Source organism: Blastopirellula sediminis (genome assembly GCF_020966755.1).
In the GTDB taxonomy this organism is placed as follows: Bacteria; Planctomycetota; Planctomycetia; order Pirellulales; family Pirellulaceae; genus Blastopirellula; species Blastopirellula sediminis.
Window position 1 is genome coordinate 1,441,791 of sequence record NZ_JAJKFT010000004.1, and the last position, 369,382, is coordinate 1,811,172.

296 protein-coding genes, 3 tRNA genes, 1 other RNA gene and 2 pseudogenes (1 of these 302 running past the window's edge) are annotated in these 369,382 nt (G+C 58.3%); 176 read left to right on the forward strand and 126 right to left on the reverse strand.

What is annotated here, in order from left to right:
• The 15 genes from LOC68_RS09515 to LOC68_RS09580 form a co-directional block, all read left to right on the forward strand.
• A protein-coding gene (locus LOC68_RS09515; protein ID WP_230218057.1) for a prepilin peptidase crosses the window boundary here: on the forward strand, positions 1-5 show its end. The gene continues 733 nt to the left of window position 1, outside the view; only the last 5 of its 738 coding nucleotides appear in the window; its start codon lies beyond the left edge, outside the window; its stop codon occupies positions 3-5.
• 35 nt (positions 6-40) lie between these two features.
• Positions 41-172, forward strand: a complete 132-nt coding sequence (locus LOC68_RS28215; RefSeq protein ID WP_255671096.1) for a hypothetical protein — start codon at positions 41-43, stop codon at positions 170-172.
• A 21-nt stretch (positions 173-193) separates the two neighbouring features.
• Positions 194-928 (forward strand): hypothetical protein, encoded by a 735-nt coding sequence (locus LOC68_RS09520; RefSeq protein ID WP_230218058.1) that lies wholly within the window; start codon positions 194-196, stop codon positions 926-928.
• Complete coding sequence (locus tag LOC68_RS09525) at positions 912-3,464, forward strand: pilus assembly protein TadG-related protein (protein ID WP_230218059.1); 2,553 nt, start codon at positions 912-914, stop codon at positions 3,462-3,464. Before LOC68_RS09520 ends, LOC68_RS09525 begins: the two co-directional genes overlap by 17 nt.
• Before the next feature lie 7 nt (positions 3,465-3,471).
• Positions 3,472-4,062, forward strand: coding sequence for a TadE/TadG family type IV pilus assembly protein (locus tag LOC68_RS09530; protein ID WP_230218060.1), 591 nt, complete (start codon positions 3,472-3,474; stop codon positions 4,060-4,062).
• Positions 4,063-4,092: 30 nt separating this feature from the next.
• Positions 4,093-4,917, forward strand: coding sequence for a hypothetical protein (locus LOC68_RS09535; protein ID WP_230218061.1), 825 nt, complete (start codon positions 4,093-4,095; stop codon positions 4,915-4,917).
• A 51-nt stretch (positions 4,918-4,968) separates the two neighbouring features.
• Complete coding sequence (locus tag LOC68_RS09540; protein ID WP_230218062.1) at positions 4,969-5,712, forward strand: hypothetical protein; 744 nt, start codon at positions 4,969-4,971, stop codon at positions 5,710-5,712.
• A 9-nt stretch (positions 5,713-5,721) separates the two neighbouring features.
• The gene (locus tag LOC68_RS09545; RefSeq protein ID WP_230218064.1) at positions 5,722-7,599 is read left to right on the forward strand and encodes an ATPase, T2SS/T4P/T4SS family; all 1,878 of its coding nucleotides are present in this window, start codon (positions 5,722-5,724) and stop codon (positions 7,597-7,599) included.
• A gap of 17 nt (positions 7,600-7,616) precedes the next feature.
• A complete protein-coding gene (locus LOC68_RS09550; RefSeq protein ID WP_230218066.1) occupies positions 7,617-8,456 on the forward strand; it encodes a type II secretion system F family protein in 840 nt (279 codons plus the stop codon).
• A 36-nt stretch (positions 8,457-8,492) separates the two neighbouring features.
• Positions 8,493-9,404: a type II secretion system F family protein gene (locus tag LOC68_RS09555; protein ID WP_230218068.1), complete on the forward strand. Its 912-nt coding sequence runs from the start codon at positions 8,493-8,495 to the stop codon at positions 9,402-9,404.
• Between the two features lie 28 nt (positions 9,405-9,432).
• On the forward strand, positions 9,433-10,194 hold the full coding sequence (locus LOC68_RS09560; RefSeq protein WP_230218069.1) for an FHA domain-containing protein: 762 nt from the start codon (positions 9,433-9,435) through the stop codon (positions 10,192-10,194).
• An 896-nt stretch (positions 10,195-11,090) separates the two neighbouring features.
• The gene (locus tag LOC68_RS09565; RefSeq protein ID WP_230218071.1) at positions 11,091-11,504 is read left to right on the forward strand and encodes a hypothetical protein; all 414 of its coding nucleotides are present in this window, start codon (positions 11,091-11,093) and stop codon (positions 11,502-11,504) included.
• Positions 11,505-11,601: 97 nt separating this feature from the next.
• The gene (locus LOC68_RS09570) at positions 11,602-12,069 is read left to right on the forward strand and encodes a hypothetical protein (RefSeq protein ID WP_230218072.1); all 468 of its coding nucleotides are present in this window, start codon (positions 11,602-11,604) and stop codon (positions 12,067-12,069) included.
• A 341-nt stretch (positions 12,070-12,410) separates the two neighbouring features.
• Complete coding sequence (locus LOC68_RS09575) at positions 12,411-12,857, forward strand: winged helix-turn-helix domain-containing protein (protein WP_230218073.1); 447 nt, start codon at positions 12,411-12,413, stop codon at positions 12,855-12,857.
• A gap of 122 nt (positions 12,858-12,979) precedes the next feature.
• Positions 12,980-14,554: a recombinase family protein gene (locus tag LOC68_RS09580; RefSeq protein ID WP_230218074.1), complete on the forward strand. Its 1,575-nt coding sequence runs from the start codon at positions 12,980-12,982 to the stop codon at positions 14,552-14,554.
• A 329-nt stretch (positions 14,555-14,883) separates the two neighbouring features.
• Here LOC68_RS09580 and LOC68_RS09585 read toward each other — a convergent pair whose 3' ends face one another.
• The 13 genes from LOC68_RS09585 to LOC68_RS09645 form a co-directional block, all read right to left on the reverse strand.
• Positions 14,884-16,512: a RecQ family ATP-dependent DNA helicase gene (locus LOC68_RS09585; RefSeq protein WP_230218075.1), complete on the reverse strand. Its 1,629-nt coding sequence runs from the start codon at positions 16,510-16,512 to the stop codon at positions 14,884-14,886.
• On the reverse strand, positions 16,509-17,492 hold the full coding sequence (locus tag LOC68_RS09590; protein ID WP_230218076.1) for a hypothetical protein: 984 nt from the start codon (positions 17,490-17,492) through the stop codon (positions 16,509-16,511). Before LOC68_RS09590 ends, LOC68_RS09585 begins: the two co-directional genes overlap by 4 nt.
• Positions 17,493-19,190 carry an NERD domain-containing protein gene (locus LOC68_RS09595; RefSeq protein ID WP_230218077.1) on the reverse strand — a complete coding sequence of 566 codons (1,698 nt, stop codon included), beginning with the start codon at positions 19,188-19,190 and terminating at the stop codon, positions 17,493-17,495.
• A gap of 191 nt (positions 19,191-19,381) precedes the next feature.
• Complete coding sequence (locus tag LOC68_RS09600; RefSeq protein WP_230218079.1) at positions 19,382-21,484, reverse strand: DEAD/DEAH box helicase; 2,103 nt, start codon at positions 21,482-21,484, stop codon at positions 19,382-19,384.
• Positions 21,481-22,800, reverse strand: coding sequence for a BREX system ATP-binding protein BrxD (brxD, locus tag LOC68_RS09605; RefSeq protein ID WP_230218081.1), 1,320 nt, complete (start codon positions 22,798-22,800; stop codon positions 21,481-21,483). Before brxD ends, LOC68_RS09600 begins: the two co-directional genes overlap by 4 nt.
• Before the next feature lie 3 nt (positions 22,801-22,803).
• On the reverse strand, positions 22,804-25,497 hold the full coding sequence (gene pglZ / locus LOC68_RS09610) for a BREX-2 system phosphatase PglZ (RefSeq protein WP_230218083.1): 2,694 nt from the start codon (positions 25,495-25,497) through the stop codon (positions 22,804-22,806).
• 2 nt (positions 25,498-25,499) lie between these two features.
• Positions 25,500-29,180 (reverse strand): hypothetical protein, encoded by a 3,681-nt coding sequence (locus LOC68_RS09615; RefSeq protein WP_230218085.1) that lies wholly within the window; start codon positions 29,178-29,180, stop codon positions 25,500-25,502.
• Between the two features lie 110 nt (positions 29,181-29,290).
• Positions 29,291-29,782 carry a hypothetical protein gene (locus LOC68_RS09620; protein ID WP_230218087.1) on the reverse strand — a complete coding sequence of 164 codons (492 nt, stop codon included), beginning with the start codon at positions 29,780-29,782 and terminating at the stop codon, positions 29,291-29,293.
• Positions 29,779-31,140, reverse strand: coding sequence for an AAA family ATPase (locus LOC68_RS09625; protein WP_230218089.1), 1,362 nt, complete (start codon positions 31,138-31,140; stop codon positions 29,779-29,781). Before LOC68_RS09625 ends, LOC68_RS09620 begins: the two co-directional genes overlap by 4 nt.
• Before the next feature lie 120 nt (positions 31,141-31,260).
• Positions 31,261-35,019 carry a BREX-2 system adenine-specific DNA-methyltransferase PglX gene (gene pglX, locus LOC68_RS09630; RefSeq protein ID WP_230218090.1) on the reverse strand — a complete coding sequence of 1,253 codons (3,759 nt, stop codon included), beginning with the start codon at positions 35,017-35,019 and terminating at the stop codon, positions 31,261-31,263.
• A 163-nt stretch (positions 35,020-35,182) separates the two neighbouring features.
• Positions 35,183-35,548 carry a four helix bundle protein gene (locus LOC68_RS09635; protein WP_230218091.1) on the reverse strand — a complete coding sequence of 122 codons (366 nt, stop codon included), beginning with the start codon at positions 35,546-35,548 and terminating at the stop codon, positions 35,183-35,185.
• 142 nt (positions 35,549-35,690) lie between these two features.
• The gene (pglW, locus tag LOC68_RS09640; protein WP_230218092.1) at positions 35,691-39,947 is read right to left on the reverse strand and encodes a BREX system serine/threonine kinase PglW; all 4,257 of its coding nucleotides are present in this window, start codon (positions 39,945-39,947) and stop codon (positions 35,691-35,693) included.
• Between the two features lie 40 nt (positions 39,948-39,987).
• Positions 39,988-40,236 carry a MerR family transcriptional regulator gene (locus LOC68_RS09645; RefSeq protein WP_315858994.1) on the reverse strand — a complete coding sequence of 83 codons (249 nt, stop codon included), beginning with the start codon at positions 40,234-40,236 and terminating at the stop codon, positions 39,988-39,990.
• Between the two features lie 272 nt (positions 40,237-40,508).
• Here LOC68_RS09645 and LOC68_RS09650 point away from each other — a divergent pair, with 272 nt between their 5' ends.
• The 6 genes from LOC68_RS09650 to LOC68_RS09680 all read left to right on the forward strand — a co-directional run bounded on the left by LOC68_RS09650 (position 40,509) and on the right by LOC68_RS09680 (position 45,044).
• The gene (locus tag LOC68_RS09650; protein WP_230218093.1) at positions 40,509-40,877 is read left to right on the forward strand and encodes a DUF1257 domain-containing protein; all 369 of its coding nucleotides are present in this window, start codon (positions 40,509-40,511) and stop codon (positions 40,875-40,877) included.
• Positions 40,874-41,068, forward strand: coding sequence for a DUF2997 domain-containing protein (locus LOC68_RS09655; RefSeq protein WP_230218094.1), 195 nt, complete (start codon positions 40,874-40,876; stop codon positions 41,066-41,068). The genes LOC68_RS09650 and LOC68_RS09655 overlap by 4 nt, the downstream gene beginning before the upstream one ends.
• A gap of 44 nt (positions 41,069-41,112) precedes the next feature.
• Positions 41,113-42,597 carry an AAA family ATPase gene (locus tag LOC68_RS09660; RefSeq protein WP_230218095.1) on the forward strand — a complete coding sequence of 495 codons (1,485 nt, stop codon included), beginning with the start codon at positions 41,113-41,115 and terminating at the stop codon, positions 42,595-42,597.
• A gap of 79 nt (positions 42,598-42,676) precedes the next feature.
• A complete protein-coding gene (locus LOC68_RS09665) occupies positions 42,677-43,612 on the forward strand; it encodes a hypothetical protein (RefSeq protein ID WP_230218097.1) in 936 nt (311 codons plus the stop codon).
• A 357-nt stretch (positions 43,613-43,969) separates the two neighbouring features.
• The gene (locus LOC68_RS09675; RefSeq protein WP_230218101.1) at positions 43,970-44,140 is read left to right on the forward strand and encodes a hypothetical protein; all 171 of its coding nucleotides are present in this window, start codon (positions 43,970-43,972) and stop codon (positions 44,138-44,140) included.
• A gap of 85 nt (positions 44,141-44,225) precedes the next feature.
• Positions 44,226-45,044: a hypothetical protein gene (locus LOC68_RS09680; protein WP_230218102.1), complete on the forward strand. Its 819-nt coding sequence runs from the start codon at positions 44,226-44,228 to the stop codon at positions 45,042-45,044.
• Here the strand turns inward: LOC68_RS09680 and LOC68_RS09685 are convergent.
• From LOC68_RS09685 to LOC68_RS09710, 6 genes are all read right to left on the reverse strand, one after another.
• On the reverse strand, positions 44,940-45,845 hold the full coding sequence (locus tag LOC68_RS09685; protein WP_230218103.1) for a hypothetical protein: 906 nt from the start codon (positions 45,843-45,845) through the stop codon (positions 44,940-44,942). The two genes, LOC68_RS09680 and LOC68_RS09685, sit on opposite strands and share 105 nt — an antisense overlap.
• Positions 45,846-45,960: 115 nt before the next feature.
• Positions 45,961-46,272 carry a DUF1580 domain-containing protein gene (locus LOC68_RS09690; protein WP_230218104.1) on the reverse strand — a complete coding sequence of 104 codons (312 nt, stop codon included), beginning with the start codon at positions 46,270-46,272 and terminating at the stop codon, positions 45,961-45,963.
• Positions 46,273-46,335: 63 nt separating this feature from the next.
• On the reverse strand, positions 46,336-46,815 hold the full coding sequence (locus LOC68_RS09695) for a hypothetical protein (protein ID WP_230218105.1): 480 nt from the start codon (positions 46,813-46,815) through the stop codon (positions 46,336-46,338).
• A 54-nt stretch (positions 46,816-46,869) separates the two neighbouring features.
• Positions 46,870-47,412, reverse strand: a complete 543-nt coding sequence (locus LOC68_RS09700) for a hypothetical protein (protein ID WP_230218106.1) — start codon at positions 47,410-47,412, stop codon at positions 46,870-46,872.
• A 111-nt stretch (positions 47,413-47,523) separates the two neighbouring features.
• The gene (locus LOC68_RS09705; protein WP_230218107.1) at positions 47,524-48,732 is read right to left on the reverse strand and encodes a tyrosine-type recombinase/integrase; all 1,209 of its coding nucleotides are present in this window, start codon (positions 48,730-48,732) and stop codon (positions 47,524-47,526) included.
• 119 nt (positions 48,733-48,851) lie between these two features.
• Positions 48,852-48,925 (reverse strand) — tRNA-Met (locus LOC68_RS09710).
• Positions 48,926-49,283: 358 nt separating this feature from the next.
• On the opposite strand from LOC68_RS09710, the gene LOC68_RS09715 reads away from it, so the two are divergent.
• Both LOC68_RS09715 and LOC68_RS09720 read left to right on the forward strand, forming a co-directional pair.
• Complete coding sequence (locus LOC68_RS09715) at positions 49,284-51,581, forward strand: prenyltransferase/squalene oxidase repeat-containing protein (RefSeq protein ID WP_230218108.1); 2,298 nt, start codon at positions 49,284-49,286, stop codon at positions 51,579-51,581.
• A 126-nt stretch (positions 51,582-51,707) separates the two neighbouring features.
• Entirely contained in the window at positions 51,708-53,966 is a 2,259-nt protein-coding gene (locus tag LOC68_RS09720) for a zinc-ribbon domain-containing protein (protein ID WP_230218109.1), read from the forward strand.
• Between the two features lie 29 nt (positions 53,967-53,995).
• Here the strand turns inward: LOC68_RS09720 and LOC68_RS09725 are convergent, their stop codons facing one another.
• The 5 genes from LOC68_RS09725 to LOC68_RS09745 form a co-directional block, all read right to left on the reverse strand.
• Positions 53,996-55,465 (reverse strand): sodium:solute symporter family protein, encoded by a 1,470-nt coding sequence (locus LOC68_RS09725; protein WP_230218111.1) that lies wholly within the window; start codon positions 55,463-55,465, stop codon positions 53,996-53,998.
• A 98-nt stretch (positions 55,466-55,563) separates the two neighbouring features.
• Positions 55,564-56,175 carry a non-canonical purine NTP pyrophosphatase gene (locus tag LOC68_RS09730; protein WP_230218112.1) on the reverse strand — a complete coding sequence of 204 codons (612 nt, stop codon included), beginning with the start codon at positions 56,173-56,175 and terminating at the stop codon, positions 55,564-55,566.
• Between the two features lie 4 nt (positions 56,176-56,179).
• Entirely contained in the window at positions 56,180-58,696 is a 2,517-nt protein-coding gene (locus tag LOC68_RS09735) for a DUF3656 domain-containing U32 family peptidase (protein WP_230218114.1), read from the reverse strand.
• 101 nt (positions 58,697-58,797) lie between these two features.
• Positions 58,798-59,202 carry a hypothetical protein gene (locus LOC68_RS09740; protein ID WP_230218115.1) on the reverse strand — a complete coding sequence of 135 codons (405 nt, stop codon included), beginning with the start codon at positions 59,200-59,202 and terminating at the stop codon, positions 58,798-58,800.
• Between the two features lie 111 nt (positions 59,203-59,313).
• Positions 59,314-60,351 carry a DUF1559 domain-containing protein gene (locus LOC68_RS09745; RefSeq protein WP_230218117.1) on the reverse strand — a complete coding sequence of 346 codons (1,038 nt, stop codon included), beginning with the start codon at positions 60,349-60,351 and terminating at the stop codon, positions 59,314-59,316.
• Positions 60,352-60,687: 336 nt separating this feature from the next.
• On the opposite strand from LOC68_RS09745, the gene LOC68_RS09750 reads away from it, so the two are divergent.
• Complete coding sequence (locus tag LOC68_RS09750) at positions 60,688-61,158, forward strand: hypothetical protein (protein WP_230218119.1); 471 nt, start codon at positions 60,688-60,690, stop codon at positions 61,156-61,158.
• A 252-nt stretch (positions 61,159-61,410) separates the two neighbouring features.
• On the opposite strand, the gene LOC68_RS09755 is transcribed toward LOC68_RS09750, so the two are convergent.
• The 3 genes from LOC68_RS09755 to LOC68_RS09760 all read right to left on the reverse strand — a co-directional run bounded on the left by LOC68_RS09755 (position 61,411) and on the right by LOC68_RS09760 (position 63,191).
• On the reverse strand, positions 61,411-62,157 hold the full coding sequence (locus tag LOC68_RS09755) for a TVP38/TMEM64 family protein (RefSeq protein WP_230218120.1): 747 nt from the start codon (positions 62,155-62,157) through the stop codon (positions 61,411-61,413).
• 100 nt (positions 62,158-62,257) lie between these two features.
• The gene (locus LOC68_RS28765; protein ID WP_390623354.1) at positions 62,258-62,848 is read right to left on the reverse strand and encodes an REP-associated tyrosine transposase; all 591 of its coding nucleotides are present in this window, start codon (positions 62,846-62,848) and stop codon (positions 62,258-62,260) included.
• A gap of 82 nt (positions 62,849-62,930) precedes the next feature.
• Positions 62,931-63,191, reverse strand: coding sequence for a hypothetical protein (locus tag LOC68_RS09760; protein WP_230218121.1), 261 nt, complete (start codon positions 63,189-63,191; stop codon positions 62,931-62,933).
• Positions 63,192-63,465: 274 nt separating this feature from the next.
• Here LOC68_RS09760 and LOC68_RS09765 point away from each other — a divergent pair, with 274 nt between their 5' ends.
• The 30 genes from LOC68_RS09765 to LOC68_RS09905 all read left to right on the forward strand — a co-directional run bounded on the left by LOC68_RS09765 (position 63,466) and on the right by LOC68_RS09905 (position 88,558).
• Positions 63,466-63,978, forward strand: coding sequence for a hypothetical protein (locus tag LOC68_RS09765; protein ID WP_230218122.1), 513 nt, complete (start codon positions 63,466-63,468; stop codon positions 63,976-63,978).
• On the forward strand, positions 63,975-64,151 hold the full coding sequence (locus tag LOC68_RS09770) for a hypothetical protein (protein ID WP_230218123.1): 177 nt from the start codon (positions 63,975-63,977) through the stop codon (positions 64,149-64,151). Before LOC68_RS09765 ends, LOC68_RS09770 begins: the two co-directional genes overlap by 4 nt.
• Positions 64,152-64,162: 11 nt before the next feature.
• Positions 64,163-65,206: a GNAT family N-acetyltransferase gene (locus LOC68_RS09775; protein ID WP_230218124.1), complete on the forward strand. Its 1,044-nt coding sequence runs from the start codon at positions 64,163-64,165 to the stop codon at positions 65,204-65,206.
• A gap of 263 nt (positions 65,207-65,469) precedes the next feature.
• The gene (locus LOC68_RS09780) at positions 65,470-65,844 is read left to right on the forward strand and encodes a hypothetical protein (RefSeq protein ID WP_230218125.1); all 375 of its coding nucleotides are present in this window, start codon (positions 65,470-65,472) and stop codon (positions 65,842-65,844) included.
• A gap of 134 nt (positions 65,845-65,978) precedes the next feature.
• Complete coding sequence (locus tag LOC68_RS09785) at positions 65,979-66,629, forward strand: hypothetical protein (RefSeq protein ID WP_230218127.1); 651 nt, start codon at positions 65,979-65,981, stop codon at positions 66,627-66,629.
• A gap of 2 nt (positions 66,630-66,631) precedes the next feature.
• Positions 66,632-67,117 carry a hypothetical protein gene (locus tag LOC68_RS09790; RefSeq protein ID WP_230218128.1) on the forward strand — a complete coding sequence of 162 codons (486 nt, stop codon included), beginning with the start codon at positions 66,632-66,634 and terminating at the stop codon, positions 67,115-67,117.
• Between the two features lie 110 nt (positions 67,118-67,227).
• Positions 67,228-68,385: a hypothetical protein gene (locus LOC68_RS09795; protein WP_230218129.1), complete on the forward strand. Its 1,158-nt coding sequence runs from the start codon at positions 67,228-67,230 to the stop codon at positions 68,383-68,385.
• Between the two features lie 8 nt (positions 68,386-68,393).
• A complete protein-coding gene (locus tag LOC68_RS09800) occupies positions 68,394-68,687 on the forward strand; it encodes a hypothetical protein (RefSeq protein WP_230218130.1) in 294 nt (97 codons plus the stop codon).
• 182 nt (positions 68,688-68,869) lie between these two features.
• The gene (locus tag LOC68_RS09805; protein WP_230218131.1) at positions 68,870-69,394 is read left to right on the forward strand and encodes a thioredoxin family protein; all 525 of its coding nucleotides are present in this window, start codon (positions 68,870-68,872) and stop codon (positions 69,392-69,394) included.
• A gap of 53 nt (positions 69,395-69,447) precedes the next feature.
• Entirely contained in the window at positions 69,448-69,816 is a 369-nt protein-coding gene (locus tag LOC68_RS09810) for a hypothetical protein (RefSeq protein ID WP_230218132.1), read from the forward strand.
• A 190-nt stretch (positions 69,817-70,006) separates the two neighbouring features.
• Positions 70,007-70,387 carry a hypothetical protein gene (locus LOC68_RS09815; protein ID WP_230218133.1) on the forward strand — a complete coding sequence of 127 codons (381 nt, stop codon included), beginning with the start codon at positions 70,007-70,009 and terminating at the stop codon, positions 70,385-70,387.
• Positions 70,323-71,603 (forward strand): phage terminase large subunit, encoded by a 1,281-nt coding sequence (gene terL, locus LOC68_RS09820; protein ID WP_230218134.1) that lies wholly within the window; start codon positions 70,323-70,325, stop codon positions 71,601-71,603. The genes LOC68_RS09815 and terL overlap by 65 nt, the downstream gene beginning before the upstream one ends.
• Before the next feature lie 2 nt (positions 71,604-71,605).
• Positions 71,606-72,166: a helix-turn-helix domain-containing protein gene (locus tag LOC68_RS28770; protein ID WP_390623355.1), complete on the forward strand. Its 561-nt coding sequence runs from the start codon at positions 71,606-71,608 to the stop codon at positions 72,164-72,166.
• Positions 72,167-72,200: 34 nt separating this feature from the next.
• On the forward strand, positions 72,201-73,742 hold the full coding sequence (locus LOC68_RS09825; RefSeq protein WP_230218136.1) for a phage portal protein: 1,542 nt from the start codon (positions 72,201-72,203) through the stop codon (positions 73,740-73,742).
• A 158-nt stretch (positions 73,743-73,900) separates the two neighbouring features.
• On the forward strand, positions 73,901-75,010 hold the full coding sequence (locus LOC68_RS09830; RefSeq protein WP_230218137.1) for a hypothetical protein: 1,110 nt from the start codon (positions 73,901-73,903) through the stop codon (positions 75,008-75,010).
• Between the two features lie 92 nt (positions 75,011-75,102).
• The gene (locus tag LOC68_RS09835) at positions 75,103-75,831 is read left to right on the forward strand and encodes a hypothetical protein (protein ID WP_230218138.1); all 729 of its coding nucleotides are present in this window, start codon (positions 75,103-75,105) and stop codon (positions 75,829-75,831) included.
• Positions 75,832-75,983: 152 nt separating this feature from the next.
• Positions 75,984-77,210, forward strand: coding sequence for a phage major capsid protein (locus tag LOC68_RS09840; protein ID WP_230218139.1), 1,227 nt, complete (start codon positions 75,984-75,986; stop codon positions 77,208-77,210).
• Positions 77,211-77,280: 70 nt separating this feature from the next.
• Complete coding sequence (locus LOC68_RS09845) at positions 77,281-77,682, forward strand: hypothetical protein (RefSeq protein ID WP_230218140.1); 402 nt, start codon at positions 77,281-77,283, stop codon at positions 77,680-77,682.
• A 146-nt stretch (positions 77,683-77,828) separates the two neighbouring features.
• The gene (locus tag LOC68_RS09850; RefSeq protein ID WP_230218141.1) at positions 77,829-78,071 is read left to right on the forward strand and encodes a hypothetical protein; all 243 of its coding nucleotides are present in this window, start codon (positions 77,829-77,831) and stop codon (positions 78,069-78,071) included.
• Complete coding sequence (locus LOC68_RS09855) at positions 78,068-78,397, forward strand: hypothetical protein (RefSeq protein ID WP_230218142.1); 330 nt, start codon at positions 78,068-78,070, stop codon at positions 78,395-78,397. Before LOC68_RS09850 ends, LOC68_RS09855 begins: the two co-directional genes overlap by 4 nt.
• Positions 78,398-78,496: 99 nt before the next feature.
• The gene (locus LOC68_RS09860) at positions 78,497-78,940 is read left to right on the forward strand and encodes a hypothetical protein (protein ID WP_230218144.1); all 444 of its coding nucleotides are present in this window, start codon (positions 78,497-78,499) and stop codon (positions 78,938-78,940) included.
• Between the two features lie 3 nt (positions 78,941-78,943).
• Positions 78,944-79,852, forward strand: coding sequence for a phage tail tube protein (locus tag LOC68_RS09865; RefSeq protein WP_230218146.1), 909 nt, complete (start codon positions 78,944-78,946; stop codon positions 79,850-79,852).
• 23 nt (positions 79,853-79,875) lie between these two features.
• Positions 79,876-80,208, forward strand: coding sequence for a hypothetical protein (locus tag LOC68_RS09870; protein ID WP_230218147.1), 333 nt, complete (start codon positions 79,876-79,878; stop codon positions 80,206-80,208).
• 14 nt (positions 80,209-80,222) lie between these two features.
• The gene (locus tag LOC68_RS09875; protein ID WP_230218149.1) at positions 80,223-80,594 is read left to right on the forward strand and encodes a pilus assembly protein PilM; all 372 of its coding nucleotides are present in this window, start codon (positions 80,223-80,225) and stop codon (positions 80,592-80,594) included.
• A complete protein-coding gene (locus tag LOC68_RS09880; RefSeq protein ID WP_230218151.1) occupies positions 80,591-81,223 on the forward strand; it encodes a hypothetical protein in 633 nt (210 codons plus the stop codon). Before LOC68_RS09875 ends, LOC68_RS09880 begins: the two co-directional genes overlap by 4 nt.
• Before the next feature lie 99 nt (positions 81,224-81,322).
• Positions 81,323-82,045: a hypothetical protein gene (locus tag LOC68_RS09885; RefSeq protein WP_230218153.1), complete on the forward strand. Its 723-nt coding sequence runs from the start codon at positions 81,323-81,325 to the stop codon at positions 82,043-82,045.
• Between the two features lie 20 nt (positions 82,046-82,065).
• Positions 82,066-84,945 (forward strand): hypothetical protein, encoded by a 2,880-nt coding sequence (locus LOC68_RS09890; protein ID WP_230218155.1) that lies wholly within the window; start codon positions 82,066-82,068, stop codon positions 84,943-84,945.
• Positions 84,946-84,954: 9 nt separating this feature from the next.
• Complete coding sequence (locus LOC68_RS09895; RefSeq protein WP_230218157.1) at positions 84,955-85,776, forward strand: LamG domain-containing protein; 822 nt, start codon at positions 84,955-84,957, stop codon at positions 85,774-85,776.
• Positions 85,773-87,419 (forward strand): hypothetical protein, encoded by a 1,647-nt coding sequence (locus tag LOC68_RS09900; protein WP_230218159.1) that lies wholly within the window; start codon positions 85,773-85,775, stop codon positions 87,417-87,419. Before LOC68_RS09895 ends, LOC68_RS09900 begins: the two co-directional genes overlap by 4 nt.
• Positions 87,416-88,558 (forward strand): hypothetical protein, encoded by a 1,143-nt coding sequence (locus LOC68_RS09905; RefSeq protein ID WP_230218161.1) that lies wholly within the window; start codon positions 87,416-87,418, stop codon positions 88,556-88,558. Before LOC68_RS09900 ends, LOC68_RS09905 begins: the two co-directional genes overlap by 4 nt.
• Before the next feature lie 156 nt (positions 88,559-88,714).
• On the opposite strand, the gene LOC68_RS09910 is transcribed toward LOC68_RS09905, so the two are convergent.
• Positions 88,715-88,987, reverse strand: a complete 273-nt coding sequence (locus LOC68_RS09910) for a hypothetical protein (protein ID WP_230218163.1) — start codon at positions 88,985-88,987, stop codon at positions 88,715-88,717.
• A 228-nt stretch (positions 88,988-89,215) separates the two neighbouring features.
• Between LOC68_RS09910 and LOC68_RS09915 the strand changes: the two genes are divergently transcribed.
• From LOC68_RS09915 to LOC68_RS09935, 5 genes are all read left to right on the forward strand, one after another.
• Positions 89,216-89,710 (forward strand): hypothetical protein, encoded by a 495-nt coding sequence (locus tag LOC68_RS09915; RefSeq protein ID WP_230218165.1) that lies wholly within the window; start codon positions 89,216-89,218, stop codon positions 89,708-89,710.
• 339 nt (positions 89,711-90,049) lie between these two features.
• Complete coding sequence (locus LOC68_RS09920) at positions 90,050-90,262, forward strand: hypothetical protein (RefSeq protein ID WP_230218167.1); 213 nt, start codon at positions 90,050-90,052, stop codon at positions 90,260-90,262.
• A gap of 19 nt (positions 90,263-90,281) precedes the next feature.
• A complete protein-coding gene (locus tag LOC68_RS09925) occupies positions 90,282-90,473 on the forward strand; it encodes a hypothetical protein (protein WP_230218168.1) in 192 nt (63 codons plus the stop codon).
• Positions 90,474-90,740: 267 nt separating this feature from the next.
• Entirely contained in the window at positions 90,741-91,652 is a 912-nt protein-coding gene (locus tag LOC68_RS09930) for a YybH family protein (RefSeq protein ID WP_230218169.1), read from the forward strand.
• Between the two features lie 14 nt (positions 91,653-91,666).
• Positions 91,667-93,235 carry a tetratricopeptide repeat protein gene (locus LOC68_RS09935; RefSeq protein ID WP_230218170.1) on the forward strand — a complete coding sequence of 523 codons (1,569 nt, stop codon included), beginning with the start codon at positions 91,667-91,669 and terminating at the stop codon, positions 93,233-93,235.
• Here the strand turns inward: LOC68_RS09935 and LOC68_RS09940 are convergent.
• Complete coding sequence (locus LOC68_RS09940) at positions 93,232-93,537, reverse strand: hypothetical protein (RefSeq protein ID WP_230218171.1); 306 nt, start codon at positions 93,535-93,537, stop codon at positions 93,232-93,234. The genes LOC68_RS09935 and LOC68_RS09940 overlap by 4 nt on opposite strands.
• 206 nt (positions 93,538-93,743) lie before the next feature.
• On the opposite strand from LOC68_RS09940, the gene LOC68_RS09945 reads away from it, so the two are divergent.
• From LOC68_RS09945 to LOC68_RS09970, 6 genes are all read left to right on the forward strand, one after another.
• Entirely contained in the window at positions 93,744-94,430 is a 687-nt protein-coding gene (locus LOC68_RS09945; protein WP_230218172.1) for a family 16 glycoside hydrolase, read from the forward strand.
• A gap of 276 nt (positions 94,431-94,706) precedes the next feature.
• Positions 94,707-94,862: a hypothetical protein gene (locus LOC68_RS09950; RefSeq protein WP_230218173.1), complete on the forward strand. Its 156-nt coding sequence runs from the start codon at positions 94,707-94,709 to the stop codon at positions 94,860-94,862.
• 50 nt (positions 94,863-94,912) lie between these two features.
• Positions 94,913-95,383: a hypothetical protein gene (locus tag LOC68_RS09955; protein ID WP_230218174.1), complete on the forward strand. Its 471-nt coding sequence runs from the start codon at positions 94,913-94,915 to the stop codon at positions 95,381-95,383.
• A 79-nt stretch (positions 95,384-95,462) separates the two neighbouring features.
• Positions 95,463-96,155 carry a rhamnogalacturonan acetylesterase gene (locus LOC68_RS09960; protein ID WP_230218175.1) on the forward strand — a complete coding sequence of 231 codons (693 nt, stop codon included), beginning with the start codon at positions 95,463-95,465 and terminating at the stop codon, positions 96,153-96,155.
• A gap of 245 nt (positions 96,156-96,400) precedes the next feature.
• Entirely contained in the window at positions 96,401-98,959 is a 2,559-nt protein-coding gene (locus LOC68_RS09965; RefSeq protein WP_230218177.1) for a DUF1592 domain-containing protein, read from the forward strand.
• A 43-nt stretch (positions 98,960-99,002) separates the two neighbouring features.
• Entirely contained in the window at positions 99,003-100,328 is a 1,326-nt protein-coding gene (locus tag LOC68_RS09970) for a DUF1552 domain-containing protein (protein ID WP_230218179.1), read from the forward strand.
• 14 nt (positions 100,329-100,342) lie between these two features.
• Here LOC68_RS09970 and LOC68_RS09975 read toward each other — a convergent pair whose 3' ends face one another.
• The 7 genes from LOC68_RS09975 to LOC68_RS10005 all read right to left on the reverse strand — a co-directional run bounded on the left by LOC68_RS09975 (position 100,343) and on the right by LOC68_RS10005 (position 112,457).
• Positions 100,343-100,762: a tetratricopeptide repeat protein gene (locus tag LOC68_RS09975; protein ID WP_230218181.1), complete on the reverse strand. Its 420-nt coding sequence runs from the start codon at positions 100,760-100,762 to the stop codon at positions 100,343-100,345.
• A 180-nt stretch (positions 100,763-100,942) separates the two neighbouring features.
• The gene (locus LOC68_RS09980) at positions 100,943-101,656 is read right to left on the reverse strand and encodes a CBS domain-containing protein (RefSeq protein WP_230218182.1); all 714 of its coding nucleotides are present in this window, start codon (positions 101,654-101,656) and stop codon (positions 100,943-100,945) included.
• 122 nt (positions 101,657-101,778) lie between these two features.
• Positions 101,779-103,125 (reverse strand): c-type cytochrome domain-containing protein, encoded by a 1,347-nt coding sequence (locus LOC68_RS09985; protein WP_230218183.1) that lies wholly within the window; start codon positions 103,123-103,125, stop codon positions 101,779-101,781.
• A 44-nt stretch (positions 103,126-103,169) separates the two neighbouring features.
• Complete coding sequence (locus LOC68_RS09990; protein WP_230218184.1) at positions 103,170-107,777, reverse strand: DUF1549 domain-containing protein; 4,608 nt, start codon at positions 107,775-107,777, stop codon at positions 103,170-103,172.
• 68 nt (positions 107,778-107,845) lie between these two features.
• Positions 107,846-109,264 (reverse strand): DUF1501 domain-containing protein, encoded by a 1,419-nt coding sequence (locus LOC68_RS09995; protein ID WP_230218185.1) that lies wholly within the window; start codon positions 109,262-109,264, stop codon positions 107,846-107,848.
• Positions 109,265-109,716: 452 nt separating this feature from the next.
• Positions 109,717-111,075, reverse strand: a complete 1,359-nt coding sequence (locus LOC68_RS10000) for a sigma-54-dependent transcriptional regulator (protein WP_230218186.1) — start codon at positions 111,073-111,075, stop codon at positions 109,717-109,719.
• Positions 111,076-111,083: 8 nt separating this feature from the next.
• Entirely contained in the window at positions 111,084-112,457 is a 1,374-nt protein-coding gene (locus tag LOC68_RS10005) for a two-component system sensor histidine kinase NtrB (RefSeq protein ID WP_230218187.1), read from the reverse strand.
• Positions 112,458-112,916: 459 nt separating this feature from the next.
• Between LOC68_RS10005 and LOC68_RS10010 the strand changes: the two genes are divergently transcribed.
• From LOC68_RS10010 to LOC68_RS10025, 4 genes are all read left to right on the forward strand, one after another.
• On the forward strand, positions 112,917-116,045 hold the full coding sequence (locus tag LOC68_RS10010) for a DUF2309 domain-containing protein (RefSeq protein WP_230218189.1): 3,129 nt from the start codon (positions 112,917-112,919) through the stop codon (positions 116,043-116,045).
• A gap of 6 nt (positions 116,046-116,051) precedes the next feature.
• A complete protein-coding gene (locus LOC68_RS10015) occupies positions 116,052-117,452 on the forward strand; it encodes a proton-conducting transporter transmembrane domain-containing protein (protein ID WP_390623356.1) in 1,401 nt (466 codons plus the stop codon).
• Positions 117,452-118,876 (forward strand): proton-conducting transporter transmembrane domain-containing protein, encoded by a 1,425-nt coding sequence (locus LOC68_RS10020; protein WP_230218191.1) that lies wholly within the window; start codon positions 117,452-117,454, stop codon positions 118,874-118,876. Before LOC68_RS10015 ends, LOC68_RS10020 begins: the two co-directional genes overlap by 1 nt.
• 64 nt (positions 118,877-118,940) lie before the next feature.
• Positions 118,941-119,576 (forward strand): carbonic anhydrase, encoded by a 636-nt coding sequence (locus tag LOC68_RS10025; RefSeq protein WP_230218192.1) that lies wholly within the window; start codon positions 118,941-118,943, stop codon positions 119,574-119,576.
• 16 nt (positions 119,577-119,592) lie between these two features.
• On the opposite strand, the gene LOC68_RS10030 is transcribed toward LOC68_RS10025, so the two are convergent.
• Positions 119,593-120,987 carry a DUF1501 domain-containing protein gene (locus LOC68_RS10030; RefSeq protein ID WP_230218193.1) on the reverse strand — a complete coding sequence of 465 codons (1,395 nt, stop codon included), beginning with the start codon at positions 120,985-120,987 and terminating at the stop codon, positions 119,593-119,595.
• A gap of 22 nt (positions 120,988-121,009) precedes the next feature.
• Positions 121,010-123,925: a PSD1 and planctomycete cytochrome C domain-containing protein gene (locus LOC68_RS10035; RefSeq protein ID WP_230218194.1), complete on the reverse strand. Its 2,916-nt coding sequence runs from the start codon at positions 123,923-123,925 to the stop codon at positions 121,010-121,012.
• Positions 123,926-124,368: 443 nt separating this feature from the next.
• Here LOC68_RS10035 and LOC68_RS10040 point away from each other — a divergent pair, with 443 nt between their 5' ends.
• From LOC68_RS10040 to LOC68_RS10050, 3 genes are all read left to right on the forward strand, one after another.
• The gene (locus LOC68_RS10040) at positions 124,369-127,143 is read left to right on the forward strand and encodes a PSD1 and planctomycete cytochrome C domain-containing protein (RefSeq protein ID WP_230218195.1); all 2,775 of its coding nucleotides are present in this window, start codon (positions 124,369-124,371) and stop codon (positions 127,141-127,143) included.
• A 10-nt stretch (positions 127,144-127,153) separates the two neighbouring features.
• Complete coding sequence (locus tag LOC68_RS10045) at positions 127,154-128,626, forward strand: DUF1501 domain-containing protein (protein WP_230218196.1); 1,473 nt, start codon at positions 127,154-127,156, stop codon at positions 128,624-128,626.
• Positions 128,627-128,757: 131 nt separating this feature from the next.
• On the forward strand, positions 128,758-130,242 hold the full coding sequence (locus LOC68_RS10050) for a sulfatase-like hydrolase/transferase (protein ID WP_230218198.1): 1,485 nt from the start codon (positions 128,758-128,760) through the stop codon (positions 130,240-130,242).
• A gap of 99 nt (positions 130,243-130,341) precedes the next feature.
• Here LOC68_RS10050 and LOC68_RS10055 read toward each other — a convergent pair whose 3' ends face one another.
• From LOC68_RS10055 to LOC68_RS10065, 3 genes are all read right to left on the reverse strand, one after another.
• Positions 130,342-131,088, reverse strand: a complete 747-nt coding sequence (locus LOC68_RS10055; RefSeq protein WP_230218199.1) for a hypothetical protein — start codon at positions 131,086-131,088, stop codon at positions 130,342-130,344.
• 97 nt (positions 131,089-131,185) lie between these two features.
• Positions 131,186-131,800, reverse strand: coding sequence for a DUF1080 domain-containing protein (locus tag LOC68_RS10060; RefSeq protein WP_230218200.1), 615 nt, complete (start codon positions 131,798-131,800; stop codon positions 131,186-131,188).
• A 155-nt stretch (positions 131,801-131,955) separates the two neighbouring features.
• A complete protein-coding gene (locus tag LOC68_RS10065) occupies positions 131,956-132,741 on the reverse strand; it encodes an SDR family NAD(P)-dependent oxidoreductase (RefSeq protein ID WP_230218201.1) in 786 nt (261 codons plus the stop codon).
• A 245-nt stretch (positions 132,742-132,986) separates the two neighbouring features.
• Here LOC68_RS10065 and LOC68_RS10070 point away from each other — a divergent pair, with 245 nt between their 5' ends.
• Positions 132,987-133,619 (forward strand): hypothetical protein, encoded by a 633-nt coding sequence (locus LOC68_RS10070; protein ID WP_230218202.1) that lies wholly within the window; start codon positions 132,987-132,989, stop codon positions 133,617-133,619.
• Between the two features lie 17 nt (positions 133,620-133,636).
• On the opposite strand, the gene LOC68_RS10075 is transcribed toward LOC68_RS10070, so the two are convergent.
• From LOC68_RS10075 to LOC68_RS10130, 12 genes are all read right to left on the reverse strand, one after another.
• Positions 133,637-134,485: an alpha/beta hydrolase gene (locus LOC68_RS10075; RefSeq protein ID WP_230218203.1), complete on the reverse strand. Its 849-nt coding sequence runs from the start codon at positions 134,483-134,485 to the stop codon at positions 133,637-133,639.
• A 103-nt stretch (positions 134,486-134,588) separates the two neighbouring features.
• The gene (locus LOC68_RS28515) at positions 134,589-135,377 is read right to left on the reverse strand and encodes a DUF4261 domain-containing protein (RefSeq protein ID WP_230218204.1); all 789 of its coding nucleotides are present in this window, start codon (positions 135,375-135,377) and stop codon (positions 134,589-134,591) included.
• A gap of 69 nt (positions 135,378-135,446) precedes the next feature.
• Positions 135,447-136,904 (reverse strand): sulfatase, encoded by a 1,458-nt coding sequence (locus tag LOC68_RS10085; protein ID WP_230218205.1) that lies wholly within the window; start codon positions 136,902-136,904, stop codon positions 135,447-135,449.
• A gap of 168 nt (positions 136,905-137,072) precedes the next feature.
• Positions 137,073-137,924, reverse strand: coding sequence for a hypothetical protein (locus LOC68_RS10090; RefSeq protein WP_230218206.1), 852 nt, complete (start codon positions 137,922-137,924; stop codon positions 137,073-137,075).
• 130 nt (positions 137,925-138,054) lie between these two features.
• Positions 138,055-138,471, reverse strand: coding sequence for a hypothetical protein (locus LOC68_RS10095; RefSeq protein ID WP_230218207.1), 417 nt, complete (start codon positions 138,469-138,471; stop codon positions 138,055-138,057).
• 79 nt (positions 138,472-138,550) lie between these two features.
• Positions 138,551-139,192, reverse strand: a complete 642-nt coding sequence (locus tag LOC68_RS10100) for a lysophospholipid acyltransferase family protein (protein ID WP_230218208.1) — start codon at positions 139,190-139,192, stop codon at positions 138,551-138,553.
• A gap of 58 nt (positions 139,193-139,250) precedes the next feature.
• Complete coding sequence (locus LOC68_RS10105; RefSeq protein ID WP_230218209.1) at positions 139,251-140,264, reverse strand: phosphatidate cytidylyltransferase; 1,014 nt, start codon at positions 140,262-140,264, stop codon at positions 139,251-139,253.
• The gene (locus LOC68_RS10110) at positions 140,261-140,983 is read right to left on the reverse strand and encodes a CDP-alcohol phosphatidyltransferase family protein (protein ID WP_230218210.1); all 723 of its coding nucleotides are present in this window, start codon (positions 140,981-140,983) and stop codon (positions 140,261-140,263) included. Before LOC68_RS10110 ends, LOC68_RS10105 begins: the two co-directional genes overlap by 4 nt.
• Before the next feature lie 2 nt (positions 140,984-140,985).
• Complete coding sequence (locus tag LOC68_RS10115; RefSeq protein WP_230218211.1) at positions 140,986-141,333, reverse strand: hypothetical protein; 348 nt, start codon at positions 141,331-141,333, stop codon at positions 140,986-140,988.
• Between the two features lie 458 nt (positions 141,334-141,791).
• Positions 141,792-142,271, reverse strand: coding sequence for a hypothetical protein (locus LOC68_RS10120; protein WP_230218212.1), 480 nt, complete (start codon positions 142,269-142,271; stop codon positions 141,792-141,794).
• A gap of 82 nt (positions 142,272-142,353) precedes the next feature.
• Positions 142,354-143,727, reverse strand: a complete 1,374-nt coding sequence (locus LOC68_RS10125; protein ID WP_230218213.1) for a hypothetical protein — start codon at positions 143,725-143,727, stop codon at positions 142,354-142,356.
• Between the two features lie 1,068 nt (positions 143,728-144,795).
• A tRNA-Met gene (locus LOC68_RS10130) sits at positions 144,796-144,869 on the reverse strand.
• Positions 144,870-145,015: 146 nt separating this feature from the next.
• On the opposite strand from LOC68_RS10130, the gene LOC68_RS10135 reads away from it, so the two are divergent.
• From LOC68_RS10135 to LOC68_RS10165, 7 genes are all read left to right on the forward strand, one after another.
• Entirely contained in the window at positions 145,016-146,542 is a 1,527-nt protein-coding gene (locus tag LOC68_RS10135; RefSeq protein WP_230218214.1) for a hypothetical protein, read from the forward strand.
• 67 nt (positions 146,543-146,609) lie between these two features.
• Positions 146,610-147,491: an alpha/beta fold hydrolase gene (locus tag LOC68_RS10140; protein WP_230218215.1), complete on the forward strand. Its 882-nt coding sequence runs from the start codon at positions 146,610-146,612 to the stop codon at positions 147,489-147,491.
• The gene (locus LOC68_RS10145; protein WP_230218216.1) at positions 147,488-148,369 is read left to right on the forward strand and encodes a triphosphoribosyl-dephospho-CoA synthase; all 882 of its coding nucleotides are present in this window, start codon (positions 147,488-147,490) and stop codon (positions 148,367-148,369) included. The genes LOC68_RS10140 and LOC68_RS10145 overlap by 4 nt, the downstream gene beginning before the upstream one ends.
• 24 nt (positions 148,370-148,393) lie before the next feature.
• Positions 148,394-148,885, forward strand: a complete 492-nt coding sequence (locus LOC68_RS10150; RefSeq protein WP_230218217.1) for a 6-pyruvoyl trahydropterin synthase family protein — start codon at positions 148,394-148,396, stop codon at positions 148,883-148,885.
• A gap of 210 nt (positions 148,886-149,095) precedes the next feature.
• Positions 149,096-149,575: a chemotaxis protein CheX gene (locus LOC68_RS10155; RefSeq protein WP_230218219.1), complete on the forward strand. Its 480-nt coding sequence runs from the start codon at positions 149,096-149,098 to the stop codon at positions 149,573-149,575.
• A gap of 97 nt (positions 149,576-149,672) precedes the next feature.
• Positions 149,673-150,701, forward strand: coding sequence for a flagellar motor switch protein FliG (gene fliG / locus LOC68_RS10160; protein WP_230218221.1), 1,029 nt, complete (start codon positions 149,673-149,675; stop codon positions 150,699-150,701).
• A gap of 237 nt (positions 150,702-150,938) precedes the next feature.
• Complete coding sequence (locus LOC68_RS10165; RefSeq protein WP_230218223.1) at positions 150,939-151,961, forward strand: MBL fold metallo-hydrolase; 1,023 nt, start codon at positions 150,939-150,941, stop codon at positions 151,959-151,961.
• Here LOC68_RS10165 and LOC68_RS10170 read toward each other — a convergent pair.
• Positions 151,945-152,961, reverse strand: a complete 1,017-nt coding sequence (locus LOC68_RS10170; RefSeq protein WP_230218225.1) for an HAD family hydrolase — start codon at positions 152,959-152,961, stop codon at positions 151,945-151,947. The two genes, LOC68_RS10165 and LOC68_RS10170, sit on opposite strands and share 17 nt — an antisense overlap.
• 216 nt (positions 152,962-153,177) lie before the next feature.
• On the reverse strand, positions 153,178-154,824 hold the full coding sequence (locus LOC68_RS10175; protein ID WP_230218227.1) for an arylsulfatase: 1,647 nt from the start codon (positions 154,822-154,824) through the stop codon (positions 153,178-153,180).
• A gap of 802 nt (positions 154,825-155,626) precedes the next feature.
• Here LOC68_RS10175 and LOC68_RS10180 point away from each other — a divergent pair.
• The 7 genes from LOC68_RS10180 (at position 155,627) to rpoN (ending at position 161,182) form a co-directional block, all read left to right on the forward strand.
• Complete coding sequence (locus LOC68_RS10180) at positions 155,627-155,962, forward strand: DUF5335 family protein (protein WP_230218228.1); 336 nt, start codon at positions 155,627-155,629, stop codon at positions 155,960-155,962.
• 69 nt (positions 155,963-156,031) lie between these two features.
• Positions 156,032-156,394 carry a SpoIIAA family protein gene (locus tag LOC68_RS10185; protein WP_230218230.1) on the forward strand — a complete coding sequence of 121 codons (363 nt, stop codon included), beginning with the start codon at positions 156,032-156,034 and terminating at the stop codon, positions 156,392-156,394.
• Positions 156,395-156,541: 147 nt separating this feature from the next.
• An RNA gene (gene ffs / locus LOC68_RS10190) (signal recognition particle sRNA small type) lies at positions 156,542-156,636 on the forward strand.
• Between the two features lie 134 nt (positions 156,637-156,770).
• Entirely contained in the window at positions 156,771-158,600 is a 1,830-nt protein-coding gene (dnaX, locus tag LOC68_RS10195; RefSeq protein WP_230218232.1) for a DNA polymerase III subunit gamma/tau, read from the forward strand.
• Between the two features lie 48 nt (positions 158,601-158,648).
• Positions 158,649-159,011, forward strand: coding sequence for a YbaB/EbfC family nucleoid-associated protein (locus LOC68_RS10200; protein WP_230218234.1), 363 nt, complete (start codon positions 158,649-158,651; stop codon positions 159,009-159,011).
• Between the two features lie 31 nt (positions 159,012-159,042).
• A complete protein-coding gene (recR, locus tag LOC68_RS10205) occupies positions 159,043-159,642 on the forward strand; it encodes a recombination mediator RecR (RefSeq protein WP_230218236.1) in 600 nt (199 codons plus the stop codon).
• Positions 159,643-159,685: 43 nt separating this feature from the next.
• Entirely contained in the window at positions 159,686-161,182 is a 1,497-nt protein-coding gene (gene rpoN / locus LOC68_RS10210; protein WP_230218238.1) for an RNA polymerase factor sigma-54, read from the forward strand.
• Positions 161,183-161,209: 27 nt separating this feature from the next.
• On the opposite strand, the gene LOC68_RS10215 is transcribed toward rpoN, so the two are convergent.
• Positions 161,210-162,307: a glycosyltransferase family 2 protein gene (locus LOC68_RS10215; protein ID WP_230218240.1), complete on the reverse strand. Its 1,098-nt coding sequence runs from the start codon at positions 162,305-162,307 to the stop codon at positions 161,210-161,212.
• A gap of 228 nt (positions 162,308-162,535) precedes the next feature.
• Here LOC68_RS10215 and rfbB point away from each other — a divergent pair, with 228 nt between their 5' ends.
• From rfbB to rfbC, 3 genes are read left to right on the forward strand one after another with little or no spacing between them, the layout of a single operon-like run.
• A complete protein-coding gene (gene rfbB, locus LOC68_RS10220) occupies positions 162,536-163,606 on the forward strand; it encodes a dTDP-glucose 4,6-dehydratase (RefSeq protein ID WP_230218242.1) in 1,071 nt (356 codons plus the stop codon).
• A 20-nt stretch (positions 163,607-163,626) separates the two neighbouring features.
• Positions 163,627-164,556: a glucose-1-phosphate thymidylyltransferase RfbA gene (gene rfbA / locus LOC68_RS10225; protein WP_230218244.1), complete on the forward strand. Its 930-nt coding sequence runs from the start codon at positions 163,627-163,629 to the stop codon at positions 164,554-164,556.
• Complete coding sequence (gene rfbC / locus LOC68_RS10230) at positions 164,553-165,101, forward strand: dTDP-4-dehydrorhamnose 3,5-epimerase (protein ID WP_230218246.1); 549 nt, start codon at positions 164,553-164,555, stop codon at positions 165,099-165,101. Before rfbA ends, rfbC begins: the two co-directional genes overlap by 4 nt.
• On the opposite strand, the gene rfbD is transcribed toward rfbC, so the two are convergent.
• Positions 165,098-165,952, reverse strand: a complete 855-nt coding sequence (gene rfbD, locus LOC68_RS10235; protein WP_230218248.1) for a dTDP-4-dehydrorhamnose reductase — start codon at positions 165,950-165,952, stop codon at positions 165,098-165,100. The genes rfbC and rfbD overlap by 4 nt on opposite strands.
• 304 nt (positions 165,953-166,256) lie before the next feature.
• Between rfbD and LOC68_RS10240 the strand changes: the two genes are divergently transcribed.
• The 11 genes from LOC68_RS10240 to LOC68_RS10290 all read left to right on the forward strand — a co-directional run bounded on the left by LOC68_RS10240 (position 166,257) and on the right by LOC68_RS10290 (position 177,154).
• Positions 166,257-167,168, forward strand: coding sequence for an ABC transporter permease (locus tag LOC68_RS10240; RefSeq protein ID WP_230218250.1), 912 nt, complete (start codon positions 166,257-166,259; stop codon positions 167,166-167,168).
• A gap of 4 nt (positions 167,169-167,172) precedes the next feature.
• A complete protein-coding gene (locus tag LOC68_RS10245; RefSeq protein ID WP_230218251.1) occupies positions 167,173-168,471 on the forward strand; it encodes an ABC transporter ATP-binding protein in 1,299 nt (432 codons plus the stop codon).
• Between the two features lie 317 nt (positions 168,472-168,788).
• Positions 168,789-169,325: a class I SAM-dependent methyltransferase gene (locus LOC68_RS10250; RefSeq protein WP_230218252.1), complete on the forward strand. Its 537-nt coding sequence runs from the start codon at positions 168,789-168,791 to the stop codon at positions 169,323-169,325.
• On the forward strand, positions 169,322-170,350 hold the full coding sequence (locus LOC68_RS10255) for a sulfotransferase family protein (protein ID WP_230218253.1): 1,029 nt from the start codon (positions 169,322-169,324) through the stop codon (positions 170,348-170,350). The genes LOC68_RS10250 and LOC68_RS10255 overlap by 4 nt, the downstream gene beginning before the upstream one ends.
• 71 nt (positions 170,351-170,421) lie before the next feature.
• Complete coding sequence (locus LOC68_RS10260; RefSeq protein WP_230218254.1) at positions 170,422-171,129, forward strand: class I SAM-dependent methyltransferase; 708 nt, start codon at positions 170,422-170,424, stop codon at positions 171,127-171,129.
• A gap of 86 nt (positions 171,130-171,215) precedes the next feature.
• Positions 171,216-171,956, forward strand: coding sequence for a WbqC family protein (locus LOC68_RS10265; protein WP_230218255.1), 741 nt, complete (start codon positions 171,216-171,218; stop codon positions 171,954-171,956).
• Positions 171,953-173,185, forward strand: coding sequence for an aminotransferase class I/II-fold pyridoxal phosphate-dependent enzyme (locus LOC68_RS10270; RefSeq protein WP_230218256.1), 1,233 nt, complete (start codon positions 171,953-171,955; stop codon positions 173,183-173,185). Before LOC68_RS10265 ends, LOC68_RS10270 begins: the two co-directional genes overlap by 4 nt.
• On the forward strand, positions 173,182-174,105 hold the full coding sequence (locus LOC68_RS10275; RefSeq protein WP_230218257.1) for a glycosyltransferase: 924 nt from the start codon (positions 173,182-173,184) through the stop codon (positions 174,103-174,105). Before LOC68_RS10270 ends, LOC68_RS10275 begins: the two co-directional genes overlap by 4 nt.
• A 38-nt stretch (positions 174,106-174,143) precedes the next feature.
• Positions 174,144-174,935, forward strand: coding sequence for a TylF/MycF/NovP-related O-methyltransferase (locus LOC68_RS10280; RefSeq protein ID WP_230218259.1), 792 nt, complete (start codon positions 174,144-174,146; stop codon positions 174,933-174,935).
• Positions 174,936-175,306: 371 nt separating this feature from the next.
• The gene (locus tag LOC68_RS10285; protein ID WP_390623363.1) at positions 175,307-176,242 is read left to right on the forward strand and encodes a glycosyltransferase family 4 protein; all 936 of its coding nucleotides are present in this window, start codon (positions 175,307-175,309) and stop codon (positions 176,240-176,242) included.
• A gap of 21 nt (positions 176,243-176,263) precedes the next feature.
• A complete protein-coding gene (locus tag LOC68_RS10290) occupies positions 176,264-177,154 on the forward strand; it encodes a glycosyltransferase family 2 protein (protein WP_230218262.1) in 891 nt (296 codons plus the stop codon).
• A gap of 18 nt (positions 177,155-177,172) precedes the next feature.
• Here LOC68_RS10290 and LOC68_RS10295 read toward each other — a convergent pair whose 3' ends face one another.
• The 3 genes from LOC68_RS10295 to LOC68_RS10305 are packed head-to-tail and all read right to left on the reverse strand — an operon-like array spanning position 177,173 to position 179,809.
• On the reverse strand, positions 177,173-177,667 hold the full coding sequence (locus LOC68_RS10295; protein WP_230218263.1) for a hypothetical protein: 495 nt from the start codon (positions 177,665-177,667) through the stop codon (positions 177,173-177,175).
• On the reverse strand, positions 177,664-178,149 hold the full coding sequence (locus LOC68_RS10300) for an ankyrin repeat domain-containing protein (RefSeq protein WP_230218264.1): 486 nt from the start codon (positions 178,147-178,149) through the stop codon (positions 177,664-177,666). Before LOC68_RS10300 ends, LOC68_RS10295 begins: the two co-directional genes overlap by 4 nt.
• Before the next feature lie 7 nt (positions 178,150-178,156).
• Positions 178,157-179,809: a SagB/ThcOx family dehydrogenase gene (locus tag LOC68_RS10305; RefSeq protein ID WP_230218265.1), complete on the reverse strand. Its 1,653-nt coding sequence runs from the start codon at positions 179,807-179,809 to the stop codon at positions 178,157-178,159.
• 576 nt (positions 179,810-180,385) lie between these two features.
• Between LOC68_RS10305 and nifA the strand changes: the two genes are divergently transcribed.
• Both nifA and LOC68_RS10315 read left to right on the forward strand, forming a co-directional pair.
• Positions 180,386-181,948, forward strand: coding sequence for a nif-specific transcriptional activator NifA (gene nifA, locus LOC68_RS10310; RefSeq protein ID WP_230218266.1), 1,563 nt, complete (start codon positions 180,386-180,388; stop codon positions 181,946-181,948).
• A 101-nt stretch (positions 181,949-182,049) separates the two neighbouring features.
• A complete protein-coding gene (locus tag LOC68_RS10315; RefSeq protein WP_230218267.1) occupies positions 182,050-182,505 on the forward strand; it encodes a ferritin-like domain-containing protein in 456 nt (151 codons plus the stop codon).
• A gap of 110 nt (positions 182,506-182,615) precedes the next feature.
• Here LOC68_RS10315 and LOC68_RS10320 read toward each other — a convergent pair whose 3' ends face one another.
• The 6 genes from LOC68_RS10320 to LOC68_RS10345 form a co-directional block, all read right to left on the reverse strand.
• Positions 182,616-183,638, reverse strand: a complete 1,023-nt coding sequence (locus LOC68_RS10320) for a 2-oxoacid:ferredoxin oxidoreductase subunit beta (protein ID WP_230218268.1) — start codon at positions 183,636-183,638, stop codon at positions 182,616-182,618.
• A 74-nt stretch (positions 183,639-183,712) separates the two neighbouring features.
• Positions 183,713-185,671 (reverse strand): 2-oxoacid:acceptor oxidoreductase subunit alpha, encoded by a 1,959-nt coding sequence (locus LOC68_RS10325; protein ID WP_255671088.1) that lies wholly within the window; start codon positions 185,669-185,671, stop codon positions 183,713-183,715.
• A 209-nt stretch (positions 185,672-185,880) separates the two neighbouring features.
• Complete coding sequence (locus LOC68_RS10330) at positions 185,881-186,306, reverse strand: hypothetical protein (protein WP_230218269.1); 426 nt, start codon at positions 186,304-186,306, stop codon at positions 185,881-185,883.
• 33 nt (positions 186,307-186,339) lie between these two features.
• Positions 186,340-186,603, reverse strand: coding sequence for a 4Fe-4S dicluster domain-containing protein (locus LOC68_RS10335; protein ID WP_230218270.1), 264 nt, complete (start codon positions 186,601-186,603; stop codon positions 186,340-186,342).
• A gap of 63 nt (positions 186,604-186,666) precedes the next feature.
• Positions 186,667-188,157 carry a nitrogenase cofactor biosynthesis protein NifB gene (gene nifB / locus LOC68_RS10340; RefSeq protein ID WP_230218272.1) on the reverse strand — a complete coding sequence of 497 codons (1,491 nt, stop codon included), beginning with the start codon at positions 188,155-188,157 and terminating at the stop codon, positions 186,667-186,669.
• Between the two features lie 361 nt (positions 188,158-188,518).
• Complete coding sequence (locus LOC68_RS10345; RefSeq protein WP_230218274.1) at positions 188,519-189,382, reverse strand: SIR2 family protein; 864 nt, start codon at positions 189,380-189,382, stop codon at positions 188,519-188,521.
• 535 nt (positions 189,383-189,917) lie between these two features.
• Here LOC68_RS10345 and nifH point away from each other — a divergent pair.
• The 17 genes and pseudogenes from nifH (at position 189,918) to moeB (ending at position 203,282) form a co-directional block, all read left to right on the forward strand.
• The gene (gene nifH, locus LOC68_RS10350; protein ID WP_230218275.1) at positions 189,918-190,793 is read left to right on the forward strand and encodes a nitrogenase iron protein; all 876 of its coding nucleotides are present in this window, start codon (positions 189,918-189,920) and stop codon (positions 190,791-190,793) included.
• Positions 190,794-190,975: 182 nt separating this feature from the next.
• Positions 190,976-192,457: a nitrogenase molybdenum-iron protein alpha chain gene (nifD, locus tag LOC68_RS10355; RefSeq protein ID WP_230218276.1), complete on the forward strand. Its 1,482-nt coding sequence runs from the start codon at positions 190,976-190,978 to the stop codon at positions 192,455-192,457.
• A gap of 101 nt (positions 192,458-192,558) precedes the next feature.
• Complete coding sequence (nifK, locus tag LOC68_RS10360; RefSeq protein WP_230218277.1) at positions 192,559-194,130, forward strand: nitrogenase molybdenum-iron protein subunit beta; 1,572 nt, start codon at positions 192,559-192,561, stop codon at positions 194,128-194,130.
• A gap of 146 nt (positions 194,131-194,276) precedes the next feature.
• Entirely contained in the window at positions 194,277-194,507 is a 231-nt protein-coding gene (nifT, locus tag LOC68_RS10365; RefSeq protein ID WP_230218278.1) for a putative nitrogen fixation protein NifT, read from the forward strand.
• A gap of 44 nt (positions 194,508-194,551) precedes the next feature.
• Positions 194,552-194,782: pseudogene (locus LOC68_RS10370) on the forward strand (4Fe-4S binding protein); the annotation flags it as partial.
• 93 nt (positions 194,783-194,875) lie between these two features.
• A complete protein-coding gene (locus LOC68_RS10375) occupies positions 194,876-195,613 on the forward strand; it encodes a NifB/NifX family molybdenum-iron cluster-binding protein (RefSeq protein WP_255671087.1) in 738 nt (245 codons plus the stop codon).
• The gene (locus tag LOC68_RS10380; RefSeq protein WP_230218281.1) at positions 195,610-195,897 is read left to right on the forward strand and encodes a hypothetical protein; all 288 of its coding nucleotides are present in this window, start codon (positions 195,610-195,612) and stop codon (positions 195,895-195,897) included. Before LOC68_RS10375 ends, LOC68_RS10380 begins: the two co-directional genes overlap by 4 nt.
• Positions 195,898-195,965: 68 nt before the next feature.
• Complete coding sequence (gene nifE, locus LOC68_RS10385) at positions 195,966-197,393, forward strand: nitrogenase iron-molybdenum cofactor biosynthesis protein NifE (protein WP_230218282.1); 1,428 nt, start codon at positions 195,966-195,968, stop codon at positions 197,391-197,393.
• A complete protein-coding gene (gene nifN / locus LOC68_RS10390; RefSeq protein ID WP_230218283.1) occupies positions 197,386-198,801 on the forward strand; it encodes a nitrogenase iron-molybdenum cofactor biosynthesis protein NifN in 1,416 nt (471 codons plus the stop codon). Before nifE ends, nifN begins: the two co-directional genes overlap by 8 nt.
• Entirely contained in the window at positions 198,758-199,255 is a 498-nt protein-coding gene (locus tag LOC68_RS10395; protein ID WP_230218284.1) for a NifB/NifX family molybdenum-iron cluster-binding protein, read from the forward strand. The genes nifN and LOC68_RS10395 overlap by 44 nt, the downstream gene beginning before the upstream one ends.
• A gap of 89 nt (positions 199,256-199,344) precedes the next feature.
• Positions 199,345-199,806 carry a NifX-associated nitrogen fixation protein gene (locus tag LOC68_RS10400; protein WP_230218285.1) on the forward strand — a complete coding sequence of 154 codons (462 nt, stop codon included), beginning with the start codon at positions 199,345-199,347 and terminating at the stop codon, positions 199,804-199,806.
• A 463-nt stretch (positions 199,807-200,269) separates the two neighbouring features.
• Positions 200,270-200,497 (forward strand): CCE_0567 family metalloprotein, encoded by a 228-nt coding sequence (locus LOC68_RS10405; RefSeq protein ID WP_230218286.1) that lies wholly within the window; start codon positions 200,270-200,272, stop codon positions 200,495-200,497.
• Complete coding sequence (fdxB, locus tag LOC68_RS10410; RefSeq protein ID WP_230218287.1) at positions 200,494-200,790, forward strand: ferredoxin III, nif-specific; 297 nt, start codon at positions 200,494-200,496, stop codon at positions 200,788-200,790. The genes LOC68_RS10405 and fdxB overlap by 4 nt, the downstream gene beginning before the upstream one ends.
• A 41-nt stretch (positions 200,791-200,831) precedes the next feature.
• The gene (locus LOC68_RS10415) at positions 200,832-200,987 is read left to right on the forward strand and encodes a hypothetical protein (RefSeq protein WP_230218288.1); all 156 of its coding nucleotides are present in this window, start codon (positions 200,832-200,834) and stop codon (positions 200,985-200,987) included.
• Between the two features lie 134 nt (positions 200,988-201,121).
• A complete protein-coding gene (locus LOC68_RS10420; RefSeq protein ID WP_230218290.1) occupies positions 201,122-201,844 on the forward strand; it encodes a HesA/MoeB/ThiF family protein in 723 nt (240 codons plus the stop codon).
• Positions 201,845-201,862: 18 nt separating this feature from the next.
• Positions 201,863-202,132 carry a MoaD/ThiS family protein gene (locus LOC68_RS10425; protein WP_230218291.1) on the forward strand — a complete coding sequence of 90 codons (270 nt, stop codon included), beginning with the start codon at positions 201,863-201,865 and terminating at the stop codon, positions 202,130-202,132.
• A 7-nt stretch (positions 202,133-202,139) separates the two neighbouring features.
• The gene (moeB, locus tag LOC68_RS10430) at positions 202,140-203,282 is read left to right on the forward strand and encodes a molybdopterin-synthase adenylyltransferase MoeB (RefSeq protein ID WP_230218292.1); all 1,143 of its coding nucleotides are present in this window, start codon (positions 202,140-202,142) and stop codon (positions 203,280-203,282) included.
• Positions 203,283-203,383: 101 nt separating this feature from the next.
• On the opposite strand, the gene LOC68_RS10435 is transcribed toward moeB, so the two are convergent.
• The 16 genes from LOC68_RS10435 to clcA all read right to left on the reverse strand — a co-directional run bounded on the left by LOC68_RS10435 (position 203,384) and on the right by clcA (position 220,425).
• The gene (locus tag LOC68_RS10435) at positions 203,384-203,707 is read right to left on the reverse strand and encodes a HesB/IscA family protein (RefSeq protein WP_230218293.1); all 324 of its coding nucleotides are present in this window, start codon (positions 203,705-203,707) and stop codon (positions 203,384-203,386) included.
• Positions 203,708-203,793: 86 nt separating this feature from the next.
• Positions 203,794-204,540 (reverse strand): dinitrogenase iron-molybdenum cofactor N-terminal domain-containing protein, encoded by a 747-nt coding sequence (locus LOC68_RS10440; RefSeq protein ID WP_230218294.1) that lies wholly within the window; start codon positions 204,538-204,540, stop codon positions 203,794-203,796.
• 37 nt (positions 204,541-204,577) lie between these two features.
• Positions 204,578-205,291: an ATP-binding cassette domain-containing protein gene (locus LOC68_RS10445; RefSeq protein ID WP_230218295.1), complete on the reverse strand. Its 714-nt coding sequence runs from the start codon at positions 205,289-205,291 to the stop codon at positions 204,578-204,580.
• 17 nt (positions 205,292-205,308) lie between these two features.
• Positions 205,309-206,214, reverse strand: a complete 906-nt coding sequence (locus tag LOC68_RS10450) for an ABC transporter permease (RefSeq protein WP_230218296.1) — start codon at positions 206,212-206,214, stop codon at positions 205,309-205,311.
• On the reverse strand, positions 206,207-207,004 hold the full coding sequence (gene modA / locus LOC68_RS10455; protein WP_230218297.1) for a molybdate ABC transporter substrate-binding protein: 798 nt from the start codon (positions 207,002-207,004) through the stop codon (positions 206,207-206,209). The genes LOC68_RS10450 and modA overlap by 8 nt, the downstream gene beginning before the upstream one ends.
• 7 nt (positions 207,005-207,011) lie before the next feature.
• Positions 207,012-207,446 carry a nitrogen fixation protein NifZ gene (locus tag LOC68_RS10460; RefSeq protein ID WP_230218298.1) on the reverse strand — a complete coding sequence of 145 codons (435 nt, stop codon included), beginning with the start codon at positions 207,444-207,446 and terminating at the stop codon, positions 207,012-207,014.
• Positions 207,443-207,841, reverse strand: coding sequence for a nitrogenase-stabilizing/protective protein NifW (gene nifW / locus LOC68_RS10465; protein ID WP_230218300.1), 399 nt, complete (start codon positions 207,839-207,841; stop codon positions 207,443-207,445). The genes LOC68_RS10460 and nifW overlap by 4 nt, the downstream gene beginning before the upstream one ends.
• Positions 207,842-207,906: 65 nt before the next feature.
• Complete coding sequence (gene nifV / locus LOC68_RS10470) at positions 207,907-209,040, reverse strand: homocitrate synthase (protein ID WP_230218302.1); 1,134 nt, start codon at positions 209,038-209,040, stop codon at positions 207,907-207,909.
• Between the two features lie 53 nt (positions 209,041-209,093).
• Positions 209,094-210,302 carry a cysteine desulfurase NifS gene (gene nifS, locus LOC68_RS10475; protein ID WP_230218303.1) on the reverse strand — a complete coding sequence of 403 codons (1,209 nt, stop codon included), beginning with the start codon at positions 210,300-210,302 and terminating at the stop codon, positions 209,094-209,096.
• Positions 210,303-210,454: 152 nt separating this feature from the next.
• Positions 210,455-211,342, reverse strand: a complete 888-nt coding sequence (gene nifU, locus LOC68_RS10480) for a Fe-S cluster assembly protein NifU (protein ID WP_230218304.1) — start codon at positions 211,340-211,342, stop codon at positions 210,455-210,457.
• 394 nt (positions 211,343-211,736) lie between these two features.
• Positions 211,737-212,183, reverse strand: coding sequence for an RpiB/LacA/LacB family sugar-phosphate isomerase (locus LOC68_RS10485; RefSeq protein ID WP_230218305.1), 447 nt, complete (start codon positions 212,181-212,183; stop codon positions 211,737-211,739).
• A gap of 4 nt (positions 212,184-212,187) precedes the next feature.
• Positions 212,188-212,889, reverse strand: coding sequence for a ribulose-phosphate 3-epimerase (gene rpe, locus LOC68_RS10490; protein ID WP_230218306.1), 702 nt, complete (start codon positions 212,887-212,889; stop codon positions 212,188-212,190).
• A 72-nt stretch (positions 212,890-212,961) separates the two neighbouring features.
• Positions 212,962-214,509, reverse strand: a complete 1,548-nt coding sequence (gene malQ, locus LOC68_RS10495) for a 4-alpha-glucanotransferase (protein ID WP_230218476.1) — start codon at positions 214,507-214,509, stop codon at positions 212,962-212,964.
• 134 nt (positions 214,510-214,643) lie between these two features.
• Positions 214,644-216,290: a phosphoglucomutase (alpha-D-glucose-1,6-bisphosphate-dependent) gene (gene pgm, locus LOC68_RS10500; protein ID WP_230218307.1), complete on the reverse strand. Its 1,647-nt coding sequence runs from the start codon at positions 216,288-216,290 to the stop codon at positions 214,644-214,646.
• Positions 216,291-216,312: 22 nt separating this feature from the next.
• A complete protein-coding gene (locus LOC68_RS10505) occupies positions 216,313-218,835 on the reverse strand; it encodes a glycogen/starch/alpha-glucan phosphorylase (RefSeq protein WP_230218308.1) in 2,523 nt (840 codons plus the stop codon).
• A gap of 201 nt (positions 218,836-219,036) precedes the next feature.
• A complete protein-coding gene (clcA, locus tag LOC68_RS10510; protein WP_230218309.1) occupies positions 219,037-220,425 on the reverse strand; it encodes a H(+)/Cl(-) exchange transporter ClcA in 1,389 nt (462 codons plus the stop codon).
• A 320-nt stretch (positions 220,426-220,745) separates the two neighbouring features.
• On the opposite strand from clcA, the gene LOC68_RS10515 reads away from it, so the two are divergent.
• The gene (locus LOC68_RS10515) at positions 220,746-221,102 is read left to right on the forward strand and encodes a hypothetical protein (RefSeq protein ID WP_230218311.1); all 357 of its coding nucleotides are present in this window, start codon (positions 220,746-220,748) and stop codon (positions 221,100-221,102) included.
• Between the two features lie 171 nt (positions 221,103-221,273).
• Entirely contained in the window at positions 221,274-222,236 is a 963-nt protein-coding gene (locus LOC68_RS10520) for an alpha/beta hydrolase family protein (protein WP_230218312.1), read from the forward strand.
• 122 nt (positions 222,237-222,358) lie between these two features.
• Here LOC68_RS10520 and LOC68_RS10525 read toward each other — a convergent pair.
• A tRNA-Pro gene (locus tag LOC68_RS10525) sits at positions 222,359-222,433 on the reverse strand.
• Positions 222,434-222,695: 262 nt separating this feature from the next.
• On the opposite strand from LOC68_RS10525, the gene LOC68_RS10530 reads away from it, so the two are divergent.
• Complete coding sequence (locus LOC68_RS10530) at positions 222,696-226,511, forward strand: hydantoinase B/oxoprolinase family protein (RefSeq protein ID WP_230218313.1); 3,816 nt, start codon at positions 222,696-222,698, stop codon at positions 226,509-226,511.
• Between the two features lie 125 nt (positions 226,512-226,636).
• Here the strand turns inward: LOC68_RS10530 and LOC68_RS10535 are convergent, their stop codons facing one another.
• Both LOC68_RS10535 and LOC68_RS10540 read right to left on the reverse strand, forming a co-directional pair.
• Complete coding sequence (locus LOC68_RS10535; RefSeq protein ID WP_230218314.1) at positions 226,637-226,963, reverse strand: ArsR/SmtB family transcription factor; 327 nt, start codon at positions 226,961-226,963, stop codon at positions 226,637-226,639.
• 115 nt (positions 226,964-227,078) lie between these two features.
• Entirely contained in the window at positions 227,079-228,503 is a 1,425-nt protein-coding gene (locus tag LOC68_RS10540) for a sulfatase family protein (protein WP_230218315.1), read from the reverse strand.
• A gap of 687 nt (positions 228,504-229,190) precedes the next feature.
• On the opposite strand from LOC68_RS10540, the gene LOC68_RS10545 reads away from it, so the two are divergent.
• Positions 229,191-232,265 carry a PSD1 and planctomycete cytochrome C domain-containing protein gene (locus LOC68_RS10545; RefSeq protein ID WP_230218316.1) on the forward strand — a complete coding sequence of 1,025 codons (3,075 nt, stop codon included), beginning with the start codon at positions 229,191-229,193 and terminating at the stop codon, positions 232,263-232,265.
• 31 nt (positions 232,266-232,296) lie between these two features.
• Complete coding sequence (locus tag LOC68_RS10550) at positions 232,297-233,700, forward strand: DUF1501 domain-containing protein (RefSeq protein ID WP_230218317.1); 1,404 nt, start codon at positions 232,297-232,299, stop codon at positions 233,698-233,700.
• Positions 233,701-233,779: 79 nt separating this feature from the next.
• Here LOC68_RS10550 and LOC68_RS10555 read toward each other — a convergent pair whose 3' ends face one another.
• Both LOC68_RS10555 and LOC68_RS10560 read right to left on the reverse strand, forming a co-directional pair.
• On the reverse strand, positions 233,780-235,300 hold the full coding sequence (locus LOC68_RS10555) for a LamG-like jellyroll fold domain-containing protein (protein ID WP_230218318.1): 1,521 nt from the start codon (positions 235,298-235,300) through the stop codon (positions 233,780-233,782).
• A complete protein-coding gene (locus tag LOC68_RS10560; protein WP_230218319.1) occupies positions 235,297-235,809 on the reverse strand; it encodes a sigma-70 family RNA polymerase sigma factor in 513 nt (170 codons plus the stop codon). The genes LOC68_RS10555 and LOC68_RS10560 overlap by 4 nt, the downstream gene beginning before the upstream one ends.
• A gap of 173 nt (positions 235,810-235,982) precedes the next feature.
• Here LOC68_RS10560 and LOC68_RS10565 point away from each other — a divergent pair, with 173 nt between their 5' ends.
• Both LOC68_RS10565 and LOC68_RS10570 read left to right on the forward strand, forming a co-directional pair.
• On the forward strand, positions 235,983-239,093 hold the full coding sequence (locus LOC68_RS10565; RefSeq protein ID WP_230218320.1) for a PSD1 and planctomycete cytochrome C domain-containing protein: 3,111 nt from the start codon (positions 235,983-235,985) through the stop codon (positions 239,091-239,093).
• Positions 239,093-240,571 (forward strand): DUF1501 domain-containing protein, encoded by a 1,479-nt coding sequence (locus tag LOC68_RS10570; protein ID WP_230218321.1) that lies wholly within the window; start codon positions 239,093-239,095, stop codon positions 240,569-240,571. Before LOC68_RS10565 ends, LOC68_RS10570 begins: the two co-directional genes overlap by 1 nt.
• 11 nt (positions 240,572-240,582) lie before the next feature.
• On the opposite strand, the gene LOC68_RS10575 is transcribed toward LOC68_RS10570, so the two are convergent.
• Positions 240,583-241,221 (reverse strand): hypothetical protein, encoded by a 639-nt coding sequence (locus tag LOC68_RS10575; RefSeq protein WP_230218322.1) that lies wholly within the window; start codon positions 241,219-241,221, stop codon positions 240,583-240,585.
• A gap of 200 nt (positions 241,222-241,421) precedes the next feature.
• Here LOC68_RS10575 and LOC68_RS10580 point away from each other — a divergent pair, with 200 nt between their 5' ends.
• Together LOC68_RS10580 and LOC68_RS28520 are read left to right on the forward strand one after the other, a co-directional pair.
• Positions 241,422-241,610: an EF-hand domain-containing protein gene (locus LOC68_RS10580; RefSeq protein WP_230218323.1), complete on the forward strand. Its 189-nt coding sequence runs from the start codon at positions 241,422-241,424 to the stop codon at positions 241,608-241,610.
• Between the two features lie 270 nt (positions 241,611-241,880).
• Complete coding sequence (locus LOC68_RS28520; protein ID WP_230218324.1) at positions 241,881-242,837, forward strand: BBP7 family outer membrane beta-barrel protein; 957 nt, start codon at positions 241,881-241,883, stop codon at positions 242,835-242,837.
• Positions 242,838-242,867: 30 nt separating this feature from the next.
• Here LOC68_RS28520 and LOC68_RS10590 read toward each other — a convergent pair whose 3' ends face one another.
• The 12 genes and pseudogenes from LOC68_RS10590 to LOC68_RS10640 form a co-directional block, all read right to left on the reverse strand.
• On the reverse strand, positions 242,868-245,162 hold the full coding sequence (locus tag LOC68_RS10590) for a dockerin type I domain-containing protein (RefSeq protein WP_230218477.1): 2,295 nt from the start codon (positions 245,160-245,162) through the stop codon (positions 242,868-242,870).
• Positions 245,163-245,783: 621 nt separating this feature from the next.
• Positions 245,784-247,307, reverse strand: a pseudogene (locus LOC68_RS28775) (PKD domain-containing protein); the annotation flags it as partial.
• Positions 247,308-247,663: 356 nt separating this feature from the next.
• Positions 247,664-248,803, reverse strand: coding sequence for an ABC transporter permease (locus LOC68_RS10595; protein WP_230218325.1), 1,140 nt, complete (start codon positions 248,801-248,803; stop codon positions 247,664-247,666).
• Between the two features lie 12 nt (positions 248,804-248,815).
• A complete protein-coding gene (locus LOC68_RS10600; RefSeq protein ID WP_230218326.1) occupies positions 248,816-249,511 on the reverse strand; it encodes an ABC transporter ATP-binding protein in 696 nt (231 codons plus the stop codon).
• Positions 249,511-251,103 carry an efflux RND transporter periplasmic adaptor subunit gene (locus tag LOC68_RS10605; RefSeq protein ID WP_230218328.1) on the reverse strand — a complete coding sequence of 531 codons (1,593 nt, stop codon included), beginning with the start codon at positions 251,101-251,103 and terminating at the stop codon, positions 249,511-249,513. Before LOC68_RS10605 ends, LOC68_RS10600 begins: the two co-directional genes overlap by 1 nt.
• 12 nt (positions 251,104-251,115) lie before the next feature.
• Positions 251,116-251,643 carry a hypothetical protein gene (locus LOC68_RS10610; RefSeq protein WP_230218330.1) on the reverse strand — a complete coding sequence of 176 codons (528 nt, stop codon included), beginning with the start codon at positions 251,641-251,643 and terminating at the stop codon, positions 251,116-251,118.
• Positions 251,644-251,692: 49 nt separating this feature from the next.
• Entirely contained in the window at positions 251,693-252,859 is a 1,167-nt protein-coding gene (locus LOC68_RS10615) for an ABC transporter permease (protein ID WP_230218332.1), read from the reverse strand.
• An 86-nt stretch (positions 252,860-252,945) separates the two neighbouring features.
• Positions 252,946-253,356 (reverse strand): hypothetical protein, encoded by a 411-nt coding sequence (locus tag LOC68_RS10620; RefSeq protein WP_230218334.1) that lies wholly within the window; start codon positions 253,354-253,356, stop codon positions 252,946-252,948.
• A gap of 128 nt (positions 253,357-253,484) precedes the next feature.
• Positions 253,485-260,456: a protein kinase domain-containing protein gene (locus LOC68_RS10625; RefSeq protein ID WP_230218336.1), complete on the reverse strand. Its 6,972-nt coding sequence runs from the start codon at positions 260,454-260,456 to the stop codon at positions 253,485-253,487.
• 15 nt (positions 260,457-260,471) lie between these two features.
• The gene (locus tag LOC68_RS10630) at positions 260,472-261,077 is read right to left on the reverse strand and encodes an RNA polymerase sigma factor (RefSeq protein ID WP_230218338.1); all 606 of its coding nucleotides are present in this window, start codon (positions 261,075-261,077) and stop codon (positions 260,472-260,474) included.
• Between the two features lie 198 nt (positions 261,078-261,275).
• Complete coding sequence (locus LOC68_RS10635; protein WP_230218340.1) at positions 261,276-262,244, reverse strand: redoxin domain-containing protein; 969 nt, start codon at positions 262,242-262,244, stop codon at positions 261,276-261,278.
• A 91-nt stretch (positions 262,245-262,335) separates the two neighbouring features.
• Complete coding sequence (locus LOC68_RS10640; RefSeq protein ID WP_230218342.1) at positions 262,336-263,199, reverse strand: sigma-70 family RNA polymerase sigma factor; 864 nt, start codon at positions 263,197-263,199, stop codon at positions 262,336-262,338.
• 202 nt (positions 263,200-263,401) lie between these two features.
• Here LOC68_RS10640 and LOC68_RS10645 point away from each other — a divergent pair, with 202 nt between their 5' ends.
• Genes LOC68_RS10645 through LOC68_RS10665 form a run of 5 tightly spaced genes read left to right on the forward strand, consistent with a single transcriptional unit; the run spans position 263,402 to position 268,723 of the window.
• On the forward strand, positions 263,402-264,730 hold the full coding sequence (locus tag LOC68_RS10645; RefSeq protein ID WP_315858824.1) for an NAD(P)/FAD-dependent oxidoreductase: 1,329 nt from the start codon (positions 263,402-263,404) through the stop codon (positions 264,728-264,730).
• Positions 264,727-265,599 (forward strand): DUF1365 domain-containing protein, encoded by an 873-nt coding sequence (locus tag LOC68_RS10650; RefSeq protein ID WP_230218346.1) that lies wholly within the window; start codon positions 264,727-264,729, stop codon positions 265,597-265,599. Before LOC68_RS10645 ends, LOC68_RS10650 begins: the two co-directional genes overlap by 4 nt.
• An 18-nt stretch (positions 265,600-265,617) precedes the next feature.
• Positions 265,618-266,895, forward strand: a complete 1,278-nt coding sequence (locus LOC68_RS10655) for an SAM-dependent methyltransferase (protein WP_230218348.1) — start codon at positions 265,618-265,620, stop codon at positions 266,893-266,895.
• A complete protein-coding gene (locus tag LOC68_RS10660; protein WP_230218350.1) occupies positions 266,874-267,950 on the forward strand; it encodes an SAM-dependent methyltransferase in 1,077 nt (358 codons plus the stop codon). Before LOC68_RS10655 ends, LOC68_RS10660 begins: the two co-directional genes overlap by 22 nt.
• Positions 267,935-268,723 carry a DUF1295 domain-containing protein gene (locus LOC68_RS10665; RefSeq protein WP_230218351.1) on the forward strand — a complete coding sequence of 263 codons (789 nt, stop codon included), beginning with the start codon at positions 267,935-267,937 and terminating at the stop codon, positions 268,721-268,723. Before LOC68_RS10660 ends, LOC68_RS10665 begins: the two co-directional genes overlap by 16 nt.
• Before the next feature lie 6 nt (positions 268,724-268,729).
• Here LOC68_RS10665 and LOC68_RS10670 read toward each other — a convergent pair whose 3' ends face one another.
• Positions 268,730-271,324, reverse strand: coding sequence for an alpha/beta hydrolase-fold protein (locus tag LOC68_RS10670; protein ID WP_230218352.1), 2,595 nt, complete (start codon positions 271,322-271,324; stop codon positions 268,730-268,732).
• Positions 271,325-271,683: 359 nt separating this feature from the next.
• Here LOC68_RS10670 and LOC68_RS10675 point away from each other — a divergent pair, with 359 nt between their 5' ends.
• Positions 271,684-272,850 (forward strand): zinc-binding metallopeptidase family protein, encoded by a 1,167-nt coding sequence (locus LOC68_RS10675; protein WP_230218353.1) that lies wholly within the window; start codon positions 271,684-271,686, stop codon positions 272,848-272,850.
• 6 nt (positions 272,851-272,856) lie between these two features.
• Here the strand turns inward: LOC68_RS10675 and glgX are convergent, their stop codons facing one another.
• A complete protein-coding gene (gene glgX / locus LOC68_RS10680; protein WP_230218354.1) occupies positions 272,857-274,911 on the reverse strand; it encodes a glycogen debranching protein GlgX in 2,055 nt (684 codons plus the stop codon).
• Between the two features lie 629 nt (positions 274,912-275,540).
• Here glgX and LOC68_RS10685 point away from each other — a divergent pair.
• Positions 275,541-277,061: a hypothetical protein gene (locus tag LOC68_RS10685; protein WP_230218355.1), complete on the forward strand. Its 1,521-nt coding sequence runs from the start codon at positions 275,541-275,543 to the stop codon at positions 277,059-277,061.
• Positions 277,062-277,204: 143 nt separating this feature from the next.
• Here LOC68_RS10685 and LOC68_RS10690 read toward each other — a convergent pair whose 3' ends face one another.
• A complete protein-coding gene (locus LOC68_RS10690; protein ID WP_230218356.1) occupies positions 277,205-278,005 on the reverse strand; it encodes a hypothetical protein in 801 nt (266 codons plus the stop codon).
• Positions 278,006-278,462: 457 nt separating this feature from the next.
• Here LOC68_RS10690 and LOC68_RS10695 point away from each other — a divergent pair, with 457 nt between their 5' ends.
• The gene (locus LOC68_RS10695; protein WP_230218357.1) at positions 278,463-279,422 is read left to right on the forward strand and encodes a helix-turn-helix domain-containing protein; all 960 of its coding nucleotides are present in this window, start codon (positions 278,463-278,465) and stop codon (positions 279,420-279,422) included.
• A 13-nt stretch (positions 279,423-279,435) separates the two neighbouring features.
• On the opposite strand, the gene LOC68_RS10700 is transcribed toward LOC68_RS10695, so the two are convergent.
• The 6 genes from LOC68_RS10700 to LOC68_RS10725 form a co-directional block, all read right to left on the reverse strand.
• Positions 279,436-280,773, reverse strand: coding sequence for a DUF1552 domain-containing protein (locus LOC68_RS10700; RefSeq protein ID WP_230218359.1), 1,338 nt, complete (start codon positions 280,771-280,773; stop codon positions 279,436-279,438).
• A gap of 12 nt (positions 280,774-280,785) precedes the next feature.
• Entirely contained in the window at positions 280,786-283,722 is a 2,937-nt protein-coding gene (locus tag LOC68_RS10705) for a DUF1592 domain-containing protein (RefSeq protein WP_230218361.1), read from the reverse strand.
• 1,249 nt (positions 283,723-284,971) lie between these two features.
• Complete coding sequence (locus tag LOC68_RS10710; protein WP_230218362.1) at positions 284,972-285,982, reverse strand: dihydroorotate dehydrogenase-like protein; 1,011 nt, start codon at positions 285,980-285,982, stop codon at positions 284,972-284,974.
• Positions 285,979-289,563, reverse strand: coding sequence for a pyruvate:ferredoxin (flavodoxin) oxidoreductase (gene nifJ / locus LOC68_RS10715; protein ID WP_230218363.1), 3,585 nt, complete (start codon positions 289,561-289,563; stop codon positions 285,979-285,981). The genes LOC68_RS10710 and nifJ overlap by 4 nt, the downstream gene beginning before the upstream one ends.
• A gap of 59 nt (positions 289,564-289,622) precedes the next feature.
• Positions 289,623-292,049 carry a phosphoenolpyruvate synthase gene (ppsA, locus tag LOC68_RS10720; RefSeq protein WP_230218364.1) on the reverse strand — a complete coding sequence of 809 codons (2,427 nt, stop codon included), beginning with the start codon at positions 292,047-292,049 and terminating at the stop codon, positions 289,623-289,625.
• Between the two features lie 24 nt (positions 292,050-292,073).
• Positions 292,074-293,033 carry a ferredoxin--NADP reductase gene (locus LOC68_RS10725; RefSeq protein WP_230218365.1) on the reverse strand — a complete coding sequence of 320 codons (960 nt, stop codon included), beginning with the start codon at positions 293,031-293,033 and terminating at the stop codon, positions 292,074-292,076.
• Between the two features lie 325 nt (positions 293,034-293,358).
• On the opposite strand from LOC68_RS10725, the gene LOC68_RS10730 reads away from it, so the two are divergent.
• Genes LOC68_RS10730 through hypE form a run of 12 tightly spaced genes read left to right on the forward strand, consistent with a single transcriptional unit; the run spans position 293,359 to position 304,217 of the window.
• Positions 293,359-293,820 carry a hydrogenase maturation protease gene (locus tag LOC68_RS10730; RefSeq protein ID WP_230218366.1) on the forward strand — a complete coding sequence of 154 codons (462 nt, stop codon included), beginning with the start codon at positions 293,359-293,361 and terminating at the stop codon, positions 293,818-293,820.
• The gene (locus LOC68_RS10735) at positions 293,802-294,170 is read left to right on the forward strand and encodes a hydrogenase maturation nickel metallochaperone HypA/HybF (protein ID WP_230218367.1); all 369 of its coding nucleotides are present in this window, start codon (positions 293,802-293,804) and stop codon (positions 294,168-294,170) included. The genes LOC68_RS10730 and LOC68_RS10735 overlap by 19 nt, the downstream gene beginning before the upstream one ends.
• Positions 294,152-294,640 (forward strand): Crp/Fnr family transcriptional regulator, encoded by a 489-nt coding sequence (locus tag LOC68_RS10740; protein WP_230218368.1) that lies wholly within the window; start codon positions 294,152-294,154, stop codon positions 294,638-294,640. Before LOC68_RS10735 ends, LOC68_RS10740 begins: the two co-directional genes overlap by 19 nt.
• 8 nt (positions 294,641-294,648) lie before the next feature.
• Positions 294,649-295,833: a 4Fe-4S dicluster domain-containing protein gene (locus tag LOC68_RS10745; RefSeq protein ID WP_230218370.1), complete on the forward strand. Its 1,185-nt coding sequence runs from the start codon at positions 294,649-294,651 to the stop codon at positions 295,831-295,833.
• Positions 295,830-296,678 (forward strand): FAD/NAD(P)-binding protein, encoded by an 849-nt coding sequence (locus tag LOC68_RS10750; protein WP_230218372.1) that lies wholly within the window; start codon positions 295,830-295,832, stop codon positions 296,676-296,678. The genes LOC68_RS10745 and LOC68_RS10750 overlap by 4 nt, the downstream gene beginning before the upstream one ends.
• Positions 296,678-297,487 carry an NADH-quinone oxidoreductase subunit B family protein gene (locus tag LOC68_RS10755; protein WP_230218374.1) on the forward strand — a complete coding sequence of 270 codons (810 nt, stop codon included), beginning with the start codon at positions 296,678-296,680 and terminating at the stop codon, positions 297,485-297,487. Before LOC68_RS10750 ends, LOC68_RS10755 begins: the two co-directional genes overlap by 1 nt.
• A complete protein-coding gene (locus LOC68_RS10760) occupies positions 297,484-298,824 on the forward strand; it encodes a Ni/Fe hydrogenase subunit alpha (RefSeq protein WP_230218376.1) in 1,341 nt (446 codons plus the stop codon). Before LOC68_RS10755 ends, LOC68_RS10760 begins: the two co-directional genes overlap by 4 nt.
• Before the next feature lie 12 nt (positions 298,825-298,836).
• Positions 298,837-299,514 (forward strand): hydrogenase nickel incorporation protein HypB, encoded by a 678-nt coding sequence (gene hypB, locus LOC68_RS10765; protein ID WP_230218378.1) that lies wholly within the window; start codon positions 298,837-298,839, stop codon positions 299,512-299,514.
• A gap of 6 nt (positions 299,515-299,520) precedes the next feature.
• Entirely contained in the window at positions 299,521-301,803 is a 2,283-nt protein-coding gene (gene hypF, locus LOC68_RS10770; protein ID WP_230218380.1) for a carbamoyltransferase HypF, read from the forward strand.
• A gap of 9 nt (positions 301,804-301,812) precedes the next feature.
• Positions 301,813-302,055 carry a HypC/HybG/HupF family hydrogenase formation chaperone gene (locus tag LOC68_RS10775; protein ID WP_230218382.1) on the forward strand — a complete coding sequence of 81 codons (243 nt, stop codon included), beginning with the start codon at positions 301,813-301,815 and terminating at the stop codon, positions 302,053-302,055.
• On the forward strand, positions 302,052-303,161 hold the full coding sequence (hypD, locus tag LOC68_RS10780) for a hydrogenase formation protein HypD (protein ID WP_230218384.1): 1,110 nt from the start codon (positions 302,052-302,054) through the stop codon (positions 303,159-303,161). Before LOC68_RS10775 ends, hypD begins: the two co-directional genes overlap by 4 nt.
• 9 nt (positions 303,162-303,170) lie before the next feature.
• Positions 303,171-304,217, forward strand: coding sequence for a hydrogenase expression/formation protein HypE (hypE, locus tag LOC68_RS10785; protein ID WP_230218386.1), 1,047 nt, complete (start codon positions 303,171-303,173; stop codon positions 304,215-304,217).
• Between the two features lie 393 nt (positions 304,218-304,610).
• On the opposite strand, the gene LOC68_RS10790 is transcribed toward hypE, so the two are convergent.
• Positions 304,611-307,271, reverse strand: coding sequence for a cation-translocating P-type ATPase (locus LOC68_RS10790; RefSeq protein ID WP_230218388.1), 2,661 nt, complete (start codon positions 307,269-307,271; stop codon positions 304,611-304,613).
• Between the two features lie 266 nt (positions 307,272-307,537).
• Here LOC68_RS10790 and LOC68_RS10795 point away from each other — a divergent pair, with 266 nt between their 5' ends.
• From LOC68_RS10795 to LOC68_RS10820, 6 genes are all read left to right on the forward strand, one after another.
• Positions 307,538-308,884, forward strand: a complete 1,347-nt coding sequence (locus tag LOC68_RS10795; RefSeq protein ID WP_230218389.1) for a sigma-54-dependent transcriptional regulator — start codon at positions 307,538-307,540, stop codon at positions 308,882-308,884.
• 80 nt (positions 308,885-308,964) lie between these two features.
• Entirely contained in the window at positions 308,965-309,558 is a 594-nt protein-coding gene (locus tag LOC68_RS10800) for a phosphoribosyltransferase (protein WP_230218391.1), read from the forward strand.
• Positions 309,559-309,615: 57 nt separating this feature from the next.
• Positions 309,616-310,056, forward strand: a complete 441-nt coding sequence (locus tag LOC68_RS10805) for a CBS domain-containing protein (protein ID WP_230218393.1) — start codon at positions 309,616-309,618, stop codon at positions 310,054-310,056.
• A gap of 53 nt (positions 310,057-310,109) precedes the next feature.
• The gene (locus LOC68_RS10810; RefSeq protein ID WP_230218394.1) at positions 310,110-310,769 is read left to right on the forward strand and encodes a dienelactone hydrolase family protein; all 660 of its coding nucleotides are present in this window, start codon (positions 310,110-310,112) and stop codon (positions 310,767-310,769) included.
• A gap of 197 nt (positions 310,770-310,966) precedes the next feature.
• Positions 310,967-312,112 (forward strand): baeRF7 domain-containing protein, encoded by a 1,146-nt coding sequence (locus LOC68_RS10815; RefSeq protein ID WP_230218395.1) that lies wholly within the window; start codon positions 310,967-310,969, stop codon positions 312,110-312,112.
• A 42-nt stretch (positions 312,113-312,154) separates the two neighbouring features.
• The gene (locus LOC68_RS10820) at positions 312,155-313,168 is read left to right on the forward strand and encodes a zinc-dependent alcohol dehydrogenase family protein (RefSeq protein ID WP_230218396.1); all 1,014 of its coding nucleotides are present in this window, start codon (positions 312,155-312,157) and stop codon (positions 313,166-313,168) included.
• A gap of 13 nt (positions 313,169-313,181) precedes the next feature.
• Here LOC68_RS10820 and LOC68_RS10825 read toward each other — a convergent pair whose 3' ends face one another.
• From LOC68_RS10825 to LOC68_RS10835, 3 genes are all read right to left on the reverse strand, one after another.
• Positions 313,182-314,117 (reverse strand): PAC2 family protein, encoded by a 936-nt coding sequence (locus tag LOC68_RS10825; protein ID WP_230218397.1) that lies wholly within the window; start codon positions 314,115-314,117, stop codon positions 313,182-313,184.
• Positions 314,118-314,290: 173 nt separating this feature from the next.
• Positions 314,291-314,953, reverse strand: a complete 663-nt coding sequence (locus LOC68_RS10830; RefSeq protein ID WP_230218398.1) for a response regulator — start codon at positions 314,951-314,953, stop codon at positions 314,291-314,293.
• On the reverse strand, positions 314,937-317,168 hold the full coding sequence (locus LOC68_RS10835; RefSeq protein ID WP_315858995.1) for a hybrid sensor histidine kinase/response regulator: 2,232 nt from the start codon (positions 317,166-317,168) through the stop codon (positions 314,937-314,939). Before LOC68_RS10835 ends, LOC68_RS10830 begins: the two co-directional genes overlap by 17 nt.
• Positions 317,169-317,841: 673 nt before the next feature.
• On the opposite strand from LOC68_RS10835, the gene LOC68_RS10840 reads away from it, so the two are divergent.
• Positions 317,842-318,129, forward strand: a complete 288-nt coding sequence (locus tag LOC68_RS10840; protein ID WP_230218399.1) for a BON domain-containing protein — start codon at positions 317,842-317,844, stop codon at positions 318,127-318,129.
• Positions 318,130-318,394: 265 nt separating this feature from the next.
• A complete protein-coding gene (locus tag LOC68_RS10845; RefSeq protein WP_230218400.1) occupies positions 318,395-318,772 on the forward strand; it encodes an Hsp20/alpha crystallin family protein in 378 nt (125 codons plus the stop codon).
• A gap of 176 nt (positions 318,773-318,948) precedes the next feature.
• Here the strand turns inward: LOC68_RS10845 and LOC68_RS10850 are convergent, their stop codons facing one another.
• On the reverse strand, positions 318,949-319,398 hold the full coding sequence (locus LOC68_RS10850; protein WP_230218402.1) for a hypothetical protein: 450 nt from the start codon (positions 319,396-319,398) through the stop codon (positions 318,949-318,951).
• A gap of 455 nt (positions 319,399-319,853) precedes the next feature.
• On the opposite strand from LOC68_RS10850, the gene LOC68_RS10855 reads away from it, so the two are divergent.
• Both LOC68_RS10855 and LOC68_RS10860 read left to right on the forward strand, forming a co-directional pair.
• Positions 319,854-322,256 carry a DUF1592 domain-containing protein gene (locus LOC68_RS10855; RefSeq protein ID WP_230218404.1) on the forward strand — a complete coding sequence of 801 codons (2,403 nt, stop codon included), beginning with the start codon at positions 319,854-319,856 and terminating at the stop codon, positions 322,254-322,256.
• Positions 322,257-322,314: 58 nt separating this feature from the next.
• Positions 322,315-323,595 carry a DUF1552 domain-containing protein gene (locus LOC68_RS10860; RefSeq protein ID WP_230218406.1) on the forward strand — a complete coding sequence of 427 codons (1,281 nt, stop codon included), beginning with the start codon at positions 322,315-322,317 and terminating at the stop codon, positions 323,593-323,595.
• Between the two features lie 31 nt (positions 323,596-323,626).
• Here LOC68_RS10860 and LOC68_RS10865 read toward each other — a convergent pair whose 3' ends face one another.
• From LOC68_RS10865 to LOC68_RS10875, 3 genes are all read right to left on the reverse strand, one after another.
• A complete protein-coding gene (locus tag LOC68_RS10865) occupies positions 323,627-327,898 on the reverse strand; it encodes a tetratricopeptide repeat protein (protein ID WP_230218407.1) in 4,272 nt (1,423 codons plus the stop codon).
• Positions 327,899-328,175: 277 nt separating this feature from the next.
• Positions 328,176-329,696, reverse strand: a complete 1,521-nt coding sequence (locus tag LOC68_RS10870; RefSeq protein ID WP_230218408.1) for a sialate O-acetylesterase — start codon at positions 329,694-329,696, stop codon at positions 328,176-328,178.
• On the reverse strand, positions 329,693-331,678 hold the full coding sequence (locus tag LOC68_RS10875; RefSeq protein WP_230218409.1) for a sulfatase: 1,986 nt from the start codon (positions 331,676-331,678) through the stop codon (positions 329,693-329,695). The genes LOC68_RS10870 and LOC68_RS10875 overlap by 4 nt, the downstream gene beginning before the upstream one ends.
• A 1,038-nt stretch (positions 331,679-332,716) precedes the next feature.
• Between LOC68_RS10875 and LOC68_RS10880 the strand changes: the two genes are divergently transcribed.
• From LOC68_RS10880 to LOC68_RS10900, 5 genes are all read left to right on the forward strand, one after another.
• A complete protein-coding gene (locus tag LOC68_RS10880) occupies positions 332,717-333,340 on the forward strand; it encodes a hypothetical protein (protein WP_230218410.1) in 624 nt (207 codons plus the stop codon).
• A 217-nt stretch (positions 333,341-333,557) separates the two neighbouring features.
• Positions 333,558-333,914 carry a hypothetical protein gene (locus LOC68_RS10885; RefSeq protein WP_230218411.1) on the forward strand — a complete coding sequence of 119 codons (357 nt, stop codon included), beginning with the start codon at positions 333,558-333,560 and terminating at the stop codon, positions 333,912-333,914.
• A 202-nt stretch (positions 333,915-334,116) separates the two neighbouring features.
• Entirely contained in the window at positions 334,117-335,340 is a 1,224-nt protein-coding gene (locus tag LOC68_RS10890) for a hypothetical protein (RefSeq protein ID WP_230218479.1), read from the forward strand.
• Between the two features lie 522 nt (positions 335,341-335,862).
• Positions 335,863-337,182, forward strand: coding sequence for a hypothetical protein (locus LOC68_RS10895; protein WP_230218412.1), 1,320 nt, complete (start codon positions 335,863-335,865; stop codon positions 337,180-337,182).
• Between the two features lie 390 nt (positions 337,183-337,572).
• Positions 337,573-338,088 (forward strand): Imm26 family immunity protein, encoded by a 516-nt coding sequence (locus LOC68_RS10900; RefSeq protein ID WP_230218413.1) that lies wholly within the window; start codon positions 337,573-337,575, stop codon positions 338,086-338,088.
• A gap of 48 nt (positions 338,089-338,136) precedes the next feature.
• On the opposite strand, the gene LOC68_RS10905 is transcribed toward LOC68_RS10900, so the two are convergent.
• The 5 genes from LOC68_RS10905 to LOC68_RS10925 form a co-directional block, all read right to left on the reverse strand.
• On the reverse strand, positions 338,137-338,760 hold the full coding sequence (locus LOC68_RS10905; RefSeq protein WP_230218414.1) for a DUF4304 domain-containing protein: 624 nt from the start codon (positions 338,758-338,760) through the stop codon (positions 338,137-338,139).
• Between the two features lie 105 nt (positions 338,761-338,865).
• Positions 338,866-340,026, reverse strand: a complete 1,161-nt coding sequence (locus tag LOC68_RS10910; protein ID WP_230218416.1) for a hypothetical protein — start codon at positions 340,024-340,026, stop codon at positions 338,866-338,868.
• A 171-nt stretch (positions 340,027-340,197) separates the two neighbouring features.
• The gene (locus LOC68_RS10915) at positions 340,198-340,365 is read right to left on the reverse strand and encodes a hypothetical protein (protein ID WP_230218418.1); all 168 of its coding nucleotides are present in this window, start codon (positions 340,363-340,365) and stop codon (positions 340,198-340,200) included.
• 529 nt (positions 340,366-340,894) lie between these two features.
• Positions 340,895-342,097, reverse strand: coding sequence for a hypothetical protein (locus tag LOC68_RS10920; protein ID WP_230218420.1), 1,203 nt, complete (start codon positions 342,095-342,097; stop codon positions 340,895-340,897).
• A gap of 41 nt (positions 342,098-342,138) precedes the next feature.
• Positions 342,139-342,876: a family 16 glycoside hydrolase gene (locus LOC68_RS10925; RefSeq protein WP_230218421.1), complete on the reverse strand. Its 738-nt coding sequence runs from the start codon at positions 342,874-342,876 to the stop codon at positions 342,139-342,141.
• Positions 342,877-343,435: 559 nt separating this feature from the next.
• Here LOC68_RS10925 and LOC68_RS10930 point away from each other — a divergent pair.
• Positions 343,436-349,621 carry a calcium-binding protein gene (locus tag LOC68_RS10930; protein WP_230218423.1) on the forward strand — a complete coding sequence of 2,062 codons (6,186 nt, stop codon included), beginning with the start codon at positions 343,436-343,438 and terminating at the stop codon, positions 349,619-349,621.
• Between the two features lie 296 nt (positions 349,622-349,917).
• On the opposite strand, the gene LOC68_RS10935 is transcribed toward LOC68_RS10930, so the two are convergent.
• Both LOC68_RS10935 and LOC68_RS10940 read right to left on the reverse strand, forming a co-directional pair.
• On the reverse strand, positions 349,918-350,532 hold the full coding sequence (locus LOC68_RS10935; RefSeq protein WP_230218425.1) for an RNA polymerase sigma factor: 615 nt from the start codon (positions 350,530-350,532) through the stop codon (positions 349,918-349,920).
• A 400-nt stretch (positions 350,533-350,932) separates the two neighbouring features.
• Positions 350,933-354,634, reverse strand: a complete 3,702-nt coding sequence (locus tag LOC68_RS10940) for an SUMF1/EgtB/PvdO family nonheme iron enzyme (RefSeq protein ID WP_230218427.1) — start codon at positions 354,632-354,634, stop codon at positions 350,933-350,935.
• Positions 354,635-355,108: 474 nt separating this feature from the next.
• Here LOC68_RS10940 and LOC68_RS10945 point away from each other — a divergent pair, with 474 nt between their 5' ends.
• From LOC68_RS10945 to LOC68_RS10970, 6 genes are all read left to right on the forward strand, one after another.
• A complete protein-coding gene (locus LOC68_RS10945; RefSeq protein WP_230218429.1) occupies positions 355,109-355,588 on the forward strand; it encodes a hypothetical protein in 480 nt (159 codons plus the stop codon).
• A 213-nt stretch (positions 355,589-355,801) separates the two neighbouring features.
• On the forward strand, positions 355,802-356,785 hold the full coding sequence (locus LOC68_RS10950; RefSeq protein WP_230218430.1) for a DUF1559 domain-containing protein: 984 nt from the start codon (positions 355,802-355,804) through the stop codon (positions 356,783-356,785).
• A 45-nt stretch (positions 356,786-356,830) separates the two neighbouring features.
• On the forward strand, positions 356,831-357,256 hold the full coding sequence (locus LOC68_RS10955) for a hypothetical protein (protein ID WP_230218432.1): 426 nt from the start codon (positions 356,831-356,833) through the stop codon (positions 357,254-357,256).
• 399 nt (positions 357,257-357,655) lie between these two features.
• A complete protein-coding gene (locus LOC68_RS10960) occupies positions 357,656-358,639 on the forward strand; it encodes a DUF1559 domain-containing protein (protein ID WP_230218433.1) in 984 nt (327 codons plus the stop codon).
• Between the two features lie 45 nt (positions 358,640-358,684).
• A complete protein-coding gene (locus LOC68_RS10965) occupies positions 358,685-359,110 on the forward strand; it encodes an Ig-like domain-containing protein (RefSeq protein ID WP_230218435.1) in 426 nt (141 codons plus the stop codon).
• A 40-nt stretch (positions 359,111-359,150) separates the two neighbouring features.
• The gene (locus LOC68_RS10970) at positions 359,151-359,816 is read left to right on the forward strand and encodes a 3-keto-disaccharide hydrolase (protein ID WP_230218437.1); all 666 of its coding nucleotides are present in this window, start codon (positions 359,151-359,153) and stop codon (positions 359,814-359,816) included.
• 272 nt (positions 359,817-360,088) lie between these two features.
• Here LOC68_RS10970 and LOC68_RS10975 read toward each other — a convergent pair whose 3' ends face one another.
• Both LOC68_RS10975 and LOC68_RS10980 read right to left on the reverse strand, forming a co-directional pair.
• Positions 360,089-361,081 carry an aldo/keto reductase gene (locus tag LOC68_RS10975; protein ID WP_230218438.1) on the reverse strand — a complete coding sequence of 331 codons (993 nt, stop codon included), beginning with the start codon at positions 361,079-361,081 and terminating at the stop codon, positions 360,089-360,091.
• A gap of 45 nt (positions 361,082-361,126) precedes the next feature.
• Positions 361,127-362,434, reverse strand: a complete 1,308-nt coding sequence (locus tag LOC68_RS10980; protein WP_230218439.1) for an aminotransferase class III-fold pyridoxal phosphate-dependent enzyme — start codon at positions 362,432-362,434, stop codon at positions 361,127-361,129.
• 733 nt (positions 362,435-363,167) lie between these two features.
• Here LOC68_RS10980 and LOC68_RS10985 point away from each other — a divergent pair.
• From LOC68_RS10985 to LOC68_RS11005, 5 genes are all read left to right on the forward strand, one after another.
• The gene (locus LOC68_RS10985) at positions 363,168-363,932 is read left to right on the forward strand and encodes an ABC transporter ATP-binding protein (RefSeq protein ID WP_230218440.1); all 765 of its coding nucleotides are present in this window, start codon (positions 363,168-363,170) and stop codon (positions 363,930-363,932) included.
• Positions 363,933-363,947: 15 nt separating this feature from the next.
• Complete coding sequence (locus LOC68_RS10990; protein ID WP_255671085.1) at positions 363,948-364,952, forward strand: aliphatic sulfonate ABC transporter substrate-binding protein; 1,005 nt, start codon at positions 363,948-363,950, stop codon at positions 364,950-364,952.
• A gap of 14 nt (positions 364,953-364,966) precedes the next feature.
• Positions 364,967-365,731 carry an ABC transporter permease gene (locus tag LOC68_RS10995; RefSeq protein ID WP_230218442.1) on the forward strand — a complete coding sequence of 255 codons (765 nt, stop codon included), beginning with the start codon at positions 364,967-364,969 and terminating at the stop codon, positions 365,729-365,731.
• Between the two features lie 62 nt (positions 365,732-365,793).
• Positions 365,794-366,843 (forward strand): GlxA family transcriptional regulator, encoded by a 1,050-nt coding sequence (locus tag LOC68_RS11000; RefSeq protein WP_230218443.1) that lies wholly within the window; start codon positions 365,794-365,796, stop codon positions 366,841-366,843.
• 586 nt (positions 366,844-367,429) lie between these two features.
• Complete coding sequence (locus LOC68_RS11005; protein WP_230218444.1) at positions 367,430-369,361, forward strand: recombinase family protein; 1,932 nt, start codon at positions 367,430-367,432, stop codon at positions 369,359-369,361.
• Positions 369,362-369,382 lie beyond the last annotated feature (21 nt).

Below are 369,382 nucleotides of genomic sequence, written 5' to 3' on the forward strand. Positions count from 1 at the left end.
CGTGATGCGAGTGAGGAGGAGCGAAAAACGACGCGGCGCCATGTCTTTGGAAGTCGCCCTAACGACGGGCCTTTTGGTTCCTTTGGCGGCGGCCCTCTTTTACATGGGATTGCAGATTTACCAATACCTGTTCGACATCACTTCCACCCTGGTCGGTTGGCCCTATCCATAACCTTGGCGGTCTGTTCTAGCAATGTTCGCTTCTCCCTACGAACTCGTACGATCGGTCGAAGCGATTTGGATCACCTGGTTCATCAGCGTCGCCATCTTCGTCTGGATAACGCGACAAGCGATCCGGCGCCAACCTTGGCGACGACTGCGGCGGCTGAACAATAACGAGACCGGAGGAGCCTACACCCTTTCGTTGGTTTTAATCGTCCCCTTCTACACGCTCTTGATCTGCGTCATCGCCGAGACGACGCTAATCCTGACGGTCAAGACCGGCACCATCTATGCCGCCTACCAGGCGTGCCGCGCCGGCGTCGTTTGGTCGTCGGCCGCATCCTGGGGCGAAACGCAGTCCAAAATGCGCCAAGCGGCGGTCGAATCGATGGTGCCCTTCGCCAGCGGAACGCAGGGGAAAGGAAAGTCGGGGACGGAATCGGCTCAGGCGCGACGCTACCTGGACGCCTACCAAGAGTACGCCAAGACCCCAGGAAAACGAAGCTACCTGGCCGCCAAGTATCGCTACGCCGAGAAATACGTCTCGATCAGCAGCGATGGTCCGCCGGCCGAGTGGCATTCGGATCTGGAGGTGACGATTCAATACGAGTTCCCGTTTACAACGCCAGGCGCCGGGATGATTCTCGGCAAGAAGAACGCCGACGGTCGATATTGCTTGTCGATCATCAGCAAGGCGAAGTTGCAAAACGAAGGTCCTAAAAACGCCCAACAGCGAACAGGAATTCGATATGCATCGCCTGATTAACGACATTCGCGTTCTCTTCGCGGAAATCTACGATCCGCCTGCAGCGGCGCGCAGCGCGTCTGCTCGCCAACTACTTGCTGGTGAGGACGGAAAGCTGACGCTCGCGACGATCTTTGTAATTCTCGCCCTCTTGGTCATGACCAGTTTCGTGGGGAACTCCGGCAACGCGGTCAAGGAAAAGATTGAGATGCAAAACGCGGCCGACGCCGCCGCGTTCAGCAGCGCTCTTTGGATGGCCCGCGGCCTGAACGCGATCACGGCGACCAATCATCTGCTGGGCGAATTGACGGCGGTCTGCGTCGTTCATGAGGCGCTCGGCGGTCCCGAGTTGGACGCCTACGGCAATGATGGGTGGACAGACAATGACGCCAAAACGATGAACACGAGAATTCGAGGCCTGGTCAACCCCGACCTCGCTCAAGTGACGCGATACTCGCCCTATTGGCAGGCGATGTTAAAACCGATCAACCAAGCGGACGATTATTTCCTTAAGAACTTCATCGTCAAAGAGATCGCGAGCGAGGATGAGAAGTTCCATGCCGGCGCTACTATTTACGACGCCAAGATCAACCTGAAGCGCGAGACGTTCTCGAATCTCACGATGAAGTCGATCGCCAACGCCGGCTACTTCGTGCCGCCGTTCATTGGCCCCTTTCCGGTCGGTATCGTCACTGCGGCGATCGCTTCCGGCGTTCATTTCTACGCCGAACTGCAACTGATTCAGATCTTGAAGGAGTGGTACGTCATCAAGGCGATCGAGTTGGCGGCGCTCAGCATGGCCAAGCTCAAAGACCCGATCGAATCGCAAGCGCTCCCGACGTTGGCGAAGTTCGCCGAGGCGATTGGTCGCAGTAAAGCGTCGGGCGGAGCAAGCCTGGTTGCGATGCGCGTCGACCAGGAATTGCAAGGCCTCGGCGGATCTCTGAACGCCGAACTTTCGTTTTATCCGACCAAGCGGACGCTGACGCTGCCGGTCGAATTGGAACCGCCGCTGAAGCTGCAAGGAAAGGCAGGCTGGAAAGAACAAGAGCCTCCGCCGATTGATCAAGGGTTGTTGGACAAAGTGGAGGAAATGCGAGCGGAGGCGAACTCGAATGATCGAGATGCGCTGCGAAAGCGCTCGCAAAAAATTCGCGAAATTGAAGCCCTCAATGAGAAAGAGCGTAAGGCCCAAGAGAAAAAGGAAAAGGCGGAAGAGGACCTGAAGAAGAAGCAAGAGGCGAAGGAAAAGGACGAGGCCGAATCGCCCCCCAAAAAAGACCCCGACCGGGACAAAGAGATTCAGGATCTCGAGCAGGAACTGGACGACCTCGACGAGGAGATTAAAGAAAACGCGGAGAAACGACTGGAGCTGATCAAAGAACTTCGCTTGGAAAAGTACGCCGGCGACAAAGAAAATCCATCGTCTGGCGATCCGCACGAAGAATTGGACGAGAACGCTCCGAAAATGCCCGATCAAAGACACATTGATGCGAGTGCGAGAATGAAAGGGCGGAAAGCGATTGAGGAGCAGATCTCCATCCTGACGTCGCAAAAGAGCTCGCTCCAAAAGATGGTAAACGACGACAAGCTGGAGCTTAAGCCTGAGGAGGAGCGGCGTCTGAAGGTTTCGTTGAAGCAAACGCAAAACATGCTAGATATCCGCCAGAAAGAGCTGCAATACAGCGGCCAAACCGCCAAAGAAGAGATTATGGAGTTTTACACCACCTCCGGCGGAAATCCGACGATCAAGAATCTAGGCAAAATTGACGTCGATTCGACGATGCTGAAATACAGTCAGTGGGTTCGCGCAAGTTACCCCTACGTAGATGCGTTTCGCTCCGGCATCCTTTCTATGTTCGAGGAGCAACTTCCCAAATCACGAGCCGCCGAGTCGTTTCAGCGCTATTGCGATCACTTTTCGATGGTCAAGCCGCTTCAGTACCGGACTGGAAAGGGATGGGAAAAGGCCTCTGCACCCGCGTTGAACTGGCGCGACAAGTCGGGGCGCGAGCCGCTCGCCATGGTGGTGATGAAGTCGACCTATTCCGGAAACCAATCGCATAAGGGGCGTGAGCCCTGGATTAAGGACGAACGACTCGCCGAACGGTACTTCACGGTCGTCGGTTTCGCTTATCGCCCCGCCGAAGAGAGCGTTTTCAGCGCAAACGTTTTCGCCAACTCCCATCCCGGCGGTACTTTCGCCTACGCACAAGGGATGGTCTACAACGCCAATGAACAAGTCGAACCGCCGACGTCGCCCGGTTCGACGCAACCGAATGTCGGCTGGGATACTCTTAATTGGGAGTCGCCGGTTCGTGCGCCGGAGCAGGGGAGTGGAAACGCCCGGACCGGCGCAGTCTGGCCGTGGGAGTTTTTCTCCGGCAACGCGATAAATAGCAATGAAGCGCGGGTCCAATTAAATTGGCAAGCGAAACTGGTCCCTGTGACGGAGACCCGAATCGGGGACGCTCGCAAGGAAAAGTCGGTCGACGGCGACGTCCGGAAGCTCTTGGACAAGTCGAAGAAGAACCTGCGTAACCTGGTGACGCACTGATATGACGATGGGCAAGCGAAAACCTGGATCGGCTCGATCTCGCGAAGGCGTTGCGACGCTGGAATTCGTCATGGTCTTTCCGCTGTTGACCTTTTTGATGATCGCGATCATCTGGCTCGGGTATTTTTGCGCCGGTCAAGCGTCGGTCACCATATCGGCCCGGAACGACGCCTGGCGGATGCGACACGGTTCCGGTTCAGGAGCGAGCGGCGCCGCGCAAGGAGAGTCCCCCTTCAACTTCGCAACTTCCAATCGTTGGACGAAGGATGCGACTTCAACCGTCAACGTAAGCGCCGTTTTTGATTCCATCGCTCAGCCGAAATCGCATCACACCATTACCGGAGGTTCCTGGGATCACAACGCCGTCGATATGAACCGTCCACCCAACTGGGCGCTCTACGCAAAGGTTGGCGCCAGCGCAAAAACGGCAAACGTCCAATCCAAAATGCCCGACGGTTTGTTCAGCAGCGGCCTAAATGCCGATGCGAATACGGCGATTGACTTGGCGCTCGACTATATCGGGGGGCAAAAGGTGTTGGGAAAAGAGATTTCCGACTTGCTGAAACCCCTGGAAGACATCTTCAAGCGGCTCAAATAGCTGAGTTCAATTCTGCAAAGTACGCGCACCATGAACGAGACCTGGAAATCACGACTTTGGAGCTTCGCCAAGTATGGCGGACGGCTCGTCGTGATTGCGCTCATGGTGGCGATGATCGCGAGCACCGCCCGCACCTATTACCGATGGCTGCAACCAACGCCGGAGTTGGCGGCGGCTACTCCCGTCGCTCCGCCGTTGCCGATTGAAGTCCTCCATTCGCTGCCGGCGGACGGCTACTGGACGTTCCAAGAGACCCCGTGGCGGTTTCGCCAGACGGAAGTAAGAGCGACTGACTTTGAAGATCATTTGAAAGGGTTGGCCGGTGCGGCGACCGGCTCCGATGGTCCGACCGAATTGGATGACGCAATTCTTCCCATTCTCGATACGGCCAAAGTTATCGGTCACCCTGTGACGCCGGATGTCCAGAATTATCCTGTCGCCGGACCGATTACGATGCACTTTTTGGTTCGGCAACTCGCGACGCGTCGCCAGGTGTTGGCGGTGCTGTTAGAGGTCCCGTCCGAAAGCGGACCGATGATCCTGGAGTTGTCGCTGCGCGGTCCGGAGGTCGACGCCGACTCGAAAGCTCACTTGCTGCCGCTGCCGAGCACCGCCTCCCGGATGATGGCCCGCTGGTCCGATGAGGGAGACTTGGTGCTGGAATGCGTAAGCGTCGCGCAGCCCCTCGAGGATCTGAAACGCCAATGGATCGCAGAAGACCCGTCCATTCATGAACTGGACGCCAATCTTGGAGAAATCGAAGGCTGTTTGTTAGAGCGTCGCCGAGAGCGCATTTTCGTCTTTCGAACCTCTGGCTCTGGCGACAGCCTTGTTTTGGTGAAGTTGCCAAGTTAGTTCATTCTAATTGAGTATTCCAACCTAGTTTTTCGCCCCGTCGAGCCGCCCATGAGTCACACTCTGAAGTTCCTCATCGCCGTCGTTATTGGCATCGTCGCCGCCGGACTTAACTGGTTCTATCTCAATTCCAAAACCTCTCCCCGTCAGTACGTTATCGCCAAAGCGGACATCAAGCAGGGTGATCCCATCACGGACGATCAACTCGACAAGGTCGAGATCGCCGGCGACAAGTCGAAGCTCGACAAGTCGTTTATCCCGTATGAAAGTCGCGAGATCCTGACAGGGCAAACTGCTCCCCGCGACTACCAACAGGGGGACGTCTTCTTCTATCGCGACCTGACTCCGCCGAAGATCGTTACGAAGTATCGGGAACTCGGGCCCTACCGCGTGATTAGCGTCGGCAGCCGTTTTTCGGAGTCAATCAAGCAGGGAGAATCCTCCGCTGGAGGAAACGAAGACACGGTCACGATCGCGGTGAAATGGCCTCCCGAAAAGCCGACCTTGCGTCTCATGGATATTACGCGACACGGACGGACCGATGACGAATTGGAAGACAAGGAAGCTCAGATCGATCGCGTCCTCGTTTGTCCCCCTCCGAAAGACGCCCCTGCCTATACGGCCAACACCGACGTCAACTTGGGACTCGCGACCAACGAAAGAGCGGCCTTCATTTCGCTCGATGGAATCGACAATGTCCCCCGGGTGCTCCAAATTGGTCAATGGATCGGTTTCGTGGTGCTGGATGACGCGTCATCCACGGCGCTGGAAATTGAGAGCGACAGCAACGAATAGGCTACTCCGATGAAGGTTTGGTACAACAACGTCGTCGACCCCAATCGCCAGGTGAAGGATGTCGAAGGAAATCGCATCCGCATCGGCCGGGCGCCCTATAACGAGATCGTCCTCGACAGTCCCTATATCGCTGAGGAAGCGGCGGTTCTCTACCGTCGCGGATCTTCCTGGGAACTGGTCGCGCTCGGTCTCAATGGCCTGAAAGTAGGCGATCGTCAGCTCTACAACGGCGAAAGCTGCAAAGTCGCCACCAACAATCAGATCGCCATCTTTCCGTTCTCGCTAACGCTGGACTTGCCGTGCGAGGAAGCGGTTACCAAGGCCGAACAGCGTGCCGCGCTCGATCAGACCGCTTCCAAGTTGATTAGCGACGTCCACCTCGAACTCCTCAATCGCCGCGATATGGAGTTGGAAGCGAAGGGAGGCAAAGCGGAATCGGTCGAGAGCCTCTGGACGCTGGAACAGGACCTGGAACTGATCGCGAAAGAACAAAAGCTCTTTACCGGCAAGCTAATCGAACATGTCGCCGCCTACGGCATGCGCGATCGACTACTGTCCGATCTATGCGAGATCTTGCCAGAACACGGGGATACGGGGCTTTATGGAAAGCGTCACTGGAGTCGTCTCGTTTCGGTCGTTCCCGAGCGTGAGCAAGAACTAGATCGGACTGCAGAGTATCTCCGGAAGTCGCTGAAGCTTCACGAGCTGACCGATCTGAGCGCGAAGATCGACGTTGTGGAACGAAGCTTCTGGGATAAATGGGAAGCGATCGGCGGCGGGATCCATAAAGACTTTATCCAGTATATGGCGCTCCGTTTCGTCAAGAAATCGATCAAGGACATCGTCTTTGGCTACGGTCCGCTCGAAGACCTGCTGCGACTTCCGACGATTTCGGAAATCATGGTGGTCGATCGAGAGCACATCTATATCGAACGCAACGGCGTGCTCGAAAACTCCGGTCGGCGATTCACCTCGGACGCGGTGATTGAGGCGATTATTCAGCGGATCGTTTCTCGCGTCGGACGTCGCATCGACAAATCGTCGCCGCTGGTCGACGCCCGACTGTCGGACGGGAGCCGCGTCAACGCCGTGATTCCGCCGCTCGCCGTCAGCGGTCCTTGCATCACCATTCGCAAGTTTCCCTATCGCAAACTGCTGATTGACGATCTGGTCGCTAAGAAGGCGCTGTCGCGCAGCGTCGCCGAATTTTTTCGAGCCATCGTCCTGCATCGCTGCAACATTTTGATCTCAGGGGGAACCGGAACGGGAAAGACCACCCTGCTCAACTGCATGAGCGATTTTATTCCTGATCGCGAACGGATCGTCACCGTGGAAGACACGGCCGAATTGCAGCTGAATAAAGAGCACGTCGTTCGCATGGAGACGAAGGAATCGAACATCGAAGGGAAGGGGGCGTACACGATTCGAGATCTCGTAAAGAACTCGCTCCGCATGCGTCCTGACCGCATCGTCGTCGGCGAATGTCGTGGGCCCGAGGCGCTCGACATGTTGCAAGCGATGAACACCGGGCATGACGGCTCGATGACGACGATTCACGCCAACAACACCGGCGACGCGATTCGCCGCTTGGAAGTCCTGGTGCAAATGGCGGCCGACTTGCCTCTGGAAGCGATTCATCAGCAAATCGCGTCCGCGATTGATATCGTCATTCAGCTTCGCCGCATGCGAAATGGCCGCCGCGTCGTCTGCCAGGTTTCGGAGTTGGTCGGATTAAATCCGACGACCAAGCAGCTGATGATCCGCGATTTGTTCCTGTGGGACGACGCGACCGAAGATGGAATTCAAGCGACCGGGCACGTTCCCTCGTTCATGAACGAGCTGATCGAGACTGGTCGACTAACGCTTGACGGACTCTACCTTCACTAAAACGCGCGAAAGAACCAATGATCCCCGTGATATCGACAGTCCTGGTCTTCGTAGCGGCGTTTCTGTGCGCTACGTCGCTGAAGAGCGTCTGGGATGGAATCACGAGTCGCTATATCGCCGACTTGGAGAAGTCGCTCGACTCCCTGTCGATCGATCGCTCGCACATTCCGACCATTCTGCGCTGGTGGGGTATTTCCCTGATCGCCGTCATCGTGATCCTCGGCATCTTGATGCGTATGCCTCCGCTGGCCTTGGGCGCCGCCTATCTGGTCTTCGTAAGTCCCCGCTTGATCCTGGAGATGTTGATTGAGCGACGAAAGACGAAACTGCGCGATCAAATGGTCGGCGCAACCGTCGCGATCGCCAACGGATGTCGAGCCGGACTCTCCCTCGCCCAGGCGTTAGAAGAGGCGGCGCGAGAGATTCCGGAGCCGCTCGCATTTGAGTTCCGCCGAATTACCAACGAATACAACTGCGGTCGACCTCTGGCCGAAGCGATTCAATCTGCGAAAGAGCGTCTCAACCTCGACAGCTTTACGTTGTTCGCCATGTCCCTGCTCGTCACTATCGAACGGGGCGGAAAGCTGACGGAGTCTTTGGAGCGAATCAGTCAAAGTCTGCAGGAATCGCAACGACTTGAGCGAAAACTGGCCGCCGAAACGGCCAGCGGCCGCAACGTTGTGATGTTGCTGACGGCCTTTCCGTTTTTGTTCTTAGGCTTCGTCTTCATCACGAAACCGCAGGACACCATGTTGGTTTTTCAATCGCTGGTCGGCCAGATCATCATGTTGGTCGTGATGATCCTGGTTTACGTCAGCGTGCGGTGGAGCAACTCGATCCTGAAGCTGGAGTTGTAATCCCCTTCGCGGAGGAGCCAACGTAACGAGAATCTCATGTCGCAATTTCAGATAATTAGTTCGTTGTTACTTGGACTGGCCGGCTTCGGTTTGGCCTGGACGCTGCTTGACGTCCTGACCCGGCCGCGGCTCGCTCGACCTGGGCAAAACAAGTTTGAACTTACGCGACGCCAAGCGGTCCGCCAGAACAACAGCATCTATCGCTGGTTTGAGCCGCTAATCGACGAGTGGGCCGCAAGCGGTTCGCTGATGGCGCCGGAACGACGCGAACAACTCGAGCGGCAAGTCCGCATCGCGAGCGAACGCAATCTGGGAACGCCTGACGAGTTTCTGGCGACCAAGATTATTGAAGGCATCCTGATCGGCCTCGGCTTTGCGATTGTGGGAGCGCTCGCGGGGTTTTGGCTCATCGGGCTGGTCGCAGGCGCCTTTATCGCAGTCAGTTACTCCGAACTTTCTCGCAGCACCATTTCCGATCGCGCCACCAGGCGGATGATGCGGATTCGTTTGCGACTGCCGCATGCGATTGAGCTCGTTTGCTTGATGATGGAAGCAGGGGCCGGTTTTCAAGATAGTCTGGAAACGGCCGTTCGAGAGAATGTCGACCATCCGCTGGGACAAGAGCTCAACGTCGTCGTTCAACAAATCGCCGCCGGGCGAACGCGTCACGACGCGCTGGCCGACTTCCAGCAGCGGCTAAGCGACGAAGACGTCTCTGAGCTGGTATTCGCGATCAATAAGGGAGAAGAGTTAGGAACTCCCTTGGCCGTCACGCTTCGAAACCAATCGGAGCAGATGCGTCTCAAGCGATCGCAGTGGGGAGAAAAAGCGGCCGGCGAAGCGCAAGTGAAGATCGTCTTTCCAGGCATGCTGATCATGATCGCTTGCCTGCTGGTGATCGTTACGCCGCTCATTTATCCGCTGGTGAATTCGATTTTTGGAATTTAAGTTCGACCTAGACGAGGCCGCGTGAGCCATGCCTGCATTTGTTGTGATTACCTCCGGTATTACCGCCGGTCACCGACAGTGGATTGAATCGCCGGTTCTCCGGGTCGGCAGCGACAGCTCGTGCGGGGTCGTCGTGCCGTCGCTAGAATTGGCGCCCCATGCGGGAACGCTCGAATACCGCAGCGGTCAATACTTCGTCTACAACAAGAGTCTCCATGCGCAGACTGTCGGCCAAACGGAGTTAAAGCCGATGGGCTCGTGCGTTTGGCAGCCGGGACAAGTCTGGCTGCTTGCATCCGATGCGACGCTGATGTTGGAAGTGGAAGGGGATCCGGCGCCTTGTCGAGAGCAGGTCGATACGCTTCCCTCGGTTCTCGAGGAGGAAGATGACGATTCGTATCCAGCCGAGAAGGCCGACGATCAGGAAACGGAAGCGAAGCCCTCCCTCAACACCGGACAATTGATCCAAGTCGGCGTCATCATTCTTTGCGTAATCGGGTCGGTCGCGCTACTGATGCAAGACCAATTGAAGGACAAAACGCCGCGCGCTGACTTACCGACGCTGAAGGAGATCGTCGACCAGAGCCAAGCAGGCTTGCCTAACGAAACGCGGATGTTGCAGTACGCGATGGCGATGAAACTGCGCGATCGTCCCGAGGATGCGAAACGCTGGTTCTACGAGCTGCGAGATCGGCTACTCGTACGCCAAGCGACGCTTCGGCAGCAAAACGAGCCCGATTCGATCCCCATGCTCGACTTTACCCTGGCTCAACTTGAACAGGTTGAATGACCAACAATACCGCTGGCATTCCACTCGTGTGGAGCCAGGGCAGCGCAACCAGCGCTCGGGGGTCTTGTTCCTAAGGTCGGACATCGAGATTCCGAAGTTGTTTGACTTCAGACGCAGCTACTCAATCTCCGTCTTCTCGAAGAGATCGACTCCAACGCCTGGGAAGTGAAAGCCCAAGAGCTACGAGACGAAGAAGCAGAGCTACGACTTCAGATGGAGCGTTGCAGTGGTGATTGGATCGACATTGCGATGAAAGCGTTTGAACTTTCGCAAAGCCTGAAAGAGATGTGGGGTTCGGCGGATTAGGTTGCGAAACGTAGAATCCTCGAAATCACCTGTCTGAGCGGCAAACTCGATGGCGTAACTCTTTACGTCACAATGAAAAAGCCCTTTGACCTGTTGGCCAAAGGGCTTTCTTAAAAAAAGTGGCGGGGGCCGGATTTGAACCGACGACCTCGAGGTTATGAGGCTGCCCTGAAAGCCCTGCCAAATTCACCTGAAACCGTGAACTGGTCGTAGTTTACGAAAACCGGATTGGTGACGCAAGTCATCGCAAATAATGGCGTTTTTTCTCGGGAAAATCGCGTATCCGGAATCGAAAGTGCGTATAAGTGCGTAGTCATACTCTCGCGTGCTCCGGCTTATCGAGGCGGCCGCTTGTGATCGACTAGTTCGGCCGCGGACGATGTCAGGGAGCTCTATTGGGTGTGTCGGCGAGAGGGCTTTTCGAGGCCACGAAGCTTCGTTCTAGCGTTGAGAACTGTGGTCAGGAAGTCCATTTACTGATCCGTTAGGCCAGGAAATTGGTGAAGCAAATTCTGGCAAATTATTTGCCATTTTCTAAAATGAAGCAGTTGGAAAAATAGCACCGCCCAACGCGTAAAGGTAAAACGAAGATGCTGTATGAATTTGACAAGGAGCAGCGACTCCGGATTCACGTTATCGAAAGAAGGCTGAGCGAGTTGTCAGGTGGGGATGTTGCTGCTGCTCGCACCTTGGCAGAATACGCAATTCAGTGCACTTCGAAGGTTCTTTTTAAATTCCGAATGGGTTCAATTTCAGGCGGCGATTTTTGCGTCGTCTACTCGAACCAAGGTCGTGACAACGATTGGCTGCGCGGAACCTTCAGGGATTGCATTTCAGCTGATTGCCAGATTCTTGCGGAAGTCGGTTGCAATTATGGTGAAAAAGTGATTCACATGCCGCAACTTGATGATGTTGCCGCGACTTATTCATTTCTGTTTCTCCTGGTCGGTGATGGCTCTAGCCTAGAAGACGACTTGCGCGAACTCTGGGTTAGGGGGCATTAAAATTCTGAAGTCCCCTGGCAGGAAGATATGAGATTTCCTTGGATTCGCCGACGAGCAATTCGGCTCTTGGGGGCAATCGAAATGGATCGAAATTTCAGTGGAGTTGTCGTCGCATCGTCTCTCAAACGTCAACTTCCGCTTCCAATTCGCTGATACCAAGTTCGACCTTCAAATCCTCGACAGCGATTCGGAACGGGTCATAGATGGGAATCTCTTGCCCGACGATCTCGAACGTGACAACGAGAGTGTAGTTGGCGACGTTTTCAGGATCAGTACTCCAGCCTTTGTGACCTCGAACCGCTATACAAAAGTCCTGTGGGAGCTGGTTGGACTTAATGATCGCCCAGTCCTTCTGGACCGTACCGATATTTCGACGAACCTTGGGGATCTGGCCATCGGACGAGCGGGCATGGATCATCCAGGGAAGGCTGACGCCTTCGCGAATGGCGTCTTCATCATGTTATGGCCACATCGCCCCCTGTTCCACGACCGGCAGCGATCGGTCAAGCGAGATCCATTCCTCAACCGGTTTCAGGCCTGCCCAGTATCTGGTGGTTTGTTGTAGTTGCGATTCTTCTTGTCGCAGCCTGGCACTGGGTTTCATCGTTCTTTCAATGACCTCTTAGGGCACGCTTTCGATCTCACTAGTTGGCTTGTGACTTCGCTAAAAGATCAAAAGTGGTTTTTAGCTCTAAGGCGACGCTCTTGGCTTGTTGATGTGATACCTGATTGATCGGCATTCGACCGCGGCAAAGGGCTTATTCGCCGATTCTCTTTTCTGGTGAATGTGTAGGAAGATCACCACCGAAGCTCGGGCGATCGCCTATCCTCTAGGTACAGGAAACCTCAACCCGGTCGCACGGAATGCATTTACTCCAATCCCAAACCTGTCTGGGGCCGAGTCCAATGCTTACCGCATCTAAAAAGAAAGCTATTCAAGAGTCTCTCCAGCAACTGTCACTGGCCCAGTCGTCGGCCGTAACTCAGATCGAGGCGATCATTGCGACGCTTCTGGCGACGTTAGATCTGGAACCCTCAGGAATTGCGCCCAGACCTTCAACGCCATTACCCAACGCAAACGCAGCCAGGTTCTCCGTTACTTGGGACGGCAAGGAGTGCTCACTGGGGAACACACGCCTCTTCTGGCTGTTTCATCGACTGGCGTCGAGCGCCAACCAATACGTGACGCATGAAGAGCTGCTCGAATCGGTTTGGCACGGTGAACGAAGCGAGTCGACGGTCCGAGGCGCGGTAAAGCGTCTCCGCGATCAGCTGGCCGCGGCTGGGATGATGGACCTAGCCAAAGCGGTCGATGGAACGGTCACGGGGTACTACGGTTTGATTTTTGTTTGAAAAAATCCCCAAATCAAACGCAGATCAAACGGGCATGAAACGGGGATCAAACGCCCCTGGCGCATGATAGAGGTCAGACGTAGTTCTCGACTCTCTTTTTTCCGCACCAGGAGGTGAAGACGATGGTCCCAGCTTCGATCGAACACGCATCAAACTCGGATCAAAAGCCCAGCGAGAAGAAACGTGCTGCCCAGTACGTCCGCATGTCAACGGAGCACCAGCAGTACTCGACCCTCAATCAGGAAGACATTATCCGTGAATATGCCGAGCGACGTGGGTTCGAGATCGTGCGAACCTACGCGGATGAAGGCAAGAGCGGGCTCAGCGTCGCCGGTCGCGACTCGTTACGCCGGCTGATTGCCGACGTCCAGGAGCTTCGCGCCGACTTCGACGTGATACTCGTCTATGACGTGAGCCGTTGGGGACGGTTCCAAGATGCCGACGAAAGCGCCTACTACGAATACCTGTGCAAGCGGGCCGGCATTGAGGTCCACTACTGCGCCGAGCAGTTCGAGAACGATGGCGGACCTACCTCGACGATTATCAAGAGCGTTAAGCGAGCGATGGCCGGCGAATATAGTCGTGAGCTGTCATCAAAGGTCTTCAAGGGGCAGTGTCGGCTGATCGAACTTGGGTTCCGACAAGGGGGAGCGCCGGGGTTCGGCCTGAGGCGAATGCTGATCGATCAGGGCGGGCAGTCGAAATCCATCCTGAACCGTGGCGAATACAAAAGCTTGCAGACCGATCGCGTCATCCTCGTCCCCGGGCCTCCTGACGAGGTGGTGGTGGTCCGGGAGATTTACGATCTCTTCGTCCGGAAGGGGAAACGAGAGGGTGAAATTGCGGGCCTGCTGAATAGCCGCGGGATTACTACCGATTACGGACGTCAGTGGAATCGTGGAACGGTCGCCCAGGTGCTGACAAACGAGAAGTACATCGGCAATAACGTCTACAATCGTACGTCGTTCAAGTTGAAGCGAAAGCACGTCGTCAACTCGCCTGAGATGTGGGTCCGGGCGGATGGTGCCTTTGAGCCGATCGTTCCCCCTGATCTCTTTTTCACTGCCCAGGGGATCGCCCAAGAGCGAAATCGGCGATTTTCCGACGACGAGCTGATTGAGCGACTAAAGCTCTTGGCTAGTCGCCATCCGACCCTTTCTGCGGCGATCATCGACTCGGCGGACGACATTCCGACTTCCTCGACCTTCCGTTCGCGATTTGGGAGCCTGATCCGGGCGTACCGCCTGGCTGGCTATACGCCGGAGCGAGACTATCGCTATCTCGAAATCAATCGCCATCTCCGGGAGCTGTACCCCGACCTTGTTGCCGACGTCGTCCAGCGATTGGATGCCGTGGGGGCGTCCGTCACGCGGGACGCGACATCGGATTTGTTGCTGATCAACGGCGAGTACAGCGCCTCGATGGTGTTGTCGCGATGCCGCCAGACGCCGGCCGGGGCGCTCCGCTGGTGGATTAAGTTTGACGAACGCATTGCTCCTGACATCACGATCTTGGTCCGCATGGACCCTGAAAACGAGGTGGCTACGGACTACTACCTCTTCCCGCTAATGGATCTGGCTGAGCCGAAAGTCTTGCTTTGCGAGACCAACGGCGCGTTTCTGGATACCTACCAGTTCGACAATTTGGACTATTTTGCCCAACTTGCCGCACGCAGCCGAATTGAGGTGGCCGCATGAAAGAACGTCGCGATTCCCATATCTGAAGTCGCTTTTGGACAACGCTCGGCTCGTTCGGTACCTGGCTGGCAATTATGCCGAACTGTTGACGGAATTCCAGCGGACGGTGGAATCTAGAACCGTGGCGGATTTGCCACTAGGAGGATGAGTTGCTATTGAAGTGCTGAGTCGTGAATGATCAGCGCCGCTATCCGTTAAGCCGTCGAGCAGTTGCAGCCGCCCCACGGCGTCGAGCGAGCAGCTCCCCGCCGTCCGTTTGCCCCTGGATGCAGGTGATTAGAGAGCTTGCAACGTCTGTAAAAAAATGGAGAGCAGGATAAATCGCTGTCCTACCCGCCAAATTTTTCCGCTAAGGCAGTCGTAGGATCGGATTTCGTTTCAACCAAGCCTAAGAACTCGTCGAATCTGTTCAGCCTGGACTCAACGACCTTCGAAATCTTTTCTGAGATCGATTCCGCTTCTTCCGTGCGAAGTTGACGCGTACGAAAATAGATCGTCTTGTCGAGGCTACCGGTCAACTTGATTTCCGAGGAATCGTACCTTCTAAATATCTCCTCAGAAACGGCTTGGGGATCAAGTCCGAGCTTTCTTATCGCTCGCGCAATACTTCCAGTTCTCGTGGCACTGCTTAGAGAACGAAGGAAATTTCTCGCGTCTTCGCTGACGGCGCTAAGTGGTTTGAGCCAGGCCGGCCCCCTGGCTAACACCTTAATCGCTCCGAGGTGAACAAAGGCGTAGAACAAGGCATATTCATCTTCCTTTCCCTGAAACTCAGTCCAAGGATTAATCGACTTTAGATCGCTACTCACCGAATCGAACAAGCTATTCCAAACTTCTTCGATTTGCGTTGGTTCCCTGAGTGCCGATTCGATCATTTCCCTCTGTATTCGGCCATTTGAATTGCAGTAGAGCAATCTGCCAAAAGCGGGCTTCTGATCTCGACCCGCTCGACCGACTTCCTGGTAGTACTGCTCAATTGACTCGGGCAGCAAATAGTGGACTACACCGCGAATGTCTGGTATGTCAACGCCCATTCCAAATGCACCTGTAGCGAATACGACATCGATTTCACCAGTTTGGAATGCGGATATAGTTTCATCTTTCTCCCTCAGCGACAGGGCTGCATCAAATGGCTTACAGCGGTGCCCGAGTTGCTCGAAGTATGCCGATAACGCTCGAGTTCCATTCGCCTTACTTTTGATACGGTGGGCGTATACTATAACCTTTTCTCCGCGATGCTCTTCGAGCAACACCTCGAGCGCGTCATGCTTTTCTTTGCTGTCCTTAAAGGTCGTAAACGACAGGTCAAGATTTGTGCGAAGCATGTTCTCACTACGCACAATGGCAGTTCGATTCAGTCGAAAGTCGTTTAGGATCTCGCCTTGACTTGTTTCATCAAGTGTCGCAGTTAGGCATAACACTGTCGGCCACGCGTCGCGACCAAAACTGCGGTCGAACACACCTGGAAGGCATTTATAGGGAGGTCGGAAATCATGTCCCCATTGGCTAATGCAGTGCGATTCGTCAATTGCGAGCAGGGAAATTCGACTCCGATGCTTGGATAGCAGGTATTCTATATACCCATCAGTCTCCATTCGTTCAGGCGACACGAAAAGGAAACCGGCCCCACTGTCCCATCGAAACTTTTTCAATTGGTCCTGAGCCTGTCTCGCATCAGTTGCGCCACCAAGGGAAAGGACGTTCGCCCCCGACTGAATTAAGTTAGCGGCCTGCTGCTGCATTAAGGCGATTAAAGGGGAAATGACTACGCCGACTTTGCCAGATGCCAATACTGGCAATTGATACGCAAGCGATTTCCCCATGCCAGTGGGCATGAGCAGGAGTGTTGACTCGCCTTTCCACAGGCGATCAATGGCTTCCCTCTGGCAATCTCGAAAGCCAGCGATGTCGGGATAGAAATGCCTGAGAGCGTTTTCTGGAGCAACGTTGCTTATCATGCTGGTATCCCGAAACTGTCGTGAGCACGCATCGTCTTCATGTCATCAAGATGCTCAGCACAGACGGCTTCCAAAAAGCGTTCTACGTAGACATAGCGGCGCTGATCATCTACGCCAAATCCCTGCTCAGCTGCTTTGGAGGATATCCATCGGTAGATGCGAAGTAGATAGAGCGAAAACACGTCGTACGGATACCAATAGTTCTGGTCCATCACGAAGCTCCCGTTCGCCGCTTTAGTCTCGTCGTTGATCATCAAGAATTCGGAAGAATCGCTGATCATCCCAAACGACTTCCTGCCGGAGAGGAAATAGAGCCCGAATAAGGCGAATCGCCCAAGCTGGGGCATTCTTTGGGGGTCCTTGTGAAACAGTACGATCGTCTTGATGCCCATTCCAATGACTCCCGGGATATTCAGATTCTCGTCATCATTGATTGGAGCCAATTGGAATTCGGCTGGTGCGTTGTAACTCTTGTAGGCGACAACCGAGTGGTTCGCGGACCACTCGTCATAGAAATCCAGGACGTTTGTGAACACCGCGAGCAAGTCCGCTGGACGAGCCAGCCGAAATTTCTTCTGCCACTCCTTAAGCTCCTTGTTTGATTGGCGTAAGGTTCTGGCAATCACGGGTAGCTCGCGGGTCATCAAATGCTTGAACGCATTTGGATCTTCTTCGTATTCCTCGATTGCTCCTTCGTCGAAGAACTCTCGATACTTTGCAGCTTCACTTTCAAACTCTTCTACAGCGACGTCAAAAGCACTCACAAGCAAAACGCCGTCAGCTTGTGTGCTCGGTTCTTGCTGAACTCTGGCACCTAGGATCTCAATGACGTCACTAGCAGGCGGTCGGAGGCGATCGAGAAACTTCTGCCAATACACCGGAAGTCCAGTTGCAATTTCGTTCCACACGTCTTCAATGTGTCTCAAATCCCTGGCGAGTTCGAATTCGGCGTTATCAGTTCGCGCAATCGATCGAAACATTTAGGACTCTCCTATCTTGACGCTTAATAGTCTCGAAATTGTCTTCCAGTGGGTGCGACGCTTTTCCGACTTGCCGAATACCTCAATCGCTGGCTTTAGGTTCGCCTCATTCGTCGTTGTGATGATATGGACGGCGAGTCGCGCCCTCGAACATGCGATATATAACAGTTTCCGCCAGTCTGTATCATCGGCCTGTTCGAAGTCGACGTCGACAACGAACACGTGCATTGCTTCCAATCCTTTGAAGCGGCGCGTCGTATTAAAAGTTATACGCCCCGGTTCGGGAGTTTCGGCTGTTTTCGCTCGGAATACAGAATCGCGAAAGCCGCTATTCTCAATAGTCTTTAGCGACAAAATGGCAATCTCGTTTGCGGGAACCGCATCCTGATCGAGCAACGTATTTACAAGTCGATTCAATAACGACCTTGCCGCCTCGATCGTCGGCACCGGATAAATTGTAGGTTTAGGGCCATCGAGCCCTTGGCTTTCCCCGACTTTTATTCCGGCCGACTTGTATGCCAATTTGCAGACTTGGTCGCTGTTTCGACAGTTCTTGGTAAGCGTTAGTCGACATGGAATATCATTTAGCCACGCCGCGTCGCGATCGTTTTGTACTGCCTGAAATGGATCGTAGAACACGTAGAATGCACCGCGTAATTGAAAATGCAGCCTCAGCATGTCTAGCCAGTCCGTCACAAAGTCCTGGGCTTCATCAATGACAAGATGGGTGTAAGGCATTGCAACGCCGTCACAGAGATATTCGAGAAGTCGCTGAACACACGAGTCCAAGTCTCCGTGTGGCCCAACGATTTCCCGCGCAAAACCATGAAAGCTACGATAAGATACGTTCGCTTGACGGTGAGTCTCTTGGAGGTGTTTGCTTAGGGCCGAATTGAAACAAAGAAAGAGAACGGGTTCGTGGGGGGTCGCTAGGCGTCGTGCCTTTTCAATAGCAAGCAATGTCTTTCCTGTTCCAGCAGGCCCAACTATTGCGGCCTCCATTTGCTGATCCAAATACCCTATTACCCTGGCTTGCTCTTGAGTTAACCGGACCATTTCATCGAGCCACTCTTCTGTCGTCTTGCGGACAGAATGAACAAGCGAAAAGGTCGGACAGAGCGTTCTTCGAAGGTCAATTGTTCGGTCCCCGGGAGGCCTTGAATTCCGCACACTGTTCTTCCAAAAACTGAACGCTTTTAAGATCGCATTTTCCGGATTGGACAAATGTGTCGAATCCAGGGTCGTTTCGTCCGGGTAGCTCATTGGCAAATGAGTACGATCGACGATGAGTTGATCAGGGAACCACACTGCATGACAGACGAGAGTCGCATCCGATCCAGCAAAACGAGTTTTTAGCTCTTCGAGAATTCGGAATTTGGTTCGGTTTGCTTGTTCCTCTGGCCAGATTTTTTCTTCGTGGCCGCTTTTTCTGTTCTTCTGATACCATTGCCCGTCTTCGCAGCGGATTTCGCCTCCCTTTACTTCAACAACAAGTATGCCGAATTGCGGATGAATGACGACGAAGTCGCCTTCACCTTGGGGCCGGTTTATATTCGGGTTCCAGCTGCCAGCATGAATCCATCGAAGCGAGTGCAATACGACGATTTCATCTGGTAGCGATCGCAGGGCACGAAAGACACGTTCCTCTCCTTGACTTCCATGGAAGTCGTTGGGAATCGGAGGAATCATTTGAGCCATTGTTCACAGCACCTTTCGTTTTCACGGTGATTCTCTGATGATCTATTGCTGCCGATGTGTGTGCTGACGGTTGTGTATATAAATGAGTTGGATTGTGCTCCCGAGAATTCGAATCTTGTGCAAAGCACGTCATCAGGTAAGTGGTCCAGAATCTGTATTCGGTCTATTGTCGCGGTGAATATCGCGTAAAGTCAATGAACTAGAAATTTCACCCGCTCCTCAAATACTCGTCGCGTCGCATCTGGCTCGCGAAGTCGGCACTGGAGCATCTCGATTGCCAATTCTGCCGGCAAGCATTCACTGAACTTCAGGCCATCTATAGCCGCGTCTTCCACAACCGGTCGCATTTCCGCAACGTCATGCTGACGGATTGCCTCGATGGCCTGTTCGACATCTTGTTGTTTCAGCGATGGCTCAAAGGTCAATGTGAAGCTGTCGTGCTTGACCTTTGTGTTGGTGGACAGCGACAGTGCGTGAGAAAGCGTCGCATTGGCGCGAAACCCTCCGAATGTCCACCATTCCACTTCGCCAGCTCCAGCGAGAATGGCTACTGTGGAGTCGGGGGCGACCCAGGCAAACTCCTGGCGAATCTCCGCAATACGCTCAGCGGCGCGGCGCGACCAGTATTCTTCCGAATTGTCCGTCGCCAAGACACGCTTGATCGCTTGGGCCATGCGAAAGCCAAGTCCTTGGCCTTCGCCCATCCAGCGGCTTCGCCCTGTCGCGTCGGTCGGTTCGACGTAGGCCATACGTCGGCTCCAGTCGATATGGTTGACCTTCCAGGCTCGTCCCCCTAGAAGCAAGATCCGCGGACCTTCATGCTTGCCAAGGAATGTCATGATGTCGACGTAACCAATTTCCTGGCGACCGTGCAAAATGGAAAAAATTGGCGGCGACATAAACACGGAGAATAGCTCTAAGAAGTTTCGCCGGCCGTAGGTGGATTCTCCCTCTTTGCCCATGGCAAGGATGCCAGCGTCTTCCCACAGGATTTCGCGTTCGAGCATTGAGGACACGAGGTATTCAACCTTTTCGGGCGGAATCGTTTGAAAGCCTGGGACCCCTTTTAGCCAACTAAACCACTCGGCGCGGCCGATGCCGCTTTCTTGCAGCGTCAGCGCCATCAATTGCTGGGCAAGCACATGGATCGGCATCGGAGGCGGCTCAATCGGCTCTACGTAGCCCTCCCTCCAGAGGTTTATCAGCGCGGATGCCTGAACTAGCGTCTCATCTTTGGTCGCTAGGAATAGGCAGTTGCGCATCGTTCCGGATCGCCGACCGGTTCTTCCCATTCTCTGCAGAAAGCTCGAGACCGTGGGGGGAGAGTCGATCTGAATAACTCGGTCCAGGTTACCAACGTCGATTCCTAGCTCAAGAACGCTCGTCGCCACAATTACGCAGTCATCACGTGAAGCGAACGCCTCTTCGGCTTGATGTCGCTGGTCTTGGCTTAGGGAGCTGTGGGTCACGAACGTGGTGACTTGCAGGTTCCGCAATTCCGTAGCGAGTTGTTCAGCTCGTGATCGGCTATCTACGAACGCCAAGCGTTTTTCACCCCGATGCAGTCGCGAAATTACGAGCGCGGCATTTTGTAGTGAACCGACGAAGTCAAGCTGAACGTCGGCCTGGCCGCCGCCAGAGGATGGGGGCAAGAAAACATCTCGTGGTCCCTTGCATGATCCTGCGAGCCAGCCTGATAGCGTCTCCGGGTTTCCGACCGTCGCGGATAGACCGAGGCGCTGTAACTCTCGACCGGCCAACTTCGAGATTCGCTCAAGCACCGATAGCAGGTGCCAGCCGCGATCGTCCCCAGCGAATGCATGAATTTCGTCGACTATAACGACTTGGAGGTTGGCGAAAAGACTTCGACTGTCCACACTCGGTGAATCGAGCATGACTTCGAGTGATTCTGGCGTCGTTAGTAGGCAGTCAGGCGGTTCTCGGAGGATCTTTTTGCGGGCAGTTGGTTTGACGTCGCCATGCCAAAGGGCGGATCGCCGGCCGAGAAGGGTGCTGTACCGCTGCAACCGAACATCAAGATTGTTGAGGAGCGCTTTGATTGGACAAAGATAGAGGACGCTCAGCCCTGTCCAGCCCTCGGTCAACATCCGGGAGACGACGGGAAAGAACGCCGCTTCCGTCTTACCGCCAGCCGTTGGGGCTAGCACGATCAAGTGCTGACCGTCGAGGATTGGAGAAATCACCGCTTCCTGAAAAGGGCGCAGCTCGCGCCAGCCGAGGCTGTTCACGATGTGGTGCTGTAATGCAGGGTGGAGGCGGTCGAAGCTGCTCACAGGTCCAACTCTATTTCATCTACGTCGCTCGCCCCCATGGCCTGACGTTCCACGGCGGTCATTTCGTTATCGCTCATCGTTAGCGTATAGTGCACGCGCGGGTCAAAGTCCGGGTGTTGATCGATGCGGTCCAGTACATCCGTCACCAACTTCTTCAGGAATATCCGTGGTGCGACGCCAACCTTTCCGCCAAGCTTACCAGCAACGGCTTCTGCTAGATCTTGGACGTAGGCGTCATCGCACATACTGGAGATTCGATCCGGGGAATGGGAGTGTTGCTCGTAAATGTCCCTGACCTTGCAGCCGACCAGACGCAACCGTTCCAAGCTGAAACCAGGCAAGCGGATCTGAGGGGCGCGGGGATTGTCGAATCGCGAATCCGTTTGAAAATCAACATGTAGCCGTTGAGCCAGCGGCTCCAGGCGTTGAATTCCTTGGGGGCCTTCATAAAAAGCCGGAGTACCGGTGATGAGCAGGTAAAGGCCAGGAAATCGCCCGGAGTCAACCTCGTCGATCAGTTGTCGCAGAGCGTTCAGGCTCTTATCACGTACGTCGCTCCGAACCCGTTGGATCGTTTCGACCTCATCCAGGATTAGCAAGAGGCCTGGACTCCCAGAGTCGCGGAGGACGATCAGTACGCCTTGAAGGAAGCTCAACGCCCCAAAGTGATCGATGTCCCCCTTCACGCCGCACGCTCGCTTGGCCCCCGCAGAGACGTTAGGTTGGCCTGCGAGCCAGGCCAGTATCCCTTCGGCGATTGCCTGGTCGCCGGCCGCTTGAGCCTGTCGGTAGCCACGTAATGCGGCGCTAAAGGTCGGAGCGGTGCTGCTGACCTTGGCCAATCGCTGCTCAAGTAATTCGTTTGTACGCTCGATCAAGGCCTGTTGGTCGTTCGGATCGACCGTTCCCTCGGCGAGAGCATCTTCTTCTAAGGCGTAGAACCAGCCATCGACGATGTTGCGCCAAGCTCCCTGCGGAGTGTCAGCGGTTGATAGCCGCTCCATCAATCGTCGGTACACCGTTTCTAGCCGGTGCAGCGGCGTTTCCGTCTCAGATACCTGTACCTCGGCTGACGCGAAGCCCTTTTTGCGGGCTCGGTCGGCCATCCAGCGCGAAAAGAATGTCTTACCGCAACCATATTCGCCGCGAACCGCTTTAAATACGCTGCCGAGAGAAGCGACTTTGTCCAGCTCCTCGTCCAAAACTGGCTCATAGCCGCCGAGTCCCACCGCGAACGCGTCCAGGCTATTGCGCGGAACGGTTCCGCGACGCAGCGCGTCAATGATCTCTTGCCGGCGTTGAGGGCTAATGCTCATTGGTTACTCCACTAGGTCGAACTGCTTGAGCAGGATGCTGCGATTCAGCTCGACCGTTTCCGAGGCGTCATCACGACGTAGGACGTCGTAGCCGTCAACGTTCAAAACTCGTTCCGCCTTCGCCAAAAGTCCAGGCAGTCGAACCTTGGGTACCTCAAGCGTTCGCGCTAACGCCACGCTAGTCATCTTTCCTCCCCGTTCATCCAAGGAGGAAAGTAGCCGAGCGAAGATTTCATCGGTAGGAACCCCGCGTCCGGCAAACCGCTTTTGATCTTCAAAGACCGGACTGGCAAGCAAATTCGACACCCACTGCGGTAAGGCAGCGTCAGCGACGGCCAATCGCGGCTTGTCCTCCATATCGAACAGGGTATCGATAGGCTTCGAGGCCACCGGCTTAAGTTTCGGAACTGGCTTCTCCGCTGTCGGAATTTTCGCCGCCGACGATGCATCCCACCAGTCTGGCGTATCGATGAGCTGCTCGCTCCAACCTTGGGGGAAGCTGTCCGTGCTGGCCATAACCGCGATCGGGACGATCATTTCCTGCGGCGATAGTCCGCCGTGATAACCGTTCTTCTTCATTCCATAGCGGACTCGCTCGCTCCAAGGAGCGATCAACTGGTGACCGTTCGTCAGAACTCGTGACCCTTTCACGAACAGCTCATCGTTCCCAGGGCTGCCTTTTGCGCTGCGCCAACGTTCCCCACCCGCCAAGTCTTCTTTGAATGGGCGTCCTTCCGCCTGGCAGTCCAAGACGTGGCCATGATCGCTCACCAGCACCACCAGCCGGCGCGCAATCCGAGCTTCATGAAGCAGGGCGGGCAATACCTTAATCTCGTCACGGGACCAGCGCGTGTCAATTTGCTCCCCTTTGAGCAAATGATCATCGACGGCATTCACGACGACGCCCACGACGCGCCGATGCGTCGAGGCGATTTCTTTCCGAACCTCCGCAGCCAACACCGAGTCATCCGATTCCTGCTGAAGTCCCGCCTTGTGGAAAAGGACTGGGGGCGAACCGCTTCTGGAGTGCTCAAGCAGGCCAGGGTGCTTGGCAAACCCGATTTTCTCATCCTCTTGCGTCCCCTGGCTCCGCTTTCCGCACAAGAGGCTGGTCCGAGAAAACTCGGTTACAGAGGGGATCGTGGCCACGCCGGGCCGATTCATGTCGCGACCTGGCTCCGCGAGCAGAATCCAGTCATGTTTCGTCACGTCGGCAAGCAGCTCGCGGCAAACGGCCGTGCTCATGCCGTCAATTACGATTACTAGGACCATCGCCTCAGCGGCAAGCGGAGCGACAATCTCATCCAGGATTTTCTCAACAGGGATTACCTGGTCGCCGTGCGAATTCGCCGCCGTCCAGTCAACAAGCAGCTTTCCAAAGGATTGGCTTTGCTGCTCACGGACGTCGCGAACACGGTTAAACAGTCGGGCGTAACCTTCCGAAAGTTCACGGATGGGATCGCCACTGCGAAGGCTAAGGCGAGCCCAGTCGACGAACCCTCCCTCATGAAGCTGTTTGTCAGCCGCTTCGGCGAAGGACTTAGGCTCATTCGGGCCATGCTCATCCTGATTGGCCAGCCAGCGCATCAGACGCAGCGCCATTTCGATTCTCTCGACGCGCCGGATCTCCGAAGCGGACTGGTCGTGGAGGCTTACCTGCTTCTGTGTCGCCACCAAATCTTCGAGGCGATTCCAGTTGCCTTGATCCAAGATACCAGACAGCGTTTCCCCCACGCTCACCAATCGCTGGTCGAAACCAAGCGAGGAGGTGTCAGACAAATGTGCCCAACCTTCTGCCTGGATGTCGCACAGGATCTTATCGGCCCGTTGGATCGTCTGGTGATAGCTCTTAGGGGCCGTGTGCCGCAGGCTGCGAACAACCTCGGTCGCAGCGGTGCTCCAGCGTTGCATCTGTTCGGTATCGGGCGACTTGCCCCCCAAGAAACGTTCCTCTAGCTTTCCAGTCGCCTTTTCCAGTTTGCCCAGGGCCGAAGGATGGTAGACAACGGCAGCAGCCAAGCCCAAGGGAACCGCATCCGCTCGATCCAGCTTCTCGATGCAATGCAAAACCGTCTTCGCGGCCGGCCCCGCTTTCTCCGCCAACCAATTTGCCGCACCTTGTCGGAAGGCGTCCGGGCGACGTCGAAATTCGCTCGTCGCGTCGGCATCCAGCGACCACTTCAGCAGTGAAGTCAGGTCCGGGGCCTCGGCGCGAAAGCCGATCGCCCCTTCCAGCAGCAACGGCCAGACTGTCTCGGAATCGAGGAATCCGCCTCGCGCAGCTGGAAAACCGTCAGCAGGATTCAGCTCTAGCAGCGCTTCCGCAATCCAGGCTTGTTTCGTCAGCCGAGGATCGACGGCGTGGGCATCGAACAACGATCGCACGATTTGCCAAGGATCGATCGGAAACAGCTTCCGTTTTGCCAATCGCAGCATAACGTCTTCGCCAAGGTCATGTTCGTCCAGACCGGTAATCAGAACTTTCGTGACCCCTTCGTCCGTTGGCTGCCGTAGCGCGATCCGAAACGAAAGCGGCGAGTCGCATTGGTGAATGGAATAGCCCTGTTCGCCATCGTATTTGATCGCTTCTCCGGTCCATCGCCCGGCCGAATGGATACCAATCGGGTCTTCACGCGAAACCTTCTGACGGATCGCGGCGACTTGCGCTTTAATTTGGCTGAAGGAAGGTGCCGTCATCGCTACGCGTCGCCTCCCGATTCAATCACCCAACTTAGATTCACGCGAACCGTCTTGCCGCCTGCTCCCTTCTGCTCTAGATCGCCCAGCAACTTTTTGGCTGCTTCCAGAGTCAGGCCTTCTTGCGAACCTTGCTCAACAAGCTTGTCCTTGCTTTTAGGCAACGGTTTCACGGGTGGGGCCGCAATCGGCGTCTCTACTACTGGCTGAACCTTCGCCAGCTGCTTTTCCAAAAGCCGCATCGCCTGCGAATGCGCTGTCTTTAGGGCGGGAGCAAGTGATATGACATGCTCGTCGCTGGCAAGCGCCTTGTCCACTTCTCCCAGAATCCGTTGTGCTTCCGATTGATACTCTTCCGGAAGTTTGCGGATCAGCTCAAACGTCTGCCAGCCTGCGGTGTCTAGGTTCCCTTCCAGCTCCGCCGCCTTGGCGACGCACTCGCCCATCGACGCCTCGCTCGTCTCGATCGTCGCTGTGGCCAACGTCTTGACGATCGCACCAGAGTCCGCAGCGCACAACTTACCAACCAATACCTGCGTCGCATTGGCGGTTTTCATGCGGTCGGTCGATTCCGACGAAATCCCAAACTCCGCCATGCGCTGTTTTAAGAGCTGAGCATACGCCTGACACGCTTTCTGCACCGCGGCGGCCTTCGTCTTGCAGCCGCTGGAGAGCTGGCTGACGTTGCCGGCGCTCAGTAGCTTCAGGCCGGCTTCACCAAAGATGCTGCCGGCACGCTTCAGGGCAATCTCCCAGTCCGCGGCTTCCGGCAGGTTCTCTTTGCGGAGTTCACACTCGTCCGGGATCTTGGTAAGGGAAGCGTCCGAGTAGGGCCCGCCATGCTGATAGAACGACTGGCTGGTTTGCGCCGCGTACATCAGAATGACCAGGTTCTCCGCCTCTTTCGGCAGCCCCATTGGCTTTGGATCATTGATCCATTCGCGTAGCTTACGGACCGAAATCGCCCCGCCTGCTTCGGCTGTTTTCCGGCCAAAATGCATCTTCCAATGCTGTCCCAGCACGAAGTGGGTCGCATCAGTCCCCATCTCGCCCAGCAGCAGCGGCACAGCGATCTGGCGCACGATCGGCCGCATCGTCTTGTCGATCGCCAGGCGGCCATCGGTCGTCTGCGTTGCCGGCAAGATCTGCTCGTAGACCTTCTTTATCGAATTCGACTTGATCTCGGTCTCGAAGTGCGGCGCAGCGGGAAATTCGTGCTCCAGCGCCTGGCTCAGCAAGTGCTGCATCGCGCCGGCTAGGTTGGGTGCGACCGGAGGACGCGGAATAAATCCTGGCGAGAGCGACATATAGTGCTCGGCCAAGTCCAAATCGTGCGTCGTATCGAGCGATCCCTGCATGACCGACTCCAGGCCATACGCCGAATCCAGGTGGTTCTGGACTCGCTGGCGCAGTTGGCTCCGTTGGCTATCCAGGACCGACTTTGCCGCCTGTTGATCTTGGGGCGAAAGGTGGCTGGAGTATTGCCCAAACCGTTCCCCGGTCAGGATATGTTCCAAGATCACCAGCATTCCCAGGTCCTTCTGCGCCTCCAGGCTGAAGAACGAAGGGACCCAGCACATCGTCTTGCCCCCTTCAGGTTGGATTTGCAGGAACTGCTGGATCTTGCTCAGGTCGTCCCGCGGACCATGCCCAGGCTCATCAAACGGGAAGTCAATGATCAACTTCCAGTCTTCATCGTCATTCTCCAGCGATGACGGCGGCAACTCGCGAATGTTCTTGAACAGCACCTTGCAGTTGCGTTTCGTGTTGCGCCACCAGAACTCATGGAATTGCTCGAACTCGCCCTCTCCCTGAATGCCGACCTGCTCGAACAGCATCTGCCGAACGCGGCGAATCCGATTCCCCTGGTTATCTTCGCGCCGGGCCTGCTCGATGATGCTTTCGGTATCAACGCCAGAAAGCTGGACCGTAATCGTCGGGTTGGCTTCTTCACCAATACGGATTTCGCCAACGCTCGCCGCCCAGGTCTTGCAGCGGCGTAGCACTTCGGCCGCTTCTTTGCCTTTGATCGGTGATTGAATCGTCCCATGATTCAATGCCGACAGCTTCTCCGCGGTGAGTGCCCGCAGCGACTCCACCTCCGGCACCAGCGCCGAAAGCAGCAACGTCTTGATCAATCGGTCGTCATTCCGAAACGCGCTGCGTTTCGGATCATCGTAGGGAAGCTCTTCCACATCCTCGCGGCGCATCCCATGTTGTTTTTCCAAGACCGGTAACAGCTTCTGATGGTAGAGCCGCTTGGCGTTGTCAAAGTGGATCGCCATTTCCTGGCTGAACGCCTCGTCGCCGTGCGCCACCACGTCGAAGAGATCCCCAACCGGGATCAATTCGCCCAGCTTCAGCGTATCCCGGTGGTCGACCAGCAGCTTTAACATCACCTTCAGGGCGGTCCGCTCACGCTGCAACACGCTGGAGACCGCGATCAGCGTCTGCACCAGGGCCGGGCTGAACGGATAAACCTGACGAAACATCTGCCGATCCCCTTCGCGGGTCAGCAGGATGTCCATCACGTTGTCCTTCATCTTGATCGTCTGCTCGAAAGCCGCGTCCATTTCTCCCTTGGCGGCGCTACTTCGGCATTTCAAGACGCGTTTCTCAGCGATCGCCGGCAGGTTGCGGTCTTCCAGGGTGATCGTGTCGAATCGCCCCTGTTGCCAGTCGAGTGAATCGCTGAAGCCGAGCTTTTCCGCCCCCGGCACATGGTCGCCAACCAGGTCTCGCAGGTCACGCTGTCGGGCGACAAAGCTGATCAGTGGGATCGGCCGCTCCGCCGACTGCGCTTCGACCAAGTTTGTCAGCTTCGCCGCTTCCCGTTTGACGAACCCCAGATCGGCCGAGTTCGTCGCCAGCCACAGGATCAATTCGTCCAAAAACAGGATCAGCGCATCGTAACCTTGGCTCTTCGCATGTTGGCTAATCAGCGACAGCCCTTTGTCGAACCGCACGAAACTTCCGCCCCGATGGCTCATCACTTCGGCATGCGAAGAGGCGACGCTCTTCAGCAGCGCACTGACTAGCCGTAGGTGCTCTTCCGAGTCAGGCGGGGCCGCCGCGGCCGCTTCAAACGAATCCGCGTCCCAGGCCGCTTCCAGGTCTCCCCAGCCTCCGCCACCTCCTTGTCCTTCATTCAGCCGCTTGAAAAACAGCTCGTCGCCGTAGTTCTGACGCTCCGCCTTCACCTGTTCGATGATCGCCGTCGAGACGTAGACCGGAGGAGTCGGAGCCTCCGGGTGCAGGCTCCGCATGAACTCAACGTAGTTCCCCAGCACGCCCGACTCCATGTCGTGCGCCCCGATCATGTGATACGGCACCAGCAGAAACTTCTTGCCCGCCAGCCACTCGTTGTGCTTCTGGATGACGCTGGCCAGTTCCGGAATCCCCCGCGCAGCCGCGTTCCCTTGCAGAATTAGATGCAGTACCGCCATGAAATGGCTCTTACCGCTACCGAAGCTGCCGTGCAGGAAGGTCGCCTTGCTGGTCCGGTTCTGCAGCGCGCTGCGGATGAAGGAAAGGGCTGAGTCGTAGCATTTGGCCAACTCCGGCGTCACGACGTAATTGTCGAGCACCACCTCTGGGCGTTTAATGTCTTCGGCCAAGCGAAGGACGAAATCCCCTTTTTGCAGGTCTTCGGGGATGTCGATTAGTTCTTTGATTAGGGTCATTGTATGGATGCTAAGAAATTTTCCATGAGGTCGCGTCTGGCTAAAAAGACTCAGCGTTTTGCGGATTTAACAAATCGTTTGCCAGCGAAGTCGAAGTGAGCACTATCGCGTTATTCATTGAATTGCTCGGGGCAAAGAAAACGAACCTGCACTCCAACTTGATTCAATGCGTCCCTAGCGTGCCACCAATCGGAATCCGTCGCGTTCAGTATGGGCGGCGCGTATTGACTCTTTAGGGCGACCACAACAAACTTTCTGTCCGAAAGGTCAAAATCGGCCAAGCCCTCGTCATCGGGAAACTCCTCGAAACCCTTCGGATTGCCGTTCAGTGGTGTTACCTCGACCATCTCACAGTGGTCGGGATTTCCTTGGTTGTCAAAAATCCATTTCATGAAGAAGTCCCCCACGCCAGGTTGGCCTGCCAAACTGAGGTTGTTCATGTATTCCTGCATGATGTGGTAGAAATTGTCGATGCAAACGATTCCGTTGCGAGCCTCTTCCAACGCGGCAACGCACTTAAGTACACACGTCGGCGAGGCTTGCGGACAATTAATCTCGTTGGCGGCGATAGCCACGTTGGTATCAACTACGTACGCATTCATGGCATTTCTTTCAATCTTCGTTTCATTGCGGCGTCAGTGATTGCCTTCATCTCTTCGAACTCGTCGCCAAAGAAATCTTTCGGCCAATTCTTAATGTTGCCGAAAATGTCTAGCTCCAATCTCGAAAGTCGGGAATGACCTTCGTCTGTGTCGCAGAAGTACAACGCCACATCTTGGCTTGACAGCGTCTCCTCGGCAATTCGTCTCTGAAGTCGTCGAAGAAGGTGCTCGCTGTGGCTTTCTAATATGATCTGTATGTTGCGGGTCTGTATCGCATTGATGAAAACATCCGCCAATCCCGTTTGAACCATGGGATGCAGATGAATTTCGGGCTGCTCCAGCACCACTACCGAACCTTCAGGAACGTAATAACACAGAACCAGGACGGGCAAGATTTGCGAGACGCCAAAGCCTACGTCCGTGATTGAGACCTCAGCGGATTTGGGGCCCTTTCGGACTTTTACCTCATAGAAATTGCTGTTCTTGGAAATCCGCTTCACTGAAAACGAGTGAATCAACCCTAATTCCTTGAGCCAATATGCAACTTGCTCTTCGAGAGTTTTCTTTTTTTTGTATCTTCCTGGATCGATATACGGTCCACGGGCTCGGGAGGATAGTAAGGCGTCGACCGCACGCTCGCCACGCTGCCCCATGTCGTCTGGTTCCGCTCCGGACCAGGTATAGGCACGTTTGGGAAACTCCCGAAGTGGCCCAAGGTAATAAAGCCGCTTGAACAACTCCTCGAATTCGAGTTGTAGGTCCGCTAAAAAGCTCGCATTCTGGTAGTAGGAGAAGACTTGGTCTGGAAATCCGTAGAATTTGGTCGGAGCTGGTAGGTCCCAAGCTCGTCCTTGCATTCTCTTCAGCTTGAAATCGCCTTTGGATTTAAGGTTGTACTTTCCGTTGGCTACTCCCTTTTTTTCCATAGTGAATTCTTCCGAATCCAATGTGTACGTAACAGAATCAACTCTTGGCAGATTTTCCCTTGTGCTGCTCAGCTTGCAATTCAATGACATTTGATCGCCGGAGAAGAGCACGGCTTTCTTTTTCGACGGATTGATTACGTCAAGCGCCTTTGGCAAAGTCCAGGTAAGCTCGAATTCCATGCCCGAGGAAGGTTGGTGCTGATATACGAGGTCGTTAAAGCTTCCCAACTGGACGAGGCTTTTCTCACCACCAACCTCTAGAACCAACGCTCGGTCTGTCGATTCCGTCGTTTGCCGAAGCATAAGTAACAATTGCAAGATGCTCGATTTGCCGGAGCTATTTGTCCCGAACAACCCGGTAATTGACGAGAGTCTCATCCGGTTAATTCGTGACCATGACTTGAAGTTCGTGGCTGATAGTTCGGTGATCATCGCTAGATGTCTTCCTTATTGGTTGGCCAATTAGCCCAATGGAGCAGTGCTTCCCTTTGAGACTTCCGCGTGAATGCAAATTGACATGTTTTGGCCGTAGTTCGTTCGACGAGCTTGTGATTAACTATTCGCTTTCTTGGTGCCGCGTTTAGCTTTTTTCGCCGGAACCCACGCGCGCACTTCCTCCACCGTCATCCCCAGCCCCTTGGCTTCTTCGGCCACAAACCCTTCAAACACTTCGTCCATCCGCTGGCCGTAGGTTTCGTCGACTTCGTGGTGCCATTGTTTTAGCCAGGGGAGGAGTTCGACGATGCTGGCTAGTAGCGGGACTAGGCGGGGATCGTCTCGGCCGCCGTGGCGTTCTTGGACGTCGACGAAGTAGGCGCTGATCGCTTGCGCTTGTTGCAAATGGTTGTAGCCGGCCCAGGCCAGCATCAGGGTTCCATCGGGGCCGTCGCAGTGGGGGAAGCTGATCCAGCGTTCTTTGGGGACGTCCAGTTTGCCGCGGAGCGCCCAGTAGCGGGCTCCGCCGCTGGAGAGGAAGTCGCCGCTGGTGTACTTCGGCGGGACCGGGATCGCCAGAATCGCGTCGAGGTTGCGGTCGTCCGCCCGGGCAGACTGCGGCGTCTCGGTCTGCCACTTGGCGATCTGCTGCCGCTGCTCGTCGGTCAGGTCGTAGTCAGCAAGCGAAACCTCCTCGCCGGCCCGCAGCTTGTCTTCCAGCCGCTGAAGCTGCCAGGTGTTCTCCCATTCGGCCCGCTTCCGCAATCCGGCCGGCTTGTAGCGCAGGACCGGCAGCAGCGGGACCTGCTCTCCCTGCACCAGCTCCACGACTAGTCGCTGAACGTCGAAGGCAGGATCGTCGCGGTAGACCTGGCCGACTTCCATGAACTCGCTGTCATGCCGTGCCGCATCAGCGAGCCTGGCGATCGAAATCAACTCGACGTCGAACTTGGCGGTCGGCTTCCCTTCGTCGTTCATTCGCCCGTCGAGGTCGAAGTAGCTTTCTAGGCGATTGACGAGCCACATCTGACAAGCGTCCGCCAGTTCATTTTCTGAACGCTGATGGTTAAACAGGCCCTGGCGACCAATCCAGCGGCGCTTGTACATCGAACTTTCGATAAGGCGCAATTCTTTACTGTTGCGAATTGCTTCGATTCGGCGACTCCAAAGGTCCTGGATCGCTTGAGACCAAGCGTTAGGAATAGAGTCGGGTACAGCGAATCCGTCCTCGTTATTGTTTACGACCATGCAAAACGGTCTGTCGCCAGGAGTCATTTCCTCCAATGTGAATGAGACCTCCGTCCCAACCAACGAATCATCGACTAAGTCAAACATGCGATAGGTCGCAAAGTCCAGCTGTTCTTGTAAAAAGACCTGTTCGGACCGAATTCGACGACGTTTTGCGGTTGCATCCTTCCAACGCGACCGGATTGAGTCCGCGTCGGTGATAACACCGCTTAGTATTTCGTCCGGTGAGAATGATGCAAACTGCTGAGTGAGATCGTCAATTCTTTGGCTTAGGTGAAGAACTCGTTTCCGCAGTTCTCCATCGACCCAAGTGGATGGGATCGGCATTTTTCCAAGGGCTGTCCCATTGAACGCATACGGCACTTTGGCTTTCGATTCGATCCGAATACCGTCGCCCCCCATCATTTGCTTTTGATGGCATACCTGTTTCATCCAAAAGCAGGCAGTAGAGCTGTTTAAAAGTCCCAGTAGAGTAAGATGATCTTCCGCGGTGGTACCTTCCGGCAATTTGATAACAGGGGCAGTACGGTTAAACACCTTTCCGCCGCGATCCAGAACGAAGTGATTGTGAGTGGCGACTTCACCGTAAGTGATCGACAATGGAGTCCGGAACCGATGAGGAAGCCATTGTCCATACTCAAACCACTTCATTCCTGCTTGCACTTTGGTTTTCCCTCCAAACATTAGCGTATTCGCGAGCGTAGTTCGGCTTTGCCATAAAAATCGAAGAGACAAATGAGCGAGCGAATCCGAGATGGGCTTCCCATCGTCTTTGTAAGGAAAAACCAAGTGATCCCCGCTCTCTGTATGCCAATCTCGAACTTCATCCCCCGAAACGTATCGTCGATGCTCGTTCGTACTTAACATGCTGCGACGCATCGTATTAGGCGGGTTTACATAAATATCATCGCCTTGCGTTGATGCCGTTCTGCCTATCGATTCGACATGTTTTTGTAGAAAAGAGCGTGCGGAGTCTTCGAGTCGTAATCGTAGTTCAGCAGCTCCCCCACCACCGATCGACCACGGGTGCGAATGAAACAGTTCTCTTTCGGAATCTCGGACGCTAATGAAATCGCTTTCGGTGTCGGCCTGGTCGAGTTGTTTCAATATTGCAGTCCATACCATTCCCTTGGCCGGATCGTCTGGTGTGCTCGGTTCGCCCCGAATTCCCATCGCCGTTCGGATGGTAGTAGATTTCGGAATTCGGTTTCGTCCAAGCAGGATTACAGTTGGAGTGCCGTGGCCCGGAACGAACGCCCCACTTGTGTCGATTACGTGCGTCAGGTCGATTTTTGGGAAAAACGATTCGATCAGCTTTTTGCCAAACTCTCGTTTCATAAAGCTATTTGCAGTAATTTGGCCGATATACCCGGAGGTTGGATCTTCGTTGCTTGCCAAACGAAACAGCAGCTCCATGAATGGCACGGCCAACGAGTACTGCATATGGCAGGTTTCTGGGTAGAGCTGGCGATACGCTTGGCCGGCTGCGCGGTCCTTGGGGGTAATATACGGTGGATTGGCAACCACACAGTGATAGGTGCCACTGCGAAGAATCTGTCGCAACTCCGCCGCGTCTTCCGTAGCGAAATAGTGAGCCTCGTCGGTCCAGTCCCCAAGCGTCTTCTGCTTAGCGCGACCGTGAAACAACGAATCCCCTATCGCAAGCCGGAACTCATAGCCGGGGGAGTTGCCTAGTCGCTTTATTCCCTCTGCTTGCATTGCCGCGAGAAGCAAGCGAAACCGGGCGATCGCAATTGCGAACGGATTAACGTCGACGCCATGCACGCTGAGTAAGGCGCGTCCGACTAGCTCCCTTACTTTGGTACCCGGCTCCTGCTTCTGCCACCGAGCCAAAATCCGCTTGAACGCTCCCAACAGAAAATGCCCGCTGCCGCAGGCCGGGTCGATCATTTTGAACCCTTCCGGCTTGGCGTCGAGCCCGAACTCGTCCAGGGCTGGTTCCAGCGTCCGATCGAGAATAAACTCTTCGACGAAGTCAGGCGTTTGCAGCAGGGCATACTTCTTCCGCGCCGCTTCGCTCAGGTCTTGGTACAAGTCGCCCAGGAAGCGGGTGTTCCAGTCGGGATCGGTGAAGTCGTGGATCAGCTCGCCGCTGTTGGCGTCGATCTTTTGAAAGAACTTCAGCAGTTCGCCGGCCGCATCCGGTCCCAGCCAATTGGGAAGCTGCCGCAGCGGATTGTGCTGGCCAAAGACGTCCCGTGTGCCTGGCAGGTCGGCCAACTGATCGAACACGGCGACCAGGTATTCCCGGTCGGTCAGCTTGGCCCGCTCGGGATCTTGAAAGAAGAGGATATGCTCATCCCGGGCCTGCTGGAGCCGTTTGCCCGGCCCGGCAATCTTGGGCGGATCGATCAGCGCGTTGTCTTCCAGAAAGCGAACGAAGACGCAAGACAACACCCAAGCCGCCGCCGTCTGCGTAATCGCATCGGACCGCCAGGTCTCATAGTTCAAAGCGGTCCGCTCCGCCTTCTTCGCCCGAGCATACTCCTCGCGCAGCGTCTTCCCGACTTCGGGAACGTCCGAAGATTTACTCCGCTCCAGCAAGTCAGCTTCGAGCTTTTTGAGGAGCGATTGGAGATCAGAAAGTAGGGCTTGGCGGTTGATCATTTTGGAGCGGTCAGCGGTTAGCGGTCAGGTATCAGCTTTCAGCGGTCAGGGGATAAGGTTTCAGCGATCAGCAGTCAGCTGTCAGCCAGAGGGGAGAGGACTTAAGGTGGGTCCTGATCCCAATCCTGAAAGCTGACTGCTGATCGCTGAAAGCTAATCGCGATTAGCGATTGTCCTTGGTTCGGAGCTTCTGGATAAATGCGGAGAGCATTTTCTTCACTTCGCAAGTTTGTTGGTTTAGTTGTTCATAATTGGGTTGTTCGAGCATGTTGAGATCGCGAGCGAGCAGTAGGTGGTATTCGAGTTCACTGGCGGAACCGGTTGCGATTTCGAGGAATCGACGTAGTTCGTTGTCGCCGTTTCGCCCGCATCCTTCGGCGATATTGGCGGGAATCGATGAACTCGATCGACGCATCTGGCTTTTCAATCCAAATCTCTCTTCGCGCGGAAAGTTGGAAGTCGCAGAGTAAATCGCCAGCGTAAGCTGGTGACTCTTCTCCCAGACTTGAAGATCGCGGAATGCTTTCAATGTCGGTGTTCCTCTTTGACTTTTAGCTGTCAGCTTTCAGCACTCAGCTTCTCTTGTTTTGCTCCTAAACGTTCATGTTCGCCAGCATTGCGTCTCTTCATTCTTCCCTGACAGCCGATTGCTGACCACTGACAGCTCTCCACTATCCCCCTGACCGCTGATCGCTAAAAGCTGACAGCTCTCCCTTAGCCCGGTGCAAATTCTGAATCCAGCTCTCGGGCACGCGCGCTCGCTGTCCCGGTCCAATTAACGGTACCGGCTTGCCATCGATCATCGCCTGGCTATCGCCGGGCAGGAGGAGCCACAATCCGGGAATCCCACCGGGACGCCCGACCTTCTGCGAGAGACGGCTGAGTAGGTCCATCTGCCCGTACCGTGCGAGCATGCCGGGATACGCGAGAAGCATCGTTTTCTCCGCCGCCAGCAAATCTTTCTCGACGCTAGGCATCGTTCTGCTGACCAGCATCATCAGCTTGTCCCAGTCTCCTTGGTTGGGCTGGGTGTCGGTGTTCAAGACCAGATCCCACTGGACCTTGGCCTTCTCGGCGGTCGCCTGAAGCGAATCGAGGAAGAGCCCCTCGAAGTCGACGGGCTGCAAGGGGAAGCGGCGGCAAAGTTCTTCACGGGCACGCTCGTAGTATTTTGGGTTCACCAACAAGGCGAGGAACGCCCCTTCTTGAGCGGATCGCTGCAACCGTTCTTCAAACTGCCGCGCGTCGGCGACCTCGGGCGTAACGTCGCCGGCCGCCAGATGGCTGGAGTTGGTGGGGCGGCGAATGGCGGTTTCGGTGCCGCTGGTGACGGCGCTGAATTCTCGCACGGTGCTGATGTAGCTGCCGACGCCATTTTTGCTGGTCGGGTCCCAGCGGAATTCAAAGCCGCCTTGTCGAAGCAGTTCGTCGAGCGCTTCGCCTTGCGGGAGGGGAGCCGCTTCGGGATAGCGGCCGCTGACTCGGTCTTGAATTTGTTCGACAGTGAGTTGCTTTTGACCCAGGAGCGCCCCTTGCGAAAGCTTGAGGGCACGAGCCGCGTCCATGCCGCGGGGGTAGAGTTCTTGCCGGCTGGAGAGCGCCGCCTGTTTGGAGGCTTCGGCGGCTAAGCGGACCAGCCGAGCGTCGGTCAGGGGAATCGTGGACGCCGCGGAGATTTGTCGCAGGCGTTCGACCACCCGGGCTGGAGCAAGGAGCGGGTCTTCGGTCGCGATCTTGTCGGCGACTTCTCCCAGGCGGATCGCGTAACTGGCAAGTTCGGCGTTGAGCGAAATCAGGACGGAGTCTTCATCGCGGCGAACGAGATAGCGAGGCTCGGCCATCGAGCGTTCGACTTCGGTGGCGGCGCGAACGACTGCCTGGGCGAGCTGCGTGCGGAGCGGTTCGTCGTGCGTTGACCCGCGGGCGACGAGAATCGCGTCTCCCAACTCGCGAGCCGACATGACGCCGCCGTGGACGCGAAGGGTATCAGCGAGATCGGCGCGAAGGCGGCTTAGCGGGCCGTACTTGGCCCAACGCTCCCGGAGCTTACCGACAAATTGCCCAACCCGGGCACGCGTGATCCCAAGTTTCTCGGCAACATTCGTTTGGCTAATCCAGGCGTCCCCGTTCTCCGACTCAAAGCCGAGCAGTAGCTGAACCGTTTGCTGGAAGTTGTCGCCATCCGCACTGCCTGTTTTGCGGAGGCGATCGGCGAGAAGGTCAACGCTCAGACTGCCGGCGTCAATCGTTTCGTCTTCGTCGGTGCTGCTGTCGGGAACGAGTTGTTGCCCTCCATCGGGCTGCCCAAGCCGCTGGCGGAGAATCTTGACGGCGGCGGCGATCTCGCGACGAGTTTTGTTGCCGACGCCACGCAAGCGGAGCAGCCGTCGCATGGGAACGGTCAGCAGGTCTTCGACGGTGAGGATGTTGGCGCGATCGAGTGCGTTAGTGGCGCGAGTTCCGAGGCCGAGTTCTGTGATATGGGTATCAAAGGTAACGTCGGACAGGAGTTCTTGCAGCGTCGCTTCGTCGGCATGACCGGAGAGTGGGCCGCTCTCGTCGAGTCCTTCAAAGCATTGTCGCCAGGATCGCAGCATGTCCTCGGCGTTATCGAAGCGGGCTTTTGTGTCGCGACGAAACGCTTTGCGGAAAAATGCCTGGAGCGAATCGCGAAGGCCCATCTCGAACAGCTCGGCGTCGATGGTGATTTCGACATCCGAGGCGAGATGGGATGGATCGGTGGTGCCGTCGCCCCAGACTGGAAGCGTTCCGGTCGCCATCTCGTAGAGGGTAATTGCGGCGGCGTAACGCTCGGCGTGTAAGTCCCAGCGGGGCGGTTTGCGGAGCGGAAGGAGCGGATCAAGGTACCCGGTCGTGCCGGCGCGGATGTTTTCGGCCGGCGTTCGCGAAAGGGAGAAGTCGAACAGGACCAGGTGGAGCTTGTTGGCGCGGCCAACCATGCCGACCGTGATGTTGTCTGGCTTGATATCGCGGTGGGGTATGCCTTGCTCTTCGAGGTAGTTCACAACGCCGAGCAGGTCTTCACCAAACCGATGGAGCAGATCGATATGGAGTCGGCCTTCTTTCCGCATCCGCTGACCGAGAGTCTCGATCAGGCGTTTTTCCTTTTCGGCATAGACGGGACGCATCAGGAAACCGAAGTACTGACCGACTTCCAGCAGCTCGACGACGTCAACGATGCACGCGTGCCGCATTTCCTGTTTGCGGAGGACGTCGGCTTCGTCCTTCAGCCGGGCATTGTGATCGGGATCGTTGGCGACCTTGAGGATAAAGTCTTGACCTTCCCTTTCAACCAGCAGGCCCACGGAGGAGGCCCCTTGGCCAAGCCGGCGAACAACCTTGTATCCGCCTGGCAAGAGATCGCCGATCTGAGCACGCGACGGATCTTCGACGTAGTCGTGATCATCTGACGTGAGAGCATTCTCGAATAAGTCGAGATGCTCAAGGAATTCGCCAATCGTCCCCATCCGATCGGGAACAACTGGGTGAGTGGCCAGACGAATCATCTCTTGGAGCCACTCGTCGGCCCCGTTGAGAACGGAACTGATCTGAAGGCCTTTGGTTTCGCGTAGCTTCTCGCTGAGTTCGACGGCGTTGGCGGCAGGAACGACGCCGGAGAAAATGTGATACGCGATCGCGCCGAGCGAGAATACGTCAAGCTGTTCGCCGGAGTTAGCGTCAGTCAAAGCCTCCGGGGCCATGTAACCGGTCGCGGCGTCATCGACCAGGCGATCGATATGCGACGTGGCCGTAACGCCACGCGACACTCCGACCGAGGTCGTTCCTTCACGATAGCCGATCTGCCAATTGAAGATCTTGATCCGGGGAGCTTTGTTGTTGTGGGTGGTGACCAGGATGCTTTGCGGGCAGAGTCCGCGATGAATTACCTTCTTTTCATGCGCGTAGGCGATGACCTCGGCGATCTGGCGAACGAGATCGAGCTGAACGTCAACGCTGAGATCGCCTTGGCGTTGGCTCAGATAGTGGTCGAGCCGGATGCTGGAAGGATCGTGTTCAAAGAGTAGGGCTGGGCCTAGCTCGTGCTCGGTGAACCCAGACGCGCGGAGGATGCCGGGATGCTCTAGGGTTTCTAGGATTTGGTATTCGCGCTGGGCCGCACGCTGGATCTTGTTGCGATCGTCTGCTGAAGCTTCAAGACGGACCAGGTAGAGCCGGACGCGACGCTTGCTATTTTCGATCTGCGTGTGCGACGCTTGCCAGTCTTGGTAGCCTGGGCCTTCGTCGATCAGCTGTTCAAGCAGGTAGTCATTAACTTTGCGCATCCGCTGCGATGGACGAATGCCCGCCTGGTCCATCGCCTGGCTGACGACTTTCGCCATCGGGCGGTCGTGCGTTCCCTTGGCGTAGGATTCGACGCCGGGGCACTCGCGTCGCAAAAGGGCAGCCATGATCCCTTGCCGGGCCGGCTTGTCGCCGGAGGCTGGGCGATCACGGAGACAGACCCGGAGTCGTGCATTACCCTGGAGTTCGTTCCGCAGTTCGGGAGCGGAGCAGAATACGAGAGCCTCTACAAATGGCGGCTGCCCCTTCTTCTTGAAGGCCTTTTGACGTTGAAGGAGGGAGCGGAGCTTTTTCGCCTTCAGGTTGGCGGAAACGAGCGGATTGTCGACGGTAGAGTACTTGCCGTCCGTGTCCCAAGTCCAGGTACCGGCGTCGCCTAAGAGCCGCCCAGGGCGACTTTTGATTTCAACGAGGAAGAAGCCCTGCGGCGTGAAGACGAGCAGGTCGACTTCGTTGATGCTGCCGTCGTCAGCGATGAACTCGAAATTGGCCCAAGCCCGGTAGGGATCGTGAGAGGGAAATTGCTCGCGCACGAAGTCCAGGGCATCCCGTTCCCAGGAGTACTTCGATTCAGCGACCGTCGTCCAGTTGTTCGTTTTTGCCATCGATTCTTCGCAGCCCTACGAGCGAATTCAGGGCAAGACTTCACTTCGCCTTGCGTTTTGGCGTTTGTTGTGCGGACTGGGCAAGCTCGAGCAGGACTTGCTCCAAGTCTTCGCGCTTATAAAGGCGGTATCCGTTGATCGGGTGCCGGTGCTCAGGAATCTTTCCCTCTGCTCCCCACTTCCGAACCGTGTTTGGAGCAACGCCCAAGATTTCCGAGGCCTCATGGACCTTCACATACATTTCTTTGACGCTCACAGCGGGTCCCCATGTCGCCCTAAGGAGTGGCATCTCTCAATGGTGCAAACTTTACCAACACCTGCACCAAGGAGCAATTAGGTGGGGGTGATTTTAGCGGAAACGGGCCGGTTAGGGGCACGGCTCGAGATGCTCCGCAAATTGGAGATTCGTCGAGCTAAATCTTGGCCGTTTTCGCGTCAAGAAACATGAACGCCGCGGCCTTAGCTGCTGGCGACAACACCTCAACCCTGGATCGGACATCAGATCGTCGATTCGGGGCTTTTGCATTTCTTGTCCGTTCCAATTTCCAAGGGAGGTTACCTATGTCCCACATCGTCCGAATTCAAACCGAGGTCCGTGACCCCGTAGCGGTCAGCGCTGCCTGTGAGCGGCTCAAGCTGCCCCAGCCGTCGCAGGGCGTTTTCAAGTTGTTTTCGGCTCAGGCGGCCGGCCTGGGGATTGAGCTGCCTGGCTGGCGGTACCCGGTGGTCTGCGATACGGCCAACGGGCATGTTCACTTCGACAACTACGGCGGCCGCTGGGGCGAGCAAGCCCGGCTGGACGCGTTTCTTCAGGCGTATGCCGTCCAGAAGGCCTCGCTGGAGGCGAGGCGTCGGGGGCATACAGTCCTTGAGCAGCCGCTGGAGGATGGCTCGATCAAGTTGACCGTCCAGATCGGAGGTGCCGCGTGAGCAAGACCATCGAAATCATCGTCGCGCCGGATGGCGGGACTCGCGTTGAGACCAAGGGCTTCACCGGGGCCGACTGTCGCCAGGCAAGCCAGTTTGTGGAATCGGCGTTGGGGCAGCGAACTGGCGAGGAGCTGACTGGGGCATTTTACCAGCAGACGGAGAGCGAACAGGTGCGGCAGCAGAACTACTGATTGCCACCCAGAATTCAAAACTACTTTTTAAAAGGAGGCATGCATTGAACCTGCGAGAACAACTTTCGGAATACGTCCGAGCCTGCTTTACCGGGGCCTGGATCGAATCGCACGAGCACCAGGAGGCCATCGCCGAGATTGCCCAGCTTTGTCGCGACGAGGGCTGGGTGATGACGCATTGGGATATTGAGTGCGGATTTCAAGCTGAGGGCCAAGGCAGCCAGGAGTCAGCTGCGGGCGATCCGCTGACGGCAGTGCGAGCGGCGGGGGCGATGGCGTCGCCCGATCAAACGAGTCTGCTGGTGCTCCAGAACTTCCACCGGTTCGTTGGCTCCGCCGAGGTCATCCAGGCCCTCAGCCGGCAGATCGTGGCCGGCAAGCAGACTCGGACGATTTTGATCGTTCTGGCACCGATCACGCAAATCCCACCCGAACTCGAAAAGATGTTCGTGGTGCTGGAGCACGCCCTGCCGGATCGCCAGCAGATCCTGGAGATTGCCCGCGGGATCGCGACGGAGCCGGGAGAGCTGCCGGAAGATCCGGCCCTCCAGCAAATCCTGGACGCCGCGGCGGGCCTGACGCGGGTGGAGGCGGAGAATGCGTTCAGCCTCTCGCTCGTTCGCCAGCAGCAAGTCACGGCCGATACGATCTGGGGGCTGAAATCGCAGTCGCTTCTGAAGGGCGGATTGGTGTCGCTGCATCGCGGCACGCAGGACTTCGACGGCCTGGGAGGTATGGCGGCGTTGAAGGCGTTTACCAGGCGGGTGTTGCGGCAGCCAAGCCGTGACAATCCGCGAAAGCGGGCTCGCGGCGTTCTGTTGCTGTCGCCACCTGGTTGCGGCAAGTCCGCGTTCTGTAAGGCGCTTGGGAAGGAGGTCGGTCGGCCTGTTTTGATTCTAGACGTCGGCAGTCTCATGGGGTCGCTCGTCGGTTTGTCGGAAGAGCGAACACGTCAGGCGCTGCGGATCATCGACGCCATGGCTCCGGCTGTGGTGATGATCGACGAGGTCGAAAAGGCTTTTGCCGGCGTCAATGGCATCGGCGATTCCGGCGTCGCTTCGCGAATGTTCGGCATGTTTTTGTCGTGGTTGAATGATCACGAGTCGGACGTCTTTGTGGTTTGCACTGCAAACGACGTCTCGAAGCTGCCGCCAGAGTTCGCACGAAGTGAACGATTCGATGGCGTCTTCTTTCTCGACCTGCCCAGCCGCGAAGAAAAGGATCGCATCTGGGCCATTTATCGCGATCTGTATGAGATTGATTCCGACCAATCACGACCAGACGACGCCCACTGGACCGGGGCTGAGGTGAAGTCTTGCTGCCGCTTGGCGGCATTGCTGGATCTTCCGTTGGCCCAGGCCGCGGAGAACGTGGTGCCTGTCGCCGTAACGGCCGCGGAGTCGATCGAAGGGCTCCGCGCTTGGGCAAGCGGTCGCTGCCTTTCAGCCAGCCAGCCTGGCATCTTTCAACACAAGAGCGAAGCCCCGAAGTCGAGGCGTCGCGTCAGCCGCGATCCCTCGGCCAACTAGCTGCAACACTTATTTCATTTCAGCAAGCCGGCAATGTCTCCCAGGAGGTGTTCGCCGGCTTTTTTTATGGAGAACCCTTATGTCTACGATGCTTGATGAACGCCGATCGCAATCGCCGCCTGAGCGGCTGCGGATGACCATGGCGGCGGCACGCCTCAGTTTTACCTGGCTAGGCGTCCGCAAGTCCCTCAATCCGCAGCAGCGGGACCAGGCGGCTGACTCGTTTGGTGCGGAGGGGAAATTCGTTTCGGCGGCGAAGAAGTTGCTCGACACGAATCACCCGAAGTTCAAGGAAGTGACCGCCATTCGTGGACGGGCCATTTCGTATTGGAAGGGGGTGTCGCTGCCCTTTCCGGAGACCGGCATTCGCCTAATCCGGCAGGACATGATCAACGAGTTCGACGGCCAGATCGACCGCTTTCGCGAAGAGCTGGACGACGCTGTGGCCGAGCTGGATCGACACTACGACGAACTGCGAAGTGCGGCCCGAGATCGCCTGGGAGATCTTTTCGACTGGAACGATTACCCGCCATCGCTGGTCGGAGCGTTTGCGATCGAAAGGGACTATCCGTCCGTCGACGCGCCGGCCTATTTGCGGCAGATCAATCCGGAATTGTACGAGGCCGAATGCCGGCGCATGCAGTCCCGGTTTGAGGAGGCGGTGGAGCTGGCCGAACAGGCCTTCACAGGGGAATTGGCCCAGCTCGTCGACCACATGACCGAGCGGCTTAGCGGCCAGATCGATGGCAAGCCGAAAGTCTTCCGCGACTCGGTCGTCACGAATCTCAGCGATTTCTTCAGCAAGTTCCGCCAGTTGAACGTCCGCTCCAACGAGCAGCTCGATCAATTGGTCGAGCAGGCTCAGAACGCTGTACGCGGTGTTGAGCCGCAGCAGCTGCGGGACGATCAAACGCTGCGTCAACGTGTCGCCAGCCAGATGTCCGCAGTCCAGGCCAGCCTGGACCAATTGCTGGTCGATCGCCCTCGCCGCAACATCCTTCGCCGGCCTCGCTAAAGGAGCCGGTCATGCAGATTGTTGTCAGACCAGACGGCTCGACAAATTGCATTTATGGCGAGTTCGTGGATCTCAGGGCGTTGGGCAAACTGGCGATCGCTCGCGGAAGCCATGTCGAGCCCACGGCGGATGGCCAATGGACCGCGGACATGTCCCCTGTAGACGGACCGATCCTAGGACCGTTTCCAAGTCGTAGCGAGGCCCTCGACGCCGAACGCGCCTGGTTGGAAGAGCACTGGCTCCCCAACGCTCCTTAGGCCTCTCTCCTTTTCTCAACTTCTTGCGCCCCTTCGGGCGGTGTTTTTATCACGCCGCCTCGGACTCGGGGCGGCGTTTTCTCACTTTTGGAGATTACGCATGACGCAAATACAGATCAACGAACTCGTCGCCGCCGCAACCGGAGATGACCTTCGCGAAATTCGCCGACATGGCTTTCAAATCGTCGGAATGCATGAATTCGACCTGGACGAAGAAGCTGTTCCGCAGCTCGTCGACTGGGACGAGGTTGATCGGCGGCGATACGCCTAGAGCTTCCGCCAACCGTCAGTAGCCGATTTCACAACGCCATCGCAACTGAGCCGTGGCGTTTTTTCCACAACAAGGACCATGCAAGATGATCACGATATCAGGGACTGTACTTCACCAACTACGCACCATCGTGCGTAAGGGGCTTGGCGTCAGCAAACGGCGTCCCGGCCCCAACATCAATTTCGACGCGAATCATGCTGGCTTGCGAATTCGCGTCATCACCGACAACAGCAGGATCGAGCATTTTGTTGCTGGCCAATTCGCGTCATGCAAATTTGCGGCCTCATTTGATCTGTTCCGTGAGTGCGACGCCGGCAAGGCGTCCGAGGTCTCCATTCAACCGGAAGGCGACCAGGTGGTCGCTTCGTGGGTTCAGGCTGGAATTCCTCAGACGGTTCGATCGCCGGTCCAAGAACCGGACGACGTACCCACGACGCCGGATTCGTGGTCTTCTAATTCCGAAGAGTTGCTCACCGCGATCCAAACTGCGTGCGGCACAACCGATCGGGAGTCTGGGCGTTATGCATTGAGCCATCTCCGGCTCCGGGGAAGCGACGGACAAATCGCCGCCACCGATGGCCGGCAACTGTTGGCCATCGGCGGTTTCGATTTTCCCTGGGAAGGTGAGATCCTGATGCCGGCCAGCAAGGTCTTCGATTGCGCGGATTTGAGCGGCCATCGAGGCGTCGACGTTGGCGTTGCAGGAGACTGGGCAGTCATCCGGACGGGGCCTTGGGCGCTGTGGCTGAAAATCGAGCGAACCAAGCGTTTTCCGGAGATCGATTCGATGCTCCAGGATTCATCGCAGGCCCCAACGCTTCTCACTGTCTCTGAGCCCGACGCCAAGTTTCTTCTGGATTCGCTGAAGCACCTGCCCGGAGACCGGCAGGCCAGACGGCGATAGCTCTTCCACGACGAGTCGCGTATTGGCGACTGCTCCGCGGGAAACGGTCTTACTTTTCCAAACTCCGTCACGCAGCCAACTGATCGTCAAGAATTCGGTTTCCTCGTCGATATCTTGTTGGCGGGCAGAAATAATCACAGGGGCAGGAATCGTGATCGCTTCCCCGCGACGAGCTACCCCTTCGGGAGTTACTATCCAACCAGTGGGGATCGCCAAGGATTCATCGACCGGTAGGTCCGAGAACATCTCGGCGAGCGTGCGATCGTCTCCCTCGTACCCGGCGTTGAGAAATCCGTCGAGTTCCCGCGAGATTCGCTTCGCGTGGCTTACGAGGTCTCGTTGGCTTTCTCCTTTGATGCCGAGTTCCCGCAGCCGTGAGAGGATGCGATTGCAGGCGACGTCGATCGCGTTTCGATAAAGCAAGGCCGCGGTTTCCAAAGAGACGACCTTAGCGACCTCGTAACGCTTAATGTCGTTGCCCCGGGGGATCAGTTGCAGAATGGCATCGAACAATGAGGATCGTGCGGTACACCCTTTGCCCGCGTGAAAAGCGACCTTTTCGTCGTGTGCGGCGAGAAACACCAAAGCCTCAAGGCGATCGTCGGCCGGCCATTTCAGTGCGGCCTTCAAAGATATAGCGACGTCACCGTAGTTGGACTGGAGTCGCTCATCGAGCTGGAGCCGGAACTCACGGTTACGAAGTTGCGAGATTTGAATCGTCTCGCGCTTCTTCGCGATCTGGAGTACGAGTTCCGGAGGTTTTGACGTGACGGCGGCGTGCGGAGTGGGTACAATAGGCATGTGTCCTGCCTTTAAAGGGTTATGGATTGAGCACTGGTCCAGAGATCTGCTTGGCGGCGTCTTGGACAACGAAAAGACATGAGACCGCCGCGGTATCCGCGGCGGTCTCAACTATTTAGGGGCGATCGCTTTTGAAGTCGCGAGGGCACACTTTGCCCATAGCCCGATCGATGGCTTTTTGTCTTTGGCGTTCGCTGCGCAAAGGGATCGGCTTCCCCTCAGCAACTGAGGTCATGCGCATCGAAAAGCGCTCCAACGCTTCGACGCTTGTGTAGCGTCGCCCGCCAATCAAAGCAGATTCGAGCTTGACGCCGCGAATACCGTGGAGTCGCCAGCGGTGGAGGGTGCTGATATTCGGGCGACCTGGGAGACGCCGGGCGGCTTCGGCGAAAGAGAGGAGGCTCTCAGAAGAAATCTCAATGCTCATTTTTGTGGTCTCGCAATAAAACGCAGAACGCGAATAACTGCGATTAGTTAAGCAAGAATGAGATTAGGAGTCAGGTGTCAACTTAGTCGATAGTTGGGGGAAACCAGTCGCGGGTGACTGTAACAATTCCAAAGGTGGCGAATCTGGTCGATAGTAGCCGACGTTTCCTTTTCGCTGATTTGAAAGGCGTCCATTTTTCATCAGTTCTTTTAGTCCGCCTTTTTTGTAGAGGCGAGATCCGTCGCCTCCACAAACCGCATCGGCTAGTTGTTGTTTCGTCATGTTTTTCCCGTTAAGCACTTTGAGTATTTCCCTTTGAAGCGGCGTGAGAAGTTCAAGGGTTGGCTCAGTGGCTTTTGAATACGCGACATCTTGTGATTGCGACGGACTTGCAATACCCAGAGCGAGGCAGTCGCGAATGCGGCGATCGAGATCAATCGTCTGGTTAGCAATCGTCGCAATATGTGGTAGCTGAGCCGGATCATCTCTGAGGTCCTGTTCGGGAGTGTCAACGACGCTTGCGAGCGTTTCCCTGATCGGCATCCATGGCTTATTCAAGGCAATGCGAGCAAGGTCCACGACCTCAGGTTGGCTATCTCAGCCTTGTTCAACTAAATCCGCAGATCGTCGCAATACTTCTTTCAATGAGATCGCGCTTCCAAGTTGCGCTTTATCTTTGGTGATTGAAAGTTTCAAGCGGAAGCGTGCAACAGCGGCCCCTAACTCTTGCCAAGGCTTCATCGGCCCTACGATGGTCTCTGAAAGAGACATCAGTTGAGACCATTCCGGATAGCCCTTTGAACTGGACTCGTGGAAGAAATGGTACTCGGTATATTTCCGGCCTTTGGGCGTCTTGCGAGGTTGAGTGAGTTCTACAAGCTTCCGGCAGGCTATCTGGATCTTTTTCGCGGTCGTACTTGTAATTTCTGCCTTCAGTATCTCGAGTGAGTCTGTGATTTCCGCCACCGCATTTGGTACGGCATTGACTGTACCCTGCTCGCCGCGGAAGAAACCGCACAAGACTTGCCACTTTCGGATGAACACACAATCGTGCCCAAGCACATAAGCTGCCCAAGGTTTTAGGTTTGGCGAGGGTGACGTCTGCACCGCAGCCTGGTCAACCGAATTCTTCCCGTTCATTTGGTCGCTTGCACTAGGTCAAGATCAGCCAATTTGAGCACTCGTGAGAACCGAGCGTAACTGGCAAATCGCCGAGGAGCAAGCGACGGAGACAAAATTCAGCGGGCGGATTTACCCGACTTTTCGCGCGATTTCCTCCGCGAGGGTGAGGTCTCGTTCAGCGTAAACCTGCGTGATGTCCGCGGACGCATGTCCACAGATAACTTGGGCGGCCTCTAGCCCAAATTGATGCCGAATATCCGTGGCGGCTGTATGACGCAGTTGATTCGGGTGCCAATGTGGGATCGGTTCAGGCTTGCCTGGGCGTTCCTTGTTGGCCCGCACGACGGCACGTGCAATCGCACGGCGATAGCTATCCTTGGAATAAGAAGTCTTGGGCGAGCGGCGTTTGACCTGTTTTACGTTGGTCCCAGGTCGATTGCCGTAGTTGATAGGCGTCACGCGTCGGCGATGCAGTTCCGCTCGGCGGATTACCTCCGAATCGCGAGGCGAAAAGCAATGCGATTCCAGGCCGCGCTCGAGGTAGGGGGCAAGCACTTCCTGGGCCTGTGGTCCGATGAAGATAACGCGTTGGCGGCCATGGTGCTCGGTCTTGTGGGTCTCGGGAACGTATCGCCAGACCGGTTGACTACGGTCGATGTCGATGGGACGTAGGCTGCAAATTTCGCCTGGACGAGCGGCAGTCAATCGTTGAATGCGAATCATGTCGGCGACGACGGAAGGGAGGAACGGCAGTGTCGCGTCGACGACTGCATCCGCGACCGGCAGGATCGGCTCCGTTTCCGGTGCCGTGGTTCGTCCCTTCTTCAGACCCTCGACGGTTCGCAGGGCCTCGTAAGTTGACGCTGGGACCAATTCCTCCGATGCTCCCCACTTGAAGACTTGCGGAATGATCGCGATCAACTTGTTGATGTAGCGTCGCGAATTGCCGGTGTCGATGAGCGTTTGGCGAAAAGCTTTCAATCGCAGGGGACCAAACTCCACCGCGGGAGTCGTCCCATAAAGCTTGCAAAGTCGTTCTGTGGCCAACCGGATGTGATTGATCCAGGGAGATAACTTGCCCCCTTTGCGATAATACTGCTCGGCGTGGTTCTGATAGGCCTCGCATAGTTCTGCTAATGCGAGGTCATTTGCATCAACAGGGCGGTGGGGAGTTGACTTTTGGTCGGAGGTCGCCAATTCAGCAATCAGGCGACCATATGCCTCATGACTCTCGTTGGAGCCGTGCTTCCCCAGGTAGATCGTTCGGCCAGAAACCCGAACGTACGCTTGGTCAGAGGGGGCGTGATGACAGTACTTCGGAACTCGCCGTTTTCGCATTGCAGTAACTCCTGAAAACAGAACTGCGTAGTACTACGCACTTTTCTGTGGTTTCAGGCTGCATTGCCAACCGTTGGCAAGTCGTTCTAAGCTCTTGCGTCAGCCAAGCTTAAAAAAAGTGGCGGGGGCCGGATTTGAACCGACGACCTCGAGGTTATGAGCCTCGCGAGCTACCTAGCTGCTCCACCCCGCGACATTAACTCCTACTAGCGACGTGATGGCCGCTGTTGGAAGTGGTGAATTGTAAAGGAACTGTGATCAGTGTCCAGGGGACCGGCCGAAAAAATTCGTGTGCGATTTAATTCGGTCCGCGATTGTCTCGTGAATACGTCGCGAATGCTTGCATGTTGGTTTTCGACGCGGAAAGCCGCGATCACGAACGACGCAGGCGGACTCGTCAAAATCGACAAAATCGGCGCGAATTCCTCGTGCGGCGGCATGAGTACATTGCCGGTTCCTTGCCGCTTAAAAAACCGACTGGTAGAGTGACGTAACCCCTTTTTTCGCTGGTATTTTGGCCGTCTTAGGTATAGCGGTCTTGGAGCTTGTGGATGTCGAGCGAAGAACATCCGAAAGACCGCAACAAGTCGCCCGAAAAGCGACCTGCGCCGATTTCGCAGCCGCCGACTCCGCCGCCAACGCTACCAGCGAGCGGTGACGAGGCAAAAGCGCCGATCTCTTTCGGACACGCTCCGCCGCAACAGGTTCCCAATTATTTTCCGCCGCAGGGGCAATTTCCTCAGCCACCGCAATACCCGCCTTCGCAATACCCGCAGCCTGGACAGTATGGTCCGCCGGGTCAGTATCCGCCGGCTGGACCTTATCCGCCACAAGGGCAGTATCCGCCGCAGGGATCGTATCCTCCGCCGGGACAATATCCGCCGACGGCTCCGTACGGAGCGCCAGGATATCCAGGGCAGTATCCGACGCAGTGGCCAAGTGCGCCGCAGCCGCCGGGGCCTCCAACTCCTCCGCCGACAAGCGAAGCGCCGCTGGTTCCGCCGAGCGCGCCAGTCGAACCGCCTGCGATGAAGTCTCCCGCGCCGCAGCAACCAGCGCCTGCTGCACCGAAGCCGCCGACTTCTCCGAGCGCGAAACAGCCGCCTGCTGCGAAGCAGGAAAAGCCGCGCGATCCGAGTGAGAAGCAGGAGCCGCCCAAATGGCGCGGTGAAACGAAACCCGCGAAGAAACAGACGAAACAGCCCGGGGAGAAAAAAGCCGCGGCGAAAGAAACTCCGAACGCAACGCCTGCCGCCAAGCCAGCGGAGTCGCCAAAGTCGGCGCCGCCAGCGAAGCCAGCTCCGCCGGCATCAAAGCGTGAAGAAAAAACGGCTGGCAAACCGGAGGACAAATCAGCGCCGGTCGAGAAGATTCCGACTGATCGCAAGGGCTTGCCGCGGCAAGCGCCGAAGCGAACGGCGCCGGAGATCGTCAGCGCCGAACTTCAGGTCTCCGAGCATGAGGCGCCCGCGGAAGACTTGACCGCCAAGTCGACGCGGATGATGCCGCCGTGGATGATCAGCACGATCGCTCACTTTGTGTTGGTGCTCGCGCTGGCGATGTTCGTGTTTACGCCGCGTTCAAAACAGAACATCGTTGTGGAGGCGACTTACGCAGAGCGTCTTGGCGAACAGCTCGATATGATGATTCTGGACGAAGACGACTTGATGGAGGACGACGTCGTCGGCTTCGACATCACGTTGTTCGAGTCGGAACAGCCTCCGCCGGAAGCGCTCACCACGCTTGCCGCGACCGGAACCAAGTCGCGACAAGAGGAGGTCGAAAAGCCTGGCGTCGAATTCAACTTCCGTGGCGAAGGGGGCGGCAAGAAGGCGCTGCTGAAAGCGTACGGTGGAACGGCGACGACCGAGCAATCGGTCAAGGAAGCGCTCGATTGGCTGAAACGCAATCAGCGCCGCGACGGCTCGTGGAGTTTGAAGGGCCCCTACAAGGATGGCGCTGGGATCGAGAATCATATCGCCGCTACGGCGATGGCCCTTTTGGCGTTTCAGGGAGCAGGGCACACGACGGTCGACGGCGCCTACACCAAAGAAGTGTCGCGCGGTTGGGACTTTCTGTTGTCTCAAATGGACAACGATGGGACGTTCATCAGCGGCGAGATGGCGAATCAGCATCGCCTCTATACGCAAGCTCAAGCGACGATCGCGCTGTGCGAACTGTACGGTATGACCAAGGACGAAAAGTACCGCAAGCCGGCGCAGCGCGCGATCGATTATGCGGTGCGGATTCAATCTCCCGAAGGTGGTTGGCGCTACACGCCGGGGGATGGCGCCGATACGTCGGTGACTGGTTGGTTCGTGATTGCTTTCGCCAGCGCCAAAATGTGCGGGCTCAACGTTCCCGAAGATACCTTGCAGCGAGTTGGCGGGTTTCTCGATAGCGTCGCGAAAGAGAACGGCGCTCGCTATACCTATCAACCGACGCGCAACCAGCCGCCGACGTTGTCGATGACGGCCGAAGGTTTGCTCTGCCGGCAGTATCTGGGATGGAAGCAGGAGGATCCGCGTCTGCAAGACGGCGTCGACTTCCTGGTCTCCAATCCGGTCAATTGGAAAGAGCCGGACGTCTACTATTGGTACTACGGGACGCAGGTGGCGCATCACTTCGAAGGTTCGGCCTGGCAGAACTGGAACAAAGTTATGCGTCAGGCGATTCCGGAGCAGCAGGTGAAGGTCGGCAGCGACAAAGGAAGCTGGTCGCCCGACGGCGACAAGCACGGCGTGATCGGCGGTCGACTCTTTATGACTTGCTTGTGCGTCTACATGCTGGAAGTCTATTACCGGCATCTGCCGATCTACTCGAAGTCGGAAGTCCTTTCGCTGCAGTAAAGCCACGCGGAGATGGCGTCCCGCAAAGTCGACTTTGTGGCTTGGAATTTACGCATCGCGTCCCCTCCGTCGGGTTGGTATACTGTCGAGGGACGCCCCCGCCTTTTCTCTCATTCCTAGAGACGTATGAACGCTTTTCTCCTCGTTTGCCCTCACTGCCAGGCTCGCTACCAACTCCCCAATGCCGACGCGAACGGGAAAGCCGTCACCTGCAAAAAGTGCGGTCAGAAGTTTACCGCCAAGGTAACGAAGCCCGCGCCGCAAGCCGCCCCAAAGCCGGAACCGACGGTCGATGATCTATTCGGTGATTTCGGCAGTTCGTCAGCCGCGTCGTCCGATTCGTTTGGCGCCTCGTCGACCGGGGCTTCTCCGCTAGGAGCTATGCCGCGGAGGAAATCGTCTGGCAAGCAATTCCCGTGGGGGATGGTCGCCATCGGCGGTGGAGCGGTCGCGATGTTGGCGATCCTGGTCGTCGTGGCGATCTCCGCAATCGGGGCTCTCGGCTCCGGCAATCTTGGCGGCGTCGCTGGGCTTTCAGGTTCCAACGCGTCAGCCGACCAGGCATACGCCCAGCATACGAAGATGGCGGATGAGCAGTACGTGGTGCTAGTGAGTTTCGTGGAGGCCTGCGAAGCTGTGCAAAACCAAGATCAGGTTCCAGCGTTCTTAGAGAAGGCCCGATCCGTCAACCGACAGATTAACGGCCTCGCTGATAGGATTGGGAAGCTCCCGCCCCTAGACGATGAACGTACCGAACGACTGCGGCAATACGTCCGACAACAAATGGCGCCGCTCGAACCGCGCTTCCGAGCTTCGGCCGAAAACCTGGGCCGCTTTCGCTCGCCCGAAATGGTTCAGGTGATGTTAGATTTTCAGGCGGCCGGACGCGCCATTGATGTGGCCGTCGCCGAAGCGCGGCAGCGTCATGATCGGCAAGTGGCCGCATCCCCAAAAAGCGACGGCGGGGCGAAGCCGGCAGATATCGCATCGAACCAGCCATCGATTCCGTCTCCGCAACCATCTTCCCCAGCAGAACCGCAATCGCCTCCGCCAACGACGAGTACGCCGTGGCGCGAGTCAGGCGGCGCAAAAAGTGGAGGCGACGTTGGCTCCTACGGGGATATCGCCGATGCACAGTACGTCCTGCGGACGGAGTTTGTTTCCGCGGTTGTTGACTATCAGCGTGGAGGCGATCCCGCCGTGCTGGTCGCGAAGCTGGAGGGAATGACCGGTCGGATGCGCGACCTGACCAATCAGCTGCGTGATCTTCCGGTGCTGCCGTATGATCGACTCCTTGAATTGCAGACGCTGCAAAATGGGAAGCCCTATTCCCGCGACAATAGCCACACTGCCGCATATAAGAAGGTGCTGGATTCCTCCGAGAATCAACTCATTTCGGCGGCGATGGACTTTTGGGCGGCGGACCTCGACGTCTCCTTTGGGATCGAGTCGACGAAAACCGGCGCAGGATCGGTCACAACGGACCTCGCCAAGCATCGTCTGATTAACGCGGAGTACATTTCCATTTTCGAGACGAAAAATGACATCGTGATCTCCATCATCACGGAACAAGGGGACCTCGCGACGATCATTGCCAATATTCGCAACCTGAACGGCCGGTTTCAAAAGTTGATTCAACACCTGAGCCCGATGTATGAACTCGATCGAAATCTGCAGGCGGGATTGGAAACGATGCAACAGCCGCGATTCGACGACATCAAGGTGAAGCGCGCCCATGCCGAGCAGCGCGCCAGACCAGGACGCAACCAGGTGCAACCGGAAGAACTGCGTGCGGCGTGGCGAGGCTTTGACGAGCAATTCGACGATCTTCGTGCGGTGAAACGGGGGATGACGATTCGTGGCGCCGGCGATATCGGCGTCGATCGCCTTAACCGCGAGCCAGAGGCCGAGCCGATGGAAGCGCCGATTGAAGCGAGAGTCGTCGAGGAAAGCGACAGCGATAGAAAGCTGGCGCAAGCGGAACGGGACCGCGCTGCGGCCATGCAAAATGGGGGGCAGACGGGTGCGTCCGGTGGCGGCCAGCTTGACCCTGCTGGATTTGGTCCTCCCCGCGGCGGAATGCGGCCAGGATTCGGTCCGCCAAATTCCTCTTCGTTTCGTGATCAGGTTGGCGCCGAGAATACGGTGACGCTAGAAATGCCAAGCCTGAAGTCCGAACAATTCAAGGAGATGTTGCGCCGGCTGGAAGGTAAGGTCGACACCAAAAACTACTCAAGTCAAGGAATCGGCCGGCAAACGATCACGCAGATCAAGTACAGCGGCGACATCGCTGAACTCGCCAAACAAATTGATTTCGGCGAGGTCTCGGAGGTATTGGTCGAGGAGCGAACGATTCGCTTGAAGTCGATTTCGATTCCTGAGTAGTAGACGCCGCTTGCGCTGCGGGCCAGCCTTTAGCTGGCCTGGTTGCTTTCCATCTCTTCCGGCGGCTTCGCCCAGCGCATTTGCCACGGAGGTTCAAAGACAAAGTACGCCAACAGCGAGATTCCGGTGGCGGCGATCTCGAGCGGAACCGGAAACGTCTCGGCCAGCCATGGCTCTAAGAACGTTTCGTATCCCCGCGGCTGATGAAGCCCCCAAACAATCGCGCCGGCCAACATGCTGGCAGGGCCAGACCAACGATTTCGCGGATCGGTATAGATGCCGAAGACGAGCGGCACGAAGAGCCCGACCAGCGTCATTGCGTAGGCGCCCTCCAGCAGTTCATACGCCGTTTGGCCAGTGTAGGCCATCACCAGCGCGCCGGTCGCGACGATGAGCGTCGCGATGCGATTGAGCAGCAGTGGTTCGATCTTGGTGCAGCGGCTGAGCAGGTTCTGGGCCATGACGCTGGAAGGGGCGATGATCGCGCTGTCGATCGTCGACAGGACCGCCGACATCAGCGCCAAGACGAAGATGATCGCTACCGGCGGACTGAGAAACGCCGCTGCTAATGTTGGCAAAACGCTGGCTTCGATCTCGTGCGGCAGCAGGTTCGCCGCCAGGCCGAGTCCCACCGGGATTAGCCCAAAGCTTAAGTACGCCACGCCGGCAATCAAGCAGGCCCCTTGAGCGACGCGGGCGCTTTTGGCGGCGAAGACCCGTTGCATCAGGTCTTGTCCCGGCAAGTTGCCAAGCGTCGCGACCATCAAGACGGCGACCCATTCCCAGAATGCGGACGCACTATGTCGCGGAACCACTTGCAGGTGTTCGCCAGGCGTCTGAGCGAGAATCTTGGTGTAGCCAGCCAGCAGTTGTCCCTCGCCGATTTCCCACAGGACGACGAACGCCAGGACGATCAGGCCAAGCAGCACGAGCGAGATCTGTACGGCGTCGGTCAGCGTCACCGACCACATGCCGCCGGCGACGGTGTAGCCGGCGCCAACGATCGCGACCGCCGCTATGCCGATCGTCAGGTCGAGCCCGAAATAGAGTTCGAGCATCTTGGCCAGGGCGATGTACTGCGCGGCGATCCAGCCAAAGTAGCTGGGGATCATGATCAGCGACGCGACCACTTCGGCGAAGCTGCCATATTTGCGCCGATAAAGATCGGGAAGCGTGAGCAACTTCATCCGCCACAGCGGACCGGCGAAGAAGAGCCCGGCCAGCAGAAGACAGAACCCGGGCCCGATCGGATCGAGCGCCGCCGCTTGCAGGCCTTCGGCGCTCACTTCGTCGGCGGCGGTCAACAGCGTCCCGGCGCCAAACCAGGTCGCCAGTAGCGTCATCCAGGCCAACGACAACGGCAGCTTGCGCCCGGCGACGATATAGTCTTCGCTACTCTCGACTTTCCCCTGGGCGACGAACGCCAGCGCGTACATCACGATGATGTAGATCGCAATAACGATCCCTAACGTCCATTTCAGACCGACGCCTATTTCCATTCACCGCCGCTCCTGCCAGAAAAACATGGGGTATAGCCGCGTTATCTTAATCTGGTAAAGCGGGGTTTGCCTAGCGAATAGAGGGAGCGATGGTTCGCTCACCGAAGCCGTCGCCAGATTTCGCACAGCAGCCGCTGCGTCGCTCTGCCGCGATGGCCGATCAATCGCGTCGCGGCGGGGCTCATCTCGGCAAGACGCCGGCGATACTCGACGATTTCCAAGTGGGCGTCGTAGCCGATGCCAAATTGTCCCCGTGCCTCATCGCGGATGCGTCCATGACACTCGCCGATCGCTTCGCAAAAGATCTCGCCGGTAGGATCGGCGATCGCCAGGTGACAGACGAAGCGGGCAGCTCGTTTGGCGAGGGGGACGTCATGCAATGCCGCGACTAGCTTTGCGCGATTCTCTTGCGCGGTCGCGTTGTCGCCGGCATAGCGTGCGGACCGAACGCCGGGGTCTCCGCCAAGTGCGGCGACTTCCAGCCCGGTATCATCGGCCAAGACCCATTGGCCGGTCTGTTGGGCGTAGCCGATCGCTTTTTTCAGCGCGTTCTCGCGAAGCGTTTCGCCATCTTCAACAACCGGCGTAGCGCCGGGGAAATCGCGGAGCGATTGTAGCGGAACGCCTAGCGGCGACAGCGAAGTCTCCAATTCCTGCACTTTGTGCGCGTTGCCGGTCGCGATCAGCAGTGCAGGGAAGGGGAGCTTCATCGGTTTACAGGATCGCCAGCGGATTGCGACGTTCTTCCAAGGTGCCGCGGGTGACGCCGACGCGATTGAGCGCCTTCAGTTCGGTCCAGACTTCTTTGCCGGTGATTTGTCCGGTTAGTAGCGACGAATAGAGATCGAGCGTGTTGTAAACTTGCGACTTGGTCGCTTCGTCAAGAAGTTCGACGCGGAAGTAGCGAATGCCCAAATCGACGAGCGCCGCGACCGCTTCGGCGCCGCTTTGCGGAGCGGCGTTGTAGAGCGTGTTCCGGCAGCCGACGTCGGCGGTCAGCAAATGTTCGCTCCCGACCCGATCGCGCAGACGGACGACATGCGTATCGCAGGGGCGCCCACAGTTGGTCTTGTTGGTGCCAGGGGAAAGGACGGAGCAGAAGACGCAATGCTCCATGTGGAACATCGGCATATGCTGGTGGACGACCACTTCCAACAGTTGCGTCGGACTGCGGCGGACCATCTCGAACAATTGCTCGCGATTCAAATCGTACGACGCCGTGATTCGCTCAGCCCCTTGGCGGCGAAGGAAGTCGACGGTCAGCTCATTCGCCGCGTTCAGCGAGAAGTCGGCGACGCTGGCGATCTCCCGCTCGCGATAGAAACGCAGGCCGGAAAGGTTGCGGACCAGGATGCCGTCCGCCTTTTGTTTTTCGAGCGCCTTGAAGATCCCCATCTCCCCCGGCTTTTGGATGCGGGGAGTCGCCAGGTAGATCTGTGCGCCGGCGGCATGCGAGATCGCGACGGCCTGGCGATATTCGCGGATGTCGGCGAAATCGGCGTAGAGCCGCTTCATGCCGATCTCGCTCGCCCAGGTCAGTTGATCGAGCGTGCGACAAAGCAAGTGCAAGTGAGGCGTGTCGTCGGTGGGGACATTTGCCGGGATCGCTTCCCGCAGTCGCGGCAACACGGCTTGGGGATCGACGGCGTGAGCCCGGATCGACGCGGCGCGGCGAGCGGCGGTCAATTGCTCAACCATCTGCTTTCGCAAGGCGCCAAGCACGCTCAGCGGCGCCATCGGTTCGCCGGAAATGTCGGCCGTCAGCTGCGTCAGGCGGAAGCCGGTTTCTCCCAACCGCGAGAACTGTTCCTGCAGCGTCTCGGCGGAGAGAGGATGTTTGCGGGCCGCTTCGAGCGGTTGTTCGGTTTGCAGTTGCAGCTGGGGCAAGTCGGCGACGGTCGCGATCAATTGCAGCGGTTGATCGACGGCCGCCGTGACGTGCAAATGTAGATCAACGTCGCGCGGCGCGATTTCGCCGTCAAACGACTTTCGCAGCCGGCGATTCAACTCCGGATCGTCGCTCTTCCAGATTTTTTGGCCTGGGTAAAGCTGCGACAGGTCAATCGCGTCCCGCATCAGCGCCATCTCGACGACGCCGTGCGAAACTTCCCCCTCGATTCGATTTTGTCCTCGGTAGAGAGCGAAGACGCGACCCCCTTGTTCCTCTCCGGCGCTCCGGTCGCCGTCGAAGACGATTCCGTCGCCTGCTTTCAAAGCTCGCCGGAGCGCGATCTTCACTCGTTGGCCTTGCACCTTTTGCACTTCGCCAACCAGGACGCCCCGTTTGGCCGAACTGATCGCCGGCACGAGCATCTTGTGATCGCAGCCATGCAGCCAACCGACCGAGAACCCGCGAGAGAACGACAGCTCCATCTCTTCGACGTTGCGCGGCGTGAACTCAACCGGGCGTCCGGCGACGGCGGCGTCGATCGCGGTGCGATAGTGCCGCGTGATGTTGGCGACATATTCCGGCGTCTTGAGTCGCCCTTCGATCTTCAGCGAGACGACGCCGGCTTCGATCAATTCCGGCGTGACCGCAAACCCGGCCAGGTCTTGCGGGCTGAGCAGGTACTTTTGATCGCCCAGGTCGACATCCTCACCGTCGCAGATCAACTCGTAGGGCAATCGACAGGCCTGGGCGCATTGGCCACGATTGGCGCTGCGGCCGCCGAGCGACTCGCTGGTCAGGCATTGTCCGCTGTAGGCGACGCAGAGGGCGCCATGGACGAACGCTTCGAGCGGCATCTCCGTTTCGGCGTGGATGGCCGAAATTTCCGGAATCGAGAGTTCGCGGGCCAGCACCACCCGTTCGACCCCCATTTCGGTCGCCAAGGCGATGCACTCGGCGCTGGTCATCGTCATCTGGGTCGAAGCGTGGATGGGTAGCGTTGGTGCGATCTGGCGGATCATGCCGACCAGGCCGAGGTCTTGCACCAACAGGGCGTCGACGCCGGCCGCAGCGATCTGGCGAACGAGGAGTTCGACCGCTTCCAGTTCTGGGGAGAAGGCCAGGGTATTGAGGGTGACGTAACCGCGGACCCCATGCCAATGGAGGAACGCCATCAGCGGCGCCAGGTCCTCGACCTCAAAATTGTTGGCCCGGGCACGCGCGTTAAACCCGCTGGTCAGCCCAAAATAGATCGCATCGGCGCCGTTGGCGACCGCCGCTTTGGCGCAGTCCCAATTGCCGGCGGGCGCCAGAAGTTCCGGGGCAGCACGATGTTCTGACATAGAAGAAGCGATCACTAGAGGGTGGCGTAAACCGCCATTCTAGCAATCGCTTCGATGGTTCGTCAGGCGATTTGCTGCGGGTTTCCCCCGGCAACCGCTTTCTATTTGGTCAACTCGACCGTCAGCGTGTTCGACCCAGACACGATGGTGACATTGGGAGCGGCTGGTTTATAGCCGCTGTAGGGTGCAGTAGGCAGCGATTGGCCCGGCTTCAGGTCTTCCGGAATCGTGACCGGCGGGGGCGAAAAAGAGATTGTTCCGCTTCCGATAACGACGCCATCGCCATCCTTGTAGGTGGTCATCTTAAAAGTGCCGTCCGATTGGATGGCGCCGGAGCTTGGCTTGCCTTCGACGGCTGGGATGAAGGTAATCGTCCCTCCATTTACCGGCTTTCCGTCGGCAGTAACGGTTCCTGAGGTGGGAGCGAGCGCCGCTCCGTTTTGATTACATCCAAAGCACCAAGCGGTCAAAGGCAGAATCAAGGCGAGATGAATTAGTTGTTTCATGGGCTTGCTATTGGTCGCCGAAAGGCCTGTTGTTGGGTGAGACTAGAGGAAAAGCTCTCCGTCGCAACCGCGACGGAGAGCCTCTTTTGATGAGACTGACGCGGAGCGTGACTACGGCAGGGTCACTGGCACGCCGTCATTGCGGCTGCCGATCGCGCGATAAACCGACAGATTAACCGTTTCCGGCACAAAGTGAACCGAACCGTCGCAGAACAGGAACTGGGCGCCGCCGGGGTGTTGGCTGCCGAAGCTCTGATCCGATTCGTCGGTGTTGTCCTTGCGGTTGATGTAGTAGGCGGTGTCCATGATGCGGAGGTTGGCGCTGATGCAGCGACCGTTGCAGCCGCCGCCGTTACCGCCGGCCCAAATCGGGAAGCGACAATCATTGGTCACTTGCGGAGTCGCGCGGTAGGTAGCCGTCACTTCGCCGATAGCGACAGTGTTGCTGGAGCCGTCGGTGATCTGCGCGAAGTTGGTCATGAACGTGTTGTTGTTTTCGTTGTCGAACAACAGCACGCCGTTCTGACGCGAGCCCGAGAACTGAGCGCAACCGTAGTAGTAGTTGCTGCCGTCATGCAGCACGCCGTCACGCATTTCCCAGCCCATGTTGCCGAGGTAGTTGCTCTTGCCGTTACCTTCGTCGTCTTGCCGCGGCAAAATGTCCGAAGGGCAGATGAACGCGTCCAGCGCCGAAGCTCGCAGGGGTGCGTCCCAAGCGCCGTTGCGATTACGCGACCATTGATTGCACGTGTCGATGTTGACGGCGTCGGTGCACGGGGCGCTCAGCTTGTGGCGGCCCGGACGAATCATCAGCACGACTTTCTCACCGCCGGTGCCGGTATAGCTGGTGATCTGGTCATGGAGATTTCCCAGTTCCAGCTGCGGCAGGAGGTGGAAGCCGAAGCCGAACGAGTCATTGTCATCGTCGGTTTGACCGTTCGGAAAATATTGGTACGTGTCATGGAAGTTGTGCATTGCCAACCCGAGTTGCTTCAGGTTGTTGCTGCAAGACATGCGACGAGCCGCTTCACGAGCCTGCTGAACCGCGGGGAGCAATAGCGCAATCAACACGCCGATGATCGCGATCACGACCAGGAGCTCAACCAGGGTGAAGCCGGACCGGCCCTTTCTTGGGGAAATGATTTGCATGGGGCGATATCCTTATAACGGAAGATTAGGAAGAGAATTGACTCGCGAATAAAGCCGAAAAAGAACACAAAGGAAGAGTTGGTATCGGCAGTCCGTCATGCGACGTCACTCGCCGATCGAATCGCTAGAGGGGAAATTAATTACGTCCAGGTCGCATTAAGGGCGACCAGAGAGAATAGGAAAAAGCACAGAATTAATAAAAATATAGTATCTTCGCTTCGTATTGCTTGTCTAGAGCTTTTGTTATCCCGGTAAGCAGTTGTTTGCAAAGAATTTATGTTTGTGTGCAAACTAAGAGGGCGTCTGCGCTATAAAAAGAGAGTCAATTTGTGAGTTTTGGCGCAGAATGGAAAGATTCTCAAGGTTGCCGCGGATTTTTGTTTTGGATTTGATCGTTGGCGACTCGGCGAATCGGAAGCGTTAATTCAATCAAGCCATTTCTTGGGGGAGCCGACCGGGGAACGGGTCGTCGCTACTGCCGCAGAGCTACTTTTTGTCGCGCAGGCGAAGCGTTGGAGTGCCGCTATGTCCCGTGTGGCAACCGGTGCAGAAGTGGGTGAATCCCATTCTGGCTCCGCTGTCGTGGTCGCCTGCGAAGGCGAAGAATCTTGGGGCGTCGCCGTGCTCGTCCTGCGCGATCCCTTCCCACTGAACGACATGACCTTTCGCGTCAAAACCGTCGGCGACCCAGGAGACGCGTTGAATTCGAAGGCGTCTTGCTCGACTTTCGTTTCTAGCAAGAGTTCAAACTTCTCGAGCATGCGATTCGTTTCTGGTTCGTCAAAGCGATCGCGATGGAATGCGTAGACGCGAATCGTTTCGTCAGGCGAATGCTCTCGGCGGTCGCATTCTCTGCGGGCCAATCTTGGTCGGCGACGTACAAGCCGTAACGTACCGCTTCCCACTCCGCATGTTCGTCGGGCGCCGCGGAGGAAAGGAGCATCTGGCCAGGAGGCAACGGACCAGGTGTGGCCAAGCTCAATGGCCGGTCTTTCGCATCTTTGGCCGGCAGGGATGCTCGATTGCGAATTCGCCGAAAAAATTGAATAAATCGGCGAATTAGGGGGAGCGACGAAGCCGCTTCATCATTTGCTTCGTCACCAGAGGAAGCGCTCCCAGCAATGCGAACGCGACCAGAGTCGGCCAGCGGACGATTGCGCCGAGACCTTGTTGTTGGATGGCGCTCATCGACGGGAGACTGGCTCCGGCCGCCACATAGACGATTGTGCCGGCCAACATCCCGAGTTGGCTGACCCACCAGAACGTCCACAAACGGATCGGCGTCAGCCCCATCAGTAGATTGACGAGGAAGAAGGGGAAGACCGGAATCAAGCGAAGCGTAAACAGGTAATACGCTCCCTCCGCTTCAATCGACGCGTTCAACTTTTCGAGCCGCTGTTGATATCGCCGCTGAACCGCGTCGCGAAACAAATAGCGGCTGAGAGAAAACGCGATTGTCGCTCCCAGCGTCGAAGCGAAGCTAACCAGCGTGACTCCGGCGACCGGGCCAAACAGCCAGCCGTAAAAGAGCGACAACAGCGCGGCGCCAGGCAGCGAAAGCCCCGTGATCACGACATAGATAACGAAGGCGCCGGCGTAAGCCGTTAGCCAATGCTGCTGCTGAAAATCGCGCAGCGCCTCTTCTCGTGCGACCAGCGAGTCCAGCGACAGATGCCGGCCAAAAAAGAAATAAACGAGGCCGATCGAAAGGAGGCATACCAGGGCGACAATCCAACGCCAGTAGCGCGGTCCGGCGCTGGGGGACGCCGGCGGTTGCAGTTCCGATTCGTTCGCTGAGTTGGCCATTCAATGGATTGAAGTGCAGGGCGGATGAATAAAGTACAGGCGGACTCGTCCAAGGTGTGCCACTGCTGGCTTGCCCAGCAGTGAAACGGCTTTGCGATGCTCAGTGACTCCGAGTACTCCAATCCGCCGGGAGTTTGGTGATCGCAGGGAGGTCCCTGTCAATTGGCGAATCAGGGACGAGTATTCGTCTAGCGCTGGACCATTTCCAGTCGACTGCACGTGCGCAGAGCCTTCTCTTTACTGGATTCTCATGGAGATAGTCAATCGACAACATTGTCGTCGTTGGATTGGTGATATTACGGTCGTAGCCGGGGCCTTCTTGCCAGAATCGAAAGGTCTCGACGCCCGGTCGTTGTTCAACCGTAAGTCGTTGAAGCAGCGGGCTGTTGTGCAGGAGAAGAAGTTGTTTGATTCTGTAGGAAAACGGCCGCTTGATCGCTCGTAATAGCTCTGGAATTGGGGAAGCGTCATGTTCCGGAAAGACGAGTAGATGAATGTGCTCAGGCATATAGACGAATGCAATTAGGCGATAGTGATGCCGGTCGATCGCTCGTTGAATGCTCTCGGAGAGCATTGACCGCCAAGTATCGTTGGTCAGGAGTTGCATCCGCTGAAAACAAGAGAAAGTCAGTTCATGAAGATGGCCTGCTTCATGAAAGTGCTTAATCAATTTTCGCCGGGGTGGGTTCATGCCCCCAGTTGTAGGCTCTGCGGCACTGCTGGACAAGCCAGCAGTGGCACCCAGTTCTTTGTAATAAAGAAATACTAAGACTTTACTTCTTCTTTGATGCCTTTGTCTTTTTTACCTCTTCTTTCTTCGCCGCTTGTCGAGCCCGAGTAAGACGGGCTTGTTGCAGCGGAGTCCAGGCTTCGAGGTAGTCGATCGAGCGGATCGCCATCGTCGTTTCGATCTTCACTTCCGCCGGACCTTCGCTGGCCCAATCTGCCCGGAATTCTCGCAATTTTGCCAGGAATTTGACGATGCGATCCTCCATCTCCTTGATGTCGTCGACGGTCTGATACTCCATTCCCATGATCGGTCTCCCAGGACGAAAAAGGTTTCCTCGCTTCCATCTTATTGCCACAGAATAGCTTACGTCAAGAGTTGGAAAAGTCTTAGACTTTCGTGAATAATTCTTGTGCTTTAAGTCTTGCAAAAGTCTAAGACTTTTCTTAGAATGTTCTAAGTCATTGGGGGTTGGAGAGGCCGCTGGGGACGCCGCAAATTCTGGGCGTTTCCGGGCTTGGGCGATCTTCCATACGTGGAGCGGAATGGGTAACGAAACTTCCAAATCGCGGGGGCCTTGGATGCTTCTTCTTTCTCCTCCGGCGGCGCCGACGCCGCTCAGCTATTACCGGATTCGCTCGATCCAGGACAAAGTGGACGGCGTCTATTACTGGCTGAAAGCGTCGCGAACACCGCAGCAGCAGGCGTTGTTCGCCGATCTGAAAGTCGCGCGTAATTTGCTCTGCGACTTGCCGGTGTTGCTCGCCGCCGAACGGGCGGAAGCGGATCGTCGCTGGCAAGCGGCGATTCAAGCGCTGTCACCGAAGCGAACCAACGAATCAATCGGGTGGAGCGAGATCAACGAAGATCACCCGCAGCGTCATCATTTTGAAAGCCACGAGACCGGCGTCGGCTGCTACGAGTTCCACGCCGAGTTCCATTTCGTTCGCGGACCGCGCGGCGATCAGCTAAACGGCGTGACCATCACCGACGCGCGACGTCTGGAAGAGGAGGAACTGGTCGAAGTGACGAACCCCGCCGAGTTCCGTTTGCTTGCATGCGAAGCGGAAACGTGGTGGGAGGCGCGACAATGAAGCGAGAATCAGCCGCCAAAACCAAGACCGAGTCTTTGGCGGAACGAGCTGCAACGAAAACTTGCCCGGCGCTTTACCAGGTAGTCGCCGAGTGCCAAAGCGAACGGGATCAGCGTCAGTTGTACATCGAACTGAAAGCGAAAGGATACCGATGTCGATTGTTGAATCTGTAGTCTCCTGTCGCGTGCCTGACTCTTTTCGCGTGCAGATGGTCAGCGGGATGTTCGACGTTTCGCTTGACGAAAAGCTGACTGATCGTTTTGCGATCGAGCTGCCGAGCGATGACGATTGGCGGGTCGGCTTGATCGTCGGGCCTTCCGGTTCGGGCAAATCGACGATCGCCGCGAAAGCGTTCGGCTCGCAGGTTTATCGCGGCTTTCGTTGGCCGAAGCGAAAAGCGATTGTCGACGCGTTTCCAGCATCGCTCGAAACCCGCGAAATCGTCCGCTTGTTGATCTCGGTCGGGCTCAGTTCGCCGCCGGCGTGGTGCAAGCCATATCACGTCTTGTCGACCGGCGAGCAGTTTCGCGCCGACCTGGCGATGTCGTTGGCGTCGAACGAATCGCGGATTGCGTTTGACGAGTATAGCAGCGTCGTCGATCGACGGACGGCGCAGATCGGCTCGGCGGCGCTCCGCAAATCGATCGACGCCGGTCATATCGACAAGCAGTTCGTCGCGATTACCTGTCATCGAGACGTCGCGCGTTGGCTGCAGCCTGATTGGGTTGCGGACATGGAAACGGGGCGACTCACGCGGAGGCGTCTTCGGCGACCGCAACTTCAACTGCAAATCCGCGGCTGCGACCATCGACAGTGGCCCCTATTTGCGAAGCATCACTATTTAGATCCCCGTTTGAACCCGGCCGCCCGTGCGTTCATCGCTACGCTCGATGACGAGCCGGTCGCATTTGCGGCGGTCCTGAATCATTTTCGCAAGCACGCGTTTCGCTTCACGCGACTCGTGACGCTCCCCAGCTTTCAAGGAATGGGAATCGGCGGAGCGCTGCTTGACGGCGTGGCGGCGCATCTGGTGGAAGAGGAACACGCCGACGTCGTTTCGATCAGCGGCAGTCACCCGGCGGTGATTCATCACTGCAACGCATCGCCACGGTGGGAGTTTCGCCATTTGAAAAAGACAGGCCGCCGCGCTACCGGCTTCTTTCGGGAGCATCCCGACTGGAAAGTCTCGCTCGGCCGAGCGGTCGCCTCGTTCCACTATCGCTCTTAACACTAGCCCGCAGCGCAAGCGAGGGAATGCGTGCGCAAGAGTTCGTAGCTTGGGTGCAGCGAAGCGAAACCCAACAATGCGTTACCTCATTCAAGGTGGGTTGCGCAAGCGAATTGCGCTGAACGAGCCTGGTGTCGCTCTATACGCTTGATTCACCCACCCTACGTGAATTCGGGCGACAGTCGTTTCCTTGCAAGCACATTCCCTTGCTTGCGCTGCGGGCTAGTGTTTTTGTTCTCTCCCCCTCTTCAAGGAGTTTCTTCATGACGCGTATCACATCCGCGCAAGCGGCGGTCGTGGCTCGGCAAATTGAATTGCAGTTGGCGCAAGGAAACTTCTCCGCCGCCGACCAGATCCTTTCGCGGTGCGTGGAAGAGGTGCGCTTGCAGCGCCGCGAGTTGTGCGATGAGTACGCCTTGCCGCGGGAAGTTCCGCTCACGCGATTGAGCTTGGAGCCGCAAGTCTTGGAAGCGTTGGAAACCGTGAACATCACGACCGTCGGCGACTTGCAGGGAGTGACCTACGAGCAACTGCTCGAGGTGCCGGCGATCAACACCACGCGAGCGAGCCAGGTACGCGACAGCGTGCGGCAGTTAGTGCGCGATTTTAAGACACGCAGCTTTGAGCAAGCGCTGTAGGCGTACCAAGCGGATTCTGAAGGAGGCGCAAGCGGCGCCTCATCGCCGACGGTAACGTTCGCCCGAGCCAATCGGGTGAGCGAACGCCCCACGTTTGCGCTTCTCTAACCATTTCACCCTCGGAGCGACGTTTGATGGTCACGACTTTTACCGACAAGCTGTCTGAATTGCTCGCCGACGCCCAGGCCAAGTTGCGACAAGGCTTTTCCTGGGACGCGCTGAGCGAGGCGTTTCTCACCTTCCTTCATGGCGCGATGCTCGCCGCCAAAGACGAGCTGCTGAATCCTGGTCCCGAAAAGAAAGCGGCCGTGCTCGAGTGGGTCGGCGCCTTTTGGGATTACGTCATCGCCAACGTGCCGCTGCCGACCTGGCTTTTTTGGATGAAGCTGCCGTACGTACGCACTGCGACTCGCAGCGTCATTCTGACGATCGCGGCCGGTTTGATTGAAGCTCTCTACGCCCAAAACCTGGAGCAATTCCGTGCTAAACATTTTTCTACTCGCGGCGTTGGCGTTCGGCGTTATTGGTCTCGTTTCGCTCGTCTGGGCCCCTGCGCAAAAGGCGCCGGCCAGCAGCGGCGGACCAGCGCCGACGCCGATGCCGCTGAAGTTGATCGCGAAGAATCCGCAACCGATCGAAGCGGCGCCAAGTCCCAATCCGGTCGACGCGTTTCGCGCTTGGTTCTGCGTCGTGCGGCCGGTGCTCGTCGCGAGCGGCGCTACGAGCGAAGAGATTCGTCAGGCGGGACTCGACCTGGTGAAGCACTTAATCATGGAGGCGCCTAGCGATGAAGCCTAACCTCTTCTTCCTGCTGATGGCGTTGATGTTGGGGGCGGCCGGGCTATCGCAGCTCGATCTGCTGCCAACGATCACGCCGCCGCCGGAAAACCCCGGCGAGCCAGACTTGCTCGCCGCGTTTCGCGAAAGCGACGCTCACAGCGAAGCGAGCCAAGACGCAAAGCGTTTTGCGGAGTTATGCGATGCGATCGCCGCGGTAATCGAATACGACGCCGCGCGACCCGAGCCGCACCTGCGGAGCGGCGTACAGCTGGAAAACCTGCGGATGATCGCTCGCGAAACGCAACTGAGCGGCGGCAGCTACGCCGTAAAGTACCCGCATCTCGGCGGCGAGATCAAAACGTATCTCGACAGCCAGATCGGCGTCGACGGCGGCGCACTTTCCGACGACCGGCGACGCAACTGGATCGCCGGCTATCGCCAACTGGCGAAGTCGGCCCATTACGCCGCCGACTATCTCGCCTGGAAGCAGTAGCCGTAGGGTCCGCTCTGCGGACCAGACAACACTAGCCCGTAGCGCAAGCGAGGGAATGCGGCCAAAACCAAATGACGAACGTCGAAACCAGAATGACGAAGGAAGCACGCATGTCGAAGGACTATCATCATCCGCCAGGCTCACGCTGGGGAGTTCTCTTCCTGGTGTTGATCGGCACGATTGCCGGCCTGGCGTACTTTGCGAGTCGCGAGAATCCGTCGGATGTTCCTGAAGAAGTGAGCGGCGACGTTCAGGTTCAACCTGGAAAACCGTCCGCCGACGTCTTGCCAGGCAAGCATCAACCGCCGGTCGCGTTGTTCGGTTACAAGCCGCACCCCAATGAAACACGCCAGTTCCTCAGTACGTTGCCGCAGCCGAAGTTGCGGCAAGCGGCGCCGCAACTCTTCGCGGCGCGGGGACCGCCGCAAGACGCTTTTTTGTACCGCGCTTTGTACAAAGCGTACCGCGACAAATTCGGAACCGATTGGCAAGTTGGCCGGCAGGGGATCGGCGATTGCGTCAGCTGGGGTTGGGCGCATGCGTGCGACATCCACCTGGCGATCATGTACTGCCAGGGAGACAGCGCCGATTGGCGCCCGGTCGCGACCGAGTCGATCTATGGCGGTTCGCGCGTCGAAGCTCGCGGCGTCAGTCGCGGCGGCTATTCCGATGGAAGCTACGGCGGCGCCGCGGCGAAATGGGTCCGCGACTACGGCCTGATTTTTCGTGAAGCCTATCCCTCCGTCGACCTTTCAGCTTACTCGTCACGACGCGCCAAAGATTGGGGGAACTATGGCAACGGCGGCAAGGATGACGCCGGCGCCCTCGATCGGGAAGCGCAAAAGAGCCCAGTGCGAACCGTCGCGCTCGTCTCCACCTTTGACGAAGCGGCCGCGGCGATTCAAAGCGGCTATCCGGTGCCGGTTTGCTCGGGCCAAGGGTTTGCGAGTACGCGGGATGCGGAAGGATTCTGCAAAGCGTCGGGGAGCTGGTCCCACTGCATGTGCTTTATCGGCGTGCGGCATGATCGCCGCGGGCTCTTGTGTTTGAACAGTTGGGGACCGACTTGGGTAAGCGGGCCGAAATGGCCGGCCGACATGCCGGACGGTTCGTTTTGGGTCGACGAAGCGACCGTCAATCGGATGCTGCGGCAGAACGACTCGTTCTCGGTCAGCGGCTACGACGGTTTCCCCTTTCGCCAATTGGATCATGCCGCCTGGGTGCATCGTGCGAAACAGGACGAGCCAATCTACGCTCTCGCTTTATAGGTGCTGCGATGAAAGTTTTGACTGCCGGTTTGTTTGCGTGCGTGCTGTTGCTGGGTGGACTTTTGCTGATGGAGAAGGCGGACGACGTGCTGAATGGTCCTGTTCCGTCCGATGTGCAGCGGGACAGTTTGGGGAAGCGATTCGTCCGCGCGCTGGCGAATTGGATGATCGACAAAGGAATGCGCGACGCTCCGCCGCAGCAGAGTTTCGATCCGCCTCACCGAATGGCGATCTACGCGCCGCCGACCAGCGAACTGTTGCTGCATGACGGCGACCGCATCAACCACGCCGAAGGCTGGTAGCCAAACACTAGCCCGCAGCGCAAGCGAGGGAATGCGTTTGGCTAAATGACGAATGTCGAAACCAGAATGACGGATCGTTTGTCACTCGCCATTCGTGCTTGATTTGCAACCCCATTCCCTCGCTCGCGCTGCGGGCTAGTGGGGGAGACGACTCGAGAAACGCATAGCAAACAGGAGATCCCATGAAACGCAAAATCTCACAAGCCGCCAGAGCGACTGTCCGGAATCTGGCCTGTCTAACGTTGATTCTAGGATCGCCGGCGCTAGCGATCGCCAGTGAAGCGGCTCGGGCCAACGCGGCGGTTTGCCTGGCGTATGCGGCGGTGGTGAAAGAAGTTCCGGAGTTGGTCACGCCGGTGGGACCGGCTCCGCCGGAGGTGGTTCCGGCCGAGCCGACCAATTACCGCGACGCCTACGAGCTTTACAAGAGTCGCCAGCGGCCGTTGGTGGTGATGGTGACGGCAAGTTGGTGCCCTTATTGCCCGGCGATGAAAAACGAATTGCTGGGGATGAAGCGGGAAGGAAAGTTGCCCGACGCGTCGGTGGTGATCGTTGACTATGACCAGGATCGCGCGACGGCCCGCACCGTGATGGGATCGCAGCGAACGTTGCCGGCCTTGGCGGTTTACCACTATGTCGGCGGCAAGCCGAAACAGTCGCGACCAGCGAAAGCGGCCGAAGTGCCGCGGGTGTTGGCGGAAAGCTAGACGGTGCGTTGTTGGCGGTTGGAGTTCCCCGGTTTGGTGGAAGGAGATTGACGATGGTGACGCTACTGCTGTTGTTCGCGGCGCTTCCGATGGAGGCGGCCACCGTCGATCGAGTCGACTTGATCGAGGTGAACCATTACTACGACGCCCAGGGACGACATGTCATCGATCAACTCATCTTCTGGGACTGGGATCGCGATCGCTTTCAGATCCGGGCCTGGCGGCTGATCAAGAATGAGTCGCAGTTGCCAACCCGCGACTGGGATCGCGACCAGTACGTCTGCTACTGGCGCGACCTGACGCAGTTGCGCAAGGTCTACGCGCCGCAGAAGCGAGAAACGTGGACGAACTACGACCCGGAGGTTCTGGAGCGGGAAATCTACCCGCGGGAGCGGCGGCAAGAGCTCAGCCGCACGAAATAACGCCCAACGGTAGCCCGAAGCGCAAGCGAGGGAAATGCAGCATCTAGTCCTACGGACTGCTTCTCGTTAATCACGCTTGATCAAAACGCATGCCCACTATGCGCACTTGCGGACGCATTTCCCTCGCTTGCGCTTCGGGCTACTAAAGCCGCGCAGCGCTACGGCCAATTTACACCCGATGTGAGGCGGTATGGACAAACCATCACAAGACAAGGCGGATGCTGCGCGCCAACGCCGCGTTTTGCGGGCGATGCGTCGCGCCAGCCGAGAAGCGTGGGATATCGATGATGACCTGCGAAGATTGTGCGTCAAGCAAGCCCGCGACACCCTCGAAAACGATGAAGCGAACGTCCGCGATCGCCAAAGCGCCGCCGCCTTCGTGCTAAAGCTCAGCGAGTTCAATCTCGACCGCGCGATGCTGATGGCCGAGATCGATTCGCTGCTCGGCGGCGAAAAGACGCCGATCTCCATCCTGAACAACAAAGACTTTTTCGGTAACGACGCGCATGAAACGGTTGAACCTGCGGATCAAGAATCACCTGGCTCAAAAATCGAGTCGCCGGGTGATTGAAGTTCCGCAGCCGCTGCCGCATCAGCTGCCGATCCTCCGCGATACGCATCGTCACAAACGGGTAATCTGCGGCAGACGCTGGGGAAAGACCGGCGTCGGGCTGATCGCCGCGATCCTCGGGCATGGCGATCCGGCGGGACCAGGACATTGGAAGGGAATCGTCGACGGCGGCAACTTGTATTGGGTCGCGCCGACGTTCGCCCAGTCGAAGAAGATCGAACGGGACCTTATCCGGGCCTTTGAACGAAGCGGGCTCCAATACTCAAAGTCGGAATGCCGCATCGAGCATCCCAGCGGCGGCAGCATCACGATCAAAACGGCCGCGGCCCCAGTCAGTTTGCGCGGCGACGGGCTCGACGGCATGATCGGCGACGAGTTCGCCTTCGTGCGGAAAGAGATCTGGTCCGACGCGCTGCGACCGGCGCTCTCCGATCGCCGCGGCTGGTCAATGTTCCTGACCACGCCGAACGGGCCGAACTGGATCAAGGAGCAGCATGACCTCGACGGGGTCGATCCGCACTACAAATCATGGCAATGCCCGACCAGCGAGAACCGTCTGATTGATCAAGCGGAACTCGACTCGGCGCTGCTCGATCTCGGCCAGGCGTCGTTCGATCAGGAGTACCGCGCGCAGTTTGTCGACATCAGCGGCGCCGAGTTCTCGGGGCTCTACTTTCAAACGCCGACCTTTTGGTTCGACCAATGGCCGGCGGAGTCAGAGATCCGCTATCGGGTGATCGGGCTCGATCCGTCGAAAGGGAAGAGCGACAAGGCGGACTACAGCGCGTTCGTGCTGCTGGCGCTAACGTATGACGGACAGATATACGTCGACGCCGATATCGAACGCCGCGACGTTCGCAAGATCGCGGAGAAGGCGTGCGAGCTGTGCAAGCTGTTCGAGCCGTACGGGCTGATTGTCGAAACGAACCAATTTCAAGAGCTCCTTCGCTGCAACATCGAAGACCTGGCGAAACGGAACAATCGCCCGCTGCCGATTTACGGCCGCACGCATCACGAAGACAAACGCACCCGGATCCGGCGGACCCTAACGCCGTTTCTGTCGCGGGGAGAGTTGCATTTCAAAGCGGATAGCCGCGGCGCGAAGCTGCTGGTTTCGCAACTGAAGGATTTTCCGGTCGGCGCCTACGACGATGGGCCTGACGCGCTGGAGATGGGGATTTCGCTGCTGGCTGAACTTTTGAACGGAAGGAAATAGGGATGGAAAACCGAGGACGAAAGCTGAGCGAACAGCGGCGCGAGCGGATCCGCAAATTGCTGGGAGAAGGGATGTCGGTTCGTTGCGTGGCTCGCGCCATGCAGGTCGCTCCGTCGACGGTGCAACGCGTCCGAAAGGAAGAGGAGCGTGCGGTCGTTGCAGAGTGCGAGACGACGCTTGGCGGCGCAGAATCGCAGCGCGATGCCGATGCCGCTTCGTGTGAAGAAAAGTGGTTGACAAAACGCACGGAATTGTCATCGAATGTCGCCGCACGATCGGAGGATGGAACGGAAGAATCGCAAATGTTCTCGCTTCGTTCGTCATTCGGATGTCGGCATTCGTCATTCGCGGCCATGGCATTCCCTCGCTTGCGCTGCGGGCTAGTGTTGGCGGTTCGCCTGATTCAAGCGTTTCAAAATTGTCTGTTGACAAAGCGCACGCGATCGAAATTGAATGACGCCGCGATGATTGAGAAGCCGCCTGATTGCGAATCGAACTTCGGCGAGGTGAGGCGGTGGCGATTGAGGTTGAGGACGCATTCCCTTGCTTGCGCTGCGGGCTAGTGCAAGAGCGAACATTCAGAATCGAGTAGTTCCCATGCAAGAAGAATCAGAGAGTTGGGTGACGCGTGAGCAGGAGTTGCGAGCCGAAATCGAAGTTCGGAGTCGCTTGCAGCCGCTCCGCGATCACCTGGTGGAAGCCGCGTCTCGTCCGCAGCAGGTCCGCGAGTCTTTAGGCGACGTTCGTCTTGCTCACGGTCCGGCTGTTACGCGGCCGATCGACTTCTATGAAACCGTCAGCCTGGAATCTTGGGCGACGCCTGATACGGCGACCAATCGCAAAGATGGCCACTATGGGCCGGTCTTTCGATCGGAATCCGAGCTATCGCTCTTCCGCGGTATCGCTCGCGCCTTGGCGGACGGGGACGAAACGGCGGTGGGGGTCTTGGGAAACCTGGTCCACTACGTCGTGCACACCGGTTTCACGTACGCGGTCAACGCGACGGAGAAATCGGCGAGCGTCGACCTGTTGCGAGACGAGGCGCGGCGGTGCATGGAGGAGTTTCTCGCGCACAACGAGTGGGAACTGAGCTTTGAAGAAGAGCTGGTCAAAGATTCGATCGTCGACGGCGAACTGCTGATCGCGCTGGAAGCGGAACAGGGGAGCGTACGCGCCCGACATGTCGAACCGGCCTGGCTCACCCAGCCGGTTGATCCGCGGCTGCTCGAAGAAGAACTGCGGCGGCGACTTCGCATTTCGCATGCGATCGATTGGCGTTACGGCGTCGCCACGCGGCAAGGAGACGCAACCGAGGTGTACGGGTACTTCGTGCGTTGGAATGGCGACGCCGAGCAGTGGAACTTCTACCCGCCGTCTCGGTTCCTCCATTTGAAGCGGAATGTGCCGCGGCATGTGAAGCGGGGGCTGACCGACTTTTACCCGGTCAGCGGGCGGATCGCTGGAGCGACCGAACTGCTCAGCCGCATGGGAACCGGCGCCGGGATTCAAGCGTCGATCGCGCTGATCATTAAGAACTCGACGAGCGGACCTAGCGGCGGTTCGATCGAAAGCTTGACCGGCGGCTCGGCTTTCGCGGCAGACAATCCGCCGTTCGCAACCAGCAACTGGCGGAACGGCGAAGTGATCGACACCTTCGGCCGCGAGTTTCAGGCGGGACCGATGGGAGGCCAGCAAGCGGCGGGTTTTGTGCGGATCTTGCAAGCGATGCGCCGCGCAACCGGCGTTCGCTGGAGCATGCCGGAGCACATGATCAGCGGCGACGCCAGCAACAACAACTACGCGTCAATCCTGGAAGCCGGCGCCCCGTTCACACGCGCGATCGAATCGGCCCAGCAAAAGTACATCACGGCGTTCGAGACGCTGCTGTGGCGGGTGCTGCGGATCTACTTCGAGATGGGGCGTTTCAACAAGCATGGCTTCGCCTGGCGACAGATTCGCAAGCTGCTCGCGATGACGATCGAGGCGACTTCCCCGGCGGTGCGCGACAAGGAGAAGGAACTCCGCGTCGCGCAATCGCTGCGGGAAGCAGGCGTCCTATCGCGCCGCACGATGGCCAGCCGCTTCGATCTCGACCTCGACGAAGAGCGACGCAACGACGCGAACGAGTCCGTCGAATAGTAGGCCCGAAGCGCGAGCGAGGGAAATGCGGCGCGCTTTCGCATCTTCTCAATGTAAAGGGTGGCACTGCTGGCTTGCCCAGCAGTGGGAGCCTGTGAATTGATTCCAACCAGATTCACTGCTGGACAAGCCGGCAGTGGCACACCCACGGAGATAATATGTCCAAACAGAAGCAACTACGCGTCAAAGAAGCGGTCGGCGTCGCGCAACACGCCCGGCAAGTCGATCGCGAATCAGGCGTCATTCGCATGGTGCAAATCTGCGGCCCTCTTTCCCGCAACGGCCGCAATTACGCGGCGGCTCTCGACTCGGCGGTCGGCCTTTACGAAGGAGTGAAGGTCAACATCGACCACGGCTTCGCGCCGGGGGAAGAACGTTCGTTTCTCGCCGGGTTCGGCGTGCTGCGGAATGTGAAGCGGCAGGGAGACGCGCTCTACGGCGATCTCCATTTTCTGAAGTCGCATCAATTGGCCGAACTCGTCTGCGAGCGGGCCGAGCGATTTCCCGAGACGTTCGGCTTGTCGCATGACGCCGACATCGACGGCTATGTCGACGACGCCGGGGTTTTTCAAGTCACCAAGATCATCGCGGTTCGATCGGTCGACCTGGTAGGCGAACCGGCGACGGCCCGCGGCATTTTTGAATCGGAGCGAACCGGAATGAAAACGACGATTGGCGAGCGGATCGCGTCGCTCGACGCAACCGCTTACCCGGCGCGGGACGCGGTGCTAGCGAAACTGCAAGAGCTTGAAATCGACGGCGAGCCGATTCTGGAGCGTCCTTGGGAAGAAGGCGATCAGACGCCGGGTGAGGCTCTGGCCACCAACTTCCGCACATTGGTCATCGCCGCGCTCGACGCCCAAGAATCGGCCGACGTGATTCACGCGATTTGCAAAACGCTCGAGCAGTTGCAAAGCGGTGAAGCGGTCGACTCTCCGCAAGCGGTCGAAGAAAGTCGTCGCAATCAGATTCTCGCCACGCTGCGGGAAGTAACTCGGAGGCTCGATTTTCTCGAACGAGATCAATGGGCCGCCTCGGTCCTCGAGTCAGCCGGCATGCCGAGCGATTCGCCGCTGCGACAGCAGTTGCGAACGCTGACCACCCGCGCCGAGATGGAAGCATTTGTCGACGCCAGCGATCTCGGCCCGGCTCTCGCGCCAATCGCCGGCGGAGAGATTTCCATTTGGGAATCGAATGCGCCAGACGGCGAGTCGCTCCATCGCACCCGCGAACAAATGTACGCCGCCTGGGGCATTGGAAGTAAGTAGAGAGGAGAACCCCATCTCCGTCCTTAGACATTAGTCATTCGTCATTCGACATTCACCAACCAGTGAACCCCTGTTTCAGTTAGGACTACCATATGCCTTCGACTCTCCATCCCAACAGCCCGGTCTACGGGCTCGATTTTCAGGCCGCCTATGCGGATCACTGCTTCGGCCTCGACTCGGACGTCTTCGAGAAGCTGAGCGATAACGCTTCGGCGGCGATCGGCGTGACCGACGCTTCCGGCGGCGTCCTCTCGATCGCGACCGGCGCGACCTCGGCCGCCGACAACGATGGTTGCTACCTGGCGACCAAAGGGGAAGTGATCAAGATGGATCACTCCTTCGTCCTGAAGTCGAAGTTCAAGTACAGCGAAGCGGGGGCTGACGTCGCCAACGTCGTCGCCATCGGCTGTATGAACAACGCCGCCGTCGGGACGGTGCTTGCCGCTAACGGCGCGGGTCCAGCGGCCAGCTTCTACGGCGCCATGATCTACAAGGTTGATGGCGAAACGACCTGGAAGTGCGTCAGCTCGGCCGGCGCCACGCAGTATATCGACGATACCGGCGTCACCGCCGCGTCGAGCGAACTGGCCGGCTTCGAGATCCAGTTCGAGGTTCTTCCCGGCGGCGCCTATGGACGTTTCGTCTTTTTGATCGACGGGCGCGTCTGCACCAAGGCGACGTCGAACCTGAACGAGCCGATCACGCACGAAGTCCCCCTGAGCGGCGCGACCGAAATGAACGTCCTCTGCGGCGGCCAAACCGGCAGCGCCGCGGAAGAAGTGTTTTATCTCGACGCGATCGCCTTCGCCGTCACGACGTAGCCGCACCCGAAACTAGCCCGCAGCGCAAGCGAGGGAATACTGCGCCCATAAGCTACTAGTGGGAACCTGCCCCTCGCTTCCAACTTGATTCACTGCTGGACAAGCCAGCAGTGGCACACAGCACAAAAATCAAATTCCCTACGGAGTCTTACATGAACTATCTCGAACTTGCCCATGATTTTGAAGTTGGCGAACGTCAGCGCAAAGCGGTTTGCCGGCGGATGGGGGTGCATGAGTCGATCAGTTACGACGAAGTCCCCAACCCGGCGATGGACGCGTTGAAAGTCGCCCTGCGTTCCGGTCACTTGAAGCCGGAAGAGATCAGCATTCGCAGCATCTTCGAAGCGACCGTCACCGACCGGATGGGAAAGCGATGCGGCCGCGAAATGGTCAACAGCTGGCGCGATACGAAGGATGGTCGCGTAACCGGCCACCGCATTTACGAATCGGGCGTGCGGAGCGCCGCATTCGCCAATTTGATCGGCCAGGTCTTCTACACGCGGATGATGGAAGAGTTCAACAAGCCGGAGCTGATCGGCATGTCGCTGGTCGAACTGATTCCGTCGACCCACCAGTGGGAAAAATTCGCCGGGATGACGATGCTCGGCGATCACGCCCAGGAAGTCAAAGAAGGTCACGATTACCCGACGGTCAGTCTGGCCGAAGATTGGGTGATGTCGCCGGAAACGAAGAAGTACGGCTTCATCGTGCCGATCACGCGCGAAGCGATCTTCTTCGACACGACCGGCATGGTGCTGCGTCGCGCCGGCGAAGCGGCGATGATTTTGGCGGTCAATCGCGAAAAGCGGATTCTCGATACCTGTTTGGGCATCGTCAATTCGTATCGTCGCAAGAATCGCCCGATCATCGACACCTACGGCGCGAGCAGCGGCGACCATGACTTCGACAACCTGGTCGCGTCGAATCCGCTGGCCGACTACGAGTCGCTGGTCGCCGTGCACGAAAAGTTCCAAGCGATGACCGACCCGCAGGATGGGGAGCCGATCGTCTTGAGCAAAACGCAGCTGGTCTGTCCGAAGTCGCTCGAGTGGAAAGCGAAAGCGATTCTCAACGCGACCGAAGTTCGCGAGACGAGCGGCGATCGCGAAACGATCGTGCAAGGAAACCGCTTGCCGCGCGACTACGAGATTCGGAGCAGCGAATACGTCCAGTCGCGAACCGGATCGGCTTCGAGCTGGTTCTACGGCGACTTCCAAGGCGCCTTCGCCTATGTCGAGAACTGGGCTCCGGAAGCGGTCGAAGCGCCGACCGGCAGCCATCTCGAAATGACCCGCGACATCGCCGTTCAGTTCAAGATCAGCGAACGGGGCGTAATGGCGGTCAAAGAGCCGCGCAAGGTGGTCAAGTCGACCGGCTAACGGCGCCTAGTTTATTCACCAACTGGTCGCTCGCGGCCGGTTGGGTTTCTTCCTCACGATGAGAACCTCCATGACGCAAGAGAAATCGAAAGACGACCTGGCGGCCGAGCGGGCCGAGCTCGAAAAGTTGCGGGCCGAGTTGGCCGCCGAGCGGCAACTGCTGGACGAGGAGATGGCCCTGCTCGAAAAGTCGCAGACGTCGTCGCGCCAGCAGACGTCGTTTGCTGATCGCATTCACGTCCGCGACCTTCCGAAAGATGTCGAAAACGTCCGGGCCTGGCTGCGGTCGAAAGGAAGGCAGGCGATCGTTCGCGACTACGAAGTGACCCTGCGAAGCGGCAATGGTCGGCCGCGGGTGGTGAGCCCGGTCATCGCGATCGACGAGGCGGAAGCGATCAGCATCGCCTTCACCCAGCTGAAGATCGAAAGCACCCAGGCGTACAACCCGTACGCCCGCGTGATTAACGCGTAGTCATCAACGTGTGGTGCCATGTTCTTACGGCGTCTACGACAGAAGGGCATGTCTTTGTCCTGGCAAAACGCGTTGAAGACATGCTCTTCTCGCGAAGACGCGATAAGAGCATGGCACCCTTCTTTTGCTCGTTTCAGGTAGACCATATGACCCTCACCAAACTACAGCAACTCGAAGCGCTCGAGACGCGGCGGGATACGCTTCTGACGCAGATCGCGGCGCTCACCGAAAGCGAAATCGGCGGCGGCCCTGACACATCTGGCGGCGGCGAGCATGTGCAGCAGGTCGCGTATCGCCAAAGCTTGTACGAAGAGCTGGAGCAGATTGAACGTTCGCTCTCGCTGCTCCGCGGTCCTTGGATCGTGCGGCGACAAGGACGATTGGCATGAGCTACTACGACGCCGTGAAAGACAATTGGCGGGCCTTCGGTGATATCGAAGAGGTCGCCTATGCGGACGCCGCCGGCGAGACGAGCGGCGTGAAAGCTCGCGTGATCGAGCCGGATGAAAAGAGTCTTGCCAAAGTCGACGGGCTCGCCGCACTCCCAGGCGCCTACGCCACCCTTGTGCTGTGGGACGCGACGCTCGCCGGCAAAAAGCCGGTCGGCGGCGGAGTGATCACGCAGTTCGATGGAACGAAATGGACCGTGCAGGCGGTGCAAGGCGCCCAGTGGAATACGCAGTGGCGCTGCCTTTGCATCCGCCATCGCGCGTAATTCGTAGGGTCCGCTGTGCGGACCATGAGAAGCCTTATGGGATTGCCAACATGAACGAAGCATCTTTGGTCCGCACAGCGGACCCTACGGAGACAAATCATGTCAAGCGCTTTTGAAATGATTTGGGACGCCGTGTACGCGAAGATCCTTGAACTCGATCTCGCCGGCATCACCAGCGTCAACGTCAAGCAGCAGCAATGGCCGCTGAATCCGAGCAGCGGCGAGATGACGTCGGGCATCTTCGTATGCCCGGTGACCGAAACTCTTCGCTCCGAAGGTTCGAACGCTCGCAGCGAGATTGGCTACGGCTTTGAGGTTTGCCTGATTCAGGCCAGCAATCAAACGCTCGGCAAGGGAACGCTCGGGACGTTGCTGACGTGGCGAGAAGCGATTCGCCGCGCGTTTCATGACAAGCTGCCGATCACCGCCGGCGGCGTGGTTCGCACCTGGTGCGAGCCGGGGAAAGTCGCGCTTCCCGACGCGTTCGCCAAACAGTACGACGCCAGCGCGCTCGTCATTCGTTGTTACGTCTACGAAGGGTAAATCATGTCGGTAACGCACGTTTCAGGTTTTCAAACGCAGTTGGGCTTGGGCCCGCAACATGCGACCAATTTGGCGACGCGACAACTGGAGCACTTCGGCGTCGACCTCGACAAGCAGTCGACGATCGTTCGCGCGGACGGCATGATCGGCCAGCGCTCGCCGATCGGCGACTCGGCGCAGCCAGGGACCTATACGGTGGGCGGAACGATCTCGTTGCGGCCGCGGCCTGACGATCTGTTGTTCCTGTTTCCCTACATTCTGGGCGCCGCCGAAGTGAGCGACGCGTTCGCGTTGGCCGAAACTTTGCCGGAACTGGTTGCGACCGTCGATCGGAAGATCATGGTCAACACCTATCGCGGGCTCAAGGTCGACAAAGCGACCTTCCGCAGTCGGAAAGGGGAACTGCTGGAGCTGGAGCTGGATCTGCAAGGGAAACTGGCCGACGCGACCGCCGCGGCCGGAACCTTTCCGAGCATTGCCGCCACCCTCTCGGCGAAGAACCCGTTCGTCCATCATCAGTCGAGCGTCACGATCGACGAGACGACGATCGAAGTCGACAACCTGGTGATCACGATCGACAACGCGCTGGAGCTCGATCGCTTCAACAATAGCCAGACTCGCACGACGCTGCCGGAAGGTTCGCGACGCATCACGCTCGCATTTGATACCGAGCTGAACGACGACGTGCTGGCCAACTTGATCGAAACGGCGGCCCGCGGCGTGACGGCCGAGGTGGAATTCGCCAACGGCGTCGACACGCTCACCTTTACCTTTGGCCTGGTGCAGCAGCCGAAGACGCCGCTATCGATTCGGGGGAAAGGAACGACGCGACCGCGCCATCAGCTGGAGGCGTTTGCCGATCTGGCGAATGGACTGCCGCAACTTGCGGTCGTTTGCACCGACGCTTCGTAACTCGCCATTGGAAACGAATACGCATGACCGACTCCGACTTCTTCCTGGACGACGGCTACTTCGAGACCGGGCACATCTCGGCGCTCGACGGCGTGCACGGAGAGCTCCACTTCGTCTATCGCCCGATGATTCACGCCGACAAAGAGGCGTACTACGAACTAGCGAAGCGTGCCGACGTCGCGCCAACCACGGCGATCGCCACCTTCGTGACGCGGCATCTGCAGGAGTGGTCCCTAGCGCGGCCAATCGAAGTGGAGCAGGTCGAACGACTGCGGCCGCGGCTGCTTGAGCGGCTCTTCTACATCGTGATGGGAGAGATCGCCAGCGATCAGGAAGCGACTGACCTAAAAAACTGACCAGCGGCGTCGCGTTGCTTTTAACGCATCCCGGCGCCGCCCTGATCGACTGCGACGATTGCCAAAACTATCTGTACGACCTGGAGACCGGCCGCCGCGTGACGTTTCGCCAAGGACCCGATCGACTCGAAACGCCGCAGCCCCGTTTACCGGGCATGCCGCTGCAATGCGGCAGTTGCCCGAAACGTTCGCCTGCGGCAGCGAAAGCGCTGGAGCTGTCCGCCAAGAACTGGAAGACCTATCGCCTCTGGCGCGAAGTTCGCGCGACGTACGGGCGTTGCCTCTCGCCGGCGATGGCCCGCGATTCGATAGTACGCCGCAACCTGGCGGCGATTGATGCGGTCGTGCAGCGTCACGAGAGCAGTGAAAGAGGGAGGTACGAATGACGACGCCAGACGAACAGCGGATTGTCCGCTACACGCTTCAGCTGGGGATTGATCCTTTGGAAGAGGCCCAGCAGAGCATCGGCGACGCGATCGCCAAAAGCCAACGCGACGCGACCGAAGTGACGCGATTGGAAGCGGCGAGGCGACAGCGGATTGAGTCCGACTCGATTCGCGAAATCGCGGCGCTGCAGGCCGAAATGCTCGCTGAGCGTCAGCGATTGGAACGGCAGACGATCTCGGGGCTCGCTAGCAGCGACTTTGAACGGCCCAAGGGGCAGGTCGATCCGGAATCTACTCGCGATCCGGCGCCAGAAAATGCCGCCAAGCGGGACTACGCGGCATTGGCCGATGCGTCGCGACCGACGGTTGCGCCAGAACAACCGCGCCAAGAAGATTCGCCTCCTGGCGATAAGGCGCCGGTTGCGGCGACGCCGCCGCTACAGGTCGAGGCGAAAGCGAAGCGGGAATACGTCGTTCACGTGGAAGAGGACGTCGACCAACTGGTTGAGCGGATTGCTCAGCAGATCGAAATGCAACTGGATGCGCGTGAGCAAGGGATTCTCGAACAAGTGAAACGGCGGCTGGCTGATTTTGCTGCGAATCGTGGGTCGTCGTTTCGTGGCGCCTAAGGGAATGAGTTGCTTGCGGCGGCATTGCCTTGCTTGCGCTGCGGGCTAGCGTCGGGACGAGGTGAAATCTGAATCAAACCCAAAGCGAGTTTGAACGCTATGTACTTAAAAATCGGCAATTACACGCACGAAATCGGCGGGCCGCAGCTTTCGATCACGCAGCGGCCGGTGCTGAGCGAAGGGGGCGTTCCTTTGGCTCAGCTTCACAGCTGGCAGATTCAAGGAATCGTCACCGGCAGTGGGCAAAGCGAGATTGACGCGAAGGTCGCAGCACTGATCGCCGCGTATCGGCAGCGCGGGTTCGACGCGTCGCTGCTCCTCTCCGACGGCGTCACGCCGAGTCAGCATGCCTTGAAAAACAGCCAAGCGATCGGCGGCGTGCGGGTGGTGAGCGGGCCCAGCTTTCCTAATGGCGCCGGCGCCGAATACGCCACGAAGCGGACCTTTGCGGTGACGCTGGAAGCGGAGATTCCGATCGAAGATCCGCAGACGGCGCTCTTGAACTTTCGCGAGTCGCTGTCGTTGTCCGGTGGCGATCGCCGCGTCGAGTGGACCGAGACGAAGCTCGGCCCGCCGAGGGCGCAGATGACTCGCCGGCAAACGATCTATCGCGCCGTGCAAAGCGGCCAGGCGGTTGGCTATCGGCAGTACCCGCTGTTTCCGGGGTTTCTGTTTCCGCAGCAATATGCGGTCGAAGCGCCGCGCCTGACGTATGGCGGGGGCAAGCGACGCTTGAGCGGCGACTTTACTGATTTCTCGCTCAGCTGGGAGGTCCGCTACGAGTCGGATCGACCTTTGGCTGGACGTCCTCATTTTGCGTAACGCAACGGAGCTTGAACGAGATGGCCCTTTTTGTTTGGCGAGGAGACGCGCGTCCCAAAGCGCAAGTGGTGCATGTGACGGCCGAGTTCGTCGAAGCGGGGGACGTGTGCACGTTGACGATTAACCGCAAGGCGATCAGCTTCGCCGCCCTTAGCAGTTCGGTCGTGCCGATCTACGAAGGCCTGGTCGCGGCGATCGAAGCGTCGGATGTGCAGGAACTGGCCGACATCACCGCCGAAGTGGTCAGCGACGCTTCGCCGCCCTATTTGAAACTGACCGGGGCCGGCGACGGTCGCCCCTTTACCGTGACGGCCGCCGCATCGAACGGTTCGCTCGGGAACGTCTCGGTCGCGACGACGACCAGCTCTTATGCTGGGGCGAACGAGAAACAGCAGATCGGCATGCCGAGCGGCGTCACCGGCGGCACGTTCACCCTGTCGTTCGACGGCGAGACGACCGGCAGCATCGCCTACAACGCGAGTGCGGCGACCGTGCAGTCGGCGCTCGAGACGCTGGCGAACATCGACAGCGGCGACGTCGAGGTCAGCGGTTCGAGCGGCGGGCCGTGGGTGGTCGAGTTCAAGCAAGCGTACGCGGCGACCGACGTGTCTCTGATCACGATCGACTCTTCCAGCCTGACCGCAGGGACCGTGAGCGTCGTCGAAACCTTGAAAGGTCAGGGAGGGACGAACGAGATTATTCGCGTCACCATGGCGAAGAGTTCGTCGACCCCGTCCGGTACTCCGCTCGAGTACGGGATGGCGTTCGGATCGAGCAACTATATCTTCCGCTGGAAAGATTTCAGCGAGCTCGATACCGCGGCGAAGTTCAAGACGGCGATGCAGGAGCACGCGTCGATCAACTCGTCGAACGTTAACGTGACCCTCGTTTCCTCTTCCGGCGGCTTTGAGCGCGTCTACGACGTGGAGTTTACCGGTTCGCTCGGAGGTGCGAACTGGAGCATCATGTTCTTTGACGAAAGCGGCTACGGAACCGGGACCGGCTTGACGACGCTGCAAAACGGCAGCGCGACCGGAACCAACGAGCAACAATTGGTGAGCTTGTCGGGATCACCGAGCGGCGGCACGTTCACGCTCGGTTATTCCGGGCAAACGACCGGCCCAATTGCGTACAACGCCAGCGCGGCGACCTTGCAGACGGCGCTGGAATCGCTGTCGAATATCGGCAGCGGCGACGTCGTCGTCAGCGGTTCCGCGCCGAACTGGACGATCGATTTCGACGGGGACCTTGCGGCGCAAGATGTGCCGCTGTTGACGGGCAATGGCGCAAGCTTGACCGGCGGCGCTGGATCGATCGAAACGACGCAGCTCGCCGCTTCGCCGGTGAACGAAAAGCAGACGGTCTCGCTTTCGACCGGCGTGACCGGCGGGACGTTTACGTTGACCTACGCTGGGCAAACGACCGGCAACATTTCGTACGCGGCGGCCGCTTCGACCGTTGAAACGGCGCTGGAGGCGCTTTCCAACATCGATGCGGTCGCGGTGAGCGGTTCTTCCGGCGGTCCTTGGATTGTCGAGTTTCAAGGGAGCCTGGCGGCAACGAACGTCGCTTCGCTGATCGGCGACGGCGGCAATTTGACCGGCGACGATTCGCAAACGCTTTCGATCACGACGGTGACGACGCCGACCGGCCCGCATCACTGGAGCGAAGCGGCGAACTGGGATCAAAACAGCGTGCCGGTCACCGGCGCCGACGTACGAATCGAGAACTCGTCGTCCGACATCTTGTACGGCTTGGATCAATCGGCTGTGACGCTGCAAAGCCTCGATGTGCGGGCCAGCTACAGCGGATCGATCGGTTTGCCGGACGTCAACGCGGCTGGTTTTTTCGAATATTTGCCGACGCACCTGGCGATCGGTGCGACGACCGTTCGCATCGGCGAAGGGGAAGGAAACGGCTCGCCGCAGATTCGGCTCGATAGCGGCGCGGAACAAGCGGAGATCACCGTGTGGGGAACCGGCTCGCCCGCCTCTTCGACAGGCTACGCCCTGGAGTGGATCGGCACGCATGCCGCTAACGTGCTGACCGTTTACAAGGGAACGGTCGGCGTGGCGATGTGCGGCGGCGAAGTCGCGACGCTCGACTCGCTCGACGTCAGCTTTATCAGCAGTCGCGATTCGGATGCGCTCGTTTACCTGGGAGACGGCGTCACCGTCGGCTCAATCGTGAAAAACGGAGGCGAGCTGGTGATCGCAGGTCGCAGCGGCGGCAATATCACGTCGATTCAGTCGTCGGCCGGCGAGGTCCAACTGCGCGGAACGGACGGCGTCGAGTCGCTCACCGTCGAAGGTGGCGACTTCTATTACTGGTCGACCGGAACGTTGGCCGCCGGCGCCGTGATCAGCGGCGATGGGCAGTTGATCTTTGATGGCGATCTTCGCCCGAAGACGGTCGCCGGAACGATCAGCGTTTTTGGCGATTCGGCCGGCGTGATTGACTCGGCGGAAGTGGTCAACGTCGACGGCTATCTATCGCTTCATTTTCAAGGCACGTCCCGGTTCGCCGATCTCGGCGGCGACATCATTATTTCGCGCGGCACGGCCGCAGAAGGAGAGGAAGAAGTGAGCGTCACTCTGTACGCAGCGGCAATGCAAATGGTGAGCGTCGCGGTCGATAGCGAATTGGAATCGATCGCCGCCAAGTTGGCGACCGAGAGCTACTCGCACCCCAGCGGCAAACTGGAAGCCGACATCATTCAGATCGACGTCATCGCACCAACGGCGGACCTCAGCGTGCACGACGCCAGCAACGACACGGATGGGCAAACGGTCGCCGCCGACGCGACCGAATATTTTCCAGTCGCTGGCAGCGCAGCGACCGCCTTGCGGCTGATTACGGAAACGACCGCCGACGTGTTGCTGAAGATCTACTATAAGTAAGGAGCCGCGATGTCTTACGAATCTTTAAAGGCGGAGTCGATCGGTTGGTGGGAATTTCAGGAGACGTCGGGGGCGACGCTTGCCGACGATTCGTCGAACGGCAACGACGGCACGATGTACAACTATTACGCCAGCCCCGGATTCTTGACGAGCACGACGGGGCCGACCGCGTGGCTGCCCAGCGCGATCGGCATCGTCGGCGACAGCAGCTACAAGGGGATTCAGCTGGGCAGTTTCCCCACGTCGTTCGTATCGGGCGGCGGGGCGCGAACCTATGCCGGTTGGTTCCAGGGAACTGGCTCCGACGCCGACTACTTCCTAGGGGCTGGGGAGAGCCATTCGATGGCCTCGGACGGGTACGCGTTTGCGGTAGGCGCGAGCATTGGCGAAAGCTTGCCGTTGCGTGTGAAGCTAGGTGCGACGCTGACGGTCAACATTGCATCGCCGCCGGAAATCAGCTTGGGCCAGTGGTATCACGTCGCTGTTCGCGTCCCATCCGGCAGTTCGCCGATGGCGTCCGATATCGATTTCTTCATCAATGGTACGGAGTACGGGACGAGCCTTTCCGGTTCTGACGCGGCGCTCAACACGTCCTTCAGCGGAACTCCGATATTCGGCAGCATACTCTGCGCGGCGACGGAGGCCTACGTCACCGGCGGTTGCACTGGCTACATGGCCGGCTGGGCGACGTTTGACCGGGCGCTCACCGACGCCGAGATCGTCACGCATTATAGCAACTCGGACAGCGGCGGCGGTGGAGGTAGCGGCGCAAGCGGTCGACGTAGGCCGCGGCTTGGTCTCGGCGGAAACCTTGGCATAGGGATGCGATGATGACGGCCCCCGAAGCGACCTTCTCTTACCCCGGCGTCGGCGACTTTGTCGAAGTTCGCTACACGCTCGCCCATGGCGTTAGCCCTGGACGAATCACGCTGCGAACGTTGCCTGGCGCCGCCGATCCGGCGGCGATCGGCGCCGCAAGTTTTCGTTACGCCGGAACGCAGATCGCAATGCCCAATTGTCGCGTCGATTCGGTCACCGCCGAGACCGACTACGCAGGGCGTTCGATCTTGCGATTCGAAATCCTTGATCAGCGCTGGGCCTGGAAGTTCGGCGCAATCTCCGGCGAGTACAACATTCGCACGCATGACGGCAAAAGCATTCAGCCGGGAACCGAGCAGACGCCGCGTCAGCTGGCGCAGCTTTGTCTCGACGCGATGGGAGAGCAGGGGGACGTCGCCAAAATGCCTGATCGGCTGCGTCCCTACGTGAACTGGGACTACAAAGTCCCGGCGCTGGCGCTCGCCGACTTGGCCGATGCCTGCGGATGTCGCGTGGTGCTGAAGATCGGCGGCAAGGTGGCGATCGAACCGGCGGGGCAAGGAGCGGCGCTGTCGATCACGCCGGCTGCCATCGCCGGCGAAGCGGTTTACGATCCGCCGGAGACGCCGACGTCCCTCAAGTTCGTCGCGGCGCCCAGCCTTTACCAGGTTGACTTTGACCTGGCGCCGGTCGCGGTCGAGCCGAGCGGCGAAATTGTTCCGCTGGACGACGTGAGCTACGCGCCGCCGCGCGGTTGGAAGTCAGAGCCGCTGATCGATCTGGGAAACGTCGAGACTTCGTTTCGCGAGCTGGCCCAGAGCTGCGTTTGGAAGTATTACCAGATCCAGCCGAAGTTCACCCTCCCTGGCGATCCAAAGACGAAGGAAAACGTGATCGAGCGGATCGAGGAAGTGTTGCCGCTGCTATCGCATCAAGTCGAAGCCGATCCGCTGCCTGACAAAACGCTGCGGCGCCGGCCTCCGTGGGTTTACGGACTGTTCGAAAAGGGAGCGTCGACCTATCCCCAAGTCCGCGAGAGCCAGCATCCTGATCCAAATTTGAACGACGTGCCGGAAGGCATTTATACCCGCTCGTTCCGGGTCGACCATGAACGCGGCCTGGTGATCTTCACCGAGCCGGTCTTCTTGTATCGCAAAGTGGACGCGGATTACGAGGCGCATCCCGCGCGGCTGAAACTGCGCATCGCCTGTCAGCGTCGCGACAAGAAAACCCGCGGCGTGGTGCGGTACGAATTCTCGCCGCAGAAGCGGGCGCGGCAGATTGCGGCGCAAACGATCGTGCGCGACGACATTGCCCGCGAGGTCTACGTTAATCACAAGACTCGCAAAGTGGTCGCCAACGAAGCGGAAGTAAAACGTCAAGCCGAGTACTATCTGGCCGCGGCCGCCAAAGAGTTGCAAGCGGCCCAGCCGGGGACCCTTACTTACGACGGATTCTGGCCGATCAATCCGGATGGCGCGATTCGACAAGTCAGTTGGTCGATCGGTAGCGGCGGTCGCGGCGTGACCATAGTCAGTCGCAATTGGGAAGACGAACTGGTCGAGATGAGCTATCGCGAACGTCGGCTGCTGGAACGGATGGTCGAAATGTCGCGAACCGAACGTCGCCGCGAACAACGAGGAGAAGGCCGATGAGAAACGCATTTCGCTGGTTGCCGTTTGTGAATCGGGGAACGCGTGAGATTCCGCCGTTTGCGGTGATGGCGCCGGCGACGATTTCGCCGAGTTCGAGTTTGAAGTTGGGCGCCGTCGAGACTGCTGACGACGACGCTTGTCTTCGTCTGGCGCCGGTCGACGAGGCGCATGCGCAGTTGCAAGACGCCGGGCTCCTCTTTGTGAATGGACCGCAAACCGTTCCGGTCCGTCGCCGCGGAAACTGCGTTCAGTCGGGCGTGATCCAAGCGCTGGTGCGTCAGGACGAGAGCGACGGAATCGATCATCGCGCGCTCGTCCGCCCCGACGTTTTGCTCGGAGCGACGGAGGATTGTTTTGCGCTCGGCGCCGGCGGCTCGGCCTATCGCTTTCTCGGCTTCGAGGGGTGTCCCGCCACCGAATATCGAGACCCGGCTAACTTGCAGCAGCGTTATCGGATTGGCTGGGTAACCCCTTCCTATTCGGCCGCGACGCGCTATTTCAAAACGGAAGAACTGCGGCGGCAATACGTTTATCCTTACGCCGGCATTGGCCTGATCTTGGAAGAGAATCGCGCGTCCTTGAGCGGCGGAGCGACTCGGCCGCAACTTTCGAGTAGCGTCGACTTCGCCTATCGCGCGTATGACGCCGCCGTCGCTCCGGGCGGAGCGCCGAACTTTGCGAAAGTGAAATGGGGAACGCCGCCGCTCCCTGCATCGCGGTCTGGAGATACGCAATCGCCGATCGCCGCCGACGAGAAAGGGGTGATGCAGATCGAGTGCAAAGTGGACGGCGTTTACCAAATCGGGTTCACCGCATCGATCAAAGCGGTCGAAGCCGGAATCGATGTGCGCGGCATGACGCTCGGCTTTCTGGTCGAACGTCAGCGGTTCGATTACCAGGCGAGCCGCGAAAGCGATCTGGCCGACGACGAAAGCGGAATCTTTCTGTCGGCCTGGCAAGAAGGAATCTACGTCCGCCCAGAAAACTGGGCCCAATTCGAAGAGATCGATTCGTACTTCACCACCGTTTCCGGCACGACGATCGTCGCCGCCCAACGAGGCGATCGTTTCCACATCATCAACGCCGCCACCGGCGTGCTGGAGATCCGCTATTTGAACTGTTGGGCGAGTGGACTTTGAAGTAGAAAAGATAAAACACTAGCCCGCAGCGCAAGCGAGGGAATGAGACGGGAAATGTCTAATGACTAATCACGAATGTCTAATGCCGAGGAGCGGCTTGCATTCTTTCTTTATTAGACATTAGTCATTCGCCTGCGCGGCGGGCTAGTGTTGCGGTTACTCGGCGCCTTGCTCGGCAAGCAGCGTCAAGCGTTTCACCTCGCGCTGGGTGGCGATCAATTGGCTTTCGAGATCCATGCATTCGCGCTGGAGATCTCGGACGATCATCGTGTCGTCGCCGGGGGCGAGCAGATTGCCGATCTCGGGGCGATTCAACTCGTTCAATTCGCGATAGCAGGTCGCGTAGCCATGGTGATAACTCAGAAAGGCGACGACGCCGAGCAGTACGCAACTGCCGGCCGAGATGATCAGATAGCGTGAGAAAGCCATGCTCGCCTCGTCTCGATGCCTGATTACCAGTGCGGATGCGGAACTGGTTCGAGTTGACTGTATGGTAGTGGTAAAAAGAGGGGTTCGGCAAGTCCTGGGCGCGTTTTTCTGACGGAGACGTTGAAGAACGTGGATCGTCAGACCCAGTAACTCGTCACATGCGAGTTTCGAAGAGATAAGATACCCTTGTAACCGTGGATCATCGAGAAAGTTTCGAGGGTGACGACTATGTCCGAAAGCCTTTCCAGCGAATCGAAACAGGCCAAGCGTCGGCGGATTATCAAGACGACGATCGTCGCGTCGTTACTGCTGGCCGCTGGGCTCTTGGCGATTGGGTTCGTCATTGGCTACCGATTGGCGACGGTTTTTCCCCCCAGCGAAGTTTCGATCATCGGGGTCGAGACGACTCCGACCGAGCGGATCGTTTATTTGCAAGAAGACGCCAATACGTTTTATTGGTCTGAATCGGTTTCGATCTGGGGAGAGCCGAATCCCTGGGTGACGCTCCATCGTCGCTGGTACTTTAGTCGCCACTTCGCCTCCGACGAATATGGGGATGGCGACCGCTTTTCGGTCCCGCTCGACTGCGAGCGGTTCACGCTGCTCGGCGCCTGGGGAGATACGTACACGATCGAGATGGCTGATTTGCCGGAGATCGCCAGCGAAGATGCGCCGCCAAGCAGACGGGAATTGAAGTTTCAAGATGCGATGCAGGAGTACTAGGGCGCTGAAAAAACAGAGCGCGTACTCGACGAATTAAGGTCCAAATTCCAACCTCATTTCAGACGCTTTTCGGCGCTTTCCCCGGTTTTCTGATGACGTTTGTTTCGCATCCCAAAACCTGCAAAAACCTCGGAAAAACAAGGCTCAAAACAATGCTTGCAAAGTGCACGGATGTTCACTATTCTATAGTTCGTCATTGAGGGAATATTACCGAGACAGCGCAGGGTCGCTGCCGGCCGCGACAGCCGTTGACGTCGCCTCTTTCGCTCGCATTCTAGAGCCGCTTTCGCTGTCTAATTCTCCATCGACCCGACCCCCTTGCGCCGAAGGTAGGTAACTATGTCGTCCACGTATTCTCCTCCTCCATCGATGTCGCAGGAGTCCGCCATTGGGCTCGTGCGTCAGCGTTGTCAGTTGCGCCGCTGCGCCGCTTGCGTCACGCGGCGCGTTTGCACCCTTTCTCTGGAGCGGACCGGAGAGGAGGCGTGCGAAGTCGCATGTGCCGGCGACTTCTGCGCCGCCGCGACCGAGTCGGAACTTGTCCAACTTTAGTGAACCGGGGAGGAAGAACATGGATAAATATCTTGTCGTCACCTACACCAGGTACGCCTCCGAAATGCCGGTCGCCATCTATCGCGCCGAGTCGTTGGAAGAGGCGCATGGTTTTATCGTCGAGTTTGAAAAGCGTTCGCTGCCGCTGGCGACCGAGATCGTCCTTGATCGAACCGGCGCGGAGAGCGGCGATCAGCATTCGGCGGCGTGAGCAAGTGAAAAACTAGCCCGAGGCGCGAGCCGAGGGAATGCGTAGGAAAATGTCGAATGACGAAACCAGAATGACGAGCTCTTCGACATTCGTCATTATATATGTGATCGCATTCCCTCGGCTCGCGCCTCGGGCTAGTGTTGGCGTTGACGAGTTCTTTCGTTAGGCGTTCGATTTCCCGGGAAATCTCCATTTGGCGTTTGGGAACGGCGAAAACGGCGTGATAGAATGACGGCGTTCTATCGTATCGCGTTGGGGAGGATGACGATGATGGTTCGCTACTGCGCTGCGGTTCTCTTGGCGACGTTGATTTGTGGGCAAGCGGTTCGAGCGCAAAATGCCGATCCGTCGCCAGACCTGGCGGCCGAGTTGCAAGCGACGATTGACGCCTATGCCGAGGACTACAACGCCGGCGCCATCGACAAGGTGATGAGCCACTGGGCGGAGAACTCTGACTTCGTCGACATCCACGGAGAGTTTCATGAGGGCCGCGATTTGATCTCGGCCCTTTTTCGTCGCGGCTTCGCCGACAATCCTGGCCGCAAGATTTCATTTACGCCAACGGCTCGTAAGTTTCTCTCGCCGGTGGTCGCCATGGACGATGGCATCTTGACGCTCACCTCCGCCGATGGAACCAGCACGCATCAAGGGCGTTATACCGTCGTCTGGATGAAAGAGGAGGGCAAATGGCTCATTCGAAGCGCTCGCGATATTCCGATTGAAACGCCAGCCGAGGAAGAACCCGTCGAAGCGGAAACGCCGCCGCTGGAAGAGCTTGCCTGGCTGGTCGGCAAATGGGAGGCGAAGTCGGACGCGTTTCAAATCGCCCTGGAGACGAAATGGGACTTGGACAACAGCTTCCTGGTGCAGAACTTTGACGTCACCGTCGGCGAGACGAAGTTTCGCGTCGTGAAGTATATCGCCTATGATCCGCTCGAAGGACGATTCCGGATGTGGTTCTTCGACAGCAGCGGCGGTTTTGGCGGCGGCGCGTGGACCCGCCGCGACAATCAGTTCAAAGCGACGATCGTTTCGGTCTTGCCCGACGGCCAGGTCGGCTCGTCGGTGATGACTTGGGAACAACTGGACGACGATACGATGCAATGGCAGGCGATCGAGCGGGAAGTGGGGGGCGCGTCGTTGCCGGACGTTGCGCTGAAGTACGTCCGGGTCCAATGATCGAGGAGAGAATCATGCGTCATACTATGTTGATCGCCAGTGTGTTGCTGTTCTGCGTGCCAGTCGTCGCGTTGGCGATTCCGCCGCGGGACAAAGGGAATCAAAAAGGAAAGCCGGCGACTCCTTCCGTTAATTCAAGTTCCAAATCGAAGCCCGATCGTTTGACGGCGCCGCCAATCGGCACGCCGTCTCTCAGTCCGGCGAAAAGTAGCGGCCAAAAGCGACCCTCCCTCTCCTCGGGCGGCGCTTCGAGTTGGACTCCGCCCAAAGGTAACGTCAGTCGCAAGCCGGTTTCGATGTTGCCGAGCCAGGCTCCTTCAACGCAAACGTCGCGACCCTCTCTCTCGTCGGGAGTGACGGCGATCAAGAAGCCGCCGCTCGTTTCGACGCAGCCGGTCTTTCCTTCGCGACCACCGGTCGGAACGACGAATCCTTCACGACCTTCTAAGCCGGCGATTCCGACCACGCCGAACCTGCCGAATCGTCCTTCTTTGGGACAGACGCCGAGCGGCAGTAAGAAGCCGATTGTCAATGTTCCGTCGCAGTCAGGCGGGGGCGGCATGCCGTCTAGCCGACCAACCTACAGCTTTTCGAAAGGGAACTACGGGTCTTCTCGACCCATCAATACGCGCCCCGACGTCGTGCAAAGTCGGCCCGACGTCAACATTCTGCGGCCGCAAGTCAACAACACGACGGTCCAGCAGTCCAACACGATCAATCAGAACTTCATCACGCGGAACGTGACGAACAACAACATTACCAACAATACGGTCGTCAACAATACGACGATCGATCGGTCTCGCAACAACTACGACTATTCCGATAACCGCTATTCAAACAACTACGGCCGCGGCGGCTATCGCAACGATGGCTACCGCGATCCGTATCGCCAACTGCACTATCATTGGCAGCCGTCGACCTGGGCCGGTTCGTATCGGCCGGCCTATTCCTACACGTACTCCAACTATTCCACCGGCGGGGCCAGTTGGATGACGATCAGCGGAACCGGGCCGATGTTCGTCAATCCGTACTTCGTCCGGCCGACGACCAGCACGGTGATTTTCGACTACTCGCGGCCAATTGTGTTGCGGCGACCTGACTATGCCGATTCGACGGCCGATTTGATCCGCTCGGAACAAGCGATCAAGCGGTTTGACGAGGCTCGCCTCCTCTTCCGTCGCGGACAATACGCCGCCGCAAACGTCCTGATCGACGACGCGATTCGGCTCCTCCCTGACGATCCGACGCTGCACCAGTTCCGGGCGCTCGTTTTGTTCGCACGGGGCGAATATCACGAAGCAGCGGAGGTCCTGTACTCGGTCCTCGCCGTCAGCCAGGGTTGGGACGGAGCGACGGTCGCCAAGCTTTACGACTCGGTCGACCTCTACTTCCTGCAGTCGCAAAGCTTGGAACAGGCGCTCTTCGACAACAAAGAAGACTACGCGCTCCGCTTCCTGTTGGCGTACCACTACGTGCTGCAGGGGAACTTTCACGATGCGAAGGGGCTGTTGACCACCCTCTACGTCGCGAATCCCAACGACGAAGTGGTCAAAAACTTCCTGCTCGCAGTTCGCAATTCCTAGCGGGATTGCGAGACTAAGGGGTACGTGACGACGCCGGGTTCCAGGGCGTAACGTCCCATAATTGCGTCGTTGCACTCGGTGCAGACGAAACCTCGTTCTTGGCCGTCGTGCGTGCCGCGATGCGCATGTTCAACGACGCAGTCGGCCAGGTCGATAATTTCGCGCACGGCAAGCAGGTCGAGAAAGCAGTCGAAATAGACCCATTCTCGGCAATTTTGCGACCAAGCCGCGCCGCGATACGTTTCGCGAATGTCGCTGGCCAGAATCGCCTCTTCCAGAGGACGGAGATGCTCGCAGGTCATCGTTAAAAACGATCTTCGAAGGTTGGAATGGAGAGGAAGGGAGAAGTTGTGATTATGCGATTCTCGCATGAAGTGAAAAGGGTACGAACGCCAGCTTCACACGACCTGAACATTCGCCGATAGCCGCAACTTTGACACGTTGCCGGCGCTCGTCTATTCTCCAGACAATGCTTTGACGATTCCATCACCCTGCAGAGTTCCTTCCAATGAAACGCCCCCTCGCGATTGTTGTTTCGCTCTCTCTCTTTAGTTTCGTGCTAGCGAACGAACCGGCGCCCCCGAAGACGCAGCAATTGCAGCCGACGAAGCTGATTTCCGCCGAGAAATTCGCAGATCAGTCCGCGTTCGGCGTCAAAGGAAAGCCCGGCGCCAATGGTTGGCGAGCCGGCATCGGCGAGTGGACGATCGTCGACGGCGCCGCCTACGAAAAATCGGAACGGCCGAGCGAAAAACGCCCGAACGGTCACGAAGCGGTCTGCGAGGTAGTGACCGATCTGGGGGATCTGGTCCTAACCGGCGAGTTCAAACTGGGTGATTCGCCGCAGGTTGGTTTTGTCTGCCGCGACACGAACCAGCCGAACCATCATCTCGGCCGCGTCGTCATCACCCCCAAGGCGATCTGGATTCAAAAGATGAGCGGCATCGCCAAGGAGACTCGCCGCGAAGAACTGACCCGCGTCGCCGCCGAGATCGATCCGAAGGCCTGGCACACCGTCACCGTGGAAGTGAGCGGCGACCGCTGGATCGCCCGGATCGACGACATCACCCTCGAAGCGCAGCACGAGCGGTTCGCCGATCGCAAAGGTCGCGTCGGGATGGTCGCTCGGGGCGACGGCGCCCAGTTCCGCAACTTGGCGCTGTGGGATGCGAAACAGCCCGAGGCCGCGAAATAGGTCTTCGCGCTTCCCAGGTAAGGAACAGCCTCATGGGAGAATACGCCGACAAACCTTGGTACCAGCAGCGCGTCGCCCAATGGATCGAGCGCTGCGGCGCGGTTCCTCCGCCGTGGGTTTATGCCGAACACTCTCATCCGTGCAGCATCCGCTGGCGGATGGGAGACGGAGAGACCCACTGCATGGTCTTTGGCGAGTGGTTCCACTCGAATTGCCCTACCGAAGCGGATCGAATTCTTTCGCCGTTGGCCTGCGCCTCCGCGCTGGATGGCGATCATGGCCGATTGGATCTGGGATCTGGAACCATGCGAAGGAGACGAGGATTTCGACTATACTCCTTACTTCCAAAAACTAACCGAACTGGACTTCGCCAGCGCAGACGATTACCAGCGCGACCTGGACGATGAAAAGTGGTTGGAATTGGACGGCTAGGACCGCTGTGGCCTGTCGGAATTTATCGCGTTAGTACAGGGTCTTTTTGCATGGCGATGATTGTTTGCCCCGGGTGTCACGAAGAGGTCGACGGAAACCTGGACGCTTGTCCGCAGTGCGGGCTTTCGTTTCTGGTCTCGTCCGAGGCGGTCGTTGGCAATTCGCAGATACGTGAGATCGCGATCGGGCAGAAGTGGGTGATCTATTCGCTGTTGGCGAATATCCTCACCCTGTTCGCAACCCTCGGCATGCAAGGCGCTGATGTCCCTCCCGCCGCGCGAATGGCGATCTGGATGCCGGTGGTCGTGCTGCAGCTATTCAGCCTCTGCAAGCTAACGGTCGCTTTGCGGATGCACCCCATTTCGATCGTACTGAGCTGCGTCGCGCTTGTCTTTCCTTGCATTTCGTTGATCGTGCTGTTGGTGATCAACCAAAAGGGAATCAAAGAGCTCGAAAAGGCGGGCGTAAAGATTGGGTTCATGGGGGCGAAAATGGATACTTTGCCCCCGGTCGAGTCGTAGCGAAGCGAGGGGAAGTCGCGCCAGCTATTTCCGACTACTATAGAAACACATGATTGCAGATCCCGCCCTGGAGAACCCCATGCCGAAGTCTTCGCTTTCCCTCGTCGCGTTAATCCTGTTCTCCGCGATGGTCGCCACAGCGAACGCCGCTGAAGTGAAAGCAGTAACGATCGGCCTGATCGGCGACTCGACCGTCGCGACCACCTACGGTTGGGGCCCCGGCTTCAGCAAGAAAGTAACCAGCGATACGAAGGTCCTCAACTTCGCCAAGAACGGGGCGACGCTTGACTCCCTCTCCAATAAGCTTGACGAACTGCTGAAGCAGAAGCCCGACTACGTGTTGGTGCAGTTCGGCCACAACGACCAGAAGCGTTACGGCACGAAGGAATACGGCGAAAAGCTGAAGTCGTACGTCGATCGGATCAAAGCGGCTGGCGGCAAGCCGGTGATCGTCAGCTCGGTGACGCGGCGCAACTTCGGCCCCGATGGCAAGATCCAGCCGCGTCCGGCCGGCGATGTGCTGAAAGAGCCTCTCTACGACTATGCGAAAAAGGCGGGCGAAGTCGCCAAACAGGAAGGGGTTCCGTTCCTCGATCTCTACACGATCAGCGTCGCCCACCACAACAAGATCGGCCCGGCCGAAACGGCGACCTACGACTTCAACGAAACCGACAAGACCCACTTCAGCCCGAAGGGAACCGACGCGACCGCCGAGCTGGTGGTGACGGAGTTGAAGGTGGTGGTTCCGGAATTGGCCGGGCATCTGCAATAGACTGAAACCGGCGAAGTCGCACTTGGCGCGGTGCGTTACTTCTTCGGCAAGTGGCGAAAAAGCCGAATCCGTCCGTAGTTCGGGCGGTAGATAGTGTATCTGTGGGGTGGCAGATTGGGCGAATCGCCCAAATTATCGCCGCGTCGGAACGTAACCTTTGGCCATTTCGGGTCATACGTTTAAACTGAAGGTCTCCCCTTCGCCCGCAGGCATTTCTCTTTCCTCGCCCCCAAAATGCGGCACTTATGATGCAGTCACGTCTTCTCCGCTGCTTGATCGCTGGCTCTCTGACGATGTGCGTTACGTCGGTTCGCGCCGAGTCGCCGGCTACGTTTCAGCCCAACCAAGAGGCGTTCCAGCAGAACGCCGTCGGGTTCCTGAAGCAGCACTGCGTCCGCTGCCATGGGCCGGAAGAAGCGGAGGGAGAGTTCCGCGTCGATACGCAGCTGACTGCCGCGTTTGATGATCTGACGACCAGCGGCAAATGGCGGGAAGTGGTCAACGTCCTGAACAGCCACTCGATGCCGCCGGAAGAAGAGCCGCAGCCGAAGGGAGAAGAGGTCGCCAAGATTGTCGACTGGATCACCGCCGAAATGATTCGGGCCGAAGAGGTGAAACGGGACTCGGTGATCATCCTGCGGCGTATGAACCGCGACGAGTATCACAACACGATCCGCGACCTGATCGGCATCGACTACGACACCTCTCACTTTCCGCAAGATCCGCCGACCGGCGGTTTTGACAACAACGGCGGCGCCCTGACGATTTCGCCGCTGCACATGGAGCAGTATTACGACGCGGCGCAGGAGATCTTGGACGAAGCGCTGGTCGAAGGGGAGCAGCCGCCGGCGATTCAGTGGCGCTTCCAGCCCGAGTCGGGGCACTCCGACAGTAACCGCGTCGAGTACGACAAGCAGCGGCTGATCGTCAACAGCGGCAAGAACCGGGAAGATGGCGAAACGATTGTGATGCACCACAATTCGTGGGATCGCACCTTCAACGTCCGCGACTTCGCCGTGAAGAACCCCGGCAAGTACGTCGTCCGGGTCCGAGTCGGCGGCCGCGTGCCGAGCCGCGAAGAGGTGGTCAAATCGGCGACCGGCTTCCTGCAAAAACGTTTGGACGAAGCGCTCGCCAAGAACCCCGATCAGGAGAAGTGGAAGCGACCGGAGTTCGAACGTGGCGTTGAGCATTTCCAAACCTATCCCGACTACGACTACGGCCGACCTCGCTTGAAAGTGACGCAGCACTTGGGTGGTCAACCGCGAGTGATCGCCGAGTTCGACGTCGACGCCGATCTGCCGGAGTTTCAAACGATCGAGATCGAAACCGACTTCTCGACCGAGAAGGCCGGTCTGACGATCGAATACGCCTACGACATTCCGCGCGAGCTCGAAAACTTCTGGATGCAGGGGCACGATGAGTTCGCCCGGCCGGAAGCGGCCATCGATTGGATGGAGCTGGAAGGCCCGGTCTATCCGCAGTGGCCGACGGCGTCGCATGTTCGACTACTCCCCGATTCGTCGCTGCGGGAAAGCGATCCCCGCGAATATGCCCGCGGCGTGATCACCACCTTTTTGCAGCGGGCCTACCGCCGGCCTGCCGATCCAGCCGAAATTGAAAAGAAGCTCGCCCTGTTCGATCAGGCGTACGAGCAAACCAAGTCGATCGACCTGGCGATTCGGACGCCGCTGACCGCGATCATGATTTCGCCCCACTTCCTCTACCTGGCTGAACCGACCGCCAGCGACGAGAAGGCGACGCCGCTCGACGACTATCAGTTGGCGTCGCGGCTCTCCTACTTCCTCTGGAGCAGCATGCCGGATGACGAACTCTTCCGCGCGGCGACCGCCGGCAAACTGCGCGATCCGAAAGAGCTCGATCGCCAGATCGACCGAATGCTGGCCGATCCGAAGTCGGAGGCGCTGGTCAAAAACTTCGCCGGCCAATGGCTGAGCTTGCGGGAAGTGGGCGCCAATCCGCCGGCCGCCGAACTGTTCCGCCGTTACGATCGCCACCTCGAAACGTCGATCATCGCCGAGTCGCTCGGCTTCTTCCGCGAAGTGCTGCAGAACGACCTGAGCGTCGCCAACTTTATCGATTCCGACTTTGTCGTGATCAACGAACGTTTGGCTCGTTTTTACGGGATCGACGGCGTCGAAGGCGATGAGCTGCGGCGCGTCGACTTGCCGGAAGGAGTTCATCGCGGCGGCGTGTTGACCCAAGCGTCGATGCTCTCGATCACTTCCAATGGGACGCGCACGTCGCCGGTCAAACGAGGCGTCTGGATCTTGAAGAACATCCTGGGAACCGATCCCGGCTTGCCGGTCGCCAACGTCGGCGAAATCGCGCCGAAGGTGCCCGGCATCGACAAAGCGACCGTTCGCCAACGTTTGGAGATTCACCGCGAGCTGGCGCAGTGCGCTCGCTGCCACAACAAGATCGACCCGCTTGGTTTCGCCCTGGAAAACTTCGACGGCTCCGGCGATTGGCGCGAGCGGGAAGGGCACGGGTATCAGGGACGGATCGGACCGAATGACCCGTTGATTGACGCCTCGGCGACGTTGCCGGACGGTACCAAGATTGATGGAATTGAATCGCTGCAAGCGGCGCTGCTGGAGAACCAGGACCTGTTTCTCCGCTGCTTGTCCGAAAAAATGTTCACCTACGCGCTGGGACGCGAAATGAGTATCGTCGATCGCCCGCAAATTGACGAAGCGGTCGCCGCAATGAAGTCGAGCGACAAGTCGCTGCGTTCGCTGATTCACGCGGTCGTTCACTCTCCCAGCTTTCAATCGAAATAGCCTCAATCACCCCGATCCACTCGCGACAAGCGAAAGGTAGAAGATGTCGAAATTGATTTCACGACGGATGGCGCTGCGTGGGCTGGGTGTGAGCTTGAGCCTGCCGCTGCTCGACGCGATGATTCCGCGATTGGCCGCCGCTCCGTCGCAGTTCAAGCCGCTGGATAAATCGCTGGTGAAGCAGCCGCGGATGATCTGCTGCTACATCCCGAACGGCGTGAACATTCTGGAATGGGTTCCGGAAACGGCCGGCGCCGACTACAAGCTTTCGCCGACGCTCGAAACGCTTTCGGCGCACAAGAATGACTTCACCGTCTTGACCGGCATGGGGCATCCCAACTCCAAAGGAGGTCATAGCGGCGCCGATACCTGGTTGACCGGGGCTGATCTCAGTGCGACGCCGGGGAGCGACTACACCAATTGGGTTTCGGCCGACCAGATCGCCGCCGAGCATCACGGCAAAGAGACCCGCTTCGGTTCGCTCCAGTTGTCCGATAGCAGTGGAACCGGTTCGGCCGGCCACTCGCACACGCTGTCGTTCAACCGCCGCGGCACTCCGGTACCGGCCGAGAACTCGCCGAAGCGTCTGTTCGAACGCCTCTTCGTGCCCGACAGCGAAGGAGATCGCGCCGCGACGCTCAAACGTTACGCCGAACAGAAGTCGATCCTCGACAGCGTGCTGGATGAAGCGAAGTCGCTCCACAAGAAGCTCGGTAAGAAGGATCAGCAGAAGCTCGATCAATATCTCGGCAGCGTCCGAGAAACGGAACAGCGCGTCGAACGCTTAGAAGCGTGGATCGACGTGCCGAAGCCGGAGATCGATGCGAAGTTCCTGCAACTTGCCAGCAAGTCAGGGGACGCGCATGATCGACCGATGTGGATCGACGTGATGATGGAACTCTCCTATCTCGCGTTTCTCACCGACACCACTCGCGTGATTACCTACGAATGGTCGCGCGAAGCAGGCGGCTACGGCGGCGGTGGCGAAAACCACCACGAACTTTCGCACCACGGCGGCGACGCGGGGATGCTGAAGAAGCTGGGCGTGATCGATCGCTTCCACCTGACGCGGCTGTCGCGGTTCCTCGACTTCCTGAAGGAGACGGAAGATGGCGAGGGGAACATGCTCGACCACACCATGGTCTTGTACGGCAGCGGGATGAACTCCGGCAAAGGGGGCGAGCACTCGCCGAAGAATCTGCCGCTGCTATTGGCCGGCGGACATTCGCTTGGTTTCAAACATGGCCAGCATCTCGCCCACGACGAGAACAATCATCCTCCGCTCAGCAACTTGCTGCTGACGATGATTCAAAAGATGGGGGTCGAAACCGACAGCTTCAGCGACTCGACCGGGACCATGTTCTCGTAAGCGTCCGCAAGCGACTACTTCTGATACCCTTCAATCACATCGGCGATCAACTTCTGGCATTCTTCCTCGTTATGAAAGACTGCGAGGCCGCCGTTGAGATAGGCGGCGGTAAGCTCCATTCGCGCTTTTTCGAGATCGCCGGTCTTATAAAAGACCTGGCCGCGGCGGAGGCGAATCGTGGGACTGGAGGCGCCGCCGGGACAGAAGAGAACGTCGTCGAGCGCGGCCTTCGCTTTCTCGTAATTTTCCAGGTAGTAGAAGCAATCGGCCAAGCCGCTCAGCGCCTGGGTCGATTCGGCGTAGTTGCGCTGCGGCTGGGGAATGAGCTCAAACGCCTCCTGAAACAGCAGACGCGCACGATGATAGTCGCCGGCGTTGAAATAGGTTTCGCCGTCTCCCATCGCGTTCTGAAACAGGTGTTGCCAGGGTTTCATCCATTTTCCCTAGGGTCGCGGATCGATAAGCGCTCGTCTGACATCGGCGCTTGGCCATGTCGGACGTGATCATTGGAAGAGATTTTCCCGGGGGAATGCCCAAATTGTAGCGTAGTCGACCCGAACCACAACGCGTGCGCGAAATCCGCAAATGGTGGGGAATGCGCCTCTCCGTAGCCGTTACAGACCGACCGCTTTGAGCAGCACGGCGATATTTCCGGCTGTAACGATGCCAGTCGGCATTTCCGATGGGCGGCCGTGCGGCGTCAGGATGATGGCTCGCAACGGACGGCCGGCGTGGAAATGTTTCTCTAGCCGATTGAACGCGTCGGTCACCGTCGCGCGATGATCGGCGAACTCATGCTGATTCGGATCGGACTGGTACTGCAGAATATTGGCGACCGATTCTTCCTCGACCAGGCCGACGCCGGTCGCGAGCCGCGCGGCGAGCCAACGGGTCAGCGTTTGCGCCGTCAGCAGCCCGACGCAGGTCTGCTCTTCGTAAACCGGCAGTTGGCGTACATCGTGCTGGTGCATCGTCTGCGCGACGGCGCCGATTGGATCGGAAGGGCGACAGCAGTAGACCACTTTATGAAACAGCGAGTGGAGCGTCGCCGGCTTTAGCAGCGCGTCCCGAATCCGTTCGATCTTTTGCAGACTCAGTTCGCTCGGCAGCGCTAGCGGGGCGTGCTCTCGATAGCGATGGACGATAAAGTTGCGCAGCTCCGCCAACTGACGCAAGTCGGAGCTGAGCCGATGGACCAGCGCGTTGCCGTGCCCCGCTTCGTGCAGCATGTCGGAAAAGGTGCGATGCTCCGCCGCTCCGACCAACTGCCGCAAATGCTGTTCGATCGAGTTAAACGCGGAGATGAAGCGGTCGGTATCGCGATCCATTTCACCCTTTCGTAGCGGAGTGGCCGAGAAGGAGGCGGAAGAGCAGGTGACGTCACCACGTCATGATCGCATCTGGCGGGCCGCTTTGCATCCGCCGAACTGCCGTTTTTAGAAAACGGAGTCTACGGCTTGGCGATCCAGTTCTTCAGCAGCGATCCGTCGCTGATCTTCCAGAGGCGAACTTCGCCGGCGAAATCGCCGCTAACCAGGAGCAGAGAATCGGCGTTTTCCGCTTTGGCGCCATGCAGCGCGGCGGAGAGGACCCAGTCTCCGTGCCCTTCGTATTGCTGGGCCACTTTGTTCTCTTTCAAGTCGATGCGGCGGAGACGCTTGTCGGCGCCAGCGACGAAGAGATCGTCGCCGGAGCGGAGGAGCGTTTGTCCTTCGGCGCCAACGCCGATTTCGGCGATCTTTTTCGCTTCGGCGATTTGCCAGCGGTGGACCTTGTTGTCGGCGCCAACCGAGACCAGCTGCTGATTGTCTGGCAAAATGCTGACGCCGCGGACGGCGGCATTGTGACCGGGGTAGCTCGCCAAGACGTCGCCGGTTTCGGCATCATACGCCTTCGCCGTTTTGTCGAGACTCGCCGACGCCAAGACCTTGCCGTCGTCGCTCCACGCGACTGCCGTCACCCAGTCGGCGTGACTGGCGATGGTACGGACTTCGGCGAGCGACTGCGTGTCGATAATCCGGATCGAACTGTCGGTCAGGGCGACGGCCAGTTGTGCAGTGCCAGGGCGAAACGCCAGATCGAGCGCCACGTCGTCCGACCTCGAAACGACTCCCTTCAGTTCGCCGGTTGCGAACTGCAGCAGACGGACTTCGCCGTTACGGCCTGGCTCGCCGCAGGCGACCGCCAGCGTTGCGCCATCGGACGAGAACGCAAGGGCATAAGTCCGTTCGCCGATGTTCGGAATTCGCCGGACCAGATTCGGCGTTTCCGCTTCCCAGACGGTCAGCTCATGATAGCCGCCGGCGATCACGTGTTTTCCATCCGGAGAAAAGGTGACCGCGGTGATCGGCACGGCGTGGCTGTACGACTGCGGCGGAGCGGCGTAGGTGGACGGGGGAATGACGAGGTGAAGCGCTTGGCCAGGATTGTCGCCGTCGAACTTCGCCCCTTCGGCGATCCACTTCTTGACCAGGGCGATTTGCGCGGCGGCGAGCGGTTCGCTTTCGGCCGGCATTCGTTCCGACTCGTCGGTGCACTGAAGCCGCCGCAGCAGTTCGCTCGACTCCTCCGGCTTCGCAGCGATCGGCGTTTCGCCCGAGTCCCCGGGCTTGAACACTTGCTCATAGGTGTCGACGCGATAGCCACCTTCCGCCTTCTTCGCTCCGTGGCATGCCTGGCAGCTATCTAGAAGGATGGGCGCGACGTCGCGACGAAAGCTGGCCGCAGGCTCCTGGGCGATTGCCGGACTGGTAACCAGACAAAGAAGCGACAACGTGATGCAAGTGCGGAAGATCATGATGGCTTGGTAGGTGTGGTGGGGAGCTTGGCTGCCGCTGCGTCTTAGTGCTGAAACAAAAACTCTTCGGTGTTGAAGAGCGCCCAGCAGACGTCTTCCAGGCCGATCGCCGGATCGGGATTCTTGCTGCAGTGCTCCAGCGCCGTCTTCAGCTCCAGCTCGGAAGGAGAGCGACAAACGGCCGCCAGGTAAAGCTCTTCCACCACTTGCTGCACGCTTTTCCCTTCGGCGAGCCCTTTGCGGAAGCGGTTGTTCCCGTCTTTAAGTTTCGCTTGGACGAGCGGGCCATTGAACAGCTCTATCGCCATGCCGAGATTGGTATCGTCGGAGCGTTCGCAAGCGCAGACCGTGCTCCGCTCTGGCTGACCAAACGCCTTCAGGAATTCATTCTTCGCCAGGTCAGGCGCCGGCAATTGCGTGGCGAGCGTGCCCGGGGGAAGGCTGCCGAAGTTTTGGTGAAGCGACAGCGTTCGATTGATCGCGTCGAGGAGCTGCTCGGCGCTCAGCATCCGGGGCAATTGGTGCGAGAAGTAGATCGTCTCATCTCGGTTCATGTCGTTCGTCTTGTAACTGGCCTGATAGGTGCGGCTCGACAGGATCGTTCGCAGCAACTGCTTCCGATCGTAACCGCTGTCGACAAACTCCTTCGCCAGCGCGTCGAGCAATGGGCCGTTTGCTGGCGGGTTCGAATCACGGAAGTCGTCAATCGGTTCGACGATGCCGCGTGCGAATAGCTGGCTCCAGATCCGGTTCGCTTCGATCCGCGCGAAGTAGGGGTTCTCGGGATTGACCAGCCATTCGGCGAAGGCGACGCGCTGGTCGACGTCCGGCTGGCGCTCGATGCTGCCGACCTGCGGCAACCAGGGAGTCATCACTTTACCGGTCCGCGGCTGCGTCACTTCGCCGGCGTAGGAGGTGTAGATGAACATCTCGCCGGGGCGTTCGGTCTTGCGGTGCTCGACGCGGTTGAAGAAGGCGCCCAGTCCGTAGTAGTTGTCTTGCGTCCACCGCTCGAACGGATGGTTGTGGCACTTCGCGCACTGCAAGCGAGCTCCCAGGAAGACCTGCGAGATCGTTTCGACGCATTGGTTCAAGTCGGCCGAAGTGCGGTAGAAGTTGGCCGGCGGATTGGCGAGGGTGCTGCCGGAGCCGGTAATCAGCTTCCGCGCGAACTCGTCGTACGGCATGTTGTTCTTCAGCGAGCTCTCGACCCAGCGATGGTACTTGAAGACCCCTTCATCCCCAACTTCCTTGCTGGTCATCTTCAGCAGGTCTCCCCACTTCAGCGCCCAGAACTTGGCGTACTCGTCGCGTTCCAAGAGAGCGTCGATTAGCGCCGCCCGCTTGTTCGGCGAGGTGTCGGACAGGAAGGCGTTGGTCTCGGCCACCGTCGGCAGCACGCCCAGCAGGTCGAGATGAATGCGACGGACGAATTCGGAATCGCTACAGGTCTCGGCCGGCAAGTACTGCAGTTGCTGGAGCTTCGCGTTGACCAGCTCGTCGACATAGTTGTTCGGCGGCGCCGAGGCCCATTGGTAGCCAGGTTGGTTCTCGACGAACATCAGCGAAACCGGTTCGATATGTTCGAGGAAGCGAACCAGCACGACCACTTCGCCCCGCTCGTGCGGAGTGACCAGGCCGTTGGCGTCGACCGTGGCGACCGATTTGTTCGAGCTTTCGTACGCGACCAGATGCGTGACGTCGCGCGAGTGGCCGTCGGTGAAGTGCGCCGTCGCCGCCAATTGCTGGGGGCCGTCGGCGAGCAGTCGAACCTGTTTTTCGGCGGGATAGACTTCCAGCGTTTTGATCCGCGGCATGTTCGGCGGATCGGCGGCGGCGCCAGCGCCGATCCAATCGCGAAGGATCGCATACGCTTCGTCCTGCTTGTTGATCTGCTTGCCGCCCCCATGGGCGACGCTCATCAGCGGCTTGAGCAGCAGCAGGCTCTTTTCGGGTTCGATCGTGTTGATGCGGCGGCCGGACTCTTCGCGAATCAACGTCAGCTCATCCAGCTGCATGTCAAACGCTCGCAGCGACAGCCGGAATCCCCCTTTGCCGCTCGGCGAACCGTGACAAGCGCCTTGGTTACACCCTTGCTTGGAAAGAGCGACCAGCACTTCCGATTCAAATTCAAGCGGCCGCGTGGTCGCGCGGTTGGAAACCTGAACCGGAATCGTTTGCTTGGCGCCGCCGATCTGAACCGTAATCTCCGCGTCCCCATCGGCCAGCGGATAAACGACTCCATTACGAACTTCGGCTACTTCCGGTCGTGACGAGGTGATTCTGGCCTGCTGCGTCCAATCGCGGGCAGCGCCGGCTTGATCGCTGCCGGTCGCGACAATCCGCTGACGACCCAGCGGATCGTTCAATTGAATCGACGTGGGGTAGAGCGCGAGTTGTTGCGGGCTGTCGATTCGATTGGGCAAGGGATGGGATGAGCTGACCTCAAAGTCCTGGCCGCGGTACTTGCTGGCCGCTTTCCAGGTTAACGCGAGCGGCGAGTCGAGCGGAACGTCGCCGGGGAGCTGCACGTCGAACTCGGCCGTTGTTTGGTCAGCGTCGACCGTGATCGTCTCCGGCGCCGTGATGCCGGCCGGCAAATCGGTCAGACGCAACGTAACCGGCTGCGGATCGCCACCGGCTCGCGTCACCGTCGCGACAACCCGGGCCGGGCCGCCGCGGACGATCGTCTCCGGAAACGTCAAAGCAACCTGAACCGGATCGAACCATTTGATGGGGATCGCGACGTTTTCGAGACTCCCTTTTCCGTGAATCTCGCCAAAGACGGTGACCGTCAATTGATCCGGCTCGGGCGTCGCGCCGCGGGTGAGCGTTATCGTGTAGTTGTCCTTTTCCGCTGTGACTTGTCCGGTCCAGCCGTTTGAAATCGTGCCGGTCAAGACTTCGACGCCTGACTTGAATTCGGGATGAATTCGTTTCAGGGGCAGCGTCGCCGAATGCGATGCGACAGGGCGAGCGAATTCGACCGGCGCCGCCGGAGCGAGCGAAAAGATCGGCGGCAGTTCTCCAATCGCGGCGAGCAGAATCGCGCCGTCCTGATCTGGATTCGGGGAGAGGACGAACGGCTCTTTGGCGCGCCGAATCGCATGGCTGCTTACCAGGCAACTGTTGGTGGGATCGCCGACGGCGGTCGCACGCAGTTTCAACACTTCCAATTGATCGACGCGCCACGTATCGTCGACTCCGACATGAACGCGAAAGGAGTTGGCGCCGGCCGGAATGCGGGCATTGAGGATCCGAAAGCCGCGGTCGCTTTGCGGCAGCGACAGATCGATATCGCCATCGTAACCAAAGCGAGCGACGCTCAGATCAAACGCACACGCTCCCTTCTTAATCGCAACTGGAAATTGCTCGCGGGTCTTGGCGTCGCCGGCCAGCGCTACAGAAAACGTGCCGGCCGGAACGATCTCAACATGGTAAGCGAATTCGGCGCCTCCGCGCTTCAGTAGATCGGAGACCTCCAGGCGATAGTCGCCATCTTCCGTAAATGCGACGACCATGCTCCACTCATCCGCTCCGGTCACCTTCGTCTCGGCGATCACGTTGCCATCGGCTGCGCGCAGCTGCATCTGCAGCACGGTCGGGCTGTTCAGGCTGCGGGTCTTTGCGGCAATGCGAACGGTTTGGCCCTTGGTTCCTTTGACGACGTAGCTGTCAACTTCATCGCCGTTTTCCAAGCGACCCGTGATGCCGATCGGCGCCGCGAGGGGAGCCATTTCGGAAGACTCCATCACCTGCGGATAGCGACTCGTCAGCAGCGGAACCCAGGTGGAGGATTGCCCGTCGGCGGTTTTGGCTCGCACGTTGATCTTTTCGGCCGAAGAGGGCGCGGCTTTCACCTCTTGCGGCGCGACTAGCTGGGCGTCTTGTCCGAGGAAGGCGACGCTCGTCGGCTGATCGTGCTGAGCGGCCAGCGGCATTGCTTGGCTGACGATTGGGAAGTCGCCGATTCGGAGTTGATAGGGAGCGCCAGCGGCGGCGTTGCGGTTGTCGTGGATTTCAATCCAGTAGTCTCCCTCGACCGGAAACTCAAAGCTGAACCGCGTGTCGGGGCCGACCTGCGTGTCGTCGGCTTGAAGGAGCGTTTTGCCGGCGGCGTCGAAGATGCGGCAAACGGGATCCATCGCCGAATGGAGCGCTTGCGTGTGGACTTCAAAGGCCACTCGCTGGGACGCGGTCGCATGGAAGCGATAGTAATCGCTGACTGACGCGTCGCAGATTCCTTCGATCGACGCCAACGTGGATACGGCCTGAGCGGTCTCTGGCGAATGATTGGCGCCGATGTCGGCGACCGCTTCCAAGTCGTCAATCAAGATCGTGCGCGTCTGCACGGCGCCATCTTGAGCGGCAAGCCAAAGGGGAAGCGGCCCGAGCGGGTGATCGGCCGGAATGGTCAGGGAGACGACGGCTGCGGTCGGTTCCACTTTCTCCAGCTTCCACGCGACGTCGTGATGGGGAAGGGCGAGATGTAGGGGCGCCTGAAGGTCTTTGCCGTGGATCGTGATCTGCGTCGTCTGACCCGGTTTGCATGTTCGCGGCTGGATCGAGTCGAAGGTCTCTCCCCTTACGTACGCCGGCCAGGCGGCAAGCAGCATGCCGACAAGGCAGATCGAAATCGATTGGATGCGCATAGTACGTAATTGGGCAGGAGGGAAAGGCTGGAGACTCGGCGAACAAGCGGGCGGAAAAATCCGCGAGCTTATCCAATCAGCAGTTCTTGCAGCACGCGGCCCGAGGTAACGTGGTGCGGACGGTTTTCGCGGTCGAGCAACGTGGCCGAAGTATCGACGCCCATCGCGTGCAGGATGGTCGTAGCGAAGTCTTGCGGGGTGACCGGATCGGAAACAGGGTAAGCGGCATGCTTGTCGCTTTCGCCGTAGACTGCGCCTCCCTGAATGCCGCCGCCGGCGAGCAAACCGCTATAGCAGAAGGGCCAATGCTCGCGGCCGGCGTTCGCTTTGTTGATCTGCGGCTTGCGACCGAACTCGCCGACCCATGCGACGATCGTTTCGTCCAACATGCCCCGTTCTTCCAGGTCTTGCAGCAGCGCAGCCAAGGCCATATCGGACGGCGGGATCAGGTCGTTCTTCATCCGATTGAAGTTGTCGCCGTGCGTGTCCCAGAAGTTCTTGCCGTCGTTGTGCCAATTGACCGAAACGAGCGGGACCCCATGTTCGACCAGGCGGCGCGCCATCAGCACGCTCTGCCCATGAATGTTGCGACCATAACGCTCGCGGGTCGCGTCCGACTCTTGCGTCAAATCGAACGCACTACGAACCTTCGCGGAGCCGACCATCTCGATCGCCCGCGTTTGATGATTGTTGAACGCAGCGCCGGCGAGCGACTTGTGCAGCTCGGCCCGCTGAGCGTCGAGCGTCTTCAGCAGCGCGACGCGCGACTCCAGACGGTCGAGTCCCATGTCGGCTGGAAGGCCAAGCCCCTGCGGTCGCCATTTGGGATCGTTCAAGTCGCCGGTAAGCAGCATGCCGTCGTACGCGGGACCGAGCCAACCGCCGTGTTGACCAGGAGCTTCGCCGCCGGGCGCCGCCGGATGCAGCGCTTTCCAAGGCATCGCGACAAACGATGGAAGCCCAGCGTCGCCGGGGCGAAACTTCGAGATCAGCGAACCAAGATGGGGCGAGTCTTTCGAGCTCGGCGGATCGGCGTCGCTTTTGACGACCGGCGCTAGTTGTCCGGTCAACGTGGCGTGGCCGCTGGAAAGGTGGGCTGGATCGTTGTGCGTGAGTGAGCGGATGATCGCCAGCTTGTCGGTCCACTGGGCGACGCGGCTAAAGTGTTCGCAGATTTGCGTACCTGGCACTTTGGTGGCGATCGGCTTGAAATCGCCGCGCACTTCCTCCGGAGCGTCGGGCTTCAAGTCGAACGTTTCGAGCTGACTCGGCCCGCCCCACATGAAGAGAAAGATGCAGGCCTTCGCCTTCCGGCCGTTGCGCCCTGGTTGCAGCATTTCGGAGGCGGCAAGTTGCTGCTGAAAACTGCCGAGCCCAAGGCCTAGCGCGCTGAGTGCGCCGACCTGAAGCATCTGTCGCCGGCTGACGCTGGTTGCGCGACGGAAGTCTTGGCAGCCGCGAAGTGGATTGCTGGGGGAAGTCGACATGGTTTTGTTGGCTGCTGGAGGGATCGGAAGGAAGGCGCCGCGTGCCGCAGCAGGTCTTCCGGGAAGGTGTGGCTCCCAAGGACGGAGCCGTAACGCAGCGGAATCAGGCGAGGGAGGTAGCAGTCTTGGGGAGGCAGGTTGGATCGATATATCAGTATCGAGAATCACCCAAACTATTGCAACACAAAGTTGTTGCTGAGCCTTGGTTGAATTCGTTCCCCTCTCGCTCAAATCGTGCAGTCGTGGCAACAGATTCATTGGCGCTGATGCTCAAAAACCAAGCGAGCGCAGCCTGTTTAAGTCGCTGGATCGCAAAGATCGACAGGGAGATTGAGAATTACGCCGCTGTTGCTCGGAGAGAACGTCTGCCTAAATCGCCCGACCTCATTAGTTTCCGACGAAAGGCTGGTAGTAGAATTGGCAGACTTTTTGTCGCCTATGCCGGTGGGAGCTTAGTGGAGCCCGTAGCGACTCATCTTGTAATGCAGCGTACGGAGACTGATATCGAGCGCCTTTGCCGTTTTTTCGCGATGAAATTCGCATTGGGAAAGTGCGGCTTGGATCGCTTGTTTTTCGGCCGCTTCGGCCGTCTCGGCCAACGGAACGATTCTGGCGGCGCCAAAGGGGATTGTCGACTGCAGTTCGCTCGGCAGCATCTGGGAAGTGATGACGTCGGCTTGCTCGGTAACGACCAGACGTTCAATCAGGTTGCGCAATTGGCGGACGTTCCCGGGCCAGTGCGCCGAAACGAGTTTCTGCATCGCATCGTCCGCAAAGGCCTTCAGCGGCCGTCGATGGTGCTGACAGAAGTGATTCAGGAAGTGTTCGACCAGCAGCGGAATGTCTTCGCGGCGCTGCCGGAGCGAAGGAACTTCGATCGGAACGATGTTCAGTCGATAGTAAAGATCTTCGCGGAACCGTCCCTCTTCGACCAGTTTCAGGATGTTGCGATTGGTCGCCGATACGATGCGCGCGTCCGACGTCAGCGACTCTTCTCCGCCGACGCGCACGAAGCGATTCGTCTCCAGGATGCGGAGCAGATCGACTTGACTCTTGGCCGGCATCTCGGTGATTTCATCGAGAAACAACGTACCGCGCCGCGCTTGTTCGAAACAGCCAGGCTTCCGCCGCGTCGCGCCGGTAAAAGAACCGATCTCATGGCCGAACAATTCGCTCTCCAAGAGCGACTCGGGAAAAGCGCCCAGGTTGACCGCGACGAACGGCCCGCTGCTGCGATCGCTCAAGTCATGCAGCGCCCGGGCGATCAACTCTTTACCGGTTCCGCTCTCGCCCCGGATCAGCACCGTGGCGTCGGTGCTCGCGACTTGCTGGACCAGGCGAATGACGTCGCGAAACGCGGTGCAATTGCCGATGATGCCGCAAATCTCGTCGGCGGCGATAAGCCGGCTGCGGAGCTGGCGGTTCTCCTCTTGCAGGCGATGATGCGTCAGCGCTTTTTGCACCTGCTGCCGGATCAGAGCGAGGTCGACCGGCTTCGAGATAAAATCATACGCGCCGCGGCGCATCGCTTCGACCGCCATTTCGACCGTGCCTTGCGCGGTAATGACGATGACGATCGTCTCCGGCTCTTCCTGAAGGAGTCGCGAGACGAGTTCGAGTCCATCGAGATCGCCAGGCAATCGCACGTCGGCGATGACAAGTTGAAAGGCGCGTTCCGCGAATTTGCGCAACGCTTCTTCGGCGTCGCCGGCGGTTTCAATCCGCGCAGCTTCTTTCACGAGTCCCTTGGCGAGACCAGAGCGAATGTTGGGCTCGTCGTCGACGATCAAAATGCCGTAGTCATGTTCCACGAGTTTTCTTAGTCCTCGGCGCCGCTATGCGTAACGGGCAACGTCACTTGAAAGATCGTTCCTTCCGTCGAATTCCAGCACTGCAACTCTCCATTATGCTGACGGACGATTTTATCGGTTATCGCCAGTCCCATGCCGGTGCCGGCGCTCTTCGTCGTAAAATATGGGTCGAAGATCCGCGTCTGCATTCCCTCTGGAATCCCTATTCCCGTATCAATGACTTGAATGACGACTGCGGAACCGCTTTCGTGCAGAAAAGTTCGCACCGTCAAGACGCCTCCGTCGCGCATCGCTTCCTCAGCGTTAATCAGCAAGTTCAGCAGCACTTGCTCTAGCCGCACGCGATCGGCGGATATCTTTGGCAACTCCGACGGGGACGTTTCGATCCGAATTTCGACGTTCGCGGCTTTGGCGCGCGGCTGAAAAAGCCGGGTTTGTCGAATGCAGACTTCGGAAACGTCGACCGGCGATAGGGACAAATGCTGCGACATCGCGTAGTCGCGAAAGTTTTCCAGCACTCCCCCAATGCGTACGATCTCGGTTTGGATCACTTCCAGGCTCTCGTTCACTTCGTCCGATCGCTGCGAAGCGGCGAGTTGCTCCTCTAGCAATTGGATATGGAGCGAAAGCGCCGACAACGGATTCTTAATCTCGTGATGCAATCCGGCGGCCAAGGAGCCGAGTCCCATAAAACGCTCCATTCGCAGCATTTGCTCGTCAAGCAAGACGCGTTCCGTCACGTCCTGCAATTGGATCACGCTGCCGATGTTCATCTCTTCATGGTTCTGCAGCGGTTGGCAATAGGCGCGTAGCGTCCGTTGCGATGATGCGGTCGCAACGGGGAAATCGCGCACCAGTTGCGACGGCGGATTGGCTTCGGCTTCGATGCGAAGCTCGTCGAGCGACAACGACGGCGACAAGGCGTCCAGGGACTGACCCACGCAGGCGTCAGTGACCGACAGCATCTCCATGGCCCGCGCGTTGACGCTGGTAACGGCCCCCCGCAGATCGGTCGTAATCACCGCCTGGTCCATGCTGCTTAAGATGTCGGCCGCCAGCGCTTTGACGTCTCGGAGCGAATCTTGCGAATTGCGATAGGCGCGCCATAACAGGTAAATCGCGACCGCCGTCACGGCCAGATTCAGGATAGCGAGTACCGAAAGTCGAATCGTCCAGCGCAACTGCCCCTCAAGCGCCTCGCCCTGCGTCTCTAATTTCGGGGGCAACTCGCGGAGTAGATCGTGGAGGATCTGGCTCTCTCGAAAAAAGAGGTCCCCCATCACCCAGGCAGTCGCCAGAAACGCCGTCAAAATGAGGGCCAAGAGCGTGACGATTGCGCGGCGAAAACTGCGCTCGGAACCATTCGGCCGAACACGGAACATATTGCAAATTCGATCGAAGGATGGAGGGAGGCGCCGGGCATTATCAAGGGAAATCGTCGCCGGCCGTAGCGATCAATAATAGGCGTCCCTGTTCCCGCTGGCGAGGTCGCCCCGGGACGGCAAGCCGCGTCGCGCAACGCCGACCCCGAGAAAATCAACGAGGAGGCGGAACTCGCGCCCTCCGGCTGGAGACTGCAGGGGATGCAGGAAACTGCATGCAAAGTGCAAGAAATTGCATGTTTGTGAAGGCGTCGTTTTACCGGTAGGGCGGCAAAATGGGCTCTAACGGAAAATTGCCGACTATTGCTGTTCGTGGGAAACGTCTCAGCTCGATTCTCCTCTTTCGAGCTTTCCCGGCACGCGAATTGCAGAGGAACGGCGGTACGCTCTTTCGATCGCCTACCCCACCAAAAGTTGGAAAGAGCCTCATTCGAATGATTTCCGGCAAGAAGGCGGGACTTGGCTACTGCAAAATTCGACGTGCGCAACGCAACGTCGCCACCGACCTTCGAATCTTCCCGGCAGTCGCAGCAGGAAATCCTGGAGGCGATTGAGCATGCGGCGGAGTATCTACCCGCCCAAGGGCCGATTACGTCGTTTGTGCATCACAACACGCTGCACGCCTTTGAAGATCTCACGTTCGATGAAGGAGTGCGGATCGGCGGCAGTCTATTCCAATGCCACGAGTATCTGCCGGAGGAAAAATATCGCGAGCACCTTCACCGCGGTCGCATCACCGCATCGGATCTGGACGCAGTCCTTGTGGAAGACCTCGGGGAAGAGGTGGACCGCTTGGTGGCCAGTTTTGGGAGTCGGCACGCACTGCGATTTGCGATGCTGCGATACCCGCTCTTCTTTGGCGATCGGCACGAATTGCATTGGGTGGTCTCGGAAACCGACGCCCTCAGCAAGTTTCGCAGCGACGTCGACCCCGGCGTCCGCGATCGGATGATTAAGCGGACGCGCCAGTGGGTCCTTCGCAATCGGCAACAGATCGAAGGCCGATCGCCTGGCGACGAAGATCCCTTGTCGCGGACGCTCTCTCGATTCCAGAGCGTGAAGTTCGATTCGTGGGATGACGCCACTTGGGAAAAATTCGTCCTGAATTTCCTTTGGCGAGTTTGTCGCGATGGAGTCGCGACGGCGCAGAACTCTACCGATACCGCTGACGAAACTACGTTTGTGCGCCATCGGGATGCATTGCTGGCGGCGACCGGAGGAGACGCCGACGTCATCGTCCACGAACATTTGGTTTCGTTTTGCGCCGCGTTCCTGGATCAAGGGTATGCGACCCTGGCTCCCCCGAACCGCGGTCAGGGATTCTACTTGTCGTTCCTTTCGCTCTACAGTCAAGGCTGGGGCGCACCGACTCGATGGCTGGCGAACCTTCAGCAAGAATCGCAACGGTTGCTGGCAAGGAACTTCTCTCCGCTCGATTCGATCGAAGAATCGCTGACATTGCTTGGCGTCGACCGGGAGGAACGCTCCGTCTTCATTCGGGACGAACTGTTGGCGCTGCGCGGTTGGGCCGGGATGATTTGGCAACTCGAATCGAATCCCAAATGGGAAACTCCGTCGACCTTTCATTGCAATTTGACCGAGTTCCTGGCGGTTCGGTTGATGTTGGTTCGGCTCGCGCTTCAACGCATCGCGGCCGCAGGGGGCGATTCTTCGGTCCGTTTGGATCAAATCCGTGAGCGTTACCAGGGGCAAAAGCGATCTTCCCAAACCGACGATCGCGAACTCCTCGCCTACGTCCTCTTTCAACTCGCGCAGGTGCGAGGTTGGCGCCCCGACGAATTGCACCACCTGCAACACGAGCAATGGACGTCGCTCGTCGGCGAGGTGAACGCGTTTTCCAGTCTGGATCGTCGACGGATTTATCATGCGGCGTACGAACGCAAATACGCTCGCGAAGCGCTCGACGCGCTCCTGGCCTATTCCAAGCGGCGAACTCGCGAAACAACTGCTCCGGCGAAGGGGGAATCGCCAAGCTTTCAAGCGATTACCTGTCTGGACGACCGCGAGGAGTCGTTTCGGCGTCATTTGGAAGAAATCGATCCGAGTTGCGAGACGTACGGTACGGCGGGCTTCTTTGGCGTCGCCATGTCGTATCGCGGGATTGCGGATGCGCGATTCGTGTCGCTTTGCCCGGTCAACGTCGTCCCCCGTCATCAGGTCGTCGAAACGCCCGACTTTTCCGCAGCGCGATCCGAAGAACGCCTGGCGCAAACGCGGCGACATATCGGTCGTGCGACGCATCAGGCGCACCTGGCGTCGAGAACGTTTCTCGGCGGCACGATCGCAGGGCTCCTCGGTTCGGCATTAGCCTTCGTTTTGGTCGTGCGAGTTATTTTTCCGCGGCTCGCGTCGTATGCACATCGCCAGGCTCGCTCGCTGATTTATACGAATCGTACCACGCTGCAATTGGAGCAAGACTCGACTTCGCCAGAGGGGGAAGAACGTTTGCGCGGGTACTGTGTGGAAGAAATGGGCGAAATCGTCAAAGGGTTGCTGAAAAGCGTCGGGCTGACCGGGAATTGGGCGCCTTTGGTCGTCCTTTTGGGGCACGGCTCCGCCAGTTTGAACAACCCGCACGAGTCCGCCTACAACTGCGGTGCGTGCGCCGGAGGACGGGGCGGTCCGAACGCACGTGCGTTCGCTGCGATGGCGAACGATCTGCGAGTTCGTCGCCTGCTCGCCGAGCAAGGGTTGGAGATCCCCGAAACGACCTTTTTCGTCGGCGGCTATCATGATACGACCAACGACGCCGTGACGTTCGCCGATGTGGACCACGTTCCCCACTCGCACCGCCAGCGGTTTGAGGAAGTCGTGCGCACGTGCGACGAGGCGCGCCGCCGCAACGCCCAAGAACGTTGCCGACGTTTCGAGTCGGCCGATTTGAACATTTCTCCCGCCGATGCGCTGCGGCACGTCGAAAATCGACCGGAGGACCTGTCGCAACCCCGTCCGGAATACAACCACGCGACCAATGCGATGTGCATCGTCGGGCGTCGCGAAAACGTTCGCGGATTGTTTCTCGATCGCCGCGCCTTTCTGGCGTCATATGATCCGACGCAAGACGATGCGAATGGGACCGTGCTCGAAAGCCAACTGCGCGCCGTGATCCCGGTATGCGCCGGCATCAACCTGGAGTACTACTTCTCGACGGTTGATCCGGAAGGGTATGGGTGCGGCTCGAAGTTGCCTCACAACATTACTTCGCTGTTGGGGGTGATGACCGGTGCGGCCAGCGACTTGCGACCGGGTTTGTCGACGCAGATGATAGAGATTCATGAGCCGATGCGATTGCTGTTCGTCATTGAAACGACGACGGAGGTCATGCAGCGAATCATCGAGTGCAATGAAACGATCGCTCGGCTGGCGAAAGGGAAATGGATTCAACTGGCGGTGATCGACTATGCGTCAGCTCAAGTTTGGCGCTTTGACGGCGCGAGATTTATTCAATACATGCCGGAAGAGGACGAACTTCCCGTCGCTGCGTCTTCGTACGCCTGGTACCAGGGACGCCGCGGAAATCTTCCCTTCGCAGAAATTGCCCCCTCCTCGGCCGGTCTGGGAGGTTAGAAAGAGATGGATCTCGTGACGTGGGACGCTTTTATTTTCGGTCTGGGGATCGGTTGCCTGGCCGCCCCTGCATTGTTGCTTGTCGTTCTTGCGGCGGCCAGCTTCTTGAGCCGGCGACTCACTGAACGCGCGACGGCGAGACTAACGGCGATTTGCGTTATTTTCGGGATGGTCTGCGCCATGATCATCTTGGGGACGATGCTTGCCAGCGGAAGTCGCAAGGTCGTGATCGAACTTGGCAATTGGGTGGCGATCCCCTCAGAACACTATCACTTCCAACTGCGATTCATTTTCGACCGCCTTTCGATTCCCTTCGTGCTGCTCACGTACGTTCTCTGCGGCGTCGTCGGGAAATTTGCGAGCCGCTATCTGCATCGCGAGATCGGATTCACGCGATTCTTCTTGTTCTACTCTTTCTTTTTCTTCGGGATGGTCGTGTCGTCGCTGGCCGGTACGATCGAAACGTTGTTTCTCGGTTGGGAATTCGTCGGTCTGTCGTCCGCTCTGTTGATCGCCTACTTTCACCAACGCACGAATCCGGTTCAAAATGGCCTGCACGTCTGGGCGATCTATCGCTTGTCCGATGCGGCGCTGGTGATCTCGATGCTGACGCTGCATCATGCGACCGGGGGCGGAGATTTCGATCATATTGTGGGGAGGCAGCCTTGGCCGCTGGGGAATGTCGAACTCGACCAGTTCAACCTCCTGATGATCAGCGGTTTGTTGTTGATCGCGGCGGCGGGAAAGTCCGCGCTGATTCCATTTTGCGGTTGGTTGCCGCGAGCCATGGAAGGCCCGACTCCGTCTAGCGCGATCTTCTATGGCGCACTGTCGGCCCATTTGGGCGCGTTTCTGTTGCTCCGGTTCAGCCCGTTGATCGCCGCTTCGTGGATCGTCAGTACCGTCGTCATCCTCATTGGACTGGCGACCGCTTGTTTGGGCGCCATGTCGGCCCGCGTTCAAGCCGACGTGAAAAGCGCCATCGCTTTTTCCTCCCTCACGCAGGTCGGGATCATCCTGGTGGAGATCGGGCTTGGTCTTCCGTATGTCGCGCTGATTCACATCATCGGTCATGCCTGCTTGCGAACGCTGCAGTTCCTCCGCGCTCCGTCGGTGTTGCACGACTACAACGCCTTGGAAAACGCCATCGGTTCGCGATTGTCGCCTACGCACTTGCCGGAGTCATTAACGGAAGCGTCGTTCGGCCGCCAATGGACGTACCGCTTTTCGCTCGAACGCGGATTCCTGGATGAGATCCTCCGTTCCTATATTGTTGCGCCCTTTATGGGAACGTTCCGCTGGTTCGACAAGCAGGAGCGTCGTTGGACCCAGTTTTTGTCGGGGGAAAGCGGAGAGGAACGGGCCGCGGCAATTCATCAAGATCGCTCTTTGGAAGAACTGACCTAATGGCTGAACTGCACGCGCCCTGGTTGGAACTCGCAGTTCTGGTCACCTTGGCGGGATCCATCCTGACCGCGGCCATCCAAGATCGATCGAGCTGCCAACGCGTTTGCCTGGCGATCTGCATCGTGGCGCAACTTCTTGCGCTCGGCGGTTGCGTCGACTTTTTCGCCTCCGGCGCCGACGCAGGGAGTTTCGCAGCGCTCGGCAGTCTTGGCCTGGTGATCGACGACTTAAGTTCGCCGCTGATTCCGCTGGCGGCGCTGCAATTTCTGTTGACGGTCTTGTCGACGCTAAAGACCAAGGTCGGCCGTTTTTCGTTTAGCGCGGCCCTCTTTTCGGAAGGAATCGCGTTCGCCTTGCTAGGATGTCTCAATTCGCCAGGCATTCTGATGCTGTTGATCGTCGGGGCCATCCCGCTCTGGATGGAGTTGCGGCTGCGCCGACAGTCGACCCGCGTTTACACGTTTTATTTCTCGCTGTTCGCCGCACTTTTGATCGCTGGTGAAATCGTTTCCCTCTCCGGCTCTCCCGTTTGGGGCGGTGCGCTCACGACGGCGGCGATTCTGCTCCGCTGCGGGGTCGTTCCGCTGCATGGCTGGGCGGCCGACTTGATCGAGCGGGCCTCGTTTGGTTCGGCGCTCCTCACGTTGACCCTCATGCCGGGCGTCTACGCGATGGCGCGACTGGTTCTTCCCGAGGCGCCGGCGGCGACGCTGCAAGTGGTCGCGATTCTTTCGCTGATTACCGCGGCGTATGCCGCGTCGATGGCGCTGGTTCAAACGGAGGCTCGCCGATTTTTCGCCTACCTGTTTTTGAGCAACTCGTCGTTGGTTCTGGTCGGACTGAGCGCTGCGACGCCCATCAGCATGACCGGCGCCATGTGCGCCTGGATCTCGATCCAACTGGCCTTAACTGGTCTCGGAATCACCTTGCGCTGCGTCGAAGCTCGGATTGGTCGCATCTCGCTCAGCGAGTACCACGGCTTTTACGATCACATGCCGATGTTGGCCGCCTTGTTTTTGATCACGGGGCTCGCGTCGATTGGTTTTCCCGGAACGATCGGCTTTATCGCCGGTGAGATCTTGATTGACGGCGTCGTGACCGCCTACCCCATTGCCGGGATATTGGCGGCCGCGATCAGCGCGCTAAACGGCATTGCGATTTTGAAGGTCTATTTTCGCATCTTCAATGGGCGCTCGCGCGTCGTTTACTACTCGATCGGCTCGCGGCCTGCGGAGCGGTTCGCCATTTCGATAATCGCCGCGCTCATCATCGCCGGCGGCCTCTTTCCGCAGTTGGGAATGAGTTCCTGTTTCCGGGCGGCGCAGCATTTTGTTCAAAGACGCGAAGAGAACTTCGGCGCACATCCGCCCCACACGACGCAGCATGCGGCCGTTTCGCCGGCGGCGACGCATCCCCGCGAGTGATTTTTGACGCGCCGCTTGTCGCTGAAACGAACGCCCAATGTCCTAGTTTTTATAGTCCATACGCATGATTCTGCTCGACAAAAGCCTGCACCAGTTCGCTCCCCAATACTTTGGTACGGCGTTTGACATTCAGCAGTCGCTGGATGACGACGTATGCGACATTCTGATGATCGCCTGCTCTTGCCATGGGAGCGCACCGGACGAAGTTTCGATCGCAGGGCCGGAGCGAATTTTCACTTTGCAGCATCTAGCCGCGACGGTTCCGGCGGCAACGGAGGAGAGTCCGACTTCTGCGGCGGATGACCTGGCCTATGCGTTTCAGTACTTCGACTTCAAGCATGTCATCCTTTGCGGACATATGGGCTGCAACGTGATCCGCCGCTGGGCTCAGCCTGACCAGAACGATAGTCGGGGGCTGCAAAAGAAGTTTCAGCAGACGACGGCCAGCGTGGTGGATCAGACCTATCCCACGCGGCTCGATCACGAGCGGCAACGACTGCTGATTTGCGAGCACCTATTATGTCAGCTGGAGAATCTCCTGACGCACGACTTTGTCCTGGATCGTCTGGAAACCGGTGAGCTGCGCCTGCACGGCTGGCTGGTCGACGAAATGACGGCCCGCATTCGGGCGTACGATGCGGTCCATGGACGCTTCGTGCCGATCGAAAAGCTCCGGCGCGAATCGTTGGCGCAGTCCTAGCGCAATTAGAAGTTCGTTACGCCAACAGGTCGTGAACGACGTTCCCTTCGACGTCGGTCAGCCGATAGTCGCGGCCAGCGTGACGATACGTCAGCTGCTCGTGGTTGAAGCCCATGAGATGCAGGATTGTGGCGTGGAAGTCGTGGACGTGGACCGGCTTCTCGACGGCGTGCATCCCGTACTCGTCGGTGGCGCCATGGACGATTCCCCCTTTGGCGCCGCCGCCGGCCAGCCATGAGCTGAACGCCCAGGAGTGATGCTCGCGTCCTTTGGCGTCGGCCGTGTTGTTAAACGGCGTCCGACCAAATTCGGTCGTCCAGACGACCAGCGTTTCTTCAAGCAACCCCCGTTGTTTCAGGTCTTTCAACAGGGCGGCGATCGGTTGGTCGACGTTCTGGGCGAGGCCGACATGCGACATCATGTCGCCATGGGCATCCCAGTTGTTGGACGAGCCGGTATCGATCAGTTCGACGAACCGAACGCCCCGTTCGACCAGTCGCCGCGCCGCGAGACACTGCCAGCCGAAACCGGAGGTTTGACCCGGCGCGAGGGCGTAGCTTTCTAAAGTCGCTTGGCTTTCCTGCCGAAAATCGAACGCTTCCGGGACCGCCATCTGCATTCCAAAGGCGGTCTCGAAGGTCCGCAAGCGACCTTCGAGCAGCGGATTGTGCCCGCCGTGCGCGGCGAGATGAGCTTCGTTGAGTTGGCGCAGCGCCGCTAGTTCGAGCGATTGGCGATCGGTCGGAATACGAGGCTGGACGTTCGCGACCGGTTCGGTTCCGGGAACGACGAGCGTCCCTTGATGAGCGGCCGGCAAAAAGTCGTTCGCGTAGACCTGACTGCCGGCGTACGTTTGCTTCGGCGCGATCACGACGAAGCCTGGCAGGTTGCGGTTCAGCGCTCCCAGGCCATAGCTGAGCCAAGATCCAATGCTCGGCCGCGAGAAGGCGAACGAGCCGGTATGCATTCCGAGCGTCGCGTTGTAATGGTTCGAGTGGGACGTATGCATCGAATGGATCAACGCGATATCGTCCATGCACTGCCCGACGTGTGGAAACAGGGTGCTGACTTCCGTTCCGCACTCGCCCTGCGGAGCGAACTCCCACTGGGGACGCTTGAGGTAGATCCGTTCGTAGCCAGGGCGGTTTTTGATTTCGGGATGATCGGCCTTGATTTCTTTGCCGTGATCTCGGACCAGCGCCGGCTTGGGATCGAACGTATCGACATGCGACACGCCGCCGGTCATGAAGAGAAAGACGACGTTCTTCGCTTTGGCGGGGAAGTGAGGCTGCCGCGCGGCTAGCGGATCGCCGGCATCCGCCAACAGTTGCTGGACGATGCCGGGGAAGAGGAGCGATCCTGCGACCGACGAACGAAGGAAAGACCGACGGCTGGCAGATTGGTGGTTCACGTTGGTTGCCTGAGGTTCGTGGTCAATCGACATGGAGGAATTCGTTTCCGGCCAGCAGCACGCGAACGTAAGCTCGCCACTTTTCAGATGCTTCGGCGGGATAGTTCTGTAGGAAGGCGCTGGCCGCCTTAGTCTCGCTTGCGGTCGGCTGTCGCTGGAACAGGAGCCGGTAAGCGATCTGCAGACGCTGGTCGTCGTTCTCTTCGTTCGACAAACGGTCGGCGGTCGCCGCCGCTTGGGCGTGGAAGAAGGGATCGTTCAGAAAATAAAGTGACTGCGTCGGGACGGTGCTGGTTTCTCGCGCCGGAGTGCTTGCATTCGGATCGGCGCCGTCGAACAACGACAAAAACGGATGGCGATGCTGCCGCTGCACCATCAAGTAGGCGCTCCGTTTGTTCGTCTCGTAGATCGCGTTGAACGGAGTGTGCTGCGTGAAGGTCCAGGTTGATTCGTCGGGAAAGGGGTGCTCCTGGGCGGGAGCGAGATCAAGCTGGCCGGAGACGAACAGCAAGCTGTCCCGAATCTCTTCCGCACTGAGGCGACGGAGATTGTAGTGGCTGAGAAGATGATTTTCGGGATCGGCGTCGAGCGAGCCGGTCGGCGGATCGCTGCTCCGCTGATAGGCGGCGGTTTGCAGGATCAGGCGATGGAGCGTTTTCACCTGGTAGCCGCTGGCGACAAATTCCGCCGTCAGCCAATCGAGCAATTCCGGATGCGTCGGCAACTGACCACGCGAGCCGAAGTTGTTGGGAGTTCCGACCAGGCCTTGGCCAAAGTGCCACTGCCAGACGCGATTGACGAAAACGCGAGCCGTCAGCGGATGCTGGGCCACCAGGTCGGCCAATTCGCGCCGGCCGCTTTCCTGGGGATTGGCGATCGAAGTTCCGCCGAAGACGGTGAGCCAGTGACGCTCGACTTCGTCGCCGGGCTGTTCGGGATCTCCCCGCTTCTGGATCTTGGCGTTGGTCGGCTTGGCGTCGATCACGGAATAGGCGACGGGAAGCTTTGGTTTGGGGCCCGGATCAATCGCCGGAGCGGCCGCTTCCTTCCCCATTTCAATCAACCCGGCGCCGTATTGCGGCGCGGCGATCTGGACCAGATCGAAGGCGACCCCATCGCTGCCGCTTGGATGGGCGTCGGCGACGGCGCCAGAGATGGTAACGGCGCCATCGATGGGGCTGATCCACGCTACCGTTACAGGGCGGTTGTGCTCGGGATGGACAAAGAACGCCTTTGCGGGAAGAGTCGTCCAGACGTCGACCGGCTGGTCCGACGTGTTGACGAAGATCGAGAGGGCGTCATCGAATCGTTTCCAGGCCTTCAGCGCCGGGTTGTTCTGCAGCGAGTCGTACCGCTGCGAAAGGGAGATCGGCCCAGTGGTCGTTTCCAAGAAGCACCAGGTCGCTTCGTCGTGGTCGGCGAGCGGGTTGCCTTGCGAGATCTTGTCGATCAAATTGTCAACGTTCCACGTTCTGCCAGCTTCTCCTTCTTCCTTGATGGTCCATTCGACGCGCGTGCTGTCGGCGCCATGGCTTTCGTTGGGAAAGACCGTCAACTGGAGCACTTCTCCTTTGCGTACCGTGGCGGTGAGATTGGCGAACGGAACGCTCGTCCCCTCGGCGACCAGGGTCTTGTCGACAAGTGGCCGCGCGTTCTCTGTACGAAAGCCGAGCAGGGCTGCGGCCGTTTGCTCCAGTTGTTTTTTCTTTGTGTCCGCAGCGGCTACTTTTTCGTTCCAAGGCTGCATCAGCGCGTCGATCTGCTCTGGCGACGCCAGCGAGATCAAGTCCCGCGGCTGGCCCTTCGGTTCGCAGCCGGGAAATGCGAAGCGGGTTGACTCAAAGACGCCGTAGAGTGCGTAGTAGTCGTCGACCGTGATCGGGTCGTACTTGTGATTGTGGCACCGCGCACATCCGGTCGTGAGGCCGAGAAAGTTTTTGCCGAGGTTGTCGATCACGTCCTCGTGCATCAGATAGTTCTGTTCGTCGATATCGTGACCAAAGCGACGAGCGATCGCCAGATATCCGGTGGCGATGATTCCTTCGTTCGTCTGGTCGCGCGGCTGCTTGGCGCCGATCAAGTCGCCGGCGAGTTGGAGCCGGACGAACTGGTCAAACGGTTTGTCTTGATTCAAAGCGTCGATGACCCAATTGCGATAGCGCCACGCGTGCGGCAACGGACGATCGGTATTCTCGCCGGCCGTGTCGGCGTACCGCACGACATCGAGCCAATGTCGTCCATAGCGGACGCCATATTGCGGCGACGCGAGCAGGCGATCAATCACTTTGGCGAAAGCGTCCGGCGACTCATCGGCCAGAAACGCGTCGACTTCTTCTGAGGTCGGCGGCAGGCCGGTCAAGTCGTAGGTCGCGCGGCGGAGCAGGGTCCGTTTGTCCGCCGGCGGTGCGGAAGTCAGACCCTGTTCGGCCAGTTTTTGGTCGAGATAGGCGTCAATCTTTGTCGCAGTTGGCGCAGGATCCGCGTTGGGAAGAGGCTGGAAAGCCCACCAGGCCTTCGCCTCCTCAGCGGTCATGCCTCCCAGTTTTACCGCTGCAATCCGCGGATCCGGAGCGCCGCGGCGAACCCATTCTTCCAGCGCCGCAATCTCTTCGCCGCTCAGCTTGCCGCCAGCTTCTTTTGGCGGCATCGCCAGAGATTCGGCGTCTTCGTAACGAATCGCTTGGATCAAGAGGGAATCGTCCGGCTGGCCGGGAACGATCGCCGTTCCATTGTCTCCCCCGTGCCGCCAACCGTCGCGGGTATCGAGCAACAGGCCCCCTTCGGAGTTCACGCCGGCATGGCAGTCGTAGCAATGCTTGACCAGGATTGGACGGATCCGCTTCTCAAAGAAATCGTCCCCTTCGTCGGCGGAGACGACGTCGCCAAACGACATGCAGAGCAACAGGAGCGACCACGAGAAGACTTTGACAGGGTTCATGTCACGTTCCATTCGGCGTTTGTCACGGCCTTGTAACAAGAGCGCTCGGATAAGACGTCATGCGTCCGCGGGCGGGAAAAACGAGCGGCGCGGCAAAAGGTGTGTCGGCCGCGATTATACCACTCCAGCGGTAGTCTGCGTCCAATTTTATTGGCGCGAAAAATGGGAATGCCGCCTCGGCCGTTTCTCGGCGAATTACTTCCATCAGGGGAAGCGGGTTCGGTAGGCCCAGCTCGAATAGACAGTTTTTGCTTGAACTTTCGGCCTCGGGGCAATATCGTCCGTTAAGCGAGCAGGATGTTCGACAGCACCTAGTCAGGCCCTCCGATATGCAGAGAAGCGCTGGTCGAGATGCACGATTGGCGCAACCGATCGCCAGTTGCGCGACTGCGAAGCCTCTTTTCCTCGCGTCTTTGATTCCTACCCGACGACTGCAAGTTCTCATGATCCGTTGGCTTGTCGCCATATTCAGCCTCTTTGCAATCGCCGCTGGCGCCGCGTCGGCCGAGCCGGTCGACTTCGTCCGCGACGTTCGCCCGATTCTGCAGAAGCATTGCTACGAGTGCCATGCCGGCGACGTGCGCAAAAGCGGATTGCGATTCGATATTCGTTCGGAGGCGATGAAGGGGGGCGAGATTTACGGCGCTTCGATTGTCGCGGGCAAACCAGAGGAGAGTCCTCTCTGGAGTTTCGTCGCCGACGAAGAGGCCGATCTGGCGATGCCGCCGGAAGGGGATCGACTCACCGCTGCCGATATCGGGACGCTCCGTCGCTGGATTGAGGAAGGGGCGGTTTGGCCCGACGGGGTCGATACCGTCAAGCTGGAAGATCCCCGCGATCATTGGTCGTTTCGCCAAATTGAGTCGCCGCCGGTTCCAAGCGTCAAGCAGACCGCTTGGCCGAAAAACGAGATCGATCATTTTATTCTCGCCAAATTGGAGCAATTGCAGCTGGCCCCCTCGGCGCCGGCGACCCGCACCGAGTGGCTCCGCAGGGTCACGTTCGACTTGATCGGGCTTCCACCCACGCCGCAGGAAGTGGAAGCGTTCCACAACGATCAGGCGGATGGCGCCTATGAGCGGGTTGTCGAAAGACTCCTCGCTTCTCCGCGCTATGGCGAACGCTGGGCGCAGCATTGGCTCGATGTGGTTCGCTACGCCGACACGCATGGCTTCGAAGTGAACACCGAACGCCCCAACGCCTGGCCGTATCGCGACTACGTGATCGAGGCGATTAACCAGGACCTGCCGTACGACCAGTTCATCCGCCAGCAGTTGGCCGGCGATACGATGAACGCCAACGCCGCGACCGGATTTCTGGTGACTGCGTCGGTATTGCTGCCGGGACAGATCGGCAAGGACGAACCATCAAAACGACTGGCGCGGCAAGATTCGCTCGACGAAATCGTCACCAACATCGGGACCACCTTTCTTGGTTTGACAGTTCATTGTGCTCGCTGTCACAACCACAAGTTCGATCCGATCTCGCAGCGCGAATACTACCAAATGCAGGCCTTCGTCTCCGGCGTCGAATACGAAGATCGCGAAATCGCGCGTCCGCAGGGAGACATGCAGGCCGATCAACTGCACCGCTGGACTGAGCGTGCGCGGGAGGTCGCCTTGGAACTGGCGCGTCACGCGCCGCTGGCCGACTCAACTTCGCCCCGGGCGATGATCAACTCGTACGAAAACGTCGACCGCTTCGCTCCGGTACGCACGACGCAAATTCGCTTTCACGTGAAGTCGACCAATTCGCTGGAGCCCTGCATCGACGAGCTGGAGGTTTTCAACGCGGATGGTCAGAACGTCGCTTTGGCGCAACTTGGGGGGAAGGTCTCCGCTTCCGGCGAAAGGAGATCCCCGAAGCGTCACGATTTGCGATTTGTGAACAATGGAGTTTACGGAAACTCGAGCAGTTGGATGTCGAGCGAAGTCGGCGGCGGCTGGGTTTCGGTTGAGTTTCCTCAGCCAGAGTGGATCGAATTCGTCGCTTGGGGACGTGATCGACAAGGGAAGTTCACCGATCGTCTGGCGGTCGACTACGTGATTGAAGCGCTCGGCGAGAATGGTCAATGGATACGCGTCGCCGACTCGACGAATCGCCGTCCGTTCGACATCTCGAAAAACTCCCACACGCCGATCGAGGTCGACTCGCTCTCGGAGGAAGAGCAAGCGGAGGTTCGCCGATTGCTGGAGGAGAAGGAAACGCTGGCGAAGAAGCTGAGCCGGCTCGAAGAAAAGCAGCTTGTCTTCGCGGGAAAGTTTCGCCGGCCGGACGAGATTCACGTCCTTAGTCGCGGCAACCCCGAAATGCCGAAGGAACAGGTGTCGCCTGGCGTTCCGGAAGTGCTGGGCGTGACCGCGCTGGCCCAAGACGCCAGCGAAGCGAGTCGCCGAATCGCGCTGGCCGATTGGATCGTGTCGAAGTCAAATCCGCTCACCGCTCGCGTGATGGTCAACCGCATCTGGCAAGGTCACTTCGGCATGGGGTTGGTCGAAACGGCGAACGACTTCGGTCACAACGGCGTCCCGCCGACCCATCCGGAACTACTCGACTGGCTCAGCGCCGAGTTCATGCAAAGCGGCTGGTCGCTCAAGCGAATGCATCGTTTTATTGTCCTCTCCGCCGCCTATCGCCAAGGGGGGGACTACAACGCCGACGCCGCCGCGCTCGACGCCGATGATCTGCTTCTCTGGCGATTTCCGCCGCAGCGGCAGATGGGGGAAGTCATTCGCGATTCCATTTTGGCGATCAACGGCAATCTCAATCTCGAAATGGGAGGGCCTGGCTTCAGTCTGTTCGACAAGCGGGGCGGCTTAACCGGTTACGCGCCGATCGAGACGTTCGGCGAAGAGGGACTGCGGCGGATGATCTATTCGCACCGCGTCCGCCGCGAACGAGACGCCATCTTCGGCGCCTTTGATTGTCCCGACTACGGGCAAAGCACTTCCCGCCGTCGCGAGTCGACCACGTCGATCCAGGCGCTTAACCTGTTCAACAGTCGTTTTGTCCTCGACCAATCCGGCGTCCTGGCTGAGCGATTGCGGGCGGAACATCCAGAGCCGGCGGCTCAGATCAACGCCGTCTACGGCCTAGTCCTGTTGCGCGAGCCTTCGCCGCAAGAGCTGACCGAGGCGACGGCCTTCGTCAATGAGCACGGGCTCCAAACGCTCTGCCGCGTTTTGTTCAATAGCAACGAGTTTCTGTTTATCCGCTGAAAGCTATCGCATGTCTCGTTCGCAATCTCCCATCCTTCCGCCCACACGCTGGCTCGATCGCCGACGATTTCTGAGCGACGCGGCGAGTGCCTTGGGAGCGATCGCCGTGACCAGCTTGCTGGGAGGCGATGGTCTGCTGGCGTCGGATGCGAACGTGATCGATCCGTCTCGTCCGAACCAGCCCCGTCCTTCCCACTATCCCGGCGCCGCGAAGAATGTGATCGTCATTTTCTGCGCCGGGGGCGTCAGTCACCTTGATACGTGGGACTACAAGCCGGAACTGGAAAAGCAAGATGGCAAGCCCCTTGCCGGCGGTCCGGCGGTCACGTTTCAGGGACCCTCAGGCGAGCTCGCGCGGCCGCAGTACAAGTTTCGCCCCCGCGGCGAGACCGGCAAGATGGTCTCCGACATGTTGCCCCACCTGGCCGAACTGACCGACGACTTCGCCTTCGTTCATTCGCTAACCAGCAAAAGCAACACGCATGGCCCGGCGGAGAATTTTCTCTCGACCGGCTCGGTGCTCGATGGTTTCCCGAGCCTGGGCGCTTGGGTGACATACGCCCTTGGCTGCGAAACGCAAGAGCTGCCCGCCTACGTAGCGATTCCCGATCCGCGCGGCGTGCCGCAAAACGGATCGAACAATTGGGGGCCTGGATTCTTGCCGGCGGCGTTTCAAGGAACGACCTTCAGCGCCGCCAGTCCGATTCGCAACTTGCAGCCGTATGGGTCGTCGTCCGATAGCGACGAAGCGGCGCGTCAGTTTCTCGCGCGGATGAACGAGCGGCATTTCAATGAGCACCCGCACGATTCAAAGCTGGCGGCGCGGATCGCCAGTTACGAGTTGGCCGCCCGGATGCAGTTGAGCGTGCCGAACGTGACCAATCTCGACAGCGAGCCGGAACATATCCTGAAGTTGTACGGAGCCGACTCGACCGACAAACACAAGGCGGCCTTCGCGAGAAACTGCATCCTCGCGCGGCGGTTGGTGGAGAAAGGAGTTCGCTTCGTCCAACTGTTCAATGGCGCCTATGCCAGCGGCGGCGCGTTGAATTGGGATGGACACAACAAGCTGAAAGAACAATACGACACGCATGCGAATATCCTCGATCAACCCGCCGCAGCGTTGATCCGCGATCTCAAGCAACGCGGGCTGTTGGAAGATACCCTCGTCGTCTGGTGTACCGAATTCGGTCGCATGCCAATGTTCCAGAAAGGGGCCAAAGGGCGTGATCATAATCCGGACGGATTCACCTGCTGGATGACCGGAGCCGGCGTCAAGCCAGGCGTCAGCCACGGCGCCACCGACGAGTTCGGCGCCAAAGCGATCCAAGACGTCCACCCGCTGTACGACTTCAACGCGACCATTCTGCATCTGCTCGGACTCAATCACGAGCAGCTCACCGTCCGCCATAACGGAATCGACCGCCGTCTGACGAACGTTGAAGGTCACGTGATCCACGAGATCCTGGCCAGTCACACGTAGCCGACGCTACAGCGCAGAAATCCTCGAGTGAAACGCCGATTAAAGGGGCTGCGTTGACCCACGCGCCGACTCCACCGATACTGGAGTGACCCTGCCCATTCTCGCCCTGTCATGCCAAAAGGGAGCCCCCAGTGAAGTTCACGACCCTTCTTCTACTAACCGCGGCCGTCGTTTTCTCCGGATGGCCGAACCGCCAGGCCGCTGCGGCTGACGCAAATCGTTTGCCGAACATCGTCATGATCGTTACGGACGATATGGGATACGGCGATCTCAGCAGCCAAGGGGCGAAGGGATTCTCGACGCCGAATCTGGACAAGCTGGGCGAGCAAGGAACGCGGTTCACCAGTTTCTATGTTGCGCAGCCCGTATGCACGGCGAGTCGCGCGGCCTTTCTGAGCGGCTGTTATCCGAATCGCGTGAGCCTGCAGGGAGCGCTCAACCATACGAGCAAGAACGGGATTCATCCCGACGAATTCTTGCTGCCGGAGATGCTGAAAGAGATGGGCTACGCGACGGCCGGGATGGGGAAGTGGCACTTGGGAACGGTGATGGAGTTCTGGCCGACGCGCAATGGTTTTGACGAGTGGTTCGGCACGCCGTACTCCAACGACAATACGAAGTACCATCCGGTGCTGGCTGACGAGATGCCGCCGTTTCCGCTCTACGAAGGGGAGAACGTCATCGAGCTCGATCCGGATCAAAGCCTGTTCACGAAGCGAATCACTGAGAAGGCGGTCTCCTTCATCAATCGCAACAAGGATCGTCCCTTCTTTCTTTACGTACCGCACATCATGCCGCATGTGCCGATCTTCGCTTCGGACGAATTCCGAGGGCGGACCGAGCATGGTCTGTACGGCGATGTGATCGAAGAGGTCGACTGGTCGGTTGGCGAGATCATGCGGACCCTCGATCGGCTCAAGCTGACCGACAACACGATCGTGATCTTCTTCAGCGACAACGGCCCCTGGCCGAGCTACGGCGAACATGCCGGCGACGCTGGCGGCCTGCGCGAAGGAAAACTGACGACCTTTGAAGGGGGCGTCCGCGTGCCTTGCATCATGCGTTGGCCGGGTCACATCCCGGCCGATCGCGTCTGCGACGAACCAGTCATGGCGATCGACCTGTTGCCGACCCTGACCAAGATCGTCGGGGGGCGGATGCCGACCAAGAAGATTGATGGTCTCGACATCAGCGACGTGCTGCTGACGAAGGATGGCAAGACGCCGCACGAGGCGCTCTTCTTCTACGCGGGGACCGAACTGCAAGCGGTTCGCCAAGGAAAGTGGAAACTCCACTTTCCGCATCCCTACATCACCGTCGCCGGCGAGCCGGGTAAGGGGGGCAAACCTTCGAACTGGGGCAAGAACGCCGCTCAATCGATCACGCAAAGCGGTATCAATGGCATCGCGAGCCGTCACGGTGGTCGCGTGGAACATATCGAGCTGAGCCTGTTTGACCTGAGCGCCGACCCCAGCGAAACGAAGAACGTCGCGGCCGAACATCCCGACGTGGTCGAGCGGATGAAGAAGCTGGCCGAGCCGATCCGGAAGGAACTGGGGGACTCGCTCACCGGCGTGAAAGGGAGCGGCGTGCGTGAGGCGGGGTGGGTACAGTAAGTCGCGAGTGGCGAGACAAAGCAGTTCGGGGAATTTGGGGCTGAGGTTTAAAGCGGCCTCCGTCCCTATTTGGGCCCGCCATAGACAAGCCTCTTGGCACTAAGTGTATGATTCAGCGACCATGCAGCCCGACGCAAGCCAATGATCAATTGCCTCAGCGAAGCCGCTTGCGTAAATCTCGATGTATCTTTCCATTTCGATCGGCATGTAGCCAACAACCCCGTCGGGACGAAGAAGCAAATAATCGCAACCGCCGCTGACATGAATAATACTTGAGTCGAGCCATTCCTTCTGAGGTCGCTGCCGCGAAAGAATCATCCGAGGGTCAGCCTCATGAAGGGGAAATCTATTGAAATTATCGATCCCGAAATAGGGCGGGCTTTCTCGCAGTCCGTCATAAGTCAAAAAGAAGCGATTTACCAGGTTCAGTTCAAAAAGCTGCTTGAGCCGCTTGCGGTCAATCTGAAACGCCGGCTCGCGCAGAAAAACGAAATCGCCAGGCTGGGAGGAAAGCAGGAGGTTCAGATCGATTCCGCCTGACGATCCGCCCCTTTTTTGTAGAACCAGCCAGCATTCAGGCGAGTTCCGCTTCTCCTCCTTGGTGCATACGAGCACTCCGGCAACCTCTCTGGCGTGAAATAGTCGGGCGGTGAAATCGGCGATGACGTCGCAGCCAAAAACCGACTGCAGTTGTCGAATATTGCCCTCGACGTTTTCCTGTCGCAACCAGCTGCCGAACCAATCGCTCGCTTCTGGATATTCCGACGCGTCGCCCAGGGAGTAAAAGCGAAAATCGGCAGCCGTGACGCTCGGTTGGAGACGAATTGGAAAAAACTCGCTACGCATAGGAGCACCTTATTATCCAGAACCAATCGTTAAGGTTATGCCAGGCACGTCACCAACTAGCAGTCTGGGCGGCAATCGCGGCGCCTTTCCGGTTCTTTTAGTAGGCTTTCACAACCACATCTTTCAGTGCGAACGTCCCTTCATTGAACGAGACGCTGAAGTTCTTCTTGTCGCGGCCGTAAGAGGTGTGACGGAACGTCTGCTCAAACTTGTCGCCGATCTTGACGGTGACTTCCTCTCCCTTGCTGGTGACCTGCATGTCTACCCATTCGCCGGATTGGAACAAGGCCTCTTTGCCGGCGGCCGCCTGAATCGAATGCTTTTCTCCTTCTGGCGGAAAGGCGCGCACGTTGTAACCTTCTGGTCGCATGATGATGCGGAAGACATGGCCCTCGGCGTTATTTTCGGTGAAGGTGACGATCGTCGATTCGGTCGCTTTGAACGAAAAGCGAATCACGGCGTCGCGATAGGCGAGATCGTAGAAGACGATCGGGCCGTGATCTTTGAACTTCTTGTAAAGCTCTTGATCGAACGGACAACTGATCACACCCTCTTTCACTTGCCAATCGCCGCGAGCCGCACGCCGGGCAGGATGTTTCGGGCTGACAAAGTGATCGCTGAGAAGTTCCGTTTCGGCCTGCAGCGATCCAATCGCGCCAAGGATCAAGAAGCAGGCAAGGGCTGGGGCGGAAATGCGGATGCGTGATTTCATGATGGTAGTTCGTGGGGGAAGGGGGTGTTGATTCGCAACGTCGAGACGACTTGGCGAGAAGCATCTCCAGTTCAGGGCATTTCCGTTACACGAAAATCGGGAATCCGGCGTAACTCCGATGATAGTCGAATTCTGGGGAAGGTGCTCAAGGACGCCTACCCCTTGGACGAGACGAGCCAACCGGCGATCGAAGCGGCCAACCACCGGGGGACGATTTTGGTGAAGTAGCTGACGATGCGGTTCCCGACGCCGTCGACGACCAGGCTCCGGTTGCGGTCGAAGGCGCGGAGCGCGGTTGCCACAACTTGCTCCACGGTACGCGGGATTCCGACCGCCGCAGCGTTGGCGTTGGCCCGGTCGAAGATTTCGGTTTTCGTCGTGCCAGGGCAGAGGCCGAGAACCCGGACGTTCCGGCCGCGGCACTCCTGCCGCAGGGCGACCGAAAAGGAAATTACGAACGCTTTGGTGGCGGCGTAAACGGTCAGGTAAGGGATCGGTTGAAAACCGGCCAGCGACGCGTTGTTGATGATCCCGCCGGACCGGCGCGCCAGCATCCCCGGCAGAAACGCGTGGGTCAGCCCGACCAGGGCGGCGATGTTGACCTGGATTTCGGCCTGCTCTTGGGCCGGATCGATCGACTCGAATGGTCCGTAGGTGACGAAGCCGGCGTTGTTGACCAGCAGATCGACGTTCCAGCCGAGCTGCTCGGCATGGGCGAAGACGTTGGCCGCGGCGGTCGGCTCGCTCAGGTCTTGGGGAAAGACGTCGACCTGGACGCCGTGGCGAGCACGCAACTCGTCGGCAATCTTGTCCATCGCGGCCTGGTTGCGAGCGACCAGGATCAAATTCATCCCGCGAGCCGCCAGTTCGCGTGCGAACTGGGCGCCGATTCCGCTCGATGCGCCCGTAATGAGAGCCGTCTTGCCATTGTAGGGAAACATGGGAGCGAATCTCCAAATACGTTCTCAGGCGAGCAATCGGTCGCGCTTCGGTGGTCAAAATTTACGCTTGAACGCCCAGCCAACGTAGACGGCAAGCCTTCGTTAATCGGTCGTCAACTTGCCCGAAGTCCTGATTTTCCCGAGGATTCTTCATGTTTTACTCATGCAGTTCTTACCGACATTGGTAATCATGTAGAGGGAATTTCCTTGTTGCCATCGTTTCGCGGCCGTATGGACCCTAACCCATGAACACTTGGGAAATGCGCGATTACATGCTCGAGCGAGTCCAGAGATGGCTCCCCCGGCAAAGCGACTACGTGCACAAGACGCTCGGCGTTTTCTTCTGCTACAAGAACTGCTTGGCGCATCAGCTCTACATTTTCGGCACCTCGTCCGAGTCGGACAAGACATGGGTCTATGACCGCTCGTTCCGCTACATGAAGAAGGTGATGCTCGACTGGTGCGATATGAAGGGGATCAAGGACGCGATCTTCGCCCGGCGCAATGAGTTGCTGAAAGAGCTGTTCGCGGTCCATCAGCCCCTCTTGGTGCATCACGATTATCTGTATCAGATCGACTATTCGCATTTGGCCGCCGCACTGGCGCGGTGGACGGCCGGAGGAGCGATCAGCAATTTTGTGGCGGCTCGCAGCTTGTGCAACGTCCTCTACAATCTCGAGGAATACCATCACATCTGGAACGCCGAAGACGTGCGCTACTATGTGCAAAACAAGCTGAATTTTTACGACAACTGCGAAGTCTGGTTCGACTTTCACGGCTTGCAGCACGACGGCGAGTTCTGGGACATCCTCTACTCGACGATGGGGATATATCGCGAGAAGTATTGCTACATGAAATCGCAATTCGCGTTTCCGTAAGCGATCGCTCTTTGCGATTACTTCGCGCCGAGCAGAAAGCGGAGCGGCACGTCGACGCGGCGGCGCCAGGCCCGCTCGGAATGGTCGTGTCCCCGCCAGACCTGCGCGAGCAGATTGGCTTCCGCGACATAACCGGCGTCGGCCAGGTGAGCGTCCATCCGCTCTTGCAGCGGCCCGTACGATTCGTCGAGCGCTATGGTACCGCGATCGAAGTAGAGTCGATGATTGCTAGGATCGGGAAGGTCGCGCCCCATCGCGTCGACTAGTTCAAATCCTCCGATCACCCAGTGGGTCGAAAGGCACCCCGCGCCGCCGAATACGTCGGGATAACTCTCGATCGCGTTGAGCGACGCGAGACCCCCCATGCTGGAACCCATCACAAACGTCTGCGCTGGATCGGGCGACGTCGGAAAATTCTCATCGACAAATGGCTTGAGTTCTTCGACGATGAACTTGAGGTAGTCGTCTGAGTAGGGAAGACCTCCCTGGTCGGCGACGAATTTGTTGATCACCTCCGTCGTCAGATCTTGCTCGAACGGCTTTTTCGGCATCAGCTCGCGCTTACGCTGCGGGCTGTTCCAGATGCCGACCACAATCGCTCCAGGGATCACGCCGGCCTCGGTCAGTCGAACGATCGCTTCGTCCATTCCCCAGTCGACCCCGGCGAACGACAACGCCGGGTCAAACAGATTTTGCCCGTCGTGCATGTAAATGACCGGCAATGGAATCGCCGACTTGCGACCCAACGGGACGGGGCACCAGATATCGACGTTGCGACGATCGGCCAGATTCGCCGAAGGGAAGCGGACGCGATGCGCAAAGCCGCTTTTGTCGGAAAAAGCGAATCTTTCCAGCGATTTGGGCATGTAGTGAGCAACGTGGGAGGATCAGAACGAAGCAGTGCAGGCTAACCGGGTCACGACTTCCTATCAAGGCGTGATCCGAGAATAGCCAACTGCGTTCATTATTCTACCAGAACTTCCACCACGGCTTTTCGCTCGCTCCGCTCTCATAAACCAGCCGCATTACTTTTCCTTCATGGCCAAAGTTCGACTTGCCGTAGATCACGCGGATCTTCTCGTTGGCGTCTTGGCCGACGGTGTCGCCGTCTCTGATCACCGGTCCATTTTCCAGCACATAACCGGCCAGGCTCATCAGCCGGTCGTATAGTTCGCGGGGCGGTTCGGTCGCCCCATTCGCTTCCAGTTCCATGTGTCCCAGGGCGGCCATACCGCAGGTGAAGCCGGAACTGGTGTTCGAACTTTCGGCGCCGACGCGGAAGTCGACCCAGATATGCAGCGGCGGTCCGTCCGACATCACTTCTGTGGCGAAGTCGAGAAAGATCGCCTTGGGAACGATCAGCGTCGCGTTGCCCCAATAGACCCCCAGCGACGAAGGGGAAGCGGCGAGAACTGCGGTTACGACTTTGGTCAGCATCGTCGAATGAGGAATCGGATCGAGCTCGGCGTTGAGCGATACGATCGCGTGCGTCTGGTGCGTCTTCAACTGTTCCGCCGCATCCTTCCAAAGAATGCTGGTCGCACAGGGACCTTCCAGGTCGGACCACGGAAACGGCGCCGGCATCAGCGCGACGATCACTTGGGCTTCGCCAAGATCGAAGATATAGGTGTTGTCCTCTCCGGTGACGTCGCTGGCCGCGGGGAGTTCGGGCCAGCGGGTCGCCAGCTCTTGTTGAATCGCTTCGATCGAGAGCTGCGGTTGGTCAGGGAACAGGACCATCGAAATCGCTAGCGCCACGGCGTCTCCTTTGCGTTGGATGTTGTCCAGCAAGGTTGGTAGAGATGAGAGTCGTTGAAAAGTTCGTCGTTACCGGCTGCCTGGCTTCAACTGCACGTAGGGTTGAAGTTGGCGGGAAAGCTCGGCCACCGTTTCCGCGTGTTCGGTACTATCAGCCAGGTTCGTCACTTCGCCGGGGTCATTGGCGTGGTCGTATAGTTCGCGCCCCGCTTTCCCTTCCAGCCATTCGGTATAGCGATAGCGATCGGTCCGAATCGAATAGCCCCATGCGTTTCGCCCATGCCAAACTTGCGTGACGGCCGGCTTGTCCCATTTGCCGCCGGTCGGATCGGTAAGTAGCGGCCGGAGCGATTGGCCTTCCAGGTTCTTCGGCGGTGCGAGCCCGCACAGATCGGCCAGCGTCGGATACAAGTCGACCAGTTCCACCGGCTTGGCGGTATTTTCCCCTTGCCGAAGACCCGGCGCCGCGATGATCAGCGGCATACGGGCCGAGCGCTCGAACGCTTTCCGCTTGTACCAAAGTCCCTTCTCGCCGAGGAAGTAACCATGGTCGGACCAGAAGACGATCACCGTGTTGTCCATCAGGTCGTTCTCTTCCAGCGCATCGAGCAACTTGCCGACTTGCGCGTCGACGAACGAGATCGAAGCGTAGTAGGCCTGCTTGCATTTTCGCGCTTCCTCGACCGAGACGTCCTTGAAGTAGTAGGGCCAGTTCTTGGCGTCGCGCTGGATCGCCATCGCGGGGACGTCTTCCAGGTCGCGCTTCGCCTCTTCCAGATCGGGCATCGTGATTTGATCGAGCGGATAGAGATCGAAGTATTTCTTTGGCGCGACGTAAGGGCAGTGGGGATTGAAGAAGCCGGCCGCCAGGAAGAACGGCTCACCTTTCTTCTCGTTGATCAGCTCAACAATCTTGTCGGCGACCTTGCCGTCGGTATGTTCGTTGTCGGCGCTCTCCGGATCCCACCATGCCATGCTGATGCCGAGGTTCGTGTTCTTCTCCTGACCGGCGCCGTAGCGGGTGATCTTTTCCTGCTGCGAACGATCAATGCCGATCGGGTTGTAGCGCTCGTTCCAGGTCGCTGGGTCGTCATTGCCGTCGGTCCCGATCTGGGCTGGGTTGCCGTAGTGATAGATCTTGCCGGCCCGCGCCGAGAAGTAGCCGTTGTTGCGAAACATCTGCCCCAGCGTCACCACGTCAGGGTTCTTTTGCCGCAGCTCATGATTCAAGGTATGCATGTCGAGCGTATCAGGCCGCAAGCCGGTCATGATGCTGGCCCGACTTGGCCCGCACAGCGGCTGTTGACAATAGGCGGCGTCGAAGCGAACCCCCATTTTGCACAGCCGATCGAGATTCGGCGTCTTCACCAGCGGATCGCCATAGCAGCCCAAGTCGCAGTTCATATCGTCGGCCGCAATGAACAACACATTTAGCCGCTCAGCGCCGCGAGCGCTCGAACCGACAAGCAAGAAAACGATAGCGATGAGTGGAACGGCCGCAAAGATTGGGCGAAGGAGAAGGCACACGTGGAGATTCCTCGAACTTGCGCAGGGTGGAGTTCCGCCCGCCCAAAGTGCATGAAATCGCCTGACGAGAGTTCGTCGCTTGAGACAGGGGCAGGGGAGGGGCGACTCTGTTTTACACCACCAGAAGGGCGAGAGGAAGTTTTTCTTGGCCGCCGCTCCCCAGCTATTTCAAAGCGAATCGACGATCTCCGCCCGAACGATCATGATCAACTCGATCTCTTCCATTTCGCCAGGCGCGGTCTGGCTCTTTCCCATTTGCACGAAGCCGGAGAAGAGATAGGTCTCTCCAGCATTCATCTCAATAGCGGTGCGGAGCCCCCGAGTGCGCACGCCTGGTACGGTCACATTTCCCGTCGTCACATTCAGACTCGGATCAAGTTCGCTCAATTCCGGGTGCAAATCAAGCTTGAGTTTTCCCTCTCCCAGCACCACCGGAGTGACGCTCAGCTGCGTGCCGTAAGGGCGAAACTGCGTCGCCGTATTCCCGTCCTTTTGCGCGACCAGAATCGGAAACTCACCGCCGACATGCAACGACGCGGGGCGACCGTCAAGCGTCGTGACCGTTGGCTCGGCCAAAACCTTCCAGGCGCCGGCGTGCTTCAAGTCGGCGATCAGCTTTTTCAAAGCGACGTCGCTATCGAGCGTTCGCGTCATCGAATTGATCCGATCTCTCTCCGCCGCGGACGGCTGTCCCAACTCTTTCGCTTGTCGAGCCGACAGCACGTCTTCGAATCGATAGGTGGGAGGCCATTTCGCGTCAAATCCAGGAACGTCGATCTCCGCATTGCGCGCCTTCGTCAGCGATAGCTCGCAAACCTGCACCGAGACGATCACCTGCTGTTGCAGGCCGGTGGCCTTGCGCAGCTGGGCAATCTCCGTCGTCAGCGCATCGCGCGCCGCGATCAGCCGCTTCAACTCTTCGGCCGCATCGGCACTCTTGGGAGGGCGCAGCGGATTTTGACACCAAGCGACGGCCGGTAGTACGAAGAGGAGCAACAAGGGAAGCGTGCGTTCCAACATGGGAGAACTCCGCTGGCGGTTTCGGCAAACTGAAAGTTCGTGCGAGGAGTGTAGCGGCGAATTCGCACGACTTGAATGTCAGTTTGATGAGCGGTGCTGCTAGCTGCGCGGGCTGGGTTGCAATCCAGCACTAATCGCCACGCTCGCGCGACACCTGATGACGCAAAGCAAGCCCTGCTTTCGACAATGCGTCGATGAACTGCGGATCGAGACAGAGCGATCGGCTTCCGTCGATGGCAAGCATATGCGATTGGATCTCGAGCGTTTTGTCGCAGCGGAATTCTTGGAGGAGCGCGGCGTGCGACACCAACCAACTCAGAACGCCATCCAGGACTTCCTCTGCGTCGGGTGGACGAATGGCGATTTGGATCGCGGCATAATAGTATGCGTCGCCAGAATCCTCTTGCCCTTGATGCAGCCGGCCGTAGATCTCCGCATGGAACAATTCCGGGATCTGATGGATCCGGGGATCAGGGCCGATCATTTCCAGGATTACGTTATCGATCAGCATAGCTGTGTTATCAAAGGATGGATGATCGCGAACCAACGTACCGATCCATCATAGCAAGAATGAACTTCCAGGCCCCGCCCTAGCGCCGACGATCAGGCGCCGCCCACATGATCCGTTAGTCCCACTCCGGACGATAACACTCTTGGGACAGCTCCTCAAATCGCGTCTGTAGCGACGCAACGAACTCGTCGCGATTGCCGGTCCAGGTGACCTGCTCGCCAACAAAGATATCGACAAAGAACGGTACGAGAATTCCTTCGCCCCGCGGCAGGGCTTTCCCCAAGCCGTGCAAAAAGACCGGCACGATCGGCACGTCTGGCCTGCGCTTGGCGATATGGGCGATTCCATTTTGCAGCTTCGCCATCTGCTCCGGTTCGCCCCGTGAGCCTTCTGGGAAGAGGATCAGAATCTCATTTCTTTCCAGCCCTTCGCAGATGCCGGCCAAGGGATCGGTACGCATCCCCGCGACGTTCCGTTCTAGCGGCAAGATGCCGATGATCTTCGTCGAAAACCAGGCGATGCGCGGGTTCTTTAAAAAGTAGTCGGCGGCGGCGACCGGGTGCACCTGGTGAAGACGGCGCATGCCAAACAAGGTAATCAACACGATCGCGTCGAGATGGCTATTGTGATTGGCGACGATAATCGCCGGTCCGTTCTGAGGAAGCAACTGGCCGCGGCGAATGTTCAGTCCCAGCACGATCAGAACGACCGGTCGTACGACAAGCAGGAAGAACAGATATCGCAAGACGTTGTTCAAAACCGAAGCTCTCCAAGGATGACCCTGTTTCCCGTGGTGTGATCAAACGGGACGCATCTTAGCCGTAGCAGTAGTACAAAAAGTGAAAGAAGATCGGGGTCGTGTAGGTAAGGCTATCGACGCGATCCAGGATACCACCATGCCCTGGCAGCATCGAGCCAGAATCTTTGACGCCCAAGTCGCGCTTCAGCGCAGAGATCGAAAGATCGCCAACGAAGCCGCTCACTGCGATCAAGGCGCCGCCCAGCGCAGCGGTCTGCCAGTTCAGGATCGTCAGCCAAGGACCTAGCAGCACGGCCAGCACAACCGTCGAGCCAATCCCTCCCAGCAGTCCCGCGACGGTCTTCCCGGGGCTGACCGTTGGCGCCGCTCGCATCCGGCCGAACGATTTGCCCCAGATATATTGAGCGACGTCATTGAACTGCGTGAGCAACACCAGCAACACCAACAGGGCGACGCCAGGGGCGATCTGATTGTCGGGGTCAGGCCAATCCGGCGTCACCAAGGCGGTCTCGGGGATCTTCAGCGTCAGCAGCGCCACCATGTGAGAAAGACTGAAGACCATGGTCATCAGGCCCCAATTCAACGTAGAAACGGCCCGCAAATAGCCTTTGGTTTCACCGATGGAAATGACGCGAGCCGGCAGGAACAAGAACATATAGACCGGGATGAAAACGAGAAACATCCCATACCAGGCGATGTAGGCCAGGTAATACTGAACCGGGATCGCTAGATAGGCCCAGAAGAGAACCCGCCGATCTGCGCGGCGCGTCGGAATCAACGAGAAGTATTCCTTCAGCGCCAGAAAACTAACGAAGGCCAGGAAGATGGCCGACAACATCGGCGACAGCACCACGGCAAGTCCGAACATCCAGGCGATCACCCACCAGGTGCGCACGCGTAGCCGCAGTTCGGTATGGTCCCGATCGGGCTGCAGCCGCTGCTGCACTCTTACCAGGATGCTGGCGATCACCAGCGCCAGGGCGATGCCGCTAAGCGTGATGATCACTTCGGTCGTCAGATGCTCGAACCGCGTCCATCCGCTCAGCCATTCCATTAGCGATTCGCTCATTGGACCGACTCCCGATTCGCAGCACGCTCACGCATTCTGTTCGCGATGACGCTCAGACGTCTCACCGCGGTGACCAACCCGCCCAGGCAGACAATAAGGAGAGCCACGGCTGCGATCCCCATTTGCGTGTCGGAATGGATCGGTTGCCACGCATCAGGAAGCAACGCACATGCTACGCACGTGAGCGTCATCAACGCCATGCGCTGCTGTTTGGCGAACGGACCGAGAAAGACTTGTCCGACGCCGACGCTGGCGCCAATGGCTCGAACGTAAGCCACAAACACCGCAATCAACGCCGCCGCCATCCCGGCAATGGGATTTCCGCCATAGGCCAGGCCGGCGCCGATCAAAATCGCCGGGTCGGAAAGACGGTCCGGCACTTCGTTGAAAAGTTCGCCCACCGCGGAGGCCTTGCCCCCTTCGACCGCCACCATGCCGTCCAGCAGATTGGCGATCAGTCGCAGTTGGATGAAGACCGCGCCGGCAAGCCACAAGCCGCGTCTTAGCAGCTCCGATTCCACCTGCGAAGTCGCCGCCAGGCAAATCCCCGCAAGCACCGCTGCGAACACGCTGCTGACCGAAATAGCGTTCGGGGTAACGCCAGAATTCGCCAGCTTCGCCGCGAGCCATTGAAAGAATGGCCACTGTCGACTTTTCAGGGGGCGTCGGCCGGCAGGCTCCTCCGCAGGGCTCGGCGATGTGGAAGCGGTTTCGGCCATTCTTAGCGTCCCATAAGGTACATTCCACCAATCAACAGCAGCATGCCAGCTACGTTGATCGGGCGAATCGGCGTTTCGTAAGCCAGGAGCCCGATCAAGGCGGCCCAGATGAAGGTAGTCGCGTAAACCGGATACAGAACGGACAACGCTCCTCCCTTTTTAAATGCGGCCACGAATAGCACCATCACCGCGATATAACAAACGACGCCCCCCAGAATCCGCGGATTGAGCAAATAACTGCTGATTGAACCGCCTGCGGCGTCGGCGCCCGACTTATACAGAAACTGCCCCACGGCCCCAATCAAGGAAGCCAGCAGAAAGAGCAGGATCGACATGTACGGAGTTGACACAGGAGATCTCCTCCCTCAGAAGTGAAAGAAAAGTCGGCGAGGCAACAGGAGCCGCATAGCAAGTCAGCGGCGCCCCAGCGATGGAACGCTGCGTAGATCATAGTTGGCGGCCCCTCCCAAATCACCTTCTTACTGGCCACTTCCAGCGAGACTTCTTCAAGGTCGTCTTCTTCGCGAGGAATATGCCCCTTTTTTTCTGATTTTCTCGATTTGGATGGTCCAGATTTTGAGTTACAGGTCATTGCCTAGCGGCTGAGCAAGACCGACGACTTTTCTCAAGTCGTCGGGGCGACCCACAGCCAGCCAATCCGATCAGACGCACCTACGTCTTCCATCAGATTCGACGCTGGCCTGTTTCTGAACAGCCAAAAAAGAAGCCTACGTGCCGAAACGGCCAAGGTGGGGCGGATGAAGTTGGCGTGCTCTAGCGCTAGCGATCCCGCTTGCGCCGGACGAACCTACCCATAAAAACAAGAATAAATCTCCAGGCCTTGCGCCAGCGCCGACTGCGACAACTGCCGAAAGGTCTCGGCCGATTCCAGATTCAGCCGTTCGCGGGTCGACTCTTCCTCGTCGTCGAAGAATTCGGCGGCCGCCTCGATCCACTTCTGTAAGATCGCTTCGTCCAACGTGGCGCCAGCGATCGCTTCGACATGCGGTACGCTCAAAGCGACGATCCAGGGGCCCATCTCTTCGTTGATCGCGCGGACCAGTTCGCTCCGCGCCGTTTGGGTCGAGAGATCTCCGTTGCTCGACGGGATCGCGGCGGCCAAGAGTTCGAACTCAGTGTCGCCGATATTCCGGAGCGTGATCTTGGTCGCCATCTCCTCTTCGATTTCCGCCTGACGATCTTCATCCAGATCCTTCAGCGCGTCGGCCCACCGTTCAATTTGTTCTCGGGTGCAAAGGAAGTAGTCGATGAATTGAGCCATGGCCATGAAGGTTTTCTGCCGAGGAGCGGTGGAAGAGAAGTTGCGGAGGAATCTGCAGTGTAGCGATTCGTGGTCCGTTGGGTACTAGTCAAAATGTGGGAACTTCTTGCCGCGGCGCCGCTCCGAATTGTTTCGCCGCATTTCGGAGGCTGTTCCGGACGTTCTCGTCTGGGGTGATGGCGATCAAGGCCTCAAAATAGTGAGGCAAATCGGGCCACGCGATCTTTTCCTTTTCGCAGAATCTCGCGTAGTCGCAAAGCCTCGAAACCGCCGAACAGGCGACCGGCATGGCGCTCTGCGAGATCATTGCCTCCACTTGCTGAAGCCCTTCGTGGTGAACGGACTTCGTCGCTTTGCTTTCGTCTTGCATCAGATTCAGCAAGCCGCCTAGATAGAGATAATTGGTGTGTCGGTCGAGGTTCATTTGCGCCGGGCGACAATCGCGATAGAACTGAAACAACGCTTTGCTTAAAGCAGGTTGTCCAGCCTCATGCAGGAAACAAGCGTCCCGGATGGCGGCGAGTCGGAAAATGCACTCTTCATCTTCCGCCATTCTCTTGAGCGTTTGTAAGGCCTCCAAGCGGGACGAAAGGGGCGCCGATTTGTAGCCGGTTCGAACCAGGAAGCTGATTTCCCGTTCGCCGTAGTAACGCTCGTCCGGCGATACCGAATCCATTTCGGATAAAGCTTCCAGGCGACGCAAATGGCAGTCGAACCGTGCAAGTTGCTCCTGGTTCGTGAGCGATCTGGCAGCCAAGCGGTAATTCACAAACTCGTAAACCAGGCTATGGCACTTCGGGTCTTTTAGAAGCTGCCAACAGGCGTCGATCTTTTGCTCGCTGGTAATCGGGGCGCGCACCCGACCATAGGCGGTGAGAAAATTCCGATCGGTGACGGTATCCTGGGCGTCACTGACCGACAGGCACCAACGTGCAAAAAACGGATCAGGATCCAAACAACCCACCAAAATCCGCTGGGCCGCTTGTTCGTCATTTCGCGTCGTCAAGATTTCGGCGATCCGGTCTAGTCGCTTGAGTTCCGACTCGGACGCCGGCGCAAAGAAGATTTCTCGGGGATAGTATTTGTCTGGTGGAAAGTAGGAGTACAGAACTTTGTCGCCAACTTGCGGCGGAACCTTGTTTTCCGACACGGCCAACCAAGAATCACGCACATACCAGAGCGATTCGATTTTCAACGTCTGTTCATGGAACGGTTTTCCAAAGATGACGCGATCGATGGCCAGCGTCAGCCGCAACTCGATGTAATCTGGGTGATGCCATTTGTCGATGTCTTCCTTGCCGGTCTTTTCAATCTGGGTAATGGTTCCCAGCAATAGCGTTCCCTCATTGACGAGATAGGTAAACCTGCTGCCGTAGGGATCAACGCCGGGGTAGCGCGGTCGGTAACCCGACAGCACCTGGGCGCGGGCGGAAGTTGCGGAGATGCATAACGTCAGCAACATGCATGACGCGAACAGGAATGGTCTCATTCGCAGGGGGAAGAAGCGGGGCATGTGCGATCTCGGCAGCAGGAGGAGAAACGAGAATTTGCCAAGCGAATTCTAAACATTTCTGCCTGCTCCCGCCTCATAAATGTCGCTTGACAAAGCGCACGCAATCGTGGTCGATTGCAGGGTGGTTTTGCGGATTGCTCTATCGCGAGATTGGAAGTTGGTAGGTGGAAGATGAATCGAAACGCTCCAGTCCGGGCGTGGAAAAAAACGCGCGAGCGGTCCAGTCCAGTGATCAAAATGTGACCGGCGGGTTTCCCAGATTGCCGTGCGGGGCGGATGGGCAAGGTGACGCAAAAATAAATGCGTTCGCGGTCCAGTCCAGTGTCAGCGTCTTCAGCCCCATCGGGGCGGCGCTAATGTAGCCTAGGGTAAGTCGCCCATGGCGACGCAGCCCTAGGTAGGCTGACGCGGATCAATCGAAAGCCCCAACGGGGCGAACTAAAATTCATGAACGTCCAGTCCAACGTCACCAATTTTTGGGGTCGTGTAACCTAGGGCTACATCACCTGCGGCGATTCCACCCTGGGCTGCTTTAGTAGCGCCCCGTTGGGGCTCAAGAAAAAATGTGCGCCGGCGGTCCAGTCCAGTGAGCCAAATGGGACCGGCAGGTTTCCCAGATTGCCGTGCGGGGCGGATGGGTAAGGCGACGTAAAAAAAATGCGTTCGCGGTCCAGTCCAGTGATGGGGTGGAGTTTGGTTGGTGAGGCCGAGCGGAGGGCGCGGCGTCTTGTCGCTGCGTGACTCGCCCAGTCTTCGGGAGACTGGACGGGCCAACCGGTTTGAAAAAAAGTGTGCGGGCGGTCCAGTCCTGGGATCGAAGACATGCTCATCCGGCGAAGACGCCGCAAGAGCATGGCACCAGTGCCAGTCGGTCCGTGGTCTGGCTCGACTGAGTGGTTGGCAAAGAGACGGCTCACAGAGCCGTGGCACGCGGTATAGGTAGAATGCGCATGAAAAAACGAGCCGTCTAAAAGACTGCTCGTTTTGATGTAAGTGTTTGCTGATAAACAGCTTAAGTAGCGGCGGAGGGATTCGAACCCCCGACACGCGGATTATGATTCCGCTGCTCTAACCGACTGAGCTACGCCGCCAGAAGATGGTTAAATCTAAGCGTCACCTTTATATAGGTCAAGGAGGGTGAAGGCCGCGAGAAGGTTCTCGCCATTTTTTGGGGTAGGATTGTTCGGTATCGACCGGGATTGTTCCCCTAACAGTTGGTTTGAACGTGCGGAAATCAGTGATCCGAACTCGACTTACGGCATTTGCGACCTTCGCCGCGGTCTTGCTGACCGCTTCCTTGGCGCTGGGGGCGAAGGGGATTTTGCATTTGAAGGTGATCGACGCCGCGACCAAGGCGCCTCTGGCCGCTCGGATGCACCTGACCAATCCCCGCGGCAATCGCCAGCGAATCCCCGGCGTCCCGAACCTGGACGATCACTTTGCGTTTATCGGCGAGCTCCATTTGGAACTAGCCCCCGGCCGGTACACGTTCGTGGTCGAAACCGGGCCGGAATACAAGAATCGGAGCGGCTATTTCGAGCTGAAAAGCGGGGACGAAGATAGCAATACGCTGGAGATGCACCGCTACGTCGACATGGCGAAAGATGGCTGGTGGTCCGGCGATTTGTACGTCGCGCGAGAAGAGCGGGACCTGGAAACGCTGATGCTGTCCGAAGATCTGCACGTCGCGGTTAATCACACGTGGGACAACAAGCAAAACGCCTATGCCGGCCAGCCGATCGAAGATCCGCTGGCGACCTTCGCCGGCAACCATGCCTGGTGGAAGTTGGGTGGTCGCGACGAGCGGGCAGGGGGGCGAATGCTGATCATCAACGCCAACTCGCCGCTGGCGGTGCAATCGGCAAAACCGGAATATCCTGCAACCCTCAGTTACCTGAAGGAATTGAACGGCCAAGAGAAGGTCCATCGCGCTGTCGACGCCGCGGCGTGGGACTTGCCGCTGTGGATCGCGCATGACGTCGTCGATTCGGTGGTGATCGCCGGGCCGGAGCTCGAAATGAAGGGGGGATCGAGGAAGATACCGCCTGGTTCGCGTCCGCCAGATCGGCTCCTCTTTCCTGGCGTGCAAGGGAACGCTCGCTGGGCGCAGCAGATCTATTTCCATCTGCTCAACTGCGGACTGCGGATTCCTCCGTCGGCCGCCAGCGGATCGGGCACGAGCAACAACCCGCCCGGCTACAACCGCGTTTACGTCCATTTAGATGGAGAGTTTTCGTACGACGCGTGGTGGCGAGAGCTGGCCGCGGGTCGCGTGGTGGTGAGCAATGGACCGCTGATTCGTCCGGTGGTCGAAGACAAGATGCCGGGAGACGTCTTCACCGCGCCGGCCGGGCAGACGCTCGAAATTGATATCGCGCTGAACCTTGGTACCCGCGGCACGATCTCGTATCTCGAAGTGATCAAAAACGGCAAGGTCGAAGAGGAAGTGTCGCTGGTCGACTACGCGAAGAATCAGGGACACATGCCGAAGCTCCACTTTGAGGAGAGTGGGTGGTTTTGCATCCGCGCGGTGGAAGAACTGCCGGAGACCTACCGCTTTGGCCTGACCGGGCCGTACTACGTCCAGATTGGGGATCAGCCGCGGATCAGCAAAGCGTCGGCCAAGTTCTTCTACGACTGGGTGTTTGAACGGGCCGGAGCGATCGACCTGACCGATAGCGAGCAGCGGGACGAAGTGCTGGAAATGCATCGCCAGGCGAGGAACTTTTGGCGGGATATCTACCAAAAGGCGAATGCCCCCTAGCGGCGACATGCGGCGGCGATTCTCCTGTATACTGGGGGTTTTCACCACGATTTAGCTGATTGCCTGTATGCTCGCGCCGGCCGATTGGCGGAAGTTGTACCCTTTCGCCTCCCATACGCTCGACCTCGACGGTCAACGTTATCACTACGTTGACGAAGGAGCGGGTAAGCCCATGCTCTTCGTACATGGGAACCCGACCTGGTCGTTCTATTGGCGGAACTTGATCACGGCGTTTCGCGGGACGCATCGGACGTTAGCAGTCGATCACATCGGCTGCGGGCTGAGCGACAAACCGCAGAACTACGAGTACACGCTCGAGCAGCATATCGAGAACCTGACGCGGTTCCTCGAACGGCTCGACCTGCACAACATCACGCTGGCGGTGCATGACTGGGGAGGCGCAATCGGCTTGGGAGCGGCGGTTCGCCAGCCGGAGCGGTTCGAGCGGCTGATCCTGTTCAACACCGGCGCCTTTCCGCCGCCGTACGTGCCGTGGCGAATTGCGGCGCTCCGGTTTCCGGTGCTGGGCAATGCGGCGATGCGAGGACTGAATCTGTTCGCACGTCCGGCAATCACGATGGCGACCGAAAAGCCGGAGCGAATGACGCCGGAGGTCGCGGCGGGACTGCTCGCGCCGTATGACAGCTGGACGAATCGAGTGGCGATCGCACGCTTTGTGCAGGACATCCCGCTTTCGTCGCGACATCCAACTTACGAAACGCTGAAGCAGATCGAGCGTCAACTGCCGGAGCTAGGTCACAAGCCGATTCAGATGATCTGGGGAGCGAAGGATTGGTGCTTCACGCTCCAGTGCATGAAACAGTTCCAGACCTACTGGCCCGAAGCGGAGTCGCACCAATTTGACGACTGCGGCCACTACGTAGTGGAAGACGCGTACGAGCGAATCATTCCGCTGGTCGAATCCTTTTTACAGCGAACTGCAACATGAGCGACGATGGCCTGTCGGATCAGCGTTGGTCGGAGATGACGATCGGGCAGATGGCGACTTTGGCCTGCCTGTTGGAAGTCAACGCGCCGAAGCCGGGGAATGTGCATCGGGGCGCCGACTTTCATGATCTCGGCCTGAACGATTTCGCCGCGAGCGCCGTGGCGATCGGACCCGCGTTTGAAGCGGCCGGCCGCAGCCGGATTGGGCGAACCATTTTGACTGCGATCCGAGCGACGCGGCGGTTTGTCGACTCGAACACGAATCTCGGCTTGGTGATGCTGCTCGCTCCGCTGGCGACCGTGCCAGTCAGAGAGCTGAATCAGGCGGGGGTCGCCGCGCGTCTGGCCGATTTGAACCAGGATGACGCCGCCGACGTTTACCAGGCGATCGCCATCGCGCAGCCAGGCGGCTTGGGGCATGTCGACGAGATGGATGTGCAGGACGCTCCGCCGGCCGATTTGCTGGCGGCGATGAAGTTGGCCGAAGGACGCGACCTGGTCGCTCGGCAGTACGTCAATGGTTGCGAGCAGGTCTTCGCGGCGGTCCGGTTTTTGACCGATCCGGCGACGGCGAAGTTGCCGCTGTCGGACCGAATTGTCCACGCGCATGTGCGGCAAATGGCGGCGTTTCCCGACAGCCTGATCGGGCGGAAATGTGGCGAAGAGATCGCGCAGAAGAGCTCGCTGATGGCCAGCCGCGTGCTGGACGCAGGAGAGCCGATCGACGAAGAATACTTTCAGGAGCTGCGGAATCTCGACTTTTGGCTGCGGGCCGACGGCCATCGTCGCAACCCGGGAACCTCGGCCGACATCATTGGTGCGGCGATCTTCGTCGCGCTGCGTCAGCGGAAGTTGACCTTGCCGCTGCGAGCTTTGTAGACAAGTCCAGGCGGAATAATCGTTATGTCCGAAACGTATTGGGTACGCATCGCGAAAGACAATCTGGTTTTCAGCGCCGGACATTTCATTACGTTCGGCGGCGGAACCTGCGAGCGCGTCCATGGCCATAACTATCGGGTCGAAGCGGAGATCTTCGGTCCGCTGGACGAAAACCACTACGTCGTCGACTTTATCGCCGCGCGAGATGCGCTGGCCCAAATCGTCGGCGAGCTTGATCACCGGATGCTGCTGCCGACCGAGCACCCGCAGATTCGGGTCGTCGCCGACGGCAAGGAGGTGACCGCGACGTTTGAAGATCGGCGTTGGATCTTTCCAGAGTGCGAATGCGTTTTGCTGCCGGTGCCGAATACGACGACGGAACTGCTGGCGCGATACGTCGGACGCCGTTTATTGGATCTTCTGGAAGAGCGAACCGGCGCTCGCCCGCAACACATCCGGATCGCCATTGACGAAAATTACGGTCAGTGGGGCGTCTGCGAGTTGCGCGGAGAATAACGATTGCGCCACGGGCCGCGGCTGTCTGGGCCTCGTCCCTCTCGCGGAGATTGTCTGCGGGTATTACGACCATGCGCGAAATACATCTGAATCTTTCTTGACGACCATTAAGCCGGACCTAGGTTTGCTTGACGCTAAGGAGCGCCGCATAGATACATTCCCATCTCGTAGCATCGAGACTTTCACGCAATTCGGCAGGACACCCGAAACATGCAGGTCGAATACATTAACCCGTTCATTCGGTCGATGACCAAAACCTTCGACACGATGCTCGGCTGCGAGATCACGCGAGGCTCCCTCATTCTGGCTTCGGACTTCAAAGGCAACTACGACGTTTGCGGCGTGATCGGGCTTTCCGGTCGAGCCCAAGGGGTCGTCGTTGTCAACCTCTCGAAGAGCGTCGCTCTGCAAGCGGCCGCCACGATGTTGATGATGGACCCGGCCGAAGTGACCGACCTGAACGAAGACGTCATCGACGCAGTCGGCGAAATCGCCAACATGGTCGCTGGCGCCGCCAAGGCCGAACTGGAAGATTTCGAGCTGTCGATCAGCTTGCCGAACGTCGTCGTCGGCTCCCCCCCGGACATTCGCTTCCCGTCGGAAGTGCACGCGATTGCGATCCCGTTCGAGTGCCCTTGGGGCCCGATGTCGATCAAAGTCGGCTTCGCCCCGGTTCACGCGTCGGCGTAGCTAGCATTGATCCCGATCGGGGCGGCAAAGTTTTCCTCATCGATACGAACCGCCGCGACGATAAAAGAGGTAAGCGCTTTTATCGTAGGGAAGGGGCATGCCAAAAGTTCGCGACAACGGGTCTCACCAGACCAATCCCAATCTGCGCAAAGCGGCCATCGTCTTGATGAGCCTGCCTGAGGATGACGCCGCCCAACTGATGGGCCGGATGTCTCCGAAGGAAGTGGAGCTCGTCTGCATCGAGATCGCCCATCTCGATCGACTTACCGGAACCGACCAAGAAGCGGCGATCCTCTCTTTCGCTGAACAGAACCCCAACCAACTTGCTGGCGCCGGCGGCGGCATCGGTCTGGCCAAGAACCTGGTGACCCGGGCCCTGGGCAAAGGGGCGAATGAGACGCTCGATAACGTTCGCCAGTCGGTCGAATCGATTCCGTTCGGCTTCCTGCGGAAGGTCGACAGCCAGAACTTGCTGACGTTCATCGTCGACGAACATCCCCAAACCATCGCCCTGATCCTGTCGCACTTGCCGGCGTCGTACGGCGCCGAGATCATCTCCGGCTTGCCGGCCGATCGCCAGCTGTCGGTCATTCGCCGTATCGCCAACATGGGACAGACGAACCCCGAGGTGATCGAGGAAGTGGAGAAGGGGCTCGAATCGCGGATGGCGAGCGTCATGAGCCAGTCGTTCGAGAACGCCGGGGGCGTGCCGACCGTCGCCGAGATCCTGAACGTGACCGATCGCGCTACCGAACGAGCGCTGCTGGAACACCTGGCCCAGGAAGACCCGGACCTGGTCGAAGAGATCCGCCGCTTGATGTTCGTCTTCGACGACATTCAGAAGCTCAGCGACAAAGACATGCAAGCGGTCCTCAAGAACGTCGAAAGCTCGCAGTGGGCGATGGCGCTCAAAGGGGCCAGCCAGGAGCTGCGCGACAAAGTCGTCGGCAACATGTCGAAACGTGCGGCGGACATGCTGCTCGAAGAAATGGACTTCCTCGGCGCCGTCAAGGTTTCGGAAGTCGAAGGGGTACAGCAGCAGATCGTCGACATCGTCCGCCGCCTGGAAGATGCTGGCGAAATCTCCCTCTCGGCGGGAGACGAGGAAGAGCAACTCGTTCAATAGCCAGGCGAATCGTAGCCCGAGGCGCAAGCCGAGGGAAAGCGGATGGCCTATCGCGAAGAGAAGCTATCCGCATTGCGGCTTGAATGACCGTCGAATCTTGTTTCGCTATTCCAACCACATTCCCTCGGCTTGCGCCTCGGGCTACGATCGGTCGACAGGGTCGAAAGCATGGGAGTTTGGTCTCGCCGCGCATAGAATAGGTAGAGACCTAGCTCGACATCCCTGAAGAGATCCCCCATGTCGATTCGTTACGAAGTCTTAGGCCCGCCCGGTCGCGACAACGCGCTGATGGTGACGGTCAATTCGGGGCATGGGCTGCATCGGTTGCTGTTCGATTGCGGCGATGGGGTCTTTTCGACGATCTCGATCGCCGACCTCCAGTTGATCGAGGGACTCTTCTTCTCCCACTTTCACTTCGACCATATCGCTGGCTTCGATACCTTTTTCCGGATGAACTGGGGGCGGACCGATGCGCCGGTTCGCATCTTTGGACCAAGCGATACCCGCGAGATCGTGCATCATCGATTACAAGGAGTAACGTGGAACCTGGTGTCGGAGATCCCGGGCGAGTTTCGCGTCACTTGTCTTGACGGCGAACGTCTGATTACGACCGGCTACAAGACCTGCGAAGGTTTTCGGATTGAACGCCTGATTGGTTCCGAGGACTTCGACGGAGTCATCTATCGAACCGAGACCTTTGAAGTCGCCGCGATGCCGCTGCCGCATGGAACGGTCAGCATGGGATATGTGGTCCGAGAGCTTCCGCGGCAGAATGTGGATCTCAGCGTTCTGAAGGAGCTTGGTTTAAAGCCGGGGGCTTGGCTCAAAGCGGTCAAGGACGAAGCGAGACCGGACGCCGAAATTATCGATACAACCATCGGACCGAAGTCGCTCGGCGAACTGCGCAGCAAGTTGCTGGTCACCCATAGCGGCGAGAGTATCGCCTATCTGACCGACTTCTGGCTCGATAGTGAAGAGACGGAAGATCGTTTGCTCAAGATGCTGGCGGGATGTCGCGTGATGGTCTGCGAAAACAACTACGCCGATGCGGAACTGGAACTGGCCCGCAAGAACTACCACATGACTTCGTCCGAAGTCGGGCGCCTGGCGGCCAAGGTACAGCCGGAAGAGCTAATCGTGTTTCACGTCTCCGATCGCTACACGCCGCCTGAGCTGCTGGCTCAATTAAGCGAGGTCCAGCAGCATTTCCCCAAGGCGACGTTCCCGGCGGCCTGGATGGAAGCTATTTCTCAAAGGTGAAGATCTGCTTCCAGTCGTCCTTCATGCTGATCACGACCCAGCCCTTCTTCTCCGCTTCTTCCATCAGATCTTGCGGGAAATTGCCAAACTTGGTGTCGGGCATGCCGTTGGCGGGGCCATAGGCGTATTCCCGTTTGGCGTCATCGTGGAAGACGAGCATCTTCAGGCTGAGCCCTTCGCCGGCGCTGGTCCATTCGAGCATCTCGCGATCGCCGCCGGAATTGCCGAATGACGCGATCGGGCGCTTGCCGATGAAGCGGTTGATACCGACCGGCTTGCCGTCGTGGTCATCGATGAAGTCGATCTCCGGCAGACGCATCAGGACCGGCCCGCCCTCTTTCATTTCGAACTTCGTTTTGGTGGTGGAGCCGACGACCTGGTCGGAGGGAATGCCATAGCAGCCGAGCGTGATCGGACGCATGAATTCAATGCCGCCGCCGGAGACGATAAAGGTCTTGAAGCCGTTGGCGCGGAGGTATTCGAGCAACTCGACCATCGGCTTGAAGGTGCACTGCGTGTAAGGCTGCTGGAAGCGGGGATGGCGATGAGTGGCGAACCACTCTTTGACGACCGCTTCAAAGTCGGTCGTCGTGATGTCGGTGTGCGACGCCAGGACCAGATCGACCAGACCCTTTTGCCCGGTAAAGGACAACGCTTGCAGATCGTTATCAAGGACCGCCTTGAATGGCTGCTGGTCTTTCCACTCGGGGTGCGTCGGCGCTAACGCCTTCACGCGGTCGATCGCGAACGCCATCTGCGTGTACATCGGGTGTTCGGTCCAAAGAGTGCCGTCGTTGTCGAATGTCGCGATCCGATCGGCGACCGGGACGAAGTCGGGCGAGTTCTCGTCGGTCACTTTCGCGACGAAATCGACGATCGCCTTCTTCGCGGCGGTGTTGTTCCACGACGGCAAGACGTCTTGCGCGACTAACAACGCAGGAAGGAGCAGGAGCGTGGCGAGGGCCGAAACCGCCCAGCGACCGTTAGTTCGATTGATCATCGGTTGTTTCCTCATTGAGGCGAATGGAGAGCCAATTCCCAGCTATTTGACTGACCGCGGCGCCCGTATCCGCGTCCATTTATCGTAGCGGCGTAACGCATGGAATTCGAACGAATTTCGACGCGTTCCTGGCAAATGAAGAGTTCGGCCGCGGTTGATTGCGACCGAACTCAAAGGACGACTTTCCCTTTGCTTAAGGCAGGGAGTGAGCTATCGCTAGTTTCCGGTCGGCAGCGGTAGCGAGATTCCCTGTTTCTGCAGTTTCTCGCGCACGAACTGGATGTTCTGGTATTCCGAGATGGTGATGGGACCGGTATAGACCTCGCTTTGCATCTTGCGGGGCGGATACTGGACGTAGGTCTTCATCAGCTTCGCGACCTCATCATTGAACGTCACCAACGTCCAAGTACGTTCGGTGTAGTTGTTCATGAATATGTCGTAGCGCTCTTGCGGATCTTGCCAGAGGTCAAAGACTTGCGGAACGGTAGCGACGTACTTCTGGGCGCCTTTCCAACCGAGGTTGGAATCGACCGCCAAACCGCCGGTCGACTGGCCGTCGTCGCCGCGGAGATTGAAGACCGCTTTGTAGTTGCCGGCTCGGGCGGCGCCAGGGGTAAGTTCATTCTCGGTGAAGTAGAACCACGACTTGCGTGCGCACTTGCCGGTTCCGGTCAAAAGCGGCGTCATATCGTAACTGTCGAAAATCATCGGTTGACCTTCGCGGTCTTTCTCCGGCAGTTTCACATCAGCGACGGCGGCGAACGTCGCCATCAGGTCGAGACCGCCGACGATGTCGTGATTGCGGACGCCAGGTTTGATCTTGCCGGGCCAAATGGCGATCGCCGGAACGCGGCTGCCCCCTTCGCGAACGGTACCCTTGGTGCCGCGGAACGGCGTGTAGCCGGCGTCGGGATAGACGTCTTGCCAGGCGCCATTATCGGTGGTGTAGAAGACGAGCGTGTCTTGGTCGAGATTCAGCTCTTTGAGCTTGTCCATGACGTGGCCGATGCGAGCGTCGAGTTCAACGAGCGAGTCGGCGTACTTCGACTTCGAAAGCGATTTGTGCACGTACTCGGGGGCGGGAAGGTTCGGCTGGTGGACCTTCATGAAGTTGATGTTAATGAAGAAGGGAGTTTCCGGGTGCTTCGCCGCGTCTTCCAGAAACTTCAGGCCGGACTCTTCCACGTACTTGTCGAGGAAGGGAATGCCGACCACTCCTTTATCCGGTGTGTCGACGTACTGGCCATTGACCTTCCAGTCTTCTTTGGGAGGTTGGCCCGCATTGCCCGAAAGCGAACCTTTGGTCACCTTGGCGAACATGTCGCGCAATTCCGCGGGCATATCGGGAAACCAGGTCGGATCGCCGTAGGTATACGCGTTGCAGTGATAGAGGAAGCAATGCTCCATCACGTCATACCCTTGGGCGTTCGGCAGCGCGTAGTCCGATTCGCCCAGGTGCCACTTGCCGGTGAAGTAGGTCTTGTAGCCGGCCGCTTTCAGCACCGAGCCCAAGGTCCACTCCGCGGCTGGCAAGCCGCCTCCTTGTCCCTGGAAAGCGACGGTGGTCATACCGCTGCGATTCGGGATGCGACCGGTTTGCATCGCGGCGCGACCCGGCGTGCAGCTCGGCTGGGCGTAGAACGAGAAGAAGGTCATCCCTTGCGCCGCCATTTGATCGATGTTCGGCGTCGGCATACCGCGTCCTTCGCCGCCGCCGTACGGACCAAGATCTCCGTAGCCCGTGTCATCAGAAACGATGAACAGAATGTTGGGCTTCTTCGCTACGGCTGCCGCGCAAAGGCTAAGTAGCAGCGCTCCTGCGAATACAAACGTAGCGAGACGTAATACTTGGGGTGACTTCATGACAAATGCTCCCAATCCTCGGTGAAAAACAAATGTGCCAAATTCGGGGTCGCAACCGTGGCGCACGCTAATCTGGGGCAGGGGCGTTTTGCGGCAATCGGCTGCGGACTGGTTGGAAAGGGCAAGTGAAGAGACCGCGAGGGAAGAAGAGGCGACTCGCGCTTCTCGCTCTGGGAATTGCTCCGCTTGCGGTGTTGCTGCTCACGACTTTGGGCCATCGCTGGCCAAGAATCCAGTTAGAAAGTCGCCCCGTCATAACCATGCCCAAGGATGACGTAGCCGCCGCCGAAGGTAGCGGCTCAGGCGTTACATGTGGTATACCCCGCTAATCGTAGGGATGCAAACGGAGCGGGTCATTCCGTTGAGAAAATCGGATGAAGTTTCGCGAGTTTTTACTTCAACGCGCGGCGTTTGCACGGTTCGCGAAGTTCAACAAGAGGCCAATACTCGATTCAACCAGCGTTCACGAGCTTTCGCTCGTTTAACGCCTGGTGAAAGCGATTTGCGCAGATTCGGCGGCGAATGCATTGCAGTCGCCGATTGCAATGTGGAGTTGTGCGAAGCCATTGACACCCGGTCCGCGAAAGGGGGACAATTCAAGTAGCGACGCATGACGAGTCAGCGCGGAAACGCCGACTTGATTGCAAGCGATCCCCCGCCGGTTTTGATCCCCATCAAAGCTGCCGCCGGCCATGTTGAGACCGTTTTGGCAAGTTGCGAGCCATCGCGAATGACTTCCAAACGCCATCGCCGCTCTATCCATTCCAAATCTTGAATCTGTTGCGAAAGGAGAGATGCGATCATGTCCATCAACACCCAAATTCCGCAGACCGAATGGAGCGAATTTTTCGTCGCATTTTCCAACGGCAACCAAGGACGTGAAGTGACCCTAGAAGTCTTTTCCGTCGAGGAAGGCGCCGAAGGGCAAGCGCGGCAAGGGAAACTCCTCGCCTTGGATTACGATTCGCCGGAGAAGGGGAATCGGCTCATGCTGACTACCGGTGAGGGGGAAGTCGAGTATTCGCACACGGTCGACGCCCCGGTCGAAGTGATGCGGGCGCAAGAAGACGACGGCGAAATCGAAGCGCTCGAAATCATCGACCAGCAGGGAGTGAGAACGATTCTATCGCTGAAGTAGGTTCGCGATCGCAACCAACCGAACAGGCCAACGATTCAACGCCATTCTTTACGACACGGGAGACTCAACATGGAAAGTACTTTGGACATCGTCGAAGTCGGCAAGCTGGTGCACGTCAAAGCGACCGGCAAGCTGACCAAAGAGTCGTATGAGGTGTTCGTGCCGGTGATCGAGAAGCAGATTGCGGAGCATGGCAAGCTGCGGATCTTGTTCGAGATGCATGATTTCCACGGCTGGACGATGAGCGCCGCGTGGGAAGACATGAAGTTCGACTACAAACACTGGAACGACATCGAACGGCTGGCGATCGTCGGTGAGTCAAAGTGGGAAGAAGGAATGGCGAGCTTCTGCAAGCCGTTTACCGGCGCAAAGGTCAAGTACTTTGATCATACGAAGCTGGACGAAGCGAAAGCCTGGTTGGCGGAAGAGTAGCCCGTAGGAAGGATTAGGGCTGGCCGCACTTGCCCATGGAATTGCGGTCGGAACGGTTCCGGCAGGCACGGCTTGCCCTGCATTCTGGCTCCCCCTTTGACTCGGGGGAGCGGGGCCTTTAAAATGGCACGTTCCACTTCACTGTCGAAGAGCGACCCTCGCAGAGGGGAACCGGGAACCTGGTCAGGTCTTAACTGAAGCAGCCATAACCGGGGTACTCTGGTGCGGGGGTCACTCCTCGACAGTGGAATGCTCCTTAGTGGGCAGGACCGGCGGTCAGATGGTACCATGCATGCAATTCTGTCGCATGTGGTTTGCCGGATCGCCAGGCGGAGCCGCTAAGCGACTCTCCCTCCTCTAAACCGGCCGCGAGACGATGACGGACGAAGGAATCGAAAACGCCGAGCCTTCAGGCGCCCATGACCAATATGTGGTCGTCGCTCGCCGATATCGCCCCCAGTCGTTTGAGGAACTGGTCGGTCAGCATCAGGTCGCTCAAGCGCTGAAAAACGCCATCGAGCGCGGACGCGTCGGACACGCTTACCTGTTCACCGGAGCCCGCGGGGTCGGAAAGACCTCTTCGGCCCGTATTTTGGCCAAAGCGCTGAACTGCCAGAAAGGGCCGACGGCGACTCCTTGCAACGAGTGCGACATCTGCCGCAGCGTGACGGTTGGCGAAGATGTCGACGTGCTCGAAATCGACGGCGCCAGCAACCGCGGTATCGAAGAAATTCGGCAGTTGCGGTCGAACGTCAACATCCGCCCGAGCCGCGCCCGCTTCAAGATTTACATCATCGACGAAGTCCACATGTTCACCAAAGAGGCTTTCAACGCCCTGTTGAAGACCTTGGAGGAGCCGCCGGAGCATGTGAAGTTCATCTTCTGCACGACCGACCCCGAAAAGATCCCGATCACCGTCCTTTCGCGCTGCCAGAGGTTCGACTTCGGCGGCATTCGGATGGACGAAATCGTCGGCCGGTTGGCCTACATCGTCGAAAACGAAGGGGTAAAAGCGGAGCAGGAAGCGCTCCGGCTGTTAGCTCGCAAAGCGAATGGTTCGATGCGCGACAGCCAGTCGCTGCTGGAACAGCTGTTGGCGTTCGGCGGGAAGGAAATCACGGTCGCCGACGTCAATCAGATGTTGGGCGCCGCGGGCAGTGAGCAAATTGCCGTGATCATGAGCGGGCTGGCGGCTCGCGACGCGGCGGCAGTGCTGGGACAGTTTGATCACGCACTAACCCGCGGCATCGACCCGGGGCAGCTGATCGAGCAGTTGCTCGGCTTTTTCCGAGACATGATGACGCTGGTCGTTGGCGCCGACGCGTCGCTGCTGCAGACCGTTTTGCCCGCCGACGCCGAGAATATCGCCGCGGTCGCCAAGAACTATGGCCTGGCAAATGTCATGGCGGCGGTGCAGATTCTGGACGATGCTCTCGTCCGGATGCAGCGTTCGGCCCATGCCCGAATTCTGGCCGAAATGGCCCTGGTCCGGGTCTGCCAACTTGAGGACCTCCAGAGTGTCGCCGACCTGGTGGAGACCATCCGCTCGGGAAAGCCGCTGCCGGCTCGGCCGGCAATTCAGGTGGTCGCGGGGACCGTGGCGGCGCCGCAAATCGCCCCCCAGGCGATTCCTCAAGCGGCCACAGTGGTCGCCGAACGACCAGCTGAGTCGTCGATCAATCAGGCGACGGTGATTGCTCCGAGCCGCCCAAGCGCACCAGAAGTCCTACCGCCAGCAGGCGAAGAAGAGCCAGAATCGCCGCCAGAGGCCCAGAAACCTAAGGGTGGGATCGCGTTAACTGATTCGTCTGCGAAAAATATCTGGGACCGAATTCTGTCAGATATGTCGGATCTAGTAGGGGAGTATGCTCGCCCTTACAAATCGGTAGCAACTTCTGGGCCAAACCGACTAGTCGTCTCATTTTCTGCAGCGTATAATACGCAGGTCGAGTTCTTGCGACGGCCGGCGGCGAAAGCCCGGCTGGAAGGAATGCTGACCGAAATGGTCGGCGATTCGGTTTCGTTAGAGTTTCGCCTGCTGGACGATGTTCCTGCAGCGGCCTCGCCAGAACCGCCGAAGAAAAGTGGCCCCTCAACGGGTCAGATGATTCGAAAAGTGCAGCAGAACCAATTGGTTCAGCAGGCGATTGAGATGTTCGGAGCGGAAGTCACCAGCGTCCGAGCGCCCGAGTCGGGAGGTTCTTAGCCGCCTGGCTGAACGCTGCAGCACTTTCCTCAATCAAGGAGAAAAGCGGTGTTCAATCTCGGCAATCTCGGCAACATCGCCAATATGCTACGTAGCGCCCAGGAAATGGGCGCCAAGGTGCAAGGTTTGCAGGAAGAGCTACGAGCGAAGCGCGTCACCGGCACGGCCGGCGGCGGCATGGTCGAGGTCGAAATGACCGGAACCGGCGAAATGCTCTCGCTGCGAATCGATCCTGATCTCGTCGCCCGCGGCGAGAGAGAAATCATCGAAGACTTGGTCCCCGCCGCTGTGAACCAGGCCAGTATGAAGGCGAAGCAATTGCACGCCGAAATGATGAAGGAACTGACCGGCAGCATGAACGTCCCCGGTTTGGACGAAGCCCTGTCCAAAGTGACCGGGGGAAGCAAGTAGGAATACTCGCCTAGGTGAACGGACGCCCCTGATGGTTCAAACGACAGATTCAGTAACGCGCTTGGTGGACGAATTCGCCAAGCTTCCGGGTATCGGACGCAAAAGCGCCGAGCGGCTCGCGTATCACATTCTGCGCGTGCACGAGTCGGAAGCGATGGCGCTTGCCGATGCGATCCGCACCGTTAAACAAAACGTTCGCTATTGCTCTCAATGTTTTAACCTGGCGGAATCCGAACTTTGTTCGATCTGTCAGGACCCGCGTCGCGACAAGACGCTGCTCTGCATCGTCGAACAGCCGCGCGACTTGATGGCGATTGAACAATCGGGCATGTATCCCGGCTTGTATCACGTCTTGCTGGGACGCATCGCTCCCTTGGAAGGAATCGGTCCTGATCAACTGACGATCGACGCGCTGGTCGATCGGGTACGAGCCGGTTCCTTTCGCGAGATCATCATGGCGACCAATCCCACCACTGAAGGGGATGGGACGGCGCTGCATATCTCGAACCTTTTGTCCGAGCTGCCCGTAACGTTAACGCGACTTGCGCGCGGGATCACGACCGGCAGCATCCTGGAGTTTACGAACAAAGAGATTTTGGCCGACGCGCTTTCCGGACGTCAAAAGCTATAATTCACGTTGTTCATCCCGCTACTCTTGAAACCTAGAAATTCCTATGCGACTTTCGCTTGGTCTCGAACAGAAGCTGGTCCAGAAGCAAGTTCTGGCGCCCAGGATGATCCAGTCGATGGAGATCCTGCAGCTGCCCGTCATGGCGCTGCAAGAGAAGATCGAACAGGAGATGAACGAAAATCCGTTGCTCGAAATTCAAGAGGTCGAGCCGGACGGCATCCCGGATGGGATGGACGATTCGTTAGATAAGTCCGACAACGATTCGATCGCCGATACCGAAAAAGAATTCGTCGTCGACGAAAACAAAGACAACGCCGACGACTTTGAACGTCTGCTCGATCTCGACAACGAATATCCCGATACGTTTGAGGATCGCCCGCAACGTTCGCTCAACCAGATGGAAGACGACGCCAATCGCAAGCATGACGCGTTGGCGAACGTCGCATCGCGAGTGGAAACGCTGCAGGATCATCTTGATACGCAGCTTGGCGAACTGAACATTGAGCCGGAACTGCTCGAATTGGCGATGCGAATCATCTCGTCGCTCGATTCCAACGGCTATCTGACGACTTCGCTCGAAGATCTGCTCCCTCCTGACTCTACCGAAGAAGTGCTGGCGCATGCCCGCGAAGCGCTGGCGATTGTGCAAGCGCTCGAACCGGCCGGCGTCGGCGCTCGCGATCTCCGCGAATGCTTGCTGCTGCAACTCGATCCGTCGCAACCTTATTTCGACGAATTGCGGACGTTGATCAGCAATCACCTCGAAGATTTGTGCGAAAATCGCCTGCCGCTGATTCAGAAGAAGACCGGCTATTCGATCGACCTGATCCAGGACGCGTGGTCGGAACTGCGAAAGCTGAATCCGAAGCCGGGCGCCGCCTACAAAGACGACTTCATTCCGAACGTCGTGCCGGACCTGACGCTCGAAATCAGTGATGACGGCGAATATGGAGTGCGGACCGAAGATGGCGACGTGCCGCAACTGCGGATCAGCAATTACTATCGCAAACGTTTGATGGATCCGACGGCAACGGCCGAAGAGAAAGAGTTTATCAAGCGGAAGATTAACGCCGCTCAGTGGCTGATCGATTCGATCAATCAGCGCAAAAACACGCTGGCCCGCGTCGCCCAGGCGATCGTTGACCACCAGCACGATTTCATCGAAAAGGGGCCCGAGTACATCGAGCCGCTGAAGATGCAGCAGATCGCCGACAAGGTGGGAGTCCACGTGACGACCGTCAGTCGCGCCGTCGACGACAAGTGGATTCAAACTCCTCGCGGCATTTTCCCGCTCAAGCGATTCTTCGCCGGCGGTACGACGAACGAAGCCGGGGACGAAGTGACCTGGGATGCGATCCGTCTGAAGCTGCAAGAGATCATCGACAGCGAAGACAAGGCGAAGCCCCACAGCGACGACGAACTCGTGACGCTCCTCAAAAACGAAGGGTTGAACGTCGCTCGCCGTACCGTCACCAAGTATCGCAAGAAGATGGGAATCCCCAGCTCGCGTCAGCGGCGCGATTGGTCGAAGAAGGGGTAAGAGTTCGATCGGTTAGCCGCGCTCGCTTTACTCGCGCGGCTCGGCCGTCGAATCCGCACTCGCCATCATCTCTAACAACTCGCCAGCATAACGCTCGACGAGGCCAATCACTTCCGGCGTGGGATCGGTACGCGACATGAAGAGTCGGCGATAGACCGGCATGAGCGGGGTCGCCGCTAATTGTGCGGCCCGTCTGGGAGTCCAACCAGCAAGCTTTGCCGTCTGGCGGATCAAACCCATGCCAACGTCCATGCGCCCAAACGCAGCGACGTTCCAACCGGATTCAATGATTCGCCATGCCAAGGCCGATTGGAAGTCGGCGTCGGCCAGCAGTTCCGGACGCTCGCGTAGTCGTTCGGCAATGGCCTGCAGCACCTCAGCGAAACCAAGCGTGCTCCGATTGGAGAGGTTTTGTCCATGGACGCGGCGTTTGTAGAGCGGCTCGTCGATCACCACGAGGCCGGAGCGTGCAGCCAACGCCAGCAGAAAATGGAAGTCGGAGGCGACGATGAAATCTTCGCGCACGCCGCCGATCGCCTCCCAAGCGTCTCGTCGAAAGACAAGCCCAGGGTAACCCGCAGCGAACATTCCATGTCGCACGCATGTTGCGATCGCTTCGTCGCTGTTCAAACGGTACGTTCCTGCGGCGATCGGATTGCGTCGCCAACGGCGGTCTCGTAGGAAACGACCTTGGCCGATCGTGGCCGGCTTCTCCGGAGAATGCAGCACGTTTCCTCGTGAGACGATGCAATCGGCCTGGGGATACAGGGAGATTGCCGTCAACGCTTTCTGCAAACGATCGGTGAGAAACAGATCGTCCTGGTCCAGGACGGCGATCCAGGGACTGTTTGCCGCTTTGATTCCCAGATTCGTCGGACGAGAGGGGCCTCCGCTGTTGTGCTCGGTCGAGAGAATCCGAACCGGCGAGCCGTTTTCGTCATTCCATCTGCGGACTTGCGCCAGGGAATCGTCCGAGGAGTGATCGTCGACGAGCACTATTTCTGTAGCGGGGGACGACTGATTCAGGATCGACTGAAGCGTTTCAAGAACAAAAGGGGCGCCATTATAATGCGGCACAATCACCGAAATCGGTATCGCTGAGTCGTTTACGAATTTCTCAGACATGCCGAAATGATCGATTAAGATTGAATTGTTATCAAAGAGTTAAGTCGGAGTGAAATCTGACGCTTTTCGCGCGGCATCCCGAATCGGCGCCCGGCGATCGGCCGAACGGCTGAGTATACTCGATCCCTTTCAGAGAGCGGCCGTTGTCGGGAAGAACTTCGCGAAATCTTCCCGGCGTCTCGCTTCACTCGACCTTGGAAACGCCTGACGGCGTCGCGCAACCGAAGCATGAGCAAGACCGTTCTCGTTACCGGCGGAGCAGGTTTTATCGGCAGTTGCCTGGTGCGGCAATTGGTGCAGCTGGATGGTCTGACGGTCGTTAATCTTGATAAGCTGACCTACGCCGGCAATCTCGATTCGCTTGCGGAGCTCGAAGCCGATTCGCGGCATGTTTTCGTCGAAGGCGACATTTGCGATGGTGAGTTGGTTGCGCGCTTGCTGGGCGAGTATCGACCCGGCGCCATTTTGAATCTGGCCGCCGAATCCCATGTTGATCGCTCGATCGATGGGCCGGCCGAGTTCGTTGCGACCAATGTCGTCGGTACGTTTACGCTCTTGGAGGCGGCACGCAATTACTGGAGCGATCTCCCGAAAGAGGAGGGCGCCGCATTTCGCTTCTTGCACGTTTCGACCGACGAGGTCTATGGCTCGCTCGGCAAGACCGGAAAGTTTACCGAGACGACCCCGTACTATCCCAATTCTCCCTATTCGGCGTCGAAAGCGTCCTCCGACCATTTTGTGCGGGCCTATTTCCATACGTATGGCCTGCCGACGCTGACGACCAATTGCTCGAACAATTACGGCCCGCGTCAGTTTCCCGAAAAGTTGATTCCAGTGATGATTCTCAACGCGCTGGAAGGAAAACCGCTGCCGATTTACGGGGACGGGCAAAACGTCCGCGATTGGCTTTTTGTGGAAGACCACTGCCGAGCGATTCGTCGCGTGCTGGAGGCTGGGAGAACCGGTGAGGTTTATAACATCGGCGGCAATTGCGAGCGAACCAATTTACAGATCGTAAAAGTGATTTGCGACGCGATGGATCGTCTGCGTCCTGATCTCCCTCACCGTCCGTGTGAAGAGTTGATTACGTTTGTCAAAGATCGTCCTGGGCACGATCGACGATATGCAATTGACGCCTCTAAGATGAATGTGGAGTTGGGCTGGAGCCCGCAGGAAACGTTTGAGACTGGTCTGGAAAAGACGATTCAGTGGTACTTGGATAACCAGGCCTGGCTCGACCGAATCGCCACCGGCGGTTATCGACGCGAACGACTCGGTCTGCGCGAGTTGCAGAAATAGTTTCATTCGAAGGTTCGGCGATGTCATCCAGTTTGTACCAAAAGGGAATTATTCTCGCGGGCGGTTCCGGAACGCGACTTTACCCTTTGACGCGCGCCGTCAGCAAGCAATTGCTGCCGGTGTACGACAAGCCGATGATTTTCTATCCGCTGACTACCTTGATGCTGGCCGGTATTCGCGAGATCTTGGTGATCAGCACTCCAGAGGATATCGGCGGGTTTCAGCGGTTGCTTCAAGATGGTTCGGACTGGGGTTTGCGGATCGAATATGCCGTGCAGCCGAAGCCGGAAGGTTTGGCGCAAGCGTTCGTAATCGGTCGGGAGTTCATTGGTGATGATTGCGTCGCCATGGTCTTGGGGGACAACTTGTTCTACGGCCAAGGATTTCAGCAGATTCTAGCGCGTGCGGCGAATCGGCTGGAAGGCGCCACGGTATTTGGATATCCCGTCCGCGATCCCCAGCGATATGGCGTCGTCGAGTTTGACGAAGAGGGGCGGGTCGTGTCGCTGGAAGAAAAGCCCCTGCAGCCGAAGTCGAACTACGCCGTGCCCGGGCTCTACTTTTACGACAACGACATCGTCGAAATCGCGGCGAATCTTAAGCCGTCGGCTCGCGGCGAGTTGGAGATTACGGACGTCAACCTTGAATATTTGCGCCGCGGGCAATTGCACGTTGAATGTTTTTCACGCGGCTTCGCTTGGCTTGATACCGGCACGCACGCGTCGCTGATGGAAGCTTCGAACTTCGTGCAGACGGTCGAAAACCGTCAAGGTCTGAAGATCGCGTGCGTTGAGGAAGTCGCATACAACAAGGGTTTCATTTCGGCTGACCAATTGCGAGAGTTGGCGAGTCGTCTGAAAGGCGAGTACGCCGATTACCTGCTTCATTTACTAGAGCCGATGATCGGCGGACGCAAGGTGCAGCACACCAAAGGAGAATGGGTATCGTGAATGTAGTCGCTACGACGATTCCCGACGTTCAACTCATTGAGCCGCGGGTTTTTCGGGACGAACGAGGGGAGTTCTTCGAGACCTTCCAGGCTGATCGCTACCGCGAAGTGACGTCGGTCGATTTCGTGCAAGACAACTGCTCGCGCTCGAAACGTGGCGTCTTGCGGGGACTTCACTACCAGATTGAAAACCCTCAAGCCAAGCTTGTGACGGTACTGCATGGAGAGATCTTCGACGTCGCGGTGGACATCCGCCAAGGCTCTCCGACCTTCGGCCAGTGGGTCGGTATGAATCTCAGCGGGGAAAACCGCAAGCAGCTCTATCTGCCCATCGGTTTCGCTCACGGCTTTTGCGTCGTAAGCGAATCGGCGGAAGTACTTTACAAATGTTCCGATTTCTACAATCCGCAAGGAGAACGCACAATTCAGTGGAATGACCCTGAATTGGCGATCGATTGGCCAGTGGAAGTTCCGATTCTTTCGCCCAAGGACGCTGCGGCGACGTCCTTTGCGGACGCACCCTATTTCGAGCGGATTGCCGTTTAGGCGAACCGCCGATCGGCGAGATAACGCTGCAATGCGTCGCGCCAGGTCGGCATTTCCTGGCCTGTCGCTTGGGCGTACTTGTTTAAGCTCAAAACGCTGTAGGCGGGCCGAGGCGCCGGCGCTCCATATTCGGTCGTTGTGATCGGATGGACATGCGTCGATCGCCTGGTGAGCGAAAAGACTTCTTGGGCCATGTCATACCACGTTACGCTCTCGCTATTCGTGACGTGATAGAGCCCGGTCGCGTCCTGTCTGATCAGGCGCAGGACTGCGGTCGCAACATCGCGGCAGTAGCTTGGCGTGCAGCGCTGGTCGTTTACGACGCGTAGCTCCGGTTTCGATTCGGAGAGCCGTATCATCGTTTCGACGAAGTTCCTTTTTGTCGGCCCGCCGCCATACAGGCCGCAGGTTCGAACAATCAGGTGATTGGGCGCGGTCGCTGCCGCCAGTTCGCCTTGTAATTTCGACTGGGCGTAAATCCCTTGCGGCGACGTGGGCGTTTCTTCGCTCAGCGGAGTTGGGATTCCAGCATAGGCGTCAAAGACGTAGTCGGTGCTGATCTGGACGAACCGGATGTTCAAGTCGTGACAAAGTTCGGCCATGGTCGCTACCGCTTTGGCGTTCGCGCGAAAGCAAGCGTCGGCGTCCGTTTCCGCCATATCAACAGCGGTGTATGCGGCGCAATTGATGAGCACGGAGGGACGCAGCTCGGCCAAGACCCGTCGGATCGAGTCATCGTCGGAGAGATCGAATTGGCTTCGCGTCAGGGACGCGGCAGCGCCTCCGAGTTGCTTCGCTAGTTCGCCGCCGAGTTGGCCAGCCGCGCCGGTAATTGCGATGGTCGAATTCATGGTCGGTACTGTAGCAATTCCCGGCGCAAAAAGGGATGCGGTAAAGGGGATTTAGAGCGATTCGGGCGGCTTGTCGGTTAAGAAGCGGTTAAAGCCGGTGGGGCAGTCGATTGTTGCCCTGGTCTTCGTCAAAACTTCACAGTTATGCGACTAGAATACGAACTTTTCTTAAGAAGTCTTTCCGACATTGGATGCGTCGCTGGGGAAACCAAGCAAACGATACGCATCCCATGCCGACCGCGTAATCCCTTTGGCAGCAATGCATAAAGCCCTTGATATCTCCGTATCCCGCGACAGTGACGCGATGATCGAGGATTCGAACCAGCCGAACAGCGGGAGGCTGAATCTGGCGTCCGAGTCTGGGGAGGAATTCACCAAAGCCGATGAAGTGAATGGGCTGGTATACTTCACCCCGCCGAGCGGATGGGGGGTGTTGGGGCTGCAAGAGATCTACAATTTTCGCGAGCTGATCTGGACGCTGGCCGCTCGCGATCTCAAGGTGCGCTACCGGCAGACCGCCATCGGCGTGATTTGGGCGATTCTACAACCACTGGCGATGATGACCATCTTTACGGTCATGTTTCGACTCATGGGACGTGTCCCAGTGGAGGAGGGCGTTCCTTATGTGGTCGCCGTACTCTGCGGTTTGTTGCCTTGGCAATTGTTTGCGTCAACGCTGAACAGCGCCAGCGGCAGTCTCGTCGAACACCAGAATCTGATTGCAAAAGTCTACTTTCCCCGCGCCGTTTTACCGATCGCGTCGATGGCAGGCGGAATCGTCGATTTTACCATTGGCTTTAGTCTGTTGGCTTTGGCGATGATGTGGTACGGCGTCGCACCTACGTGGGCGATGTTGTTGATTCCAGCGTTCATTCTGCTGACGCTGGTCGCTTCGCTAGCCGCCGGACTTTGGCTATCCGCACTCAATGCGATTTACCGAGACATTGGCTACGTCGTTCCGTTCGTCTTGCAGGTCGGATTTTTTCTAAGTCCGGTCGTCTATGAAACGGACGCGTTGATCCCGCCGGAGTATCGCTTGATCTACTCTCTGAATCCGATGGTGGGCGTGATCGACGGCTTACGTTGGGCGGCGCTCGGCCATACGCCTCCGGCGATTGGATCAATGCTCGTGTCGCTGGGTTGTCTGCTGCTGGTGCTGTTGGGCGGCATGGCCTATTTCCGTCAAGTGGAGCGGCATCTCGCCGATCGGATCTAAGGTCATGAGCCATATCGCCATCCGAGTTGAAAACATCGGCAAACGCTATCGTCGCGGCTCCGCCGCTCCGTACCAGCGTTTCTCGGAAATGCTGCAGCGCGTTCCCGCAGCCGTGCTAGACGCCGCGCGAGGAGCGTTTCAGGCCAAGTCGCAAACGGACGACCAAAGCGAATTCTGGGCGCTGAAAGACGTTTCCTTCGACGTGAAAGAGGGAGAAGTGCTAGGCGTCATTGGGCGTAATGGCGCTGGCAAAAGCACGCTACTCAAGATCCTCTCTCGCATTACGGAACCAACTACCGGCCGCTTCGGCGTCCGGGGCCGTCTGGCCAGTCTGCTTGAAGTCGGAACCGGCTTCCACCCGGAACTTACTGGGCGCGAAAACATCTACCTAAGCGGCGCGATCCTTGGCATGAGCCGCGCCGAGATAAAACGCCGCTTCGACGAGATCGTCGCCTTCGCCGAGATCGATGAAGCCCTCGACACTCCGGTCAAACGCTATTCGAGCGGCATGTATGTCCGCTTAGGCTTCGCCATCGCAGCACATCTGCAACCTGAGATTCTGATCGTCGACGAAGTCCTCGCGGTCGGAGATGCGGCGTTTCAGAAGAAGTGCTTAGGGAAGATGGGAGAGGTTGCCAACTCGGGACGGACGGTGTTGTTTGTTAGTCACAACATGACGGCGGTTGAGCGACTTTGTACGTCGGCGGTCTACTTGGAGCACGGAGAAATCCATTCGGCCGGCGATGTCGCCGATGTGCTTAAGCGGTACCTAAATGGGACAGACGCGTGTGAAGAGTCGCGTGGCAAGTTTGATGCATGGGGAAATGATCGCGTCAAACTTCACGGCGCAAGAGCCTACCGAAACTGTGGCGACGACCATTCGCAACGGCTCACGGTTGCAGACGAGATTACGTTGGAGTTTGACGTCAGCCTGTCGTCGGAGAACGTCGTCTTAACGCCAAGTCTAATTGTCAATACTTCTGACGCTTATCCGGCGTTTAACGTAACGCCGGCCGACAATCACCTCGGAACGCTTACACCGCTGCAAAGCGGTCGCCAGTTTATCCGCTGTCGCATTCCCGAGAATCTGCTCAATAACGGGGAATATAGCGCTACGCTCTATATCATCCGGGACGGTAGTCAGCCGGAATTCATGTTCGATCAAGCGATCCGATTTGAGGTAGACGAACACCCGCAAAAAAAGCTGAGTTGGTTCGGAAAACGCGTCGGCGCGACCAGGCCCCTTTTGAATTGGGAAATCTCCGTGGTGGAGCAGGACCTAAGTGTTGTTGGAAATGGATGACTCAAAGTTGTTGGAGAGAGCGTCATTGTTCCATGACGCAGTTTTTTCCCCGCGAGTACGGTTTCAGAACAAGCGGGCGAACAAGCGACGTTAGCAGAGATTGTCTATTGGCAATAACGATTTCGTCCGCGTGTGGCGAAATCGGCCGTTAGACAGGTAACGAGTAATTGAAAATGAGCGTACGTGCAGGAATGTTGGCGACCGCAGGAAGAGTAATTCAGAGAGCTGGCGACACGTTGGCGTTCATCGGACAACGAGTCGAGCAGAGAGCGAATCGAAATTCTGCTCAAAGGCGTTTGTCGCAAAACGCTCAGCCTTTGAAGCTTCACATCGGCTGCGGCACGATCCGTTTTGACGGTTGGGTAAACATCGACGCGCTCCCGACGGAAGCCGCCGACGTGGTTCTGGATGTGACGCACGGGATCCCGGCCCCCGATAATTCCTGCAAGTACGTCTATAACGAGCACTTTCTAGAACACATTTCGGTTGAAGACGCTGTACGCCTGATTGCGGAAGTTCACCGAATCTTGCAGCCTGGCGGGGTTCTTCGAATCGCGATGCCGTCGATTGAAGTATGCGTCGCACGATATATGCGAGAGAACTGGAAAGAAGACGAAGCGATCATCCGGAACGGACTGACTTGGTTAGAGACGAAGGCGGAAATGCTCAACGTCGCATTCCGGAACTGGGGGCATCAATGGCTCTACGACGAAGAAGAATTGCGTCGACGCTTGCTAGAGGGCGGTTTCCAGGACATTGCGTTTTTTCCGGCTGGCGATAGCGGCCATGAGGAACTGCGTGGAAGGGAATCGCGGCAAGAGTCGTTACTCGTTTGTGAGGCGACCAAACGATGACCCGTTCTGCGGAACTGGCTGACAGCGGAGCCCAAGAGAACGTGACTCGCCAAAGCGGTTCCGAGGACCAATCGTGGCGTGACGTTCTGAATAGGGAGTTTCTCTTTATCATCGGATCTGATCGAAGCGGAACGACGTGGCTTCAATCGATGATTGCCGCTCATCCCCAGGTCGCGACGACGGTACAGTTGACATTGTTCCATACTTACGTTCCGGACTGGATTCGCAGTTGGAACATGGAAGTCGGCTACATCGAGGACGCCGACCAGTGGGATATGGGGCTTCCGGTCGTTTGGTCGGAGCAAGAGTTTCACGAGTTTCTGCGGGAGTTTGTTGCGAAGGCCTACAGCAAGGTCGCTGAGAAGTCGCCAAATGCGTCGCACATACTCGACAAACATCCCGCCTATCGAGAGCACGTCGAGGATATCAATCTTCTGCTTCCGAATGCGAAGTTTATCCATGTTATTCGCGATGGACGCGACGTCGCGCTATCACTGATCGCAGCAAAGAAGGGCCTGGGCTGGGGATTCTCGTCTGTTCGGGAAGCGGCGGAGGCGTGGGCGAGATTCGTACGAAGAGGTCAGGAAGCTACGAAATATGGCGAGCGATACGTTGAAGTCCGTTACGAAGACTTGAAGACCGACGGCGTTGCGACGCTCCAGTCGGTATTTGAGTTTTGCGGATTGGCGGCGTCGGAAGAAGAGGTTGGGCGAATTCTCGAAGATCACCAATTCGAACGGATGAAGCGAAATCGCCAAACGCCTGACGCGACGCGAAATGCGCCAGCAGCGCATTATCGAAAAGGCGCTAGCGGTCAATGGAAAGAAGGTTACTCGGCAGTTCAACGCGGAGAGTTTCACCAGATCGCAGGGGGCCTTTTATGCGAACTAGGCTATGCGGAGCCTGGCTGGTGGTATCAAAGCCGCATCGAATGGATGTTCGTGAAGGCGGTATTGTTGGCCAAGTCGGGGCTCAGCGTTGTGCGAAAATTGATTAGCTGGGTCGGACGAACTGTGTTGGGGTAGTGACGATTGTCGCCAACGCGGCGATACGAAGAACAGGCGAACGCTATTCGTCGCTTCAAGGAAAATGAGACGTGGATTGGCATTCATTTTGGGACGTATACCCGAACCGATTCGGCGATGGCAATTTGCTTCGCCAAGTTGGAAAGACCGTGAAAGGGGTTCCCATTTCGGAAAGCCAACTGCAGAGCCTGGTTCAAGACGTCATTGGGAAATTGGATTTGCAGAAGGACGATTTCCTGTTGGACCTTTGCTGCGGAAACGGGCTGCTGACGAAAGAACTTGCGGCACGTTGCGGCGGGGCGGTCGGCGTCGATTTCTCGAAGCCAATGTTGGAAAGTGCGAATGAGGTTAATAGCGGATCGAATATCGAATACCTGTTGATGGACGCTCGAAATATCGAGTCGCTAACGACTCGCTTCGGCGGGCGTTTCACGAAGGTCATGATGTACGAGGCGTTGGCCTATTTTGACGAAGACGACGTCGCCAATTTGCTGCGTAGTTTAAAACCGCTGATGTCCGACGACGCGAGGATTCTATTTGCAAGCGTATTGGACAGCGATCTGAAGTGGCGATTTTTCAATACTTGGGGACGACGGTGGAACTATCTCGTTAACATTCGCATGCGGGGTAGGGATCCTGGAATCGGAAAATGGTGGGTCCGGCGCGATTTGGCTCGTATTTGCGAGAAGGCTGGTTTTGATGCACAGTTCATACCGCAGGACGCCGCTCTTCATACGTCGCACTATCGTGTCGACGTAGTTGGGACGCTGGTGGCGTAGAAATCAAAGCGATCTGACGAAAGTCGCGGCAACAGTTGCGAACGTGCCGAAAGGCTACGAGTTCCAAGGGTGAATGGAGAGAAGCGGTGAAACTAGGAGTCATGCAGCCCTATTTCTTTCCGTATGCCGGATACTTCGACTTGATTGATCAAGTCGATCGCTGGATCGTATTCGATACGCCGCAATACATTCGCCATGGCTGGGTCAATCGCAACCGAATCCTCCATCCAACGACTGGCTGGCAATACATTCTCGTACCGCTGCAGAAACATTCGCGGGACGCGGCGATACGCGAAATTCGCGTTAAGGACAACGATTGGCGCGACCGGATTCTGGGGCAACTGAATCATTATCGAAAGAAAGCGCCCTATTTCGCAGAGACTTGCGACTTGGTCCGCGAGAGCTTGGGAGGGGACGACGACAGGCTGTGCTCGATAAATGTGCGCATATTAGGCGCCGTCTGTTCTCGGTTAGGGATTTCGTTCAACGAAAAGGATGTGTTCTCTGAGTTAGATCTAGAAATCGAAAATGTCGAAGGTCCAGGCGATTGGGCGCTGGAAATCGGTCGCGCGGTGGGAGCGAGCGAGTATATCAACCCGCCGAACGGGAAGGACTTGTTCGACGAAGAACGATTTCGCGATGCTGGCATAGAGCTTGTCATTCAAGAGTTTGAGAACCTGAAGTACACGTGCCGAGGTTACGAATTTGAGCCGGGTCTCTCGATCATAGATTGCCTGATGTGGCGACGTCCGGAAGAGATCTTAGACATGTTGCGAGCACAACGCCGGGGTAACGCCTTCGCGGCAAGTTCGGGAAATGACGCATGAACAACGAAGTGAAGCTATTGTCCATGCCGCACAACGCCCTTGCCGTTCCGCTTCATGTTGGTCGTCCCAACATTGGTGACCAGACCATTCTAATGGAACGCATTCAGGCGATATTCGACGGCAACTGGCTCACCAACGACGGACCCTTGGTCCGAGAGTTTGAACAACGTGTCGCGGATTTGGTCGGCGTGCGGCACTGTATCGCCATGTGCAATGGGACGGTGGCCCTGGAAATCGCAATTCGCGCCGTCGGCCTGAAGGGAGAAGTGATCGTGCCGTCGTATACCTTCGTCGCGACGGCTCATGCGCTGCAGTGGCAAGAAATCACGCCGGTCTTCTGCGATGTGGATCCGCAGACCCAAAACTTGGATCCGACCCAGGTAGAGCGGCTGATTACGCCGCGCACATCAGGGATTATCGGGGTTCATCTTTGGGGACGTCCCTGCGACGTCGCCGCATTGGAGGAAATCGCGGAACGCCGAAATCTGGCTCTGATGTTCGACGCGGCTCACGCTTTTGGCTGCTCGCACGAAGGAAAGATGATCGGCAGCTTCGGCCGGTGTGAGGTCTTTAGCTTTCATGCGACGAAGTTTGTGCATTGCGGCGAAGGGGGGGCGATCGTTACCGACGACGATGAGCTGGCGGATAAAGTTCGCTTAATGCGGAACTTTGGGTTCTCGGGATACGACAATGTCGTTTACCTCGGAACGAACGGGAAGATGAATGAACTTAACGCCGCAGTTGGGTTGAGTTCACTGGAGGGAATGCCGCAATTCATCGACACGAATCAGCGCAACTACGCTTGTTACGAAGAGGCCATCCTAGAGTTGCCTGGATTGCGGCTCTTGGAATACCCAAAGCAAGAGCGGCAGAACTACCAATACGTCGTCGTCGATGTCGATCCGAGTATCTGCCCACTGTCGCGCGATCAACTTGTGCAAATCTTGCACGCCCATAACGTGCTTGCGCGTCGCTACTTCTTCCCCGGCGTCCATCGCATGGAACCTTACTGCTCATTTTACCCCAATGCCGGACTTCTGTTGCCGGTGACCGAGCAATTGGCGAATCGCGTTTTGGTATTGCCGACAGGAACTTCGGTTACTGCCGAGGATATTGACGCGATTGGCAGCATTTTCGCTTGGGCGGCGGAAAACGCCGGCGAACTTCGCGAACGTTTAGCGAGGACTGTTCCCCAGGGAGAGTCCTTCGACGCGGAGGTGTCGGCATGAGCGTTCCCAAGGTCAGCGTTTGCATCATTACCTACAATCATGAGCGGTACATTCGACAGGCGATCGAATCGGTCTTACGGCAGAAGACGTCGTTTCCTATCGAAATCGTCATTGGTGAGGACTGTTCAACCGACAAAACACGCTCGATTGTAGAAGAGGCCCAAAAGCAGGAATCAGAGCGGATTAAGTTGCTGAAACGGGACGCGAACGTTGGAATGATGCGAAACTTCCTCGAAACGTACCATGCGTGCCGGGGAGACTTTATCGCTCTGTTGGAGGGAGATGACTACTGGACCGATCCAGGCAAGCTACAGCGACAGGTGGAGCTGTTGGAAAGCCATCCCAATTGGTCGCTTTGTTTTCACTCGGCCGATTACGTCGACGGGAAAGGGCGTTCGCTGGGCTATCGACATCCGCAAAGCTGCAACGAGACGCTCGACGTCGGCGAGATCGCGAAACGGAATTACGTACAGACCTGCTCGGTGATGGTGCGGCGAAGCATGCTGCCGCAACTGCCAGACTACTTCTTGGACTTGAAGCTCGGAGATTGGCCCCTCTGCATTTTGGCGGCGAAGCAAGGACCATTGGGTTACTGCGACGCTCCGATGGCCGCCTATCGCGTGCATGACGGAGGCGTTTGGACATCGGGGGCGAACGACGTCAAGATCGCCGCCGTGATTGACATGTACCTGCGCGTCCTGCGAGATAATCCCGATTTGCATGAGGAGATTCGAGATGCGATTGCATCGGATCGACAGGAGGCGATCGCTTGGTTGCAAGAGTCGCTGGAATTGCAGACCAAGTCATGGACGTGGCGCGTCGGGAGTATGGTGACATGGCCAGCCAGGGCGCTCCACAAACGAATCGCACTGTGGTTCGCCCTGGCCGCAATTTGGTATCGTTTCACGAGCTTCGACTGAAAAGCGACGAAACGTCCTGGAAAATTTGGAGGTGACTCTTGATTGCAAAACTCGCTTCGTATTTTCAGAAGGGAGGGAATCTGTTGCTGAAGAACGTGGTTGGCTTGAACTTATTGCCAGGCGAAACTTCGCAGACGTTTTACGCGGATGATGGCCTCTGGACGTTACACAATCACGACTTCATGCAGGACGAAAAGTATCGAAACGCCTACGAGCGAGGCGTGCAAGCTTGCAGCAATAACCGGATGTACTGGCGCGTTCACACGGCGCTGTGGGCCGCGTCCGTGGCGCAGCACGTTGCGGGCGATTTTGTCGAGTGCGGCGTTAATCGAGGATTCGTTTCTTCGGCCGTGATGACCTATTTGGATTGGAATCGCCTGACGAAGAGCTTTTACCTGCTGGACACGTTTGGCGGAATTGACGCCCGCTTCGTTACCGAGGAAGAGAAGGCGGGGGGCGTCCTCACAAAGAATGACCGCGTTCTGGCGATGGGGGGATACGCGACCGATGTGGAAGCGGTTCGAGCGAATTTTCAGGAATGGGATCGCGTTCACATCATTCAAGGGACGGTTCCAGAAACGCTCGAACAAGTGCCCGCTGAGCAAATCGCCTATTTGCACATCGATATGAACAACGCGACTCCGGAAGCCGCCGCGACCGACTATTTTTGGCCGAAGATGTCCCCGGGCGGAGTGATTCTTTACGACGACTACGCTTATGTCGGCTACACGCCGCAGAAGAAAGCAATTGACGCACTGGCTGCGAAATACAACGTCCCAGTTCTTTCTCTGCCTACCGGGCAAGGCATTCTCATTAAACCTTGCATCTAATCGTGTTAAAGTCCTCGCTACCGCTGAAAGTCTTGCAGATCTCGGGTGCAGCTCCTGCCGACGCCGGCGATGGACGCTCGGCCACGTATTGCACCGTTCGAGCGATGTGCGACGCCGGAGATTCGATCGAATACGCGTATCTGTGGTCCCGAAATTCGCCCCCTTCGTCCACCTTCATTCGACAATGGGAAGCTGAATGCGAAGGCCGTTTGAGATTCTCGGAACTGCGAAACATGTTTGCTCTTTCCGATTGCTGGAGTTGGACGACGCGCATGATGTCGGGAGGGATGCGGTTTTCCAAAAGCGGACTGTTGCGGCGATCTCTTTGCAGTGTCGGTGATGCGAAAGCGATGTACGTACGCTTCGCTGGAATGCTTCTTGATCCGCCGCCGAAGGTAGTTCGATCGCTCCAACGCATCGCGGCGGATTCGAATGCGGACGTCGTTCAAGTCGACTACCCCTGGATGGTGAGATTTCCACGCTGCTTGCCTCGTACGACGCCGCGCGTCTTTGTGGTGCACGAACTGCAGTCCTCTATCATCCAGCAACTGTATCCCGGCGACGCAGAAATGCTGCGTATCGCTCGGCGTCTCGAGGTCGAAACTCTCCGCGAGTACGACGCAGTGATCACCCTATGCGACGAAGATGCACAGGTGTTGACCCACGAGCATGGACTACAAAACGTCGTCGTTTCTCCGCTCGCTATTCAAGGGATTACTGCGGAGTCGACGTCAACGGAGGAATTCGAGTTGCGAACGCCGCTACGTTTTACCTTTTTAGGCGGACATTCGCACTCGCCGAACGCCGACGCTGTACGGTGGTTGCATACGGAGATTGCGCCGCTGATTTTTCAGGATATGCCGGATGCCATTATTCGGATTGTAGGAAGCTATCCACAATCGTTTCAGCAAGATCTGGCGAGCGATCGGTTTCAGTTTGCAGGTTTCGTCGACGATGTTGACGCGGAGCTCCGTGGTTCGATTTTTCTCTGTCCCCTGCGAATTGGTAGTGGGATGCGGATCAAGATTCTGGACGCGATTCGTGCAGGCGTCGTCGTGCTGTCAACGACGCTAGGCGCGCGGGGACTTGGACTTCGAGACGAGCAGGACGTGTTACTTTGCGACAGTGCCGGCGCCTTTGCGGCGAAGGCGAAGACGCTCTCCGCCGACGCAATCCGTTACTCGCGAATCGCCCAGAACGCGCGGCGACGGGTAGGCGAACGGTTTTCGGCAGAAGTTGTCGGTCAAGTACGGCATCAACTATTGAACGAAGTGGTCGAGCGATTTCGGCAACTTCAACGGGCATAGGCGCAGGTACGGAAGGTGGAAATGGAGAGTTCGCTGGACGCTGTCGCGTGCGTAATCGTGAACTATCGCTGTGTCGATGAAACGATCGCTTGCGTCGAAAGGTTGCAGGGAAGCGAACATGCGTCGCCGCACATTTTTGTTGTGGATAACAACTCCCCGGATGATTCCGTAGAGGGTCTTACCGCACGTCTGCCCGAAGGGGTTGAGCTAGTTGTGAGCGGTCGGAATCTCGGTTACGGGGATGGCTGCAATCTTGGTATCAGAAAGGCGGCTGAGCAGGGATTCCAGTTCGTATGGGTGTTGACGCCGGACGTTCAGGTGGCGGACGGCGCTCTGTCGAAGCTGATGGAAGTGATGCTTCAGGAGCCGACAATCGGGATCTGCGGCCCGGAAGTGGTTGCCGGCGACGAAGTGATTGCGCAGTCTCTGGTCTTCGAGAATCGGGGTTTCTTACCGATGCACAAGATGCGGCCGACCGACAGTCCGACGCCAAATCGGGAAGTGCGATCTACCGGCTACGTCGACGGATGCGCGATTCTGTTACGGGTGGCGACCCTTCGTCAGATCGGCCTATTTCGCGACGATTTCTTCCTCTACTTCGAGGAAACTGAGCTTTGCCTTCGGGCGGCGGACTTTGGTTGGAAGGTCATGATCGTAAGCGACGCGAAAGTGATCACACGGCCGATGAACGAAGAACGAAATGGCCGCGACTATTACATGATTCGCAATAGCATCTACCTCGCTCGCGTTCGACGACGATATCGAATGCGAACGGTGGGGCGTCATGTGCTGGAGACCGCTTACCTGACGTTACGTTATCCGCGGCTCTGCTTGCGTCGCATTTCAATTCTCTTTCGCGGCGTCTACGCCGGATCGACGGGGCGTTTAGGGGAATTGCCCACGATTGGGTAGAGCCATACCGAATCGGTTCTATTCTTCCGGATTGGTCAGCACCTCATGTACCGTCGTCGCACAAAACTCGCGGCGAGGGTCGAGAACGCTGACGCGGGCAGCGATAGTTTTCGCCGCTTCGTAGTCTCCTAGTTGCGCCATGAGCAGCGCTTTTGCGGCGTATGCGGTCAGGTAGAGCCGCATCGGCAGGTTTTGCTGATGTGTGGCGAGTAGGGGTTCGAGTTCATCCCATTCTGTCGGCAGGTTCTGCTCCGAGCGGATTCGTTCTAGCACCATCTCGGCCAGTTCTAACGCTCTGGTCGGTTGGCTTTTGTAGAAGTAGTAGCGATAGGCGCTGACGAGCGTCTCCATATCGTTCGACTCTTCGAGGGCGCGTTCGACGTATTGCGACGCCACTTCGGATTGATCCCAGTTTTCTGCCGCAAGTTGAAAGAGCTTTTTCGACTCCGGCGGTAAAGCGGACCAAGAGGCGATTTCGGCTGGGGCGACGGTTTCTTCGGTTGGGCTATTCATGAGGGGGCGTTTTCCTTTTCCGCGGCGCTGGCCACGGCGGTACGGAGCAGTTTCAAAACAGGGGGACTCGCGGCGGAGTCGAGCGCTGTGTATCCGTCTAACGTTTCCGGCGCCGTGCTGGCTCCTCTTTCGAGAAGTCGCCGCACGACGTCGGTTTTGCCAGCCGAAGCGGCGTAGATCAGTGACGTAGCGCCGTTGACGTTCTGAGTGTCCAAATCGGCGCCGGCGTCGATCAGTAGGTCGATTGATTTCAAGCTGGAACTAAAACAGGCGAACCAGAGCGCGGGGTTTTTATCGGCGTTGAGTCGATTCGGATCGGCGCCCCGTTCAAGCAGGTCTTGGATGACGTCTGCACGTCCCAGCCGAGCCGCACGCATCAAGGCTGTGGTTTCGTTTTCACGCGTCGCTTCCAGGTCATCCGTTGGATAGCCTTCGGCCTCTAGCCACTTATCGAGTTGGCGTTGATTTTCGCTGGTCGCCATGTTTCCCTCATTGGCGCTCATTCAGATGAGCGTAAGGAGCGATGGTTTGTAGACGGGGATCCAAAAATGGAAATCCGACCGTGAAGTTGTAGAGACACTGGAATGAGGTGTCGTGTATGCCGAGGATCTGATGGATCTCGAGGTCGAAGAAGCAGCCGATTCCGGTGCCGCGAAAATTGGCGACTTCCGCTTCCAGGTACATCAGTTGGCCGAGCGCCCCGGCCTCCCAATAGAGCTGGCGATATTTCCAGGCGCCTTCCTCTATCACGTCGGCAAAGTCGGCGATCATGGCGATCGTAAAGCAACTGTCGGCCGCGATCGCTTGATTGCAGGAAAAGTGCTTGGCCGCTTTGCGGCATTTGGCGCCAACCAGTTGATAGAACGGCTGATCGGTCGGCAAAGAATCGATCTGCTTCCAATCGAATTTGTCGCGAAGCGTTGAGCGGAGCAGCGCTTCGCCGCTTTCGCTGCGCGGCGCGATGTAGACGCCAGGAGCTATCCCTTGCACATTGTGGACGAAGAAGACGGGATGCAGCCGAGGTTCCCACGGGAAGAGGTCGAGCGGAGGAACGTCCCGCTTGGGAGACAACGTATCGAGGAACCGTGCGAAAGCTGACTTCGGGTAGACCGCTTCGTCGTCAAACGCTTGAGCGCTGCGTCGCCAGGAGAAGATGTCAGTCGCACTTTCATCCGTGGCTGGTGCCAATTTGACTTTACCGGCAGGGGGAGTCCAGACTGGTTCATCGGTCGGCGGCTTCTTCGTTTTCTCGGGAACAACGTCAGCAAGCGGCCATTCGACAGGATCGTCGGTGCTGAGCCGATTGGGGACGCCGTGCCAGGCGGACTTGGCGCTTTCCTGAACCAGCGTCACCAATCGAGCGAGATCTCCGATTGCCTCTGATTTCGCGCCAGCATGCAATTGCAGAACGACTTCCGGAATTTCTCGTTCGCATTCGGCATAGTCGGCGGAACGATCGATGCCGAACAGAGCGGCGATCTCATCGTCGCCGATCGATTCGACCAGCGTGACAGTCCAGCCGAGCGCGGCGGCCGACATTCGGATCGCGGCGACAGCATGTCCGATGTCCAGCTGACAGTAGCGATACGACCGTTCGCCATACTTCCAGGCTTCGCGCCAAGGAATCGACGTCAGACCGATCCAGAGCGTGGGGGCGTCGGACGTTGACGGTAAGTTCGCTGGAGAGATCGCGTAACGTCGTTCCAACGCATGCTGGTGAACGTCGTAGTGGTAGATCCCGGGCAATAAGGATGCGAAGTTTTGCACCGCCAGATAAGTTTCGGTCGGATGAAGGTTGCCGCTCGATGGATTGCAGCGTAGAGAAAATTTGACCTCTTCGTAAACCTTCCAACAAGAGATGCCCATCGAGTAGGCGAGCAACTGCCCGAGCGCTTCGAGACTGGGCGCCTGCGGTTGGATCACGGTTCCATCAGAAAGTTGATGGTACTTGGGCGTCGGCGTTCGGGTGGGGAGGGGCAACTCGACAGCCGGCGCTCCGGCAAACGTACGAAAGGGATTCGGCTGCTGATCCCAATCGAGCGCAAGCGGTCCAGGGGCATACTCGCCGACGTGGTGCTTCGAGACTTCGTGATAGTCCGAGACGCTGATCTCTCCGTTGGCGATCGCTCGCGGTAAAACCACGTTATCCTCCCCAGAATTGCAGTTGTGTCGAATGTGCGTCGTGGCGACGCGCCATGGCGCAAAACCGCCAACGCTCGATGGCCGAAATCCGCGGGAAATCTTCGTCCCGCCTAGCGGCGTCCCGTCGCACCTACTCGGGATGCAAAAAGCTTGCCAACCCCGCTGAGAGGAAATGTTTTGCAGTTGGTTCGATAGCTTTTGGAGGGGCGCTGACAACTATGTAGCATTTGTCGGGATCGTGCCCGTCGGTTGTGCTATTTATGACATTGCAGCTTGTATTTAATCGGGATCGTCAATTTGGCCCAAAATTTCTTTCGATGCTAACGGATGTCGGGTGGCCGTTAACGCTGGTTTAAGGAGAGGAGGATCACAAAGAAGGCGCGCTGCGGCAAATTTGTCACTAACCACGGCGCACCGTTTGCGATTCTTCTAAGAAAAGAACATTTTCGATTTCAACCTGCTGCGACTTTACGCACGACGTTCACCCCTGTCCTGCGGCGCCGCCAATGTTGAGCCGTTCCGCTTTGATCGGTTAGGTTGTTCGCACCTCTCTTTTTGAGCGTGAGTCGATGCTTTATGCCGAAAGGTTTTGAAAGGGCGAGTGGAGAAACGTTCGAGTGTCATGCGTGTCCGCTCAATCTAGAGCTGGAGGCGATGTACAACCTCACGACTTGCATGTCGAGTTCGGACGTCGGGCGTTCCACGCTCTCGACAGTCCTGGACAACCTGCAACTCAACGAAATGTCGCGGGGTATGATCACGCTTGTCGATGAGAATACCCGGAAGTTGGTCTTGGAAGTGATCCAGGACACTGCAGTCGATAAGAACAGTATCGCTTACCATTCTGGGGAAGGGATCATCGGCTCGGCGTTCGAGCAAAACCGGGTGGTTATCGTACCGCGAATTGCCGACGAACCGCGTTTTGCCGGCAAGCTCGGCATTTACGAACGGGATCGTCCCTTTATCGCAGTTCCTATTTCGGCCAACGGCAAGGTGATCGGCGTCTTGGCCGCACAGCCGAAAACGGCCGACCTCGATCGACTCGAAAGCCAATCTCGCTTTCTGGTGATGATCGCGAATCTTGTCGGACAGATTGCCAAGCTTGCCCAAGATCACGAACGCGAAAAGTCGCAACTGACCGATCAGCGCGATCGCCTGCTGGAGCAATTAAGTCAGCAGTACGGCTTTGAAAACATCATCGGCCGATCTGATCCGATGCGTCGGGTTTTTCAACAGATCAGCGCCGTCGCCAAGTGGACGACCACCGTACTGATTCGAGGAGAATCGGGAACCGGCAAAGAGCTCGTTGCTCACGCGATCCATTACAACTCGCAGCGCGCCGATAAACCGTTCGTAAAACTGAACGCAGCCGTGCTTTCGGATAATCTGCTGGAGTCGGAACTCTTCGGCTACGAAAAAGGGGCGTTCACCGGCGCGACCGAAGGTCGACCGGGACGTTTTGAGCGAGCCGACGGCGGAACGTTGTTCCTGGACGAAATTGGCGAGATCTCGCCGGGGTTCCAATCGAAACTGCTCCGCGTCTTGCAAGAGGGAGAGTTTGAACGCGTCGGCAGCTCCCAGACGAAATGCGTCGACGTCCGGATTATTGCCGCGACTAATCGCGACTTGGAAGCGGACGTCGAAGCGGGCAAGTTTCGCGAAGACCTCTACTATCGGCTCAATGTGATGCCGATCTATATGCCCCCGCTACGGGCACGAGCCGAGGATATTCCGGACCTGGCGTTGCATCTGGTACGACGAATCTCTGACCGGCAAGGTCGCGATTTGTCGCTGTCGCAGGCGGCGACCGCTCTCCTGATGCGTTACGACTGGCCTGGCAACGTCCGCGAGTTGGAAAACTGTCTGGAACGAGCTGCGGTGATGTCTTCGTCCGCTACGATCGATCGCGAGGCGATCGTCGATACCGGATTGGAAGATCGGATTATGTCGCGCGGCGGAACGCTGGTCGAAGCTCCGGCGAACTTCAATGACCCCGATCTTGACGAACGCGACCGCATCGTCGCCGCCCTGGAGCATTGCGGTTGGGTGCAAGCGAAGGCGGCTCGGCTACTCGGAATGACCCCGCGTCAGATCGCCTACCGCATTCAGACCTTAGACATCAAGGTCCGCCGCATTTAGGCGTCTTGCGAAGTCGTCCGGCTCGTTTGGCAAATGCATATTCTTGCTGCTAGGAAAAGTTCCATTACTGATTTGATTCCTTTGGACCATGGAGAGACTGCATGGCAAGTTCTGAGTTAATTGACAAACTAAACGACATATTGCGTTGGGAGTGGACCGGCGTCGCTCAATACTCGCAGTACAGCTTTGTGCTGACCGGCATTTGGCGCGAGGTTTACTCGGGACGATTTGGCGAAAGTGCGTCGGAATCGTTCGGTCACGCGAAACAGATCGGCCAGAAGATCACGGCGCTCGGTGGAGTTCCAGTCGTCGAACGCGATCCGGTCAAGCAGACCGGCAGTTTGCACGAGATGCTGATGAACAGCCTCTGCTTTGAGGAAACGGCCGTTCAACTCTACCAGGAAGCGCTCGCGTTGGCCGACGGCGTCGATCGCCCTTTGGTGGTGATGCTGGAGGAGATCCTGCTGGAAGAGCAAGAAGGCGTGGACGAATTCACCCTGATCCTCCGCGATTACGATTCCGGCGAGATGGCGGATGCCGTTTCCAACGCCGGTTAAACGCGCCAAGTTGTTTCAACTTGGAATTGAAGTCATCACTGCTCGAGGCTCGCAAATCCATCCGGAGCAGTTTTCTTCTTTCGACCGCTAGTGACGCAGCGCTCGCGCCGCTACGCGACCGTCCAGGTTTCCCCTTCATCCAGCAGACTGTCGAGATCTCCTTCGCCGGCGGTTTCTCGGGCGAATTCAACCTGGCGATTCAATTCGATTTCGTATTGCGGGCGCTGAATATCTCGCAACACGCCAATCGGTTCGGGGAACCCGAACTCGTGTCGAAGTTGCGACAGCATATAGGCCAACGTCGGCGACTTCGCCTGCTCGTCATGGACTAGCAGTTCTTCTTCGCCGCAATCCTTGCCGATTTCAACCACTTCCGGTTCCAGGTTGCGAATGCGGATCCCCTTGTTCCCCTCTTTGCCGAAGATCAGCGGCTTGCCATGCTCCAGTTCCAGGAGATTGTCCGCTTTGGAGTCTTTGTCTTTGGCGTAGTTCCAGGCGCCGTCATTAAAGACGCTGCAGTTTTGCAGCACTTCGACAAACGACACCCCTTGATGCTCGGCCGCACGTTGCAGCGTGGCCGCCAGGTGTTTGGTGTTCGTATCGACCGAGCGAGCGACGAACGTCCCTTCGCAAGCGACCGCGACCGAGAGGGGATAGAGCGGATTGTCGATTGCTCCCATTGGCGTGCTTTTGGTCACTTTGCCAATCGGCGAAGTCGGCGAGTATTGCCCCTTCGTCAGGCCGTAGATGCGGTTGTTGAACAGAATGATGTTGATGTTCACGTTACGGCGAATCGCATGAATCAGATGATTGCCGCCGATGCTCAGTCCGTCGCCGTCGCCGGTAATTACCCAGACCGAAAGATCGGGGCGTGACGCCTTCAGACCGGTGGCGATCGCCGGCGCTCGGCCGTGAATGCTATGAATTCCGTAGGTGCTGACGTAGTACGGAAAGCGGCTCGAGCAGCCGATGCCGGAGACGAAGACCGTCTTGTGCGGTGGGATTCCCAGCGTCGGCAGAACCTTCTTCATCGATGCGAGGATGGCGTAGTCGCCGCATCCGGGGCACCAGCGAATTTCCTGGTCGCTGGCGAAGTCTTGAGGCGTCAAATTGAGCGGTGCGGAGGTAATCATTTTCGTCTACCTTTTCCAATGAGTTGTCGCGGTGATCGAATGGGATTCGCAAGGGAAGGGCGGCGTCGGCGAAACTAGCAGCCGACCGCCTCGTGCTGGGCGAGAATCTCTTCGATCTTGCGGACGATCTGTTGAACGCCGAATGGTTTTCCTTTGACTTGGTGCATCGGAATCGTTTGCCGGCAATAGGCCGCTTGGATCACCGTGCGGAGTTGTCCCAAATTGAGTTCGGGAATGAGAACTTGATCGTAGCGCGAGAGGAGTCCTCCCAGGTTTCTCGGCAGCGGATTCAAGTACCGCAGGTGAGCGTGCGCGACGGAGCCACCCGTTTCGAGAACGTGTTCGACTGCCGTCGCACAAGCGCCATAGGTTCCCCCCCAAGACAAGACCAACAGCTTGCCCGAGTCTGGTCCGTTCACTTCCTGAAGCGGAATGTCGAGTGCGATGTTGGCGACCTTCTTGGCTCGCGTCATTACCATGTGCTCATGGTTGTCGCCGTCGTAGCTGACGTTCCCCGTAAGATCTTGCTTTTCGAGCCCGCCTAGGCGGTGCGTGAGCCCTTCGGTTCCGGCGATCCCCCATGGTCGAGCGAGTCGCTCATCACGGGCGTACGGATAGAACGTTTCCCCTTCGACTTTATCGGGATGGGTGATCTTCAAGGTGGGAAGCTCGTCCGACGTCGGAATTCGCCACGGCTCGGTCCCGTTGGCGATGTAGCCGTCGGTCAGCACGATCACTGGCGTCATGAAGCGGACGGCGATCCTCCAGGCTTCCAAGGCGACATGAAAGCAGTCGCCGGGACTTCGGGCTGCAATCACCGGGATCGGCGCTTCGCCGTTCCGGCCGAAGACCGCCTGCAGCAAGTCGGCTTGTTCCGTCTTGGTCGGCAAACCGGTGCTGGGACCGCCGCGCTGGACGTTGACGATCAGCATCGGCAATTCGAGCATCAGCGCCAGTCCCATCGCTTCTCCCTTGAGCGCGATGCCTGGACCGCTGGAAGTGGTGACCGACATCGCTCCCCCAAAGGCGGCTCCAATGGTCGAGCACATGGCGGCGATTTCATCTTCGGCCTGAAAGGTTCGAACGCCGAAGTTCTTGTGATGGCTCAGCTCGTGCAGAATGTCGCTCGCCGGGGTGATCGGATAGGTCCCGAGGAACAACTCTTTGTCGCTCTTCTTCGCCGCGGCGATCAGGCCGAGGGCCATCGCCTTGTTGCCGTTCAGGCTGCGATACTTGCCCGGCTTCAACTTTGCCGGGTCGACCCGGAAGTTGCTGCCGAAGGCGTCGGTCGTCTCGCCGTAGTACCAGCCGGCGTTCAGGGCGCGGCGATTGGCGTCGGCGATCGTCGGCTTGGAACCGAACTTCTCTTCGATGAAGTTCAGCGTCGGTTCCAGGCTACGGCCATACAGCCAGTAAACAAGACCCATCGCGAAGAAGTTGCGGCAGCGGTCGGCTTGGGCGGAAGAAAGACCAAGTTCGGCGACCGCTTCACGCGTGATGCGCGTCATCGGGACCTGAATCAGTTGGTATTCGTTCAGGCTTTCGTTTTCGAGTGGGTTTTCCGCGTAGCCGGATAGTTGCAGCGACTTCGCGTCAAACTCGTCTTCGTTGACGATCAAAATGCCGCCGCCGGCTAGGTCGTGCAGATTGGTTTTGAGCGCGGCCGGGTTCATGGCGACCAACGCGTTAAGCGTATCGCCGGGGGTAAAGATTTGCTTGGAGGAGAACCGCACCTGAAAACCACTAACGCCGGCCGTGGTTCCTTTGGGAGCGCGGATTTCGGCGGGAAAGTCAGGAAAAGTCGCCACGTCGTTGCCAAGTCGAGTCGATGCTCCGGTCAGCTGGGTTCCGGCCAATTGCATGCCGTCGCCCGAGTCGCCGGCCAGGCGAACTGTAGCCCCCTCGATATTGACCGTTTGTTTGTTCGACTTGGGCGAGAGGCCAAGGCGGTCAATGACCGGCAACGTCTTGGCTTCCGGGCTAGTCTCGTCGGTACTCTTCGTTTTACTTTCCAAACCGCCGTCAGGTGTCATGGTTCTACCCTTTGCATTCCGCCTTGAAATTCGTCGTTAAGTACGACTTACGCCGCGCAAGCCTCTCCTGGAAAGGCTCCCTTTGTACGCAACGCCGCCCGAGGCTCGCACTTCCCGGGGCGGCGTTTGACCAACGCATGTGACCGCTAGTGACGAAACACTCGCTTGTCGCGTTAGTGAGTTGGTTGAATTGTGTGAAGCAGGAGTCGCTACGAGACGATTCGCAATTGCTGTCGTCGCGCGGCGGAGAACTGCTTTCTTGTCCGGCTAGCCTGTTGGGGCGGAGCCGTTTGACAATCTTGGCAGGATTGCAGCGTGCATCGAAGCGGTCCCAGTTGGTCGGAACCGATTTCGACGCTTCGCTGCGTGTACCAGCCAATTCCGTCGGCCCAATCTTGTTGTCGCAACACCAGGTAAGTTTGCTCCGGTGCGTCAACGCGAACCACAACCAGTCGGCTGGTATCGCCGTTTTGATTGATCACTTGCACGACCGACTCCTTGGTCGCGGGACGAGCGTCTCGCGACAAGGCCTCGGGCGCTTCCGAAGCGGCGGCCGCGCAGTCGTACTCGGCGATTGCGCGAGCCGTCCCGGGATCGAATCGTAGGATGACTGGGTTGGTGGATTCCGTTTGCATAACCGTCGCACGCTTCCGTAGTGGTGTTCGTTGCTATACAAGAGGCGCCTTGTCGAGCGGCAAACCGGTTAACGACCCAAAGGGGTTGACCGGCGAACCGTCCGAAAACTCGATCGCGCATTCGATAGGACAAATGCTCGAACATTGAGGCTCGTCGTAGGATCCGACGCATTCCGTGCAGGTATCCTGGTTGATCAGGAAGTGAGCGTCGTTTTTGCCTTTACGAATCGATCCGGTCGGGCAGACCATCTGACACGCGTGGCAATTGACGCATCGATCCACAATTTTCAGGGCCATCGTCCGGTCCTTTGCTGTTGCGTTTGGGCCAATGCGGCTCGCACGGAAACTCCCTGCGATTTCCTACGCCGTCATCTGAGTCTGGTTGTCGGTCAGTTTGCCGTTCTGGTACATCTCGACATAGACGGCCCAGACGGCGTCTTCAATTTTCTCCATGGCATGCTCGCCGTTCGGCATGATGCCTGCGCTTTCCAGCGTTTCCCAAGGTTCGTATCCGATCTTGGAGCACAGAACCGCTTCGCAACCTTCCAGGGCTTTGATGATGCCGCCGAGCAGGCTATCGCCGTCGCCGCACGTGTCGCCGCCGGTGCAGTACAAGTCGGTCTTGCGATGGCTGATGAAGCGGACCCCTTCGGGCGAGGCTTCATAGACCAGGAATTCTTTCGCGTGACCGAAGTGCTGATTAACCAGGCCGCCCCCTTGGGACGCGATCGCCATCAAGACGGGGCGCGTTTCGGCGGGAATTGCGTGGTCGGCATTGACGCTTTGCGATTGCGTCGTCGCTTTGGCCAGTTCGGCGTTGATCGCGTCGTGCACCTTCTTCCGTTTGACCATGGCCGCTTCGTAGTCGATTTCCATCGCTTCGATTTTTTCCATGGTGAACTCGGCGCCGCGGTCTTCACCGAGTAAACCGACCGCATCGGCGCGGCATTGTCGGCAGTGACGCATCATGTTCATGTCGCCGGAGCATTCGTCCTGCAATTCCTGCAGTTCTTTCGGCGTCGGACCGCGTTGTTCCATCAGACCGAAGTAGGTCCCATGTTCCGGTTCCGCGATCAGCGGCATCACGTTGTGGAGGAAGGCGCCCTTCGATTTGACGACGCGGCTCACTTCCGCCAGGTGTTTGTCATTGATCCCCGGCAGCATCACTGAGTTGACTTTGACGAGGATGTCGCGTTCAACCAGCTTTTCGAGCCCTTCCTGCTGGCGATCGATCAAGATCTTGGCGCCTTCGACGCCGCGAACTCGCTTGTTGTTCCAGAAGACCCACGGATAGATCTTGGCGCCGATTTCAGGATCGACGCAATTGATGGTGATCGTAACGTGATCGATGTTGTGTTTCGTCAATTCGTCGGCGTAATCAGGTAGCGCCAAACCATTGGTCGAAACGCACAGCTTGATGTCGGGAGCTTGTTCCGTCAGCATCCGGAACGTCGAAAACGTTTTGTTCGGATTGGCCAGCGGATCGCCAGGACCGGCGATTCCCAGCACCGTCATTTGCGGAATGTTGGCCGCCACCGCCATCGTCTTTTTGACCGCTTGTTTGGGGGTCAAGAGCTCGGAGACGACGCCAGGTCGTGATTCGTTGGCGCAGTCATATTTGCGGTTGCAGTAGTTGCACTGAATATTACAAGCCGGAGCGACGGCGACATGCATCCGAGCGAAATGATGATGCGCTTGCTCTGAATAGCAGGGATGATTGAAAACGCGCTGACGAACGCTTTCGGAGAGATGGGACAGTTGATCGTCGGTCGAACCGCACGATCCGGAGGAACAACCTCCTTGGGGGACTTCGGTTTCCGAGTGATCGCCGAGCACTTTCAGTTCGAGCATATTGTTCTCCATCCACTTGATGAGTTGAATTCATCCGGTCATGGGTAACCGAACACCGCCGCCCTATTGAGTCGCGATGACGCCATATGCAAGCGGTGTGCCACGTCGCGGACCGCTCGAATTTTCGATTGCTGCGCTAGATAACGCCGGTTCCAGGGGCTTGAGGGAAAAGTTGGACGTCGCACGTCGGATGTTTTGTGTCTTGTTCGAGACAGAAACGCGTCGCGTTGGCGTCAAACCAACAGCGAAATCGCTGCGAGCGCCCAAATCACGCGGAAATTGCGTCTGGGATCGTTGTTCGCTTCTGTTTTTGACGTCAACCGACATAACCGAATCCTCGCTTTTCCCTTTGGCCGTTGGCTTACGTTTCGACAGCGCTCTCCTGAGCCGCTTCCAAGGCTTGGAGCAGATCGCTGGTCGACGCTTCGATGATTTCGACCCGCTTCGACTCACAGAAGCGGCGTTCTTTGGCGGTCGGGGATTCAATCAAGACCCAGCCTGCGGGATCGCCGGCGCTGTAGATCATGTCAGTAAATACCATCCGTTCGGTGTCGCGAGTCAGACGGAGGCCGATGCCGAGATATTGCCGATTTAACCGGTATTCCTTCACAAAACCAGGAATCGCGAAACCTCCCATCAGCTCGGTGATGTAGTCGACGTAGTCAGCGTCCGAGGCGATATAGTCGGCCGACGGTCGCGGGGTTCCCATCGGTTTGAAGAGAACAGGGAGCGTCACGTCGACTTCCGCATTCTTCACTTCGCGATACGCTCCATCTTGGTAGTGATAGAGACGATAGCGGAAGTCGGTTCCGGCGATCCGGGCGAGGCCGACAATCAAGGTGTGGGGCGTTTCTGCGTACAAATCCTGCAGCTGCGTATCGCGGTTGATGTCGAGCACGAGGTGAGGATTCAGGTCAGCGACTAGTTTATGAAGGCGCGACTGCGTCCATTTGTCGTGACCATACGTATCGGTCAGAAAGCGACTGATGAAGGTGCGCCCCTTCTTTAACTCCAAATTCATCGCCGCGCGGGCAAACTCCCACATCAGCTTTGGCGCCATCGGCTTGCCGCCGTTCATAGCCAGAATCAGGCCGTCGCTCGTTGCAGGGATTGGTTCATCGGTTTCTTTATGAACGACATCCGACAAAGCTCCTGGGCCGAGATAGGGGACGATTTCGCCGCTGCGAATACCCTGGACAAGTTGGTTCAGAAGTGAGTCAGTCACGGGGATCGCTCCTTTGCTTATTGGTTAAGGGGGATGGCTCGTATATAGGACGCGGCGAGTGCGCAATAAGCGTCTACGCGCGGCGTTGCTGCTATCACCTGTTTTCGCAAGTGGTGTGCCGCTGGGATTTTGTCTTCCCGTGTTGACGGCAATGGTGGTGCGACGGCGAAGGGCGTCAGCTTTCGCGTCCATCAACCTCTTGGCGTGCCTTAACGTCCGGGATTACCGACGGTTGCGCTTCTTCTCCACAAAACCTGTTTTCAGCCGGTTGTTTTGTTTGTGTCGTTCCCTCCAGTTGCGTTTGTCGGAATGGAAACAGGAGGTCGGACGTTGCGACAAGAGAGCGACGACAAATTCGAAAGAGGCGTATTCTTCGAAGAAAACCGGGGTTTTTCTTGCCGGCGACGGCAAGACTGGTCGCGACTTTTTCTATTGGCACACCCATTGCATTAAGGGTCCCGCGTTGCCGATGACGTGCGGCAAAAAACAGGAACGCTATTTTTCACACTCACCTACACCTTCAGGAGAACCCTGTATGGCCCTCCGACAATGTGCGATCTACGGTAAGGGAGGAATTGGGAAGTCGACGACGACCCAGAACCTCGTCGCCGCGCTCGCAGAAGCTGGCGAAAAAGTGATGATCGTTGGTTGCGATCCCAAAGCGGACTCGACCCGACTGATGCTTCACGCCAAAGCGCAAAACACGATCATGCACCTGGCCGCCGAGGCCGGCAGCGTGGAAGACCTGGAACTCGAAGACGTTCTTAAGGTCGGTTATGGCAACACGAAGTGCGTCGAATCGGGCGGTCCGGAACCGGGCGTCGGTTGCGCAGGTCGTGGCGTCATCACGGCGATCAACTTCCTCGAAGAAGAAGGCGCCTACGATGAAGACCTCAGCTTCGTCTTCTATGACGTCCTTGGCGACGTCGTCTGCGGCGGTTTCGCGATGCCGATTCGCGAAAACAAAGCCCAGGAAATTTACATCGTCGTCTCCGGCGAAATGATGGCCATGTACGCGGCCAACAACATCGCCAAGGGGATCGTGAAGTACGCCAACTCGGGCGGCGTGCGTCTGGGCGGTTTGATCTGCAATAGCCGCAACACCGATCGTGAAGCGGAACTGATCGAAGCTCTCGCCGAGAAGTTGGGAACCCACATGGTTCACTTCATCCCCCGCGACAACGTCGTTCAGCGTGCCGAAATCCGCCGTATGACCGTGATCGAATACGATCCGAAGGCGGCTCAGGCTGACGAATATCGCAACCTGGCGATGAAGATCCGTGACAACAAGAAGCTGGTCATTCCGACGCCGATCACGATGGACGAACTCGAAGACTTGCTGACCGAGTTCGGCATTCTGGACGAAGAGGACGAATCGATCGTCGGCCAAACCGCCTCGGCCGATGCGTAAGCCAGGCTGCGGCCTGACAGATATAGGCTGGCGTTTCGAATCAGCGGGATTCGAAACGCCTTGTGTAGATGGCGGAACCAACAACCAATCAATAGCTACGCTACTAACAAGTCATACGAAGCGACGCCAAAGGGGGACTGCCTTGGTCACGCTTGGCGCATACCTGAAAAGGAGCTCTTGCAATGTCTGTGATGACCAAAGAGGAAACTGAGGCCCTGATCCAAGAGGTGCTGGAGATCTATCCAGAAAAGGCGAAGAAAGATCGCGCGAAGCACCTGGCTCCCAATGATCACGAAGTCGAGCAGTCGAAAAAGTGCATCACCAGCAACAAAAAATCGTTGCCGGGCGTGATGACGATTCGCGGCTGTGCCTATGCCGGCTCGAAAGGGGTCGTCTGGGGTCCGATCAAGGACATGATTCACATCAGCCACGGTCCGGTCGGTTGCGGGCAATATAGCCGCGCCGGTCGCCGCAACTATTACATCGGCACGACCGGGGTGAACACTTTCGTCACGATGAACTTCACTTCCGATTTCCAGGAAAAGGACATCGTCTTCGGCGGCGATAAGAAGCTCGCCAAGTTGATCGACGAAATTGAAGGCCTGTTCCCGCTGCACCGCGGCATCTCGGTCCAGTCGGAATGCCCGATCGGTTTGATCGGCGACGACATCGAAGCGGTCTCGAAGAAAAAGACTGCCGACATCGGTAAGGTGGTCGTGCCGGTTCGTTGCGAAGGTTTCCGTGGCGTCTCGCAGTCGCTCGGTCACCACATCGCCAACGACTCGATTCGCGACTGGGTCTTCAAAGACGGCGAAGGCGCCATGGGGACCAGCTACGAACCGGGACCGTACGACGTTTCGGTCATCGGCGACTACAACATCGGCGGCGACGCCTGGTCGAGCCGCATCCTGCTCGAAGAAATGGGGCTGCGAGTCGTCGCTCAGTGGTCTGGCGACGGTACGCTGGCCGAGCTCGAAAACACGCCGAAAGTGAAGCTGAACTTGCTCCACTGCTACCGCTCGATGAACTACATCTCGCGGCACATGGAAGAAAAGTACGGCATTCCGTGGATGGAATACAACTTCTTCGGTCCGACCAAGATCAACGAATCGCTCCGCAAGATCGCGGGCTTCTTCGACGACAAGATCAAGGAAGGCGCCGAACGGGTCATCGAAAAGTACAAACCCGAAATGGACGCCGTCCAAGCCCGATTCACTCCCCGTTTGAAAGGGAAGCGAGTCATGCTGTTCGTCGGCGGTCTCCGTCCGCGTCACACGATCGGCGCCTACGAAGATCTCGGGATGGAAGTGGTCGGCACCGGTTACGAGTTCGGTCACAACGACGACTACGATCGTACGATCAAGGAAATGGGGAACGCCACCCTGATTTACGACGACGTGACGGGCTACGAATTTGAAGAGTTCGTCAAGCGTCTCCAGCCTGACCTGATCGGCTCCGGCATCAAGGAAAAGTACATCTTCCAGAAGATGGGAATTCCGTTTCGTCAAATGCACTCGTGGGACTACTCCGGTCCGTATCACGGTTACGACGGTTTCGCGATCTTCGCCCGGGACATGGATATGACGCTCAACAATCCGTGCTGGGACCAGGTGACTCCTCCCTGGAAGAAGGCCGCGGAAGCGTCGACCGGCGGGGCGGCGTAGTGCAAACGGAAACAAGTAGGGTCCGGCCGGAACCGGCGCAGTATCGATTCCGGCCTCGCTGACCGATCCAAAAACATTTTAATCCTGAAAGGATTTTAGTCATGAGCCAAGATGTCGATACCATTAAGCCGTGTTACCCGCTCTTTCGCGATGCGGATTACAAAGAGAATCTGAAGACCAAGCGTGAGCTGTGGGAAAACTACGACGGCGACGAAAAGGTCAAGGAAGTTTTTGAGTGGACCACCTCTCAAGAATATCAAGACCTCAACTTCAAACGCGAAGCGCTGACCGTCAATCCGGCGAAGGCCTGCCAACCGCTGGGTGCGGTTCTCTGCTCCCTCGGCTTTGAAGAAACGATGCCGTACGTGCACGGTTCGCAAGGCTGCGTCGCTTACTTCCGGACCTACTTCAACCGTCACTTCAAAGAACCGATCGCCTGCGTTAGCGACTCGATGACCGAAGACGCGGCGGTGTTCGGCGGCCAGAAGAACATGTTCGACGGTCTGGAGAACGCCAAGGCGCTCTACAAGCCGAAGATGATCGCCGTCAGTACCACCTGCATGGCGGAAGTGATCGGGGACGACCTGAACGCCTTCATTCGCAACGCGAAGAAGGAAGGTCACGTTCCGCAAGAGTACCCGACCCCGTTCGCCCACACGCCGAGCTTCGTCGGCAGCCACACCACCGGCTGGGACAACATGTGGGAAGGGATCGCTCGCTACTTCACGCTCAACGAGATGGAAGGGAAGCAGGTCGGCTCGAACGGTAAGCTGAACATCGTTCCCGGCTTCGAGACCTATCTCGGCAACTTCCGCGTCATCAAGCGGATGCTGAAGGAGATGGGGGTCGACTACTCGATGTTGTCCGATCCGGAAGAAGTGCTCGACACGCCGGCCGACGGCGAGTTCCGCATGTACGCCGGCGGTACGACGATCGACGAAGTCAAAGACGCGCCGAACGCGATCGACACGCTGTTCCTGCAGAATTGGCAATCGGTCAAGTCGCAAAAGTTCGTGCAGAACACCTGGAAGCATGAATCGAAGGACATTCAGATCCCGATGGGTCTGCAGTGGACCGACGAATTCCTGATGAAGGTTTCGGAGCTGACCGGCAAGCCGATTCCGGCTTCGCTCGAGAAGGAACGGGGCCGCCTGGTCGACATGATGACCGACAGCCACACCTGGATGCACGGCAAGAAGTTCGCCCTGTGGGGTGATCCCGACTTCGTGATGGGGCTCACCAAGTTCCTGCTCGAGTTGGGCGCCGAACCGACCCATGTCCTCTGCCACAACGCCAACAAGCGTTGGAAGAAGGCGATGGAAAAGGTCCTCTCGGAATCGCCGTACGGCGTCAACAGCAAGGTCCATCTCGGTTGCGACCTGTGGCACATGCGATCGCTGGTCTTCACCGACAAGCCGGACTTCATGATCGGCAACTCGTACGGCAAGTTCATCCAACGTGACACGATCACGAAGGGGAAAGAGTACGAAGTGCCGTTGATCCGGCTCGGTTTCCCGATCTTCGATCGGCACCACCTGCACCGAGACACCACGCTCGGCTATGAAGGCGCCATGCACATCCTGAAGACGCTGGTCAACGAGATCCTCACCCGACTCGACCAGGACACGATGGGCATGGGGACCACCGACTACAACTACGACCTGATTCGCTAGTTCCTAGCGAAGAGGATCACCTGGCTGCGTGGAAGCGCAGCGCACCAAGGTTCAGATCCGGTGGGTGCTAGCGACGCCCTGTCGCCCCTCAGGGCGTCGACTCCCCAGGTCTGACTTTACCACCCAAACGTCAAAGGAATTCACCAGTGCCAAAGATCATGTTGCGACGGACCGAATCGGGCTCCATCTCGTTTTACGTTCCCAAAAAGGATCTCGAGGCGGAAGTGAAGACCCTGGAGTTTTCAACTCCCGAGAAATGGGGTGGAGAAATTGAACTGACCGATGGATCGCGATTTTACGTGGAACCGCTCAACTACGAGCCCAAGCTGCCGGTGACGCTGCGTGCGTCGCGCGTCGGCGGTATGGATGACGACTAAGCGGCGTTAAGCGTAGATCGCCCTACGTAACTCGTTGGCAAAGAACATATTCATCGAACGAAGGAGAACGAATCATGGCTATGAAAATTGATCCGGATGAATGTATTTCGTGCGGCGCCTGTGAACCGGAATGCCCCACCAACTCGATCAAGCCGACGCTGCTGGCCTACGCCATCGACGCCGCGACCTGCACCGAATGCGCCGGCGAATACAAGAAGCCGCAGTGCGTTACGCTCTGCCCGATTGACGATTGCATCACCCTCCTTTCCACGTAGCGCTGGTTAGCCGCCGCTTACGGTGGGCTGATGCGGATATCCACCCTCAGCCCCGCTTTCCATATCGCTCATAATCAGGTCAGGGGGGGCATCATGGGACCGTTGTTATCAAGGGAACTGGCGCATCGCGTCGCTATGGCCGCCCATGTCTTGGGGATCGAGCCTCGCGCGATGCTGCTGACGTTGTTTGACGCAGTCGGGCTGCCGTTCTCGAAAGCTCGTTTCACGATGCTGACGGTCAGCGACTTGCGAGAAGGGCTGGAAAAACAGCATGTTGCGATTCCCACCTCGAGCGAAACGCCCGAGAAGGAACAGCTCCTCAAGCTGAAACATGCGGTCCGGTGCATTTGGGGATACAAAGACGACGACCGCCAGCGTCTTCCCGAACCGACCGGGCGTCTCGATTCGCCGCTGCCTGGTTCGATCCGCGTCGCGGTCGCGACTTCAACCGGAAAGCAAGTCGACGAACGTTTCGGCGGGGCGCTCCGCTTCTTCGTCTATCAAGTCAGCAAAGAAGAGACGCAGTTGGTCGACGTCCGCTCCGCTGCGGAAGCGGTCGACTCAGAGGACGCGATTGACTTTCGCGCTCAGCTGATTCCCGATTGCCAGGTTCTCTACACGCAGGCGATCGGCGGCCATGTCGCGGCCAAAGTGATTCAGCGCGGCGTTTACCCGCTTACGGTGGACAGTCGACCCAAAGTCGATGAAGTGCTGGATCGTCTTCAGCAAAAAATGCAGGACAATCCTCCGCCCTGGTTAGCCAAGGCGATGGACATTCCGCTGGATGACCGCATTCGATTCCAAGATCAGGGGGTTTTAGAACCGCTATGAGCCAGCAAACTGCCGCAATTACCAGCGAAACGGTCGACGCCATCGCCGATCAATTCGCACAGACCGACCTGGGACCGCTCGCCTTCGACGCGGTTCGTTCGCAATTCCCCAGCGTTCGAATCACGCACTGTTTCGACGACGACATCTTCTCCGGAAAGCCGGTCGCGCGACGTCCCAAATTCGCCATCTACTTGGTTGGGGGGGATGAACATTGTCTGTCGTTGACCAACGATTTCGACATCGCCATCGGCGTCGTGATCGCTGAACTGCTCGACGACAAATAGAAGGCGCCTTGTCGGCGACTTCGGTCGATAGCGTTTCCACCAATTTCAGCGGACCTACGACTATGGGAATGAATCAGAAGGATGTGGCGGAGCTGCTCGACGAAAAAGCGTGCGAGCACAACAAAAAATCGAAGTCGGGCTGCGCGAAGCCGAAGCCTGGTTCGACGGCTGGCGGCTGTGCGTTTGACGGCGCCCAGATCGCGCTACTGCCGATCGCCGACGTTGCGCATATCGTCCATGGGCCAATCGCTTGTGCCGGCAGCAGTTGGGACAACCGGGGTACGCGATCGTCGGGACCGGAACTCTATCGGGTCGGCATGACGACCGACTTGACCGAACAGGATATCATCATGGGACGCGGCGAAAAGCGTCTCCTCCATTCGATCAAGCAGGCGATCGACTCCTACTCGCCTGCGGCTGTTTTCGTTTACAACACGTGCGTCCCGGCTCTCATCGGCGACGATGTCGGCGCGGTATGTCGTACCGCCGAACGAGAGTGGGGCGTTCCGTGCGTGATCATCGATTCGGCCGGTTTCTACGGGACGAAGAATCTGGGAAACCGGATCGCTGGCGACGCGATGGTTAAGCAGGTCATTGGAACTCGTGAGCCTGACCCTATCGCCCGAACGGGGCGAAATGGGATGCGGATTCACGACATCAACCTGGTCGGCGAGTACAACATCGCCGGCGAGTTCTGGTATGTTGCGCCGTTGTTCGACGAGCTGGGAATTCGAATTCTCTGCACCCTCTCGGGCGACGCTCGCTTCCGCGAAGTGCAAAGCATGCACCGCGCGGAGGTCAATATGATGGTCTGTTCCAAGGCGATGCTGAACGTCGCTCGCAAGATGGAAGAGAAGTACGGGATTCCCTGGTTTGAGGGGAGTTTCTACGGCGTCGAAGATACCTCGCGGGCGCTCCGCGACATCGCTCGCTTGATCGGCGATCCCGATCTGATTCAGCGGACCGAGGCCCTGATCACGCGGGAAGAAGCTCATGTCGATCAGGCGCTGCAGCCTTGGCGAGATCGACTGCGCGGTAAGCGGATTCTGCTTTACACCGGCGGTGTGAAGAGTTGGTCGGTGATCTCGGCTCTGCAGGACCTGGGAATGGTGGTTGTGGCCACTGGCACCAAGAAGTCGACCGAAGAGGACAAGAAACGCATTCGCGAGTTGATGGGTGATGACGTCAAGATGATTGACGACGGAAATCCCCTGGCGCTGCTCGACTCGGTCCGTGAGCTGAAGGCCGACATGCTGATCGCCGGTGGGCGAAACATGTACACCGCCTTGAAGGCGAAGATTCCGTTCCTCGACATCAACCAGGAACGGGAGTTCCCCTACGAGGGTTACGAAGGGATGGTCGAACTCGCCAAGCAGATTGCGTTGGGGCTGGAAAGTCCCGTCTGGGCTGCCGCGAAAACCGAGGCGCCATGGAAACTGACGACCGGATCCGACCAAGCGCTACTTCATGCGATGACAGGGGAGTCCAATGGCTGAAATCAAGAAACGGAAGAAACCCCTTTCGGTGAGCCCGCTGAAGGCGAGCCAGACCATCGGCGCTTCGATCGCCTTCTTGGGAATCGATCGTTCGATTCCCATGATGCATGGATCGCAGGGGTGCACCGCTTTCGGCAAGGTCTTTTTCGTCCGGCACTTCCGCGAGCCGATTCCGCTGCAAACGACCGCGATGGATCAGGCTAGCAGCGTGTTGGGGGCGGATGAAAACGTCATCATCGGCCTCAAGACGATTTGTGAAAAGACCAAACCCGATTTGATCGGTTTGCCGACAACCGGCCTGGCCGAAACGCAAGGGTGCGACGTGCAGCGAAACGTGGCTGAGTTTCGCGAGCGGTTTCCCGAATTCGAGAGCGTTCGGATCGTGCCGGTCAACACGCCTGACTTTACCGGTAGCTTTGAGCACGGATATGCGGCTGCGGTCAAAGCGATGATCGAAACGCTCGTCCCCGAGTCGAGCTGCGCTGGCGAAAAGCCGCAGCAAGTGAATGTGCTGGCAGGTTCGGCGCTATCGGTCGGCGACGTCGAATGGCTGGGGGAACTGATCGAGTCGTTCGGACTCGAACCGATCATTCTGCCTGATTTGTCGATGTCGCTCGATGGGCATCTGACTGATCGAGATTATAGTCCGGTTTCGGCCGGGGGCATGCCGGTCGACAAATTCAACGAGCTGGGAAAATCGGCCGCTACGCTGGTGATCGGCGACTCGCTCACCAAAGCGGCCGATGCCCTTCAGCAGAAGACGGGCGTTCCCAATCACTACTTCCCGCACCTGATGGGGCTGGAAATGAACGATCGCTTCATCATGGCGTTGATGGCGGTCAGCGGAAAGCCGGCGCCCAAACGTTTGGAGCGACAGCGTTCGCAGCTGCAAGATGCGATGCTCGACGCTCACTTCACGCTTGGCCAAGCCAGAATCGCGATGGCTGGCGATCCCGATCTCTTGATCGGCTTTAGCGATTTGCTGAGCCAAATGGGTTGCGAGATCATCGCCGCGGTTGCGCCGGCGAACGCCCCAATTCTTACGAAGATCGCTACCGAATTCGTTCAGATCGGTGATTTGGAAGATCTCGAAAAGATGGCGTCTCAAAAGGATGCACAATTGATCATTGGGAATTCCCATGCGGTGGCGACGGCTGAGCGATTGAAGCTGCCGTTGATCCGGGCTGGTTTCCCGCAATACGACCTGCTGGGCGGTTACGGACGCTGCTGGAGCGGATATCAAGCGACACGACAGGCGCTATTCGACTTTTCAAATGCAATCACGCTCCATCGCGAGCATTTGATTCAACCCTATCACTCCATTTACTCCCAAAAGCGTTCCCCCCATGCACAGGAGCGAAACCATGACGATCAAGAGACATATCAAGCTGATCAACTCCGAATCTGATAGCTGGCAGGAGACCGAGATGGAAATTCCCGCACTGCGCGTCGCGCTCGCTTCTTCCGATGGCGTCCATGTCGACGAGCACTTCGGCTCGGCGAGCCAATTGGTGATCTATCGCGTCGATGGAAGCTCTGCGCAGTTGATCAGCGTTGCGTCGTTCAGCGACATGAAGCAAGACGGGAACGAAAACAAACTCACCGAAAAGTTCACGGCGCTGGAGGGAACCCATGCGGTATTCGCTCTGGCGGTGGGCGCGTCGGCCGTTCGACAACTAGTCGCCCTGGGAACGCAACCGATCAAGCTCGGGGAAAAGGCGGACGTCAACGAAGTGCTGTACTATCTGCGCGAAGAGATTCGTAACGGTCAAACCCCCTGGATCAACAAGGCGCTGAATCCGCCCATCAAGTCGTCGGAGGAACGTCTCGAAGCGTTGCTCGGCGAGTCGTGGGACGAATAGCCGAACGATTCGGAAATTGCGACTCAACTGATTTCCATATTCACGCTTATCGCCCCGGTAAGGTTATCTGGCTGAAAGGAGCCAACACGATGAGTGAAACGACCACCGTCTCCGACTACGTCGAAACCCCGTTTACTGCCGAATTGCTGAAGCAGATGCGGGCCCTCGACACCTACGACGCGCATGCCGACAAGACGCCTGCCGAAACGTTGGATCCGTACATCATGACGAAAGAACGGAAACGCGAGATTCCGATCGTCGGCGATCCGGATGAAATCACGATGGCCCGCGTCGCCGCCTACTACAACGCCTTGGCGACCTCGATTGAGCTCCGCTGCGGCCTGATGGCGGTGCCGATGATCAAACTGACGCATGAAGGTTTCGGCCGCGCGTTGATCTCGGTCGGCAAATTGATCGTGCTCGACAAGACGCTGCGGGATGTCCATCGCTTCGGCTTCCCGACCTTTGAGAAATTGAATGATCAGGCCGAGACGCTGATCGCGGGCGCATTGGCCATGATTGAGAAGTTCAACGAAGTCGCTAAGTCGTAGCGGAACTTCTCTTCAGATCGAGCTTACCACCATAGCGGGGCGCAGTGGGTTGCACTTCAGGGCAACTCATTGGGGCCCGCTTTTTCGTGCGCTGTCGGATTGTCCGCGGAACCGCCTGTTTTCCGCTTCAATGCGAGTTTTGTCGCAGAACTCACAAGGAATTTGTCGCGAAGGCGACGCATATTCGATGGGGAACGAGAACGTTGCCATGCTGTGTTACCAGCGATCGAATTCCCGATGAATTCGGCATCTGTTTCAGGGAAACTGAAGCGACGGCAGGCTTTGAATAAGGGGGATTCCTACGACATTGGACCTCTTCGGACATCGGCGCCATTGAATAGTGCGATTGAGGCACGCGAAGGTGAGCAAAAGAAAAAGATTTCTGGAAGAGTGGCGCGTCATTTGCCTATCGTCAGATGCCTTTCACCCCAAAAAGCAAAACTCAAGCAAAAGGAACCGCACGATGTCGCTGACTCCGGAAGAACTGAAGGCCCTGCAAAAAGAGGTCAATAAGAAGAAGCGGATCGCGAGCGAATGGGCGGGGCAGATGCACGACCTGGCCGAAGAACGCCTGCCTGACGGTTTCGACGAGATCCACACGATCGCCCAGTCGACCTACGAGGCGTGCGTCGCTTGGAAAGAAGCGGCCGACAAATTGCAAGCGGCGGAAAGCGAGGCGGTTTCGTCATGAGCGCCGCCGGAATCGTTGGACGAACTCGCGGCGGCTCGGAATGGGTCCCGCAGTTCATCCAAAGCTTGAACGCCTCGACGTGCATTGGCTGCGGCAGGTGCTACAAAGTCTGCCCGCGGAACGTCTTTGAGCTGGCCAGTCGGGAAGACCTGCTCGATGACGACGATGATGAAGATGAGTTCGACACCGACAACTCGATGGTGATGATCATCCAGGACGCGATGGATTGCATCGGATGTCAAGCGTGCTCCAAGGTGTGTCCGAAGGATTGCCACACGCACGCGGCGGCGTAGCCAATTCCAATTTTAAATCCGCAGGGGAGGGGGCGATTCTGATGTGCGTTAAAGGGAAGAACCGAAACGGCAAAGTCAAAGGACAGCTAGTCTTCGTCTGCAAAAAGTGCGGCCAGGTGAGCGATAACCCGCTCGACTTGTGCAAGGCCAAGCAAGCGGACGGCTTCTTCGACAAAAAAGGGAAGGGAAAGAAGTGACCGGAACGAATCGAATCTCCGCGCTTGCCGCGTGAATCGATTCCGTTCCGGCGCTTCTCCTTGGCAATAACATGCTAACGCCAACCAAAAGAACGCCTCTGACCGCAGAAGAGCTCGCAACCTACGAGTGGCAGATGTGGTCCGAGGGGGTTGGCGTAGCGGGACAAGAGAAGCTGAAAAACGCGTCGGTGCTGATCTCGCGAACCGGCGGGATCGGCAGCGTCGTCGCCTACGAGCTGGCAGCGGCCGGTGTAGGCAAGTTGGTGATTATCCACGGCGGGGTCGTAAGGCCGACCGACCTGAATCGACAGCTGTTGATGACGCATGATTCGATCGGGCGACCGAGAATCGAAACGGTCCGAGCCAGATTGCTGGAGCTGAATCCACGCCTGGAGATCGTTAGCCTTGGCGAACATGCCAGCGCCGAAAATGTGCTTCCCCTTGCCGAGCAGGAAAATGTGGACGTCGTCGTAGACTGCGCGCCGATGTTCGCGGAACGCTTCGCGCTAGCGGACGCGTCACTAAAGCTGCAAAAGCCGATGGTGGAGTGCGGTATGTACGACATGGAAGCGCAGCTGACGACGCTGATTCCCGGTGAAACTCCTTGTCTCCGTTGTCTCTTTCCGGAGACGCCGCCAACCTGGAAGCGGGAATTTCCCGTCTTTGGCGCCGTCGCCGGCAGCGTCGGCGCGATGGCGGCGACCGAAGTGATCAAGCTGATCACCGGAGTCGGTCAGCCCTTGGCGGGGCGTTGGATGCATTTCGAATTCCGCGAGATGCGCTTTCGGACGCTGAAGATCGACCGCCGCGATGATTGCCCCTATTGCAGCCCGTTAAATCCCAATTCCCATCCTTAGAGTTCTGGCGATCACACCATGCAAATCATCATTCCTACGTCGCTTCGTACCTGTGCCGAAGGGGCCAGCGAGATCGATCTTGAGGCGACGAGCGTCGCCGAAGCTCTGGAAAAGGCGTTCGGGCAATACCCGGACTTGTGCGAGGCGTTGATGGATGAACAAGGTGCGCTGCGAAGCCACATCAATCTGTTCGTCAACGATCGCAACATCCGCAATCTCGAAGGAAGCGAAACCAAGTTAGCTGCCAACGACGAGCTGCTTATCTTAGGGGCCTTGGCCGGAGGTTAAACGGAAAATGAATACGACGTTTGATCGCGAGGAACTCCAGCGCTATAGTCGACAGATCACCTTGCCTCCGGTCGGCGTCGCCGGTCAAGAGAAGCTGAAGGCCGCTTCGGTGTTGGTGATTGGCGCCGGTGGGCTAGGCTCTCCTGCCGCGATGTATCTGGCTGCGGCCGGAGTAGGGCGTCTGGGAATCGTCGATGCCGACGAAGTCGATCTTTCCAACCTGCATCGCCAAATCATTCACTCCTCGCAGCGAGTCGGAAAAAGCAAAGTCGATTCGGCTGCGGCGACGTTAGGTGCGATCAACCCGCATGTGCAAATTGAGCCGCATCCGGTAAGGCTCACCGCGGAAAATGCTCGCGAATTGATCACGCCGTATGACGTTGTTCTCGATGGTACGGACAATTTCGCCACGCGATACCTGGTGAATGACGCCTGCGTCTTGCTGGGGAAGCCGAACTGCTACGGCTCGATCCTCAAATTTGAAGGTCAGGCCGCCGTCTTTGGATTGGCTGGCGGACCTTGCTATCGCTGCTTATATCCGACGCCTCCGCAGGCCGGGTTCGTCCCGAACTGTGCGGAAGCCGGCGTCTTTGGCGTTTTGCCAGGGGTGATCGGCACGATTCAAGCGACCGAGGCGATCAAATTGATTCTGGGCATCGGCGAGCCGCTCTCTGGCCGGCTGCTTACGTATGACGCGTTGAAGATGCGGTTTCGCCAACTGCAGATCGTGCGCGACTCCTATTGTCCAGTCTGTGGAGACGACCCTACGATTCGGACGCTGGAAGAGGTTGCCGGCGCTTGCTCCGCGACGCCGGCTTCTGCAACGATCAGCGCGGCATCGCAAAGTCCGTGGGACGTTTCGGTCGATGACTTGAAGCGACGGATCGATTCTGGCGACGCGATTACGATCCTAGACGTCCGGGAGCCTGCGGAATTTGAGATTTGCAACATCGGCGGAACGCTGATTCCGATGAGCGTCTTGCCGGCGCGGTTCCGCAAGCTCGATCGATCTGCGACCTATATCGTCCACTGTAAGTCAGGCATGCGAAGTTCGACGGCCGTTCAGCTGTTGCGCGACTTTGGCTTTGAGAGCGTATACAACCTCAACGGCGGAATCGACGCCTGGTTGCAGAAGTTCGGTCGCGCCTAGTTGCGACCGAGTTTGCGAATCGAAGAAGTCGTATTCGCGTCTCGATTCGGCGATCCTAACGCATCGCCGAATCGTTTGCCGGCGGCCCAGCAGGCCGCGTCTTAGACCTGGAACGAAGAGCCGCAGCCGCAGCTCGACTTGGCGTTCGGGTTCTCGAACTTGAAACCGCTGTCGGTCAGCGTTTCAAAGAAGTCGACGGTGACGCCGTTCAGGTACGGAGCGCTCGCCGGATCGACGTAGATCTTGACGTTGCCGGAGCTGGTCTCCAGATCGCCTTCGTCCGGTTCATTCACGAGCGCGATCTTGTATTCAAAGCCGCTGCAGCCGCCGGAAGCGACCGCCATTCGCAACGCCGTGACCGGTTCCGAAGCGTGTTTGATGAAACGTTCGGCCGCTTTTTCCGCACTGGGGGTAAGGGTAATCATGCTAAAGGCTCCTGGTTTGTAAAGTTACCGCTGGAAGGATTGAGGAATCAACTTGAATTGACGTTGAGCTGTTCGCTCGAGCCGGACTATTCGTCTGACGCAGCGCCGAACTTGGTTCGCTGTTCGGCCGGAATGTTCAGAATCTTGGCCAGCCACGGGGGCGGATTGTTTTTCATCTTTTCCTGCAGTTGCACCAAGGTCGCAGTCACATCGGGACGATCTTCGACTTTCATCGGATAGATCCCGCGATTGATCACCTTGGCCGCTGCCGGGCCGCCGATCGCGGCGACATACAGGACGTGGCAGTCTTTGATCAGGTCGGCTCGGTCGGCGGAAGGATCGTCCGAGTCGACCGCTTCGCCGGTAGTGCGATAGTCTCGCAACCGAAATTCTTCTTTGTTGACTTCGTAGACGTAGTAGCGAGGGCAACCGCCGAAGTGTTCATCGATGGTGGACCCGTCCGACGTCGCGATCGCCACGCGAATCGCTTGCGGCAGATCCTCAGCGGCCGGCGAAGGAAGCATTTCCTCTTCTTCCGCGGATAGGCCCCAAAGAATGCGAACCGCTTCTTTGAGCGACTCCAGGCTCGGCAGCGCTCGCGTCGCTGAAGTCGCGTTGTAGTCCGCTTCGGGCGCATCTTGGTCGACGCCGCCGGCGATCGTGTTTTTCAACCCGGTGACGGTGATCGTCGCCAGTTTCGCCTCGGTGAGGGGGGCTTCGACCATGTCGAGCAACAGGTCGACCAGTTCTCGCGCCTCAATTTGTTTCAGCGTACGCGCCGCCAGTGCGACTCGCAGGGCGACCTCTCGCGATAGTGCGGTTTCGGTGGTCATGGTTTTTTCGCTTTCTCGTTCAGTTACCAAAGTGCGATTAGGTAAAGTTTGCGATCCGGACGGTCGACTCGCGGATTCCGGGTTTCAGTTCGCCGTCAAATTGGGAGCGGCGGACAACGTCGATGATCTTTCCCCCGCTCATGTGGACGACGACGTCGGCCAGAGCGTTGATGTCTTCCTCGTGATGACTCACTTGCACCACCGTGCAGTTGGTTTCCAGTTGCAGGTCGAGGATCAACTGCCGCATCGAATGACGCGTCGGGGGATCGAGGGCGCTGAACGGCTCGTCTAGCAGCAGGAAGTCCGGCGCCGTTGCTATCGCACGGCCAATGGCAACCCGCTTCCGTTCTCCGCCGCTTAACCCAAAGGGGCGGCGATGAAGCAGGTGTTGAATCTCAAGTCGAGCCGCGAGAAATTCGACGATTCGCTCTTGCTCTTGTCGGCGAACCTTGCGGGCATGAAGTCCAAACGCCAGGTTCTGCCGAACCGTCATTGACTCGAAGAGGACGGAGTCTTGCGGAACGTAACCTATGTCGCGATCGGCTGGTCGCATCGTGGTGACGTCGACGCCCCCCAAGACGATTCGTCCTTTTCGCTGCTTGCGCAAGCCAGCCAACGTTTCAACGAGGGTCGTTTTGCCGCTACCGGTCGGCCCGCAAACGATCACGTAGGCAGGCTGTTCGATCTGGAAGTCGATCGGTCCTACCCGCATATCGCCCGCTTGAATTTCGACGCCCTGCAATTGAATCATGGTACGATCTCGACTTTCTAGCCTTCGCTCCGGCGATGTTGGTAGTGGCGCGTCAGCCAGCGCGAAACGCTCAGCACGAGACCAGCGACGGCGATCATGAAGAGGGAAGCGGCGACCGCCCCGTCGATCTCCCCGCCGCCAAGTTCCAGGTAAACCGACGTCGCCAGGACCTCGGTCTTGTTGCGCGTCGCGCCGGCGAAGACGAGCAGCGGGCCAAAACAGCCGAAGCAGCGAGACCACGCGGTAATCGCGGCTGAGAACAATCCATATCGCGCCTCCGGAATGGCCACCTTCAGAAACGCTCCGAATCGCGAGCAGCCGAGCGTCAGTGCGACGTTTTCCAGCCGAGGATCGAGCTCTTTGAACGTTGTTCGCAGCACCGGAAGCGAAAAGGAGATCGCCACGACGAAATAGACCAGCAGAATTGCCGGGACCTGGTAAACGATTGACGGCGAGAGCTGACGGAGCGGAGGATATTGAAACAAGGTCAACAGCGCCAGCCCCAGAACCATCGGGGGGAAGACATTGGGAATGTCGAGGATATTGTCGACGACTCCTTGTCCGAAGAACCGGGCACGTCCCATCAGGTAGCCGATTGGAATCGCAACCAGCATGGCGGCGACCGTTGCGACGGTACTCGCCCAAAGGGTGAGCCAGAGCGAATGGGCGATCGCCGGACGGGTCAAGATTTCAACGACCCGTAGCGGCGAAGTATAGCCAGCAAGCGACGCGGTCATCGACGCCAGAAACAGCACATAGCCAAAGCAGACCGCCCCCAGCAGCCAGTGGAACCAGCGATCCGAGGAAGGATGCGACGGTCGACGCGTCGAGCGAGGTTTTGTCGCCGCGTATTCGGCCAGCGGCGAACGTCGTCCATCGTTGTGGTCGGGGTAGCTCGCGTAGAAGTGGTGAATGTTATTCATCGGATTTCTCCGCCGCTCCGATCACTTGGAAGTGGAGCTTCGCGTAGAGAAGCTGCGCTTCCGGCGAGTGGGCGAGAAACTCGGCAAAGTCGCGCGAACGTTCCGGCGCAGCGGAGCTCTTCAGCACCGCGACCGAGATCGTCGACTTCCATCCATCCAGCTCCGGCAAGCGAAAGACTTCGAGACCCTCTCGCTGCATGCCAACCGTGTCCCAGACAATACCGACGTCTGCGCTGCCAAGCGCCACGGCGCCTGCGACGTCTCCGACGGTCGGCTTGATTACGCCGCTTGATTGGATCTGGCCGGCGACCTGGTCCCATTTGCCGCATGCGACGAGGGCCGCTTTGGTTACTTGCCCGATTGCGGCAGCTTCCGGATCGGCGATGGCGATTCGTAGATTCCCCTTGGTGAGCGCATCAATCGTGTCGATGTGTAGGTTCTTCCCTTTGGTGGTGATGACGACCGGGGTGATCGCAGCGATCGGAAACACTTCGCTGGTCAGCTCTTTTTCCACCGCCAGATCGATATAGCTTTGATCGGCCGCCAAGTAGAGGTCGCCGCCCCCTCCGATCGATAGCTGACTGAGGAGCGTATTCGAGCCGCCAAATTGGAGTTCGATCTGTGTGCCGGTGTTCGTTTTATATTCTTCGGCCAGCAGCTCGATCGGTTTGCGCATGACCGCCGCGCAGTAAACTCGTAGCGATGGCTGTTCCGTTGAAGAGCTGCAACCTTGGCTCACGACGCAGGCGATCGTCACCAGAATCATCCACAATTTTCGACCTGCGTTCATTGCGAACTCACTTCGGCAATAGAGCCGTTTCGGGAATTTGGAACGTGCGTCCGCGGAGATAAACGTGGTAGGCCGGACCGCCGGGAGCGTTGCGGAGCACTTTGACCACTTCTCCTTCGGAGCCTGCTTCGGCGACCAATTCTTCGCCGATTGCCAGGCGGTGTTTGGTGATCACGTGATCGCGAAACTCGAACTGCGTTTCGACCCATACCTCGTCGGCCGGAATCAGCTCCTCTTCGCGGCAACCGACCAGGAGGTCTTCTTCCACGAAGTGGACGGTGTAGATGATCTGGTCTTGGAGGAACGTTCCGACGTTGCGAACGAATCCCGAGGAGCCGGCCGTCACCAGCTTGGTCCCCGTTTCCATGCCAGGAAAGGTGCCGTCGTTGCGAACGGTGCGGGTGACGCGAACCCGCTCGCCGAATTCGTATCGAGGTTTCATTTTGTCTTGATTTCCAACGAGTCGACGGAAACGAAGTTGTTCTTCTTGACCTCTAATGAGTCAATGGAAACGAAGCTGTGACAACCGCCGGGAGTGTGGAAGACCTGAAACACCTTTTCGGTCAACGCGTCGGATTCGACGAAGTCCTGATAGGCGCGCTGCAGCAGACGCTGGTGAACCGCCCAGCGAGCTGCGCTTTCCTCCGGCATCGAGTCGCCGGCCTTATGCAGGTAGTCGTGGAATCGCTGCAGAATGTGGAGCCGATTCACATGCACGACCGACGCCTCATACGGAATCTGGAAGAATTGCAGAAACTCTTCCGCTGCGACGAGTTCATCCAAGTCCTCTTCCCAGTCTTCGGCGATTTCAATCGGCGTAGTCGCATCGGTCGTCATGGTCAGATCCCTATTGCGTTTTGCGTAACTTAGTGGAGGATGTTTGTGCGAGAGGGCGGCAATGGTCAGCAGAGACTCGCCGCTAACTCCGTTCTCAGGTTTTGCAGTTCTTCGATACTGGGCGAACGTTTGAATTGGGTGACGAAGCGGCGGAGCGGCGCGAGCAAGGCGGCCGCATCCAGTCGGCTAATCAACAAGTTGTGGTCGGCGTAAAAGCGTTCGATCGCACGCGTCCCGGAGTGCTTGCCGAGCAGCAGTTCGTGGCGGCGGCCGAGGATCGCGGGATCGATTCCCTGGTAGTTGCGGGGATCTTTCAACAGGCCGTCGACATGAACGCCTGCTTCGTGGGTGAAGACTCCTTTGCCGACCAGGCTTTTTTGCCAGCCGACCGGACGGAGCGAAGCCGCTTCGACCCGCTGCGAGAGTTCCGGCAGCCGTTCGAAGCAGATCTGCGTTCCCATCCCATAAAGCTGCGACAGCCCGAGAGCGACCTCTTCCAGCGCCGCGTTGCCGGCCCGTTCCCCGAGGCCGTTTACGGTGGTGTTCACGTGGGTGGCGCCGGCTTTGACGGCGGCTAGCGTGTTGGCGGTCGCCAACCCGTAGTCGTCATGGGCGTGCATTTCCAGTTCCAGGTCGCAAGCGGCGCGGAGCTGAGCGATCGTCGTATAAACCCCGAACGGCTCCAGCACGCCGACGGTATCGGCGAACCGAAACCGTCGAGCCCCGCTGCGCTGGGCGACTTCGAGCGCCTGCTTCAGGAAGTCGACGTCGGCCCGCGACGCGTCCTCGCCTCCCACGCAGACCTCGAAGCCATAATCGACCGCTTGCGGAACGATCCGTTCGATTTGGGCCAGCGCCCATTCTCGACTCCGGTGGAGCTTGTGGCGGAGATGTTGATCGGAGAGGGGGATCGACACGTCGATCATCTGAACCGGCAGATCTTTGGCGACCTGAAGATCTTCCTCGTTCATTCGGCACCAGACGAGGAGTTGAGCGCGAAGGCCCAGGTCGGCCACCGCCCTGATGCTTTCGCGCTCTTCCTCTCCCATGGCTGGTATGCCGATTTCCATCTCCGGCACGCCTGCTTCGTCGAGCAAGCGTGCGATGGCTAGCTTCTCTTCGATCGAAAACGCGACGCCTGCCGATTGCTCACCATCTCGTAGCGTCGTATCGTCGATCACAACACTTGGGGAGTCCATGACAGTTTTCTCGTTTCGCTTTCGATCTATGCCAAGGTTTAGGGCGTCGCGGTTTACGCGAAGACCGGCTTGAATGCGTCGCCGGCGTCTTCAATCGGCGCCCCGTTATTCCAGTAGGGGGAGAGCTTGCGCAACTGGGCGACGATCGGCGGCACCTTTTCAATGACGTAGTCGATCTCTTCCGCCGTGTTGTGTCGCGACAGCGAGAAGCGAATGGTTCCGTGAGCCGCCGTATACGGAATCCCCATTGCTCGCATCACGTGCGACGGTTCGAGCGAACCGGACGTACAGGCGCTGCCGCTCGACGCGGCGATCCCCGCCTTGTTCAGCAGCAACAAGATCGCTTCCCCTTCGATGAACTCGAACGCAATGTTGAGGGTATTCGGCAGGCGGCTTTCCTGATCACCCATCACGAAGGAATGCGGGATCGCGGCCAACAGCCCCTCTTGCAGCCGATCACGCAGCGCTTTCACTTCGGTGTTTTCCTGCTCGATGTGGGCCATGGCGATTTCGCAAGCGGCGCCCAGACCGACGATCGACGCCGAGTTTTCGGTACCCGCACGACGTCCACGTTCTTGATGGCCGCCGCGGAGCAGGGGACGATATCGCGTTCCCCGGCGAACGTAGAGGACGCCGATTCCCTTCGGGGCGTGCAGTTTGTGCCCCGAGAGGGAGAGCATGTCAATTTTGCTGTCGGCCAGGTTGATCGGAATTTTGCCGACGGCCTGAACGGCGTCGGTATGAAAGAGAACGCCCGCCGCGTTGGCCATTTCGGCCATTCGTTCCACCGGGAAGATCGTGCCGGTCTCGTTGTTCGCCCACATCACGGTGACGACGGCGACTTTGTCGCTCAGTAGCTGGCGATATTCGGCCAAATCAACGCGCCCTTTCGAGTCGACGCCCAGAATGTGGATCTTGTAGCCGTCTTTCTTCAGGAACTCGCAGAGGGTCAGGATCGCCGGATGTTCGACGGCGGTCGTGATGATTTCTTTCCGTTCCGGAAAAGCTCGCAGGGCCGAAAGAATGGCGGTGGAGTCTGATTCGGTGCCGCAGGAGGTAAAGATGATCTCGGAGTCGTGCTCGGCGCCCAAAATGGTCTGCACTTGCTTGCGGGCCTTTTTCAGAGAGCGGCCGACGCGATCGCCGAAGCTATGGATCGACGACGGATTGCCGAACTGCTCGGTGAAAAAGGGGATCATCTGTTCGACGATTTCCGGGAGCACTTGGGTCGTGGCGTTGTTGTCGAGATAAATGTCGTGCATCGTACGTTTCCTATTAGTCCTATATGAGTCCAAATAATGATTTGCACTGGCTTGCGTGTTATTGCTGACGCAAGCCGCTTGACGTTTCCCCGACCTTTCGCCGCCAAGTCTCCAAGACCGAAGGGATGCTGAATCGGAACCGCACTTTTCCGCTAGGCGTTCGCGGTCGCCTTCGTGGCAGGAACGACGCGGATGAATTCGCCCAGGTCTTCCAGGATTCGCTGCTGCACGCCGCCGAGCGTCGCCGACGCCAACTGGCAGTTGCTGCACGCGCCGGTCAAGTTGACGAAGACGGTCGAGCCGTCAAAGTCGACCAGTTCGATGTCGCCGCCATCCATCTGAACCTGCGGACGGATCGAGTCGATCACGCGTTCGATGCGGCGGATCTTCTGCAAGATGGTAAGCGTTCCGGTCACCGGCGCCGGCGTTTCTTCGGGCGTCGTTTCGACTTGCTCGGCCACCACTTTTTGGCGTTTCGAGGTCAGCGTTTCGAGGATGTCTTCGATCTTTTCGTGGCAAGACGAGCAACCGCCCCCCGCTTTGGTGAAGTTGATGACGTCCTGCACCGACTGCAACTTGTTTTCGGTGACGGTCTTTTCGATCATCGCCGAGTCAATGCCGAAGCACTTGCAGACCAGGTCTCCCTCTTCGTGGTCGTCGGTCCAAACTTCGCCGCGATAGTTGGCGATGGCCGCTTCCAACGCTTCGCGACCCATGACGCTGCAGTGCATCTTTTCCGGCGGCAGACCATCGAGATAATCGGCGATGTCCTGGTTGCTGACCTGGAGCGCTTCTTCGAGCGTTTTCCCTTTGATGATTTCGGTCAGGGCCGACGAAGAGGCGATCGCCGATCCGCAGCCGAAGGTTTGGAAACCAGCGTCCAGAATGATTTCGGTTTCCGGATCAACCTTAAGCGTCAGTCGCAACGCGTCGCCGCAAGAGAGCGATCCGACATCGCCGACCGCATTCGCGGAATCGACGGCCGCGGCGTTTCTCGGGTTGAAAAAGTGCTCTTTGACTTTCTCTGAGTATTCCCACATTTTTCAGTCCCCTGTATAGAAGCGTATGTGTAGAGAGAGGAGGATTTGCTCACCCAAGCCTGGCGTGGCCTTTGGCGCGAGAGGCGTTCGGGTTGTCGATCCCTCTAACGCAAGTCGAATACCAAAACGCAATGTCTTTTTTTCCGCCTTAGCCGCGGCCTACGGGTGCATATGGTTAAGGTTGCGCGTGTAAACATTCGAACTAACGTGGGTCTATGTCCGACAAGACACACGCCGGTTGTCGTATTTCAGCGGTGCAACCCAACCAGGCTCGATAACCCCGTGTTTTTCGCAGAGAAAGGGGGTTGGAGCGGAGAATCTCGACGTCGGCAGCGACGCGAGCGGGCGCTTGAATCAGCGCATTATTCGAAAGAAGCGGTGAGACTGAATCTCGTTAGGAGTTCTCAAGCGTGGCGACTTTGCTCAATCTTCTTAGGTGACGTTCGGCGTCACTATACTCGGCGGCCAGAAACGTCTGCACCAGATCCCAGGCGACCGCAGGACCGACAGTTCGCCCGCCCATGCAAAGGACGTTCATATGATCGTCCTCCACTCCTTGCTTGGCGGAGAAATGGTCGTGGATGAGTGCCGCCCGGATGCCGTGGATCTTATTCGCACAGACCGAAGCTCCCACGCCGCTGCCGCAGATCGCCACGCCGCGATCGACTTTTCCCGCGACGACCGCTTCGGCGAGCGGGGTGACGAAATCGGGATAGTCGTCGCCAGGATTCAACGCATAGGCGCCAAAGTCGGTCACGTCATGGCCTGCCGCACGGAGGCTGGCGACCAACTCTTCTTTCAGCGCAAATCCGCCGTGATCGGTAGCAATGCCGACGCGCATGACGTTACTTCCCCTTGGGTTTCGTTACGTCCGCCGTCTGGGCGATCGCACGGCGAAGTCGATCGACGCCTGCCGCGACTCCTTGCGGATCGCCAAAGATCGCCGATCCGGCGACCAGTACGTTGGCCCCGGCCGCGACGCCGATAGGCGCCGACTTTTCGTCGACGCCGCCGTCCAGTTCCAATTCGCACTGCGGATTGCAGCGGTTGATCATCTCCCGGACGCGGCTGATTTTTCCGACCATCGTTTCAATAAAGTGTTGATGGCCGAATCCCGGATTGACCGTCATGACCACCACCTGGTCGATGTCGATCAAGATTTCCTCCAGCACGCTGGCCGGAGTGGCCGGATTGATCACAATGCCGACCCGCTTGTTCAATTGCCGCACGCGTTGAACGGTGCGGTGGAGATTGTCGTTTCCTTCCCAGTGGACGAGAAACGAATCGGCCCCCGCCGCGACGAAGTCGTCGAAGTAATCATCCGGGTCGGTGATCATCAGGTGGATTTCGAGCGGCAGCTTCGTGATCCGCCGGACCGCTTCGACGACGATCGCCCCAAAGGAGATGTTCGGGACGAAGTGCCCGTCCATCACGTCGAGATGGATCCGATCGGCGCCGGCGCGTTCCGCCTCCGTGACTTGCTCTCCCAGCCGTGCAAAGTCGGCGGAGAGTATCGAAGGGGCGATCTTCACGGCGCTGGCGTTCATCGACGAATACTCCTTCGCCCAACGAGAATGATTTTCGGGATGCCCCAGATCGGAATACGGCGGCGCGTAATTCTACGCTTCGCCGCCGAGTCGTTTGGCGTGTTCCGTCATGTCGAGCAGACGTTCCCAGTAAGGACTCGAGAACGTGTCGTCGGTGCAGCGCCACGCCCAGTTGCCGTCCGCTTTGCCAGGGACGTTCATGCGAGCTTCTTTCCCGAGATTCAAGATGTCCTGCAGCGGGACGATCGAGAGCGCCGCTTGCGATTCCCAGGCCAAGCGAATCAGCGCCCAGGAAATGTCGGGGCTTTCGATCGTCGGAGCGTTCAAATACCAGCGAACCGTCTTGCGGCTATCGGCGGGCAACTCGTCAAACCACTCGCGGCTTGTCGCGTTGTCGTGCGTACCGGTATAGACCACCGTGTTGGGCGTGTAGTTTTCCGGCAGGTATGGGTTGTGGGACTCGCCGTCGAAGGCGAATTGCAGGACCCGTGAGCCCGGCAGATGAAACTTGTCGCGAAGCGCGTAGACGTCTGGCGTAATCGTACCCAAGTCTTCCGCCAAGAAGGGAAGGGCTCCCAGGTCGGCTTCAATCGCTCGGAACAGATCGGCGTCGGGACCGGGAGTCCATTCGCCAACTTTGGCGGTCGTTTCACCGGCCGGCACATACCACGCGGCGGCGAATCCGCGGAAGTGATCGAGTCGGACCGAGTCGACGAACTCCAGCACCGCCCGCAAGCGATTGATAAACCAGCGATAGCCGGTCCGCTGATGCTCTTCCCAGTCGTAGACCGGATTGCCCCACAATTGGCCGTCGGCGCTGAAATAATCTGGCGGTACGCCGCCGACAAAGCGGGGATGGCGTCGGTCGTCGAGCAAAAAGAGCTCGGGATTGGCCCAAACGTCGCTTGAGTCGGGCGAAACGAAGAAGGGAAGGTCGCCGATGATTCGGACCCCCTTCTTGCTCGCATGTTCCTTCAGGCGGGCCGCCTGGCGGAAGAGGATGAATTGGATGAACCGCGTCTCTTCAATTTCAGGGGCCAGCATCCGCTTCGCCGCAGCCAGCGCCTCTGGCTGACGTTCGACCAGTTCGGCCGGCCAATGGAGGTAATAGGCGCCATCGTGGGCGTCTTTGATCGCGCGGAACATCGCGTAGTCGTCGAGCCAATGGGCATGGTCGATGCAGAACTGCTCGAACGTTCCCTTCAGTTTTGGATTGGCGCCGCCGCGGAAGTTTTTCAGCGCGGTCGCCATCAACCGCCGTTTGAAGGCGATGACCTTGTCAAAGTCTACCCAGCTTGCCGAGTCCCAAGTCGCTTCGCAGTCGCTGGCCTTTAGCAGCCCGTCTTCGATCAGCCAATCAGGACTAATCAGCAGCTCGTTGCCGGCGAAGGACGACAGTGGCTGGTAGGGGGAGTTCCCATAACCGGTCGGCCCCAGCGGAAGCAACTGCCACCAACTTTGTCCCGAGTCATGCAGCCGATCGATCCACCGCAAGGCCGTTGGGCCCAGGTCCCCAATCCCGTACGGCGAAGGGAGTGAAGTGACGTGCAGCAACACTCCCGAGGAACGATAATGCGCCGGAAATGGCGGAAGGCTGGAGAAACAAACTTCGGCGGTCATAGACAAGGTAAGAGGTTCCTACTATTTCCTCGTGGCAAGGGCGTATTTTTCGCAACATCGCTAACCACGCCCTAAATGCATCCATCCTGCATGAACCACTTTATCCGTTACCTAACGTTTGGCGTCAATGGAATTTAGTGAGAACTCGCTAACGCCGCGTCGACGATCTCTTGCGCTTCGCTCACGATCGAATCGAGATGGTCGGTTCCCTGGAAGCTTTCGGCGTAAATCTTGTAGATGTTCTCGGTCCCCGAAGGGCGGGCTGCAAACCAACCGTTGTCGGTCACCACCTTTAAACCTCCGATCGGCGCGTCGTTCCCCGGAGCCTTCGTCAACTTGGCTGTGATCGCGTCGCCTGCGAGCGTTGGGGCGGCGACCGCTTCCGGCGAAAGGTTCTTCAGCTTCTGCTTTTGCTCCGGCGTCGCTGCCGCGTCGATGCGCGTGTAGCAGGGGCTGCCGAACTCGGCTTCCAGCTCTTGGTAATGAATGCCGGGGTCTTTCTCGGTACGGGCCAGAATCTCCGCCGCTAACAGGTCCATGATGGGACCGTCTTTGTCGGTCGACCATACCGTCCCATCAAACCGCAGGAAGCTGGCCCCAGCGCTTTCTTCGCCACCGAAGCAAAACGACCCGTCATACAGTCCAGACACGAACCATTTGAAGCCGACCGGCACTTCGCACAGTCGCCGTCCCAGTTTGGCGACAACGCGATCAATCATGCTGCTGCTGACCAGCGTCTTACCGACCGCGACGTCCGGTTTCCAGTCGCGATGATTCAGCAAGTAGCGAATTGCGACCGCCAAAAAGTGGTTCGGATTCATCAGCCCGGAAGACGGGGCGACGATGCCATGACGATCGGCGTCGGGATCGTTGGCGAAGGCGAGCTGGAACTGATCCTTCAGGCTCAGCAGGCCCGCCATGGCGTAGGGGCTTGAGGGATCCATCCGGATCTTGCCGTCATGGTCGACCGTCATGAACGAGAAGGTCGGATCGATCTTCTTGTTCACCACCTTGATATCAAGGCCATAGACCGAGTTGATCGGCTCCCAGTAAGGTTCGGCGGCGCCGCCGAGCGGATCGACCCCCAGACTGAGTCCCGCCGCACGGATCGCCTCCATGTCGACGATGTTCCTCAGGTCTTGTACGTAAGGTAGGACCAGGTCTTCCTCATGCGTCGTGGCGGCCTTCAGGGCGGACTCGAAGGGAATCCGCTTCACGTCGGCGTTGCCGTCGCGCAAGAGGTCGTTGGCTCGCTTCTGAACCCAGTTGGTAATGTCGACGTCGGCCGGGCCACCGTTGGTCGGATTGTATTTGAAACCCCCGTCCGTTGGCGGGTTGTGCGACGGCGTGATGACGATGCCATCGGCAAGATGTTCCTGGCGGCCTTGGTTGTAAACCAGGATCGCGCGGGAAATGACCGGCGTCGGCGTGACGCCGTCGTCCTTCTGAATAATCGTTTCGACTTCGTTGGCGGCCAGCACTTCGAGCGCAGTTCGCTGAGCCGGCGCCGAAAGAGCGTGGGTATCCTTCCCCATGTAGAGCGGGCCCGTGGTCCCCTGCATCTTGCGATATTCGCAAATCGCCTGGGTGACGGCCAGGATGTGGGCCTCGGTAAAGGTATTTTGCGACGGCGTTCCCCGGTGACCGCTCGTTCCGAAGCTCACCAGCTCGTTCGGATCGTCGAGATTGGGGCGACGCTCATAATAGAGACGCTCCAATTCGGCCAAATCGACCAACATTTCCAGCGGGGCCGGTTTGCCGGCGAGAGGGGAAAGCGCCATGACTCATTCCTTGTAGTAATTCTTAGTCGAAAGTCACGGGGCAGGGTTCGACCTTCCAAATGTCGGCGGCGTACTCCGCAATCGTTCGATCGCTGGAGAATTTTCCGCTACTAGCGACGTTTAAAAGGGCCTTCCGTGCCCAGGCGTGTGGATCTGCGTAAAGCTCTCGCACCAACAGATCGGCTTCCAGGTACGATCCCAGGTCGGCGAGATGCATGTAATAGTCTCCCCGTGAAAGTAACGCATCCCGGATCGGAGAGAAAGCTCCCGGCTCGTAGCAACTCAATTGGTTCGTAAAAATCATGTCGAGCGCGTCGCGGGTTTCCTTCTCGTGCTCATAGTGCCAGTACGGATTGTAGTAGCTGCGGCTGTCGGCGACTTGTTCCGCCGTCAAGCCGAACAAGAAGAAGTTTTCTTCACCTGCCGCTTCGGCCATTTCGATCGTCGCTCCATCCCGCGTCCCGAGCGTCAACGCCCCGTTCATCATGAACTTCATGTTGCTCGTACCGCTCGCTTCGAAACCGGCAGTGGAGATCTGATTGGAAACGTCGCTCGCCGGAATCAGTCGCTCCGCCTGCGAAACGCAGTAGTCAGGCAGAAACAAAACTTTCATCCGCCCACGCATCAGCGGGTCGCCATCGATCGTCCCCGCCAGGTTATTGATGAACTTGATGATCACCTTGGCCAAGCGATAAGCGGGCGCCGCTTTGCCGGAGAAAAAGAAGGTCCGCGGAGCCATCTCGAGCGTCGGATTCTCACGCAGTCGTCGGTAGAGGATCAGAACTCGTAGCGCGTTGAGTAGCTGCCGCTTGTATTCGTGGATCCGCTTGATCTGGCAGTCGAAAATGCTGTCCGGATCAACCACTTCGCCGGTCGTTCGGTGGAGCCAATCGGCGAAGGCGACCTTGGCGCAGCGTTTGGCATGCCGAAACTCATCCTGCATGCCGCGATCTTCAGCGAGCGGACGCAACTTTTCCAGTTCGCTGAGGTCGGTAACCCAGCTGTCGCCGATCGCATCGGTAATCAACTTCGACAACGTCGGGTTGCACATCTGCAGCCAGCGCCGCTGCGTTACGCCGTTCGTTTTGTTGCTGAACCGTTCCGGAAACATCTCGGCGAGATCCTTCACGGTATGGGTGCGCAGCAGTCGCGAGTGAATCGCCGCGACGCCGTTGGTGCAGTGCGAACCGACGATCGCCAGGTTGGCCATTCGTACGTGCTGCGTTTCCCCTTCTTCGATCAAGCTGATCCGCTGCACCTTCTCCTCGTCGCCGGGGTAGCGCGTCCGAACGTCGATTAACAGGCGGCCATTGATTTCGTAGATGATTTCCAGATGGCGAGGAAGGAGCGCGCGGAACCACTCGACGGGCCATTTCTCGAGCGCTTCGGGCAACAGCGTGTGATTCGTATAGCCTAGCGTCCGCTGCGTCAGGTCCCAGGCCTTTTCCCAGGAGAGTTCGGCGTCGTCCAGTAAGATCCGCATCAACTCGAGGACCGACATCGTGGGATGCGTATCGTTGAGCTGGATCGCCGCCTTCTCCGGTAAGAGATTCCAATCGTCGTTGCTCTGTCGGAAGCGGCGAATCAGGTCGGCCAACGAGCAAGCGACCAGGAAATACTCCTGCACGAAGCGGAGCCCTTGTCCCTTGCTCGTGGAGTCGTCGGGGTAGAGGACGCGAGTCAGCGATTCCGCTTCGAGCGTTTCGGCGACCGCGCCGACAAAGTCGCCGCCGCTGAACTCTTCAAAATTGAAGTAGTCATGGGCCGCCGCTTCCCACAGTCGCAGCGTGTTGATCGTTTTTCCCCCGAATCCCACGATCGGCCGATCGTAGGGAACGCCAATCAAGCGAGACTCCTTTCCTGGAACGGCGCGCAGCGAACCGCCGCAAACTTCAAACGAACAATTGAGCGAGACTTCGACCTTCTCGTGCGGTCTGGCGACTTCCCACGGATCGCCGCGGCGGAGCCAGTTGTCGGGCTGCTCCTTTTGCCAGCCGTCCTGAATAATCTGTTTGAAGATCCCGTATTCATAACGGAGGCCATACCCCATGGCCGGGATTTGCATGGTCGCCATCGAGTCGAGGAAGCAAGCTGCCAAACGGCCGAGTCCGCCGTTACCCAAACCAGCGTCGGGCTCCTCTTCCAGCAGTTCGTGCCAATCAAGATCCTTCCGCTCGGCGAACTTCGGAATCAGCTGAGCGAGCAGCAAGTTGGTAATGTTGTTGATGAGCGAGCGGCCGATCAAAAACTCCATCGAGAGATAGTAGACTCGCTTGGCGTCTTCGCGCTGATAGGTTTCCTCGGTTGCGATCCAGCGCTGCGAAAGGATGTCGCGAATCGAACGAGCGGCCGCCTCAAATCGTTCGCGGGCGCCAACGGCGTTTGGCGACATGACGTTGTCGAAAACGATATGCCGATCGTAGAAGGCATGCTCGACGCCGGTGATTGGAACGGGGCCGCAGCCATATTGGCGAATCAACTGCTGGATGTCCGCGTGATGATTGGAACTCGCGGCTTCCGACTTCTTCAGCGTTTGGGGATTCATGCGGTAAACTCCTCTCGCTCGACCTATTTAGCAAAGGGCCATATCGAAACGGAGTCGTTGCTGAACGCCTCCGCGAGCAACCACGCATCTGCCGGCGAGGTTAAACTCGCCACGGTTCTATTCTAGCAGTCTTTCAGGCCTTCCGCGTACAGGCCCAATACTGCAGGGTGGCGATGTAGAATCCCGCTCGGCGGTAAGCGCCTAGTCGGCGACAATCGACGCTACTTCCGACTCTTCTTTCGCTTCTTCCAGCTTAGCCGCGTTGGAAAGGGTACGGTCGAGCAGCGAATCGTAGATCGGTTTGCTTCCCAAGAGTTGGGCCGTAATGCTGGCGACAATGCAGGTAACGATTAACACCCCCAGCAAATCGAAGCTGGAGGTCAACTCGGCGACCAGCACGATGCCGGTCAACGGCGCTCGTACGGTGGCAGCGAAGAGTCCTCCCATCGCCGCCAAAGCGAAGACGCCAGGGGGAACTTCAACATACGGCACGTATTCCTTCGTAATCACGCCGAAGCACATGCCGATGATGGCGCCAATCGCCAACATGGGAGCGAAGATGCCGCCGGGGACGCCGGAACTGTAGCTGAGAAACGTCATCCCAGTCCGGACAATTAACAGAACTACCAGGATGTGCAGGAAAGCGGTATTGGCGAACACGGCTTGGACAAACGTGCCGCCACCTCCGACGAAGCTGGGGGCAAGCAGCATCAGCGCCCCGGCGAGCCCACCCAAGACGAGTGCGAACAAGAATCTCGCTCGCGAACTCATGCGATCAAAGAACGCTAGGCAGGCCAACAGCGACGTGTTGAAACCGGCGCCGCAAATTCCAATCAAAATTCCCAGGCCCACGTAGAGCGGAAGCTGTTCGAGAATCAGTTGCGGAAAAGGAGCGATCTCGGACATCGAGAATTTCAGTTCGATCGGCAGCAGCGGCCCGATGCCAAACACCTGATCGTTCATCACCTTGGCCGTCAATGAGGCGATCGCAACGGCATGGATCGCGATGAACGAAAAGTGAAACCGATTACGCATCTCTTCCATGACGAATAAGATGCTCGCCAGCGGCGCGCCAAAAGCCGCGCTTAATCCAGCCGCAGCGCCGGCGGCCAGCAGGGTATTCATCGTTTCGGGATCGGCATTTGTTTTTTCCCCAATCCATTTACCGACGCAACCTCCCATGTGAACCGTCGGTCCTTCACGTCCCAGGACCAATCCGGCGCCAATCGCCAGGATCCCGCCGACGAACTTGACGATCATGACCCGCACCCATCGCATCGTGCGCAGGCCGGCCATGGCGCCTTCGATCTCTTGAATGCCGCTTCCGCCGGCCTCGGGAGCGAATCGGACGACCATCCAATAAGCGGAGACGGTCATCACAGCGCCGATCAGCGACGCAGCGACGATCGAAAGGGCAGTCTCGCCGCCAAGTTGGGCCGCAATCGCCGTATGAAATGCGTAGGCCTGATCGAGGCAATAGTGAAACGCGGCGCCGAGGGAGCCAGCGATCAAACCAACCGGCAGAGCCAAAAGGTAGGCGCGCGGAAATCCGATCAGGCGTCCCCCGTGAATCTCCTCGTTGCGTTTCATAGTCGATTCCGTGAAGAGACCGGTTCCAGACTGCAGGGCGTCATTATCTCAGGTTCCACGTTCCCTGTTGTCCTGCCGCCCGAACTCTCCCCCAGCTGATTCTTCGTCCGCGATCGCGTGATACTTTCGCTTAATTCGGGGAAGTTTGCGTCTGGCGGCGGAGATTCCGGCTTTAACGATTTTGTCGCCTCCTCGTCACCATACCGAAGTTCCTCCCTTTAGGAAACCATTTGCAAAAAGAGGGGCGCAGAAACGGCGGCCTTAGAAGTAGAATCGTGGATGTCATGGTCAAAGTCGGTGCTCGTCTCAGGAGCCGTTTCATGGCTATCAATGTCGAACAGTTCGAGGGTCGCGACGTCGTGCTGCTGATGCCGACGGAAGAATTGTTGTCCGCCACGGTGATCGAGGCGATTCAGACGCTCACCGACACTTACCTCACCAAGCGGGTCATTCTCGATTTGCGTGCGATTCGGTCGCTGGTCAGCGGCAGTCTCTACCCCGACGCCGAGCCGTTCTCCCCGCTGTTGAAACTCCAGAATCGATTGCAGGAGGGAAAGCGGGAACTGGTGCTCTGCAACCTGCGAACTGAATTGGCCGAGGTGTTTCGGCTTATTCGCTTCGACAAAGTCTTGAATGTCCAGGCCGATCGGGCGACGACGCTCGCCGACGTCGAATAGCTGGAAAGTCAGGCTGCGCGGAGCTAACATAGACCCTTTCCTGCCTGTCGTCCTTCCCACTTGATCCTTCTTTTGCCTGCCTGACCAATGCCACGATTATTGTTGCGACCCACGTACCATCTCTTGGCGGCCTTCTTCGTATTCGCTCTGGTTCCGAACATTGGTGTTGAGATGATTCAAGCCGCTGACGCTCGCCGCGACTATGTCGAAGCGGAAGTCGTCAGCTCTTTTGACAAGACGCGACAGCCGCTTCGGTACATCCTGCCAACGGGAGACGGCAAAGCGGCGCGTCCGGTCTTGGTGTTTCTGCATTCGTGGAGCACCGACTATCATCTCGAGCAACCGGAATGGGTAAACGCAGCGCTCCAGCGCGGCTGGATCTTCATGGAGCCGAACTTTCGCGGACCGAACAAACGCCCAGAAGCGTGCGGATCGGAAGCGGCTCAAGCCGATATTCTTGACAGCGTCACTTTCGCCATCGAAAAGCTGAACGCCGATCCGAAGCGGATCTATTTGGCGGGCGCTTCCGGCGGCGGACACATGTCGATGTTAATGGCCGGCCGCCATCCAGAGCGGTTCACCGCCGTCTCGGCCTGGGTTGGCATCACCGATTTGGCGAAGTGGTACGAAGAGCACACCGTCAAAGGCGTTCCCCAGAACTACGCCAAGATGCTGGCGAAGTCTTGCGGCGGAGCCCCCGGCGATAGTCCGCAAGTGGACCAAGAGTACCAGAGCCGTTCTCCCCTGACTTGGATCACGCGAATCGGCGATCTGCCGATCGATATCGCCGCTGGCGTCCACGATGGGCAAACCGGCTCGGTCCCATTCCAACATTCGATCCGCGCCTACAACAAGATCGCCGCCCAGCGCGGCGCCGCCGTCGTCAGCGAAGAAGAGATGCAGCAGCTTTGGGACAACAGCCAACTGACCAGCCCGCACCCGCAAGATACCGAAGTCGACTCGACCTACGGCCGCGATCTCAAACTGCGTCGCAACGCCGGCACCGCTCGCATTACGATCTTCGAGGGCGGACACGAAGGACTTGCCGAAGCGGCCTGCGCCTGTTTGGAAGAGTACGAGCGTCCAACCAAGTCCTCCTCTGCTGTCAACGGAGCGGAGAAGTCTGGTAAGTAGTTTCCCCTCAACGCCAAACTTGGCATACTGCGGCGGGATCCTACTCTCACGGCGAACACTGACCAGAACGGCCACAAAAAAAGCCTTTACGCAATCAGTAAATGCGTAAAGGCTCGTTAAAGTCGGGGTAACAGGATTCGAACCTGCGACCTTTTGACCCCCAGTCAAACGCGCTAACCAGGCTGCGCTATACCCCGCGGCGTCAAACAATTTTGACGAAACCGGCAATTTACACCGGGTTAAAATCTGTGACAAGGCCGGACCGGCGGCGGTTCGGCTGGGGCTCGGGAAATTGAGGGGCAAATCGCTGGGATTGCGGCGAAAAGCGATTTTGCCGGCGAAAATTTGCGGCGCTTCGGGGCGGTTTTCCACTTCGGCCCATCTACTCACGCGGCGGAAATCGCTCGATACTCGACGGTCGCGGCTTGCGAGCAACTTTGACCGCCAAGTGAAGTGACGATGGTGAAGCGAATCGAATTCTGGATTGACGTCGGCGGGACGTTTACCGACTGCTTAATGCGACGCGACGGCGAAATTCGCCGTATCAAGGTGCTCAGTTCCGGCAAGTTGCAAGGAACGATCGGCGCCGACAGTTCGCCTGGGGCGATCGTCGATGGCGCGCGGCGGCAGGATCCGTCGAATGTCTGGCGCGGGTATCGTTTGCAGTTGCTCAGCGAACAGGGGGAGCCGCTTGCCGCGCGGCGGATCGTGCAGTTTGATGCGACCGCGGGACGGATGACCCTCGATCGTCCTTTTGATTCGCCGCCGCTCGCCGGGGCGCTTTACTTGCTCGAAGGGGATGAAGAGGCGCCGCTGGTTGGGATGCGGCGGCTGCTGGGACTTGCTCGCGACGAGGCGCTGCCGGCCGTCGACGTTCGTCTGGGAACGACGCGTGGAACGAATGCGCTGCTGACTCGGACCGGCGCTGACGTTGGCTTCGTGACGACGGCCGGCTTCGGCGACATCCTCGACATCGGCTATCAAAATCGTCCGCAGTTGTTTCAGCTCAACATTCGCAAGTCGACGTCGCTGGTCCGCCGCGTTGTCGAATTGGAGGAACGTCTCGCGGCCGATGGTTCTGTACTCGTTCCGCTGGACGAAGCGGAGACCGAATCGAAACTGAGTCAACTCTATGACTTGGGGATTCGGTCGTTGGCCATCACCTTGCTGCACGGCTATCGCAATCCGGAACATGAGCGGCAAGTCGAAGCGATCGCGCGGCGAGTGGGTTTCGCGGAAGTAAGCGCTTCGCACGAAGCGGCGCCGCTGATCAAACTCGTCGCACGCGGCGATACGACGGTGGTCGACGCCTATTTGAATCCGATCCTTCGCGACTATGTCGGCGCGATTCAAGCGGCCCTTGGCGAAGGGAGCCGCTTGAGCCTCCTCACGTCGGCCGGCGGTTTGATCGCCGCCGAGAAGTTCTCCGGCAAAGATAGCATCTTGTCGGGACCGGCCGGGGGCGTCGTCGGTTACGCTGCCGTCGCGCAGCAAGCGGGCTTCGGCAAAGCGATCGGCTTTGACATGGGGGGAACCAGTACCGACGTTTCCCGCTTTGACGGTTCGTTCGAGCGGCAATTCGAGACCGAAAAGGCAGGCGTTCGCATCGTCGCGCCGATGATGGCGATCGAAACGGTCGCCGCCGGCGGCGGATCGATTTGCGACTTCGACGGTGTGAAGCTGACGGTAGGTCCGGCCAGCGCCGGCGCCGATCCTGGTCCGGCTTGTTACGGTTGCGGCGGTCCGTTGACGGTGACCGACATCAATCTGGCGCTTGGCAAGCTGCAAGGGGCGCAGTTCCCGTTTCGTCTCGACAAAGAGGCGGTTGAGCGACGCTTGCAGGAGATCGCTCTGAAGATCGCCGCGACGACCGGACAACAGATGACGCCGCGGGAGTTGGCTTCCGGCTTCCTGCAGATCGCCAACGCCAACATCGCCAAGGCGATTCGGACGATCTCGGTCGCCAAAGGTTACGATCCGCGGGCCTACGCACTTGTGCCGTTTGGAGGCGCCGCGGGCCAGCATGCTTGCGCGGTGGCGGAGCTGCTGGGGATTGAAACGCTGATCTCGCATCCCGATGCCGGCATTCTGAGCGCCGTCGGTATTGGCGCCGCCGTTACCACGCGTTATGCGACGCGCGGCGTCTATCGCTTGCTGGCAGGAAGTGCGGAGTCGCTCGACGCGGTCTACGCCGATCTGCAAACCGAGGCGATCACTCAGGTCGCGGCCGAAGGAATTGATCAAGCGGAAATCGAATGTCGCGAAGAGATCGAGCTTCGTTATCGCGGGCTCGAAGCGTCCCTCTCGATTGCCGCTCGTCCCTTTGCCGATTTGGCCGAACGCTATCATGTCGCGCATGAGCGAAGATACGGCTATTGTCGCCGTCAACAGGCGATCGAAGTGGTCGCCGCGCGGGTCGAAGCGATCGCTCAAGAAGGTCGCGATCAAAAGGGGAGCCAGCCTGGCGAGTCGTATTCGCCGGAACCGACGGGGCGCGTCCCTGTTCTGTTCGCCGGCAGCGAACGGGAAACGCCGACCTACCAGCGCGAGCAATTGCGCGTCGGGGCCATTATCGAAGGTCCAGCGCTGATCGCGGAACGATTGGCGACCACCGTGATCGATCCAGGCTGGAGCGCTGAAGTATGGAGCGGCGGCGAACTGGTGATGCGGCATCACGGCGATTCCGCCGAGTCGCACGCGACAACAATCGATGCCGACGTCGCTGATCCGGTCTTGCTTGAGATCATCAACAACCAGTTCGCCGCGATCGCCGAGCAGATGGGGGTCGCGCTGCAAAACACGTCGGTCAGCGTCAACGTGAAAGAGCGGCTCGACTTCAGCTGTGCGATCTTCACCGGCGACGGCGACTTGATCGCCAACGCTCCTCATATCCCTGTCCATCTCGGCGCGATGGGAGAGACGGTCAAAGCGACGATCGCCGCCAATCCGCAGATGCGTCGCGGCAGCGCGTTCGTGACTAACAATCCGTACCGCGGCGGTTCGCACTTGCCCGACGTGACGGTGATTACGCCGGTTTACATCGGAGAGAACGTTGCGAGTCCGCAGTTCTTCGCCGCAAGTCGGGCCCATCATGCCGAGATCGGCGGGATCGCCGCCGGGTCGATGCCTTCGGGGTCGAAGACGTTGGCGGAAGAAGGGGTGTTGATCGACAACTTCCAGCTGATGTGCGACGGCGTCGCCGATTGGGAAGGGCTCGAAGCAATTCTCCGTGGGGCGAAGTATCCGTCGCGCAACGTCGCCGACAATCTGGCGGACGTCGCCGCGCAAGTCGCCGCCAATCAGCATGGGCGAATCGATCTTGAGACGATGGTCGCCGGCTACGGTTTGCCGGTCGTCGAGCAATACGCGCGGCATATTCAAAACGCCGCCGCCACCAAAACGCGGGCAGCGCTGGCCAGATTGACTTCCGGTCAACATCGGTTTGAAGATCATTTGGATGACGGTTCGCCGATCGTCGTGCAGATAGAGATCGCCGGCGATGCGGCGGTGATTGACTTTACGGGAACGGGGCCTGTGCTGCCGGGCAACTTGAACGCCAATCGGGCGATCGTCACCGCGGCGGTGATGTACTGTTTGCGCTCGCTGCTTGACGAAGACATTCCGCTGAACCAGGGAGTGCTGGAGCCAGTCGAGATACGTCTGCCGGAGTGCTTCTTGAATCCTCCCTTTCTGGGCGAACCGGAAAAGTGTGCGGCGGTCGCCGGCGGTAATGTCGAAACTTCGCAGCGCGTCGTCGACGTGCTGCTGGGCGCTTTGCAACTCGCCGCGGCGAGCCAAGGGACGATGAACAACTTCAGTTTCGGCGACGCGACGTTCGGCTATTACGAAACGATCTGCGGCGGCGCGGGCGCCACTCCGCAGACCGACGGCGCTTCGGCGGTCCATACGCATATGACGAATACGCGAATGACCGACGTCGAAGTCTTTGAATTGCGTTTTCCTGCGCGTGTGCGGCGATTTGCGATTCGCCGCGGTTCCGGGGGCGCCGGTCTACACCGCGGCGGCGACGGCGTTGTGCGGGAGATCGAGTTCCTGCGGCCGATGACCGGTTCGCTGCTCACGCAGCGCCGCGGACCTTATCCGCCGTACGGCCTGTTCGGCGGCGAGCCTGGCAAGGTTGGCGAAAACCAATTGCGTCGCGCCGACGGAACGGTGATCGATCTGCCGGGGATCGCTAGTTTTGAACTAGCGCCAGGCGATATGATTGCGATTCATACGCCTGGAGGCGGCGGTTGGGGTTCAGCAAAAGCGTAAAACGCTGGGCGCCGTTGCCACGTCTGCGTGTTAGTGAGCAATTCGGGTGGCACTGCTGGCTTGTCCAGCAGTGTGAACCGGGCACCAATCGCCCACTGCTGGACAAGCCAGCAGTGCCACCCTTGTTATTCCAAATTCCGCAAATCAAACTTGCAGCAGCCGAAGTCGAACGAACTGGCCGCTTTGCTTTTCAGGAAGGCGGGGTTCAGGTCGTAGTAGACGAACTTCCCTTCCTTGTGCGTCGTGACGATCTGCGCGTGGTAGAGAACGCGCAGATGGTGCGACGCGTTGGCGATTTCCAGTTCCAGAAGCAGTGCGATGTCGCTGACGCTCATCGCCCCTTGTTGCAAGGTGCGAATGATCTGCAAGCGGTGCGGATCGGCCAGCGCCTTCAAGTAGTTGGCGCAAGCGTCGACGCCGGGAACGTCCGAATCTTCTGGAATTTGCGACATGTCTTCCGCGGCGGTGGATTCTTGACGAAGGGAGTTCGGCGAAAAGAGCCGAACTTCGACGTTTCAATTATCGACGGCACGTCCTTAATTCACAAGGCGAGCTGCCAGGCCCCCACTACTGCGGATAGGCGGCCGTACCATCTTTCAAGCTTTGCAGACGATCGGCGATCGCCTTTTGTTCTTGCTTGGTGATATGGCCGGCCGGTTCCGGATAGCGACCTTTGTCGTCGGTCGTTTCTTCCCAGTCTTGCAGCGCCTTTCGCAACTTGTCCGCTTCGGCGGCGTAGGCCGGAAACTCGATCAAGTTCTTCGTTTCCCACGGATCGTTTTCCAGGTCGTACAGTTCTTCCTTTGGCTTTTGGGGCTGCATCAGGTAGGCCTGGACGTCGTTCATCTTTCCATCCTGATATAACTGCCACAGGACCGGGCGAATCGGTCGGACCTTTTCTTCGTAGGCGTGGGTGGTGAAGTAGGGGACTTCGGGCATGTCGTTACGGATGAACTTGTAACGCTTGCCGACGATCGTGCGGCACTTGTCGTAAACTTCGTCCCAACGATCCCGCGCGGCGAAGACGTACTCCCGCGGCTCGACGCCTTCTTCTAGGAAGGGGCGTCCTTCCATGTAGCTCGGAATCTTCGCGCCGGCGACCGCCAAGACTTCGGCGCTCATGTCGATCACGCTGACTAGCTCGTTGCTCTTGGTCCCCGGCTTGATATGACCGGGCCACGAGAAGATCGCTGGGATGCGAATCCCATCTTCAAAGACAAAACCTTTACCGCGGAAGACGCAGCGGCCATTATCGCCGATGAAGATGATCAGCGTGTTGTCGATCAGGCCTTCCTTCTCCAGCCTCGCGACAATTTCGCCGACTTGCTCGTCCGCTTTCTCCATCTGATCGAGATAGGTCGCCCAGTCGAGCCGGATCGCCGGATGATCAGGCAGGTAAGGGGGAAGTGCGACTTTCGCCGGATCGACCGGATCGGCCGATTCCTTGCGATTCTTTTCCCACCAACCGCCGCGATGCGTCACGCCTAGCTGAATGTGAGCGAAGAAGGGTTGTCCTTCTTTGCGGAACTTCCAGTCGTTACCGTCGAACTGGTCTTCTTTGTCGACAGTGAAGTTGAAGTCAGTTTTCTTGCCGTAACCGCAGCCGATGGCGCAGTAGTAGCCTTGTTGTTTCAGAAAGTGGGTGATCGGGCGAATCGGTTCCGGCAACTTGCCGATCGTGCTGCGGTGGTGATGGGCGCCGATCGTCGTTTGGTACATGCCGGTCATCATCGCCGAGCGATTGGTCGAGCAAATCGGCGCCGTGCAGTAGGCCCGCTCCAGTTGCAGCCCACTGGCCGCCAGTTTATCGATGTTGGGCGTTTGCAGCGCCGGCGTTCCATAGCAGCCAAGATCCGGGCCAATATCTTCGGCCATGATCCAAACGATATTCGGTTTGGCCGCTTCGTAGGCGACGGCCGGCAGGGCGCCGAAAGTCACGCTGCCGAGCAACGCGAGTGCGCAACGGAGGAAGTCGAATCGGCGGTTCGTCATGGAACGATCTCGGGGCTGGGACGAGCGAGGTTGGCTGGGTGTTCGTATCATCTTAATCCGAATCGCGTTGATGGACTGTCTCCCATCGATGACGAATCATCCATCCACCAGCGGTGGACTGGACCGCGGCGCGCATTTTTTTCGAGCGAGTGGACTGGACCACGGCGCGTTTTTTTTGCCGCGGCATGCGAATCTGCCGTAATCTCTCTCGTCGTCCGGACTTGTGACCTATCACCGGTTTCCAACGAAACGCACCAGGGTTTGCCTATTTTTCCTGGTCTTCTCATCATGTGGACCGCGGCGCTCCATTTTTTTTCACGTCCGAGTGGACTGGACCGCGATCAAAAATTTTCTGCCTCAGCGGTCGGTTCGTGATGCGTCCGGAGGCGCCCTGTCCGGAGCGAGTGGACTGGACCGCTGCCTGTTTTTTTTTTGCGACCTTGTCCCAGACCAAGGTCGAGAGAAATCGGACGTGCCGGGCGATGATCAGACGCCCGCATCTTGAGGGGGTAGTTTACCCGAAAATCGACCCTTTTGGCAAGGAAAACCGGGGCTCGGCGGCGCGGCGGAAATGCGGAATTCCACGAGACTTGGGTGAGATTTCGCTGTAAACTAGAAAACGTCAGAAAATCGCTGATCCTGCCTCTCGCCTCCTTTTCCTCCTCCCTGGTTCAGGCCGCTCGCTTCATGGTTCGAATTGCCTTCCTGTTGGTCGTTCTTGCGTCGCTTTGCGGTTCGGCGTTCGCCGAAACCTCGGCGGTCGATTTCCAACGCGATATCCGGCCGATCCTGTCGGAAAACTGCTTCCAGTGCCACGGACCGGACCCGAAGCATCGGGAGGCCGATCTGCGGCTTGACAATGCGGAAGGCGCCCATGCCGCCGCGATCGTCCCCGGCAATGCGGCCGAGAGCGAACTGGTCGCGCGGATCATCTCGACCGATCCTGATACCTTGATGCCGCCGCGGGAGTCGGAGAAGTCGCTCACCCCGGAGCAGATCGACCTGCTGAAGCGGTGGGTCGCCGAAGGGGCGAAGTACGAAGGACACTGGGCCTTCACGCCGCCGACCCGGCCGGAGCCGCCGCAGACGAAGGACGCCGCTTGGATTCGCAATCCGATCGATGCGTTCATTTTGAACCGCGTGGAAAACGCTGGCCTGGCGCCGGCGGCCGCCGCCGATCGGGCGATCTGGCTGCGGCGGTTGAGCTTGGACCTGATCGGCTTGCCGCCGTCGATTGAAGAGGTCGACGCCTTCGTGGCCGATACGTCTCCTAATGCCGAACAGCGGCAGATCGAGCGATTGCTCGCATTGCCTCACTTTGGCGAACGCTGGGGACGCGACTGGTTGGACGCGGCTCGGTACGCTGACTCGGATGGCTATGAAAAAGATTTGCCGCGGCAGAATTGGTTCTATCGCGACTGGGTCGTCGCCGCGCTGAATCGCGATCTGCCGTACGACCAGTTCATTGTGCAGCAGATCGCCGGCGACTTGCTGCCGCATCCTGATCAAGACCAATTGGTCGCGACCGGCTTCTTGCGGAACTCGATGATCAACGAAGAAGGGGGCGCCGATCCGGAAGAATTTCGGATGGCGGCGATGTTCGACCGGATGGATGCGGTCGGCAAAGGGGTGCTTGGCCTGACGCTGCAGTGCGCCCAGTGCCACACGCACAAATACGATCCGCTGACGCAGCGCGAATACTACGGGATGTTCGCCTTCTTGAACAACACGCATGACGCGATCATTCCGACCTACACCAAAAGCGAAGCCGAACAAATCGCCGCGATCCAACAAGAGATCGCCGCGATCGAAACGAAGCTGAAAGAGTCCGATCCCAACTGGCGGAAGCGGATGGAAGATTGGGAGAAAGAGGCCCAAGCGAAAACGATCGAGTGGGAAGTCCTGAAGCCGGGCGACTTGCCGTTTGAAGGGCAGAAGTTTCGCGTGCTCCCGGATCAATCGATCTTGAGCGAGAGCTTTGCGCCCCATAGTTCGAGCCCGCAGTTTTCGATGCAGGCAATCAAAGCGGAACAAATCACCGCGATTCAGTTGGAACTGTTGACTCATCCGCAGCTTCCGTGTCGCGGACCGGGACGTTCTCTCCGTGGAACGGCGGCGCTGACCGACTTTTCCGTCTTCGCCGCGCCGGCCAATGATCCCGGCAAGCGAACGAAACTGAAGCTGGTTTCGGCCACGGCCGACGTGAATCCGGAAGAGGCGCCGCAGCCGGAATACTTGATCAACCCCAAGACGGCCGGCGGCGACAAACGAGTCACCGGGCCGATCGAGTTTGCGATTGACGGCGACGGCAAAACGGCCTGGACGACGGACAACGGACCAGGGCGCCGCAATCAGCCGCGGAAAGCGGTCTTCGTCTTTGAGAAGCCGGTCGGCTATCCCGAAGGGACGATCATTACCGTGCAGCCGGGGATGAATCACGGCGGCTGGAACAGCGACGACAAGCACAACTGCATCTTCGGGCGATCGCGCTATTCGATCACCACCCATGGCGATCCGAAAGTCGATCCGCTGCCGAAAGAAGTCCGCGAGATCTTGGCGATTCCCGCCGATCAGCGAACTGAAGCCCAGCAGGAACAAGCGTTTCAGTATTGGCGAACGACTGTTCCGCAGTGGTCGGAGGAAAACGCGCAGATCGAGGCGCTCTGGAAAAAGCATCCGGAAGGCGCCTCGCAAATGGTGCTGGAAGAGCGGGCAAAGCCGCGGACGACGTCGTTGCTGAATCGCGGCGACTTTTTGAGCCCGGTCGAAGAAGTGGGCCCCGACGTGCCGGAGTTCTTGAACGACTTGCCGGAAGGCGCCGATCATTCGCGATTGAGCTTCGCCAAGTGGCTGGTCGCCCGCGATGCGCCGACGACCGCCCGTTCGATCGTTAATCGAATCTGGCAAGGCTATTTCGGCATCGGCTTGGTCGAAACGAGCGACGATCTAGGTTCGCAAAGCACGCCGCCGTCGCATCCGGAATTGCTTGATTGGCTAGCGGTCGAATTGATGGAGCACGATTGGAGCCTGAAGCACATTCACCAGTTGATCGTCTCGTCGGCGACCTATCGGCAGTCGTCGCAGGTGACGCAGGAGAAACTGCAAACCGATCCCTACAATCGGCTGCTAGCACGAGGCCCGCGGTTCCGCGTCAGCGCCGAGATCGTTCGCGACATCGGTTTGACGGCGAGCGGACTTTTGAACGAGGAGATCGGCGGACCGCCGGTTTATCCGCCGGCGCCAGATTTTCTATTTCAACCGCCGGCCAGTTATGGGCCGAAGACCTGGAACGAGGAGCAGGGGGCGAATCGCTATCGTCGCGGGCTCTACACGTTCCGCTTCCGGAGCGTTCCGTATCCGATGCTCGAGACGTTTGACGCCGAGCCGGGGAATGTCGCCTGCGTGCGGCGAAATCGCTCGAACACGCCGCTCCAGGCGCTGTCGCTGTTGAATGAGCCGGTCTCGCTCGAATGTGCCGAAGCGTTAGCGTCGCGGACATGGCGCGAAGGGGGAGAGACCGACGAGGATCGACTTACCTTTGCGATGCGGTGCTGCATTGCCCGCGTTCCAGCGGCCGAAGAGATCGCGCTCTTGAAGACGATGCTCGACAAGCAGCGAGCGCGAATCGCAGCCGGAGAATTGAAGCCGGAAGAGATCGTCACGGCGAAGGTTGGCGACGGAATCGACGCGAAGGAATTGGCCGCCTGGACGCTGCTCGCGCGCGTCGTGCTGAGCCTGGACGAAACGATCACCAAAGAGTAGTTCCACGCGATGTGGAAAGGAAATAGAGACGATGAGCGGTAACGAGATTTCCCGGCGATGGTTCATGCGGGACTGCGGCGTTGGCCTGGGCGCGATTGCGCTGGCCGATTTGCTGCGCGGCGAAACGTCAGCGGCGACGGTCGATCCGCTGGCGGAGAAGAAGCCCCACTTTGCCGGCAAGGCGAAGAACGTCATCTACTTGTTTATGGCTGGCGCGCCGAGCCATCTGGAGATGTTCGACTACAAGCCGCAGTTGGCGAAGTTCGACGGAACGTTGCCTCCGGCCGACCTGCTGAAAGGTTACCGCGCGGCGTTCATCAATCCAAACTCGAAGCTGCTGGGGCCGAAGTTCAAGTTCGAAAAGCATGGCCAGTGCGGCGCCGAGATCTCGGAACTGCTACCCCACACGGCGAAGATCGCCGACCAGATGACGATCGTCAAAGCGATGAAGACCGACGCGTTCAATCACGCGCCGGCGCAGATCATGATGAACACCGGCTCGACGTTGTTCGGTAAGCCGAGCTTGGGCGCGTGGACGTTGTACGGGCTTGGCTCGGAGTCGCGCAATCTGCCGGGCTTCGTCGTTTTCAGCTCCGGTAAAAAAGGGCCGAGCGGCGGTTCGAGCAACTGGGGAAGCGGCTTTCTGCCGACCGTTTATCAAGGGGTGCAGCTTCGCAACGTCGGCGATCCGGTTCTTTATCTTTCGAACCCCAGCGGAATCGACGCCGCCGTGCAACGCGATTCGCTCGATGCGATCAATCAGCTAAATCAGATGCGGTTAGAGACGACCGGCGATCCGGAAATCGCGACCCGGATCAACTCGTTCGAGATGGCGTACCGGATGCAATCGAGCGGGCCGGAACTGATGGACGTTTCGTCGGAGCCGCAGCATATTCTCGACATGTACGGAGTCGAGCCTGACAAACCGTCGTTTGCGAAAAACTGTTTACTGGCGCGACGTTTGATCGAGCGAGGAACGCGGTTCGTGCAGCTCTTCCACGAAGCGTGGGACCAGCATGGCAACTTGAAGAAGGATATCGAAGCGAACTGCCTGGCGACCGATCAGGCGTGCGCGGCATTGGTGCAAGATCTCAAGCAGCGGGGGATGCTCGACGATACGCTGGTGATTTGGGGGGGCGAATTTGGACGAACGCCGATGGTGCAAGGGGGAGGCGACGACGGTCGCGACCATCATCCCAATGCGTTCACCATCTGGATGGCCGGCGGCGGAACCAAGCCGGGCGTTTCGTACGGCGAGACCGACGACTTCGGCTTCAACACGATCAAAGACCAGGTCCACGTGCATGACCTGCACGCAACGATCCTTCACTTGCTTGGCTTCGACCACAATCGGCTGTCGGTCAAATTTCAAGGGCTCAGCCAGAAGCTGACCGGCGTCGAGCCGGCCCGCGTGGTGAAGGAAATCTTGGCGTAGAAAAGGTCGTAGGGCAGGCCGTGGCTGCCGCTCTTCTTGCGGGCGTATTCATTTGGCAGGCACGGCCTGCCCTACATCTTTAGAAATTCTTGCCGGCGTCGTAGGCCTGGCGGATTTCATCGTCGGTGAAGAGTCGCGAGAAGACCCCCATCTCGTCGATGCGACCGCGCAGTTGACGCGAATATTGAACGTCGTCCGGCTTGTCTCCTCCGGTCATGGCGTAGGCGCCGATCGAACAAGGTCCAAAGCGAACTGGCGTATCGACGTCCCAGATCGCCTGACCGACTTCGACGCCGTTGAGGAAATAGGTGGAGACCTTCTTCTCGCGATCGAGTCGCGCGGCGACATGGGTCCAGTGGTTCGAAGGAATCGTCTTGGTGGTGGTGATCGCATACGCATCGGCGATGCCGACCCGCAGTTCGCCGTTGCGGAGGAGGTTCCAGTGATGCTCGCCGGTCTCGTAGTCGCGCGAGTTGAAGAGGGCCTGGATCGCGTGATCGTAGCGATGGACCTGGACCCAGCCCATGATCGTCACTTCGTCATATTCGCCGGTAATATCGAGGTCGATCCGCGCGTCGCCATGCTCCAGCAGCAGCGCCCCTTTTTCGGGCCAACGACCGGTCGCCCAGATTCCTTCCTTCACGTCGCCGGCGGGCAACTTCGGATTCTTGGCGCGGTTGAGGATCGTGTTGGGATCCCCTTCCTTCGGCTCAAAGTCGAAATAGAAGATCGCGGAAGGATCTTTCCGAAGGTTCTCGCTTTGGGCGAGCCAATGCCGGTAACCGATGGACGTGCCGGTGGCGAACGCGTCTTCGTTGGCGGCGATGGTGCGCGGCTTGGCGTCCCCTTTCCACGCGATCGCCTGATTCTCTTCCATCAGTTCCGGCGGTTGATTCGGTTCATGGAGACGGACCTCGCCGGCGAAGACGTGGAGCTCGCCGTTTTGCGCTTCGTCGACGACGACGCCGAACTCGGTTCCCAGGTCTTCCACTTCCAGCTTCGAAGTGGCGATAACGAAACCATGCCCTTCTTCCGGCACGATCGCGCGAGCGCGGCCGAGCTCCAGTTCCATTCGCTTGGCGTTGATCAAGGTGAAGCGCGCGGGACTTTCGACGGAAACCGAGACGCCATTGGCGAACGCTAACGTGACGGCGCCTTCGGTCAGGCGATACTCGCCCCGTTTGAATTGATCCAACTGCGGAGCGAAGCCCTCTTCAAAGCGATAGTGATAGCCGACGTCGAGCTGCGCGAGGGAGCGAATCGTCGTGGGGTTTAGATGCGCGCTATCCAGATGCGAACGACCGGGGGACCAGTTGGCGAAGTAGACGCCGCCGACAATTAGCAGCGATGCGGCGAGCGCCGCAAGCCAGCCGAGCTGCGCCATTTGTCCTGACTCGCGCGAGCCTGACTTCGAGCGCGATTCGCCGCTGGCGAGATAGCGGAGCTCGGAGTCGATCATCGCCGCGTTGCGGAAACGCTCCCGCGCTGCGGCGTCCGCCTTCAACGTGGCGGTCAGTTCGGCTTGTTCCTGGTCGTCGAGTTGGCCGAGAAAATGCTTCTCGATCAGTTCGTCGACTCGCTCTTTGGACTGGTCGTTCATCTTGGCGTACCCAATCTTAGATGGACGCAATCGTGCAACTTCAGGCGGAGGCGCCCCAAACGTTTGTAGAGGCTGTTGGCCGTTTTGCCGGCCGCTTCTGCGATTGATTTTACCGCATCGTCGCGCATGTAGGGGGCGAGCAGTAGCGTCCGGTGTTCGGTGGAGAACTTTTCGAGGCAGGCCTGCACCGCCGAGCGCCGTTCGGCGTGCAGGTCGGCGGGCGTCGACGACTCTTCTACCGCGATCAGCTCGACCAGTTCGTCATCGAGCAACAACCGATCGCGGCTCAGGCTGCGGCGGTACTTGAGGATCTCAAACCGCAGGATCACTTTCGCCCAGGGTAAAAACTCGTCGTCGCTGCGCAGTTGATCGATCTTCCGCCACATTACCAGACTCGATTCTTGCAAGACGTCGTCGACGGCGTCCCAAGTCGGCAAGCAGGCGCGTGCGACGCCGGCCAACTCGCGCTCGTGCTGCAAAAACAGGGATAAAAAGCGTTCTTCGTTCAAATCGGAGCTGCCTGGGAGAGATGCGGCTACTTCCTAACTCCCGGTTATGACACGATCTGCCGGGGGAAAGCTTGCGAATTGCAAAAATAGGGCGGCAGGTATTCCGTCGAGGGGGAGTAAGATGGTGACCGAGGACCGGCCCTGCCAACTTCCCCCCTCCTAGGAATGGTGTTTTGCTACCAACTGCCACGCGACCGCTGGCGGCGATCTCCGTTTTGCTGACGTTTGCGCTGTCAGCCGCCGCCGACGAAACGATCGACTTTCGCAGCCAGGTTCAGCCGATTCTAGCGGACCGCTGTTTTCATTGTCACGGACCCGACGCGAAGAACCAGGAATCGGCCTTCCGGTTGGATAGTCAGCAGAACTTGTTTGCCGATTTAGGGGGGTATGCGGCGGTCGTCCCAGGCGACTTGGAGAAGAGCGAGCTCCACGCGCGGATTCATAGCGCAGACGCTTCAGCCCTGATGCCGCCGGCCGACAGCAATCGTTCGTTGACGGAGGAAGAGAAGCGAATCCTTGACCTGTGGATTCAGCAAGGCGCCGTCTATCAAGGTCATTGGGCCTTCTCGCCGCCGGAGCGAAGCGAAGTTCCGCGGGAGGCGATCGCCGCGAGCGATTGGTCGGCCGAGACGAAAGCCCTTTGGTCGCAGAATCCGATCGACGCGTTTCTCGCGCGGCGCTTGATCGAACAGAAACTGCAGCCTTCTCCCGAAGCGGATCCGGCGACGTTACTGCGCCGCGCTTCCCTCACTCTGACCGGATTGTTGCCGCCGCCAGCGCTGCACGATCGCTTCGTGAAAGATCCGACCGCCGAGAACTACGCCGCTGCGATCGACGAGTTGATGCGGTCCGACGCCTACGCCGAGCGGCAGACGCTCCATTGGCTCGACGCGGCACGCTACGCCGATACCGATGGCTACCAAAACGATAGCGAGCGGACCAACTGGCCGTGGCGCGACTGGGTGATCGCGGCGATGCAAAGCAACATGCCGTTCGATCAATTCACGATTGAGCAACTCGCCGGCGATATGCTGCCGGGCGCCACCGACTCACAACGATTGGCGACCGCCTTCAACCGCAACCATCGGCAAAACGCCGAGGGAGGCGCCTTGGCTGCAGAGTTTTTCGTCGAGAACGTAATCGACCGCGTCGAGACGACGTCGACCGTCTGGCTCGGTCTAACGATGGGGTGTGCCCGTTGTCACGATCACAAGTACGATCCGCTCAGCCAACGCGAGTTCTATCAGCTGTTCGGCTATTTCAACAACATCGGCGAGGCGGGCGTCGGCGCCGGCGTGAAAGCGAACCCGACGATTAAGGCCCATTCGCCGCTGGTGAGCGTTCCGCCGGAACTAGTTCAGAATCGCGACGCGGCGCAGCAGGAGGTCGCCAAATCGCGGGAAGCGATCGACACCCGGATGAAGAGCTGGGCCGCCGCCCAACGCGAACGGCAGACGGAGCGGGACGAAGAGTGGACCGCCGTCAACGTCGCCGATGCGATGCTGGACGGGGACGGCAAGCTGGAAGTGAGCGAGCACCGCGTCGTCCGCTTTTCGCCGGGAGGCTCCGGTTTAAACCTGGCGTATGAACTTAAGCTGGCGCCCCAACCGTCCCACTGGACGGCGCTGAAGATCGAGGCGCTCGCGGACGGAGCGTTCGCCAAGCCGCGCCAATTGGCGCCGAGCGTCAACGGCAACTTTGTGCTGACCAATTTGGAAGTGCTGCGCGGCGGCGAGCCGCTGAAGCTTCATTCCGTTTCGGCTTCGTTTGAGCAAGCCAGCCATTCGGCCGCGTTTGCGATCGACGACGATCCGAAAAGCGGCTGGGCCGTCTTTGATCCGCAGGCGAAAGGAGAAAGCGTCGCGCTGGTGATTCGTTTGGCGCAGCCGATCGACGTCGCCGCGGACGATTCGCTGGTGGTGCGGATGCGGTTCGACAGCCAGTACGCCAATCATGCGATCGGCAAGTTCCAGCTCTCGGCGACCTCCGATCCCGATGCCGGTCTTGCCGAATCAGATCAGTTCACTCCGGCCGTCGCGGCGGCGCTTCGCAAGGACGAAGGAAAACGAACGGCGGACGATTGGAAGAAGATCGAAGGCTTTTACGAAACGATCGACCCGCCGCTGCAAAAAGCGCAAGGCGTATTAGATGCGGCCCAGAAAAAGCTTTCGGCGGCGAGCGGCCCCGAAGTGAGCGTGATGGTGATGAATGAACGGTCGGGCGAGCCGGTCGCGACCTATCTGTTGAATCGCGGGCTATACAATGAGCCGGTGAAAGACGAACCGCTAACCCGCGGCGTGCCGACGGCGCTGGTTGGCGATGAAGGGAAGCAGCCTGGCGATCGCTTGGAACTGGCCCGGTGGATGGTCTCGCGTGAGAATCCGCTGACTGCGCGGACGACCGTCAATCGGATTTGGCAGCAACATTTTGGCGTTGGCTTGGTGAAGACGGCGAACGACTTTGGCTTGCAGGGAGAACGCCCGAGCCATCCGGAACTGCTCGACTGGCTGGCAGTCGAATTGATTGAATCGGGCTGGGATCTGCGTCATTTGCAGCGGCTGATTGTGACCAGCGCCGCCTATCGGCAGTCGTCGCGCCATTCGGCCGAGCAAGAGGCTGTCGATCCTACAAATCGCTTGGTTGCCCGCGGACCGCGATTTCGGCTCGATGGTTTTGCGATTCGCGATATTGCCTTGCAGTCGAGCGGCCTGTTGGTAACGAAGCTCGGCGGTCCTTCGGTCAAACCGTATCAGCCCAATGGGCTGTGGGAAGTGGTTGCGGCGAACGCAGGGACCAAGTATCGCCCCGATAGCGGCGACGGACTCTATCGCAAGAGCATGTACACCTACTGGAAGCGAGCGGTCAATCCGCCGCGGCAGACGATCTTTGACGCCGGCGGACGCGAGGTCTGCAGCGTGCAAGCGAATCGAACCAACACGCCGCTCCAGGCGCTCGTCTTGATGAACGATCCAACGTTCATTGAGTGTGCCCGCAACTTGGCGCAGCAGGAATTGCTTGCTCACAAAGGGAACGAAGGGGCTGCTATCGCCGCCATTTATCGCGCCGCGATCGGACGCGACGCCGATGCGGAGACGCTGGCGATCTTGCAGAGCAACTGGGAGTTCTTTCGCAATCACTTTGCCGAGCAGACGGAAGCGGCGAGCAAGTTGATTGCGATTGGCGCGTCAAAGGCCGATCCGCAGATTGACGCGCAGGAGTTGGCGGCGATGACGGCGGTCGCCCACTTGATTTTGAACCTTGATGAATTTGTGACGGTGGAATAATGAGCGCGAACGAGTTGACGCAAGAAGGCCGCATGATGCTGACGCGGCGCCGCTTTTTCGGCCGCACCGCTTCCGGCGTAGGAGTCGCTGCGCTCGCATCGCTGTTGGGAGAGAACGCGCTGGCGGCGAATGACGATGCGGCGATCGCCCCACCGACTGGTTTGCTCAAAGCGTATCACCATGCCCCGAAGGCGAAGCGGGTGATCTATCTGTTCCAGAGCGGCGCGCCGTCGCAGCAGGAACTGTTCGATCCGAAGCCGGTCCTGCGCGAGAATGAAGGGAAAGATCTGAAAGATTTCGTCGAGATGACGCAGCGGGTCACTGGGATGACCGCCGGACAGAAGTCTTTTCCGCTCGCCGGATCGCGGTATGGCTTTTCCAAAATGGGCGAGTCGGGGATCGAGCTCGGCAATGAGCTGCTGCCGAAGATCTCGACGCTTGTCGACGACATGTGCCTGATCCGTTCGATGCACACCGAAGCGATCAATCATGACCCGGCGATGACCTTCTTTCAGACCGGCAATCAGCTGCCTGGTCGTCCTAGCGCCGGGGCTTGGCTCCATTACGGGCTCGGCACGCTCAATGAAAACCTTCCGACCTTCATTACGATGGTGTCCCGCGGATCGGGACGCCCGAACTGTCAGCCGCTTTATGATCGGTTGTGGGGAAGCGGCTTTCTGCCGTCGACTTATGCCGGCGTCAAACTGATGAGCGTCGGCGATCCGGTGCTGTATCTCAGCAATCCGGAGGGACTCGATTCGACGGCACGCCGGCGGATGCTCGACGACCTGGCGAAGCTGAACCAGAAGAAGCTCGACGAGTTCGCTGATCCGGAGATTCATACCCGGATCCAACAGTACGAACTGGCCTATCGGATGCAAACGTCGGTGCCGGAGTTGACCGATTTCTCCGACGAACCGCAGCACGTGCTCGACGCTTATGGGCCTGACGTGCAGAAGCGGGGAAGCTACGCCTACAACTGCCTGCTGGCGCGACGATTGGCCGAACGGGACGTGCGGTTCATCCAGCTGTTCCACATGGGTTGGGATCAGCATTTCACGCTGCCGAAGCAATTGCCGGGACAATGCCGCGACGTCGATCAGGCGACGACGGCGCTGGTCAACGATCTGAAGCATCGCGGCTTGCTGGAAGATACGCTGGTCGTCTGGGGGGGCGAGTTCGGGCGAACTTCGTATTGCCAGGGGACGCTCAATGCCGAGACCTACGGCCGCGACCATCATCCCCGCTGTTTCTCGCTCTGGATGACCGGTGCCGGCGTCAAGCCAGGGATGACCTACGGCGCGACCGACGACGTCTGCTACAACATCACGGAAAACCCGGTCCACGTGCATGACCTGCACGCGACGATGTTGCATCTATTGGGCATCGACCACACGCGCCTCACCTATCGCTTCCAGGGACGCTACTTTCGGCTGACCGACGTCCATGGGGAAGTGGTGCGCGACATTTTGACGTAGCGACTTCAATTCTAGCCAGGCGAAACGAATAGCTCCGACGTCAGTTCAATCTGGCCGTCGACGACATGCACGCGCAGGAGCAACAGTGGCATCTTTCGCGTTTGCGTATGGGCGATGAAGAGTGCGGTTCCGCCAAGTCGTCGCACGTTCAAGTCGACGTCATGCCGGATCAAGCTGAGTGCCGCGTCGCTGGCGTCTAAGATCGCCAGGCTCGTTTCTTCGAATCGATCCTCGCGAATCTCGGCCGCGGTGACGACTCGCTCTTCAATGACGTTGTCGCGCTCGAGCGCTGCCAAGGCGACTTGCTTTTCCTCTGCGGTAAAGTCGGGGACCGATTCTTCCTGGGCGTTCAGGAAATCCTCGCGCGGTTGAGGAAGAAAGACGCGGTGGGTATAGCCGCCGTTTGCAAGCGCCTCGGCAAACGCCAGATCGGCGCCGATCGCGACCTGCGAGATTCCGCAAAAGGATTGATCGGGCTGCAGTCCCAAAGGGTTCCGTAGCCCTTCGATTTGTTGTCGCAACTGCACGACGAGTTGCTTTTCGAGCGTGGGGATCTGCGCTGGCGGAATCGAATCGTCAAAGAGACGTCGCGAGCCGGCGAAGCCCAGTTGAACCGCAACTGGTCGGCCGTTCGGCTGTTGATCTGTCATCGCGCTTCCAGATAAGAGACGTTTGCAAGCGGAAGGGGGTTCGTGCGGAACGTAGGATCGAACCAAAGATTTTACGAACTACTAACGGAGGACGCTACGAGTTTCCGGGGAAGGATCTTCATCGCTGAGCGAGCCGAGACGTCGTTCGCGTAGACTTTGCTATTGGTCATGGCGACATCGGTCGGCGATTGCGGCCCGGCTTGTTTGAACTGCTCGACTACGATCGGAACGGGGCGCTGTCGCGGCGGGAACTGCGCTACGCTTGGAGACGCATCAAAGCGGCCGGCGCTGTGGAAGTTGGTGCGATCCAACCGGAGAAGTTGCCGCGACAACTCCACCTGACGGTCAGTCTGGGGCAGCCGTCGTCGCTGCTAATTTCTTACCGCTAGCTCATGCACGCCGCTGGTAATTTGCCCGCTGTCGCTGCTGTGCTGTCGTCTATGCGGCAAATAGGTAATTGGCAGGTCGCGTTTCTAGATGCAGGCGTTAAAACCGGCAAAGATTCACGCGGTTTACTATCTTTTTGGGTGACTAGAGAAGATGGGAAGAAGGATCTCAAAGAGCTCGTTTTACTGGAAAAAGGGGGGATAGATTGGCGAATTCTAATTCGTCGAAGCGGACCTCACCCCATATACGAAGTAGCGAATCGAGGAGCTGTCGTGCGTTGTACTGCTACCTTTACCCTGATCGCGCTCATCGCCCTCTCGTCGTTTGCAAGCGCGCAAGATTTTTGCGGCTGCGGAAACTTCGAAGATCCGACTCTCACCTTCTCAGGCGAAGCGCTGATGCTGTGGCGCGACCAGAACTACGCTGGTCCGTTGGTCTTCAACGAAACGACGATGGCGCCGGCGCTGACCGGGGACGACGTCAACTATGGCGGCGCTGGGGGCACCCGATTGACGCTCCACCGCGAGGTCCAAAATGGCTGGGCGTTTGAAGCGGTTTACTTTGGCATGAACGACTGGAGTTCCAACTACCTGGTAACCGGCAATAACAACATCAGTTTGCCGGGTGACGCAGGGATTGGAACCTTCGACTTTTTCGCCGCCGATGCGATGGGAGTCGCTCTGGGATCGAAGATTCAGAACGTCGAATTGAACGTCACCAAGACCGCGGGAAATCTTCAACTGCTGGCCGGGTTTCGCTTCTTTGGTCTGACGGAAGATCTCACGATCTCCTCCTATGACGCCGACACCTTCCTCAGCGACTATCGCGTCAAGGCCGACAATCACTTGTACGGCGGTCAGCTCGGCGCCCGTTATCACGAACAGTGGAATCGCTTGTCGCTGTATGGCGAAACGAAGCTCGGCATCTACGACAACTCGTCCGACAACTCGACCTTGTTCCGCGATTTGAACAACACGCTGGTGCTGCGTAATACTCGCAACAATGCAAATTCGACGTCGTTCGTCGGCGAGCTCCGCTTCGGCGTCGACTACCTGTTGACCGAGCACCTGCATGCGACGCTCGGCTACAACATGCTGTGGGTGACCGACGTCGCCTTGGCGCCGTATCAGCTGGACTTCACCGATACGATGACGAGCAGCCAGTTTCTGGATGACTCGCACTCGGTCTTCTATCACGGTATCAACGTCGGCCTGGTCGCGACCTTCTAAGCCGATCGCAACAAACCATGCGACTGGCGATTATCCGAGGAAATCGCCGGTCCATTCGTCGTCGGTTTCAAAGAAGCCGTCGTCGAAGAATTGGTCGATTGCGTCGTTCCACTCGAGCTTGCGAACGATCGACGAACGTCCGTCGGACAGTTGTCCGATGAAGAGTTCGTCATCGCCGTCCCCGTCGGCGTCTTTGGTAACGCCGCTCAAGGGGCTCAATGCGTCGTCGCCGGTGTAGAGGGCGCCGAGCAGAATCGCCGTCGAGTTGGCCGGGATGTTCGCCGAGCCAGGGACGTACGACAGCAATGATCCGCCGCGGCGTCCGGCGAGGATCAAGATCTCGTCATAGCCGTCGCCGTCCAGGTCGCCGGTGGTAGTAGTGATTCCGCCGCGACCGTAGGCGGCGTCGACCTGAACCACGCCAAGTAGCGCGCCGGCTCCGCTGAAGATCGAGACGCCGGGATTACGACCGGTCCCTGTCGAAACGATAATCTCGTCCGTGAGGTCGCCGTTCAGGTCGCCGGTGCTGACGCGAACGCCGCCGCTGGCGTTCGGATCGAATCCGCTGTCGAACGAACGGACCTTCTCAAAGTGATCGTCGACCCACTTCCAAATGGTGACCGCCTGACTGCCGCGTTCCATCGAGGTCGCAATTTCGACCATGCCGTCGCCGTCGAAGTCGCCGGCCGAGACGTAGACGCCGTAGGTATTCGACGGATCGCCGATGGTTTGCGAGATCGACATCGGTTCGCCATTGACGCCGTTGAAGACCTGAATCCGCGGAGCGAGATTGGCGCCGGAGACGGCGATGATTTCATCCAGGCCGTCGCAGTTCAGATCGGCCGTCGTCGTGCGAACGCCGCCGACCACGTGGTTCTTATTCGCTTCGATGATAATCGCCGACAGGAAACTGCTGATATCGATGACGTTGACCGAACCGTCGCGGTTGGCGTCGAGCCGCGGATCGTACTGCCCGGGTTGCTCGTCGAGATGATCGAGGAGGATCTGCAGATCCTTCGGCGAGACCATCCCGTCATTGTTGACGTCCAACCGCTCGAGCGACGCCGGCATCGCCCCCGGCTGGAAGACCGGATAGTCGAAGATGCTGAAGGCTTCGAGCGGCTCCGAGGAGAAGTTGGTGACGACGTCGGAATACTTCGTCAGCGTGGTAGGCGAAATGACGTCAATCAACGGTAGCGAATTGAAGCCGGCGTCGTCCGAAACGGTAAGCTTGTCGAGCAGATTGAACCGTTCAATGCTTTCGAATTGGACTTCTTTATGGGGCGCGTCGAACGTCCAGACCCCTTTGGTCTGACGACCGTTGACGATTTCGGTGAAGGTGATCTTGGGGCCGGTCACAGGGTTCAGATCGACCGGGGGAAGGGGAGCGAGATCTAGCTCCAGGAAGTCGCCGCCGCCGGGAGGACAATCCTCCACGCCCGGTTCGTTCCCATCGACGTAGAAGACCGTGAACTCGCTTGGCCGGACCGAGAAGCGATTGACTCCGTCGGTACCGTCGAGCCGGACGAATTCCATGGTCTCGTCAAAGTAAACGCCGGCGAACGTCCGATCGGGAGCGAAGTTCGTTTGCAGCCAAGTGACCGAATGGGGCTCCAAGCGATAGTCAAACCGCTCTTCGCCGTTGTCTCCCCCTTGGTCGTCGAGATAGATGCGGTCGCGTTGGTCGGGCTGGCCGTTGTCGTCGGCGCCGCCATGAATCGTCACTTTTCCTTGGTAGTTGTCGAGATCGCCGCTATGGAAGTTGAAGAAATCGTCGTCTCCTTCGCCGTTCAGAATCATCGCGAACGAAGTCGCCTTGACGTCGAACTTATCGACCTTGGAGCCGCCGGTAAGTTCTTCAAAGTTGGAGAAAACAAGCGTTCGCGATTTCGCCTGGTAGGTAAAGCTGGGCGTTTGGGAATCGATCGTCCAAAGAGCCGTCGCGTCGATGCCGGTCAACTTGTCGGTGGTGGCGCTCGTGCTGCCGGCGATGGCGTTGATGTTCGCAAATCCCATTCCGATCGTTCCGCCGACGGTAGTTCCATCGAAGCCGTCAACGGAGCCGATGTCTGAGAGCCGAACGTCTTGTGCTCCGAGCGCGGTGAAGTCTAGGATGTCGGCGCCTGCTAGGCCTTCTATCTTTCCAGATAAGGAGCCGTTCGTTAGGAACTCAAACGTGTCGACCTTGGTTCCGCCAGTTAGATTCTCCACTTGCTCGAAGTTGAGCCCGCGTACTTGTCCTTGGTTCTTCTGCGAGATTTGCCAATCGGTAGCGGCATTTGGACCAACGATCTCATCGGTTCCTGCACCGCCAATAAATGCCATCACTGGAGATGGGTCAAGGCTCACTAGGCGTAGCGTATCTTCTTTAGATCCGCCGTAAAGAGTCTCGAAGTTGCTGAACTCGAGAGTTCGACCAAGCGAAGAGTAAGAGTTGTTGACGATTGTCCAAGTTGCGACTTGATTAATTCCACGGATGGAATCAGTGCCGGAACTGCTTCCGATTAATTCGTCGATGTTGAGGAATGTGCCTGCGTTGGCAGTAAAATTAAAGCCATCGACGGAACCGATGTTAGTGAGCACAACGGTCTGTCCATTCAAATTGCGTAAATCGGCCGTGTCCTTTCCTGAACCGCCGTTAAATTCGACCGCTGCACCATTGGAAAGTACAATTCTGTCATCGTCTTCGTCGCCAAACGCCTTTACCGGCACGCCAACATCGTCAGTCACGAAAATGGAGTCATTTCCCTCCTGAGCGTATATGATTACGTCGCCATTTGGAGAGTAGTTGCCCTCAAAGTTTCCATTAATGGTCACGTCGATCCCACCCATCCCGCCCGGTTCTATCAGAATAACGTCGTTTGACGTCGTCCCACCGATTTGGAGGTCGAAAATGCTAGGATTATTGGGACGCGGAATCAGCGCGACGGCGCGGATTTCAATAGTGCTTGATTTGCTGTTGGCGCCATTGTCGTCATCGCGGACAGTCGCGGTTAAAGTATACGTCCCGTTCGCTTTGTATTTGTGAAATGGCGCTATGTTGAGACCCGCGATATCATTCGTTGGAGCGAACGGAAGCACCGTGCCGTCGCCAAAATCCCACCTGACCTCATGCGTGTCGAGATAGCCGGGGTCGGTGAAGTTGGTGGAAACTCGAATCTGGTGACCACGCACTCCAATAGGTGGATTCGTAACTGCGGTTACCGTCGGGGCGACATTATTGCTAGTGATCGTAAAATCTTGGAAACTTGACTTGCCGGTGCTGTCCGTCGCCCGAAAACGGAGCGTTACCGAACCATTGTCGCCAAGGGATAGACTAGCTGTCGGAGACGTTGCGTTGGCAATGTTACTGGTGGTTAGCGCTGCCAGATCTCCTGTGCTTGACCGCACGCTCCACTGGTAAGTTATCGTCTCGCCTGGATTGGGATCGTATGTGCCGCTTCCATCCAAGATCAGGGTCGTTCCCTCATCTACTGTGGTGCCAGGCTGGATGTTTACGCCAAGAATCGGTGGCTGCGGAATCAAGCCATCAATGATGCGATTAAGCTCGGCAACTATTAAATCGTCATTGGGAAAGACGCCGTGCTGCAGATTGTTCGACCGACTCGTTGTGTAAGGCAGGTCTGGCAACGGGGGCGTTACTAGAATTACTTCGCAGTCGCCGAAGAGCGTATCGAACGCGCTGCAACCATGAAATCGCGTATCGCCGTCCGCTTCCCTTGAGATGCTTTGTTCCTTCTGGTCCTGAATTCCAAAATCTTGCTGTATGTCTCCGTCATTCGCAAAGCTGCGATTGTCGGAAGAGCCGACGTCGAATGGAAACGGGCCGTTGGTCTGCCATCGATTGTAGAAGTATTTGACATTTGACGTGACCGCACCGCGATCCGGCTGCGCTCGAAATCCTCCTGTTCCGACGCGGTCTAACGTAACTAATAGATCGATTTCGCGCTTGCCGTCTAGGTCCTGCGCGACTTGCAGTACGGAGTCAGCGCCAAAGCTGTGTCCGATTAGGATTATGACGTCATCGTCGTCGTAATCCGTTTCGAGTTTATCAGCGAGCGCATCAATAAACTGATCGTCAGTGGGTGGATCGGCAACTGCCAGGAGTCCGGCGATTATAGTGGTAGCTACGCCTCCTGTCAGATACGATGCGACTGCAGCAAGCAACGCGGTCCCGTCTCCAGGGTTACCGCTCTCTGTGGTCGGATCAGGGCTATTCCAGTTCGTCTCAAAAATATCGAGATTGAATGCACTGGTCGTTGAGGAAAGTTCATTCTGTCGGTCAATCAAGTGGTTCCACGTTCCAACTGGGATGGCTTCGCCACCGTATCCATTTACAAAGAATGCTGCGACGGTTCCGGCCAACATCCGGCGATCTTCCAACAGTTCAACATTCTTTGTTTTCTTCGAAATTGCAGCGGCTCGGTCTTTTTTCGATTTCTTAGTTCGATTTTGGCGGTGCGGAGTCATCAGATGCTGGACCTTGTATGCCGGGTGGAGAGGCAGAGAGAGCCGCGGGAGAATCCAATAGTTGGGTGTTGGTCTAAGGGAGAGGCGACGCTGGAATTAAAAACCCAGCCCATCGCTCACCTAGGTGATCTTAACTTCCCTCATAAGATTGCCTATTTTGTCAACTTGTGCCTAGATTAACGGTCGTGACGCCCCTGTCAACCGATTTTTCCCCTGGAATGGAGGGTTTGGTCAAGAAACCCATGGAGATCGGTTTATCTATCAGGGGGTTTGCAACATCCACCTAAAAGAGGTGATTTTGCCGGCGGAAGAGAATCCGATCACGACGCAAAACCGATCGACTGCATGGCCGTCCTTTAGCCGTGTCGGAGTGCCGGAACGACCTCGGTTGTCGCCGCTTGCCAGGCCGGGGCGACGCCGGCGATGAGGCCGGCGGCGATGGCGATGAGTACGCCTTGGAGGGCGAGCGATAGAGATGGCGTGAACGCGACGGCGACGGCTTCGGCGGCTACCGATAGGTGGCCGAAGTAGAGCGTGATCATGGCGATGATGACGCCGACGGTTCCGCCGACGAAGCTGAGGATCGCACTTTCGGAGAGGACGAGCGAGAAGATCCGCATCGTGCTGAAGCCGAGCGTTTGCAGCACCGCATATTCCTGCACGCGGTCTTGGACCGCCATTACCGTCGTGGTGGCGACCAACGCCAGGACGAGTCCGACGCACGCGAGGCCGAGGTACTGCGCCATCTCAATCAACTGTGTGAGATCGCCAAGGCTCTTCGCTTGGAAAACTCCTTTTGACCGGGTATCGGTTTCGACGGGGCCGCCGCGGAAGAGGTCGTCGATCGCTGCGCAGACGGCGCTCGGATCGGCGCCTTCGATCAGCGCGACTTCGTGTTGGGTGACGGTACCGACCAGGTTCAGACCTTTGCCGCGCTGGAGAAACTCGAGATGCGAATAGATGTAGTTTTCTTCAGCCGGATCTTCGGCGGTGAAGATGCCGGCGATGTTGACCGACAAGTCGCCGATCGAAAACTTCTCGCCGACGTTGATTCCACGGCGACGTGCGACTGCGGCGCCGACGACGGCGGCGTCCTGATGCGTCTCAAACTCACTCCAGCTTCCTTCAACGAGTTCGAATTTGCGAGCGGCTCGCAGCTTGGCGGGGGGAAGTCCGTAGAAGACGATGACGTCGAGACTGGCCCGGCAGTTGTTGGTGAAGACCTGGATCGGAGTGACGTCGCGGACGCCGGGGAGTTTGGTGATCTTTTGTTCGTAGTCTTGCGGCAGATGGCTGGTCGCGGGGCAGAACTTGTTGGCCTGGAAGACGATCAGGGCGCCTTTTTCATCCTGGCGTCGCTTCAGGTCATTCATCCCTTCGCGGATCGCGCCGACGAAACAGAAGACGAAGATTGCCACGGCCGAACCGCTGACCGTCAGGATGGTCCGCGAGCGGTGTCGCCAAAGCGTTTTCAGGGTGTACCGCAGGAATTTCATCAGCCGTACCTTCTAACTGTTGGCCTGGGCCGGAGTCGTTTCGACCAGTTTGCCCCGATCGAGACGGAACTGCCGTTTCGCCGTTTCCGCCGCTTCCTGGTCGTGCGTCACCATCAGCAGCGTCACGCCGAGCTGCTCGTTCAGTTCGCGCAGCAGTTGCAGGATTTGCTCGGAATTGGTCGGATCGAGATCGCCGGTCGGTTCGTCGGCGACGACCACTTTGGGATGAGCGACGATCGCCCGGGCGATGCCGACCCGCTGCTCTTGACCGCCAGAGAGTTGCCGCGGGTAGTGATTCGCCCGATCGAGCAAGTCGACCGCCCCAAGGGCAATTTCCACGCGGCGATGCCGTTCTTTGCGGGACATCGGTAGCAGGAGCAAGGGGAGCTCGACATTTTCAAACGCCGTCAGAACGGGGATCAAGTTGTGCGTTTGGAAGATATAACCCATGTTCGCGGCTCGCCACGCGGCGAGCCTGGTCCGGGACAATCGCGTGATCTCGACGCCGCCGACATGAATCGAACCGGAGTCTGGCCGATCGATGCTGGCGACCAGGTTGAGCAGCGTCGACTTGCCTGTGCCGCTCGACCCCATCAACGACAGGAATTCTCCTTCGTCGATGTCGAGCGACAGATCGTCAAGCGGCGTGATGGTTTCTTCGCCTTGGCGATAACGTTTGGTGACGTTGCGAATTTCAACCAGGGGCATTACGAATTTCCTGCGCTGGGTAGCCGCGAAAGTTGCGAGCGTTGGGGAGAAGCGTTGGCTGCGGGGGAGGCATCTTCCTGGACGACGATGCGGTCTCCCTCGGCAAGCGGCCTTACCGCGGAGGTGATTACCCGGCTGGTGACGTTCAGGCCGTCGGCGATTTCGACCAGGTCGTCGACCTTTGCGCCGGTCTTGATCGCTTGCCGAACGGCGCGGCGATCGCTTTGATCGGCCAGCCAGACGAAGTCGCCGAGTCCTGACGTATGAATCGCCGTCGCCGGGATGAGCAACTGCCGCTGCTGGTTCGGTTCGGTCGAAGCGACCTGGTGCTGCGGTTCGAGGAAGGTGACGTCGACCAGCATCTCCGGTTTAAAGAAGGGAGGCGGATTGTCGAGCGCCACCTTCACCTGCAGCGTGTTTTTCTGAATGTCGGCTTCCGAACTGATGTAGAGGACTTGACCCGTCAGCGGTGCTGAAAGCGCCGGATTGTTGATTTCGACCGACTGACGCAACGAGACGTGCGGCACGTCTTCGAAGCGAACGTCGACCCGTACTTGCAGCTTGTCCGGCTGATACATGGTGACGATGGTGCTGCCGTCGTAGCCGACCGAGCGGGTCAAATCTCCACCAACCTTGGCGCCAGGGTGGCCGATCAGTTGGTAGATCCGACCGGTTACCGGCGCCGAGATCGTCATCCGGTCGAGACGCAACTGCGCCTCGGCCATTTGCACTTTGGCTTGCGCAACGCGGGCCTCGGCCGCTTTCAGACGGGCGGTCGATTCGCCGACCGCTTTCTTCTCGTCGGTCAGCAGTTCGAGTTGCCGCTTGATCGCGTCGCGGCGTTGACGGAGCGCCGTTTGTTGACTCTCGAGCGCCGATTGCCGTTGCTGCAGCTCTCTGACGAGCGCATCGGCGGCGTCGAACTCCGACTTGGCGGCGTCGACCTCGCGCGCGGCGATGGAGGTGCGAATCCGCTCTTTGCTTTCAAAGTCAATCTGGGCGTACTCGCGCCGGGCGATCGCGCGGGTTGTCTCGAAGGGAAGGTTCTTGAGCAGCGTTTCGAGTTGGGCGAGCATCGCTTCTGAGTCCCCGAGAATCGCTTCGAGGTGAACCGGCTCTTCGAGTCGCGTATTGGCGGCGACAAGATTCGACTTCGCTTCGTCCATTTCCGCTTCGCGCAGCTTGACGTCGGCTTCGGCTCTTTCGAGGGCAAGCTGCGCATCTTCGACGACCAGCTTGGCGATCGGTTCCCCCTTCCTAATCGGTTGATCGTCGACGACCAGCAGCGACTCGACGATTCCGGGCGCCAGGGCGGCGACCCGGATCGGCGTTGGTCGCGGCTCAATCCAGCCGGCCGCTTGGAACAACGGGCTGCCGCCGCGCTGCTGGGCGGAGCGAACCGAGATCACCGGCGATACGGTCACCGCCGTGGGAGGAAAGGCGAAATCGCGCAGCGACCAGGCGACAAGCGCGAGAAAGCCGGCGGCGATAGCGCCTGGGATGACGTATCTGGTCAGAAGGCGACGCCGCGGCGCAATGGTAGTTGCGCCGCGATCAATCGCCAACTGCCGAAGATCGACGGAAGAGTTCATCGGAACGTCTCGCTACTTCACGAAGATGTTGGTCGCCAGGATCGTCAGGTTGCCGTCGGCGTCGCGATCCGCTTTCCCTTGCACGACGACGGTCGACAATTCTTTTACGCCGAGCAGCTTCCGGGCGTCCTCTTTCACCACTTCGCCGTTGGCGTCGACCACTTTCACCAGCGCCATCGACGACGGCAGCTTGTCCGTTTCGCAGCAATAGTCCCAGGGAGACTCGCAGGCGTCGCCAGGGATGTCGCTGCAGGCTTTCAGCGCGTTGTCGACCAGCGAAAAAGCGGCGCGGTTTTCAATCCAGGGATTCTCGCTGCCGCCGATCCGACCGACGACGATCACCTCGGATTCGTCTTCCGCTCTTTCCCGAGCTTCCGCGACGCCGAGGGCGCCGGTTGGTTCCGCGGCGAGGATGTAGGGGACGCCGGCGGGAGAAGGTCCACTTGCCGTCGGCGCTGACGTCTTAACCGACTCTGAAGAGCAGCCAACAGCCGCCAAAGCGATCAGGCCGAACGTAATCGTCGATAGATTCCAGTTCATTTCATTGTCCTTTCAACATGTGCGGATTCATTCCGCGTACAGGGGTTCGTCATACGGCGCGAAGGGCCGAAACCACAGGCATTCGCAACGCGCGAATCGCCGGCGGAATCGCTCCGGCCAGTCCAATCAACATGCCAATGCCGCAGCCGAGAAAGACCGTCGACTCGTCGAGCTGCAGCGAAACCGCCCCCATCGTGAAGCGAAGCGCGGTTCCTTGTACGAAAGCCAAAGTGACGGCCGTTCCTATCAAACAAGCGGTCGCCGCCAACAACATTCCTTCCTGAATCAAGCTGAGCGCGATCGCGCGGCGGACGAAGCCGATCGTTTGCAGCGTGGCGAGTTCGGGGATGCGTCCCATCACGCTGCCGTACATCGTGTTTAGTCCGGCGAAACCGCCGGCGCCGGCGATCAGCACGACCAACAGCCAGGCGAGCGATCGAATCGGTCGATAGTCGCGCTGTAAGCCAGCGTAATAGTCGGTCTCGCGGATCGCTTGCAGTTCGAGATCAAGTCGCTCTTTGCAAAACAAGTCGACGTCGGCGAAGTCTCCGCCGGGCTCGAGCGTCGCGGCGATTAAGCTGAGATCCTGCCGCTTCATCGCTTGTTGCAGGTCATCCAGGCGACACCAGATTTCGGATTCGAACGCGGCGCCTCCGGACGAGAAAAGGCCGCTGATCCGCCACGTGCGACCTTCAAACTCCAGCGTATCGCCGGGGTGAAGCGCCGATTGGGATAGTCCGAGCTTGGTCGCGGCCAGACGCCCCACCATTACTTCGCCAACCTGCGGCCATGCCCCTTCCTCAAGTTCGACCTGGCGGCGGACCAAGAGCACGGAAGAGGTAACGCCGCGAACCAGCCCCATCGCCGGTTCCGGCAGGGGAGGGATGCCGATTTCGCAACCGCCGTATAGTTCCGGCGAAACGTAGCTTTGGCCATATCGACGCTCGATCGGCTTTACGCTAGCGGCCAGCAGGTCGCTGCTTCGCATCGGGATCGAAGAGTACTCGAGGTTCTCTCCCATCCCCAGCGAAAAGACGAGGGCCGTGCGGCGCTCGCCGCTGGCGGCGAGCGATTTTTCCAAGCCGCGGATGAAGCCGATCACGACCAGCGTCAAAACGACGACCAGCGACAACCCGGCGCACGTCAGCGACGTGCGCAGCGGACGGCGAAGGAGGTTTCGAACCGCGTACTCCCACGGTAATGTGCGAATGAACATCGCGCGCTCAACAACGGCTTCCGGGAAACGAAGAAACTAACGACAGCAAGAGAGTGACGTACGAGAAAAACGTCAGCGCTGGCGATTTAGCACAAAATCAGGACGTGCTGCGCGCGCAGCGTCCCTGTCGGTTGTGCGGAAGAGTGCGAGTTTCGCGAGGAAGCGTACGCTTGGACCTGGCGAGTCAGCGTCGCCTGGACGTCGATCACACGGGGAAAGTCGAGCGAGAGGGGGAGCGGAAGTTCTACCGTGACGTCGCCGTCGAGAACGGCGCCGCCGCAAATGCCCTGGCAATGACTTTCGTCCGAATGCCGCTGGGCCGGCGGGGGCGAATTCTCTTTCTGGCAGCAACAACAAGCGGGCTCGTCTGCTGGCGCCGCAGTTGGTTCGGAATGATTATCGCAGCAGGAAATTCCCTGCGCCGACGCCCAACTACACCACAGCGGACAGCTGAGGAGGACGAGAATCAAGAGCGGCGAGATGAGTTTCGGACGCATGAGAAATTCTTACCTTCTAGACTTACCCTACCCCCTGGCGATTGGATCTGCAAGGCGAATTCTCAAAGCAGGGAAAGCCTGAATGTTCCCAGATCGCCGCCGCCAAACGAGAGAAATCGAGCGTTATCTTAATTTTCGCTCGTCAGAAGTCGGCATTGCCAGAGACGCGAATTCTGCTGCGGAGTCTGGGAGTGGGACATGAAGATTCGGGTCAGATCTTGTGAGACGCAGGTAACGATTTTCCATGATCCGGTGGGAAAAACCGGATCGAAAAGGACTGGGGGCCCGAACGGTTGATCCGTTGAAGCGCGGTTGCAGACGAACAGGTTCAACCCTTGATAGCCGGTACGAAAGGAGGAGAAGAGAAGGACCGTTCCATCCGGCGATATAGCTGGGCAGGTGTTGGTGACGCCAGCGTTGATCTCGTTTTCTAGCGGGACCGGTTCATCGAAAGGTGCGTCAATCGATTTGCGCGTAGCGATCATCAGCGTGCCGTAGAGGGTCCGACCCTCAACCCGTTGGCGTTCGAACACCAAGGTCAAGCCGTCGTTGGTGATCGCGGCATGCGCTTCTCCTTGGTCGGTGTTGATCGGCGATCCAAGATTTGTCGCCCGACCGAAGGGCTCGTCGATCGAATTGCGGCGCGCGATCCAGATGTCGTCCTGACCCATGCCATCGGTCCGTCGCGAGTGAAACAGCATTCTCGTTCCGTCGGCGAACAGACGTGGACCATGTTCCAGTTCCGACGAATTGATTTCGGAGGAAAGGAGCGTCGGCTTTTCCCAGGTACCGCTCGGCGTTGCGGGTTTTGAGACGGCTAAGTCCGCTTTGTCAAGTCGCTCGGGAGAAATCGCGAAGTAGAGTTCGCCAGTCTTGTCCAAAAGGTAAGGATTGCAAAGGGTTTCGCTATCCTCCACGCCGGCGACGACCACTGGTTCCGGCTTCGACCAGCGCCACTTGCCGGAGGTAAAGACATCGACGGCGGAAACGCCGGGGCCAGGGGGCGGAGCGGAAGGAGTTGGATCGATGGACGTCATCGCCGGGGAATCGGCAGAGGTCGTTGGCCCGCCCACTGCGCCGGTCGGATCGCCGTCCCAAACGACGCGGCAGGTTGGGCGAGCTTGTTTGAATTTTGCGACGCCTGCCGGGGTTACCTTCGTTTCTGTGAGGTGAAGGTTCTGGAGGAGCGGGAGGTTCAAAAACGTGTCGAACGACTTGTCGGTCAGCGACGTCTTATTGACGTTCAGCTGACGCAGTTCTCTGGCGTCGGCCAGACAGGCGATCCCTTCGTCGCCAATCGATGTGTTCGAAAGCATCAGGCACCGCAATCTTGGCGTACTGGGGAATTCGCGAAAGAACTGCATGTCGTCGTCATTCAGCGAGTTGTAGCCAAAGCGAAAATCAATCACGGAATCCATCTTTTGCAGGTGCGAAAAAACGTTGGAGGTCAGCTGGCATCCCCACAGTTCAAGGAAAGTGATGCTGCGGTTCTCAGCGAGGTGCGCGAGGCCGGCTGCTGTCACCTTTGACGAATTGAGGACCTTAACTCGTCGTAGATTGGAGGTTCCTTGGAATGCCGACAGCCCTTGGTCGGTGATTTCATTATTGTTCGCAAGTTCAACGTGCGTCAGTCGGAACGCTTCATTCGGCAATTGATTTGGATTCTTGATAAGCGTGTTCGTCCCGAGGTGGGAGTCGTCGTTGATTCGAACTTGTCCACCGATAGAGAGAACGTACTCGGCGGCGCGGCGATCGGCGGAGTCGTCGACCGATGTGGCGTTAGCGGCGCCCAGCCACTGTGGATTTCCCTCGATCTTGCCGTGATGATTGTTGCCGGACGAATCGAGGAGCTGAGTTCCGGAACCTTCCTCAAAGAGATACAGCGCCAAGGTGTCGGCGTCCTTGGTCAACTGCGTGGGAGGAGTGAAATTGTCCTGATAGCGAAGCGATTTCGAAATCCGTACGCCGCCGATCTTGCCGGCGAACATGTGACTGAAGTCCATGTCGCCGCCGAACACGAGCGAATCGGGCGCTGGACTTGTGCGGGGGTCCTTCAAGGCGTTCGGAGTCAAGTCGGACTTCTGGCCGTCAACGAAGATCAGAGGTCGGTCGGCGAAAGTGGCCGCTACATGGACCCATTTTTCGTACGGGCAGGGCTGATGGATTAAATAGACGTCTTCCTTGTTTTCGGCAGCGTAGAGTTTGCCGTTGGGAGAGAGGCAGACCGTGCGCGAGTCGCCGTGCGTAATCGCACGCACGAAATAGGAATCTTTGGAGTTGCCGGGTTGGGTTTGGCAGAAGAACTCAATCGTGAGTGGGCCGTCGACCAGATTTTCGGAAATGGGAATCATGACTCGATCATCCACCCCATCAAACTCCATGCCGTGCGGCCGCCTCAACGGCTTGTTCGAAGTGACGCCGTCCGCGACGTTGGCGCTCACCTTCACCCGGCGTGGATTGCCATGGATTTCTCCGTTGCGATGGTTGCCGGAGGAATCATGAAGGATGGTTCCGGAAGCTTCCGTAAACCGATAGAGCGCGAACGTGTCGTCATCCGGGAAGAATTCGTACTGCGGCGTAAAGTCGCTCTCGTATCGCTCGGTCATGGAGACGCGGACCTGTTGAACCTGGCCGCGATACGGGAAATCGAAGTCGCCTGGTTGCCTGGCCCGGTCATTGGCGCTCGCGCCGAGCAAGAAGTTGAGGCGACTATGATTGCGTTCTGATTCCGGCAGGGCGGCTTTCCCGGCCAGTTTGCCGTCGACATACAAGCGATATTCAACTGGCCCAAGCACAAACGTCAGGTTGGTTAATGTTCCGGTCGTCGGCAAATCGGTCGTCTCCAGCATCGCGTAGGTTTTGAGGGGCGTCGAAGAGAGGGCCAGGTGCGCAATCCGCTTGCCGGTTTGCGGCTGACGGTTAATGCCGAGGCCAACGCCGGAGACTTCCGTATTGCCGAAAATCGTGCCTGATTCCATCGAGTTCAGCGGCATCGGCAAAACGACTTCGACGGTGATCGGCGTTTTTCCCTGATACCCGAAGGGAAGCTCGACGAAGTCGTCGACTCCATCGAAATCAATCGCGTAAGTCGGCGGAGCAATTTGGTCAGGGGACAGGCGAACCCATTGGGGATCGCCGTGGATTACGCCGTGACGATTGTGACCGGAGACGTCGGTCAACTCAGCGCCTTCCCCCTGTTTGAAATCGTAGAATGCGTAGGTCTCGTCGTCGGCGGCGAACTGGTATTGCGGCGTGAATTCGGAGGTAAAACGCTCGGACGTAGAAATCCGAAACTGCTGAATCTTGCCGCGAAACGGGAATCTGATCGGGATCTTTAGATTCGGTTTCTGGCTGGGACTAGCGCCAAGCATGGCTTTCAAATCGCCGTAGTTCCGCTCCGCCTCGGGGATGGCAATGTTGCCTACCAACGACCCATCGACGTAGTAGCGAACGTTTTCTTTGTCAGAGACGACGGTAAAGTTCACCGGGGTATCCGGGGGCGTAATGTCCTTAGCGGTTAATCCGATATAGGCGCCGTGGCGACTGGAATGGATGAGAAACTCGGCATTGAAGAATCCGTCGGTCTTCGTTTTGCTGAGCGTCCAACCAAGTCCGCTGAATTCCGTCGTCGAGAAGAGAGCGCCCCCGATGTTCGTAGGATTTGTCGGCGTTACCGCGACCATCTCCAACGACCAAGGAGCGGGAAGATCGAAGGGATAGGGAAGCTCGACGTAGTCGTCAACGCCGTCAAATTCAAGCGCAAAGGCGCGATGCGCGTTTGGATCGAGGTTAGCCTTCGTGAGCGGGATCCACTGGGGATCGCCATAGATCGCGCCGTGACGATTGTGCCCTGACGAATCGGTCAACTGCGTACCTTGTCCCTCTTTGAACTGATAGAGAGCCATCGTCTGCGGGCTCGAGTCGAACTGATACGTTGGCTTAAAGTCCTCCTGGTAGAGGACGGCGTTGGAAAGCCGAACTTGCTGAATGACGCCGCAGAAGGGGAAGTCGACCGGGAGGGGTTCCCCTTGGTTGAGATTGGGACTGGCGCCCACGATCCAGTTCAAGTCGTTGAAGAGACGATCGGTCTCCGGCAGCGTGCTCTCGGCCACTTTTTTTCCGTCGATAAAAAGGCGGAACTGCTGCGAATCGATCGTCGCCGTCAGATTGACGGTTGTTCCGGGAGGCGGATAGTTTTGGGACGAAACCATTTGGTAAATGCGCGACGGCTTCGCTAATCCGATTTGAGCCGCCATCGTTTGGCCGTCCGGATGCCCGGCGAACTCGAAGCGAACGCCGCTGTCTTCGGACGTTCCCAAAATGTTGTGCAGCCCGGGGGCAGGTGCGGGGACTTGCAGCACCACTTCCATCGTGAGCGGATGTTCTCCCTTGTAGCCGAAGGGGAGCTTGACGTAGTCATTGACTCCGTCGAACTCGAGCGCGTAGGCGCCGGTTGGAGAGGGAGCCTTGGGGGGCGATTGCGCTGGCACGTCGGGAAATGCCTGGACGATGCGGAAGCCGCCGATGTATTCGGGTTTTTCCGGTTGGTAGACCGAGCGGGCCGCCGATCGTCCGACGTCGCTGCCGTAATACCAGGATCCGCCGCGCTGCACGTGATAAGGACCGCTGTTCGGTCCCGTAGGATCGACGAGGGGCGCGAGTTTGAAGTAGTCGCTTCCGTACCAGTCGCTGCACCACTCCCACACATTGCCCGGCATGTCATAGAGGCCGAATGGATTCGGCAGCTTCTGGCGAACCGGATGGGGGAATTGTTCGTTCGCGTTGAGGGCGTTGGCGTTGAACCACGCATAATTCACGAGTTGCGTCTGGTCGTCTCCAAACGAGTAAGCGGTTTCGGCGCCGGCCCGACACGCGAATTCCCACTCCGCTTCGGTCGGCAAGCGATAGGTCTTTCCTTCTTTCTCGCTGAGGCGACGACAGAACTCGGTCGCATCCTCCCAGGTAATCGGACTAGCCGGTATGGCGAGAGGATCACGGATGCTGTTCGAGCCAACGACATTCCAGGGTCTTGGTCCCATCACCGCGTCCCATTGTTTCCGCGTGACCTCGGTGTCCGACATCAAATAGGGGCGTGAGATGCGCGCTTCGTGTTCCGTCTCGTCACTGAGACGTTTGAATTGCCATTGGGGCGATCCCATGACGAATTCGCCCGGAGGAATCACGCGGAACGTTATGCCGACGCTGTTGGTCGACAATTCAGGCACGCCGAGATAAGAGGCCCACGCCGCTTGATGCGCTTTGGCCTGGGATTGATCAAACGGAGCGATCGCCATGGCCGGGGCGAGATTGACGGCGGTTTCGGGGACGGAGGGCGGGGTTGATTTTGCGGCTTCTTTCCAGAAGAGATGGACTTTCGACGAAGCGTCGCTCAGGATCGTCAGCTGGCTGACGTCGGTCTTGATTGCGCCGCTGGCGTCGAGGTCGAACTTGTATTCGCCCGGCGCGAGCGACACCGTCTGCTCGGTATTGAGCAAGCGGATCGGCGTTCGCTTCGCCGTTTTCAAATCGACGATCGCCAACTCTTGATCGCGGAGATGGGCCGTAAGGTCTTCTTGATCGACTTCGACGACCAGCGTGCCAAGCGGCGGAGCGCTCGGAAAAAGGATGCCAGCGGCGTAATAGAGGAAACCGAACAGCAATACCAAAGCCCCGATTACGCCGCCGTAAACGGGGACGCCACGACCCGAAAGAGTCGGCAAGGATGTTTGCGGACGAGCATCGATCGAGCGAGTAGGTAGCACCTCGGCGTCGGCCGAGTAAGGTTGCGTCTCGAAAAAGGCGGTGGGGGACGTGTCGTTCGCCGTCTCCATGCTGCTGATCGAGAGCGCCGGCGGGGCGTCGCTCAGTTGCGGACGAATGCGGCGCAATGCGGCGATCAATTCGGTCGCGCTTTTGTAGCGATCCGCGGGAGACTTCGCCATGCACTTTTCGTAAATCGCTTGCAGCGCCGGCGGCACGTCGCGACGAACGTTGAGCAAACTGGGAGGCGTTTGTTCGCGATGCCCGAGCAGCTTGACCATCAGCGTCTCGCCGCCGAACGGCGGACGGCCGGTCAGCAAGTAGTAAAGGGAACAGCCAAGGCTGTACAAGTCGGCGCTGGCCGTCGCGGCTTTGGCGTTGACCGCTTGTTCCGGCGCCATGAAGTCGACAGTTCCCATGACGGCTCCGTTTTGCGTCAGGCCGGACTGATTGCTATCGGTCTGGATCCGCGCGATCCCCATATCGAGAATCTTTACGACGCCGTTTTGATCGATCAGCAAGTTGGCGGGCTTGATGTCGCGATGCACCAGTCCAACGCCGTGGGCGTATTCGAGGCCTTGCGCGGCTTGCAGCAGACAGTCGACCGCCGCCGCGACCGAAAGGGGACCGGCGCGACGGACCTGCGTGTTGAGATCGCGCCCCTCGACGTACTCCATGACGAAGAAGTGGATTCCGTCCGACTCGTCGGCGTCGTACGCGGTAACGATGTTTTCATGCCGCAGTTTCGCCGCGACCTTCATCTCCTGGTTGAATCGCTCGACGCTTTGCGACTTCGCCATCGCCGCACGAGGTAAGACTTTTAGCGCGACGACGCGTCCCATTTTACTGTGCCGCGCTTTGTAGACTTGCCCCATTCCTCCTTCGCCGATCTTGTCCAAGACCACGTAGCGGCCAAGTTTGAGACCGCGGGTCTTGCCGTTGGCGATCGAACGCAATTGAAACCGAGTTACCAGATCGTTTTCCAGCAGCAAGCCGGCCAATTGAAATCCAGTCCGGACCCGGTGGGAATCCAACAGCTCCTTCAGCTTGGCGGGAGGGATGATCTCGGCCGCCGCCAGATGGGTCTGGAGGGTCTTGAGCTGGAGATCGTCCGGCATCAACAGGGACGAATGGAGCGATTGGGCCGTCGGCAAATGCAATTCTTCGGCGGGCGCCTGGGGAGCGTCGAGCCAGGCGATCTTTTGGAGGGCGGCGACGTGTTGTTGCAATTGTTCCAGGAGCTGTGGGTCGCCGTCGGCCAATTTCGCCAAATCGGCGTCGGTCCCGCTGGACGCCGCTTCTTCCCATTGCAGTAACAGATCGAGCAGTCGTTCGTCCATGGACAACGGTTCCGCTTACTTGGCGCCTGGAGAAAGGTCTGGCGTCATCTCCGCCAGCAGCAGTCGGGCCTGGATAAATCGTCGCTGGATCGTCTTGGTCGAAACTCCCAAGATCTGCGCTGCGTCGCCATGCGTCGCGTCGGCGTACCATATCAGCGAAAACGTGTCGCGCAATTCCTCGGGGAGCTTGTCGACCGCCTCGTGAAACTCGGCCCATTGAGCGAGCGAGACGGGGGTATCGTCGTCGTCCTGCCGTGGAACTTCGGCCAAATTGAAATGGGACTGATGGTTGGCCGCTTCGGCCATCGGCCCGAGATGCTTGCGAGCCAGGTCGATCAGCGTCCGGCGAATCTGCATTGTCGCCAGTTTGAAATAATGTTGGGCCGACTGCGGTTTCACATTCTTCAGGCTGCGATATAACCTAATCGCCGCTTCCTGGAAGACGTCGTCGGTTTCTTCCCAGCGGACCAGGCTCGGATACGAGCGCATCATCGCTTTCGTCAGACGCCGCAATCGCTCGAGCGACCGTTCCAGGATCAGGTCATACGCGACCACCGGGCGCTGACGCTCGGCTTCGAGAATACGTTCGATATCCTGCGTCGTGGCTGATGTCGTTGGCAACGCAAATCTCTCCCCCACCGCGATTCGCTTTTCCAGGGCTGTTCGTGTTGATTGTAACCCACGCAGACCAGACAGTCGCCCTCCAAAGTAAGCGGAAAAGACGCGCCGCACTGGACAATCTTTTTTGAGATTTTGGCGCTGGGGGGCGTTTCGATAGTACGCAGCTGGCATTTGCAGGAGGGCTAATCTCCCGCCCGATTACTTGGCCAGCGCGGCGTCGACGGGCGCCAGATTGCGGCGCACGAAATCGAGATAGACCGGGCGATCCGAGGCTCGTTCGTGTTGAAAGCCGTCCAAGATTTGGCCGCAATGGTAGAGATAGACGCCTGGCATCTGAAAGCTGTTAGCGCGAGGAAGGCCTAGTCCATGCCCCCCAAAAATCCCCGCGGCAATTCCGCGCGCCCAGACCCGAGCCCCAAAGAGCTGCGAGAAGGTGCCGATATCCAGTCCAAACTGCCGGTAGAGTCGACACGTGGGGTCGGAGATGCGGGGGAGGTCGTCGAGCCCGTACTTGCTGAAAGACTCGGGATCGTCCTCTTTGCCGACATGCACCAGAATGATGCCGCAACCGGCCGCTTCAATTTCGCTTCGCTGCTTGCCGAGATCGTGCGCCGCTTCGCGACAGAACGTGCATCCTGCGTGACGGAGGAAAACGACCAGCTGCGGATGCTCGTTCGCTAAGTCGTCGAGCCGGCGACCGTCGTTGGTGCGCAGTTCGCGAATCGGATCGTCCGCTTCCGGCATTTCGTAGGCGTTGCCGATCAAGTGCTGGTGACGCACGGCGCCCCACAAGATCATCGCAAACGGCGCCCACCAGATCAGGTCGTTCGTCAGATTCATCCAGCCGAAAGTCAGCGGCAACGTTCCCGCGCCGTAGGCGAAAAGAAATCCGATCGGCCCTAGCACTTTGCCGATAAATCCGACCAGCACGAGCGGCCAATGGCGATACGCATCGGTCGCTGCGATCAAATAGGCCAAACCGTAGACCCCGACCAACATGCCGATGCACTGCCAGAACGCCAGCGTCGAACCGGTCGCATCGACCTGCAGCCACGACAGCATCGCACTGGGAGCGAAAATCGCCGCGGCGCCCCAGATGAAGTTATACGCGCCGGCGGCCAATAACAGATACTTCATCCACGGCGGCGGCTGATCAGGCAGGTTCATAATGTCCCTCCCTGATTCGAGCAGGCGTTTGGGTGGCGGATGAATTGGTACATTTCAGGATCAATCGGTCGAATGAGTCGAATTGTTGACGTTAGGTGGAAGCGAATAGCGCCTCGAACGGTTTGGCGACTTCCGCCAGTTTTTCGATGCTCCGCTGGTACAACTGCCGGGTTCGTTCTTTGCTGATGCCGAGCTCGTCGCCGATCTCACGAAGCGACTTTCCTTTGCCCAGCTGATCAAGCCCGAACCGCTGACGGACGATGAACTGTTCGCGGGGATCGAGGGCGTCGTCGATTCGACTCATGATCGCGTCAAAGGCGTTTTGCACTTCCACGTCGGTCGGCCGATCGGGATCGACAGCCGGCGACGCGGCCGTCTGAATCGCCGCCTCCTCGGCCGATTCCAACTTGCGGCGTTTGTTCCGCTTTTCGATCAGGCGAAATAAGTTGCGCTGAATAGCGTGTGTTGCGTAGGTACTGAAGCGATAGCCGCGGGCATAGTCGAACTTATCGATCGCGTTCAACAAAATGGCGTTCGATTCGGCCAGGAACTCCTCAAACTCGTCGCGCGACTGGGCATGTTTCTGGGAGATGGAAGTCGCCAGGCGGAGATTCGCATGGGCGATCTCCTCCCGCGTCTGGTTGGCGTCCGATAGGAGTCGGTCAATTTCGGCGTCGGTTTTCTTCGTGTTGCGGCGGTTCTTCAGGGTCGACTGTAGTGCGCTAGCCCGAAAGCGGAGAAAGTTCAGTCTCTTGAAGAGAAACTGTTCGCCCTCAAACGTCAGGAGCCGGCTTTGTTCGACCGCACAAAGGAACGACTCCGCCGCTAACTTCGGATCGCGGGGGAGGGGGCGATCTTCTGCTGCGTAAAGCTCAATATCGATCGCCTCAAAGTCCATCTCGGTGGTGGACTCGAAATCATCGTTGGGAACGAAATTGATTTTGGAGTTGGGCAATCCTGACCCCGGTTTGGGAGCGGAGAAATCGGCCGCTGCGCCGCTTTAAAGCACTTTGTAGGGGGTAGCGGCGAAATGACCAGCCCAATTCCCCGGAAGTCGTAAGTTCCCTGCAATTTCGGACTTTGGTCTGGTCATTCCAATTTTCTCATCTACAAAGCCAACGGTAAACGTTAGAAACGGTGACAAGCGGGAGTCGGACGTGAGAATCGCAATCATTGGCTCCGGAATTTCCGGCCTGGTGTCTGCCCGATTGCTCTCTTACGAGCATGATGTCGTCGTTTTCGAAGGGGACGATCGGATCGGCGGCCATACGAATACCGTCGCCGCCCACTGGGCGGGTGAGACCTGGCCGATCGACGCCGGGTTCATCGTCTACAACGAGCGAACCTATCCCAACTTCACCCGCATCCTGGCCGACCTGCAAGTTGCGACCGCGCCGACCACGATGAGCTTTAGCGTCCGCTGCGATCAGACCGGGCTCGAGTACAACGGCGGTTCGCTTAATGGGGTGTTCGCTCAGCGGTGGAATCTGCTCCGGCCGCAGTTTTTGCGGATGATGGCTGACATCCTTCGTTTCAACCGCGAAGGGGAGCGGGATTTAACGAGCGTTCCGGCCGAACAAACGGTCGGCGAGTACCTGGCCGAGAAGGGCTACTCGCCGCAGTTCGGCGAAAAGTACTTGCTGCCGATGGGCGCTGCGATCTGGTCTTGCCCGCTGGGAGACTTCGCCCAGTTTCCGATTCGGTTCATTCTCGAGTTCTACGTGAACCACGGGCTGTTGAGTTTGACCGATCGACCGACATGGCGGGTGATCGAGGGAGGATCGCAGCAATACGTCGATCGTTTGGCGGCGCCATTTCGGTCGCAGATTCGCTTGAACTGCCCAGTGCAGTCCGTACGCCGTTCGAGCGAAGACGTGTTGGTGATTCATGCGGCTGGAAGCGAACGGTTCGACGAAGTGGTGTTCGCGTGTCATGCCGATCAGGCGCTGAAGATGCTGGCCGACCCCGATGACGTCGAGCGAGAGATGCTCTCGGCCTTTCCCTATTACGCCAGCAAGGCTTGCCTGCACACCGACGAATCGGTGTTGCCGCGCAGTCGCCGCGCCTGGGCGGCCTGGAACTATCACATTCCGGCCCACGACGCGACCCGTCCGACGCTCACCTACAACATGAACATCTTGCAGCATATCGACTCGCGGCATACCTACTGCGTGACGCTGAATGAAGAGGAGTCGATCGATCCGGCCAAGGTGATCGCCCGGTTTAACTACTCCCATCCTTTGTTCACGACCCGCCGCGCCGAAGTGCAACACCGCCATCAAGAACTGATCCGGCATCGTCACACGTCGTACTGCGGCGCTTATTGGCGAAATGGCTTTCATGAGGATGGGGTCATTAGCGCTTTGGCCGTTTGCCGCCGTTTTGCGATTGGGGATTGGTCGCTCGGTCCGCGTCGTCCGTATGTTCTTGACGCTGCGAAGGAGTCGCGTCACGCTGAGACCTCGCTGGCGGGAGAACATGCGTGATTCGGCAGGTTGAACGACAACAGGAAGGGAGTGATCCGGAGGTTTCCACGACGCTGCAATCGGAGCGCTTAGCGGTCAAATCCCGCAAGTCTTGCTTGTACGTCGGCACGGTTCGCCATCGACGCTTCGCGCCGGTCGAGCATCATTTTCGCCGCCCGCTTTACATGGTTTCGATCGACTTGGCGGAAGTGGAATCGACGTTTCGCGTTCCCTTTCTCTGGTCGACCGGGCGGTGGAGTCTCTTTCGCTTTTGTCGCGCCGACTACTTGGGGCCGGCCGATCGGCCGCTGGCCGATTGCGTGCGTGAAGCGGTGGCGGAGAAGCTGGGACGACAGATTGATGGTCCGATTCGTCTCCTCACGCAGATTCGTTGCTGCGGCTTCGCGTTCAATCCAATTTCCCTCTATTACTGCTTCGACGCCGAGAAGCAGTTGCGGGCGATCGTTGCGGATGTCACCAACACCCCCTGGGGAGAACGTCACTGCTACGCCATTCCGGTCGACGGAGCCGATCGGATCACGCATTACGCAAGTCCGAAAGAGTTTCACGTCTCTCCCTTTATGCCGATGGAGATGGAGTATCGCTGGCGCGTGTCGCAGCCGGACGATCGCTTGACCGTGCAGATCGACAATCTGCGGGGAGAAGAGCGAGTCTTCGACGCTTCGCTCGATCTCTCGCGGCGCGAGTTGTCGTTTTGGAACGTCTTTAAGGTGGCAGTTCGCCTTCCGCTGATGTCAGTGCAAATTGTCGCCGCAATTTACTGGCACGCGCTGCTGCTTTGGTGGAAGAAGACGCCGTATTTTCCGCATCCGCCGACCCATCATCAGACCTCCCCCAACGATCCGACCCCCTCTTCGCTCGTACCATAAATCCTTGAAGGAACATCGATGAGCTCTAGCACCCTACTTTCCCCAGAGACGAGCGCTCGGCCGCTTGCGCTGGAAACTCCGGAGACCGCGGCGCCCCGGCGAAGCTGGCTGCAGGAAATGTCACGGCGGAAGCTGCTTCGCTGGTTGGACGAAGTCGCAGGAGGAGAGATTCGCTATAGCGACGCCAGTGAGACGAAAGAATTCGGCCGGCGGTCGCCCGATCAACTGCGGTCCGATTGGATCGTGAGCGACGACCGCTTTTTCTCGCGTCTGGCGACCGGCGGAAGCGTCGGGATTGCGGAAGCGTATCTGCAAGGGGAATGGCGGAGCGATGACCTGACGGCGCTGTTGCAGATCCTCTGTCGCAACATGGACCGCACAACCGTAGCGGATAGCGGGTTTGCGACGCTGGCCGGCTGGGGACGCCGGCTGCTCCATTACTTCGATCGAAATACCCGCGACGGTAGTCGCCGCAATATCGCCGCCCATTACGATCTAAGCAACGACTTCTTTTCGCTCTTCCTCGACGCAACCTGGATGTATTCGTCCGCCTATTTTGAGTCGGACGAGATGTCGCTGGAGGAAGCGTCGATCGCCAAACTGCAGCGGATCTGCGACAAACTGGAGCTGAAGCCGAACGATAGCCTGCTCGAAATCGGAACCGGCTGGGGGGGATTCGCCCTGCATGCGGCGCAGCAGGGAGTACGCGACATCACGACGACCACCATTTCGCAAATGCAGAGGGAGAAAGCGCAGGAGCGCTTTCAACGGGCCGGCGTCGCCGATCGAATCCATCTCCTCAACGCCGACTATCGCGACCTGACCGGCCAGTACGACAAGATCGTCTCGATCGAAATGGTCGAAGCGGTGGGCGAAAAGTTCTTGGACGATTACTTCCGGCAGTGCGCTCGATTGCTGAAGCCGGGGGGCCGTTTGGTGCTGCAAGCGATCGTGATGCCGGAGCAGCGGTACGACTCGTATCGGCGTTCGGTCGACTTCATTCAAGCTTACATCTTCCCCGGCGGATTTTTGCCGTCGGTTGCGGCGATGCAAGCGTCGATCGGTCGCACCTCCAACTTGCGGCTGCAGGGGCTAGAGGATATTTCGTCGCATTACGCCACGACGCTCTGGCATTGGCGACAGCGGTTTTTCGATTCTTTGGAAGAAGTGAAGCAGCTCGGTTTTGACGAACGATTCATTCGGATGTGGGAGTATTACCTGTGTTACTGCGAAGCGGCGTTTCGGGAGAAAGCGGTGAGAGTTGTCCAGATTGCGTGGGACAAGCCGAATTACTAGAGAACTCCCGCCGTAGCTCTTGGTTCGGTCTGCTGCTCGACGCAGCTGAGAATGGACGTTTGCCGGACGCGTTGATCCGGTTCGGCGTCCGTCGATTGCTTAATGAAGGGATTGAGCAGCGGAGTCTGCGCTGCAATGAACATGCGCTTGAGAACTTTTTGCGCGCTGCGCAAGCGGCGCCGATCGCCGTCGTCCCGCAGAAGGCGAACGAGCAACACTATGAAGTGCCAGCTAGTTTTTTTCAGAAGGTGCTCGGCGACCGGTTGAAGTATAGCTGCGGCTACTGGTCGCCTCAGACGCGATCTCTGAAGGAAGCGGAAGAGGTGGCCCTGCGAATCACTTGCGAACATGCGCAGCTGATGGACGGGATGGACGTGTTGGAGCTGGGCTGCGGTTGGGGATCGCTCTCGCTTTGGATGGCGCAAAAGTATCCAAACAGCCGGATTACGTCGGTTTCCAACTCGAACTCGCAGCGAGAGTTCATCCAGGCGCGAGCGGAGAAGCTCGGCCTCAGCAACTTGACGGTAATCACGGCCGACATGAACGACTTCGCCCCGACGCAAACGTTCGATCGAGTCGTGTCGGTCGAGATGTTCGAGCACATGCGGAATCATCGCGAGTTGATGCGGCGGATCAACGATTGGTTGCGCCCTGGTGGGAAACTGTTTGTACACATTTTCTGCCAGCACGAGCCCCCCTACTTATTCCAGTCGGAAGGAGAAGCCAACTGGATGGGACGCTACTTTTTTTCCGGCGGGATGATGCCGAGCGTCGACCTGTTGCCGAAGTGCGGGTCGCCGCTACAGCTGGAATCGCACTGGACTTGGAACGGCAGTCACTACGCGAAAACATGCCGCGCTTGGCTGAAGAATCAGGATGCGGCGAAGCAGGAGATCCGCAAGCTCTTCGCCGAAATTTATGGCTCCAAAGAGGCGAATCGCTGGCATAACCGGTGGCGGATGTTCTTTATTGCGTGCGAAGAGTTGTTCGCCTATCGGGGCGGCCAACAGTGGTTCGTCTCTCACTATTTGTTCCAACGATGTCCCCTGAACTAACCGACGTATTATTCCGCTCGGCAAGCGTCATCGCCGGGTTCATGGCGCTTGTTTGGGCGGTTAGCTTGTGGCGCAAAGATGCGAGCGTCGTTGACGTTGCGTGGGGCTTGGGATTCGTCCTGGTCGCATGGACCGCGTACTTCGGAAGCTCGGAGCGGAATAGCTTCGGCTTACTATTGCCGATCCTTACGACGATTTGGGGCGTTCGTCTTAGCGGCTATCTCTTCTGGCGAAATCATGGTCACGGTGAAGACTATCGCTACCGCGAAATGCGCGACTATTGGGGCGCCTCGTTTCCCTGGGTAAGCTTGCTGACCGTCTTTGGTCTGCAGGGATTGGTGATGTGGACCGTCTCGCTGCCGCTGCAGGCTGGGATCGCTTGTGCCGATCGCAGTGTTCTATGGCTGACGATTGTCGGCGTGCTGCTGTGGGGAGCGGGGCTCTTTTTTGAAGCGGTAGGAGATTGGCAGTTGGCTCGTTTCCGTGCGACGCGAACGAGTGAGAATGCAGTGCTCGACACCGGACTATGGCGCTACACGCGCCATCCGAATTACTTCGGCGACTTTCTGGTTTGGTGGGGCTTCTACCTGGTCGCCGTTGCGCAAAGCGGCGCGTGGTGGACCGCGATCGGACCGGCGGCGATGTCGGTCTTTCTGATGAGGGTTTCCGGCGTCACGCTTTTGGAGAAGTCTCTCTCCATAAAAAAGCCGGGCTACGCAGATTACGTAGCCCGGACCAATGCGTTCTTTCCTGGATTGCCGAAAGGCAAGTAGGAGCGTTTACTTCTCGACCGTCAGCTTACGGCGGTAAATCTTCGTGCCGTGAGCGATGTAGAGCGTGCTGTGGTCTTTGCCGGCCAGCATACAGGTGGTCAGCGGCTGACCCTTGTCGACCTTTGGCAGGACGCCGCAAGGACGGCAGGTCGGATCAAAGACTTGGACCCCCAGATCGCTGGTGACGTAGTAGCGGCCCGCCTTGTCGATCGCCATGCCGTCGCCGCGCGAGGAAGCGACGTACGGGGGAGCTTCGTTAAACTTGAATTCTCCCTTCGGATCGATCGCCAATCGCATCGGCATGGTCGACTGTTTCGCGTCGAGTACGCCGCCTGGATTGACGCGGAAGGTCCAAGTGTGGTCGCCGCCGTAATCGGAAACGGCCAGCGTGCCGCCGTCATTGGAAAGGGCGATGCCGTTCGGTTTCGAGATCCCGACGTCGACCGGGGTCACTTCGCCCGTTTCCGGATTGATGCGGGTGACCTGCTTCGCGCCGGTCTCGGTGATCAGGATGAACCCGTCCTTGGTGACGGCCAGGTCGTTTGGTTTGACCCCTTCGGCGACGGTTTTGATTTCGCCGCTCTTCAGGTTGATCGAGATGACCCGGTTCTTGGAGCCTTGGCAGCCATACAGGACGGTCCCTTCGGGGTTGAACTCCAAGCCGCTGACCGATTCTTGGGCGATTTCGGTTTGCGAGCCATCGGCGGCGCTGATGCGGACGATCGAAGGCGCCTTCATGTCGCAGTAGTAAAGGTTTCCTTCTTTGTCGGCGCACAGGGCGTCGGCAAAGCCCAGGTTCTCGGCGACCAGTTCCCAGCCTTCGCCGGGGACCAGCAGGTTGAGAAGGGTGAAATCGCTACCAAGGTCATCCTTGGTGTTGATTTCCGGCGTGTACGCTTCCTTGCGCCAGAGCCATTTCATGGCGTCGGGGAAGTGAGCGCCGCCGAAGTCGCTGTTGTGGGCGTACCCTTCGGCCCAGTCGAAGCGATGGTCGTAACCCATGTACTTCAGCGCCGACGACATCCGCTGGTTGGCCCAGGGCCAGCTGCCGAAGGCGTTGTCGACGTCGCCGCTGGTGTCGGCCATGTAAACGCGAATCGGCTTTTGCTCGGTCTTGCGAACGAGGGACGGGTAAACGTTGCCGCCGCGGAGATTGGTGAAGCTGCCGACGCTGGAGTAAACCTTGCGGAAGACGTCGTCACGTTCCCATGCCGCGGTAAACGCACAGATCGCGCCGGAGCTGGAACCGCCGATCGCGTGCAGGTTGGGATCGTCGGTGATATTGTACTGCTTGCGGACTTCAGGAAGGATTTCTTCGGTCAGGAAGGTGACGTAACGATCGCCGAGGCTATCGTATTCGTAGCCGCGGTTCGAGAACTTGCCGTTCTTCGCCTCTTTCGTTTTGTCCTGACCCGGATTGATGAAGACCGCAATGGTCGGCGGCATGTCGCCGCGAGCGATCAGATTGTCAAAGACGGTCGGCACGCGCCAGCGACCCTTCACGTCGCGCATCTTTTCGCCATCCTGGAAGACCATGAGCGCGGCAGGCTCGTCCGCTTTGTACTGCGCCGGAACGTAGATCGACCAGTCGCGCACCGTACCGGGGAAAATCTTCGACTCCCACGGCTTCATCTGGTGGACCGTTCCTTGCGGAACTCCTTCCTGGAGGATGGCGTCAGGATGCGGTTCCCATTGCGGCTTCGTATTGACGATCGGCACGTTGGTCGACTCGGCGTTGTCGTCCCAGAGCCACTTCAGCGCTTCGGGCAACACTTCGCCGGCCCATTTGCCGCTATGTCCACCGTCGGTGAAGACCAGCTTGTAGGGATAGCCGGCGAACTGCAAAGCGGCCGCCATGTCATGGTTCCCCAGCGGCCAGCTGCCATGCAGATTGCTGAGGTCGTTGACGCCGTCCTGGAGATAAACCTTCAAACCCTTCGGGTTGTCCTTGGTTTTGCGGATAAGACCGGGATAGGCCCACCCGCCGCGGATGTTGGTGTAGCTGCCGATGTTGCTCAGGACTTTGCCGAACTGGTCGGGACGTTCCCACGCGACGGTGAAGGCGCAGATGCCGCCTGACGAGCCGCCGCTGACGGCGCGCTGCGCCGGATCGGTCGAAACGTTCAACCCTTTCAAAGCGACCGGCAGGAATTCGTCGATCAGGAAGGTGGCGTATCGGTCGCCCATAGAGTCGTATTCGTACGAGCGATTGCTGAGAGGCTTGCCGCCGGGGATGGTCGGCGGAATCGTGCCGGGATTGACGAAGACGGCAATCGTGACCGGCATCGCCTTCTGATGAATCAAGTTGTCGAAGACGACCGGAACGCGGTAAGCCCCTTTCGGATTGGCGAAGCCGCCGCCGTCCATGAAGACCATCAGCGCGGCGGGCTGATTCGGATCGTACTGCGCCGGGACGTAGACGCTGTAATCGCGCACGGTACCGGGGAAGATTTTGCTCTCTTCAAACTTGCCAGAGGTGATTTTCCCTTGCGGCACGCCGGGCTGAACGACGCGATCGGGACTCTCTTCGGCCTGCGCTGGAACGGCCAGCGGCGCCAAGGCCAGGCAAGCGAACAGGAAACGTTGAAACGGGCGGTGCATGAGGCGACTCCGAACTCGGTATTCGTTCACGGGACAATGCATTCGCACTGCGGCAGGCGGGGGAGCGGGACTGCTCGAAAGGAATGCGGGGGGAAAGGAAATGGGGTGCGTGGGGTTTTAGTCTAACTGAGCGGAAGCGGCGTGGCGACTGCCGGGGGACCAACGGGACCTATTTTCGGCAGACATCCCGAAAAAGAAATGCCAATTTTGCCCCCATAATGCCGCGGAAACTGTCTACCATCGGTCCCTGGTCCGGCACGAAAAATCGGGACGCTCAGCGTTTTGTCAGCGAACTATTGTGCGCTATAATTGAAGCCAGAATTGACAACTTGACGGGTCAGCAGGGAAAGCGGCTTACTATGTTGGAAATCTTCGAGGCGATTACCAGGCGTCTGGTCGAGTCATGGAAGTCGGACGAGCCTTCCGGGCGCCGCAACGTGTTCCGTTGCCGCTGTGAACGGCCGGTCTATTTCTACAACAGCTTTTGCTTGGGCTGTAAGACGCCGCTTGGCTATGAGCCGGAGATGCTTCAGGTGTTGGCGATGTCGCCGGCGCCTAAGGGGGACGCGTGGATTGTCGATGGTCAGAAAGATGACAGCGTCTTGTGGAAGCGGTGCGAGAACTTTCATTCTCCGGCCGGCTGCAATTGGTTAGTCCGGGCTGACGAAGAAGAGACGCTCTGTCGTTCTTGTCGACTGAACAATACGATTCCCGACCTCGACGTCGAGGAAAACGGGCTCTGGTGGCGCAAGATTGAAAATGCGAAACGTCGCCTGGTCGCGCAGCTGCTGCAGCTTGGTTTGCCGGTCGCCTCGAAGGTAAGCGAGGATAAGGAGAAAGGAGTCATGTTCGACTTTCTCCGTTCGCCGGAGAAGGGGCCGCGCGTCATGACGGGGCACGCCAGCGGCTTGATCACGCTGAACATCGAAGAAGCGGACGACTCGATTCGGGAGAAGACCCGGCACCAAATGCGCGAGCCGTATCGGACGCTGCTGGGACATTTTCGCCACGAGATTGGCCACTACTACTGGGATCGACTGGTCGACGAAACGCCGTGGCTGGAAAAGTTTCGCGAACTCTTCGGCGATGAACGGGAAAGCTACGCGGGCGCCCTTAAGCGAAACTATGAACATGGTCCGCCAGCCAACTGGGCCGACAAGCATATTAGCGCGTATGCTTCAGTCCATCCGTGGGAAGATTGGGCCGAGACCTGGGCCCATTACCTGCATGTAGTCGACAGTCTCGATACGGCGTTGCGTTTCGGCTTGCATGGCGACGAAGTGGAGCAGGCGGTCGAGCCGTTTACGGTCGATGATCTCTACGATCCGAAGGATCCCGACGCCAAGCGAGTGATTTTGCTCATCAACTCGTGGGTTCAGCTGACGACGGTGATTAACGAGCTGGCCCGCAGCATGGGCCAGCAAGACTTCTATCCGTTCGTCATGTCGCGTTCGGTGTTGCGGAAGATGCACTTCATTCAGATCGTCGTCAAAGAGGCTCGCGGCGGGACCTCGCTCCTCGATTGACGTGCGCTACGCGAACGCGATTAATACCACAACCGACCGGGCGTCGACTCGATAGGCGTTTCCTTCATGCGGCGGCGCTTCGTCTTGCGGGACGATATCGTGGGGCGACTCGAGCGAGGTGTCGATCCAGCGAACCCAAGGGGAGACTGGAATCTGCGGCAGCTCGAAGTCGAGCGGCTCCCAGTAGGCGTTTAACATGAGGTGAAAGTAGACCTTGTCTTTGGGGAGTAGCGCGTGCAAAGCAAGGCTGTGCGAATTGTCGCCCCAGTCAGGCTGGTTGATGCGTACCCCATGCCATGACTCGTCAACGTTCAGGAGAAGGTCGAGCAGGCTGACGCGGTTCACGATATGACGATCGGAACGCATCGACCGTTGGGCGCAGAGGAGGCTGAAGAAGCGGTAGACGTCGGCATGCTTCTCGACCTGCGACCAGTCGAACCAACTGATCTCGTTGTCTTGGCAGAAGCCGTTGTTGTTGCCGTTTTGCGTGCGGCGGACCTCATCACCCATGGTGATCATGGGAACCCCCAGCGACAGCATCGTCGCCGTGAGGAAATTCTTGACTTGCTTGTTGCGGAGCCGCTCGATATTCGGATCGTCGGTTGGACCTTCCCAGCCGCAGTTCCAGCTTCGATTGTCGTTGGCGCCGTCCCGGTTTCCTTCGCCGTTGGCCTCGTTGTGCTTGTAGTTGTACGAGACGAGGTCGTTCAGGGTGAACCCATCGTGGCAAGTGACGAAGTTAATGCTTTGCTCCATCTCGCGCCCCTTGTGCCCGTAGATTTCGGGGCTGCCGATCAGGCGATCGGCGACGCGCCGTACCGAGCCGGGCTCGCCGCGGAAGAAATCTCGGACGTCGTCGCGAAACCGCCCGTTCCATTCGCGCCAGGCGTCGCCGACGAAACTGCCGACCTGGTAAAGTCCGGCCGCGTCCCACGCTTCGGCGAAGAGCTTGGTTCCGGCTAGTTCCGGATCGGACTCGATGTCCCATAAGACCGGCGGGTTGGGAAGCGGATAGCCGTGCGGATCGCGGGAAAGAATCGACGCGAGATCAAAGCGAAAGCCGTCGACGTGCATCTCTCGCACCCAATATTTCAGGCTGTCGACGATCATCCGGCGAACGATCGGTTGATTGGCGTTCAGGGTGTTGCCGCAACCGGTATAGTTGCCGTACCATTCGCCCCGTTCCAGGATGTAGTAGACGGGGTTGTCGATGCCGCGGAAGGAGGTGGTGGGACCTCGTTCGTTGCCTTCCGACGTATGGTTGAAGACGACGTCGAGAATGACTTCGATGCCGGCGCGATGGAGCGCCTTGACCATATCGCGGAACTCGTTTAGCGGGCCGATCGGACTTCGATCGGAGCTGTACTGCGCATGAGGGGCGAAAAAGCCAATTGGCGCATAGCCCCAGTAATTCATCTTGCCGATGGGAGCGTCGTACGGATCAAACTGAAAGACCGGCAATAGTTCGACGGCGGTAACGCCAAGCGCTTGGAGGTACGGAATCTTTTCGATAACGCCGGCGTAGGTTCCGCGGATGTCGTCGCTGACGCCGGAGTTGGGATTGGCCGTGAATCCTTTGACGTGCATCTCGTAAATTATGGTCTGCGACGCGGGGCGACAGAGCGGAATATCCCCTTCCCAGTCGTAGCCGCTTTGGTCGACGACGGCGCTCTTCATTGCGGTCGCCGCATTGTCTCCAGGCCGACCGGCGGCGCTCCGGTCATAACCTTCAGGCACGACGACAGCTCTTCCATAAGGATCGAGCAAGACCTTTTCCGGATCAAAACGAAGTCCGCGCTGCGGCTCAAAAGGCCCAGAGACGCGGTAGCCGTAGATTTGTCCTGACTTAACGCCGGGAACGAATTGATGCCAATATTGATAGGTGCGATTCTTGCCCGGATCGATCGGAATCACGCGGGAAGGAACTGCGTCGTCTTCGCGATCGAAAAAGACGATGTCGACCCCGGTCGCCGTGCGGGAGAAGAGGCTGAAGTTGACTCCGCCATCAACGACCGTCGCTCCAAGGGGCGCGCTAAGTCCGAATTCTCGCAAGGCGTTCATATTCGCAACCTTCCAAGTGGGATTCGATGAGGGAAGAAACAACGTGGCTGCTCAACTTTACGTCGCATTCCGAGACGCGGTCTGCGCTCTGAGCGATACCAAAGGTCAAATCGCAACACGAAGAGAATCGCAAACGACTACCCCAAAGTAGTCGGCAAAGACGCGCTGCAAGACTTGTGACCAGCGCCGCAAGATAGAGGGTCGAACGACTCACCGCCTGACGCTCCAGGGAATCGATGGATGAGCAATCGTCCCTTCAGGATATGGCGGGGAAATGACCCGGCCAATCAAATTCCAGCGATCTTAACCTGATTTGCAAGCTTTCTTCCGCCGGTTATCGCATAAGCGAAAGCATATGCCATATATGCATCTATTAACCACCCTTCGCAACAAAACATTCATCGCCCAGGGAGATTACTGGGGGGACGCAACCAAGAAAAACGGCGGAATTGGCCATTGTTGCCGTCGATGGGGAATTGAGCGTCAATTACCTGCATCTATTATGCCGATCAGTCTAGTCGTAACGGGTGATTCTTTAGATGATCCGGTGGATGGACTTTTGCGTCGAAAGCGGCCAGCGATCGGCGGTGCGCTAAGCAAATCGTGCTCTCACGGAGGAGATCAGTACGATGGTTGTCGGTCAGGGATGGAATTTCGTATTCTCGCGAATCGTTTGTGGTTCGTTTGCGCTGTTCGTTCTGCTCGGGACGCTGGCGCCCGCGAAAGCGCAGTACGGCCAGACTCCTCTGGCCGAATCCGTAGAAATTCCCCGCGATCGTTTGCAGGCGATCGAAGACGAACTTCGTTATCTGCGGGCTCGCGACGTCGAGCGACAAGCGTGGGAAAGTTCGGTCGCCGAAAAGTTCCCCGCTAGCGGAACGGTCTTGGCGAGCAACTACGAGGCGATCCAGCCCTCGTCCTGCGGGTGCAACTCTTTGGAGTTTCCGGCGGAGAGCTACGGTTGTTCCTGTAATTGCAACTGCTGTCAGTGCTATCCGTGCCAGTGCCCATTGGATCCGGCGCCCTGTATTGAGTGCCCGCACGTTTCGACGCTCAGCCCTTACTTCAACGTCAGCTTCTTCGGAGCGCTGAAGCTCGACATGATTTTTGGGGGCGCTCGGGCCATTTCGCCGGGTACGCCGTTCTTCCTGTTTCCCGGACCGACTCCCGGTTTTGACGACAACTACGTCAGCGTTCACGCCCGACAAAGCACGCTGGGCGCCGCTTTCGCCGGTCCTCAGTTCGGCGGATTCCAATCAGGCGGTCAAGTCATCGTGATGTTCTTCAATGACAACGTCATCGCCGATCAATACGGCATCCTGCCGCTCCAGGCGTATGGCGATTTGCGAAATGAAGATTGGCGGTTTGCGGCTGGTTTGCAGTTTGACGTCTTCGCGCCGGGGACGCCGACCGTCTTGCCGTTCTCGTCGTTGGCCGGTTCCGGCAACTCGGGGAATGCGTTTCGCGGTCAGCTCCGTTTGGAACGCTTTATCACGGTGTCGGACGTGAAGCAGTGGACGATTCAGACGGCGCTTAGCGAACCGGTCGTTTCGACGATCAACCCTGACTTCCGCTTGCTGGAAGACAACGGCTGGCCCAACATCGAAGGGCGTATCGCGCTCGGCCTGGGCGCCATGGAAGGGCAAGGGCCTGCCGCGAAGCGCCCGTTTGAAGTGGGCGCGTCAGCCGTCGTCGGACAGCTGCGCGACACCGACCCCGGGGTAAGACAAGTGGTCGCGAACGTCTTTGGCATCTCGACCGACCTGCGCTGGAAGTTGACCGACTGCTACGGCATCGCCGGCGAGTTGTACGCGGGGCAAGGACTCGGTACTTACAACGGCGCCGTTTTGCAGAACGTCAACTCGACGACGCTGCAAGCGATTCGATCATCGGGCGGTTTTGGCGAGTTCTACTACTACTGGACTCCGTGCCTGCATAGCCATTTCGGTTACGGCGTCGACAATCCGATCAATCGCGACGTGAACGTCTTTGGGCGAACCTTCAACAGCACCTACTACGCGAACGCGTTGTGGGACGTGAATGCGACGTTCCGGATCGGTTTTGAGCTGACCTACCGCGAGACTCAATACCGCGGGCTCAACGACAATGAGGGGGCCGGTTTGCAGACCCAGTTCCAGTGGGCGTTCTAAAACGTCGCGGACTGCTCGCGAAAGAGGACTTAGATGAACGATCTCTGTTCCCGGCAGGGGGGCAACGATTCCCTGCCAGGAACAACAGACCGCCGAAGTGGATCAGCGCCTTGCCCTGCTGGCCAAGGTGAAGTTCTCAGGGGCTATTTCTCCTCTTTGTTGGCGTCGCTATTGTTGAAGTCTTTGGTACGACGGATGGTCTCGCAAATGCCCTTGACCGCTTCCTTGTAGTGATCTTCCAATTTGGCGTCGGCGGCGAAACCGGCGGCGACCAATTGTCCGTCCCCAGCGTCAAACACGCCGGCGGCGAATACGAGGTTTCCGCCTGCTTTCTTGCCGGTGCCGGTTCCGGTAACGACCAAAGCGTCGCCGGTTTTCTCTTCGGTCCGCTCGTCGAGCTTAATGTCCGACATGTAAGTTTGCAGTCCGTCTTCCACTTTCTTGAGCGCGGCTTGTTTGTCCGATTCCTTCATCGCGACGAACATCGACCAGGCATGTCCGTCAGGGCTAACGGCCGAGATGAAGTTGTCGCCGGTGCGTTGTTTCCAACCTTCCGGGAAGGTGACCCCGACGATCGGTTTGTCGTCTTGGCGAATCACCGCTTCGCCGGACGTCTTGGCTGGTTGCGACGCCGCTACGGTCGCTTCGCTGGCCATCATCGTTTCGGGTTGCGAAGTCGCCAGGTTGGCGCCTTGGTAGTTTTGATATTCCGGCGTTTGTTGATACTGCGTGCGAGCCTGCGTTTCGCGATTGACCGCCGAACGCGTTGCGCCTGTCACGACGCCAACTTTCGCGCCAGTCGCTGCGCCAGATTTTCCGCCGACCAATCCGCCGACTGCGGCTCCGCGCATCCCGCCGCCGATCGCTCCGCGCTGTGCCATGGCGTCATTCAGGATGAACGTTACGCCCAATACCGCAACTCCCAGAATCAGCAGCTTTCTCATGGCTAATACTCCTGTCGTAAAGAAAAGGATTTTCCGCCTCTATGCTTTTGCCTGGTAACATTCCGGGCTTGATTCCCCGTGATCGACTCCGTCGAAGCAGCTAGCGTTCGCTTGGCTGAAGAGTTAGGCCGTCTCCCTTGGCGCTCGAGAAGTTCAAATCGCGACCGTGTATGGAACGCATCAATGAACTTGGTTGATGATACTGTTCCGATTCATCTGTTATGATGTAGCGGCGCTTATGAGATGAGCATTGGTAGAGCGTTATTGGCGCCGCCTTGCTATTGATTTTCGAAGTTGCATCGCATGTGACAATCCACTTTCGGCAAAAACGTTTTTCGCATTTGTTAGGTTCCTGATGAAAATGCGTTAAACTCTCTCGCCTTGTCTGGCCAAGCGGCGCTGTTCCCGTTCCAATGAAAGCATCTTGGAAACCACAAGGACGCAAGGGCGACGCCAAGTGACAGTCCGCAAGTTTCGAGAATTCGAGGCCTATGCCGCTGCGGTTGGCGATGCAGATCTGCAAATGATGCTGCCGCGCTTGAAGCGCCCGCGCTGGGAGTTGAGCGCGTTCTACGTCAATCAACTCCATCTTCAGTTTGGCGTCGAAGGTGGCGGTGTCATCGCCGAAGGAACCGCGCTTTCGACGGGACGTTTTCTATACGTTCCCTTGAGTGGTCTGCATCACGCGAATGGAATCCCGCTGGGGACTCATTCCATCTTCGTGATCGATCCGGGCTGCGAGTTCACGATTAGCGTGTTGGAAGAACATCGTTGGTGTTCGATCTATATTCCTTCTGACGTAAGTAATGACGGGGTTATTGAAGGCGAACCTGACGATACGGCGCCGAAAGGAGCGCGTGTCGTTGAATTGGGTACGCACGAAATCGGGGCGCTCCGACGATTACTCCTCCGCTTGCGATATGCCGACGAAGATTGGCCGAATGGGGCCAATGCCGACGCCGCAAGGTCCTTGCGTGCGGAATTGGACGCGGTTTGCCGGCGGATATCGATCTCAACAGCCGACGAGGCGCCGGGCGCCGCGACGGGACGACCGCTACTGGTCCGTAGCGAACTGGCCCGGATCGTGCGCGACCGGATTGAATGCGGCGGCGACGAAGGGGTGACGATCGAAGAATTGGCGGTCGCTACGGACGTATCGCAGCGAACGCTGCGGTCGCTGTTTCTCGAATACTTTGGGGTGCCGCCGCGACGTTATCTGTTGATCCGCCGGCTGAATCAAGTACGTTCCGTCTTGCGAACGTCGGAGCCGGACGAGACGACCGTCACGTCGGTCGCCGCCCAGTTTGGCTTTTGGCATCTGGGACGCTTCGCCGGTACGTATAGCGAGCTCTTCGGCGAAACGCCCTCCGCGACGCTTCATCAAGCTCGACGGCGCCAACCGGCGCAGTGCATCTAACGTCGCTTGCCGACTACAGACCGGCCAACTGCGAATCGGCGTCGCCAAACTTGGTTTGCTCGACTCCCATTCGATTCATGATCCCCAGGTACAAGCTACAAAGCTTGCGATCGGCGTCCTCTTTGCCGAGATAGTCGAGGGAGCGACCCGTTTGGAGCGTATCTCCCAGACCGCCGGTCAGCAGCAGCGGAACCTTGGACGAATCGTGAGCGCTGCCCGACCACATGCTGTTGACGAACATCAAGCAGGAGTTGTCGAGCACGCTACGATCTCCTTCCCGCATCGCGTCGAGCTTCTCCGCCAGATAAGCGTATTGGCTGACGTAGAAGTGGGTGATCTTGTGGTACGCTTCCGAGCGATCGTCGTGCGACGCCCCATGATGCGCGGCCCGAACGCCGAGGAACGGATAGAAGAGCCCGGAAATGTCGCGGCACATCAGCAAAGTTGCGACGCGAGTCTTATCGGTCTGGAACCCGATTGCGAGGATGTCGCACATCAGTCGCATGTGATCGCGGATATCTTCCGGCAAACCGTCGTCGGGGCGCTTCATCGCGATCAGCGGCTTGTTTTTGTCTTTGGCGCGATCGTCCGCTTTTTCCTTTTGAGCGCGAGTCGCTTGCACCCGCTTCTCGACTTCGCGAACGCTCGAGAGATACTCGTCCAAGCGGCCGCGGTCATCGACGCTGATCTGACCGTTGAGCGATGCGACCTCTTCGCGGACGCGATCGAGCACGCTTTGGTTGCGGCGGTTTCCTTCATTGTTGAAGAGGTTGTCGAAGGCGAGGGAAGGGTAGGCCTCCATCGGAACCGGCGAGGTAGCGTTCTGCCACGAGATGTGCGAGCTGTAGGCCATCGAGAAGTTGGTCTCGTGATAGCCGGTAATCGGCTGTTCGCAGCCCAGGACCATGCTCGGCTGCTCGGTCGCTTCGCGGAAGTGATTGGCCAGCACCTGGTCCATGCTAATCCCGCCCCGCAGTTCGGCGCCTTTCTGTAGCGCCGCACCAGAGAGGATGTTGCCGGTTTGACCAGGGTGAATGCCGACGCCGGTCGCCGACTTGTTGAAGAGGCCGTTGATGACGTTCAGCTTCGTCTTGACGTTGTTCAATGGCTCCAAGCTCTTGCTCAGCTCCATCGACTCGCCTTCTCCCTTGGCCCACCATTGCTCGGGGTTGACGCCGCAGCCCATGAAGAGAGCCGCGAAACGCTTCGGAGAAGCGGCGCCGTCCGCCGCGCTCGGAGTCGTTTGATCTCCCCAGACCGGAACCGATTCGAGCCACGGCAGCGACATCGCGACGCCGGCGCCACGGAGAAACGTGCGCCGGGAAACTGCGGATTTGTTGTTGGCAGGCATGGTGGTACGTCCTTATTGGGTTACGGCGGCGCCGCGTTGATTCAGGAATTGCGGGCTGGTGACGATCGATTCCAGCAGTACCGAGAAACGATAGTCGTTGGAGGCGAGCTTCGATTGCATTTCGTGGAGCAGCTTTTCATCCGACAGCTGCAGCGTGCGACCGAGGGCGTACGCCAGCAACTTGCGATTGAGGTTGTCGAGGAAGTCTTCCTGTCGGCGCTCGCGGATATAGTTCGTGAGTCCGATCAGCCCGTCGCCGGCGCTGCCGTCGGGAAACTCGGCGCTCGTCTCGACCGGACGACCGCCCAGGTCTTCGCTGCGCTGTTCGCCGACCGGGCCGTAACCCTCGAAGACGACGCCGAGCGAATCAAACCGCTTGTGGCAGCCGGCGCAGCTCGGCAGCTCGCGATGTTTGGCGAGCGCTTCCCGCAGCGAAAGTTCGCTCTTCGATTCGTCGGCCGGCAGTTCGGGCACATCGGCCGGCGGGGCCGGGATATGTTCGCCCAGGACGCGCTTGGCGACCCAGTAGCCGCGCTTCACCGGGCTGGTTCGTAGCCCCGGGGCGTTCTTCGTCAAAAAGACCGACATCGGCAGCAAACCGCCGCGGCCATATTGGCTCGCTTCGTCCAAGCGAATCCACTCCTCCGGATCATTGCCGGAGAAAGGAATGCCGTAGTGATCGGCGAGCGGCTTGTTGACGAACGTGTAGTCGCCGTACAGGAAGTCGAGGACCGAACCGTCCCGCTCGGCGAGATCGGTAAAGAAGTGAATCGGCTCCTCGAACATCGCTTGCCGCAGATCGTTGTCGAACGTCGGGAAACGCTCGCGATCGACGGCGTTGTGTTCTTCAAAGCGGCGGAAGTCGAGCCAGTTGCCTCCGAATTCGACTGCCATCCCACGGATCTTCGGATCGGCCGACATCCGTTTCGCTTGAGCGATCAGGACTTCCGGCTGATGCAGATCGCCAGCGGCGGCATGCTGTAGCAACTCTGCGTCCGGCATGCTGCGCCACAGGAAATAGCTAAGGCGGTTAGCGAGCGCGTAGTCATCCAGCGGAACCGCCTTCGCCGAAGGTTGCGCCGGCGTGCCGAGATGGAAGAAGAACTTCGGGGACATCAGTACGCTCACCACGCAATCGCGGATCGCGTCTTCGTGGCTCAGCTGCTCCTCTGCACGCAAGTGCTGGTAAAAGTTGACGATGCCTGCCTGTTCGGCGGGAGTCACCGGACGTCGGAAGGCGCGGGCGGCGAACTCTTGCAGCGCGACCAAGTGAGCCGACTCGGACTCGGTCAGGGATTCTTCAATGGCGCGAAACTTCTGATTCATGCTGGCGAAGTAGTCGACGATCGCCTGGCGGGCCGTATCGCTGGCGCCTTCTCGCACCGCCTTTTCCAGGTATACCTTTTCGAGCGCCTGCATCTTGGCGTCGGTGATCGAATCCTTGTCTTCGGAACGGAAGGAGTCGAAGACTTCATCTCGCAGGAACTTCGACTCGGCACGTTCATACCAGATGAACGAACGGTATTGACGCTGCGGCGCTGTGCAGACGAGATCGAAGTCGTCCCACAGCTGATCGAGCGCCTGCTGACCCGCCTCATCGAGCAGCAAATCGCTCAGCGGCGTGTCGTCGCGAAAGTATCCCTGCTGATTGTGGAAGCCGGCGCTTAACAGGCGGCCGCGCGACGCTTCGTTCTGCCAGACTCGGCCCCGCTCCGACACATAAAACGCGTCGGGGAAGATCGCGCAAAATCGGCGGCAGTCGGCTTCGTATTTTTCCCGCTCTGCGGCGTCTTCTGGAACCTCCATCGCTTCGCGGGCCTGCGAGTCAGCGGGGAGCTTCCATTTCTCGAGCTTTAGCGCGCTCCCGTCGGCGTACTTCGTATGGTTGGCCGCCATCTGCTCGTTCTTCCAGATCACCAGCGGCTGTGAACCGGGCGAGATTTGGGGAGACGTCAGATTGTCGACCTTCGGAATCATGTGCGGTCGGAGATCCGCGACGAACGCTTCCATCTGATCGCAGATGGCGGTCGCCTTCTCGGGCGTCGCATCCGCGGGAATGGAATTCCACAGCGACCGGAGCGCGGCGATCGGTCCGATTGGTTCGTCCTGTCCGTTCAGGGTTTCCCAAATGGTTTGAAGGTACTTGCCGCTGATCCCAGCTTCGGCAGCCAAGTCGTCGAGCGTCTCGCTCGGTTGGCGATTCTTGTACTTCCACGCAGCCAGGAAGTAATCGGAATAGTCAGTCGGCTGACGCTTGTAGAAGTCGACGATGCGGTTGACGCAGAACTTGTCGCGGTCGGTGTGGGAGATCACCTCATGCGGCGCGAAAACGAAGCCGGTCGGCGTCAGCGCCAGATGATTGGCTACATTGCGGGCCGAGTCGAGATACTTCTTCACCAGGGCCGGCGAGGTGCTGATCGATGCGGCCGAGTTGTCGAAGCCCGCCTCGTTCGCCGGATCGACGGGGAAGTCTTTAGTCGGCTGGATATCGACGCCGGTCAAGTCGCGGATCGTGTAGTTGTATTCGGCGTTGCTGAGGCGGCGAACCGGGATCGAGCCTGGGTCGCCGGCGTTCTTTTGTCCTTCATGGGCCCGAAGCGCTTTGATCCAGGCGATCACCTCGGCCCGCTGCTCCGCGGTCGGCTGCGCGTCGGCTTCTTCCGGGGGCATGTCGCCGGCAGTGAGTCGCTCAAGTACCAATTCCCACCGCGGGTGATCCGTCGCGACCGATTCGACGGTCGGAAACTGGCTCAAATCGAGATCGGCGTCAGGCTCTTGGTCGCCGTGGCATGCCAGACAATTCGCCGTGAGGAACGGTTTTACCTTCGCGGCGAACGATTGGTCGAGTTGTTCGGCAGTGGAGGGCGCACAAGAAGCGTCGCCTGGGAACGCAAACCCCAACAGGGCGAGCGCAATGGAGATCAAACCAAAGCGAAGCGTCGATCGCATGGAACCCCAATCATCAGGAACGGGAATGGCACAAATCGGCGGAAGTTCAGTTCCGGCGATTCGCGAAGGAGGCGGGGGGAGGGAGGCAGGAATCGTCAGCAGGTTGATCTTGCTCAACCTGGCAAGTGCGGGTCGAGATTTACTGTAATAAACTGCGGATCGTTTGGCCAGCGAAACTTTCCCTTCCAGCGGGGGAAGAAAAAGAGATTTTCGCCGATTTTGGTAAGCAGACGGGGCAGATCAACAGGAACGCGCAACCTCGGCGCAAAGGATCGTAGGGGATCCTGCTTGCGACGTCGTGCAGCTTGGTGAATTGTCAAAGAGCCAGCGGCGAAGCGGCGAGTGGACTGGACCGCTCGCCATTTTTTTTTTCAAACCGGGTGGCCCGTGCAGTCTCTCCGAGACTGGGCGGGTCGCGCAGCGACAAGATGCCGCGCCATCCGCTCGGACTCACCAACCAAACTCCAGCGAGTCACTGGACTGGACCGCGGACGAACTTTTTTTGCGTCAGCTTCTCCATTCGCCCCGAACGGCAGTTTGGGTAATCTGCCGGCATCGATTAAAGGGTGGACTGGACCGCTCGCGCATTTTTTTTACGCCGAGTGGACTGGACCGCGAGCGAACTTTTTTCTTGAGCCCCAACGGGGCGCAATAACGCAGCCCAGGGTGGAATCGCCGCAGGCGATGTAGCCCTGGGGCTCCTGACCCCAACCGATCGTTGACGTTGGACTGGACGTTTATCAACTTTAGTTCGCCCCGTTGGGGCTTTCGATCGAACCGCGCAAGCCAACCTAGGGCAGCGTCGCCGTTGGCGACTTACCCTAGGCTACTTTAGCGCCGCCCCGTTGGGGCGGAAGACGCAGACGCTGGACTGGACCGCGAGCAACCTTTTTTTATCCGCCGAGTGGACTGGACCGCCGTCTTTTTTTTCGCTCATGGCTTCGGCAGGCACGGCCTGCCCTACGCGCGCAGCGCTTCCCACATTCGGTTGCCGGTGGAGTTGCGCTGTCAGCGCATGGTGAACCGGGCCGCCGAATTGGCGGAGTTTTTGGGGATTACGACGGTCGGCGGTTTCTTGTGTCAATGTGATCAACACACAAGAGAAACGCCGCCACTCGAGGTGCTCTGATCGAGCAAGAAGTTCAGTGACTCGGGACTCAAAGCGAAGTCCTGTGCCTGAACAAAAATATACCAAAATCGAACCGGCGAGGCAAGAGAGAAACGTTCGCGTTGGGGGGACGCTCGGCGACTAAATCGGGTGCTCCGAAGTGAACGACGTCAGCGCTTTCAGATAGTTCGCTCGTTCGTAGGCGGACGGGTTTTCGCAATGGGCGCGACTCATGCAGCCCCGTAGTTGCTCGACCGATTTGTACTCATGCTCCACCATCCAGGCCTCCACTTCGCGGAGGCAAGTCTGGATATGTTGCGGACCTTTTTCGAGCAAGGCCGAAACCATCAGCGTGACGTCCGCGCCGACCAAGAGCGCCTTCAGGACGTCGCGGCCGGAATGGATCCCGCTGGTCGCCGCGAGCGAACCGGCGAAATGTTGCCGGAGGATCGCGATCCAGCGCATCGGCAGCCGCAGCTCGCCAGACCGGCTCAGTTCCAGATGAGGCTGAACCCGGAAGTTGTCGACGTCGAGTTCCGGTTCCAAGTAACGGTTGAAGAGGACCAGCCCGTCCGCGCCTGCTTCCGACAGTCGTTTGGCGAAGTTCGGCAGCGACGAGAAGTAGGGACCAATCTTTACGGCGATCGGCAGTTGGATGGCGGAACGAACTTCCATGACCAGGTCCAAGTAGCGCCGTTCGACGTCGGCGGCGTCATCTTCCGGATCGGTCGGGACCAGATAGATGTTCATTTCGAGGGCGTCGGCGCCCGATTCGGCGATCATCTTGGAGTAACGCGCCCAGCCGCGCGAAGAGTAGCCGTTCAAACTGGCGATCACCGGGATCGACGTCAGACGTTTCGCCGCTTCGATCAGGCGGGCGTATTGGCGAGTCCCGAGGTTGTAATGGTTCAGCGACGGGAGGAATCCGGTCGACTCGGCCGACGCGTCCGCCTCATAATCGTTGAGCCGATAGTACTGCATTTCTTCGTGCTCGATTTGCTCTTCAAAGAGGGAAGGCAAAATCAGGGCGGAGGCGCCGGCGTCGACGAGCGCCTTCAGTTGATCGACGTGTCCGGTCAATGGGCCGGCGCCAGCCACGATCGGGCCGCTAAGGTTGAGACCAAGGTACTTGGTCGTCATGTCAACGCTCATGATTCGTCCTCCGACGAGGTCATTTCTCGTTCGATATGTCCCATCTGCTCGTAGTAGTGCCACTGATCGTCGATATCACGCTGCGCGAGTTCGAGCAAACGTTGGGCGTGAGCCTGCGACGTTTGATTGAGCATCGCGAAGCGACCTTCCTTCGCGGCGAACTCCTTCAACGGGATAGTCGGCTTGCGGCTATCGAGCTTGAAGGGATGTCCGCCGTCGTGAGCGAGACGCGGGTCGTAGTGGTAAAGGGGCCAGAAGCCCGAATTGACCGCCTCCTTCTGGTGCGTCATGCCGGTCGTCATGTCGATGCCATGCGCGATGCATTGCGAATAGGCGAGGATCAGCGATGGACCGTGATACGAATCGGCGTCGACCAGCGTCCGAATCGTCTGGGCGGGGTTGGCGCCGATGGCGATCTGCGAGACGAAGACGTTGCCGTACGAGACGGCGAGCATGCCGAGGTCCTTCTTGCGGTTCGGTTTGCCTTGGGCGGCGAACTTCGCCATCGCGGCGCGGGGAGTCGCTTTCGACGCCTGACCGCCGGTGTTGGAATAGACCCCGGTATCGAGCACCAGCACATTGACGTCGGCGCCGGAGGCGAGCACATGATCGAGCCCGCCAAAGCCGATGTCGTAGGCCCAACCGTCGCCGCCGACGATCCAGACGCTCTTGCGAACCAGCGCGTCGAGCAGTTCCAGCAAGTGCGACATCGCAGGCTGATTGGTATTCTGCAGACGCTCGCGAAGTTCCGCGATCCGTTGCCGTTGGGCGTGGATCCCTTCGTCGTCATGCTGAATCGCCTGGATGACCTCCCGAGCCAGGTCGCCGCCGATCTCCGATTGATACTGGCGAAGCAGGTCGACCGCCGTCGCTCGCTTTTGATCGACGCCCAGCCGCATGCCGAGCCCGAACTCGGCGTTGTCCTCGAACAGCGAGTTCGACCAGGCTGGGCCACGGCCGGAACAGTCGTGCGCCCACGGAGTGGTCGGCAAGTTGCCGCCGTAAATGGAGGAGCAACCGGTCGCGTTGGCGACCAAGAGTCGATCGCCAAAAAGTTGCGTCAGCAGTTTCAGGTAGGGGGTTTCGCCGCAACCGGCGCACGCGCCGGAGAACTCGAAGAGCGGCTCGATCGCCTGCGAACCTTTGACCGTCGGCAGTTTGACCTCGCGGCGGTCGGTTGTGGGCAACTGTTTGTAAAACTCAAAGTTGGCCCGTTCGACTTCCAGATGCTCGTCCTTCGGGCTCATGTTGATCGCCTTGTGGCGAATCACTTCTTTGCTGTGAGCCGGGCAAACGTCAACGCAAACGCCGCAGCCGGTACAACCGTCCGGGGCGACCTGGATGACCATCAACTGGCCATCGGCGTCTTTGCCGGTGCGCGGTTTGGTGCGGAACTGAGAAGGAGCATCGCCGTTGAGTGACGTGGGATCGAAATTCTTCATACGAATGGCGGCATGCGGACAGACCAAGGCGCAGAGGCCGCATTCGATGCAGATATCCGGATCCCAAATCGGAATCTCGCGGGCGATGCTCCGGATTTCGAAGCGTGCGGTACCCGTCGGGAAGGTCCCATCGACCGGCATCGCGCTGACCGGAAGCAGATCCCCTTTCCCCGAAATCATCATCGCCGTCACCCGCTGCGCGAAATCGGTGGCGTCCGACGTCACGGCGGGGCGGCGATGATACGGGCTGTTGGCTTCCGTAGGAATTGTTATTTGATGTAGGTTCTCGATGGCGGCGTCGACCGCCGCAAAGTTACGCTCGACCACCGATTCCCCCATTTTCGAATAGGTTGTCGAGATCGAATGTTTGATATGGCCGATCGCCTCGTCGATCGGCATCAGTTTGGTCAACGCGAAGAAGCAGGTTTGCATCACCGTATTGATGCGACCTCCGAGGCCGGCTTCCTGGGCGACACGATAGCCGTCGATCGCGTAAAGCTTCAGCCGCTTCTCAATAATCTGCCGCTGGACTTCGTCCGGAAGTTGGTTCCAAACGTTTTCCGGAGGCTGAGAAGTGCATAGGAGGAACGTTCCGTCGTCGGCAGCACGTTCCAGCACATCCATGCGGAGGAGCAGTTCCTCCTGGTGACATGCGACGAACTGGGCGCGGTGGATCAGATAGTTTGAATCGATGGGCCGGGGACTGAAGCGAACGTGCGAGACCGTTACCGAGCCCGACTTCTTCGAGTCGTAGACGAAATAGCCTTGGGCGTACAGCGGCGTTTCTTTGCCGATGATCTTGACCGTGTTTTTGTTGGCGCCGACGGTGCCGTCGCTGCCGAGCCCGTAGAAGAGAGCGCGGTAGACGTCGTCCGGTTCTTTGTCAAAATCTTCGTCCCACTTCAGGCTGAGTCCGCTGACGTCGTCATGGATGCCGATCGTGAATTTTCGTTTTGGCGTTTCCTGTTGAAGTTCATCAAAGATCGCCATCACCATGGATGGGGTGAACTCTTTGGAGGAAAGGCCGTAACGTCCGCCGATGACGTGCGGCAAAGGAGCGCCGCTCCAGCATTCGCTGAGCGAGGTGATGACATCCTGGTAAAGCGGTTCGCCGGCGGCGCCGGGCTCTTTGGTCCGATCGAGTACGGCGATGCGCTGGACGGTCGCCGGCAGCGCCTGGATAAGGGACTCGGCGTCCCACGGCCGGAACAAGCGGACTTTCAAGAGACCAATCTTGGCGCCGGCGGCGACTTGCTTGGCGACCGCTTCCTCCGCGGCGCCGCAGCCAGAACCCATCAGCACGATAACCCGGTCGGCGTCGGCCGCGCCGACATAGTCGAACAGATGATAACGGCGGCCGGTCTCGGCGGCGAACTTGTCCATCGCACGCTGTACGATCGCAGGGGTCGCCGCATAGAACGGATTGACCGCTTCGCGAGCTTGGAAGAAGACGTCCGGGTTTTGGGCGGTGCCGCGCAGAGCAGGGCGTTCCGGATCGAGCGAACGTTGCCGGTGTTCGGCGATGCGTTGCTGATCGATCAGCGCCAGGATCGTATCGGGCGAAAGGCGCTCGATCTTGTTGATCTCGTGCGAAGTGCGGAAGCCGTCGAAGAAGTGGACGAAGGGGACGCGACTTTCCAGCGTCGCCGCTTCGGCGACGAGCGCAAAGTCGTGCGCTTCTTGCACCGAACTGGAGCAAAGCATCCCCCACCCGGTCGCGCGGACCGCCATGACGTCGCTATGATCGCCGAAGATCGAAAGGGCATGCGTCGCGATGGTCCGGGCGGCGACGTGGAAGACTGCCGGGGAAAGCTCGCCGGCGATCTTGTACATGTTCGGGATCATCAGCAGCAGGCCTTGCGACGCGGTGAACGTCGTCGCCAAGGCGCCGGTTTGCAACGCGCCATGAACGGCGCCGGCCGCGCCTCCTTCGCTTTGCATTTCGACAACGCGGGGGACCGAGCCGTAGACGTTCGGGCGATCGTCGCCGGCCCAGACGTCGGCGAGTTCCCCCATCGGCGAGGCCGGCGTAATCGGATAGATCGCGATCACTTCGCTGGTGAGATAGGCGACCTCGGCCGCCGCTTGGTTGCCGTCCCAGGTGACGAACTGAGCGGGAGGGCGAGCTTCGGTAATCATGACCAGATTTCCTTCAATTCACGGACGAATGATTGCTGCGGCGCTACGAGCTCGGCGGATCATCTCCACGCAGGTTCCGGCTTTTGGATTTCTCCCTCCAAACGCAAAATGTCGAGCGTCGTTTTGAGCACCGCGTCTGGGTTGAGCGAGATGCTGTCGATTCCTTGTTCGACCAGGAACTGGGCGAAATCGGGATAGTCGCTCGGCGCCTGACCGCAGATACCGATCTTGCGCCCCGTTTCTTTGGCGGTCTGAATGGCGCTGGCGATCGCTCGCGTCACGGCCGGGTTCCGCTCATCAAAAACGTGGGCGACGATTTCGGAATCGCGATCGACGCCAAGGGTCAACTGCGTCAGGTCGTTCGAGCCGATCGAGAAGCCGTCGAAGATCTCGGCGAATTCCGCGGCGCACCAGACGTTGCTTGGAAGTTCGCACATTACGTAGACTTCCAACCCTTTTTTGCCCCGTTCCAGGCCGTGCTGTTTCATCACTTCGAAGACCTTGCGTCCTTCGTCTACCGTACGGCAGAACGGAATCATCAGCTTGACGTTGGTCAGCCCCATCACCTCGCGGACTTTACGCATCGCCTGGCATTCGAGACCGAACGCGTCTCGATAGCGAGGATCGTAATAACGCGACGCCCCGCGGAAGCCGATCATGGGGTTTTCCTCACGTGGCTCAAACGGGGCGCCGCCGACAAGATTGGCGTATTCGTTGGTTTTGAAGTCGCTCATCCGGACGATGACGTCGCGCGGATAAAACGCGGCGGCGATTTGTCCGACTCCGGCGGCCAGCATGTCGACGAAGAATTGGGGCTTATCGACATAGCCGGTCGTCATCTGGGCGATGCGGGCTTTGGCCGCCGGATCGGAAAGCTGATCGAACTCAAGCAGCGCCTGCGGGTGGATCGAAATCGAGTTGTTGATGATGAATTCCATCCGCGCGAGGCCGACGCCGTCGTTGGGGATTTGGGCCAGCCGGAACGCTTCGTCCGGATTGGCGACGTTCATCATGATGTGGACGTTGGGGCGAGCCAGGTCGCCGATTTGAACTTGCTCGACCTCGAACTTCAGCTCGCCGTCGTAGACGTAGCCGGCGTCTCCTTCGGCGCAACTGACGGTGACCGGCATCCCGGTTTGCAGCAAGTCAGTCGCATTGGCGGCGCCGACGACCGCCGGCAAACCGAGTTCGCGGCTGACGATCGCCGCGTGACAAGTTCGGCCGCCCCGATTGGTGACGATCGCGGCCGCCTTCTTCATGATCGGTTCCCAGTCGGGGTCGGTTTTATCAGTGACCAGGACTTCGCCATCCTGGAAAAGTTGAAGATGGCTCGCGTCCTTGATCACGCGGACCTTGCCGACAGCGATCCGCTCGCCGACGCTCCGGCCGGTTACCAGGCGTTTTCCCTTTTCGACCAGGCGGAAGGTCTCGAGCGTTTCGCCGGTACGCTGCGACTGCACCGTTTCGGGACGTGCCTGCACGATGAACAGCTCGCCGGTCTTGCCATCTTTGGCCCATTCCATATCCATCGGGGTGAAGCGTCCCCGCTTGTTGCTGTAGTGGTCTTCGATGATGACCGCCCAGCGGGCTAACTGCAGAATGTCGTCATCGTTGATTGCAAAGCGCGATCGGTCATCGGGAGGGACCGGGATGTTTTTGGTCATCCGGCTCCCTCCCACGTCGTAGACGAGTTTGAATTCCTTGGTTCCCAAGTGCTTTTTGAGAATTGGCCGGAATCCATCCTTCAAGGTGGGCTTGAAGACATAGAACTCGTCCGGACTGACCGAACCCTGGACGACGTTTTCTCCCAGTCCGTACGACGCATTGATCAGCACCGCATCTTTAAACCCGGTTTCGGTGTCGATCGAGAACATCACGCCGGAGCTGGACAGGTCGGAACGGACCATCCGCTGAACGCCGATCGAGAGGGCGATCTTCGAGTGATCGAACCCCTTGTCCGCGCGGTAGGAAATCGCACGGTCGGTAAAGAGAGACGCAAAGCATTTGCGGCACGACTCCAGTAATTGGGCGTGGCCGCGCACGTTCAGATAGGTTTCCTGCTGACCGGCGAAGCTGGCGTCCGGAAGATCTTCGGCCGTCGCGCTGGAACGAACGGCGACGTCGGGCGATCCGTCCACTTGCAGCTGGTCGTAGGCGGCGCAGATCGCTTGTTCCAGCTCTGGCGGAAACGTAGCGGACTGAATCGCGTGACGAATGCGGCTCCCACGGTCACGCAGGTTTTCGATATCGCGCGTGTTGAGATCGCGGAGGATCTGGGGAATTTTTTCGTCGAGTCCGGCGTCATGCAGAAAGCTGCGATAGGCGTCGGCCGTGATGGCGAACCCGTTGGGAATCGAAATTCCCTTCTCCTGCAATTCCCCATACATTTCCCCGAGCGAAGCGTTTTTGCCGCCGACTCTTGGGATGTCGTCGATACCGACTTCGTTAAACCACAAGATCAGGTCGGCCTGGGTTAGCGTGTTCATCGTAGGCTCCTTGCGGTTTCGGGGTTACCAATATTTTTCGACGTGAATGTTGCCGGCGAGCAGCGGCTGGTCGAGCCGGAACCCTTGCCGCTGCAAGAGTTCCACCATGCCGGTCTTCTCCGGGTAAATAGGCTCCGCATGACCAATCGATTGCGGCATGCCGATCATGTCGGGATTGCCGCACAAATAGACTTGGGTCGTTTTGGGATCGAGCGGGCGGTCGTCCCCCAGGTTCGCCGACCAGTGCACAACGACGTCCTGGACGTACCGCTTGCCGACGAAGTCGTGGCGCTGCGGATTGACGTTTTCCGGTTCCCGCGTCGTCAACGGAACATAGCGGTAATTGGGGTATCTTCGTTCCAGTTCGCGATGTTGATGCAGGTACCCCAGGTCGCAGCGATAGCGGACGCACGCCAGGTTGGTGATCGGGCCGGTATGTCCCTTGGACAGCAGTTGGGCGATCATCGCGTTGTGGGGCGCTTCGCCGGTTCCAGTCGCGACGAAGACGAAATGATCGGTTGGATTGGCGCGCCGCAGCGTGTAGCTCCCACGAGCTCGCGAGCCGATCCACAGCCGATCGCCCACCTTCAGGTGGAATAGCCGGGGAGTCAACGATTGCGGATGAGGCTGCGTATGCGTCACCAACGTGACGTAGAACTCCAGCGGCAACATTTCGCCGGGCCGCAGCAGATGATTCTGGTCATCCAGGATCGGCCAACTAATGGAATAGGCACGCTGGATGATGCGTTTTTTCTGATCGGCGGGAGGCGTTTCGTACTCGTCTCCCGCCTCCCAGTTGCCTAGTCCAAGTCCGATATATTGCCCGGGGATAAACTCCAGCGGGCTGCGATCGGCCAACACGCGGAAGATTCGCAAGGTGTCGTGGACCGGCTTGATGTCGACGACCGCCGCGTTGTAGAGGAGCGGGGCTGCAGGCTCACGCTTGCTCATCGACTTGATCGGTGTTGTGGTCGGCGTCGTCATTTTCGAAGTCTCCGGCAACTTACCTACTTTGGGACTTCAATAACGCAAAGAAAGGGCCAGTTCGGTCTGATTTCTGCACTAACAGGCAAAGGCCGACAAATGCCGAAGAAATGCGGTGGGCGAAGCGATCGTTCGGACGTGTAGTGACGATCGGCGCCAGGGCGGAATCGCACAGGTGTGCGGATCCGCACACCCAGCGCCGCCCATCGAGAAACGTGAAGTATGCCGATAGCGGTTTCCGCTTGACGCTAGGTAAGGGGGTGATCTAATGGCGATGGAAGTCGCACCTATCCCTCTGACGTTTGACGCTACCATGAGTTCCCTTGTGCGAATCCTGGCCATTGGCAGTCTCCATGGCGACGACCAAGCCGCCTGGCGGATCGCCGATGCGCTTCGTGGGCGAGGTTTTGAGTCGGCGCTTGCGATTCAAAACGTCGACCAATTGCTGGAACATCTTGCGGGCGACGAGCGCGTGGTGCTGATTGACGCCTGCTCCAGCGGCGCGGCGACGGGAACTCTGTTTCGATTTGAGTGGCCTGATCCGCGCATCACCGACCGAACTGGTCTTTCTTCGCATGGAATTGATCTTCCGTATGTTCTGCGGCTAGCGGAGGCGCTGGGAAGGTTGCCCCAAGACGTTGTCGTCTACGCGATCGAAATTCATTCGGCGCAAGCGGGGGAGGGGATGTCGCCGGAGGTCGCAGCTGCGGTGCAGCTAGCGGCGGAGAGCATTGCCGAAGAACTATTGGGGGAGGGAGCGACCCAGCGATGCACGAACGATCTTTAGCCGGTGCGCTGTTAACGCAAGTCGCCGAAGTGGCGAAATCGCATGGCGGCGTGCGCGTGGCGACGATTCGGATAAGCGTCGGCCAGTTTGCCGGCGTCGAGCCTGATCTGTTTCAGTCGGCGCTGGAAGAGCTATTGGTAGAATCGCCGTTTTGCGGCGCGTCCGTCGAGATGAAAGTGGTCGACATCGAGGCGCTTTGTCCCGAATGTCGGCAGCCGTTTGCGGTGAAGTCGTTTTCCTTTACCTGTCCGGCTTGCGGATGCCAACGGACGCAGGTGATCCGGGGAGAGGGGTTGATTTTGGAGAGCGTGGTTTTGAAGGAGATGACGCCATGTCCGACTCCGAACTGATTGAAGTGATACGCCGCGTCGACTGCTTTCAAGGAATCAGCGAAGAAGACCTGCAGACCGTCGCCGCCATGGGGCATGTCGTCGAATATGACAAAAGCGCGACGATCTTCCGCGAAGGAGACGCGGCGGTGACGTCGTATGTGGTGATCTCGGGAACCGTCTCGCTGGAGATTTGCGCGCCAGGGTTCGGTTGCCGCCGGATCTCGACGGTGCGGGAAGGGGAGTTTCTCGGCTGGTCGCCGGTGCTCGATAATCTGCATCTCACGGTGACCGGACGAACGGTCGAGCCGACCCGCCTGGTTGAGCTCCCCAAACAAGAGTTGCTCGCACTTTGCGAGCGGAGCCCGCGGTTTGGCTATTCGTTCATGCGCGGCATTGCGCAAACTTTGGCCCGCCGTTTGAACGCGGCGCGGATGCAACTGTTGAACCTGTTTGGGGACGAGGCGGAATCGTCTTTGGGAAGTGACTAGCACGCCGCATGAATCCGAAACCGCAGCACAATTCGGCGCCGCAGCTGGGGCAAATGGTTCGAATCGCCAAGGAGGAGCTTGGCGCGATCGTCCAAGAGCTGCGCGAGCGGGGTTACCGGACGATCCTGCCCAAAGTGGCGGATGGCGCGGTCATTTATGATGAAGCGGAAGACGCCAGCGCTTTGCCGATCGGCGTCATCGACGAGCAGGACGCGGCCCGCTATCGATTGCGAGAGAGCGGACAGAGCGGCTATTTCGACTACGTCGTCGGTCCGCATGCGGTGAAACAATATCTCTTTCCGCCGGTTGAAACGCTGCTGCGTGCGGATCGCGTCGATGGAGCTTGGAGTTTTGAGACGCCAAAGCCGGAATGCGAACCGACGGCGATCATCGGCGTGCGGGCATGCGACCTGCATGCCATTGCGATTCAAGACCGCGTCTTTCTGGAAGGCGCCTATGTCGACGAAGGTTATCGGGCACGACGCGAGAAGCTGGTCCTGATCGCCGTCAACTGTCGTCGCGCGGCGATAACCTGTTTTTGCCATTCGATGGGGACGGGACCTGCCGTCAAACGTGGATTTGATCTTTCCCTGACGGAACTGGAGGAGGAATTTGCGGTAGAGGTCGGTTCCTCTCTTGGAAGTGAGGTGATGGCCGCATGTCGCTGGTCTCCATGCACGGATTCAGAAACGGGTGAAGTGCGTGCGATTCCTGAACGGCTTGAGCGGAAGATGGTGGAAGGGGGAAGAGGGTTCGTCGATGGAGAGGATGAAGCCGGGAACGCCCGCGAACTGGATATCCGCGGGATTCGCGATCTGCTGGTCAATAACCTGGATCATAAACATTGGGACGCAGTAGCGGAGCGCTGTTTGTCGTGCGCGAATTGCACCATGGTTTGTCCGACTTGCTTTTGCGCGTCGGTGGACGAAGTCTCCGATCTCACGGGAGACCATGTCTCGCGTGAACGAACCTGGGGGTCCTGTTTCAACGCTGAGCACTCGTACATGAACTCCGGCGTCGTTCGCCACACCATTCGTTCGCGTTATCGGCAATGGTTGGTCCATAAGCTGGCGACCTGGATCGATCAGTTCGATACGTCAGGCTGCGTCGGTTGCGGGCGATGCATTACCTGGTGCCCGGTCGGAATCGATCTGACCGAAGAGGTCGCGGCGATTCGGGAGACGCAAACATGAATGCGACCCCCGCTCCCATGCCGGCAGTGAATCCGTGGTTGCCGCGAATGTTTCGGATCGCGGAAATCATCGCCGAGATCCCCAGCGTGCGCACGTTCCGCCTGGCGCCGGAATCGGATGAAACGCCTGACTTTTTGCCGGGGCAGTTCAACATGGTTTACCTGCCGGGGTACGGAGAAGCGGCGATCTCGATCAGTTCCGGTTCGCACGAACTTCGGCAGATGGATCATACAATTCGGGCGGTAGGAGACGTGACCAAAGCGATCATGCGACTAGGACCGGGGGATCAAGTTGGAATACGCGGTCCCTTTGGCAATCCCTGGCCAGTGGCCCGATTGCGAGGGAAAGATGTGCTGCTGGTCGCCGGGGGAATAGGCCTGGCGCCATTGCGGCCGGTGATCGAATACCTACTGCAGAATCGGCGCGAGTTCGGCGAACTGAAATTGATCTATGGCGCGAAGACTCCGGAAGAGTTGCTCTATCAGCGCCAGTTCCCCGCATGGGCGATCGCGGGGCTGGAGATGGAGGTGACGGTCGACCGGGGAACCTCTGCCTGGAAAGGGCACATTGGGGTGGTCACCGAGCTGATGCGGCCGCTACATGGCGCGAAGGGGAAGACCACGATCCTGACCTGCGGGCCGGAGATCATGATGCGGTTCGTCGCTCGTGAAGCGATCAACCTGGGGTATGACGCCGGGGAGATTTACGTCTCGCTGGAACGGAACATGAAGTGCGCGATGGGAATGTGCGGCGTCTGCCAATTTGGCCGCGAATTCATCTGCAAAGATGGACCGATCTTTCCCTTTCCGCGCGTGGCGTCGCTCATGCAATTGGAGGACCTGTGATGGCCGAAAAGTTAAGACTGGCCGTCTTCAAGTTCGCCTCATGCGACGGCTGTCAATTGTCGCTGCTTGACTGCGAGGACGAACTGCTGGCGATCGCCGATGCGGTAGAGATCGCCTTCTTCCTGGAGGCTCGTTCTCAGCAACTTGCAGGGCCGTACGACGTGGGTTTGGTCGAAGGATCGATCACTACCGAGCACGACCTGGCGCGAATCCAGGAAGTGCGGAAGTCGTGCAAAACGTTGGTGACGATCGGCGCGTGTGCGACGACTGGGGGCATTCAGGCGCTGCGCAATTGGGCCAACGTCGACGAGTTCATTCAGCAGGTCTACGCGCATCCTGAGTACATCGCCACGCTGAAAACAAGTACGCCGGCGTCGCAGCACGTCAAAGTCGACTTCGAGCTGCATGGCTGCCCGATCAGCAAGCTTCAATTGGTCGAGACCCTATCGGCGCTCGTTCGCGGCAAGAAGCCGCAGACGCCGTCGCATAGCGTCTGCGTCGAGTGCAAGAAGCGGGGAACGGTTTGCGTGGCGGTCGCGCAAGGGATTCCCTGTCTTGGTCCGCTAACGCAAGCAGGCTGCGGCGACTTGCATATGAATCGTGGCGCCATCTGCCCGGCTTGCAATCGAGAATGCTTCGGCTGCTTTGGTCCGCAGGAGCAAGTCAACGGACAAAGCTTGATGAACCATTATCAAGAGCAAGGCGCCAAGCCGCTGCATCTGGTTCAGCTCTCGCGCAGCTTCACTGGCTACGCTCCCCCGTTTCGCGCGACGAGCGAGGCGCTGGAAAGTGGGGAGGAGGCTCCATGAACGCCGATTCGCAGCCAGAAGAACGAACGATCGAAGTCAAAGCGATCTCTCGCGTCGAAGGTGAGGGGAAGCTCTATGTAAAGCTGCAAGGCGAGTCGATCGAGCAGGTTCAACTGAGCATTTACGAACCTCCCCGCTTCTTCGAGAGCTTTTTGCGGGGACGTCAGGTACACGAAGTTCCGGACATTACCGCCCGGATCTGCGGCATCTGTCCGGTCGCCTACCAGATGAGCAGCTGCCATGCGCTGGAGAAGGCGCTGGGGATCGCGATTTCGCCCGAGATTCGCCTGCTGCGGCGGCTACTCTATTGCGGCGAATGGATCGAGAGTCACTGTCTGCACATTTACCTGCTGCACGCGCCCGACTTTCTCGGCTACGAAAGCGGCATCTCAATGGCGGTCGATCATCGCGAAGCAGTCGAGCGGGGACTGGCGATGAAGAAGATCGGCAATCAGCTGGTCGAAATCCTCGGCGGACGGGCCGTTCATCCGATCAATGTGACGGTCGGAGGCTTTTATCGGGCGCCAAGCGTACGCGATCTGAAAGCGTTGCTGCCGCGGCTTGAGTGGGGACTGGAAGCGGCGCTCGAGACGGTTCGTTGGGTGAGCCGGTTTGAGTTTCCCGATTTTCCGGTTCCTTATGAACTTGTTTCGCTGAAGCACCCGGACGAATACCCGCTGAGTGACGGAAACGTTTTTTCCTCTGCTGGACTCGACGTGCCGGTGGAAGAATACGAAACGCATTTTCAAGAGACGCAACTGCCGCATAGCACGGCGCTCTATAGTGCCCGAACCCCGGGAGATGCGTTCTATCTGGCGGGTCCGCTCGCGCGGCTGAACAACTGTTACGAGCAACTGTTACCGACAAGCAAACGCGCGCTGGAGGAAAGCGGCCTCCGTTTTCCGCTCACCAATAACTTCCACAGCATTGTTGCTCGCGCGGTGGAAGTCGTCTTCGCCTTTGAAGAGGCGATCCGGATCGTGCACAGCTATCAGGCGGAACTGACCCCTTCCCGAATTCCCTACGAAATTCGACAAGGCGAAGGTTGTCACGCTACCGAGGCGCCGCGCGGGTTGCTTTACCATCGCTATCGAATCGGCGAAGACCCGCTGATTGCGGAGGCGAAGATCGTTCCCCCGACCGCGCAAAACCAAGGACAGATCGAGGCCGATCTGCGCGAGTATCTGCGGCAACTGTTGTCGCTCGACGATGCGGCGATCGCGCAGAAGTCGGAGCATATGATCCGCAATTATGACCCCTGCATCAGTTGCGCGACCCACTTTTTGCAGTTAACCGTCGATCGCGGCCAAGATCCCGCTTCGCCAAAATCGGAATGAAGGCGCTGAACGATGTCGACCGAAATCATCCTCGAAAAAGATATCCGCACCCTTCGCCGGGAATCGGCCGCCGCGTTCCAGCAGCGGATGGAGCGGCAGGGAACGTTCGTCGTGCGGTTGCTCTCTTCGCCCGGTTCGGGCAAGACGACTCTCTTAGAGCAAACGGCGCGGCGTCTTGGCGACGAGTATCGCGTCGGCGTGCTGGTAGGCGATATCGCGACGGAGCGCGACGCCGAGCGTCTCGCGCCCCTGGCCGCGACGGCCCAGATCACTACCGGCGGCGCATGCCATCTGGAGCTGCCGCTGGTCGAAAAGATTTTGCCGCAGTTGGGGGAGGAAGCGTTCGACTTTCTGTTTATCGAGGACGTCGGCAATCTGGTCTGCCCCGCTTCGCATGACCTGGGAGAACATTTTCGGGTGCTGGTCCTCAGCACGACCGAAGGGGACGATAAGCCGGGGAAATATCCGAAGGCGTTTCGTACCAGCCAGGCGGTCGTGATCAACAAGATCGACTTGTTGCCCTACGTTCCGTTTTCGGTCGAGCAGGCCATCGCCGACGCGAAGGACGTGCAAGGAGAGCTCGTCTTCTTTCCGGTCTGCGCGCTGCGTGGTGAAGGTGTCGACGCATGGTGCGACTCGCTCGTCGAACGACGGAGACAGATGCTGACGAAAAACGGTGGGAAGGAGTAACCCGGTTTGTCTGCGATCACCGACAATGCGAAGGTGGAGACGGCAGCGCAGGTCGCGCTCCGCATTTCGCTGGCGGGACGCTTGCAAGGGATTGGCGTCCGGCCGGCAATTTATCGCTTGGCGATGGAACTTGGAGTTGGGGGTCAGGTGCGGAATTGCCCGCACGGCGTGGAGCTGGATGTCGCAGGAAGTCAGGCGCAAGTCGCCGAGTTTCGACGTAGACTGCGTTCTTGCTTGCCAGGGGAAGCCAACGTTACCAGAGAATCTTACGCAGACGCTCCCCTCGCTCGCTTTTCGGAGTTCTCGATCCTTCAAGACGACTCCTCTGCTGCGATCGTCACGTCGGTTCCGGTCGACGTCGCGGTCTGTGCAGACTGTCTGGCGGAAGTGCGACGTCCGGGCGATCGCCGTTACCGTTACCTGTTCAACAGCTGCGTGAAATGTGGGCCGCGCTATTCGATCATTCGGCGGATGCCGTTCGAGCGAGACTCGACGGCGATGGCGGAGTTTCCCCTTTGCGACGAGTGCCGACAGGAATATAGCGACGTAGAAGATCGCCGCTTTCATGCGCAGACGATCTCTTGTCCGAAATGCGGTCCGCGGATCTGGAGCGTATCGCAGGCAGGCGAGATCGAGCGTGACCAGGAGGCAGCGCTGGAAGCAGCGGCCGCGGCGCTGCTCGGCGGTGAGATTGTCGCCTTGAAGGGGCTCGGCGGGTATCAGTTGCTTGTCGATGCGACCAGTGACCCAGCGGTCGAGCGATTGCGGCAAAGGAAAGGTCGCGCCAGCAAACCGCTGGCCGTCATGGTACGAACCGAAGCGGACGCCGCGCGAATGGCGGTGATGAACTCGGTCGAGCGTCACGCTTTGACTTCCTCGGCTAACCCGATTGTGTTGCTGGTGGCGAAGCGGGGAGCTACCGTCGCTCGGTCGGTGTTTCCGGGGCTCAATACGATCGGCCTGTTCCTTCCGACCACGCCGCTGCATGATTTGCTATTAGAACGAGTCGGCCGCCCGCTGGTTTGTACCAGCGGAAATCGGGAAGGAGAGCCGCTCGCCTACAGCATTGAAGAGGCCGAGTCGCAACTTGCGGAGATCTGTGATCTGTGGATCCATCACAACCGCGAGATCGTTCGCCCGATCGACGATAGCGTGGTCCGCGTGTTTCAGGAGCAGCAGGTGACGCTTCGCCTGGCCCGCGGGTTGGCGCCGCTGCGACTTGAGGTATCTTCGGACGAGAGCGCAGTCGCCTTGGGTGGGCAGATGAAGTCGGCCGTCGCGTTTTGCCATGGCGGCAGCGGCGTCTTGGGCCCGCATATCGGTGATCTGAGCAACCTGGCGACGCAAGAACGTTATCGACAGCAGTTCGCGGACTTGCAGTCGCTCTATCGCTTTTCGGCTGCGCACGGCGTATGCGATCAGCATCCTGGCTATTTCACGACCCAGGAAACTGCCGATCGATTCGGCGAGATCGACTCAGTGCAACATCATTACGCCCACGTGTTGGCGGCGATGCTGGAGCATGGGTTGCTCGATCAACCGATCATGGGAGTCGCTTGGGATGGAACCGGTTATGGCGCCGACGGAACCGTTTGGGGAGGAGAGTTCCTGGTGGCTCAGGGGAAATCATTCGAGCGGTTCGCCCACTTGCGCCCGTTCGCGCTGGCCGGAGGCGAAGCGTCGATTCGCGAACCGTGGAGGATTGCCGCCGCGCTACTGGGTGAGGCGGACGCTCACGACCACGTTCACTATCTTGAGACGCTGGAAGGCAAACGTCTGCCGGTGGAGATGATTCGGCAGATTCTTGGTAACGCACAATTCTCTCCGGTGACGACGAGCGCCGGCCGGCTTCTGGATGGCGTCGCGTCGTTGATCTTGCGACGGGAGCGGTGCGAGTACGAAGGGGAGCTGCCGATGATGTTGGAGGCGATCGCGGATCGCAGGGAAGCGGGAAGCTACGAGCTCGCCATTTGTGACGGAAAGGTTTTACAATTGGATTGGCGTCCGTTGGTGAGGCAAGTGCTCGAAGATCTTCGGGCGGAAGTGCCTCCCCAGCGCATCGCGATGCGAGTCCATCGCGGACTGGCGGCTGCGATCGTGGCGATCGGCCGGCGTCGACCGCAGCTTCCGCTGCTACTGACCGGGGGCGTTTTTCAGAATCGGATTCTCTGCGAATTGGTCGCTGACATGGCTAAGAACGAGAAGCTGGCGGTCTATCTTCCCGGCGCAATTCCGCCGGGCGATGGCGGTTTGGCGGCGGGGCAATTGGTTTCGGCGATTGGTAGGTGAGCTGGCGTCATGTGTTTGGCCGTACCGGGAAAAATTGTGCGCTGGATCGAACGAACGTCGCCGTTCGAGAGCGCCGCCGTCGAATTCGGAGGAGTGAGTCGCGAGGTGAGCATGGCCTGCGTTCCGGGGGCGAGCGTCGGGGACTATGTGCTGGTTCACGCCGGGATTGCGATTAGCGTCGTCAGTGCAAACGAAGCGGAGCGGCTGCTGCGCACGTTCGCTGAACTCGACGGAGAGGAGCCGGCGCCGTGAAGTATGTCGATGAGTTTCGCGACGCCGACGCTTGTCAGCAAATGGTAGAGGCGGTCCGCCGCCAGGCGACGCGCTGCTGGACGGTCATGGAAGTCTGCGGCGGGCAAACGCATGGGCTGTTGCGATGGGGAATCGATCAACAGCTGGATGGGGTCGTCAAACTGCTGCATGGCCCAGGCTGCCCGGTCTGCGTAACCGCGACATCCTTTATCGATAGGGCGGTAGCGCTATCGAAACGCCCCGGCGTCATTGTGACCAGCTTTGGCGACATGTTGCGCGTTCCCGGCTCGGACGAAAGTTTGTTACAGGCTCGCTGCGGCGGCGGCAACGTCAAGCTGGTTTACTCGCCGCTCGACGCAGTCCAGCTTGCCCGTGAGCAACCGGAGACCGAAGTCGTTTTCTTCGCCGTTGGTTTTGAGACGACGACGCCAGCGACCGCTTTGGCCGTGAAACAGGCGGCGGCCTGGAACCTGACGAACTTTTCGCTGCTCGTTGCCCATGTCCGCGTTCAGCCGGCGATGGAAATGATCGCGGCCGAAGAGCCGCGGCTCGTCGACGGATTCTTGGCGGCAGGGCATGTTTGTGCGGTGGCGGGGTATCGCAGCTATGAGTCGCTTGTTGCGCAGTATCAACTGCCGGTGGTGGTTACCGGATTTGAGCCGCTCGATTTGCTAATCGGCATTCGCGAGTGCGTGGAGCAACTGGAACGCCAGGCGCCGGCCCTCACGAATTGTTATTCCCGCTGCGTCGCGGAAGCGGGGAATCCGTACGCCCAGAATCATGTGGCCGACGTCTTTGAGGCGGTCGATCGTGAGTGGCGCGGGCTCGGCGTCATCGAGCAGGGAGGACTGGGCCTGAGACCGGAGTGGCGTCACTTTGATGCGACGCAGAAGTTTTCCGTGGAGCCGATGGTTGCGGACCAGTTGCCGATCTGTCCTGGCGGAGAGATCATGACGGGACGGCTGAAGCCGGTCGAATGTCCCTTCTTTGGCCGCGAGTGTACGCCGGAAACGCCGCTCGGGGCGCCGATGGTGAGTAGCGAAGGGGCGTGCGCCGCTTACTATCGTTATGCGTCGCCGCAGCGAAGCGTCCGCAGTCCGATTTAGAGTTCCCTTATGTCCGCGTTTCCGAACGACTGTCCGATTCCGCTCGCGTCTGATGAGTTCGTGACTCTTGCACATGGCGAGGGAGGGCGGGCCGCGCGACGTTTGATCGAAGAGCGAATCATCCCCAGACTCGGCAGCCCGCTGGCGCTGCAGATGGGAGATTCGGTCGAACTGCCGCCGCTTTCCGGCCCGCCGATGATGACGACCGATAGCTACGTCGTTTCCCCGCTCTTCTTTCCCGGCGGCGATATCGGCAAGCTGGCGATCTTTGGCACGATCAATGATTTGGCGGTTGCCGGAGCTCGCCCTCGTTGGATTTCGCTGGCGATGATCATCGAAGAAGGATTTGCGTTGATTGCGCTGGAGCAGATTCTGCAGTCAATCTCCGCTGCGGCGAACCTGGCCGACGTGCAGGTCGTGACCGGCGATACGAAGGTGGTTCCTCGAGGCGCCGCGGATGGGATCTTTCTAACGACGACGGGTCTGGGGGAACAGATTGATCCGGCGCCGCTGGGCCCGCAGCGGCTGAAGGTGGGCGACGTGATTATCGCCAGCGGGCCCATCGGCAAGCATGGCGTGGCGATCCTCGCCGCGCGGGAAAATCTTCGCTTCGACCCAATGCCGAAAAGCGATTGCGGATCGCTCTGGCCGGCGGTCGAGGCGCTGCGGCTTAGCGGCAGTCAAATCTGCGCAATGCGGGATGCGACGCGCGGCGGCGCTGCGGCGGTGCTGCAGGAATGGGGGGCCGCGAGTCAATTGACGATGGAGATTGAGGAGGCGGCGATTCCTGTCTCGCCGGAAGTTCGCGGCGTTTGCGAACTACTGGGGTTAGATCCTCTTCATCTGCCGAACGAAGGAACGATGCTCGTCGCGGTTCCGGAAGTTGGCGTCGATCAGGCGCTAGCGGCGCTACGCGGCTCGGGGAGGTCTCCTGATGCGGCGGTGATCGGCAGGGTGGCGGCGCGTCGCTCGGCGGCGGTCGTCATTCGGCGGGGACGTGGAATGGAGATTCCGCTCGACGATCCCCAAGGGGCGCCGCTGCCACGAATCTGCTAGGCGCCAACGGAGAAGCGGCGCAAAAAAACGCCCGGCTTGCACCGGGCGGGAGAACCCAAGAAAAAAAATTGGTGGATCCGAACCGTTATCACGATTAGTCGCCACTTGGGCGAGCGTCGAGTCCTAACAGGACTGCGAATGAATCGGATCCACCTTTCATCACTTGACTGGTCAACTTTTCGTCGACCAGCAAAGTCGGGCAATGTCCGTTCCGCTTTCGGCATTTTTTAAGCAGTCTTGGCTGCTCTGCCGGCGTCCGCCCATCCATCGCGATTTTCGCTCGCTACAACGTTCGGACGGCTTCGCGTCCATTGCTTGCCTTTCTACTGTTATTACGTGTGGGGTCAGAGGGCGGTTCGCGACAATCGATTTTTTTTTGAGGCGAATTCAGTATTATTTTTGGGCGGTTCGCCGTCGCCAGAGCCATTTGTCAATTTCGATGACCGGCACAATGGTAAAGGACAAAGCGATCACCACGACCCAAGTGGTCAGTGATACTGGAGAGGTATCCAGCAACGCTTGCATGAAGGGAACGTGCATCGCAGCCAGATGGACGAAAAACGCGCCCAAAGCGCCGGACAACAAAATCGGGCTGCGCAGTGGGCTCAAAGAAAAGGCGGACTTCGTTTCCGAACGGCAATTGCCAATATGGAAGTTTTCAAACAGCACCATCATCAATAGCAGCGTATTGCGGGCGTCGGCGATGGTATGGCCGTTGGAGATCATCCAATAAAACGTCCCAAAGCCGATGAGCCCGATGACGGCGGCGGCGACGATCGTCCGTTCGATCATTAAGAAGTCGAAGATCGGCTCTTGCGGCGACCTTGGTTTGCGATCCAGCACGTCACCTTCGCTCGGTTCAAACGCCAAAGCGACGTCCTGAATGCCGTTGGTGATCAAGTTCATCCAGAGGACCTGAACCGCAAGTAGCGGTAGCGGCATACCGGTGATCACCGCTAGCCCCATCACCACCAACTCGGCCGCACCTTGAGAGATTAGCAGATAAATCACTTTACGAATGTTTTCGTAGGCGACCCGTCCCTCTTCGATTCCGGCGACGATGGTGGCGAAGTTGTCGTCGCTGATGACCAGCTCCGAAGCTTCCCGCGCGACGTCGGTTCCCGATCGTCCCATGGCGACGCCGATGTTAGCGGCTCGCAGCGCCGGAGCGTCGTTGACGCCGTCTCCGGTAACGGCGACGAACTGGCCCGACGCCTGAGCGGCGTTGACGATTTGGAGTTTTTGTCGGGGAGCGACGCGGGCGAAGACCCGGATTTCCTGTACGTACCTGGCCAACTCTTCGGGAGTTTTGTCGGCCAATTCCGGGCCGGTCATCACTTGCGACTCGTCTTCGGCGAGCCCCAGATCGCGCGCAATGGCAAGCGCCGTGATCGAGTGATCGCCGGTGATCATCGAGACATTAACGCCGCAGCGGCGGCAGGTGTCGACCGCGTCGCGAACGCCGGAACGTAGGGGATCGATCATGCCGACGAAACCGAGGAGCGTCAGTTCGGTTGGTTCGGCCGGAGCGATGGTCGGATCGATCTCTTCCTCGGCAGGACCTTCGGCCACGGCCAACACGCGCAGGCCGCGAGCCGCCATTTCTTTCGCCACTTCCTCCATGGCCGAGCGATCGAGGCCAATCTGGCACATCCCGAATACGCGTTCCGGGGCGCCTTTGACGAAGACGCGAACTTCGTCGTCAACCTGGTTGAAGGACGCGGCGAATTGGCGTTCCGATTCGTAGGGAATGTCGTTGACCTGCGGGTGGATCGCTTGCGTCGCCGCTTGCGTGGTTCCCAGCTTATGTGCAAACGCCAACAGCGCGATGTCGACGGCGTCTCCGCGCCAATGCCAACCGCCATCGTGTTGATACAGGTCGGCTTCATTGCAAAGGACAGCCGAGCGAACGAGCGCTTGCAACCGGTTCGTGTCAGCATCTGTCGCGAGCGGAACGACTTGTCCCTCCGGCGCAAAACCTTCGCCGGTGACGCGAAACGCCTCGCCGGTCGCCAGGCGCGCTTCGCTGACCGTCAGTTCGTTGACGGTCAGCGTGCCGGTTTTGTCGGTTGCGACCAGCGTGCAACTTCCGAGCCCTTCCACCGCGGTAAGTCGCCGCACAATCACGCCGCGGCGGGCCATTCGCGTCGTGGCGATCGCCAAAGCGACGGTCATCGCTACCGGCAAGCCTTCGGGAATCGCCGCCACGGCCAAGACGACGGTGAAGAGGAACAACTCGGTCGGCGCATAGCGACCTAAGAAGACGCCGACGACGCCGATCACCGCTGCGGTCGCCAACGTCGTGATCGCGATTACATTTGTGAATCGTTCCATCCGCTCCAACAGCGGCGGCTTGCCTCCGGTGGCGCGACTGACGTCGAGCGCCAACTGTCCGACGGCGGTCGACGTGCCGGTCGCGACGACCACGCCTTTGGCGCGGCCGTGCGCTACGATCGAGCCGGCGAACGCCATGTTTAATTGATCGGCCTGGGGGGCGTCTCGATCGCCGATCCAGCGGGGATTCTTGGAGACGGGAAGCGATTCGCCGGTAAGCAGCGATTCGTCAATTTTCAGTCCGCGATCCCAGACCAGGCGCAGATCGGCAGGGACGCGATTGCCTGACTCGAGCCAGACGATGTCGCCCGGAACGACTCTTTCGGCGGGTATCTCTTTAACATCATCGCCGCGCTGGACCGAAGCGTGGATACGGAGCAGCTTTCGCAGCGCCTGGCTGCTCTTTTCCGCCTTCCATTCCTGGTAACCGCCGACCGTGGCGTTCAGCATCAACACGCCAATGATAAAAGCGGCGTCACGCATGTCGCCGGTAAAGGCGGAGATTACCGCGGCAATCAGCAGGATGTAGATCAACGGGCTGAGAAACTGCCGCAACAGAATCATCCACCAGGTCGGCGGCGGTTGTTCCGGCAGGGCGTTTGCGCCGAATTGGAGCAGACGTTTCTCCGCCTCGGGCTCAGAGAGACCTTTTTCGGAAGTCGACAGGTCTTGGTAGACCTTCGCCAGGTCCGCGGCGTGCCATTTTAGTTCGTGGATCAACGTTGTGCTCTTCGCTGCGGTTGGATGTAACGGCGGCCGCGAAAAGGTCTGCGGCAATTGTCATATTAGCGGTTCATTTTTGCATCATGTTTATTCTCGTTCGTTGGCTTCCGATTGGGGATCGGGGAATCCGCCATGTGGGAAAGGGGAATCTAGCGATTCAACAGATTCCCAAAATATGACCCAATAGAGAAGTGGAAAAGAAGTTGAGTCGCGAAAGCCTTGCGTCAGGAACAACACTCCATCTAGCCCCATCGTGTGTCGCCATGATCAGTACCAACCGCTTTTGTCACCTGCATGCGAGTCGCGTGCTCGTTGTTGACGGAGATCCGAACGTTCGGCACGCCGTCAAACAGCTGCTGGCCGAAAACCAAGCCGAGGTCGACGAGGTCGCATCGGTAGAGGAGGCCGTAAGCAAGTTAGAGCTGTGCGAATATGACGTGATTTTATTGGATGTTGGCGACGGAGATGAAGCCAGTCTCGACTTGTTTCTGCAACTGAAAGGGAAAGGGGGTTGCGAAGTCGTCTGCGTCTCTGGCGATGCGACGATCGAATCGGCGGTCGCCTTGATCAAGCTGGGAGCGTTCGAGTTTCTCACGAAACCGCTGAAAATGGTCCGTCTGCAACAAGTGCTTAATGACGCCGTGTTGGCGACCGGACGGAGGAGGAGTCCGTTGAGCTTTCCCTTTCGTCACGATCGACCCCAGCCGCTGATGGTCGGGCAATCCCCTTCAATGCAGGAGGTCTTTCGTTTGATCAAGCTGGCCGGTCCGACCGATCGGCCGATCTTGATCCAGGGAGAAAGTGGAACGGGCAAGGAGCTGGTCGCTCGCGCACTGCATAACGTTAGCGGCCGAGCCGGACGCAACATGGTGGTCGTCAACTGCGCCGCATTGCCGGAGTCGCTGCTGGAAAGCGAATTGTTCGGCCATGAGAAGGGCGCTTTTACCGGGGCGAGCGCGGCCAAGCCGGGGCTGTTTGAAACGGCGGACGGCGGGACGTTGTTCATTGACGAGATCGGCGAGATGACCGGCGGGGTGCAAGCGAAGCTGCTGCGGGTGCTCGAGGATGGGACGTACCGCCGCGTTGGCGCCACCAAGGAGCGCCACGCGAACGTTCGCCTGGTAACGGCGACCAATCGCGACTTGAAACGCGAGGTCCGAGAAGGGCGTTTTCGCGAAGACCTTTACTATCGAATTGACGTGATGCGGCTTGAACTGCCGCCGCTGCGTCAACGCGGCGACGACGTGACGCTGCTGACGCATCACTTTATGGGAAACGATTGGCAAATCGAATCGGATGCGCTGCAAGCGATCGAGCGGTTCGACTGGCCCGGAAATATTCGCCAACTGATCAACGCGATTGAACGAGCGAAGATCTTAGCGGATCGCCAAACGATTCAACTGCAAAATCTGCCGGCCGAAGTCGCTGGCGGCAAACCGGAGGCGCCAGTGCGATTGCCGACGAAGAATTTCGATCTGGAGTCGCTTCGCAAGCAGTGCGTCCAAGAGGTAATGTCGCGGGAAAATGGAAACAAAGTGCGTGCGGCGCGAGCGCTGGGTATCTCACGCCGGTGCCTTTATCGGCTATTGGAGAAATACGACATGGCGTAACGCGAAAGCGGCGCCTTTCCGGGAGAATTGAGATGGTATTTTACGATCGAGAGGATGCCGGACAGAAACTGGGAAGAGAATTGAGACGTCTCTCGCTGAGAGACCCTCTCGTCCTGGGGATTCCCCGCGGTGGAGTCGTGACCGGCGCAGAATTGGCCAAGACGATCGGTGCAGATTTCGACGTCGTCCTGGCCCACAAGCTGCGATGTCCGTGGAACCCGGAATTCGCCATCGGCGCAGTCGGTGAAGATGGCCAGCCGATGGTCGACCGCGCAGTTGTTCGCCGGCTGAACGTCAGCGACGAAGATTTGCAGCGGGAATGCCAACAGCAAGTTGAGGAAATCAACCGGCGGAAGCGGCTCTTCCGCGGCGTCCGACCGCCGGCCGAAATCGCCGGACGTTCGGTCATCGTTACCGACGACGGCGTTGCGACCGGATCGACGATGTTGGCGGCGCTGCAAGTCGTTCGTCAGCGCGGGCCGGCCGAATTGATCGTGGCCGTGCCGGTCGCTCCGCAAGATTGCTTGCCGGCGATCCGCGGCAAGTGCGACCGGTTGGTTTGTCTGCAGGCCGCGACCGAGTTTTACGCGGTGGGAGAGTTCTACCGCTGGTTCGAGCCGACGACCGACGAGGAAGTGGTGGAAATACTGCGGGAGTTCGCCCCTGCGGCGTGATAGAGAGGACATGGCAAGAGGCGGAATGGAACTTGGTCTTTTACGAGGAGAAGTCAGATGAGCGTTGGACGAATTTGCGTCCGCGAGGTCGATGTCATCTCGCCGGACGAATCAGCCCAAGCGGCGGCGCAACGGATGAACTCGCGAAAGGTGGGAACGCTCGTCGTCGTCGATTCTCGCGGCCTGCCGATCGGTATCGTCACGGACCGCGACTTGACCGTACGTGTGCTAGCCGCCGGAAAGGATGGCGCAACGACTCCGATCTCGGAAGTTTTTCGCGGACCTCTGAAGACCGTGCATGAAGATACGTCGGTCGAAGAGACGATTCGCGCCATGAGAGCGGGGCCTTATCGCCGTCTTCCGGTGGTGGGTGATCGTGGAGAGTTGGTTGGGCTCGTCAGCCTGGACGACGTCCTGGAACTGGTGAGCGAGGAACTCGCATCGATCGGTTGGCTGCTTGAAGATGAAGAGCCGACCGTGTTGGGACGAAGTTCGTAACCAATCTCCCTGCGAATTCCGAAGATCACGACACTTTCGGGAGAGTAGGAGAAATGTGTAGTCGAATGGTAGCGCAAGTAGCGGAAGTGCTGGTTGGATCGGACTACTTGCCCGGGATTCTCACCGTTCCCAATGCAGCCAAGGGAGTTGTCCTGTTCGCGCACGGCAGCGGCAGCAGCCGCTTTAGCACTCGCAATCAAATGGTTGCCGAGGAGCTGCAGGACTTTGGATTTGCGACCTTGCTGTTCGATTTGTTGGGAGAAGACGAGGCCCGGGATAGGCGGCTGGTCTTCGACATTCCGCTACTGGCGCTGCGCTTGCGCGAAGCGGAAGCGTGGGCGAAAGAGCAACCGGGGGTGGGTGATCTTCCGCTCGGGTTCTTTGGCGCCAGTACCGGAGCGGCGGCCGCGCTAGTCGCCGCCGCGCTCGATGGGTCGACTGTGAAAGCGGTCGTTTCCCGCGGTGGAAGGCCCGATCTGGCGCGAGGGCACCTGCGAAACGTCAAAGCGCCGACGCTCCTGATTGTCGGCGGCGACGATGAACCGGTGCTCACGCTGAATCGCCAGGCTTTCGCAGACCTCCAGTGCGCCAAGCATTTGGAGGTCGTTCCTCACGCGACGCATCTGTTTGAAGAGCCTGGAGCGCTCGAAAAGGTGGCGCTACTGGCCGAGGAATGGTTTTCCCGATATCTCCAACCGGAGAACCGGATATAGCAAACATAAGGAAGGGAAGACTGCCCTGGAAGCAGGGGAGATCGCTGGCAGATGGTGGATTCCACCATGCGGAAATCAAGTCGGAACTGATCCCGCAACCCCTGTCGGTGAGGCAGAATTAAACATGGAAGCGGTGGCGCATAAACAGCGATGAGAAACGAAGTTGCCGCCGCAAAATCCTCTATAAGGAGACTGCCATGAACGCTTTTACGCAACGCGATCTGAATCGTTTGATGGCGGCGCAGCAGGGGCCCTATGTGAGTATCCTGATGCCGACGCACGTTGCGGGTGAAGATGGGCAGCAAGACCCGATTCGCCTGAAGAACCTCCTGAATGACGCGGAAAGTCAGCTGGCCGAACGGTACAGCGTCGACGCGCAGGCGTTCTTCAAGCCGATCCGCAAGTTGACGGAGCGAGCGGACTTTTGGGAAGGTCGAAGCTGCGGCTTGGCGCTGTTTGCGACGACGGACGAGTGCGAAGTCTATCGACTGCCGGTTCCGTTTGACGCGACGGCGGTCGTCGGCAAGCGATTCTATGTGAAACCGATGTTGCCGGCTCTGGCGGCGAACGCGCGGTTCTACGTGTTGAGCTTGAGCCAGAATGGTTCGCAGTTGTACCGAGCGACGTCGCGCACGATTGAAAAGGTCGCTGTGCCCGACATGCCGCAAGACATGGAGTCGGCGCTGGGATCCGCAACGCCGGAACGTGGGCTGCAGTTCCACTCGCCGGTCCGCGCTTCGCAGGGCAAGCATACGGCTCTGTTCCATGGCCATGGCGGCGAATCGGATACCGAGAAAGAGAACCTGCTCGAGTACTTCCGAATGATCGACAAGGCGCTGCGTCCGGTCTTTGAACAGGAAGCGGCCCCGCTGCTGTTGGCAGGCGTCGAGTATCTGCTGCCGATCTATCGTCAGGCGAACTCGTATAACGGTCTGTTGCCGCAGCAATTGACCGGTAACTGGGATAACGAGCAGATGACGCGGCTGCGCGAAGAAGCGTATCCGATGGTGAAGCCGGCGCTGGAAGAACGCCAACACAAGGCGGCCAAAAAGTATGCGGACTCCACGGGCAACGGACGCTCCTCGGCAGATATCCACAAGATTCTGGTCGCTGCGGAGCAGGGGCAGGTCGAGTCGCTGTTCGTTGACCGTGGAATGACCGTCTGGGGAAGCTATCATCCCGAGACCGGCGATGTGTACGTTCACGAGACGCCGGAAAACGGGGATGAAGATCTGCTGAACCTGGCGGTGATCGAAACCGCGCTGCATAACGGCGAGGTTTACGTGATGCCGGGCGAAGAGATGCCGAGTGAGGACTTTGTCGCGGCGACGTTGCGGTATTGAGGTCTCAAGCACTAGGAGAAGCGGAGCGCAGAGGAGGATCGGATGAAGGCCTTGGCGCTGCGGCGAATCGTTTCGCTTCGCGACACTACGACGCCGCTGGAGTTGATCGAATTGCCCAAGCCAAGGCCAGGCGCTGAGGAAGTGCTGATTCGAGTGAGTGCGTGCGGCGTCTGCCATACGGAACTGGACGAGATCGAAGGAAGAACGGCGCCGCCGCATTTGCCGGTGGTGCCGGGACATGAGGTCGTCGGCTACGTCGAAGAGGTAGGCGAAGGAGTGACGCGGCATCGAATCGGCGACCGCGTCGGTGTTGGCTGGATCCACTCGTCGAGTGGAGACGAGCGGGAGAACGTCAGCCCCGAATTTCGCGCGACTGGGCGAGACGTAAACGGCGGTTATGCAGAGTACATGACCGCCGTCGCCGATTACGCCTATCCGATTCCTGCTTGCTTCTCTGACGCCGAGGCGGCTCCTCTCTTGTGTGCTGGGGCGATTGGTTATCGGGCGCTGCGGCTGACCGGAATCTCCGACGGACGAAATCTGGGACTGACCGGCTTCGGAGGTTCAGCCCATCTGGTGCTGCAAATGGTCCGTCACCAATTTCCCCACACGCAAGTTTTTGTTTTTGCCCGCGATCCGAACGCGCAGGCGTTTGCCCGCGAGCTGGGAGCGGTGTGGGCAGGACATACGACCGATCGGGCGCCGGAAAAGCTCGACGCGATCATCGACACGACGCCGGCTTGGCGACCGGTGGTCGAAGCGCTGGCGAATCTTGCCCCGGGTGGGCGTCTCGTCATCAATGCGATTCGCAAAGAAGCGAACGACAAAGAAGCCCTGCTGCTATTGAGTTATCACGAGCATCTGTGGATGGAGCGGGAGATCAAAACGGTGGCCAACATCACCCATTTTGATATCGAAGAGTTCTTGCCGCTCGCAGGCAAGATCCCGCTCCGTTCGACGACTACTCCCTATCCCCTGGAAGAAGCGAATCGGGCGCTCGTGGAATTGAAGCGGGGAAACGTCAAGGGCGCCAAGGTGTTGGTGATTGGTCGCTGAAACGATCCGGCCGCTATTCCTTCTTCTTGAAGAGATCGAGGAAGCGATCTTCGTACTTGAAGAAGAGACCGAGTCGATCAAGCTCTTGTTTCAATTCAAAAGCTTTGGAGGAGTCATTGGCCGCCGCGGCGAACAGCTGTTCGATTCTCGCTGCCAACTCGGGATCAGGACCCTCCGGTTCCGGGGCTTCACTCGCGAAACCTTCCTCTTCTTCCTCCTGCTCCTCCGTCTCTTGATCACCCTCCACTTTGGCGAGGATTTCCTGCAACTGCTCTTCCATGGCGCGGCCTTGTTCGGCCAACTCCGACAAGTCGAGTTGGATGTCGGTCAGTTTCGAGAACGCCCTTAGGATCTCCAGCGACGCCTTGGGGTAGGGGAGTTGGGCGAAAACTTGCGGCATTTCTCCCAAGAGGCAAGCTCCTTGCAGGCCGGCTTCGGCGGCGGCGCCCAAGAGGATGCCGTTCAGGCCGCCGATGTTCCCGTTTTCGAGAACGACCATCTCATGGTGTTCGAGCTCGTGCAAAAGCGCCTCATCGGTCGCGGCGACAAAGACGTGCGAACCATGCTTGGGACGCATGCCGGTCGCCATCGCGGCGAAGGTGAAGATTCGCTCGACCCCGAACTGCCGCGCATTGCGAATCAGCTGACGGCAAAAGTTGAACTTGCCGGCCGGAGGCTGCGCTTCTCCCAGGAAGACCAGCAAGTCGCGCTTTTTCGCCGGATCTTGCCAGAGGAACAAGCGATGCCGCGGACGTCGTCCGATGTGAATGATGCCGCTCGTCACTTCGACCTGATCGACGTCGAAGAGATCGCCGACTTCAAACTCGGCCGCCAGCGTCATCTCCAGCTTCGAGAGCAAATAGATGCCGGCGTTTACGCCGACGTTTCCCATGCCGGGCCAAACGGCTACCAACCAAGGTCGATGCAGTTGTAAGTCATCGGCTAACATCGCTCCACTTCCTTTCCGGGAGACGGAGGTTGAGTTTCTCGCCGGCGCGATGGCGCGCTTCACGGAACCTCCAGGTAATTATTCCCCAAAGGCTCCTACAAACCCATCCGCGAAATCGCCGCGTGGGCATGGCGAAAGCCGCCATCCGTTGGATCGATGCGACGAGAGCCGGATTAGCCGTTTTCCAGAACCCACTGGACAGCCAGCTTCATGAGCTCCGCGCTGTTTTTCACGCCGAGCTTATGACGCAGCTTTTCGCGATGCGTGTCGATCGTGTGGACGCTCAATTGCAGTTGGCTGGCGATCGCAGCGGTCGTCTTGCCGTGGCCGATCAACTGGAAGACTTCCAGTTCTCGATCGCTGAGCCGCTGGACCGGGTCTTCTTCGGTCGAGTCTTTCTGGGTAATCGCCTGACTGACCAGCTGTTGGGTCATCTTGGGGCTCAGGTAGCGTTCCCCATTCAGAACGGTCCGAATCGCGGAGATGACGTTGGTTTGCAGCTCCCGCTTGTTCACGTATCCCAGCGCACCGGCGCGGAGCGCTCGTTCGGCGAACAATGACTCGTCGTACGCCGAGATCACCAACATCTTCGCGGCTGAGTTACGGCCGTGAATCTCTTTGATCAGTTCGATTCCGTTCCCTTCCTCCAACTGAATGTCGACGATGATCAGATCGGGCGACAGAGTGCGATAGGCGGTCAGCGCGTCGGTGACGTTGCTCGCCGCGCCGCATACTTCCAAGTCGTCTTGGCTGTCGATTCGCGCAGTCAGTCCTTCGCAGACGATTGGATGATCGTCGACGATCAGAATTCGACTCTTATTAGATGGGCAGTTCATCTTCCCCAACGTCTCCGAAACTCCCTTGCCGCGATACTATACAGCTGACCAAAGTTCCGCCGCTCGGACCAGGGGCGATCTTAAAAACGCCCCCGATTAGCCCGGAGCGATACTGCATGATCTTTAAACCGGTCCCCAGGTTCGAAACCTCCAGGGGGTCGATTCCCCGGCCATCGTCCAAAATTTCCATGGTGATCGCCTGGTCGGAGCCGCGGAGCGAAATATCAATCCGTTTAGCCTCGCCATGTTTGATGGCGTTGGTGACCGCTTCCTGGATGATCCGGAAAAGATGGGTCGCGACGAAGTTATTGGTGACCGCGGTATCTCCCTGAAAACGGCACTCGCAGAGGACCCCAAATTGTTCACGAATTCGGGCCGCCAGTTCGCGCAATGCGGAGCGTAGCCCTTCAGCGTCGATTTCCACGGGGACCAGACCGCGGGAGAGATTATGCACTTCCCGAGCGACGTCGTTAATCCCAGCAGCGACGCGGCCGGCCAAGTGGGCGACTTTGTCAGCGAACGTCTGGCATTCCGACTTTTCGACTTCCACGGTCAACATCATTTCGTAGACGGTCTGGGACAATAGTCCTAGTCCGGTCAACTGCTGCTGAACGCTGTCGTGCAACTCCTGGCCAATCCGCCGATCTTCTTCCGTGGCGATCTCCAGAACTTGTTTTTGCAGCTCCTTAAGGGCGGAGATATCGCGAATGATGCCGGTGAACAACGGCGGGTTTTCGATCCTGCTGACCGCCAGGTGAACGGGAAACGTCGTCCCATCTTTTCGGCGCGCTACGACTTCCCGCCCTGTTCCAATAATGTGCGCTTCGCCGGTCTCCATGTAGCGCGCGAGATAGCCATGATGTTCGGAGCGATACGGTTCCGGCATCAGGATCATGACGTTCCGGCCGATCATCTCCTGGTCTGCGTAGCCAAACATCCGGGAGGTCGCGGGATTCGTCGCATGGATGATTCCTTGGCAGTCAATGGTGACGATTGCGTCGGTCGCCGTATCCAGGATCGCGCGCAAGCGAGCTTCTCGATCGCGCAGTTCCCTGGCCGCTCGATTTTTCTCCGTGATGTCGCGCTGAACGATGACGTAGTTGGTGCAGCTCCCCTCGGCGTCGAACATTGGCGTGACGACGATCTCCGCATCGTACGCCGTTCGATCTTTGCGGTAGTAGACGAACTCGCCCTGGAAAGGTCGCTCGGCGCGAACGGCGGCCTGGCAGTCAAGCATTAAGGCGATATCGGTCCGCTTGCCTTGAAAGATTTTGGGAGTCTTCCCGATCAGTTCCTCGGCGGCGTAGCCGGTAATCCGGCAGATTGCGTCGTTGACGAAAACGATCCGAGGACAGGGGCCGTCGAATTCATCGCTCGTGATGATGACCCCTTCGCCAAGATGGGCGATCGCTTCGGCGAGCAGTCGATGTTGCTGTTCCGCAAGCTCGCGCGCGTCCGCTTCTCGCTTCAGCGAATACTTCGTCTCGTTCAGATGGGCGATCCGCTGCAAGCTGATTCGCAGCACGTCGGCGTTGATCGGCTTCAGCAAATAGTCGTAGGCGCCTTCGCTCATCAGTTTGTCGACGATGTGATCGAACTCGCTCTGGTGTTCGGTGATCACGATGGTTCGCGCCGCAGGCGCCGCTTCGCGAATGATTCGCGAAAACTCTTCTCCTCCGTAATCCTGCAAGCGGAAATCGACAAGCGCCAACTTAAAGTCGTCTCCTTCGGTAAAGATCGCTTGCAATTCGGCCAGCGAATGAACGGCGCGGACCGGGTACCCCCGCCGTTCAAACTGATAGCGAAGGCTTTCGCACAAGTCGGGATCGTCGTCGATCACGACCAGCAGCGGTTGTTCCAGCGCTTCATCCACCAGATGGATCAGACGGGGGAAATTGGGGGGCTTCGGCAGAACTGCCATGGCGCCGGCGCCAATTGCCGTTTCGGCCGTATCGCTGGCTGCGTAAGAGGTGACGATAACGGCGGTATCGGAACGCAGGCTCTTGATGCGGCGAAACAACTCTATGCCGTCCATGTCAGGGATCTTTAGATCCAGGAGTGCGACGTCATAGGGGGTACGCTGCAGGAGTTGGAGGGCGGTAGGGCAATCGTGCGCAACATCAACCTGATAACGGAGTTTGGCTAGGAAAGTCCGCAGTCTCGCGCAATGGGTATCGTCGTTATCGATAAGGAGGATGGATAGTTTCATCGTCATTTGGCAATTTCATCCCGCTCGATCGAGTCCTTACGCGGCTGAGTCGTGCGATCGCTCTGGCGCTTACCGAGTGGAACGGATTGGGGAGAAGATGTCCGGTGCACGCTCGGCCAGAAGTCTTCCTCTGTGGTCTGGAAGGGACGGATTAGCGTCATCTTAGCCAGATCGCCAATATCCTTCCCCTTCGCGGAATTGTCTAGCGTTTCCTGGAATTGTCGGGAACTGCCGATGGCGGAATTCACTATCCCAAAATGGAGCGATACTCGATTCCGGATTTTTCGGCAATTCGGGATAGTGACTTCATACCAAGAATGACGCAAGCGTGCTTGATTAACACCTCGCCCCATCTTCCGCCACGCAAAACGCCGTATCTCACACCTTTGGCTGCGCAACTTGTCGGCGTTCCGTCGCGAAAGCGGATGGAAGTTTCCGTATGGATCGGACGTTCGCCGGACAGGATTGGGACCTGCCGGAAAAATGGCTCGCGGCGGAGAAGACGCCCTTTGGGCTCTAGCCGATCCCGAGCGAGCTTCATTCCTGGATGCAGCAGGAAACGAATCAAGATGATTCGCCTGCGTTCCCTATGTTACGCCCCAACCTATCTCCGAAAAACTTGACTCGTTTGTCGATTTTCGGGGATTGGGCATTACATCTCAACCGAAAGAGTCGCCATATGTTCGTCGATCACAAATCTGGCCGCAAACTGCACCGCACCCTTCATGACGAGGTGTTGCAGAACGTTCAGCAGAAACTCGATAGATGCCGGCACGGGTTCATTTTTCGCAATGTCGAACTTGAATTCGTCGACGGAACGCTCACGTTGAACGGCTGCGTCCCCAGCTTTTATCTCAAACAGAATCTGCAAGAGCTCCTCCGCAACACTCCGCACGTCGAGCAGATCGTCTGCAACGTCGACGTCGTCAGTTCGTGCGGAATGAGCAGCGTTCGCAAGGCGAAGTAACTGTCGGCGGGCTGGATTGGCGTTTTCCACCAGGGGGAAATCAGGGGCTTGCTGATACGACACGTCGTTAAAGAGGGTAAAATTAGGTTAGAAACTCGAGAGGAGAAAACTAGACTCGGCGCGCCGGTGCGCCGAGATGAGACTCATCCACACGTACTCAAAGGAGAAGACGATGAACGGACAAGTCGCGACACGTCCTGGTCGCTCTATTTTCCCTTGGGCGCAACGCGCATCTTTCCCCACGTTACGCGAAGAAATGGAAAATATGTTCCAGCGTTTCTGGGATGAGCGAAACGACGTCTGGGGAGGTCAGGTGATGTCCCCGGCGCTCGACCTGAAGGAATCGGACACCGACGTTACCGTCAGCATGGATCTGCCGGGCGTCGACGCCAAAGAGGTCGACATCCAAATCAACGGGAATCAGCTCGTGATTAGCGGCGAGCGGAAAGAAGAAAAGGAAGAGAAGGGACAGACCTTCCACCGGATCGAACGCCGCAGCGGACGGTTCTCACGCACGACGACGCTGCCGTGTGCCGTTGAAGAGGACAAGATTGACGCCAGAATGAAGGACGGCATTCTGACCGTCATGCTTCCGAAATCTCCGGAAGCTCAATCGCGCCATATCGAGGTCAAGACCACCTAGACCTTGATATCGATGCCGCCGATCGGGCAGCGGTCGGCGGCGTTGTTATTTCTTGGCGAAAACGAAAAATGGGCGCCGCTGGTTCGGCGCCCATTCGCTTCCTGTATTCAGGAGGGAAGCGGGCTCCCGATCGATACTCGCTCTTCATTTCGCCGTGGCCGAACGAAGATTGTCGACTACCAATCTTGCATCATTTTCGCGTACTGCCGCTCTTTGTCTTCCTCGAATTGGACCAGGTCGTTGAAGAGTTCCTTCAACTGCGAGGAGGAGGTCGAATCGGCCAGATCGCGATAGATCGCCACTAGCTTGGTGTCGAAGGCCAGCACATTCTCAACGATCTCTTCGGCGGACATCTCGGAGGTGAGCTCCAACTCTTTGAAATCTTCGTCGATGAATTCGTCCGAGGTGAACTGCAGCCATGTTTCGAGCAAGCCGTGGCCGCCGGCGTCCTTTTCAAATCGCCGAACGGAGGTGTTGAACGCCTCTTCATGCCGTTCGATATACTCGAACAACAGTTTCATGCGCGGATCGGTCTCCTGAGATCCGAGCTGATGGCAAACCTTCTTCAGCTTTTGGTGAACGGAACGGACGTGATCCAGGATCTCTTTCACTTGTTTCGAGGGCATTTGAACATCTCCCTTTCTCGGCTCGGAGCGTCGCAATCAGCGGATCGGCGTTGCTAAATTCATTGGAAATTACCGCTCGATCGATTGCAATCGTGAACCGATTCTCTAAGAAACAATGCAAACGTAATGCCAACAACGGCGACAACTTCTACGCGTGATCTTCGCTGTTTTGTGCGATCTGCCGCCGATGGAAGTGAGCGAACTCGCACACTGGAGAGGACCAGTGGGCAGTTTCGCACATACTGCCCTCCCTAATTCTGATTTCACCACAATCCGCAGTCGGGAGCATCTGGATTGCGGATGAAGTTTCCTTAAGCCCCCGCTTTCATTCGGAGCAACCGAGATAGTTCGCACAGCAAGCGTTGCCCCGATAGAGTAGGTTTGGCGGCGCCCCTGCTTCATAGCTAGAATGGAGGGAACCCATCGCTGGTCGCCCCTTCGCGGAGAGAACGCCCTTGTCTTGTCGAATCATTACCGCAGTTCTGGCAATTCTCGTCTGGACTGCGTCGAGCCGCGCTGAGAATTTCGACGTACGGCAGTTCCTCACGGCCAATTGCACCAGCTGTCACGGCGAAGATGCGCAGGAGGGGAACGTCCGACTCGATACGCTCCAGCTCGGCAGCGCATCTCCCAATGAACTGGAGATCTGGAAGCGAGTTGTTACTGCACTCGAAAACGGAGAGATGCCTCCACCGGAGGAGACGCAGCCGAGCGCCGCATCGGTGAAGTCAGCGGTCGATCCGATCATCGCCAGCGTCGCGCGTCCGGCCGCTTCGCTTGGCCCGGCCACGCGTCGGCTCAATCGGAAAGAGTACCAGCACACCGTCTGCGACCTGCTGGGGATCGACGTGCCGCTCGCCGATCTGTTGCCCGAAGATGGAGACGCCCAAGGATTCGACAAAGCGGCTGCCGGCCTGAGCATTTCTTCCGTCCTGCTGGAGCAGTACCTGGAAGCGGCGAACGTCGCCTTCGACGCAACCATTCGTCGTATCAAGCCATTGCCGGCCGAGACGCGTCGCATCGAATTGATGGAGGTGAAGGAGAACATCGATTCGGCCGACAAGAGCAAAGGGGGAACCCTCGCGGCGGAAGGCTCCTTTGTGAAGTTTACCCCTGGTTGGCCCCCGGCCCGGATTGATCCGGCCCATCCGATTGAGAACGGGCACTATCGCTGCCGCGTCGCTCTCTGGCCTTACCAGGCGGGGGAACGGACGTTGTCGGTATCGCTTTACGTCGGCAGCCTGTTTGGCGCGACGACGCACAAATTCATCGGCGTGTATGACGTTACCGGAACCGCCGACAAGCCGCGGATCATTGAATTCACCACCGCCATGGAGGCGGGCGATACGATTCACATCCTACCGCAGATCTGGCCGGAGCATGTCACGTGGCGCGACAAGCATGAACTCCGCCCCGGCATCGCGATCGCGTGGGCCGAAACGTACGGTCCGCTCGATCAGAGCTTTCCGTCCGAGGCGCAGAAAGGCCTCTTTGGCGACGGGAAAGGAATCAACCTGGTCGAGCACGAGTCGATCTACATGCGTCATCGTCGCGGCGTGAAGTCGTGCAAGGTCGAATCGGACAACCCGGAAGCGGACATCGAGCGGATCGTCGCCGACTTCGTCCCACGGGCGTTTCGGCGGCCTGTCGATGCGGCGACTGTTCAGGCATATGTCGATTTGGCGCTGAATTGCCATCGCAGCGGCCAGTCTTTCGAGGACTCGGTTCGCACCGGCGTGACTGCCGTGTTGTGCTCTCCGCAGTTTTTATTGGTTGAACGTTCGGAGCAGGTGGACGACTACGACATCGCGTCGAAGCTCTCCTACTTTCTTTGGTCGACGGCGCCGGATCAGGAGTTGCTCGATCTGGCGGCTCAGGGAAAGTTGCATGATCATGCCCTCCTTCGCGCTCAGGTTGAGCGGATGATCGCCGATCCGCGCATCGAGCGGTTCGTCGCCGACTTTACTGGGCAATGGCTCGACTTGGATGACATCGAGTTCACCACGCCGGACGCGAAACTCTATCCCGAGTTTGATTTCCTGTTGCAGCAAGGGATGGTCGAAGAGACGCGCCGCTTCTTCCGCGAGGTGCTGGAACAGGACTTGAGCGTCACCAACTTTGTCGACGCCGACTGGACGATCTTGAACGAACGGCTGGCGCGGCACTACGGCATCGAAGGAGTTCGCGGCAACGAAGAGTATCGGAAGGTCAGCCTGCCGAACGATTGCATTCGCGGCGGCGTGTTGACGCAGGCCAGCGTTTTGAAGGTGACCGCCAACGGCACGTCGACCTCTCCGGTGACGCGTGGCGTTTGGGTGCTGGAAAACCTGTTGGGAACGCCATCGCCGCCTCCTCCGCCTGGGGTTCCGGCGGTAGAGCCAGATATTCGGGGAGCGACGAACATTCATGATCAGCTGGCGCTTCATCGCAAAGATGCCGCGTGCGCCAGCTGCCACCGACGAATCGATCCAATCGGCTTCGCGCTGGAGAAGTTCGACGTGATCGGCGGAGAACGCCAGTGGTATCGTTCGCTGGGAGAAGGAACGAAATTGCCGGGCAAGGTTTCGTACAAGATGGGACAAGACCTGCAAACCGCCGGGACGATGCCGGATGGTCAGGAGTTCGCCGACTTCGTCCAGTTCCGCGAACTGCTTTCCGACAAGCGACCGCAGATCGCTCGCGCGATCGCGGCCAAACTGCTGGTCTATTCCAGCGGCCGCCCGGTGACGTTCGCCGATCGCGAGCAAGTTGAGAAAATCGTCCAAAAGACGGAGCAGAAAGACTATGGGCTGAAGTCGATGATCGAAGCGATCGTCGAAAGCGACCTGTTCCTCTCCGCTCCCAAGCCCAAGTCGTAACGCCAGCGTATTTCCGTCGTTCGTTAAGCCACCCCAGTTCCATCGCAAGAGAATCGAGATGAAGTCAATCAACCGCAGGCGTTTTCTGCAAGCGTCCGGAGTCGCGATCGGACTGCCGCTGTTGGAAGGGCAGCGCGTGCGTGGCGCCGAGGCGAACAACCGACCAGGCCAAGAGGGCGATATTCGGCGGATGCTGTCGATCTGTTCGCCGCTTGGCTATTACGGACCTTACTTCTTTCCGGAAGGGGAGGGCGCCGACTACAAGGCTTCACCCTACTTGGAACCGCTCCAGCCGCTTCGCGATAAATTCACCGTCATCTCCGGTTTGAATCATCCCGACGTCAACGGCGGGCACAGCGCCGAGAAGTCATTTTTAACCGGCGCCGCGCATCCGGGACGTCCCGGCTTTCAAAACACCATCTCGGTTGATCAGTACGCCGCCGAGTTTATCGGCAAGGCGACGCGGTTTTCGTCGTTGTCGTTGGGACTGAATGGGACGAGCATGTCGTGGACGCGAGCCGGCGTCGCGATTCCGACCGAGAGTCGTCCTTCCAAGCTCTTCGCAAAGCTGTTCTTGGCCGGGACCGCGGCCGAACGGGCGACGCAACTGCAGCGGGTGCAAAACGGCCAAAGCATCATGGACCTGGTCCTCGACCAGACCAAGAGCGTCGCACGGGACCTGGGGAAACACGATGGGCAGACGCTCGATCAGTACCTCAGCAGCATTCGTGATCTGGAAGAGGGGCTGCGAAGCGCCGAGGAGTGGATCGAGAAGCCAAAGCCGACTGTTGATCGCAAACCTCCGCAGGACGTCGCCGACCGATCCGATCTGACGGCGCGGATGCAGCTGATGTACGACATGATCTTCCTGGCGTTCCAAACCGATTCGACGCGGCTGATTACGCTCTCCGGCGCCGGCGACAACGGCGTCGTTTCGCTGGATGGAGTCGAAGATGGCTGGCATAACCTCAGTCACCATGGCCGGGACGAGGACAAAATCAAAATGCTGGCGATCATTGAACGGGAAGAAATGCGGCTGTTCGCCGAACTCATGCAGAAGCTGAACGACGTCCAGGAAGGAGACCATACCTTGCTCGATCAGACTTCGATCGTGCTTGGTTCGAACCTGGGGAATGCGTCGAGCCACGATAACTCGAACTTGCCGATTATCGCGGCCGGCGGACGCTTCCAACATGGGCGCCATCTCGCCTTCGACCCGAACAGCCCGCCGCCGCTCTGTAATCTGTTCGTCAGCCAGCTGCAGCATCTGAACATTGAAGTTGATCGATTTTCGACCGGCAGCGGAACCCTGACGGGATTGGCGCCGTTGCGTGGGTAAGGTTTTTCGTCATCGTGCGGGAGATTTCCGTTTACTTTCCTTTCACGCTTGACGACGCCGATTTCAGCTCTTCCCGATAGGTTTTTTTCGCCTGGTAGAGCTGGAGTCGGGCACGCAGTTCGGCCTTGGTCTTTTCCAGGGTGGCCTTGTCAATCGCTTTCTGAACCCACTTCTGGGCCTGGTCAAAGCTGTTGTTTTCCGCATACGCGGCGGCAAGCGTGTCGTAAATTCCCCAATCCTTGATTTCGCTTAGGTCATAAGCGCGTTTGGCCAGGTCGAACGCTTGTTTCCTGTCACGGTACTTTTCGACGGGACAGGTCGATCTCAGCCAGGCAAGACGGACCAGCGCCGTCGTATGATTCGGGTCTAAGCGAAGCGCCTCGTTGAAGTCGGCGAGCGCTTTGTCATATTCCCCCATGCGCCTCCAGGCTCCGCCGCGATTCGCAATCGTAGTGGCGTCTTTCGGATTTAGCGCGATCGCCTGATCATAGTCGGCTATCGCCCGTTTGTAGTCTCCCTTATCGAGCCACGCATTGCCGCGATTGTTAAAGGCGGATTCATATTTTGGATTGACCTCAAGCGCCTTATCGGCCATCGCGATCGCCTGATCGAAGTCTCCTTTGGCTTTCCAGGCCCAGCTCAAGATGGAATAGGCGAACGCGTCTTGGGGAGAAAGTCGGAGGTCTTCGTTGGCGTCGGCAATCGCCTTGTCATATTCTCCCATTTTGTTCCACACAAGGCTGCGCTGGCGGTACGCGTAGGCGCTTTGCGGATCGAGCTGAAGTGAGCGATTCAAATCGGCGAGGGCGTTGTCGAGCTTTCCCTGGTAGCACCACGCCGCTCCGCGATGTCGCAGTGCGTAGGCGTCCTTCGGGGCAAGCTGAAGGGCGCGGTTGAAATCATCGATCGCTTTCCCATACTCCTCCTTGTCAGCCCAAATCTCGCCACGCAGTCGATAGGTAAGAAAGTCGTTGGGATCTAATTCCAGGGCGGCGGCGATATCGGCGAGCGACTTATCGTCTACCCCCTGGTTGTGCAACAACATTGCGCGGTTCCGATAGACGCTGACGTCCGGTTCGATCCGCAGCGCTTCGGCGAAGTCGGCGAGGGCCTTATCAGATTCTCCTTTGTCGTCGAATGCGATCCCGCGCGTGTTGTACGCATAAGGGTCGTTGGCGTCGTATTTCAAAGCTTGAGTGCAATCTTCGATCGCTTTGTCGTTTTCACCTTTGTCGAGCCAGACGGAGGCGCGGCTGGAATAGGCGGAAGCGTATTTGGGGTCGACGCGAATCGCTTCGTTGTAGTCGCTTAGCGCTTTGTCGAGGTCTCCCTTTACTCGCCAGGTTTTAGCGCGGTTGTAGTATGCCGTCGGATTATTTGGATCGAGTTTGATGGCGACGCCGTAGTCGGTAAGCGCCTTGTCGAGATCTCCCAGGTCGTGCCAACTCAGTCCGCGATTCGAATAGGGGCTTGAATTCGTAGGATTGAGGCGGATCGCCTGATTGTAGTCGGCGATCGCCTTCTCGCTTTCGTCTTTATCCGACCAGGCGAGCCCACGCACGTTGTAGGCGCCGCTGTTTTTCGGGTCTAGTTTGATCACCTGGCTTAGATCGAGGATCGCCTTGTCGGCGTTCCGCAGCATTCGATAACTCATGCCGCGGCCCAGGTAGGCTGGGATGTTGTTTGGATCGAGTTTGATCGATTGGGTGAAATCGGCGATCGCTTCGGAGGTTTCTCCCTTGTCGGACAAGGTCATCCCGCGCTGTTGATAGATGGCGGCGTTTTGCGGATCGATTTGTAAAGCGCGATTGTAGTCGGCGATTGCCCGGTCGAAGTCCCCCTGGTCTGACCAGCAACTGCCGCGGTTCGTCAGGGCGACAACCTGTTTGGGATCCAGTTTGAGGGCCTGGTCGAAATCGGCCATCGCTTTTTCAAAGTTTCCCTTGTCGCTCCAGACTGATCCGCGATAGGCGTAAGCCAAGGCGTCTTCGGGCTCTAGCTTGAGAACTTGGTCGAAGTCGGCCAGCGCCTTATCGTATTCTTCCTTGGCCTGCAGGGCGCAGCCGCGATTACTCAAGGCGTCTACATAGTTGGGGTCCAATTGGATCGCCGCATTCGCATCGGCGAGAGCTTTGTCAAAATCGTACGTTTCGAGCCAATACGTCGAGCGATTGCAGTAGGCGCTTTTGATGGTCTTGTCGAGTTCAATCGCCTTGTCGTAATCGGCCAGCGCCTTCGCTTTATCCCCCATTCGATAGAGGGTGAGACCGCGATTGCTGTAGGCGGTCGCGTACATCGGATCGAGCTTTAGGGATTGGTTGTAGTCGAGCAGCGCCTGTTCCTCTTCCCCTTTGTGAGAAAGGGCGACGCCCCGATTGCTGTAGGCGTTGGGATTCTTGGGGTTAAGTTGAATCGATTTTGCGTAGTCGGCGATCGCCTTGTCGTACTCTCCTTTATTGTCCCACGCGAAGCCTCGGTATTGGTAGACTACCCAGTCGTTGGGCCTAAGTCGCAGCAGTTCCGTAAAGTCGGCGATCGCCGCGTCGTAGTCTCCTTTGTTGGATCGCGCTTCGCCCCGATTGGAATAGGCTTGGATCTCCTTGGGGTTGGCGGCGAGCGCCTTGTCGGCGTACTCGATCGCTTTGTCGGGGTTGTTCTTCAGGCCCCACGCCCAGCTTAAATCGCAGAGAATAACGCTGTTGTCGGGGGCGAGCTGCTCCGCTCGCTCCAGATCGGCGAGACCTTCGTCGAGTTTGCCTTTATCGATGAGCGCCGTGCCGCGATTGCTGTAGGCCATCACCCACTGCGGATCGATTTTCAGGGCCGCGTCGGCGTCGGCGATCGCTTTGTCGAACTCCTTTTTCTCATTCCATGCGTTGCTGCGAACGACATAGGCGTATGCGTTTTGCGGATCCAACTCGAGAGCTTTACTCGCGTCAGCGATCGCCTTATCGAACTCCATTTTTTCATTCCACGCCGCACCCCGGCCGAGATAGGCGTCGGCATATTTCGGGGCCAATCGTATCGCTACGTCGAAGTCGGCGATCGCCTTGTCGTACTCCTCTTTGTCTTCCAGGGCCCAGCCGCGGTCGTTGTAAGCGTCGGCATAGTTCGGATCGAGACGTATCGCCGCCGTATAGTCGACGATCGCTTTGTCGTTTTCCCCCTTTTTGCTCCGCGCGACGCCGGCATAGTAATAGCCGTCGGCATAATTGGGATCTAGTTGCAGCGCGGCGTTGCAATCGGCGAGCGCCTTGTCGTATTCCTCTTTCTCAATCCAGGCCCAGCCGCGCTCGCCGTAGGTGACGGCTAGCGGAGCAATCGCTATCGCCTGATCAAAGTCGGCGATCGCCTTGTCGTACTCTCCTTTGCTGCTCCAAGCGAGGCCGCGATGGTGATATCCGTTTACGTAGTTGCGATCGATTTGCAAGGCGACGTTCAAATCGGCGATCGCTTTGTCATACTCTCCCAAATGGATCAGGGCCAGGCCGCGACCGTTAAGAGCGTATTTGAGGTTTGGATTAAGTTTTAAGGCGCTGTCGAAGTCGGCTTTCGCCTTGTCGTACTCCTGTTTGTCTTGCAGGGTCCAGCCACGGTCGCTGTAAGCGGCTGCGTAGTTCGGATCAAGACGTATCGCCGCCGTAAAGTCGACGATCGCCTTGTCGACTTCTCCCTTCCTTCTCCGGGCGACGCCGGCATAGTAATAGCCGTCGGCGTAATTGGGATCGAGCCGCAGCGCGGCGTTGCAATCGGCGATCGCCTTGTCGTATTCCTTTTTCTCAATCCAGGCCCAGCCGCGCTCGCCGTAGGTGAAAGCATCCGGATCGAGCGCTATTGCGTGGTCGAAATCGGCGATCGCCTTGTCGTATTCCCCCTTGTTGTTCCAAACGAGGCCGCGATTGTGATATCCGATCGCAGAGTTGGGATCGATTTTCACGGCGAGGTTCAAGTCGGCGATCGCCTGCTCATATTCCCCTAAATGGCGTAGGACCAGGCCGCGCCCATTACGCGCGAGCTTGCAGTTGGGATTAAGTTTTATGGCTCTGTCGAAGTCGGCTTTCGCTTTCGCGTACTCTCCCTTTATTTCCCAAACCCAACCTCGATTGCAATATTGGGGCTCGGAGTTGGGGTCGAGTCGGATCGCTTCGTTGAACTCGGCGAGCGCCTTGTCGTATTCCCCCTTGTCCATCCATTGGTTGCCGAGATTGTTGTGCTCAGTTGCAGTTTGTGCCAACAAACAGGTGGGGAGCAGTAGCACAATTAGCACGGCGAAAGAGATGATGCCGGCCAGAGTTCTCTTCATCGTTCGTTCCTATCAAGAATGGAACTGGAACAAAACGCCTCCCGGCGACTCGTTTTGTTAGCGAACAATTCGAGCGTATGGTAGCGGCAGTCGTCGATTTGCCGACGATCTACGAAAGGCTAGCCTATCTTGCGCGGGTAAGTGTGCGAATCGAGCGATACTCGAATTGCGCCTAGTGGAAACCACCAGGGGAGACGCAATTCGCAGAAAGACCGTGGCAGTTCTTGCGGAGCAGCATCAGGCAGCGGTTGCTCGTCTTCGCCCAACACGCGGTTCGCTACTGCGGCAGGTTCGGATCGTAAACAAGCAACTGCGGCTGAGAGCAAAACGGCGCAGCTGGTAGCCCATCTCGGTTGTAGAGATTGCAGTTCTCCGGCGTGACGGCGTAGGCGTAACGCACGGCGATTGGCGCCGCAACGTCAGGGCTATGGACCACAACCGTTTCTCCTTCGATCTTCGCGTGGGCGGGGCGCCACTGGCCGGCCTTGTCGGTCACTTCAAAGTGCGACAGCTTGGCTTCAGGAGTTTCCTGCGGCTGGGCAAGTCCTTCCTTGTCGGCCGTCATCAGACCGCTCTCGGCGTAGCGGAAGTGGAGTACGATGTCGTTTCCTTGAATCTCCTGGCGATCGAAGAGGGGCCCGCTGAAGGCGATCTGCTTGCCGTAGTCTTTGGCCAGCGCCCACCGCGCCAGACGTTGTCCTACGTCGACCTTGTTCGCCGGGTGGATGCCTGGCCCGTCGAGATCGATGGTCACGACCAGGCCGCTGTTCGGAAAGTCGGCGGCCAGACGCTGTTGTTCGCGCAAGTAAGGCCAACCGGCGCCGGCGCCGCTGCCGGGGAGCTGGGCGAAGTAGACCGGCAGCGTCTCGTTTTCCAAGGCCGCGCGCCAACCACTGATCAGTGCCTGCATCTTGAACTGATAGTCGCGGGGATCTTCCTGCACGCCGCTGTTCGACTCTCCCTGATACCAGATCGCCCCGCGGGCGGCCAGTCGCGTGATCGGCGCCATGCGAGAGTTGAAGAGCCGGCCCGGCAGCCAATTGGCGTCGCGAGCTTGCACGCCCCCTTTCAATCTCCAAATCGCGGCGAGATCCTCCGCGTCGCCGAGCTCCAACTCGCGCTGGAGCGTCGGGTGCGAGGTAAACGCGGCACGCGGAATGAACGGCTCAATTGGCGTTCCGCCGCGTGACGAATCGATGATCCCGATCGGAACGCCCAGTTCATGGTTTAACCGGCGGGCAAAGTAGAACGCGGCGCCGGAGAATCCGGGAACCGTCGTCGGCGTACAGACGGTCCAGCTGGCCGGTCGAGACAAGTCGCTCTGCGGCGCTTTGCTCTCCCCTTCATTGATGCGGCAGAAGCGGAGCGCCGGCAGGTCGGCCGCCGCGATGTCGACTTTGACCGATTCGAGCTCCGCCGTCATCGCGCCGACGTTCATCGCCATGTTCGACTGCCCGCTCGCATGCCAGACTTCCCCGACCAACACGTCGTTGACGACGATTGTCTTGTCACCACTCGCGACGCGCAAAGGACGACCTTCCGCACTCGCGGCAAGCGGCTGGAGCGTCACTTCCCAGGCGCCATTTTGGTCGGCCGTCGCTGTCGCAACTTGCCCAGCAAACTCGATCTGCACCTGGTCTCCGGGATCGGCCCAACCCCAGATTCGGAGCGGCTTGTCCCGCTGCAGCACCATGTGATCGGCAAAGATGTTGGCGATCCGTACTTCGGCGACCGCTTGACTGGTGATGCTGAACAGGCAAACGATCAGGGCTAAGACGCGAGCGAGGCTTTTGCTCATGGCGTCACCTTCGAAAAGTCCAAGGCCTTCGCGTCCCCTTGAGGATTCGCGTAGCGAATGGAGCTAATTTCGACCGGCGATTTTTCTGCCGGGAGGTAGAGCCGCACGATCTGCGATTGCCCTTCAACCGGAAGGTCGACCGTCACCTCTCGCCACGCATCGCCGGCGGGGATTTCGAAGCTGACGTTCTGACCCGACGCAGGGAAGTTTTCCTGGCCGGTGGTCTTCCACTGGACGCGACCTGTTCCGCCTTCTTTGCAGCGAGCGGTCAGCGTCAGCTTCAGCGGACCATTCAGCTTGACGCGGGCCGTGCCGAGGAACGGTTGCTTTCCTTCCCCCACCACGCGGATCGCCCCTTCCGCTTTGACGACCTGGCAGTTGCGTGCGACAAAGTCGTCGGCCTTGGCGCTATTTGGGGGCGTCGCTTTGTAGGCTGGGTTCGGCTTGGGATAGAGGGCGCCGGTCTCTTTCACGAACTGGTCGATAAGAGCGTCGAGCTCTTTGACTTTGTCTGGCATTTGCTGGACGAGATTGTTCGTTTCGCCAATGTCGTCCGTCAGATTGTAAAGCTCGAAGAGATCGGGATAGCTCGGGTGCGATTCAAAACGCCGGATCAGTTTCCAGTCGCCTTGCCGAACGGAGACGGCCGGAATCAAGTGCGGAAACCAGGTGAAGTACGCTTTCCGCTCGAGGTTGCCGGTCTGCTTCAGAATTGGTAGCAGCGACTCGCCGTCGATAATATGCCCCGCCGGCTTTTGTGATCCGGTAGCGCTCAGAATCGTGGGATACATATCGATCGGCCCGACGATCGCATCGCTGGTCGAGCCGGCTTGGATGTGCCGTGGCCAACGGACCATCAGCGGCACGCGCTGGCCCCCTTCGTAGATGCGACCTTTACCTTCGCGGAGCGGCGCGTTGTTGGTCGGCGGCTCTCCGCCGGCCCATTTGCGCCAGTCCTGAATCGCTGCGTACTGCGGGTGACCCGGTTTTACGTTCGCCAGCTTGACGTCTTCGTAGGTGCGACTGTGAGTGTTGCCGCCGTTATCGGAATAGAAGATGAAGAGCGTGTTGTCGGCGAGTCCCAATTCATCCAGCCGGTCGAGCAAACGGCCCAGGCTCTCGTCGACGCTCTTCAGCATCGACGCCATGATCGGATTCTTCTGCTCGCCGCGCGGATCGGTCTTCTTGGAGAACTCGGCGGTGTACGCTTCTTTGTGACCCCAAGGTCCGTGGACCCCATAGTGCCAGAAATTGAGGAAGAACGGGCGGTCTTGGTTCGCTTCGACAAACTTGATCGCTTCGTCGGTCAAACGATCGGTGATGTATTCGCCCTCCGGGCCATCGGTGATCGTGCCGACATGATGACGCGGGGTCGGTTTGCCGTCGGGCGAAACGCCATACGGCGAAAAGTAGCTCGGCGGACCGGGACTCGGTTGCGCATGAAAGGCGACGTCGAACCCTTGTTTGTCCGGCCAATGTTCCTGGCTCAACCCGAGATGCCATTTGCCAAAGTGCCCGGTCCGGTAGCCGGCCTGCTGCAACACTTCGGCCAGGGTCGGGATTTCCAGGTCGAGATAGTTTTTGCTGTCGGCATAGATGAACTGTTTGTTGGCCGGCGCTTTCGCTGGATAGGGGGAGGCGTCCTCCGCCGCTGCTGGTTGATGTCCCGAGGCGGAGGTCACGCGATGCCGCGAAGAATATTGCCCGCTCAGAATCGACGCCCGGGTTGGCGAGCAAAGGGGGAGGGCGTAAGCGTCGGTAAATCGCATCGACTGCTTGGCTAGTCGCTGTATGTTGGGCGTCTCGTAGTACTGCGACCCGTACGGCGTGCTATCGATCCAGCCCATGTCGTCGACCAGGAAGAGGACGATATTGGGAGGTCGTTTCGCATCGGCCGCGGCGGCGAAACTTGTCAGCAGCGGCGCGATCAACAGCGCCGCCAAAGCAAGGCGAGTAAGGACGGGAAAGCGGGGCGTTTGCATGAGGTGTTTCCGATTGGAAAAGTTGGTGGGGCGATCGCCTGCGTGGGAGTTCCCCAGTATCGACCGAATCCCGTAGCGGGTCAACGTTTACGCATCAGCCGCCGCCGGTCCAAAAATGGGACCGGACCGCCAACGAATTTTTTTCACTCCGGGTGGCCCGACCAGTCTTCCGAGACTGGTTGGGTCGCGCAGTGACAAGATGCAGCGCCATCCGGCCGGACTGGACCGCAGCACTCACTTTTTTCGTCGAACCGATCCCCCAATTCATTAGCACTCAAACGGACAGTGGACTGGACCACGCATTTTTTTTGCGGCGCCGTCCACGCAGGTCGGAAACCGTTCTCCCAGCAAATTCCGCTTTCCCATCTCTTTCCCAAACCGCCTATCATGTGGACCGCAGCGCTCCATTTTTTTTGCCAACGGAGTGGACTGGACCACACGAAAAAAACTAGCCCGCAGCGCAAGCAAGGGAATGCGGCCGGCAGGGAAATGACGAATGCCGAAGCTCAAACGACGAACCCCCAGTCCCAAAATGAGACCCCAAAAATAGGACCGGACCCTGCCGGATTTTTTGAACCAGACTGGACTGGACCGCATTCCAGTTTCCTGTCGAGCGTCGTACGGCACGAATCGCCAAAACCAAAAGTCGGTCGGTCCTGCGCACATGGTGCAGTAAACGGACTCGCGCGAAAACCACCCCGCAATCGATCACGAATCCGTGCGCTTTGTCAATAGACAACGTTGGCTGCTAACAGGGACGAAATCGTAAGCCGGGACCAACTGGGATAGAATGGGCGCCGGCGTCGCCCGATCGGCGTACCATGGCGACTCTGAAGTGAAGGCAGTACTTCGGCCGGAGCGATCCCCCAGCCGATCCGAGCATCGCTACGGTCATCGTACCCGGTAAAAGAAAAATTCCCCGTCCCCTTTTCTTTCCCTCTTCTTTAGATGACATCGTTGGATTAAGTTCGCAAGCTTCACGGAACGCAGTACGACCCGAGACCGGGTTTGCCGTAACTTCAGAAGATGCGAGAAATCATGTCAAGACTCTTTCCAAGGCAGGACAGAGATTGTGTTCCTCTTGTCATCGGCGACGGTGACAGTGAATCAGGATCAAGACTCGGTGGCTTGCCACCGGCAGGCGTCACTCCGAATCGGTTAACGTCGCTAACAAAGTATTTTTGCACAATTCGCGTTGCCGAAGATCCGGTGCTAGAAATATCAGTGTTTCTCTCCTTCGACTTCGCGGGAATGGCTGACGGAGCTGGTGTTGTCCATACTTCAGGCGATCTATTTGAAGTAGTTACTCATGGTGACAGTACTCGTAGTATCAAATCCGCGTTGGCGTCGGAACTAACCCCGCATCCGATACTGCACGGACAGGAATGCGCTGACAAGCTCGTCGACGATGATGGAAATGAAATTGTCATCTCTCATCACAAACTTGGTGGGAGACCGTTCATTCAGGACAGCGGCGAAGGACTACCAGCGTTGGTTCGCTCGCTGCGGGAAGAAGGCTATTTTCAAATTGTTCAAATCGCCTTCCCAGACGCCCATGATGGCGACGTTGATGGAGACTGGCCCTTCGCCGTGGGCATGTTTCACCTGTTTGGTGAAGAACCAATAGATAAATGTTCCTGGCGTTGCTTCTGGGAGTATTGACGGTCGATCGCCGGGGCCATTGCCAGAGCCATTCGTGGCAATGGCGAAGAAAAGTGGACTGGGGCAAAACTGTGCGCCTCGGCCAGCAACAAACATCTACGTTCATCTGCGGTGCATGAAACTACCACTGGAGACGAAGAAGAGGGAACGGCTTTCTTAGTTCGGTCGGGCGGAGGTCCGCTTTCTCTTCCAATCGCAGAATAGAATCGGTTTTCTAATGTCTAACTCATTTAGCAACGTCGCCCAGGTATTGAATCTGCTCACTATTCAGGACGGGGCGGAAATTCGTTACGACATGTTGTCAGATGCGCTTTACTGGTCTGATGAAATCCCAAGAGATTCTGGGGACAATTTCGACTTTGCGTGCCTGCAACCGGTGTTTAGATATCGAATGACGCTCATGCTTGGCGATCCAGATGTTGAATTTCAAACAGCTTGGGAAATCGCGCGGGGAATGTTTCCTAAGTGGCCGGGGTTCTGCACTGGCCGCTGTTCACAAAATGCTGATCTGACCGCTCTGTATCGGGAGTATCACAAGAAGGCGGTTGACGCATTGAGACTTCTTCCTGACTGATGGAGAAATCGCCTGTGACGCCCCACCGCAGACGGCGGAGGATGGGTTAGGCAATGATTGCGGCAGGAAAGGATTAAATTGAGTCCGACCTGGATGATAGAATAAGCGGATCGTGCTTGGATCGACTCTTCCTCGAAGGCGAGTGGAAACTTCCTCGTTCTCAACGACCATGAAAACCATACTCACGATTTTTGCTTTGCTAATGACCACTCTGGCGACTGCGGCGGAACCTTCTTTGGAAGAACTACAAGTCCAGGCTCAGCAGGGGAGTCCCGATGCCCAGCTGTCATTGGCAATCCGTTACCGCGATGGAAACGGCGTCGCCAAAGATGATGCGGCGGCGATGAGTTGGGGTCACCGCGCCGCAGACCAAGGTCACGCCGAGGCGTTGGACTTCGTCGGCTTCGCCTACCTTCGCGGCGCCGTGGTGCGTCGTAATCCTGAGGTCGCTTTCGGCTATTTCAAAGCGGCGGCCGACGAATCGGCGCAAGGGGCCTTCAACCTCGGCCAGTGCTACTTCGGCGCCCAGGGTACCGAGCAAGACTGCGGCAAGGCGGTCGACTGGTGGAAAAAGGCTGCCGCCAAAGGGCACGGACGCGCGGCGTCGACGGCGGCAATGGCGCTTCTTTCCGGCGAAGGGGTACCGGCCGATCCCGCCGAGGCGCGTCGGCTCGCCGAGCGAGCGGCGGCGCTGAATGACCCGTCCGGACTCGTCGTGCTCGGTGAGTTGCAGTTTCGGGCCGGTGAACTCGACGCGGCGAAATCCAATTGGGAGAAGGCGGCGAAACTTTTCCCGACCAGTGAGACGGGGCATCCTGCTCAGCCGTCCGGCAATGCGTCCGCGCAGCAGGGCGCCGATCTCCTCAAGCTGATCGAATACCGGCAGCGCAAGTCCGAGCCGGGCGAATTCGCGTTCGTGCAGATGCCGCACATTCACCAGGGCTATAACAATTGCGGCTCCACCGCCTGCGCCACCTTCGCCCGTTTTCAGGGGGGAGAAATCAGCGGTTGGGACTTCAAAAAACTTTGCCCATCGCCGCTCGGTACTGGTACCGACTGGTGGCACCTGCTGGATGCGTCGGCGAAGATCGGACAACAATGGAAGCTCGTCACGTTCACGCCGGACGACGCCGGCTTTGAGGAAGCGACCGCGATGCTGAAACGCGAGCTCGATGCGGGACGACCGGTTGTGGTGGACTTCAAGTATGTTGGCCCGCAATACCCTGGCGGCTTTGCCGGGCACACGCTAAGCGTTTGCGGCTATATCGTGGCGGAAGATCTCTACATCCTTTGCAACCCGGCGGTCGCTACGCCGGGCCTGCAACTCATTACGTCCGACGACTTGAAGAACTTCTGGCGCTCGAACTACTATGGCTCTCTCGCCAAAGGAGTCCTTTCGCGCCCGGCGTTTGTTATCGAGAGATAAAGATAGGACTGGGGCAATACTGTTCGGCACGACAATTGCGCCACGCCGCCGCCGTCAACGACCATCTGCGCTCATCTGCGTAAATCTGCGGTTCACAAGACAACCGCCGGAGTTGTTGGAACCGCAGATGTACGCAGATTGACGCAGATGAAGAGCCGGGGTGCCGTTGCCACGTCTTCGTGGCAATGAATGTGTTATCCAACCTGTTTTGGCAATGAGGTTGAGGTGATTCTGCCAGGAGGATCGGAAAGCTAGTGAAAATTAAACGTTCATTCCCAACACAATCATTGCCACGAAGACGTGGCAACGGCACCCACCAGGAACAATCCGCCCGCGTCTTTGCCCCCGTTTTCGTCGCTTAATCGGGCTCTGATTCCCTTACCGCCCTTGATTTTGCTATAACTTTGACAAATTCCTTTTATACGCCCGCCCGGTTACTTACCGCTAAGACGAAAATATCATTCGTCTCTCCAGAAATTTTGGGAACAGAGACGGTTTCTCTTCCTTTGAGGAAATAGGTTCATGGCTGCTTCACCCTCGATTCTCTCCGAAAAACTGCACGAGTACCCTCAGCAAGATGTGATCGACGGGACCGGCGACGGCGTCGCTGCGGTTCTGGACGACTGTCTCAGCCAGCACGGCGGCGTGTTTCAGCTGCTCCACCGCTATGCCGGCCGGACGTTTTGCTCGCCAGGGAAACGCCTTCGCCTGGAAGAGAAGTCGTACTATCCGGACTACATGGGGGGGACCGGTCTCGACGAAATCTGGATGTGCTGCACCGTGCCGATCGTGACCGGCGTTATCGACACTCGCACCGGCAAGGCGCCGTTTCGCGAAGGGGAAGCGCATGTCCTCACTTCGGACGGCAAGGTGATCTCGCTCCAGGATCTGATCACCGCCAATCCCGAAGCGGTGATGGGCGAAAAGGTGACTGCGTTTTCGAACGCGACCTTCGGCAAGCCGACCTGGCCGATCGTGTCGAAGAAGTTTGACAACCTGAATCCGATTCCGGACCATCTGCACTGGGCGAAGTGGGAAGTGTATGACATCAATTCGTACGACAACCCCGGCGTCAATCCTTCGCACTATCACACCACGGCGATGGGGCTCTATTCGTGGGTGACCAAGGACAAGTTCCTCACTTGCATGAAGAGCTACGGGACCGGCGAGTACAACGGCATTCGCCACCTGGCGCCGCACGTCATGATGAAACTGGATGACGGCTTCACGATGCCCAACGGCGTCCTCCATTCGCCGACCGATCTCTGCACGCACGAACTGCACGTCACGATGGACGAGCACTTCCTGGCCGAGGACGTCACGCTCGACGGGCGGATCAGCGCGGAAGCGGCGTTCTACGCCTGCCGAGAAGAAGACTATCCGAAGTCGCGACATGGCGACTGGGACTACCTGGTCGAACAGTTCGACTTTGCGGCCAACCAGGATCCGAACTTCGTCTTGAACAATGCCCGTCCGGCGATCACGGCGGAAGAGTTCAGCGCCGCCGGCGTCGACGCCAAGTGGATCGTCTACGGCGAACTGCTGGGCGAACAGAAGTGCTCGATCCTCCGGCTCACCTTAGCGCCCGGCGCCAAGACGAAGTTCTGCCCCGAATGCCCGACGATGTTCCATACCAATGGCGGCAGCGGTCGGGTCGGCAAGCTCGAAGTGCGCTACCACCAGGATATGGTTCTCGGCGAGATCTATCCCGAGATCGGATTCATCACGCAGACGGCGCTGAATAACGGCGGCGTGGAAATTGAGAACACGGGCGCCGAACCGCTGGTGCTGACGTTCGACTTCCCGCAAAACGCGCATAGCAAAACGCCGGGCGTTGCGTAGGTCGGATCGGAGCTTGGCTCACACAGTTCGCTAAGGACATCGAGGGATGTCATTCAGGATCTTGCTGGATGACATCCCTTCTTTTTTCAAGGAACGCGTCTGCCTGCGAAGCGGCGGTGTGGTGCTGTTCGTCAAACTTCTTTGGGCGCCACTGTCGTCTGCGACAGTGTCTTCATTTTGGGGAATACGGCATCCAAGCAACTTGATTGTTGAACAAGTCGACACAGTACGCTACTGAATGAGATAGCCAATTATGAGCACTGTCGCAGACGACAGTGGTGCCCGGCGATATAACTGAAAGGCGCCCTGTTCACTCTTCTTTGCCAACTGTTCCTGGACGGCGACCGGGTCTTGGACTAACTGAGCCTTGAGAACGTTAGAAAACCCAAAATGACCAATCGATGGAAAATCGGCGACGTATTCTTATTTCCAATTGACGATGAGCGAGTGGGAATGGGGCAGATCATTGATGTCTTGCCTTCGGAACTCTACGTCGTGATTTTTGAGAGTGCATGGGACGTAAACAGTCCACCTCAGTCGCATGCCGTGGTAGGTCGGACGCCATTGTTCGGATCTCTGACGCTCGATGCCCGATTACACCACGGCGACTGGAAGATTATTGGAAACGTCACTGGCAATTTGGCCGATATCGCGTTGCCGTTATCGAAAGTACGGATTTCCGGGCAAATGCATGTTGAGAGTCATGATGGGAAATGGTCACGACTTGCAACAGATGAAGAAGGTGAGCAACTAAGATTCCGAAAGACCGTCGCGCCGATAAGACTGGAAAAAGCATTGCAGGCCGAATTTGGATTGATAGACAAGAGCGAAGCCTATGATGAACTGCGCTATAATCTCGTGGTTGATTCCGCGAGAATTGGGAATCGACCGGGGTGGCGCGGTTAGTCGCTTTTCTTCGGGCGTCACGGAACATAGAGACAATCATTTTGAGGATTAGGTCGTATGACTCCGCAAGATTTTCCGAAAAGCTGCCTTGGGGCCCATTCCTCCGCCAATGAGATCGATGCCAATTTGGCCAAACTGTTTCGCCAAGGCTGAATTTCCGAGAAAATCATGGACTCTAGCGAGCAGCAAAACCATCCTGACCTTGGTCATAACTGGAAACAAGGACGAAACAACATCGTCATCGAGGCTGTCTGGGCCAATATCAACGAATGGATGCGGGAACTTGGCAAAACGTTCGAAGAAGTTTTGCCCATGATCCAAATAGCTATCGATTAAATCATCAATCGCCGGCTCGAGCATTTCGTACTCCCACCATTGATCGCCTTCTGCCTGCGAAGTTAGCCGCCCCCTTATTTCACAGTCGACTGATGAATAGCTCTGAATGTCAACAATTAGAGAGCCAGTCGCGTTCGGCAAAAAAGTTAAGTGGACGCCGAGGTTTACGCAACAAGCTTTGCTGTCGCTTCTACTTTGCACCTCGATGCAGTTGATTACGGGATCAACATTCCTAATCCATTTGAGATCATTTCCAACGAAGCCATCGTCGCTCAGAATTGGTGTGAGTCGCTCAAGTAAAAGTCGTTCGAACTGCTTCTTCTTGCTCGCCGACATGCTGTTTCATCCACTAGTTATGGCTAATACGACGCATCAGTAGTCTAGCTCTTCGGATTGGGCGTCTTCAGATCACCGCGATAGGAATGCTTATCGACGTGAACATCAAGCGTCGCTGGCTCCCGCAAGTTGCAGTGCCTCGGTGACGCCAAGCTGCGTCAGATCTTCCAGGCAACCTCGGACAAACTCTGCGATGGCGGCGGCTTGATCCTCCTCGGCCAAGATCCAAGCGAGCGGTTTGGATATGCCGATTACGTGCCAGGTTGAATCTTCGGGATCGATGTCGGTCCACGCGGGGTTTCTTGCTTGGAGCGGTTTCAGGTAATCGCCGGCGACGCTCTTCACCTGTTCTCGCAGGGGGAACTTCGGATGAACCGAGATCCAAAGCCGGGCCTGGTCTTTATGGACCCCTGCCCAGAGCGATAAGTTGGGATCCGACGTTCCGCTGCTGGGGATCAAAACGCCATTGATCGTGCTCCGGGCGCTCGTGCCGAACAGGACCCGTTGATGTTGCAGCGGGCCGTGGAATGAGATGCTGGACTCACCCACTACGTTTAACAAGGGCGCGACTAGGTTGTCGATCCGTTTCGCACACGCTTTCCCTTGCTGGGCGTACGCCCGGATTAGGGCGAGATCTTCGATTTCGATGCGGTGGTCGCTCATTTCGGTGGGATCCTGCAAGTATCTTAAGAGAAAGCCCAGCAGATGCTCGGCGAAGACTTTTTCGTCGAGAGGCAACGAACCGGCGTCGATCCGCTGCTCGATCCAATTCCCCAAATCGGTCCAACGCAAACAGTGCCAACGGGGCCGGAGTTTGCCAGCGTCGACCAGTTCGGCAATGTGGCGGGCGTGCGAAGGAATGGCGAGAACGATGCCTGCCTTGCGATCGGCGGCGACGGTTTGGACCTCGAGCCAACGGTCGTAGTTTTCGAGCTGAGTCACCGACGCCGCGAAGTCGTCGCCCAGCTCTTCCTCTTCGTCGTACGACTCGCGGGAAGAATCGTGAATGCCGGCCTGCACTTTGATTTCGATGGTCCAGAGCAAAACCGGCGGACGCGTCTCATCCTGCCGGTCGAACCCAACGATCCGCAGGTCATCTCGTTTGCCGCCGACAGCTTGTTCGGTTTCGATCTCATAGTCAAGTTCCGCCAGCGGTAGATCTCGCCAACCGCATTGATCGGCGAACTGCTGGAAGAGGAAGGTGCGAAGCTGCGGGCAGTTCAACAGGACGACGCAGAGCATCTCGGCACAGCTGCGCTCGCGCATCGGCCGATTGGGATCGGTCGGATTGCGAATAATCCGCGCAAACAGGTTGGCCGACGGATCGGGAACGTGGACCCGCGCCGTAGTGGGCTGTGGCGATCGAAAGATGGGAATGAATGCTCTGGCGATGGCGCTGGTCCTTGGTCAAGTTGCGTCAAAACGACATGTCCGGCTCTATCGGTCCGCTACCCCGATGTTTTCAATCGCTCCGTTCTTCGAATCGGAGTCTTGCAACAACAAGCCAATAATCTTCACCACATCCGTTGGCATCGGTTCCAAAAAGTCAAACCGACGATTGGGCTCGTCTCCATCCGCGATCGAATCCTCAAACGGGATATACATGCAACAATCTTTTGCAGAGATCACACAGTCGACCGAATAATACCCACTCCCCATTTTAAATTGCATCGTGTACGGGACATACCTTCGCGACGGCAGTCCCGCATCGTAATCTTCAGCAAATGCCCTTCCTCCTCGAGTCGACCGCGCAACCCCACTGCTTAGATACTCAATCGCTTCCCTGCTGTCACAGGTTACGCGTCTTCCCTGGCCGAGGATCACGATGCTTTCAACCCTAGTCGACGAGCTGCCTGAAATCATTCGTTGAAACTCGAGTCTGGGCGCCCACATTCTCACGATGACTGCCACGGTAAGAATGAGGAACAGCAAGGAGAGTATTCCAAATTGAAATCTTCGTCTGCTCGCCACCATTTGCGTCAATGCTCACCAAAAGGAAGATACTTTTGCAAATCGGCGAAACAAGCCGCGATGATCAACGCACTCCAAAGTCCAATTCGGCGGTGTGGCATGGTTCGTTCCCGTAAGTCAGGGCGTGAAGTTTGCGTTGCCTCGTCATCTTCGGCATCGTACGTCAAGGCTTCGTCGGCGCAGGGTCTGACTTGCTTTGACTGGCGACCCGCAGCGTCGTCCAGGTTCCTTCGTTCACGTTGTAGTAGATCCGCTGCCCGTCGGCGCTGAAGGCGGGGTGGGGGTGATTGTGCCGCCAACTTTTGGCGCCTTTGGTGTTGCCAAAGATATCGATCAAGACGAAATCGTCGCGGGTCATCGATCCGACGGCGATGGCCCAATCGCCCGGCTCGCCATACTTGCGTTTCGTCACATCGGCGTCGGTAACGAAGAGGTCCCCTTGCGGCGAAATCGACGGATGGTCGGAGATGCAGGAGGGGGCGTTCCGCTTCGTTTTTCCGGTTGCGATGTCGACCGTGACGTTGCCTTTCTCAAAAATCTGCTGACTATCCGGGGACCATGAAGGGTGCCCCCAGGTTTTGAACAGTTGCACCAGCCGCTGCTGCGGAAGGTCGTAGACGACTTTTCCCTGGCGATAGCTCGCCTTGGAGCTGCGAAAATCATCGCCGCCGCTGGGGCGCGAGAGTTTGAAGAAGATGCGATTGCCGTCCGGGCTCATCACCGGAAAAAAGATCGAGATGTTGTCGCCGCCGAACTGCTCTTTGGTCCAATCGCCGTACGCGCCGATGACGTCGGCAGCGGTGACGATCGTCTTGATTTCGCCGGTAACGACATGAACCAGCTGCAGATCGCGATAGGGGCCAGGCTTCCAGTGGCAGCCATAGATCGGAACCCAGGGACTCGCGGGCGATCCAAAACCCACCTGGCGGTCTTCGGCAAGAACTTTTTCCTTGTTGGTCGCAATGTCGACGGCGATGACGAACCACCGGCCGTCGCGACAATCATGGTAAACGACCTGCTGGCCGCCATTGCTCCACTGTTGACACGCGACCCGATGCGCATCTTCGGTCGTGACGTTCTCCGCGAGGAGCGCTTCCTGGCCAGTGCGACGCTCCAGGATGCGGATCTCGCCTGATTCTCCGCTCGCCGCCGTGGAGGTGAAATAGAGAACGTATTTGCCGTCGGGACTTTCGGGCGAGGTGTTGAAGTAGGAGTGAATCACATGCCGATCGGCGTGCGGGGCGACGTTTTCGACGCGAACTCCGTCGCGCCACGATGCAAGATCATCGTTCTCCTCCGCCCGTAGGCCGCCGATTGGCAAAGCCAGCAGGATCGCTATTGCGACGTAACGTTTTCCATTTCTCATTGCGGCACTCGTTTCTCAGGTGGATTGACGCGGCCTCACCGTTACTTCAGCTTCCAGACCTTAACGTCATCCACCGCCGCGGACTTGTTTACGGCGAGCGTGATCATTCGCTTGGTCGGATGGGCGATCCCTTCGGACTGGAACTCGCCGACCGGCTTGCCGTCGAGGGTCGCTTTCATAACGTCGCCGGCGACGACTACCTTCAGCGTGTACCACTTGTCGGCTTCCAGCTTCAGCGGGAAGTTGGCCCGCTTGGTTTGGAGGAGCTTGTTCAGTTCTGGCGACTTTTCGCCAGAGAGGCGCCGTTCGCGAATCTTGAGGTCCATCTGCCCGGTCTTCGAGTCGGTGAGGGTGATCCCCTTGAGCATGATGCGAGCGACGCAGAGATGGCCGGCATGCACCGTCTTCAGCTCGCGGTCGACAAAGTCGATCCCCAGATCGTCGCCGGGACCGAGCTTGAACTTCAGCTCGACCGCTCCATCCTGAAACGCCACGTCATGAAAGATGGCGACCCCGTGATCGGCTTCGGGATGGCGAGTGACCTGCATCGCTCCGTCGACCAGGTCGACTTGCTGGTGACCCTTGGCGCGCCAGGCGCTGTTGCTGGTCCAGCCATTGCCGATCTCCTCCTTGCCGGGCGTCGTTTCGTCGCGGTTGAAGTCGTCTTCGAAGAGGAGGACGCCAGCTTCGTCGCTTTGACTCTCCTGGGCGCTAGCGATCGAGATACTAAAGCCGATAGACAAACAGGCAAAGAGGAGCAGGGGGGAACGTTTCAGCATTGGGTTTCGCCTTGTGATGGAATAGCGGCAACGTTCGTCTCGTGGGTAGCGAACGACTGGGGGCTTCTGGGAAAGGTCTCATTCTACCAACGCGAGAGGGTAGTTCCCAATCGTGCGAAAAAGCCGGTCGAGACGAGCGTTGGGGAATGTCACGTCGCTAATCGTTCGTTGATTTGCGTCCGCCTACGACTCTGGACCACCGATCGCTGTCCGCTAAAGACCGATGCGCGCACTTCTTTCGCGCTCTTGGAAAGGCCATGGTCGATTCCGCCACGACAGAATGGTTAACTTTGTCGATTTTCGGGAATCTCCTGATGCCCCATATTCGGGATCGAGGCTCACGCTTCCAGGTTGTCGAGACAGTAGCCCCGTTCATGCACAAAGTTACTGCCTCATCGATCATTTTAGGGCAAACAAATGAGGCCAGCTTACGATGTCCACTACACCCCGCCGACGAACTCGTGCGCCAAGTGCGCTTCGGTCGAAATGTGAACGAGCAAGAAAGGAGCTGCAACGACGATCGCGCCGCACGCTTCTGTTTGAAACGATTGAACCGCGGTTGGCGTTGACGACGGCGCCGCTCGGCGATCAGTTTGTCGTCGCCGAAACCTTGGGGTTCACGGCAACTCCCGCCGCGGTCGCCGTTCAGGCGGATGGATCCATTATCACGGCCTGGGAAAGCTATGAAGAAGACGGAAGCGGTTTTGGCGTATTCGCTCAACGTTTCGATGCGAATGGAAACGAGATCGACGCTACGCCGTTTCTCGTAAACACGACCACGGATCGCGAACAATCGGCTCCCGCGATTGCGACCGATGCGGCCGGCAACGTACTGATCGTCTGGCAAAGCAAGGGGCAAGACGAAGCGGACACGTTTGGCGTCTACGGCCAGTGGTACGACAGCTTGGGCGCGAAGTTGGGAGGAGAATTTCGGATCAACAGTACGACGGCTGGAGATCAGAAGGCCCCGGATGTGGCGATCGACGGCTCGGGCGACGCGATCGTCACATGGCAAAGCTTCGGCCAGGATGGGAGCGACTGGGGCGTCTATTACACGCGGCTTGATGCGGTAGCTGGCGGCGTCGCCGACACGACTCCGGCGGGAGACATGCTCGTCAATGACGCCGTCGCGGGTCCGCAGCAGAATCCCACCGTGGCCGCTGCGACCAACGGCAATTTTGTGATCGCGTGGGAAGCGATCGATCCGATCGGAGGCGACGACGCGAGTCTCGACATCTACGCGAAGGTATTCGATTCGACCGGGACCGAAATCACGCTGGGCGAACAATTGGCGAATACCGACCAATTGCGAGATCAAGTAACGCCGGACGCCGCCATCGACGCGGACGGCGACTTTGTGGTCGTCTGGACGGCCGGGGGCATTCCCGGGAGCGGGTCCGACGTTTTCGGTCAGCGGTTCGATGAAATGGGAGTCCGCGCGGGGCAGCAGTTTCGGGTCAACGACACGACGCTGGCCGAACAGGTCGGGGGTGTCGTCGCGATGGACCAAGATGGCAATTTCTTCGTCACCTGGCAAAGCGTCCATCAGGATGGATTTAGCGAAGGGGTATATGGCCGCGCGTATGCGGCGGCGGGAACCGAGCTCACGGGAGAAACATTGATCAACACGACGATCGAAGGTCCGCAGAGCCTTCCCTCGATCGGCATGAATGCGAACGGCCGAGCCGCCGTCATTTGGCACAGCAAAAACGAAGAGCATGATTCGGCGCTGTTCGCTCAGCGATTCGACCTGAGCGGCGCTTCCTTGACGAAAGTGGGCGGCGAACTGGAATTGGCCTCGTTGGTCGAACTGGAAGGGAGCAAATCGGCTGCAGCGATCGACCAGCAAGGTCGCACGGTCGTCGCCTTTGAATCGTATGACGAAGATGGCGACGCGATGGGGGTCTACGCCCAATTGCTCGATGAGTTTGGCGATCCGATCGGAGACCGATTTCTCGTCAACACCGACTTTACCACCGGCGATCAAAGTGCGCCGGCAGTGGCCCGAGCCCTCGACGGACGTTTCGTCATCGTCTGGCAAAGCAAGAATCAAGATGGCGACGGAAACGGCATTTTCGCGCAGCGCTATTCGGCGACCGGCGTACCGATCGATAATGCGATCCAGGTCAACACGACGAGCGCCGGCAATCAAACGAAGCCGGCTGTGGCGATGGCCGAGGATGGCCGATTTGTCGTCGCCTGGCAGGGAGACGACGGTCTCGAAGACGGAGGCGTCGACGGCACGACCGATATCTTCGCCCAGCGGTTTGATGCGGATGGCAACGCGGTCGGCAGCGAGTTTCAGGTCAACCAATTTGAAGCCACCGATCAGACGACGCCTGCGATAACGATGAACGCGAGCGGCGAGTTTGCGATCGCTTGGGTCAGTAGCCATCCTTCGCTGGACGTCGTTGGTGCGGAAGAGGCGATTGACGCCGAAAAGAGCGTGTTCGTGCAATGGTACGACGCGAACGGCGTTTCGACGGGGCCCGAAGTGATCGCGCATGTCTATGTGAAGGACGCTCAGGAATCGCCTCAGATCGGTATGGATGCGGCCGGCAACTTTGTCGCCGCGTGGCAGAGCATTAACCAGGACGGCGACACTTGGGGCGTCTTCGGTCGTCAATTCAACCGACAAAAAGTTCCGCTCACGGCCGCCGAGTTTCAGATCAACGAACAGACGGAAGGGCTCCAGCGGTTGGTCGGATTGGGAGTCGACGCCGCCGGAAACTTCGTCGTCGCTTACGAGAGCACCGCGGCAGGTACCGACGACGGGATCAGCACCGACATCTATCGCCGCGAGTACTTTGCGGATGGGAGCCCCAACGGCGGCGAGAACGTCGTCAACACTTGGACCGGCGGTCCTCAAACGCTGCCGGTAGTCGCCCGGACCGCAACCGGTAACTACGGCGTCTTCTGGTCCGGCCAGGGCTTCAGTCACATCGACGGCGTCCATGGTCGGCTGTATGACGTCAATTTGATCGATGACCCCGGCCAGCCGAGTCGAGTTCCGATCGGCGATCAATTCCTGGTCAGCCCCACGCTCGGCTTTGAGTTCAGCTCGCCGGCGATCGCCGTAAACGACAATGGCTCGCTCACCATTGCGTTTGAAACTTTCGAGGAGGATGGGAGCGGCTTTGGCATCTTCACAGAGCGGCTCGACGCTAGCGGCAATGCGATTGTCGGCTCGCGCCAGCAGGTGAATACCACGACGCTCGACGATCAATCGGCTCCAGCGATCGCTACCGACGGCAACGGAAACGTGTTGATCGTCTGGCAAAGCAAAGACGCCAACGGCCTGGGCGTCTTCGGCCAATGGCTGGATGGGGCGGGACAAAAAATCGGCGCCGAGTTCCAACTGAATTCGCAGGTCATCGGCGATCAGTTCCATCCCGATCTCGCCATCGATGACCAGGGACGCGCACTCGTCGCGTGGCAAAGTGCCGGCCAAGATGGGGATGGTCTGGGCGTTTTCTACGTAACGCTCGATTCGATCGGCGATACGACCCCCAGCGCCGAGCAACAAGCGAACGTCGCCGTTGTCGGCGATCAATTCTCTCCCCGAGTCGCCGCCGCAGCGCATGACGCCAGCGCCGCGAACAATCAATTCGTAATCGCCTGGCAAGGTCCTGCCCCAATTGTTCCGGGGGAAGAGGAGGTCGAAGCGAGCGTCGACGTTTACGCACGCCGCATTGACAGTCTTGGAATGCCCGTAGGAGGCGAAATCGTCGTTAACTCTATCGCGGAAAAGGACCAGATTCTTCCCGATTTGGGAATGGACGCTGCTGGCAACGTCGTCTTTGTATGGCAGTCGGAAGGACAAACCGGCAGCGGCTCCGACGTGTACGCCCGCCGCATGACGGCCGATGGAACCCTGTTAGAATTCGACCAACTCGTCAACACGACGACCACGAGACCTCAGCGTCTTCCATCGGTCGCCGTCGACGCTGCAGGCAACTATCTGGTGACGTGGCAAAGCCAGCATCAGGATGGCTACAGTTGGGGAATTTATCGACAAGCGTTCGATTCGTCCGGCGCGGAAGTCGGCGAGGAAGTCATCGTCAATCACCGAGTGGAAGGACCGCAAACCGCCCCCACGGCGGCTAGTAACGCAAATGGCGACGGGATTGTCGCTTGGCTGGGGAATAGCGCCACGCACGAGCCTTCAATCTTCGGTCATTTGTTTGATCTCCCCGCGACCGAGGTGGCTGGAGAGTTTCTGCTGACCAGTTATGTGGGGCTTGAAGCGAACGCTCCTGCCGCTGCGATGAACGCGCAGCGCGAATCGATCGTCGTTTGGGAGAGCTACGCCGAAGCGGAAGATGACGGCAGCGGCCTGGGAATATTCGGTCAGTTGCTCGACTCGCAAGGGGCGCCAATCGGCGATCGCTTCCTGATCAACGAGAACATCAAGCTCGGTAATCAAAGTTCTCCGGCGGTCGCACGTGCTCCCAGCGGTCAATTTGTCGTCGCTTGGGAGAGTGAAGTCGCCGATGGAACCTACGACATCTTCGCCAGACGCTTTTTCGCCAACGGCACGACGAATGGCGATATCTTTCAAGTCAATCCGGTCGCGATCTCTGGCGATCAAAAGGCGCCTGCAGTGGCGATCGGCGCAGACGGACGGTTCGTCATCGCCTGGCAAACGGACAGCGGCGACGGCTCGACGGACATTATGGCCCAGCGCTACCTCCCCAACGGAGATGCTGATGGGAGCGCCTTCCAGGTGAACAACGAAACCGCGCTCGACCAGTACGATCCGGCAATTTCGATGAACGCGAGCGGGCAATTCGTGATCGTTTGGGTGAGCGATCACCCAGCGGCCGATCCGGAAACGATGGACGTCGATTCTGAGAAAAGCGTCTTTGCCCAGTGGTATGGATCGGATGGACAGGCGATGGGGGACGAAGTGCTGGTCCACAACTACGTGAAGGATGCACAGGAAGCGCCGGCCGTGGGAATCGATGCGCTGGGTCGATTTGTCGTCGCCTGGCAAAGCATCAATCAGGACGGCAACTCGTGGGGGGTTTTCGCACGACGGTTCAACGCCGACAAGACGGCGATCGACAACCGCGAGTTCGTCGTCAACGAGACGAGAATGGGACCGCAGCGATTCGCTGGAATCGGCGTCGACCAGTATGGTCGATTCGTGATCGCCTGGCAGTCGAACGAACGGGCGGAATTAACGGACACTGGCAGCGGCGGTGGCGGAGGGGGCGGCGAGGCGGAAACTCCCGAAGGTAGCAGTTGGGATCTCTACAGTCGGCAATACAGCTGGGACGGCAGTCCCGAAGGAGGCGAATTGCCGGTTAACGTTTGGCAGATGGGACCACAGATCCTACCCGTTGTCGCGCAAGCGCCCGGCGGCGACTTTGGCGTCTTCTGGCTTGGACAAGGCCCAGATCACGTGGAAGGAGTACATGGTCGCCTTTATCAAAGCTTGTTCGAATTCGGTGATGCGCCCGACGCCAATTACAAGACTTTGTTGGCGAGCAATGGTGCGCGGCACCTGCCGTTTTCCCAGCTCTATTTGGGCGCCGGCATGGATGGGGAGTTCGATGGACAACCTTCTTCGGACGCCAAAGGGGACGACAACGACGCCAATGGCGACGATGAAGACGGCGTAGTGATGCCCAGGGTACTGTTGTCCGGGACGTCGGCGAACTTCACCGTGACGGCGTCAGCGGCCGGCAAACTTGACGCGTGGATTGACTTTAACCACAACGGCGTCTTTGAACCAAGTGAGAAGATCGCGAATAGCATTGACGTGTCGGCCGGAGCGAATTTGATCTCCGTCGCCGTTCCTCAATTCTCCCCCACGAGCCTCACGTTCGCCCGCTTCCGAATTAGCAGTACCGGCGGACTGGCGCCGACCGGCGTCGCTCTGGATGGCGAAGTCGAAGATTACGCGATCCAAATCATCGCTTCGCCGGTGACTTTGACGAACGACGGCACGCTGTATGTCGTCGGCGCTCAAACCGGTGACGCCGTCATCGTCTCGAAGTATTTCAATCGGATCGACGTCTTTACTAACATTGGCGCGAGTCGCTGGTGGCCGACCCGCACCTACAACTTCAACGCCATCTCCGTCAACCAATTGGTGATTCTGACTCTCGGGGGAAATGACTACGTGCAGGTCCGGGACTGGTGGGGACTTGCGCTGCCGACTTACATTGACGGTGGCGACGGCATTGATGAGCTCCGCGGTGGCGCCGGGCCCGATGTAATCCTCGGCGGTCGAGGAAATGATCGGATCTATGGCGGCAATGGAAACGACATCCTCTCTGGAGGCGACGGAGATGACCTCCTCGTGGGGAACGGCGGGAGCAACTTGCTGATTGGCGGTGCAGGGCGTGATGAGTTGTACGCGCAAGACGCGTCACTGCTTGGTTCGCTCATTCCGCAACCGACGAAAGGAAGCATTCTGATCGGCGGCCAGTCGACGCTCGAAACGCAACTTCAGACCGATCCTCAAGCTGTTGCTGCGCAGTTTCAGGTCCGCTGGGTCGATCGGCTCGCCGCCGGCGACAACTATGACGACATTGTTGACGATATCGTCGCCAACTGGCTAATCCCGGGACGTGACGTCTTCAACGATAAGAGCGAAGACTTGCTTCACGGCGGCTACTTCTCAAGAGACCTGTTCTTCGCCGATCTCGATCAACTCGGCCATCGTGCCGATCGTACTAGCGGAGACGGCAATGACACGGTCATTGAGATTAACTACGAAGACGCCTGGCCATGAGTACGTCTTCGTAGATCGATCGACGCGGACCTGGCAGCGTAGGCAAATGCCGTGTATCCCGAATCGTAAGAATCGACCCGGCGTTTCAGGCGTGAAGTTGTGGTTCCTGATTCCTCCGTGAGCGTAAGCGACAAGTATTCCTCACGTCATTTTACCCATTGCAGCTCTGTCTTCAGCATGTCCGCACAGGCCGTCGTCTGATCCGGTCTATCGGCAGCTTGTGTGAACTGCTGACCGATCAAAGGATTTGGCGACTTGATCATTGGGCTGGCTTGATTTACCGACCATCGTTCGACCTAGTCGCCAGGCTCCAGCTTTTCGTGCAGCAGAAAGAGAGCGGATCTCCAATATCGTCTTATCGATCGTACCGATTTGCCAATGACTTGCGCCGCCTCTTCCTGCGTCAAGTTGTGGAACATCAGCAGGTCTACGACCTCTCGTTCGTCGGCGGGCAGCGAATCTACAGCTTCGAACAGATCCATGCGAAGTTCGTCCATATCGCGTGGATCGTCGATCGCCGCTTGATCGTCGGCAAGATTGGCATGGGCGCCTTCGGAATCTTGCAGGCGCCTCGCTGCGGATTGATGTTTACGTCCCATTCCTTCGGGACCGTAAAACTTCCGCATCAGGTCGATCAATTCAAAGCGAATCTTCTGGGCCGCCAGACGAAAGAAGTGACGAGCGTCATTGAGTTCAACCGCGTCGAGCGACCGAAGCAGGCGGATGGCCGCCTGTTGAAAGACGTCGTTCGTATCGATCCAGCGCCCTAAGTCCGGAAAGTCGCGTTTGATCTTTCGCGTCATGGCGACAAGCCGGTCCTCAGCGAGTTGCAGCAGTTCATTGCGAGCTTCAGAATCGCCCCGTTTCAATTTTTGGATGCGATTCTCAATCAATTCCGTACGTTCGGACATCGGGCGCTCAATTCCAGGGAGGAAGCGTCAACGGATCATCAAGTCATGCGGAGTTGTCGAGAGCTATTTCGCTCTCGACGGCGGTCGGGGCTGTAGCGCTGACGATAAGGCAAGATCGCACCGAACGGATAGGAAGTCAAGCGACGATTTATACATTAAGGCCGCGTTTAAAATCCGGAGCGAATTGAGCTGGGGACTGGTTAATTTTCTGGGTTATAGGGTAATCCCAAGGGCCTCCAGAAGCTCGGCGGAAAATTGCCGAGTTGAAGTTTCAAAGATGGCGATTGCGCCCGACTTATAATTAAGTGATCGATCAGTTCCGAATGGACCCTGATGGGCCGATTACTTTGGCCAGATGACGTTTCTCGATTGCGAGAAACGTGCACGCAGGTAATCGGCGCTAAGGGGTAGTTTCTTTTGCAGCAGCAGGGAAGGGGGAGCTTCTCGCGAGTCGAAATCCGTGAGCGCAGGTGCACGAATCTGACGGAACGAACCCTCGGTTTGCGGCTCGGACAACCACCGGCGGGAGATTAAAGCCGCCCCCTCGAGTGATGCGCTGATCTGGATTGTGGTACGAAGCAGGATCAATGGCGTGCAAGTCACGATAGGTGACGATACTATCTTTGCAAAACTCCCAAACGCAGCCTTGCATATCAAATATCCCAAAAGCATTGGGGAGTTTCTCACCAACTTTTGGCGGATTAAAGATGCTTTGAGAAAAGTGGGCGTATTTCGCGAGATCTGCCTCATCCTTGGCCGCTCCGTAAAGTCCTAGTTGCCCTGCACGACAAGCGAACTCCCACTCCGCTTCCGTAGGGAGACGGTACGTCACTCCCTCCTTTTCGCTTAGCCACACGGCAAAGGCGGTTGCGTCATTCCATGTTACATTCACAACAGGATGATCATCGGAAAGCTCGATTTCCAAGCCTAAATTGGAGTTCCAGACGAAATCTGGATCGCGGGCCCACGCGCCGTTCTTGATCCCTAGGCCCCCTATACCATCCTTTTCGGCGTCGGTTATGTAGCCGGTGGCTTCAACAAATTTGCGAAACTGGCCGCGAGTTACCTCATGGATGGAGAGTCCGAACGGTTTGGTCAGCGTTACCCAATGCTGCGGCCCTTCATTCGGAATCATGTCAATACGCCAACTCGGAGCGCGCTGTCGCTTCGCCAAATCGAGCAGATGGGAGATTTCCGCATTGGTACTTCCCATGAGGAATTGTCCGTTCGGAATGACGCGGAATTTCATACCGATCGAGTTTTCCGTTTCGACGACTACGCCGAGATAGTCAGCCCAATTCTTTTGGCAATCAGCCGCTTGTTCGGCCGTAAACGGCGTGATCGCAGGCTTAGGTTGACCCTGGGGCCAATCGAAAGGCGGGGGGGCCGGGGCTTGTTTTTGATTGTCGTCAGCAGGCTTTTCATAGACCCTTACAACACGAAAGCCATGAAACCAAACGCGGTAGTCAGGCGCATTCGCCCCCCGTTTCGCTGAGCGGGCCATTGCCGGTGGAAAATTATAGGCGCCTCCGCGGTGGCTACGACTGCTTTGATTTGCGGTCTCTAAGGGATCAATCGCGTGGGCTTCGGTGAAGTTGATATATCCATCTTGGCACCACTCTCGAATGTTTCCGCGCATGTCGTAAATGCCGAACGCGTCCGGCAGTTTTTGACCGACGGGTGGCGGATTGGCGTTCTTTTGGGAATGCCATGCATAGTTCGAAAGTTCGTTTTCCCCACCTTTCAAGCCATAGATACCGGGGTTGCCGGCGCGGCAGGCAAATTCCCATTCCGCCTCTGTGGGGAGGCGGTAGACGACCCCTTCTTTCGCACTTAACCAATCGCAGAAGGCGATCGCATCGTTCCACGACACATTAACGACGGGGTGGTTATCGGTCGGCGCCACCGGCAAGTTTAGGTCCGAACTCCAGATGAATTCCGGGGCTTTAGCCATCCAGTCGTCGACTTTTAAACCGTGCCCCCCTTTGCCGTCCTGTTCGGCGTCGGTCTTGTATCCGGTCGCTTCGACGAACTGACGAAATTGGCCACGCGTAACTTCGTGAATAGCGAGCCCAAACGGTTTGGTGAGCGTGACTTTATGTTGAGGCCCTTCGTTGCTTAATTCGTTAGTGGACCAATTCGGAAGATTCTGTTCCACTGACATCTTAATAATCTGGCGTAGTTCCTCGTCAGTACTTCCCATCAGAAATTCCCCAGCGGGAATGATGCGGAATTTCATGCCAATCGAGTTTTCCGTTTCGACGGCCACGCCGAGATAGTCGGCCCAATTCTGTTGGTATTCAGCGGCTTGATCAGCGGTAAAGGGAGAGATTGCAGGTTTGGGGCTACCTTGGGGCCAAGTGTAGTTTGGGAGCGTCTTATCGGAAGTTTGAAGGTCGCTAGAGGCGATGGGATCAGCAGGGACAAGTCGCACGGGAATCGCCTGCTCAATTCCGGTCGTTGCGGTGAAATCAGTGGAGAATGGTTGGAACCCCGTTTTTACGAGCCTCAGCGTATGCGACTTGTCGTCTCCAGCGACTTCAATATGCTCTTGTCCGTCCTGACTCTTCGCAGCGACGACCGGTGCTCCGTCAATAAAGATTTCTGCGCCGGCCCATTCGGCGGGATCACCTTCGAAATAAAGCGTACTTGGTTTCGAATTCTTCGGAATTAAAAGCGTTGCAAACCAAATTGCAGCCGCAATCGCAATTGGGAATGCCGCCATGAATTGCCAAGTGCGAAGAAATGGTCTCGTCGAAGAAGACTGGCCGCTTCTGGAGTTGGATCTCCAAGTTGATGTTGCATAAGCTTCCAACCCTCGCGCCGCACTAGCGTCGAGACCTTCCAAATCGGCCAAGAGTTCGCGGGCACTTTGATAGCGATCTTCGGGAAGCTTGGCGACCATTTTGTGAAAGATGGCGTCAAGTTGAGGCGGTACGTCTCCCCGTTCGCAATGAAGGGAAGGTATCGCATGATGCTGATGGGCGAGAATTGTTTTCATCGCCGACGCTTCGTTGTACGGCGGCTTGCCGGTAAGGAGATAGTAGAGCGTGCAACCCAAAGAATAGATATCGCTACGCGCATCCGCATCCCGCGTGTCAAGAGCTTGCTCCGGCGAGATAAAGGCGATCGTTCCCATGATCATGCCGGTCTGCGTTAACGCTGACGATTCGTCACGCCGAACGTCGTCATCCAGGCTTCGGATTTGCGCCAAACCCATGTCGAGGATCTTCACCGTCCCCATTTCGTCCAGCAAAAGGTTCGAGGGCTTGATGTCGCGATGGACCACTCCCATTTCATGCGCGTGGGCAAGTCCGTTGGCGGCCTGGCTGACGTAATCGATCGCTTGGGACGTCGTAAGCGGCCCATTGTCGCGGATCAACTTGCCGAGGTCTTGTCCATCAATGAACGTCATGGCAAGGAAGTAGACTCCCTTGTCCTCGTGAGCATCGAACGCGGTAACGATGTTGGGGTGTTCGAGCTTTGCCGCTGCCTTCACCTCTCGTCGAAAACGCTGGACTTTTGCGGGAGAATCGACGTCGGAACGTGGCAGGATCTTCAAGGCGACGAGTCGGTCCATTTTTCGATGCCGAGCCTTGTACACGACCCCCATGCCTCCCTTGCCAACGAGGTCGAGAATCACGTAGCGATTGAGAGTCAGATAGTCGCCTTCATCTTGCAGCAGCGCGTTGGCTTGGAACGGGGTCAAAAGATTCGTGTTAACGAGTCGCTCGGAAAGCGTCGCAGAATTGTCGGCAAGGCCCGCATATTGTTCTAGAGTCGCTTCTTTACCGGCCAGTACGCCTGAATCGAGGACTCGCTTCAGAAAAACTTCCGCCGGGATCTGCGCTGAAATGATTCGAGTCTCGCCGTTGTCCGTGCTGTGTTCCGCAAGGTGGGAGGCTTGAGGATCGGCAATGCTCGGTTCGTTAAATCCGTTTAGGATTCCAGACATTCTCCGCAGAGCGTTGATCTGCCGGCGAACTGCTTCCAGGTGTTCGGGCGCATCACGGCAAAGCTCCTCCGGAGAAAGATCGTTTCCCGAATCGCGGGCATCTTGCCAGGCGTCGAGCAATTCCTCGATTCGATCGTCGCTCTCCATTGTTTCTAACTTCCGGCAATCAACGCAGTGACCATCTAATTCAAGAGACGCTGCACAGTTCCCGCACCTTTTTTAGCGACCGATGGGAGCCCCAAGACGCGAGAGACGACGTCTTCAAAAGTAGCCCCTATTGAAGACCCTAAGATAAGCTGCCGCCCATTAGAAAGTAAAAGATTTTTCCATTAGGAACAGAGGAAATCTTGCTAAAAGAAGCGACTATCAGCGGTGGGCAAGCGGCCGCTGCCCGTCGAGCGAAGTGTTCGGCATCTCTCAGGCGCCGGCCAGCCGCACGTCGCGGCGATCGCTGAACCGCGATGTCAGTTCAAGCTGACCCATACCTGCTACTCTTCTACGGAGAAAAACTATGGCCGCAATGCTGTCGGAACCTTCGGAACAGGCGATAAGACGTGCGGAACAAATTCGTGCGACAATGATCGCAACTCGTATCAGGCTCGCTTCGACGAAGCGGTTTAGATGGCGGAGCAGGCGTTCGTCGAAGAGTTGGATCGACTCGTCTTTCACCTGACGGAACGATTGACCGGCGAAGCCGATGGACAACCGAAAGTCTTTCGCGATTCGGCAAACGGCAACTTGCAAGAGTTCTTCACGCGTTTTCAGTCGCTCAAGCTGCGATCGAACGAGCAGCCGGATTCTCTCTTCGAGCAATGCCAACAGATTGTCCAAGGCGTGCGTCCGCAAACGCTTCGCAACGATGCAATTCTGCGGCGACGAGTGGGCTACGCAATGTTGAAGACGCAGACACGGATGAGAGAAAAATGGAGCCGAGTTTTCGACCGCCGCTATTTTGATGGTCGATGTATCGCCGGAGATACGGCTAGAGGATTCGCACCTTCCTCGCTTGCATTCCAGGGGACGTTCGTCAGGTCAAAGCCTCGTCGACCCGCGCTTTATGCCCCCTCTGACGGAACTATTTTCCGGCCGGTTATCCCCTGAGGACGCTTTTTTTGCGCGGGCTGCCGTCGCAAAAAACTAATGTTGGCGAAGTCATGAAGAACGTGTTAAACCCATTTAGCTTGCGGTCATTACGCCTGGGATATTAGCCCACCGAGAATTAGACTTGCCCGCAACAAAACGATGATGATTTGTATTCGACGGGATTCATTATTCGCCCGTCCCAATGCCAAGAACGTTCTTAGGATTATTAACATGCGAACGAATCGAACTCTCGGTTTCACATTGGTTGAGCTGTTGGTAGTGATCGCCATCATCGGCGTCTTGATCGGACTGTTGTTGCCGGCTGTGCAGCAAGCTCGCGAAGCGGCTCGCCGCATGAGCTGCACCAATCATCTCAAGCAGTTGGCTCTGGGCTTGCACAACTATCACGTTACGCACGGCGCCTTCCCGATCGGCGAAACCGACCTGGTCGCCGGCTACAGCGCACAAAACCAAGGGGGCTGGAGCTGGGCGTCGATGATCTTGCCGATGATCGAACAAAGCGCAATGTACAATTCGCTCGACTTTCGGGTCCACCCGATTGGCAATTACTCGACGGCGGCCAACATCGCCGCGACCGGAACTCCCCTCGAAGCGTTCAACTGCCCCAGCGACATCAAGCCCGAAACCTATGTCGTCAACGGCGCAACCTACGCGACCAGCAGCTACATGGCTTCCTGGTCGGCCTTCGACGGGACTCCCTGCACTGAAAGCGGCGGCGCCGTGACCGTCGATCTGAATCGAAACAACGGGATGTTCGTCGTCAACAAGTCCCGTTCGTTCCGCGACCTGCTCGATGGGACTAGCAACACCTTCGCCATCGGCGAAGTTACCTACATCGAAATCGTCGCCCCGGCCGGCGGATCGGAGCGTCACTTCATCCTGGGTAACGTCGCGAACAACCAAGGACCGCAGTGCTACAACGTCAACAACGACTATCAAAGTCCGATCAACCACATGCGTTCGACCCGCCGCAAGCTGAATGGCCCGGCGGTCGGCGGCTATTTGCATCGGGCCTTCCATAGCCAACACCCCGGCGGCGCCAACTTCGCCTATGCTGACGGCAGCGTCCACTTTATCGCCGACACCATCTATCACACCGGCCACGATTACAGCTCGTCCCTCGACTGGAGCCAGGTCGGCATCTACCAGCGTCTCTCGGCGATCGCCGATGGCGAGCCGGTGGGTCAGTACTAAATCCACTCGATTCTTATTACCTTCGAGCCGAACTAGGAGCTTGTTATGAAATTCCCCTTGCTAAGCATGACGCTTTGCTTGTTGGCGATCGGTTGCGGACCGACCGGTCCCAAACTGGCCGAAGTGTCGGGAGTCATCACCATCGACGGTAAGCCGCTGCATGGCGCCGTCGTTTCCTTCTCGCCGGCAGAGCCCGGCGGAAGTCCTTCGTACGGACTAACCGACGTCGAGGGGCGGTACAGCCTTTTCTTCAGCCGCGATCGAACCGGCGCCATGCCGGGCAAGCACAATGTCACGATCGAGACCGAAAAGCTCGGCCGCGAGGATCAGCAGGCGCTACGCGACGCTGGTCAGCCGGTTCCCGAGTATGTCGCAATTCCCTATCGCTATCGCCAGATGGGAACGCTCACCGCCGACGTCGAGTCGGGCCGCAACGAAGTGAATCTCGAACTCACTTCCGCCAAAAAGTAGGCGAACGCGACGATCGCTAAAGTCGAACGGGGCGGCGCAATCGGACAGCAGGCGTTGCGCCGCTCCGTCGACTTACTCTTTGGCAGGCTTAGCGACGGCAAGTCAGGATCCGCCTCGGACTCCGGTCCGACTTTTGCCGGTCATTCACCCCTCTGTCGGAACTATTTTTCCGCGGGTTATCTCCCAGGGACGGTTTTGTTGCGCGGTCTGCCGTCACCAAAAACAATTGTTGGCGTAAGTGCGAACAAGATGATAAACCGCTATTGTTGCGGGAAAACGATGCAAGCGACTTCGCGCCGAAGAAGAGACTTTCCCGCGACGCAATGGCACTGTCTTCCTATTCGACGGGGTACTTTATTCAACCGTCCAATCGCCAAACATATCACTAGGACATGTAAGATGCGAACGAATCATTTTCGAGGTTTTACGTTGGTTGAATTGCTGGTTGTGATCGCCATCATCGGCGTCTTGATCGGCCTGTTGTTGCCGGCGGTTCAGCAAGCTCGTGAAGCGGCTCGCCGCATGAGCTGCACCAATCATCTCAAGCAGTTGGCTCTGGGCTTGCACAACTATCACGATACGCACGGCGCCTTCCCGATCGGCGAAACCGACCTGGTCGCCGGCTACAGCGCACAAAACCAAGGGGGCTGGAGCTGGGCGTCGATGATCTTGCCGATGATCGAACAAAGCGCAATGTACAATTCGCTCGACTTTCGGGTCCACCCGATTGGCAATTACTCGACGGCGGCCAACATCGCCGCGACCGGAACTCCCCTCGACGCGTTCAACTGCCCCAGCGACATCAAGCCGGAAACTTACGACGTCAACGGCGAAACCTACGCCACGAGCAGCTATATGGCTTCGTGGTCCGCTTTTGACGGCAGTCCCTGCACCGAGAGCGGAACGGACGTCGTCGTCGACCTGAATCGAAACAATGGGATGTTCGTCATTAACAAGTCTCGTTCGTTCCGCGATCTGATCGATGGGACCAGCAACACCTTCGCCATCGGCGAAGTTACCTACATTGAGATCGTCGCCCCGGCCGGCGGATCGGAACGCCAATTTATCCTCGGAAACGTTTCGTACAGCCAAGGGCCGCAGTGCATTAGGGTCGACAACTCGTGGCAAAGCCCGACCAGTCACATGCGTTCGACCCGCCGTAAATTGAACGGTCCCGCGGTCGGCGGTTATTTGCATCGCGCCTTCCATAGCCAACATCCCGGCGGCGGCAACTTCGCCTACGCCGACGGCAGCGTTCACTTTATCGCCGACACCATCTATCACACCGGCCACGACTTTAGCTCGACGTTAAATTGGGCGAACGTCGGCATCTATCAAAAACTGAGCGCCATTGCCGACGGTGAGCCGCTGGGCGAGTACTAGTTTCAGGCGATTCTTTCGATCCTTCGAGCCGAACAGGAGCGTATGATGAAATTCCACTGGCTAAGCCTATTGCTTTGCTTGTTGGCGATCGGCTGCGGGCAAGACGGCCCCGACCTGGCGGAAGTCTCCGGCGTCATCACCATCGACGGTAAGCCGCTGCAAGGCGCCGTCGTTTCCTTTTCGCCGGCCCAGCCCGGCGGAAGTCCTTCGTACGGACAAACCGACGTCGAGGGGAAGTACCTTCTCTTCTTTAGTCGCGATCGAACCGGCGCCATGCCGGGGACGCACAACGTCACGATCGAAACGCAAAAGCTCGGTCAGGAGGATCAACAGGCGCTCCGCGACGCAGGGCTGCCGGTTCCGGAATATGTCGCCATCTCCAGCCGCTATGGCCAAATCGGAGCTCTCACCGCCAACGTCGCCCCTGGCGAAAACGAAGTGAACCTAGAGCTGACTTCCGACAAAAAGTAGGGCGCCCCTCTCCTTTCACTTGTAAACTACGAAATGCGTCATGAAAACGAATTGGATTGTCGGCGTCGTCGCCATCTGCGTTCTGTCAACAATTCAGGCGGCCTCCGGCGACGATTCGACAACTCCCTGGCGAGACCTGTTCAACGGTAAAGACTTGACCGGCTGGGAGGCGAACCTCCACCCAGACTCGTTCAGCGTCGTCGACGGCCTTCTGAAAGTGCACGCCGACGGCGGCATGGCTCATCTGTTTTACGTCGGCGATACCGGCCAGGATGTCACGCTAAAGGACTTTGAGCTTACGGCAATCGTCCGCGCAGAACCGAATTCCAACTCCGGCATCTTCTTTCATACCGATCGAGAGCTGCGCGGCGGCAGAAACCTGGCCAAAGGTTACGAGGTTCAGCTCAACAGCTCTCCCAAAGACAAGCACAAGACCGGCAGTCTCTACTCGGTGGTGGTGATTGACCAGCCGGCGGTGGATGAGACGAAGTGGTTTGAGATTCGCGTTAAGGTCCAAGGGAAGCGAATTGAAGTCTTCGTCGAGGGCCACAACGTCGTCGACTACACCGAACCGGAGAATCCCGTCCGCGAAGCGATCCGCGCGAAACGTCTGATCGACGACCAGGGAGGCGCCATCGCGATTCAGGCCCACGGTCCCAAGAGCGTCTTCTATTTCAAACAGATTCGCGTGCGGGAATTGAAATAGCCGTAACGACGGTCTTTTTCCTCAGGCGGCTCTTATCTTCCGCCCGCACGCGGTTGGTCCGGGTCATGACGTTGCGGATGGTCAGGAGCTGCCGCATGCCGGCGATAATCGAACTGCTGGCCGCCGGAGAGTTCTTTGCGATCAGCGCGTTGACTGGCTGAGAACCGATTTGGCCGAGCGTCTTGAGCTTGTTGATTCGCCGCAAGAAAAAAAAGAGGCGCTGGTCTAGGACCAGCGCCCTGCACGCCAACTGGTAACGGTCGAGATTTCCGTTACGCGTTGACCAGCCTCATTAGTTCTTGCGTGTAACGCGTTCCGGAGAATGCCGTCTGCGGAGCGACTGCCTCGATCTGCTCCATCTCGTCCTGGGTAAGCGTATAGTCGAGCGCCCGCAGATTCTCTTGCAGGTACTTCACTTTCTTCGTTCCGAAGGTCGGAATGACATGGTTTTCTTTGGTCATTAGCCACGCCAGAGCGAACTGCGACGGCGTCATTTCGCGCCGTTGGGCGATTTCTCGCAGGCGATCCAGCACTTCCAGATTCTTCTGGAAGTTTTCGCCCTGGAAACGAGGCGAATGGCGGCGATAGTCGTCGGCCGGCAAGTCGTCAAACGAAGTGACCTGACCTGTCAAAAAGCCGCGGCCGAGCGGGCTATAGGCGACGAACAAGATGCCGCTTTCGCGACAGTATTCGACCACGCCGACATCTTCGACGTCCCGGCTCCAAATCGAGTATTCCGACTGAATCGCGGCGATTGGGTGAACCGACTGCGCTCGCTTGATCGTCTCCACGGACGCTTCGGAAAGACCGAGAAGTCGGACCTTCCCCGCTTCGACCAGTTCCTTCATAGCGCCGATCGTCTCTTCGACCGGAACGGTCGCATCGATGCGATGTTGGTAGTAGAGGTCGATCACGTCGATCCCCAATCGTTTCAGCGAGGCGTCGCAGCACGCTTTGACGTACTCGGGACGGCCGCAAATGCCGCGCTTTTGCGGATCGTTCGGGTCGCGGACGATGCCGAACTTGGTGGCGATGAACGCGTCGTCGCGACGATCTCGGATCGCTTCGCCGATCAAAATCTCGTTGGTGTGGGGGCCATACATGTCGGCCGTATCGAGAAAGTTCACGCCGGCGTCGAGTGCGGCGTGAATCGTGGCGATCGATTCTTTGTCGTCACGCACGCCATAAAGATCGCTCATTCCCATGCAGCCGAGCGCCAACGCCGACACGGCGGCGCCGTCCGAACCAATTTGTTTCAACTTCATCGTTTCTCCTATTTTTTACAGGCGAAGGTCGCCGGTGATTGCCAATTACAGTTGCGAAATCGTGCGCTTGATGATGTCGACCATCTGCTCGAGGTCGGAAACCTCGGCGACGAACGGCGGCGCCAAAATGACGGTGTCGTTGGTGACGCGCACCAGCAGGCCCGCTTCAAAGAGGGCTTTCAGCATGGCGTAGCCGCGCTGGCCGAACTTGGCGGTCGGCTCCAAGTCGATACCGGCGAGCAAACCGTAGCCCCGAATGTCGGTGACCATCGACAGTTCGCGGAGCTGCGCGACCGCCGCTTGGAACGGCCCCGCCAGATCGGCGGCTCGCTGGTAGAGTCCGTCTTCCTCGTAGATGCGAAGCGTGGCGAGTCCCGCCGCCGTCGCAACTGGATGAGCCGAGTAGGTGTAGCCGTGAAAGAATTCAATGACGTCGTCCGGCGCCGCGCTGGTGATCGTGTCATAGATCTTGGTCGACGCGGCGACCGCTCCCATCGGGATCGAACCGTTGGTGAGCGCTTTGGCCATGGTGATGAGATCGGGCTGAACGTCGAACGTCTGTGCTGCGAACGGAGCCCCGGTTCGTCCAAAGCCGGTGATCACTTCGTCGAAGATCAGCAAGATGCCGTGTTTGTCGGCGATTTGACGCAGTCGTTGGAGATAACCTTTCGGCGGAACGAGAATCCCGACCGACCCGACGACCGGTTCGACCACGACGGCGGCGATCGTATCGGCGCCATAGAAATCGACGGCGCGTTGCAAGTCGTCCGCCAGGTCGGCGCCGGTTTCGGCCTGACCTTGGGTGAAGCTGTTTTTGACCGTTTGCGTATGCCGCATGTGAACCACGCCCGGCAAGAGCGGCCCGTATCCTTCGCGGTTCTTGATCATGCCGCCGACCGAGATCCCACCGAAGTTGACGCCGTGGTAGGCCAATTCGCGCGAAACGAATCGATAGCGCTGCGGTTGTCCATTGGCGCGATGGTAAGCGATCGCCATCTTCATGGCGGTTTCGACCGATTCCGAACCAGAGTTCGCAAAGAAGATCCGATCGAGTCCCGGCGGCGTCAGTTCCGCGATCTTCCGGGCCAGTTCAAATCCGCCGGGGTGCGAAAACTGAAACGGGGAGGTGTAATCCAGCTTGCGGAGTTGTTCGCCAACCGCTTTGGCGATCTCCGGTCGGCAGTGACCTGCGGGAACGCAAAACAAGCCGGACGAGCCGTCGAGAATGCGACGACCGGAAGGATCGAACAGGTGAATTCCCTCCGCCGACGTGATTAACCGCGGATTCTTTTTGAACGCTCGATTCGCCGTAAACGGCATCCAGTAGTTCTGCAATTCTGTTTCCAGCGACATATTTCAGCCTCACATTTTCTAACTTGCTTTTGATCCCGATTGCGCGGGTGGCGGTACCGCCGCGAACCGCGATTCAGGATAGATTCAATCGATTGTCCCCTCTTGAACGAGATTGACACTTTTGTGCCTAACGGTGACGACGGGCGGGAACTCGCAAAATAGTGACGAACGGTTCGCGGGGGTAGCGACCGAAACGCACATCGATTCATCGCCGTCATGCCTAGTTCTTAGGCATTTTCGACGCTACAGCAGTGCCCGTGAGGGGGCTGTGCTATCCCGTGTTGGTTGATCAGAGCGAAAGCCAGCCGGTGGTGCGGGTACGGTTGTCCGCTTGATGGCGATTGCACTGGCTTTTGCGGCTTTTCCTCTCAGCAACGACAAGTCACATGAACGACAAATATCCGTCTCTGTGGGGCAAGCCAAGCTCGTCCCCGCTGGGTAAGCTGGGAACACACCCATCAGCCTCGTGTGCCTATACTGTCCCTTCTCCTGAAATTCCTCGTCGCACTTGCCCCAGAGCGAGCGGGAATTGATAGCTAGCCAAGTAGGTGAAACGATCGCTACATCGGCCAAAGAGATCGTGTCGCGGGTAGCTCGTGCATTACGACTGAGTCCGCGTTCCGAATCGACCACGAGTGGGGCTTCGCAGCCTCAAGTCGAACCAGCGACCTGCAATGCCAACGGCGTTCTTATCGACCGTTGCAACAAGTCGTTTTCAGTCGACAAAAAGGAGGTGACCGTCCTCCGTGATATCTGTTTGAGCATTGAGCCCGGCGAGTTCTTTTGTTTTGTCGGCGGAAGCGGGTGCGGCAAAAGCACGTTGCTGAAAATGATCGCCGGTCTCGAGCGACCAACGAGCGGTAAGATCACGGTCGGCGGTCGCACGATCACCGGTCCGGGACTCGATCGCGGCATGGTGTTTCAGGAACATCGCTTGCTGCCTTGGCTGACCGTTGAGCAGAACATTGACTTTGGTCTGCGTGAATCGGTCGTCAAGGATCGCGCCGCCATTGTGGCGGAACATATTCGCCTGGTCGGCTTGGTGGGGTTTGAGAAAGCGTATCCGCGACAACTTTCGGGTGGTATGGCGCAGCGCGTCGGCTTGGCCAGAGCGCTCGTCAATCGTCCGGAAGTGTTGCTGCTGGACGAACCACTGGGAGCGCTCGACGCGCTCACGCGGCAGCAGATGCAGCACGAAATCTTGCGGATCTGGCGAGCCGAAAATACCACCATGATCCTGGTGACGCACGATATCGACGAAGCCATTTTTCTAGCGGATCGAATCGCCGTGATCGGCAGTCGGCCCGGTGAGGTGCGCGACTTGTTCACGGTCGACTTGCCTCGTCCGCGCGATCGAGGAGATCAGAAGTTCGACCAACTGCGGCATGATCTTTGGAATTCGATCTTTCGCCCCGCCGGTACCTCTGCGTCGAGCGTGGACGATCAAGCGTCCGCCGACAAGGATCAGGCGGAAGTCTCGGAATACGTTGGAAAATAGAATCAGGCGAATCTTATGTACGACATTTTCAATTCCGTCAGTCGGAACTTGCTGTTAGCCGTTTGTTGCGGTCTTGTACTTTCCCTCAGCACTGCTGGTTGTTCCTCCTCGACCAGCACGACTCCTGAAGAGCGCGTCGTGCGCGTCAGTTTGCAACCGATTCCGACCTACGCTCCGCTCTGGATCGCGAAGCGGAAGGGGTGGCTGCAAGAGGCGCTGCAAGAGGCGGGTCAGGGGAGCGTTCAATGGTCGACGATGCGGGATGGACCATTGCAAAACGAGGCGTTCGCCGCCGGATTGATTGACGTCGCTTTGACGGCCGATACTCCGGCGATCATCGGGCGCGCCGCCGGGCTTGATATCGAAGTTGTCGCTCTTGCGGCGACCAGTCCGGCAAGCCTGGCGATTTTGGTGCCGAGCGATTCTCCGGCGAAGTCCATGGCCGATCTAAAGGGAAAAAAGATCGCCGCCACCAAGGGATCGTTTTGCCATCACTTGTTGGCTTTGGCCTTGCAGCGAGATGGACTCTCGTTGAGCGACGTGCAGTTCATCAATATGTCAGGTCCCGAGATTAATGTGAGCCTGCAGACGGGGCAAATTGACGCCGGCGTCACCTGGGAACCATATATCTCGCAGATTTTGTCGAGCGGGAAAATGAGAGTTTTGATGGACGGCGCCGGTTTGAAATCGGGCAACGAAGTCATTGCGGTGAACAAAACGCTGGTTGAGCAATCGCCGGAAGTTGTGCAGACGATCTTGGCTGCGTTTCAGCGTGGACATCAATTCCTGCAAGAGCACCCGAACGAAGCGGCGAAGCTCATCGCGGAAGACGTCAATTTGGAACCGGCCCAGGTTGAAGAGGCGTTTAACAAGATCATCTTTTTTCCCAAAATCGACGAAGGGACGATGTCCGAGTTCGAGGCGACGCAGAAATTTCTGCACGAACTTGGGGTCAATCGCAAGACGGTCGATATCGCACAGTTCGTCGATTTGCAGTTTCAGTCCGCTACGGCGCCTTAATAGGAGTGATGATCATGTCGAGTCTCGTTTGGAGAATCTGGCTGCCGTTGGCGGTTATCTTGGTTTGGCAGGGACTGTCGAGCGTCGGGCTAATTACTCCGCTCCTGTTGCCGTCGCCTTTGGCTGTCGGCGAAAGTGCGGTGAATTTGATTGAATCGGGAGAAATTTTCGGCCACATTGCCGTTAGTTTGCTGCGGGTTTTTGAGGGGTTCCTGCTGGCCGCCATCGTTGGCGTCCTGCTTGGTTCGGCGATCGGCCTTTGGTCGACTTTCGATCAAACTTTCGATTGGCTGTTGCAGACCCTGAAGCCGATTCCGCCGATCGGCTGGTTCCCGTTGGCCGTCTTGTGGTTTGGAATTGGTGAAGTTTCCAAGGTTTTCATTATTTTTCTGGGCGCTTTTTTCCCGATTCTTGTCAATGTCGTGGCCGGTATCCGCCAGACCGACAAGCACTACATCGAACTTGCTCGGGTTCACGAAATTCGCTTTCGGAAGTTCTTCTTTCAGGTCATTGTTCCCGGCGCTTTACCGTCGATTTTGACCGGACTCCGTATTGGTATCGGATTTGCATGGACTTGCGTCGTCGCTGCAGAGCTGCTCGCCGCCGAATCGGGGGTTGGATACCTGATCGTCGACGCTCGTCAGACGTTCCATGCCGACGTCGTGATCGTCGGGATGTTGACGATCGGCCTGTTAGGAACTTTGATGGATTTGGGCCTACGGCAAATTGAATCGCGACTTGTTCGGTGGAAGCAGCCATTCCCGGGAGTGGCAGGTTAATGTACTCGCCGACACGATCATGCCGCGACGATCGATTCATTCTATTCGCGGAGTTGCCTCGGTTGGTCGATTCTCATTACGTCAGGGGAGGGGGGCTCGGAAAGTCGGAGGCCGGTTCGGATCTTCGCTTTACGCTTCCTTCTCCCATCACCTTTCTCTTGCTTCCCGAATTCACTTCGATCGCGTTTTTCTCGGTCATCGAGGCGCTGCGGGTAGCGAACCGCTATGCGCCGAAGAAGTACGCGTGGAATTTGACGTCGCTCGAAGGGGGATCGGCGAAAGACTCAAACGGGATCGAAATCTGCGTCTCCAACAGCATCTTCGACCTGACCGAACCGCCGGGGACCGTCATGGTCGTCGGTGGAACCGCGCCTGATCGGTTTGCCATGCCGACCCTTTTCTCAAAGCTCCGCTGGTTTTCCAGCCAGGGGTGTTTATTGGGGGCGGTTGATACGGCGCAACAACTGTTGGCGATGGGAGGGTTTCTGGACGGTTATCGGGTCACGGTTCACTGGGAAAACGCGTCCGCGTTTCGCGAGCGATTTCCGATGTGCCGCCTGACGGTTAACCTGTTCGAATTCGATCGAAATCGGGTGACTTGCGCCGGCGGAACGGCCGGGATCGACATGGTGTTGCATGCCGTGGAAGCGGAGCATGGGCGAGACGTCGCGATTCGTGCGTCGGAGCATTTCATGCACGAACGGATCCGTTCCGGCTCAGAGGCCCAGCGTCTGAAGGCGACCGACCGCTGGGACATTCACCATATCAAACTGGTGAAGTCGATCGAACTGATGGAGGCCGAGATCGAAGAGCCTCTTACCACGGCCGAACTGGCCGCCGCCGTGTCTCTCTCTTCCCGACAATTGTCGCGACTCTTCAAGGAACATTTGAACGTCAGTCCGGGACAGTTTTATCTCGAACTGCGTCTTGATCGCGCTCATCAGATGATCTTGCATAGCGAGTTGAGCGTGAATGCCATTGCGTTTGCCTGCGGCTTTCAATCGCAATCGCATTTCTCGCGGGTCTATCGAGAAAAATTCGACGTATCTCCGCGGCAAACGCGTCGTCGAGAAGTCGAACGTCAGTTTCCGGTGATGCAAGCGCCGAACTAGATCGGCGGACTAGGACCAAGGGGCGCCATATCGGCAACACGAAGTTCGCGGCGATGTAGTGACGAGACTCGCCCTGGACCCGCCGCCTGAATTCCTGGGAAGAGCGGGCGTTCGTTGGGAAGGACGCCAACTTGAGCGAACTCTCAAATCGCCAGGTTGCCCAGGACCCTGGGAGGTCGATGGTCGTTGTCGTCAACACGCCAAGCTTCAATCTTCTCCTTGGACTGATTAACGCTGCGGCCGTCGCCGTGGACCCAGTCAAACTGGGGAGGAATCTTCGGGCTATTGTCCCAGCGTTTGTCTCAGTAAGGGGGACGACCCATTTGCCATCGGCGCAAAGAAAAAGCCGGCAACGACTTACGTTGACGGCTTTCGACTAAAGCGGAGAGAGCGGGATTCTGAAAAAGGGACGTCGTAAGTTCGTGCAAAGCGACGACTTGCGGTCGTAAGTCCTGATCTCGGAATTGTTTTAAGGCGATCATTCGTTATCGCCTGTGATCATGGTTTCTCGCGATTGATCAAGGTTGTTGTCCCATTGGGCCAACGCGACTACGTTCTAGACGGACTCCTCTTTGGGAGTTTCGTGATGACGAATCATCAACAGGGTTTTTCGGGCAGCGTTAATGGAATTCGCGTCCTCATTGTCGCTCGGATCAGTACCGAGCACCAGGATCTTCGCTCCTTGGATGATCAGGTCGCGACCTGTCGTCGTTGGTGCGATCAGAATCTGCCTGACCGATTTAGGGTCGTCCAAGTCATCCAAAGTCGAGGGAGCGGCGAGCGACTGGATCGTGGTGAACTGCGTGAATTGGAAGACGCAATTGCGTTTAGAATGTGCGATTTGGTGATCGCGGAAGACCTCGGGCGCATCTGTCGGCGAAGCGCTGCGACTACGTTCTTGGAATTGGCGGAAGATCATGACGTTCGCGTCATCACCCTAAACGACAATCTGGATACGGACCAGGATGATTGGCGTTTCAAGGCGGGTTTCGCGACGATGCACCATGAATTCAGCAACGCCGATACGGCGAAGAGAATACGTCGTACCCTGCGGAATCGTTTCCAGCAGGGGATGATTAAAACGGTTCCCTTTGGCTACATCAAGCCGGCGGATGGTGCGACGGACGCTGAGGTCACGAAGGATCCGGACGCCGGGCCGATTATTTCGGAAATTATCGAGCGTCTGGAAAAGGGGGAGTCGTACTCCGTAGTCGTCGACTGGCTGAATCTTAGCGGCGTTCCGACGGGACGTTACGTTCGTTCGAACAAGTGGACCGTTTCCACTCTTTCGAATCTCCTGCACAACCCGATTCTCAAAGGGGAGCGGGAGGCGAATCGGAAGATGTCGAAACGGATTAACAAGACCGGGCGCCGGGTATCGGTAAAAGCGCCGCCGGAAGATTTGCTGGTGCGCAAGTGTCCGCATCTCGCCTATCTGGATCCCGATCGGTACGACCGTTTGATTAGGATGCTGGACGAAAGGAATGCTCCGTTTCGGCGAAAAAAGGTAAATGGACGCGATTCTCGGGCTAACGTACCGAAGAAGCGAACGCGGTTTCCGGGTCAGCAGACGTTTTGCGGGATCTGCGGCCATCCGTTCGTTTGGGGAGGACATGGCCAGCAAGATCACATGATGTGTAAAGGGGCGAAGGAATACGCCTGCTGGCAGAGCGCTTCGTTTGATGGGACGTTGGCCGCGAAAAAGATTCTGGCGGCCGTCTATAGTGAAATCGAAGCGTTACCGGAGTTTCCCGAAACGCTTTACCAGGCGGTTCAGGCTGAGTTTTTGACGTTGACGAGCGCACGCAAGACCGAAACCGGAAATCTCGAACGCGAAATAGCCAGCTTGGAGCGGGAGATGAACAATCTCGTTGAGTTTATCGCGAGCGGGAATGCATCTGCGTCGATTGCTGCGAAAATCTCAGAGCGCGAAGTGCAAATTATCGACGCGAAGTTGCGGTTAAAGGAGCTGACGGCACGTCCTGACACTCCTCCCAACCTACCGTCGGCCCCCGAGGTGCGCGAGATCGCGCGGAACTCGCTGCAGGAGATGGCATCGGACCCGTATGCCCTCAGTCGGGTGATGCGACAGCTGATCCGCCGGATCGACGCGTTCCCGATTCGCTTGTGCGACGGCGGGGCCGTGTTCATCCGGGCCAAATTTGAGCTGCGACTAGCGCAGCTTTTCCCGGCCTTGGACGAGATTCCGGCGGCCAGCGAATTGTTGACGCGGACGTTGGAAGTCGATTTGTTCGACCCGGTTCAGCGTGAGCAACATCGCGAAGAAATCGTTGCCCGGCGAGCCGCCGGCAAATTCCAGCGGCATATCGCGGCCGAACTTAGGATTACGCAACCGGCAGTCCAGAATGCGCTGCGATTGCAGGCGCGAATGAACGAATTGGGACTCGAAAAGCCGTACGTACCGGTCGACGCACCTCCCGCTGATTTGCTGAAGATGCGCCGACACAAACATCCTCGCTACAAGTTTCAACCGAAAACGAACGAGATTGAACAATGATCCGCTAAGCGAAAATTGAAT

Coding starts and splice junctions, on each gene's coding strand:
- LOC68_RS09580 (WP_230218074.1), top strand. CDS start 12,980: ATGGTCCCAGCTTCGATCGAACACGCATCAAACTCGGATCAAAAGCCC.
- LOC68_RS10530 (WP_230218313.1), top strand. CDS start 222,696: ATGGTGAAGCGAATCGAATTCTGGATTGACGTCGGCGGGACGTTTACC.
- LOC68_RS09985 (WP_230218183.1), bottom strand. CDS start 103,125: ATGATCTTCCGCACTTGCATCACGTTGTCGCTTCTTTGTCTGGTTACC.
- LOC68_RS10180 (WP_230218228.1), top strand. CDS start 155,627: ATGTCCATCAACACCCAAATTCCGCAGACCGAATGGAGCGAATTTTTC.
- hypB (WP_230218378.1), top strand. CDS start 298,837: ATGTCGACCGAAATCATCCTCGAAAAAGATATCCGCACCCTTCGCCGG.
- LOC68_RS09980 (WP_230218182.1), bottom strand. CDS start 101,656: ATGGATCGCGATACCGACCGCTTCATCTCCGCGTTTAACTCGATCGAA.
- LOC68_RS10940 (WP_230218427.1), bottom strand. CDS start 354,634: ATGGAGAGCGACGATCGAATCGAGGAATTGCTCGACGCCTGGCAAGAT.
- LOC68_RS10460 (WP_230218298.1), bottom strand. CDS start 207,446: ATGAAACCTCGATACGAATTCGGCGAGCGGGTTCGCGTCACCCGCACC.
- fliG (WP_230218221.1), top strand. CDS start 149,673: ATGCCAAAAGTTCGCGACAACGGGTCTCACCAGACCAATCCCAATCTG.
- pglZ (WP_230218083.1), bottom strand. CDS start 25,497: ATGACGGCACCTTCCTTCAGCCAAATTAAAGCGCAAGTCGCCGCGATC.
- LOC68_RS09555 (WP_230218068.1), top strand. CDS start 8,493: ATGTCGCAATTTCAGATAATTAGTTCGTTGTTACTTGGACTGGCCGGC.
- LOC68_RS10060 (WP_230218200.1), bottom strand. CDS start 131,800: ATGAAATCACGCATCCGCATTTCCGCCCCAGCCCTTGCCTGCTTCTTG.
- LOC68_RS09805 (WP_230218131.1), top strand. CDS start 68,870: ATGAAACGCAAAATCTCACAAGCCGCCAGAGCGACTGTCCGGAATCTG.
- LOC68_RS10920 (WP_230218420.1), bottom strand. CDS start 342,097: ATGAGAAATGGAAAACGTTACGTCGCAATAGCGATCCTGCTGGCTTTG.
- LOC68_RS10215 (WP_230218240.1), bottom strand. CDS start 162,307: ATGTCTGAGAAATTCGTAAACGACTCAGCGATACCGATTTCGGTGATT.
- LOC68_RS09840 (WP_230218139.1), top strand. CDS start 75,984: ATGAACTATCTCGAACTTGCCCATGATTTTGAAGTTGGCGAACGTCAG.
- LOC68_RS10845 (WP_230218400.1), top strand. CDS start 318,395: ATGTTCCAGCGTTTCTGGGATGAGCGAAACGACGTCTGGGGAGGTCAG.
- LOC68_RS10810 (WP_230218394.1), top strand. CDS start 310,110: ATGTGTAGTCGAATGGTAGCGCAAGTAGCGGAAGTGCTGGTTGGATCG.
- LOC68_RS10165 (WP_230218223.1), top strand. CDS start 150,939: ATGTCGATTCGTTACGAAGTCTTAGGCCCGCCCGGTCGCGACAACGCG.
- LOC68_RS10285 (WP_390623363.1), top strand. CDS start 175,307: ATGCTTCTTGATCCGCCGCCGAAGGTAGTTCGATCGCTCCAACGCATC.
- LOC68_RS10885 (WP_230218411.1), top strand. CDS start 333,558: ATGTCTAACTCATTTAGCAACGTCGCCCAGGTATTGAATCTGCTCACT.
- LOC68_RS09785 (WP_230218127.1), top strand. CDS start 65,979: ATGGTCACGACTTTTACCGACAAGCTGTCTGAATTGCTCGCCGACGCC.
- nifK (WP_230218277.1), top strand. CDS start 192,559: ATGAGCCAAGATGTCGATACCATTAAGCCGTGTTACCCGCTCTTTCGC.
- nifW (WP_230218300.1), bottom strand. CDS start 207,841: ATGACGACCGATGCGACTACGCCGATTGAAATCGCCGAAGACTGGGAA.
- rfbD (WP_230218248.1), bottom strand. CDS start 165,952: ATGAATTCGACCATCGCAATTACCGGCGCGGCTGGCCAACTCGGCGGC.
- LOC68_RS10575 (WP_230218322.1), bottom strand. CDS start 241,221: ATGACAGATCAACAGCCGAACGGCCGACCAGTTGCGGTTCAACTGGGC.
- LOC68_RS10110 (WP_230218210.1), bottom strand. CDS start 140,983: ATGGCCGAAACCGCTTCCACATCGCCGAGCCCTGCGGAGGAGCCTGCC.
- LOC68_RS09880 (WP_230218151.1), top strand. CDS start 80,591: ATGACGACGCCAGACGAACAGCGGATTGTCCGCTACACGCTTCAGCTG.
- LOC68_RS10655 (WP_230218348.1), top strand. CDS start 265,618: ATGAGCTCTAGCACCCTACTTTCCCCAGAGACGAGCGCTCGGCCGCTT.
- LOC68_RS10015 (WP_390623356.1), top strand. CDS start 116,052: ATGGATCTCGTGACGTGGGACGCTTTTATTTTCGGTCTGGGGATCGGT.
- LOC68_RS09945 (WP_230218172.1), top strand. CDS start 93,744: ATGAAACGCCCCCTCGCGATTGTTGTTTCGCTCTCTCTCTTTAGTTTC.
- LOC68_RS10155 (WP_230218219.1), top strand. CDS start 149,096: ATGCAGGTCGAATACATTAACCCGTTCATTCGGTCGATGACCAAAACC.
- LOC68_RS10725 (WP_230218365.1), bottom strand. CDS start 293,033: ATGACGACGCCGACCACAACACCGATCAAGTCGATGAGCAAGCGTGAG.
- LOC68_RS09550 (WP_230218066.1), top strand. CDS start 7,617: ATGATCCCCGTGATATCGACAGTCCTGGTCTTCGTAGCGGCGTTTCTG.
- LOC68_RS10520 (WP_230218312.1), top strand. CDS start 221,274: ATGATTCAAGCCGCTGACGCTCGCCGCGACTATGTCGAAGCGGAAGTC.
- LOC68_RS10540 (WP_230218315.1), bottom strand. CDS start 228,503: ATGACGAACCGCCGATTCGACTTCCTCCGTTGCGCACTCGCGTTGCTC.
- LOC68_RS09745 (WP_230218117.1), bottom strand. CDS start 60,351: ATGCAAATCATTTCCCCAAGAAAGGGCCGGTCCGGCTTCACCCTGGTT.
- LOC68_RS10170 (WP_230218225.1), bottom strand. CDS start 152,961: ATGATCAATCGAACTAACGGTCGCTGGGCGGTTTCGGCCCTCGCCACG.
- LOC68_RS11005 (WP_230218444.1), top strand. CDS start 367,430: ATGACGAATCATCAACAGGGTTTTTCGGGCAGCGTTAATGGAATTCGC.
- LOC68_RS10905 (WP_230218414.1), bottom strand. CDS start 338,760: ATGTCGGCGAGCAAGAAGAAGCAGTTCGAACGACTTTTACTTGAGCGA.
- LOC68_RS09700 (WP_230218106.1), bottom strand. CDS start 47,412: ATGAACGGGAAGAATTCGGTTGACCAGGCTGCGGTGCAGACGTCACCC.
- glgX (WP_230218354.1), bottom strand. CDS start 274,911: ATGAACGCCTTGCGAGAATTCGGACTTAGCGCGCCCCTTGGAGCGACG.
- LOC68_RS10590 (WP_230218477.1), bottom strand. CDS start 245,162: ATGGCATTTATTGGCGGTGCAGGAACCGATGAGATCGTTGGTCCAAAT.
- LOC68_RS09870 (WP_230218147.1), top strand. CDS start 79,876: ATGACCGACTCCGACTTCTTCCTGGACGACGGCTACTTCGAGACCGGG.
- LOC68_RS09910 (WP_230218163.1), bottom strand. CDS start 88,987: ATGGCTTTCTCACGCTATCTGATCATCTCGGCCGGCAGTTGCGTACTG.
- nifB (WP_230218272.1), bottom strand. CDS start 188,157: ATGCTCGAACTGAAAGTGCTCGGCGATCACTCGGAAACCGAAGTCCCC.
- LOC68_RS09560 (WP_230218069.1), top strand. CDS start 9,433: ATGCCTGCATTTGTTGTGATTACCTCCGGTATTACCGCCGGTCACCGA.
- LOC68_RS10545 (WP_230218316.1), top strand. CDS start 229,191: ATGGTTCGAATTGCCTTCCTGTTGGTCGTTCTTGCGTCGCTTTGCGGT.
- LOC68_RS10295 (WP_230218263.1), bottom strand. CDS start 177,667: ATGAATAGCCCAACCGAAGAAACCGTCGCCCCAGCCGAAATCGCCTCT.
- LOC68_RS28215 (WP_255671096.1), top strand. CDS start 41: ATGTCTTTGGAAGTCGCCCTAACGACGGGCCTTTTGGTTCCTTTGGCG.
- LOC68_RS10420 (WP_230218290.1), top strand. CDS start 201,122: ATGTGGTCCGAGGGGGTTGGCGTAGCGGGACAAGAGAAGCTGAAAAAC.
- LOC68_RS10020 (WP_230218191.1), top strand. CDS start 117,452: ATGGCTGAACTGCACGCGCCCTGGTTGGAACTCGCAGTTCTGGTCACC.
- LOC68_RS10835 (WP_315858995.1), bottom strand. CDS start 317,168: ATGACGATGAAACTATCCATCCTCCTTATCGATAACGACGATACCCAT.
- LOC68_RS09855 (WP_230218142.1), top strand. CDS start 78,068: ATGAGCTACTACGACGCCGTGAAAGACAATTGGCGGGCCTTCGGTGAT.
- LOC68_RS09850 (WP_230218141.1), top strand. CDS start 77,829: ATGACCCTCACCAAACTACAGCAACTCGAAGCGCTCGAGACGCGGCGG.
- LOC68_RS10400 (WP_230218285.1), top strand. CDS start 199,345: ATGAGTGAAACGACCACCGTCTCCGACTACGTCGAAACCCCGTTTACT.
- LOC68_RS10070 (WP_230218202.1), top strand. CDS start 132,987: ATGAACACTTGGGAAATGCGCGATTACATGCTCGAGCGAGTCCAGAGA.
- nifJ (WP_230218363.1), bottom strand. CDS start 289,563: ATGATTACCGAAGCTCGCCCTCCCGCTCAGTTCGTCACCTGGGACGGC.
- nifU (WP_230218304.1), bottom strand. CDS start 211,342: ATGTGGGAATACTCAGAGAAAGTCAAAGAGCACTTTTTCAACCCGAGA.
- recR (WP_230218236.1), top strand. CDS start 159,043: ATGGTTCAAACGACAGATTCAGTAACGCGCTTGGTGGACGAATTCGCC.
- LOC68_RS10375 (WP_255671087.1), top strand. CDS start 194,876: ATGGGACCGTTGTTATCAAGGGAACTGGCGCATCGCGTCGCTATGGCC.
- LOC68_RS09760 (WP_230218121.1), bottom strand. CDS start 63,191: ATGGGAATGGAGTATCAGACCGTCGACGACATCAAGGAGATGGAGGAT.
- LOC68_RS10450 (WP_230218296.1), bottom strand. CDS start 206,214: ATGAATAACATTCACCACTTCTACGCGAGCTACCCCGACCACAACGAT.
- LOC68_RS10995 (WP_230218442.1), top strand. CDS start 364,967: ATGTCGAGTCTCGTTTGGAGAATCTGGCTGCCGTTGGCGGTTATCTTG.
- LOC68_RS10890 (WP_230218479.1), top strand. CDS start 334,117: ATGACCACTCTGGCGACTGCGGCGGAACCTTCTTTGGAAGAACTACAA.
- LOC68_RS09905 (WP_230218161.1), top strand. CDS start 87,416: ATGAGAAACGCATTTCGCTGGTTGCCGTTTGTGAATCGGGGAACGCGT.
- LOC68_RS10120 (WP_230218212.1), bottom strand. CDS start 142,271: ATGGCCATGGCTCAATTCATCGACTACTTCCTTTGCACCCGAGAACAA.
- LOC68_RS10605 (WP_230218328.1), bottom strand. CDS start 251,103: ATGAACTCTTCCGTCGATCTTCGGCAGTTGGCGATTGATCGCGGCGCA.
- LOC68_RS09965 (WP_230218177.1), top strand. CDS start 96,401: ATGATGCAGTCACGTCTTCTCCGCTGCTTGATCGCTGGCTCTCTGACG.
- LOC68_RS28770 (WP_390623355.1), top strand. CDS start 71,606: ATGGAAAACCGAGGACGAAAGCTGAGCGAACAGCGGCGCGAGCGGATC.
- LOC68_RS09955 (WP_230218174.1), top strand. CDS start 94,913: ATGGCGATGATTGTTTGCCCCGGGTGTCACGAAGAGGTCGACGGAAAC.
- LOC68_RS10435 (WP_230218293.1), bottom strand. CDS start 203,707: ATGATTACCCTTACCCCCAGTGCGGAAAAAGCGGCCGAACGTTTCATC.
- LOC68_RS10445 (WP_230218295.1), bottom strand. CDS start 205,291: ATGATTCAATTGCAGGGCGTCGAAATTCAAGCGGGCGATATGCGGGTA.
- LOC68_RS10980 (WP_230218439.1), bottom strand. CDS start 362,434: ATGTCGCTGGAAACAGAATTGCAGAACTACTGGATGCCGTTTACGGCG.
- LOC68_RS09735 (WP_230218114.1), bottom strand. CDS start 58,696: ATGTCAGAACATCGTGCTGCCCCGGAACTTCTGGCGCCCGCCGGCAAT.
- LOC68_RS10610 (WP_230218330.1), bottom strand. CDS start 251,643: ATGAACTGGAATCTATCGACGATTACGTTCGGCCTGATCGCTTTGGCG.
- LOC68_RS10900 (WP_230218413.1), top strand. CDS start 337,573: ATGACCAATCGATGGAAAATCGGCGACGTATTCTTATTTCCAATTGAC.
- LOC68_RS10620 (WP_230218334.1), bottom strand. CDS start 253,356: ATGCGTCCGAAACTCATCTCGCCGCTCTTGATTCTCGTCCTCCTCAGC.
- LOC68_RS10670 (WP_230218352.1), bottom strand. CDS start 271,324: ATGCACCGCCCGTTTCAACGTTTCCTGTTCGCTTGCCTGGCCTTGGCG.
- LOC68_RS10505 (WP_230218308.1), bottom strand. CDS start 218,835: ATGAATCCCCAAACGCTGAAGAAGTCGGAAGCCGCGAGTTCCAATCAT.
- LOC68_RS09925 (WP_230218168.1), top strand. CDS start 90,282: ATGGATAAATATCTTGTCGTCACCTACACCAGGTACGCCTCCGAAATG.
- LOC68_RS10035 (WP_230218194.1), bottom strand. CDS start 123,925: ATGAACCCTGTCAAAGTCTTCTCGTGGTCGCTCCTGTTGCTCTGCATG.
- LOC68_RS09590 (WP_230218076.1), bottom strand. CDS start 17,492: ATGTTTCGATCGATTGCGCGAACTGATAACGCCGAATTCGAACTCGCC.
- LOC68_RS09860 (WP_230218144.1), top strand. CDS start 78,497: ATGTCAAGCGCTTTTGAAATGATTTGGGACGCCGTGTACGCGAAGATC.
- LOC68_RS10625 (WP_230218336.1), bottom strand. CDS start 260,456: ATGGACGAACGACTGCTCGATCTGTTACTGCAATGGGAAGAAGCGGCG.
- LOC68_RS10245 (WP_230218251.1), top strand. CDS start 167,173: ATGAGCCATATCGCCATCCGAGTTGAAAACATCGGCAAACGCTATCGT.
- LOC68_RS09900 (WP_230218159.1), top strand. CDS start 85,773: ATGATGACGGCCCCCGAAGCGACCTTCTCTTACCCCGGCGTCGGCGAC.
- LOC68_RS10700 (WP_230218359.1), bottom strand. CDS start 280,773: ATGCCTGCCAACAACAAATCCGCAGTTTCCCGGCGCACGTTTCTCCGT.
- LOC68_RS10440 (WP_230218294.1), bottom strand. CDS start 204,540: ATGACCACCGAAACCGCACTATCGCGAGAGGTCGCCCTGCGAGTCGCA.
- LOC68_RS10740 (WP_230218368.1), top strand. CDS start 294,152: ATGTCCGACTCCGAACTGATTGAAGTGATACGCCGCGTCGACTGCTTT.
- modA (WP_230218297.1), bottom strand. CDS start 207,004: ATGAACGCAGGTCGAAAATTGTGGATGATTCTGGTGACGATCGCCTGC.
- LOC68_RS10600 (WP_230218326.1), bottom strand. CDS start 249,511: ATGCCCCTGGTTGAAATTCGCAACGTCACCAAACGTTATCGCCAAGGC.
- LOC68_RS10415 (WP_230218288.1), top strand. CDS start 200,832: ATGTGCGTTAAAGGGAAGAACCGAAACGGCAAAGTCAAAGGACAGCTA.
- LOC68_RS10075 (WP_230218203.1), bottom strand. CDS start 134,485: ATGCCCAAATCGCTGGAAAGATTCGCTTTTTCCGACAAAAGCGGCTTT.
- LOC68_RS10880 (WP_230218410.1), top strand. CDS start 332,717: ATGTCAAGACTCTTTCCAAGGCAGGACAGAGATTGTGTTCCTCTTGTC.
- LOC68_RS09765 (WP_230218122.1), top strand. CDS start 63,466: ATGCTTCTTCTTTCTCCTCCGGCGGCGCCGACGCCGCTCAGCTATTAC.
- LOC68_RS09520 (WP_230218058.1), top strand. CDS start 194: ATGTTCGCTTCTCCCTACGAACTCGTACGATCGGTCGAAGCGATTTGG.
- LOC68_RS09680 (WP_230218102.1), top strand. CDS start 44,226: ATGATCACGATATCAGGGACTGTACTTCACCAACTACGCACCATCGTG.
- LOC68_RS09920 (WP_230218167.1), top strand. CDS start 90,050: ATGTCGTCCACGTATTCTCCTCCTCCATCGATGTCGCAGGAGTCCGCC.
- LOC68_RS09535 (WP_230218061.1), top strand. CDS start 4,093: ATGAACGAGACCTGGAAATCACGACTTTGGAGCTTCGCCAAGTATGGC.
- LOC68_RS09725 (WP_230218111.1), bottom strand. CDS start 55,465: ATGGAAATAGGCGTCGGTCTGAAATGGACGTTAGGGATCGTTATTGCG.
- LOC68_RS10005 (WP_230218187.1), bottom strand. CDS start 112,457: ATGTTCCGTGTTCGGCCGAATGGTTCCGAGCGCAGTTTTCGCCGCGCA.
- LOC68_RS09995 (WP_230218185.1), bottom strand. CDS start 109,264: ATGTCGACTTCCCCCAGCAATCCACTTCGCGGCTGCCAAGACTTCCGT.
- LOC68_RS09940 (WP_230218171.1), bottom strand. CDS start 93,537: ATGACCTGCGAGCATCTCCGTCCTCTGGAAGAGGCGATTCTGGCCAGC.
- LOC68_RS10425 (WP_230218291.1), top strand. CDS start 201,863: ATGCAAATCATCATTCCTACGTCGCTTCGTACCTGTGCCGAAGGGGCC.
- LOC68_RS09895 (WP_230218157.1), top strand. CDS start 84,955: ATGTCTTACGAATCTTTAAAGGCGGAGTCGATCGGTTGGTGGGAATTT.
- LOC68_RS09845 (WP_230218140.1), top strand. CDS start 77,281: ATGACGCAAGAGAAATCGAAAGACGACCTGGCGGCCGAGCGGGCCGAG.
- LOC68_RS10955 (WP_230218432.1), top strand. CDS start 356,831: ATGAAATTCCCCTTGCTAAGCATGACGCTTTGCTTGTTGGCGATCGGT.
- LOC68_RS09705 (WP_230218107.1), bottom strand. CDS start 48,732: ATGCGAAAACGGCGAGTTCCGAAGTACTGTCATCACGCCCCCTCTGAC.
- rpe (WP_230218306.1), bottom strand. CDS start 212,889: ATGAACGCCAGCGCCGTGAAGATCGCCCCTTCGATACTCTCCGCCGAC.
- LOC68_RS09780 (WP_230218125.1), top strand. CDS start 65,470: ATGACGCGTATCACATCCGCGCAAGCGGCGGTCGTGGCTCGGCAAATT.
- LOC68_RS10965 (WP_230218435.1), top strand. CDS start 358,685: ATGAAATTCCACTGGCTAAGCCTATTGCTTTGCTTGTTGGCGATCGGC.
- LOC68_RS09615 (WP_230218085.1), bottom strand. CDS start 29,180: ATGACCCTAATCAAAGAACTAATCGACATCCCCGAAGACCTGCAAAAA.
- LOC68_RS09915 (WP_230218165.1), top strand. CDS start 89,216: ATGTCCGAAAGCCTTTCCAGCGAATCGAAACAGGCCAAGCGTCGGCGG.
- LOC68_RS09935 (WP_230218170.1), top strand. CDS start 91,667: ATGCGTCATACTATGTTGATCGCCAGTGTGTTGCTGTTCTGCGTGCCA.
- LOC68_RS10840 (WP_230218399.1), top strand. CDS start 317,842: ATGTTCGTCGATCACAAATCTGGCCGCAAACTGCACCGCACCCTTCAT.
- LOC68_RS09825 (WP_230218136.1), top strand. CDS start 72,201: ATGCAAGAAGAATCAGAGAGTTGGGTGACGCGTGAGCAGGAGTTGCGA.
- rfbB (WP_230218242.1), top strand. CDS start 162,536: ATGAGCAAGACCGTTCTCGTTACCGGCGGAGCAGGTTTTATCGGCAGT.
- LOC68_RS09755 (WP_230218120.1), bottom strand. CDS start 62,157: ATGGCCAACTCAGCGAACGAATCGGAACTGCAACCGCCGGCGTCCCCC.
- LOC68_RS10405 (WP_230218286.1), top strand. CDS start 200,270: ATGTCGCTGACTCCGGAAGAACTGAAGGCCCTGCAAAAAGAGGTCAAT.
- LOC68_RS10795 (WP_230218389.1), top strand. CDS start 307,538: ATGATCAGTACCAACCGCTTTTGTCACCTGCATGCGAGTCGCGTGCTC.
- LOC68_RS10710 (WP_230218362.1), bottom strand. CDS start 285,982: ATGAGCGTTGACATGACGACCAAGTACCTTGGTCTCAACCTTAGCGGC.
- LOC68_RS10865 (WP_230218407.1), bottom strand. CDS start 327,898: ATGAAGAGAACTCTGGCCGGCATCATCTCTTTCGCCGTGCTAATTGTG.
- nifH (WP_230218275.1), top strand. CDS start 189,918: ATGGCCCTCCGACAATGTGCGATCTACGGTAAGGGAGGAATTGGGAAG.
- LOC68_RS10045 (WP_230218196.1), top strand. CDS start 127,154: ATGTCTCGTTCGCAATCTCCCATCCTTCCGCCCACACGCTGGCTCGAT.
- LOC68_RS10185 (WP_230218230.1), top strand. CDS start 156,032: ATGGAAAGTACTTTGGACATCGTCGAAGTCGGCAAGCTGGTGCACGTC.
- LOC68_RS10145 (WP_230218216.1), top strand. CDS start 147,488: ATGAGCGACGATGGCCTGTCGGATCAGCGTTGGTCGGAGATGACGATC.
- LOC68_RS09790 (WP_230218128.1), top strand. CDS start 66,632: ATGAAGCCTAACCTCTTCTTCCTGCTGATGGCGTTGATGTTGGGGGCG.
- LOC68_RS10595 (WP_230218325.1), bottom strand. CDS start 248,803: ATGAAATTCCTGCGGTACACCCTGAAAACGCTTTGGCGACACCGCTCG.
- LOC68_RS10935 (WP_230218425.1), bottom strand. CDS start 350,532: ATGTCCGAACGTACGGAATTGATTGAGAATCGCATCCAAAAATTGAAA.
- LOC68_RS10685 (WP_230218355.1), top strand. CDS start 275,541: ATGGTTGTCGGTCAGGGATGGAATTTCGTATTCTCGCGAATCGTTTGT.
- nifD (WP_230218276.1), top strand. CDS start 190,976: ATGTCTGTGATGACCAAAGAGGAAACTGAGGCCCTGATCCAAGAGGTG.
- LOC68_RS10990 (WP_255671085.1), top strand. CDS start 363,948: ATGTACGACATTTTCAATTCCGTCAGTCGGAACTTGCTGTTAGCCGTT.
- LOC68_RS10775 (WP_230218382.1), top strand. CDS start 301,813: ATGTGTTTGGCCGTACCGGGAAAAATTGTGCGCTGGATCGAACGAACG.
- LOC68_RS10615 (WP_230218332.1), bottom strand. CDS start 252,859: ATGTTCATTCGCACATTACCGTGGGAGTACGCGGTTCGAAACCTCCTT.
- LOC68_RS09930 (WP_230218169.1), top strand. CDS start 90,741: ATGATGGTTCGCTACTGCGCTGCGGTTCTCTTGGCGACGTTGATTTGT.
- nifS (WP_230218303.1), bottom strand. CDS start 210,302: ATGCACGACATTTATCTCGACAACAACGCCACGACCCAAGTGCTCCCG.
- LOC68_RS10335 (WP_230218270.1), bottom strand. CDS start 186,603: ATGGCCCTGAAAATTGTGGATCGATGCGTCAATTGCCACGCGTGTCAG.
- LOC68_RS10300 (WP_230218264.1), bottom strand. CDS start 178,149: ATGGCGACCAGCGAAAATCAACGCCAACTCGATAAGTGGCTAGAGGCC.
- hypE (WP_230218386.1), top strand. CDS start 303,171: ATGTCCGCGTTTCCGAACGACTGTCCGATTCCGCTCGCGTCTGATGAG.
- LOC68_RS10395 (WP_230218284.1), top strand. CDS start 198,758: ATGACGATCAAGAGACATATCAAGCTGATCAACTCCGAATCTGATAGC.
- LOC68_RS10745 (WP_230218370.1), top strand. CDS start 294,649: ATGAATCCGAAACCGCAGCACAATTCGGCGCCGCAGCTGGGGCAAATG.
- LOC68_RS09565 (WP_230218071.1), top strand. CDS start 11,091: ATGCTGTATGAATTTGACAAGGAGCAGCGACTCCGGATTCACGTTATC.
- nifE (WP_230218282.1), top strand. CDS start 195,966: ATGAATCAGAAGGATGTGGCGGAGCTGCTCGACGAAAAAGCGTGCGAG.
- LOC68_RS09625 (WP_230218089.1), bottom strand. CDS start 31,140: ATGATCACCGAACTATCAGCCACGAACTTCAAGTCATGGTCACGAATT.
- LOC68_RS10380 (WP_230218281.1), top strand. CDS start 195,610: ATGAGCCAGCAAACTGCCGCAATTACCAGCGAAACGGTCGACGCCATC.
- fdxB (WP_230218287.1), top strand. CDS start 200,494: ATGAGCGCCGCCGGAATCGTTGGACGAACTCGCGGCGGCTCGGAATGG.
- LOC68_RS10240 (WP_230218250.1), top strand. CDS start 166,257: ATGATCGAGGATTCGAACCAGCCGAACAGCGGGAGGCTGAATCTGGCG.
- LOC68_RS09960 (WP_230218175.1), top strand. CDS start 95,463: ATGCCGAAGTCTTCGCTTTCCCTCGTCGCGTTAATCCTGTTCTCCGCG.
- LOC68_RS09525 (WP_230218059.1), top strand. CDS start 912: ATGCATCGCCTGATTAACGACATTCGCGTTCTCTTCGCGGAAATCTAC.
- LOC68_RS09715 (WP_230218108.1), top strand. CDS start 49,284: ATGTCGAGCGAAGAACATCCGAAAGACCGCAACAAGTCGCCCGAAAAG.
- pgm (WP_230218307.1), bottom strand. CDS start 216,290: ATGGCGCTTTCCCCTCTCGCCGGCAAACCGGCCCCGCTGGAAATGTTG.
- LOC68_RS10090 (WP_230218206.1), bottom strand. CDS start 137,924: ATGTTGGAACGCACGCTTCCCTTGTTGCTCCTCTTCGTACTACCGGCC.
- brxD (WP_230218081.1), bottom strand. CDS start 22,800: ATGAGCATTAGCCCTCAACGCCGGCAAGAGATCATTGACGCGCTGCGT.
- LOC68_RS09830 (WP_230218137.1), top strand. CDS start 73,901: ATGTCCAAACAGAAGCAACTACGCGTCAAAGAAGCGGTCGGCGTCGCG.
- LOC68_RS09970 (WP_230218179.1), top strand. CDS start 99,003: ATGTCGAAATTGATTTCACGACGGATGGCGCTGCGTGGGCTGGGTGTG.
- LOC68_RS09530 (WP_230218060.1), top strand. CDS start 3,472: ATGGGCAAGCGAAAACCTGGATCGGCTCGATCTCGCGAAGGCGTTGCG.
- LOC68_RS10895 (WP_230218412.1), top strand. CDS start 335,863: ATGGCTGCTTCACCCTCGATTCTCTCCGAAAAACTGCACGAGTACCCT.
- clcA (WP_230218309.1), bottom strand. CDS start 220,425: ATGAAACGCAACGAGGAGATTCACGGGGGACGCCTGATCGGATTTCCG.
- LOC68_RS10805 (WP_230218393.1), top strand. CDS start 309,616: ATGAGCGTTGGACGAATTTGCGTCCGCGAGGTCGATGTCATCTCGCCG.
- LOC68_RS10315 (WP_230218267.1), top strand. CDS start 182,050: ATGGCAAGTTCTGAGTTAATTGACAAACTAAACGACATATTGCGTTGG.
- LOC68_RS09885 (WP_230218153.1), top strand. CDS start 81,323: ATGTACTTAAAAATCGGCAATTACACGCACGAAATCGGCGGGCCGCAG.
- LOC68_RS09540 (WP_230218062.1), top strand. CDS start 4,969: ATGAGTCACACTCTGAAGTTCCTCATCGCCGTCGTTATTGGCATCGTC.
- moeB (WP_230218292.1), top strand. CDS start 202,140: ATGAATACGACGTTTGATCGCGAGGAACTCCAGCGCTATAGTCGACAG.
- ppsA (WP_230218364.1), bottom strand. CDS start 292,049: ATGAACACGCTAACCCAGGCCGACCTGATCTTGTGGTTTAACGAAGTC.
- rfbA (WP_230218244.1), top strand. CDS start 163,627: ATGTCATCCAGTTTGTACCAAAAGGGAATTATTCTCGCGGGCGGTTCC.
- LOC68_RS10325 (WP_255671088.1), bottom strand. CDS start 185,671: ATGACACCTGACGGCGGTTTGGAAAGTAAAACGAAGAGTACCGACGAG.
- LOC68_RS10535 (WP_230218314.1), bottom strand. CDS start 226,963: ATGTCGCAAATTCCAGAAGATTCGGACGTTCCCGGCGTCGACGCTTGC.
- LOC68_RS10665 (WP_230218351.1), top strand. CDS start 267,935: ATGTCCCCTGAACTAACCGACGTATTATTCCGCTCGGCAAGCGTCATC.
- LOC68_RS09990 (WP_230218184.1), bottom strand. CDS start 107,777: ATGCGCATCCAATCGATTTCGATCTGCCTTGTCGGCATGCTGCTTGCC.
- LOC68_RS09675 (WP_230218101.1), top strand. CDS start 43,970: ATGACGCAAATACAGATCAACGAACTCGTCGCCGCCGCAACCGGAGAT.
- LOC68_RS09950 (WP_230218173.1), top strand. CDS start 94,707: ATGGCCGATTGGATCTGGGATCTGGAACCATGCGAAGGAGACGAGGAT.
- LOC68_RS10820 (WP_230218396.1), top strand. CDS start 312,155: ATGAAGGCCTTGGCGCTGCGGCGAATCGTTTCGCTTCGCGACACTACG.
- LOC68_RS10825 (WP_230218397.1), bottom strand. CDS start 314,117: ATGTTAGCCGATGACTTACAACTGCATCGACCTTGGTTGGTAGCCGTT.
- LOC68_RS10040 (WP_230218195.1), top strand. CDS start 124,369: ATGATCCGTTGGCTTGTCGCCATATTCAGCCTCTTTGCAATCGCCGCT.
- LOC68_RS10945 (WP_230218429.1), top strand. CDS start 355,109: ATGGCGGAGCAGGCGTTCGTCGAAGAGTTGGATCGACTCGTCTTTCAC.
- nifN (WP_230218283.1), top strand. CDS start 197,386: ATGGCTGAAATCAAGAAACGGAAGAAACCCCTTTCGGTGAGCCCGCTG.
- LOC68_RS09585 (WP_230218075.1), bottom strand. CDS start 16,512: ATGATAAGCAACGTTGCTCCAGAAAACGCTCTCAGGCATTTCTATCCC.
- LOC68_RS10950 (WP_230218430.1), top strand. CDS start 355,802: ATGCGAACGAATCGAACTCTCGGTTTCACATTGGTTGAGCTGTTGGTA.
- LOC68_RS10275 (WP_230218257.1), top strand. CDS start 173,182: ATGAGCGTTCCCAAGGTCAGCGTTTGCATCATTACCTACAATCATGAG.
- malQ (WP_230218476.1), bottom strand. CDS start 214,509: ATGACCGCCGAAGTTTGTTTCTCCAGCCTTCCGCCATTTCCGGCGCAT.
- LOC68_RS10925 (WP_230218421.1), bottom strand. CDS start 342,876: ATGCTGAAACGTTCCCCCCTGCTCCTCTTTGCCTGTTTGTCTATCGGC.
- dnaX (WP_230218232.1), top strand. CDS start 156,771: ATGACGGACGAAGGAATCGAAAACGCCGAGCCTTCAGGCGCCCATGAC.
- LOC68_RS09575 (WP_230218073.1), top strand. CDS start 12,411: ATGCTTACCGCATCTAAAAAGAAAGCTATTCAAGAGTCTCTCCAGCAA.
- LOC68_RS10055 (WP_230218199.1), bottom strand. CDS start 131,088: ATGCGTAGCGAGTTTTTTCCAATTCGTCTCCAACCGAGCGTCACGGCT.
- LOC68_RS10485 (WP_230218305.1), bottom strand. CDS start 212,183: ATGCGCGTCGGCATTGCTACCGATCACGGCGGATTTGCGCTGAAAGAA.
- LOC68_RS10750 (WP_230218372.1), top strand. CDS start 295,830: ATGAATGCGACCCCCGCTCCCATGCCGGCAGTGAATCCGTGGTTGCCG.
- LOC68_RS09645 (WP_315858994.1), bottom strand. CDS start 40,236: ATGCCACTCCTTAGGGCGACATGGGGACCCGCTGTGAGCGTCAAAGAA.
- LOC68_RS28765 (WP_390623354.1), bottom strand. CDS start 62,848: ATGAACCCACCCCGGCGAAAATTGATTAAGCACTTTCATGAAGCAGGC.
- LOC68_RS09800 (WP_230218130.1), top strand. CDS start 68,394: ATGAAAGTTTTGACTGCCGGTTTGTTTGCGTGCGTGCTGTTGCTGGGT.
- LOC68_RS09835 (WP_230218138.1), top strand. CDS start 75,103: ATGCCTTCGACTCTCCATCCCAACAGCCCGGTCTACGGGCTCGATTTT.
- LOC68_RS09865 (WP_230218146.1), top strand. CDS start 78,944: ATGTCGGTAACGCACGTTTCAGGTTTTCAAACGCAGTTGGGCTTGGGC.
- LOC68_RS10330 (WP_230218269.1), bottom strand. CDS start 186,306: ATGCAAACGGAATCCACCAACCCAGTCATCCTACGATTCGATCCCGGG.
- LOC68_RS09545 (WP_230218064.1), top strand. CDS start 5,722: ATGAAGGTTTGGTACAACAACGTCGTCGACCCCAATCGCCAGGTGAAG.
- LOC68_RS09720 (WP_230218109.1), top strand. CDS start 51,708: ATGAACGCTTTTCTCCTCGTTTGCCCTCACTGCCAGGCTCGCTACCAA.
- LOC68_RS10105 (WP_230218209.1), bottom strand. CDS start 140,264: ATGAGCGAATCGCTAATGGAATGGCTGAGCGGATGGACGCGGTTCGAG.
- LOC68_RS10270 (WP_230218256.1), top strand. CDS start 171,953: ATGAACAACGAAGTGAAGCTATTGTCCATGCCGCACAACGCCCTTGCC.
- LOC68_RS10290 (WP_230218262.1), top strand. CDS start 176,264: ATGGAGAGTTCGCTGGACGCTGTCGCGTGCGTAATCGTGAACTATCGC.
- LOC68_RS09695 (WP_230218105.1), bottom strand. CDS start 46,815: ATGCCGATCAGGGAAACGCTCGCAAGCGTCGTTGACACTCCCGAACAG.
- LOC68_RS09730 (WP_230218112.1), bottom strand. CDS start 56,175: ATGAAGCTCCCCTTCCCTGCACTGCTGATCGCGACCGGCAACGCGCAC.
- LOC68_RS10860 (WP_230218406.1), top strand. CDS start 322,315: ATGAAGTCAATCAACCGCAGGCGTTTTCTGCAAGCGTCCGGAGTCGCG.
- LOC68_RS10915 (WP_230218418.1), bottom strand. CDS start 340,365: ATGTATATCCCGTTTGAGGATTCGATCGCGGATGGAGACGAGCCCAAT.
- LOC68_RS09795 (WP_230218129.1), top strand. CDS start 67,228: ATGTCGAAGGACTATCATCATCCGCCAGGCTCACGCTGGGGAGTTCTC.
- LOC68_RS10830 (WP_230218398.1), bottom strand. CDS start 314,953: ATGAACTGCCCATCTAATAAGAGTCGAATTCTGATCGTCGACGATCAT.
- LOC68_RS10910 (WP_230218416.1), bottom strand. CDS start 340,026: ATGCGCGAGCGCAGCTGTGCCGAGATGCTCTGCGTCGTCCTGTTGAAC.
- LOC68_RS09650 (WP_230218093.1), top strand. CDS start 40,509: ATGTCCCACATCGTCCGAATTCAAACCGAGGTCCGTGACCCCGTAGCG.
- LOC68_RS10870 (WP_230218408.1), bottom strand. CDS start 329,696: ATGAGCAAAAGCCTCGCTCGCGTCTTAGCCCTGATCGTTTGCCTGTTC.
- LOC68_RS09890 (WP_230218155.1), top strand. CDS start 82,066: ATGGCCCTTTTTGTTTGGCGAGGAGACGCGCGTCCCAAAGCGCAAGTG.
- terL (WP_230218134.1), top strand. CDS start 70,323: ATGAAACGGTTGAACCTGCGGATCAAGAATCACCTGGCTCAAAAATCG.
- LOC68_RS10705 (WP_230218361.1), bottom strand. CDS start 283,722: ATGCGATCGACGCTTCGCTTTGGTTTGATCTCCATTGCGCTCGCCCTG.
- LOC68_RS10850 (WP_230218402.1), bottom strand. CDS start 319,398: ATGCCCTCGAAACAAGTGAAAGAGATCCTGGATCACGTCCGTTCCGTT.
- LOC68_RS10140 (WP_230218215.1), top strand. CDS start 146,610: ATGCTCGCGCCGGCCGATTGGCGGAAGTTGTACCCTTTCGCCTCCCAT.
- LOC68_RS10320 (WP_230218268.1), bottom strand. CDS start 183,638: ATGATTACCTCCGCACCGCTCAATTTGACGCCTCAAGACTTCGCCAGC.
- nifV (WP_230218302.1), bottom strand. CDS start 209,040: ATGGACTCCCCAAGTGTTGTGATCGACGATACGACGCTACGAGATGGT.
- LOC68_RS10815 (WP_230218395.1), top strand. CDS start 310,967: ATGAACGCTTTTACGCAACGCGATCTGAATCGTTTGATGGCGGCGCAG.
- LOC68_RS09690 (WP_230218104.1), bottom strand. CDS start 46,272: ATGAGCATTGAGATTTCTTCTGAGAGCCTCCTCTCTTTCGCCGAAGCC.
- LOC68_RS09665 (WP_230218097.1), top strand. CDS start 42,677: ATGTCTACGATGCTTGATGAACGCCGATCGCAATCGCCGCCTGAGCGG.
- rpoN (WP_230218238.1), top strand. CDS start 159,686: ATGCGACTTTCGCTTGGTCTCGAACAGAAGCTGGTCCAGAAGCAAGTT.
- LOC68_RS10960 (WP_230218433.1), top strand. CDS start 357,656: ATGCGAACGAATCATTTTCGAGGTTTTACGTTGGTTGAATTGCTGGTT.
- LOC68_RS10675 (WP_230218353.1), top strand. CDS start 271,684: ATGTTGGAAATCTTCGAGGCGATTACCAGGCGTCTGGTCGAGTCATGG.
- LOC68_RS09770 (WP_230218123.1), top strand. CDS start 63,975: ATGAAGCGAGAATCAGCCGCCAAAACCAAGACCGAGTCTTTGGCGGAA.
- LOC68_RS10975 (WP_230218438.1), bottom strand. CDS start 361,081: ATGAAGTTGAAACAAATTGGTTCGGACGGCGCCGCCGTGTCGGCGTTG.
- pglW (WP_230218092.1), bottom strand. CDS start 39,947: ATGGCAAAAACGAACAACTGGACGACGGTCGCTGAATCGAAGTACTCC.
- pglX (WP_230218090.1), bottom strand. CDS start 35,019: ATGATCAACCGCCAAGCCCTACTTTCTGATCTCCAATCGCTCCTCAAA.
- LOC68_RS09685 (WP_230218103.1), bottom strand. CDS start 45,845: ATGCCTATTGTACCCACTCCGCACGCCGCCGTCACGTCAAAACCTCCG.
- LOC68_RS10065 (WP_230218201.1), bottom strand. CDS start 132,741: ATGTTTCCCTACAATGGCAAGACGGCTCTCATTACGGGCGCATCGAGC.
- LOC68_RS10150 (WP_230218217.1), top strand. CDS start 148,394: ATGTCCGAAACGTATTGGGTACGCATCGCGAAAGACAATCTGGTTTTC.
- LOC68_RS10125 (WP_230218213.1), bottom strand. CDS start 143,727: ATGTTGCTGACGTTATGCATCTCCGCAACTTCCGCCCGCGCCCAGGTG.
- LOC68_RS09975 (WP_230218181.1), bottom strand. CDS start 100,762: ATGAAACCCTGGCAACACCTGTTTCAGAACGCGATGGGAGACGGCGAA.
- LOC68_RS09740 (WP_230218115.1), bottom strand. CDS start 59,202: ATGAAACAACTAATTCATCTCGCCTTGATTCTGCCTTTGACCGCTTGG.
- LOC68_RS10555 (WP_230218318.1), bottom strand. CDS start 235,300: ATGAACGACCAGTCCAAAGAGCGAGTCGACGAACTGATCGAGAAGCAT.
- LOC68_RS10875 (WP_230218409.1), bottom strand. CDS start 331,678: ATGCAAACGCCCCGCTTTCCCGTCCTTACTCGCCTTGCTTTGGCGGCG.
- LOC68_RS10970 (WP_230218437.1), top strand. CDS start 359,151: ATGAAAACGAATTGGATTGTCGGCGTCGTCGCCATCTGCGTTCTGTCA.
- LOC68_RS10515 (WP_230218311.1), top strand. CDS start 220,746: ATGGCTATCAATGTCGAACAGTTCGAGGGTCGCGACGTCGTGCTGCTG.
- nifA (WP_230218266.1), top strand. CDS start 180,386: ATGCCGAAAGGTTTTGAAAGGGCGAGTGGAGAAACGTTCGAGTGTCAT.
- LOC68_RS10550 (WP_230218317.1), top strand. CDS start 232,297: ATGAGCGGTAACGAGATTTCCCGGCGATGGTTCATGCGGGACTGCGGC.
- LOC68_RS10690 (WP_230218356.1), bottom strand. CDS start 278,005: ATGAGAAAGCTGCTGATTCTGGGAGTTGCGGTATTGGGCGTAACGTTC.
- LOC68_RS10175 (WP_230218227.1), bottom strand. CDS start 154,824: ATGAAGTCACCCCAAGTATTACGTCTCGCTACGTTTGTATTCGCAGGA.
- LOC68_RS09595 (WP_230218077.1), bottom strand. CDS start 19,190: ATGGCTCAAATGATTCCTCCGATTCCCAACGACTTCCATGGAAGTCAA.
- LOC68_RS09620 (WP_230218087.1), bottom strand. CDS start 29,782: ATGAATGCGTACGTAGTTGATACCAACGTGGCTATCGCCGCCAACGAG.
- LOC68_RS09815 (WP_230218133.1), top strand. CDS start 70,007: ATGGACAAACCATCACAAGACAAGGCGGATGCTGCGCGCCAACGCCGC.
- LOC68_RS10025 (WP_230218192.1), top strand. CDS start 118,941: ATGATTCTGCTCGACAAAAGCCTGCACCAGTTCGCTCCCCAATACTTT.
- LOC68_RS10755 (WP_230218374.1), top strand. CDS start 296,678: ATGGCCGAAAAGTTAAGACTGGCCGTCTTCAAGTTCGCCTCATGCGAC.
- LOC68_RS10735 (WP_230218367.1), top strand. CDS start 293,802: ATGCACGAACGATCTTTAGCCGGTGCGCTGTTAACGCAAGTCGCCGAA.
- LOC68_RS10635 (WP_230218340.1), bottom strand. CDS start 262,244: ATGAACCTGCCTGATCAGCCGCCGCCGTGGATGAAGTATCTGTTATTG.
- LOC68_RS10255 (WP_230218253.1), top strand. CDS start 169,322: ATGACCCGTTCTGCGGAACTGGCTGACAGCGGAGCCCAAGAGAACGTG.
- LOC68_RS09810 (WP_230218132.1), top strand. CDS start 69,448: ATGGTGACGCTACTGCTGTTGTTCGCGGCGCTTCCGATGGAGGCGGCC.
- LOC68_RS10760 (WP_230218376.1), top strand. CDS start 297,484: ATGAACGCCGATTCGCAGCCAGAAGAACGAACGATCGAAGTCAAAGCG.
- LOC68_RS10570 (WP_230218321.1), top strand. CDS start 239,093: ATGAGCGCGAACGAGTTGACGCAAGAAGGCCGCATGATGCTGACGCGG.